General features: G+C 66.7%; 444 protein-coding genes and 1 pseudogene (2 of these 445 cut by a window edge). 216 read left to right on the forward strand and 229 right to left on the reverse strand.

All coding sequences use genetic code 11. The features are described 5' to 3' along the window. From ACSFBL_RS01340 to ACSFBL_RS01355, 4 genes are all read right to left on the reverse strand, one after another. On the reverse strand, positions 1 to 564 hold the 5' portion of the coding sequence (locus ACSFBL_RS01340; RefSeq protein ID WP_435513933.1) for an NAD(P)-dependent oxidoreductase. The gene continues 306 nt to the left of window position 1, outside the view; the window shows 564 of its 870 coding nt (coding positions 1-564); the start codon lies at positions 562 to 564; the stop codon falls past the left edge of the window. 116 nt (positions 565 to 680) lie between these two features. After that, the gene (locus tag ACSFBL_RS01345; protein WP_435513934.1) at positions 681 to 947 is read right to left on the reverse strand and encodes a hypothetical protein; all 267 of its coding nucleotides are present in this window, start codon (positions 945 to 947) and stop codon (positions 681 to 683) included. A gap of 37 nt (positions 948 to 984) precedes the next feature. Next, positions 985 to 1,734: a helix-turn-helix transcriptional regulator gene (locus tag ACSFBL_RS01350; RefSeq protein ID WP_435513935.1), complete on the reverse strand. Its 750-nt coding sequence runs from the start codon at positions 1,732 to 1,734 to the stop codon at positions 985 to 987. After that, positions 1,731 to 2,219 (reverse strand): RidA family protein, encoded by a 489-nt coding sequence (locus ACSFBL_RS01355; RefSeq protein ID WP_435513936.1) that lies wholly within the window; start codon positions 2,217 to 2,219, stop codon positions 1,731 to 1,733. Before ACSFBL_RS01355 ends, ACSFBL_RS01350 begins: the two co-directional genes overlap by 4 nt. Before the next feature lie 139 nt (positions 2,220 to 2,358). Between ACSFBL_RS01355 and ACSFBL_RS01360 the strand changes: the two genes are divergently transcribed. The 5 genes from ACSFBL_RS01360 to ACSFBL_RS01380 are packed head-to-tail and all read left to right on the forward strand — an operon-like array spanning position 2,359 to position 7,344. Further along, on the forward strand, positions 2,359 to 3,423 hold the full coding sequence (locus tag ACSFBL_RS01360; protein WP_435513937.1) for an aminotransferase class V-fold PLP-dependent enzyme: 1,065 nt from the start codon (positions 2,359 to 2,361) through the stop codon (positions 3,421 to 3,423). A 41-nt stretch (positions 3,424 to 3,464) separates the two neighbouring features. Further along, on the forward strand, positions 3,465 to 4,508 hold the full coding sequence (locus tag ACSFBL_RS01365) for an amino acid ABC transporter substrate-binding protein (protein WP_435513938.1): 1,044 nt from the start codon (positions 3,465 to 3,467) through the stop codon (positions 4,506 to 4,508). Between the two features lie 10 nt (positions 4,509 to 4,518). Continuing rightward, on the forward strand, positions 4,519 to 5,466 hold the full coding sequence (locus tag ACSFBL_RS01370; protein WP_435513939.1) for an ABC transporter permease subunit: 948 nt from the start codon (positions 4,519 to 4,521) through the stop codon (positions 5,464 to 5,466). After that, positions 5,463 to 6,578 (forward strand): amino acid ABC transporter permease, encoded by a 1,116-nt coding sequence (locus ACSFBL_RS01375; RefSeq protein WP_435513940.1) that lies wholly within the window; start codon positions 5,463 to 5,465, stop codon positions 6,576 to 6,578. The genes ACSFBL_RS01370 and ACSFBL_RS01375 overlap by 4 nt, the downstream gene beginning before the upstream one ends. Before the next feature lie 7 nt (positions 6,579 to 6,585). After that, the gene (locus ACSFBL_RS01380; RefSeq protein WP_435513941.1) at positions 6,586 to 7,344 is read left to right on the forward strand and encodes an amino acid ABC transporter ATP-binding protein; all 759 of its coding nucleotides are present in this window, start codon (positions 6,586 to 6,588) and stop codon (positions 7,342 to 7,344) included. 16 nt (positions 7,345 to 7,360) lie between these two features. Here the strand turns inward: ACSFBL_RS01380 and ACSFBL_RS01385 are convergent, their stop codons facing one another. Beyond that, a complete protein-coding gene (locus tag ACSFBL_RS01385; RefSeq protein ID WP_435513942.1) occupies positions 7,361 to 7,876 on the reverse strand; it encodes a CinA family protein in 516 nt (171 codons plus the stop codon). A gap of 1 nt (position 7,877) precedes the next feature. Then, positions 7,878 to 8,363 carry a RidA family protein gene (locus tag ACSFBL_RS01390; RefSeq protein WP_435513943.1) on the reverse strand — a complete coding sequence of 162 codons (486 nt, stop codon included), beginning with the start codon at positions 8,361 to 8,363 and terminating at the stop codon, positions 7,878 to 7,880. A 126-nt stretch (positions 8,364 to 8,489) separates the two neighbouring features. On the opposite strand from ACSFBL_RS01390, the gene ACSFBL_RS01395 reads away from it, so the two are divergent. Together ACSFBL_RS01395 and ACSFBL_RS01400 are read left to right on the forward strand one after the other, a co-directional pair. Further along, on the forward strand, positions 8,490 to 9,068 hold the full coding sequence (locus ACSFBL_RS01395) for an NnrU family protein (protein WP_435513944.1): 579 nt from the start codon (positions 8,490 to 8,492) through the stop codon (positions 9,066 to 9,068). Positions 9,069 to 9,232: 164 nt separating this feature from the next. Beyond that, a complete protein-coding gene (locus ACSFBL_RS01400; protein ID WP_435513945.1) occupies positions 9,233 to 9,739 on the forward strand; it encodes a hypothetical protein in 507 nt (168 codons plus the stop codon). A gap of 42 nt (positions 9,740 to 9,781) precedes the next feature. Here ACSFBL_RS01400 and ACSFBL_RS01405 read toward each other — a convergent pair whose 3' ends face one another. From ACSFBL_RS01405 to ACSFBL_RS01420, 4 genes are all read right to left on the reverse strand, one after another. Further along, complete coding sequence (locus ACSFBL_RS01405; protein WP_435513946.1) at positions 9,782 to 10,177, reverse strand: VOC family protein; 396 nt, start codon at positions 10,175 to 10,177, stop codon at positions 9,782 to 9,784. A 38-nt stretch (positions 10,178 to 10,215) separates the two neighbouring features. Further along, positions 10,216 to 10,689 (reverse strand): NUDIX hydrolase, encoded by a 474-nt coding sequence (locus ACSFBL_RS01410; protein ID WP_435513947.1) that lies wholly within the window; start codon positions 10,687 to 10,689, stop codon positions 10,216 to 10,218. A gap of 81 nt (positions 10,690 to 10,770) precedes the next feature. Then, complete coding sequence (locus ACSFBL_RS01415) at positions 10,771 to 11,061, reverse strand: DUF1330 domain-containing protein (protein ID WP_435513948.1); 291 nt, start codon at positions 11,059 to 11,061, stop codon at positions 10,771 to 10,773. A gap of 146 nt (positions 11,062 to 11,207) precedes the next feature. Then, entirely contained in the window at positions 11,208 to 11,447 is a 240-nt protein-coding gene (locus ACSFBL_RS01420) for a hypothetical protein (protein ID WP_435513949.1), read from the reverse strand. A gap of 181 nt (positions 11,448 to 11,628) precedes the next feature. On the opposite strand from ACSFBL_RS01420, the gene ACSFBL_RS01425 reads away from it, so the two are divergent. The 5 genes from ACSFBL_RS01425 to ACSFBL_RS01445 all read left to right on the forward strand — a co-directional run bounded on the left by ACSFBL_RS01425 (position 11,629) and on the right by ACSFBL_RS01445 (position 16,206). Then, complete coding sequence (locus ACSFBL_RS01425) at positions 11,629 to 12,513, forward strand: alpha/beta hydrolase (protein WP_435513950.1); 885 nt, start codon at positions 11,629 to 11,631, stop codon at positions 12,511 to 12,513. Between the two features lie 125 nt (positions 12,514 to 12,638). Then, positions 12,639 to 14,813 carry a catalase/peroxidase HPI gene (gene katG / locus ACSFBL_RS01430; protein ID WP_435514513.1) on the forward strand — a complete coding sequence of 725 codons (2,175 nt, stop codon included), beginning with the start codon at positions 12,639 to 12,641 and terminating at the stop codon, positions 14,811 to 14,813. Between the two features lie 191 nt (positions 14,814 to 15,004). Beyond that, on the forward strand, positions 15,005 to 15,235 hold the full coding sequence (locus tag ACSFBL_RS01435; RefSeq protein ID WP_435513951.1) for a hypothetical protein: 231 nt from the start codon (positions 15,005 to 15,007) through the stop codon (positions 15,233 to 15,235). Between the two features lie 182 nt (positions 15,236 to 15,417). Then, positions 15,418 to 15,678, forward strand: coding sequence for a hypothetical protein (locus tag ACSFBL_RS01440; RefSeq protein ID WP_435513952.1), 261 nt, complete (start codon positions 15,418 to 15,420; stop codon positions 15,676 to 15,678). Positions 15,679 to 15,726: 48 nt separating this feature from the next. Continuing rightward, complete coding sequence (locus ACSFBL_RS01445; protein ID WP_435513953.1) at positions 15,727 to 16,206, forward strand: DUF6790 family protein; 480 nt, start codon at positions 15,727 to 15,729, stop codon at positions 16,204 to 16,206. A 13-nt stretch (positions 16,207 to 16,219) separates the two neighbouring features. Here the strand turns inward: ACSFBL_RS01445 and ACSFBL_RS01450 are convergent, their stop codons facing one another. Beyond that, the gene (locus ACSFBL_RS01450; protein WP_435513954.1) at positions 16,220 to 16,903 is read right to left on the reverse strand and encodes a GntR family transcriptional regulator; all 684 of its coding nucleotides are present in this window, start codon (positions 16,901 to 16,903) and stop codon (positions 16,220 to 16,222) included. Between the two features lie 148 nt (positions 16,904 to 17,051). On the opposite strand from ACSFBL_RS01450, the gene ACSFBL_RS01455 reads away from it, so the two are divergent. The 4 genes and pseudogenes from ACSFBL_RS01455 (at position 17,052) to ACSFBL_RS01470 (ending at position 20,433) form a co-directional block, all read left to right on the forward strand. Beyond that, a complete protein-coding gene (locus ACSFBL_RS01455) occupies positions 17,052 to 18,107 on the forward strand; it encodes an AraC family transcriptional regulator (RefSeq protein ID WP_435513955.1) in 1,056 nt (351 codons plus the stop codon). A gap of 94 nt (positions 18,108 to 18,201) precedes the next feature. Further along, positions 18,202 to 18,693 carry a hypothetical protein gene (locus ACSFBL_RS01460; protein WP_435513956.1) on the forward strand — a complete coding sequence of 164 codons (492 nt, stop codon included), beginning with the start codon at positions 18,202 to 18,204 and terminating at the stop codon, positions 18,691 to 18,693. 155 nt (positions 18,694 to 18,848) lie between these two features. Next, a pseudogene (locus tag ACSFBL_RS01465) lies at positions 18,849 to 19,703 on the forward strand (CocE/NonD family hydrolase); the annotation flags it as partial. A 76-nt stretch (positions 19,704 to 19,779) separates the two neighbouring features. Beyond that, positions 19,780 to 20,433, forward strand: coding sequence for a CocE/NonD family hydrolase C-terminal non-catalytic domain-containing protein (locus ACSFBL_RS01470; protein WP_435514514.1), 654 nt, complete (start codon positions 19,780 to 19,782; stop codon positions 20,431 to 20,433). Between the two features lie 37 nt (positions 20,434 to 20,470). Here ACSFBL_RS01470 and ACSFBL_RS01475 read toward each other — a convergent pair whose 3' ends face one another. Continuing rightward, on the reverse strand, positions 20,471 to 21,454 hold the full coding sequence (locus ACSFBL_RS01475; RefSeq protein WP_435513957.1) for a tripartite tricarboxylate transporter substrate binding protein: 984 nt from the start codon (positions 21,452 to 21,454) through the stop codon (positions 20,471 to 20,473). 177 nt (positions 21,455 to 21,631) lie between these two features. Between ACSFBL_RS01475 and ACSFBL_RS01480 the strand changes: the two genes are divergently transcribed. Beyond that, positions 21,632 to 22,231 carry a cupin domain-containing protein gene (locus ACSFBL_RS01480; protein ID WP_435513958.1) on the forward strand — a complete coding sequence of 200 codons (600 nt, stop codon included), beginning with the start codon at positions 21,632 to 21,634 and terminating at the stop codon, positions 22,229 to 22,231. Here the strand turns inward: ACSFBL_RS01480 and ACSFBL_RS01485 are convergent. Continuing rightward, a complete protein-coding gene (locus tag ACSFBL_RS01485; protein ID WP_435513959.1) occupies positions 22,222 to 23,265 on the reverse strand; it encodes a helix-turn-helix domain-containing protein in 1,044 nt (347 codons plus the stop codon). The two genes, ACSFBL_RS01480 and ACSFBL_RS01485, sit on opposite strands and share 10 nt — an antisense overlap. A 317-nt stretch (positions 23,266 to 23,582) precedes the next feature. Here ACSFBL_RS01485 and ACSFBL_RS01490 point away from each other — a divergent pair, with 317 nt between their 5' ends. Next, a complete protein-coding gene (locus ACSFBL_RS01490) occupies positions 23,583 to 24,125 on the forward strand; it encodes a hypothetical protein (RefSeq protein WP_435513960.1) in 543 nt (180 codons plus the stop codon). Positions 24,126 to 24,150: 25 nt separating this feature from the next. Here the strand turns inward: ACSFBL_RS01490 and ACSFBL_RS01495 are convergent, their stop codons facing one another. From ACSFBL_RS01495 to ACSFBL_RS01510, 4 genes are all read right to left on the reverse strand, one after another. After that, positions 24,151 to 25,131: a LysR family transcriptional regulator gene (locus tag ACSFBL_RS01495; RefSeq protein ID WP_435513961.1), complete on the reverse strand. Its 981-nt coding sequence runs from the start codon at positions 25,129 to 25,131 to the stop codon at positions 24,151 to 24,153. A 134-nt stretch (positions 25,132 to 25,265) separates the two neighbouring features. Further along, entirely contained in the window at positions 25,266 to 25,616 is a 351-nt protein-coding gene (locus ACSFBL_RS01500; protein WP_435513962.1) for a hypothetical protein, read from the reverse strand. 68 nt (positions 25,617 to 25,684) lie between these two features. Further along, positions 25,685 to 25,966, reverse strand: coding sequence for a hypothetical protein (locus ACSFBL_RS01505; RefSeq protein ID WP_435513963.1), 282 nt, complete (start codon positions 25,964 to 25,966; stop codon positions 25,685 to 25,687). Between the two features lie 164 nt (positions 25,967 to 26,130). After that, entirely contained in the window at positions 26,131 to 26,625 is a 495-nt protein-coding gene (locus ACSFBL_RS01510) for a PA2169 family four-helix-bundle protein (protein WP_435513964.1), read from the reverse strand. A gap of 258 nt (positions 26,626 to 26,883) precedes the next feature. On the opposite strand from ACSFBL_RS01510, the gene ACSFBL_RS01515 reads away from it, so the two are divergent. The 8 genes from ACSFBL_RS01515 to ACSFBL_RS01550 all read left to right on the forward strand — a co-directional run bounded on the left by ACSFBL_RS01515 (position 26,884) and on the right by ACSFBL_RS01550 (position 34,167). Beyond that, entirely contained in the window at positions 26,884 to 27,078 is a 195-nt protein-coding gene (locus ACSFBL_RS01515) for a DUF3606 domain-containing protein (protein ID WP_435513965.1), read from the forward strand. Then, entirely contained in the window at positions 27,075 to 28,157 is a 1,083-nt protein-coding gene (locus ACSFBL_RS01520) for an ATP-dependent DNA ligase (RefSeq protein ID WP_435513966.1), read from the forward strand. The genes ACSFBL_RS01515 and ACSFBL_RS01520 overlap by 4 nt, the downstream gene beginning before the upstream one ends. Positions 28,158 to 28,264: 107 nt before the next feature. After that, positions 28,265 to 28,693: a VOC family protein gene (locus tag ACSFBL_RS01525; RefSeq protein ID WP_435513967.1), complete on the forward strand. Its 429-nt coding sequence runs from the start codon at positions 28,265 to 28,267 to the stop codon at positions 28,691 to 28,693. A gap of 85 nt (positions 28,694 to 28,778) precedes the next feature. Continuing rightward, positions 28,779 to 30,785 carry an AsmA family protein gene (locus ACSFBL_RS01530; RefSeq protein WP_435513968.1) on the forward strand — a complete coding sequence of 669 codons (2,007 nt, stop codon included), beginning with the start codon at positions 28,779 to 28,781 and terminating at the stop codon, positions 30,783 to 30,785. Between the two features lie 69 nt (positions 30,786 to 30,854). Continuing rightward, on the forward strand, positions 30,855 to 31,667 hold the full coding sequence (locus ACSFBL_RS01535) for a class I SAM-dependent methyltransferase (RefSeq protein ID WP_435513969.1): 813 nt from the start codon (positions 30,855 to 30,857) through the stop codon (positions 31,665 to 31,667). Positions 31,668 to 31,679: 12 nt separating this feature from the next. Next, positions 31,680 to 32,117, forward strand: a complete 438-nt coding sequence (locus ACSFBL_RS01540) for an SRPBCC family protein (RefSeq protein ID WP_435513970.1) — start codon at positions 31,680 to 31,682, stop codon at positions 32,115 to 32,117. Positions 32,118 to 32,127: 10 nt separating this feature from the next. Next, complete coding sequence (dmeF, locus tag ACSFBL_RS01545) at positions 32,128 to 33,135, forward strand: CDF family Co(II)/Ni(II) efflux transporter DmeF (RefSeq protein ID WP_435513971.1); 1,008 nt, start codon at positions 32,128 to 32,130, stop codon at positions 33,133 to 33,135. Positions 33,136 to 33,189: 54 nt separating this feature from the next. Further along, positions 33,190 to 34,167: a MurR/RpiR family transcriptional regulator gene (locus tag ACSFBL_RS01550; protein WP_435513972.1), complete on the forward strand. Its 978-nt coding sequence runs from the start codon at positions 33,190 to 33,192 to the stop codon at positions 34,165 to 34,167. Here the strand turns inward: ACSFBL_RS01550 and ACSFBL_RS01555 are convergent. Continuing rightward, entirely contained in the window at positions 34,104 to 34,949 is an 846-nt protein-coding gene (locus ACSFBL_RS01555) for an HAD-IIA family hydrolase (protein WP_435513973.1), read from the reverse strand. The two genes, ACSFBL_RS01550 and ACSFBL_RS01555, sit on opposite strands and share 64 nt — an antisense overlap. Before the next feature lie 155 nt (positions 34,950 to 35,104). Here ACSFBL_RS01555 and ACSFBL_RS01560 point away from each other — a divergent pair, with 155 nt between their 5' ends. The 9 genes from ACSFBL_RS01560 to ACSFBL_RS01600 all read left to right on the forward strand — a co-directional run bounded on the left by ACSFBL_RS01560 (position 35,105) and on the right by ACSFBL_RS01600 (position 45,892). Continuing rightward, positions 35,105 to 36,040, forward strand: coding sequence for a phosphate/phosphite/phosphonate ABC transporter substrate-binding protein (locus tag ACSFBL_RS01560; RefSeq protein WP_435513974.1), 936 nt, complete (start codon positions 35,105 to 35,107; stop codon positions 36,038 to 36,040). Next, the gene (locus ACSFBL_RS01565; protein ID WP_435513975.1) at positions 36,037 to 36,888 is read left to right on the forward strand and encodes a phosphonate ABC transporter ATP-binding protein; all 852 of its coding nucleotides are present in this window, start codon (positions 36,037 to 36,039) and stop codon (positions 36,886 to 36,888) included. The genes ACSFBL_RS01560 and ACSFBL_RS01565 overlap by 4 nt, the downstream gene beginning before the upstream one ends. Further along, on the forward strand, positions 36,885 to 37,907 hold the full coding sequence (gene phnE / locus ACSFBL_RS01570; RefSeq protein WP_435513976.1) for a phosphonate ABC transporter, permease protein PhnE: 1,023 nt from the start codon (positions 36,885 to 36,887) through the stop codon (positions 37,905 to 37,907). Before ACSFBL_RS01565 ends, phnE begins: the two co-directional genes overlap by 4 nt. 140 nt (positions 37,908 to 38,047) lie before the next feature. Beyond that, positions 38,048 to 38,239 (forward strand): hypothetical protein, encoded by a 192-nt coding sequence (locus ACSFBL_RS01575; protein WP_435513977.1) that lies wholly within the window; start codon positions 38,048 to 38,050, stop codon positions 38,237 to 38,239. A 64-nt stretch (positions 38,240 to 38,303) separates the two neighbouring features. Further along, on the forward strand, positions 38,304 to 40,553 hold the full coding sequence (locus ACSFBL_RS01580) for a phosphocholine-specific phospholipase C (protein WP_435513978.1): 2,250 nt from the start codon (positions 38,304 to 38,306) through the stop codon (positions 40,551 to 40,553). Between the two features lie 29 nt (positions 40,554 to 40,582). After that, the gene (locus ACSFBL_RS01585) at positions 40,583 to 42,136 is read left to right on the forward strand and encodes a YadA family autotransporter adhesin (protein ID WP_435513979.1); all 1,554 of its coding nucleotides are present in this window, start codon (positions 40,583 to 40,585) and stop codon (positions 42,134 to 42,136) included. Between the two features lie 68 nt (positions 42,137 to 42,204). After that, positions 42,205 to 43,278: an alpha/beta fold hydrolase gene (locus ACSFBL_RS01590; RefSeq protein ID WP_435513980.1), complete on the forward strand. Its 1,074-nt coding sequence runs from the start codon at positions 42,205 to 42,207 to the stop codon at positions 43,276 to 43,278. A gap of 157 nt (positions 43,279 to 43,435) precedes the next feature. Further along, positions 43,436 to 44,413: a hypothetical protein gene (locus ACSFBL_RS01595; protein ID WP_435513981.1), complete on the forward strand. Its 978-nt coding sequence runs from the start codon at positions 43,436 to 43,438 to the stop codon at positions 44,411 to 44,413. Between the two features lie 66 nt (positions 44,414 to 44,479). Then, positions 44,480 to 45,892, forward strand: a complete 1,413-nt coding sequence (locus ACSFBL_RS01600) for an FAD-binding oxidoreductase (protein WP_435513982.1) — start codon at positions 44,480 to 44,482, stop codon at positions 45,890 to 45,892. Between the two features lie 9 nt (positions 45,893 to 45,901). On the opposite strand, the gene ACSFBL_RS01605 is transcribed toward ACSFBL_RS01600, so the two are convergent. Next, the gene (locus tag ACSFBL_RS01605; protein WP_435513983.1) at positions 45,902 to 47,437 is read right to left on the reverse strand and encodes a DHA2 family efflux MFS transporter permease subunit; all 1,536 of its coding nucleotides are present in this window, start codon (positions 47,435 to 47,437) and stop codon (positions 45,902 to 45,904) included. After that, positions 47,434 to 47,895, reverse strand: coding sequence for a MarR family winged helix-turn-helix transcriptional regulator (locus ACSFBL_RS01610; protein ID WP_435513984.1), 462 nt, complete (start codon positions 47,893 to 47,895; stop codon positions 47,434 to 47,436). The genes ACSFBL_RS01605 and ACSFBL_RS01610 overlap by 4 nt, the downstream gene beginning before the upstream one ends. A gap of 307 nt (positions 47,896 to 48,202) precedes the next feature. Here ACSFBL_RS01610 and ACSFBL_RS01615 point away from each other — a divergent pair, with 307 nt between their 5' ends. Further along, positions 48,203 to 48,943 carry a hypothetical protein gene (locus ACSFBL_RS01615; protein ID WP_435513985.1) on the forward strand — a complete coding sequence of 247 codons (741 nt, stop codon included), beginning with the start codon at positions 48,203 to 48,205 and terminating at the stop codon, positions 48,941 to 48,943. Between the two features lie 59 nt (positions 48,944 to 49,002). Here ACSFBL_RS01615 and ACSFBL_RS01620 read toward each other — a convergent pair whose 3' ends face one another. Beyond that, positions 49,003 to 49,917, reverse strand: a complete 915-nt coding sequence (locus ACSFBL_RS01620; RefSeq protein ID WP_435513986.1) for a LysR family transcriptional regulator — start codon at positions 49,915 to 49,917, stop codon at positions 49,003 to 49,005. 180 nt (positions 49,918 to 50,097) lie between these two features. Between ACSFBL_RS01620 and ACSFBL_RS01625 the strand changes: the two genes are divergently transcribed. From ACSFBL_RS01625 to cls, 9 genes are all read left to right on the forward strand, one after another. After that, complete coding sequence (locus ACSFBL_RS01625; RefSeq protein ID WP_435513987.1) at positions 50,098 to 50,565, forward strand: Ohr family peroxiredoxin; 468 nt, start codon at positions 50,098 to 50,100, stop codon at positions 50,563 to 50,565. Between the two features lie 82 nt (positions 50,566 to 50,647). Further along, positions 50,648 to 51,397: an SDR family NAD(P)-dependent oxidoreductase gene (locus tag ACSFBL_RS01630; RefSeq protein WP_435513988.1), complete on the forward strand. Its 750-nt coding sequence runs from the start codon at positions 50,648 to 50,650 to the stop codon at positions 51,395 to 51,397. 645 nt (positions 51,398 to 52,042) lie between these two features. Further along, complete coding sequence (locus ACSFBL_RS01635; RefSeq protein WP_435513989.1) at positions 52,043 to 52,591, forward strand: SLOG cluster 4 domain-containing protein; 549 nt, start codon at positions 52,043 to 52,045, stop codon at positions 52,589 to 52,591. Between the two features lie 52 nt (positions 52,592 to 52,643). After that, positions 52,644 to 53,795, forward strand: a complete 1,152-nt coding sequence (locus ACSFBL_RS01640) for a serine hydrolase domain-containing protein (RefSeq protein ID WP_435513990.1) — start codon at positions 52,644 to 52,646, stop codon at positions 53,793 to 53,795. Between the two features lie 377 nt (positions 53,796 to 54,172). Then, positions 54,173 to 54,517 carry a hypothetical protein gene (locus ACSFBL_RS01645; protein WP_435513991.1) on the forward strand — a complete coding sequence of 115 codons (345 nt, stop codon included), beginning with the start codon at positions 54,173 to 54,175 and terminating at the stop codon, positions 54,515 to 54,517. A 98-nt stretch (positions 54,518 to 54,615) separates the two neighbouring features. Then, positions 54,616 to 55,293, forward strand: coding sequence for a hypothetical protein (locus ACSFBL_RS01650; RefSeq protein ID WP_435513992.1), 678 nt, complete (start codon positions 54,616 to 54,618; stop codon positions 55,291 to 55,293). Positions 55,294 to 55,328: 35 nt separating this feature from the next. Next, complete coding sequence (locus tag ACSFBL_RS01655; protein WP_435513993.1) at positions 55,329 to 55,853, forward strand: hypothetical protein; 525 nt, start codon at positions 55,329 to 55,331, stop codon at positions 55,851 to 55,853. Between the two features lie 3 nt (positions 55,854 to 55,856). Beyond that, a complete protein-coding gene (locus ACSFBL_RS01660; protein WP_435513994.1) occupies positions 55,857 to 56,387 on the forward strand; it encodes an FUSC family protein in 531 nt (176 codons plus the stop codon). 278 nt (positions 56,388 to 56,665) lie between these two features. Then, positions 56,666 to 58,132 carry a cardiolipin synthase gene (gene cls, locus ACSFBL_RS01665; RefSeq protein WP_435513995.1) on the forward strand — a complete coding sequence of 489 codons (1,467 nt, stop codon included), beginning with the start codon at positions 56,666 to 56,668 and terminating at the stop codon, positions 58,130 to 58,132. A gap of 30 nt (positions 58,133 to 58,162) precedes the next feature. On the opposite strand, the gene ACSFBL_RS01670 is transcribed toward cls, so the two are convergent. From ACSFBL_RS01670 to ACSFBL_RS01680, 3 genes are all read right to left on the reverse strand, one after another. Continuing rightward, positions 58,163 to 58,984 (reverse strand): SDR family NAD(P)-dependent oxidoreductase, encoded by an 822-nt coding sequence (locus ACSFBL_RS01670; protein ID WP_435513996.1) that lies wholly within the window; start codon positions 58,982 to 58,984, stop codon positions 58,163 to 58,165. Between the two features lie 246 nt (positions 58,985 to 59,230). Next, positions 59,231 to 60,463 carry an alpha/beta fold hydrolase gene (locus ACSFBL_RS01675; protein ID WP_435513997.1) on the reverse strand — a complete coding sequence of 411 codons (1,233 nt, stop codon included), beginning with the start codon at positions 60,461 to 60,463 and terminating at the stop codon, positions 59,231 to 59,233. 129 nt (positions 60,464 to 60,592) lie between these two features. Further along, positions 60,593 to 61,498: a LysR family transcriptional regulator gene (locus ACSFBL_RS01680; protein WP_435513998.1), complete on the reverse strand. Its 906-nt coding sequence runs from the start codon at positions 61,496 to 61,498 to the stop codon at positions 60,593 to 60,595. 93 nt (positions 61,499 to 61,591) lie between these two features. Here ACSFBL_RS01680 and ACSFBL_RS01685 point away from each other — a divergent pair, with 93 nt between their 5' ends. Then, positions 61,592 to 62,479, forward strand: a complete 888-nt coding sequence (locus ACSFBL_RS01685; protein ID WP_435513999.1) for an aldo/keto reductase family oxidoreductase — start codon at positions 61,592 to 61,594, stop codon at positions 62,477 to 62,479. Between the two features lie 86 nt (positions 62,480 to 62,565). Here the strand turns inward: ACSFBL_RS01685 and ACSFBL_RS01690 are convergent, their stop codons facing one another. The 3 genes from ACSFBL_RS01690 to ACSFBL_RS01700 all read right to left on the reverse strand — a co-directional run bounded on the left by ACSFBL_RS01690 (position 62,566) and on the right by ACSFBL_RS01700 (position 64,250). Further along, positions 62,566 to 62,757 carry an Lrp/AsnC ligand binding domain-containing protein gene (locus ACSFBL_RS01690; protein WP_435514000.1) on the reverse strand — a complete coding sequence of 64 codons (192 nt, stop codon included), beginning with the start codon at positions 62,755 to 62,757 and terminating at the stop codon, positions 62,566 to 62,568. Positions 62,758 to 62,763: 6 nt separating this feature from the next. Continuing rightward, complete coding sequence (locus ACSFBL_RS01695; protein WP_435514001.1) at positions 62,764 to 63,201, reverse strand: c-type cytochrome; 438 nt, start codon at positions 63,199 to 63,201, stop codon at positions 62,764 to 62,766. A 668-nt stretch (positions 63,202 to 63,869) separates the two neighbouring features. Next, on the reverse strand, positions 63,870 to 64,250 hold the full coding sequence (locus ACSFBL_RS01700; RefSeq protein ID WP_435514002.1) for a MerR family transcriptional regulator: 381 nt from the start codon (positions 64,248 to 64,250) through the stop codon (positions 63,870 to 63,872). 54 nt (positions 64,251 to 64,304) lie between these two features. On the opposite strand from ACSFBL_RS01700, the gene ACSFBL_RS01705 reads away from it, so the two are divergent. Next, on the forward strand, positions 64,305 to 65,054 hold the full coding sequence (locus ACSFBL_RS01705) for an alpha/beta fold hydrolase (RefSeq protein ID WP_435514003.1): 750 nt from the start codon (positions 64,305 to 64,307) through the stop codon (positions 65,052 to 65,054). A 145-nt stretch (positions 65,055 to 65,199) separates the two neighbouring features. Here the strand turns inward: ACSFBL_RS01705 and ACSFBL_RS01710 are convergent, their stop codons facing one another. From ACSFBL_RS01710 to ACSFBL_RS01720, 3 genes are all read right to left on the reverse strand, one after another. Beyond that, positions 65,200 to 66,966, reverse strand: a complete 1,767-nt coding sequence (locus ACSFBL_RS01710) for a CHAT domain-containing protein (protein ID WP_435514004.1) — start codon at positions 66,964 to 66,966, stop codon at positions 65,200 to 65,202. A gap of 439 nt (positions 66,967 to 67,405) precedes the next feature. Further along, a complete protein-coding gene (locus ACSFBL_RS01715) occupies positions 67,406 to 68,740 on the reverse strand; it encodes an MFS transporter (RefSeq protein WP_435514005.1) in 1,335 nt (444 codons plus the stop codon). Between the two features lie 44 nt (positions 68,741 to 68,784). Then, positions 68,785 to 69,216 (reverse strand): VOC family protein, encoded by a 432-nt coding sequence (locus ACSFBL_RS01720; protein WP_435514006.1) that lies wholly within the window; start codon positions 69,214 to 69,216, stop codon positions 68,785 to 68,787. Positions 69,217 to 69,403: 187 nt separating this feature from the next. Here ACSFBL_RS01720 and ACSFBL_RS01725 point away from each other — a divergent pair, with 187 nt between their 5' ends. Then, the gene (locus tag ACSFBL_RS01725) at positions 69,404 to 70,144 is read left to right on the forward strand and encodes a GntR family transcriptional regulator (protein WP_435514007.1); all 741 of its coding nucleotides are present in this window, start codon (positions 69,404 to 69,406) and stop codon (positions 70,142 to 70,144) included. Positions 70,145 to 70,370: 226 nt separating this feature from the next. Here the strand turns inward: ACSFBL_RS01725 and ACSFBL_RS01730 are convergent, their stop codons facing one another. Further along, entirely contained in the window at positions 70,371 to 71,267 is an 897-nt protein-coding gene (locus ACSFBL_RS01730; RefSeq protein ID WP_435514008.1) for a LysR substrate-binding domain-containing protein, read from the reverse strand. Positions 71,268 to 71,370: 103 nt separating this feature from the next. Between ACSFBL_RS01730 and ACSFBL_RS01735 the strand changes: the two genes are divergently transcribed. From ACSFBL_RS01735 to ACSFBL_RS01760, 6 genes are all read left to right on the forward strand, one after another. Further along, positions 71,371 to 72,537, forward strand: coding sequence for a mandelate racemase/muconate lactonizing enzyme family protein (locus ACSFBL_RS01735; RefSeq protein WP_435514009.1), 1,167 nt, complete (start codon positions 71,371 to 71,373; stop codon positions 72,535 to 72,537). Between the two features lie 39 nt (positions 72,538 to 72,576). Next, positions 72,577 to 72,780, forward strand: coding sequence for a hypothetical protein (locus tag ACSFBL_RS01740; protein ID WP_435514010.1), 204 nt, complete (start codon positions 72,577 to 72,579; stop codon positions 72,778 to 72,780). A gap of 182 nt (positions 72,781 to 72,962) precedes the next feature. Next, positions 72,963 to 74,309, forward strand: a complete 1,347-nt coding sequence (locus tag ACSFBL_RS01745; protein WP_435514011.1) for a dicarboxylate/amino acid:cation symporter — start codon at positions 72,963 to 72,965, stop codon at positions 74,307 to 74,309. A gap of 34 nt (positions 74,310 to 74,343) precedes the next feature. After that, positions 74,344 to 76,695 carry an NADP-dependent malic enzyme gene (locus tag ACSFBL_RS01750; protein ID WP_435514012.1) on the forward strand — a complete coding sequence of 784 codons (2,352 nt, stop codon included), beginning with the start codon at positions 74,344 to 74,346 and terminating at the stop codon, positions 76,693 to 76,695. Between the two features lie 212 nt (positions 76,696 to 76,907). Continuing rightward, positions 76,908 to 77,813 carry a complex I NDUFA9 subunit family protein gene (locus tag ACSFBL_RS01755; protein WP_435514013.1) on the forward strand — a complete coding sequence of 302 codons (906 nt, stop codon included), beginning with the start codon at positions 76,908 to 76,910 and terminating at the stop codon, positions 77,811 to 77,813. Between the two features lie 29 nt (positions 77,814 to 77,842). Further along, the gene (locus ACSFBL_RS01760) at positions 77,843 to 78,301 is read left to right on the forward strand and encodes a TspO/MBR family protein (protein ID WP_435514014.1); all 459 of its coding nucleotides are present in this window, start codon (positions 77,843 to 77,845) and stop codon (positions 78,299 to 78,301) included. A gap of 150 nt (positions 78,302 to 78,451) precedes the next feature. On the opposite strand, the gene ACSFBL_RS01765 is transcribed toward ACSFBL_RS01760, so the two are convergent. Then, positions 78,452 to 78,778: an NIPSNAP family protein gene (locus ACSFBL_RS01765; protein ID WP_435514015.1), complete on the reverse strand. Its 327-nt coding sequence runs from the start codon at positions 78,776 to 78,778 to the stop codon at positions 78,452 to 78,454. 375 nt (positions 78,779 to 79,153) lie between these two features. Here ACSFBL_RS01765 and ACSFBL_RS01770 point away from each other — a divergent pair, with 375 nt between their 5' ends. Further along, positions 79,154 to 80,227 carry an NAD(P)-dependent alcohol dehydrogenase gene (locus ACSFBL_RS01770; protein ID WP_435514016.1) on the forward strand — a complete coding sequence of 358 codons (1,074 nt, stop codon included), beginning with the start codon at positions 79,154 to 79,156 and terminating at the stop codon, positions 80,225 to 80,227. 20 nt (positions 80,228 to 80,247) lie between these two features. Here ACSFBL_RS01770 and ACSFBL_RS01775 read toward each other — a convergent pair whose 3' ends face one another. Both ACSFBL_RS01775 and ACSFBL_RS01780 read right to left on the reverse strand, forming a co-directional pair. Further along, positions 80,248 to 80,562 carry a DUF1090 family protein gene (locus ACSFBL_RS01775; RefSeq protein WP_435514017.1) on the reverse strand — a complete coding sequence of 105 codons (315 nt, stop codon included), beginning with the start codon at positions 80,560 to 80,562 and terminating at the stop codon, positions 80,248 to 80,250. 322 nt (positions 80,563 to 80,884) lie between these two features. Further along, on the reverse strand, positions 80,885 to 81,490 hold the full coding sequence (locus ACSFBL_RS01780; protein ID WP_435514018.1) for a pyridoxamine 5'-phosphate oxidase family protein: 606 nt from the start codon (positions 81,488 to 81,490) through the stop codon (positions 80,885 to 80,887). 237 nt (positions 81,491 to 81,727) lie between these two features. Between ACSFBL_RS01780 and ACSFBL_RS01785 the strand changes: the two genes are divergently transcribed. Both ACSFBL_RS01785 and ACSFBL_RS01790 read left to right on the forward strand, forming a co-directional pair. Then, positions 81,728 to 82,321 (forward strand): RNA polymerase sigma factor, encoded by a 594-nt coding sequence (locus ACSFBL_RS01785; protein WP_435514515.1) that lies wholly within the window; start codon positions 81,728 to 81,730, stop codon positions 82,319 to 82,321. Positions 82,322 to 82,333: 12 nt separating this feature from the next. Further along, the gene (locus tag ACSFBL_RS01790) at positions 82,334 to 83,089 is read left to right on the forward strand and encodes an anti-sigma factor (RefSeq protein ID WP_435514019.1); all 756 of its coding nucleotides are present in this window, start codon (positions 82,334 to 82,336) and stop codon (positions 83,087 to 83,089) included. Positions 83,090 to 83,294: 205 nt separating this feature from the next. On the opposite strand, the gene ACSFBL_RS01795 is transcribed toward ACSFBL_RS01790, so the two are convergent. From ACSFBL_RS01795 to dgoD, 14 genes are all read right to left on the reverse strand, one after another. After that, a complete protein-coding gene (locus tag ACSFBL_RS01795) occupies positions 83,295 to 83,672 on the reverse strand; it encodes a tautomerase family protein (protein WP_435514020.1) in 378 nt (125 codons plus the stop codon). Between the two features lie 141 nt (positions 83,673 to 83,813). Next, positions 83,814 to 84,146, reverse strand: a complete 333-nt coding sequence (locus ACSFBL_RS01800) for a potassium channel family protein (RefSeq protein WP_435514021.1) — start codon at positions 84,144 to 84,146, stop codon at positions 83,814 to 83,816. A 92-nt stretch (positions 84,147 to 84,238) separates the two neighbouring features. Then, positions 84,239 to 85,078 (reverse strand): class I SAM-dependent methyltransferase, encoded by an 840-nt coding sequence (locus ACSFBL_RS01805; protein WP_435514022.1) that lies wholly within the window; start codon positions 85,076 to 85,078, stop codon positions 84,239 to 84,241. A gap of 247 nt (positions 85,079 to 85,325) precedes the next feature. Then, positions 85,326 to 86,765, reverse strand: a complete 1,440-nt coding sequence (locus tag ACSFBL_RS01810) for an MDR family MFS transporter (protein WP_435514023.1) — start codon at positions 86,763 to 86,765, stop codon at positions 85,326 to 85,328. A gap of 82 nt (positions 86,766 to 86,847) precedes the next feature. Then, positions 86,848 to 87,015 (reverse strand): hypothetical protein, encoded by a 168-nt coding sequence (locus ACSFBL_RS01815; protein WP_435514024.1) that lies wholly within the window; start codon positions 87,013 to 87,015, stop codon positions 86,848 to 86,850. A 66-nt stretch (positions 87,016 to 87,081) separates the two neighbouring features. Beyond that, positions 87,082 to 87,465: a hypothetical protein gene (locus ACSFBL_RS01820; RefSeq protein ID WP_435514025.1), complete on the reverse strand. Its 384-nt coding sequence runs from the start codon at positions 87,463 to 87,465 to the stop codon at positions 87,082 to 87,084. A 325-nt stretch (positions 87,466 to 87,790) separates the two neighbouring features. Next, positions 87,791 to 88,042, reverse strand: a complete 252-nt coding sequence (locus ACSFBL_RS01825; protein WP_435514026.1) for a hexameric tyrosine-coordinated heme protein — start codon at positions 88,040 to 88,042, stop codon at positions 87,791 to 87,793. A 228-nt stretch (positions 88,043 to 88,270) separates the two neighbouring features. After that, positions 88,271 to 89,236, reverse strand: a complete 966-nt coding sequence (locus tag ACSFBL_RS01830) for a Bug family tripartite tricarboxylate transporter substrate binding protein (RefSeq protein WP_435514027.1) — start codon at positions 89,234 to 89,236, stop codon at positions 88,271 to 88,273. Positions 89,237 to 89,258: 22 nt separating this feature from the next. Beyond that, entirely contained in the window at positions 89,259 to 90,026 is a 768-nt protein-coding gene (locus ACSFBL_RS01835) for an SDR family oxidoreductase (RefSeq protein WP_435514028.1), read from the reverse strand. An 8-nt stretch (positions 90,027 to 90,034) separates the two neighbouring features. Then, positions 90,035 to 91,282 (reverse strand): enolase C-terminal domain-like protein, encoded by a 1,248-nt coding sequence (locus ACSFBL_RS01840; RefSeq protein ID WP_435514029.1) that lies wholly within the window; start codon positions 91,280 to 91,282, stop codon positions 90,035 to 90,037. A gap of 12 nt (positions 91,283 to 91,294) precedes the next feature. Then, positions 91,295 to 92,332 carry an L-idonate 5-dehydrogenase gene (locus ACSFBL_RS01845; RefSeq protein WP_435514030.1) on the reverse strand — a complete coding sequence of 346 codons (1,038 nt, stop codon included), beginning with the start codon at positions 92,330 to 92,332 and terminating at the stop codon, positions 91,295 to 91,297. Positions 92,333 to 92,346: 14 nt separating this feature from the next. After that, positions 92,347 to 93,330 carry a TRAP transporter substrate-binding protein gene (locus tag ACSFBL_RS01850; protein ID WP_435514031.1) on the reverse strand — a complete coding sequence of 328 codons (984 nt, stop codon included), beginning with the start codon at positions 93,328 to 93,330 and terminating at the stop codon, positions 92,347 to 92,349. Positions 93,331 to 93,368: 38 nt separating this feature from the next. Further along, positions 93,369 to 95,282 carry a TRAP transporter large permease gene (locus ACSFBL_RS01855; RefSeq protein ID WP_435514032.1) on the reverse strand — a complete coding sequence of 638 codons (1,914 nt, stop codon included), beginning with the start codon at positions 95,280 to 95,282 and terminating at the stop codon, positions 93,369 to 93,371. A gap of 38 nt (positions 95,283 to 95,320) precedes the next feature. After that, the gene (gene dgoD, locus ACSFBL_RS01860; RefSeq protein ID WP_435514033.1) at positions 95,321 to 96,469 is read right to left on the reverse strand and encodes a galactonate dehydratase; all 1,149 of its coding nucleotides are present in this window, start codon (positions 96,467 to 96,469) and stop codon (positions 95,321 to 95,323) included. 209 nt (positions 96,470 to 96,678) lie between these two features. Between dgoD and ACSFBL_RS01865 the strand changes: the two genes are divergently transcribed. Beyond that, complete coding sequence (locus tag ACSFBL_RS01865; RefSeq protein ID WP_435514034.1) at positions 96,679 to 97,470, forward strand: GntR family transcriptional regulator; 792 nt, start codon at positions 96,679 to 96,681, stop codon at positions 97,468 to 97,470. 35 nt (positions 97,471 to 97,505) lie between these two features. On the opposite strand, the gene ACSFBL_RS01870 is transcribed toward ACSFBL_RS01865, so the two are convergent. Continuing rightward, complete coding sequence (locus ACSFBL_RS01870) at positions 97,506 to 97,649, reverse strand: SDR family oxidoreductase (RefSeq protein ID WP_435514035.1); 144 nt, start codon at positions 97,647 to 97,649, stop codon at positions 97,506 to 97,508. Between the two features lie 315 nt (positions 97,650 to 97,964). Between ACSFBL_RS01870 and ACSFBL_RS01875 the strand changes: the two genes are divergently transcribed. Both ACSFBL_RS01875 and ACSFBL_RS01880 read left to right on the forward strand, forming a co-directional pair. After that, entirely contained in the window at positions 97,965 to 98,309 is a 345-nt protein-coding gene (locus ACSFBL_RS01875; RefSeq protein WP_435514516.1) for a DUF1214 domain-containing protein, read from the forward strand. 319 nt (positions 98,310 to 98,628) lie between these two features. After that, positions 98,629 to 99,273: a c-type cytochrome gene (locus ACSFBL_RS01880; protein WP_435514036.1), complete on the forward strand. Its 645-nt coding sequence runs from the start codon at positions 98,629 to 98,631 to the stop codon at positions 99,271 to 99,273. A 281-nt stretch (positions 99,274 to 99,554) separates the two neighbouring features. Here the strand turns inward: ACSFBL_RS01880 and bchO are convergent, their stop codons facing one another. Genes bchO through bchI form a run of 3 tightly spaced genes read right to left on the reverse strand, consistent with a single transcriptional unit; the run spans position 99,555 to position 103,257 of the window. Further along, complete coding sequence (bchO, locus tag ACSFBL_RS01885) at positions 99,555 to 100,427, reverse strand: alpha/beta fold hydrolase BchO (protein ID WP_435514037.1); 873 nt, start codon at positions 100,425 to 100,427, stop codon at positions 99,555 to 99,557. Positions 100,428 to 100,432: 5 nt separating this feature from the next. Further along, the gene (locus tag ACSFBL_RS01890; RefSeq protein ID WP_435514038.1) at positions 100,433 to 102,280 is read right to left on the reverse strand and encodes a magnesium chelatase subunit D; all 1,848 of its coding nucleotides are present in this window, start codon (positions 102,278 to 102,280) and stop codon (positions 100,433 to 100,435) included. Then, a complete protein-coding gene (gene bchI / locus ACSFBL_RS01895; protein WP_435514039.1) occupies positions 102,277 to 103,257 on the reverse strand; it encodes a magnesium chelatase ATPase subunit I in 981 nt (326 codons plus the stop codon). Before bchI ends, ACSFBL_RS01890 begins: the two co-directional genes overlap by 4 nt. Positions 103,258 to 103,412: 155 nt before the next feature. Between bchI and ACSFBL_RS01900 the strand changes: the two genes are divergently transcribed. Continuing rightward, the gene (locus ACSFBL_RS01900) at positions 103,413 to 103,724 is read left to right on the forward strand and encodes a high-potential iron-sulfur protein (RefSeq protein WP_435514040.1); all 312 of its coding nucleotides are present in this window, start codon (positions 103,413 to 103,415) and stop codon (positions 103,722 to 103,724) included. Here the strand turns inward: ACSFBL_RS01900 and ACSFBL_RS01905 are convergent. Continuing rightward, the gene (locus tag ACSFBL_RS01905; protein ID WP_435514041.1) at positions 103,711 to 104,697 is read right to left on the reverse strand and encodes a LysR family transcriptional regulator; all 987 of its coding nucleotides are present in this window, start codon (positions 104,695 to 104,697) and stop codon (positions 103,711 to 103,713) included. The genes ACSFBL_RS01900 and ACSFBL_RS01905 overlap by 14 nt on opposite strands. Positions 104,698 to 104,876: 179 nt before the next feature. Here ACSFBL_RS01905 and ACSFBL_RS01910 point away from each other — a divergent pair, with 179 nt between their 5' ends. After that, positions 104,877 to 105,656, forward strand: coding sequence for an HAD-IA family hydrolase (locus tag ACSFBL_RS01910; RefSeq protein WP_435514042.1), 780 nt, complete (start codon positions 104,877 to 104,879; stop codon positions 105,654 to 105,656). A gap of 18 nt (positions 105,657 to 105,674) precedes the next feature. Beyond that, complete coding sequence (locus ACSFBL_RS01915) at positions 105,675 to 106,754, forward strand: class 1 fructose-bisphosphatase (RefSeq protein ID WP_435514043.1); 1,080 nt, start codon at positions 105,675 to 105,677, stop codon at positions 106,752 to 106,754. 80 nt (positions 106,755 to 106,834) lie between these two features. Here ACSFBL_RS01915 and ACSFBL_RS01920 read toward each other — a convergent pair whose 3' ends face one another. The 7 genes from ACSFBL_RS01920 to ACSFBL_RS01950 form a co-directional block, all read right to left on the reverse strand. Further along, positions 106,835 to 107,152 (reverse strand): hypothetical protein, encoded by a 318-nt coding sequence (locus tag ACSFBL_RS01920; protein WP_435514044.1) that lies wholly within the window; start codon positions 107,150 to 107,152, stop codon positions 106,835 to 106,837. Between the two features lie 10 nt (positions 107,153 to 107,162). Then, a complete protein-coding gene (locus ACSFBL_RS01925) occupies positions 107,163 to 107,666 on the reverse strand; it encodes a TspO/MBR family protein (RefSeq protein WP_435514045.1) in 504 nt (167 codons plus the stop codon). Beyond that, complete coding sequence (locus tag ACSFBL_RS01930) at positions 107,663 to 108,871, reverse strand: geranylgeranyl diphosphate reductase (RefSeq protein WP_435514046.1); 1,209 nt, start codon at positions 108,869 to 108,871, stop codon at positions 107,663 to 107,665. Before ACSFBL_RS01930 ends, ACSFBL_RS01925 begins: the two co-directional genes overlap by 4 nt. 5 nt (positions 108,872 to 108,876) lie before the next feature. Continuing rightward, the gene (locus tag ACSFBL_RS01935) at positions 108,877 to 110,217 is read right to left on the reverse strand and encodes a BCD family MFS transporter (RefSeq protein WP_435514047.1); all 1,341 of its coding nucleotides are present in this window, start codon (positions 110,215 to 110,217) and stop codon (positions 108,877 to 108,879) included. Beyond that, entirely contained in the window at positions 110,214 to 111,098 is an 885-nt protein-coding gene (chlG, locus tag ACSFBL_RS01940; protein WP_435514048.1) for a chlorophyll synthase ChlG, read from the reverse strand. Before chlG ends, ACSFBL_RS01935 begins: the two co-directional genes overlap by 4 nt. Positions 111,099 to 111,180: 82 nt before the next feature. Beyond that, positions 111,181 to 112,620: a transcriptional regulator PpsR gene (ppsR, locus tag ACSFBL_RS01945; protein ID WP_435514049.1), complete on the reverse strand. Its 1,440-nt coding sequence runs from the start codon at positions 112,618 to 112,620 to the stop codon at positions 111,181 to 111,183. A 60-nt stretch (positions 112,621 to 112,680) separates the two neighbouring features. Further along, a complete protein-coding gene (locus tag ACSFBL_RS01950) occupies positions 112,681 to 113,595 on the reverse strand; it encodes a cobalamin B12-binding domain-containing protein (RefSeq protein WP_435514050.1) in 915 nt (304 codons plus the stop codon). A 393-nt stretch (positions 113,596 to 113,988) separates the two neighbouring features. Here ACSFBL_RS01950 and bchF point away from each other — a divergent pair, with 393 nt between their 5' ends. The 14 genes from bchF to ACSFBL_RS02020 all read left to right on the forward strand — a co-directional run bounded on the left by bchF (position 113,989) and on the right by ACSFBL_RS02020 (position 132,046). Next, complete coding sequence (gene bchF / locus ACSFBL_RS01955) at positions 113,989 to 114,498, forward strand: 2-vinyl bacteriochlorophyllide hydratase (protein ID WP_435514051.1); 510 nt, start codon at positions 113,989 to 113,991, stop codon at positions 114,496 to 114,498. Between the two features lie 61 nt (positions 114,499 to 114,559). Next, positions 114,560 to 115,882: a ferredoxin:protochlorophyllide reductase (ATP-dependent) subunit N gene (locus ACSFBL_RS01960; protein ID WP_435514052.1), complete on the forward strand. Its 1,323-nt coding sequence runs from the start codon at positions 114,560 to 114,562 to the stop codon at positions 115,880 to 115,882. Between the two features lie 21 nt (positions 115,883 to 115,903). Further along, on the forward strand, positions 115,904 to 117,451 hold the full coding sequence (bchB, locus tag ACSFBL_RS01965) for a ferredoxin:protochlorophyllide reductase (ATP-dependent) subunit B (protein ID WP_435514053.1): 1,548 nt from the start codon (positions 115,904 to 115,906) through the stop codon (positions 117,449 to 117,451). Further along, positions 117,423 to 121,229: a magnesium chelatase subunit H gene (locus tag ACSFBL_RS01970; RefSeq protein WP_435514054.1), complete on the forward strand. Its 3,807-nt coding sequence runs from the start codon at positions 117,423 to 117,425 to the stop codon at positions 121,227 to 121,229. The genes bchB and ACSFBL_RS01970 overlap by 29 nt, the downstream gene beginning before the upstream one ends. Continuing rightward, positions 121,226 to 122,149, forward strand: coding sequence for a ferredoxin:protochlorophyllide reductase (ATP-dependent) iron-sulfur ATP-binding protein (bchL, locus tag ACSFBL_RS01975; RefSeq protein ID WP_435514055.1), 924 nt, complete (start codon positions 121,226 to 121,228; stop codon positions 122,147 to 122,149). Before ACSFBL_RS01970 ends, bchL begins: the two co-directional genes overlap by 4 nt. 167 nt (positions 122,150 to 122,316) lie before the next feature. After that, entirely contained in the window at positions 122,317 to 123,030 is a 714-nt protein-coding gene (gene bchM, locus ACSFBL_RS01980) for a magnesium protoporphyrin IX methyltransferase (RefSeq protein WP_435514056.1), read from the forward strand. Beyond that, positions 123,027 to 124,481: a BCD family MFS transporter gene (locus tag ACSFBL_RS01985; RefSeq protein WP_435514057.1), complete on the forward strand. Its 1,455-nt coding sequence runs from the start codon at positions 123,027 to 123,029 to the stop codon at positions 124,479 to 124,481. Before bchM ends, ACSFBL_RS01985 begins: the two co-directional genes overlap by 4 nt. 56 nt (positions 124,482 to 124,537) lie before the next feature. After that, positions 124,538 to 125,308, forward strand: coding sequence for a photosynthetic reaction center subunit H (gene puhA, locus ACSFBL_RS01990; RefSeq protein WP_435514058.1), 771 nt, complete (start codon positions 124,538 to 124,540; stop codon positions 125,306 to 125,308). Between the two features lie 12 nt (positions 125,309 to 125,320). After that, complete coding sequence (gene puhB, locus ACSFBL_RS01995) at positions 125,321 to 125,992, forward strand: photosynthetic complex putative assembly protein PuhB (RefSeq protein ID WP_435514059.1); 672 nt, start codon at positions 125,321 to 125,323, stop codon at positions 125,990 to 125,992. Positions 125,993 to 126,002: 10 nt separating this feature from the next. Next, entirely contained in the window at positions 126,003 to 126,461 is a 459-nt protein-coding gene (puhC, locus tag ACSFBL_RS02000; RefSeq protein WP_435514060.1) for a photosynthetic complex assembly protein PuhC, read from the forward strand. 25 nt (positions 126,462 to 126,486) lie between these two features. Continuing rightward, positions 126,487 to 127,548 (forward strand): magnesium-protoporphyrin IX monomethyl ester (oxidative) cyclase, encoded by a 1,062-nt coding sequence (gene acsF, locus ACSFBL_RS02005; protein ID WP_435514061.1) that lies wholly within the window; start codon positions 126,487 to 126,489, stop codon positions 127,546 to 127,548. A 30-nt stretch (positions 127,549 to 127,578) separates the two neighbouring features. After that, positions 127,579 to 128,391 carry a putative photosynthetic complex assembly protein PuhE gene (puhE, locus tag ACSFBL_RS02010; protein ID WP_435514062.1) on the forward strand — a complete coding sequence of 271 codons (813 nt, stop codon included), beginning with the start codon at positions 127,579 to 127,581 and terminating at the stop codon, positions 128,389 to 128,391. 56 nt (positions 128,392 to 128,447) lie between these two features. Then, a complete protein-coding gene (gene ppsR / locus ACSFBL_RS02015) occupies positions 128,448 to 129,866 on the forward strand; it encodes a transcriptional regulator PpsR (RefSeq protein WP_435514063.1) in 1,419 nt (472 codons plus the stop codon). Further along, complete coding sequence (locus tag ACSFBL_RS02020; RefSeq protein WP_435514064.1) at positions 129,866 to 132,046, forward strand: GAF domain-containing protein; 2,181 nt, start codon at positions 129,866 to 129,868, stop codon at positions 132,044 to 132,046. The genes ppsR (ACSFBL_RS02015) and ACSFBL_RS02020 overlap by 1 nt, the downstream gene beginning before the upstream one ends. On the opposite strand, the gene ACSFBL_RS02025 is transcribed toward ACSFBL_RS02020, so the two are convergent. The 12 genes from ACSFBL_RS02025 to ACSFBL_RS02080 all read right to left on the reverse strand — a co-directional run bounded on the left by ACSFBL_RS02025 (position 132,036) and on the right by ACSFBL_RS02080 (position 143,712). Next, positions 132,036 to 132,680, reverse strand: coding sequence for a biliverdin-producing heme oxygenase (locus ACSFBL_RS02025; protein WP_435514065.1), 645 nt, complete (start codon positions 132,678 to 132,680; stop codon positions 132,036 to 132,038). The genes ACSFBL_RS02020 and ACSFBL_RS02025 overlap by 11 nt on opposite strands. A 44-nt stretch (positions 132,681 to 132,724) precedes the next feature. Next, entirely contained in the window at positions 132,725 to 134,098 is a 1,374-nt protein-coding gene (gene pufC / locus ACSFBL_RS02030) for a photosynthetic reaction center cytochrome PufC (RefSeq protein WP_435514066.1), read from the reverse strand. Beyond that, positions 134,095 to 135,075, reverse strand: coding sequence for a photosynthetic reaction center subunit M (gene pufM / locus ACSFBL_RS02035; RefSeq protein ID WP_435514067.1), 981 nt, complete (start codon positions 135,073 to 135,075; stop codon positions 134,095 to 134,097). Before pufM ends, pufC begins: the two co-directional genes overlap by 4 nt. 10 nt (positions 135,076 to 135,085) lie before the next feature. Next, the gene (pufL, locus tag ACSFBL_RS02040) at positions 135,086 to 135,910 is read right to left on the reverse strand and encodes a photosynthetic reaction center subunit L (protein WP_435514068.1); all 825 of its coding nucleotides are present in this window, start codon (positions 135,908 to 135,910) and stop codon (positions 135,086 to 135,088) included. 117 nt (positions 135,911 to 136,027) lie between these two features. After that, positions 136,028 to 136,231: a light-harvesting antenna LH1, alpha subunit gene (pufA, locus tag ACSFBL_RS02045; RefSeq protein WP_435514069.1), complete on the reverse strand. Its 204-nt coding sequence runs from the start codon at positions 136,229 to 136,231 to the stop codon at positions 136,028 to 136,030. Between the two features lie 12 nt (positions 136,232 to 136,243). Continuing rightward, positions 136,244 to 136,477, reverse strand: a complete 234-nt coding sequence (pufB, locus tag ACSFBL_RS02050; protein ID WP_435514070.1) for a light-harvesting antenna LH1, beta subunit — start codon at positions 136,475 to 136,477, stop codon at positions 136,244 to 136,246. A gap of 136 nt (positions 136,478 to 136,613) precedes the next feature. Next, complete coding sequence (gene bchZ / locus ACSFBL_RS02055; protein ID WP_435514071.1) at positions 136,614 to 138,092, reverse strand: chlorophyllide a reductase subunit Z; 1,479 nt, start codon at positions 138,090 to 138,092, stop codon at positions 136,614 to 136,616. Beyond that, positions 138,092 to 139,660, reverse strand: a complete 1,569-nt coding sequence (gene bchY, locus ACSFBL_RS02060; protein ID WP_435514072.1) for a chlorophyllide a reductase subunit Y — start codon at positions 139,658 to 139,660, stop codon at positions 138,092 to 138,094. The genes bchZ and bchY overlap by 1 nt, the downstream gene beginning before the upstream one ends. 10 nt (positions 139,661 to 139,670) lie before the next feature. Continuing rightward, positions 139,671 to 140,690: a chlorophyllide a reductase iron protein subunit X gene (locus ACSFBL_RS02065; protein WP_435514073.1), complete on the reverse strand. Its 1,020-nt coding sequence runs from the start codon at positions 140,688 to 140,690 to the stop codon at positions 139,671 to 139,673. Beyond that, complete coding sequence (gene bchC, locus ACSFBL_RS02070) at positions 140,687 to 141,622, reverse strand: chlorophyll synthesis pathway protein BchC (protein WP_435514074.1); 936 nt, start codon at positions 141,620 to 141,622, stop codon at positions 140,687 to 140,689. The genes ACSFBL_RS02065 and bchC overlap by 4 nt, the downstream gene beginning before the upstream one ends. Continuing rightward, on the reverse strand, positions 141,619 to 142,794 hold the full coding sequence (locus ACSFBL_RS02075; RefSeq protein WP_435514075.1) for a methyltransferase: 1,176 nt from the start codon (positions 142,792 to 142,794) through the stop codon (positions 141,619 to 141,621). Before ACSFBL_RS02075 ends, bchC begins: the two co-directional genes overlap by 4 nt. A gap of 36 nt (positions 142,795 to 142,830) precedes the next feature. After that, positions 142,831 to 143,712 (reverse strand): polyprenyl synthetase family protein, encoded by an 882-nt coding sequence (locus ACSFBL_RS02080; RefSeq protein WP_435514076.1) that lies wholly within the window; start codon positions 143,710 to 143,712, stop codon positions 142,831 to 142,833. 127 nt (positions 143,713 to 143,839) lie between these two features. On the opposite strand from ACSFBL_RS02080, the gene crtD reads away from it, so the two are divergent. Further along, on the forward strand, positions 143,840 to 145,378 hold the full coding sequence (gene crtD / locus ACSFBL_RS02085) for a 1-hydroxycarotenoid 3,4-desaturase CrtD (protein ID WP_435514077.1): 1,539 nt from the start codon (positions 143,840 to 143,842) through the stop codon (positions 145,376 to 145,378). A 167-nt stretch (positions 145,379 to 145,545) separates the two neighbouring features. Then, positions 145,546 to 146,259, forward strand: a complete 714-nt coding sequence (locus ACSFBL_RS02090) for a carotenoid 1,2-hydratase (protein ID WP_435514078.1) — start codon at positions 145,546 to 145,548, stop codon at positions 146,257 to 146,259. Positions 146,260 to 146,284: 25 nt separating this feature from the next. Here the strand turns inward: ACSFBL_RS02090 and ACSFBL_RS02095 are convergent, their stop codons facing one another. The 5 genes from ACSFBL_RS02095 to ACSFBL_RS02115 form a co-directional block, all read right to left on the reverse strand. Next, positions 146,285 to 146,719 carry a DUF2177 family protein gene (locus ACSFBL_RS02095; RefSeq protein WP_435514079.1) on the reverse strand — a complete coding sequence of 145 codons (435 nt, stop codon included), beginning with the start codon at positions 146,717 to 146,719 and terminating at the stop codon, positions 146,285 to 146,287. A 5-nt stretch (positions 146,720 to 146,724) separates the two neighbouring features. Then, positions 146,725 to 147,357 carry a DUF6134 family protein gene (locus ACSFBL_RS02100; protein ID WP_435514517.1) on the reverse strand — a complete coding sequence of 211 codons (633 nt, stop codon included), beginning with the start codon at positions 147,355 to 147,357 and terminating at the stop codon, positions 146,725 to 146,727. Positions 147,358 to 147,359: 2 nt separating this feature from the next. Further along, positions 147,360 to 147,956: a DUF2878 domain-containing protein gene (locus tag ACSFBL_RS02105; protein ID WP_435514080.1), complete on the reverse strand. Its 597-nt coding sequence runs from the start codon at positions 147,954 to 147,956 to the stop codon at positions 147,360 to 147,362. A 132-nt stretch (positions 147,957 to 148,088) separates the two neighbouring features. Then, on the reverse strand, positions 148,089 to 149,120 hold the full coding sequence (locus tag ACSFBL_RS02110; RefSeq protein ID WP_435514081.1) for a phytoene/squalene synthase family protein: 1,032 nt from the start codon (positions 149,118 to 149,120) through the stop codon (positions 148,089 to 148,091). A 43-nt stretch (positions 149,121 to 149,163) separates the two neighbouring features. Beyond that, the gene (locus ACSFBL_RS02115; protein WP_435514082.1) at positions 149,164 to 150,732 is read right to left on the reverse strand and encodes a phytoene desaturase; all 1,569 of its coding nucleotides are present in this window, start codon (positions 150,730 to 150,732) and stop codon (positions 149,164 to 149,166) included. 37 nt (positions 150,733 to 150,769) lie between these two features. On the opposite strand from ACSFBL_RS02115, the gene ccmA reads away from it, so the two are divergent. The 9 genes from ccmA to ACSFBL_RS02160 are packed head-to-tail and all read left to right on the forward strand — an operon-like array spanning position 150,770 to position 157,685. Continuing rightward, positions 150,770 to 151,420, forward strand: a complete 651-nt coding sequence (ccmA, locus tag ACSFBL_RS02120; RefSeq protein ID WP_435514083.1) for a cytochrome c biogenesis heme-transporting ATPase CcmA — start codon at positions 150,770 to 150,772, stop codon at positions 151,418 to 151,420. Then, on the forward strand, positions 151,417 to 152,130 hold the full coding sequence (ccmB, locus tag ACSFBL_RS02125) for a heme exporter protein CcmB (RefSeq protein ID WP_435514084.1): 714 nt from the start codon (positions 151,417 to 151,419) through the stop codon (positions 152,128 to 152,130). The genes ccmA and ccmB overlap by 4 nt, the downstream gene beginning before the upstream one ends. 14 nt (positions 152,131 to 152,144) lie before the next feature. Next, positions 152,145 to 152,921 carry a heme ABC transporter permease CcmC gene (gene ccmC / locus ACSFBL_RS02130; protein WP_435514085.1) on the forward strand — a complete coding sequence of 259 codons (777 nt, stop codon included), beginning with the start codon at positions 152,145 to 152,147 and terminating at the stop codon, positions 152,919 to 152,921. After that, a complete protein-coding gene (gene ccmD, locus ACSFBL_RS02135; protein WP_435514086.1) occupies positions 152,918 to 153,070 on the forward strand; it encodes a heme exporter protein CcmD in 153 nt (50 codons plus the stop codon). The genes ccmC and ccmD overlap by 4 nt, the downstream gene beginning before the upstream one ends. Continuing rightward, entirely contained in the window at positions 153,067 to 153,516 is a 450-nt protein-coding gene (ccmE, locus tag ACSFBL_RS02140) for a cytochrome c maturation protein CcmE (protein WP_435514087.1), read from the forward strand. The genes ccmD and ccmE overlap by 4 nt, the downstream gene beginning before the upstream one ends. Continuing rightward, positions 153,513 to 155,531 (forward strand): heme lyase CcmF/NrfE family subunit, encoded by a 2,019-nt coding sequence (locus tag ACSFBL_RS02145; RefSeq protein WP_435514088.1) that lies wholly within the window; start codon positions 153,513 to 153,515, stop codon positions 155,529 to 155,531. Before ccmE ends, ACSFBL_RS02145 begins: the two co-directional genes overlap by 4 nt. Beyond that, a complete protein-coding gene (locus ACSFBL_RS02150; protein ID WP_435514089.1) occupies positions 155,528 to 156,052 on the forward strand; it encodes a DsbE family thiol:disulfide interchange protein in 525 nt (174 codons plus the stop codon). The genes ACSFBL_RS02145 and ACSFBL_RS02150 overlap by 4 nt, the downstream gene beginning before the upstream one ends. Beyond that, positions 156,045 to 157,103 carry a cytochrome c-type biogenesis protein CcmH gene (locus ACSFBL_RS02155; protein WP_435514090.1) on the forward strand — a complete coding sequence of 353 codons (1,059 nt, stop codon included), beginning with the start codon at positions 156,045 to 156,047 and terminating at the stop codon, positions 157,101 to 157,103. Before ACSFBL_RS02150 ends, ACSFBL_RS02155 begins: the two co-directional genes overlap by 8 nt. Before the next feature lie 24 nt (positions 157,104 to 157,127). Beyond that, positions 157,128 to 157,685: a lipocalin family protein gene (locus tag ACSFBL_RS02160; protein ID WP_435514091.1), complete on the forward strand. Its 558-nt coding sequence runs from the start codon at positions 157,128 to 157,130 to the stop codon at positions 157,683 to 157,685. 70 nt (positions 157,686 to 157,755) lie between these two features. Here ACSFBL_RS02160 and ACSFBL_RS02165 read toward each other — a convergent pair whose 3' ends face one another. Further along, a complete protein-coding gene (locus ACSFBL_RS02165; protein WP_435514092.1) occupies positions 157,756 to 158,754 on the reverse strand; it encodes a LysR family transcriptional regulator in 999 nt (332 codons plus the stop codon). A 127-nt stretch (positions 158,755 to 158,881) separates the two neighbouring features. Between ACSFBL_RS02165 and ACSFBL_RS02170 the strand changes: the two genes are divergently transcribed. Together ACSFBL_RS02170 and ACSFBL_RS02175 are read left to right on the forward strand one after the other, a co-directional pair. Continuing rightward, the gene (locus tag ACSFBL_RS02170; RefSeq protein WP_435514093.1) at positions 158,882 to 159,862 is read left to right on the forward strand and encodes a Bug family tripartite tricarboxylate transporter substrate binding protein; all 981 of its coding nucleotides are present in this window, start codon (positions 158,882 to 158,884) and stop codon (positions 159,860 to 159,862) included. A gap of 36 nt (positions 159,863 to 159,898) precedes the next feature. Continuing rightward, positions 159,899 to 160,951, forward strand: a complete 1,053-nt coding sequence (locus tag ACSFBL_RS02175; RefSeq protein WP_435514094.1) for a methyltransferase — start codon at positions 159,899 to 159,901, stop codon at positions 160,949 to 160,951. Positions 160,952 to 161,029: 78 nt separating this feature from the next. On the opposite strand, the gene ACSFBL_RS02180 is transcribed toward ACSFBL_RS02175, so the two are convergent. The 3 genes from ACSFBL_RS02180 to ACSFBL_RS02190 form a co-directional block, all read right to left on the reverse strand. Next, positions 161,030 to 161,338: a DUF4387 domain-containing protein gene (locus tag ACSFBL_RS02180; protein ID WP_435514095.1), complete on the reverse strand. Its 309-nt coding sequence runs from the start codon at positions 161,336 to 161,338 to the stop codon at positions 161,030 to 161,032. After that, a complete protein-coding gene (locus ACSFBL_RS02185) occupies positions 161,331 to 162,722 on the reverse strand; it encodes an acyclic terpene utilization AtuA family protein (RefSeq protein WP_435514096.1) in 1,392 nt (463 codons plus the stop codon). The genes ACSFBL_RS02180 and ACSFBL_RS02185 overlap by 8 nt, the downstream gene beginning before the upstream one ends. Before the next feature lie 168 nt (positions 162,723 to 162,890). Further along, a complete protein-coding gene (locus tag ACSFBL_RS02190) occupies positions 162,891 to 163,574 on the reverse strand; it encodes a GntR family transcriptional regulator (RefSeq protein WP_435514097.1) in 684 nt (227 codons plus the stop codon). 104 nt (positions 163,575 to 163,678) lie between these two features. On the opposite strand from ACSFBL_RS02190, the gene ACSFBL_RS02195 reads away from it, so the two are divergent. Together ACSFBL_RS02195 and ACSFBL_RS02200 are read left to right on the forward strand one after the other, a co-directional pair. Continuing rightward, complete coding sequence (locus ACSFBL_RS02195; protein WP_435514098.1) at positions 163,679 to 164,665, forward strand: Bug family tripartite tricarboxylate transporter substrate binding protein; 987 nt, start codon at positions 163,679 to 163,681, stop codon at positions 164,663 to 164,665. A gap of 6 nt (positions 164,666 to 164,671) precedes the next feature. Then, positions 164,672 to 165,775, forward strand: coding sequence for an alpha/beta hydrolase (locus ACSFBL_RS02200; RefSeq protein WP_435514099.1), 1,104 nt, complete (start codon positions 164,672 to 164,674; stop codon positions 165,773 to 165,775). A gap of 14 nt (positions 165,776 to 165,789) precedes the next feature. Here ACSFBL_RS02200 and ACSFBL_RS02205 read toward each other — a convergent pair whose 3' ends face one another. Beyond that, the gene (locus ACSFBL_RS02205; RefSeq protein ID WP_435514100.1) at positions 165,790 to 167,637 is read right to left on the reverse strand and encodes a methyl-accepting chemotaxis protein; all 1,848 of its coding nucleotides are present in this window, start codon (positions 167,635 to 167,637) and stop codon (positions 165,790 to 165,792) included. Positions 167,638 to 167,809: 172 nt separating this feature from the next. Here ACSFBL_RS02205 and ACSFBL_RS02210 point away from each other — a divergent pair, with 172 nt between their 5' ends. The 3 genes from ACSFBL_RS02210 (at position 167,810) to ACSFBL_RS02220 (ending at position 168,836) form a co-directional block, all read left to right on the forward strand. Further along, positions 167,810 to 168,427, forward strand: coding sequence for a TetR/AcrR family transcriptional regulator (locus ACSFBL_RS02210; RefSeq protein ID WP_435514101.1), 618 nt, complete (start codon positions 167,810 to 167,812; stop codon positions 168,425 to 168,427). A 100-nt stretch (positions 168,428 to 168,527) separates the two neighbouring features. After that, positions 168,528 to 168,653: a hypothetical protein gene (locus ACSFBL_RS02215; RefSeq protein ID WP_435514102.1), complete on the forward strand. Its 126-nt coding sequence runs from the start codon at positions 168,528 to 168,530 to the stop codon at positions 168,651 to 168,653. Further along, on the forward strand, positions 168,654 to 168,836 hold the full coding sequence (locus ACSFBL_RS02220) for a hypothetical protein (RefSeq protein ID WP_435514103.1): 183 nt from the start codon (positions 168,654 to 168,656) through the stop codon (positions 168,834 to 168,836). Between the two features lie 139 nt (positions 168,837 to 168,975). On the opposite strand, the gene ACSFBL_RS02225 is transcribed toward ACSFBL_RS02220, so the two are convergent. Both ACSFBL_RS02225 and ACSFBL_RS02230 read right to left on the reverse strand, forming a co-directional pair. Further along, the gene (locus ACSFBL_RS02225) at positions 168,976 to 169,470 is read right to left on the reverse strand and encodes a methyltransferase family protein (protein ID WP_435514104.1); all 495 of its coding nucleotides are present in this window, start codon (positions 169,468 to 169,470) and stop codon (positions 168,976 to 168,978) included. 194 nt (positions 169,471 to 169,664) lie between these two features. Beyond that, positions 169,665 to 169,976: a hypothetical protein gene (locus ACSFBL_RS02230; protein ID WP_435514105.1), complete on the reverse strand. Its 312-nt coding sequence runs from the start codon at positions 169,974 to 169,976 to the stop codon at positions 169,665 to 169,667. Between the two features lie 196 nt (positions 169,977 to 170,172). On the opposite strand from ACSFBL_RS02230, the gene ACSFBL_RS02235 reads away from it, so the two are divergent. Then, positions 170,173 to 170,862, forward strand: coding sequence for a DsbA family oxidoreductase (locus ACSFBL_RS02235; RefSeq protein WP_435514106.1), 690 nt, complete (start codon positions 170,173 to 170,175; stop codon positions 170,860 to 170,862). 144 nt (positions 170,863 to 171,006) lie between these two features. Here ACSFBL_RS02235 and ACSFBL_RS02240 read toward each other — a convergent pair whose 3' ends face one another. Next, the gene (locus ACSFBL_RS02240; protein WP_435514107.1) at positions 171,007 to 171,477 is read right to left on the reverse strand and encodes a hypothetical protein; all 471 of its coding nucleotides are present in this window, start codon (positions 171,475 to 171,477) and stop codon (positions 171,007 to 171,009) included. Positions 171,478 to 171,609: 132 nt separating this feature from the next. Here ACSFBL_RS02240 and ACSFBL_RS02245 point away from each other — a divergent pair, with 132 nt between their 5' ends. The 4 genes from ACSFBL_RS02245 to ACSFBL_RS02260 are packed head-to-tail and all read left to right on the forward strand — an operon-like array spanning position 171,610 to position 174,060. Beyond that, positions 171,610 to 171,930, forward strand: a complete 321-nt coding sequence (locus ACSFBL_RS02245; RefSeq protein ID WP_435514108.1) for a low molecular weight protein tyrosine phosphatase family protein — start codon at positions 171,610 to 171,612, stop codon at positions 171,928 to 171,930. A gap of 21 nt (positions 171,931 to 171,951) precedes the next feature. After that, on the forward strand, positions 171,952 to 172,290 hold the full coding sequence (locus ACSFBL_RS02250; RefSeq protein ID WP_435514109.1) for a nuclear transport factor 2 family protein: 339 nt from the start codon (positions 171,952 to 171,954) through the stop codon (positions 172,288 to 172,290). Beyond that, the gene (locus ACSFBL_RS02255; RefSeq protein ID WP_435514110.1) at positions 172,287 to 172,700 is read left to right on the forward strand and encodes a hypothetical protein; all 414 of its coding nucleotides are present in this window, start codon (positions 172,287 to 172,289) and stop codon (positions 172,698 to 172,700) included. Before ACSFBL_RS02250 ends, ACSFBL_RS02255 begins: the two co-directional genes overlap by 4 nt. Before the next feature lie 4 nt (positions 172,701 to 172,704). After that, positions 172,705 to 174,060 (forward strand): DUF1254 domain-containing protein, encoded by a 1,356-nt coding sequence (locus ACSFBL_RS02260; RefSeq protein WP_435514111.1) that lies wholly within the window; start codon positions 172,705 to 172,707, stop codon positions 174,058 to 174,060. Positions 174,061 to 174,171: 111 nt separating this feature from the next. Here the strand turns inward: ACSFBL_RS02260 and ACSFBL_RS02265 are convergent, their stop codons facing one another. After that, positions 174,172 to 175,065 carry a LysR family transcriptional regulator gene (locus ACSFBL_RS02265; RefSeq protein ID WP_435514112.1) on the reverse strand — a complete coding sequence of 298 codons (894 nt, stop codon included), beginning with the start codon at positions 175,063 to 175,065 and terminating at the stop codon, positions 174,172 to 174,174. Between the two features lie 100 nt (positions 175,066 to 175,165). On the opposite strand from ACSFBL_RS02265, the gene ACSFBL_RS02270 reads away from it, so the two are divergent. After that, entirely contained in the window at positions 175,166 to 176,191 is a 1,026-nt protein-coding gene (locus tag ACSFBL_RS02270; RefSeq protein WP_435514113.1) for a tripartite tricarboxylate transporter substrate-binding protein, read from the forward strand. Then, entirely contained in the window at positions 176,188 to 177,027 is an 840-nt protein-coding gene (locus ACSFBL_RS02275) for a class I SAM-dependent methyltransferase (RefSeq protein ID WP_435514114.1), read from the forward strand. The genes ACSFBL_RS02270 and ACSFBL_RS02275 overlap by 4 nt, the downstream gene beginning before the upstream one ends. A 137-nt stretch (positions 177,028 to 177,164) precedes the next feature. On the opposite strand, the gene ACSFBL_RS02280 is transcribed toward ACSFBL_RS02275, so the two are convergent. Beyond that, a complete protein-coding gene (locus ACSFBL_RS02280; RefSeq protein ID WP_435514115.1) occupies positions 177,165 to 178,409 on the reverse strand; it encodes an NAD(P)-binding domain-containing protein in 1,245 nt (414 codons plus the stop codon). Between the two features lie 298 nt (positions 178,410 to 178,707). Here ACSFBL_RS02280 and ACSFBL_RS02285 point away from each other — a divergent pair, with 298 nt between their 5' ends. Next, a complete protein-coding gene (locus tag ACSFBL_RS02285) occupies positions 178,708 to 180,489 on the forward strand; it encodes an adenylate/guanylate cyclase domain-containing protein (RefSeq protein WP_435514116.1) in 1,782 nt (593 codons plus the stop codon). 56 nt (positions 180,490 to 180,545) lie between these two features. Here ACSFBL_RS02285 and ACSFBL_RS02290 read toward each other — a convergent pair whose 3' ends face one another. Both ACSFBL_RS02290 and ACSFBL_RS02295 read right to left on the reverse strand, forming a co-directional pair. After that, positions 180,546 to 180,899, reverse strand: a complete 354-nt coding sequence (locus ACSFBL_RS02290) for a plastocyanin/azurin family copper-binding protein (RefSeq protein ID WP_435514117.1) — start codon at positions 180,897 to 180,899, stop codon at positions 180,546 to 180,548. Between the two features lie 43 nt (positions 180,900 to 180,942). After that, complete coding sequence (locus ACSFBL_RS02295) at positions 180,943 to 181,884, reverse strand: metallophosphoesterase family protein (RefSeq protein ID WP_435514118.1); 942 nt, start codon at positions 181,882 to 181,884, stop codon at positions 180,943 to 180,945. Positions 181,885 to 182,068: 184 nt separating this feature from the next. Between ACSFBL_RS02295 and ACSFBL_RS02300 the strand changes: the two genes are divergently transcribed. Then, a complete protein-coding gene (locus ACSFBL_RS02300; RefSeq protein WP_435514119.1) occupies positions 182,069 to 182,803 on the forward strand; it encodes a hypothetical protein in 735 nt (244 codons plus the stop codon). A 5-nt stretch (positions 182,804 to 182,808) separates the two neighbouring features. Here ACSFBL_RS02300 and ACSFBL_RS02305 read toward each other — a convergent pair whose 3' ends face one another. Continuing rightward, the gene (locus ACSFBL_RS02305) at positions 182,809 to 183,498 is read right to left on the reverse strand and encodes an anti-sigma factor family protein (protein WP_435514120.1); all 690 of its coding nucleotides are present in this window, start codon (positions 183,496 to 183,498) and stop codon (positions 182,809 to 182,811) included. After that, a complete protein-coding gene (locus tag ACSFBL_RS02310) occupies positions 183,485 to 184,060 on the reverse strand; it encodes a sigma-70 family RNA polymerase sigma factor (protein WP_435514121.1) in 576 nt (191 codons plus the stop codon). Before ACSFBL_RS02310 ends, ACSFBL_RS02305 begins: the two co-directional genes overlap by 14 nt. A gap of 165 nt (positions 184,061 to 184,225) precedes the next feature. On the opposite strand from ACSFBL_RS02310, the gene ACSFBL_RS02315 reads away from it, so the two are divergent. Continuing rightward, a complete protein-coding gene (locus ACSFBL_RS02315; protein ID WP_435514122.1) occupies positions 184,226 to 184,828 on the forward strand; it encodes a DUF4148 domain-containing protein in 603 nt (200 codons plus the stop codon). Positions 184,829 to 184,855: 27 nt separating this feature from the next. Here ACSFBL_RS02315 and ACSFBL_RS02320 read toward each other — a convergent pair whose 3' ends face one another. The 4 genes from ACSFBL_RS02320 to ACSFBL_RS02335 form a co-directional block, all read right to left on the reverse strand. After that, positions 184,856 to 186,232, reverse strand: coding sequence for an amidase (locus ACSFBL_RS02320; RefSeq protein ID WP_435514123.1), 1,377 nt, complete (start codon positions 186,230 to 186,232; stop codon positions 184,856 to 184,858). A gap of 114 nt (positions 186,233 to 186,346) precedes the next feature. Beyond that, a complete protein-coding gene (locus tag ACSFBL_RS02325) occupies positions 186,347 to 187,153 on the reverse strand; it encodes a transporter substrate-binding domain-containing protein (protein ID WP_435514124.1) in 807 nt (268 codons plus the stop codon). 188 nt (positions 187,154 to 187,341) lie between these two features. After that, a complete protein-coding gene (locus tag ACSFBL_RS02330) occupies positions 187,342 to 188,943 on the reverse strand; it encodes a flavin-containing monooxygenase (RefSeq protein ID WP_435514125.1) in 1,602 nt (533 codons plus the stop codon). A gap of 60 nt (positions 188,944 to 189,003) precedes the next feature. Then, positions 189,004 to 189,714: a YebC/PmpR family DNA-binding transcriptional regulator gene (locus ACSFBL_RS02335; protein WP_435514126.1), complete on the reverse strand. Its 711-nt coding sequence runs from the start codon at positions 189,712 to 189,714 to the stop codon at positions 189,004 to 189,006. Positions 189,715 to 189,796: 82 nt separating this feature from the next. Here ACSFBL_RS02335 and ACSFBL_RS02340 point away from each other — a divergent pair, with 82 nt between their 5' ends. Continuing rightward, positions 189,797 to 190,057 carry an ATP-binding protein gene (locus tag ACSFBL_RS02340; protein WP_435514127.1) on the forward strand — a complete coding sequence of 87 codons (261 nt, stop codon included), beginning with the start codon at positions 189,797 to 189,799 and terminating at the stop codon, positions 190,055 to 190,057. Here ACSFBL_RS02340 and ACSFBL_RS02345 read toward each other — a convergent pair. Next, positions 190,052 to 190,945: a LysR family transcriptional regulator gene (locus ACSFBL_RS02345; RefSeq protein ID WP_435514128.1), complete on the reverse strand. Its 894-nt coding sequence runs from the start codon at positions 190,943 to 190,945 to the stop codon at positions 190,052 to 190,054. The two genes, ACSFBL_RS02340 and ACSFBL_RS02345, sit on opposite strands and share 6 nt — an antisense overlap. Before the next feature lie 52 nt (positions 190,946 to 190,997). Beyond that, a complete protein-coding gene (locus ACSFBL_RS02350) occupies positions 190,998 to 192,242 on the reverse strand; it encodes an L-dopachrome tautomerase-related protein (RefSeq protein WP_435514129.1) in 1,245 nt (414 codons plus the stop codon). 323 nt (positions 192,243 to 192,565) lie between these two features. On the opposite strand from ACSFBL_RS02350, the gene ACSFBL_RS02355 reads away from it, so the two are divergent. Beyond that, complete coding sequence (locus ACSFBL_RS02355) at positions 192,566 to 193,759, forward strand: ABC transporter substrate-binding protein (RefSeq protein WP_435514518.1); 1,194 nt, start codon at positions 192,566 to 192,568, stop codon at positions 193,757 to 193,759. Positions 193,760 to 193,927: 168 nt separating this feature from the next. Next, a complete protein-coding gene (locus ACSFBL_RS02360; protein ID WP_435514130.1) occupies positions 193,928 to 194,728 on the forward strand; it encodes a DUF3616 domain-containing protein in 801 nt (266 codons plus the stop codon). 19 nt (positions 194,729 to 194,747) lie between these two features. Here the strand turns inward: ACSFBL_RS02360 and ACSFBL_RS02365 are convergent, their stop codons facing one another. Then, positions 194,748 to 195,197 (reverse strand): hypothetical protein, encoded by a 450-nt coding sequence (locus ACSFBL_RS02365; protein WP_435514131.1) that lies wholly within the window; start codon positions 195,195 to 195,197, stop codon positions 194,748 to 194,750. A gap of 226 nt (positions 195,198 to 195,423) precedes the next feature. Here ACSFBL_RS02365 and pstS point away from each other — a divergent pair, with 226 nt between their 5' ends. Next, the gene (gene pstS / locus ACSFBL_RS02370) at positions 195,424 to 196,503 is read left to right on the forward strand and encodes a phosphate ABC transporter substrate-binding protein PstS (protein ID WP_435514132.1); all 1,080 of its coding nucleotides are present in this window, start codon (positions 195,424 to 195,426) and stop codon (positions 196,501 to 196,503) included. Positions 196,504 to 196,530: 27 nt separating this feature from the next. Here pstS and ACSFBL_RS02375 read toward each other — a convergent pair whose 3' ends face one another. Further along, complete coding sequence (locus ACSFBL_RS02375; RefSeq protein WP_435514133.1) at positions 196,531 to 196,938, reverse strand: hypothetical protein; 408 nt, start codon at positions 196,936 to 196,938, stop codon at positions 196,531 to 196,533. A gap of 277 nt (positions 196,939 to 197,215) precedes the next feature. On the opposite strand from ACSFBL_RS02375, the gene ACSFBL_RS02380 reads away from it, so the two are divergent. Both ACSFBL_RS02380 and ACSFBL_RS02385 read left to right on the forward strand, forming a co-directional pair. After that, positions 197,216 to 197,344: a hypothetical protein gene (locus ACSFBL_RS02380; RefSeq protein WP_435514134.1), complete on the forward strand. Its 129-nt coding sequence runs from the start codon at positions 197,216 to 197,218 to the stop codon at positions 197,342 to 197,344. Between the two features lie 39 nt (positions 197,345 to 197,383). Next, a complete protein-coding gene (locus tag ACSFBL_RS02385) occupies positions 197,384 to 198,163 on the forward strand; it encodes an enoyl-CoA hydratase (RefSeq protein ID WP_435514135.1) in 780 nt (259 codons plus the stop codon). Between the two features lie 201 nt (positions 198,164 to 198,364). Here ACSFBL_RS02385 and ACSFBL_RS02390 read toward each other — a convergent pair whose 3' ends face one another. The 11 genes from ACSFBL_RS02390 to ACSFBL_RS02440 all read right to left on the reverse strand — a co-directional run bounded on the left by ACSFBL_RS02390 (position 198,365) and on the right by ACSFBL_RS02440 (position 207,029). Next, complete coding sequence (locus ACSFBL_RS02390) at positions 198,365 to 198,580, reverse strand: hypothetical protein (protein ID WP_435514136.1); 216 nt, start codon at positions 198,578 to 198,580, stop codon at positions 198,365 to 198,367. Positions 198,581 to 198,618: 38 nt separating this feature from the next. Further along, entirely contained in the window at positions 198,619 to 199,449 is an 831-nt protein-coding gene (locus tag ACSFBL_RS02395; RefSeq protein ID WP_435514137.1) for an alpha/beta fold hydrolase, read from the reverse strand. A gap of 343 nt (positions 199,450 to 199,792) precedes the next feature. Further along, a complete protein-coding gene (locus ACSFBL_RS02400) occupies positions 199,793 to 200,431 on the reverse strand; it encodes a response regulator (RefSeq protein WP_435514138.1) in 639 nt (212 codons plus the stop codon). Beyond that, positions 200,428 to 201,633, reverse strand: coding sequence for a GAF domain-containing sensor histidine kinase (locus ACSFBL_RS02405; protein ID WP_435514139.1), 1,206 nt, complete (start codon positions 201,631 to 201,633; stop codon positions 200,428 to 200,430). Before ACSFBL_RS02405 ends, ACSFBL_RS02400 begins: the two co-directional genes overlap by 4 nt. Before the next feature lie 119 nt (positions 201,634 to 201,752). After that, the gene (locus tag ACSFBL_RS02410) at positions 201,753 to 202,370 is read right to left on the reverse strand and encodes a response regulator (RefSeq protein ID WP_435514140.1); all 618 of its coding nucleotides are present in this window, start codon (positions 202,368 to 202,370) and stop codon (positions 201,753 to 201,755) included. Between the two features lie 154 nt (positions 202,371 to 202,524). Then, on the reverse strand, positions 202,525 to 203,532 hold the full coding sequence (locus ACSFBL_RS02415; protein ID WP_435514141.1) for a catalase family peroxidase: 1,008 nt from the start codon (positions 203,530 to 203,532) through the stop codon (positions 202,525 to 202,527). 33 nt (positions 203,533 to 203,565) lie between these two features. Continuing rightward, positions 203,566 to 204,126, reverse strand: coding sequence for a hypothetical protein (locus ACSFBL_RS02420; protein WP_435514142.1), 561 nt, complete (start codon positions 204,124 to 204,126; stop codon positions 203,566 to 203,568). Next, positions 204,080 to 204,685 (reverse strand): Dyp-type peroxidase, encoded by a 606-nt coding sequence (locus ACSFBL_RS02425; RefSeq protein ID WP_435514143.1) that lies wholly within the window; start codon positions 204,683 to 204,685, stop codon positions 204,080 to 204,082. The genes ACSFBL_RS02420 and ACSFBL_RS02425 overlap by 47 nt, the downstream gene beginning before the upstream one ends. A gap of 39 nt (positions 204,686 to 204,724) precedes the next feature. After that, a complete protein-coding gene (locus ACSFBL_RS02430) occupies positions 204,725 to 205,501 on the reverse strand; it encodes a hypothetical protein (protein ID WP_435514144.1) in 777 nt (258 codons plus the stop codon). Between the two features lie 35 nt (positions 205,502 to 205,536). Beyond that, positions 205,537 to 205,980, reverse strand: a complete 444-nt coding sequence (locus ACSFBL_RS02435; RefSeq protein ID WP_435514145.1) for a DUF6841 family protein — start codon at positions 205,978 to 205,980, stop codon at positions 205,537 to 205,539. Next, positions 205,977 to 207,029 (reverse strand): NAD(P)-dependent alcohol dehydrogenase, encoded by a 1,053-nt coding sequence (locus ACSFBL_RS02440; protein WP_435514146.1) that lies wholly within the window; start codon positions 207,027 to 207,029, stop codon positions 205,977 to 205,979. The genes ACSFBL_RS02435 and ACSFBL_RS02440 overlap by 4 nt, the downstream gene beginning before the upstream one ends. 484 nt (positions 207,030 to 207,513) lie before the next feature. On the opposite strand from ACSFBL_RS02440, the gene ACSFBL_RS02445 reads away from it, so the two are divergent. Then, on the forward strand, positions 207,514 to 207,729 hold the full coding sequence (locus tag ACSFBL_RS02445) for a hypothetical protein (protein ID WP_435514147.1): 216 nt from the start codon (positions 207,514 to 207,516) through the stop codon (positions 207,727 to 207,729). A 212-nt stretch (positions 207,730 to 207,941) separates the two neighbouring features. On the opposite strand, the gene ACSFBL_RS02450 is transcribed toward ACSFBL_RS02445, so the two are convergent. Further along, on the reverse strand, positions 207,942 to 208,433 hold the full coding sequence (locus ACSFBL_RS02450) for a hypothetical protein (protein ID WP_435514148.1): 492 nt from the start codon (positions 208,431 to 208,433) through the stop codon (positions 207,942 to 207,944). Positions 208,434 to 208,480: 47 nt separating this feature from the next. Continuing rightward, positions 208,481 to 209,392 (reverse strand): LysR family transcriptional regulator, encoded by a 912-nt coding sequence (locus ACSFBL_RS02455; RefSeq protein WP_435514149.1) that lies wholly within the window; start codon positions 209,390 to 209,392, stop codon positions 208,481 to 208,483. 348 nt (positions 209,393 to 209,740) lie between these two features. Here ACSFBL_RS02455 and ACSFBL_RS02460 point away from each other — a divergent pair, with 348 nt between their 5' ends. Genes ACSFBL_RS02460 through ACSFBL_RS02495 form a run of 8 tightly spaced genes read left to right on the forward strand, consistent with a single transcriptional unit; the run spans position 209,741 to position 217,978 of the window. Continuing rightward, the gene (locus ACSFBL_RS02460) at positions 209,741 to 211,789 is read left to right on the forward strand and encodes an FUSC family protein (protein ID WP_435514150.1); all 2,049 of its coding nucleotides are present in this window, start codon (positions 209,741 to 209,743) and stop codon (positions 211,787 to 211,789) included. Continuing rightward, the gene (locus ACSFBL_RS02465; RefSeq protein WP_435514151.1) at positions 211,783 to 212,013 is read left to right on the forward strand and encodes a DUF1656 domain-containing protein; all 231 of its coding nucleotides are present in this window, start codon (positions 211,783 to 211,785) and stop codon (positions 212,011 to 212,013) included. Before ACSFBL_RS02460 ends, ACSFBL_RS02465 begins: the two co-directional genes overlap by 7 nt. A 7-nt stretch (positions 212,014 to 212,020) precedes the next feature. Next, positions 212,021 to 212,929 carry an efflux RND transporter periplasmic adaptor subunit gene (locus ACSFBL_RS02470; RefSeq protein ID WP_435514152.1) on the forward strand — a complete coding sequence of 303 codons (909 nt, stop codon included), beginning with the start codon at positions 212,021 to 212,023 and terminating at the stop codon, positions 212,927 to 212,929. Continuing rightward, complete coding sequence (locus ACSFBL_RS02475; RefSeq protein WP_435514153.1) at positions 212,929 to 214,350, forward strand: efflux transporter outer membrane subunit; 1,422 nt, start codon at positions 212,929 to 212,931, stop codon at positions 214,348 to 214,350. The genes ACSFBL_RS02470 and ACSFBL_RS02475 overlap by 1 nt, the downstream gene beginning before the upstream one ends. Further along, positions 214,347 to 215,333, forward strand: a complete 987-nt coding sequence (locus ACSFBL_RS02480; protein ID WP_435514154.1) for a GlxA family transcriptional regulator — start codon at positions 214,347 to 214,349, stop codon at positions 215,331 to 215,333. Before ACSFBL_RS02475 ends, ACSFBL_RS02480 begins: the two co-directional genes overlap by 4 nt. Before the next feature lie 55 nt (positions 215,334 to 215,388). Beyond that, positions 215,389 to 216,219 carry an SDR family NAD(P)-dependent oxidoreductase gene (locus tag ACSFBL_RS02485; protein WP_435514155.1) on the forward strand — a complete coding sequence of 277 codons (831 nt, stop codon included), beginning with the start codon at positions 215,389 to 215,391 and terminating at the stop codon, positions 216,217 to 216,219. Positions 216,220 to 216,231: 12 nt separating this feature from the next. Then, a complete protein-coding gene (locus ACSFBL_RS02490) occupies positions 216,232 to 217,230 on the forward strand; it encodes an alpha/beta fold hydrolase (protein WP_435514156.1) in 999 nt (332 codons plus the stop codon). A 28-nt stretch (positions 217,231 to 217,258) separates the two neighbouring features. Beyond that, a complete protein-coding gene (locus ACSFBL_RS02495) occupies positions 217,259 to 217,978 on the forward strand; it encodes a hypothetical protein (protein ID WP_435514157.1) in 720 nt (239 codons plus the stop codon). A 43-nt stretch (positions 217,979 to 218,021) separates the two neighbouring features. Here the strand turns inward: ACSFBL_RS02495 and ACSFBL_RS02500 are convergent, their stop codons facing one another. The 7 genes from ACSFBL_RS02500 to ACSFBL_RS02530 form a co-directional block, all read right to left on the reverse strand. Further along, complete coding sequence (locus tag ACSFBL_RS02500) at positions 218,022 to 219,347, reverse strand: epoxide hydrolase family protein (RefSeq protein ID WP_435514158.1); 1,326 nt, start codon at positions 219,345 to 219,347, stop codon at positions 218,022 to 218,024. A gap of 46 nt (positions 219,348 to 219,393) precedes the next feature. Further along, the gene (locus ACSFBL_RS02505) at positions 219,394 to 220,200 is read right to left on the reverse strand and encodes an alpha/beta fold hydrolase (protein ID WP_435514159.1); all 807 of its coding nucleotides are present in this window, start codon (positions 220,198 to 220,200) and stop codon (positions 219,394 to 219,396) included. A 38-nt stretch (positions 220,201 to 220,238) separates the two neighbouring features. Then, positions 220,239 to 220,655, reverse strand: a complete 417-nt coding sequence (locus ACSFBL_RS02510; RefSeq protein ID WP_435514519.1) for an organic hydroperoxide resistance protein — start codon at positions 220,653 to 220,655, stop codon at positions 220,239 to 220,241. A gap of 281 nt (positions 220,656 to 220,936) precedes the next feature. Continuing rightward, positions 220,937 to 221,554: a DJ-1/PfpI family protein gene (locus ACSFBL_RS02515; RefSeq protein ID WP_435514160.1), complete on the reverse strand. Its 618-nt coding sequence runs from the start codon at positions 221,552 to 221,554 to the stop codon at positions 220,937 to 220,939. Between the two features lie 64 nt (positions 221,555 to 221,618). Further along, complete coding sequence (locus ACSFBL_RS02520; protein ID WP_435514161.1) at positions 221,619 to 223,019, reverse strand: aminotransferase-like domain-containing protein; 1,401 nt, start codon at positions 223,017 to 223,019, stop codon at positions 221,619 to 221,621. 95 nt (positions 223,020 to 223,114) lie between these two features. Next, entirely contained in the window at positions 223,115 to 223,846 is a 732-nt protein-coding gene (locus ACSFBL_RS02525; protein ID WP_435514162.1) for an MgtC/SapB family protein, read from the reverse strand. Between the two features lie 188 nt (positions 223,847 to 224,034). Beyond that, positions 224,035 to 224,778, reverse strand: a complete 744-nt coding sequence (locus ACSFBL_RS02530; RefSeq protein ID WP_435514163.1) for a class I SAM-dependent methyltransferase — start codon at positions 224,776 to 224,778, stop codon at positions 224,035 to 224,037. A gap of 310 nt (positions 224,779 to 225,088) precedes the next feature. Here ACSFBL_RS02530 and ACSFBL_RS02535 point away from each other — a divergent pair, with 310 nt between their 5' ends. Next, positions 225,089 to 225,283, forward strand: coding sequence for a hypothetical protein (locus tag ACSFBL_RS02535; protein ID WP_435514164.1), 195 nt, complete (start codon positions 225,089 to 225,091; stop codon positions 225,281 to 225,283). A gap of 28 nt (positions 225,284 to 225,311) precedes the next feature. Next, positions 225,312 to 226,157, forward strand: a complete 846-nt coding sequence (locus ACSFBL_RS02540) for a DUF6502 family protein (RefSeq protein WP_435514165.1) — start codon at positions 225,312 to 225,314, stop codon at positions 226,155 to 226,157. A gap of 46 nt (positions 226,158 to 226,203) precedes the next feature. Here ACSFBL_RS02540 and ACSFBL_RS02545 read toward each other — a convergent pair whose 3' ends face one another. Then, positions 226,204 to 227,604, reverse strand: coding sequence for a DUF5666 domain-containing protein (locus ACSFBL_RS02545; protein ID WP_435514166.1), 1,401 nt, complete (start codon positions 227,602 to 227,604; stop codon positions 226,204 to 226,206). Between the two features lie 169 nt (positions 227,605 to 227,773). Next, the gene (locus ACSFBL_RS02550; protein WP_435514167.1) at positions 227,774 to 228,385 is read right to left on the reverse strand and encodes a DUF4337 domain-containing protein; all 612 of its coding nucleotides are present in this window, start codon (positions 228,383 to 228,385) and stop codon (positions 227,774 to 227,776) included. A 90-nt stretch (positions 228,386 to 228,475) separates the two neighbouring features. Here ACSFBL_RS02550 and ACSFBL_RS02555 point away from each other — a divergent pair, with 90 nt between their 5' ends. Beyond that, positions 228,476 to 229,117, forward strand: coding sequence for a Rossmann-fold NAD(P)-binding domain-containing protein (locus tag ACSFBL_RS02555; protein WP_435514168.1), 642 nt, complete (start codon positions 228,476 to 228,478; stop codon positions 229,115 to 229,117). 18 nt (positions 229,118 to 229,135) lie between these two features. On the opposite strand, the gene ACSFBL_RS02560 is transcribed toward ACSFBL_RS02555, so the two are convergent. Continuing rightward, positions 229,136 to 230,416 (reverse strand): PQQ-dependent sugar dehydrogenase, encoded by a 1,281-nt coding sequence (locus tag ACSFBL_RS02560; protein WP_435514520.1) that lies wholly within the window; start codon positions 230,414 to 230,416, stop codon positions 229,136 to 229,138. 361 nt (positions 230,417 to 230,777) lie between these two features. Here ACSFBL_RS02560 and ACSFBL_RS02565 point away from each other — a divergent pair, with 361 nt between their 5' ends. Beyond that, a complete protein-coding gene (locus tag ACSFBL_RS02565) occupies positions 230,778 to 231,461 on the forward strand; it encodes a hypothetical protein (RefSeq protein WP_435514169.1) in 684 nt (227 codons plus the stop codon). Positions 231,462 to 231,500: 39 nt separating this feature from the next. Here ACSFBL_RS02565 and ACSFBL_RS02570 read toward each other — a convergent pair whose 3' ends face one another. The 3 genes from ACSFBL_RS02570 to ACSFBL_RS02580 are packed head-to-tail and all read right to left on the reverse strand — an operon-like array spanning position 231,501 to position 235,306. Then, complete coding sequence (locus tag ACSFBL_RS02570; RefSeq protein ID WP_435514170.1) at positions 231,501 to 232,802, reverse strand: phosphoribosylamine--glycine ligase; 1,302 nt, start codon at positions 232,800 to 232,802, stop codon at positions 231,501 to 231,503. Further along, positions 232,799 to 233,770 (reverse strand): methyltransferase, encoded by a 972-nt coding sequence (locus tag ACSFBL_RS02575; RefSeq protein ID WP_435514171.1) that lies wholly within the window; start codon positions 233,768 to 233,770, stop codon positions 232,799 to 232,801. Before ACSFBL_RS02575 ends, ACSFBL_RS02570 begins: the two co-directional genes overlap by 4 nt. A 6-nt stretch (positions 233,771 to 233,776) precedes the next feature. Then, a complete protein-coding gene (locus ACSFBL_RS02580) occupies positions 233,777 to 235,306 on the reverse strand; it encodes an iron-containing redox enzyme family protein (RefSeq protein WP_435514172.1) in 1,530 nt (509 codons plus the stop codon). Between the two features lie 169 nt (positions 235,307 to 235,475). On the opposite strand from ACSFBL_RS02580, the gene ACSFBL_RS02585 reads away from it, so the two are divergent. After that, positions 235,476 to 236,384: a class I SAM-dependent methyltransferase gene (locus ACSFBL_RS02585; protein WP_435514173.1), complete on the forward strand. Its 909-nt coding sequence runs from the start codon at positions 235,476 to 235,478 to the stop codon at positions 236,382 to 236,384. Positions 236,385 to 236,421: 37 nt separating this feature from the next. Here the strand turns inward: ACSFBL_RS02585 and glgX are convergent, their stop codons facing one another. From glgX to ACSFBL_RS02600, 3 genes are all read right to left on the reverse strand, one after another. Then, positions 236,422 to 238,554 carry a glycogen debranching protein GlgX gene (gene glgX, locus ACSFBL_RS02590; protein ID WP_435514174.1) on the reverse strand — a complete coding sequence of 711 codons (2,133 nt, stop codon included), beginning with the start codon at positions 238,552 to 238,554 and terminating at the stop codon, positions 236,422 to 236,424. Between the two features lie 142 nt (positions 238,555 to 238,696). Then, positions 238,697 to 239,176: a hypothetical protein gene (locus ACSFBL_RS02595; protein ID WP_435514175.1), complete on the reverse strand. Its 480-nt coding sequence runs from the start codon at positions 239,174 to 239,176 to the stop codon at positions 238,697 to 238,699. Further along, on the reverse strand, positions 239,169 to 239,549 hold the full coding sequence (locus ACSFBL_RS02600; protein ID WP_435514176.1) for a hypothetical protein: 381 nt from the start codon (positions 239,547 to 239,549) through the stop codon (positions 239,169 to 239,171). Before ACSFBL_RS02600 ends, ACSFBL_RS02595 begins: the two co-directional genes overlap by 8 nt. A 265-nt stretch (positions 239,550 to 239,814) precedes the next feature. Between ACSFBL_RS02600 and ACSFBL_RS02605 the strand changes: the two genes are divergently transcribed. Both ACSFBL_RS02605 and ACSFBL_RS02610 read left to right on the forward strand, forming a co-directional pair. Continuing rightward, positions 239,815 to 241,020: an AI-2E family transporter gene (locus ACSFBL_RS02605; RefSeq protein ID WP_435514177.1), complete on the forward strand. Its 1,206-nt coding sequence runs from the start codon at positions 239,815 to 239,817 to the stop codon at positions 241,018 to 241,020. 35 nt (positions 241,021 to 241,055) lie between these two features. Then, positions 241,056 to 242,156, forward strand: coding sequence for a YihY/virulence factor BrkB family protein (locus tag ACSFBL_RS02610; protein WP_435514178.1), 1,101 nt, complete (start codon positions 241,056 to 241,058; stop codon positions 242,154 to 242,156). Positions 242,157 to 242,207: 51 nt separating this feature from the next. On the opposite strand, the gene ACSFBL_RS02615 is transcribed toward ACSFBL_RS02610, so the two are convergent. Beyond that, a complete protein-coding gene (locus ACSFBL_RS02615) occupies positions 242,208 to 243,107 on the reverse strand; it encodes a LysR family transcriptional regulator (protein ID WP_435514179.1) in 900 nt (299 codons plus the stop codon). 96 nt (positions 243,108 to 243,203) lie between these two features. Here ACSFBL_RS02615 and ACSFBL_RS02620 point away from each other — a divergent pair, with 96 nt between their 5' ends. Together ACSFBL_RS02620 and ACSFBL_RS02625 are read left to right on the forward strand one after the other, a co-directional pair. Continuing rightward, positions 243,204 to 244,217: an aldo/keto reductase gene (locus ACSFBL_RS02620; RefSeq protein WP_435514180.1), complete on the forward strand. Its 1,014-nt coding sequence runs from the start codon at positions 243,204 to 243,206 to the stop codon at positions 244,215 to 244,217. 49 nt (positions 244,218 to 244,266) lie between these two features. Next, a complete protein-coding gene (locus ACSFBL_RS02625) occupies positions 244,267 to 245,568 on the forward strand; it encodes an MFS transporter (protein ID WP_435514181.1) in 1,302 nt (433 codons plus the stop codon). Positions 245,569 to 245,626: 58 nt separating this feature from the next. On the opposite strand, the gene ACSFBL_RS02630 is transcribed toward ACSFBL_RS02625, so the two are convergent. From ACSFBL_RS02630 to ACSFBL_RS02650, 5 genes are all read right to left on the reverse strand, one after another. Next, entirely contained in the window at positions 245,627 to 245,818 is a 192-nt protein-coding gene (locus tag ACSFBL_RS02630) for a hypothetical protein (protein WP_435514182.1), read from the reverse strand. A gap of 183 nt (positions 245,819 to 246,001) precedes the next feature. Then, the gene (locus ACSFBL_RS02635) at positions 246,002 to 247,468 is read right to left on the reverse strand and encodes an esterase-like activity of phytase family protein (protein ID WP_435514183.1); all 1,467 of its coding nucleotides are present in this window, start codon (positions 247,466 to 247,468) and stop codon (positions 246,002 to 246,004) included. Between the two features lie 75 nt (positions 247,469 to 247,543). Then, a complete protein-coding gene (locus ACSFBL_RS02640) occupies positions 247,544 to 248,173 on the reverse strand; it encodes a DUF2652 domain-containing protein (RefSeq protein ID WP_435514184.1) in 630 nt (209 codons plus the stop codon). Between the two features lie 117 nt (positions 248,174 to 248,290). Further along, on the reverse strand, positions 248,291 to 249,928 hold the full coding sequence (locus ACSFBL_RS02645; RefSeq protein WP_435514185.1) for an AMP-binding protein: 1,638 nt from the start codon (positions 249,926 to 249,928) through the stop codon (positions 248,291 to 248,293). 119 nt (positions 249,929 to 250,047) lie between these two features. Beyond that, complete coding sequence (locus ACSFBL_RS02650; protein ID WP_435514186.1) at positions 250,048 to 251,082, reverse strand: AraC family transcriptional regulator; 1,035 nt, start codon at positions 251,080 to 251,082, stop codon at positions 250,048 to 250,050. Between the two features lie 169 nt (positions 251,083 to 251,251). Between ACSFBL_RS02650 and ACSFBL_RS02655 the strand changes: the two genes are divergently transcribed. The 3 genes from ACSFBL_RS02655 to phaZ (ACSFBL_RS02665) are packed head-to-tail and all read left to right on the forward strand — an operon-like array spanning position 251,252 to position 254,546. Next, positions 251,252 to 251,722 (forward strand): MaoC family dehydratase, encoded by a 471-nt coding sequence (locus ACSFBL_RS02655; protein ID WP_435514187.1) that lies wholly within the window; start codon positions 251,252 to 251,254, stop codon positions 251,720 to 251,722. A gap of 28 nt (positions 251,723 to 251,750) precedes the next feature. Next, entirely contained in the window at positions 251,751 to 253,607 is a 1,857-nt protein-coding gene (locus tag ACSFBL_RS02660; RefSeq protein ID WP_435514188.1) for an alpha/beta fold hydrolase, read from the forward strand. Positions 253,608 to 253,616: 9 nt separating this feature from the next. Further along, positions 253,617 to 254,546: a poly(3-hydroxyalkanoate) depolymerase gene (gene phaZ, locus ACSFBL_RS02665; RefSeq protein WP_435514189.1), complete on the forward strand. Its 930-nt coding sequence runs from the start codon at positions 253,617 to 253,619 to the stop codon at positions 254,544 to 254,546. A gap of 10 nt (positions 254,547 to 254,556) precedes the next feature. Here the strand turns inward: phaZ (ACSFBL_RS02665) and ACSFBL_RS02670 are convergent, their stop codons facing one another. Next, entirely contained in the window at positions 254,557 to 254,880 is a 324-nt protein-coding gene (locus ACSFBL_RS02670; RefSeq protein ID WP_435514190.1) for a winged helix-turn-helix transcriptional regulator, read from the reverse strand. A 71-nt stretch (positions 254,881 to 254,951) separates the two neighbouring features. Here ACSFBL_RS02670 and ACSFBL_RS02675 point away from each other — a divergent pair, with 71 nt between their 5' ends. Then, positions 254,952 to 255,506, forward strand: a complete 555-nt coding sequence (locus tag ACSFBL_RS02675) for a carboxymuconolactone decarboxylase family protein (protein ID WP_435514191.1) — start codon at positions 254,952 to 254,954, stop codon at positions 255,504 to 255,506. 26 nt (positions 255,507 to 255,532) lie between these two features. On the opposite strand, the gene ACSFBL_RS02680 is transcribed toward ACSFBL_RS02675, so the two are convergent. Next, the gene (locus ACSFBL_RS02680; protein ID WP_435514192.1) at positions 255,533 to 256,435 is read right to left on the reverse strand and encodes a LysR family transcriptional regulator; all 903 of its coding nucleotides are present in this window, start codon (positions 256,433 to 256,435) and stop codon (positions 255,533 to 255,535) included. 117 nt (positions 256,436 to 256,552) lie between these two features. Between ACSFBL_RS02680 and ACSFBL_RS02685 the strand changes: the two genes are divergently transcribed. The 7 genes from ACSFBL_RS02685 to ACSFBL_RS02715 are packed head-to-tail and all read left to right on the forward strand — an operon-like array spanning position 256,553 to position 264,609. Beyond that, positions 256,553 to 258,646, forward strand: coding sequence for a hydantoinase/oxoprolinase family protein (locus ACSFBL_RS02685; RefSeq protein ID WP_435514193.1), 2,094 nt, complete (start codon positions 256,553 to 256,555; stop codon positions 258,644 to 258,646). A 5-nt stretch (positions 258,647 to 258,651) separates the two neighbouring features. Then, positions 258,652 to 260,412, forward strand: a complete 1,761-nt coding sequence (locus tag ACSFBL_RS02690) for a hydantoinase B/oxoprolinase family protein (RefSeq protein ID WP_435514194.1) — start codon at positions 258,652 to 258,654, stop codon at positions 260,410 to 260,412. 1 nt (position 260,413) lies between these two features. Then, positions 260,414 to 261,499, forward strand: coding sequence for an alanine racemase (locus ACSFBL_RS02695; protein WP_435514195.1), 1,086 nt, complete (start codon positions 260,414 to 260,416; stop codon positions 261,497 to 261,499). Between the two features lie 22 nt (positions 261,500 to 261,521). After that, positions 261,522 to 262,391 carry a transporter substrate-binding domain-containing protein gene (locus tag ACSFBL_RS02700; protein ID WP_435514196.1) on the forward strand — a complete coding sequence of 290 codons (870 nt, stop codon included), beginning with the start codon at positions 261,522 to 261,524 and terminating at the stop codon, positions 262,389 to 262,391. A gap of 29 nt (positions 262,392 to 262,420) precedes the next feature. Continuing rightward, the gene (locus ACSFBL_RS02705) at positions 262,421 to 263,212 is read left to right on the forward strand and encodes an amino acid ABC transporter ATP-binding protein (protein WP_435514521.1); all 792 of its coding nucleotides are present in this window, start codon (positions 262,421 to 262,423) and stop codon (positions 263,210 to 263,212) included. Positions 263,213 to 263,222: 10 nt separating this feature from the next. Next, the gene (locus tag ACSFBL_RS02710; protein WP_435514197.1) at positions 263,223 to 263,924 is read left to right on the forward strand and encodes an amino acid ABC transporter permease; all 702 of its coding nucleotides are present in this window, start codon (positions 263,223 to 263,225) and stop codon (positions 263,922 to 263,924) included. 13 nt (positions 263,925 to 263,937) lie between these two features. Continuing rightward, positions 263,938 to 264,609, forward strand: a complete 672-nt coding sequence (locus tag ACSFBL_RS02715) for an amino acid ABC transporter permease (RefSeq protein ID WP_435514198.1) — start codon at positions 263,938 to 263,940, stop codon at positions 264,607 to 264,609. On the opposite strand, the gene ACSFBL_RS02720 is transcribed toward ACSFBL_RS02715, so the two are convergent. The 3 genes from ACSFBL_RS02720 to msrB are packed head-to-tail and all read right to left on the reverse strand — an operon-like array spanning position 264,610 to position 265,841. Beyond that, positions 264,610 to 264,843, reverse strand: a complete 234-nt coding sequence (locus ACSFBL_RS02720; protein ID WP_435514199.1) for a DUF2630 family protein — start codon at positions 264,841 to 264,843, stop codon at positions 264,610 to 264,612. 33 nt (positions 264,844 to 264,876) lie between these two features. Beyond that, positions 264,877 to 265,395 carry a peptide-methionine (S)-S-oxide reductase MsrA gene (gene msrA, locus ACSFBL_RS02725; protein WP_435514200.1) on the reverse strand — a complete coding sequence of 173 codons (519 nt, stop codon included), beginning with the start codon at positions 265,393 to 265,395 and terminating at the stop codon, positions 264,877 to 264,879. Then, positions 265,395 to 265,841: a peptide-methionine (R)-S-oxide reductase MsrB gene (gene msrB / locus ACSFBL_RS02730; protein ID WP_435514201.1), complete on the reverse strand. Its 447-nt coding sequence runs from the start codon at positions 265,839 to 265,841 to the stop codon at positions 265,395 to 265,397. The genes msrA and msrB overlap by 1 nt, the downstream gene beginning before the upstream one ends. Positions 265,842 to 266,169: 328 nt before the next feature. Here msrB and ACSFBL_RS02735 point away from each other — a divergent pair, with 328 nt between their 5' ends. After that, positions 266,170 to 267,210 (forward strand): glycoside hydrolase family protein, encoded by a 1,041-nt coding sequence (locus ACSFBL_RS02735; RefSeq protein ID WP_435514202.1) that lies wholly within the window; start codon positions 266,170 to 266,172, stop codon positions 267,208 to 267,210. Positions 267,211 to 267,287: 77 nt separating this feature from the next. After that, complete coding sequence (locus tag ACSFBL_RS02740; RefSeq protein WP_435514203.1) at positions 267,288 to 269,660, forward strand: di-heme oxidoreductase family protein; 2,373 nt, start codon at positions 267,288 to 267,290, stop codon at positions 269,658 to 269,660. 8 nt (positions 269,661 to 269,668) lie between these two features. Here ACSFBL_RS02740 and ACSFBL_RS02745 read toward each other — a convergent pair whose 3' ends face one another. Next, a complete protein-coding gene (locus ACSFBL_RS02745) occupies positions 269,669 to 270,277 on the reverse strand; it encodes a DNA-3-methyladenine glycosylase (RefSeq protein ID WP_435514522.1) in 609 nt (202 codons plus the stop codon). A gap of 8 nt (positions 270,278 to 270,285) precedes the next feature. Then, on the reverse strand, positions 270,286 to 271,287 hold the full coding sequence (locus ACSFBL_RS02750; protein WP_435514204.1) for a DUF4331 family protein: 1,002 nt from the start codon (positions 271,285 to 271,287) through the stop codon (positions 270,286 to 270,288). 178 nt (positions 271,288 to 271,465) lie between these two features. On the opposite strand from ACSFBL_RS02750, the gene ACSFBL_RS02755 reads away from it, so the two are divergent. Both ACSFBL_RS02755 and ACSFBL_RS02760 read left to right on the forward strand, forming a co-directional pair. Further along, a complete protein-coding gene (locus tag ACSFBL_RS02755) occupies positions 271,466 to 272,296 on the forward strand; it encodes a HoxN/HupN/NixA family nickel/cobalt transporter (RefSeq protein ID WP_435514205.1) in 831 nt (276 codons plus the stop codon). Further along, positions 272,289 to 272,672: a nuclear transport factor 2 family protein gene (locus ACSFBL_RS02760; RefSeq protein ID WP_435514206.1), complete on the forward strand. Its 384-nt coding sequence runs from the start codon at positions 272,289 to 272,291 to the stop codon at positions 272,670 to 272,672. The genes ACSFBL_RS02755 and ACSFBL_RS02760 overlap by 8 nt, the downstream gene beginning before the upstream one ends. Before the next feature lie 16 nt (positions 272,673 to 272,688). On the opposite strand, the gene ACSFBL_RS02765 is transcribed toward ACSFBL_RS02760, so the two are convergent. Genes ACSFBL_RS02765 through ACSFBL_RS02785 form a run of 5 tightly spaced genes read right to left on the reverse strand, consistent with a single transcriptional unit; the run spans position 272,689 to position 278,518 of the window. Continuing rightward, a complete protein-coding gene (locus ACSFBL_RS02765; protein WP_435514207.1) occupies positions 272,689 to 274,422 on the reverse strand; it encodes an acetyl/propionyl/methylcrotonyl-CoA carboxylase subunit alpha in 1,734 nt (577 codons plus the stop codon). Beyond that, positions 274,419 to 276,029 (reverse strand): 5-oxoprolinase subunit B/C family protein, encoded by a 1,611-nt coding sequence (locus ACSFBL_RS02770; protein WP_435514523.1) that lies wholly within the window; start codon positions 276,027 to 276,029, stop codon positions 274,419 to 274,421. Before ACSFBL_RS02770 ends, ACSFBL_RS02765 begins: the two co-directional genes overlap by 4 nt. Further along, a complete protein-coding gene (locus ACSFBL_RS02775) occupies positions 276,029 to 276,811 on the reverse strand; it encodes a LamB/YcsF family protein (RefSeq protein WP_435514208.1) in 783 nt (260 codons plus the stop codon). The genes ACSFBL_RS02770 and ACSFBL_RS02775 overlap by 1 nt, the downstream gene beginning before the upstream one ends. Before the next feature lie 10 nt (positions 276,812 to 276,821). After that, positions 276,822 to 277,778: a DUF979 domain-containing protein gene (locus tag ACSFBL_RS02780; protein ID WP_435514209.1), complete on the reverse strand. Its 957-nt coding sequence runs from the start codon at positions 277,776 to 277,778 to the stop codon at positions 276,822 to 276,824. Between the two features lie 2 nt (positions 277,779 to 277,780). After that, positions 277,781 to 278,518: a DUF969 domain-containing protein gene (locus tag ACSFBL_RS02785; protein WP_435514210.1), complete on the reverse strand. Its 738-nt coding sequence runs from the start codon at positions 278,516 to 278,518 to the stop codon at positions 277,781 to 277,783. A gap of 188 nt (positions 278,519 to 278,706) precedes the next feature. On the opposite strand from ACSFBL_RS02785, the gene ACSFBL_RS02790 reads away from it, so the two are divergent. Further along, on the forward strand, positions 278,707 to 279,417 hold the full coding sequence (locus ACSFBL_RS02790) for a GntR family transcriptional regulator (protein WP_435514211.1): 711 nt from the start codon (positions 278,707 to 278,709) through the stop codon (positions 279,415 to 279,417). A gap of 26 nt (positions 279,418 to 279,443) precedes the next feature. On the opposite strand, the gene ACSFBL_RS02795 is transcribed toward ACSFBL_RS02790, so the two are convergent. Continuing rightward, positions 279,444 to 280,397 (reverse strand): enoyl-CoA hydratase/isomerase family protein, encoded by a 954-nt coding sequence (locus ACSFBL_RS02795; protein ID WP_435514212.1) that lies wholly within the window; start codon positions 280,395 to 280,397, stop codon positions 279,444 to 279,446. Positions 280,398 to 280,799: 402 nt separating this feature from the next. Between ACSFBL_RS02795 and ACSFBL_RS02800 the strand changes: the two genes are divergently transcribed. Next, positions 280,800 to 283,691, forward strand: coding sequence for a 2-oxoglutarate dehydrogenase E1 component (locus tag ACSFBL_RS02800; protein WP_435514213.1), 2,892 nt, complete (start codon positions 280,800 to 280,802; stop codon positions 283,689 to 283,691). Positions 283,692 to 283,725: 34 nt separating this feature from the next. Here ACSFBL_RS02800 and ACSFBL_RS02805 read toward each other — a convergent pair whose 3' ends face one another. Beyond that, entirely contained in the window at positions 283,726 to 284,085 is a 360-nt protein-coding gene (locus tag ACSFBL_RS02805; RefSeq protein ID WP_435514214.1) for an alpha/beta hydrolase, read from the reverse strand. A gap of 234 nt (positions 284,086 to 284,319) precedes the next feature. Here ACSFBL_RS02805 and ACSFBL_RS02810 point away from each other — a divergent pair, with 234 nt between their 5' ends. Continuing rightward, positions 284,320 to 285,234, forward strand: coding sequence for a LysR family transcriptional regulator (locus ACSFBL_RS02810; protein WP_435514215.1), 915 nt, complete (start codon positions 284,320 to 284,322; stop codon positions 285,232 to 285,234). A gap of 15 nt (positions 285,235 to 285,249) precedes the next feature. Here ACSFBL_RS02810 and ACSFBL_RS02815 read toward each other — a convergent pair whose 3' ends face one another. The 4 genes from ACSFBL_RS02815 to aceE form a co-directional block, all read right to left on the reverse strand. After that, positions 285,250 to 286,851, reverse strand: a complete 1,602-nt coding sequence (locus ACSFBL_RS02815) for an MFS transporter (RefSeq protein WP_435514216.1) — start codon at positions 286,849 to 286,851, stop codon at positions 285,250 to 285,252. Positions 286,852 to 286,869: 18 nt separating this feature from the next. After that, positions 286,870 to 288,186 (reverse strand): HlyD family secretion protein, encoded by a 1,317-nt coding sequence (locus ACSFBL_RS02820; protein WP_435514217.1) that lies wholly within the window; start codon positions 288,184 to 288,186, stop codon positions 286,870 to 286,872. 21 nt (positions 288,187 to 288,207) lie between these two features. Beyond that, a complete protein-coding gene (locus ACSFBL_RS02825; protein WP_435514218.1) occupies positions 288,208 to 289,659 on the reverse strand; it encodes an efflux transporter outer membrane subunit in 1,452 nt (483 codons plus the stop codon). A gap of 77 nt (positions 289,660 to 289,736) precedes the next feature. Then, complete coding sequence (aceE, locus tag ACSFBL_RS02830; RefSeq protein ID WP_435514219.1) at positions 289,737 to 292,406, reverse strand: pyruvate dehydrogenase (acetyl-transferring), homodimeric type; 2,670 nt, start codon at positions 292,404 to 292,406, stop codon at positions 289,737 to 289,739. A gap of 224 nt (positions 292,407 to 292,630) precedes the next feature. On the opposite strand from aceE, the gene mug reads away from it, so the two are divergent. Further along, a complete protein-coding gene (mug, locus tag ACSFBL_RS02835) occupies positions 292,631 to 293,188 on the forward strand; it encodes a G/U mismatch-specific DNA glycosylase (RefSeq protein WP_435514220.1) in 558 nt (185 codons plus the stop codon). A gap of 52 nt (positions 293,189 to 293,240) precedes the next feature. Here the strand turns inward: mug and tehA are convergent, their stop codons facing one another. From tehA to ACSFBL_RS02870, 7 genes are all read right to left on the reverse strand, one after another. After that, positions 293,241 to 294,242 carry a dicarboxylate transporter/tellurite-resistance protein TehA gene (tehA, locus tag ACSFBL_RS02840; protein ID WP_435514221.1) on the reverse strand — a complete coding sequence of 334 codons (1,002 nt, stop codon included), beginning with the start codon at positions 294,240 to 294,242 and terminating at the stop codon, positions 293,241 to 293,243. After that, complete coding sequence (mctP, locus tag ACSFBL_RS02845) at positions 294,239 to 295,735, reverse strand: monocarboxylate uptake permease MctP (protein ID WP_435514222.1); 1,497 nt, start codon at positions 295,733 to 295,735, stop codon at positions 294,239 to 294,241. Before mctP ends, tehA begins: the two co-directional genes overlap by 4 nt. Then, positions 295,735 to 295,914, reverse strand: a complete 180-nt coding sequence (locus tag ACSFBL_RS02850) for a DUF3311 domain-containing protein (protein WP_435514223.1) — start codon at positions 295,912 to 295,914, stop codon at positions 295,735 to 295,737. The genes mctP and ACSFBL_RS02850 overlap by 1 nt, the downstream gene beginning before the upstream one ends. A 7-nt stretch (positions 295,915 to 295,921) precedes the next feature. Next, positions 295,922 to 296,137 carry a hypothetical protein gene (locus ACSFBL_RS02855; RefSeq protein ID WP_435514224.1) on the reverse strand — a complete coding sequence of 72 codons (216 nt, stop codon included), beginning with the start codon at positions 296,135 to 296,137 and terminating at the stop codon, positions 295,922 to 295,924. Between the two features lie 122 nt (positions 296,138 to 296,259). Beyond that, positions 296,260 to 297,255, reverse strand: coding sequence for an SLAC1 anion channel family protein (locus ACSFBL_RS02860; protein WP_475539786.1), 996 nt, complete (start codon positions 297,253 to 297,255; stop codon positions 296,260 to 296,262). A 326-nt stretch (positions 297,256 to 297,581) separates the two neighbouring features. Continuing rightward, positions 297,582 to 298,637 carry a GlxA family transcriptional regulator gene (locus ACSFBL_RS02865; protein WP_435514524.1) on the reverse strand — a complete coding sequence of 352 codons (1,056 nt, stop codon included), beginning with the start codon at positions 298,635 to 298,637 and terminating at the stop codon, positions 297,582 to 297,584. Between the two features lie 309 nt (positions 298,638 to 298,946). After that, the gene (locus ACSFBL_RS02870) at positions 298,947 to 300,713 is read right to left on the reverse strand and encodes an MOSC domain-containing protein (protein WP_435514226.1); all 1,767 of its coding nucleotides are present in this window, start codon (positions 300,711 to 300,713) and stop codon (positions 298,947 to 298,949) included. 218 nt (positions 300,714 to 300,931) lie between these two features. On the opposite strand from ACSFBL_RS02870, the gene ACSFBL_RS02875 reads away from it, so the two are divergent. From ACSFBL_RS02875 to ACSFBL_RS02895, 5 genes are all read left to right on the forward strand, one after another. Next, positions 300,932 to 301,414: a hypothetical protein gene (locus ACSFBL_RS02875; protein ID WP_435514227.1), complete on the forward strand. Its 483-nt coding sequence runs from the start codon at positions 300,932 to 300,934 to the stop codon at positions 301,412 to 301,414. An 88-nt stretch (positions 301,415 to 301,502) separates the two neighbouring features. Beyond that, entirely contained in the window at positions 301,503 to 302,549 is a 1,047-nt protein-coding gene (locus ACSFBL_RS02880) for an alpha/beta fold hydrolase (protein WP_435514228.1), read from the forward strand. Positions 302,550 to 302,645: 96 nt separating this feature from the next. Next, entirely contained in the window at positions 302,646 to 303,464 is an 819-nt protein-coding gene (locus ACSFBL_RS02885; RefSeq protein ID WP_435514229.1) for a sensor histidine kinase, read from the forward strand. A 10-nt stretch (positions 303,465 to 303,474) separates the two neighbouring features. Next, positions 303,475 to 303,849 (forward strand): response regulator, encoded by a 375-nt coding sequence (locus ACSFBL_RS02890; protein ID WP_435514230.1) that lies wholly within the window; start codon positions 303,475 to 303,477, stop codon positions 303,847 to 303,849. Between the two features lie 32 nt (positions 303,850 to 303,881). Continuing rightward, on the forward strand, positions 303,882 to 304,508 hold the full coding sequence (locus tag ACSFBL_RS02895) for a response regulator transcription factor (RefSeq protein WP_435514231.1): 627 nt from the start codon (positions 303,882 to 303,884) through the stop codon (positions 304,506 to 304,508). On the opposite strand, the gene ACSFBL_RS02900 is transcribed toward ACSFBL_RS02895, so the two are convergent. Beyond that, positions 304,489 to 304,908, reverse strand: coding sequence for a hypothetical protein (locus tag ACSFBL_RS02900; RefSeq protein WP_435514232.1), 420 nt, complete (start codon positions 304,906 to 304,908; stop codon positions 304,489 to 304,491). The two genes, ACSFBL_RS02895 and ACSFBL_RS02900, sit on opposite strands and share 20 nt — an antisense overlap. Before the next feature lie 440 nt (positions 304,909 to 305,348). On the opposite strand from ACSFBL_RS02900, the gene ACSFBL_RS02905 reads away from it, so the two are divergent. Then, positions 305,349 to 306,290 (forward strand): helix-turn-helix transcriptional regulator, encoded by a 942-nt coding sequence (locus ACSFBL_RS02905; RefSeq protein WP_435514233.1) that lies wholly within the window; start codon positions 305,349 to 305,351, stop codon positions 306,288 to 306,290. Between the two features lie 44 nt (positions 306,291 to 306,334). Here ACSFBL_RS02905 and ACSFBL_RS02910 read toward each other — a convergent pair whose 3' ends face one another. From ACSFBL_RS02910 to ACSFBL_RS02920, 3 genes are all read right to left on the reverse strand, one after another. Beyond that, positions 306,335 to 307,027 carry an aromatic-ring-hydroxylating dioxygenase subunit beta gene (locus tag ACSFBL_RS02910; protein ID WP_435514234.1) on the reverse strand — a complete coding sequence of 231 codons (693 nt, stop codon included), beginning with the start codon at positions 307,025 to 307,027 and terminating at the stop codon, positions 306,335 to 306,337. A gap of 14 nt (positions 307,028 to 307,041) precedes the next feature. Continuing rightward, positions 307,042 to 308,334, reverse strand: coding sequence for an aromatic ring-hydroxylating oxygenase subunit alpha (locus ACSFBL_RS02915; protein ID WP_435514235.1), 1,293 nt, complete (start codon positions 308,332 to 308,334; stop codon positions 307,042 to 307,044). 115 nt (positions 308,335 to 308,449) lie between these two features. Next, positions 308,450 to 308,875: a hypothetical protein gene (locus tag ACSFBL_RS02920; protein ID WP_435514236.1), complete on the reverse strand. Its 426-nt coding sequence runs from the start codon at positions 308,873 to 308,875 to the stop codon at positions 308,450 to 308,452. Between the two features lie 192 nt (positions 308,876 to 309,067). Here ACSFBL_RS02920 and ACSFBL_RS02925 point away from each other — a divergent pair, with 192 nt between their 5' ends. From ACSFBL_RS02925 to ACSFBL_RS02950, 6 genes are all read left to right on the forward strand, one after another. After that, a complete protein-coding gene (locus ACSFBL_RS02925; RefSeq protein ID WP_435514237.1) occupies positions 309,068 to 309,607 on the forward strand; it encodes a Rieske (2Fe-2S) protein in 540 nt (179 codons plus the stop codon). Between the two features lie 205 nt (positions 309,608 to 309,812). Continuing rightward, positions 309,813 to 310,652, forward strand: coding sequence for an enoyl-CoA hydratase/isomerase family protein (locus ACSFBL_RS02930; protein WP_435514238.1), 840 nt, complete (start codon positions 309,813 to 309,815; stop codon positions 310,650 to 310,652). Between the two features lie 26 nt (positions 310,653 to 310,678). Beyond that, a complete protein-coding gene (locus ACSFBL_RS02935; RefSeq protein WP_435514239.1) occupies positions 310,679 to 311,068 on the forward strand; it encodes a GlcG/HbpS family heme-binding protein in 390 nt (129 codons plus the stop codon). Between the two features lie 138 nt (positions 311,069 to 311,206). After that, the gene (fumC, locus tag ACSFBL_RS02940; RefSeq protein ID WP_435514240.1) at positions 311,207 to 312,694 is read left to right on the forward strand and encodes a class II fumarate hydratase; all 1,488 of its coding nucleotides are present in this window, start codon (positions 311,207 to 311,209) and stop codon (positions 312,692 to 312,694) included. 55 nt (positions 312,695 to 312,749) lie between these two features. Then, positions 312,750 to 313,970 carry a threonine/serine exporter family protein gene (locus ACSFBL_RS02945; RefSeq protein ID WP_435514241.1) on the forward strand — a complete coding sequence of 407 codons (1,221 nt, stop codon included), beginning with the start codon at positions 312,750 to 312,752 and terminating at the stop codon, positions 313,968 to 313,970. Further along, positions 313,967 to 314,707: a YoaK family protein gene (locus ACSFBL_RS02950; RefSeq protein WP_435514242.1), complete on the forward strand. Its 741-nt coding sequence runs from the start codon at positions 313,967 to 313,969 to the stop codon at positions 314,705 to 314,707. The genes ACSFBL_RS02945 and ACSFBL_RS02950 overlap by 4 nt, the downstream gene beginning before the upstream one ends. Before the next feature lie 66 nt (positions 314,708 to 314,773). Here the strand turns inward: ACSFBL_RS02950 and ACSFBL_RS02955 are convergent, their stop codons facing one another. Then, positions 314,774 to 315,310 carry a GNAT family N-acetyltransferase gene (locus ACSFBL_RS02955; protein WP_435514243.1) on the reverse strand — a complete coding sequence of 179 codons (537 nt, stop codon included), beginning with the start codon at positions 315,308 to 315,310 and terminating at the stop codon, positions 314,774 to 314,776. A 29-nt stretch (positions 315,311 to 315,339) separates the two neighbouring features. Between ACSFBL_RS02955 and ACSFBL_RS02960 the strand changes: the two genes are divergently transcribed. Together ACSFBL_RS02960 and ACSFBL_RS02965 are read left to right on the forward strand one after the other, a co-directional pair. Beyond that, positions 315,340 to 315,621 carry a hypothetical protein gene (locus ACSFBL_RS02960; RefSeq protein WP_435514244.1) on the forward strand — a complete coding sequence of 94 codons (282 nt, stop codon included), beginning with the start codon at positions 315,340 to 315,342 and terminating at the stop codon, positions 315,619 to 315,621. A gap of 177 nt (positions 315,622 to 315,798) precedes the next feature. Then, entirely contained in the window at positions 315,799 to 319,449 is a 3,651-nt protein-coding gene (locus ACSFBL_RS02965) for an AsmA family protein (RefSeq protein ID WP_435514245.1), read from the forward strand. Positions 319,450 to 319,454: 5 nt separating this feature from the next. On the opposite strand, the gene ACSFBL_RS02970 is transcribed toward ACSFBL_RS02965, so the two are convergent. Next, positions 319,455 to 319,712, reverse strand: a complete 258-nt coding sequence (locus tag ACSFBL_RS02970) for a hypothetical protein (RefSeq protein WP_435514246.1) — start codon at positions 319,710 to 319,712, stop codon at positions 319,455 to 319,457. Between the two features lie 157 nt (positions 319,713 to 319,869). Between ACSFBL_RS02970 and ACSFBL_RS02975 the strand changes: the two genes are divergently transcribed. From ACSFBL_RS02975 to ACSFBL_RS03000, 6 genes are all read left to right on the forward strand, one after another. Next, positions 319,870 to 322,242 (forward strand): DNA polymerase II, encoded by a 2,373-nt coding sequence (locus ACSFBL_RS02975; RefSeq protein WP_435514247.1) that lies wholly within the window; start codon positions 319,870 to 319,872, stop codon positions 322,240 to 322,242. Between the two features lie 64 nt (positions 322,243 to 322,306). Then, the gene (locus ACSFBL_RS02980; RefSeq protein ID WP_435514248.1) at positions 322,307 to 322,660 is read left to right on the forward strand and encodes a nuclear transport factor 2 family protein; all 354 of its coding nucleotides are present in this window, start codon (positions 322,307 to 322,309) and stop codon (positions 322,658 to 322,660) included. Between the two features lie 48 nt (positions 322,661 to 322,708). Further along, entirely contained in the window at positions 322,709 to 322,954 is a 246-nt protein-coding gene (locus tag ACSFBL_RS02985) for a hypothetical protein (protein WP_435514249.1), read from the forward strand. Positions 322,955 to 323,074: 120 nt separating this feature from the next. After that, entirely contained in the window at positions 323,075 to 323,287 is a 213-nt protein-coding gene (locus ACSFBL_RS02990) for a hypothetical protein (RefSeq protein WP_435514250.1), read from the forward strand. A gap of 58 nt (positions 323,288 to 323,345) precedes the next feature. Further along, a complete protein-coding gene (locus ACSFBL_RS02995; protein WP_435514251.1) occupies positions 323,346 to 323,849 on the forward strand; it encodes a VOC family protein in 504 nt (167 codons plus the stop codon). 20 nt (positions 323,850 to 323,869) lie between these two features. Next, positions 323,870 to 324,073, forward strand: a complete 204-nt coding sequence (locus tag ACSFBL_RS03000; RefSeq protein ID WP_435514252.1) for a hypothetical protein — start codon at positions 323,870 to 323,872, stop codon at positions 324,071 to 324,073. Here ACSFBL_RS03000 and ACSFBL_RS03005 read toward each other — a convergent pair. The 8 genes from ACSFBL_RS03005 to ACSFBL_RS03040 all read right to left on the reverse strand — a co-directional run bounded on the left by ACSFBL_RS03005 (position 324,043) and on the right by ACSFBL_RS03040 (position 331,802). Then, positions 324,043 to 324,762 (reverse strand): sensor histidine kinase, encoded by a 720-nt coding sequence (locus ACSFBL_RS03005; RefSeq protein WP_435514253.1) that lies wholly within the window; start codon positions 324,760 to 324,762, stop codon positions 324,043 to 324,045. The genes ACSFBL_RS03000 and ACSFBL_RS03005 overlap by 31 nt on opposite strands. A gap of 3 nt (positions 324,763 to 324,765) precedes the next feature. Then, the gene (locus tag ACSFBL_RS03010) at positions 324,766 to 326,151 is read right to left on the reverse strand and encodes an acyl-CoA dehydrogenase family protein (protein WP_435514254.1); all 1,386 of its coding nucleotides are present in this window, start codon (positions 326,149 to 326,151) and stop codon (positions 324,766 to 324,768) included. A 34-nt stretch (positions 326,152 to 326,185) separates the two neighbouring features. Continuing rightward, on the reverse strand, positions 326,186 to 326,821 hold the full coding sequence (locus ACSFBL_RS03015) for a helix-turn-helix transcriptional regulator (RefSeq protein ID WP_435514525.1): 636 nt from the start codon (positions 326,819 to 326,821) through the stop codon (positions 326,186 to 326,188). A gap of 179 nt (positions 326,822 to 327,000) precedes the next feature. Continuing rightward, positions 327,001 to 327,711, reverse strand: coding sequence for an SDR family NAD(P)-dependent oxidoreductase (locus ACSFBL_RS03020; protein ID WP_435514255.1), 711 nt, complete (start codon positions 327,709 to 327,711; stop codon positions 327,001 to 327,003). A gap of 44 nt (positions 327,712 to 327,755) precedes the next feature. Next, positions 327,756 to 329,006 carry an epoxide hydrolase family protein gene (locus tag ACSFBL_RS03025; protein ID WP_435514526.1) on the reverse strand — a complete coding sequence of 417 codons (1,251 nt, stop codon included), beginning with the start codon at positions 329,004 to 329,006 and terminating at the stop codon, positions 327,756 to 327,758. A gap of 203 nt (positions 329,007 to 329,209) precedes the next feature. Then, the gene (locus ACSFBL_RS03030) at positions 329,210 to 330,232 is read right to left on the reverse strand and encodes a redoxin domain-containing protein (protein WP_435514256.1); all 1,023 of its coding nucleotides are present in this window, start codon (positions 330,230 to 330,232) and stop codon (positions 329,210 to 329,212) included. A gap of 145 nt (positions 330,233 to 330,377) precedes the next feature. Beyond that, positions 330,378 to 330,749, reverse strand: coding sequence for a response regulator (locus ACSFBL_RS03035; protein WP_435514257.1), 372 nt, complete (start codon positions 330,747 to 330,749; stop codon positions 330,378 to 330,380). Between the two features lie 138 nt (positions 330,750 to 330,887). After that, positions 330,888 to 331,802 (reverse strand): LysR family transcriptional regulator, encoded by a 915-nt coding sequence (locus tag ACSFBL_RS03040; protein WP_435514258.1) that lies wholly within the window; start codon positions 331,800 to 331,802, stop codon positions 330,888 to 330,890. A gap of 131 nt (positions 331,803 to 331,933) precedes the next feature. On the opposite strand from ACSFBL_RS03040, the gene ACSFBL_RS03045 reads away from it, so the two are divergent. Further along, positions 331,934 to 332,518 carry an NADPH-dependent FMN reductase gene (locus ACSFBL_RS03045; RefSeq protein WP_435514259.1) on the forward strand — a complete coding sequence of 195 codons (585 nt, stop codon included), beginning with the start codon at positions 331,934 to 331,936 and terminating at the stop codon, positions 332,516 to 332,518. Next, positions 332,515 to 333,390, forward strand: coding sequence for a pirin family protein (locus ACSFBL_RS03050; RefSeq protein ID WP_435514260.1), 876 nt, complete (start codon positions 332,515 to 332,517; stop codon positions 333,388 to 333,390). The genes ACSFBL_RS03045 and ACSFBL_RS03050 overlap by 4 nt, the downstream gene beginning before the upstream one ends. Here ACSFBL_RS03050 and ACSFBL_RS03055 read toward each other — a convergent pair. Further along, positions 333,371 to 334,699, reverse strand: a complete 1,329-nt coding sequence (locus ACSFBL_RS03055) for an epoxide hydrolase family protein (RefSeq protein ID WP_435514261.1) — start codon at positions 334,697 to 334,699, stop codon at positions 333,371 to 333,373. The two genes, ACSFBL_RS03050 and ACSFBL_RS03055, sit on opposite strands and share 20 nt — an antisense overlap. Before the next feature lie 112 nt (positions 334,700 to 334,811). Further along, positions 334,812 to 335,408, reverse strand: a complete 597-nt coding sequence (locus ACSFBL_RS03060; protein ID WP_435514262.1) for a redoxin domain-containing protein — start codon at positions 335,406 to 335,408, stop codon at positions 334,812 to 334,814. A gap of 209 nt (positions 335,409 to 335,617) precedes the next feature. Between ACSFBL_RS03060 and ACSFBL_RS03065 the strand changes: the two genes are divergently transcribed. Further along, positions 335,618 to 336,715, forward strand: coding sequence for a cupin-like domain-containing protein (locus tag ACSFBL_RS03065; protein ID WP_435514263.1), 1,098 nt, complete (start codon positions 335,618 to 335,620; stop codon positions 336,713 to 336,715). 12 nt (positions 336,716 to 336,727) lie between these two features. On the opposite strand, the gene ACSFBL_RS03070 is transcribed toward ACSFBL_RS03065, so the two are convergent. Next, positions 336,728 to 337,363: a response regulator gene (locus ACSFBL_RS03070; protein WP_435514264.1), complete on the reverse strand. Its 636-nt coding sequence runs from the start codon at positions 337,361 to 337,363 to the stop codon at positions 336,728 to 336,730. Between the two features lie 179 nt (positions 337,364 to 337,542). Here ACSFBL_RS03070 and ACSFBL_RS03075 point away from each other — a divergent pair, with 179 nt between their 5' ends. Both ACSFBL_RS03075 and ACSFBL_RS03080 read left to right on the forward strand, forming a co-directional pair. Then, entirely contained in the window at positions 337,543 to 337,866 is a 324-nt protein-coding gene (locus ACSFBL_RS03075; RefSeq protein ID WP_435514265.1) for a hypothetical protein, read from the forward strand. Positions 337,867 to 337,982: 116 nt separating this feature from the next. Further along, on the forward strand, positions 337,983 to 338,660 hold the full coding sequence (locus ACSFBL_RS03080; RefSeq protein ID WP_435514266.1) for a type 1 glutamine amidotransferase domain-containing protein: 678 nt from the start codon (positions 337,983 to 337,985) through the stop codon (positions 338,658 to 338,660). A 66-nt stretch (positions 338,661 to 338,726) separates the two neighbouring features. Here ACSFBL_RS03080 and ACSFBL_RS03085 read toward each other — a convergent pair whose 3' ends face one another. Continuing rightward, complete coding sequence (locus ACSFBL_RS03085; protein ID WP_435514267.1) at positions 338,727 to 340,028, reverse strand: carbohydrate porin; 1,302 nt, start codon at positions 340,026 to 340,028, stop codon at positions 338,727 to 338,729. 279 nt (positions 340,029 to 340,307) lie between these two features. Here ACSFBL_RS03085 and ACSFBL_RS03090 point away from each other — a divergent pair, with 279 nt between their 5' ends. The 6 genes from ACSFBL_RS03090 (at position 340,308) to ACSFBL_RS03115 (ending at position 346,358) form a co-directional block, all read left to right on the forward strand. Further along, positions 340,308 to 341,000, forward strand: a complete 693-nt coding sequence (locus tag ACSFBL_RS03090) for a LuxR C-terminal-related transcriptional regulator (protein ID WP_435514268.1) — start codon at positions 340,308 to 340,310, stop codon at positions 340,998 to 341,000. Positions 341,001 to 341,099: 99 nt separating this feature from the next. Beyond that, the gene (locus ACSFBL_RS03095) at positions 341,100 to 341,597 is read left to right on the forward strand and encodes a RidA family protein (RefSeq protein WP_435514269.1); all 498 of its coding nucleotides are present in this window, start codon (positions 341,100 to 341,102) and stop codon (positions 341,595 to 341,597) included. Positions 341,598 to 341,759: 162 nt separating this feature from the next. Beyond that, a complete protein-coding gene (locus tag ACSFBL_RS03100; RefSeq protein WP_435514270.1) occupies positions 341,760 to 342,251 on the forward strand; it encodes a (2Fe-2S)-binding protein in 492 nt (163 codons plus the stop codon). 1 nt (position 342,252) lies between these two features. Continuing rightward, the gene (locus ACSFBL_RS03105) at positions 342,253 to 344,442 is read left to right on the forward strand and encodes a xanthine dehydrogenase family protein molybdopterin-binding subunit (RefSeq protein ID WP_435514271.1); all 2,190 of its coding nucleotides are present in this window, start codon (positions 342,253 to 342,255) and stop codon (positions 344,440 to 344,442) included. Between the two features lie 181 nt (positions 344,443 to 344,623). Then, positions 344,624 to 345,337, forward strand: coding sequence for an SDR family NAD(P)-dependent oxidoreductase (locus ACSFBL_RS03110; protein WP_435514272.1), 714 nt, complete (start codon positions 344,624 to 344,626; stop codon positions 345,335 to 345,337). 88 nt (positions 345,338 to 345,425) lie between these two features. Beyond that, on the forward strand, positions 345,426 to 346,358 hold the full coding sequence (locus ACSFBL_RS03115) for a LysR family transcriptional regulator (protein ID WP_435514273.1): 933 nt from the start codon (positions 345,426 to 345,428) through the stop codon (positions 346,356 to 346,358). A gap of 10 nt (positions 346,359 to 346,368) precedes the next feature. On the opposite strand, the gene lon is transcribed toward ACSFBL_RS03115, so the two are convergent. Genes lon through ACSFBL_RS03130 form a run of 3 tightly spaced genes read right to left on the reverse strand, consistent with a single transcriptional unit; the run spans position 346,369 to position 349,957 of the window. Continuing rightward, the gene (gene lon / locus ACSFBL_RS03120; protein ID WP_435514274.1) at positions 346,369 to 348,837 is read right to left on the reverse strand and encodes an endopeptidase La; all 2,469 of its coding nucleotides are present in this window, start codon (positions 348,835 to 348,837) and stop codon (positions 346,369 to 346,371) included. After that, positions 348,837 to 349,250, reverse strand: coding sequence for an Hsp20/alpha crystallin family protein (locus ACSFBL_RS03125; protein WP_435514275.1), 414 nt, complete (start codon positions 349,248 to 349,250; stop codon positions 348,837 to 348,839). Before ACSFBL_RS03125 ends, lon begins: the two co-directional genes overlap by 1 nt. 32 nt (positions 349,251 to 349,282) lie before the next feature. Then, the gene (locus tag ACSFBL_RS03130) at positions 349,283 to 349,957 is read right to left on the reverse strand and encodes a VOC family protein (protein WP_435514276.1); all 675 of its coding nucleotides are present in this window, start codon (positions 349,955 to 349,957) and stop codon (positions 349,283 to 349,285) included. A 173-nt stretch (positions 349,958 to 350,130) separates the two neighbouring features. Here ACSFBL_RS03130 and ACSFBL_RS03135 point away from each other — a divergent pair, with 173 nt between their 5' ends. Then, on the forward strand, positions 350,131 to 350,559 hold the full coding sequence (locus ACSFBL_RS03135; RefSeq protein WP_435514277.1) for a cupin domain-containing protein: 429 nt from the start codon (positions 350,131 to 350,133) through the stop codon (positions 350,557 to 350,559). 2 nt (positions 350,560 to 350,561) lie between these two features. On the opposite strand, the gene ACSFBL_RS03140 is transcribed toward ACSFBL_RS03135, so the two are convergent. Further along, on the reverse strand, positions 350,562 to 351,833 hold the full coding sequence (locus ACSFBL_RS03140; protein WP_435514278.1) for a sensor histidine kinase: 1,272 nt from the start codon (positions 351,831 to 351,833) through the stop codon (positions 350,562 to 350,564). A gap of 339 nt (positions 351,834 to 352,172) precedes the next feature. Further along, positions 352,173 to 352,544: a hypothetical protein gene (locus ACSFBL_RS03145; protein ID WP_435514279.1), complete on the reverse strand. Its 372-nt coding sequence runs from the start codon at positions 352,542 to 352,544 to the stop codon at positions 352,173 to 352,175. 356 nt (positions 352,545 to 352,900) lie between these two features. Between ACSFBL_RS03145 and ACSFBL_RS03150 the strand changes: the two genes are divergently transcribed. After that, a complete protein-coding gene (locus ACSFBL_RS03150) occupies positions 352,901 to 353,302 on the forward strand; it encodes a GreA/GreB family elongation factor (RefSeq protein ID WP_435514280.1) in 402 nt (133 codons plus the stop codon). A gap of 56 nt (positions 353,303 to 353,358) precedes the next feature. Beyond that, positions 353,359 to 354,573 carry a lanthionine synthetase C family protein gene (locus ACSFBL_RS03155; protein WP_435514281.1) on the forward strand — a complete coding sequence of 405 codons (1,215 nt, stop codon included), beginning with the start codon at positions 353,359 to 353,361 and terminating at the stop codon, positions 354,571 to 354,573. A 26-nt stretch (positions 354,574 to 354,599) separates the two neighbouring features. Here ACSFBL_RS03155 and ACSFBL_RS03160 read toward each other — a convergent pair whose 3' ends face one another. The 9 genes from ACSFBL_RS03160 to ACSFBL_RS03200 all read right to left on the reverse strand — a co-directional run bounded on the left by ACSFBL_RS03160 (position 354,600) and on the right by ACSFBL_RS03200 (position 363,627). Continuing rightward, complete coding sequence (locus ACSFBL_RS03160; protein WP_435514282.1) at positions 354,600 to 355,133, reverse strand: nuclear transport factor 2 family protein; 534 nt, start codon at positions 355,131 to 355,133, stop codon at positions 354,600 to 354,602. Beyond that, complete coding sequence (locus tag ACSFBL_RS03165; protein ID WP_435514283.1) at positions 355,130 to 355,498, reverse strand: VOC family protein; 369 nt, start codon at positions 355,496 to 355,498, stop codon at positions 355,130 to 355,132. Before ACSFBL_RS03165 ends, ACSFBL_RS03160 begins: the two co-directional genes overlap by 4 nt. Then, the gene (locus tag ACSFBL_RS03170) at positions 355,495 to 356,253 is read right to left on the reverse strand and encodes an SDR family NAD(P)-dependent oxidoreductase (RefSeq protein ID WP_435514284.1); all 759 of its coding nucleotides are present in this window, start codon (positions 356,251 to 356,253) and stop codon (positions 355,495 to 355,497) included. Before ACSFBL_RS03170 ends, ACSFBL_RS03165 begins: the two co-directional genes overlap by 4 nt. Then, entirely contained in the window at positions 356,250 to 358,379 is a 2,130-nt protein-coding gene (locus ACSFBL_RS03175; protein WP_435514285.1) for an acetate--CoA ligase family protein, read from the reverse strand. Before ACSFBL_RS03175 ends, ACSFBL_RS03170 begins: the two co-directional genes overlap by 4 nt. Positions 358,380 to 358,504: 125 nt before the next feature. Continuing rightward, positions 358,505 to 359,266: an enoyl-CoA hydratase/isomerase family protein gene (locus tag ACSFBL_RS03180; protein WP_435514286.1), complete on the reverse strand. Its 762-nt coding sequence runs from the start codon at positions 359,264 to 359,266 to the stop codon at positions 358,505 to 358,507. Further along, positions 359,266 to 360,372, reverse strand: coding sequence for an acyl-CoA dehydrogenase family protein (locus tag ACSFBL_RS03185; protein ID WP_435514287.1), 1,107 nt, complete (start codon positions 360,370 to 360,372; stop codon positions 359,266 to 359,268). The genes ACSFBL_RS03180 and ACSFBL_RS03185 overlap by 1 nt, the downstream gene beginning before the upstream one ends. A 4-nt stretch (positions 360,373 to 360,376) precedes the next feature. Further along, positions 360,377 to 361,537 carry an acyl-CoA dehydrogenase family protein gene (locus ACSFBL_RS03190; RefSeq protein WP_435514288.1) on the reverse strand — a complete coding sequence of 387 codons (1,161 nt, stop codon included), beginning with the start codon at positions 361,535 to 361,537 and terminating at the stop codon, positions 360,377 to 360,379. A 28-nt stretch (positions 361,538 to 361,565) separates the two neighbouring features. Then, entirely contained in the window at positions 361,566 to 362,501 is a 936-nt protein-coding gene (locus ACSFBL_RS03195; RefSeq protein WP_435514289.1) for a flavin reductase, read from the reverse strand. A gap of 34 nt (positions 362,502 to 362,535) precedes the next feature. Beyond that, the gene (locus tag ACSFBL_RS03200; protein WP_435514290.1) at positions 362,536 to 363,627 is read right to left on the reverse strand and encodes an LLM class flavin-dependent oxidoreductase; all 1,092 of its coding nucleotides are present in this window, start codon (positions 363,625 to 363,627) and stop codon (positions 362,536 to 362,538) included. Between the two features lie 102 nt (positions 363,628 to 363,729). On the opposite strand from ACSFBL_RS03200, the gene ACSFBL_RS03205 reads away from it, so the two are divergent. Beyond that, the gene (locus ACSFBL_RS03205; RefSeq protein ID WP_435514291.1) at positions 363,730 to 364,641 is read left to right on the forward strand and encodes a LysR family transcriptional regulator; all 912 of its coding nucleotides are present in this window, start codon (positions 363,730 to 363,732) and stop codon (positions 364,639 to 364,641) included. Here ACSFBL_RS03205 and ACSFBL_RS03210 read toward each other — a convergent pair. Continuing rightward, positions 364,638 to 365,519, reverse strand: coding sequence for an SMP-30/gluconolactonase/LRE family protein (locus ACSFBL_RS03210; protein WP_435514292.1), 882 nt, complete (start codon positions 365,517 to 365,519; stop codon positions 364,638 to 364,640). The genes ACSFBL_RS03205 and ACSFBL_RS03210 overlap by 4 nt on opposite strands. Positions 365,520 to 365,659: 140 nt before the next feature. Between ACSFBL_RS03210 and ACSFBL_RS03215 the strand changes: the two genes are divergently transcribed. From ACSFBL_RS03215 to ACSFBL_RS03230, 4 genes are all read left to right on the forward strand, one after another. After that, the gene (locus ACSFBL_RS03215; RefSeq protein WP_435514293.1) at positions 365,660 to 366,619 is read left to right on the forward strand and encodes a Bug family tripartite tricarboxylate transporter substrate binding protein; all 960 of its coding nucleotides are present in this window, start codon (positions 365,660 to 365,662) and stop codon (positions 366,617 to 366,619) included. A 23-nt stretch (positions 366,620 to 366,642) separates the two neighbouring features. Further along, on the forward strand, positions 366,643 to 367,845 hold the full coding sequence (locus tag ACSFBL_RS03220) for a CaiB/BaiF CoA transferase family protein (protein ID WP_435514294.1): 1,203 nt from the start codon (positions 366,643 to 366,645) through the stop codon (positions 367,843 to 367,845). A 128-nt stretch (positions 367,846 to 367,973) separates the two neighbouring features. Further along, positions 367,974 to 368,930 carry a Bug family tripartite tricarboxylate transporter substrate binding protein gene (locus ACSFBL_RS03225; RefSeq protein WP_435514295.1) on the forward strand — a complete coding sequence of 319 codons (957 nt, stop codon included), beginning with the start codon at positions 367,974 to 367,976 and terminating at the stop codon, positions 368,928 to 368,930. A 121-nt stretch (positions 368,931 to 369,051) separates the two neighbouring features. Next, positions 369,052 to 369,369: a hypothetical protein gene (locus ACSFBL_RS03230; protein ID WP_435514296.1), complete on the forward strand. Its 318-nt coding sequence runs from the start codon at positions 369,052 to 369,054 to the stop codon at positions 369,367 to 369,369. Positions 369,370 to 369,599: 230 nt separating this feature from the next. On the opposite strand, the gene ACSFBL_RS03235 is transcribed toward ACSFBL_RS03230, so the two are convergent. The 6 genes from ACSFBL_RS03235 to ACSFBL_RS03260 form a co-directional block, all read right to left on the reverse strand. Beyond that, on the reverse strand, positions 369,600 to 369,857 hold the full coding sequence (locus tag ACSFBL_RS03235; protein WP_435514297.1) for a hypothetical protein: 258 nt from the start codon (positions 369,855 to 369,857) through the stop codon (positions 369,600 to 369,602). Positions 369,858 to 370,059: 202 nt separating this feature from the next. Further along, a complete protein-coding gene (locus ACSFBL_RS03240) occupies positions 370,060 to 370,317 on the reverse strand; it encodes a hypothetical protein (protein ID WP_435514298.1) in 258 nt (85 codons plus the stop codon). 50 nt (positions 370,318 to 370,367) lie between these two features. Beyond that, positions 370,368 to 371,225 carry a DUF2272 domain-containing protein gene (locus ACSFBL_RS03245; protein ID WP_435514299.1) on the reverse strand — a complete coding sequence of 286 codons (858 nt, stop codon included), beginning with the start codon at positions 371,223 to 371,225 and terminating at the stop codon, positions 370,368 to 370,370. A 165-nt stretch (positions 371,226 to 371,390) separates the two neighbouring features. After that, positions 371,391 to 373,277, reverse strand: a complete 1,887-nt coding sequence (locus tag ACSFBL_RS03250) for a phage integrase family protein (RefSeq protein ID WP_435514300.1) — start codon at positions 373,275 to 373,277, stop codon at positions 371,391 to 371,393. 322 nt (positions 373,278 to 373,599) lie between these two features. Next, a complete protein-coding gene (locus tag ACSFBL_RS03255) occupies positions 373,600 to 374,685 on the reverse strand; it encodes a ParB/RepB/Spo0J family partition protein (protein WP_435514301.1) in 1,086 nt (361 codons plus the stop codon). A gap of 312 nt (positions 374,686 to 374,997) precedes the next feature. Beyond that, complete coding sequence (locus ACSFBL_RS03260) at positions 374,998 to 376,233, reverse strand: AAA family ATPase (protein ID WP_435514302.1); 1,236 nt, start codon at positions 376,231 to 376,233, stop codon at positions 374,998 to 375,000. A gap of 537 nt (positions 376,234 to 376,770) precedes the next feature. Between ACSFBL_RS03260 and ACSFBL_RS03265 the strand changes: the two genes are divergently transcribed. Both ACSFBL_RS03265 and ACSFBL_RS03270 read left to right on the forward strand, forming a co-directional pair. Further along, complete coding sequence (locus tag ACSFBL_RS03265) at positions 376,771 to 378,138, forward strand: replication initiation protein (protein ID WP_435514303.1); 1,368 nt, start codon at positions 376,771 to 376,773, stop codon at positions 378,136 to 378,138. 229 nt (positions 378,139 to 378,367) lie between these two features. Further along, positions 378,368 to 378,565 carry a hypothetical protein gene (locus ACSFBL_RS03270; protein ID WP_435514304.1) on the forward strand — a complete coding sequence of 66 codons (198 nt, stop codon included), beginning with the start codon at positions 378,368 to 378,370 and terminating at the stop codon, positions 378,563 to 378,565. Between the two features lie 51 nt (positions 378,566 to 378,616). On the opposite strand, the gene ACSFBL_RS03275 is transcribed toward ACSFBL_RS03270, so the two are convergent. The 3 genes from ACSFBL_RS03275 to ACSFBL_RS03285 form a co-directional block, all read right to left on the reverse strand. Beyond that, positions 378,617 to 380,524 carry a hypothetical protein gene (locus ACSFBL_RS03275; RefSeq protein WP_435514305.1) on the reverse strand — a complete coding sequence of 636 codons (1,908 nt, stop codon included), beginning with the start codon at positions 380,522 to 380,524 and terminating at the stop codon, positions 378,617 to 378,619. A 224-nt stretch (positions 380,525 to 380,748) separates the two neighbouring features. Continuing rightward, positions 380,749 to 381,657, reverse strand: coding sequence for a hypothetical protein (locus ACSFBL_RS03280; protein ID WP_435514306.1), 909 nt, complete (start codon positions 381,655 to 381,657; stop codon positions 380,749 to 380,751). Then, a complete protein-coding gene (locus tag ACSFBL_RS03285) occupies positions 381,654 to 383,855 on the reverse strand; it encodes a hypothetical protein (protein WP_435514307.1) in 2,202 nt (733 codons plus the stop codon). Before ACSFBL_RS03285 ends, ACSFBL_RS03280 begins: the two co-directional genes overlap by 4 nt. A gap of 160 nt (positions 383,856 to 384,015) precedes the next feature. Between ACSFBL_RS03285 and ACSFBL_RS03290 the strand changes: the two genes are divergently transcribed. Continuing rightward, the gene (locus ACSFBL_RS03290; RefSeq protein ID WP_435514308.1) at positions 384,016 to 384,783 is read left to right on the forward strand and encodes a GntR family transcriptional regulator; all 768 of its coding nucleotides are present in this window, start codon (positions 384,016 to 384,018) and stop codon (positions 384,781 to 384,783) included. A gap of 18 nt (positions 384,784 to 384,801) precedes the next feature. Here ACSFBL_RS03290 and ACSFBL_RS03295 read toward each other — a convergent pair whose 3' ends face one another. The 3 genes from ACSFBL_RS03295 to ACSFBL_RS03305 are packed head-to-tail and all read right to left on the reverse strand — an operon-like array spanning position 384,802 to position 388,003. Further along, positions 384,802 to 385,974, reverse strand: a complete 1,173-nt coding sequence (locus ACSFBL_RS03295; protein WP_435514309.1) for an acetyl-CoA acetyltransferase — start codon at positions 385,972 to 385,974, stop codon at positions 384,802 to 384,804. An 11-nt stretch (positions 385,975 to 385,985) separates the two neighbouring features. Further along, positions 385,986 to 387,530, reverse strand: coding sequence for an AMP-binding protein (locus ACSFBL_RS03300; protein ID WP_435514310.1), 1,545 nt, complete (start codon positions 387,528 to 387,530; stop codon positions 385,986 to 385,988). A 14-nt stretch (positions 387,531 to 387,544) separates the two neighbouring features. Continuing rightward, on the reverse strand, positions 387,545 to 388,003 hold the full coding sequence (locus ACSFBL_RS03305) for a Zn-ribbon domain-containing OB-fold protein (RefSeq protein WP_435514311.1): 459 nt from the start codon (positions 388,001 to 388,003) through the stop codon (positions 387,545 to 387,547). Between the two features lie 194 nt (positions 388,004 to 388,197). Here ACSFBL_RS03305 and ACSFBL_RS03310 point away from each other — a divergent pair, with 194 nt between their 5' ends. The 7 genes from ACSFBL_RS03310 (at position 388,198) to ACSFBL_RS03340 (ending at position 395,480) form a co-directional block, all read left to right on the forward strand. Then, entirely contained in the window at positions 388,198 to 388,425 is a 228-nt protein-coding gene (locus tag ACSFBL_RS03310; RefSeq protein ID WP_435514312.1) for a biotin/lipoyl-binding carrier protein, read from the forward strand. 40 nt (positions 388,426 to 388,465) lie between these two features. Continuing rightward, positions 388,466 to 390,058 (forward strand): acyl-CoA carboxylase subunit beta, encoded by a 1,593-nt coding sequence (locus ACSFBL_RS03315; protein WP_435514313.1) that lies wholly within the window; start codon positions 388,466 to 388,468, stop codon positions 390,056 to 390,058. 62 nt (positions 390,059 to 390,120) lie between these two features. Then, positions 390,121 to 391,431: an MFS transporter gene (locus ACSFBL_RS03320; protein ID WP_435514314.1), complete on the forward strand. Its 1,311-nt coding sequence runs from the start codon at positions 390,121 to 390,123 to the stop codon at positions 391,429 to 391,431. Between the two features lie 34 nt (positions 391,432 to 391,465). Beyond that, entirely contained in the window at positions 391,466 to 392,494 is a 1,029-nt protein-coding gene (locus tag ACSFBL_RS03325) for a YeiH family protein (protein WP_435514315.1), read from the forward strand. 46 nt (positions 392,495 to 392,540) lie between these two features. Next, on the forward strand, positions 392,541 to 393,197 hold the full coding sequence (locus ACSFBL_RS03330; RefSeq protein WP_435514316.1) for a carbonic anhydrase: 657 nt from the start codon (positions 392,541 to 392,543) through the stop codon (positions 393,195 to 393,197). A gap of 18 nt (positions 393,198 to 393,215) precedes the next feature. Further along, the gene (locus ACSFBL_RS03335) at positions 393,216 to 394,202 is read left to right on the forward strand and encodes a Bug family tripartite tricarboxylate transporter substrate binding protein (RefSeq protein ID WP_435514317.1); all 987 of its coding nucleotides are present in this window, start codon (positions 393,216 to 393,218) and stop codon (positions 394,200 to 394,202) included. Between the two features lie 60 nt (positions 394,203 to 394,262). Next, the gene (locus tag ACSFBL_RS03340; RefSeq protein WP_435514527.1) at positions 394,263 to 395,480 is read left to right on the forward strand and encodes a branched-chain amino acid ABC transporter substrate-binding protein; all 1,218 of its coding nucleotides are present in this window, start codon (positions 394,263 to 394,265) and stop codon (positions 395,478 to 395,480) included. Positions 395,481 to 395,528: 48 nt separating this feature from the next. On the opposite strand, the gene ACSFBL_RS03345 is transcribed toward ACSFBL_RS03340, so the two are convergent. The 6 genes from ACSFBL_RS03345 to ACSFBL_RS03370 all read right to left on the reverse strand — a co-directional run bounded on the left by ACSFBL_RS03345 (position 395,529) and on the right by ACSFBL_RS03370 (position 403,237). Further along, a complete protein-coding gene (locus ACSFBL_RS03345) occupies positions 395,529 to 397,325 on the reverse strand; it encodes an alpha/beta fold hydrolase (protein WP_435514318.1) in 1,797 nt (598 codons plus the stop codon). 36 nt (positions 397,326 to 397,361) lie between these two features. Then, the gene (gene phaZ, locus ACSFBL_RS03350) at positions 397,362 to 398,243 is read right to left on the reverse strand and encodes a poly(3-hydroxyalkanoate) depolymerase (RefSeq protein ID WP_435514319.1); all 882 of its coding nucleotides are present in this window, start codon (positions 398,241 to 398,243) and stop codon (positions 397,362 to 397,364) included. A 78-nt stretch (positions 398,244 to 398,321) separates the two neighbouring features. Next, on the reverse strand, positions 398,322 to 399,824 hold the full coding sequence (locus tag ACSFBL_RS03355) for a carboxylase (protein ID WP_435514320.1): 1,503 nt from the start codon (positions 399,822 to 399,824) through the stop codon (positions 398,322 to 398,324). Between the two features lie 4 nt (positions 399,825 to 399,828). Then, a complete protein-coding gene (locus tag ACSFBL_RS03360) occupies positions 399,829 to 401,295 on the reverse strand; it encodes an acetyl-CoA carboxylase biotin carboxylase subunit family protein (protein ID WP_435514321.1) in 1,467 nt (488 codons plus the stop codon). Then, positions 401,292 to 402,743, reverse strand: a complete 1,452-nt coding sequence (gene accC / locus ACSFBL_RS03365; RefSeq protein ID WP_435514322.1) for an acetyl-CoA carboxylase biotin carboxylase subunit — start codon at positions 402,741 to 402,743, stop codon at positions 401,292 to 401,294. The genes ACSFBL_RS03360 and accC overlap by 4 nt, the downstream gene beginning before the upstream one ends. 2 nt (positions 402,744 to 402,745) lie before the next feature. After that, complete coding sequence (locus ACSFBL_RS03370) at positions 402,746 to 403,237, reverse strand: acetyl-CoA carboxylase biotin carboxyl carrier protein (protein WP_435514323.1); 492 nt, start codon at positions 403,235 to 403,237, stop codon at positions 402,746 to 402,748. Positions 403,238 to 403,400: 163 nt separating this feature from the next. Here ACSFBL_RS03370 and ACSFBL_RS03375 point away from each other — a divergent pair, with 163 nt between their 5' ends. From ACSFBL_RS03375 to ACSFBL_RS03415, 9 genes are read left to right on the forward strand one after another with little or no spacing between them, the layout of a single operon-like run. Further along, entirely contained in the window at positions 403,401 to 403,628 is a 228-nt protein-coding gene (locus ACSFBL_RS03375; protein ID WP_435514324.1) for an acyl-CoA carboxylase biotin carboxyl carrier protein subunit, read from the forward strand. A gap of 5 nt (positions 403,629 to 403,633) precedes the next feature. Continuing rightward, a complete protein-coding gene (locus ACSFBL_RS03380; RefSeq protein WP_435514325.1) occupies positions 403,634 to 404,401 on the forward strand; it encodes a GntR family transcriptional regulator in 768 nt (255 codons plus the stop codon). Further along, the gene (locus ACSFBL_RS03385) at positions 404,398 to 405,984 is read left to right on the forward strand and encodes a class I adenylate-forming enzyme family protein (RefSeq protein ID WP_435514326.1); all 1,587 of its coding nucleotides are present in this window, start codon (positions 404,398 to 404,400) and stop codon (positions 405,982 to 405,984) included. Before ACSFBL_RS03380 ends, ACSFBL_RS03385 begins: the two co-directional genes overlap by 4 nt. After that, positions 405,981 to 407,582, forward strand: coding sequence for an acyl-CoA carboxylase subunit beta (locus ACSFBL_RS03390; RefSeq protein WP_435514327.1), 1,602 nt, complete (start codon positions 405,981 to 405,983; stop codon positions 407,580 to 407,582). The genes ACSFBL_RS03385 and ACSFBL_RS03390 overlap by 4 nt, the downstream gene beginning before the upstream one ends. Positions 407,583 to 407,640: 58 nt before the next feature. Continuing rightward, the gene (locus ACSFBL_RS03395) at positions 407,641 to 408,225 is read left to right on the forward strand and encodes a DUF3302 domain-containing protein (RefSeq protein WP_435514328.1); all 585 of its coding nucleotides are present in this window, start codon (positions 407,641 to 407,643) and stop codon (positions 408,223 to 408,225) included. Beyond that, positions 408,225 to 409,361, forward strand: a complete 1,137-nt coding sequence (locus tag ACSFBL_RS03400; protein ID WP_435514329.1) for an HlyD family secretion protein — start codon at positions 408,225 to 408,227, stop codon at positions 409,359 to 409,361. Before ACSFBL_RS03395 ends, ACSFBL_RS03400 begins: the two co-directional genes overlap by 1 nt. 8 nt (positions 409,362 to 409,369) lie before the next feature. Further along, positions 409,370 to 410,800: a TolC family protein gene (locus tag ACSFBL_RS03405; protein WP_435514330.1), complete on the forward strand. Its 1,431-nt coding sequence runs from the start codon at positions 409,370 to 409,372 to the stop codon at positions 410,798 to 410,800. Positions 410,801 to 410,816: 16 nt separating this feature from the next. Continuing rightward, entirely contained in the window at positions 410,817 to 411,044 is a 228-nt protein-coding gene (locus ACSFBL_RS03410; protein ID WP_435514331.1) for a hypothetical protein, read from the forward strand. 7 nt (positions 411,045 to 411,051) lie between these two features. After that, positions 411,052 to 411,639: a BRCT domain-containing protein gene (locus tag ACSFBL_RS03415; protein ID WP_435514332.1), complete on the forward strand. Its 588-nt coding sequence runs from the start codon at positions 411,052 to 411,054 to the stop codon at positions 411,637 to 411,639. Between the two features lie 10 nt (positions 411,640 to 411,649). Here ACSFBL_RS03415 and ACSFBL_RS03420 read toward each other — a convergent pair whose 3' ends face one another. Then, on the reverse strand, positions 411,650 to 412,651 hold the full coding sequence (locus ACSFBL_RS03420; RefSeq protein WP_435514333.1) for a Bug family tripartite tricarboxylate transporter substrate binding protein: 1,002 nt from the start codon (positions 412,649 to 412,651) through the stop codon (positions 411,650 to 411,652). Between the two features lie 9 nt (positions 412,652 to 412,660). Then, positions 412,661 to 413,533, reverse strand: a complete 873-nt coding sequence (locus tag ACSFBL_RS03425; RefSeq protein WP_435514334.1) for a TauD/TfdA dioxygenase family protein — start codon at positions 413,531 to 413,533, stop codon at positions 412,661 to 412,663. Between the two features lie 156 nt (positions 413,534 to 413,689). Between ACSFBL_RS03425 and ACSFBL_RS03430 the strand changes: the two genes are divergently transcribed. After that, positions 413,690 to 414,628, forward strand: a complete 939-nt coding sequence (locus ACSFBL_RS03430) for a LysR family transcriptional regulator (RefSeq protein ID WP_435514335.1) — start codon at positions 413,690 to 413,692, stop codon at positions 414,626 to 414,628. A gap of 95 nt (positions 414,629 to 414,723) precedes the next feature. Here ACSFBL_RS03430 and ACSFBL_RS03435 read toward each other — a convergent pair whose 3' ends face one another. The 5 genes from ACSFBL_RS03435 to ACSFBL_RS03455 all read right to left on the reverse strand — a co-directional run bounded on the left by ACSFBL_RS03435 (position 414,724) and on the right by ACSFBL_RS03455 (position 419,106). Beyond that, positions 414,724 to 415,695: a cation diffusion facilitator family transporter gene (locus tag ACSFBL_RS03435; protein WP_435514336.1), complete on the reverse strand. Its 972-nt coding sequence runs from the start codon at positions 415,693 to 415,695 to the stop codon at positions 414,724 to 414,726. 120 nt (positions 415,696 to 415,815) lie between these two features. Further along, positions 415,816 to 416,787, reverse strand: coding sequence for a fumarylacetoacetate hydrolase family protein (locus ACSFBL_RS03440; protein WP_435514337.1), 972 nt, complete (start codon positions 416,785 to 416,787; stop codon positions 415,816 to 415,818). Beyond that, positions 416,784 to 417,107 carry a NifU family protein gene (locus tag ACSFBL_RS03445; RefSeq protein ID WP_435514338.1) on the reverse strand — a complete coding sequence of 108 codons (324 nt, stop codon included), beginning with the start codon at positions 417,105 to 417,107 and terminating at the stop codon, positions 416,784 to 416,786. Before ACSFBL_RS03445 ends, ACSFBL_RS03440 begins: the two co-directional genes overlap by 4 nt. Further along, positions 417,104 to 418,135 (reverse strand): amidohydrolase family protein, encoded by a 1,032-nt coding sequence (locus ACSFBL_RS03450; RefSeq protein ID WP_435514339.1) that lies wholly within the window; start codon positions 418,133 to 418,135, stop codon positions 417,104 to 417,106. Before ACSFBL_RS03450 ends, ACSFBL_RS03445 begins: the two co-directional genes overlap by 4 nt. A gap of 2 nt (positions 418,136 to 418,137) precedes the next feature. Continuing rightward, positions 418,138 to 419,106, reverse strand: coding sequence for a Bug family tripartite tricarboxylate transporter substrate binding protein (locus ACSFBL_RS03455; protein ID WP_435514340.1), 969 nt, complete (start codon positions 419,104 to 419,106; stop codon positions 418,138 to 418,140). Between the two features lie 105 nt (positions 419,107 to 419,211). Here ACSFBL_RS03455 and ACSFBL_RS03460 point away from each other — a divergent pair, with 105 nt between their 5' ends. Continuing rightward, positions 419,212 to 420,210 carry an AraC family transcriptional regulator gene (locus ACSFBL_RS03460; RefSeq protein WP_435514341.1) on the forward strand — a complete coding sequence of 333 codons (999 nt, stop codon included), beginning with the start codon at positions 419,212 to 419,214 and terminating at the stop codon, positions 420,208 to 420,210. A gap of 24 nt (positions 420,211 to 420,234) precedes the next feature. Here the strand turns inward: ACSFBL_RS03460 and ACSFBL_RS03465 are convergent, their stop codons facing one another. The 4 genes from ACSFBL_RS03465 to ACSFBL_RS03480 are packed head-to-tail and all read right to left on the reverse strand — an operon-like array spanning position 420,235 to position 424,300. Beyond that, complete coding sequence (locus ACSFBL_RS03465; protein WP_435514342.1) at positions 420,235 to 420,840, reverse strand: methyltransferase domain-containing protein; 606 nt, start codon at positions 420,838 to 420,840, stop codon at positions 420,235 to 420,237. Positions 420,841 to 420,878: 38 nt separating this feature from the next. Next, entirely contained in the window at positions 420,879 to 422,375 is a 1,497-nt protein-coding gene (locus ACSFBL_RS03470; protein ID WP_435514343.1) for an amidohydrolase family protein, read from the reverse strand. After that, positions 422,375 to 423,514, reverse strand: coding sequence for a BMP family ABC transporter substrate-binding protein (locus tag ACSFBL_RS03475; protein ID WP_435514344.1), 1,140 nt, complete (start codon positions 423,512 to 423,514; stop codon positions 422,375 to 422,377). The genes ACSFBL_RS03470 and ACSFBL_RS03475 overlap by 1 nt, the downstream gene beginning before the upstream one ends. A gap of 57 nt (positions 423,515 to 423,571) precedes the next feature. Continuing rightward, entirely contained in the window at positions 423,572 to 424,300 is a 729-nt protein-coding gene (locus ACSFBL_RS03480) for a GntR family transcriptional regulator (RefSeq protein ID WP_435514345.1), read from the reverse strand. Between the two features lie 252 nt (positions 424,301 to 424,552). Here ACSFBL_RS03480 and ACSFBL_RS03485 point away from each other — a divergent pair, with 252 nt between their 5' ends. Continuing rightward, entirely contained in the window at positions 424,553 to 425,635 is a 1,083-nt protein-coding gene (locus ACSFBL_RS03485; RefSeq protein ID WP_435514346.1) for a DUF1989 domain-containing protein, read from the forward strand. A gap of 9 nt (positions 425,636 to 425,644) precedes the next feature. On the opposite strand, the gene ACSFBL_RS03490 is transcribed toward ACSFBL_RS03485, so the two are convergent. Beyond that, positions 425,645 to 427,510: a sensor histidine kinase gene (locus ACSFBL_RS03490; RefSeq protein ID WP_435514347.1), complete on the reverse strand. Its 1,866-nt coding sequence runs from the start codon at positions 427,508 to 427,510 to the stop codon at positions 425,645 to 425,647. A gap of 65 nt (positions 427,511 to 427,575) precedes the next feature. Then, entirely contained in the window at positions 427,576 to 428,250 is a 675-nt protein-coding gene (locus tag ACSFBL_RS03495) for a response regulator transcription factor (RefSeq protein WP_435514348.1), read from the reverse strand. Between the two features lie 185 nt (positions 428,251 to 428,435). Here ACSFBL_RS03495 and ACSFBL_RS03500 point away from each other — a divergent pair, with 185 nt between their 5' ends. From ACSFBL_RS03500 to ACSFBL_RS03510, 3 genes are all read left to right on the forward strand, one after another. Then, positions 428,436 to 430,340: a hypothetical protein gene (locus ACSFBL_RS03500; protein WP_435514349.1), complete on the forward strand. Its 1,905-nt coding sequence runs from the start codon at positions 428,436 to 428,438 to the stop codon at positions 430,338 to 430,340. A gap of 61 nt (positions 430,341 to 430,401) precedes the next feature. After that, positions 430,402 to 430,554, forward strand: a complete 153-nt coding sequence (locus ACSFBL_RS03505) for a hypothetical protein (RefSeq protein ID WP_435514350.1) — start codon at positions 430,402 to 430,404, stop codon at positions 430,552 to 430,554. A 274-nt stretch (positions 430,555 to 430,828) separates the two neighbouring features. Continuing rightward, positions 430,829 to 431,602: an alpha/beta hydrolase gene (locus ACSFBL_RS03510; protein WP_435514351.1), complete on the forward strand. Its 774-nt coding sequence runs from the start codon at positions 430,829 to 430,831 to the stop codon at positions 431,600 to 431,602. 38 nt (positions 431,603 to 431,640) lie between these two features. Here the strand turns inward: ACSFBL_RS03510 and ACSFBL_RS03515 are convergent, their stop codons facing one another. From ACSFBL_RS03515 to ACSFBL_RS03525, 3 genes are all read right to left on the reverse strand, one after another. After that, complete coding sequence (locus tag ACSFBL_RS03515) at positions 431,641 to 432,471, reverse strand: SDR family NAD(P)-dependent oxidoreductase (RefSeq protein WP_435514352.1); 831 nt, start codon at positions 432,469 to 432,471, stop codon at positions 431,641 to 431,643. A gap of 117 nt (positions 432,472 to 432,588) precedes the next feature. Then, positions 432,589 to 433,539, reverse strand: a complete 951-nt coding sequence (locus ACSFBL_RS03520) for a GlxA family transcriptional regulator (protein ID WP_435514353.1) — start codon at positions 433,537 to 433,539, stop codon at positions 432,589 to 432,591. A 130-nt stretch (positions 433,540 to 433,669) separates the two neighbouring features. Next, positions 433,670 to 434,899, reverse strand: a complete 1,230-nt coding sequence (locus ACSFBL_RS03525) for a CaiB/BaiF CoA transferase family protein (protein WP_435514354.1) — start codon at positions 434,897 to 434,899, stop codon at positions 433,670 to 433,672. Positions 434,900 to 435,068: 169 nt separating this feature from the next. Here ACSFBL_RS03525 and ACSFBL_RS03530 point away from each other — a divergent pair, with 169 nt between their 5' ends. Then, positions 435,069 to 435,851, forward strand: coding sequence for a TetR/AcrR family transcriptional regulator (locus ACSFBL_RS03530; protein ID WP_435514355.1), 783 nt, complete (start codon positions 435,069 to 435,071; stop codon positions 435,849 to 435,851). A 25-nt stretch (positions 435,852 to 435,876) separates the two neighbouring features. Here the strand turns inward: ACSFBL_RS03530 and ACSFBL_RS03535 are convergent, their stop codons facing one another. Beyond that, on the reverse strand, positions 435,877 to 436,785 hold the full coding sequence (locus ACSFBL_RS03535; RefSeq protein WP_435514356.1) for an NmrA family NAD(P)-binding protein: 909 nt from the start codon (positions 436,783 to 436,785) through the stop codon (positions 435,877 to 435,879). Positions 436,786 to 436,877: 92 nt separating this feature from the next. Then, entirely contained in the window at positions 436,878 to 438,947 is a 2,070-nt protein-coding gene (locus ACSFBL_RS03540) for an AMP-binding protein (RefSeq protein ID WP_435514357.1), read from the reverse strand. A gap of 206 nt (positions 438,948 to 439,153) precedes the next feature. Here ACSFBL_RS03540 and ACSFBL_RS03545 point away from each other — a divergent pair, with 206 nt between their 5' ends. Genes ACSFBL_RS03545 through ACSFBL_RS03555 form a run of 3 tightly spaced genes read left to right on the forward strand, consistent with a single transcriptional unit; the run spans position 439,154 to position 441,569 of the window. After that, complete coding sequence (locus ACSFBL_RS03545) at positions 439,154 to 439,609, forward strand: MaoC/PaaZ C-terminal domain-containing protein (RefSeq protein WP_435514358.1); 456 nt, start codon at positions 439,154 to 439,156, stop codon at positions 439,607 to 439,609. Between the two features lie 38 nt (positions 439,610 to 439,647). Further along, positions 439,648 to 440,607 (forward strand): tripartite tricarboxylate transporter substrate binding protein, encoded by a 960-nt coding sequence (locus tag ACSFBL_RS03550; protein WP_435514359.1) that lies wholly within the window; start codon positions 439,648 to 439,650, stop codon positions 440,605 to 440,607. 50 nt (positions 440,608 to 440,657) lie between these two features. Next, positions 440,658 to 441,569 (forward strand): SDR family oxidoreductase, encoded by a 912-nt coding sequence (locus ACSFBL_RS03555; protein WP_435514360.1) that lies wholly within the window; start codon positions 440,658 to 440,660, stop codon positions 441,567 to 441,569. Between the two features lie 85 nt (positions 441,570 to 441,654). Here the strand turns inward: ACSFBL_RS03555 and ACSFBL_RS03560 are convergent, their stop codons facing one another. Continuing rightward, positions 441,655 to 442,962 carry the 3' portion of an AMP-binding protein gene (locus tag ACSFBL_RS03560; RefSeq protein WP_435514361.1) on the reverse strand. Its footprint extends 585 nt past the window's final position, so the window shows 1,308 of its 1,893 coding nt (coding positions 586-1,893); its start codon lies beyond the right edge, outside the window; the stop codon is at positions 441,655 to 441,657.

Here is a 442,962-nt window from a genome sequence, read left to right on the forward strand (position 1 = left end):
CTCCGAGAGCAGCGTCACCATGCCCAGCGACACGTAGTTGTGCAGCAGCTTCATGCTGTGGCCCGCGCCCACCGGACCCATGTGCGAGATGTTCTCGGCAAAGCACTGCAGCAGCGGCCGGCACACCTCGAGCAGGGCCGCATCGCCGCCAACCAGCAGGTTGAGCCGCCCCTCGGCCGCTTCCTTCGGCGTGCGCGTCATCGGACTGTCGAGAAAGCGCCCCCCCGCCGCCTGCACGGCCTGCGCCATGCGCGCGGTGGACGAAGGGATCGCGGTGGAACAGTCGATCACCACGGCACCGGGTTGAAGTCCTTCGAGGATCCCGTCCGGTCCCTGCAGCACCGCCTCCACCTGCGGTGAGCCGGTGAGCACGAGGATGATCACGTCCGAGCGCGCGGCCAGCGCCTTCAGGCTGGTGAAGCCCTTGGCTCCCGCGCCCTTGAGCGCGTCCAGTGGCTGGTTGCCCGGGTGCTCGAACAGGCCGAGTTCGTAGTCTCGCCGCACGATGTTGCTCGCGATCCCGTGGCCCATCATGCCGATGCCCACCATGCCGATTCGCTTCATTGCCTGTCACCCCTTCGATGTGAATTTGGAGGACCGCAAGTATCCGCTCAACCCGGGCGCGGCGGCGACGGGTCAAGGAAGGAAGTGCTGGTTGCAGGGAGCCTGTCGGCCCGAGATCAGCGGATCGTGGAGAGCCTTGCGCCGACCTTTCCAGAGCCGGAACACTCGCTCAGGAGTTCTGCGGACTGCGTGACCTGCGCGGCCATCCGCTCGTCCAACGACTGCCAGCGGCGGTGCTGCGCCGGCCGGATGAGGGAGAACCACACGACGCCAACGCAAGCGACGAAGGTCGCGATCAACCAGTGCATCCATTCCATACCGAAGCCCCGCTCAGGATTATTCTGTTGGGCCGCAGTGTGTTGGTGCTTGGCGGCGCCGGACATCCCCACTTTTGAGGAGCCCAGGGAGCTCGCGCCCGGGTCAGTCCCTTCCGCCCCGCCCGTTCGCCGCGACCACCTCGCCCCGGCGCGCCTTCACCTCGTCGAGGTAGTTGTAGATGGTGAAGCGCGTCACGCCCAGGGCAGCCGCAGCGCGTTCGACCCCGCCCCGGACCATGAAGAGTCCGCGCTCGAGCATCATCTCGACGGCCGCCGTCTTCTCTTCCTTGGCCATCTTCTGCACGGGCTTGCCGTAGCGCCGCACCGCGCTGGAGATGATGTCGAGCATCAAGGCCTCGGTGTCCAGCACCTCGACCTTGGGCGCCTTCTCGGTAGCATGCGTCGAAGGCAGCATGCGCGCGAGCAGCGCCTGCGCGGCCTCGATGCTGTGAAAGTCCGCATTCAGGCACAGCGCGGCAAAAGTGTGGCCCAGCGAATCGCGGAACATCGCCGTGGCCGACACGAGCGAGCGGCCGTCGCGCGCAAACGTGGGATAGGGAAACACCGACACGTGCTCGGCCGGCTGCGCCAGCGCCTTGCCCTTGGCCAGGATGGCCAGCGCCTTGTCGTTGCCCGGCCCGGCCAGCACGGGGCTGCCGGGGCCGCGGCCGGTGACGTGGCCGTTGGCGATGCGCAGCACCGAGCACTCGGGCCGCGTCAGGTCGTGGAGCACGACCTCGATGTGGTCGCCCACCATGGCGCCCAGCATGGGCACGACCGTGTCGAGCGCGGCCAGGATCACCTCGCGCTCGCGCCGGACCTCGGGCGAAAGCCTGGGCGCGCGCTTGCTCATGCCACGAAGTCGACCTCGGCGACCAGCTCGATCTCCACCGCGATGCCCAGGGGCAACTCGTGCGCGCAGACTGCGCTGCGCGCGTGGCGCCCGCGCTCGCCGAACACCTCGACGAGCAGGTCGGAGGCGCCGTTCACCACCAGGTGCGGGCGCTGGAAGCCCTCGACGCAGTTCACCCATGCCAGCAGCTTCAGGAGGCGCGTGACACGGTCGAGCGAGCCGGCGTGCGCACGAAGGATGGCGAGCGAATTGAGGATGGTCAGGCGCGCGGCCTGGTAGCCCTCGGCTTCCGAGAGGTCCAGCCCCACCTTGCCGCGGTACACCACCTGGCCGTCCGCGACCGGGCCCTGCCCGGCGAGGAAGACCATCCGCCCGCTCTGGGTGGCGGTGACGTAGTTGGCGGCGGGTTGCGGCGCGGGCGGAAGCTCGACGCCCAGCGCCTTCAGGCGCGCCTCCGGGGAGGCGTGTTCGGCTGTGTTCTCCATGGGGTCCTTTCTTTCCCGAAGTCGGCTTGACACCCGTGGGGCTCGCCGCTTAAATTCATCTTAAACAGCTTGTTGATCCGTTTCAACTAAATATCAACCCAGGATGCCATCCGCCTCAGCCATCGACCGGAGCGAGCGCATGCGCGAGCTCTTTCCGTATCTCGACGAGCGCGTCTACCTCGACACGGCCGCCGCAGGCCTGTGCTGGAAGGGCCATGGCGCGGCCGTGGCGCACTTCTACGAAGACGTGAAGAGCCGCGGCTACGACGCGCGGCCCGAGTGGTGGGCCGTGGCGAACAAGGTCCGGGCGCGGCTCGCGCAATGGCTGGGCGTGACGCCGCCGGACATCACCTTCGTCTCCAACACCACCGAGGGGCTCAACCTCGCGGCCCACAGCATCCAGTTCCACAGCGGCGACCGCATCGTCTGCGCGCAGGACGAGTTCCCTTCCGTCATCCGCATCTGGAAGGCCGCCGAGCGCCAGGGCGCGCAGGTGGTGCACGTGCCCATCCCGCGCGAGGAAGAACGGCAGGCCCGGCTGATGGACGCGGTGAGCGCCGGCACGCGCGTGCTGGTCGTCTCGCAGACGCATTCGAGCACCGGCACCACGCTGGACTTGGCTGTGCTGGGACGGCATTGCCGCGAGCGCGGCACGCTGCTCATGGTGGACGGCATCCAGGCCCTGGGCGCGGTGCCCACCGACCTGGCCGGTGTCGACATCTACGCGGCGTCCTTCTTCAAGTGGATGCTGTCGGGGTTCGGCTTCGGCATCCTCGTGACGTCGGCACGCGCGCGTGAAGCGATGGCGCCCGCGTGGCAGGGCTACGCCAACATGGACGATGCGCGGCAGCTGCAGTACGCCCACGTCAACACGCCCGCGCTGTACGGACTCGACGCCACGCTGGACCTGTTCGAGAGCATCGGCTGGAACACTGTCCATGCGCGCGTGCAAGCCCTGGGCGACCAGCTCATCGCGGAGTCGGACCGGCTGAACCTCCCGCTCGTCACGCCGCGTGCGCAGCGTGCCGGCATCTTCGTCTTTCGCGCGCCGGACGGCGAGGCGGCGCGCCTGCAACTGGCCGCGCGCAACATCAGCGTCTCCGCGCGCGGCGAAGGCGTGCGCGTCTCACCCCACTTCTACAACAGCAGCGAGGACATCGCGCAATGCGCCACCGCGCTGGCCGAAGTGCTTGCACGCGCCTGAACCCCGCCATCGCCTGACTCGTCATTCCGAGGACCCTCCCCATGCGCCAACCGCACGCTTTCCGCCTGGCCCTGGCCAGCCTGCTGCTCGCCACCGTCCCAGGCGCCTTCGCGCAGGCACCCGCGGCGCCGGGACCCGCGTCATCACCCACGCTCGCGGCGGTCAAGGCGCGCGGCGTGCTCAACTGCGGCGTGATCGGCAGCTCGCCCAACTTCTCGCTGCCCGACAGCACCGGCGTCATGCGCGGCCTCGATGCAGACCTGTGCCGCGCCACGGCCGCCGCGGTCCTGGGCGATGCGAACAAGGTGAAGTTCACCAACCTCACGCCCGCCCAGCGACTCGTGGCGGTGCAGTCGGGCGAGGTCGACCTGTCCTTCTCGCAGATCACCTGGACGCTCGCGCGTGAATCCAAGTCGGGGGTGCAGTTCACCGGCACCTATTTCTTCGACACCTACGGCGTCATGGTGCCGAACGCGCTGAAGGTGGCCAGCACCGCCAAGCTCAACGGCGCGAGCATCTGCATGATCACCGGCCCCGGCGAGACCAACGCCGCCGAGTACTTCGGCAAGATCAAGGTGCGCTACAAGCCGGTGCCCTTCTCCGAGGGCGAGCAGATGCGCAAGGCCTTCCTGGCCAAGCGCTGCGACGCCATCTTCCACAGCCTGTCGGCCCTCGCGACCTTCAAGGGCACACTGGGCGCCCAGGCGGCCGACTACCAGCTGTTGCCCGAGACGCATGCCCGCGAGCCGCTGGCCGGCGTGGTGCGCAAGGGCGACGACCGCTGGTTCGACATCGTGCGCTACACGCTCAACGCCATGATCAACGCCGAGGAGCTCGGCGTGAGTTCGCAGAACCTGAAGAGCTTCGCCGCGTCGGCCGACCCCGACGTGAAGCGCCTGCTCGGCACCGAAGGCGACCTGGGCCCGTCGATGGGCCTCGACAAGGAATGGGCGGCCAACGTGATCGCGCAGGTGGGCAACTACGGCGAGACCTTCGACCGCGCCTTCGCCGCGAGCGGTATGCCCCGCGCGCAGAACCGGCTCGCCGAAAAGGGCGGCCTGCTCTACGCCGTGCCGATGCGCTGAACCCGCCCGCATGAACCGACCCGCACCGCCGGTCCGCTGGAACTGGGGCGCCGTCCTGCGACAGGCCGCCGCCTTCGCGGTGCTGGCGGCACTCCTGGTGCTGATGTTCCGCGTCACCGGCGCCAACCTGCATGCGCGCGGCGTGCACACCGGGTTCGACTTCCTCGGCAAGCCCGCGATCACGCCGGTGTTCAACTCGCCGCTCGAATTCCAGGCCGGCATCGACACCTTCGCGACGGCCTTTGTGGCCGGCGCGCTCAACACGCTCAAGCTCACCGCCGCATGCATCGTGCTGGCCACCGCCCTCGGCCTGCTGGTGGGACTGGGCGCGCTGGCGCAGAACCCGCTGGCGCGCTGGCTGGCCAGGGCCTATGTGGAGCTGATGCGCAACATCCCGGTGCTCCTGCACATCGCCTTCTGGTATGGCCTGTTGCTGGAATTGCCGCCGGCCTCGGACAGCGCGGGCTCGCTGCTGCTCGCGACCAACCGCGGCATCTTCCTGCTGCCCACGGTGGACGGCCTCGATGTGCACGGCGTGGTCTCGATGTCGCCCGAATTCGCGGCGCTGCTCGTCGGCATCTCGTTCTACACCGCGGCCTTCATCGCAGAGATCGTGCGGGCCTCCGTGGGTGCCCTGCCGCGCGGCCAGTGGGAGGCCGCCTCGGCGCTGGGCCTCTCGCGCGCCACCGTGCTGCGGCGCGTGCTCGGCCCGCAGGCGCTGCGCGTCGGCCTGCCGCCGCTGGCCAGCGAGTACATCGGCATCTTCAAGAACAGCACGCTCGCGGTCGCCATCGGCTACCAGGACTTCATGGCGGTGAGCGAGACCATGCTCACCGACACGGGCCAGGCGATGGAGATCATGGCCATCGTCATGCTGTTCTACGCCTGCGTGAGCCTGCTCGTGAGTGCGGCGATGCACGGGTTCGAGCAGCGCCAGCGGCGATGGGGACTCGCGTGACCCGCTACGTGGCCCGCACGCGCATCGACGCCGCGCCGCCGCCCACGGCACGGCGCGACTGGATGCACCGCACGAAGGCCGGGCTCTTCCCGACGCGGGCCACGGGCGCCGTCACGCTGGTGCTGGCCGCGCTGTTCATTGCGTTCTGCTGGAAGCTCGCGGACTGGGGTCTGATCCACGCGGTGTTCGACACACACGGCCAAGGCCCCGACGCCTGCCGCGTGACGGGCGCGGGTGCCTGCTGGGCCATCATCGGCGAGAAGTTCCGGCTCATCGTCTTCGGCATCTACCCGTACGCCCAGCAGTGGCGCGCCGCGCTGGCCATGGCGATCCTCGTCGTGATGTACGTGCTCTCCACGCGGCGCAGCTGGTGGAACCGGCGGCTGGCCGTCGCCTGGGCCGTGGCGCTGGCCGGCTTCGGCACGCTCATGTGGGGCGGCATCGCCGGCCTGCCCTACGTGCCCGACGACCAGTGGGGCGGCTTGCCGGTCACGCTGATCCTCGCCACTCTCGGCCTGGCCGCGGGGTTCCCGCTGGCGGTGGCGCTCGCTTTGCTGCGCCATTCCAATCACGCCGGCGTGGGCAAGGCGCTGGCGGTGGCCTACATCGAGATCGCCCGCAGCGTGCCGCTGCTGGCGGTGTTGTTCCTGGCCAGCGTGATGATCCCGCTCTTCCTGCCGCAAGGCACCGACCTGTCCAAGCTGTTTCGGGTGTTCGTTGCCTTCTCGCTCTTCACCGCCGCCTACTTGGCCGAGGTGATCCGCGGCGGCCTTCAGGTGGTGCCGCGCGGCCAGTACGAGGCGGCGGCGGCGCTGGGCCTGAGCCCGCGCGTGACCACGCTGCGGGTGGTGCTGCCGCAGGCGCTCACCGCGGTGCTGCCTGCGCTGGTCAACGTCTTCATCGCCTTCTTCAAGGCGACCTCGATCGTCGTGATCGTCGGCATCTTCGACCTGATGACGGCCGCCAAGCGCGCCATCGCCGATGCGCAATGGCAGGGTTTCGGCACCGAGATCTACCTCTTCGTCGCTGCGATCTACTTCATCTTCTGCTTTGCCATGTCCCGCTACAGCGCGCGCCTGCATGCCTCGCTCGACGCGGGCCGCCGCTCCTGAGACCGCCATGCCCGAGACGTCGCCCTCCTCGCCCCCGATCGTGCGCGCCGACGCGCTCAACAAGTGGTATGGCGACTATCACGCGCTGCGCGACATCGACCTGGAGGTCGGCGAGGGCGAACGCATCGTGATCTGCGGGGCCTCGGGCTCGGGCAAGTCCTCGCTGATTCGCTGCTTCAACGGGCTGGAGGGCTTCGACACGGGCCGCCTCCAGGTCTGCGGCGTGACCATCAGCCCGGCCCCGGGTGATCTGGCGACGGTGCGCCAGCAGGTGGGCATGGTGTTCCAGCAGTTCAATCTGTTTCCACACATGACCGTGCTCGAGAACTGCACGCTCGCACCGATGTCCACGCGCCGGCTGAGTGCCCGCGAGGCGGGCGACGCGGCGATGGAACTGCTGGCGCGTGTGCGGGTTGCAGATCACGCGCACAAGTACCCCGCGCAGCTTTCCGGCGGCCAACAGCAGCGCGTGGCCATCGCCCGGGCCCTGTGCATGCGGCCCCGCCTCATGCTCTTCGACGAGCCCACCTCCGCGCTCGACCCGGAGATGGTGAAGGAAGTGCTCGACACCATGATCAACCTGGCGGGCGAAGGCATGTCCATGGTGTGCGTCACCCACGAAATGGGCTTCGCGCACGAAGTCGCCGACCGCGTCGTCTTCATGGACGAAGGACAGATTCTCGAAGTGGCCACGCCGGCCGAATTCTTCGCTTCGCCGCAGCACGAGCGCGCCCGGGCTTTCCTGGGCGACGTGCTTCGGCACTAGGCGACGTTTCGCCTCCTCAGCCGCGCGCGCCAATCAACGCTTCTTCGAACATCGACAGCAGATGGCGCGCGAACAGGTCCATGTTCGCCGCGCGGTCATCGCTGGCGGTCTCGATCGTCCTGCTTTGCGTGATCGCGCCGACGACGGCGAGGCACACATGGCCGGGCGCATCGCCATAGGGGCTGCCCGAAGGCCCCGCCGCGCCGCTTTCGCTGATGCCCCACGACGCGCGATGGCTGTCGCGGATCTTGCCTGCGACCATGAGGGCATAGGGCTCGGTCTCCCCGCGCATGCCTGCGACGTCGTCCGCCGTCAGACCCAGCAGCGCCTTGGCGGCACGCCTCGAATAGACGACCGCGCCGCCCAGGAAGTAGGCCGAGGCGCCCGGCACCGCCAGCAGCGCGGCCGACACCAGCCCGCCTGCCGACGATTCCACGACCGCGATCGTTTCCTTGCGCGCCTTCAATGCGGCGCCGACGCGCCCTGCGAGTTCCGAGAGCGACGGCAGGTCGGTGTCTGTGGATGTGGCCATTTCAGTCCTCGCGCCTGCTGACGACCATGTCCAGTTCCACCGACGCGTTCTTGGGCAGGCTGTACACGCCGACCGACGTTCGGGTGTGAACGCCCTGCTCGCCGAACACGCGATACAGCAGGTCGGACGCCGCATCGGCCACCTCGCTCTGCTGCGTGAAATCGGGTGTGGTCTGCATGAAGACCGTGACGCGCAGGATCTTGTCGACGACGTCGAGCGAGCCGAGGGCCTGGCGCAGGATGGCCAAAGCGCGCAAGGTGCAGATCATTGCCGCCGTGCGTGCCTGGTCGAGCGTCGTTTCCGCGCCGACCCGGCCGGTGACCATCACCTTGTCACCGACGCGCGGAACCTGGCCGCTGAGGTAGACGGTGCGGCCGTCCGATACGGCCGAGGCGTAGTGGCCGCCGATGCGGATGTCGCCGTCGAAACGGTGGCCGAGTTCTGCGGCGATCTGGTCTGCGGTGTCCTGGCGTGTCTGGGAGGTCATGGGCGTGATTGTGGGCCGAATGAAGCGGCCCGCCCCGCTCGTCCGGCACAGGGATGTCGGGGATACTTCACTTCCCTGCCGAACGGTCCGTTGCATCGCGCCCCGCCGCGCGGAGAGGTGATCCGCATGTCCCTTCTTGTCCTGGGTCTCATCCTGTTCCTGGGCGTTCACTCGGTCGCCATCGTTTCACCCGCCTGGCGGGAGGGCCAGATCGTGCGCCACGGCGAACGGGCGTGGAAGGGCATCTACGCCCTCGTCTCGCTCGCCGGCTTCCTGCTGCTGATCTACGGCTACGGCCTGGCCCGGCAGACGCCGGTCGTCCTGTACACGCCGCCATCGGCGATGCGCCATCTCGCGCTGCTGCTGATGCTGCCCGTGTTCCCGCTGCTGTTCGCTGCCTATCTGCCGGGACGCATCCAGCGAAGCGCGAAGCATCCGATGCTGCTTGCGGTCAAGCTCTGGGCTGCTGCGCATCTGCTGGCCAACGGGACGCTGGCCGACGTGCTCCTGTTCGGCGGCTTCCTCGCCTGGGCGGTGGCCGACCGCATTTCGGTCAAACGACGGACGGTGCCGCACAAGGTGCCGGGCGCGCCGCCCGGGGCCTTGAACGACGTGATCGCCCTCATCGTCGGGCTGGCGGTGTATGTCGTCTTCATCTTCCGCGCACATGCCTGGTTGATCGGGGTCTCGCCGATTGCCTTGTAGGCGGGCAGCCGCGCACCTTTCTCATCGACTCGACTGCCTCCGGGATCCGGCCGTTCGGCCGGTATCCCTGCGCGAACCCGCCCGTTTGTTCTGTTGACAAGCGTCGATGCCCGCGCAGAATGCTTTTGGCTGAAAACTAAAGAACTAACTTTTGGAGGATGTCCATGAATGAATTGCTTGAGAGCCAGCAACTGATCGTCAGCATGGCAATCGCCCTGCTCGTGCTCGCATTCGCCTATTACGCCTTGCGGCGGAACGCTGCCCGGGTCGAGGTGAGGCGCCGCATCGAAGCGGCACGCTTGCGCTCCGGTCACGTCCCGCTCGAGGTCCCGACCACGCGCGGCTTCATCTCCAGGGAGGGGCCGGACACGCTTCCCGAATGGTTCACCGAGGGCGACGACGCGCTCGCGACGGTCGACGAGACGCCGCGCATGCGGCTTCGCTATCTCGACGCCCATGGCAAGAAGGCGCAAGGCGTGCTGCAGGTGGAGCGGCTCGACCTGGAAAGAAAGCTGATCGTCGGCCACACCGACACGCCCGGCGACGTCCGCAGGATCTTCCTGCACCAGGTGCTGAGCGCGCGCAGCGCCGAAACGGGGCAGCGCTTCAACCTCGACACGTGGGTGGAAGCCGTGCGCGTCGCGCGCCGGCGCCGCGGCCTGGCCCGCTAGGCGCAGCGCGTCGTCAACCCCGTGAGCGACGGGGGGGCGATCTCAAGGAATCTTCGCCGCGACTTCCCAGCTGTGGCCAGCCGGGTCGACGAAGTTGGCCGTGCGGCGGCCCCATGGCCTGTCGACCGGCCCTGCCAGCAGCTTCACGCCTCGCGACCGAAGCGCCTCGCAAACGGCATCGACGTCCGCCACCCACACGCTGAGCTGGAAGCGCGAACCGCCCCCCGGCCCGGCCACGGCGCCGGGCGCGACGATCTCCCGTGCGTTTTCCGCGCGCAGCAGATTGATGATGAGATTCTCGAAGCGCATGGCGGCCGAGTTCTCGTCCTCGAACAGGACCGCGACGCCGAAGACTTCCTGGTAGAAGGCCTTCGCCGCTGCGAGGTCCTCCACGAACAGGCTCATGGCGCTGATGCGTTGCAGGCTTTCGGGGTTCATCCGGGACTCCTTGCTTTGTTCGTTTCGGCCACAGGCCGTCAGCCGATCCGCACCTTCACGGATGCGACTTCAGGGAGCGTCTCGATCCGCCGCCAGTCGAGCGCGAGCAGCACCTTGGTCATGTTCTTGCCGCACCAGTCGCCGAGCCGATCCACGGACTTCCAGGCATAGGCGTCGACTTCCAGTGTCGGCAAGCCCGTCGCGTGATGCGGAAAGGTCGAATGGCAGCGGCAATCACGGATCGGAAACGCGTCCACCGCGACGCGCAATGCGAACAGGTGAAGCCGCTTGGCCGGCAGGTAGTCGTGCAGGCCCAGGTCCTCCAGCAACCCGGGTTCGAGCTCGAGCGAAGTCTCTTCCCAGGCTTCGCGTACGGCGGTCTGCAGCGCCGACTCGCCCGGTTCCTGCAAACCCTTTGGCAAGTCCCAGCGCGCGGTGCCGGTGGCATGGCAGACGAACAGCTCGCGCCGGGCGTTCAGCATGACGACCCCGCAGGAAACGACCTTGGCCATGCATCGAGCCTGTGCGTCAGGGAGCCCGCGACGGTCGGAACGGTTGCTACGACGGTTGCCGGCTTCGCGGGCCGCGCCCGATCAAGTGCCCTCGATCACGCGAAGATCGCGTTCGGCCCCATCGCCGAGCGCGGCCAGGGCCGCCTGGTAATCAGGGCTGTCATGCGTCGCGAGGGCCTGCTCGACGCTGTCGAACTCGATCAGCACCGTGCGTTGGGCCAAGCCGGCCTCGTAGACCTTCGCGGGCAGGCCGCGCGCCAGGAAGCGCCCGCCCCCGGCCGTGATGGCAGGACCGGCCAGCTTGGCGTAGGCCGCGAGCTTGTCGGCATCCTTGACGGCACGGTATGCACTGACCCAATAGGCTTTTGCCATGGTGATTTCTCTTTCCTAGCTGCTGCGTGAAACAAGTGGGCGCGAAAGCCACCGGGTGGCTGGCGCGCGTTCCATCATATTGGGAACGCCGGGATCGCGCGGGGGCGAAGCGCCTGTCGCCGCCAGCGGAAGACGGGGCTGCGCGATCAGCTTCTTTGCGGTGGCGGCCACGCTGCGCGCATGCCGGATTCGTATTCCGCCCCTTGCAGGACGCGGCTGGCGCGCTCGACCGCATAGCGCGCAAACAGGGCGTCGACAAGCTCCTCCCAGGTCCATGAAGGAGGGGAAGTCGTCGCGTCGTCCAGTCCGGCCGTCATCTGCAACTGGGCAGGCACGGCAATGCCGGCTCGCCGGAGGATCTGGGCTTTTTGTGCTGGCGTAAGCATGGCGCTCGGGGCTTGCAATGAACGCGCCCGGTGACTTGGTCGACAGGACGCATTCGGGAATCCCCGCCCCCCGGCACCTGTCCTCGCGCTCAACGCCGAAGCGTAGAGCCGAGTTTCGTTCGTCACGGAGGCCCACCTGATGCAGGGCATTGCTCGAAAGTTGATTGCATTGGGCTTGCTCTTGGCGCTGCTGCCGCTCTCCCCTGCCCCTGTGTCCGCAGCCCAGCCCGAGGAGGAACCCCGGGCCGGCCTGGCTGCTCGCGCGGCCGAGGCTTCGTCCGTTGGGCGAACGGAATACGCCTACGGTCCGGATGACCTGCAGCAGCTCGATTTCTGGCCTGCAGCCACCGGCAAGCCGGCGCCGCTGATTCTTTTCGTGCACGGCGGTGGCTGGAAACACGGCGACAAGCGAACCGCCACGGGAATGCAGAAGGTCGAGCATCTGACCGGTGAAGGTTTTGCCTTTGCCTCGATCAACTATCGCCTGGTACCGACCGCAACCGTCGAGCAGCAAGCCGCCGATGTGGCCACGGCCGTTGCATGGCTCCGGGCCCACGCCGCGCGACTGGGCGTCGATGCGTCGCGCATCGTCCTGATGGGGCACAGCGCGGGCGCGCACCTGGTGGCGCTGGTCGGTACGGATCCCCGGTACCTGGCGGCGGCCGGCCTTTCCTTATCGGATGTTCGCGGCGTCATCGCACTGGACGGCGCTGCCTACGACATTCCGCGCCAGGTTGCCGCAGCCGGCCGCCTCATGCGCGGCACTTACAGGGAGGCGTTCGGAGACGAGCCCGCACGCCAGCGAGCCTTGTCGCCCGCCTTGCAAACCTTCAAGGCGCGCACGCCCGCATTCCTGATCGTCCACATCGATCGCGCCGACGGGAAGGCGCAATCGGAGGCGCTGGGCGAAGCGCTGCTGCGGGCCGGAACGTCAGCCGAAGTGCATGGCGTCGACGGAACAGGTCTGCTTGGCCATCTGGAGATCAATCGCGCGCTTGGACGCGCCGACCACCCGGCCACCGCCGTGGTCGACGCATGGCTGCGCAAGCTGCTGCACACGACGTAGCCGGGCCGTCGACACGGCGCTGATTTCAGCTATGGCCGTCATAGGCAAAGCCTTGCCCTTTTCGTCATTGCCGCATCCAGAATTTGTGGGCCTCAATCAACGAAAAGGAGACGCCCATGAGCGAGATGCAAGCCGAAGCCAAGTGCCCCTTCCACCACACGGTCGGGCGCGGGACCGGGAATCGTGACTGGTGGCCCAACCAGTTGCGCGTCGACCTGCTTCACCAGCATTCCTCCAAGTCCGATCCGATGGACAAGGACTTCGACTACGCGAAGGCATTCAACAGCCTCGACTACGAGGCGCTGAAGAGCGACCTGCGCGCGCTGATGACAGACTCACAGGACTGGTGGCCGGCAGACTTCGGCCACTACGGGCCGCTGTTCATCCGCATGGCCTGGCACAGCGCCGGCACCTATCGCACCGGCGACGGGCGTGGCGGCGGCGGCCGCGGCCAGCAGCGCTTTGCGCCGCTCAACAGCTGGCCGGACAACGTCAACCTCGACAAGGCCCGGCGCCTGCTGTGGCCCATCAAGCAGAAGTACGGCCTGAAGATCTCATGGGCCGACCTGATGATCCTGACGGGCAACGTGGCCCTGGAGTCCATGGGCTTCAAGACCTTCGGTTTCGCCGGCGGGCGCCCGGACGTGTGGGAACCGGACCAGGACGTCTATTGGGGCAACGAGAAGACCTGGCTCGAAGACAAGCGCTACACCGGCGACCGCGACCTCGAGAACCCGCTCGCGGCGGTGCAGATGGGCCTGATCTATGTGAACCCCGAAGGTCCGAACGCCAATGGCGACCCGGTCTCCGCGGCTCGCGACATCCGCGAAACCTTCGCTCGCATGGCGATGAACGACGAGGAAACCGTCGCCCTGATCGCCGGCGGCCACACCTTCGGCAAGACCCACGGCGCCGGCCCAGCGGAACTCGTCGGCTCGGCGCCCGAGGCTTCGGACCTGGAGGAAATGGGCATGGGCTGGAAGAGCACCCACGCCAGCGGCATGGCCGGCGACGCCATCGGCAGCGGCCTGGAAGTCACCTGGACCCAGCAGCCGACGAAGTGGACCAACCTCTTCTTCGAGAACCTGTTCAAGTTCGAGTGGGAGAAAGTCAAGAGCCCGGCCGGTGCCGGACAGTGGCAGGCCAAGGGCGCGCCGGCGGACATTCCGGACGCGCACGACAAGTCGAAGAAGCGCGTGCCGACCATGTTGACCACCGACCTGTCGCTCCGCTTCGACCCGGCCTACGAAAAGATCTCCCGGCGCTTCCTCGAGCACCCCGAGCAGTTCGCCGATGCGTTCGCGCGCGCCTGGTTCAAGCTGACGCATCGCGACATGGGACCGCGCTCGCGCTACCTGGGCCCGGAAGTGCCGAAGGAAGAGCTGATCTGGCAGGACCCGATTCCGAAGGTCGACCATCCGCTGATCGACGACAAGGACGCCGCGGCGCTCAAGGCCAAGGTACTGGCTTCGGGCCTGTCGGTGACGGACCTGGTGCTCACGGCCTGGGCCTCGGCCTCCACCTACCGCGGCTCCGACATGCGCGGCGGCGCCGACGGCGCCCGCATCCGCCTGGCGCCGCAGAAGGACTGGGAAGTCAACGAGCCCGCCAGGCTGGCCAAGGTGCTCCAGACCTTGGAAGGCATCCAGGGCGAGTTCAACAAGGCGCAGTCCGCCGGCAAGAAGATCTCGATGGCCGACCTGATCGTGCTGGCCGGCTGCGCCGCCGTCGAACAAGGCGCCCGGAACGCAGGCCATGAAGCGACGTTGCCCTTCACCCCCGGCCGCATGGACGCGTCGCAGGAACAAACCGACGTGGAGGCCATGAAGGTGCTCGAACCCGTGGCCGACGGCTTCCGCAACTACCTGAAGAAGGACTATTCGATTCCCGCCGACGCACTGCTGGTCGACAAGGCCCAGTTGCTGACGCTGACTGCGCCCGAGATGACGGTGCTGTTGGGCGGCATGCGCGCGCTGGGCGCCAACGTCGGCGCCACCAAGCATGGCATCTTCAGCCAGAAGCAACACGCGCTGACCAACGAGTTCTTCGTGCGCCTGCTCGACCTCAACACGATCTGGAAGGCGGCGCCCGGCGAGAACAACCTGTACGAGGGCGTCGATCGCAAGACGATGGAGCGCAAGGGCAGCGCAACGCGCGTCGACCTGGCCATCGGCTCCAACTCCGTGCTGCGCGCCCTGGCCGAGGTCTACGGCGGTTCGGACACCGAGGTGAAGTTCGTGAAGGACTTCGTCGCGGCCTGGACCAAGGTGATGGACCTCGGCCGCTTCGACAGGGTGTAGGCACCCCTCGCAGCCGGTCGCCGAGCCGGAGCAGCGCCGAGCAGTCCCCGCCACGCGCGGGAGCCGCTCGGCGCGCCATCGCTTTCAACGCCCGGTTGCTCACGATATGGACTTGCTCCGCGTGTCCGGACGCGGCATATTCGCGATCGAGCGCTGCCACGCCCCTACAGAAAAGCGCGCAGGAGACAACGATGACGGCCAGCTATGTAGAAATACAAGGCGCCCAGGCGGATGTTGACCTCTGGGACGGGTTGATCACGGACCAGAACGCCCTCATCGGCGTCCTGATGCAGCGGATGTCCCAGGTCGGTTGCACGGATGCCGCATGGCTCGACGAGCGCATCACGGAAGCCGAGAGCATCGAGAACCGCCTGGTCGTCGGACTCGACCGCGCGCAGCGCCGATTGCGGGGGTTGATCTAGAGATCGCAAGCGCTTTCTCGGCGCAGCGCAATTCGGCCATCTCGTTCGCCTCGGCCCGTCGAGGACGGACACGCAGGCAAGAAATGGGACGTACGCGCCACAGGCCAAACCGCGGCGCTTCTAAATTCGATGCGTACCTTCAGTACATCCTTCAAGCATCGAAATCTTCCAGAGAGTCCCGAATGAAACAGTACAAAGTCGTTGCCATCAGTGCCTTGTGCATTGCTTCCCTGAGTGCCTGCGTCGCTTCGTACGCGCTGTCGCACCCGAACTTCCAGAGCGCGGAGAACGCGCTGCAGGCGGCCATCAACCACATCCATTCCGCACAGGACGTGAACGGCCCGACCTTCGGCGGGCACGCGGGCCGCGCGGTGGAACTCATCCAGCAGGCGCAGACCGAGATCCAGATCGCGGACGAGTACCACCAGGGCCGCCGCTGGTAAGCGGGGCGGCACCGCATCGACTGTCGCGTCACCCTTTCCGTTCACACCATGGGCTACTTCTTCATCGTCGCCTTCCTGATGTTCGTTGCACCGGCCGGCTGCATCGCCTATCAATTGCTGGCGCAACACGCCGCGCCGCATTGGGGGCTCGCCTTGCAGTGGTTCGCCTTCTGGATCGTCGGCGCACGGCTGGGCTCGGCGGGACTGCGGCAGATGTTCAAGCCGGCCTACACCGCGCAGCACATTCTCGGCATCCAGGGCGGCGAAGCGCTGGTGCTCGTGCGGGAGCTGGGCTTCGCCAACACGGCCTTCGGCGTGATCGGTGTCCTGAGCCTCTGGTCGCCGGGATGGTCCGTGCCCGTGGCGCTCGCGGGTGCGGTGTTCCTCGGATTGGCGGGCGCCAATCACATCGTGCAACCGCACCGCAATGCGCGCGAGAGCTTCGCGATGGTCACCGATCTTGCCGGCGCGGCCATCCTCGCGGCCTGCCTGTCCGGTGCTGCTTTCCTCCCCGGAATTGCATCGTGACCCTCCGTCGAGCTCACTTGCCCGTCGTGCCCGGAGGGTGCGTGCCCAGGAAGTTGTTCTCGCAATAGTCTCCCCCGCGCTTGAGCATCGAGCGGTTCAGCGCACGGGCCAGCCGGGCGTCGCGGTCGAGGTAGGCCTGCGCAACCCGCAGCCGGTCGGCCGCGAGCGACTTGACCTGTTCCTCGGTCATCTTGCCGATGCGGCGGAACCAGCTGATCTTCCACTTGAGCGAATCGAGCACGCCGATCACGAGGTCGTTGCCGCACAGCTGCGCTTCGGTCGCCAGATAGGCCTCGATGCGCAGCATGTAGGCCTCGTCCCCGTAACCGGCCGGTTCGCTCGCCAGCGCTGCCGCATGGGCTTGCAGGTCGCGCAGCGCCTCGTCCGAAGCATTCGCGACGATGGCGTCCGACATGTAGGCGTGCAGCGCCGCCCGGAGGTCGTAGAGGTTCCGGATGGCCTTGGCCGACACCGGCGCGACCTGGGGCCGCCGTCGCGCTGCCAGGGTGATCAGCCCGTACTGGCTCAGGATCAGCAAGGCCTCGCGCACCGGCGTGCGGCTGGTGCCGAACTGGTTGGCGATGTCCACCGAATTGACGATGGTCCCGGGCGGGAGGTCGCCGCGGATGATGCTCTCGCGTACCGACTCGACGATCGTATCGACGGTGATGTCGTCACTTGACACGGCGCCGTTCATGGAATTGCTTTCATTGTTCAATGTCGACAGTGTCCTGTCAGAATTGTAAAAATCGTAGACAGAATGCCGAAGCCTGCCTAAAGTGTCGACACTAACAGCAGGGCCACTGTTTTTCAAGCATCGCGCCCGCCCATCCTGGAGCCTTGGCATGACCCTCTCGACCGACGACGAGTTGCTGCTTCCCGCGGAAAGTTTCGAGCCCGGCAAGGGCTCCGTGCAGGAGCGGCTGGAACGCTGGCGCGCCTGCGTCGCGCCCGCGCTGGAGGTCAGCGTGTCTCCCGACGAGATGCCCGAGGACTGGTCCACGACGACGACCGGCTGGAATCTCGGCGGCGTGATGGTCGTGCGCGGCAACTACGCGCCCCAGGTGCTCACGCGCCGCGTGGAGGCGATCGCAGCCGACCAGCTCGACCCCTATGTGCTGCACCTGAACCAGGGGCCGCAGACCATGTTTCTCGATGCCCATGGCCGCCGCACCCCTGTCGGCCACAGGCAACTGCTCCTGAGCGACTTCGCCCAGCCACGCTCGGTGCACTGCCAGGGCGATGTGCTCACGGTCTTTATTCCGCGCAAGGCGCTCGATGCCCTGCTGCCGCGCGAACTCGACCTGCATGGCGTAGTGCCGACGGGTGCCTGCGCGACCATCCTCGCGAGCCACCTGCAATCGCTCGCCTCGCTGCTGCCGCGCATCACGCGCAAGGAAGCGCCGGACGCGATGGTCGCCACCATCCAGCTGCTGGCCGCGAGCCTCGCGCCCTCGATCGACATGCTCGGGCTCGCTCGGCCGGCGATCGAAGGGGCGCTGCTGCGCCAGATCCGCCAGTACATGGAAGAGCACCTGGCCGAGGAAGACCTGAGTACCGACCGCATCTGCGCGCACTTCCGGATTTCCCGCTCGACGCTCTACCGCCTCTTCGAAGCGGAGGGCGGCGTGATCGCCTACCTGCAGGACCGCCGCTTGCTGCGCATCCATGCGCTGCTGGCCTCGCCGACGCAGCGCTGCTACCTCGGCCGGCTCGCGGCCGACAACGGCTTCAAGAGCGCGACGCACTTCAGCCGGGCCTTCCGGGCGAAGTTCGGCCACAGCCCGCGCGAGACGCGCGAAGGCCAGGTGTGCGTGACCGGCGCACGCACCGCACCGGCCTCGCCCCTGCGGGACTCCACCTTCGGCCGCTGGCTGACCTCCGCGCCCGTGACCGCCTGAGCCGGGCGCGCAACAAGTGGGACGCGCAGGCCACTGCGCAGCGCCCGCAAAAAATAGCATTCCTCTTCTGATCAACACACACAGAGGATTGCGAATGTCGACAACGAATGGGGTTCTTGCCGCGGCGCTGATGGCGGCCGCGCTACTGGGCGGCTGCGCGAGCAGCGGCATGGGCGGCGGCGACATCGTGCGTCCGGGCAAGGCGCCCGACCCGGTGCTGTTCTCGTGGCAGAGCCGCGACGGCAGCATCGACGGCACCATGACCGCGACCACCTCCGATGCGACCTACCAGGGCCGCTTCATGCAGATCACGCAGCAGACCGTCGCCGACTCCCTCGCGCCGATGTGGGACGCGTGGCCCATGGGCTGGTCCGACTGGCCCTACGACGGCTGGGCCGCGCCGATGGTCAGCGTCGAGCAGTTCGTCACCGTCTACAGCGGCAGGGTGATCGCGAACATGAGAAGCGTCGACGGCCGCTCGATGCGTTGCCGCCTGCAACTCGTGCAACCCGACATGGGCATGAAGGGCGGCGGCGACGGCCAATGCCAGATCGCGGGCGGGCCGTCCTTCCACGCGAGCTTCTGAAGCCCGCCGAAGGAATTCTCATGACCAGCTTCCACACCTCGGGCATCGAGGAAGGCCAACGCCGCCTGAACGGCCCGCAGACCACAGGGCGCGACTATCGGGGCTTGTCGCAGCCCGTGCACACGGTGGTGTGCGACGAAGACGTCGTCGTCACGATGCGCGACGGCACCCGGCTCCTGGCCGACGTCTACCGACCGGCACTGCCGGGCCGCTACCCCGTCCTCGTGGCGGCCTCGCCCTACCCGCGCCAGATCCAGAACCTGGGCGCGCCGCTGGGCTTCGTCGAAGCCGGCGCCAGCGACTTCTTCGTGCCGCGCGGCTACGTGCACGTGATCGCCAACCTGCGCGGCACCGGCGGATCGGAGGGCGTCTTCGGCTTTCTCGACGGCCAGGAGCGCCGCGACATGCACGACCTCGTCGAGTGGGCGGGGACGCAAGCCTGGTCCGACGGCAACGTCGGCATGGTCGGCATCAGCTACTTCGCCTGCACGCAGATGGAAGCGGCCGTCGAGCGGCCTGCGCACCTCAAGGCCATCATGCCGCTGGCGGGCACCTGGGACCTCTACGGTTCCAGCTCGCACCACGGACTGCTGAGCAGCAGTTTCATCACCCCCTTCCTCTACATGATCGGCATGACTTCCGGTCATACCAACAAGCTGTGGCGCAGTCGCCTGCTGCAGGCCGTGCGATCGCTGCTGATGGTGCCGGGCGTTCACCGCAAGTTCGAAACCATGAACGGCGAGGCCGCGATCGCCGGGCTGAAGATGATTCTCAAGCTCGACCATGATCCCCATCCGTGGGACGACCTCTGGCGCGCCGTGGCCGTGGAGCACCCCTTGCGCGACGCGTGGTGGGAGGAGCGCAACATGCTCCCGCTGCTGGAGCAGGTCGAGGTGCCCGTGTATCTGGGCTGCGACTGGCAGAACGTCCCCTTGCACCTGCCCCATACCTTCACCGCCATCGAGCGCCTCACCCGCAGCCCGCATGTGCAGGTGGCGCTAATGGGAAAGCCTGCACATCGAGGCCCTGGCCTGGTTCGACCAATGGCTCAAGGGCGTCGACACCGGCATCCTCGACGGCCCTCGCATCCGCTACGTGCTGCCCGAGGCCGAGGGTTGGCGCACTGCGACGCAATGGCCGGTGCCGGAAGCGAGCCATCGCCACTACGCGCTCGGCGCCGACGGAACGCTCGCGATGGAAGGTACCCTGGCCGGCGTACGCACGTACATGAACCTGGGCGCCGGTCTCAACCGGCCCGGCCCCCGCGAGAGCGACCCTCCTGCGTTCCTGTGCTGGGACACGGCGCCCCTGGCCGAGGACCTGGACATGGTCGGCCCCATCGAACTGCAGCTCGACGCCGCCAGTACCGCGCCCGACACAGCCTTCATCGCCGTGCTGCAGGACGTCGCGCCCGACGGCCGGGTGACGGACATCACCTCCGGCTTCCTGCGCGCGGGCTTGCGCGCCGTCGACGAAGCTGCGAGCAGACTCGGCGCACCGGTGCTGCCTTGCGACCGCTTCGAGTCGGTGCCCATCGGGGAGACTGTGGCCTACCGCATCCCGCTGGTGCCCAATGCCCGCAGGTTCAAGGCGGGGCACAGAGTGCGGCTCTACCTGACCTCCGACGATCAGAGCCCGGACAAGCCAGCGCTGCTGCAGTTCCGGCATGCGTCGATCGGAACCAGTTCGCTGCAGACGGTGAGTGCGACGTCGAGGCTGGTGCTGCCGGTCGTGGCGTGAGCATGCGAGCGGGACCTTGCGGGAACCTTGTCCCGGATCACTCCGCCTGCACCTTGGCCACTCGCGCCATCGTTTGCAACGCAGCGGTCTCGGCAGCGAAGAACGCACTGGCCTCGCCCAGGCTCAGGGTCGCGGGGACCGTCCCGCCCGTGGACGCCAGTGACTTGCGGGTGTCCTCGTTGGCCAGCGCCTCCGTCACGGCCAGGTGCAGGCGCACCGTCAACGGCTCGGGCGTGCTGCGCGCCACGAAGACGCCCACCCAGACGCTGGGATGGCCGAAGCCCCTGGCGCTCGCGCTCTCGTCGAAGGTCGGCGTGCCAGGGTAGCGCGCGGCGCGCTGGGCGGTCGTCACGCCCAACACCTTGATCTTGCCGCTGTCGACGAGAGCGCCGAGCACGTTGTCGACCGGCAGCATCGTCAGGTCGATCGTGCCCGCCATCAGGTCCTGCAGCAGCGGCGCGCCGCCCCGATAGGGAACGTGCGTGGCATCGAGGCCCGTGGCAGTGCGCAGGTTCTCGGTCACGATGTGATAGAGCGAGCCGGGGCCGGTGCTGCCGTAGTTGAGGCGAACGATGCCCCCGCGATTCGCCATCGCCACCAGTTCGTCCACCGAGCTTGCCGCGAGGTCGCGCCGCGCGTAGAGCGCGATGGGCGCCGTGTAGACCACGCCCAGCAGCCGGAAGTCCGCGGGCTTGTACGTCAGCCCCTTGATGGTGACTGGCGTCAGGATGGTCTCGGTGGCCGTGCCCATGAGGATCAGGGAGCCATCGCTCGCACCCGCCAGGACCTTCGCGGCGCCGATCGAACCGCTGGCACCGCTGAGGTTCTCGACGACGACGGTCCGATCGATTGCCTTCGCGAAGGCCGGCGCGAAAGCCCGGGCCAGCACATCGGACGCACCGCCCGCGGGATAGGGCACGACGATGGACACCGGACCGCGCGTGAGTTCCTGCCCTTGCGCGGCGGCGCCCGCCAGCAGTGCCCCGGCGATGCCGAGGCCAAGGATCGTTCGATCGGTCATCGGTGACTCCATTCCACGAACGTCGCGATGCGCCACGTCGACGATGGAGTTTGCCAAATCCGCCACGAGCCTGACGAGCCCGCCTGTTGAACACGGCCGCCTTCTCCTGAAACGCCAAGGCACGAAATGGGATCGCACGGACACACGCGCGCATCGGTCGCACCTACGATTCGATGCATGCAACGCACCTCCAACGACCCGGTCTTTCCGCGGGATCCAGCGGGACTTGCCACGCCTTCCGGCGGCCCCGGGGCCGGAGCGATGCTGAGCACGGCCCGGCCGCGTCGCGACGAGCCGATCATCCGCCTGCCTGCCCTCGGACTCACCGTGCGCGTGCGCTTTCCGTTCTTGCAGGCCGAGCCGCGCGCCACGGTGATCGAGACGACCCACGCCGCGGGCGTCGGCCCCCCGCTGCACCGGCGCGCGGAGACCGAGACCTTCGAGATCGTCACCGGACGCTTTCTCTTCGACGTCGACGGCAAGCGCTTCCTCGCGCGGCGCGGCGACCTGGTGCGGGTGCCCGGCGGCGCGGCGCGTGCGTTCGTCAACGTGACTGGCACCGGCGCACGTCAACAGGTGATCATCGAGCCCGGGATCGATGCCGCGGCCTTCTTCGGCGAGCTCGGCGCGCTGCTCAACGCGGACGTGCCGGAACTGGACGGCCTGCGCCACTTCGCGCAGCGGTGGGGCATCGACGTGCTGGGGCCGCCGCTGCGGGCGCCAGGGTCAGCTCCCGATGCGGCCGGTGTCGCGTCGGCGCATGACGGTCAGTGGTAGAGCGCGCCGAGCCACTGGTCGAAGCGCTCGCTCGCGCTGCTGCGGCCGGGCAACGTCGGCAGGGCACCGGCACGCTGCACTTCGCTCGGGCTGTAGCCGAACTGCACGCGGAACGCCTTGCTGAAGTGCGCAGGGCTCTTGAAGCCGTGGTCTTCCGCCAGCCGCGCGATGGGCTGGCGCCCGCTGGCCTGGCTCAGGATCTGGTGGACACGCGCCAGCCGGCGCTCCTTGATGTACTGCGCCACCCCGCCGAGCGGCTCGAACAGGCGGTAAAGCGTCGAGCGCGAGACGCGCAGCGTGGTGCACAGGTGTTGCGCGCCCAGGTCGCTGTCCGCCAGTTGTTCCTCGATGCATCTGCGCGCTCGACGCAGCAGTGCGCCGTCGATGGCAACGCCGGTGGTGTGCGGATCGATGGCGGTCGGCGCCAGGCTTGCGGCGACCAGACCCACCGTGGCTGCCGACAGCGACGGGAGCTCGGCGGGTGCGGTGTCCGGCAGCGCCCTCAGCAAGGCCAGCAGGTGGTCTGCCAGCAGTTGCGCGCAGGCGTTGTCGGGCGAGAGCCCGTGCAGCCGCATCGGCTTGGGCAGGGCCTGGTCCAGCGTGTCGCGGGGGATGTAGAGCACCGCGCTGCGGCAGCACGATTCGCTGGACTCGGGCTGTGCCATGTCCGTGATCACGAAGCGGCCCGGCGCCAGCATCGCCTGCTTGCCGCCGGCGTCGTAGCGGAACTGGCCGTCGCGCATCAGGATGATGCGGTAGTGGTCGAGCTGGTCGGACTGGATGTTGCGTTCGCGGCGCATGCGCATCTGCGACGGCCCGAAGCTGGCGGTGCCCACCAGCAGTTCCGCCATGCGCCAGATCGACACGTCGGCGTGGAAGTCCGCCGCGTCGGCCTCGTCGGCCATCGACATCTCCCAGCTTTGCGAGAGCGATCCGCGCCAGTAGTCGAGCGCCTCGTGCGGCGAGGTGGCGCTGGAATCGAAGCGCATGTGAGGCAAGGCGGGCGCATGGGCCGGGGTTTGCACGAGCGACATGAAGGAAGTTTCCGTTTCGGCAGCGCCTCGAGCGGGCGACCCAGGGTCCATGGAGGTGCCAGAACAGGCGGCTCGTTCAGTCGAAGCCCGGGAGCGGGCCACTGCGCCTTGGCGAACTTGGATGCGATGCCGCAATTCTAGGAATCCGTGCGCTGCGCGTCTCCACGCAGCGTCCCAGTTCTTGCTCATTTGTCTCACGGGCCTGGCCTGGCAACTCGTTTCGGGACGCCCAGTCAAGAAACGGGACGCGGAGGCGTTGGCCCGGCGCGTGCCGTTTCCTACCATTTCGCCATCTTCACCTCCACCCGAAAATCGCCATGGGAATCCTGCTTGCCTTCGCTCCCTTCCTCGCTTTTGCGCTGTTCGATCGCGTCCTCGACCCATTCGCGGGGCTCGTGGCGGGCGCCACCGCCGCGGCCATCCTGGTCGCGCGCGACATCGCGCTGGAACGGTCGCCCAAGATCCTTGAAATCGGCACCCTGGTGCTGTTCGTGGGGATGACGGTCTATGCCTCCGTGGCCGATCCGCTATGGAGCGTGATCGGCGTGCGCCTCCGGGTGGACGCCGGCCTGCTGCTGATCGTGCTGGGCTCCATTGCCGTGCGACGCCCCTTCACGCTTCAGTACGCTCGCGAGCGTGTGCCTACGGCGCTATGGAACACGCCCCGCTTCGTGCGGACGAACTACGTGATCACCCTCGCGTGGGCCCTGGCCTTCGGGATCATCGTGCTGGCCGACGGCGCCATGCTGCTGCGCCCTGATACGTCCGTGCGCCTCGGCATCATTGCGACCGTGGCGGCCATCATCGGTGCGATGAAGTTCTCGCAGTGGTATCCGCGTCGGGTTGCGGCGGCGGGCTGAAGATGCCGCACTGTGCGGGCCGTCTTCAGGCGAGCGCTTCTTCCGCAATCCTGGCGGTTCGCGCGACCATCTCGCGCAGCCACGCGTGACCGACGTCGTGCTCGTCGCGCCCATGCCAGACCGCGCGCAGGGTGGACGTCCCAGCCTCGTACGGCGGCTGCCGGCGGAGCAGGTCGCCGCTCTTCGCTAGCACCATGGCGAGTGACGCCGGCACGATGGACAGCATGTGCGTGTCACGAAGCAGCGCCGGAATGGCGAGCGCGTGCGGGACGGTCATTCTCAGCCGTGGCACCTGCTTCGATTTGCGAAGCGCCTCTTCCAGCGCATGCCGGTCGAACATCTCCGACTGCCGCGCGAGGCCACGCTCCACGATGAAACCCGCGACCGCGCCTTCCTCCTGCCCGCCGACGGAGAGCGTGACGAGCGGGTACTTCGCCAGATCATCGAGCGTGAGTTTCCGGCGGGAAGCGGGATGGCCCTTGCGCATCAGGATGGCCTCCCTCTGGGACATGAGCGTCGTCGCGTTCAGCCGCGGCGGCACCTGCGAGAAGATGCCGATGGCCAGGTCGATGCGTCCCAGATCGATCTGCTCGGCCAGGTCCAGCCGCGTGGACGGCCGGATGACGAGGTCGACGTCCGGGGCAGCCTTCTGCAGTTCGCGGGACAGGGGCGCGATGATCACCGCCGTGACGTGATCGTTCGCCGCGATGACGAAACGCCGGCTGGACTTGTCGGGAGAAAAGGGCGCCACGCCCAGTGCGTCCTCGATGCGCCGCATGGAGTCCCGGAGGGTCGGCGCCATGGCCGTGGCGCGCCCGGTCGGCACCATGCCCTTGCCCGTGCGCATGAAAAGCTCGTCGCCGACGAGTTCGCGCAGCCTGCGAAGCGCGTGGCTGACCGCCGATTGCGTGAGGTTCAGGCGCTTGCCCGCCAGCAGCAGATTGCGCTCCTCATAGACGGCCTCGAACACCTTCAACAGGTTCAGGTCCGTGCGGCCGATGCTCATGGTCTTGCTCCAGCACTTGAACTGAATGCATTATGAAATGCGCAGACCATCAGTCCCATTCAATGCAGCGTGCGTGTCTTATCGCTCCGCTTTCGCCTCGCAGGCTTCACCCGTGCACGACGCCGCAGCTTGCGTCAGTGCGTCATGCTGACCCGCTGAGCGTCCGACCTGTCCAGCCTCGCCAACTCGAGCGACCTCGTGGCCGCGTGAATGCCCGCACGCTCGCAGACATCCTCGAGTTCGGAAATAAGCTGGTCCACGCGAGCGAGGAACTCTCGCCGATCGCTGGCCGGGCCGTCGGTGATAAGCGCGCACGACAAGTGGGCCAGGCGTTCCTCACCGGCGCGGCGGGCCCAGTGCCGGATCTCGCACCAGCACAGCAAGGCCAGGCGCCCAACGTCCGAATTCCTGCGCGCATGCACCATCTCGCCGGTGAGATCCTCCAATCCGGTGCGCAAGCTCACCGGCATGTTCATTGAGTCCATTCGGGAGCGCCGCACTTTCCATGCCGCAACGGCTTTGTTAGAGCGCTCGCTCTAAGCCCCGTTGGAATCTAGAATGGGTCGCCCTGGATCAGGCTGGTCTTGCCGTTGAAGCTGAGTTCGCGTCGATCCCTGAAATCCAGGATCCTCGTGCGTCGGCCGGCTGCAAGGTTCACAAGGTAGTACACCGCCTCCTCGGGCTTTGGCCAGGTGGTGGCCACGAGTTTGGGCGGCTCCGATTCAAGATCGATGGCGGCGTAGCGTCGCGCCGAGTGGCGGCTGAAGCCGACCGGGATCTCGACGCCCGCCTCCCTGCAATAGGCTTCGATCTTCGTCTTGTATCTCTCGAACATCGCCGGTCCCCTTTTTGGATCTGGCTGAGTATCGAGTGCACGAAATGGTGCATCGTGTCGGCGGGCACCCCATGGCGCCGCAGGCGCCGGAGCATCGATGCATGGAACGCTCGGCGCGACGGCCGGGCGCATCGCACCCGCGCGCCGCCGAGCGCCTCATCGCGTCAGTTCTTGGCGCGCGCCGCGTTGCGCAGGTCGCGGATCTGGTCGTGGTTGCGTTGAGCGCCTTCGGCCTGACGCTCGATCACACTGCGCACTTCCATCGGCAAATTCTGCTTGAGCGCCTTGCGATAGCGCGCAACGGCCGTGTCCTCCCCACGTTCGCAGGATTCGAGGATCGAGAGTTCGCTGTCCGCGCCGAGCGAACCCTTGATGTGCACCCAGCCGCGGTGCACCGCGCCGGCCGCTGTGCCGCCATCCGCCGGCTTGCCGCCATAGGTCGTGATCAGCTGAACGAGTTCGCTCTCGGCTTGCTTACACCCCTCGGCACGGCTCAGGAACAACTGCTTGGCCGCCGGCGATTCGACTTCTTCGGCGCACGCGAGGAAGCCGTAGCCGCCGTCGCGCGTGTTCTCCAGCAGGTCGTTGAGGACATCGACCACCTCGTCGTTGGTCAGGGGTTCCGCATTCGTGTCGAGCATGTCGTTGTCGAGTGCCATGATGAAATCCTTTCGAGCGCCTTCGATAAAGGCTGGTTTGAGAACCCGGGCGTCTTTGCCCGGCACATGGGTTCACCTTCGTCGCGATCAATGCCGCGAACCGTCAGCGCCCGGACCGGGTGCGTGTAGGGTTTGGCGCATGAGGGCCCCACCGAGGAACAGCTCCAAACGCTGACCCCCGTGTCCGTGTCGGCCTACATGCCGCCCACCACCCGCGCGCTAGGTTGCACCGCAAATCCACCACGAACCGGAGCTGCCATGCCCGACGACACCTTCGCCCCGAATTCCACCGGCCCCGGCAGCATCGATCTGAATTCGGATGCATCGATCGCGGAGTGGGCCCGAAAGCTCGACGTGACCGAAGGCCAATTGAAGGAGGCGGTCGCGACGGTGGGCGATCGGGCCGCCGATGTCGAGTTCCATCTGAAGGGTGCGCGCGGCGCCCCGCGATGACGCAGCGCGGCCTGCCCGCTTTCGGCACCATCGTGCCGATGCTCGCGACGGTCGCATTGCAGGTGCCTCAGGGTGCAGGTTGGCTCTACGAGCCCAAGTGGGACGGCTTCCGCGCGATCGTGTTCCGGGAAGGCGGCACCGCCCGCCTGCAGAGCCGCGACGCCAAGCCGCTCGATCGCTACTTCCCGGAACTTCTGGAGGCGCTCACGCGCTGGCTCCCCGACGGCTGCGTGCTCGATGGCGAAATCGTCATCGCCGGCGCCGATGGCCTGGACTTCGATGCGCTGCAGCAGCGCATCCATCCCGCCGCCTCGCGCATCGAGCGGCTGGCGCGTGAGACCCCCGCTTCCTTCGTCGCGTTCGACCTGATCGGCCTGGACAGGACCGATGTCTCGGACCTTCCGCAGGACCAGCGCCGCATGCTGCTGCAGGCGCTGCTGTTCGACGCGCCGCCCCCGATCCACCTGACGCCGATGACCACCTCCTTCGAGACAGCGAACGAATGGCTTCGGGACTTCGAAGGCGCCGGGTTCGACGGCGTCGTGGCCAAGGCCTCGGACGACCCGTACCGGCCCGGCGAGCGCGCGATGCTGAAGATCAAGCACGTGCGCACCGCCGACTGCGTCGTGGCCGGCTTTCGCTGGCACAAGAGTGGCGACGACGCCATCGGTTCCCTGCTGCTCGGCCTCTACGACGACGCGAACGTGCTCCAGCACGTCGGCTCCGCCTCGGCCTTCAGCATGGCGACGCGACGGTCGCTCGCGCGGGAACTGGCCCCGTTGCGGCCGCCGACGCTGGACGGGCACCCCTGGGCAGCGTGGGCCGAGCCGGGCGGCGAGGCCCAGCGCATGCCCGGCGCGCAGAGTCGATGGAGCAGCGGCAAGGATCTGAGCTGGCAGCCGCTGCGCATCGAGCGCGTGTGCGAGGTCAAGTACGACCACTTGCAGGGCCGTCGCTTTCGCCATGCGGCCATCTTCCTGCGGTGGCGCTCCGACAAGCCGCCGGAGGCGTGCCGCTTCGACCAGCTCGAAGTGGCCGCGCCGTATGCGCTCGCACAGGTGTTTGCAGGCCATCCTTGAGCGCCCCGTTCGCGGGCGGTCCTACACCGGACGTCACCACCTTCCCACATGCGCCGGCGGACACCGGGGCATCATTGCGGTCGGTCGTTACAGCCAGGAGCTTTTGCATGGAAACACAAGAGTTGCATCGCGGGCGCTTGATCGATCACCTCCAACTCGTGGTGCGCGATCTCGCCGCAAGCCAAGCCTTCTACGAGGCCGTGCTCAAGGTGCTCGACATTCCGGTGGGTGGCACCGGCGAGGGCTATTTCTGGGCCGACGAACTGTTCGTTTCTACCGCCGACAGCGAGGCCGCCCAAGGCAAGCTGACCGGGCGCCACCATCTCGCTTTCCAGGCGAAAGACAGGGCGACGGTGGACGCGTTCCACCAGGCCGCGCTGGCGCACGGCGGCACGGACAACGGCGCGCCCGGCGAACGTCCCTACCACCCCGGCTACTACGCGGCCTTCGTGCTCGATCCCGACGGCAACAACATCGAAGCCGTCTTCCACGGTGAGGCCCAACGAAGCGCGCCCTCGGTCAAGGTGACGTTCTGATTCAGTCCAGACCGGTCCTGCCGGTCTGGCCTTCGCCATGACGACCCACCTTTCAGCGCTACGCCGCCATCCCGTCAGATCGGCGGTGGCAGCTCTGGGCCTGCTGCTGGCCGCCTTCGTGATCCTGTTCGACTGGAACTGGATACGGCCACCGCTGGAGCGCTACATCTCGCAGAAGACCGAGCGCGAGTTCCACAGCGCGTATTTGCACGTGAAGCTCGGCCTGACCCCCACCATAGAGATGCGCGACGTCTACTTCGGCAACGCCAAATGGTCGAAGGAAGCGCCCGCCATGGCAAAGATCGAGAAACTGGAATTCTCGATCGCCCTGCGCGACCTGCCCGACAAGATCCTCATCCCGCGCGTGGCGCTCACACGGCCCGAACTGGTGTTCGAGCGTCTGCCGGACAACCGCAAGAACTGGATCCTTTCCGATCCCTCCGACACCTCGCCCAGCAAGCTGCGCATCAGCACGCTGTCGGTGGACCAGGGTCATCTGCGCTACATCGACCACGGCGAGCCGTTCATGATCGACGTGCGGGGCAGCACCTTCGACCCGACGGCGCAGGAGAAGGTCAAGAACGCGGCCGCCCGGCCCTCGAACGATCGCTACACCACCCAGTACGACTTCAAGGGCAAGTACCACGACGCGGCCTTTTCGGGGCGGGCACTCACCGGTGACGTGTTGAGCTTCCAGGAGTCCGGCGTGCCCTTCCCGCTCAAGGGCGAACTGGACGCGGGCACGACCCGGCTCGCGGTGGAAGGCACGATCGCCGATGCCGCCAACATCTCCGCCATCGACACCCGCCTGCGCATCGAGGGCCAGACGCTGGCCAATCTGTATCCCTTCCTGCTCCTGCCCCTGCCGGCCTCTCCGCCCTATCGGCTGCAGGGCCACCTGATCCTCAAGGGCAACCGCTACACGATGGACGACCTGGCCGGAAAGATCGGGTCGACCGACGTCAGCGGCCAGGGCGCCTACGTGGACAAGAAGCCCCGCCCGCTGTTGACGGCCGACCTGCACAGCAACCTGCTCAACCTGACCGACCTCGGCCCATTGATCGGCGTGCAGACCAAGCAAAGCGGCGGCAAGCCGGCAGCGTCGCAAACGCAAACCAAGAACAGGCCCGTGGCCAAGGCCACCGAAAAGGCGACCGACCCCACGCACCTGCTGCCGGCGGGCAGCTTCGACGGCAGCCGCCTGCAGAAGATCGACGCAGAGGTCACCCTGGTCGCCACCAAGCTGGTGGTGCCCGAGGCCCTGCCGCTCGAGAGTCTCAAGGCGTCCCTGCAACTGCACGATTCGATGCTGAAAGTGGCCCCGCTCGATTTCGGCTTTGCCGGCGGCACCATCGCTTCGCGCGTCGCGCTGGATGCGCGCGAGCCGACACTGAAGTCCGAAGTGCAGATCGACCTGCAGCGGGTGCGCGTCGACCAGCTTGCACCCGACACCAAGGCGATCGCCAAGGGCGCCGGCCGCGTCGGCGCGACGCTGCGGCTCAAGGGGACCGGCAACTCGATCGCGGATGCCGCCGCCAAGGCCGACGGCCGCATCGCCGCCACGGTGGTCAATGGCCGCATCTCCAACCTGCTAGACGCCGCGAGCGGTCTCAACGGCGGCAAGGTGCTCGCGCTGCTCGCAGGCGGCGACAAGGACATCGTCATCCATTGCGGGGGCGTCGCATTCGACGTGGCGGGGGGACGCGGCAAGTCCACCCTGTTCGTGATCGACACCGAGCAGACCCAGGTGCTCGGCACCGGCTCGTTCGACCTGGAACACGAGCGCTTCGACATGACCGTCGCCCCCAAGCCCAAGGAAGTCGGTCTGCTCTCCCTGCGCACGCCGGTGCGCGTCCACGGCAGCTTCAAGCAACCGGAATTCGAAATCGAAAAAGGCCCTCTCGTGGCGCGAGCGGGCGCCATCGCTGCGCTGGCGGCGCTGAACCCGATCGCTGCCCTCGTGCCCCTGATCGAGCCGGGCCCGGGCGAGAACACCAACTGCGGCGCCATCCGGCAGACCGTGGCGGGCGCCACGCAGCAAGCCGTCGGCCCCAAACCGGGGAACGCGTCGCGGACCACGAAAAAGCCATGAAGACTTCGAGGGACGATCTACACAGGAGCCGCCCAAGGACCGATGATCCTTCTTTGCCAGGAGGATGCGATGAACCCGAATCAGGCTCTATGGGAAAAGGGCGACTTCACGCAGCTTGCCGCCTTCATGCGGGACAGCGGCGAAGAACTCGCGCGCGGACTGGGCATCACGCCGGGCATGAAAGTGCTCGATGTGGGCTGCGGCGACGGCACGACCGCATTGCCCGAGGCCAAGCTCGGCGCCGAAGTGCTCGGCGTCGACATCGCACGCAACCTGGTTGCCGCAGGCAATGCACGCGCGCAGGCCGCGGGCCTGACGAATTGCCGGTTCGAGCATGGTGACGCAACGAACCTCGAAGGCATCGCCGATCGCTCCTTCGATCTGGTCGTGAGCATCTTCGGCGCGATGTTCGCGCCGAAGCCCTTCGACGTGGCCCGGGAGTTCGTCCGGGTCACCAGGCCCGGCGGTCGGATCGTGATGGGCAACTGGATCCCGAACGATCCGACCTTCGTCGCGCAAGTCCTGAAGATCAGTGCCGCGTACTCGCCCCCGCCACCCGAAGGTTTCGTCAGCCCGATGACCTGGGGGGTGGACGCGAACGTGATCGAGCGCTTCACGGCCGCCGGCGTTCCGGCCGACCGGATCTCGTGCGCGCGCGACACCTACACCTTCCGCGCGGACGTCGGACCGGCGGCGTACATCGATGTCTTTCGCCGGTTCTACGGCCCGACCATGAATGCATTCGAGGCCGCAGGACAGTACGGCAAGGCCGATGCGCTGCAGAAGGAACTCGTCGAATTGGCCACCCGGCAGAACAAGAGCCCGGGCGCGGACGCCACGGTCATTCCCGCCACTTTTCTCAAGGTGACCGTCTCGGTTTGACGGCAGCTTTTCGTGTTGACATTGCAAGACGTGGTCGTGGTGAGCGAACTGGTCGAGGTTTCGGCAGACGTCGCCTATGCCTTCGCCAGCCGGATGGAGACTCTCCCGCTGTGGGCGTCCGGCCTGGCCAAGGGCATCGAGCAACGTGACGGCAAGTGGTTCGCCGACTCGCCAATGGGCCCGGTCGAGGTAGCGATGGCGCCCGCCAATTCATTCGGGGTGCTCGACCACGTTGTCACGCTTCCGGATGGCACCCGCGTCCACAACGCGTTCCGGGTGACGCCCTGCGGAGGCGGCAGCCTGCTGGCCTTCGTCGTCGTCCGAGCGGCCGGCGTCAACCCGCAGAGCTTCGACGCCGATGTTGCACATGTACGTCGAGACCTCGCGGCCCTGAAGCGGTTGCTCGAGCGACGGTCTGCCGAGGGATCGGCAGGCGATCCGAACCCTTGACATGAGTTCCATGCCCCCAACGATTGCGCCTCCTCATCCTCATCCGCCCACCCAGGCCTGGCAGCACCCGCACGTCTTCGACGAAGGCAACCCCCTCGCAGAGCGCAATACGCGCTGGGCGGTCGCCCTGACCGCCGCGATGATGATCGTGGAGATCGCCGGGGGCTGGTACTTCAATTCCATGGCGCTGCTGGCCGACGGGTGGCACATGAGTTCCCACGCGCTGGCGCTTGGCCTTTCGGTCATGGCCTACGTGGCGGCCCGCCGGTTCGCACACGACAGCCGCTTCGCCTTCGGGACCTGGAAGATCGAGGTCCTCGGCGGGTACACGAGCGCCGTCCTCCTCATGCTCGTGGCCGGACTGATGGCCTTTCAATCCGTCGAGCGCCTCCTGGCGCCGACCGCCATTCACTACAACGAAGCCCTTGTCATCGGAGCGGTCGGCCTCGCGGTGAATCTGGCGTGCGCATGGTTGCTGCGGGGCGACCACGGCCACGGCCACGGCCACGAACACGCACACCACCACCACGGAGGTCACGACCACGTTCACCACGACGCGCACGTGCACCAGGACCTGAACCTTCGCGCGGCGTACACGCATGTGCTCGCCGATGCCGCCACATCCGTTCTGGCGCTCGTCGCCCTGGCGGCAGGCAAGCTCTGGGGGGCCGCCTGGCTCGACCCTGTGATGGGCATCGTCGGCGCAGCCCTCGTCGCGATCTGGGCGGTCGGTCTTCTGCGAGATTCGGGCAGGGTTCTTCTCGACGCCGAGATGGATGCGCCGGTGGTGGCCGAGATCCGGGAGGTCATCGCCGCCAGTCCCGTCCAGGCATCGATTTGCGACCTGCACGTCTGGCGCGTGGGACAGGGCAAGTACGCCTGCATCGTGTCGCTCGCGACGCACGCCCTGGTCGAGCCCGACTATTTCAAGCGGCAGTTGGCTGTCCACGAAGAACTGGTTCACATCTCGGTGGAAGTGAATCGGCTTTCCGGTGTGCACGCGGCGGGCGCTGGATAGAAGCGCGCGCCGTTGTGGCGCTGCTGTCAACAGCAGACAGTAAGCTTCGCGTCCATGAACCAGCCCACCCGCAAGCGCGCCAAGTCGGCGCCCGCCGCCAAGGCCTCCCGGTCCGGCAAGGCGACAGGAACCGAAGCGAAGGTCCAGCGCCCTGTTCGCTCGATGGCCGTCGATGACCACGGCGGCCAGATCTCTGCCGTGCTTGCGCGCATCGAGACACTCTGGTCGTCCCTCGGGCCGGTGGGACAGCGCATCGCCGGGTTCATCGCGAAGAATCCGAACGAGGTGGTGCACATGTCGGTCAGCGAGGTGGCGGAGCGCACAGGCTCGAGCGAAGGCAGCATCGTGGGCCTGTGCAAGAACCTCGGCGCAACCGGCTTCCAGCAGATCAAGATCGCGCTGGCGCAGGAAATCGTCCAGCCGGTCCAGTTCATTCACGAGGACCTCCAGCCGAAGGACGGCATCGACACCACGGTCCGCAAGATATTCCAGAGCAACATCCAGACGCTGCGGGACACGCAGGCCGCGCTCGACGTGCACGCGATGGAAAAGGCGGTGCGCCTCATCAAGAAGGCGCGGCGCATCGAGATCTACGGCATCGGCAGTGCCGCCACCATCGCCGAGGATGCGCACTACCGCATGCTGCGCATCGGACTCGACGTGAAGGTGGTGGTCGATTCGCATGTGCAGGCGATCAGCGCGTCGCTGACAGGGCCCGACGTGGCGGTGCTCACGGTCTCGCACTCGGGCAGCACGCACGAGACGGTCACGGCCACCCGGCTCGCCAAGGAGGCCGGCGCATCGACCATCTGCATCACCAATTTCGGCAAGTCACCGATCCAGGCATTCACGGACGTGCTGCTGTTCACCATGGCACGGGAGACCAGTTTTCGCACCGAGGCCATGACCAGCCGCCTCGCCCAGCTCGCGATCATCGATGCGCTGATCGCGTGCCTGGCGCTCAGCGACTACGACAGGTCGGTCAAGACCTTGCGCAAGACCTTCGACGTGCTTTCGCTCAAGCGGTACTGAGGGGTGGCGGCTGCGCGCAGCAGCGCGGCAGGCGTCGGGGCCGCCGCCTGCGGGGCGGGCCCGACCAGCAAACAGTGCATGCCGAGCCGGGCCGCGCCGAGCGCATCCGTCGCCGGGTTGTCGCCGACGACCACCGTGTCGGCGGCCTGCGCGCCGAGCCGGCGCAAGCCCTCCTCGAACAGCATCGGCCCGGGCTTGCCGATCACCCGCCAGGGCTGCACGCCGCTGGCCGCGACCAGCGCGGCCAGGAGCGCCCCGGTCTCGGGGACGATGCTGTTCGACGGACCCGGATGGTTGTCGTCCCCGTTGGTTGCGATCAATCGCGCGCCCCTTCGCAGCTCGTTCGCCATCAGGGCCAGCCGCGCACGATTGAAGTGCGGATCGAGCGCCAGCACGACGAAATCGGCGCCGGCCTTCACTAGTTCGCAGCCGCTGGCCAGCGCGCGTCGCCGCAACGGCGCGCTGGCAGCGAACAGGATGCGCGCCTGTGCATGGTGGAGGCGCATGTGCGCAATGGCCTGCTCGCCCGCGAGCACGATGTGCTCGGGGGCGACCTTGAGCCCCATGCGCGCGAGCCGTTGCGCCACGCCAAGCGCCGTCTGGGTGGAGTTGTTGGAGACGACGACATAGCGATCGCGAAACTGCGCCAGCAGGTCCGCGGCGCCTTCGATCGGCTCGTCCTCGCGGATCAGCGTGCCGTCGAGATCGACGATGAGATGGCGCCGCCGCGAAAGCCAATCGGTGGCGTCGAGGAGGTGGTCGTTCTTCTGTTCGAGATTCATGTGTCCTGTGCTTGCAAGGCGCGCCGGTCATCCGGCGCTGCGCGGGAAATTGTATTGAGCAAAGCTCAGTCATACTAAAAATAAAACTGAACCGGTTTCATTTTCCTGTCACGTTCCCTTACTAAGCTCGATCCATCAAGCCAAAGGACCCCGACATGAAAAGCCTCTTTCCCACGCTCGCTGCCGCGCTCGCACTCGGCATCGCGGCGCTGACGCCCGCCGCCGCCCAGTCAGTGGGCGACGGCTCCGCGGAGCACCCGCTGCGCGTGCTGCTGATCCCCGCCGACGGCGGCACCGAGTCGGGCACCAAGGCCGACTACGCGCCCGTCTTCAACGCGATCACGCGCACCACCGGATTGCAGTTCGACCTCAAGGTCGGCCAATCCTACGGCGCCGTGGTCGAGGGCATGTGCCATCAGCTGGCCGACATCGCCTTCTTCGGCCCGGTCGCCTATGTGCAGGCGCACAAGCGCGGCTGCGCGCAACTGCTGGCGGTGGCCGTCGAGAAAGGCGCCTCGGTGTACTACGCCGGCATGTTCGCCAAGGCCGCTTCGCCGATCGCTTCCGTCAACGACCTGAAGGGCAAGCGCGTCGCCTTCGGCGACGTCAACTCGGCATCGAGCTTCACCTTCCAGGTCGCGATGCTGCTCGACGCCGGGATGGACCCCGTGAAGGACCTGGGCGCCATCCGCATGACGGGAAGCCATGCCGGCAGCCTGGCCGCGCTGGTGCAGGACCAGGCCGATGTGGCGTCGCTCTCCTTCGACTCCTACGACAAGGCCGTGGCCCAGGGCGCCGTGGACCCGAAGGCGGTCAAGGTGGTGGCCCGCAGCATGGCGATCCCCTACCCGCCGCTGGCCCTCAACACCAAGCTGCCCGAACCGTTGAAGGCCCGCCTGAAACAGGCCTTCGCCACGGTGAACAAGGCGCCCGGCGTCACGCCCGAAATGATCCGCGGCTACGGCGGCGGCAAGGTCGACGGCTATGACACGCAGTTCTCCGAAGCCGAGTTCAACGTGGCCGCCGAGAAGCTCGCGCTGCTCACCGACGAGCTCAAGGGTCAGATCCTCAAGAAGGCGGCCGAGCGTTGAACACCGACACCTTGTACGACGCCGTGCAGGCCGTGACCCGTCCGCCCATGCTGCGCTTCGACTCGGTCGGCATGCGCTATGCGGATGGCACCGTGGCGCTCAAGACGGTGTCGCTGCACATTCCGCATGGCCAGTTCTGCGTGGTGCTCGGCGCCTCGGGCGCCGGCAAGTCGACCTTGCTGCGCATGGCCAACGGGCTGGTGCGGCCCTCCAGCGGCGCGGTCCATGTGGACGGCACGGGCGTGACTCCGGCCGCACTCGCGCACATCCGCCCGCGCGTCGGCATGATCCACCAGCAATTCAACCTGGTGCTGCGTGCCAGTGTCGCAAGCAACGTGCTCGCCGGCGCCTTGCCTGCGGTGCCGTTGTGGCGCGCGTTGCCGGGCCTGTTTCCGCAAGCCTTGCGCCGCAAGGCGTGCGAGCTCGTCGAAGCCGTCGGCCTTCAGGAACAGCATCTTGCCCGACGTGCGAGCGAGCTTTCGGGCGGCCAGCAGCAGCGCGTGGGCATTGCCCGCGCCTTCATGCTCGATCCGCCGCTGGTGCTGGCCGACGAGCCCGTCGCGAGCCTCGACCCGCAGGCCAGCCGCGACATCCTGACGCTGCTCATGCGCCAGGCGAGCGAGCGCGGCACGACCGTCCTGTGCAGCCTGCACCAGGTCGACCTCGCGCGCGCCTTCGCCGACCGCATCGTCGCGCTGCGTGACGGCGCGATCGTGTTCGACGGACCTCCCGAGGCCTTCGACCCTTCAGTCTCGGGTGCGGTGGTCTATGGCAACGCTACGACCGCCCACACCGCCGCCCCGCCGCGCCCACGTCCGTTGCCGAGCTTCGCGCTGGAGGCCGCATGACCGCCTCTTCACTGGAACGCACCCAACGCCCGGCCTCGGCCTGGGAGATCGAGCGGCCCTTCGGGACGCGCACGATCGTCATGCTGGTGCTGGCGCTAGCGCTGTGCTTCGCGACCGGCCAGCGTGTCGAGATCGGCCGCATGCTGAGCCTGACGGGGGACGGTCTCCTGGCGGCCGCAGGCCTGCGTGAGAGTTCGCAAGTGTCCTCCGGCATCGCGACGATTGCGCGCTCCCTGTTTCCGGTGCAGATCTCGGATCGCACCGAAGTCGCCCGCATCGAGAACTTCGATCGCGACCATCTGCCCTGGTTCTCCCACGTCGAGGAAGTCACGGTGAATGGCCAGCACCTTGATCCGCAGACGCTCACGATGCAGGCAACCACCGAACGGCACGAGGTGCTGGTCGAACCCGTCGGCTACCTGTGGCATGTGGTCGTCAAGATGCTCGAGACCCTCGAGATCGCCTTCTGGGCCACGCTCATCGCCACGGCCATCAGCATCCCGCTGGCCTGGTTCAGCGCGCGCAACTACACGGCCAGTCGCCTGACCTATGCACTGGCGCGCGGCATCGTGAGCCTGCTGCGGGCCATTCCCGAGCTCGTGAGCGCGCTGTTCCTCGTGCTGGCCTACGGTTTCGGTCCGATCGCCGGGGTGCTGGCACTGGCGATGCACGGCGCCGGCTTTCTCGGCAAGTTCTACGCCGAGGACATCGAAACGGCGGACGACAAGCCGCAGGAAGCCCTGCGGGCCATCGGCGCCACCAAGCTCAAGGTGATGCGCTTCGCGGTGCTGCCCCAGGTGATGCCGCAGTTCATCGCCTACACGCTCTACGTGCTCGACCGCAACGTACGCATGGCCACCGTGATCGGCCTGGTGGGCGCCGGCGGGATCGGCCAGGAACTCAAGGGCCGCTACGACATGTACAACTACGCGCATGTCGGGACGATCCTCATCGCGATCTTCCTCACCGTCTTCGTGCTCGACCAGCTCGCCGCGCGATGGCGAAGACGCCATGCCTGAAGCGCCTGCGCGCCAGGCGCGCTGACTTTCGTTTCCCGCTCGATCGTTCATGCCTCGTGGCGCGCACGTGCCGCCGGGCAGGACGCTGCGCGCGCAATTCACCTCCACCTCCATTCACCGACCGCAAGAGAAAGCTCTCCATGAACCTCGTCTTTTCGCTGCGTGGCCTCGCGGCCGCCCTCGCCCTTTCCGCCCTGGCCGCCTGCGGCGGCGGCGGCGGCTCCGGCATGCCCTCAAGCCTTCCGACGACGCCATCCACGCCCGGCGCACAGAACCCAACTTCGTCGACACCGCAGGCGCCCGCGGCCCCAGTACTGAGCTGCGCGCCCTGAACGCGGGCCAAGGCGCCCGGATCTATCTCCTCACCGTCTCTTCCATTTCAAGCCACAGAACACCATGACGAACTCCCTTCCCCGCCGTGACTTCCTGCGCAAGTCCGCTGGCACCCTGGGCGCCGCCTCGGCGCTGACGATGCTGCCGCCGGTGATCCGGCGCGCGCTTGCCGCCGATGCCGCGATCGAGACCGGCACCATCCAGGACGTCAAGCACATCGTGATCCTGATGCAGGAGAACCGCAGCTTCGACCACTACTTCGGCACCCTGCGCGGCGTGCGCGGCTTCGGCGACCGCTTTCCGATCCCGCTGGCGAGCGGCAAGTCGGTGTATTTCCAGCCCAACCCCGCCGGCGGCGCGGAGATCCAGCCCTTCCGCCGCGATTCCAGGACCAGCAACGCGCTGATCGGATCGGGCACGCCGCACAACTTTCCCGATCAGCAGGCGGCCTGGAACCAGGGAAAGATGGACCGCTGGATCCAGTTCAAGAACCAGGCGACGATGGGCTACTTCATGCGCGAAGACATTCCGTTCCAGTTTGCGCTGGCCGATGCCTTCACCATCTGCGACGGCTATCACTGCTCCATCCTCACCGGGACCGACCCGAACCGCATCGTGTTCTGGTCGGGTTCCAACTTCAATCCTGAACTGCGCAAGAAGGGCATCAACAGCACGGATGTCGATTCGGAGCCCGTCAACTCGCGCTGCTGGCCGAGCCCGTCGAACTGGGTCGCGGGCCGCGCGCAGCAGGCCGACGGATCGGGCCAGATCGACCCCGCAACGAGTGCCTACAACTACAAGTACGTCAACAACGCCTTCAAATGGGACACCTTGCCGGACGTCCTGCAGAAGGCGGGCATCAGCTGGCACATCTACCAGAACATGAACAACAACTGGACGGGCGCCATGAACGGCTGCCTGGCCTTCCAGAGTTTCCGCACCGCGCAGCCGGGTTCGCCGATCTATGAGCACGGTCTGACGGGCGGCCCCGCGGCAGCGGACGGCGCTGTGAATTTCCTCGCCCAGCTCAAGCAGGACGTGATGAACGACACGCTCCCGCAGGTCTCGTGGGTGCTGCCCACGCAGGCCCTGGCCGAGCATCCCGGCAGCAGCGAAGGCGTTGCCGGCGCAGCCGACTTCATCTCCGACGTGCTGGATGCGCTGACATCCAACCCGAAGGTCTGGAGCAAGACGGCACTGTTCGTGACCTTCGACGAGAACGACGGCTTCTTCGACCATCTGGCGATGCCGGCCGTGCCGTCGTATGACGTCGATGGGAGCCTGGTGGGCAAGTCCACCGTGGCGCTGGACGGTGAGTATTTCGACGCTTCGGTGGGCAGCTACCTGAGCGCCAGCGACACCACCAGCGGCAAGATTCGCCCGTGGGGCCTGAGTTCGCGCGTACCGATGTACGTGGTGTCGCCGTGGAGCAAGGGCGGCTGGGTCAACTCGCAGGTGTTCGACCACACCTCGGTGGCCAGATTCCTCGAGCTGCGTTTCGGCATCACCGTGGACGCCATCAGCCCCTGGCATCGCGCAGTCTGCGGCGATCTCACGTCCTGCTTCGACTTCGCCAATCCGAACGACCCGGTTGTCCCGAAGCTGCCCGACCTGAGCAATTACCCCGCGATCAATGCGGCGCAGCGGCTTTTGCCCACGACCGCCGTGACCACGGCGCCCGCCAAGCCGCAACCGCTGTACCAGGAGACCGGCACGCGTCCGTCACGTGCACTGCCCTATGAGCTGCACACCAGCGCGCGCGTCGAACCGCGCGGTCTCGTGTCGCTGACCTTCAGCAACTCCGGGAAACAGGGTGCCGTATTCCACGTCTACGACAAGCTGCACCTCGACCGCATTCCGCGCCGCTACACGGTGGAAGCCGGAAAGATGCTGACGGACTACTGGAACACCGGTGCGACGGACAGCGGCAAGTACGAGCTGTGGGTCTACGGCACCAACGGCTTCGTGCGCACCTTCAAGGGTGATGCGCTCGCCCACGACACCGCCGCCTTCAAGCCCGAAGTGCAAGTCTGCTACGAACCTGCCAACGGCCAGGTCTATGTGAAGGTGCACAACACCGGCACGCAGGCCGGCAGCGTGGTGGTCACGCCCAACGCCTACCGCACCGATGGTCCGTGGCCGCTCGACGTGGCTGCCGGCGCCACCGGCACGCTGCACTGGAACCTCGACGACAGCGGCCACTGGTACGACTTCACCGTCAGTGCCGCCAACTTCGAGCGCCGCTTCTCCGGCCGCGTCGAAACCGGAAAACCGAGCGTGAGCGATCCGGCGATGGCCCTTCACCTCGCCTGAGCCGTCGCAAGGGGCAACGACAAGACATCATGGAAAAGATCCATCGACTTTCAAGAGAAGCGGCGTTCCTCGGACTCGTGCTCTCGCTCACCGCGACGGGCGCGACCCAGGCCCAGACCCTTCCGACCACCTGGAATTCGACCAAGAGCGACATCGGCATCGGTGCGGGCGCGGGCACGGGCACCACGGGCACCAACGACATCGGCATCGGCACCAACGCCGGGACTGGCGTCACCGGCACGAACGACATCGCCATCGGCAACCTGGCCGGACAGAACGTCAGCACCAACTGGAACCTGGCGATCGGTGAAGGCGCGGGCAGCCGCGTCTCGGGCAAGAACGCCAACCAGGCGATTGGCTACTACGCGGGCACCGATGTGGTCGGCGGCTGGAACCAAACGATGGGACGCAGTTCGGGTGCGTTCGTGACGGGCGACTACAACAACTCGAACGGCTATGCCGCCGGCACGCACGTAACCGGCAATCGCAATGATTCGAGCGGCTATTCCGCAGGCCAGAACGTGACGGGCTCCGACAACGAGGCCTACGGCACCAATGCCGGAAGCAACGTCTTTGGAAGCAACAACCAGTCGTACGGCAACGGCGCCGGCAACACGGTCAACGGCAACAACAACCAGGCGATGGGCCAGGGGGCCGGCGCCGGCGTGACCGGAACGGGCAACCAGAGCTCCGGGATGATGGCTGGCGTGCAGGTGTCGGGCAACAACAACGTCGCGATGGGCCAGGCCGCGGGCAGCGGCGTGCAGGGCAGCCAGAACCTTGCCTTCGGCCTGGCCGCCGGTCAGGGCGTGACCGGCAACTCGAACCTGTCGCAAGGCGCCGGTGCCGGCCGTCAGGTCAATGGCAACAACAACATCGCGATCGGTGCCAACGCCGGCGAGTACGTGAACGCGAGCCAGTCGCTGTCGATCGGCACGTCGGCGCGCGCCAGCGCCGACAACGCGATCGCCCTGGGCAGCGGCGCGCAGGCGCAGCAGAACACCTCCGTCGCCATCGGCGACAGCGCCGTCGCATTGCATGCGAACAGCGTAGCGCTCGGCGCGGGTACGGTGACCTCGCGAGGTGCGCAGGGGGCCTACGCGGCGCAAGGCATGGCCGGCGTGCAGAACTCGGCGGGCGAAGTCGCTTTGGGCAATCGGCAGGTGACCGGCGTCGCGCCCGGCAGCGCGCCGACCGATGCCACCAACGTCGGACAGGTGCAGGGCATGGTGCAGCAAGGGGTGGCCAGCGCCAACGCGTACACCGACGCGATGTTCAGCGAGGGCGGCGTTCCCGGCAAGGCCTACACCGATGCGACCGCAACGCAACTGCGCCATGAGATGGACGCGAGCGAGCGTCGTGCCTACGCCGGCATTGCGGGGGTTGCCGCAATGGAGTCCGCACCCTACGTCGCGGGCAAGACGAGCTATGCCGTCGGCATGGGCACCTATCGCAGCGAAAGCGCGCTGGGCGCATCGGTGCGGACCACCACGCGCGACGGGCGCTTCAGCGTGACGGCCGGCGTGGCCGTCAGCAACTCGGGCGCGGTGGGCCGTGTCGCACTCACGGGCGTGTTCGACTAGGCGCCTGTTGCTCTTGCACGCCGGATGCGATGGACGAGCACCCGTGCCTTGCGCACAATGCCGCCACCATGTCGCTCCGGCAAACGATCCGCTTCTGCTCCGCGCCCGACAGTACCCCGATCGCCTTCGCCAGGAGCGGTCGCGGCACGCCCTTGGTCAAGGTCGGCAACTGGCTGACCCACCTCGAGTTCGATCTCAGGAGCCCGGTGTGGGGCCATCTCGTCGAGACGCTGTCGCTGGACCATGCGGTGATCCGCTATGACCAGCGCGGCACCGGACTGTCCGATTGGGAGGTCGACGACATCTCGTTCGACGCCTGGGTGGCCGATCTGGAGGCCGTGGTCGAGGCCGCAGGGGTCGAGCGCTTCGCGCTGCTCGGCGTGTCGCAGGGCGTGCCGGTCGGCATCGCCTACGCGGTGCGCCATCCGGAGCGGGTGACGCACCTCGTCCTGCATGGCGGCTACGCGCGGGGCCGGCTGAGGCGCGGTGGCGATGCCGCGCAGCGCGAGCTTGCCGAAACCAACATCAAGCTGGCCGAGCTGGGTTGGGGTCGCGACGAGGCGTCGTTCCGGCAGTTCTTCACGAGCCAGTTCATCCCCGATGGCACCCTCGAACAGCTGCGCTGGTTCAACGAACTGCAGAGGGTCTCGACGTCGCCGGTCAATGCGGCGCGCATGATGCGCACGCTGTACGACATCGACGTCGGCGCGATGCTGGCGCGCATCGAATGCCCGACGCTGGTGCTCCACGCCACCGGCGACCTCAGCGTGCCCTTCGCCGAGGGAAGGTTGCTTGCGGGCGGCATCCAGCAGGCGCGCTTCGTTCCCCTTGCCACGGCCAATCACCTGATGCTCGCGCAGGATGCCGAGTGGCCGCGCTGGGTCGCCGAAGTCCGGGACTTCCTGACCACGGCGGGCGACACGGCCGCGCTGCAACCGTTCGCGAACCTGACATCACGCGAGCGCGAACTCGTCGAGCTGATCGCGCAAGGGCGCGACAACGCGCAGATCGCCGCGCTGCTCGGTCTGAGCGACAAGACCGTGCGCAACCACGTGAGCAACATCTTCACCAAGCTCGAGGTCGAGAACCGGCCGCAGGCGATCGTGCTGGCCCGCAATGCGGGCTTCGGCGCACGCGGCTGAAGCCTGGAGGCGTCGCTCGGGACGCCAGTCCCGTGTCCAAGGCACCCTGGAGCGCCCAAACAAGGCGTTGCGGGACCGCGGTCCCATCGCCGGCGTACCCCTTGGAAGGAATCATCGATGCACGTCGATTCGACGGATCCAACCCAAGGTGAATACCGTGCAAACCTCGCTCCAGTCTTCCGCAATTCCCACCGACACGCCGCGCTATGCACGCTGCATCGAAGCGTCCCGGCGCATCCGCTGGGACATCGATCGCGACGTGATTCGCGGCCGCGGCTTCGAGCTGCACCAGAAGTTCCTGCCCGACGGCCTCTCATGCGTGCGCGAGCTGTCTTCCCTCAGTCCTTCACAGCAGCGTTTCCTCAGCCAGGTGCAGGGGCGCACCTACGCGAACATGTTCGGCCTGGTCGAGCGCTTCATCGGTGCCAAGATGCTCGAGGTCAGCCGCGACCACTGGCTCGGCGACCAGGTCGCGCTGGAGGCGCTGGTGCGCTTCACCGACGAGGAGATGAAGCACCAGGAACTGTTCAGGCGCATCGAGCGGCTGGCCGCGGATCGCATGCCGCCGGGCTATCGCTTCGACGTCGCACCGAACGACGTGGCGTCGTTCGTGCTCGGCAAATGCACCTGGGCCGTGCTGGCGCTGACCTGCCACATCGAGCTGTTCACCCAGGCCCACTATCGCGCGAGCATCGACACCGCCGACGGGCTGTCGGAGCTCTACAAGGACGTGTTCCTGTTCCACTGGAAGGAGGAGTCGCAGCACGCGATCCTCGACGAACTCGAATGGAAGCGCGAGGACGCGAAGCTCACCGATGCCCAGCGCGACGCGGCGGTCGATGACCTGATTGCGCTGGTCGCGGGCGTCGACGGCATCCTGCAGGCGCAAGCGCGCGCCGACGCGGCGTACTTCGTCCGGGCTGCGAACGGTGTCGACGATGCGTGCCTGCCGGAGGTCGAGGCCCTGCTGCTGAAGGCCTATCGCTGGCAGTACATCGTCTCGGGCGTGATGGAGCCGCGTTTCCGGAAGGTGCTGGCGTCGCTCGTCACCGAGACGCAAATGGCACGGATCCAGTCGGCCCTGGCGCCGCTCGCCTATGCCGTGCCGGATCGCACGGACGCCATGATGGCTTGAGCGCAGATTGAGTTGCCGCCCGTGGCGGAGTAGAGTCTTTCGCTCGCAGGCTCCTGGAGTGGCGTCATGACAGCTCTGTCCACCGAGCGGATCGACGCGTTCCGCACTGGCTTCGGCGGCCAGGTGCTGACGCCCGGTCATCCCGACTACGACCGGTCGCGCGCCGTCTGGAACGGCGCCATCGACCGAAAGCCCGCGCTGATTGCAAGTTGCACGACCAGCGAGCAAGTCGGCGCCTCGATCCGCTTTGCGCGGACGCAGGGACTCCAGATCGCAGTCCGGGGCGGCGGCCACAGCTATGCCGGAAACTCGGTATGCGACGGCGGACTGATGATCCATCTCGGTGCCATGAACCGCGTGGTCGTCGATGCCACGGCACGGCGTGCGGTCTGCGGCGGCGGCACCACATGGGCCGATGTCGATGCCGCCACCCAGGCCCACGGCCTGGCGACCCCCGGTGGCTTCATCAGCCACACCGGCATCGCGGGACTCACACTGGGCGGAGGCATCGGCTGGCTTACCAACAAGGCCGGACTTTCCTGCGACAACCTGATCTCCGCCGAGGTGGTGACCGCCGACTCGCGTATCGTTCACGCGTCGGCCAACGAGAATCCCGAGCTTTACTGGGCGCTGCGCGGCGGGGGCGGCAACTTCGGCGTGGTCACGTCGTTCGAGTTTGCGCTTCATCCTGTCGGGCCCATGGTCCATCTCGGGCTCTTCTTCTTCGGCCTCGAGACCGGGCAGGCTGCCCTTCGATTTGCGCGCGAGTTCGTCAAGACGCTGCCTGGCGAGGCGACGGCATTCCTGGCCATCGGCCTGAGCGCACCGCCTGCGCCCTTCGTCCCGGAGGCCTACCACTTCCGCCCCGGACACGCGCTGCTGGTCGTGGGCTTCGAGACGGCCGAAGCGCACCAGGCCCTCGTGGCGCCGATTCGCGACGCAGTGACGCCCCTGTTCGATATGGTGACGCCGATACCCTACGTCGCCCTGCAGCAGATGTTCAACGACAGCGCTGCCTGGGGCACGCGCGGATATGAAAAGGCCCTCTATCTCGACCACCTGTCGGACGAAGCCATCGCGGTCATCGGGGAGCACGTGCCGAAGAAGCGGTCGCCGCATTCGTTCTGCCCGACCTTCACCCTAGCCGGCGCGTACCGAAGCCCCGGCGATGCGGACACGGCCTTCGGCGGAAGCCGGAATGCCGGCTACGTCTTCAACATCGAGGCGGCGGCCGCGGATCGCGAGACCTATGAAGCCGACCGCGCCTGGGTTCGCAACTTCTGGGAGGCAATGCGACCTCACGCCACGGGCTCGGGCGGCTACGTGAACTTCATGGTCGAAGCCGACGAGGACCGTGTGCGCGCGTCCTATGGCGAGGCCAAGTACCAGCGTCTTGCAGCGATCAAGGCGCAACACGATCCGGGCAACATCTTCAACCTCAACGCCAACATCAAGCCGTCGCCAGGGTCGGCGCAATGACGGCCGTCCCTAGTGCGGCACTTCGACGGTGGCACCCGCCGCGACGCGCCGCGGGCTGCGGATCAGCAGCAGCAGCGGGATCGCGGCCAGCGTGATCAACATCATGATGCCGAAGTCGTCCAGATAGCCGATCAGTACGCCCTGGCGCGTGACCTCGCCGTTCAGCATCGCCAGGCCGGCCGCGCCGGCCGGGTTCATCAACGCGGGCAGCGCAGCGAGTCCGTGGTTTCCCGGCCCTACGGTGGCCGCGAGCGTCGCGTGAGCCTCGCCCGAACGCTCGGTCAGCAGCGCCTGAACGATCGAGATGCCCACGCTGCTGCCGATGTTGCGCAACAGGCTGAAGATCGGCGTGCCCTGATTTCTCAAGCGCGCCGCGAGCGTCGCGAAGGTTGCCGTCGAAAGCGGCACGAAGGTGAAACCGATGCCCAGGCCTTGGATGAATCCCGAGACGATGATCAGCGAGCTGTCCATCTCCAGCGTCAGGCGCGTCATCTGCCAGAGCGAGAAGGCGGTCAGCCCGAAGCCGAGCGCCATGATCGCGCGCACGTCGACCCGCTGAACCAGCCGCCCGACGACGATCATGGCGATCATCGTGCCGACACCGCGCGGCGCGGTCACGGCACCGGTATAGATCACCGGATAGCCCATCAGCCCCTGAAGGAAGCTGGGCAGCAGCGCCATCGTGCCGAAGAGGATCATGCCGACGATGAAAGCGAACAGCAGCCCGGTGACGAAGTTGCGGTCCTTGAGGAGGTCGCGGTTAAAGAACGAGACGCCTTGCACGGTCCAGGTGTGGACCACGAAGAACGCGAAGGCGATCAGCGCTGCGGCGGCCTCGAGCCGGATCTCCCAAGAGTCGAACCAGTCGAGCTGTTCGCCGCGGTCGAGGAACAGCTGCAGCATGCCGATCGCGATGCTCAGCGTGACGAAGCCGAAGATGTCGAGCCGCTCGCCCTGGGGCCGGTTCTCGGGCAGGAAACGCACAATGCCCCAGAGCGCGAAGATGCCGACCGGCAGGTTGATGAAGAAGACCCAGCGCCAGTCGAAGTTCTCCGTGAGCCAGCCGCCCAGCAACGGGCCAAGGATCGGACCGACCATGATGCCGGCGCCCCAGATCGCCATCGCCTGGCCGACCTTCTCGCGCGGATTGATGTCCAGCAGCACGGCCTGCGACAGCGGCACCAGCGCCGCGCCGAACACGCCCTGCAGCAGGCGGGCGGCGACGATCTCGACCAGCGAGTTCGCGACGCCGCAAAGTGCAGAGGCGATCGTGAAGCCGATCACCGAGACCATGAAGACCTTGCGCCGCCCCCAGTGCCCGCAGAGCCAGCCGGTCAGCGGCAGCGCGATCGCCGAGGCCACGATGTAGGAAGTGAGAACCCAGGTGATCTGGTCCTGGGACGCCTGCAGGCTGCCCTGCATGTGCGGCAGCGCGACGTTGGCGATGGTGGTGTCCAGGGCCTGCATGATCGTCGCGAGCATGATCGACACGGTGATCAGGCCGCGATGAGCGACGCCCTGGTGCGGTGTGGCAGCGGTGCTCATCGCGCCTCACCCGACGCCAGCGCCATCAGGCCGTTCCGGGCCTTGCCGAGCAGGGCGACCAGTTGCGCCCGTTCGGCCGCGGAGAGGAGCGCCAGCGCACGCGTCTGCAGGCCGTCGCTCAGGCTCAGCGCGGCATCGAGCGCTTGCTCCGCGCTCGGCGCCAGGTGGACGTGCCGCACGCGGCGGTCGTTCGGACTCTCAAGCCGACGGATCCAGCCGGCCGCCTCGAGCCGATCGCACAGCCCGCCCACGGCCATCGCACTCAGTTCCAGTCGCTGCGCCAGCTCGACCTGCGACATCGGCGTCTCGTCGCCATGCATCGCCAGCGCGCCCAGAAGGCGGCACTGTGCGCGCGTGAGGCCGATGCGCTCGCGCGCCAGGCGGTCGAACTGCTCGCCGTAGAGCTTGGCGACGTCGTTGACCAGAAAGCCGAAGCGCTGGCTGAAATCTCTTTTCATAAGGGGGCTGATTATAAATATGCTTAGTGTTGCGCCGGGAGAGGTGCTTCGTCATCGGTGCAATGAATGTGGTGGCGGCCAATAGACATTGGAAAACGACAATAGGGTTTGAGAATTTCTGTCGTGCGCGGGGCGGCCTTCGACAATAGAGTTTGAAAACCGCCCGCCCCGTCATCATGATCACCGAGCCAGGAAAACGCGGCCAGGGCATTGCCAGGCAGGGCGAAGCTGCTCTGTCTCAGGCAAAGGCGCCGGAAGCCGGGCACCTCCCGAACATCGGGCGAGGCTGGTCGACTAGCATGTCGACATGAACCCATTGCAGTTCGAACTCGATCGCCTGTACGGTTTGGGTGAGGGCGCCGCGGACGGCGCTGCCCCAGCGGCCGCCCAGGGCGCTCGAGCCTTGGTGCTGGAGTTGAGGGCACCCGCGGGGTGGGCCCAGCTTTCCTCGGTCTGGACGGGCGTCCAATCAGACTTCGGCTTTCCTCCCCCGGCCATCGCGGTCTCAGGAGTCGACGCGCTGCAGCTGTGGTTCTCCCTTGCATCGCCGACTTTGCCGAGTGCAGGTGAGCTTTTCCTGCGGGGCCTGCGTGGGCGCTATCTGCCGGACATGGAATCGACTCGCGTACGTCTGATCGCCGACGCGGCGCGACTCCCGTCCGTGCCGCCCTCAGAGACCAGTCCGGATCGCTGGTCGGCGTTCGTCGCCCCCGACTTGGCTTCGGTGTTTGCCGATACACCGTGGCTGGACGTTCCTCCCAACGGCGAAGGCCAGGCAGCGCTTCTGCGCACGCTCGAGCCCATCCGACGAGTTGCCTTCGAAGCCGCGTTAAGCCAGCTTAACGTCGTAGAGGAAGTGCCAGGTGACTTGAAGCTGTCAGTCTCGCCCGAGGTGCCCACATCCGAACAAGGGGGCGCCGACGCAGAGCGCTTCCTGAGACGCATCATGAACGACGAATCGGTGCCTATGGCCTTGCGGATAGAAGCCGCAAAGGGCTTGCTTGGCCATGCCAAACGCTCGGGGCGCCGCCAAGCCGGCGGCGATTGATCGGCGTCAGGTGCCCATCGCTTCGTCGCGCATGAGTTGCTGCAGGCGTTCGTGTCCTCTCACCTTCGACGGGCGGAGCCGTAAGGAGCGAACACTTCCACGGTCCAGTCGACAAAGGCGCGCAGCTTCGCGCTCGGGTGCCTGCTGGACGGGTAGGCTACCGACACGGGCATCGGCGGCGGTTCCCAGTCGGCCAGCAACTCGACCAGCGCCCCGCTCTCGACGTACGGCTGCGCCATGAAGGCAAAGGTCTGCGCCACGCCGAGCCCGGTCAGCAGCGCCGTCAGGTGGGCCGTGCTTTCGTTGACCGCAATGCCTGCATGCCCATTGATCTCGATGCGCTCGTCGCCGCGCTCGTAGCGCGGCGGAATGTAGCGACCCGTACGCGACGAGAAATAGCTCACCACCCGGTGCCCGTCGAGCAGGTCGGCCGGCGTCGCGGGCACACCGTGGCGCTTCAGGTAGTCGGGCGTCGCGCAGGTCATGTAGGGCATCTGCGCGACGCGGCGCGCTACCAGCGACGGGTCGCTCAGCACGCCACCGCGGAGCACGCAATCCACCCCTTCGCCGATCAGGTGGACCGGCCGGTCGCCCACGCCGAGCTCGAGCAGGATGTCCGGGTGGCGCGCGTGGAACGCCGGCAGCATGGGAATAAGAACTCGGTTGGCCAGCGAAGAGCCGACGTCCACACGCAGACGGCCTCTGGGGTTGGCTTGTGCATTTGTGACACTGGCCTCTATGTCGTCAATCTCGGCCAGCACCCGTGAGATGCGCTCGTAGTAGACCGCGCCTTCCGGCGTCACCGTGACACGCCGCGTTGTCCGCTGCAGCAGCTTCACACGCAAGTGGCTCTCCAGTTGCTGAACCAGCTTGGTCACGCTGGGCTTCGGCATCTGCAGCAAGTCGGCCGCCCGCGTGAAGGTGCCGGCCTCGACGACCCGGGCGAACACGCGCATGGCTGCGATCTGGTCCATCGCCAGATTATTGGCGAACTGGAAATAAACATGTCCCGTTCACCATCTTGGTCGCCTCAGGGTCCGAGCCGACACTTGCCGGCAAGCGATCCAAGCCCTATCGCGATGCCACTGAGGCAGGACGCACGCAAGCGTCTGCGCTCCAACTACAGGGCCAACCAACCCAAAAGGAAAATCCAAATGACCACCAAGATCCAACAAGTCCTCATGACGGGCAAGACCCATACGACGGCCAGCCGCGGCGAAGGCGGCCCTCGCAACGATGAGCGCGTCGACATCCGGATGTCGACACCCGGCAACGCCGGAAATGAAATCGCGCTGGAGGCGATTCAGCTGCATCCCACGGCAGAGCAGTTGTTCGCCGGGGCCTGGTCGGCCTGCTACACCGGCGCGCTCGGCGTAGCGGCCAAGGCGAGGAAGGTGGCGCTACCCGCCGATATGGCCGTCGACATCGAAGTCGACCTCGGCCAGACCGGCGGTGCGTACTTTCTTCAGGCCCGTATCGATGTGCGCATGCCTGGCGTCGAACACGACGTGGCCGAGGCCATCGCGCATGCAGCGCACCAGATGTGCCCTTACTCGAAGGCCGTCCACGGCAACATCGATGTCGCAACGAACGTCATTGCCGCGGAAGCCCTGGCTGCGTAGCAACTCGGTCGCATCAGAAACCGAACCTCGCTGTCGTCTCGACAGCGAGTGCAACGAACCCATCATCCTCTCGGAGAAAAGAATGTCCAAGCCCCTCTCTGGCAAAGTCGCCCTCGTCACTGGCGGTTCTCGTGGCATCGGTGCCGCCATTGCGCGCCGCTTGGCGCACGACGGCGCCGACGTCGCCATCAGTTATTCGGCCTCCTCCGACCGCGCCGAGGCGCTGGTCAAGGAACTGACGGACCTGGGCGCGCGCGCCGCAGCCTTTCAGGCTGACCAAGCCGACCCGATGCAGGTCGAAGCGCTGGTGAACAACACCGCTCGCCGTTTCGGCAAGCTCGACATCCTCGTCAACAACGCCGGCGTGTTCGTGGTCGGCCAGGTCGGCGCGCCCGACAGCGACGTCGCCGCCCTGGAACGCCAGTTTGCGATCAACGTCGGCGGCGTGGCCGCTGCCGTGCGCGCCGCAGTGCCACTCATCAGCGACCATGGCCGCATCATTTCGATCGGCTCCGGCGCCGCTGATCGCACGCCATGGCCGGGGGTGGCCGACTATTCGGCGACGAAGGCAGCAGTCTCCGCCTACACCCGGGGCTGGGCGCGCGACCTCGCCCCCCGCGGCATCACGGTCAACACCGTGCAGCCAGGCTCGATCGACACAGAGATGAACCCGCAGGGCGGCGACTTCGCCGCGGTGCAGAAGGCCGCCATTCCGCTTGGCCGCTATGGCCGGCCCGAAGAAATCGCGGCGGCAGTAGCCTTCCTCGCAAGCCCCGACGCCAGCTTCGTCACAGGCATCTCACTCGACGTCGACGGAGGAGCTGCGGCGTGATCGCCAAACTCGGGCATGGCAGGGGGTGAAACTTAAAGTCTGGGCTGAGTAGCAAACATGGCTTCTTGAGGCCGCCGCAGAGCCTAGCCCCGGCTCTCACCCGGCTCCTCGTATCACGTCTCCTTCCGCGCCCTTGAGTGGTGGCACGCAGTCTCGACGCCCTTCTGGACGTCGGCAAACCGCGGAAGCCCCACGTCGACCCGAGCGGCAGCAGCCGGTTCTAGCCGGTCGCTGGCCATCGCTTGCTGAACGTCGTCTCGCGGCCGGGACGGCTCGTTCGCGTAACTCGCCGATAGCAACCCACAGCCAAAAGCCCGAACATGCGAAGGTCAGCTACCAAGCGCGGTCGCGAACTGATGCTCGCGCCACAACCGGTCCATCAGGCCTGACATCCGGAGAATCCATGCTCAAGCTAGCGAGTGCATTGCTTCTGGGCCTTCTAGTGGGGTGCACAGGCGCCTCACCTCCAGCCTATTCCGTCTGCTCGACGCAGCCTGGCACGTACGCATGCCAAATCGAGCGATACGAGCATGTCGACTGACCTCGCGGGCGCCCTCCCTGAACTCCGAGCAACGGCAGAATGCAGGGGCGTTTTGGCGCCACGCTTGGCTGTCGCCATCCATCAAGAGCTTTACATCTCCGACCATGACGACACCGTTTGCTCGCCGACCTCAAGTTTGCGTTCTTGGTAGTGCCGAACCGGGCTCCTCGGCGTTCGAGCGAGCAGGCGAGGCCGGCGCGCTCCTGGCGTCGCTTGGTATGACCTTGGTCAGCGGCTGCGGTAGTCCCGCAACAAGAGTGGCTGCGGAGCGGGCTCTCGATGCGGGTGGACTGGTGTTGAGCATCGTGCCACCTGACCATATGCCACCCGCAGATTGGCCGGCAACGGTGGTTGTGCCGTGTGGCATGGGTGACGCGCGCAACTTGCTGATGGCCTTGTGTGGTGATGCCTGCATCGTCATCGGTGGGAGGGCCGGCACCATTTCTGAGGTCTGTCTTGCTTGGCTGCACGGCCGCCCACTGCTACCTCTAGTAGGACATGGGGGATGGTCTGACGGCCTGCCGTCGAATCCTCCGGACGAGCGAAAGAACTCGGAAATCTTGCCTTGGACCACGGCAGGCGAACTCGAGGGGCAATTGCGCAAGCTCGGATTGGTTTCGACACGAACTGGGGAAGCTCGAACTGGCCTGTAGCGAAGTTCGGCTCCAAACGGCCAGGAGCGGGCCTTGGATAACATGCACCGCCATGGGGAACATTAAGCGCCGTCGGTTTTCTGTGATGATGGGCGGCGCTGCGGTTGCCTCATTCACCAATATGCCCGTGCTCGCGGCCCAGTCAGCCGGCTGTGCTCCGCCCACCGACGGCGACAGGGTCGTTGACATTGGCGCACTATGCAGCATGGCGGAGCGGCTGGCGACCTCGGGAAACATACATGCCGTGCTGGTCACACATGCAGGCAAGCTCGTGTTCGAGCAGTACTTCAAAGGCTCTGACGAAGTTCCGGGGCGACTGTTCGGCCGTCGCGTGGCGAACGTCAGTTTCGACGCCGAAACGCTGCATGACATGAAATCTGTCTCGAAGAGCGTTGCGTCGCTCGCCCTCGGGATCGCCATCGACCGGGGGCTGATACGTGGGGTCGACGAGCCCATCTACGATTTCTTCCCCGAGTTGTCGGACTTGCGAACGCCCGAGAAGGATCGCATCCTGCTCAAGCATGTGCTCAACATGACGATGGGCTTGGAGTGGCAAGAAGCAACTGCGGAGACTGGTGATTTCTTCAACGACGAAGCGCGTATGAACATGGCGTCGGATCCATGCCGCTACGTGCTCTCCCGTGCGTCGGCGGCTCCGGCCGGGCAGACGTTCCACTACAGCACAGGTGCGCTTGCGCTTGTCGCCGCCATTGTCCGTAGGGCGACGGGGCAGCATCTGGACGACTTTGCGCGCGAGAACCTGTTTGCGCCCCTGGCCATTGCCGACGTGACTTGGGACCGGGTTCGAGGCGAAACCGACGCTGGGGGTGGATTGCGCTTGAGGCCTCGTGACATGGTCAAGATCGGCCAACTCGTTCTCTCGGGCGGTCTATGGCAAGACAATCAAATCGTCTCTAAAAATTGGATCAATGCGTCGACTACGGCCTCAACCACGACGACCGACGGTCAAACGTACGGTTATTTGTGGTGGGGTGGCAGGGCCTCGGCGAATCGACGGCAAATCCACTGGATCGGAGCATTGGGCCGAGGTGGCCAGTCCATCCGCATCGTCCCGGAACTCGACATCATTGTTGTCGTGACGGCCGGGTATTACCAAGACTACAGCCCGCAAGCATTCCAGGCACAGTACGCAGTCTTTAAGGATGTACTGCAAGCGGTTTCAGGGCTGGCTCGCCGCAAGTAGGCGCATTGCCCGACGGCAGCGACGCAAGGTCGTCAAAGTCTGTCACGCGTACGACCTTGTCGAACATGTACTCGGGATCTGGTGCAAGCACTCCACTTCGATCATCGAACACAGCCAGCGCAGGGCGGCGGCAGTAGCGGGCCGGTACTATTACCATTTCCCGGCGTTTCTGTTGCTGGTGCGCCGTTGCCGCCCTACCATCGCGGTCCATGAAGACCCCTCCCCGCACTTTGTCGTCCGTCGGACTGCTTCGCGGCAAGTGGGGCGTCCTCGGCGCAGGCCTGCTTGGCACAGCAGTCACTTTCGCCTCCTCCCTGGCGGGCACTCCCGCTACCGCAGAGCCGTACGCTCTGAAAGGGTTCACACCCGGCCAAGCCATGGCCACTTGTCCTGTCCAATGGCAGAAGTACCGCAACGAGGCCGGCTTCTCGTGCATCCAGCATGTTGGCAAGCTGGCCTCCCGGCCGATCCAGGCGACCTTTCTTCGCATCGAGAACGGCAGGCTCCTGAGCGTCTGGATCGACATGAAGGACCCCGGTGATTGGGTGCATGTCCAGAGTGCCCTCATGCAGAAGTACGGGCCCCCATCGCTCAACCAAGGGGCCAGCCGGGCATGGGTGACTCCGGATGCGCAACTGTCAGTAGGAAATTCCGGGGGCGTGCTGCTGCTCGGGTCCTGGAAGGCAAGGCAAGGCGCGAAGGAAGCTGTAGTGGATCTCTGACGCTCCTGGGCGTTGTCGGCGCCCAGGTCGCCAAGGAGTGCGGCATCGGCTTCGACACCTCGTCGGCCAAGGGCGCGCGGCCGGCCATCCGCGAGGTGATGTTCCTCGACACCGAGGACTTCAGGCTCTACAACAACGCCTTCATCCTGCGCCGGCGCATCCGCTTCGAGGATGGCTTCCCGGCCGAGGAGCCGGAAGTCGTCTTCAAGTTCCGCCACCCCGACCAGCAGCAGGCGGCAGAGGTGGACGTGCGACCCAACCTGCCGGGCGACTACCGCATCAAGTTCAAGGCCGAGGCCCTGCCGCTCAAGGACCGGCTCGGCGGCTATCGCCTGCTGTTCTCGCACAACGTCCAGTTCCCGTTGAGCCACGCACCGACGGACGGCGATCGCACGGCGATGGAGCGCCTGGCGGAGGTCTTTCCGGCGATGAAGGTGCTCAAGCTCGACAAGGGCGATCACGTCTCGCTGGTCAACCAGACGATCGTCGAGGAGGTGCTGCAGGACCTGGGGACGCTCGACTTCGGCAAGGGCGTGACGGCCGATGCCAACGTCGCGCTGTGGCGCACGCGTGGCGAGCACCTGCCGCTCGTGGGTGAGTTCGCGTACCAGGTGAAGTTCAAGAAGCGCGAGGACGTGCACGACAAGGCCCGCGAGCGCTGCGCCAGGTTCTTCATCCGGCTGCAGCAGGTCGGCCATGCATGGATCTACCTGGGAGCCACCAAGACCGGCATGGTCTACCGGCTCAAGGGCAACCCGCCACAGGCCCACGAGTAGCGGGCAGGCAGTGAACGCGATCGAGGTGCCAGACCGTGATCGACTACGTCACCTCCCTCGAGGAGGTGCTCTGGGGCGTGAGCCTGGTCGCGATCACGATGGCGATCCACGGCTGCGGCATGCTCGCGACCCTGTTCGCCTGCCATGCCGTCAGGCAGGGTGGGCCGGAAAACACGGTCTCGTTCATGCGCGGCGGCGCCGTCCTGATCCTCGCGAGCTGGATGATCGTGTTGATCCATCTGGTCGAGTTGCTGGTGTGGGCGCTCTTCTTCCTGTGGCAGGAGGCGATGCCGAGTCCGAGCGCCGCCTACTATTTCGCGCTCATGCAGTACACGACGGTCGGCAGCGCCTGGAACCTGCCGTTCCGGTGGCGCCTGCTGGACGGCATGCTGCCGATCGCGGGCCTGATGACCTTCGCGTGGTCGACCGGCGTCCTGTTCGCACTGGCCCAGGATTTTCAGAATGCGCAGCTGTCCGTCGTCCACGCCCGAAGGCCAGCGCGACGCGCGGCGCAAAGGCCCAGGCACTCAGTTGCGAATCGGAAGCAGGCAGAGCCATAGCCCATGAAGCACACAAAGGTCATCGAGCGCTTCATCGAAGACGACATGCGCGGCGTTCGCTACGCCATCAACGTGTTCGTCGCCACCACGGTGGTATGGCTCGTCGTCAAGGTCTGGAGCGACTCCAACCCGATCTGGGCGGTGAGCTCGATGATCGCAACCAGCGATCCGCAATTGAAACAGTCGGTGGCGACATTTCGCGGACGTCTTCTCAATACGCTCCTCGGCTGTGCGATCGGCCTGATGGTCATTGCCGTCGGCCGCACCAACTGGGAGTTGCCGACGGCGCTCGCGCTGTCGGTGCTGGTGTCGTCGTACCTGATCCGGATTCCGACGATGTGGCGGCAGGCCCCGATCACCGCGGCGATCATCGTCGCAGGCGGCATGCAGCACCACGACAAACTCGGCGCCTTCGAAAACGGTGCGCTCCGCGTGGGCGAGGTGATCTTCGGCTGCCTCATCGGCATCGCCAGCGCGTGGGCGTTATCGACGATCTGGCCGATGCCCGAGAAGCCATCGACGAGCAAGGGTTGACGTCGAATTTCCGTGTTGCAGTGCTTCGAGATCCCTCGAAGCGCCTGACAGAGTCCTCGCCTCGATGCCATCGGCACCGGCAAGGCGACGGCTCCTGCGCGACGAGCGCCGGCCGAACGCGCGTCCTTCGACCCAGGGCGCCACGCCGGACTCGCCCGGCGCGAAGCAATCTCCCGGATGCTTCGCTACCATCGGATCGGCATTCGCGTGGGGCTGTGAAGGCCCCGCTTTTTTGCCCCTGATCGCAGGCCGTCTCCGCACTTGACCTCCAACGCCCTATGCTCGACGCGCTTCGTCATTCGCTGATCGCCATTGCGATCGTCACCTTGCTCGAACTCCTGGTGATCGTCCGCATCCTCCTGCGGCCGAATCGCGATCCCGCGTCTCGCATCGCATGGATGGCGGTGGTCGGTGCATTGCCACTGGTCGGAATGCTCGCCTATCTGCTGCTGGGAGAGTCGAATATCGGCAGGTCGCGCGTGAAGCGATTGGACGCGGTGTTCGCGCGAATCGCGACGATGCCCGGCGCCGCCGCGGCTGAAGCCGGCAACGGGCTCGCCTCGGTGCCGCCGCTCTGGCGCCACCTGTTCGAACTGGGGCGCTCGATCAGCGGTTTCAGCCCGATCGAAGGCAATCGACCGCAGCTGATGGCGGACTCGAACGCGACCATCGACGCCATGGTGGCCGACATTGACGCTGCCCGCGACCATGTCCATCTGCTGTTCTACATCTGGCTGCCTGACAGCAACGGCCGCAAGGTGGTCGAGGCCTTGAAGCGCGCCGCGCTGCGCGGCGTGACGTGCAGGGCGATGGTGGACGACCTCGGCTCGCGCAGCCTGGTGCGCTCCGAGCACTGGCCGGCGATGCGCGCGGCAGGCGTCGAGGTGGCGACGGGGTTGCCGATCGGGCACTTCCTGATGCGCCCCTTCCACGGCCGCATCGACCTGCGCAATCACCGCAAGATCGTGGTGATCGACGACCGCATCACCTATTGCGGCAGCCAGAACTGCGCCGATCCCGAATTCCTCGTGAAGGCCAAGTTCGCACCGTGGGTCGACGCGGTCGTGCGCTTCGAGGGGCCGATCGCGCGGCAGAACCAGATCCTGTTCGCCAGCGACTGGATGACCTACGTCGATGTCGGCCACGACGCATTGCTCGCCCTGCTGGCCCGCCCGTTGCCGGCGGCCCTGCCAGGCGGGGTGACGGCGCAGGTGGTGGGTACCGGCCCGACGGTGCGCTTCTCGGCCATGCCGGAGATGTTCGAGACCTTGCTGTTCGCCGCGCGGCGCGATGTGATCATCACCACGCCCTACTTCGTTCCCAATGACGCGCTGCTCAGCGCGCTGTGCACCACCGCCTACCGCGGCATCGATATCGTGCTGGTACTGCCGGCGCGCAACGATTCATGGATCGTCGGCGCGGCGAGTCGCAGCTACTACGCAGAGCTGCTGGCGGCGGGTGTAAGGATTCTCGAGTACGAAGGTGGCCTGCTGCACACCAAGTCGTTCACGCTGGACGGCGAAGTCAGCCTGATCGGTTCCGCCAACATGGACCGGCGCAGTTTCGATCTGAACTACGAGAACAACATCCTCATCCACGATCCGGGCCTCACAGCGGTCATCCAGGAACGCCAGCAGCAGTACATGGCCCGCACGCATCCGGTCACGCGAGAGATGGTGGCGAGTTGGCCGATGTCGCAGCGGCTGTGGAACAACCTGATCGCCACGCTCGGACCGGTGCTTTGAGATCGGGGGTCGACGGCGCCCAGGCGCCTCTTATTCGAACAGGGTTCGCATGGCCTGCCGGCCGGCCATGACTTCGCTGAAGCGGCGGCCGCCAATTGCGCCACCATCCACCACGATATCGGTACCGTTGACGAATGACGATTCGTCACTGGCCAGGTAGATGGCAGCGTTGGCGATGTCGTCGGGAATGCCCGCACGCGGCACGGCTTGCATCTTGCCGAGCACGGCCTTCATCTTTTCGGCGCTGGCTTCGGCCGCCGCATCCTTCAATCCAAAGGCCTTTCCGAAGATGGCAGTGGCAATGCCGCCTGGCGATATGGAATTGACGCGAACATTGTCTTCACCCAGTTCCAGCGCCGCGCAGCGGCTCAGGTGAATCAGTGCTGCTTTGGCGGCCGAGTAACCGAAGGTGCCCGCATAGCCGGCCCGATGCCCGGCGATGGAGCCAATGTTGATGATGCTGCCCTGCTGCTGCGCGCGCATGAGCGCCGCGACATGCTTCATGTGCGCCATTGCACCGCGCACGTGCACCGCGAACGTGTAGTCGAAGTCTTCCAGCGACACCGACTCCAGGCGGGCGCCTCCCGTCGCGCCGCCGGCGTTGTTCACCAGCACGTCGATGCGGCCGCCTCCCGCCTTGGCGGACGCGATGGTGCGCGCGGCGTCGGCTTCGACCGAGGCATCCGCCTCGATGAAGGTCGCGCCGGTCGCCTGCGCCACTTCGGCGCCCAGCGCAGCGCGCCGGCCACTGAAGAAGACCGAGGCCCCTTCTTCGACAAAGCGTTCAACCATGCGCCGGCCGATGCCGCTCGTGCCGCCGGTGATCACGGCGACTTTGCCTTTGAGTCTCATGAGGGTCTTCCTTTGAAGGCACATTGGGGTGGACGAGTGGGGGGGTGCGCGTCCAGATGGTCAAGGCGCAACCGGCTCGGCCAACGACGCCCGCACTACGAGCAAGCAGCCCTGCCCTCCAGGAGCGCCCGTCGTACGGCGCCCAGGCAGCGAAAGCGGCCCTTCAGGAAGGCAAGTACGGAAAACCGCTAGCCAGCGCTCTGCAGATATTCCTTTGCTGGGTACGCGAAGCCCACGTCCGTCGGTTCAAGCCCGGCCGCGGACCATGTCGAGCAGGCGACCCACGATGCGCTCGCCATCGGCCCGCAGCCCGTTGTGGGCGTACTCGTTGGTAACCCAGGCCCGCAGCCCGCGAACGCCACGGGCCGTCTCCTCGGCAAATGATCGCTCCACGTAGACATCGTCGACGTACACGGTCGCTGCCACTGGGACCTCGTTGCGGGCGAGGCGGTCAGCGTCGTACAGGCGCGGCCATGGATGCTGGGCCAGAAGCTGCGCCACCTCGCGGTGCGCGCGCAAGCCCGCGTAGTCGTCCCACATCCAGGGGAAGACGTGCTCAGCGCCGAGGAGGTCGCCGGTCATCGCCTCCTCGGGCGCGAGCCGGTGTGCCGACCAGCGAGTAGCACCCCCGTCGGCGTACGAGGACTCATGGAGCGTCGCGTAGATCGGATTGCGCTCCCAAGATGACGCCATCGGCGCGTCGACCATGAATGCGGCCGAGCCGAAGGGCAGTTCGAGCAGGTGGTGCAACCGTTCGAACCCGGCGCTGTCGCCGAGCCACATTCCGGTCTGCCGAAACCGACGCGATGTGAGCCGGTCGCCGTTGGGCAAGCGGACATCTTCCTCGTCGAACCGGCGCAGGATCGTCCGCAAACGATCGAGGTCTCCTGGGTATCGCGCGTGATAGCGCTGGTTCGCTTCGCGCACGCGCGCCCATGTCGCCGCGTAGACCTCGTCGACCGGCCGATTCGTGATCGGCGCGAGGCCGCCGGTTATCAGTACCTCCCGCAGGCCCTCGGGCGCCAGCGACAGATAGGTGAGTGAGGTGAATCCCCCGAAGCTCTGACCGAGCAGACTCCAGCGCTCGACGCCGAGTTCAGCGCGGATCAGTTCGAGGTCGCGCACGATCGAGTCGGCGCGGAAATGCGTGAGGTACTCGGCCTGATCGGCAGGCGCTGCTCCAGGAATGACTGGCCCGACGGGCGTGGAGCGCCCTGTGCCCCGCTGGTCAAGCAGCAGGACCCGAAAGTCCGCAAGGGCACGCGCCATCCACCCTGAGGGCGGGCTCGTCGGGCGGGCGGCCTCGAAGCCTGGGCCGCCCTGCAGGAACACGAGGTAGGGGCGATCAAGACCGTCTGGGGCAGCAAGCTCGCGCGTGAACACGCTGATCGTGCCACGCAGCGGATCGCCGTGAACCAAGGGAACCGAGTGCTCGCGCTCGGTCAAAACTGCCCCGGGCATGCGGTAGGTCGTATTCATGGCTCGCATTAGAACCCGAACGTACGCCCGCCTCCGGCGCGACCCGATTGCCTGCGGCGGCCCATTCTCGATTCGGGTAGCGCTGAAAGTGCGGCCATTGGCCCCGACGAAGCTTTCCGGCGTAGGGATTCATTGCCAAGCCATCCTCTGGATGAAATCCACAAATGCCCGCAGCGGCGCGGGCAGTAGTCGTCGACCCGGGTAGTACAGAAACGGCCCCGAGAAGCGCGGCCACCACGGCCCGAGGATGGGCTCCAGCGCACAGCTGTCCAGGTGCGGTCGCAGCCAGTCCTCAAAGAGATAGATGATCCCGGCGCCCGCGAGGGCGGCATCCACCGCAAGATCGGCCGTGCCGCCGAGGCGCACCACCAACGGGCCCGTCACGTCGACGCGCAGCTTCTCGCCCCTTCTCTCGAACTCCCACGGCGGCATAAGGCCGCTTGCAAAGCGGCCACGCAGGCAGGCATGGCCCAGCAGTTCACTCGGATGCTTGGGGCGACCGCGGCGATCGAGGTATTCGGGCGAGGCAGCGACGGCGAAGCGCTGGGTACGCGGTCCGATGGGCACGGCGATCATGTCCTGCTCCAGCCGCTCCTCGTAGCGAATGCCGGCATCGCAGCCCGCCGCCAGCACATCCACGAATCCATCCTCTGCGATCACTTCGAGCGAGATGTCCGGATAGGCTGCGAGAAAGCCCGGCACGATCTTCGGCAACACCAGACGTGACGCGCTGATGGGCACGTTCAGCCTCAAGGTGCCGGCCGGCCGATCGCGAAAGCCGTTGACCACATCAAGCGCTGCTTCGACTTCGCTGAACGCAGGCCTCAGCCGATCGATCAGTCGCTGGCCCGCTTCTGTAGGCAGCACGCTGCGCGTCGTGCGATGCAGTAGTCGCACGCCCATTTGCACTTCCAGCCTCCGCACGGCTTCGCTCAGGCTCGACGCGCTGACGCCGCGCAGACGTGCACCTTCACGGAAGCCCCTGGCTTCCGCCACTGCGACGAATGCGTTCAGATCTCCAAGGTCGACTTTCATTGTTCGGATTTCCGCACAGCCTGTGCCGATTATGGTGGCTTATCAAGCAGCCATGGGCTGCCTACACTGAAGTCCAATCAACAAGGAAGCACCATGTCAAGAACTCCTGTCTCCACCGTTTCCACCCAGTTCACCCTCGGCGACCGCACTGTCAAGCGGGTCGGATATGGCGCGATGCAATTGGCCGGCCCCGGTGTGTTCGGGCCGCCGAAGGACCGTGCGGGCGCGCTCGCTGTGCTGCGCGAAGCAATTGCCGAGGGCGTCAATCACATCGACACCAGCGAATACTACGGACCGCACATCACCAACGAGATCATTCGCGAGGCGCTCGCGCCCTACCCCGACGACCTCGTCATCACCACCAAGATCGGCGCGCGTCGCGACGACAAGGGCGCATGGCTGCCGGCAGAGTCCGCCAAGGAACTCGAACAGGCCGTGCACGACAACCTGCGCAACCTCGGCCTGGACGCACTGCATGTCGTCAACCTGCGCTTCATGTTCGACGCGCACGGCCCGGCCGAGGGTGCGATCGAGGAACCTCTGACGGCCTTGGCCGAGCTTCAGCACCGCGGGCTGGTGCATCACATCGGCCTGAGCAACGTCACGCCGCAGCAGGTGTCCGAAGGCCGGCGCATCTGTCCGATCGTCTGCGTGCAGAACCAGTACAACCTGGCGCATCGACATGACGACGAATTCATCGACGACCTCGCGCGCGAGGGCATCGCCTACGTGCCCTTCTTCCCGCTGGGCGGGTTCACGCCGCTGCAGTCCTCGGAGCTCTCCGATGTGGCCCGTCAGTTGGGCGCCACGCCGATGCAGGTGGCGCTTGCATGGCTCCTGCGCCGCGCGCCCAACATCCTGATGATTCCGGGCACCTCGTCCGTCACGCATCTGCGCGAGAACCTGGCGGCGTCGAAGCTCGAGTTACCGGCCGATGCAGTCGTCGCCCTGGACCGGCTGGGCGCCGCCGAATCAGCATGAACGAGACGGCCTCCCCTTGGGCGGCCGCGCAGCGGAAGCCGGCATTTAACTTCGCGCTCCTCCGATCGGCAATTCCGACAGGCACGTCAGCCTGGCGCGACCGGAGACAGAGGCACGCGAGTCTCGAACTTTGAGCAGTTCATCGCGAACATGCTCTTGAAGTTGCGCACGTTGTTGTTCGACGAGAAGACCTCACGGGTGAACACGTGGTACTGCTCCATCGACTCGGCGTTGACGATGATGAGGAAGTCGAACTCGCCGGCGATTTCGCAGGGCACTGGGGACTACCTATTCCTAAACGTGTCGTGGCAGGTCTTGCAGGTCTCGCCCAACGTGCCCATGGCGGCTTTCAGTGCGTCGAGGTTGCCGGCTTGCGCGGCGACCAGGAGCTTCTGCGTGTCGGACATCAACCTCTCGCTGAGGTCCTTGAATTTCGCCTGCTCCTGCCAGATCTCCGGCTTGGCCTTGCCGCCTTCCGTACCGGGCCCGAATCCGGCCCAGGGAAGCTTCGATATTTCAGCCACAACCTCCGCGTTGGCCATCGCGGCCGTCGCGTCGTAGGGCACCCTTCCGGCGGCCATGGCACCCAAACGAGCGCCCTGGACAAACATCGCGCTCTGGCGGTACTTGATGACATCTTCGGTCTTGGCGAACTGCGCGGCGGCCGCCATGGAAAAGCCGCCACAAGTGGCGATCAGGATGAGGGGGGCAAGGGTTTTCATTTGTTGGTCCTTCTTGTTCGCGCACCGTGGAGTACGGCGCCCACCGGTTTCGATTTGTTGCGGTCGAAATTGGAAACAACCCGCGACGCGGTTGATTCCGCGCTGAGGCGGAACGTTCATTCCCGGAAACGCACGATCGGTTCAATCTCATGCAGCTTGGATACTCGGGCCCGCGCATCGGCCCCCGGCTGCTCCACGGCATTCCTGCTGTGCACTTCGTCGGCCCGACGAGGCTCTTGCGAACCCGCAAATGAATGACGGCTTCAAGAATTCCGACCTTCGCCTTTGGCCCCCTATGCCATTTCGCGACCCTAAAACAGCCCCTCAGCGATCTGATCTCCGTCCCCGACTCACAGCTCTTCAATGTTTCGATGGACGTCAGGTTTCAAAGCAGATCCGTCGCTCGCGAGGAAGAAGCCGAATTTCAGCTCGCTGCGATCGCCGTCATTCAACAGCAAATTTCGCACGACAGCAGCCAGTCTCAAGCGCCTTGCCGGCGTCGCCGACTTCGCTTAACCCGCCAGCGTTGTCAAGGATTTGCGCAAGACGGTCTGCGGCTGTGAGGCGCATGGCGCCGCGTGTTGGCCATGGCTCGTCCGATGCCAAGGTACGTTCGACCTTTGCCGATGACGAATTGCCGCAATTGTCTGCTGTGCTGCGGACATTCCTTAGCCGTGCAACGGCGCCGGTCCCTTGGACCCTGCTTCAAGCCACGCGATCTTTCGATCCAAGAACAAGAGCATCGCTTGAAGCTCAACCGCTCTACGCTTGAGCTTTTCACGATGCTGGACCATCGCCTTCAGCATCCTTGCGCTGCCGTTGCTCGAACGCCGCTCGGCAACAAGCGTCCGTATCTCCAGTAGCGACATGCCCAACGCCTGTCCTGCCTGGATAGCCTTCAGCAGCCTCAAGTCCGCTTCAGTGAAGTCGAGGTAGGGTCGGGAGCCACCCGCCAGACCCGCCTTCGGCGTCAGAAGCCCTTCGCGGACATAGTGACGGACAGTCGTGGTCTTTACTCCGCCCCGCGACGCAAACTCGGCAATCCACATACACGCCTCCAAGGTGTTGACTATGCAGCCGACTCCATAGTTATAACAGCCATCATGAACCAGACCATCCCACTTCTTCTCCTGCCGGGCCTCATGAACGATGAGCGGGTATGGAGCCCGCTTCTGCCCGCGCTCGGTGCAGGGCGGCAAGTCCATATGGCGCCCACCCACTTGGATGGAAGCCTGGAAGATTCAGCCCGCGAAGCCGTGGCCGCCATGCCTCCGGGGCGATTCGCAGTCGCGGGCTTCTCGCTGGGCGGGTATGTTGCCTTGGAAGTGTGCCGCCAGGCCAAGGAGCGGATCGCAGGGCTTGCTCTGTTGGACACGGGTGCCCGGACTGATGCCGAAGAAGCAAAGCAGGCCCGAACAAGAATGGTCCAAGCGATGGGAAGCGGCGCCGCCACTCTCGATCAGATCGCTGCCGGGTTCGCGGCTCGGGTGGTGCACAACTCGCACCTGAATGACTTAGACCTTCTTCGGCTGTTGGCAGACATGGCAAAAGCGGTGGGCAGCGAGGGTTTTGCAAGACAGCAGCAGGGAGCGATGGGTCGACCCGACAACCGCGAGTTATTGAAGGAACTTCAGGTTCCCGCGCTCGTTCTATGTGGGCGTGAAGATCAGGTGACGCCTCTTGCCCTGAGCAAGGAGATGGCGAACCTCCTGCCCGACGCAGAACTGGTGATCGTGGAGACCGCTGGCCACATGACTACGCTGGAACAGCCAGATGCGGTAAAGGCGGCGGTGTCCGATTGGCTTATCAGAGTCGATGAACTGTTTGCCTGGCTGGAGGCATCGACCGGTTGAATCCGCAAGAGGTTTGCTCATGGCGGTGCGCTACGGCGCGTGAAAGGCGGGAACTCGCGCGGCGACACGGCCGAGGTCGAAATTCGTGTATCGACCCCCCGATCGGTTGCTGCTCGGAGGGGTACGGGGTGAGGGCCGCCCCCATCTAACGGGTCCCTATGCCCAGTCTGCGCCGGGCATTCGGACGGGTCGGATCGTCGGTCGCAGCCGCTGTCAGGCGATAGTCGGCGTCGCCGTAGAGGCGGGCCAGGGTAGCAGTTGCGAGGCCGGCCGGGTCGCTGCTCCTGGCGACGCGCAGCCGCCCGCTCTGCATCGCCAGCTGCGCCGGCGCGCCGCCGGCTAGGGCTTCGTAGAACCCGACGAAGAAGTCCAGCGCCGGCGCGTCCGCGACGGGTCCGCCGAACGCGACGACGGCATGGGCGCCCTCGGCAAGCAGGGGTAGTGCCCAGCTCGAGACCCATTCGGCGCCGAACGTGATCAGCACCGGCAGTCGTTCAGCGCAAGCGATCTCGTGCGCGGTCAGCACGACGCGGTGCCCGATCAGCACGCCCGACAGAGGCTGTCGGGCCCCGTCGACTCCGCCGGAATCGTTGTCAGGCAGCCAACCCTCCACGCTGTGTCCGGTCACGTGCAATATGTCGGGCTCGCCCGCCAGCAGCATCTGCAACGCCTCGTCAGCCGATGGCCGCACTCGGCAGGCCGCCTCGAGGCCGGCCCTGCGCAGCACGTCGGTGATGCGCGAAACTTCGGTTTCGGCCGCAGGCAGCGGCGGGAAGATCTGCGGATCCTGGGAGTCGCCGAGTAGTGCAAGCGCCGAAACCACCGGGGGCGTAGGCTCGGACGACGCGGGTGGGGCATCAAGCGCACGGCGCACGATAGGGATCGACGCCGAAAGCGGCAGTTCGGCACCCGGCGCGACCAGGCGTTCCCACGGCCAGCGGTCGGTCGTCGCATCGAGACGCAGCTCGAGCATCGTTGCGGCCGCGAGCAGCGCGCGCAACGGGCGCGGAACGAGCAGGCGGTACAGCACGGCGCCGCGTCTGAGCACGTCAGCAGCCGCGAACGTCGACTCGTCGCGACGCAACATCAGCTCGAGCGCGGTCTGGCCGATTGGAACCGTCAGGACTTGCGGTCGCTCAGCAGACTCGCTGGGGGCGACCTCGTAGCGATAGGAACCGTCAGCCGGATCGCGCGATACCGCGAGAACCACACGCGAGGCGGGGCTGGACACGGCGTCCCGCACGTCCGAGATCGCAGCTCGCCAGGGTTCGTCGTTGGAATCGCCAGCGACCGCCGATACATGCGCCACCCCCACGGACCGCTCGATGTCTTCGCCCGTGGCGCGGGGGTCGCCGTTGGAGGCTTCAGGCGATAGCCCGCTTGCCCTGTCCATGGGGGCGGCTGGCGGGGACGCTTCGCCGTTCGCGGCGCCATCGTTCGACGCCGAAACCTCTCGGCCGATCTCGACCAGCTGCTCAACGAGCTGAGCTACATCCGTGTCGAAGCTCGCGGGTCGCAGGCTCGCCGCGCTGTGGTCTACCAGCCGACGCATCCTCGGAGGCAATTCCTCTGGCAGCGGCACGCGCGCGTCGCCCACGAGCACTGGCACGACGATCAGCCGCCGCCCGAGCGCGAGTTCGACTTCCTTTCTTACGAGATCCTTCGGGTCAAGCAGGCGCCGCTGGCCATCAGCTCCCACCACCTTGGTCCACAGCGTGCCGATGATGACCAGCATCACCTGCGACTGCGTTACCCAGGCACGGATGTGGTCTTCAAAACGGCTCCCGGGCAGCAGGCTATGGACATCGCAGAACACCTGGTCCCGGCCCAGCGCCTTCGCGAGTTGCGCGTCTAGAACGCGCACCCAGCCTTCCGACTCAGCGCGGCGATAGCTGATGAACACTTTCAGCATGGTGTGGCCCCAAAGTGGACGCGAAGCGATGGCGTGTTGCGACGACGCGGTCGACGATCGATGCAAGCATGCCACCGACGCAGCGCCTGTGAAAGATCGATGGACGTGCCTATGCGAAAGGGCTCCCGGGGTGGCACCGGGCTTTGGCTCTCGGGGCTCTCAAGCGCCTTAGCGCTGCGTAAACACCCCGGAAAAGTACGTCGCTATCCAGCACTACCACCGGCGCGTGGGACACCGACGGGAAGTTTCGCTTGCAGTTCGCGCCGATGAATCGGCTGCTGCTCGGTTCGAAACGGCCGCGTCTGTAGATCGTCTCGAACTGCTGTGGTCCGGGACTGTCCGACTCGGGGACCGCCTTGGTTAGGCTATGGGCTGCTCCAAGAAAGCACAGGTCGAGCCTGCGCAGCAGACTTTTTGCGCACGGGAGTTGCCGCGCGCCCTAGCTTGCCAATGTCGGAGCGGGCGATGCGTTCACTGCCCGTTCGTCCGGTCGACGGCTTGCTCCAGGCCCAGGACCCTCCCCAAGATACGGCAGATCGGGACGGATCAGCCAGGCAGCGATCGGACCCAGGACGAGCATGGACATCGACATTGCAAAAACCAGCTGCCAGGAACCCGTGTGGTCGATCACCCATCCCACGATGGGCGCGGACACGGTTGCGGCAATTGCCAGCCCGGTGTTCATGATGCCGCTCGAGGTTGCCGCATGCCGGGGTGCCAGGTCCATCGCAACGGCCCACAACGGCGCCGTCACGAGTTCAGACAGGAAGAATGCGGCGCCCAGACAGACTGCCGCGGTGGTCAGCGTGGGGTTCATGAGCAACGGCACGAGGAACAGCACCGGACTCAGGAACCCGAAGACGATCACTGAACGCCTGGCTCGTCGCACATCCTTCGTGCGCCGCAGCACCATGTCGCTCAGCACGCCTCCCAAGGTCGTCCCGATCACGCCGCCCAGGAAGATCGCCGAACTGAAGATTGCGGAGTGCTTGATGTCGAGGTGGTAGTTCTGCGCGAAGTACGACGGCATCCAGTTCAGGAAGAACCAGAGCGCCCACCCGTGGCAGAAGCTCACCAGCGTCGCGGGCCAGAGGGTGCGCAGCAACGGAGCCCAGCGCATGGGCGGTCGCACGTTGTACGCAGCGGTCGGCAGGAGTGCAAGCTCTTCGGGCGTAATGCCCGGATGCTTTCTTGGATCGTCGCGAAAGTACCAGGTCCACAGCACGACCCATGCGATGCTCACGATACCCAGGATCACGAACATGACCCGCCAGGACGTGGTGACGATCAACGCAGCAACCACAAGCGGCGCAGCCGCGTTGCCCAGCCTGGCGAACGAGTGGGTGATGCCTTGAGCAAATCCACGTCGCTGCGGTTCCACCCAGACCGCGAGCGCCTTCGCAGACGTTGGAACGATCGCGCTTTCCCCGAGGCCCACGATGAATCGGGCCAGTATCAGCCCGTAGAGGCCACCGGCGAGGCCGGTCAGCAGGGTTCCCGTTGCCCATAGCACGCCACAGATCGCCAGCATCTTGTGCGCGCCGATCTTGTCGGCGACCCAACTGCCGGGAATCATCGCGACGGCGTAGACAACGGCGAAGGCGGAGAAGACGAAGCCCAACTGCGAATTGCTGAGGTGCAGGTCAGAACGAATGGCCAGCGCCGCAGTGGCGATGTTGGTCCGGTCGACGTACATGACGAACGACATCGCGCAAAGAATGGCCAGCACGATCATGGAGGACCGAACCCGGCTCTGTTTTGTTTGCTGCTGCATTTGTCTGTTCCTTGAATGACGAGCGCATCGCAGTTGGCGAAGCGTCAGGCAAGGACTTCGCCGTGCACGCCGGCTGCCAGCGTCTTCTTCTCCCAGCGCTCCATCGGGACGACTTCGCCCATGGGGCCGTTCGGCGAACGGAACTTGACCGGCAGATGCCCCGGCGCGGTCAGGATCTCGCCGCCATTGGCCTTGATCGAGGCAACGAACTCCTCGAGGTTCTCGACCTCCATCCCGATGTGATGGATGCAGGGCGCCGGTCCTGCGAAGTCGGCTTCGTCCGCGTCGGCGCTCTCGTAATGGAGCAGGGTCAGATCCATGTAGCCGTCGGTCAGGTGGTGCGAGATGTGATCGCCGTTCTTGCCCTTGCGGCGCACGGTGTTCACGTGCTTGTAGCCGAAGACGGTTTCATAGAAGACGCGCGTCTTCTCGACGTCGTCGACCCTGAGGGCAATGTGCTTGATGAAGTTGGGCATGAGGAATCTCCTAAACAGAGCGCACCACCGCGGCACGCTTGAGGGGAAGTCTAGGAACGCAAACCATCGGTGTCAATCGAATCATTCGAATGATTCATTTGATTGCACTTATTAGGGTTTGCGCTATCCTCTCGATCGATGCGACTCCGGTACGCATGCCCGAATCAACCAGGATCAGTCCGAATCGATGCAGCCCGAATCAACCAGGATCAGTCAACCGTTGTACGAGTCCGTGCGTGCGCGGGTGGTCGATCGCCTTCGCTCAGGTCACTGGGCGCCAGGCGACCGCCTGCCCACGGAGCCGGAGCTCGCGTTGGAGTTCGACGTAGGCATCGGAACCATTCGCCGCGCGGTGGCCGACCTGGTCGCTGAGGGTTTGCTGATTCGACGCGCTCGACGAGGAACCAGTGTCGCCAAGCACACCGACGAGCACAGCTTTGACCTGTACTTCAGCTTCGTCGACGCGGACGGCCAGCCGGTCAAGCTGAAAGCACAGTTGCTGAGCTTCAAGAAGGAACGCGCCAACCCGGATGTGGCTCGCGCACTGCGGCTCGAACGTGGGGCCAGGGTTGCGCGGATCGAGAATCTGCGCCTCCTGGATGACACACCCGTGATGGTCGACCGGATCTGGATCCCGCTTGATCGGTTTGTTGGTCTGAACGCTGATGCGTTTGCCGCACGGCGCACATCTATCTATGGCTTCTATCAGGAACGCTTCGGCGTTTCCGTGGTGCGAGTCGTCGAGAACTTGGGTGCGTGCAGCGCGGGGGAAGACTTGGCCCAGCCGCTCCAGATTGCGGTCGGCGATGCGCTTCTGCGCATTGTGCGCACGGCCTACACATACAACGACTCCCCTGTTGAATTCCGGGAGCGTTACGTCAATTCGTCCGGGTGCGAATACCAAAACGTCCGCGGACTCCAAGGATGATTCGCGGCGCCCAGGGATGCGACTCAAGACAACCCAGACCCGTGCTTGACATATGAATCGCGGACATCGCCCTAGCTGCACCCCCTTGGCTACTTCGCCAACCCGGTTTCGAAGGCAGATGGAGTGGTAGTCCGGGCCCGTTGCTGCCTACGGCGTTTCGAAGACGAGTGACCGCAATGCGAGGCGAAGCGGCGGTAGCCGAGGCGCGAGCGCCGGTCAACGCCGATCAGCCACCAACAGCCGTATTCCAGAAGGCGTTAGCAGCCTTCCCCAAAAGCTCGCTGTCGCGGTAGAGCCTGATTTCCAGCGGCACGGCCCACTCGCTACTGGCTGCAGCGACCAGGCGCCCTTGGCCAATGTCATCCTCTACGAGCGTCTGCGGCAGCCACGAGATGCCCCTGCCATCGAGCGCCATCGTCCGCAGAACCGAGGCGAGGTGCGCGGTGAAGACGACTTGAACCGATAGCGATTCCAGCCTACGCCCCAGAACGGCGCGCATGATGCGTCCCAATCCAGACTCCTCCGTGTACTGGAGCACGGGAACCGCACCGCCGCCTATTCCCAGTTGGTGGCGCGCGCTGCCTCCTTCGTTTGGTGCCGACACAGCGACCAGCACATCCTCGCCGATCCGAGCCGAGCTGTAGGGCTCCGCGTCCAACGCGCCGTGTGCCTTGCCGTGCGCGTGACTCAGCACGAACTGAACCTTGCTCTGCAGCATCAGTGCTTCGCAACGCTCGAGCACATCGGACATGAGCTGCACCGGCCCGAGCGTCGTGTGCGATTCGAGGCTGCGCAACCACCGCGGCAGGAATGTGAAGGAGAGCGCGTGCGTGGACGCGATGCGCAATGTGACCGAGCTCGCCTCGACGATCTTCTTGGCATCGCCGGGCAGCCGCGCCACCCTGGCGTTCAATTCCTGCGCCACGCCGGCAAACCACTCACCGACTTCGGTCAGCGTGGCGGGCTGCGAACTGCGGTCGAACAGGTCAGCCCCGATCCATTCCTCCAGCGCGCGGATGCGCCGGCTGAACGCCGGTTGCGAGCTGTGGCGGTCATCTGCCGCACGCGAAAAATTCCCAGTCGCCGCCAGCGCCAGGAAGTCGTCGAGCCAGATCAGGTTCATAGCGGTTCGTCCAGCGCATAGAAGTTGAGAAATTGAACATTGGCCGGAAAAGTCGGCGTCGCCGACCATTCAGTCTCCCCTTCAAACCCACCTGGAGACAACCATGAAGATCGTCGAAATCCGCGAAAAGACCATCCCCATCAGCTCACCCATCCGCAACGCCTACATCGACTTTAGCAAGATGACCCTGAGCCTGGTCGCCGTGGTCACGGACGTGATTCGCGACGGCAAGCCGGTGGTCGGCTATGGCTTCAACTCGAACGGCCGCTATGGCCAGGGCAAGCTGATGCGCGAGCGTTTCATCCCCCGCATCCTCGAAGCCGACCCAGCCTCGCTGGTGGACGCCACCGGCGACAACCTCGACCCGCACAAGATCTGGAACACGATGTTCACCAACGAAAAGCCCGGCGGCCACGGTGAGCGCTCGGTGGCCATCGGCACCATCGACATGGCGGTGTGGGACGCAGTCGCAAAGATCGAGGGTAAACCCCTTTTTCAACTGCTGGCTGATCGCTATGGCAACGGCAAGCCGAACCGCAAGATCTTCGTCTATGCGGCCGGCGGCTACTACTACCCCGGGCAGGACCACAACAAGCTCAAGGACGAGATGCGCAGCTACATCGACCGCGGCTACACCGTGGTCAAGAAGAAGATCGGCGGCGCCTCTCTCGACGAGGATCTGCGCCGGATCGACTCGATCATGGAAGTCCTGCAAGACGGACAAAAGCTCTGCGTCGATGCCAACGGCCGCTTCGATCTCGAGACCGCGATCGCCTATGCCAAGGCCCTGTCGCAGTACGACCTCTTCTGGTACGAAGAGCCGGGTGACCCGCTGGACTTCGAACTGCAAGCCGCGCTGCGCAACTTCTACAAGAACCCGATGGCCACGGGCGAGGATCTTTTCTCGATGCAGGACGCGCGCAACCTGATCCGTTACGGCGGCATGCGCCCGGACCGTGATTGGCTGCAGTTCGATTGCGCGCTGAGCTACGGCCTGGTGGAGTACCTGCGCACGCTCGACATGCTCAAGGAACACGGATGGTCGGCCAGCCGCTGCATCCCGCACGGTGGCCACCAGATGTCGCTGAACATCGCGGCGGGCCTCGGACTGGGCGGCAACGAGTCGTACCCGGACCTGTTCCAGCCTTTCGGTGGCTTCCCCGATGGCGTGAGGGTCGAGAACAGCTTCGTCACGCTGCCTGATCTGCCCGGCATCGGCTTCGAGGGCAAAGCGGATCTGTATCGCGAGATGCAGGCGCTTTCGGCCTGACGCCGAACCGACCCGAGGAGACAAAAAAATGAACACCGTTTGGCGCTATGTCGCCCCCGCGATCTGGCCGAGGCGCTCTGCAAGCCTCTCGGACAGACGGTGATCGTCGACAACACCGTGATGTGCGAAAAGGCCGTCAACGCGGTGCCGCAGATCGATCCGGCGGGCCACAAGAAATTCCTGGTCGCCGAGAAGACGCGCTGGTCGAAGGTGATCCAGGACGCCGGCGAATACGCCGACTGACGTGAGAGAGGCAGCGTGCCGATAGAGCGCGCGCCTTCTCCGATGCGACAACACAGCGTCGAGCCTCGTGGGCCCGACGACGGGCAGGCGTGCGCCCGAATCTCGTCACGCGAACCCAGCCATCAAGCCAACGTATCCGACCGTGACCGTCGGACGCCACTACTGGCAAGGAGACAAACATCATGATCAGTTCGACGACTTCCAAGAAAGAGCCCTGGTATCGCCGGCTCTATATCCAGGTTCTGATCGGCATTCTGCTCGGCGTTGCAGTGGGGCATTTCTACCCAACGGTGGGCGCCGACATGAAGCCGCTTGGCGACGGCTTCATCAAGCTGATCAAGATGCTCCTGGCCCCCGTCATCTTCGCCACCATCGTCGTGGGGATCGCTCGCATGGGCGACCTGAAGGAGGTCGGAAAGGTGGGCGCCAAGGCACTTCTCTACTTCGAGGTTCTCTCGTCCATCGCCCTTGTCGTGGGCCTGCTGGTGGTGAACATCCTGAAGCCGGGCGCCGGAATGAACGTCGACCCGGCGACGCTCGACGGCAAGTCGATCTCGGCCTACACCAGCGTCGCGGAAACCCAGCACGCTGGCGCCGTCGACTTCATCATGAACGTCATTCCGAGGACGATCGTCGGGTCCTTCGCCGACGGCAATGTGCTCCAGATCCTCTTTTTTGCCGTCCTCTTCGGGTGCGCGCTGTCGAAGATGGGTGCCCGAGCGAAACCCCTCATCGACATGCTCGACCTGGGTCTGAACGGCATGTTCGGCATCGTGAAGATGGTGATGGTCCTCGCGCCGATCGGTGCATTCGGCGCCATTGCATTCACGATCGGCAAGTACGGTGTGGGCTCGCTGGCTTCCTACGGCATGCTCATTCTTGCGGTGTATGGCACCTGCGTACTGTTCATCGTGGTCGTGCTCGGCACGGTTGCACGGATCTGCCGCATCTCGATCTTTTCCTACCTGCGCTATATCCGGGAGGAACTGCTCATCACCTTCGGCACGGCATCGACCGAATCAGTGCTCCCCCAGATGATGAAGAAGCTCGAACGCGCCGGGTGCGAGAAGACGGTCGTCGGCATGGTGCTGCCGGCAGGCTACACCTTCAACCCCGACGGCACTGCGATCTACCTGACCATCGGGGCGCTTTTCGTGGCGCAGGCTACCAACATCGACCTGAGCTGGTCACAGCAACTGGTGATCCTGGGCGTTCTCATGCTCACGTCGAAGGGGTCGGCGGGCGTCGCCGGCGCCGGGTTCGTGACGCTCGCCGCCACGCTGGGCAGCATGCACACCATCCCGGTCACCGGACTGGTACTGCTGCTGGGCGTCGACCGCTTCCTCAACGAGGCGCGGGCCATCACCAACCTGGTCGGGAACGGCCTGGCAACGATTGCCGTCGCCAAATGGGAAGGCGCCTTCGATGAGGTGATGTGGCGCGAGGTGACGGGCGACAAGACGCCGATGCGCGGGAAGGCCCGGCTGCCCAAGCCCGCGCCCGAGCCCGTGGTCATCGACGCTTCATGAACTTCCCATTGCACATCCGACTTCTCCTACTGCCATGTCCTCACCTTCAAACCCGGATTTCCGCCAGGCTGCGCTGGACTATCACTCGCAGGCGCCCGCGGGCAAACTTGCGATCGCCGCAACGAAGCCTCTCTTCAACCAAAGGGACCTCTCGCTCGCCTACTCGCCAGGCGTCGCCGCGCCGTGCGAGGCGATCGTGCGTGACCCGAGCACGGCCTTCAAGTACACCGCACGTGGCAACCTGGTTGCGGTCATCTCGAACGGCACGGCCGTGCTCGGCCTCGGTGACATCGGCGCGTTGGCGTCAAAGCCGGTCATGGAGGGCAAGGCGGTCCTGTTCAAGAAGTTCGCCGGCGTGGACGTCTTCGACATCGAGATCGACGAGAAGGACCCCGCAAAGCTGGTGGACGTGATCGCCGCGTTGGAGCCGACCTTCGGCGCCATCAATCTCGAAGACATCAAGGCCCCTGACTGCTTCTACGTCGAGCGCGAGTTGCGCAAGCGCATGAAGATTCCGGTCTTCCACGACGACCAGCATGGCACCGCCATTACAGTGGCCGCGGCCATGCTGAATGCGCTCAAGGTGGCCAGCAAGAAGATCGAAGAGATCCGCCTCGTCACTTCGGGCGCTGGCGCGGCGGCATTGGCCTGCCTGAACTTGCTGCTCAAGGTCGGCCTGAAACGGGAGAACGTCTTCGTGACCGATCTGGCCGGAGTGGTCTACGAAGGACGGGAAGAGCTGATGGACGACGACAAGCGTCAGTACGCTCAGAGAACCAAGCATCGCAAGCTCACTGAGGTCATCGAAGGCGCGGACGCATTTCTCGGTCTGTCGGCCGGCGGTGTGCTGAAGCCCGAGATGGTGGCGAAGATGGCGGCCGATCCTGTGGTCTTCGCTTTGGCAAACCCCAACCCGGAAATCTCGCCCGAGGATGCCCGATCGGTCAGGGACGACATCATCATCGCCACTGGCCGCGCGGACTATCCGAACCAGGTCAACAACGTGCTTTGCTTTCCGTACATCTTTCGCGGCGCGTTGGATGCGGGAGCGACCACGATCACCGATGAAATGGAGATCGCGGCGGTGCGCGCCATCGCCGAGCTGGCCCAGGCCGAGCAGAGCGAACGCGTGGCCGCCGCCTATGCGGGCGAGAAGCTGAGCTTCGGGCGGGAATACCTGATCCCCAAGCCTTTCGATCCCCGCCTGATGACGCGGATCGCACCCGCCGTGGCGCAAGCAGCCGCCGACAGTGGCGTGGCATTGCGCCCAATCAGCGACATGGGTGCGTATCGAGCGAAGCTGGAAGGCTTCGTCTATGCCTCCGGGACCACCATGAAGCCAATCTTCGAGGCGGCCAAGCGGGCACCGAAGAAGCGCGTGGCGTACTGCGAGGGAGAGGAAGAGCGCGTCCTGCGAGCGGCGCAGGTCGTGGTCGATGAAGGGATCGCTCGACCGACGCTGATAGGCCGCCCGGCCATCATCGCGCAGCGCATCGAGAAGTTCGGCCTGCGCCTGAAGGAGGAGCTCGACTACGACATCGTCAACGTCGAGCAGGATCGTCGCTACCGGGACTTCTGGCAGACCTATCACCGCATGGGCGAGCGCCAGGGCGTGACCGTCCAGACCGCCAAGATCGAAATGCGTCGCCGCCTCACGTTGATCGGTGCCATGCTGCTTCACACGCGCGATGTCGACGGCATGATTTGTGGCACCTGGGGAACTACGCAGATGCACCTGCCCTACATTGACCAGGTGATCGGCAAGCGCCCCGGCGGAGCGGACAGCACCGCGCAGGACATCCCCATCTTCGCTTGCATGAATGGGCTGGTGCTGCCGGACCGCCAGGTGTTCCTGGTCGACACGCACGTCAACTATGACCCGACCCCCGAGGAACTGACGGAGATCACCGCGCTGGCCGCCGAAGAGATGCTGCGGTTCGGCCTGAAGCCGAAAGTGGCTCTGCTGTCGCATTCCAACTTTGGGAGCAGCAACTCGCCCACGGCGCTCAAGATGCGCAAAACCCTTGAGCGGCTCCGGATCCAGGCACCTTGGCTCGAGGTGGACGGCGAGATGCACGGCGACCTGGCGCTTGACGGCAAGCAACGCGCTGCGGTGATGCCGCGCGGCTCGCTGGCCGGAGATGCCAACCTGCTTGTGTTCCCCAACCTCGACGCCGCGAACATCGCCTACAACCTTCTGAAGACTGCAGCCGGTGGAAACATATCGATCGGCCCGGTTCTGCTCGGTGCGGCGAAGCCTGTGCATATCCTCACGCCGAGCGCCACGGTGCGGCGAATCGTCAATATGACCGCACTGACGGTCGCGGATGCGAATGCAGAGCGCTCCGATTTGGCCGCACCGATTCGAGAGCAATTGCTTTCCTGAGAGTTCGACGCGCTCGAGGTCCGCTTACAGACTCGAAGCAGACTCGTCGACTCGAGGCATCAGCCTGAGCGCGCCACTCAAGGGATGTCATGCAGGCTCGACGAGATGTACGAGCCGCTGCCGAGAAGCCCCCGAGAGGCCGTAGTATGGGGCAGGTCGCGGGCATGTTTCCGTCGGCAGGCGAAAAGGGCGCAGGTCGCCAACGGACTCTCATGCAAGACATTCTCATCCTCGGAGGAACCGGCTTTGTCGGTCGAATCTTGTGCGGGTTGCTGCTCGCCTCGGATGATCCGCCCAGGATCACGGTGCCGACCCGGAGCTTGTCGAAGGCGCGGCGACTGGGGATACCGCCGTCAGTCGATCTCGTGTGTGCAGATGTGCATGAGCAGGCCCAACTAACCACACTTGTCGAAGGCAGGGACGCGGTCGTCAACCTGGTCGCGGTTCTGCACGGAGACGACGCTCAGTTCGACCGGGTCCACGTCCAATTGGTCCGGGCGCTGGTCGAGGCGTGCGAATCGGCCGGTGTTCGGCGCATCGTGCATGTGAGCGCGCTGGGCGTGGACAGCGCCAAGCCCAGCCGTTATCTACGTTCAAAGGCCAAGGGCGAGGCGGTGCTGAACGGTGCTGACCTCGACCTGACCCTCCTTCGCCCATCGGTGATCTACGGCAAGCAGGACCGTTTCCTGAACATGTTTGCGCGCGTGTCGGCTTTCGCTCCGGTCTTTCCGCTGGCATGCGCAGATGCCCAGTTTCAACCGGTATGGGTCGAAGATGTCGCGCGGGCCATCGCTGCCTGCCTGGCGCGGCCCGAAACGGCAGGCCAGACTTTCGAATGCGCGGGCCCCGATGTCTTCACTCTGGCGCAATTGGTCAGACTTGCCGGCCGTTGGTCCGGCCACGAAAGGCCGGTACTGGCACTTCCAGGCATCCTTGCAACTCTTCAAGCTGCCGCGATGGAGCTGTTGCCGGGTGAGCCGCTCATGTCGCGCGACAATTTGCAGTCCATGCAGACGCCGAACATTGCAAGCGGGCGACTTCCGGCGTTGGGCGACTTGGGCATTCGGGCGGCTGCGCTCGACACGATAGGCCCGGGCTACCTTGGGCGCTTGCGGTAATCGCGACCATGAGATCCCAAAGAGCCAAAGTGATCGGCCTGATCGCGTTCCTGGTCATCTGCTACTTCAGATTCAAGGTGGGCAGCCTCGTCACCGCAACCAGCGTCGGCACCTGGTACCAGGCACTGCACAAGGCGCCGTTCAACCCTCCTGACAGGGTCTTCTCACCCGTCTGGATCATCCTGTATTTTCTGATGGCCATCGCGGGATGGCGCGTCTGGCGCATGGGGGACTCCCGAGCGGAACGGCTGGCGCTCGGTGTGTTCGCCGTGCAGCTTGCCTTGAACATGCTGTGGTCTGTGCTGTTCTTCGGCTATCAGCGCATCGATCTTGCCTTGGCGGAGATGCTGGTGCTGCTGGCGACGGTGATCGTCGCGACGCTGCTGTTCTGGCGCATCGATCGGACGGCTGGCGTCCTGCTCGCGCCTTACGCCCTGTGGCTTGTGTTCGCGACGATCCTCACGGTCTATATCTGGCGACTCAACTGATTGCGCCGCAGTCATCGCCTTATGGATCTGGGTCGCGGGGTTCACTGCCAAGAAAATGGGTTCGACCGATGACCTGAACGCAAGCAACGCTACGTTTTGTAATGCCGAAAGCCCCGTGAAGCGTGACCGCGGTTCATTCACGAAGCGGATCTATTTCGCACGCGAGAAAGAGGTTGGCGCCAGGAACGAGTTGTCCATCTTCGCGACAATCGGTCCGGCTGCCTCGCTTGCCTTTCTGACCTCGACCCATTCGGGATCGACGACAAACTTGCCCCAGTTGACCTCACGATCGGCCATGCTCTCCCAGACAAGCATGTAGGTCAGCGCGTTGCTGTCAGGTCCGACTGCAGTCGTCCAATATCCGAGTTGACGAATTCCCAGCCGGTTCCAGATGCCCACGGTGTGATCGCGAAATCTGGCAAGAACGTCGGGAAGCCGGCCTGGCATTGCGGTATAGACGCGTAGTTCGTAGATCATCGACATCAGTCCTGAAAAGATTGTTGCGAGTTGAGGGGGTGGCGGGCGTGACCGCCAGGCGCACATAGTGCTGCCGGGCGCATCACGTTGACCTTGATATGTTGTTCTCCTTACTTCGCACTGACTTGGATTTCGGGCGCGAGCAGCCTTTTCGCTCTTGGCCGCAGCCAGCAACGACAGGGCCAGAGCGAGCCAGAGCAACCAAGTCAGCATCGCCAAATGTATGCGGTTGCTGCCTCGGGATGTGGATGTCTAGCGCGCCTCTGTCTTACCTCGCGGCGGCGCGACCGCCGGGAGCCGACGACTTGCATCAGAGTACCGTCAACTCCACGCCGCGGAAATCTTCCAGGCGCCCCACCTTTAGGAGAACTCCCCATGGCCATGATGAAAGCAGCCGTCTTCGTCGAGCCTGGGCGCATCGTCCTGGATGACAAACCCATTCCCGAAGTCGGTCCCCAGGACGCTTTGCTGCGCGTGACAACGACCACGATCTGCGGCACCGACATCCACATCCTCAAGGGCGAGTACCCCGTGCAGCGCGGCCTGACGATCGGCCACGAGCCGGTCGGCGTGATCGAGAAGCTCGGGTCGGGGGTGCGCGGTTACCGGGAGGGCCAGCGCGTCATCGCCGGGGCGATCACGCCGAGCGGCTGGAGCAGCGCGTGCCTGTGCGGCGTCGGCTCGCAGGATGGTGCCGGCACGGCGCACGGCTGGAAGGCGATGGGTGGCTGGAAGTTCGGCAACACCATCGACGGCTGCCAGGCGGAATATGTCCTGGTACCCGACGCGATGGCCAACCTGGCGCCGGTGCCGGACTCGCTCAGCGACGAGCAGGTGCTGATGTGCCCCGACATCATGTCGACCGGCTTCAGCGGTGCCGAGAGCGCAGGTGTACGCATCGGAGACACGGTGGCGGTGTTTGCGCAGGGTCCGATCGGCCTGTGCGCCACAGCTGGTGCCAAGCTCAGCGGTGCTTCGACGGTGATCGGAGTTGACCGGCTCGCCAACCGCCTGGCCATCGCCACGAAGTTTGGCGCCGATCACGTGATCGATGGCAGCAAGGTGGATCCTGTCGAGGAGATCATGCGCCTTACCGACGGCCGTGGCGTGGACGTGGCGATCGAGGCGCTCGGCATGCAACAGACCTTCGAGGCGTGCCTTCGGGCGCTGCGCCCGGGCGGAACACTGTCGAGCCTCGGCGTCTATTCGACCGACCTGACGATCCCGCTCGGCCCCTTTGCCGCCGGGCTGGGCGACCACAAGATCGTCACTACGCTTTGCCCCGGTGGCAAGGAGCGCATGCGCCGGCTGATGGCGGTGATCGCCGCGCGGCGGGTCGATCTGGAGGCGATGGTGACGCACCGCTTCAAGCTCGACGACATCGAGGCGGCCTACGAACTCTTCGGCCACCAGCGCGACGGCGTTCTGAAGGTCGCGATCACACCTTGAGCCAGACGTAGAGGACAGCGTCAGGAGCCTCCCTTCTTCAATCTGCGCAATTGCTCCTCCGCATCGTCGAGGGCCTTGCGCAGGTCCTGTATTTCATGCTCTAACTTCTCGATGCTCGCCGCGCGGCTCTGCTCCGGGGTGAGCGCGTCGCAGCGAGCTTGCAGCGCGACCAATGTCTCGGCAAGTTGCTGACGACGCAGCATTTGGCCTTTGGAGCGGGCGAGTTCCATGTCCCGGTCGATGGCCGCCTTTTCGGCTTTGCATTCAGTGCTGTCGATCTGGCCCGCGGGCTGGGCGATGGCAAGGGGGGCCAGCACCAGCGCGATGGCCAGCAAGCAAGGGGTCACCCGCATATTGGTACCGCAAAAAAGTTGACGCCGAACATGCCAGCATCTTCCGCCTTCGGCCTATGCCGCGTGTCTGTTGTTCGGCCGGACCACGATGATGAGGCCGCAGCGGTGGCCGCCCTCGCTGACAAGGCGCGTCGCTGGATTCACGATGCTTGGAACGGGCCGCTGGTAGGTAGGTGCTGGCCCATCCTGACAGTCTGCTGGCGCGGGCGCTTCGTACATGGCTCTGGATCGCTATGCCAATAGGCCCAACCATCCTGTCCTGCTGCTGTCCGACGATTTTTCCTGCGCCCTCCTTTCAAACGGATTAGGGCCCAGGTAAAGCCTCGGGCGACTTCGTGTGATCGGCGGCTGGCCATTGCATCTCTGTCGCGGGGAGAACTTGGTGCTTCCCGGTGATGCGCTCGACCGTCAGCGCGTACACCGTGACGCCGTCCAGACGCGGATAGAAGCCCCGCGGGCGCGTTGAGTCGTTACCACGGTACTTGAGCATGAGCGCATCAAAGAACAGCGATTTCCTCGTACGTTCATCAATGACGCCTGCGCGGCCAAAGACCACGATGCTCTGGTACTCGATGGAGGTGTCGCACTCGTAGCGACCGTACGCGAACACCTGACCAGGGACGGAGACTTCGAAGCAGACCCGAGGTTCGCGGCGAACGTTGTCTTGCAGGTGGCCCTGCGCGCTGGTGTTGTGCAGCCAAATCTTGCCGTCAAGCCACACGTACAGCAACGGGCAAACATACGGGAAGCCATCCGCGCCGACGGTTGCCAGGTGACCGCAATAGCCAGTCGCCAGCAATTCGTCGACATTGCCTGAGACATCAGCTTGTCGGCACGCCGCACAGGTGGACCGCTCATGTGGCTTTCTCCCATGTACAAAGACAAAGGATGAACACGTCATCTGGGGCATTTGTACTACGTAAATGTGCCGAGCCGCCATTCCTGGGGATCAGATGGGTAATCGAGCGCGAGCAAGACGCCCGGTTCGCTGGCACGTACGGCCTGTTCCGATGGAACAAGCGCGAAATTTGGTGAAGGCGATGGATCCAAACGGTTTGGAGTTGCGTATATGCAGCTATGCGCGAATGGCGCGGCTCGCCTGGTGCGCGCATCAACTCCGGCAGCGGCGAGGCTGCCTTGCTCGACCATGTCTCACAATTTGCACAAGGGTGCCCCCAGCGATACCGATCTGTTGATGGTATTGATCGATCGTGTCGGCAGCCACGACGAAACCGCGCTGCGCCAGCTCTACGATCTCAGCGCGCCCAGACTGCTCGGGCTGGCGATGCAGGTCGTACGTCATCGCGACTGGGCCGAGGACGCGCTCCAGGAATCTTTTCTGACCATCTGGCGGATCGCCGGCGAGTATCGCGGAACGCTGAGTCCGCCGCTGGCATGGATGGGCCTGATCGTGCGCAGTCGCTCGCTCGACCTACTGCGCAAGCGCACATCAGATCGCGCGCACCTGACGCAGGAGTTTGATGAGTTCGTGTCAGGCATGTTCGCGTCCAACGCAGCCAACCCGATGGACGTGGCCGATGCGAGTGAGCAGGCGCGGGCACTGCATCGGTGTCTGGCGCAGCTCGAAGGGCGGCAGCGCGAGGTCGTCAGCTTGGCCTACCTGCGCGAACTCAGTCACCACGAACTTGCGGCGCAACTGGCGCTGCCGCTGGGCACCGTCAAGACCTGGATTCGCGGAGCAATGGACAAGCTGCGTACCTGCATGAGGCAATTGGCCTGATTAGGTTGCCGCATGAACCTGTCCGCCAACCCTCGCCTGCTCGACCTGCTCGCGGCAAGTTACGCGCTCGGCACGCTGCGCGGAGGTGCGCGACGGCGCTTCGAGTCGCTGGCACGCGAGCAGCCATCGGTGCGTGCCTTGGCGCTCGTATGGCAGGGTCGGCTCGCGGGCATGGCCGAACTTCAGCCGGCGCTCGCACCCGATCCGGCCGTATGGGTACGCATCCGAAACCTTATCGAGATCGAGAGGCAGCACTCGGCGATGGCGCAGCAACGCGAGATCGTCGTGCCGTCCGCGCCAGTCCCGGGCGGCTGGATGCACAGCCTCCTGTTGTGGCGAAGCGTCGCGGCCGTGGGCGCGTTGGCAACTGTGGTGGCGGTCGCGGTTGGCATCCATCTTGATCAACAACTGCGCAATGCGCCGGTGGTGCAATATGTGGCCGTGCTGTCTGACGAAAAGTCTGCCGCGTCGATGCTGGTGACCTTCGACCCGAAGAACCGCCAGTTGGTGCTGCAGCGCGTGGGAAACTTCCGCGAAGGCGAGGACAAGTCGCTTCAGCTCTGGGCGTTGCCACCTGGTGGTGCCGCGCCGCTCTCGCTGGGTGTCATGGGCAACGAGGCGGCTCGCAAATTCACGGCGTCCGAGTCCCAGCTGCGTGCCGTGCCAGCTCTCGCCATCAGTCTGGAACCCAAGGGCGGCGTGCCCAGCGAGCGCGGGCCGACGGGGCCGGTGCTCTTCAAGGGAGCGTTGATCGAGAAAACCCTTTGACGACTCCCATGTCCTCATCGGCGGCTCAACCATGGTTCCGTTGTGCAGGAGCGGGCGCGGCCTCAACGCGACGGCCCGATCTCTCATCGAATCACAACTTGCTCGCGCCGTTTTCAAAGTTGCACCGCTCCGAGGCCAGAGCGTCGCGCAACCCGGCCAAGACAACAGACTCTCTCAATACCAATCGAAGGGCATATGGCCCGAGCTAGACAAATTGCGCCAATCCATTGCCGACAGACCAATTCTCCTTTGGTGCGTCGGCAATGTTCACGAAGACATCTTCTGGTCGGATACCAGGGTGCTCGCCAAGCAGTTCGGCGATTCGCTTGAAAAGCGCCTTCTTCTGCTCCGTGGTGCGGGTGTTGAACACCGTGATCTGGATGTAGAGAAGGTCGTCGCTTCGAGCGACGCCGAACGCGTCTCCGTAACGAAAGTTCGCTGCATCATGCTCGGTGATAGTCATGAACTGGTCACCCTCGGGCACGTCCAATGCCTCGCGCAGCGATCGATAGAGGCTGTCGAAGATCGCCTGCCGGTAGGCCTCTGGCTTCCCGGAGCGCATGGAGATGTGGATGATCGGCATCGAAGTTCCCTTCTTCCTGCGGAGGTCGATTCACGACCCGAGCGATGAACAGGCTGCAACAAACGCGATTGAAAACCTGTGGCGCAGGTCGACCAGATGATCTTGCGGCCAAGCCTCGCACAGTTCCGTTCCCTGGCGCATTCATTCGTCTTCCATGCTGTCCAGCGCGGTACGCAACGCCTGCACGCCAATGGCCACAATCAGCCCGGTCACGAAGATTCCGCACAATCCGATCAAGATTGCCAACACCCGCGTGAAAGCCGTTTTGGGAACCAGGTCGCCATAGCCAATGGTCAATCCGGTGACGAAGGAGAAGTACAGCCCGTCACTCAGTGGCCAACCTTCCCGCATTGCGACAAATACGCCCAACAATGCCGTGAGCACGAGCAGCGCCGACAAGATGGGCCAGACGATGCCCAGCCCGCGCCAAAGCTCACGAGTAAAGCGCCGCCTGAGAGTTTTCGAACTTGTCATCTGGTACTCGCTGCCAGGGGTGGGGGGAAGTGACTTGGCCGTGCTGCATCGCGTCAGGTCCACGGTCGCACGCGAATAGCTCCGACACTGCGTCAGGGTTTGACGAACTTGAGTACGAATTCGTCCTTTGGTTGCGGCGGCTCCGGCGTATTGCGGTCGCGCGGGTCCAAGGGATTGCGCAGGAAGTTGCCCTCGGCAACCAGCTTGAAACCAGCCTGCTCGACTTCCGCGCGCAGGAACGCTTCCTCGATGCGGTGAAGCGTTCCCGATTCGGAAATGCCTGTGCCCGGGCGACCCGAATGGTCTGCGATCACATACATTCCGCCTGCCTTCAGCGCCGCGAATGCTGCACGGTTCACCGCCGCGCGGTCGACCCCCATGTGGCCGAAGTCGTGGTAATTGAACATTAGCGTAATGAGATCGAGGCAGTTCGACGCGCAATCCGGTGGCGCGGGGTCCTCGAAGGGACGCACGACGGCGACGATGTTTCCCGCGTTCGGATTCTTTGCGCGTTCCGCCAGTGCGACCGGCGATGGCCGCGGTCCGCCGCTGGGGGGAGGGGTGGCATCCGTCGCCATCGGCTGTACGGCACCTTCCGGCTGCGCCGGCCTGCTCGCTGGCGGGCGCGGTGGGCTTTGGCCGTAGACACGGCCGGTCGGGCCGACGGCGCGCGCGATCAGCTCGGTCGTGTAGCCACCGGCGGCACTCAAGTCGAGGGCCTTCATTCCCGGACGCACGCCAATGAACATCAACATCTCCTGCGGGTTTCGCCGCTTGTCATTGACGCGGTCGGCGTCGCTGCGATCCGGGCTCGCCACGATTTCGGCGATGCGCGCGGATGACAGCGCACTCGGGGCCGGTCCAGGCGGTGCCGGGGCCGTGCACGCGACGATCGCAACGGCCACACTGGCCGCGCCGGCCGTGCGGGCCACGCAGTGAATGACGGAAAAGACTAGGCGGAGTGGCATGTCAGTCCTCGTTGGGCTCGATGAAGTTGAATGCGCGCCGCTCGAACCAGAGCGTGCGTTCGGACACCGTTGATTTTCGAACGCGCTACAACGTGGACGATGCCACGTGGATCACGAACCGTCGAGCATGCGTCCGGCCTTTCCGGCCAGCATCGTCTCGGCCTCCTGAAAATGCCTCACGACGGCCACCGCCTGCGCAACCCGCGTTGGATCAACGCGCCTCGATGGTCCTCACGCTCATGCCCTGGCGCGGCAGTAGCAGCGCCAGCGCCAGGATCACTCCGCTCATCGCCAGCATCACCACGAAGGTCAAGTGCAGCGACGAGCCGATGGCCAGGCGCAAGCCCGCTTCGCCGACGCCGGGAACGGCGCTGCCCTGCAACAGGTCGCGCAACTGGTCTTCCGGCACCGAGATGCCGCCGTTGTGGCGGACCAGCCCGAAGTTGAAGACCGCGCCGAAGAAGGTGGCGCCAAGCGCGCTGCCGAGGTTGCGCGAGAAGATGTTGGAGGCGGTGGCGCTACCGCGCTGCGCCATGGCGACCGACTCCTGGATCAGGATCAGCGAGCACAGGCTCAGCAAGCCCATGCCGAGGCCCATCAGGAAAGAACCGATGCCGGCGGACATCGGCGAGCCGTCCGAATGCAGGAGCGCGAACACTGCGGCACCGGCCGGAATCAGGATCGATCCGGCCAGCATCAGCCGCCTGAGTCCGACGCGCATGAAACTGCGCGACGCGATGGTGGCGCCGATCGGCCAGCCGAGCATCACCATCGTGAGCGCCAGGCCGGCAACCACCGGCGACTTCTCCAGCACCACCTGCACGTACATCGGCAGGAAGCTGGTGATGCCGATCAGCGCCATGCCGGTCAGCAGCGCCGAGCCATTGACGGTGGCGATGATGCGTCTGCTCCAGAGCTCGAACGACACCATCGGGTCGGCCGCACGGCGTTCCTGCAACGTGAACAGCACCGCGATGACGACGAAGACGCCAGCCCAGCTCCAGGCTTCCTTCGTCTGGCCGAGACCACTCACCGTCAGGCAGATCATCAGCGAGGCGATGCCGGCGGTAAACAGCAGTGCACCGGGCAGGTCGACCGAGGCTCGTCGCGTCACTGGCGCCTCGCGCAGATACAACCAGAATCCGGCGGCGGCGGCCAGCCCGATCGGCACGTTCATCCAGAAGATCCAGCTCCAAGACAGCCGGGTGACGATCAGCGCACCGAGCATCGGCCCGAGCACCGCCGACACTGCCCACACGCTCGCCAGGTAGCCCTGCACCTTGCCGCGCTCCTGCACGGGATAGAGATCGCCGACGATGGTCAGCGAGACCGGCTGGATCGCGCCGGCGCCGATGCCCTGGATGAGCCGGAAGGCGATCATCGCCGGCATCGACCAGGCGAAGCCGGCCGCCAGGGAACCGACCAGGAAAATCGCGATGCCGACGAAGATCACGGGCCTGCGGCCGTAGATGTCCGACAGCTTGCCGAAGACGACCGTCATCGCTGTCTGCGCTAGCAGGAACGAAGCGAAGACCCAGCTATAGAGGCTCAGGCCGCCGAGCTGCGAGGCGATCTGCGGCATCACGGTGGCGACGATCGTCGCCTCGATCGCGACCATCGCCATCGAGGCCATGACGGCCAGGATAACCATCGGCCGGTTGGTGGTTCTGGAAGTGCTGGGGATTGCGGACATCGGTGCGTTGCGCCGGACGTGGGGAGGAAAACATCCCATGCTATCGATCCTTGCGCATTCCTGCCGGGCGCGGGCCAAATCGCGCGACGTGGTACGAGTCGTCCAGCCACAGCAGCTGCACGCGGCCGGAGCCGATGCGCTTTACGATGCGCGGCAGCAGGTCTTGCGTCACGGCCGCCAGGCCGTAGATCTGACGGAACGCGACCACCGCGCGGCGGTGCAGAGCGTGGGTGTCCCGCCCATCGAAAGTCCGGTCACCCTGTGCCGGGGCCTGTCAAGGCTTGGCGGTCTTCTTCGGCGCCCTACTCGCCGCCTGCAAAGCCGCCGCCTGGGCGGCGTGCTTCTCTCCACGCGAGATCCTGTGCGCCTTTCCGGCCTTGGCCTCTTTGGGCTTCTTTGTTTCCTTGGGCTTCTCTTTGGCCTGGGGGTGGTGCGTCCTCACCAGCTTGTCGATGGCCTTCGCCCTCGGTTGCTGCGCTTGCGCTTGGCGCTTCGCGCGCTCCTCCTTGAGCAGGCGGCGCTCCTCGGCCAGCGTCTGTTCGGCTTCGGACGGCTCATGGTCCGTCCCCACCGAGTGGACGCGGTCCATCGTCGCCTTGTGAAGCATCGCGCCGTTCTTCGCGATGCGGTGGGTCAGCGATGCGATTCGAATGGGCATGTTGCGATCCTCACGGCCTGAAAAAGCCCAATGTAGGCCGCTCCATGCATCCTGCCAATCAATTTGTGCGAGCCTCGACCCGCCCTTCTCCACCCTGCCCAGCTTGACTTCCGGCGGCGTTCAGTCGGCGGATGACCGTGTCCACCGCATCGAGGATGATTGCCGCTGCTTCGCGCGGTCGCGACAAAAAGAGCGTATGGCTCGATCGCACGCTAAACAGGCGCGCGGCCATGCGCATTGCCATGTGGCGTTGCAGCCAAGGAGGCACAACGATGGGGCTGACCTCCGCCCGGCGGGCGAGGTCGCAGATTTCAGTGCGACAGACCTACTCGTGGTCCTTTCTCACCCAATAGCCATTGGCTGCCGCGATCGTCGCGAACTCGGCGGCAACCACTTGGCCGATCCGGATCAACATGTCCGGGTCGCGCTCGTAAATGGCTCTTAGTTCTTCGCGAACTGCAGAATCGGGCTGAACGTGCTTGATGATCAAGCGTGCCATCTTGACGGCAAGTTGGCGGCCTTCTTCAGGCGTGGCGGTCTTCAGGGAATTTTGAGGAACCAACGTGGGAGCGTCCATTCTGTTCTCCAAGGAGGCAATGTCTTCACGAACCAGCGGTGATCGACCATCACGTACGTGCCATCGTCCCACGCGTCACGCAAGAAGAATGTCATGAAATGAGCACCGTTGTTCTCTTCCCGCTACCAGCTTGATGGCGCTTATCGCGATCTTTGCTCCCGAAGTGACAGAGGAGTAGACCGGCCGTTCGTCATGAAGAGGCCCAAGGCCGGGTTTCGGCGACCGCCGTCACTTCTTGAGCTCGACGCTGGCCAGGAGCTGCTTGAAGTAGGCCGACTGGCTGTTCATGAAGGCCTGGAATTGATCGCCCTCCATGTAGGCCGGCTGCAGATTGGCCTTGATGAGGGATTCGCGGAATGCAGGGTCTTCCGCGGTCTTCCGGGTCACGTCGCGCAGGTACTTCACGATGTCCGGTGGCGTGTTCAGCGGAACGCCAAGGCCGCGCCAGGTGCCCAGTACGAGGTCGGTGCCCTTCTCCTTGAACGTGACGACCTTGTCGTAGGGCGGCGGCAGGCGCTTGTCGGCCATGGCGACCAGCACGCGCACCTTGCCGGCGGCGACGTGCTGCCCGATCTCGGCCGGGCTCACGGTGATGGCGTCGACGTGACCGCCGACCAGCGCCAGCACGCTCGGCGAGGCGCCCTGGAACGGCACGTGATTGAACTTGACGCCAGTCTTCTGCTCGACGGCGGCAGCCGCCAGGTGCCAGATCGTGCCGCTGCCGGCATTGCCCATCGACACGACTCCCTCCTGCTTGCGCGCGGCAGCCAGCAGATCGTCGATCGTCTGGTAGGGCGAGTCGGCGCGCACCGCAATCAGGCCCGGGTCGCCGTTCAGGCGTGCAATCGGTATGAAGTCCGCCGTCGTGACCTTGGTCATGTTGAGGTGCGGAATGATCGCCAGCTCCGAGATCAGCACGCCGATCTTGTAGCCGTCGGGCGTGGCGCGTTGCGCCTCGGTCATGCCGATGCCGCCACCGGCGCCCGGCTTGTTCGTGACGATGAAGGGCTGCGGCACGCTCTTCTTGGCGGCCTCGGCGAAGATGCGCGCCATCATGTCGGTGCCACCGCCGGCCGACGAAGGCACGACGACTTCGATCGGTCGCGTGGGGTAGTCGGCAGCGCTCGATGCGGCTGGCGAGAACAGCGCCGCAGCCATCGAGGCCACAGCGCACAGGGTGTGAAGCTTGTTCATGTCGGGTCTCCTGGATGGATCGTCAAAGCACGGACACCATGCCGCCGTCGACATAGATGATTTGTCCGCTCACGTAGTTGGATGCTTCGGAGGCGAGGAAGATGGCCGTGCCGATCAGCTCTTCCGGCTTGCCCCAGCGGCCGGCCGGCGTGCGGCCCTTGACCCAGGCATCGAAGCCCGGGTTGTCGATGAGTGCCTGGTTCATGTCGGTGAGCATGTAGCCGGGGCCGATGGCGTTGGCCTGGATGTTGTGCGCGGCCCATTCGGCCGTCATGGCCCGCGTCAGCATCTTGATGCCGCCCTTGGCCACCGTATAGGGCGCGACCGTGGCACGCGCCAGTTCGCTCGTGAGCGAGCCGATGTTGATGACCTTGCCCCGCTTGCGCGGAATCATCCGCCGGGCCGCCTCGCGGCCGACCACGAAGGCGCTGGTCAGGTTGGTCTCGATCACGCGGCGCCAGTCCTCGGTGGCCAGTTCGACCATCGGCTTGCGGAACTGCACCCCGGCGTTGTTGACCAGGATGTCGACCTCGATGCCCTGCGCATCGAAGCGCTCGAAGGCCGCGACGACGGCGGCCTCGTCGCACACGTCGAACGCAAAGGCGTCGACCTGGTGGCCGCGTTCGCGCAATGTGGCGGCCGATGCGTCGAGCCGCGCCTTGTCGACGCCATTGAGGAGCAGTCGTGCCCCGGCCGCGGCCATGCCCTCGGCGATCGAGAAGCCGAGTCCGCGCGAGGAGCCGGTGACGAGCGCGGTCTTGCCCGCGAGGCTGAAGAGTGATGTGGACATGATGGTGTTCAGGGGGTTTGCAACGAGCCGTCGACCAGGCGCGTCTGCGTCCAGGTGGTCACGGTCTTCTCGCAGGGGTACTTGCGCGCCTGCACCTCGTCGATGTCGATGCCAAGGCCGGGCTTGTCGTTCGCGTACACATAGCCCGCGCGGAACTCCGGCAGGCCGGGGAACACGTCGAGCAGCGCGCCGTGCGGCCCCTTGAGCTCCTGGATCACGAAGTTGGGCGGCTCGATCCCCGACCATTCCTGCACGCCGAAGTTGCGCGCGGCCAGGTCGACGTGGATGTTGGCCGCATGACCGAGCGGCGACATGTCGCCCGGCCCGTGCCACGCCGTGCGCACGCCGTACTGCTCGGCGAACATCTGCAGCTTTCGGCCCGGGGTGATGCCGCCGATCTGGCTCAGGTGCACGCGGATGAAGTCGATCAGCTGCTCCGAGATCAGCGTCTTCCACTCATACGGGTTGGTGAAGAGCTCGCCCTGCGCCAGCGGAATGCGGGTCTTGTCGCGCAATTGCCGCAGCCACTTGCCCTCCTCCAGCGGAATCGCGTCCTCCAGGAAGAACAGGTCGAAGCGTTCCATCTCGCAGGCAAAGCGGATCGCGTCGACCGGGCTCAGCCGCTCGTGCACGTCGTGGCAGAGCTGGATGCCGAAGCCCACCTTGGCCCGGATGCCTTCGAAGAGCTTGAGCGTGTCGCGCATGTACGCGCGACCGTCGAGGTAGATGCCGTCGGGCGCATCGCGCGGGGCCGTCTTTGGGGCCGGCCCAAAGCCACCGCCGCCATACCCGCCACTCTGGCAGCGGATGTGCGTGATGCCCTGGGCCTGGTACTTCTCGATGTTGTCGCACAGCTCGCTCAGGTCGCGGCCATCGGCGTGCCGGTACACGGGAACGCCTTCGCGCACCTTGCCGCCGAAGAGCTGATAGAGCGGCATCCCGGCCATCTTTCCCTTGATGTCCCACAGCGCCATGTCGATGCCGGAGATCGCGCTGTTCTCGATCGGGCCGTGGCGCCAGTAGGCGTTCTGGTGCATGAGCTGCCAGAGTTCCTCGATGGCGCTCACGTCGCGCCCGACCAGCAGCGGCTTGAGGTATTCCTCGACGAGGCATTGCACGACGAGATGGCGGTAGGCAAAGGTGGCGCAGCCGAGCCCGTGGAGGCCCGGCTGGTTGGTCTCGACCTTGACCACGACGAGGTTGATGCCCTCGGGCGCGGTCAGGATGACCTTGATGTCGGAGATGAGAGTGGCCATGGTGTTCAGTGCTCAATCGAAGTTCAGCAGGACCTTCATGGCCTGCGAGCGGTCTGCCGCGAGGGCGAAGGCGCGGGCCGAGTCGCGATAGGACAAGGTTGCGGAGATCAGGGGCTTGACGTCCACCAGCCCCTTGTTGAGCAGCTCGACCGCCACCGCGAATTCCTGGTGGAAGCGGAACACGCCGCGCAGGTCGAACTCCTTGGCGACGATCGTGTTGATCGGCAGCGTCATCTCGCCACCGCTCAGGCCGAGCTGCACGATGATTCCGCGCGGTCGCAACACGTCGAACGCGCTGCGCAAGGCTGCCGCGTTGCCGCTGGCTTCCAGCAGAACGTCGAACTGGCCTTTGTCCACCGCGAAGCGCGCAAGCCCGTCCGGCTGCTCCGCCACGTTGACGACCTCGTCGGCGCCCACCTTGAGCGCCTTGCCCAAGGGGTGCGCGCCGACGTCGGTGGCGACGATGTGCCCGGCGCCCGCGCGGCGCGCCGCGATGATGGCCAGCGCGCCGATCGGCCCGCAGCCGGTGACCAGCACTTTCTTGCCCAGCAGGTCGCCGGCGCGCCGCACGCCATGCAACGCGACCGAGAAGGGTTCGGCCATCGCGCCCTCGGCGTCGCTCAGCGAATCCGCGAGCCGGTGCGCCTGGTATTCCTCGATCACGATCTCCTGGCGAAACGCACCCTGAACGTGCGGGTTGCGCATCGCGCTGCCGTAGTAGCGCATCTCCAGGCAGTGGTTCTGCAGGCCCTCCTGGCAAAAGCGGCACAGGCCGCAGGGGCGGCTGGGGCTGATTGCCACGCGATCGCCGGCCTTGTAGGCAGTGACGCCCGGACCGACTTCATCGATCACGCCGGCCACTTCATGGCCAAGCACCATCGGCTCGCTGATGCGAACGGTGCCGAAGCCGCCGTGCTGGTAGTAGTGCAGGTCCGAGCCGCAGATGCCGCCGCAGCGCACGCGCACGCGCATCTGGCCGGCGCCTACTTCGGCCGTGGGATAGGTTTCGACGCGCAGGTCGCCGGGCGCGTGGATGACGAGAGCTTCCATGGGATGCTTCTCGCTCACTTGATGGCCATCACGCGCTTGACGAGGTCCTTGCCCTTGTCGCTGCTGACGAGGTCGATCTGGTCGTACTTGATGGCGTTCTTGAACGAGGCGATGTCGGGCTGCACCACGGTCAGCTTGCCCTTGAGCTTCTCGCGGGCTTCCTTGTCGCGTGCGATCGTCAGTTGCAGGTCGTACTTCTCGGCCTCCGCCGCGGCGGCCATCAGCGCATTCTGGTATTCGGGCGGCAGCTTCTTGAAGGCCTGGTCGGACATCGACAGCGTGGTCGGGCCTTCGAGGTGGTTGGTGAGGTTCATGAACTTGGTGACCTCCTGCAGCGACGCGGTCTGGATCGCCTCGGGCGTGTTCTCCACGCCCTTGGCCACGCCCGTCTGCAGGGCCGCATAGACCTCGCCCCATGCGAGCGGCGTGGGTACGGCGCCGAACTGCTTGAACGCAGCCACGTAGATGGGCGACTCCGGCACGCGCATCTTCAGGCCCTTCAGGTCGCCCGCCGTCTTGATCTCCTTGTCGACGGTGAACATCTGGCGGAACGCGAGCGGCAGGAAGGTCAGCACGCGGATGTTGGTCTTCTCGCGGATCATGGTGGCCACCTCCTTCGCCACGTCGCTGTTGAGCACGCGGTCGACGTGGTCGTAGTCGGTGTAGAGGTACGGCAGCACCAGCACGGCGGACTCGGGCACGAAGGACGGGTATTGCTCGACCGCCACGATGCCGATGTCGAGCAGGCCGGACTTCAGGCCCGCCGCGTTGTCCTTCTCGGCACCCAGTGCGCCCGAGGGGAACACCTTCACGGTCACGTTGCCGTTGGTCTTCTCCTTCACGAGTTCGGAGAACTTCAGGGCCACGAGTTGCAGCGTGTGGTCCGCTGCCATCTGGTGGCTCAGCTTGAAGGTGAATTTCTGGTCCGCGGCAAGCGCGCTCCCCGACAACAGCGCCGCTGCGGCGAAGGAAACGAGTGTGGTGGTCAGCTTCTTCATGAGGATCCTTGTTTGACGTTGGGAATGACGGATCGCGTTCACGCGAAACCGAAGAGACGGGGCAGCACCAGGCTGAACCAGGGAATGAAAGCCACCAGCAGCAGGCCGATGAACAGCAGGATCGCGTAGGGGATCATGGCGCGCGAGGCCGCTTCGACCTTGGTGCCGGTGACCGAGCACGAGATGTACATGCCCACCCCGATCAACGGCGCGAAGCAGCCGATGCCCATCGCGATCAGCAGCACGATGCCGTACTGCACGGGGGAGACACCGAACTGGGGCGCCAGCGGCATCAGGATCGGCGCGAAGACCAGCAGTGCGGGCAGGCCTTCGAGCAGCGCACCCATCACGATCAGGATCAGCAGGCTGGCCAGCATGAAGAGCCACGCGGTGTGGCCGGCCAACTTGATCATCAGTTCCGCGATCTCGGTCGGGATGCCGGCCGCGGTAAGCGTGTAGGCGAACGAGCTTGCGGTGCTGGTGATGAACAGGATCATCCCGCCCTTGACGGCCGTATCGGCCACGGTGCTCCAGAACTTGCGCACGGTCAGTTCGCGGTAGAGCACCACCGACAGCACCAGCCCGTAGATCACCGCCACCGACGAGATCTCGGTGGGCGTCGCCAGGCCGGTGACGATGCCGACGACCAGGAGAATCGGCACCAGCAGCGCGGGCGCCGCCAGCAGGGTGTTCCTGCGCACGATGGCCATCGGCGTCTTGATGCCGGGGTACTTGTTGGCCATCCGTGCCCGGACGTAGATCGCGCCCATGAGGCACAGCGCCAGCACGAGCGCAGGCAGCAGGCCCGCCATGAAGAGCGCGCCCATCGAGATGGTCGTGATCGAACCCAGGACCAGCATCGGCAGGCTCGGCGGAATGGTCTCCCCCATGACCGCACCGGCCGACAGAATGGCCGCGAACTCGGGCTCGTCGTAGCCGTTGTCGCGGATCATCTTCTTGAGCGAGGTGCCCACGGCCGCGACGTCGGCCGCCTTCGACCCGGAGATGCCCGAGAAGATGTACATGCTGACGACGATGACCTGGAAGAGCCCGCCGCGGACCCGGCCGACCACCGACACGACGAAGTCCGAAAGCCGGCTGCTGAGGCCTCCCTCGGTCATCACGTAGCCGGCCATCATGAAGAAGGGAATGGCCAGCAGCACGAAGTTGGACACGCCCGCCTGCATCGTCGACGGGATCGCGATCATCGACTCGCCACCCGAGAAGAAGGTGAACATCGTCGCCACCGCCGCGAGCACGAAGCCGACGGGCAGGCCCACCGCCATCAGCAGGGCAAAGAAGAAAATAGTGAGCCAGGTGACGAAGGAGGACTCGTCGAACGGCCCCCACATCGCGTTCATGGCGACGAGCCCGCCGACGACCGCGGCGAACACGATGCCGGCAGCGATGACCGGTGCCCTGGCGCGCTGCGACAGCCGGTACACCGCGAAGAAGGCCATCAGCACGAGGCCCACGGTCAGCGGCAGCACGAACCAGCGCATCGAGATTTCCAGCACCGTCGACAGCTCTTCCGAACGCGAGCGAACGACCTCGACCGAAACGTAGGCGATGTAGAAGGACCCGATGGCCACCATCCAGTCCACGAACGAATCGATCGCGGGCCGCCACCGTTTGGGCAGCCGCTCGATCACCGCATGAACGGCGATGTGCTCGTTGCGGTTGTAGGCCAGCGCACCGCCGATGAAGGCGACGACCCCCAGCACCATGTGACCGTATTCGTTGGCCCACAGGATGGTGAAGTCGAAGAAGCTGCGCGTGATGACGTTGGCGAACAGGATGATGAGCTCGCTCAGCACCGCCACGCCGACGAAGACCTCGAGGCCCTTGTCGATCCATTGCACAAAGGCGTGCTGACCTTTCGCGGGTGCATGCGTATGCCCCTCGCCAAGCAGGTCTTCCACCGGGATGCTGGCCGGGATGGGAATGCTCATGATCGTTGTCTCCGTTAGTTCCAGGCGGCGGGCCGCACTCACCATTCGGCAATGGCGCCGTCCTCATGGCGCCAGACCGGATTGCGCCAGTCGGGCGCGCTCTTGCAGCGCTCGATGACGAGTTCTTCGTTCACGACGACCCCCAGGCCCGGCTTCGTCGGGGGCAGCATGTAGCCGTCGTGGAAGCGGAAGTCGTCCTTGTTGAGGACGTAGTCGAGCAACTCGGCACCCTGGTTGTAGTGAATGCCCATGCTCTGCTCCTGCAAGACGGCGTTGCGCGAGACGAAGTCGACGTGAAGGCTGGACGCCAGCGCAAGCGGCCCAAGCGGGCAATGGGGTGCGAGGCCGATGTCGTGGGCCTCGGCCATCGAGGCGATCTTGTGGCACTCGGTGATGCCGCCGGCGTGCGACAGGTCCGGCTGCGCGATCGAGATGCCACCCGCGGCGAACACCCGCTTGAACTCGAAGCGCGAGAACATGCGTTCGCCGGCCGCGAGCGGGATCGATGTCTTCGCCGCCAGCCGCGGGTAGTGCTCGGCCTGCTCCGCCAGCACCGGCTCCTCGATGAAGAGCGGGCGAAAGGACTCCAGCTCCTTGATGAGGACCGCCGCCATCGGCGCCGCGACGCGGCCGTGGAAGTCGAGGCCGAACTCGATGCTGCTGCCGAAGGTTTCTCGGATCTCGGCCACCACTTTGACCGCGGCGTCGATGGTCTTGCTGCTGTCGATATGCCCCATCTTCTCGCAGCCGTTGAGCTTGAAGGTGTCAAAGCCGACTTCCTGCAACTTGCGGATGCCGGCCACCACGTCCGCGGGGCGATCGCCGCCAACCCAGCTGTACATCTTCATCCGGTCGCGCACCAGCCCGCCCAGGAGCTGGTACACCGGCACGCCGAGCACCTTGCCCTTGATGTCCCACAAGGCCTGGTCGATGCCGGCAATGGCGCTCATCAGGATCGGCCCGCCGCGGTAGAAGCCGCTGCGGTACATCGTCTGCCACAGGTCGTTGATGCGCGACGGGTCCTGCCCGACGACGCAGTCGGACAGCTCGTGCACCGCCGCCTCCACGCTGCGGGCCCGCCCTTCGATCACCGGCTCGCCCCAGCCCGACACGCCTTCGTCGGTCTCGATCTTGAGGAACATCCACCGCGGCGCGAGCCTGTAGGTGGTGAGCCGGGTGACTTTCATCGCGGATGTCTCCTGGAGTTGAGTGGGGGCCGGAACCTCCCTGAACGGGTGCCGGCCCCGAACCGTGATTGAAGAATATCGTGATATTTCACGATATTCATAAGGAGATACCCTTGGATCGAAATTGCCATGTCGACCGACCACTCCCCAATGAAAAGTCGGACAATCCGGAAGATTTCATTGGTATATCAGTGACCCGAAAGAATCTCATGCCCAGCCGCTCCCCTTCCCGCGCGAAGCTCGTGTCCGTCGACGCGACGGCGCCGGCCGCGCCGCGCCGGTCCGACACCAACCTCTCCCAACTGGCCTACGAGCGCATCGAGGAGTTGCTGGTGACCTGCCAGTTGGCGCCCGGCCGCTTCCTGGCCACGCACGAGCTCCAGGCCATGGTCGGCTACGGCCGCACGCCCGTGCACCAGGCCGTCAATCGCCTCGCGGCCGACACGCTCGTTCAGATCACGCCGCGCCACGGCATCCGCATCGCACCGATCGACCTCACCCGCGACCGCGTGTTGCTGCGCCTGCGCCGCGACATGGAGCGATTCGTGATCCGGCTCGCCACCGAGCGTTCAGGCGCTTCGCAGCGCAATCGCATGCAGCACATCAAGCGGCAGCTGATCGAGCACGGCGCCACCATGACGGTGGAGCAGTTCAACGTGATCGACCGGCTCATCGACCAGCAGTTTCTGGCCGCCGCGCAGGAGCCCTTCGTCGAAGGCACGCTGCGTCCGCTGCACACGATCTTCCGGCGCATCGGCTGGATCTACCACATGCAGACGCCCGGCCATGCCGACCTGCGCGGAACGGTGGAAGGCCACGTGGCGGTCATCGACGCGGTCGCGGCGGGTCACGTCGACGATGCCATCGCCGCGTCGGATCACCTCATGGATTTCGTCGACACGATGTTCGACACACTGGAACGCGATGTCGCGCCGAGCCTGCTGGATTGCAGCCTGGACACCGACGAAAGCTACCTGGCGCTGTCATCGCCGAGTGCCTGACAGGCCATCGATGACCTGATGGCGGGGCTCCCCGATCAACAGGGGAAGGTTTGCCGGCCACCGTCCACCCGCAGCACTTGGCCGGTCAGGTACGACGACGCATCGGACACCAGGAATTCGACTGCCCTCGCTATTTCGACAGGCCAGCCATAGCGCTCCAGCGAGCCCGAAGTTTTCATGCGGCTTTCATCGGTGGGACGGCTAGCCGCGAAGCGCTCCGTGACCGTGTCACCCGGCGCCGTTTCGCGTCCATCGGCATCGGCCCCGGCCTGCCGTTCGATGCATCAAAGCTCCCGCCTGCGACGCTCGCGTCCATCGACGAAGGCGTGCAGGACGCGAAGGCGGCGCTCGCCGAAAAGTCGAAGGTCACGCTGTCCTCCAATGGCATCTTCGGTTCGCGCGAGGAGCTGAAAAACGACTACCTCGTGCGCGCCGTGGCCGCCGAGAAGGGGCTCTACGGCAACTCGCTGGTGGAGGCCTGGTATGGCGGCTACGTGGGTGATGGCAGCAAGCTGTCGACCGTGCATTTCGCGCCGGGCCAGTTGCCGCCAGCGAAGTTCTTCTGGTCGATGATGCTGTACACGCTGCCGGACAGGCTGCTCTATGCCAACCCGCTCAAGCGCTATTCCATCGGCGACCGCACCGAGGGCCTCAAGTGCGATGCAGACGGTGGCCTGACGCTGTACCTCGGGCACGCGTCACCCGGCGCCGACAAGGAGTCGAACTGGCTACCCACACCGGAGGGACGCTATAGCGCTATCGGGCGGATTTACGGGCCGAGCGAGGCCGCGATGAACGGCACTTGGAAGCTCCCGCCGCGGACCCCGGCTGCAAACTAGAACGACCGAATCGAGATAGGACCTATGCCGTCGGGCCGCACTCGACCCGCGCGATGGCAGCTCAGCGGCGGCTTGCTCAACGCTGCGTTTTGGGAGTACGCATCCAGTCGAAAATCGCGTACAGCAGCGGTGCGCCGATGATCCAGATGGGTAGCAAGGCTCTCATGGCAGGCTCCTTTGATCCGATCCGTAAAGGATCCACTCGCTCGTGGAGCGTCTCCTGTGAGATTCCGCGACACATAGGGGTCAGACCAAGACGACTTGTGACGCGAAGGCGCCTTAGAATTGTCCTGTTCCGCGCTCTACCCAAATACACAACATGAAGTCGATCGCGTCTTCGGTGCTTATCGCGTTGATCGGTGCACTTTCCGGTACGCTCGTCGCCGCGGAAGAGCCCGCCGGGACAACCGCGAAGCGCGGCAAGCCCGACATTGCCAAGGGTGAGGCGGCTTTCACCGCCAGAGCCTGCGCCGCTTGCCACAACGCGGATGGCAACGCCTCCGTCCCGACGAATCCCAAGCTGGCGCAGCAGCATCCCGAGTATCTCCTCAAGCAATTGGAGGAGTTCAAGTCGAACAAGCGCAAGAATGCGGTGATGAGCGGCATGGCAGCCACCCTGTCTGACGAGGAGATGCGAGACATCTCGTGGTTCATGGCCGCGCAGAAGCAGAAGCCTGGCTTTGCGAAGGACAAGGATCTGGTGGCGCTGGGCGAGCGAATCTACCGCGGCGGCCTTGCCGACCGTAACGTGCCTGCGTGCGCCGGGTGCCACAGCCCGAACGGAGCCGGCATTCCCGCGCAGTATCCGCGCCTCGCGGGGCAGCATGCTGAATATGTTGCGACCCAACTTACCGCCTTCCGCGACGGCGTGCGCCTCAACAGCATTCCGATGAGCGGCGTTGCCAAACGCCTGAACGATCGCGAGATCAAGGCCGTGTCCGACTACATCGCCGGCTTGCGCTGAGACAGGCTCAAAACCGAGGCGCCGTCATGCTGCTGAAAGTTCGCGCCCTGACCCAGGACATGGCCAGCGCCCGCGCCCGCAGGAGCGCTCGGCCTTCCGTCGGACTGATGTGCGGTTGTGCGAGCACAAAGGGAAGCCCGCCCGGCCAGACGAGTTCGCATTGGGCGAGCGACATGAACCCCGCATCACCAGCCCGGACTGCACAGCACACGAAGTTCCATCCGCAGTAGCTGAACGTTTCGAGACGGCCTTGGCCTTCGGTGGGCTGCAAGTCGTGCATGTCACGCAGCCCGATTCCATCCGGCAATCAGTTCGGCGACTTCCGCGGGCTTCTCCTCATGCACCAAATGGCCGGCGTCCTTGATCATGGTCAGGTCGGCATGGAGTGCCCGCAACTGCACACGCGACGACTGCTGCGGCGGCACGACAAAATCCCGGGCGCCTGCAATGAGGTGCAGTCGGGTACGCAGGGTTGGCAGTGCGCAGACCACGGACTCGACCTGCCAGCGCGCCATCATCCCGAGCACTGCCGCGACGTGCGGCGGAGTCCTCGCCAGCAGTCCGTAGAGCTGCTCGCCGCGTTCGTCGAGCTTCGAGCCCGTCCGCTCGATCATTCTGTGCACGATCCGGCGGTCCGACGCATGCCAGGCAAGCAGTCTGGGCGCAAGCCGCGTCGCATCCATCATCCGCGCGATCGGCGGAAACACCAGACCCGGGAATCCCGACAGTGGGAAGAAGGCTCCGTTGACGCTCACGATCGAGCGGGGTGTCATGCCTTCGGCGCAGCACAACTGCGCGGCGATCGCGGCGCCGGCCGAATGACCGACGATCATCGACGGCGTGAGGCGCAGTTCCCCGAGCAGCCTCGCGACGGCATGGGCCATCCCCTGCAATGAGAGCAGCCTGGCTGGGGGCATCGCAGTGAACGCGTGCCCTGGCAGATCGATGGCCACGCAACTGAAATCGCGCGCCAGTTTCGGCAGCAAGTCGCGCCACGAATGGGAGGACGAACCCGAGCCGTGAAGGAGGAGCATCACGGGCCCGTGTCCCATGCGCTGCATATGCCAGCGCAAACCCGCGGCATGTACGAAGCTGCTCGCCCCGCGGTTAGGCCAATCGCGGCCGTCGGTGTCCCAGTTCAGGGCATGGCCCATGGCGGTCAGGCCGCGGCACGCACCGCGCGCGACATCGATACGGCGTCGGCATGCGGCAACGGCAGGTAGGTGGCACCCAGCTCGGCCGCCAGTTCGCGCGCGGCAGCCTGCGGATGGGGCGAGGTATCGAGTACCAGGGTTGCGATCCCGGCCGCATGCATGCGCCGGGCGGATTGCAGCGCATCGGAGGTCGCCCGCAGTCGGCCGGCAGAGCCGTCGCGCGCGATATTGGCGTGTCCGTCGGTCAACAGCACAGCGACCGGCGTGCGACCGCGTCTGCGGGCGGCATCAGCGAGCGCCAGGGTTGCATCGATGGCTGCCGCGAGCGGTGTGCCGCCGCCACCCGCCAGACCGGCGAGGCTGCGCCTCGCACGGGCCAGCGATCGCGTCGGAGGCAAGAGGACCTCCGCACCTCGTCCGCCGAAAGCGATCAGGGAAACGCTGTCGCGCCGCGCGTAGCAGTCCGCCAGGAGCAACTCGACTGCTCCTTTCGCCTCGGCCAGGCGATGCAGTGCCGCAGAGCCTGACGCATCCACTGTGAAAAAGGTGCTGGTCTCGCTGCGCTGGCTGTAGCGGGTGAAGCGGAAGTCCTCACGGCGGATGCGGACGGTTGCGCAGTCCTCCGCGCTCGGCTCGCCCGGCGCTCGACGCAGTGACTGCCAGGGCGACGCCGCACGCAAAGTCTCGATCAGGTTCAGTCGCGCGCCATTGCCGAACTCGCCGCGGCGCACCCCATCGGGGCGACCGCGCGAAACGCCTTCGACCCGCACACCGGCCCGCCCGACCGCGGGCGATCGGGTGCTTCGCTGCGGGCCACACTTCAAGGCATCGAGCATGCCGGCTGGCAGCGCGGCCAATGCGGCTTCGAGCACCACATTCGAGGGGTCGTCGTCCCCGCTGTCCTGCAGCGCGTTCGCCGGCGGCTCGCTGTACTCCTGCGCGAGGGACGCCGAGTCGACTGCTCGCTCGCCGCAGTCCGGTTGCCCCGGGGCATGTTCTGAGGCTGTTCCGGCATCCTGGTCTTCGTCACTCGTGTTTGCATCGGCTTCCGTGGGTTCTGCCGGCGCAGCGGTGGCCCTCGGTGCCAATACCCATCGCGCGGCCACGGCCGCGTCTTGCGCATCGACCGTCGTGCGTCCGTGCAGTGCCGCGCGCGCGCCAGCCACACGCAATGCCAGCAGCGGCGCGCGCAGCGACGGGATGCCCAGCGCGACGGCTGCTGCACACACGGCCTCGCGCCACTCATCCTCCAGCTCGATACACGGCAGCAACGAACGCGCGGCGACCACGTCGGCACGCGTCCAACGATGTGCTTCGCCGTCCGGCCGCGAGACCTTCGAGGACGACAGGCCGAGGTGGATCGCCAGGCGGTCGAGAAGCTTCGCGGAGGGGGCTTCGTCATCCCCGAGCCCCTCATCGAGGGCGATCACGCCAAAGCGCGCTGGCCGGCGCGTGGCAAGGCCGTGACGCTCCATCACGACCTCGCGCACATCCAGCGCAGCGGCGATGTGCGCAACGTTCCGGGCCGCCGCACGCTCGGCCATGCCGAGCAGCACGACACCACCGTCCGACTCGGCCAGCACGCCCGACTGGCCCACAGGGCGGCCCGCGGTCAGGGTCGCGGCCAAGTCGAGGCCGCCGAGCAGCCGATCCTCCTCGACGTTGATTGGAATGAAGCGCATCGCGCAGCCGTCCGGAAGCAGGTCACGGACGCGCTGCAACCAGGCGTCCCGCATCGGCCCGGCGCCTGCGCGCAGCACGATCCCGCCCATGCCGGCGGGATCCACGCAGAAGAGCGCCGCGACCTCTTCGAAATCAGGCCCGATCCGCACTTCAAGGCGTACCTCCGTCATGGGCCGAGCAGTTCTTCGATGGCCCGGTCCACGCGCACACGCGAGCCGGCGTCATCGAGCGGATTGCGCCTGAGACGATGCCGCAGCGCCGACGGCGCAACGCTGCGGAGGTGACGCTCTTCCACCTCGGCATCACCCTTCAATGCGGCGAGCGCACGGGCGGCGCGGATCAGCGTCAGTTCGCCACGCAATCCGTCGGTGTCGAGGCTCATGCACAGTTGCGCTGCGCGTTCCATCGTGGCGTCGGGCACTTGAATGTCAGCGATGCGCGCACGACTCGCTACGATCTGGCGCCGGATCCTCGATTCTTCGGCGGCCCACTTGCGCACGAAGGCTTCTGCATCCCGGTCGTAGGCGTCGCGCCGACGGATCACTTCCACGCGCGTCGCCAGGTCGCGAGGCGTCGACACTTCGACCGACAGGCCGAAGCGGTCCAGCAGTTGCGGACGCAATTCACCCTCCTCTGGGTTGCCGCTGCCAACGAGCACGAACCGCGCGGGATGCCGGATGCTGAGGCCTTCGCGCTCCAGGACGTTCTGTCCCGATGCCGCCACGTCGATCAGCAGGTCGACCAGGTGATCCTCCAGCAAATTGACTTCGTCGATGTAGAGAAACCCGCGGTGCGCGCGCGCGAGAAGGCCCGGTTCGAAGGCCTTGATGCCCTGCGACATCGCACGCTCGAGATCCAGCGCACCGACGACGCGATCTTCCGTCGCGCCGAGGGGCAGATCGACGACGGGCACCGGGACCAGGCTGCTGCGGCGCCTGCCGGCCTCCGTCAAGCCGCTACAGGCCTCGCACGAGCCCGCGCCGGCTTGCGGATCGCAATGGTAGGGACAAGCGGTGACGGCACGCATTCGCGGCAGCAGCGCCGCGAGCCCACGGACGGCGGTGGATTTGCCCGTTCCCCGGTCCCCAAGGACGAGGACACCTCCTACGCTCGGGTCGACCGCCGCGATCAGGATCGCGATCTTCATTTCGTCCTGTCCGACGATGGCTGAAAAGGGAAATACCACCTTGAGACCTCCACACTGAATCAGTCAGTCCAAGATCGCCTCATCAATTCACATTGACACTATCATGTGTCAGAATTATATGACGGTTTTATCGGACCGATGAAGGGAACAGATTCATGAGCAACCCAAGTCGACGAGCTTTCGTGGTGTGCGTGATGGCCGGCGGAAGCGCCCTCGCCGCCTCTCGAGTCGCGGCCCAGGCAGCGGCCGTCAACGAAACGGATCCCTTGGCCGTCGGCCTCGGCTACAAGGCGGACAACACGAAGGTCGACAAGGCCAAGTTCCCGAACTTCGACCCGAGCCACATGTGCGGCAACTGCCAGCAGTTCCAGGGCAAGCCGACCGACGCGACGGGGCCCTGCCAGCTCTTTGCAGGAAAGACGGTCTCAAGTAAGGGCTGGTGCAGCGCCTGGGTCAAGAAGGCCTGAGCCGGGCGGCCCGCCGGTGCGACGCGCGAGGCGTCGACGCCGGCGGCGCCAGGCGCGCATCGATTTCCCGCTGGCCTTCGTCGCGAAGGAAGCCTTCGAACGCGAGCGCGACTTGGGAGAGCTGGCGCGATGCAAGCCTGATCACGTACCAGCTGCGCTCGATCGGATTGCCCTTCATGGGCAGAACGGCGAGCAAGCCGGCATTGATCTCCAGCACGCAGGTGTGCATCGACAAGAACGCCACGCCGAAGCCCGCGGCGCACATCTGCTTGATGGCCTCGTTGCTCGACAGCTCCGAGCCGATGCGAAGGCGCAGCCCGCCTTCCTTGAACAGGTGCTCGACCGTGGTGCGCGTGCCCGAGCCGCGTTCGCGCACGAGGATCCGGGATTCGGCCAGCCGCTCGATGCCGGGCCGGGGATCGGACATGAGCGGGTCGGCAGGCGCAGTCAGGAAGGCCATCGGATGGCGCGCGAACGGGGTAGCCACCGTCTTCAATTCGCCCGGAGGGCGGCCCATGATCGCCAGGTCGATGTCCTGGCTGGCGAGCATGCGCACGATCGCGTCGCGGTTGCCGACTTCGAGCTTCACCTTGACCTTCACCTTGGGGTTGGCGTTGGCAAAGGTCACCAGCAGCGGCGGCAGGAGGTATTCGGCCGTCGTGACGGCACCCACGCGCAAGGTGCCCGAGAACTCGCCCTGCAAGGCGGCCATCTCATCGCCAGCCTCCTGCCAGAGGGCCAGCATGCGTCCGGCATAAGCGGCGAGCATTTCACCGGCTTCCGTGAGGCGTATGCCTCGCCCCGAGCGCTGCAGCAGCGGCGTGCCTGCGGCGGCCTCGAGCGCGCCGATCTGAATCGACACCGCCGGCTGCGTGAGGCGCATTTCGTCGGCGGCGAGCGACACGCTGCCCAGGCGTGCCACTGCATGGAAAGCGGCAAGCTGGCGAAACGAGGCGTTCCTGGCGAGCGACATGCTCACATATTAGATAAACGCAATACCACTTCAAATAAATCTAACTGTTCTTATTCCAGACGCCTCCTTACAGTCGATCGACCCGATGCCGCTGCGCCCAGCAGCCGGCCGCGCCGGGGAGATCGCCTTGGGCCAGACGAACGAACCGGTGGAGATCACCGACGCCGGGAGACATTGACATGAGCGTGGAAGCATTCATCCTCGACGTGGACGGAACCATCGCCGACACGGAGGAGGCGCATCGCGTTGCCTTCAACCTCGCGTTCGAGCACCACGGCGTCGGCTGGCGCTGGCAGCCCTCCGAATACCGGGAACTATTGAAGGTAGCGGGCGGCAAGGAGCGCATCCGCAGCTACATCGACTCGCTGCCGGCGAGCAAGGCTGAGCGGGAGCGGCTGCGCTCGATGGTGAGGGACCTTCACTTCGACAAGACGCGTTTCTACAGCTCGGTGGTCAGAGATGGCGCGGTACCTCTGCGCGCTGGCGTGGCCAGGCTGCTGGACGAGGCGCTCGCAGAAGGCTACAAGCTCGCGATCGCGAGCACCACGACGGCCGTCAATATCGATGCGCTGCTCACGTCCACGCTCGGAGAAAAGGGCCCCGGCATGTTCACCGTGATCGCCTGCGGCGACCAGGTGGCACGCAAGAAGCCCGCGCCCGACATCTATCAGTTGGCGCTGCGCGCCCTGGGCCTTCTGCCCCAGCATGCCATTGCCTTCGAGGATTCCGAGAAGGGCCTGGAGGCTGCACTGGCGGCGGGCCTGTGGACCGTGGTCACGCCCAACTACTGGACCGAGGACAGCGACTTTGCCGGTGCCGGGCTGATCCTGCCCCACCTGGGCGGACCCGATCTTCCGCTGCCTGGAGAACCGGGCCGCCAGCTTTCGGGCGCCGCCTGGCTCACCTGCGACGACGTCGTCCGACTCGCCTCACAGGCGAGCCTGGCCCTGGCCCATTGACAAGCCGCAGCGGCCCCCATGCTGACGACGGGAAAATCCACCCTGACGCAATTCCTGATCGAGGAGCGGCGTCGCGCGCCCGCGGCCACCGGTGAACTCAACGCGCTGATCACCGACGTCTCGCTTGCTTGCAAGGCGATCTCCTGGCGCGTGGCCTACGGCGCCCTCGATCACGGCACCGGGCTCCCGTTGCCGGGCAGCCCGGTGTCCGCCGAGCATCGCGAGCCGATCGACGATCTCTGCAATCAAATCTTCGCGCGCGCCAACGAATGGGGCGGTCATGTCGCAGGCATGCTGTCGCGAAAGTCCGAGGCGCCTTCTCTCCTTCCGCGCGAGTTTCCGCCGGGCAAGTATCTCTTGCTCTTCAATCCGCTGGACGGCTCGGCGAATGCCGACGCCAACGTGACCGTCGGCAGCATCTTCTCGATTGCGCGCGCGACACGACCCGGCGAGGATGCGGACGTCGCGGACTTCCTGCAGCCCGGCATCCGTCAGGTGTGCGCGGGGTACGCGATCTACGGGCCGTCGACCCTTCTGGTGATGACGCTGGGCAACGGGACCCATGCGTTCACGCTGGACCCGATGCTTGGCGAATGGGTGCTGAGCCACCCGAACATGCGCATCCCCCCGACGACCCGGGAGTTCTCCATCGATGCGTCCCACAGCCGCTTCTGGGAACCCGCGGTCAGGCGCTACGTCGACGAATGCCTGGCCGGCGAGCCAGGCCCGCGCGGCACCGACTTCGATATGCGATGGATCGCCTCCCTGGTGGCCGAAACGCACCGCATCCTCATGCGCGGTGGTGTTTTCCTCAGCCCGAACGTCACGAATGGCACCGGCAGCCCAGGGAGCGTGCGCATGCTGTGCGAGGCCCATCCCATCGCATTCCTTGCCGAGCAGGCAGGCGGGCTGGCAAGCAACGGGCGCCAGAGGCTGATGGAACTCCAGCCGCGGACGCTGCATGAAAGCACGGGCCTGGTGTTTGGTTCGTCCGAGGAGGTGGCCCGCATCGAGCGCTACCATCATGAAGACCCTCCCTATCGCAAGGAGTCTCCCCTGTTGGCACCACACCGCGGCGTGCTGGCAAGCGCCGCATGACCGCGCGTCCGGCGGAAGATCAATGTCGGCGCGACGTCCCATCGTCGCGACCGAGCGATGACGTGACCCGCGTCTTCTGATCATGCGGGTGGCGGAGCAGCGCCGACCCTTGCGGACGCGTCGTCGGCCTCACGGCGCCGCCACCGAAGTCCCAAGTCGATGCCGTGCGCGACGCCGGCGCCGAGCAGGAAAAGCGCGACCCAATGCGTGCCCCCGTCGAGCACGACGCAGCGCAGCGCGAGCATCAGGCACAGGCCGGACGCGAGGTTCGGCATGAACTCGATCGGCGCGATGCCGCGACCGGTCAGCAGGCGCCACGCGAGCAGGACGAAGCATTCGAGCAGCGTGACGACGATGACCGCGTCCACGAGCCATGTCATCGACAAGCTGCGGCTCATGACGCTGACCTCATGCGCCGCCGAAGGGCCCATTGAGCCGGACGGTCTGCAGGTTGAGCAGCGCGGCGACCGTCACCCACGCAAGGTACGGCGCGAGCAACCACGCCGCCGCGCGCGAGAAACGCGCCAGCAGCACGATCAGCGCGACGATCGAGAGCCAGAGAAAGGGCACCTCGAACAGCGCCCAATCCGGGCGATGCAGGCGGAAATAGAGCAGGCTCCAGAACACGTTGAGGCAGCCGTTGAGGGAAAACAGCAGCAACATGCGCTCGCGATCGGCACGCGAAGGCGCGTGTCGCCATCCGATGACGCCGGCCGCCGCGGCCAGCGCGAAGATCACCGTCCACACCGGTCCGAAGGCCGAGTCGGGCGGTTTCCATGCCGGCTGACGCAGGCTGCGGTACCAGGGCCCGAGGTCGGTCATCAGGGCGCCGAGGACGGCAACGAACACCGCCGCGCCGGCCGCGACGAGCATCGGCTTCCAGAGGCGCGAACGTCGCGACACCCCGTTCATACACGCGCCATGCCCAGCAGATGCGCCATGTCCTTGAAGAAGATCCGCACATGGGCCATCGGCTTCCTGCGCGTGAGTTCCTTGTTCATGTACGACTCGAAGGTCAGCTGCTGCACATCGCGGTCCTCGCAGATCTTGACGAAGCGCTCGCGCCGCCGATCTGTCGAGTACCAGAACCATTGCATGATGCCCAGCACCCTGAAGACCGTGCCATGCGCCGCCATGAAGCGCTTGCGCACGCGCTTGAGGCAGCGGGCATGGCCGCCCTGGAGCAGTTGTTCGACCGCATCGGCCGCCAACACGCCGCCGACCATCGCGTAGTAGATGCCCTCGCCCGAAGCCGGTGCGACGACACCTGCGGCATCGCCGGCGAGCACGACGTCGCGCCCGTTGTCCCAGCGCCGCAAGGGCTTCATCGGCAGCGGGGCGCCCTCGCGGCGCAGGGTCTCGCAGTCCGCGATCCCCGCTTTCGCGCGAAGGCTGCCGACGGCGCTGCGCAGCGAGAAGCCCTTGTCCGCGCTGCCGGTGCCGACGCTGAGCGTGTCGCCGTGCGGAAAGATCCAGCCGTAGAAATCCGGCGAGACTGCGCCCTGGTAGTAGACGTCGCATCGCGATGCGTCGTAGCCGGGGGGCTTCGACGCGGGGGCCTTGAGGATCTCGTGGTAGGCGAAGACGTAGCGCGTGGCCTTCCCGCCCGGAATCGCTTGCGCCGCCACGCGCGAGCGTGCGCCGTCGGCGCCGATGATGCTGCGCGCGCGGACGCAGGCCGCTTCCGGTGCACCATGGCGGCCACCGCTGCGCGCAAGGTAGTGCACGACGGCCACGCCGTCCGCGTCCCGCGACAGCCGCTCGAAGCTGCCGCTGCGACGCACGGCCCCGCTGCCCGCCGCGCGTTGCCGCAGCCATTCGTCGAAGCGCTCGCGATCGACCATGCCGACGAAGCCATCGTCGATCGGAATGTCGACGCGCTTGTCGCTCGGCGCCACCATGCGCGCGCATCTCGCCCTGGCCACGATCAGTTCCTCGGGAATCGCGAAGTCCTTGACGAGGCGCGGCGGAATCGCACCGCCGCAGGGCTTGGCGCGGCCGGCGCGGTCGAGGAGCAGCACGGATCGTCCGCGCGCGGCAAGGTCCCGGGCCGCGGTCGCACCGGCCGGGCCGCCGCCGATCACGACCACGTCGAAGATTTCAGGCGATGAAGGCATGGTGCTCACCTCGCTTCGGCACCGGCGACACCGGCGTTCAGGGGATCGGCGCGCGCAGGTCCTGCGATGCGGCTTGTGCCCGCAGCCAGCCACGCCGCCGCGACGAACAAGCCCGCTTCGCAGCCGAAGACCACCGCATAGGCCAGGTCGGATGAGCCGATCAGCGCATGCGAGAGATCGCTCGCCGCCGTCCCGACCAGACCCCCGAGTCCGAAGGCCGTGGCCTGGGCGGCGCCCCACAGCCCCATCCGCACGCCCTCGCGCGCCTGGCTGCCCTCGCCCGCGAGCTTCATCATCGATGCGATGGCCGCGATCGAGAACGCGCCGTTCGCCACGCCGAGCGCGAAAACGTTGGCCTTGAAGGGCCACTGCGGCCCGATCAGGCCGGCCGCGACCAGGCCCAGCAAGGCCAGTGTGGAAGCCAGGCAACCGCCGACCTGCCAGGCCCGCAGCGTGCCGAAGCGCCGGCCGCCAGCACCACGTCCGGCGGCTGCAGCCAGCAGCATGCCGAGCAGGACGCCGCCGTGCTGCGTGCCGGACAGCCGGGTCGACTCGCCCGGCGTGAACCCGAGCACCGATCCTGCGAAGGGTTCGAGGATAAGGTCCTGCGCGCTGTACGCCACCATCGAGACGAAGACGAAGATCGTGAAGCGGCGCGCGGTCGGCTCCGCCCACACCTGCCGGAGTGCCTCCCGGAACGGAACCTTCGCCGCACGCGCGGACGGCTGCGCCTCGGACGGCGCCTGCGCCGTCGCACGCTCCAACCCACGCATCGCCACGCAGGTGATGGCGAGCGCGAGCATCGAGACACCCGATGTCACGGCGACGAGGCGCGCCGGCGAATAGGGATCGAGCAGCGTGCCCGCGAGCCCGGAGGTCACGGCAAATCCCGCGATCATCATCAGCCACACCACGGTCGCCGCGGACGCGCGCTGCGAGGCCTCCACGCGCTGGGCCAGCAGCACCAGCAGCGAGGTGCCGCTGGCGCTCACGCCCAGGCCGACCAGCGCAAAGGCAATCACCGCGGCGGCCATGCCGGCCGCGGGATGAACACCCATCCATGCCGTGGCCAGTGACGCACCCACACCCCCTGCGGCAAGCACGGCCATGCCACCGACGATCCACGGCGTGCGCCGCCGCCCCATGTCCGAACCATGCCCCATGCGCGGGCGCGCCACCTGCACGAGGTAATGAAGGCCGACCAGCACGCCCGGCAGCAGCGCGGGCAAGGCGAGTTCGACGACCATGATCCGGTTCAGCGTCGAGGTGGTGAGGACCACCACCGCACCGAGCGAGGCCTGCACCAGCCCGAGGCGCAGGATGTCCGGCCACCCGAAGCGCTTCATGCCACTCCTCCGCCGCTGCGCAATGCAAAGGCGCTGATCATCATCCCGCTCACGAACACGGGCACGCCGAAGCCGCTGTACCAGATCGCCCGCTGGCTCACGCTTTCGAGGAAGCGGTCCATGAGCACGAGCTGGAGCACCACCAGAAGCGCCACCGCGACCGCATGGCCCGGCCGGTCCCAGTGCACGAGCAGCAGCACCACCACCCACTGCGGCACCACCATGAACCAGCAGGCGACGCGCCCCGCCCTCTGCACGCCGAGCTGGACCGGCAGCGAGCGCACGCCCATGCGGCGGTCGCCCTCGACGGCCTTGAAGTCGTTCAGCGTCATGATGCCGTGCGCGCCGATGCTGTAGAGCGCCGCGAGCAAAAGCGAGCGGCCGCCGGGCATTGCACCTCCCGCCATGACCGCGGCGCCCGTTGCCCAGGCCAAGCCCTCGTAGCACAGCCCGCAGGCGGCATTGCCCCACCAGCCGTTCTGCTTGAGCCGCATCGGCGGCGCGCTGTACGCCCATGCCAGCAGCAGGCCCGCGATCGCGGCACCGAAGGCCCACGGCCCGAGGACGAGCGCCCAGGCGAGCGAGATCAGGGTCCACGCCAGGGCGACGTACAGGCCCCAGCGGCCCGGCATGCGCCCCGAAGGGATCGGCCGCTGCGGCTCGTTGATGGCGTCCACATGCCGGTCGAACCAGTCGTTCGCCGCCTGGCTGCTCGCGCATACCAGGGGGCCGGCCAGCACGATGCCGGCGAGGGCCAGTGCCCAGTTCTCGCGCACCCCGACGCCCGAAGCCACGACGCCACAGGCGAACGCCCACATGGGCGGGAACCAGGTGATCGGCTTGAGAAGCTCGGCGACCGCTGACAAGGCTGGGCGTGCCATGTCCACCAGTGTGTCTCGTGACACACTGGACTGTCAATTACGATTTACACTTCAGGCGGGGCCGGCAGCGGCCGCGCGCCCTCTACTGCTTCTCGCCCTCGGTCGCGACTTCGCCGAGGCCGTACCGACGCAGCTTGACGTAGAGGCTCTGCCGGGACATGCCCAGCATCTCCGCCGCCGCAGCGCGGTTGTCGCGCGTGAGGTCGAGCGCGGCCTCGATGCAGAGTTGCTCGATCAGGTCGGTGGTCTCGCCCACGATGTCCTTCATCGGCACCCGTCCGACCAGTTCCGAGAGTTGTCCCGCCGAACGCGGCAGCTCCCTGGCCGTGCGCAAGTCGGTGCCCTGGCGCCGGCTCACGTCGCGGATGGTGAAGCCGAGGTACGCCTCGTCGTCGTCCCGCACCAGCGCCGCGGAAATCTCGACATCCGTGACCAGCCCGTGCTCGCATCGCAGGCTGGTCGGAAAGAGGCGCAGCGAGCCACGCTGCCGCAGCGTCGAGATGAGCACACTCAACTCCACGCCGGTACGGCCGACCCAGCGCCCGAGCGATTCGCCGCGCACCTGGTCCTCGTTGGCGAGCTGCACCAGTTCCACGAAGGCGTCGTTCGCCGAAATGATCTGGCCGTTGATGTCGGTCACGACCACGCAATCCGGCGCGTTCTGCACGAGCTTGAGCAGCACCGCATTCGCATTGGCGCGATCGGGGGAGACCGAGCCGGTCGCCACCCGCGACAGGCGCACGACCAGCAGCACGCCGTTCTCCTGCCGGAACACGGAGCCCGACACCGTCACCTCCCCGCCGCCGTCGGCGACATGCGCGCGAATGTCGTCAGCACGGCCCGCCGAGCGCAGGCCCGCCAGCATCGACTGCACGGCGCCGGCGCTGCGCGCGTCCAGCCCGATCGGGAAGGTCGCGCCGACCAGCTTGCGCACGTTGTCGCCGAACAGTTGCACCGAGGCGGGATTGGCTTCGACGATCTTCTGGGTGGCTGCATCGATGATCAGCACGGCATCGGAGACCGCCTGGAACAGTTGCCGGTAGCGGGATTGCGCGTCCCGCAGCTTCCACTGGTCGTGCAGGGATTCCTGCTGGGCATTGACCACGCTCTGCTGCAGCGCGGTCATGCCGCGCAAGTCGCGACTGAACACCACCATGCGGCCCACGGTGCGGTAGCGCGCGCTGCCGCGCAGCTTGACGGCCGCGCTGGCCAGCGGCAGGTCGTGGCCCTTGCCGGTGCGATGGCTGAGCTGGCGCCACGCGAGCGCGCCCTGCTCCTCGGCGTCGCGCAGCAGCGCTTCGGCCTTCGCGCGGGATTCCTTGGGGACGGTCTGGAGCCAGGGTTTGCCGATCCAGTCCTCGAAGCCCTCCTTGTCGAGGCCGGAACCGCCGAGCGCCAGGTCACGGACCACACCGTCCGCATCCAGTACCAGGACGACATCCGCCGCGGCGGCGATCAGTTGGCCGACTGCGCCGGCATCCAAATCATTCAGGTGCTTGGCGGGGGCCGCAAAACTCTTCATGGCCGCAAAGCAGTTCTCGCATGGTTGATCAAGGATGGCCTTCTGGTTTTTGCTCTTCGTTCAATGGCTTTGGGCGCGCAGTGCCATCAGCCGGTCGGCATGGGCGGGTGCCTGCTTTCCGTCGAGCCCGCTGGCATCGGCGCCGACGAACTTTACACGCTCGGGATGGCCCGCAAAAATCGGGCCGCCGACGAGCACGCCGATGCGTTTGTTGCGCGAGGCGCCGCGCACTTCGCGGACGCAACCGCGCAGGCTGTCGAGCCGGGACTCGCTGCCGGCCGACAGCCCCAGGATGTCGAACCACTCGGTTCGCACGATGTCGACGGCGTCCAGCTGCGACGAGGCACCGCCGCATTCCACGTCCCAGCCCGCATGGTGGAAGAACTCGGCAACCATCGACAGCCCGAAGGTCTGCTGCTCGCCGCGAGCGGGCACCAGGAGCACCCGCCTGGCGTTGCCGCGATACCGCCGCTCGCCGGCCATGCCGGGGCTCAACTCGTGGGTCAGCCGCTGCAGGTGCGCCAGGCCCAGCGTGACCTGGGTGAATTCGCAGAGATCCTGCGTCCAGAGATAGTTCAGGTGCTGCGCCGCCGGCGCCAGGAGATCGAGGTAGATCGTCTCGACCGAGACGCCGTTCTGCACCAGCAGTTCGATGAAGGCCTGCGCAGGCACGTGCTCGCGCGCGAGGACCAGCTGCACGAATTTCTCGACGTCCCGCGCCGTGGGTGGCGCCAAGGCGCCCTCGTCCGGGGCCGGCGCCGCGGGAACGGCGCGATGCACCTTGACGAGCCGCGGGATGATGTCGTTTTCCAAAGTCCGGGTCAGCCGGTTCTGCCGGTCCTCGGCTGCGATTCGGTCGTTCGGCGCGTGGTTCCAGTCGGCCGTCGCCGGCTGCGTCGGAGCCCATGCGCCAGACCCCGAGGCCTGCTGGTTCGAACCATCGATACCTAACGCTTCGCGCGCCAATCGTGGCATGGCATGTCTCCTCTCAGGGCTGTCTCTTCGAGTGCCTGGTCTTGCCGCGGGAGCCGGCTTGTTCGCCGTGTGGGGCGGCTGCGCATCATGACGCACGAAACCTGCGCTGTCGACCCGGGATTCTTCCGGCTGGACCTGCACAGTGCCGAGGCGTCCGGCGGGATCCTTGTGCCTGGAGAAGGGGAGCACGTTGCACGGCCCCGGCGCATCGCGCCGGGTACTGGTGTCCCGGGCCGGACGGGCGGCTGAGTCGTGCGGGTCCTGCATGGCTACGAAAGGATGAGTCGACGATCACGGATCGGGCGGAATGATCTTCTCGTGTCGGCCGACTGTCAATTTTTATTTACGTCCACTTCAGTTGACACTTTGTCTGCGACGCTCTAGATTGGCGCCATGAGCAGTACGCCCCTCAGCAGATTCGGCGAACGGAGTACCGGGCGGTCGCACGCTGCCAAGCCGCTCTATACCCCTGCGCAACGGCTGCGCCGCGACGCCTCGGGATGGACGCTGGTGCAGGGCGTGCTGGCGCCGGTCCAGTTCCTGATCTTCGCGGTGAGCCTGGTGCTGGTGCTGCGCTTCCTCATCACGGGCGACGGTCACATCGCGGCAGTGAGCTCGGTGGTCGTGAAGACGCTGGCCCTCTACGCGATCATGCTCACCGGCTGCCTCTGGGAAAAGGCGGTGTTCGGCCAGTACCTCTTTGCGCCGGCCTTCTACTGGGAGGACGTTTTCAGCATGCTGGTGCTGGCGCTGCACACCGCCTACCTCGTGGCCCTCGGCACCGGCGCGCTGGCGGATCGCGCGCTGATGTACCTGGCGCTCGCGGCCTATGCGAGCTACGTCGTCAACGCGACGCAGTTCCTGCTGAAGTTGCGCGCCGCCAGGCTGGGAGCGGCCGCATGAGCCCCCGCCCGGCCGCTCCGAAGGTGGCTCGCACCGCAGCACGACGCGCGGAGGTTGCCTTATGAGCGATCGGGCCCTGCCCGCGCACGGCCGCGGGACCGGCGTGATTCCCATCCGCGAGGCTGCGGACCCGGGCTGCAGCGACGCACCGGTGCTGCGCGAACGGGGCCAGCGCGAAGTGTTCTGTGGTCTCACCGGCATCATCTGGCTTCACCGCAAGGTGCAGGATGCGTTCTTCCTGGTGGTCGGTTCGCGAACCTGCGCGCACCTGATCCAGTCGGCGGCCGGCGTGATGATCTTCGCGGAACCGCGCTTCGCCACCGCAATCATCGACGAGCGCGATCTCGCGGGCCTGGCCGACGTCAATGCGGAACTCGACCGCGTCGTGGCGCGGCTGCTCGACCGCCGGCCCGACATCCGGATGCTGTTCCTCGTGGGCTCCTGCCCTTCCGAAGTGATCAAGCTCGACCTGTCGCGGGCCGCCGCGCGGCTGTCGGCCAGCTTTGCGCCGCGCGTGCGGGTACTGAGCTACTCCGGGAGCGGCATCGAGACGACTTTCACGCAGGGCGAGGATGCCTGCCTCGCATCGCTGGTGCCCGCGTTGCCCGCCGAGGGCGCGCAGCCCGTGCCGTCGCTGCTGGTGGTGGGCACGCTGGCCGACGTGGTGGAGGACCAGGTGGCGCGCCTCTTCGAGCAACTGGGCGTGGGGCCCGTGCGATTCCTGCCGCCGCGTCGTGCGGATGCGCTGCCCTGCGTGGGACCGAACACGCGCTTCCTCCTCGCGCAGCCCTTCCTGGCCGATACCGCCCGCAGGTTGGAGGACCGCGGTGCGGTCCGGCTGCCTGCGCTCTTCCCTCTGGGCGTGGAAGGCACGACGCAGTGGCTGCGTGCGGCGGCCGATGCCTTCGGCGTCACGCCTGCCCGTTTCGCGCAGGTGACGGCGCCTGCGCGCAAACGCGCGACACAGGCGCTGGCGCGGCATCGCAGCCAGCTTTGCGGCAAGCGGGTGTTCTTCTTTCCGGACTCGCAACTCGAAGTCCCCATCGCACGCTTCCTCGCACGCGAACTGGGCATGACGCTCGCCGAGGTCGGCTCGCCTTACCTCCACCGCCAGCACCTGGCGCAGGAACTGGCCCTGCTTCCATCCGGCACCCTCCTGTCCGAAGGGCAGCATGTGGATCGCCAGCTCGATCGATGCCGGGAGATGCAGCCCGACATCGTCGTCTGCGGACTCGGGCTGGCCAATCCGCTCGAAGCCGAAGGCATCACGACGAAATGGTCGATCGAGCTGGTGTTCACACCCATCCAGGGCTACGAGCAGGCCGCCGACCTGGCCGAGCTGTTCGTCCGGCCGCTGCTTCGACGCCTGCGACTGGCGGCCTAAACGTCACCGCAAGAGGCCGCCATGCAACTCACCCTCTGGACGTACGAAGGCCCGCCGCATGTCGGTGCGATGCGCATCGCCACTTCCATGACGGACGTGCACTACGTGCTGCACGCGCCGCAGGGCGACACCTATGCCGACCTGCTGTTCACGATGATCGAAAGGCTCCCGCGGCGCCCGCCCGTGACCTACACCACCTTCCAGGCGCGCGATCTCGGCGGCGATACGGCCGAGCTCTTCAAGGTGGCCGCGCGGGACGCCTTCGAGCGCTTCAGGCCGCGGGCGATGATGGTCGGCGCATCCTGCACCGCCGAGCTGATCCAGGACGACCCTGGCGGCCTCGCGCGGGCGCTGGGCCTGCCGGTTCCGGTTGTCGCGCTGGAACTGCCCTCCTACCAGCGCAAGGAGAACTGGGGCGCCTCCGAGACCTTCTACCAGATGGTGCGCGCCCTGGCCGGCCCTTGCGTGCCCGCGCCGGGGACGCCCCGCAGCCCGCGCGCCCCGAAAGAGCCCGCGAGCTGCAACATCCTCGGCCCGACGGCGCTCGGCTTTCGGCACCGCGACGATGTCGACGAGATTCGCCACCTGCTGGCCTCGCTCGGCATTGCCGTCCGCGTGGTCGCGCCGCTGGGCGCCTCATCCGAGGATCTGGCCCATCTTGGCGAGGCGGACTTCAATGTCGTTCTCTATCCCGAGATCGCGGCCGTCGCGGCCCGATGGCTGGAGCGCAGCTTCGGCCAGCCTTGGACGCACACCGTCCCCATCGGCGCGGCAGCCACGCGCGACTTCATCACCGAGGCGGCAGGGCTTGCGGGCATCGACGCGCCGCAGGCGCTCGCCGATGCGCAGTCACGCTCGCGCTGGTACGCGCGCTCCGTGGACTCGACCTACCTCACGGGCAAGCGCGTCTTCATCTTCGGCGATGCCACGCACGCGGTGGCCGCGGCGCGTGTCGCATCGACCGAACTCGGTTTCACCGTGGTGGGCCTGGGCACCTACAGCCGCGAGTTCGCGCGCGAACTGCGGGAGGCGGCCGCGCTCTATGGCATTGCGCCGCTGATCAGCGACGACTACCTCGAGATCGAGGCCGCCATCGCGGAGCTGCAGCCGGAGCTCGTGCTCGGCACGCAGATGGAGCGCCACATCGCTAAGCGCCTGGGCCTGCCCTGCGCCGTCATCTCGGCCCCCGCCCACGTACAGGACTACCCGGCGCGCTTTTCCCCGCAGATGGGATTCGAAGGCGCCAACGTGCTCTTCGACACCTGGGTCCATCCGCTCATGATGGGCCTGGAGGAACACCTGATCGGCATGTTCAGGGGCGACCCGGAGTTCCACGAGGACGCCGCTCCCTCGCATCTCGGCGGCGCGACGACGCCGCGGGCGACGCCCGACGCATCGCCCATCGTCGTGTCGGCCTGGGCGACCGAGGCCGAGCGGGAGTTGCACAAGGTCCCGTTCTTCGTGCGCGGAAAGGCGCGCCGCAACACCGAGCGCTACGCGCAGGACCACGGCGTGTCGCTGATCACCCTCGAGACGCTTTATGACGCCAAAGCCCACTTCAGCCGTTGAACGCAGCGACCGTCGCTGCGCCGTCCGCGTGGTCATCGTCACGATGGACAGCCACCTGGCGAGTGCCACCGAACGCGCCCACCGCACCGTGGCCAAGACGTTCCCGGGGCTCCAGCTCAGCGTGCACGCGGCGGCCGAGTGGGGCGATGACCCGCAGGCCCTTGCGCGATGCCTCGACGACATCGCGCGCGGCGACATCGTCATTGCGACCATGCTCTTCATGGAAGACCACTTCCAGCCTGTGCTCGCAGCGCTGCGCGCACGGCGCGCGCACTGCGACGCGATGGTCTGCGCGATGTCGGCTTCCGAGGTGACCGGCCTGACGCGCATGGGCAGGTTCGACATGGCGGCCCCGACCACCGGCCCCCTGGCCTTTCTCAAGCGCCTGCGCGGCAAGCCCGCGGACGGGGCCGATGCCGGTGCACGCACCACGGCCGGTGCGCGACAGATGCGGACCCTGCGCCGACTGCCGAAGATCCTGCGCTTCGTTCCCGGCACGGCGCAGGACGTGAGGGCCTATTTCCTGACCCTGCAGTACTGGCTGGCGGGCTCCGAGGACAACATCGCCCACATGGTCCATTTCCTCGTGGACCGCTATGCCGACGGACCGCGCCGCGTGCTGCGCGGCGTCGCCAGGACCTGCGAGCCCGTGGAGTATCCGGAGGTCGGTGTCTACCACCCGCGCATGAAACGACGCATGGCCTGCAGCGCCGACGCCCTGCCGAAGGTCGCGCTCAGCGGTCAGCGCGGCACGGTGGGGCTGCTGCTGATGCGCTCGTACCTGCTGGCGGGCAACACCGCGCACTACGACGGCGTCATCACGGCGATGGAAGCAAGGGGCCTGCGCGTGATCCCGGCCTTCGCCACCGGCCTCGATGCGCGCCCCGCCGTCGAAGCCTTCTTCCTGCGCGACGGACGGCCCGCGATCGACGCCATGGTGTCGCTCACCGGGTTCTCGCTCGTCGGCGGGCCGGCCTACAACGACGCCAAGGCGGCCGAGGACATCCTCGCGAAGCTCGATGTGCCCTACCTGGCCGTCACGCCCGTGGAGTTCCAGACGCTCGATCAATGGGGCGGCTCATCGCGCGGCCTGCTGCCGGTCGAAGCGACCATGATGATCGCGATCCCGGAACTCGATGGCGCCACCGGCCCGATGGTGTTCGGCGGCCGTGGGAGCGGTTCGCACATCGCCTGCACGGGCTGCGCGCATGCCTGCACCTTCCAGAACGAGGCTGGCGTGCACGACATGCACAGCTGCATCGAGCGTGCCGACGCGCTGGCCGCACGCGTGGGCATGCTGGCGGATCTCCGGCGTGCGAGTCGCGCGCAGCGAAAGATCGCGGCGGTGATCTTCAATTTCCCGCCCAACGCCGGAAACACAGGCACCGCGGCCTACCTCTCGGTGTTCGAGTCGCTCTTCAACACCATGAAGGCGATGCAGCGCGAGGGCTATGCCATCGAGTTGCCCGCCGATGTCGATGCCCTGCGCGAGCGCCTGATCGTTGGCAATGCGGCCCGCTTCGGCGCGATGGCCAACGTGCACGCGCGCATCGCCACCGACGAGCACGTGCGGCGCGAGCGGTACCTCAGGGAGATCGAGGCGCAGTGGGGCCCGGCGCCCGGGCGGCAGCAGAGCGACGGCGGCCACCTGTTCGTGCTGGGGGCACGTTTCGGCAACCTGTTCGTCGGCATCCAGCCGGCCTTCGGCTACGAAGGCGACCCGATGCGCCTGCTGTTCGAGAAGGGCTTCGCGCCCACGCACGCCTTCTCGGCCTTCTACCGATGGATCCGGGAGGATTTCGGCGCGCATGCGGTGCTGCATTTCGGCACACACGGCGCGCTGGAGTTCATGCCGGGCAAGCAGAACGGCATGGGGGCGCGCTGCTGGCCCGACCGGCTCATCGCCGACCTGCCGAACTTCTATCTCTACGCGTCGAACAATCCGTCCGAGGGCGCCATCGCCAAGCGGCGTGCGGCGGCCACGCTGATCAGCTACCTCACGCCGCCGGTCGCGCAGGCCGGGCTCTACAAGGGCCTGGTCGACCTGAAGGAGACGCTCGCGCGCTACCGGGGTCTGGAACCGACGGCGCTGAGCGAAGGCGAAGAGCTGTCGCAGATGATCCAGGCCCAGGCGTCGGTGCTCGACCTTGCGTCGCCGGAACCCCCGTGGGGCAAGGAAGCGCCGATGCGCATCGCGGCGTTGAGCGGCGCGGTGCTCGAGCTCGAATACACGCTGATCCCCTTCGGTCTCCACGTGGTGGGCGAAGCTCCCACCGAGGCGCAGCGCGTCGATCTGCTCGCCTCGCTGGCCGAAGCCTCCCACGGCGCTCGGTTGCCGCGCACGATGGTCGAGCGGCTGGCGGCCGGCCTCACGCCCGAGCGGGCGTTGGAAGGGCATGACGCCGTATCGCCCGCCGAGACGCTGGCCGTGCTGCGCGAGCTCGCCAGGGTCGCGCCCCTGCTCGCCGCCGACAGCGAGATCGACGGCATCCTGCGCGCGCTCGACGGCAGGTTCGTGCGCCCGGCCCCCGGCGGCGACCTCCTGCGGACGCCGGCCATCCTGCCAACCGGACGAAACCTGCACGGCTTCGACCCCTTCCGCATTCCGAGCGCCTATGCGCTCAAGGACGGTGCTCGCCAGGCAGAGCGCCTGTTGCAACGGCACATGGCGGACGGGCATGCGCTTCCCGAGTCGATCGCCCTGGTCCTCTGGGGCAGCGACAACCTGAAGAGCGAAGGCGGACCGATCGGGCAGGCGCTCGCGCTGATGGGCGCGCGGCCGCGCTTCGACGGCTATGGCCGCCTTGCGGGCGCGGAACTGATTCCGCTGACAGAACTCGCGCGCCCGAGGATCGACGTGGTGATCACGCTGTCGGGCATCTTCCGCGACCTGTTGCCGCTTCAGATCAAGCTGCTGGCCGAAGCGGCGTTCCTTGCGGCGAGCGCCGACGAGCCCCTGGAACAGAATTCGATCCGGCGCCATGCCCTGGAGTACCAGGTCGCGCACGGCAGCGACCTCGAGACCGCTTCGCTGCGCGTGTTCGGCAATGCCGAAGGTGCCTACGGCGCCAACGTCAACAACCTCGTCGACAGCAGCCGCTGGGACGACGGCGACGAGATCGCGGAGACCTACACGCGCCGCAAGGGATTCGCCTACGGCCGCGCGGGCCGACCGCTGCAGCGCACTGAACTGCTGCAGAGCGTGCTCGCGGGGGTGGAGCTGGCCTACCAGAACCTCGACTCCGTAGAGTTGGGCGTAACCACCATCGACACCTACTTCGACACCCTGGGCGGCATCAGCCGGGCCATCCGCCGTGCCAAGGGCCCGGACGCCAGCGTCGCGCCGGTCTACATCGGCGACCAGACGCTCGACGGCGGCGGCGGCACGGTGCGCACGCTCGCCGAACAGGTGGCGCTGGAGACGCGCACGCGCACGCTCAATCCGAAGTGGTACGAGGGCATGCTCCAGCACGGCTACGAAGGCGTGCGTCAGATCGAAGTGCACGTGACCAACACGATGGGCTGGTCGGCCACCACGAGCCAGGTCCAGCCCTGGGTGTACCAGCGCCTGAGCGAGACCTTCGTTCTCGACCCTGCCATGCGCGAACGCCTTGCGACGCTCAATCCCACCGCATCGGCACGCGTCGCCAGCCGGTTGCTCGAAGCCTCCGACAGGCAATTCTGGAAACCGGACGCCACCATGCTGGACGCGCTGCGGCGCGCCGGCGAGGAACTCGAGGACCGACTCGAAGGCATCTGCGAAGGAGCCGCCGCATGACCACCGTGACCGTGCCCTTCCCGGACATCAAGCGCCCCGGGCCGCGCCCGGCCGCGCGCACCGACGGCGAGGGCAGCGTACAGGTCCAGCTCGACCCCGCGCTGAAGATCGGCAACGCCAAGGTCTTCGCCATCTATGGCAAGGGCGGCATCGGCAAGAGCACGACCTCCAGCAACCTCTCGGTCGCTTTCTCGAAGCTGGGAAAGCGCGTGCTGCAGATCGGCTGCGACCCCAAGCACGACTCGACCTTCACCCTCACCAAGAAGCTGATGCCCACCGTGATCGACGTGCTGGAGACGGTGGACTTTCACGCCGAGGAACTGCGGGTGGAGGACTTCGTCTTCCCCGGCTACAACGGCGTCCTGTGCGTCGAGGCCGGCGGGCCGCCCGCGGGGACCGGCTGCGGCGGCTACGTGGTCGGGCAGACCGTGAAGCTGCTGAAGGAGCACCACCTGCTCGACGAAACCGACGTGGTGATCTTCGACGTGCTGGGCGACGTGGTCTGCGGCGGCTTCGCAGCGCCGCTGCAGCATGCGGACCGTGCGTTGATCGTCACGGCCAACGACTTCGACTCGATCTTCGCGATGAACCGCATCGTGCAGGCCATCGGCGCGAAGTCCAAGAACTACGCCGTGCGCCTCGGCGGCGTGATCGCCAACCGCAGCCGCGAGACCGACCAGATCGACCGCTTCAACGAGCGGATCGGCCTGCGGCTGATGGCCCACTTCCCCGACCTCGACGTGATCCGCCGCAGCCGGCTGAAGAAGTCGACCTTGTTCGAGATGGAACCCTCGCCCGAGTTGGAGGCGGTCCAGAACGAATACATGCGCCTTGCCGCCGCCTTGTGGCTCGGCGCCGAACCACTGCAAGCGGTCGCCATGAAGGACCGCGACATCTTCGACCTTCTGGGTTTCGACTGAGATGGAACACACCCCCGAAGCGCCTGCGATGCCTCCTCCTCGAGGGGGCGATACCAGCGGCCCGGCGAAGCCGGTTCCGCGGTATCCCCGGCAACTGAAGGCGCGTGTTTCATGCGTCGCGGGCCACGCGATAGCGCGGCTGGAAGACTGACATGGGAGTACCTGCCATGACACCCCTGAACTACCTTGAGCGAAGAGGCCAGATCCAGACCTACTTCGACCGCACCGCCGCCGAGGCCTGGGCGCGGCTGACGTCGGATGCGCCGGTGGGCCGCATACGCGCCAGCGTGCGCGCAGGTCGCGAGCGCATGCGCGAGACCCTGCTCGCATGGCTGCCGAGCCGGCTCGACGGCTTCCGCCTGCTCGACGCGGGCTGCGGCACCGGCGCGCTGGCCTCCGAAGCGGCGCGGCGCGGCGCCACCGTGGTGGCGGTCGACCTGTCGCCCACGCTCGTGCAGCTCGCGCGCGATCGCCGGATGCAAGACCCGGCCGCGCGCTGGAGCCGCGGCACGGTCGAATTCGTCGCCGGCGACATGCTCGACCCGGCGCTCGGACGCTTCGACTACATCGTCGGCATGGATTCGCTGATCCACTACCGCACGCGGGACGCCGTGCACGCGATCGCCGGCCTCGCACAGCGCGCCGAACGCTCCATCCTCTTCACCTTCGCGCCCCGCAATCCCGCGCTGGTCGCCATGCGCGCGGTCGGCCGCATGTTTCCCGAGGCCAACCGCGCGCCCTGGATCGAGCCGGTGGCGCAGAAGGCCCTGTTCGACCTGCTGGCGCGCGATCCCCTGCTCGCGGACTGGCATCCGGTGCGCACACAGCGCATCGCCGGCGGCTTCTACACCTCGCAAGCCGTGGAAGTGAGCCGGCGATGAACCCCGTCATCCGGATCAACAACAGCCTGGCGCGCAAGTGGGCACTCGTCGCGACGCGCTTCCTGCCCTTCGCCGACGTGGCGACGCAGGAGCTGCCACTCGGCCGGCTGCTGCGGCTCTCGCTGTTCCAGGTGAGTGTCGGCATGGCGCTGGCGCTGCTCAATGGCACGCTGAACCGCGTGATGATCGTCGAGCTCGACGTACCGGCCTGGCTGGTATCGCTGATGGTCGCGCTGCCGCTGCTGTTCGCCCCCTTCCGCGCGCTGGTGGGCTTCCGCTCCGACAACCACCGCTCGGCGCTCGGCTGGAAGCGCGTGCCCTACATCTGGATGGGAACGCTGCTCCAGTTCGGCGGCCTCGCGATCATGCCCTTCGCGCTCATCGTGCTGTCCGGCGATTCGAACGGCCCGGCGGTGTACGGGCACGTCGGCGCCGCGCTGGCCTTCCTGCTCGTCGGCGCCGGACTCCACACGACGCAGACCGCCGGACTGGCGCTGGCGACCGACCTGGCCACGCCCGAGAACCGGTCGCGGGTGGTGGCGCTGCTCTACGTGATGCTCCTGCTCGGCACGATGGTCGCCGCGCTCGGCTTCGGCGCCCTGCTCGCGGACTTCAAGCAGGTGAAACTCATCCAGGTGGTGCAGGGGGCCGCGCTGCTGACGATGGTCCTGAACCTGATCGCGCTCTGGAAACAGGAAGCGCGCGATCCGCGGCGCACTGCCCATGTGCCCGGCGAACCGCCTCCGTCGTTCCGCGAATCCTGGCGCGCCTTCGTGCGAGGCGGACGCTCCGCCCGCCTGCTGGTGGCCGTGGGCCTCGGCACTGCCGGCTTCAGCATGCAGGACATCCTGCTGGAGCCGTATGGCGGCCAAGTGATGCACATGGCGGTGGCATCGACCACCACGCTGACGGCCATGATGGCCTGCGGTGCGCTGGCGGCCTTCGTGCTCGCGGCACGGTGGTTCCACCACGGCGGCGACGAGCATCGCCTCGCGGCCATCGGCGCCCTGCTGGGGATCTTCGCGTTCGCGGCCGTGATCTTCGCCGACCCCCTGGGTTCCCCGCTCGTGTTCCGCCTCGGCGCCTCGCTGATCGGCTTCTGCGGCGGGCTGTTCTCGGTCGCGACGCTCACTGCCGCCATGAACCTCGAGAACGGCGTCAAGAGCGGCCTCGCGCTCGGGGCGTGGGGCGCGGTGCAGGCGTCGGCCGGCGGCCTGGCGATCGGCCTGGGCGGCGGGCTGCGGGACGGCGTGTCCTGGCTCGCCGCGCAGGGCGCGCTCGGCCCTGCGGTAAGCGGGCCCTCCATCGGCTACAGCTTCGTCTATTACCTCGAGATCCTGCTGCTGTTCGGCACGCTGATGGCCATCGGCCCTCTGGTGCGCAAGGCACGCAGGCCCCCTTCGTCGCAGCCGTCCGCGGGCAAGTTCGGCCTTGCCGAGTTCCCGGGCTGAGAGGCCGAGCGCTTCACGGCCGCTTCATCACCACCACAAGACACAGGAGAGCCAGCATGGGAAACGGAGCGATCACCGGCTACATCGACGTCGCGCAGATAGTGCTCTATGTCTTCTGGGCCTTCTTTGCGGGACTCATCTACTACCTCCACCGCGAGAACAAGCGCGAGGGCTACCCGCTTGAAAACGACCGGTCGGGCCGCGTCCACGTGCAGGGCTTCCCGCCCGTGCCGGCACCCAAGACCTTCCTGTTGCGCGACGGCCGAATCGTCACCGCGCCGAACTTCCTGCGACAGGAAGCGGAACTGGCCGCCGAGCCGATCGGCGCATTCCTCGGCGCGCCGCTGGAGCCCACCGGCAATGCGATGCTCGACGGTGTCGGCCCGGGCGCGTGGGCGCAGCGCGCGGATATCGCGGACACCACGATCGACGGCGATGCGCGCATCGTCCCGTTGCGCGTCGCGCCCGGCTACGGCGTGTCGAGAAAGGATCCCAATCCGATCGGCAAGCCGGTCGTCGGGCACGACGGCGTGCTCGGCGGCGAGGTCGTCGACATCTGGGTCGACCGCGCGGAAGCGGTGTTCCGTTACCTGGAGGTCGAAGTGCATGGGCCGGACGGCCTGCGCAACGTGCTGGTGCCGATGAACTTCTGCAAGTTCGACCGGCAGGGCGTGCGCGTGCGATCCATTCTGGGCCTGCACTTCGCTCAAGTGCCGGCCACCCGCGATGCGAACCAGGTGACGCTGCTCGAGGAAGACCGGATCGTCGCCTACTTCGGCGGCGGCACGCTTTACGCGACGCCCGCCCGCCAGGAGCCGCTGCTCTGACCAGGGGGTGCCATGAAAGACGACCATGACTTCGAGCCCGCCTACGGCCTGCCCGAACCACTGCCTGCCAACGAGCGCCTGCTATGGCAAGGATCGCCCGACTGGCTGCCCATGGCGCGCGGCGCGCTGCACATGCGCGGGCTGGCGACCTATTTCGCGGTGTTGCTGGCCTGGCGCGGCGCCCATACGCTGTCGAACGGCGGAAGCGCCATCGATGCGCTGGTGTCCGTCCTGTGGCTGCTGCCGCTGGCCCTGGCCGCGCTGGCCACTGTCGGCCTGCTGGCCTGGCTGACGGCACGCACCAGCGTCTACACCATCACCGACCGACGGGTCGTGATGCGCGTGGGCATCGTTCTCACCATCACCTTCAACCTTCCCTACCGTGCGATCGAAGCGGCCGCGCTGCACCCGAACGCCGACGGCAGCGGCGACATCGCACTCGCGCTGGGCAGCAGCGACCGGATCGCCTATGCGCACCTCTGGCCGCATGTGCGGCCCTGGAAGATCAAGCGCACGGAACCGATGCTGCGGGCGCTGCCGGACGCACGCGCAGTGGCCGCCGTTCTTGCCGCCGCGCTGGCCGATTCGGCCGGCATGACGAGACGCGCCATTCCGGCGGCAGCCGAAGAGGCATCGGGCCGGCGCGAGCTCGAAGCCAAGCCCGGCGAAGTGCTGGCTGCCTGAGGACTCCGCCATGAAGCCATCGAACCCCCGCGATCCGCTGCCGGCGGGCGTGATGGGTGCGCTCGGCGCACTCGTGCTGGCCGCGCTGTTCGCGGTGAGCTTCGTGCGCCTGACCGGCATTGGCGTCGTGCACGTGGCAGATGCTGAAGCCGTGAGCGTGCGCGAGTTCCGTTTCGAGGACCGACCGGATGGCGGCATCACCGTGCTCGACGCACGCAGCGGACGCCCGGTCCACAGCGTCGCGCCAGAGACGAACGGCTTTCTGCGCGGAACCATGCGCGGACTGGCGCGCGAACGCCATCGCCGCGGCATCGGAGCGGAGATCCCCTTCCGAATGGTCGGCCGCGCGGACGGCAAGCTCACGCTCGAAGACCCGGCCACGGGGCGCCGGGTCGACCTGGGCTCGTTCGGCCCGACCAACGCGGCCGTGTTCGCCGGCCTGATGCGCGATGCGCCCGAGGGACGGTAGGTCCCGTTCACCGAAAGAGGCACTCATGTCCACGCTTGCATCCACCGCGCGCAATTCCTCCACCGAGACGGCACTGCAGGACACGGTGCTGACGCCGCGCTTCTACACGACGGACTTCGCGGCGATGGACCGCATCGACGTCGACGCCATCCGCCCGCAGTGGCGCGCGCTGATGGCGGAATTCGAGGCGGACAGCAACACCGACCACTTCCAGCGCCCGGCCGAAATGGCCGGCAACTTTTCGCAACTGCCGGGCCCGCTCTACAAGGAGTTCTCCGATTTCCTCGTCAGCTCGATCACTTCCGAGTTCTCGGGCTGCGTGCTCTACGCCGAGATCAGGAAGCACGCGACCAATCCCGACGTGAAGGAACTCTTCGGCTACATGGCCCGCGACGAGAGCCGGCATGCGGGCTTCATCAACCAGTGGCTCAAGGACTTCGGCATCGGCGTCGACCTGGGCTTCCTCGCGCGGGCGAAGAAGTACACCTACTTCAAGCCGAAGTTCATCTTCTACGCGACCTACCTGTCGGAAAAGATCGGCTACGCGCGCTACATCGCGATCTACCGCCAGGTCGAGCGGCATCCCGAACTGTGCTTTCATCCGATCTTTCGCTGGTTCGAACGCTGGTGCAACGACGAGTTCAGGCATGGCGAGGCCTTCGCGCTGCTGCTGCGCGCGAATCCGCACCTCCTGCGGGGCGCCAACAAGCTGTGGATCCGCTTCTTCGTGCTCGCGGTCTTCGCCACCATGTACGTGCGGGACCACCAGCGGCCCGAGATGCATGCGGCGATGGGGCTGGACCCGACCGCCTACGACTTCACGGTGTTCCGGATCACCTCGGAGATCACGCGCCAGGTGTTCCCGCTCACGCTCGACCTCGATGCGCCCGCCTTCCGCGCCGGCCTCGAAAGGCTGCGCCGGATCTCGGTGGCCGCCGAGGCCGCGAAGGCACGCGGCGGGCTCGGCGGCACGCTCCGTCGCGCCGGCCTGGGCGCGGCGGCCGCCTTTGCCTTCGCCCGGCTGTACTTCCTCCCCGCACGGCCGAACGCCCTGCCGGCCGACGTCCGCGTGGCGCCGACCTGGTAGGCGAGGCGTGCCCACCGCCGCGAGCCTGGCATGGCGCCGATGTCGCAGTACCTGCTGCCGATCCTCTACACCTTGTTCGTGTGGTGGTTCAGCACCGGCGTGATCCTCTATCTCAACGGCCTGCCGCGCTGGACCTACCCCTGGACGATGTCCGTGGCCACGCTGCTGCTCGCGCTGGCGCTGATCGGGCTGCACGCCACCCGCAACGACATGCGCATCACAGGCTCGTACCTGGCCTTCACCTTTGCGCTCGTGGTGTGGGCCTGGCAGGAAGTCGCGTTCCTGCTCGGCTTCGTCACCGGGCCGAGACGCACGCCCTGCCCGCCGGACGCGCGCCGATGGCGCCGGGCCGGCTTTGCGCTGCAGACGCTGCTGCACCACGAATTCGCGCTCATCGCGCTGGGCGTGGCCGTCTTCGGCCTGACCTGGAACGGCAGCAACCCCACCGGCATCTTCACCTTCGCGATCCTGTGGGTGATGCGCCAGAGCGCGAAGCTCAATGTGTTCCTCGGCGTGCGGAACCTGAACGAGGAATTCCTGCCGGCGCACCTCCAGTACCTGCACACCTACTTCACCCGCAAGCCGATGAACTCGCTGTTCCCGGTGTCGGTCATGGCCTCGACCTGGCTCGCCGTGCTGTTGTGGGAAGGCGCGCTGGCCGACGGCGTGAGCGCCTTCGACTCGACGGCGCTGACCTTCGCGGGAACGCTGATGTCGCTGGCCATCCTCGAACACTGGTTCCTCGTATTGCCCCTGCCGTCCGAGCGCTTGTGGCGCTGGGGCCTGCGTTCGCGGGAGGTCGTGGCGGCAAAACGCGGCGGCTCCGAGCGTTTGGGAGGATGACCCGGGCGCCAATCCGTGCCTAGAATGGGTTTTCGCCCGCCCCCAGGAGCCGAAACGTGAGCCTTCGCCCAGGCGACCTACCGGACCTCGCCGCCCTCGCAGCCTGGGCGCCGGAACTCGCCAGGACATTCGTCTCGCTGTCCAGCGACATCGCGCTGATCGTCGACCCATCCGGCGTGATCCGCAACGTCGCCCAAGGCGAAGGCGACCCGCTGGCTCCCCTCGCCTACGACTGGGTCGGCCAGCGATGGGCCGACACGGTGAGCTGCGACACCCGCGCGAAGATCGAAAGCATGCTGCAGGAAGTCACTTCCACCGGCATCGCCCGACGGCGCGAGGTCAACCATCCGTTCCACCACGGCGTCAGCATCCCGGTAGCGTATTCGGCCATCCGCTTCGGCTCCGACGGCCCGGTGCTGGCCATCGGCCGCGACCTGCGCACCATCGCGGCGATCCAGCAGCGATTTCTCGATTCCCAGCAGGAGATGGAACTCGGCTACTGGCGTGCTCGGCAGGCGGAGACGCGCTATCGCCTGCTGTTCCAGGTGGCGACCGATGCGGTGCTGGTGGTCGACGGCCATACGCTGCGCATCCTCGAAGCCAACCAGGCGGCCTCCCGCATGTTCGACATCGCGAGCGAACACCTGACAGACCGGCCCGCCACGATCGGCTTCGAGGAACGTTCGCGCGCGAGCGTCGAGGAACTGCTGGTCTCCGCGCGCGGCTCTGGCCAGACCGGCGAGATCCGGGCACGCCTGGTCGGCAAGGTGACGATGACGCACGTCGCTGCGACGCCATTCCGTGCGGACGACACCATGCGTCTGCTCGTGCGCGTGCGCGCGGTCGACACGCCGGATCTGTCGACCACGCTCAGCCACTCGCTCACGCGGCTCGTGGACGACAGCAGCGACGGCGTGGTCGTGACCGACTCGGGCGGCCGCGTGCTGCTGGCCAACCCGGCCTTTCTCAGTCTCGTGCGCCTGAACCGCGAGGCCGAGGTCAAGGGCCTGCCCATCATGGATTGGCTCGGCATGCCCGATCGCCCGCTCGCAGCGCTGCTGCCGCAGGTGCGCAAGGACGGGCTGGTGCGCAGGATCAGGTCGTGGATCAAGGTCGCGCATGCGCCGGTGGCACGGGTCGAGATCTCGGCGGCGCTGCTGACCGAAGGAGACCAGGAGTGCATCGGCTTCACCATCCATCGCACCGAGGAAGCGCGCGACGACGAACGTTCGCCCTATGAAATGAACCTCGCCCTCCAGCGGCTGGCCGGCCGGGTCGGCCGCGCGCCGCTGGCCGAACTCGTGGCGGAAGCGGCCGTGCTCGCGGAGCGCCACTTCATCGAAACCGCGCTTGCCCAGGCACGCGATGACGAAACGGATGCGGCCACGCTTCTCGGCATCACGCCTGCAGAGCTGAACCTGCTGCGCCGGCGCGGCAACGGGTCGGGGTCCGAGCCTCACCGGGGAGAAGGCTAGTGCTTGGCAGCCCCGCGTTCGGCACGGCAGACCTCACCAACTGCGAGCGTGAGCTGATTCATCTCGCCGGCTCGGTGCAGCCGCATGGCGTTCTGCTGACGCTGGACGAACCCACGCTTCGCATCGTCCAGGCCAGCGACAACGCGTCGCGCCTGCTCGGCCGGCGCGTGCACGACCTGCTCGAGCAACCCCTGGCCCTGCTGGGGGGCGACATCGAGCGCTGCATTCGCCGCACCGCCTCGCAGGGGGTGCTCACCGACCCGGAAGCGCTGCGATGCCGGGTGCAAACGGATGGCGTCCTTCGGGAGTTCGAGGGAACGCTGCACCGCGTCGGCGGCCATCACCTGCTGGTCGAGATCGAGCCCGTGGGCGAGGACACCCGCGTCGAGACGGTCGACATTCCCAGTGCCAGGCTGCTCGAAATGCTCGGCGAAGCCGTGCAGCGCATCAGCGACACCTCGACCATCGGCGCGCTTGCGGACTCCGTGGTCAAGAGCTGCCGCGACATGTTCGGCTACGACCGCGTGATGGTCTACAAGTTCGACCCCGACGGCCACGGCAAGATCATTGCCGAGGCGCGCGACCCGCGGCTGGAATCTCTGCTGGGCCATCACTATCCGGCCTCCGACATCCCGCAGCGCGCCCGAGAGCTCTACCTGCGCACCCGCCTGCGGGTGCTGGTCGACGTGCACTACGAGGCGTCGCCGCTCGTGCCGCAACGCGTGCCCGGCACCGACGAGGAACTCGACATGTCGCTGTGCCACCTTCGCAGCATGTCGCCCCTGCACCTGCAGTACCTCAAGAACATGGGGGTCACCGCGACGCTGGTCGTTTCCCTGGTACGCGAAGGCCGGCTCTGGGGGCTGATCGCCTGCCACCACTACTCGCCGCGCAACATGCGCTTCGCGATGCGCGCGGCCGCGGACCTGCTGGCGGAGGTCATCTCGACGCGCATTGCCGCGATCGAGAACTACGCGTACGCGCAGGTCGCGATCCAGGTTCGCCGGCTCGAACAGCGGCTGGTCGAGGCCACATCGACCGAAGGCGACTGGCGCGTGGCGCTGTTCAGGAATCCGCGCACACTTCTGCAGCCGCTCGATGCCACCGGCGCCGCCCTGTTCTACGAGGGCGAGGTGCTAACCGCGGGTGAAACGCCCACGGCGGCCGAGTTGCGCGAGCTCATGCGGTGGATCGACGCCCAGGCCTTCGACGACCTCTTCAGCTGCGCCTCCGTCGAGCGCGCCAATCCCTCGTTCGATTCGCTCACCGCGAGTGCGAGCGGCGTGGTGGCCGCCAGGCTGTCGACCACGCGCCCGGACTACCTGATGTGGTTCCGCAAGGAACAGCTGCTCACGGTCACCTGGGCCGGCGATCCCACCAAGCCCGTTGTCGACAACGATCCCCTGAAGCTCTCCCCCCGCCGGTCGTTCGCGGCCTGGTCGGAGATCGTGCGCGGCACCGCGCTGCCCTGGTCCGTGGCCGAACTCGCGATGGCACGCGCCTTCGGCGCCGCGCTGATCGACATCATCGTGCAGGTTAACGCCGTGCGGCTGCTGATCGCGGAACACCAGCTCGCGCAGATCCGCGCCAACGTGTCGAACTCGAACGAGCCGGTCATGATCGTCGACGCGGCGGGGAAGGCGCTCTTCGCCAACCGCTGCTTCTTCCAGTTGATCCGGCGTGACGCTGCCCACGACGAGCCGCTCGGCGACACCGCGCAGTTGTTCACGCAGCCGGAGCGCGTGCGCAAGATCCTCGAAGCCGTCGCCCAGGACCGGCAGCCCTGGCGCGGCGAGCTGTCACTGGACCTCGGCACCGGTGCGAGCGTTCCAGCGGCACTGCGCGCGGAGCCGGTGGCGGCGCGGGACGGCTCGCTGCTCGGCTACTTCCTGATCTTCACGGACCTGACGGACAGCCAGCGCGCCGCCGAAGCAAGACGGAAGCTGGAGCAGTCGCTCTCGCAGGCGGAACGCGACCCGTCGCTGTTGCAAGCGCGGGGGACGGGCATCAACGAACGGGGCGACGTGATCGGCGCGATCCTGTCGAACGCCGGTCTCGCGGCGATGGACATTGCCGATGGAAACATGGGTGCGACCGTCGTTCCCTTGCTCCAGGAGCTCGAAGCCTCGACCCGCCGGGCAGCGGCGCTCTACAGCCGGGTGAAGGCGTTCAGCAGCTGAGCGCGCTGCCGGCGAGTTCGTCGAAGAGGCGCCGATGCGCCTCGAAAGCGCTTCTCGCCTCCACCACGATGGCGCGCATCGTGGCTTCGTCGGCCGGCACCGCATCCAGGCCGACGCGGAAGGATTGCTTGAGACGGGCCGCCTCCTCGGGATGGCCGAAGTCATAGAACGCCGTGCCAGGGCCTGGACCGAGCACGAAAGTTGCCCTCACGATGCGCCCCAGCATCTGCCCGCCGCTGAGGTCGCCGAGATAGCGGACGTAGGCGTGGGCTACCAGCAGCTCGGGTCGCGTGCGGCCGATGCTTTCCAGTCTCGCGATGTAGTGGGCAGCGGCTGGCTCGACCGCGATGGCGTCGCGCCAATCGGGTCCATGGAGTGCCTCCAGGTCCTGCCGCAATGACGGCTCTCGCTGCAATGCGCCGAGATCCAGCGGGGCGAGCCGGGGATGGGCGGCATTCTGCTGGAGCGCAGGCTCGAGCGCCGCATAGATTGCATGCAGGTTGCGCAGCAGCGCGCAATAGGGGCGACGGCCCATCTCGCCGCGCAACAGCACCCGCATGAAGTCACTGCGTTCGGCCTGCGTGTGAAGCGCACGCGTCTCGCTCTTCAGGGATTCGGACAGTCTGGGGGTCAAGCCGCACTCCATCGACCACGGAGCCCCATCATAGAGAGCGCAAGCTACTTCACGACCGCCAGCTCCACGCGGCGGGCCCGCGGATCCTCGCCCGCGACGTTGGCCTCGGCGGCCTGCGGCTTCTCCAGCACGATGCGGTCCTCCGCAATGCCGGCGGCCCGCAGCGCGTCGCGCACCGACAAGGCGCGCTGCTTTGCCAGCTCCTCGTTCTGGGCCTGGTCGCCGGTGGCCGAGTGATAGCCCGACAGCGTGACCTTCGTGGCCGGGTCGGCCATCAGCGCCAGGATCACCGGTTCGAGCGCCTTCGACGCGTCTGCCGACAGCGTGGGCGATCCGACCGCGAACAGCAGTTCCGCGCTCGCCGCGGAAGCTCCCGCAGCGGTTGCAGGGGCAGCCGCCGCGGCCACGACGGCGCGCACCTTCACCAGTTCGGGATGATTGGGCAGCATGCTCGCGCCGTACAACGGCTTGTAGGCACCCTGGTGGCAGGTGGCGCAGTTGATCTTCGGCGCATCGCCTGTCGCGCCCAGCCGGGCCGTCGGAAAGACCGGGGCCAGCGGGTCGAGGTAGTGCGTGTTGAGGTCGCGCACCATGCGGATGCCATACCAGGCCACCGCGCGCTGCGGCGTGCTGCCTTCCCATTCGGAGAACGACCGCGAGTTGTGGCAGTAGGTGCAATTGACGCCCAGCGAATCCGACATGTGCATCATCAGCCCATAGGTCCATTCGGTCTGCTTGATGGAGGCGCGATTGCCGTTCTGCAGCGCCGTGGGCCCGACGACGCGAACGTTGTTGGATTGCGAAAGAAACGGCGTGAACGGGTCGTACGGAAGCGCCGCCATCGCGACGGTGGGTGACGGTGTGTTCTGCCCTGCCCGGTTGCCTGCCGTGCCGGCGGCCTGATTCGGTGCCGAGGTCCAGACATAGGCCGGCACCGGTTGTCCGCGATGGCAGGTGTAGCAGGTCACGCCCGTGTCGGCGACGTGCGACTTCCAGTCCGCGTTGATGTGCTGCGTCATCTGCAGCATGCGTCGCGCGACCACCTTGGTGTAGAGCGCATCGGATGCCAGGTCGTCGGCCACGTGACAGTAGGTGCAGCCCTGCTGCGGGGCGACCCAAGCGGTGATCGAGACCATCAGGCGGCTGAACTCGCCGACGCTCAGGTCATTGAGCACCTTGACGTTCTGGAAGATCTGGCCGGCCGTGGGACCGACCGCCGGCACCGGCGGCGTGTCGGCTGGCAGCGCGTTGTTCACCGCCTGGGCCTCCAGGCGCCGCGGGTTGTAGACCTGCTCCATGCCCGTGCCCCGGAAGCCGCGTTGCACGGTGTCCACGGGCGGGCGCTCGCAGGCCGCGAGCAGCGCCAATGCGCCCAGCGCCGCGATCCCCCTCGACAGCCGGGTCATGATGGCGGTCATGGCCGTACTCCCGGCAGGGACGCCGGATCGACCACCGGAACGAAGACGGCGGGGTAGATCGGCGCGATGTGATGCTTCACCGCCCACAGGTACCAGTTGTCGACCACCGTTCCGGTGAGCAGGATGCCGATGCCTCCCACCAGCGGGCACAGCACCGCGAACCACCAGGCCCAGCGATGGATCGACTCCATCGTGGCGTTGAACCCCATGCACCAGCGCCAGAACAATGCGGCACGCTCGGAGGCGGTCCCGCGGTCGACGATCTGCTCGATCTCTCGCTCGCCGCCGAAGCGGCTCACCGCGAGGATGGTCGCGCCATGCATCGCGAACAGCAGCGTCGAACCATAGAGGAAGGCGATCGACAGCATGTGGAAGGGGTTGTAGAACAGGTTGCCGTAGCGGATCGAGAAGGCGGCCGTCCAGTCGAGGTGCGGAAAGATCCCGAACGGCACCGCCTCGCCCCAGCTGCCCATCAGCAGCGGACGAATGAAGCCCAGCACCAGCATCAGCCAGATCGCGGACGCGAACGCCCATGCGACGTGCGTCCCCATGTGCAGCGCGCGCGCACGCCGGTACATGCGCACCCACCAGAGCAGCACCGAGGACGTCATGAAGAAACCCGCCATGAGCCACCAGCCGCCCTCGTTCAATGGCGGGAAGAGCTTCAGCCCGATCGCGGGCGACGGCGGCTCCAGCGCCAGCCACGGGAGCTGGCGCACGAGTTGCACTGGCGACCAGTTCACGGAGGCGAGCATGTTGAGCCCGACGATCTCGAAGGCGATGAAGCCGCAGATCAGCGACGCCAGGCCGAACCAGCCGAGGTAGATGGGTCCGATCTGCGCATCGCCGAGCCTGCCGAGCCAGTGCCAGTGCACCGGCGGGCCTTCGCGCTCCTTGTTGCCGCGCGCCAGCGGTACGCCCGCATAGGAAGGCGCCATGACTTGCACGCGGGTGAAGATGTTCTGGTATTCGGCCATCGCGTTCTCCTCAGCGCCAGATCGGCAGGTTCAGCCACCAGCTCCACCATTCGGGCCAGCCGCGCGTCCAGAACGGTCCGCTGATGACGATGCACACCGCGCTCCAGAAGGCGGCCGACAGCGCCAGGAACAGGCCGAGGCGGTGGATGCCGAGCGTGCCGATGGAATAGCCGATGGTGTCGCGGAAGAAGGTGTTCTCGTGCTCGGCGGTCTTGACCGTCTCGCCCTCGCCCGGGTTGGTCGCCGAGAGAATCAGCGCACCGTGCAGCGACAGTGCGAGCACCGTCGTGAAGAAGAAGCTCACCGCCAGCATGTGCGCCGGGTTGTAGTGGAAATGCAGATACTGGTAGCCGGTGTTCGATACCCAGTCGAGGTGGCTCATGATCCCGTACGGAAAGCCATGCCCCCAGGCGCCCATCAGCACCGGCCGGATCACCACCAGGGTCACGTAGGCGAGGATCGCGAACGAGAAGGCGAAGGGCACGTGATAGCCCATCCCGAGCTTGCGGCAAATCTCGACCTGCCGCAGCGCCCACGAGACGAAGGCGCCGATCGCGCATACCGTGATGAGCTGCCAGAGGCCCCCTTCCATCAGCGGCGCCATGCGCAGGCCGTACTTGATGTCGGGTGGTGCGATGTTGATCTGCCACAGGTTCCAGGTCGGCCCCTGGGACGCGCCCCACACGATGAGCAGCGTGCCCACCAACGTGAAGAAGACCGTCGTCACGCCGAAGAAGCCCACGTAGAAGGGCCCGACCCAGAAGTCGAACAGGTCGCCTCCTGTCAGCGTGCCGCCACGGACGCGGTACTTACGCTCGAAACTCAGCATCGCCATGATCATTCCCCCGGTCAGGACGCGACCGCCACGGGCCGCCTCCGCGCCACTGTGTTCAGGACAGCCGGGACCGCATCCGGAAGATGCAACCCCGGCTGTGTGTCGTCGACCCGCCGGCTACTTGCCGGTGGGTGCCGTCGCGGGTGCTGGCATCGGTGCCATCTGCGCCGCGACCGGGGCGCTCTTGCGTGGCCCTTCGAGCCAGTTGAAGCGGTCGGTGCTCAGCAGGATGAAATGGATCACCAGTGCCAGCACGAACAGGAACGTGAACAGCGCGATCAGCGTCCTGCGCGGATCGAAGATCAACCAGATTCGCCACATGTCGTGTCTCCTCTATGCGTGCAGGCCGATCGACAACGCCGCCAGGGCCACGTCCTTCGCATCGTTGATGATCGACGCATAGCCACCCGCGCCGGGAAGCCAGGGCCGCCATTGCCACGCCAGGAAGTGGGCGACGACCGCAATCAGCGTAAAGATGATGAAGCTCGTCATGAATATGCCGTGGAACTCTTTGGCTTCCTGCTCGGTCAGCCCGGACAGGGAGCCCTCTCTATCTTTAGGAACCATTTGATTTCTCCAGATCGGCCTCGCGGCCACTCACCGCGCACTTCCCCCGCGGCGGGGATTGCAGCGGCCGAAGCCGCGGCAACTTCTTCGGCGGGCCGTGCAGCCCACCAGGTTCTGTGATTTCGCTTGGCGCGGCTCATGCCGGTGCCCCCTGCTGGAGCGCAGCACGCGCCCGCGCCACGCGCTCGACCGTCACGCGGTCCTCGCCGGCCCGCCGGGCATCGCGCTCGGCGCGATCGCGCAGGCGCTTGGCGGCCGAGATCTGCACGAGCACGGGCTCGGTCTCGACGAGTTCGTTCAGCAGCCGCTGCGCCTCGTCGTCCCATGGGGTGTCGTCCTTGCTGTCGAGGCGCGCGGGGGTGGGATCGACGCGGTCGAGCTCCGTGCCCAGCGGAAGGATGTGGAACAGCGCATCGAAAAGCGCGTTGCAGAATTCCTGCACGATGTAGGTCGCGCCCGCATAGCCCATGAAGGGCGTGCCGGTGTGGCGGCGGATGATCGGCAGGGGAAACGAGGCGGGGATGAAGCTCGCCTTCATCATGCCGCCACCGCCGCATTCGGCGAGGTAGATGCGCTCGTTGTAGCTGCCGTACATCACGAGCGGGGTCTTCTCGTGCACCAGCCGCCGCACCTCGGCGTTGTCCGTCTTCGCGCCCGCGCGACGCGCGATGGCGAAGTGGCAGGGCAGGCCCATCTCCTCTTCGAGGAAATGGCGGATGCCCCGCGTGTAGGTTTCGTTGGCGACCACCGCGAAGCTCGCGGTGCCGAAGAAATCCTGCGTCACCGAGCGCCACAGGTCCCAGATCGGCTTGAGCGTGCTGTGCTTTTCGCGCTCGATGAAAGGCTCGGGGTCGAGTCCGAGGAGGCCGCCCAGCGAGCGGAGGAACTTCGTCGTGCTGTGCATGCCGATCGGCGCCTGCAGGTAGGGTCGATCGAGCGCCTCGCACAGCATGCGGCCGAACTCGCGGTACATGCAGACGTTGGCGTCGGCCTCGACCAGCAGCGAGACATCGGCCAGGTGGCTGCCCAGCGGGAACACCATGTTGACCTCGGCGCCGATGCCCTGCACCAGGCGTCGCACCTCCGCCAGGTCGCTCGGCGAATTGAAGGCGCCGTAGCTCGGCCCGATGATGTTGACTCTCGGCTTCTCGCCGTCGGGCCGCTGCGCCAGTGGCTTGCGCGCTGGCACGTGCTTGACGCCGTACTCCGACCACAGCCAGTACATCGCCCGGTTGGCGCACTGCCATTGGTCTTCGTCGATGGTGCGGGGCAGGAAGCGCTGGATGTTGGTGCCCGATGGCGTCACCCCGCCGCCGATCATTTCCGCGATGGAGCCAGTGACGACCACCGAGGGGAGGTCCGGGTCGAGCGCGGCGTGCGCACGGCGCATCGATGCCTCGGTGCCCTCGCGCCCGAGTTGTTCTTCCGAGAGGCCCGTCACGACGATCGGCAGTTCGTGCGGCGGCAGCGCGTCGGTGTAGTGCAGCACCGAAGTCACAGGCAGGTTCTCGCAGCCCACGGGCCCGTCGATGACGACCTGCAGCCCCTTGATGGCCGTGAACACATACACGGCACCCCAATAGCCTCCTGCGCGATCGTGGTCGAGCACCAGCATCACACCATCTCCTCGGCCTTGCGCTTCTTCAGGGCCTTGAGCACCTGGCGCCGCGTGTCGGCCTTGAACGCCGGACGGTCCTGTGGCACGCCGGCCGCGCCCTCCCACACGCCCGCCGCGTGGCCCGCGCCGGCCTCGCCGAAGAAGGCCCTCATGCGGTCGAAACGCGCCTTGTTGCCGATGGCCGCGTTGATCACCGTGGCGAGCGAGCCCGCGCCGGCAGGCCCCATCAGCGGCCGGGCCGAGACCAGGTTGGTGAAGTAGAGCGCGGGCGTGCACCCCTCCTTCGCGGCCTGCACGACAGGCGTGGTGCCAATCGCGAGATCGGGCTTCCACTCGTGCAGCGCGGCGAGGTCCTGTTCGAGCGATGCGCGGAACTGCACGTGCACGCCCTTGGCTTCGAGCCATTGGCGGTCCGCATCGCTCCAACGGGTGTGCGGACAGGCCGTCCCGACGTAGCGCAGGTCGGCCCCGCTCTCGACCAGCAGGCGGCCCACGAGCAGTTCAGAACCTTCATAGCCGCTCAGCGTGATACGGCCCCGGATCGGCATCTTCGAAAGCGCACCGCGAATGGCCGGCAGCATCGTGTTCTTGGCCGCATCGATGCGCGCCTGCGGCACGTTCGCGGCCACGCCGATCGCCTGCAGCCAGGCTTCGGTCCCGTCATGGCCGACGGGCGCGGAACCGGCGACGGCACGGCCCGCGGCCTCGAACTCGCGCAGGCTCGCGGTATAGAAGGGATGGATCGCCGCCACGGCGACGCAGTCGAGCGCCGCATACAGCTCGCGCCATTCACGGGTCGGCACCACGGGGCCCGCGGCGAGGCCCATCGGCTCCAGCATGCGGCCGATGATCAGCGGATCGGCCGGGAACATCTCGCCGAGCAGCGTCACGGTCGGCCTGTCGGCCCGGCCGGTGCGCGGCGCCTGCACCGGGCCTGCGAGCACTTCGTTCCTCGCGTATTTCAGCATCGCACCCGCCAGAACGTCCTTCGCCTCCGCGTGCGTGGGCACGCCGAAGCCCGGCACGTCGATGCCGATGATGCGCACCCCGTCGATCTCCTTCGGCAGGATCTGCAGCGGCACGCCGCTCGCCGTCGGCACGCACAGGTTGATGACGACGATGGCGTCGTAGTGCGCCGGGTCGGCCTGCTGGTGGACGGCCTCGCGCAGGTCCTCGAACAGCTTGCCCGTGACCAGCGTCTCGGAGTTGAAGGGCACATAGCCCACGCTGCGCCTTGCGCCGTAGAAATGCGAGGTGAAGGTCAGGCCGTAGACACAGCAGGCCGACCCGCACAGAATGGTCGAGGTGCGGCGCATGCGAAGGCCCACGCGCAGCGCGCCGAAGGCCGGGCACATGCTTTGCGGCTGGTCGTGCGGGCCCGCACCGTCGGCGCGCGGATAGTCGCTGGCATAGCGGTCGAGCGTCTCCGACTTCCCGGCCGCCCGGGACGCCGCGAGCATGGCGCCCGCGCCCGCATGGCAGCCCTGGCCGTCGCCTTCGAGCGCCGGAGGATTCGGAACGACGGCAGCCGGCGTGACCGGCACGATGGGAATGATGGTTTGCATGGCAGCGCGCTCAGGCCTCGTCATAGACCACTTCGAGGCTCGGTGTCGCGACCTCGCGCTTGCCGCACATGTCGAATTGCGTGGCGGGTTCAAGCACCACGTTGCGCCCGACGGTGTCCGCGGCGAACAGGCCGAGCAACTGGTCCTGGGTCATGGGCTTCGGTCGCACCGGGAGCGAAGTCCCGACGTTCTCGGCCAGTTGCTCGAACAGCGGCCCCCAGGGCGTGCCCGGCACGCCGATGATCTCGTAGCTCGCGCTCTTGCGACGGATGTCGTCGTTGGCCGGGATGGTCGACAGCACGGGGATGCCGACCTTGCCGGCGAAGTCTGCGGCCTCGCCGGTGCCGTCGTCGCGGTTGATCACCATGCCCGCGACGCCGACGTTGCCGCCGAGCTTGCGGAAGTATTCGACCGCCGAGCAGACGTTGTTGGCCACGTAGAGCGACTGCAGGTCGTTGCTCGCGACCACGATCACCTTCTGGCACATGTCGCGCGCGATCGGCAGCCCGAAGCCGCCGCAGACGACGTCGCCCAGGAAGTCGAGCAGCACGTAGTCGAAGCCCCACTCGTGGAAGCCGAGCTTCTCGAGCAGTTCGAAGCCGTGGATGATCCCGCGCCCGCCGCAGCCGCGGCCGACCTCCGGTCCGCCGAGCTCCATCGCGTAGACACCGTCCCGCTTGAAGCAGACATCGCCGATCGCGACCGCCTCGCCGGCGAGCTTCTTTTTCGACGAGGTCTCGATGATCGTCGGGCACGCCCGGCCGCCGAAGAGCAGCGAGGTGGTGTCGCTCTTGGGGTCGCAGCCGATCAGCAGCACCTTCTTGCCCTGCTGCGCCATCATGTAGGAGAGGTTCGCGAGCGTGAAGCTCTTGCCGATGCCGCCCTTGCCATAGATCGCGATGATCTGCGTGTCCTTGGTGGCGGGCGCCGTGGACACCGCATCGGGCTCCACCGCGGCCTCGGCGCGCAGCAGGTGCTGCTGCACGAAGCGCACCGGCGTGCCCTCCGGAATGGCGTGGGAGGTTGTCATTTGCAGCTTCTCCAGTCGAGGACCATCTTGAGGCAGTCGGGATCGCCGAAGGCGATGCGATAGGCGGTGTCGGCGTCGGTGGCATCGGCACGGTGGGTGATCAATCCGTCGAGCGACAGGCCGCCCGAAACGGCCAGGGCCTTGACCGCCGCGAGGTCCTGCGGCTGCCACTGCGCAGCCACGCGCAGTCGCGCTTCGCGCATGAAGGCGGGGGCAAAGGCGAAGGAGAGCGGCTCGTCGTAGAAGCCGGCCAGCACGATCTCGCCGCCGGGGGCGAGCCGACCGATCAGCGTATCGAGCAGGGACGCATCGCCGCTCGCGTCGCAAATCAGGGCGTAGTCGCAGCGCGAATCGAGCGAGGGGTCCAGCACTTCGTAGCCCACCGCGCCATCGCGCCGCCGCGCCTGGGTCTCCCAGACGACCGGTGATTGGCCAGCGGCGACGGCGATACGCGCAACCATGCGCCCGAGGACGCCGTGCCCGACGATCAGGTCCGGCTGGCGCCCGGCCGCACCGCTCACGTGGTACGCCGTTGCCGCCAATGCCAGCAGCACACCCTGCTCGCCGAAGCCGGGCTCGAAGGGCAGCGTGCGCGCGCCCGGCAGGACCACGGTGGAGGCGGCGCCGCCGAACAGGCCGCGCACGTCCCCGAAACAGCGCGCGCCAGGCACGAACACCCACTCCCCGACACGCGAACCCGAATCGCGCCCCGCGCTGCGGATGCGGCCGACCGATTCGTAGCCCGGCACCAGCGGGTAGCCCATGCCCGGAAAATGCGGCATGCGGCCGGACCAGAGCAGGCGTTCGGTGCCGGCGCTGACGCCGCTCCATTCGATGTCGACCACCACGTCCTCGTCGCCAGGGTCGGACAGCGCGAGTACGTTCAGCGCGATCTGCTGCGGCTTCTCCAGCACGACGGCCAGTGTTTTCATGGTGCGCTTCCAGAGTCCGCAGGTCCCGCGCGCGCAACAAGCAATCCTGTCTGCAATGGCATGCGTGTACCGAGCTGTCGCACGCGCTCGAAGCCGGCGGTGCGCAGCAGCTCCGCGAGCGCGCCGGCGGTGCGCGGGCGGCCCCGGCCCATGGCGAGCAGGTAGAAGCCAAAATAGGCATCGCCCATCGCCTGCGCGCCGGGCGTGCATGCGAAAGGCTCCGCGAGAAGCAGGGTGCCGCCTGCGGGCAAGGCGCGGCGCACGGCCCGAAGAATGTGCAGGGCGGTCGCGTCGTCGTGGTCGTGGATGACGCGCACCAGCGTGGCGATGTCGGCGCCGCGCGGCAGCGGGTCGGCGAGGAAACTGCCGCCGATGATGCGCAGGCGCTGCGCCACGCCGGCCGCCTGGCAGTGACTGCGCGCGCGCTCCGCGACGGCGGGCAGGTCGAACAGCATCAACTGCAGTGCCGGCGCGCGCGATGCCGCGCTCAGGACGAACGCGCCCTCCCCTCCGCCGACGTCCAGCAGGCAACGGTGCCCCGACAGCGGATAGGCGTCGAGGACCTGCTCGGCCACGAGCGATTGGGACGCGGTCATCAATGCGCAGTACGCGTCCACGCCCTGCGCAGCCAAGGCCTCCGGTCGCACCGCATCCGCGTAGGGCCAGTAGCGCGACAGCGCTGCCGGCGCGGCCCGCCCGCGCAGCAGCGCGACGGGATCGCGCAGGTCCGCGTAGAGCGCCGCATGGTGCTCGACCATCGCCGCCACCGCGGTGTTGCCCACCATCGTCGCCCCCAGTGCGCCCAGGCCGTAGCGCGCGCCGCCCCGGTGCTCCACGAGCCGCAGCGACACCGCCGCCGCCAGCAGCCGCTCGGCGGAAGCCATCGGCAGGCCCAATCGCGCGGACAGCGTGGACAGCGGCTGCGGACCCTCCGCCAGGATCTCGAAAAGGCGAAGCTGCACGCACGCCAGCAGGACCTGGGAGTAGACGAAGCCCGCGACGAGGTCGAAGAGTTCGCGTGCCCGCCGGCGCGCGATCCGCGCCATGAATGGAACGGCAGTTGCCCTGCGCTGGAAGTCGCGGCTGGCCAGCAGCCGGTCGCGCAAGGCGTGCCAGGCGTCTGACCAGGCGGCACGCCACGACCGCGCCGGCTCGCGTTCCGTTGTCGTCATGGCCTGCACGTTCAGGGTCTCCAGATGCTTGTGCGCTCAGGCCGCTACCCGTTGCGGGGCCGGCTCGGACGCACGGGGCACGAGGCGTCCGGCCTCACCGTGCACGAGGGCGCGCAAGTCGTCGGCGCCCGGACACTCAGGCACCGCCTCGATGGCGCGGTCCACGAGCTCGTCAAAGTAGGCGATCGCGCCTTCGAGGCCCAACTCGGTCGCGGCATTCGGTCGCAGCAGCGCCGCGTCGCGTCCCACCGGCTTGCCCAGCACCCGCGGATCGCCGATCACGTCGCGAATATCGTCCGCGGCCTGGTAGGCCTCGCCCAGCCAATCGCCGAAAGCGCGCCAGGCCTCGGGGTCGCGGCCCGCGGCCTGGGCGCCGCCCATCGTGGCTGCGGCAAACAGCGCACCGGTCTTCGCGCGCTGGTAGTCCCGCAGGTTGATGCGCGGTTCGCATTCCCACGCCTGCCCCGCCACGGCGCCGAAGGGCATGCCGACACTGCCCGCCACCAGGGCGAGCAGTGCCGCGAGGCGCCACGGCGAGCGCGCCGCGCCGGCACTCAGCGTCTGGAACGCCAGGATGATCAGCGCGTCGCCGGCCAGCACCGCGAGGCTTTCGCCGTACGCGTACTGCACGGAGGCCCGCCCGCGCCGGGTGGCGGCGTTGTCGAAGCACGGCATGTCGTCGTGGACCAGCGAGGCGCAATGCAGCAACTCGATCGCGGTCGCTGTCGCGCTCGAAAGATCAGGATCGTCGTCGCCGCAGGCAAGCGCCACCGCCAGGCACAGCCGTGGCCGCACGCGCGCGCCCCCCGGAAACACGGCGTGCCGTATCGCCCCGGCGAGCTTGGGCGGACAGCCGGGCGACTCCCCGGTCGAAATGGCCATGGCCAGTGCGTGCTCGATGCGGTTCAATGGTTTCATGGGTCTCGCCTTTCCAGGTCGGTCTGTGTCCGCGGGTGTGTAATTTATCATTGTCACTCGTATGTGTCATCTAGAATAGACACATGCCCAGGCAGCGTCAACCCGCAGTCTTCGAGGAGTTCGCGCCATGCGCGGCCGCGTCGTCGTAGTCGGCGCTGGCATCGGAGGGCTGGCCGCCGCGCTGGACCTGTCTTCGCGTGGTGTCGAAGTGATCGTGCTCGAGCGGGCCCAGCAGCCGGGCGGCAAGATGCGGCAGGTCTGGATCGACGACCTCCCGATGGACGCCGGTCCCACTGTCTTCACGATGCGCTGGGTCTTCGATGAGTTGATGGCGCAGGCCGGCACGCGACTGGAAGACCACGTCGTGCTGCGCAAGGCGGAGGTACTGGCCCGCCACGCGTGGGACGAAGAGGCGCGACTCGATCTCTATGCCGACATCGAGCGCAGTTGCGACGCCATCGGCCGCTTCGCGGGGGTCGACGCCGTGACCGGCTTTCGGAGCTTCTGCGAACGGGCGCGGCAGATCTACACGACGCTGGAGGCACCTTTCCTGCGCAGCGCACGGCCGACGCCGCTGTCGCTCGCCTCCCGCGCCGGCCTGCGCGGCCTGCCGGCGCTCGCAGGCATCTCGCCTTTCACGACGCTCTGGAAAGAACTCGGCAAGTATTTCCGCGACCCGCGGCTGCGCCAGCTCTTCGGCCGCTACGCGACCTACTGCGGGTCCTCGCCCTGGCAAGCGCCCGCGACCCTGGCACTGATCGCCCATGTCGAGCAGGACGGTGTGTGGCTGGTCGAAGGCGGCATGCATCGCATCGCCATCGTGATGGCGCAGCAGGCCGCCGCGCGGGGCGCGAGTATTCGCTATGGCACGCATGTCGCCGAGATCGTGAGCGCGGACGGACACACGAGCGGCGTGCGGCTGGCCGACGGCGAATTCGTCGATGCCTCGACGGTCGTGGTCAACGCCGATGTCGCAGCCCTCGAACGCGGCCTGCTCGGCAGCCCCGCCGCCGCGGCACTGCCCGCGAGACCGCACGCCGGCCGATCGCTGTCGGCCGTGACCTTCAACCTCCTGGGCGAGACGCGGGGCTTCCCGCTCCTGCGGCACACGGTTTTCTTCTCGCGCGACTATGCCGCCGAGTTCGAGGACATCTTCGCGCGGGACCGTACGCCCGCCGAGCCGACGGTCTACGTGTGCGCGCAGGACCGCGACGACCGGGACGCCGACGCGATCAGCGGTCCGGAACGCCTGCTCTGCATCGTGAACGCGCCGGCCTCGGGCGACGCGAGACCTTTCGACCGCAAGGAGATCGACTCATGCCAAGCGAAGACCTTCGAGCGGCTGGCGCGCTGCGGCCTCCAGGTGGCGTCCAGCCCCGCGCAAACGCGGATCACGACACCGCACCAGTTCGAGCAGATGTTCCCGGGCACGGGCGGGGCGCTCTACGGGCCGGCCTCGCACGGCTGGGCGGCGGCGTTCAGCCGGCCGGGGTCGCGCACCCGGCTGCCGGGCCTCTACCTGGCGGGCGGCAGCACGCATCCGGGCCCGGGCGTTCCGATGGCCGCGCTCTCGGGCCGGCTGGCTGCGGCGAGCGTCATGGCGGACCGCGATTTGAAGCGGCGGTCGCCCCTGGCGGGTATGCATGGTGGTATGTCGATGCGCTGAGCGATGACGGACGCTACGGGCTCACGATCATCGGCTTCATCGGCAGCGTCTTCTCGCCCTACTACGCGCGCGCACGGCGGCGTTACGCCCACGGCGACGCCGATCCGTTGGACCATTGCGCCCTCAACGTCGCACTCTACGGCGAACGTGGCAGCCATCGATGGGCCATGACCGAACGCAGCCGTCGATCAGTGCAGCGCGACAACGCTTCGCTGCGCATCGGGCCGAGCGCGATGCGATGGGACGCCGATGCCCTGATCATCGACATCGACGAAATGTGCGTGCCCTTCCCTTCGCGCCTGCGCGGACAGGTGCGCCTCCATCCGCTCGCGCTCACGCACACCGAGTTCTCGCTGGATCCTTCGGGCAGGCATCACTGGCGCCCGATCGCGCCGTGCGCGCGCGTCGAGGTCTCGCTCAGCGAGCCAGCGCTCGTGTGGCGAGGTGCGGGCTACTTCGATTCGAATGCGGGCGACGTGCCGCTGGAGGCGGACTTCGTCCGATGGGACTGGTCGCGCGCGACCGCGGCCGACGGAAGCACGGTGGTGCTCTACGACGTCGAACGCCACGGCGAGGCGCCACTCGCGCTCGCCTTTCGCTTCGACCCCTCCGGCAGCTCCGAGCGCTGCCGCGATCTGCCGGCGTGCGTGCCGATGCCGCCCAGCGCCTGGCGCATCGAACGCCGCACGCGCTGCGATTCCGGCGTGACACCCGTCGTGCGACGCACGCTCGAGGATGCGCCTTTCTATGTGCGCAGCCTGTTCGCGACGAGGCTGTTCGGTGAACCGATGACAGGCGTGCACGAAAGCCTGTCCATGGACCGCTTCGTGACGCCGTGGTGCCAGTGGATGCTGCCGTTCCGTATGCCCCGCCGCAACTAGGGCAAGTCGATCTCGCGAAGCGTGCTCATCCCGGGCGACGCTCGGAAGGGTTCCTGCCCCATGCCATCGCCACGCGGGCTCCCACCGCTGCGGCGACCGCAGTGAGGAAGGCGCCCCAGGCGAGATCGGCGAAGGTCACTAGCCAGGGCCAACGAAGCAGGGTCGCCTGGTTGGTCAGGTCGTAGGTGCCGTAGGCCATCAGGCCCAGGAATGCACCCCGCCCGAGGGCGACCGTCCATCGCCGCGCGGCCAGGCCGGGAGCCACCGCGAACCCCACGACGCCTGCGATGTAGACCGCATAGAAAACCAGCGCCGGCACGAGCGAGAAGCGCTCCGCCATCAGGTGCCCGATGGCGGGGCGGTAAAGCCTGTCGGCCATGAGTGTCAGCCAGACGGCGTCGAGCGCCAGGAGGCTGAGCGCCGAGGCGAGATAGGCAACGATGAGCTGGCGGATCGTCATGGCGTTCATTTCAGGCGATAGCTGAGCTTTCGGCCGCCGGCCACGGCGGAGTCGAGGCCGATCCAGTCTCCCTGAGCCGAATACCAGAGGTCCAGCGGTGCACTGGGCCCGCTGATGCGCCACTGCTGCGCCGCGACCGGCTCGCCCCGCACCTCCAGTGTCGAATCGCCGAGCGGACGAATCTGCACGCGCTCCTCCTCGCCCGTCTGGGCGTTGAGAAGTCTCGTCTGCTGACGCAAGGCCGGGTTCCAGTAGGCGAAGGTCATCGTGCACGCGGGAAGGGAGCGCGTCGTGCTGCCGACCGTCACGTCGAGACGTCCGTCCTTCCCCGCCTGGGCGCGCACGCGTGAGATCTTGCCGTCGTCGTCAGTGAAGGAGACCAGCTGCGCGAGGCAATTGCCGCGCCACGACTCCGAGGCGCTGTGCCGGTAGCGATAAACCGGAACACCGAGCAGCCTGACCACGAAATCCGCCTCGCTCACGACCTTGCGCTCGTCACCCGTGGTGCTGACGCTGAAGCTGTGTTCGCCAATCGCCTCGCCGTCGAGCAGGACGCGAAAGCGCCAGTCCGCCGCGACGGCTGGCGCCGCGCACCACACGGCCGTCGCGACGACCCAAGGCAGCCCGTTGGTCCTCATGCTCACGATGTTCCTCTCGCCGCTCGATTTCGCGCTTCGATGTGGCTCACGCCGTCGAACCGCATCGACAGCCAGACCAGCAGCGGCAATGCCACGCACCAGGACGCCGCGATCGTCAACAGTGCCGGGACAGCGTCGACAAAATGGGCCGCGCCCAGCTTGACACCGGAGGCGAACGAGAGCGGGCCACCCACCGCGCCCAACGCGGCGGCCAGCCACCAACGCCCCCTGAGCCATCGCAGCGACACATTGAGACAGATCGCGAAGAGTCCCCACATGGCGACGAGCCAAGCCGGCGCGAGCCTTGCATCGCCTGCTCCGCAGGAAGGAAAACTCACGTGGCCGAGCGCGATGTTCATGGTTTCGAGCGCGAATCCGATCAGGCAGGCTATACCCACCAGCATCGCCTCCCTCGCCGACCTCCGCGCCAATCCGACGTGCCACGCGACCGCGCAGAGGACGCACAGAATGCCCCAGGCCGGGATGCAATGCGCCGCTGCGAAGATGGCGGAAAACCAGGTGGCCTGGAACACGGCCACGTTCGCAACCACCGTCGCGCGCGTGGGCCCGCCAGCGGCAAGCCGAAACGTGGAGTCCACCGGCACGTCCTTCCAATGACTTCGATCGAAGACCCAGGACGCGGATGCGGCGTGCCCGACTGGGCGGCCTCGGCCTGTGCTTCGTATACGACGCTGGCGGCGTGCGTGGATTCTGAGTGGAAACCCTAGGGGTCAGGCCCGCGCGGCGGGATGCAGCGGCTCGAGCGCTTGCCGGCGATCGAGCCTCTCGAGCAGTTCAAGCGCCCACAGCAGGCGTTCGGCGGGTCCCCGGCCAACGGGCGCGGATTCCGTGCCGGCGGCAGCCACCACCGCCTCCACGAGAAAGGCGTTCGAAGGCAGAACGGGCCAGCGCTGCGATGCCCCGCGCGGCCACAGCACGAGGCCCGCGCGCAGCAGCGACCATGCCTTTCGCATCGGCGGCACGACGGCACGCCGGCCCACTCCGTCGAAGCCGGACAGGCGCACCGCGCGGCCGATGTCCGCATACAGGAAGCGCGCCGCGTTGATGCCGGGGCGGCAGGTCACCGGCAGTTGCGCCACGCCCGCACCGACGCGCCGGTAGAGCACGTCCGCGGCCCGCAGCAACCTTGCGACCACCGAGCCCAGTGCGGGCGTGTGGACCGCCTGCGCCAGCCATGCGTCGGGATCGAGGCCCGCTTCGCGCATCCAGTCGCGCGGCAGATAAAGCCGCCCCAGGGCCGCGTCCTCGCCCACGTCGCGCGCGATGTTCGACAACTGCATGGCCACGCCGAGGTCGCAGGCCCGCGCGACGACGTCGGCAGAACGTACGCCCATCAGGAGGGCCATCATCGCGCCGACCGAGCCGGCGACGCGCGCGGCGTAGTCGCAGAGCTCTTCGAAGCTGTCGTAGTGCCGGCACTCGGCATCCCAGGCGAAGCCTTCGAGCAGGGCTTCGGGCAGCGCGCGCGGGATGTCGAAACGTGCAGCGACGGCGGCCAGCGCACGGTCGACCGGCATCGACGGCGCCGCGGCGTCCGGCGTGCCGTCGTAGGCGCAGGCGAGCCGCCCACGCAGCATCGCGACCGCGGCGCTTGCGCCGTGCCCGCAGTCCACCGCGTCGTCGGCCATGCGGCAGAACGCATAGAGCGCACAGGCCGCGTCTCGCACCTCGCGCGGCAGCATCAGGGAGGCGGCCAGGAAGGTGCGCGACCCCTGTCGCAATGCGTCGCGACACGCGGCCATGTCCGCCGGGTCCAGCGGCCTGCGAGTCCGAGCGCGCGCCGGTTCAGGAAGCGCGACGGGAAGTGAGGGCATCTGCATGAGGCACCACCGAATCCAGGATGCGAGCCGATGAGAGAACGCCGGGCAGGCCGGCGCCAGGATGGGTGCCCGCGCCGACGAGGTACAGGCGGTCGATGTCTTCGCTGCGGTTGTGCGGACGGAACCACGCGCTCTGCCGAAGCACCGGCTCGAGGCCGAAGGCGGCGCCGCGAAACGAGGACAGGCGATCCTGGAAATCCAGGGGCGTGAGCATGCGCGAGGTGGCGATATGGCTGTCGAGATCCGGGAGCAGCGTGGCCTGCAGCTTCTCCTGAATGGCCTGCCGGTAGGACTCGGCCATGCTCCGCCAGTCGGTGCCACTCTGCAGGTGCGGCACGGGCGACAGGACGTAGAAGGCATCGCAACCCGGCGGTGCGAGCGACGGATCGGTCGCGGTCGGCCGATGCAGGTAGAGGCTGAAGTCCTCCGCGAGCCGCTTGCGGTCGAAGATGTCGCCGAGCAGTCCGCGGTAGCGCGGCCCGAGCGCGATGGTGTGATGCGCCACGTCCGGATACCTTCGGCGCGTGCCGAAGTACCACACGAACAGGCTCATCGAATAGCGCGCCTTATCGATGCGGCGGTTCGTCCAGCGCCTGCGGTGCTCCGGCGCCACCAGATGGCGGTAAGTCGATGCCGAATCGGCGTTGGAGACCACGATGTCGGAGCGCAGGGTCTCGCCGCTGTCGAGCCGCACGCCGGTGGCCGCGCCGTGGCTCACTTCGATCTGCGCCACCCCCTGGTTGCACCGCACGCTGCCGCCCTGCCCCTCGATCAGCTTCACGAGGCCCTTCACCAGGCTGCCCGTGCCACCCATGGCAAAGTGCACGCCCCAGCGCCGCTCGAGGAACGCGATGAGGCAGTAGACCGACGTCGTTGCAAAGGGGTTGCCCCCGACCAGCAGGGACTGGAAGGTGAGCACCACGCGCAGTCGCGGATCGCGCACATGCTTGCAGGCGAGCGAATGGACGGTGCGATAACCCTCGAGCCTGATCAGGTCGGGCAGCGCGCGCGCCATGTCGCCCCACGAACTGAAGGGCACATGGCCCAGTTGCTCGAAGCCCACCTTGTAGATGGCTTCGCTGGCCGCGAGGAAGCGCTCGTAACCGGCGACATCGGCGGGCGCGAGGCGCGCCACTTCCGCCCGCATCGCCGCGGCGTCGCCGGAGTAGTCGAAGGTCGTGCCATCGTCGAAGCGGATGCGATAGAACGGCGAGACCGGCCGCAGCTCGACGTCGTCCGCCATGCGACGGCCGCACAGGGCCCACAGCTCCTCGAACAGGAAAGGCGCGGTGATGACGGTGGGCCCGGCGTCGAAGGTGAAACCGTCCTGCCGGTACACGTAGGCGCGCCCGCCCGGCGCATCGAGCTTTTCAAGCACGGTCACGCGGTACCCGCGCGCACCGAGCCGAATCGCGGCCGCCAGCCCGCCGAATCCGCTGCCGATCACGATCGCCCGCGGGCGGGTCGCGGGCGTGCTGGCCGCGCGCGAAGCCACCGGCAGGTGCGGGGATGCCCCCACTGAGACTGTCAACATATTGCGCATAGTAGATGTGTCAGGTTAAATTGACAACATGGACGATCCGGCACTGGAACTCCGTGACCTCGGCTGCATGCGCGGCGGCCGTGCGCTGTTCAGCGGATTGAATCTCCGGCTGCCGCTTGGCCGGCTCGTGCGCGTGACCGGCGCGAACGGTTCGGGCAAGACCAGCCTGCTGCGGATGGTCTGCGGGCTGTTGCGGCCGACCTGCGGCGAGGTGCTGTGGCGCGGCCGGCGCATCGGCGCGCTGCGCGAGGAATTCCATCGCGAGCTCGCCTACCTCGGCCATTCAGCGGGGCTGAAGGAGGACCTGAGCGCCATCGAGAACCTGCTGGCTGCCGCACGGCTCGCCGGCGCGAACCCGGGCGGCGACCAGACGGTCGTCGCGTTGAGCGGCGCGGGGTTGTCACACCATGAACAACGCATGCCCGTTCGCAGCCTGTCGCAAGGCCAGCGCAAGCGCGTCGCCCTGTCGCGGCTGGCGGTCTGCGGCGACGCCGCACTGTGGGTGCTGGACGAACCCTTCGAGGCGCTCGACGGCATCGCCTGCGGATGGCTTTTTCACCTCGTCACCACGCACGTGGGCCGCGGCGGTCTCGTGCTGCTGACGGACCACCAGCTGCTGCCGGCACTGCCGCCGGCGATGGCACGGGTGAACCTCGCGCTCGGCGAGGTCGCGTCATGAGCACGCTCGCGCTGCGCATCGCCGCGCCCCAGGAGACCGGGTTGCTGCGCGGCTTGCGCTGCGTCGTCCTGCGCGACCTGCGCCTCGCGCTGCGGCGGCCCGCCGACCATGCCGCCGTGCTGTTTTTCTTCGTGATGGTCGCCAGCCTGTTTCCGCTGGCCGTCGGCCCCGAGCCCGAACTGCTTCGCCGCATGGCGCCGGGCGTGGTCTGGGTGGCGGCGTTGCTGGCATCGATGCTGTCGCTGGCGCGGTTGTTCGCAGATGACCTGCAGGACGGCACGCTCGACCAGATGCTGCTGTCGGCGACGCCGCTCGCGCTGCTGGTGCTCGGCAAGGCGGTGGTCCATTGGCTCTGCACGGGCCTGCCGCTGGCCCTGGTCTCCCCGGTGCTTGCGTTGCAGTTCGGCCTGCGGCCCGAAACGATCGCCGTGCTCGCCGCCACGCTGCTGATCGGAACGCCGGTACTGAGCCTCGTCGGTGCGATCGGTGCCGCCCTCACCGTCGGCCTGCGCGGCGCGGGCGTGCTGCTGTCGCTGCTGGTGTTGCCGCTGCTGGCGCCCGTGCTCATCTTCGGTGCGGGCGCGGTGGACGCGAGCACCGCGGGGGCCGACGTGTCGGCGCACTTTTCGTTGCTGGGCGCCCTGCTGGTGCTGGCCCTGGCGGGCGCGCCACTGGCAGCCGGCGCGGCGCTGCGCATCGCATTCGAATGAGCCCCGGAGGCACCATGGCCCTCATCTCCACGTCACCCCTGTCGCGACAGGCCGCCTCCATTCACTGGTTCGCCTACGCGGCGCCACAGCGCTTCTATCCGCTCGCAGGCCGGATCGCGCGAATCTGCGCATGGCTCGCCGCCGCGCTGGTGGTGACCGGGCTCGCCATGGGTCTCGGCATCGCACCCACCGACGCGCAGCAGGGCGAGGCCTACCGCATCATCTTCGTCCACGTGCCCGTGGCGTGGATGTCGATGGTGATCTACGTCGCGATGGCCTTCTGGGCGGGCATCGGGCTGGCCTTCAATGCCCGGCTCGCCTCGATGCTCGCGCTCGCGCTGGCGCCGACCGGTGCGCTCATGACCTTTCTCGCGCTGTGGACGGGCGCACTGTGGGGCCAGCCGACCTGGGGCACATGGTGGGTTTGGGACGCGCGGCTCACGTCGGAGCTGATCCTGCTATTTCTCTACCTCGGCTTCATCTCGCTGCACGGCGCCATCGACGACGCGCGGCGCGCCGATCGGGCCGCCGCCGTGCTGGCGCTGGTCGGGGTGATCAACGTGCCGATCATCTATTTCTCGGTGAAGTGGTGGAACACCCTGCACCAGGGCGCATCCATCAGCCTGTCGAAGTCGCCCAGCATGGCGACGGCCATGCTCGCAGCGATGCTGGTGATGGTGCTGGCGGTCTGGATGTACTGCATCGCTATCACGCTGGTGCGCCTGCGAACGCTGCTGCTCGAACGCGAGCGCGATGCGGCGTGGGTGCGGCGCATCCTGGAGGCGTCATGAACTGGGACGACGCGGCGCGCTTCCTCGCCATGGGCGGCTACGGCCTCTATGTCTGGGGCGCCTTCGGCATGACGGCGCTGGCCGTCGCCGTCGAGATCGGCGCGCTGGGCGCGCGCCGCCGCAGGCTGCTGCGCAGGGAGCGCCCGTGAAAGCCAGGGCACGCCGCGGCCTCGCCCTCCTTGCCGGCGTGCTGGCGCTCGGCATCGCGAGTGCGCTGGTGCTCCACGCGTTCCGGAGCAACCTGGTTTTCTTCTTCAGCCCCTCGCAGGTCGCCGCGCAACAGGCACCGCTCGAACGCGGCTTTCGCCTCGGCGGACTGGTCGAGCCTGGCAGCGTGCACCGGGCACCCGAGAACCTGACAGTGCACTTTATCGTGACGGACCTGGCGCGCAAGGTCCCCGTCGTCTACACGGGCCTGCTCCCCGACCTGTTTCGCGAAGGCAAGGGCGTCGTGGCGCAAGGCCGGCTGGGCGCCGACGGCGTGTTCCGCGCCGACCAGGTGCTGGCCAAGCATGACGAGAACTACATGCCACCAGAGGCGGCCGAGGCGCTGTCGAAGGCCCGGCGTGGACCGATCCAGGGACCGGAGCCATGATCCCCGAACTCGCGCATTTCGCGCTCGTGCTGGCGCTCGCCGTGGCCCTGGTGCAATCGGGCGCGGCGTGGGCGAACGCGACGCCGGGCGCAGGCGGGTGGCTGGCGCTCGCGCGACCTGCGGCACGCGCCCAGTTCGTCCTGGTCGCGATCGCCTACGCCGGGCTCACGCAGTCCTTCGTCGCGAACGACTTTTCGGTGCTGTATGTCGCACGGCATTCGAATTCGATGCTGCCCCTGGTCTACCGCATCACCGCGGTGTGGGGCGGCCACGAGGGCTCGATCCTGCTGTGGACGCTGATCCTCGCGGGCTGGACCCTGGCGCTCTCGGTCTTCTCGCGCGGCCTCGACGTCCTCATCGTCTCGCGCACGCTCGGCGTGATCGGCCTGGTCAGCAGCGGCTTCCTGCTCTTCACGCTGTTCACCTCCAACCCGTTCGAGCGCCTGCTGCCGGCCGCCGCCGAGGGACAGGACCTGACGCCCTTGTTGCAGGACCCGGGCATGGTGATCCATCCACCGATGCTCTACATGGGCTACGTCGGCTTCGTGGTGGCCTTCGCCTTCGCGGTCACTGCCCTGCTGACCGGGCGCCTGGACACTGCCTGGGCGCGTGCCTCACGGCCGTGGACGACCGCAGCCTGGTGCTTCCTCACCTGCGGCATCGCCCTTGGAAGCTTCTGGGCCTACTACGAACTCGGCTGGGGCGGCTGGTGGTTCTGGGACCCGGTCGAGAACGCGTCGCTGATGCCCTGGCTCGCGGGCACGGCGCTGATCCATTCACTCGCCGTGACGCACAAGCGCGGCGCGTTCCGGGCCTGGACCGCGCTGCTCGCGATCGTCACCTTCTCGCTCTCGCTGCTGGGCACCTTCCTGGTCCGCTCGGGGGTGCTGAGCTCGGTCCATGCCTTCGCGGCCGACCCGCGGCGCGGGGTGTTCATCCTCTGCTTTCTCGCGCTGGTGACCGGCGGGTCGCTGGCGCTGTTCGCGTGGCGCGCGCCCCAGGCGGGGCGGGGCGCCAGCTTCGAGGCCGTGTCGCGCGAATCGATGCTGCTGGCCAACAACGTGCTGCTGCTCGTGTCCTGTGCCGCGGTCATGCTCGGCACGCTCTATCCGCTCATCATCGACGCGCTGGGCCTCGGCAAGCTCTCGGTCGGGCCGCCGTATTTCGAAGCGGTGTTCGTCCCGCTGATGGCGCCGGCGCTCTTCCTCATGGGCGTGGGGCCGATGGCGCGATGGCGTCACGCCCGCACCATCGACCTGGCGAGGCGGCTGCGCTGGGCGCTGTGCGTGAGCGTGGCGAGCGCGGTCGTCGTGCCGCTGGCACTCGGTCGCTGGACGCCGATGGTCGCCTTCGGCCTCCTGCTCGCCGCCTGGATCGCCGGCACCTGCGTGCTGAACCTGCTGCACCGTCTTCGAAGCCATCCGGCGAGTCGCTGGACGGCGCGTGTCGCGGCGCAATCTGCGAGCTACTACGGCATGCTGCTCGCCCATTTCGGGGTCGCCGTCTTCATCGTCGGCGTCACGATCGTGGGGGGCTATTCGGTCGAGCGGGATGTCCGCATGGCACCCGGCGACATCCTGACGCTGGGCCGCTATCGCATCCGCTTCGAGGGCGTCCACGAACGCAAGGGGCCCAACTACATGGCCGCCCGCGGGACGCTGGCCGTCCAGCGTGACGGCCAGCCCTTGACGGTCCTCTTGCCGGAGAGGCGCCTCTACCTCGCGACGCGCACGCCGATGACCGAGACCGCGATCGATCGACGGTTCACGCGCGACCTCTACGCGACGCTCGGCGAGCCGCTCGGCCCGGTCGCATGGAGCGTGCGCGTGTACTACAAGCCCTTCGTCGGCTGGATCTGGGGCGGCTGCCTGATGATGGCGCTCGGTGGCCTGCTCTCGATCCGGGATCGCGTTCGCCGCGCCCCGGTGCGCCGCAGCGTCGCGGAGACGGACACGGCCGTGGCCCCGCAGCAGCAGACCGCCCCGGCAATGACACGGGAGGTCCCGCAGCCGTGAAACGCTACGCAGCGCCTCTCGTCGTGTTCGGCGTGCTGGTGGCCTTCATGGCCGCCGGACTGAGGCTGCACCCGCGCGAGGTTCCCTCTCCGCTGATCGGAAAGCCCGCGCCGGCCTTCAACCTGCCGGTGCTGGACGCCCCCGGACGGACGCTGTCGGCGCGCGACTTGCGCGGACAGGTCTGGGTCCTGAATGTCTGGGCCTCCTGGTGCGTCGCGTGCCGGCTGGAGCATCCGCTGGTGCGCGAGATGGCCGGCACCGGCATCGTGCCGATCTACGGGCTCAACTACAAGGACAAGCCGGCCGATGCGCAGGGGTGGCTCGAACGCTTCGGCAATCCCTATGTGGCATCGCTGTCCGATCGCGACGGGCTGGTGGGGATCGACTATGGCGTCTACGGCGTGCCCGAGACCTTCGTGATCGACAGGCAGGGCGTGATCCGTCACAAGGTCATCGGACCGCTCACGCCCGAACTGCTGCACGACACGATCGTGCCGCTGGTGAAGAAGCTCGATGGCTAGGCTCACCGTTGCCGCCTGCATCCTGGCCCTCGCGGCCTGGGGATTTAACACCGCGCACGGCGAAGAAGCCCTGCCGCTCGCACCGAATCCCGTCCTGGAGGCGAGCGTCATGGAGATCGCCGGGGAACTGCGCTGCCTCGTCTGCCAGAACGAGACCATCGCGGCCTCGCAGTCCGCATTGGCCGCGGACCTGCGCGCGCAGATCGCACGCATGCTCGAAGAGGGCCAATCGCGCGCGCAGATCCTCGACTTCATGGTCGATCGCTACGGCGAATTCGTGCGCTTCCGGCCCGCATTCGAGGCGCGTACGCTCCTTCTCTGGCTCGGTCCCTTCGCGCTGCTGGGCGCGACGCTGTGCTTCATTGCCGTCGGGCGGCGCCGGCGCGCGCCGGGTGCATCGCGCGACGGCGAAGTCGAAGTGGCCGCGCAAGCGAAGTTCGATCCAGCCGACCCGCTCCCGCACCTCTCCCGAAGCGCCGTCGCATGGCTCAGCGCGGGTGTTGCCGTCTTCAGCATCGGCGTCTACGCCCGTCTGGGCAACCTGGACGCTCTCGCAGCGGCGCCGGAACAGGCGGCGAGCGCTGCGCCCGCGGAATCGGCGCAGGCCCTGGAAGCGGAAGCGATGCTCGACGGCATGGCGGCTCGCATGGAACAGCAGCGCGCCGGCTCGGTCGACGCCGCAGGCTGGGCGATGCTCGCGCGCTCGTATGCCGCAACGGGCCGCTTCGAAAACGCGAGCCGTGCCTTCGAGCGCGCGCTGGCGTTGCAGCCGGACGACGCCCAGTTGCTCGCGGACAGCGCCGACGTGCTCACGATGCTGAACGGCCGGCGATCGGGTGCCAAGGCCGCGAGCCTGATCGCGCGCGCACTGGAAATCGATCCCGACAACCTCAAGGCGTTGGCGCTGGCAGGCAGCGATGCGATGGATCGCCACGCTGTCGATGAAGCAACGGCCTACTGGTCGAAGGCGCGGCAACTGACGGCACCCGGGGCGTTTGCAGACAGCATGGACGCCAATCTCAATTCCGCCCGCACCGCGTCCGGGCGCTAGCCGCGAAACTTCCGGGAGAACGCAATGAGTCAATGGATCTGGAGTTCTACGGCAGGTCTGGCGGTGCTTCTGTTGGCGACGGCGCTCCCGGGCTGTGCGCATTCGCCTCCGACCATTCCCGCAGTTCCGCAAGTCGATCTGGATCGCTTCATGGGCGATTGGTACGTCATTGCACATATCCCGACGCGGTTCGAGCGCGACGCCTTCAACGCACTCGAGTCCTATGCCCTGCGACCCGACGGGTCCATCCAGACCACCTTCCAATACCGCAACGGCAGTTTCGACGCGCCAGTCAAGACCTTGCGGCCCATCGGCCGCGTTCGGCCCGGAACCGCCAACTCGGTGTGGGGCATGCAGTTCATCTGGCCGGTCGAAGCCGAGTACGTGATCGTCTACCTTTCCGATGACTACGGTCTGACCATCATCGGCCGCAGCGATCGAGACTACGCATGGATCATGGCGCGTTCGCCGCACATCACCGACTCGGACTACACCGGAGCGGTGCGCCGGTTGCGAGATCTGGGATACGCGACCGATGGCTTGAGGCGCGTCCCGCAGAATTGGCCGGCGCGCGACCGCTAGCCTGTGATTCGCGACTTGCGGGATCTGGACCTCGAACTCGAATTGCCGCCCGGATGCCGCGAGGCCACCATCAAGAGCGCACCGCGCTCTCGGAGGAACTCTCGTAGTGACGTCGCCACCATGGTGGTTGCTCCGATCCCGGCACTGGCCCGGCGCCGCGAACATGTTCCAGTTCCTGGAATATCTCGATGACGAATTCGATGAACGCGCGGGCGCGTGCCGTGCGGCGTACGCTCGGGCTGTAGATCAGATTGACGGGAATTGCCTCTGACGATTCCCAATCGGACAGAACCCGAACCAGAGAACCCGCGGCGAGTTCTTCCGGATTGGTCCAGTCCAGAAGACGCACGACACCGTGTCCTGCGAGCGCCAGGTCGATCACCATGTCACGGTGTGCATTGGCGGTCGTCAGCCAACCCTTGGCCGTGACCGATTCCTCCTCGGAACCGCGGGTGAACGTCCAAAGGTCCAGCACCGTCCCATTGATGGCACGGATCGGCAGGCACTCGTGCTGCTCAAGGTCCTTCGGTCGTTGGGGCCTACCCCTCGCGGCCCAATAGGCCGGGGATGCCACAACGATGAATCGTCCCGCTGCAATCGGCCTTCGCACAAGGTTTGGCGTCTTCGGCCAACCCAAGGCAAGCATGATGTCGAGGCCGTCCATGTCCTCCTCTGCAGCGCGCCTGAAGTCTCGAACGTCGAGCGCGATGTCGGGATGACGCGCATGAAAGCGCGGCAGCGCCGCTGTCAGGCAGCCGCGGGCGATGACGTGCTGCACGCCGACCACCAGCGTGCCTCTCACGCGCGTCGCCGATGACCGTGCCTGGTCTTCGGCCTCATCGAGGGCGGCCACGGCCGGGGCACAGGATCGAAAGTATTTGTCGCCGCCGGCAGTCAGTGTCACTCCGCGGGTGGTGCGTTCGAACAAACGAATGCCCAGGTTCGATTCCAGCGCAGACACCATCTTGGCGACGGCGGGAACACTCACGCCGAGTTCCCTTGCCGCCCCCGAGAAGCTCTTCTCGACAGCAGCGCTCATGAAGCACTGCAATGCGCGAAGCTTGTCCATGATCTGCCCCTCTTCCCTGCGCGCTTGAACCAACGGTTGCAACCAGCTACGCACGCAAGAGTATTTCACGGGAGGCGTTTCTTCCCTAGAGTGGTCCAGCGCCACCTTGTGCGTCAGGAGGTCCGAAGTGACCAAATTCATCAGGCTGTTCGCAGCCACCCTCGCAGCGAGCCTTCATGTCTTCGCAGCGGCGGCAGACGACCCACCGTGGCCGGCCAGGCAGCCCATCCACATCATCGTGCCGGGAGGACCCGGCGGCGTGATCGACATTCGCGCGCGCTGGCTGGCCGATCGACTGGCGCCGGCGCTGGGTCAACGCGTCATCGTGGAGAACAAGCCCGGCGCTGGCGGCAACATCGGCACGGAGGCCGGTGCGCACAGTGCGCCGGACGGCTACACGCTGACGATCATTCACACGGGAACGATGACGGTCAACCCGCACCTGTACAGCCGCCCAGGCTATGACCCGCTGGCAGACTTCACGCCCATCACGCACCTTGGCGTCGCTCCCTTGCTCCTCGCGGTGCATCCGGATGTACCTGCGAACACGGTCGCCGAGCTGGTTCAACTTGCCAGAAAGAAACCGGGGACGCTGAGTTTTGGCTCACCTGGCATCGGCACGCCCCCCTATCTGGCCGGCGAGCTGTTCAAGCGCATGGCAGGTATCGATACCGTGCATGTGCCCTACAAAGGCGGAGGCCAGGCGGTGAGCGATCTGATCGCCGGCCACATCACCTACTCGATCGAGGGATTGACCGTTCAGTTGCCGCAGGTGAAGGCCGGACTCTTGCGCCCGCTGGCGGTGACGGGAACCCGGCGCGTCCCGTCGCTTCCCGATGTGCCGACGATGGCCGAGGCCGGTGTGCCGGGCTACGAGTTCGAGGGTTGGGTCGGCGTGGCGGTGCCCGCAGCCACGCCGAAGGCGATCGTCGACAGGCTGTACCGGGAGATGTACGGCATCCTCACGACCCCCGAGGCGCGTGCATGGTTCGCAGAAGTCGGTGCGGAACCCGGAGCGGATGCGCCGGACGTGTTCGCCGCATCGATCCGGACAGAACATGCCAAGTGGGGCAAGCTCATCCGCGACGGCGGTATCAAGCTCGAATAGCCGGGCAGGCCTGTTGCGCAACCAGGGGGGCATCCCATGACGCTGACCGCTACAACGACGCTCACCAAATCCGAGTCCGGATATGAACGATCGCGCCTGCTCGCGTTGATCAACGCCAACTGGACGACACAGGCGATCTCGGTGGCCGCGCAGCTTCACCTCGCCGAATGGCTGTGCGACGGACCGCGACCGCTGCACGAGCTGGCGGACAACACCTCATGCCACCCGCCTTCGCTGCTGCGCTTGCTGCGTGCGCTGGCGAGCCTGGGCGTGGTGGCGGAACTCGACGACGGGCGTTTCGCACTGACGGAACTCGGCGAGCTGCTGCAGCCCGAGGTGCCGGGCTCGCTCGCCGCATGGGCTCAGTTCTGCGGTACGAGCTCATGGACGGGCTGGGGCCAGTTGGCCGAGTGCGTGCGCACAGGCGAAAGCGTACGCAAGCGGCACCGGGGCGCTGACGGTTTCGATCACCTGCAGGAGGATCACGACGCCGCCCTTCTGTTCCATCGTGCCATGGTGTCGCTGACCGCTTCTGTCGCCGCGGCAGTGGTGCAATCCATCGATTTCTCCAGTGCCTGGCGCGTCGTCGATGTGGGCGGCGGATTCGGAGAGCTTCTCGCGGCCGTGCTTGGCGCCCATCCGCAATTGCGCGGCGTCCTGTTCGACCTTTCCCATGCGGTGGCCGGTGCCCGTGCCCGGCTTGCGGAGACTGGCGTGGCCGATCGCTGCGAGGTGGTGGCTGGAAGCTTCTTCGACAGCATGCCGACTGGCGCGGACATCTATCTGCTCAAAAGCGTTCTGCACGACTGGGACGACGACCGTTGCGCAGACATCCTTGGCAACTGCCGAAGTGTCATGGGTCCTCACGCAAGGCTTCTGGTGATCGAGAGGATCTTGTCGGATCGAATCACCGTCTCGCCTCACGATCAGGGCATTGCGCGATCTGATCTGAACATGCTGATTGGGACCGGTGGCCGTGAGCGTACGCAGGACCAGTTTCGGAACTTGCTTCGCCTCGCAGGCCTGCGCCACGCGGGATGCGTCGAGCTGAGCAATGGGTATAGCGCGCTCGAAGCCGTGGCAGCGTAGAAAGCGCGAGCCATTGCAGTCAAGGATGCTCAGCGTATCGCGGCTGCGATCGCTGGTTTCGACCGCAGTGCGAAGCACCTAATCCAGTTCCACATCCAGCAATCGGATGTATTGCTGGCCCCCGTGCATGTCGCGCTCCAACGCGCCACCCTGTGGGTGCCGCCGTGGATAGGAAATCTTCACGACAGACAGATCCGGTACCAGAAAGCGCTTGACCTGGGTCGGGTCGACATCGAACAGCGCACCGATGGAGGCAGGACGAAGCGCCACGGCCTCGGCATAGCGGTCGAAGGTCTCGCGGTCCGGGAACGACAGATCCACCGTGATCCAGAACGGCCCGGCGTTCTTGGAGCGCACGTGGCGACAGACTTCGCTGAGCTTAGGCATGTTGCAGTTCTCCCGCATCGACGAACTCGGTCCGCACCAGTTCAAGGGGATGTTCCACATGCACCACGTGGTTGAGCATGAACTCGTACACCGCACCGCGCTCGATCTCGGCGGGGGAGAACGGGAACGCATAGCTCGGCAAGGGCTGCTCGCGATCGAGCGGCATGTGGAAGAAGAGCGGATTGCAGGTCTTCGCGACCTGCGTCGCGAGTTCCTGCGTGGCCGCGGTCGCGACGAAGAGCAGGCCGACTTCGCGCGGTGAAGGCGTGCCCGGACCCATCGGCAGGCCCGACACGGCATTCCAGCCGTAGGTGCGCAGCGAGATATCGAAATGGCCTGCGCGCGCACCCATCGTGTCGTCGACGCGCCGCACCAGCTGCTCGTGCATCTGGTCGACGAATCGATCCAGTTCAGCGAGCACCTTGCGATCCTGGATGCCGATCAGCATGAGGGTCTGGAAGGCACCGGTGGACGCGCCCTCCAGCTTCATCGTGTAGGGTCTCGGCGTGAAGCGCGAGCCGGTGACACGCACGACGCGGTCATCGACCGCTGTGTAGCGCGCATTCGTCACGTCGAGCACGCCGCCCGGTTCGACCAGTTCGAACGGGTCGCTGTTCTCGTACAGCATGTGCGCTGACACGGTTTGCGGCGTGCATCGATTCGAGGTGCCGAGCGGTTCGACCTCGAAGGCATCCTTGCCGATGCGGATCATCACGCCACCGTCGCGCGAGCTGACGGTGCAAAGGCCACCGCACTCGGCGATCTTGCCGGCATGCCAGGCCGGGCCCGTACCCGCGCCGCGCAGCAACGGCAGCGCGGCGAGCACGGCGGTGTCGGTCGTGCGGCCACCGAGCACGATGTCGGCGCCGGCTTGCAGCGCCGCCATGTAGGGTTCGGGCCCCATCAGCGCAACGATATGCTCGCAGCGGCCGAAGAGTTCGGCCCCGGTGCTCGTCATGGGCGGCAGCGGCTCGACGCGACCGGCCTCGGCCCTCTCCCTCATCAGCGAGGGCTGTTGCTCCGAATACAACAGGGCAATGCGCGGATGCAGGCCGTTTTCCCGCGCGATTTCGAGGGCGATGTCGCGCGTCCAGTCGAGCGCCGCGTCGCAACCCGAAGTGCCGCACGACCCGACCAGCAACGGCAGGCCGGACCGGGCCTGCGCGCGCATGAGGATCGCCAGATCGGTCTTGACGGCATCGCGGGAGTACTTGGCGCGGCCGGTGGCCAGGTACGCGGGTCCGCTGTCGGTCGAGCCGGCGTCGCAGGCGATCGCGTGCGCCCCGGCGGCCAGGCCGGCGGCGACGTCCGATTCGCGCACGCCCGCGCCGAGCGCACCGGTCGGTACCAGCACGTTGACGGTGTCCTGAAGCCGTTCAGTCATGCGGCCTCCTTGCCACGCCGGTGGTTCTGGCGGCGCCTTCTTGCGCATCGATCTGTGCTCCTGTCATGGGTGTCTCCTGTAACGATGAAGAAAGCGAGGCGCAGCGCCGCGCCGACGAGGCACTTGGCATGCACCTCGTCGAAAGCAAAAAAAGAAACTGGTGTGCCGCTACTGGCCGCCGAGCCGCGCGAGGATCATGAGCCGGACCTGGTCGACGTGGTCGTGCATGGCCTTCCGGGCGCCCTCCGCATCCCCCGCGATCAGCGCATCGATGATGGCCAGGTGCTCGGCGCAGACGGTCTTTCGTCGAATGGGGAGCCGGCCGAACCTGAACATCGCCGTGCGCGTCCTGAGGTCGGCGATGACCTGCTGCAACACGGGATTGCCGCTGGCCGTCGCGATCAGCGCATGCAGGTCGCGATCGCTGGCCGCGAATTCCGGCGTGACAGCGTCTTCCGGCAATTGCAGCGCCTCGCCGATGCGACGCTTGAGCTGCTCGAGCTCGGCAACCGGCACCCGGCCGGCGGCGAGCCGTGCGGCCTCGCCTTCGACCAGGCGGCGCACGTTGAGGATGTGCATGTACTCCTCGACGGGCAACGCGCGCACGACGAGGGCGCCGTTGCGCTGGCGCTCGAGGAGGCGCTCGCCCTCCAGGCGGCGCACGGCTTCTCGCAGCGGAGTCCGGGAGATGCCGAGCTGGAGCGCGATCTGGCGCTCGGTCACCACCTCGTTGGGTGCCAGCTCGCCGCTCAGCAGCATCCCCATCATGGCCTTGTGGGCGCGCTCCGAAAGGGCCAGCGCCGGCTCGGTGGCTTGGATCGCGTCGGATTCGACGGGAGTTTTTGCATTCATGGGACGCGAGTGTAGGCGTTAATTCCCGCTGCGTCCAGTTGGTATACCACTTGCGCAACGAAGGTACATTTGTGATACTCAGCCGCCTCAGGAGACAACATCGCATGACCCACAGATCCACCCGCCTTCTCGCCGCCAGCATGGCGCTGGCCAGCCTCTTTGCCATCGCGGCGCCTGTCCGAGCACAAGGCGACTTCCCCGCCAAGACGGTGCGCATCGTCATCGGCACGCCGCCCGGCGACTCCGCCGACGCCAATGCACGCTCGCTCGCGACCAAGCTGGCGACCCTGACCGGCCAGCCCTTCTTCGTCGACAACAAGCCCGGGGCGCACGGCATCATTGCTGCCGAGGCGGCGAAGAACGCGGCCCCTGACGGCTACACGCTGTTGCTGTCCACCGGGGGGCCGATGGCGATCAATCCGTCGCTTTACAAGAAGCTGCCCTACGACACGCTGAAGTCCTTCGAGCCGATCGTGCCGATGTCGACCGGACCGCTCTACCTGGTGGTCAACAACAACCTGCCGGTGAAGAACGTCAAGGAGCTGGTGGCGTACGCCAAGGCGAACCCGGGAAAGCTCAGCTACGGCTCGGGCGGCAGCGGCACCACCCAGCACCTGGCGATGGAAACGCTCAAGAAGACGATGGGGCTGGACATGGTCCATGTGCCGTACAAGGGCTCGCCCATCGTGCTGCAGGATTTGATCGGTGGGCAGATCCAGCTGGCATTCGATGCCGGCGCCTCCATCCTGCCGCAGATCCGCAACGGCAAGGTGCGGCTGATCGGCGTGGCCTCCGATGCCCGCTCGCCCAATGCGCCGGACACGCCGACACTGACCGAGCAAGGCGTGCCGGCCTTCCGCGCGGTCGTGTGGTCCGGACTGTTCGCGCCAGCCGGTACCTCGCCCGCGGTGGTCGCCAAGCTGAACGACCTGGTCAATCAGGCGTTGCGTGATCCGGCCTTTGCCGAGCAGATGCGCGCCCAGGGCGGCGAGCCTGCGGGCGGCAGCAGCGCCGAGTTCCGCACCTTCCTCGCAGCGGAGATCGCGCGCTGGTCCAAGGCGGTCGCGGCCTCCGGCGCCACCGTCGACTGAGGCGTCATGCGAAGTTGGCTTATCGCACTCGTTGCCGCGGCTTGCCTCGCCGCAGGCTGCGCCTCACCCGGTGCGCAGAAAAGCAACCCGCGCGAAGTGTTCTTTGTCGGCGGCACCTACGTCGGCGAAACGGGCAAGGAAGTCATGCGGGGCGCCATGTACGTGGAGCACCTGCGACCACCCAGGACGACGCGCAGCTACCCGCTGGTGCTGATCTCCGGCACCGCGCAGACGGCCGTCAACTGGATGACCACGCCGGACGGACGCACGGGCTGGGCCCAGTACTTCGTGGAACAGGGGTACGAGGTCTACCTGGTGGACCAACCCGCGCGAGGTCGCTCGGCCTGGCATCCGGGGATCGATGGCGAACTGCGCAACTTCCCGGTCGCGACGGTGGAGGCTCTCTTCACCGCATCGAGCGGCGATTGGCCGCAAGCCAGGCTGCATACGCAGTGGCCGGGCACCGGGCGCCGGGGTGATCCAGTCTTCGACCAGTTCTATGCAAGCCAGGTCGAATATGTCGGATCGAACGTCGCCACGCAGACAGCGATGCAGGCGGCTGGCGTCGCCTTGCTCGAGCGCATCGGTCCCGCCGTCCTGATCACGCATTCACAGGCCGGCCCCTTTGGTTGGTTGATCGCGGATGCGCGACCGCAACTGGTGAAGGGCATCGTTGCTGTCGAGCCTCAAGGTCCGCCCATTCAGTCGGGCAATCGGAGGACCGCCGCTTGGGGTGTCGCTGATATCGCGATGACGTACGCGCCGCCCATCACGAAGGCGAGTGACCTGCAGCTCGAGCAGCAGGCCGCGGCCGACGCGCCAGGACTGCAGACATGCTGGATGCAGCAGGAGCCCGCGCGCCAATTGCCAAGGCTCCGGGGCATTCCGATTGCGGTGGTGGCCACCGAGGCCAGTTATCACGCGCCCTTCGACCATTGCACGGTGCGCTGGCTGGTGCAGGCCGGTGCCGAAATCGATTCCATTCGCCTCGCCGACCTCGGCATCCATGGCAACGGCCACATGGTGATGCTCGAGAAGAACAACCTCGACGTCGCAGCCGTGTTGAGCAACTGGGTCAGCCGTCTGCCCGGGAACGTTGTCAGCCATTGACGGACGCGAAATCCCTAAGCCTGGGCACGCTCGCGCCCCGAAGCTGTCTTCGCCTTGGGCGCATGCCGCGCCCGCCCACGCATGGGCGTGGCCTTCGACAAGACTTGGAGCGCGGGGCTGTAGGGGAGGCGCCCCTCACCGGTGCCCAGTTTGAAAGCCGAGACTGCCGCCGCCAAACCGGCCGCTTGATGCTTGAGGCTCTCCGCCGCCGCAGCACTCTCCTCGACCAACGCGGCGTTCTGCTGCGTCACCTGGTCGAGCTGAGTGACTGCGTGGCCGATCTGCCCCATTCCCGTGCTCTGCTCGGCACTGGAGGCGCTGATTTCGGCGATCAGATCGCTCACGCGCTGGACCTGCATCACGATCTCGCCCATCGACCGACCCGCTTCGCCCACGAGCTGAGCCCCGCTCTCCACCTTGTCGACGCTTTCCCCGATCAGGGCTTTGATCTCCCTGGCCGCCAGCGCGCTGCGCTGTGCGAGGTTGCGCACCTCGCCCGCGACGACCGCGAAGCCACGGCCCTGTTCACCGGCACGGGCCGCCTCCACCGCGGCGTTGAGCGCAAGGATGTTGGTCTGGAACGCGATCCCGTCGATGACGCCGATGATCTCGGCAATCTTCCTGGACGACTGGCTGATCACGTCCATCGTGGAGACCACGCGTTCGACCACCTCGCCCCCTTGCCTGGCGGCTTCCGAGCAACCGGTGGCGAGCTGGTTTGCCTGGCGGGCGGTCTCGGCGTTTTGCTTGACGGTGGACGTCAGCTGCTCCATCGACGCAGCTGTCTGCTGAAGGTTGTTGGCTTGTTCCTCGGTCCGCTGCGACAGGTCGGCGTTGCCAGTGGCAATCTGGGCGGAACCGGTGGCAATCGAATCGGAACTGTTGCGGACCTGGCCGACGATGGTCACCAAGCTGTCGTTCATTTTCTTCAGGGCGGTCAGCAGTTGCCCCGTCTCGTCGGCACTGGCGCTGTGCACGACGGAGGTGAGATCGCCGGCCGCAACAGTCTCGGCAACCTTGACGGCCTGGGCGATGGGTACCGTGATCGAGCGCGTCACCAGCAGGCCCGCAAGCGCAGCCGCCATGAATGCAGCCAGGCATGAGATCACCAGCACGTTGCGCTCGCTTGCGTACAGGGAACCGGCCTCCTGTATCAACTCTTGCGAGCGCCCTTCGGTGAACTTGGCATAGTTGTTGGTCGCTTCGATCAGCGCCGCCAAGAGCGGCCGACACTCGTCATCCATCCTGGCAATGGCTTCGGCTTTCCTGCCCTTGAGCGCAAGATCGACGATGGCCAGGGCCACGGGTCCGTAGGACTGCTCGACCTTGTCGATCTCGGCGACGAGACTGCGCGCCCTGTCACTCGCATCGGCCGCCATGACCATCTTCTTCAGCTGCGCCAAGCTCGACTTGACGTCCTCGTGTGCCGCGTTGACCAGCGCCTTCTCGACCTCGAAATCCGCGGGCTTCGTGACCAGCACGAGGTTTCGGGCCGCGAGGGCGCGCCGATCCACGGCCGTGCGAACCTGGTCCGCCATCTTGGCTCGGGCGTTGATGCCGTTGACATACAGGTCGAAGCGCGCACTGGCATCGGCCAGCGCCATGAGAGAGAGGCCCGAAATCAATAGAACCACGGCCAGGACCACGGCGAATGCGGCGCCCAGACGGGCCGCGATTTTCATGCGAGTAAGGATGTTCATGGATGCCGATCTCCAAAAGGTTGAGGGCAAGACGGGTGTGCCGCCCGCACCGCGAGCGACCGGTGGTGCTGGTCTGCTCCGGCTTGGCCGCGAAAGCGTCTTGGCTCCTTGGCTATCGGCCTCATTCGACAAAACTTTACGTATAAATTTACAAAACCACATTCAAGAGAACCCGGCAAATCCGACCTTGTGATCATCGAATATGCTTCGACGCATGGCCAAGAGCACCGCTACCAAGTCCCCTCGCGAACGAGCCGCAAGCGCGGACCAGCCGCGCGACCGGGTTCGACCGTCAGCACGTCCCCGCGTCAGGCGCGGCAACGTCGAAGACGCGATGAAACTGAAGGCGGAGTTCACGCAAGCGGCGCTCGAGGCCTTCACGGAGGGCGGGCTGGAGGCAGTCTCCATCCGCGTGGTTGCAGAGCGCGTCGGGGTGTCGCTCATGACACCGTATCGATACTTCGAAAGCAAGTCCGCCTTGCTCGCCAGCCTGTGGGAGCACGTCCTTCATGGTCTGTACGACGCCATGAAGAATGCGGCGGAGAGCGCGGCGAGCGGCCGGGCTCGAGTGGCGGCTACGACGGATGCCTTCCTCACGTTTTGGGAGACCCATCCGGATGAATATCTTCTGGTTCATCAGACACAGAAGCACGCCGCGCACCGAACCGAGCGCCCAGGGGCCGAACAGGCACCCGTGTATGCACAACTGCTCGCGCTCCTTCGACGCAACACCGCCGAATTTGCCGCAGAGCTCGGAACAGGCCTGAAGCACGCCAAGCTGGCGGACGACGTGAGCGTCACGATGATGTATGGGTACCTGAACGCTTCACTCCTCAACCGTCGGTACCCTTGGGGCGATATGGTGACGTTGCGCGCGACCGTGATCCGTCAGATCGTGGCCGCCGTGGAGCAATGCCTGCTCGAAGGACCGGCGCGCTCGCCGAAGAAGTAGCCGCGGGACTCTGGCAGCGTGCAGTAGGCCGGCAACCCGGATAGGCCGCCCTGGCGGCAGGGACCATGAACGTGTCGATCACTGGGAGAGGTGATTGTGCATGCCGCATGTCGTTTCAGACATCGCACTGCTGCGCAATGTGCCTGGCCTGCTCCTCGCGCTGTTGCGCCGTGAGTTCGCGCAGTTCAATGCGCTCGAGGTGGGCGAGGATTTGACGCCGCTTTGAATGGTCGCCGTCGGCTTCCGCCTCGAGCAAGCGATTGCGCAATTCGATGACATCTTTGTGCTGGCGCATTTCGCTGGTCGACCTGCATGTCTCCGTGGTGAGTCAATATTTGATGAGAACCGCGTCCTCAAAATCAGCCTTGCCTTGCGCTCGATGCCGGCACGTGCTGGTTTCAATTTATGAATCGTACACGTAAGTTTATGTATACACCGTATGGGTTTTTCCTAATCCGGGACAACGATGGCGCCGCCCAATCAGAACCCCGCGCGGCGAGACGGCGGCTGAGCAGCGATGAGCGACTGACGATCAGCGTTCTTACCGCCTACCCGCGCCATGGGGTGATGCGCGGTAGCCATCGCCTCACGTTCGCCCGGTAGCGCTTGTACTCGTCGCCGAACTGCTCGCTCAGCGCAGGCTCTTCGTAGGCTACAACGAACAAGAAGAATCCGGCCCACACGAGCGCGCCGTACTCCAGCACCGTGACGCTCCCGAACAGGAGGCCCTGGCCGGCGATCAACGCCGTGACTGCGACGTACATCGGATTGCGGACATAGCGATAGAGCCCGGTGACGACGAGGCGCTTGGGAGGCATCACGGGCGCCGGTGTGCCGAGGCCCTGCAACGCGAAGCGAGCGAACGAATCGAGCAAGATGGGCAACCCGGCGACGATCAGGGCCGCGCCGAGGACGCGCGCGATCGGGAACAGCGGAGGCGCGAAGTGCCAGTGCGTGAGGTACCAAGGGACGTACACGGCGAGCGTGCCCGGCGCAATGACCAGGAAGATGGCGGAACCGATGATCGCGGCGGCGCGGTGCACGATAGGATCAGGTACTCGAAACAACGGGCGCCTCGAAAGTCGCTCGCACGGAGCGGGCAGCTTCATGCACGCTGCTGCTGATTCGCAGCGCACCCCGCCCAACATTATTAGCCCACATCAACCGTCTTTGTCACCCGGCTCGCAGGGGTGACCGCAATGTGCCGAAGCGGGCATTGGTTTGTGCAAAACAGAGGCTAAGCGGACGGGTGCGTTCGTTCGGGCCTCACATCAAAGTCATCATCTTCAAAGATGTGCATGCTCTCAGGACGCCGCATTTGTCGGCGCTTGAACAGCCTGGCGCGCTCACCCTTCTTGGAGTATTTCGACAGCGCCGCAAGACGAGCGAGTTCCTCGGTGGATTCCTTCACTGTCCCGATGTATCCGACATCGGGAGCGTGCACGAATACCCACCACTCACGCGGCGGAATGCTCATGGCTTGGTAGCGGTTGGGGATGGCTTGCGCATAACTGAAATCAAAAAGAAGAAAGTGCTCGCGAGCGTGCACTCCTTCTGGGATCGGCGATCGGCGATCGGCGATCGGCGCTCACGATGGCACTGAATCTTGCCGCGAGGGACACCCGGGCGCCCCCTCCTTGACGGAGGGGGCGGCACCTGCGATCGGCCGGTAGATTTGCAGCGGCGGCGGGATCGCTGGATTGGCCGGGTCGTACGACGGCCTCTGACTCATGGGGAATTGGTTCATGAAAATGCCTGCATCGATGGCTGTACCGAAGAGCGCGGAAGGAGTGGGTGCGAGACGTTCTCTGGCAATCGAGGTCTTCTTCGATTTCGTCTGCCCGTGGTGCCTGATCGGCAAGCGGCATGCGGACGCCGCAGCGCGCAAACTTGCCGAACTGCGGCAGGATGTCCATCTCGAAGTTTTCTGGCGGTCGCATGTCTTGCTTCCGGACACCCCAGAAGGTGGCGTGCCTTATCAGGCCTTCTATCTGGCGCGTCTGGGCAGTTCCGAAGCCGTCACCATGCGCCGCGCGCAGGTGCAGCAGGCCGGCAACGCTGCGGGAGTCCAGTTTGCCTTTGATCGAATCCAGGTCTTGCCGAACACGGCCAGGGCTCACGCATTGATCGAGCGCACCGACAAGACTCAGCAGGCGAAGCTGGTCGATCGCATCTTCACGGCCTACTTCCTCGAGGGGAAGGACATCGGTGATTGCTCCGTGCTTGAGCGTCTGGCGCTGGAATGCGGACTACAGCCAGACGTCAGCGGCAGCCTCGGGGGCGATGAATCGTGCGCCGGCGGGAGGAGCCCTGTGGCCACCTGCTATCCGGTCCAGGGAGTGCCATTCTTTGTGCTCGACGGGTCGTTGGCATTCTCGGGCGCAATGCCCTCCGAGACGATGCTGGACGCCATCTTGCAGGCGCTTGACGCGTAGACGGCCATGTCTGCGCGGTGGCCCCGAGGCACTCGACTATCCAATGGTCCCATGCGCCCGCCCAGACATTCGGACGGGCTGCGGTCAGCAGGCAAAGCGCGTACTTGGCGGCGCCGCGCCCGCCTGCGCAGCGCCCGATCTGCGTCATTGAGGGCTGACGGAGTAGCGCACCACCACACCGGCCGGATCGAAGTAGACGTAGAACAGATACGGCAGGTAGTTCTGCTGTATGTGCCAGCTCCAGATCGTGCCGTCGAAGGAATCAACTCGCGTCACTTGAAAGGGCTTTCCATAGGTCCGCAAGATGTCTGCCTCGCGCCATTTGCCAATTTGGATCGGGTTGTTGACCAACGGCGCGGCGAGTTCGGAGCGCACGGCCACTACTTGTCCAGCCGCATTCAGATCGACGTTGTTGACCTCGTATCCATATGGCTCGGTTGAATACTGCAAGCGCTCGCCGCCATCGGGCAGTGGGTAGGTGGCAGTCGGCTTGCCCAACTGCTGCAGGGCCTGGGCGCGCGAAGAGCCGACGGCCAGTCGGGACGGATCGCTGGCGCAAGCGGCCAGCAACAGGGCCAGGACCGGTGGCAACAAGTGCAGGTGGAAGGCTTTCACGGGCGTCTCCATGTCGAAGCTCGGACAGCTGTCATCGTAGCGCGCCCCGGCGCAACCCAAGTCGGCCAAGACCAGAGGGGCAGGGCTCTGCCAGAATTTCGGCTCCTACCCACGTTCCACCAGACGCCATCAATGCGCCGTGTGCTCTTTATCTGCAGCCGGAACAGGCTCCGCAGCCCCACCGCCGAGAGCATGTTCGCGGCGCCTGACATCGAGACGGACTCCGCCGGCCTCGCGCCCGACGCAGACTGCGTATTGAGCGCCGAACAGGTTGAATGGGCGGACCTGATTTTCGTGATGGAGAAGCAGCACCGGTTGAAGCTCAGGCAGCGCTTCGCGGCGTCCTTGCAGGGAAAGAAAGTTGTGTGCCTGGATGTTCCCGACCGTTTCCAGTTCATGCAGCCTGAACTCGTCACACTGCTGCGGCGGAAGGTCGGTCAACACTTGCGTTAGCGTGCTCAGGAGGAACAGTCCATGTTGCCGGTCCACATTGTTCAGCGCCAGTTCGAGGCTTACAACGCACACGACCTCAGTGCGTTCCTGGCGACCTACGCCGAGAATGCGGCGCTGTATCGAGCGCCATCCACCGAGCCGGTCGCGTCCGGCAAGGCTGCCATCTCCGAGCTCTATGCGACCAAAGTCTTTGCCGTAATGAACCATCGAGCCGAGCTTCTCGGTCGAATGGTGTGCGGGACCAAGGTCGTCGACCACGAGCGTGTGTTCGGCTTGCGAGAACAGCCATTCGAGGTTGTGGCGGTCTACCACGTCGCAGACGGGCTCATCGAACGCGTTTGGCTATTTCCTGAGGAATGAATGCAAAGCAACTGCACCGTCCACGGCTGTGGCTGTGGCACAGGTCAGCCGGCTCCGGACTTTCGAGGCTGAGGCAGAATTTGCCATGTAGAAGTCATTCGCTCGACGGCAGTTTGCGCTTCTCCACAAAAAGTCTTGCCGAGGCCTATGGGGACGCAGACCTCAGGGGGAGGTTCCTGCATAAGGGCGACCTGATTCGCGTCTGGTACTCGACGACGGAGCAGTGGCAGCAACCTCCGATGCCGTGCGGCATCGCTGGCGCTGTGTTCGCCGCCCAGGTGTTCTTCGACAAGACCACATGGAAGTTGCCCGACGTCGAGAAACTCAAGCGACTGCCGTCGGCGTACCCCTCAACAACGGAGAAACTTCATGGCCGCACGCAAGGCATCCGCTGCGAAGATCAAGATTAGCACGATGAAGACCCGAATCGGGCCGCTTCAGTTCACGCACGAGTTCACGAACGGCTATCCGACCGAGGCGACTGTCGAGAAGCTGTACGACGAGCGTGATTTCCAGCGCGCCTGCCAACTCTATTTGTGGTCGCTGCCAGCGGTTTCCATGGCCGAATGGCAGCGCGGCCTGGCCTCGTTCGGCGCAGGCTTTGGCACCGTCGGGGCGGCCGTCACTTTCGACGACAAGCTCGGCATCATGACGCCGAACGGGACCACACCGTACTACCTCAGCTTTCTCGATCTGGCCAAGGGCCCCGTGGTGGTCGACCTGCCGCCCGGCGTGCGAGGCGGCATCATCGACGGCTGGCAATTCAACGTCACCGATACCGCCAGGCCGGCCAAATACCTGTTGATCGGTCCCGGACAGGATGCGCCGGCCGATACCAAAGGCTACGAGGTCCGTCTCACCGCGACGAACCTATGCATGGTCGGCTTGCGCATCACTTCGACCGACCCAAAGGAAGGCGCGGCCCAGCTCGCGCGCTTCAGCGTCTACCCGTATGCCAGGCGCAGCGCCCTGCCCAAGACGCGCTTTGTCTCACCCAAGGGCAAGGCATGGAGCGGCGTACCGCGCCGCGACATGGGCTATTGGGAGCGCCTCGACGAGGTCGTGCAGCGCGAGCCGATCAACCCCCGCGACGTCTTCTTCCACGACATGCTGAAGCCGCTCGGCATCGAGAAAGGCAAGCGCTTCAAGCCCGATGTGCGGCAGACAAAGATCCTGGCGGAGGCAGTGGTCGTGGGCGAAGCGATGGCGCGCGCCAACACCTTCGAGCGCCGCTTCGCTGGCATGATGTACCGGCCGCGCACGCAGTGGCACTATGCGTTGCAACTCGACGCCGACAATCCCGCCGCGTTCTGGAACCTGCTCGACCAGCGCGCATCGTGGTTCTACGAAGCGGTCTCGGCCAGTCCTGACATGGCGCCCAAGCGGCCCGGCCCTTCTTCGGCTTATCTGGGAGCGTATAAGGACAAAGCAGGCCAGTGGCTCGACGGCGGGCGCAGCTATCGCCTGCGCGTGCCGCCGAATGCGCCGATGAAGCTGTTCTGGTCGGTGACGCTGTACGACGTCTCCACGCGCTCCCTGCTGGTCAACAAGCAGAAGATCGCCGACCGCTCGTCGCGGATGCCACTGCAAGCCAACAAGGATGGCTCGATCGACGTCTACTGCTCGCCCAAGGCGCCGCCGGGACTCGAAAGCAACTGGATTCCCACCGTGCCGGGCAAATCATGGTTCGCCTACTTTCGGCTTTACGAGCCAACGGAAGCATACTTCGATCGCACTTGGCCGCTTGGCGACTTTGTCGAAGCAAGTTGATTCCCGGGAAGGTCAGACTTCTCCACCGAGAGCGTCCCCGTCCAGCCAGCGCTATCAAACGCACGATCAATCAAGTCTGGAAGGTCTGCTCTTCACACGCGCGGGCACTCGCTAGCCAGTGATGATGGGTTTGAGCGCGTCTATTTCCGAGGCGATGAAGTCAAAGAAGGCGCTGACGCGGGCCGTCTTCCGGATCTCGGGCATCGCGAGCAGCCGCCAGTCCCGCGACAGCGCCGGGATGGGACCGAGCACCCGCACCAGTTCTGTCTCGGAATCCCCAAGCGCGGTCGGCAGCGGTGCGATGCCCACGCCGGCCTTTACTGACAGCAGGAGGCCGAGCACACTGCCGCTCCGGGCGACGATATTCGCGTTCGGTGCAACCTGGCGCAGCCACTGGCTCGCACGGTGCCCCGCCATGCTTTCTTCAAACCCGGCCAGCGGGTGTCCCGGGATTTCCTCGATGGAGGAAGGCTTGCCATGGCGCGCCACATACTCCAGGCTCGCATAGACGGCCCACAGCGAGTCGCCCACCTTGCGACCGACCAGCACGGCGTCGTCAGTGTCGCCCGAACGCAGCGCGACGTCGGCCTCGCCGCTGCGCAGGTCGACGTACTTGTCGCTCATCACGAATTCCACATGCAGCTCGGGGTGCTGCGCATGGAAGCGATCCAGCAACCCGGATCGCGTCAACCGATTGACCAACGGCTCCGGGCAGGTGAGCCGGATCACACCCGCCGCATTGCGCTTCGAAACGACCAGCACCTGCTCGAACGCGCCCACGGCCCGCTCGACCTCGCGCGCGGCATCCAGCACCTCGGTGCCGAAGTCGGTGAGTCTGTAGCCGGTGGTATGGCGCTGAACCAGGGCACGGCCGATGTGCCGCTCCAGTGCGGTCAGCCGTCGCTGCACCGTCGACTGGTCGACCTCCAGGGCCCGGCCTGCGGCCAGCGTGCTGCCGTGCTGCGCCACAGCCACGAAGTATTTCAGGTCGTTCCAATCGAGCATGACCCGTTATGCACTATTGCGGCCCCGTTCCGCAAGTCTGCGCCTTGTGGCCCGCGGAGTGCCGGCCTAGGCTGGGTTGCCACATCACTTCGAGGCCGCCATGACGACAAGCCCACTCACGAATCGCCACATGCCGCGGCGCCGCGTGCTGATTGCCGGTGCCGCCGCAGCGGCTGCGGCTGTCTGCAGTTCCGCCGCCCTCGGGCAAACGACGTCTTCACCGAAGCACGAACGCCTTCGCATCCTGTGTACCGGCCCTGCAGGCAGCGTGCCGGACATCGTCGCGCGAAGCTTTGGCGAGGCGCTTGCCGGTGTCTTCGCGCAGCAGGTCGTCGTCGACAACCGGCCGGGTGCGGCAGGCCAGATCGCGGTCCAGGCGCTGAAGTCGGCGCCGGCCGATGCCGCGACCTGGCTGCTCGGACAAGGCGCGATCGCCAGCCTCTACCCCACCCTGTACGGGAAGCTTGGCTACGACCCCGCGCGGGACCTCGTGCCCGTGTCGCTCGCGGCAGAGATGAATCTTGGCGTGGCCGTGGGCAATGCCGTGCCGGCGGGGGTCGCCGACCTGCGGATGCTGGTCGAATGGATGCGGCGCCATCCCGGCGAGGCCAACGCGGCATCGCCAGGCACTGGTACCCTGCCGCACATTCTCGAGGTCATGCTGTTCGACCAGGCCGGGCTGGACTGGCGTCATGTTCCCTACCCGGGCGGCCCGCCCGCCATGGCGGCGCTGCTCGGCGGCCAGGTCGCCGTGCTGGTGCTCCCGGAAGGCCTCCTGCTGCCGCAACTCGCCAGCGGCCGCCTGAGGATGCTCGGCACGTCGGGACTCGAGCGCAGCCCCTTCTCGCCGGCAGTGCCAACGCTTGCGGAACAGGGCTACGCGCGAACGGTGATGCGCGAGTGGTTCGCCTTCTTCGCACCGGGTGGCACCCCGGGCAGCGCTGCGGAACGCGCGTCGGAGGCAGTGGGCAGCGTCGTCGCCCGCGCCGGACTGGCACACCGGTTCGACGATGCAGCCATGGTGGCCGCGCACAGTTCGCCCGCAGGACTGGCCGCGAAGGTAGAGGACGACCGCCGTGCCTGGGGGCCGCTGCTGGTCAAGGCTGGCATCCGGGGAGACGCATGACGGACGCGGTGGTGAGCGCGTGGAACCAGGCCGCCGAAGGCTGGTCCCGAAGCACGCCGATCGTTCATGCATGGTTGCGTCGGGCAACCGCAGCGATGCTGACCGAGGCGCGCCTCCGCCCAGGTGCACGTGTGCTCGATCTCGCGGCGGGAGCGGGCGATCAGACGAAGGACATCGCGCTCGCCGTCGGGCCGACGGGTCACGTGCTGGCGACCGACATCTCGCCGAAGATCCTCGACTTCGCTCGCCGGAACATCGAAGCGGCCGGCCTGACGAACGTGCGCTTCGCCGTCGCGGACGCGGAGCAGCCGGTTCATGCGGAGGCGTCTTTCGATGCGGTGATTTGCAGGCTCGGGCTCATGTTCTGCATGAACCCGGCCGCTGCGCTGGCAGCAGCGTTCAAGGTCCTGCGGCCGGGCGGTCGCTTCGTGGCACTGGTGTTCGGTGACCCCGCGAACAACCCTTGCATCACGACCATGATGAAGGTGGCCCGCAAGCACCGGGGGTTGAGCGGTGGCGTCTCGCCCTATGCCGATGGCGGATTGTTCAGCCTCGCGGCACCGGGCAGACTTGCAAGCCTGCTGACGGCAGCGGGCTATGTCGAGGTTGCAGTGGAATCGCTTGCAGCGCCATTCGAACTGCCTGATGCCGCTGCCTACGTCGCCTTCGTTCGAAGTTCGGGTTCACCGATCATGGAAGTCCTCGCGCCCCTGGATGCAAACGCCCGGGAGTCGGCCTGGCGAGAAATGGAGGAGGCGCTTCAGCAATTCCGCTGCGAGCAGGGCTGGCGCGGGCCGAACGAACTCCTGCTGGGCTCGGCTGCGCGAGCGGGCTGACGCCAGCGCGTGGAACCGAAGCTTCACAGTCGGCCGCCGAGTCCTGGAAGCCGAGCGAGCGGCCCATCAGCTCGCTACTTCGCGCGGCACTCCCCTTGCTACAGAAGCAGGCAAACTGCGCGTCCACCCCAACTGGATCAGTTCCCCTTTCCTGGAACGATATGCGCCGCCAGGTAGCCCGCGTCCTCGTCCGCGCCGAACAGGAAGGCCGACTTCCATTTGTGTAGCCAGGGCAGGCCCAGGAAATACAGACCGGCTTCGGCGGTCACTCCGCGCTCGTGCACAGGTGTCCTCTTCGATCCGGGTGACTGGCCGAAGACGGGGAGGTCGATCCAGCCGAAATCCGCCTGCGCGCCATTGGCCCAAATCACCGATTTGATGTCCTCGCGAACGAGATCGACGGTCCGGATGGGCTTCTGAAGCCCCGGCGGATCCCGCGGATCCGGCGTCGGCTCGGGGGACGGATCCGCCGGAGGCAGATCCAGTTTCTGCGCGCGAGCCGCGTCGTCGCATCGACGAGTGAATGCATCCAGCGATTCGTCGCCGTGCGCCATGCTGGCGGCCAGATCGTCGGCAATGGCGATCCTGCCGTTCTCGGCGGCCTTGACGCGGCCGATCAGCACGATCCCTTCGGCCGCCAGTCGGCGCAGGTCGATGTCATACCCGCCATTCACACCGGTCATCAATCGAGACAGGCGCGCGCCCGTCCACTCACTGAGCGTCGAATCGGCGGAGCCCGTTGCGATCAGCCACCATATGCAATCCTTCCCGCGATAGTGACGCCGGATCCGCTCGTGCGAGCTGACGGACAGGAACACACGCCGTCCGGCGCGGCACAACTCCTCGGCAATCTGAACGCCGGAGTTCCCGCTGCCGACCACGAGCACGGCGCCGGCAGGCAGTTGCATGGGATTGCGGTACTGGGTCGAATGCAACTCGAACACGCCCCCGCCAAGTGGAAGTGTCGCCCGCGGAACTTGATAGGGGCCCGTGGCCACGACGACGTTGCGTGCCACGTAGAGCGTGCCTTCCGTCTGCACCTGCAACTCGCGCGACCCCGGCCGGCGGGTGAGCGAGAGCGCCGCGCACCGGGTGCGCACGGGAACACGGATGTTCGCCGCATAGCGTTCGATGTAGCCCGTCACCTCGCACAGAGGCGAAAAGGCATCAGGGTCGGCTTGTGGGTCGGCTGTCATCCGGGGCCAACCCGGAAGGTTCATGTTCCAGTTGGGAGACTGGAAGTGCAGCGAATCCCAGCGCTCGCTGCGCCAACGCTCCGCAAGTTCTCCGCGCTCGAGCACGAGGTGCTCACCGCCCAGGCGCCCCAGGTGGTAGCTCATGGCCAAACCCGCCTGACCGCCGCCGATCACGATGGTTTCCACCCGCTCAGTAGACATGCCGGACCCCGCTGTGCATCGCGATTTCCTCCTGCGCAAGCCGGAGCATTCATCCGGCGCACGTCCAATGCCATTCATTGGCGTGGGTTTCCAAGTCTCCCTCGACGCTCTCGCGAAATATGCGATGGTCGGTCATCGCAGTCAACTGCCGTTCCGCTCGTGGGCCCCCTCGTGCCTCCCGATGCACGCTGGATTGGCCGAGCAACTCGATCAACGGCCGCTTCGGTGCCGGCCGCCGCTGTACGATGCTTTGTCGAGCACCCTCGAGAAGGGGCCGAGTGCCATGAACGATCCCGAACTCAAACAACGACTTGCAGCGATTCTCGCGGCAGACGTCGCGGGCTACTCGCGACTGATGTCGGTGGATGAGCGTGCGACAGTCGCTGCGCTGGATACCGCGCGCAAGGTGTTTCGCGCGCACATCGCGTCGACTCACGGCCGGGTGATCGACATGGCGGGCGACTCGGTGCTGGCGGTGTTCGACTCGGCCACGGGAGCGGTCTCCGCGGCGCTCGCCGTTCAAGCGGAACTCGGGAAGCTTGGTGCCGGCTTGCCCGAAGCCAGTCGCATGCGCTTTCGCATCGGGGTGCATCTGGGCGATGTGATTGAGAAGGCCGACGGCACGGTGTATGGCGACGGCGTCAACATCGCGGCACGGCTGGAGGGCCTGGCCGAACCGGGTGGCGTGACCGTGTCCGAATCGATTCGAATTGCGGTCAAGGGCAAGGTCAATGCCGAATTCAAGGACCAGGGCGACCAGCAGGTCAAGAACATCGCGGATCCCGTGCGCGCGTTTGCGGTCAAGGCGGCGGTCGATACGCTGTTGTCAACGACCGGGGTGGATGTCTCCCAGCCGGTGGCCGGCTTCGGCAGCCGGCCAGCCATCGCGGTACTGCCGTTCGCCAACCTGACGGGCGACCCCGACCAGGCGTACTTTGCCGACGGCCTGGCCGAGGACATCCTGACCCGGCTGGCGATGCAGCGGTGGCTGCCGGTGATCGCACGCAACTCGAGCTTCGCCTACAGGGGGCGCAACGTCGACGCGAAGGCGGTCGGCCGCATGCTCGGCGCGCGCTACGTGCTCGAGGGCAGTGTTCGCAAGGCCGGCAACCGGGTGCGCGTGACGGGCCAGCTCATCGACGCAACAACCGGGCACCAGGTCTGGGCCGAGCGCTACGACCGGGTGCTGGAAGACTTGTTCGCCATCCAGGACGAACTGACCGAAGGCATCGTCGGCGCGCTCGAAATCACGGCCATTCGAGTGGAGGGCGAGCGCGCCCGCCGCAAGGCGCCGGGTAACCTGGACGCCTGGGACGCCGGCGTCCGCGGCTGGTGGCACTTCCAGCGATTCACCCGCGAGGACTTCGCCGCTGCCGTGCCGCTGTTTCTCCGGTCCCTGGAGCTCGACGCGACCCAGGCGGTGCCGCACGCCGGCATCGCCATGGTGCGCCTCTGCGAGGCGTTCTTCCTCTGGACGGAGAAGCCGCAAGACGCCCTTGCCGACGCCATGACGAGCGCCCGGGCCGCTCTCGCGGCGAATCCGCTCGAATCCATGGCGTACGCGGCCCTGGGCTTCGTGCTCGCTGTCACCGGAAAGCCGGACGAAGCGCTTGCCATGTGCAGCAAGGCCATCGAACTCAATCCGAGCCTTGCCTTCGGATACCACGCTCTCTGCTTCACGCGCCTGTGCCTTGGGGAGCCGCAGGCCGCCATCCAGGCCATCGAGACCGCCATACGCATCAGCCCGAACGATGTGGTCATGCCCGCCTGGCTTTCGTTTCTGTCCACGGGTCACTACTTCGCGCGCAACTACGAGAAGGCAGCAGAGGTCGCGAGCCTTGCCGTGCAGCGCGGCCCGGGGTATGCGGCCGGATGGCGCTCTCTTGCCAATGCGCTCGGTCAACTCGGAAGGTTGGACGAGGCGCGCGAGGCGCTCGAGCAGTTCCTCGCGCGGATGCCGGGCTTCACTTCCGAGCAGGCGGCGCGTTCCGTGCTGACCATTCGCGACGAAGCGGTGTTCCAGCACTGGCTCGAGGGCTTGCGCAAAGCCGGCTGGAAAGGTTGATGGATCTCGGGCGCGGCGATCATTGCCCGCTGCCTTGCCCGCGTCGAATCGACGATCTACTTGTGCACATGGACAACGCCGGTCATGAACGGATGCACGGTGCAGTAGTAGGCGTAGTCGCCCTCCTTTGAAAAAGTGACGTCGTACCGATCGTCCGTATCCATCGCTTTCGAGGCCATGACCTTTTCCTGGCCCTGCACGCTGGCAACCGTGTGTGGCACTTCGTCATGATTGATCCAGCGCACCGTGGATCCAGGCGCGACCGTGATCTCCTTGGGTCCGAAGGTGAACTTGCTGACGTCGACGGTCGTCGGTGCGCCGGCGGCAAAGCCCACCGACGGGCCCAGCGCGACGCAAGTGGCCCACACAAACAGCGCGCTTCGATGATTTGCGAGAAATGAACGGAACATGGCGTCGTCCTTGAAATGAGTTTGAAGTGAGGTGGCGATGGATTCAGCCTTCGAGCGGCCGGTCGACCATGGCAAGCTCGGTTTTGCCGCGCACCACGCTGACTTGCCGCGTGCCGAGCAACTTGCCGAGTTCACCAGCGGGCACTTTCACGGGGCCGGGCTCGCCGACCCCCGCCTGACCCGGCGTGGGCAACGGGTAGGCGAGCGACATCGCTGTGTGAAGCGCAACGCTGCCCTCGACCTTCTGCAGCACCTGGTGGATGTGTCCGTTGAGCACGGTGACCGAGCCGTACGGGCGCAGCAGCGCCATCGCCTGGGCAGAATCGGCCGTGCCCCAGCCCCAGGGCTCCCACACTGTCCAGAGCGGGATGTGCGCCATGACGACGATGGGCGTGGAGCGCGAGACGCCTGCGAGATCGCTCTTGAGCCACGCGAGTTGCTCGTCGCCCAGTGCGGCCAGCGTGCCCGCCTTGAAATTCAGCACGTTGTTCAGTCCGACGAAATGCACGCCGCCCTGATCGAAGCTGTACCAGGCGCGCCCCTTGCCGTCGTGGTCGAAGAACTTCAGGTAGCCGGTGACGCCATCGTCGATCGTGTCGTGCTCGCCCGGAACGGTATGAACGCGGTCGACGCGAATCTCCTTGAGGATGTCCTTGGCAGTGCCGAACTCTTCAGGCCTCGACAAGTGACTGACATCTCCCGTGTGCACGACGAATGCCGGAGCCCGAGGCAATGCATTGATGTCGGCGATCGCGTGCCGCAGGCTGCCTACGACATCGGGATTGGCCTCCTTGCGGAACCCGATGTGGGTGTCGCTGATCTGTACGAAGGTGAGCGCATCGTGCGAAGTGCCGGGCGGCATGCCGCCACCGGTCGCGCCGAGCGCGCGCGGTATTCCACCGCTCACCGTCCAGACGACGGCGGCGCCGCCCCATGCGGATAGACAACCGAGGGCCCGACGTCGGCCCGGATCGTGGGTGTTCATGAACTGCTCCTGTCGAAGGGTTGAAGATCGTTGCAGGAGGCATTACGAAGGTCGATGGGGATTTATTCCCGCCGATGTGCAGGTTCCGCCAATGCGCACTCGCGCACTCGGGTAGCGGCGCACGGAATAGTTTTCGCCCAGCGGAGTCAATGCTTTGTGTGTGTGTCGACAACCGGACTTTCATATGCCCTTCACTGCCCGTCAATTGCGCCTGGCTTCGGGACTCGTGCTCATGAGCTACATCTCGCTGCACCTGTTCAATCACATGCTGGGCATCGTGTCCTTGCCGCTCGCGGAAGCAGGGCTGCGCTTGTCGATCCGGCTGTGGCAAAGCGCGCCGGGCACGGTGGCGCTGTACGGGGCGTTCGCGCTGCATTTCTCGCTCGCACTGCGCACGATCTACCTGCGCCGCGACTGGCAGTTGCCGGCCACGGAGTGGCTGCGTCTCTGGTCGGGCTTCAGCCTTCCCTTGCTGCTGATCGGCCATGCCGTGAACACGCGGCTGGCGACCTCCTTCTACGACTTCCAGCCGAGCTACGAAAAGATCATCGCCGGACTGATCAACGGCGGGTCGCAGGGTTGGCAGATCGCCCTGCTCGCGCCCGGCTGGGTGCATGGTTGCCTGGGCCTGTGGATCTCGGTGCGTCATCGCGTTGCGTCGCGCCGCACCCGCGTCGCACTGGCCGCGGTTCTCATCGCGGTGCCGCTGCTCTCGGCGACGGGCTTCGTGCGCATGAGTCGCAGCGTCGAAGCGCGCGAGACCCTTCTCACGACCCACGCGGCAGAGGCACGCCCGCGTGCGGCGGCGCTGGCGTCATGGCGTCACGCGCTGCTGGGCACCTACCTGTTGCTGCTTGCAGGCTCGTTCATTGCGGGCCGATGGCGCGATGCGAAGAGGTCCGATGCGGCGGCGCCATGACGCGGCTACCCGCCGTCAGGCGCTGCCATGTGTTGGCGCACCAGTCCGGCAAAGGCTTGCAGCTCAGCAGCGTTCATGTCCGACACGGCCCACGCCTGCATGCCGGCCTGTCGCCAGTGCACGATGTTGTAGCCCTGTCGCGCGAGCAATTCGGGCGCAGCCGACCCGCCGTCCGGCGCCGGCCACACGAACAGGTTGATGACGTGCGGCCCATCCTGGTAGACGAGCGCAGCGACGGCGCGGCCGTCCAGGTAGTCCAGCCGTCCGCCGGTCAGTGGGAAGCCTGAGGTCGCCAGGTCGATGACCGGCGGAGAGAAGTCGAGCTTGCCTGCAAACCATGGCTTGACGGTGTGGTGGTCGGTCGAGGCAACGTCCATCAGGTGAGCCCCCATCAGCGAGCGCACATGGCTGTCCGTCACGGCTTCGCGCGTCACGTGCTGCGCGGGCACCACGAGCACGCTGAATGCAATGCCCCAGGCGGTCGCGGCACCGGCGCCGTAGACGGCCGCAGCCTCCAGCCAACGACGCCAGCGTGCCGCCGTCGGCAGAGCCGGAGAAGGCTTCGGCGCAGGCGCAGGCAAGGCCGCTGCCCGCACATCGTTCAGGATGCGCGCGGCGAGCCCGGCAGGCGGCGCATATCGCGTGGCTTGGCGCCGGATCAGCGTGCCGAGCGCGTCGTCTTCAGGCGATTGCATCGCGTCTCCTCGCTGCGGTCGGGGTTCCGTGCTCCGCACACAGCGCCTTGCGCAGCAGTGCGCGGGCGCGCGACAGTCTCGACATCACGGTACCGATCGGGATGCCCGCGACCCGCGCGATGTCTTCGTATGGCATTTCCTCCAATTCGCGCAGCACGATCACTTCGCGGAAGGCCGGCGCCAGCGCCTCGATCGCCGCATTCACGCGCTTGCCGCGGGCGTGCTGGTCCCACAGCACGGCAGGATCGACGCTGAGGTCAGCCCACGAACTCGTGGCCGATTCGTCAATGTCGCTGTCGCGCGTCTCGTCGAACTCGACCTGATCGCCCAGTCGGCGGCGCTCTCGCATGCTGTCGTAGCAGGCGTTGCGCACGATGCCCATCAGCCACGGTCGGGCATCTTCCCCACGCAAGTCGTCGAAGAAGCGCAAGGCGCGCAGATAGGCCTCTTGCACGGCGTCTTCGGCCTGCTGCGCATCGCGCAACAGCCAGCGCGCAAGGTTGTAGGCGGCGGGCAGGTGCGTCAAGGTGGCAGCCTCGAACTGGCGGGTACGGTCGGTCACGGTTCATGCATGACGGAAACCGTTGCCGAAATATTCCCGAGTCCGCACGACCCCACGTGAAATGTTGAAGGTTGGGAATTTTCAGAAAACGGGCGCCGTAATGCATCACGAGGCCGAGAGGCTCAACCGCGGCACAGGTGGTGCCATTCAATCCAGGAGATCAACATGCGTACATTCGAACCCACACTCGCCCCCCAGACGGGAAGCTCGCAAAAAACGACGCGCCGCTGGAACTTCGCTCGCGCCACGTCCACCTTGCTCCTTCTCGCCGCACTCGGTGCAGCCGCGCATGCCGACGGTGGCATGACACGTGCGCAGGTCAAGGCCGAACTGGCCGAGGCCATGCGAACCGGCAACATGCTCGCCGCCGGCGAAAGCGGCTTGACCCTCCGGGAACTGAACCCGCAGCGCTACCCTGCGCCGGTGGTCGCGCTCGGCAAGTCACGCGCGGAGGTCCGGACGGAACTCGCCAACGCCATCCGGACCGGCGACATCATGGCCAGTGACGAGAGCGGCCTGAGGGTCAACGAGGAGTTTCCGCAGCGCTTCCCGGCGCAGGTCGTAGCGGCAGGCAAGTCACGCGCCGAAGTCAAGTCCGAGTTGGCCGAAGCAATCCGTACAGGCGACATCCTCGCGAACGATGAAAGCGGCCTGAGGCTCAACGAAGAGCTCCCGCGGCACTACGCCAAGGCACGGGCGGCACAAGCCGGATCGCCCCGGCTGATGACCGCCGAGGCGCCTTCGGCTGCAGGCCGCGCTGCGCAGTGATGTGGCAAAGCGCGGGCGCGCAAACCGTCAAAGATCGGGGAATCGCTGCCAGGGATGGGCTTGTTCGATCGAGTGGGCCAGCGCGAGCAACGCGTCATCCGCGCCCTCGCGCGCGACCAGTTGCATGCCGACCGGCATTCCGCCTGCGAAGCCGCAGGGCAGCGCAATGGCAGGCAAGCCCGCGGCGTTGGCGAACCCCGCAAACACCGCATGGCCTCTCGGTCCGACATCGTGTCCGTCGATGCGCGGCGGGTGCGACTCGTTCGCCGGCCATGGCAGCGCGGCGGCCGCCGGCGTCAACAGGAAGTCATACCGTTCGAACACGCCCGACAGCCCGGCGCGCAGCCGCTCGGCTTCGAACAGCAGGTCGAACAGATCCGCCGCCGACGCCCTGCGACCGGCTTCGGCATTCGCCTGCATGGCCGGGCCGAACAACGAGGCATCGAAGGGCCGGCCCGACAGTTCCCGAGGATGCGCAACGAGCCAGGCCAGGCCCACCTGCGCCAACAGCGACCAGCGCTTGTTGACCGGCTCGGCCATGTCGAAGTCCTGGGCCGTCGTGACTTCGTGACCCATCGCGGCCAGCTTGCGCGCGGCCGCTTCGGTCAACGCCGCGATCTGCGGATCGACCGGATGATGGGCGAAGCGCGGGATGAAGAGAATGCGCGCGCGGGGCGCACTCCCCTCCTCCACCGGGCCGCGACCGATCACCCGCATGACCGCAGCTGCATCGGCCACGCTGCGCGCAATCGGCCCAGTCACTTCAAAGTCGAGAAAGATCGGCGGGAGCCCGTCACCACGCGGCACGCGTCCACGCGACGGCTTGAAGCCGACCAGGTTGGTGTGAGAGGCCGGCCTGCGGATCGAGCCGCCGCCATCGGTGCCGAGCGCGATCGGGCATCCGCCCGCGGCCACCAGGGCCACCGCTCCGCCCGACGAGCCGCCCGGCGTCAGTGCCGGGTTCCACGGATTGCCCGTGGGGCCGAACACGGGGTTGTCGGTGTAGCCCTGCATCGTGAACTCGGGCACGTTGGTCTTGCCGAAGATCACCGCGCCAGCCGCGCGCAAACGAGCGACCGGCAACTCGTCGCGTTCCGCCATGAAGCCGGCCAGCGCGCGGCTGCCCCAATGGGTCGGCAGGCCGCGCACCTGCAGGTTGTCCTTGATGGTGACGGGCACCCCGTCCAGTGCGCTGAGCGCATCGCCGGTGCGCCATCGCGCACTGCTCTGCGCGGCCGCGTGCGTCGCGCCTTCGAGGTCGCGTGCGACGAGCGCGTTCAGCCGCAGGTTGACCTGTTCGCTGCGCGACAGGCACGCCTGCAGCGCATCGGTGGGCGTGAACGACGCGTCACGGAAGCCGGCCACGAGCTGTGTCGCCGTGAGTTGCCAGAGCGGTTTGTTCATCGGTGGCTCACACGATTGCCGGCGACCAGGTCACCCGTTGCGGGGCAGCCATCGGCAGCGATCGGAGCGTTTGCACCGATGCCGACATCGTTTCGAAGCGCCGCTGAACGACGCTCACTGAGGCAGGTCGCCGGTGGGGCGACCCAGCCACTTGACCGAAAGCTTGTCCAGGTCGCCGTTCTTGCGGGCCTCCGCGAGGATCTCGTTGACGCGCGTGCGCAGCTTGTCCTCGCCCTTGGCGACGCCGACGAAGTTCGGCGAATCCTTGAGCACGAACTTGTATTCGGCGCCCAGCTGCGGGTTCTTGCTCATCATGGCCGAGGCCACCTGGGCGCTGGTGGCGACCAGTTGGGTCTGGCCGGCGACGAAGGCGGAGATCGTGGTGTTGTTGTCCTCGAAGCGGCGAAGCTCGGTCGCGGGCGGCGCCACCTTGGTCAGCTCCGCGTCGTCGACGGAGCCGCGCGTGACCGCGATCGACTTGCCCGCGAGATCGGCCGGCGTCTTGAGCGTGATCGACTTTGGTCCGAACACGCCGATGAAGAACGGCGAGTAGGCGATCGTGAAATCGATGACCTTCTCGCGCTCGGGATTCTTGCCCAGCGTCGAAATGACAAGGTCGGCCTTTTTGGTCTGCAGGTAGGCGATGCGGTTGGCGGTCGTCACCGGCAGCAGCTCGGCCTTCACGCCGAGCTTGGCGGCGATATAGCGGGCCATGTCGATGTCGAGCCCTTGCGGCGCAAGATCGGTGCCCACCGAGCCATAGGGCGGGAAGTCGGTCGGGATGGCGACACGGATCGACTTGGCCTTGAGGACGTCATCGAGTGCCGTCTGCGCCGCGGAAAGGCCGGGCGCAGCTGCCACGACAAATGCGACCGACAGGGCGATCGACCAGTGAGACGTGAAGCGGGAAGGTAGAGTCATCGGGTTGTTCGGGTGAGGTGTGCTGTCGTGGACGGATGGGTGGCTGATCGCCGGCATGCATGTATGCAAGTTGGATGCCATCCGGTTGACAGGACGAAGCGCATCGCGCAACTGCTCGACGGTCGCTGCGGTGATCGTGCAGCCGGAGCTTCCGTAAAGAGCGAGGACTGCTGCCTTGCGCCCACCTGTCACCCGAGCGCGAATCCCGCGTAGCCTTGGGCAGCCACCTCCGCGCAACGTTGCGCATACGAGGGAAAGCCGCCGGCCAGCGGCATGAACATGCGCGGCTTGCCCGGAATGTTCGCGCCCAGGTACCAGGAGTTGCAGCTCAGGAACACCGTGTGCGAGGCGATGGCGTTGACATGTGCGACCCATTCGCGCTCGGCAGCGTCGGTGGCCTCGATCGTCGCAAGACCCTGTGCATCCATCCAGGCGATGCACTCGGCGATCCAGTCCACATGGTGCTCGATCGAGACGATGACGCTGGTGAAGGCCGAGGTGCTGCCCGCGCCGGCGATATTGAACAGGTTCGGGAAGCCGGCCACCGTCAAGCCCAGGTAATTCACCGGCCCGTCGCGCCACTTGTCCTGGATGCGCAGGCCGTCCCGGCCACGCAGGTCCAGCCGCATCAGCGGGCCGGTCACGGCGTCGAAGCCGGTTGCGAGCACCAGCGTGTCGAAGGCGTGTTCGCGTCCACCGGCCCGCAACCCGCCCGGCGTGATGGCCTCGATCGGCCGATCGCTGACGTCCACCAGGCGCACGTTCGAGCGGTTGAAGGTTTCGTAATAGCCATCGGCCACGCACAGCCGCTTGCAGCCGATCGGCTGCTGCGGCGAAAGCAGCGCCGCTGTCGCCGGGTCGTGGACCGTCTCGCGGATCTTGCCGCGCACGAACTCGGCCGCCAGCGCATTGGCCTGCAGGTCCGTCATCAAGTCGCCGAATGCGCCGAGCAGCCCGAACCCGCCGACGCGCCAGCGAGCCTCGAACGCGGCATCCCGCGCCTCGGGGCTCGCGGCCAGCGCCGAGTCCGGATTGGGCGGCAGCTCGCAGCCGAAGCCGGTGCGCATCTGCCGGTTGCGGGCGCGGAAGCCCGGGTAGTCGGCCTTCACACGCGCCTCATGCGCCGGATCCAATGGGCCGTTGTGTGCCGGTACCACATAGGCGGCGGTACGCTGGAACACGGTCACCGATGCCGCCTGCTCCGCCACGCGGGGGATCACCTGGACCGCCGACGACCCGGTGCCGATGACGCCGACATGACGGCCGCTGAAATCGACCGGCACGTGAGGCCAAGCCGCCGTGTGCAGCACCAAGCCCGCGAAGGTCTCCAGGCCCGGAAAGTCCGGCGTGTACGGGGTCGACAGCGGCCCGCTGGCCAGCACGACGAAACGCGCCTGCCAGGTTTGCGGCTCGCCGTCCGCGCGGATGCTGCCGACTTGCCAGCGCTGCGCGACGTCGTCGAAGCAGGCCGATGTCATGCGCGTGTTCAGGTGGATGTCCCGGCGCAGCTCGAAGCGATCAGCCACGTGGTTGGCGTAGCGCAGCAGTTCGGGCTGCCCGGCATAGCGTTCGGTCCAGGGCCATTCCTGCTGCAGGGCCTCGCTGAACGAGAAGGAGTACTCCAGGCTCTGGATGTCCACGCGAGCGCCCGGATAGCGATTGGCATACCACGTGCCGCCCACGCTGGGGGCGGCTTCGAGGACCAGCGCCGACAGGCCCATCGTGCGCGCCTTGTGCAGCATGTACAGACCGCTGAAGCCGGCCCCGACGATCAACAGGTCAATGGACATCGCCGTCAGGTCGTCTGCCAGATGGCATCGCGCATCGCAGGCCCGGTGCAAACGCGGGCGCTACCCGGCGAGCCCCACGAACACGTTCTGCACGTCGTCGTTCGCATCGATGGCGGCCAGGAAGGTCTCGACCTCCTCCAATGCCTCGGCGCTCAGGCTGGCCGGATCGATCGGGTTCTTGGCCTTGTAGCCGAGCTTCGCCGACAGCACGGAAAAGCCCTGCGTCGGCAGCGCGCGGCTGACCAGATCGAGATCGGTCGGGTCGGTCAGGAAGACCGTGACGCCCTCGTCGCCGCGCTCGAAATCCTGCGCGCCGGCCTCGATGGCGGCCAGTTCGGGATCAGCCCCCGCTTGCTGCGCTTCGGCTTCGATCATGCCGAGGTGGTCGAAATCCCACGCGACCGACCCTGAGGCGCCGAGTTGCCCCTTGCGGAACAGCACCCGCATCTCCGGCGCGGTGCGGTTCACGTTGTCGGTCAGGCACTCGACCATCACCGGCACCCGGTGCGGCGCGAAGCCCTCGTAGACCACGTGGTCGAAGTGCACCGACTCGCCGGTCAGGCCGGCGCCCTTCTTGATGGCCCGCTCCAGCGTGTCCTTGGGCATCGAGACCTTGCGCGCCTGCTCGACCACCAACCGCAGCCGCGCGTTCGATGCCGGATCGGCCCCGCTGCGCGCGGCGATCATGATTTCCTTCGCGAGCTTGCCGAACAAGCGCCCCTTGGCGTTGGCCGCCAGGTCCTTGTGCTTGGCTTTCCATTGCGCGCCCATGTGTGATGTTCCTTGAGTCTCGGCTTTGCCGCGGGTGAGGGATTCTGCCGCACGTCGGAAGACCGCACTACCATCGAAGGCCATGAAGCCCAGCCCCCCGACCGACGCCCCGACGACGGACGGCCGCCCAACCCGACCCGGTTGGCGGCCCGACGTCGACGCTGCGCGTTGCACCGGCTGCGGCTGGTGCGTCGCCGCGTGCGACCTGCATCTGCTCAGCCTCGAAGTGGTCAACTGGAAGAAGTACTCGACCTTTGGCGACGCGGATCGTTGCACGGGCTGCAGCGACTGCGCCGTGAAGTGCCCCTTTCATGCCATCTCGATGCGCAGGGTCGGGTCATGAAGACAGCGCGGCAAACCGCCGCGCGAGGTGGTCGACCATTGCGCGAACACGGGTCGGCACGTGGCGCCCGCTCGGCATGACCGCACTGATCGGCACCGCCTCGCCCTCATAGTTCCCCAGCAAGCGAACCAACCGTCCTTCCCGAAGGTCGGCCGCAACATCGACGCTGGCTTTGTAGGCGACGCCTTCGCCTCGCACGGCCCACTGGCGCACCACAAGGGAATCTGCACACAGGGCCGGCTTGACGACGATGGTCTCGCCCGCGCCTTCCGGTGAAACGAAGCTCCATTGAACCTTGGGCTGATCGCGCGACAGCCATGCAAGGCAGCGATGGTTTGAAAGATCAGCCGGGCATCGCAGCGGCGCTGACCGCTCCAGGTACTCGGGCGAGGCGACGAGAACGCGGTGCGACCGAACCAGCAGGCGGCCGACCATCGACGAGTCACTCAACTCACCGTACCTGATCGCGATGTCCACCGCTTCACGCGGCAGATCGTGCATCCGGTCGCCGACCCGCAGGGTCACCTCCAGCCGCGGATGCATCTTCGTGTAGTCGCCGATCCACACTGCAAGAAACTGGGCGCTGGTGTCCGTGGGCGCTGCAATATGAATGCGGCCTTCGACCGCGCGAACATCCTGGCGAAGAAGGCTTTGGCCCTGCGTCCAGGCCGAATTCATCGTCTCGCAGGTCTGCAGGAAACGCGCTCCCTCCGGGGTCAGGTGCAGGGCGCGGGTCGTGCGTTCGACGAGGCGCACGCCGAGTTCCTCTTCGATCCGCTTGAGCCTTGCACTGACCGAGGAAGGCGACTGATCCAGTTGCCGGGCGGCCTCACTCAAGGACTGTGCGTGTGCGACACGAAGGAACAGCCTGAGATCATCGAGGTGCATGATCCATCAATTATGGGCACGCTCCGCAGCAACCGCCCCACTCCATGAGGGCTCAGGAGCCCGGCGTCCCCGGCGCCTCCGGACGGAACCGATAGATCCGGTAGGGAGGTCCATTGTTCGACTTGCCGGTCGGCGTCGCGTTGCTCTGGAACGCGCCGGTCTGTATCAACTGGGCTGCCCCCGAGTACATGAAGCCGTCCGAGATATACGTGACGCCATCCGGCCAGATCATGTTCGGGTCTGAAACGTAGCGGCGATATTCCCGTGTGTCCGGCGGGATGATGCCGATCGCGTGGTTGCCGATCTCGGTCAGATAGAGATTGTTCCTTGCGTCGATGGTCAGTCCGCCGTTGTAGGGCTTGTTCGCATAGAACTCGATCCTGGCGGACAACTGCGCATCGCTGAGGCTCGTGTCGAGCAGATCGGTCATGCGCACCCTGTACATCTCATAGCCGCTGAGCGGTGCGAAGTACAGCCACTCCTGGCCGTGGTCCAGGGCAATGCCGTCGACGCCCACCCGCAGGCCCCAGGATGCTGCGGATTGGCCCGCCTGCGCCCTCCATCGGATCGGATCCGCGTTCGGTGTCATGTGCGGATCGCCTTGCAGCAGCCGGCGGCTCTTTCCAGTCGCGATGTCGCTGACGACCAGGGCGGCCTTGCTGCCCACGCCGTTCGAAGCCTCGCCGATGGCCTCGTCCGCATCGACCAGCACGCCGTGTCTCGGATCGATCACGAAGTCATTGTGCTGGGATTGCGGAATGGTCACTGCGTCGAGATCGATCACCTTGTGCAGCGTGTTCGACTTCGTATCCCAGCCCACGTACTTGGCGTGCAGCGCGGGCGGCCTCGGGTGCGCCGGATCCGCCCGGTCGGTCGATTTCGCGGAATCGAGGATCCACAGGATTCCGTTCGCATCCGCATGGAATCCGAGGACCCAGTCGATACAGAAATCGTATCGGCCATTGACCGGTGGCAGGAAGCTACCGTCGGGATTCCGGCAACTCTGCAGCAGCCCGGAGCCTGCAGGCGGATAGGGCATGCTCGACTTGCGATCGGCATTCAGCGTCGCGACCTGCACCGAAGTCGGCGTCAGATAGAAGGGGTGGTATCCGATGATCAGTTGGCCGCTCTTCATCTGCGTGATGGCGGCAATCCCCGACTGGCTCAGTTCCGCATAGACCTCCAGGCTTCCCTGGCCCGACGCACTGTCCTGGTTGTCGGCGCCGTACGTCATGAACGGCGCAGTTATCGCCAGCGTGAACGCGATGGCAGTCACAGATCCGAGAGGCGTTGTCATGGGCATCGTTGTCTCCGTCGTTGTGATGTCGGCTTGCGCCGGGCGCCTGAACCGATCAGGTCCGACGAAATGTTGGCTCCGGACACTGAACATCGCAATGTCGATGTCGAGAAAACAGTTGTTGGAAATCGTTGAAGCTGGCCAGCCGGAGCGGCGCGGCGAACGCGTATCGATGGCGGCTTCAAGAATTTCCGGAAGGTGTTTTCGCCTCGGCGGGCTTGCCCGATCCTCAGGCACCGAACACGATCCCGATGAATTCCCAGTGATCATGAACGGAGACGGATATGACGATCATCCTTCGGCGGCTGCAGGCCGCTTCGACGATGTGCTGCGCGCTGTCCGCGAGCGTCGCCTTGCTCGCCGGCAGCCCAAGTGCGCGGGCGGCAGATTCGATCAAGATCGCGGTGTGCGGGCCGTTCACTGGCGGATCGTCGTCGATGGGTGTCAGCATGCGCGATGGCGTGCGCCTCGCGATCGATGAGATCAACAAGAGCGGCGGCGTGCTCGGGCGCCCGCTCATCGCGGTCGAGCGCGACGATGAAGCGAAGAACGAGCGCGGCGTGCAGATCGCGCAGGAGATGATCAACAAGGAGAAGGTCGTCGCCGCGGTCGGCTACGTCAACACAGGTGTTGCACTGGCGTCGCAGCGCTTCTACCAGGAAGCGAAGATCCCGGTGATGAACAACGTCGCGACCGGTTCGCTGATCACGCACCAGTTCAACACCGAACCCGAGAACTATGTGTTTCGCAACGCGGCGCACGACAGCATCCAGGCGCCCATGATCGTCGAGGAGGCCGTCACGCGCCGAGGCTTCCGAAAGGTCGCCATCCTCGCCGATTCGACCAACTACGGCCAGCTGGGCCGGGAGGACCTGGAAAAGGCGCTGAAGGCCAAGGGCATCACGCCGGTGGCGGCCGAGAAGTTCAACATCAAGGACGTGGACATGATGCCGCAACTGCTCAAGGCCAGGGAGGCCGGCGCAGAGGTGGTCTTGACCTACGGAATCGGGCCCGAGCTGGCGCAGATCGCCAACGGCATGGCCAAGCTCGGCTGGAAGGTGCCGATGATCGGCAGCTGGAGCCTCTCGATGGCGAATTACATCGACAACGCGGGACCCAACGGAGAAGGCGCGCGCATGCCCCAGACTTTCATCCAGGAATCGACGAACCCGAAGCGCGAAGCCTTCATCGCCAGTTACTTGAAGACTTACAAGCCGAAGAACGACCGCATCGATTCGCCGGTGTCGGCCGCGCAGGGGTACGACTCGATCTACTTGCTGGCTGCCGCGATCAACCAGGCCGGCGGCATCGAGGGGCCGAAGATCAAGGCCGCGCTCGAGGACCTCAAGACGCCCGTCGAGGGAGTCGTCATGACCTACGTGAAGCCGTTCTCCAGGAGCGACCATGAAGCCATCACGGCAAGCATCGCCGTTTTCGGCGAGGTCAAGGGCGGGCGCGTTGTCTACGCCTATCCCGAAGACCAGAAGAGGGCGTCGGTCGTGCAGGCGAAGAAGTAGGCGAGAAAGTGAAGGCTTTCGCGAAAGTAGGAAGACAATGCCTTCATGTCGCATGAGGACCCCCCCGCGTTCCGGACCCTCACCGGCCTCTATGAGCCGTCTGCCATCCAGCAGTTGCCTGACGGGCGCTTTCTGGTCGTCGAGGACGAGAAGGACCATCCGTTCAGCGTGGTCACGATCGGTGCGGATGGGCATGTCGAAAGCACCAGCCTGACCCCTGGACTGCTTCAATTCTTCAGCGACTTCTGGAAGCTGGACGACCTCGAAGGGCTTGCGCTCGACCCGGCTGGTTTCGTCTACGCCATCACGTCGCATTCCCGGGACGACGACGGTGACGAGAAGAAATCCCGCGAGCGCCTGGTTCGCTTCCGCGTCGACGGGAATCGGGTCGTGGACCCCAAAGTCGTCGAGAGCTTGAAGGATGCACTGACAGCGCAGCACCCCGTGCTGGCTTCAGCCGCCGAGGTCCGGGATGTCAAGGCCGATGGCGGGCTCAATATCGAAGCGTTGGAGATCAGCCCTGACCCGCAGCGACTGCTGATCGGTTTTCGCAGCCCGTTGCGCGACGGCCGCGCGCTCATCGCGAGCGTCGAGACTCCCTCCGCCATCTTCGAAGCGGACGAGGCACCTCGGATCGCTGCCGATCTCGATGAACTGGACCTGGATGGCCAAGGCATCCGCGGGATGGCCTACGTTCCGTCGATCGGCGAATACCTGCTCATTGGCGGCCCGGTGTCACGCGGAGCAGGTCCGTTCGGCCTCTGGCGCTGGAATGGATCGCGAGGCGCTCCAGCGCGGCGTGTCACGGTTCCCGGTCTCTTGAATCTGGGTCGCGCGGAGGGCGCCAGCCCGGCGCTCATCGACGGGGTGGAACGCATCGTCCTAGTGTGTGACGACGGAGACCGGAAGTCCGGACGCCCCGCCAGCTACATCCTGCTGGACCCCGATCAACTGCGAACCGCGCCCTGACTGCCGGGGCGCGCTCGCCTCAGTTCGGCGTCGGCCGATTGGCCTCGGCGCGCATTTGCACCGGATTGGGCATCGTGGAGATGACCTTGCTGTTGACGCGCGAGCCGCTCGTCACGTTCTGGTCCGGCGCGGCAGCCGTGGCTTCGGCCTGGGCGCGCATCGCCGCGGCATCGGCCGTCGACGTGAAAGGGTCTGCGCCTCGCGAGCCGCGCGTCACGTTCTGATTGGGTGCGTGGGCGGTGTCGACGGCGTCCTTCTGCACCTTGGCAGGATCTGCCACTGACGTGAAGGGCTCGGCGCCGCGCGATCCGCGCGTCACGTTCTGGTCCGGCGCACGGGCTGCGGCGATGGCTTCCGCCTCGACATCCGCACGGCTTCTGCCAGCCGGCGACTGAGCGACAGCGGCGCCTGCGAGCATCCATGCGGCAGCGGTCGTTGCGAGGATCCTGCTGATGGGTACGACTTTCATGCGATTCCTTGTGAATGGGTCAGGGGTCCGCCATCGACTTCGCGAAGGAACGCTGGGGTGGACGGCGGCGATGCAAGGTAGGCTACCCGCGGGGCATTTCCGGGGGATGACAGAGACGGTCCGGGACCGATCGCCCGCTCAGGCGCTCGTTTCATCGGTTGCGAGCCGGTGCGCGCGTTTCCCGTTCCGACATAATTACTTACATTTGCAATGTCGCCCCATTCCCATGTATCGCCTTTCAGCCTTTCTCATTTCGCTGCTCTGTCTGCCCCACGCTGCACTGGCCGATGCCGTGTCGGTGTCTGGAACGGGGGCAACCTTCCCGGCGCAGGTGTACGCAGAGTGGGCACAACAGTATTCGCATGAAACGGGCGTTGCCGTCACCTACGTGCCTAGCGGATCCTCGGCCGGCGTGAAGCAGATCGTCTCGCGCTCGGTGGATTTTGGTGCGACCGATGTCCCGATGAGCGCGCCCGATCTCGAAAAGAACCAACTCTTCCAATTCCCCACGCTGGTGGGCGGCGTGGTGCCAGTCTTGAATTTGCCCGGGGTGACGTCGGGCTCGTTGCGGCTCAGTGCAGACCTCCTCGCGGCAATCTTTGCGGGTGAAATCCCGCGCTGGAACGACAAGGCGATTGCTGCGCTGAATCCAGGGATCTCGCTCCCAGACATCCGAATCTCGCGCGTCGTGCGCTCTGATGGATCGGGCACGACGGAGGTGTTCGTGCGCTACCTCAAACAGGCGGCGCCGTCGGCTGCCGCGTCCATCGAAAGCCAGGGGAATCTTGCCAAGTGGCCAGGTGCGACGATCGCGGTGGACGGATCGGGCAAGGTCGCGCAGACCGTCAAATCGACCGCGGGGGCCATCGGCTACATCTCGTCGGACTTTGTCTTCCGCGAACGCCTGGTCGCGGCGAGCCTCCGCAACAAGCGCGGCGAATGGGTCGCGCCGACGATCGAAGGGTTCGCCGCCGCGAGCCGGGCCGGGGCGCTGTTCAAGACGAGTCTCGAGGCCGCACCATTGCTCGACCTCGATGGTGCCGGTGTCTGGCCCATCGTGACGGCGACCTACGTCGTCGTCCCGCGCGCACCTGCTTCCGTAGAGCGCGCTGGCCGCACACTCAACTTTTTCTATCGCTCTTTCCTGCTGGGCGACAAGGCCGTCGCCGGAACCGGGTTTGCGCCGCTGCCGATACTGACTCAAGCAAGAATCGTCGGCCTGTTGACGAACTTCCGCGCAGCCGACGGTCGGATGGTGCCTGTGCTTGGCAGGACGGATTCCGGTGCGTCCGTGGCGACGCGATAGGACTCCCGTCTGGCGCGGCGCCTGGGCCTACGCCGTTGCGTAGTCCCAGACATCCGCCGGCAGCTTGTCCTTGAGCGACGCATACATGGCGTCGCGGAACAGCTTCACCGCCGGATACGGCCGCATGGAAATCGTGCGCTCCACGATCAGCCCCTGCGCGTTGTCCACGATGACCTCCAGACTCTCGAGCTTGCGGCCCTCGATGGTCCCCTCCCAGCGCAAGAAAGTGGTTCGCTCATCGACCTTGAACTCGGCGGTGTAGCTGCCGCTGCCACGCGTAGAGCTCGACTGGGCAAAGATCGCCGAGACAGGTTCCCGCCCTTCGATCGACCTGGCCAGGATCGGGCTGTTGAACACGACGTTTTCGGCAAGCAGCGTGGCCACTTGTGCGGCTGTAGAACTGCCGGCTTCGCGGAGTTTGCGGAGTGGATGCATGGTGGTTCCTCGGACTGGTAGTGGGTTGGGTCTTGCAGACGACGAACTCACTGTAGGTGGCGCCCCCGGAACGAAAAAGCCGCTTCGCCTCAATTCGGCTTTCACGTTTTTGGAATAGCCGGTCGCACACCATCGTCTTCGCTTCGCGAATCGAGTCGTCATTGTTCCTCTCCGACCAAAAGTCAATTTCAGAGCGCCCTCTGGATAGCTGAACTGGCCCAGCCTAAAGTGACCTTGACGATTCCAAGGCAACCACGAAACCACCAAGGAGACGGCAATGAGACTATGGAAATTCATCGAAGCGCATCACGGAGACTTCGGAGCCGCGCTCTTCATCCTCCCGTGTCTGCTGGCGACTTTTTCGATGGCCGGTATCGCTTTTGGCGCTGCGTTGCTGTTCGGCTAGCCGATCGCCCCGACAGGGCACGAAACCCAGAGGAAATACATGACTGATCACGTCACCGTCGAATCCGCTCAAGGCATCCTGACCATCACTCTGGCGCGGCCCGAGAAGATGAATGCAATCACCAACGCGATGTACGGAGCCATGGCCGATGCCATTGCGGGTGCCGAAGACGACCCTTCCGTCCGAGTCATATTGATTCGAGGCGAAGGCGCCATGTTCACTGCCGGAAACGATCTGGGCGAATTCGCCGCAGCGGCAACCGGCGAGGCGGGCGAGGAAGAGCGCCCCGTCGTCCGTTTCCTTCACGCCCTGGCCGGCGCTGCGCTGCCGTTGGTGGCCGCGGTCAACGGAAGAGCCGTGGGCATCGGGACGACCATGCTGCTCCACTGCGATTTCGTACTGCTCGCGGAGGATGCGCTGTTGTCCACGCCCTTTGTCAACCTAGCCCTTGTGCCGGAGGCTGCGTCGAGCCTGCTCCTTCCGGCGCGCATCGGGCACGTTCGCGCTTTCCAGATGTTTGCGTTGGGGAAGCCGATTTCCGCCGAGCAAGCATTGGCCTGGGGCATTGCGAATCAAGTCGTACCCACAGGGTCACTTCATGACGAGGCCCGACAAGTTGCAACGGCTCTCGCCAGGCAGGCTTCGGGATCACTGAGGGCGACGAAGAATCTGATGCGCCATGCAAGACAAGAGACCGCAGCGCAGATGGACCTCGAGACCGCTCAGTTCACCAAGCGCCTCCAGAGCCCCGAAGCGCGCGAAGCGTTCGCCGCATTTGCGCAGAAGCGGCCACCCGATTTCTCGAAGATCGCAGGGTAGCGTTACGGCTTCGCCTTCACCGTCGTCGACCAGACCGTGGCAAGGCCTGATCGGATAATTCCTTCAATACTCGGCGTCCGGCCGTAGCCGCTGAAGCCCGGCAGGCCGACTCGCAGGGCCTCGCGGCCCGGCTGAACGCGGCTGGCAGCGAGAGGCGACCGCGGCGTCGTCCTTGGCCACGGTGTGCGAGTCTGCGAGCGGTCAGGGTCGCAGACTTCGTAGCGCCTCCAGGACCTGGTTTGCGATCTCGTCCACGTGGCAGCAATCGACTGGTTCAGCGCCCGTCCCCAGGGCCACCAGGACGAAGGTTGCGACGCAAGCGAAGCCGAAGGTCAGCGCGAAAGCCGCAATCGAGAACGCTTCGAAGCTGGGGCGCTCGTCCATGCGCTGTGCGTAGGCTGCGAGCGGTGTGTTCACGATCGATTCCGTCCAGTGCCGAGATCGATTCACCGCCGTCAAGCCCGGACGAAGGCCAGCAAGTCCGCATTGATGACCTCCGCCTGCGTCGTCGGCATGCCATGCGGGAAGCCCTTGTAGGTCTTGAGCGTGCCGTTCTTCAGCAGATTGGCAGACAGCGGCCCCGAGTCCCCATAGGGAACGATCTGGTCATCGTCGCCATGCATCACCAGCACAGGCAGGCCAATCTTCTTCAGGTCGTCGGTAAAGTCGGTCTGCGAGAACGCAACGATGCCGTCATAGTGCGCCTTGGCACTGCCCATCATCCCTTGACGCCACCAGTTCTGGATGATGCCCTCCTGAGCTTTCACGCCCGGCCGATTGAAGCCGTAGAACGGACCCGCCGGGAGATCGCGGAAGAACTGCGCCCGGTTCGTGGCCGTCTGCAGCTGCAGGCCATCGAACACGTCCTTCGGCAGACCACCTGGATTCGACGGGGACTTGACCATGAGCGGCGGCACCGCTGCGATGAGGCAGGCCTTCGAGGCCCGCTTCTCGCCGTGGCGCGCCAGATAACGTACGACCTCGCCGCCGCCGGTGGAATGGCCCACGTGGATGGCGCCCTTGAGGTCGAGGTGCATCACGACAGCGGCGAGGTCGTCGGCGTAGTGGTCCATGTCGTGCCCGCTCCAGACTTGCGCCGAGCGGCCATGCCCGCGACGGTCGTGCGCAACGACGCGATAGCCCTTGGAGAGGAAGAACATCATCTGCGCGTCCCAGTCGTCGGAGCTCAGGGGCCATCCGTGCGAGAAGACGATGGGAGTCGCATTGGCGGGGCCCCAGTCCTTGTAGAAGATCTGGACACCGTCCTTGGTGGTGACATAGCTCATGGGTGGGTTTCCTTGCGGGGTTTCTGCGCTGGTGCGCGCGGAGGATGCAGCAGAAGCTGCGAAGGGCAAAGCCGCTGACGCTGCTGCGCCCGCGCCCATCACCAGCAACTGTCGTCGTGTGATCTCAGCCAGGATGTGCGTCGACGTGGACTCGGGGTTCATGAGGTCAAGACCTTTCGTGGGTAGTGCGGCAGCAGTGACGGACGTAGTCAATGTAGGTCTTCACGGCCTTCGCTTCGTCTCCCATTGGGAGGGCGCCTGCGTCCTCCGGTCGTAGTGCCCCAGGCTTCGGGCCCAGCATCTCCCGAACGAAGGGACGCCCGAGTCCCACGGGACGGCGCGCTCAGTGTCGAGGCACGATGCCGCGCCGGGTGGCCTCGGCAAGCGCCTCGGTCCTGTTGCGCACACCCAGCTTGTCGAGCACCGACCTCACGTGCCCCTTGACCGTGCTGAGCTCCAATGACAGGTCGCGCGCGATCTCCTTGTTGGGCTTGCCCGCGCCAACCATGCGCAGGATCTGCGACTCCCGGGGCGACAGTGCCGCCCGCGTCGTGATCTGCACGTACTGCGCGGCGATGTCCGGCGCGATGGACATCCCGCCCTCGGCCACGCGCAGGATCGCGCGGCCCACTTCTTCCGCCGCGGCGTCCTTGAGCAGGTAGCCCTTGGCCCCGGCGCGCAGCGCGTGCCCGATGTCCTGCTCGGTGCTGTAGGTGGTCATGATCAGGATGCGCGCGGTGCGGTCGAACGCCATCACACGCCGCACGACTTCCAGGCCATCGAGTTGCGGCATCCGCAGGTCGAGCAGCAGCACGTTCGGCCGCAGCGCGACGTAGGCGTCCACTGCGCTCTGTCCGTCACCGCACTCCGCGACGACGGCAATGGGCCCCCAGTGTTCGAGCAGCGTCCGAACGCCGTGACGGAAGATCGCGTGATCGTCAGCCAGGATCACACGCACCGGATCGTGGGTTCGTTCGTTCATACCGGGTCCCTCAAGGGCAGGAGGACGTCGATGCGCGTTCCTCGCGGCGAACACGCCTCGACTGCGAAGTTGCCGCCGCAGCCTTCCGCGCGCTCGCGCATCGCACGGAGCCCGCCGCGCTCGCGGGCACCCTGGATCAGGTCCCTGGCAACGCCGTCACCGTCATCCTCGACGCGCACCCGCAGCCAGCCACCGTCACGTTCCAGCTGCACGGTCACGAGTCCGGCTTCGGCATGCTTGAGCGCGTTCTGCGTCGCCTCCTGGACGATGCGGAAGGCGCAGTCCTCCACCGCTGGCAAGAGCTCGGGCGCATCGGCGCGGTTGACCAGGACGAACCGGGTGCGTCTGGCCATCGACAGGCTGCCGACCAGCCGCTCCAGGGCGGGCACGAGGCCTTCGCTTTCCACGAAGATCGAGCGAAGCGCGAACACCGAGCGGCGCGCCTCCTCCAGTCCCCCGGCAGCCAGGGACTCGATCTCCTCGAGCGACTGCAGCAGGCGCTGCTTGTGCTGTCGGCCACCGAGCCGCGCGACGCGCGCCTGCACGACGACGGCGAGAAAGGCCTGCGCCAGACCGTCGTGGATCTCGCCGGCCATGCGCGAGCGTTCCGCCTCGATGGCCGACCGGCTCGCGGCTTCGCTGGCGCTGTCGCCCAGGTGCCGCATCCTGATCGCCACAGCCGCCTGCTGGGCAAGCACGCGCACAGCGTGCAGCCGCGCCTGCGAGGGCCTGCCCTGCGGGCCGAAGATCAGCGGGAGATGCCCGAAGGTCGTGCCGCCGAGCCGGATCGGCACCAGCAGCGCCTCCCGGTAGCGCCGGCGCTCGTACCAGCCCCGCATCGCCACCGGAGATCGGCGCTCGTCGAGCAGTTGCCAGTGAAAGTCGCCGGCCTTCTTGCTGGCCTCCCAGACTTCACTCACGAAGCCGGACAGCGGAATGACCCGGTCGGCCGACGGGACGGGAACGAGGGCTCCGCGCTGTATGCGCTTCAGCAGACCGGCGACCTCGAGCTGCGTCTCATCGGCCGACCGCATGGCGAGCCATCCTGCCGAGGCGCCGCCGATCTCGACGGCATGCCGGACGATCGTTTCCAGGAAGCGGTCGACGCCTTCGGATTCGAGCCGGTCGCTCGATGCGCGCAACGCATCGTGGACCAACTCGAAGCTGGTTGCTGGATTGCGGTCGAGTCCGATGTGCTTCATCTGCCTGCGCTCCGCCATAAGTGGGGACGAAGGGCAGTCTAGGCGCGGACTTCCCGCGGCGCGAGAGGCAAAGCTGCAGAACGCTTTTTCAGGCCTGCCAACAATGCTCCGACGCGCGGCTACAGCAAACCCTTCCTGTGTGCCACCACGATCGCCTCGGTACGGTTGCGTGCATACAGCTTCCCGTAGACCCGCTTGAGGTGCGTCTTCACCGTACCCTCGCCAATGCCGAGCGCCTCGGCAACGGACCGATTGCTTCTTCCGAGAGCGATGCCCTCGAGCACTTCGGTTTCACGGGGCGTCAGTGGGTTTGCCGTGTCCCGATTCGACAGACGGCTCGCCATGCGACCGAATTCCCGCGCGTCTCCGGACCGTATCGAGTGGATGCAGGCGACGATCTCCGACATGGCGGCGTCCTTGACGAGATAGCCACGCGCCCCGGCGCCGAACGCGCGTTCGACATCGCCTGCGCGGGCCAGAGTCGTGAGCATGATGACGGCGGCCTGCGGATGCTGTTCTTGGATCCTTCGCAGCGCTTCGACGCCATCCAGAACAGGCATCCGGATGTCGAACAATCCGACGTCGGGTCGGGTCTCCTGCCACAACGCGATCGCTTCGTGCCCGTCAGATGCTTCTCCCACAACGGCGAGCTCGGCCTGCGATGACAGCAACGCGCGCAACCCTGTGCGAATGATCGAATGGTCATCGGCGAGCAGGATTCGGGTTGGAACGTTCATGGCAGGCAAAGATAGTCAAACGCACCCTGCACGCCAACCGTTCTCAGGAGGAGGCGCTGGCAGGCCTTAAGAAGGGGGCCGTCGACGGGCCGCCAAGGATTCCGACAACATCCCGCGCTCACCGGCCCTGAGAGATCGCCTCGCGTTGGTGGGCTCAATCATCAGACGGTGTTGGTGCAAAGGGACGACCTGCGCGCTCCAGAGCGGCCAGCCGCCCCTTCCAGCCGCCCGTGCGGTTTGCGACCGAGACCTCGTACACGCCGCGGCGCGCGGCCAGCACCGGGTCGTCGGACGGCTCGATACCGTCGGTCAGCCGGGTCGGATCGTGCATCATCACCGGATCGCCGATCTCTTCGACGGTCGTCGTGCGAACGATCTGGAGCTGTCCGATGCGTACGCGGGCGCGATCCTCGGGCCACAGTGCATTCGGGTCGTTCGTGGGGTCACCCGCACCGGCAAGCTGCAGAACAAGATTGAAGGTCACCGGCGCCTTGCGCAGCCGCGCCTCGAGTTCCTCGAAGAGATAGGACGGCGGTTGCCTTTGTAGGTCGTCCAACGACTGACCAGCCACGCCAGCATCGGGCTCCCAGTGATAGCGCGCGTATTGCGCCTCGCCCGCTGCGTTGACGAAGCGGAAGGCGTGAAGCATGTGAAACGCTGTCTGGGCAAGGCTGACGGATGCCGGCAGGCCTTTGGCGAGCCGCACCGCACGCGCGACCCATGGTCGGGCGGCCAGGAACGGTCCGACCCGGTTGGGATCGGGCTCGCCGGTTTCGGGGTCCGGTTGCACGGCCTCGAGAAACTCGAGGGTTTCCTCGGGCGTCCGCGCAAAGAACAGCGGGATCGGCAGGGAGACCAGATCCGTCGTCGTGCCATCGGCAAGATAGAACCGTACCGCCATGGAGGCCGTGGTGGCGGGCCCCCAGGGATTCCCCGAGCGGCTGTTCGAATAGCGCACTGTCACGGGCACGGAATCACCCTGCAGGTGTACGGCTCGGCTGAGTTCTCCCGCCTCAGGCGTCGCCTTGAACATGCCTGCGTAGTAGCGACCCGAGGCGTGTACATCCCGATAGCCGGGATGAAACCCCTGAAAGTCCCGGTGGATCATTCCCACCAGCTTCGCGGCCAGGTGGTACTGGCCGTGGTTTTCGTAGTGATCCATGGTTCGCCCCTTGCTCGATTCGATTGGGACTGCCTAGCTGGCAGCCGAGTCCAGCAGGGCATCGAAGGCCTTCTTGGCCTTCAACGCCTTCCACACCTCCCGAACGGGCGCCTCCGGATACGCGCTGTAGAAGCCCGCTGCGGTGATTTGCACGCTCATGGCCCAGTCCTTGAAGCGCGGGCTGTGGATGCCCGGATAGTCGACGCATTCATGAAAGAGCAGGTCGATTTCGTCCGGAATGATGGTGCCGAAATCGTCCATGTAAGAGTCCCAACTCCCGTCAAAGGTCGAGGCGAAGAAAACCCGGGTGTCATTGTCAAAGATGACGAAGCGCAGGTCGTGTACCGTACCGATGCGATCCGTGTTCTTCTGGCGCTCGCCCGTGAATCCATCGGCGAAGAGCTTGCGCATCCGTTCCGCGCCACCTGGCTTGAGCTTGCTGATCATCGTGAACTCTTGCGCTTGTCCGGCCGTTGCGCCGGGCCGAGCTGGGGATACTGTCGTTGTGTGAGTCATGGTTGCTCCGTTAGGGGTGAAAAATTCGGGCCTATCCGTTGGTTGCCATTGAGTCTTGAAGAGATGGCGCTTCGGCATGCAGGCCGGCCAACCACTTCAAGGCACGCAGGCCAGGCATGAAGCAGTATTCGCCTCCGCGGACGGCAACGAACTGCGGCAGTCCTTGAAGGCGGCGGCGGACGGGACGTTTGGGGATGGTGAAAGTTCCTGGACCTCCGCCATTGCCCACTATCGGGTCCTGCTCCCCTGCGTGCCCGATGAAGTTGCCGTCGGTCATCCATTGCGACTGAACGAACTCGAACTGCCGCTTCAGGTGTGCGCCGATCAACAGGAAAACCCCGCCGCGATCCGCGCCGTCATCCTCCAGGACGCCTTCCGGCAGTGCAGGACCGTAGTTCGTGCCTCGTCGCAGAAAGTGATGCAGATTCACAGCGGCGACCTCGTCCTTCAGAGCATCGCGAGGATTCACTCGCCGAATGTGCGAACTGAAGGGACACTTCAATCCCTGCATGTCATCCGCATAGCCGAAGACGTCATTGCGCTGCGCATCTGCGCCCAGCACGGCATCGTCACGCTCGGGGGCGAGAACCAGCGGTGCACCGCTACGCCATCTGCCGACCATCTTCGCGGCGATCAACTCCTGTTCTTCGGCCGACGCTGCGTTCTCAATCAGGTACTATCGAAAGTCGGCGACTCGCGTGTGGAACTTGCGGAAGGCCAGAAAAGTACCGTTGCGTCGCAAGACTTCAGGCTCGGGGACTGTCGCGGTCTCACCCAGTTCGTCCGGATAGCCCAGGATGAACTCCCCTGCCTTGAGCGAAGCTCCATAGCCTGGATGTGCACGGGCGCCGCTGCCTTCGACATGAGGGTTGTGCAGTCCATCCTTGAATCCAAACGGATTGCGTCCGTCGGGTAGCTCGCTGAACTTCAAGCGGTAGACGACCGAAACTGCAGGCAGGTCGCGATGGCTCTGTCTCGCCAATTCAAGCACGCGCTCCAGGTCTTCATCGTCTTTCGAATAGATCGCCAGCGCCACGTGCATGTCGGACGTGCCGAACGGATACTCCCAGTTGACTGGCGCATTGCCGCCGACGTCATTTAGAACTGCCGCTCGGGCCGCCATCCCTTCCCGGAATTCCTGAGGGAAGCTGTCCAGCGATGCCTGGGGAACTCCCAGTGCCCTCAAGCCTTGGTAGGTGAAGGCAATGCCAAGCCAGCCAGGGAGCGTTGCTACCCACCAGTCATTTGCCGGCGCCACATGGGGAATGATGCGGCGAAGCATTTCACGACCTTGCGCCGCATCGTCGATGCGAAGGATCACATACTCTCCCCTGTAGGGAGAGGGACGCGGACGCAGGACCGTCGCCTGGATGTCGCTCATTTCAAGCGTGATCCCATCGCTTGTCGCCAAAGTTGCTTCAACTTGCGTTTCCATTTCGCCTGCCTTCTCCATTTCGCCTGGTTGCCTTCGCTCGTGCCCGCGAGCGTTCATTCCGATGTCTCGACGGCCGACGTGATGCGCCATCCGCCTGCCGTCAGAGTCACGAGATAGATCACGCCGAACCGTGCCATCAGCACGCCTGCGCCATCGCGGCGCAACCACAGCGCATCGACCAGTGCCGCCCGGGAATTGAGGACGCTGATCTGACATCTGTCGAGCGTGGAACCCGCGAAGCCCGCGTGACGCAGCCGATCGATCTCGCCACCCATGCCCTCCGAGCCCGTGATCGCGGCGCTGTCGTTCATGACCATGTGGAATGTCGACCCAATGAATCTGAGCGGCGCGCCATAGAACTCGAGCAGCGCGTCCACGTCCGTGCGCTTCCCAAGGGCCAGGTCCACGAAGGTGGCACCGTAGCGTTCGAAGAATTCGCGAATCTGGGAAGTCATCCGCGCTTCGCCGGGCACGGGGATCGCCAATTCAGCCTTCATGACATCTGCTCCGAAGCTTCGGGAATGCAGACCGCTCTGCCGCGCAGCTTTCCGTTGGCAAGATCGCGGTAGGCGTCCGCTACGCGACTGAGCGGATAGCGATCCACGATCGTCTGGATTCTTCCAATGCGGGCCAGATCAATGACCTCGCGCAGGTTCAGCGTGCCGCCATTGAGACTCGTGGTGAGTTGAGCACCCCACGGCACTTCGTGCAGTCCGAACGGTACGGTCTTCAGGCCCGCGCCGACGAGTGTCAACCGACCCAGTCTTGCCATCGCGGCAACTCCAGTCTTGAGCGTACTTTCGGCACCCACGCAATCGAGAATGAAATTCGCACCGGCACCCGAAGTGATATCCCGTATCTGGTCCGCCGTGCTTGCGTCACTGCAAAGCGCCGCGTCTGCGCCATGTTCCCTGGCCAGTTCCAGATGCGCCAGGTCGTTGTCGACCGCGATGACTCGTGCACCGGAGAGCGTCCGCAGGAATTGAACAGCGAGGGATCCAAGGCCGCCGATGCCGATCACCACAGCGGTGGAACCGGGGACGAGCGCTGGGAGGGCCGGCTTGATCGCGGTATAGGTGGTGAGGCCGGCATCGGTCAGTGGTGCGGCGAGAACGGGGTCGAAGTCACCGATGGGAACCACGAAGCGCGCTTCGACCAGGACGTACTCGGCGAGTCCACCATCGAATCCCACGCCGGCGCCGATCAGGCGCGAGATGTAGTAACAGAAGTTCTCTTCGCCGCGCCGGCATGCAGGACAGTGTCCGCAACTTCCCCATAGGGGTACGAGGGCAACCGGCTCTCCACGCTTGAACCCGACGACGCCCTGGCCGATCTGCGCGACCCAGCCAGCGATCTCGTGACCCAACGTCAAGGGAGGCGGCGTGTCGGACCATTCCGCCCTGGTGCGTTTCATCAAACCCAAGTCGGTATGACAGAGCCCACAGCCTCCAACCTTGACGAGCAGCTGGCCCGGTCCGGGCACTGGCCTTGGCACGTCCTGGAGGAGTGGCGGCTCCTGAGCATGGACCAATCGATAGGCAATCATCTTTTCATCCTCAATGCTGGTTGTCTTCCGCTCGCGTCGTGGCGATCTCCAACTCTGGTCGTCATACCGCTGCGGGAACAAGAACTTTCATGGGTGATGCGACTGTGTTGGTGTCGCCACTGTCGCTGCTTGCGGTCTTGAGTTCGTCTCCCGATGGAAGGGTCGGCGGCCCCTTCAGGGGTCTCGACGTGCTCGGTTCAATGCTGCAGGTAAGACATTCCCCTCATGCCAAGCGGAGCGGACGACCCCTCCCGTCAGCAGACGGATGAAAGTCCGCGAGCAGCGACAGTGGTGCAAGACGCGTCTCCCGAATGGCTCGTGAGTGCCCTGGACCAACGGGAGACGACCCCGGGGGCCGCTACCAGCGACAGTAACGACACCGACGCCGTGCACTTCGATCCGCGTCCAGGTCGAATGGCGCCAGCGCGGCCCCATCAACCAGCGCGTTGAGCGTTGAATAACGAGGCGAGGTATGAGACGGCAGATGACCTTGTACGCAGACGACCGTTCCCTCCTCCGCGCTGCGATTGCGTTCGCCCTGTACAGCGGCCGCGCGCACTGGACTTTGCTCTCGATGCAGGAGGGCGCCGTGCAGTTCAATGCGCTGAGCAAACGGACACTGGACTATCTGTTTGCGCTCGCCTTGCTGGGGCGAGACTATGGCTGTCCTGCCGTGGTGGCGTCCCGCCGGCGAGGATGAACATGCGAGAGTCCGATGTCGACGATCACCGGGCGCCCGGCCCATCGAGAACGTGGGACGACCACTGGCTGGTCGGAGTGTTGCTCGCCATCGGATTGCTGTGGATGGGCATTTCGCTGGCCAAGGTACCCGGGCACCGAGAGAACAGGCGACTCGGCAGCGAGATCGCCGCGCCATCGGCTGCAACTGCCCAACTCCACTCAGGCGCTTCCTCACGGCCCATAGAAAACGGCAAAGCAGTTGCGTTCGAATTGCCGGGCGATGTCCGCGGCGTCGGCGCCCTTGTAGGTCGCTTCCGGGTTGAAGCGACGGCGCAACCTGTAACCCGCGAGGTTGGCGAGGTCCGCGTCGGGGAATGGAATCGCTGCGGGCGACAGACCGGCGGGCACGGCCACGAACTTTCTGGGGTTTGTGATGCTTCGATAGATGTCGACATCCAAGGGAAGGCCGCTGTCCTCTGCGGAAGAAGCGGCCGCTACGGCGTCAGGCCTTGACCGGGTGCGACGGAGCCGGACATCCGGAAGTTCAAGATGTTCCCACGCGTTCGCATCGCTGGGGACAGGTATGTCAATGCGTGCTGCGTCGGTCATTGCATCTCCCGATTGAAGATCGATGCGCTCAATGTTGACACCGCCGCGACGAGAACCAAGGCAGTCTCCGTCAATGCGGTTTTGATCGGAGCGCAACAGTGCGTGTGCGTTCATGTCCGGGCTCCGCCCTGACGGCACACGGGCCGACTGCAAGAGTTGAGTCAGCGGCGCCGGAGGTCCTCGTGCTGCTCGAAGAGCGCAACGACCCAGTCGATGAAGACACGCACCTTGGCGCTCAGGTATCGGTTGGGTGCATAGATGAGGTGAACGGGAATGTCCGGTGTGCCCCACTCACCGAGCACGGGGACCAGGTGGCCGCTTCGCACTGCTGCATGGGCGACGAACGTGGGTGCCTGGATGATTCCAAGACCCGCGAGTCCCGCAGCGAGGTAGGCGTTGGTGTCGTTGACCACGAGACGGTGCGACAGTTGGAGTTCCACCTCCTTTGCGGCATTCTTGAATCGGAACGGCAAGGCCCGACTCGCGCGGGCCGAGTTCAAGCCGAGCGTCGGGCGCTCCCGGAGATCTTCCGGTCTCGCGGGAATGCCGTGCTGCGCGAGGAACGCCGGTGTGGCGCAGGTCGTGTAGTGAAACTCGCCGATGCGTCGGGCGACGAGCATCTGCTCCGTGACCTCGCCCATGCGAATGGCGCAATCTATCCCCTCGGCGATCAGGTCCGCCCGTCGGTTGCTCGCACCGAGTTCGATCTCCACGTCCGGGAAGTCCCGATAGAACTGAGGCAGCCTGGGAATTATCACCATTGAACCGACGGCTGCGGCAGTCTCCACGCGGACGCGGCCTGAGGGCTTGGCGAGGGACTGGCTCGCACTGGCCTCGATGTCGGCAAGGTCCGCCAGGAGGCGGACCACGCGCTCGTAGTAGTTGGCGCCTTCTGGCGTGACGGTCACCGAGCGCGTGGTCCTGTGGAGCAGGCGCACTTTCAGGTCCTGCTCCAGGCCCTGGATCAGGCGGGTGACGGTAGCGTTGGGCACGTCGAGCGAGTCCGCGGCCTTCGTGAAGGTACCCGCCTCGACCACGCGGACGAAGGCGTTCATCGCAGCAATTCGATCCATGATCCGCTCCTCTTGTCACCTCGCCCCCGCGTGATCAGTCTCGTTGGAGCACGCGTGTCTTCCATTCCGTGCTGCGCCCTGAAGCCAGGCGACCGGAGCCCCAGCCGGCAATGTATCCATGACGATTATTTGATCGTATGGAATCGATTGCCTAGCATTCTCGTCGCCCATGGCTCTCGACGAGAAACAACGATGAGCGTGGCGCGGAAATGCAAAAGCAGCCTCAGCCGTTGTTGCAACCGTCGCAAAAGCGTTCTGCACGGCGCGGGCTAACTCAACCCGACGCATCGATCTAACCTTCGAGCCAGCCCGGTCCCGTCGGCCTGGCACCCACGAACCACCCTCGCCATGAGCGCTTTCAACACCCGCGGCCTCGTCTACGCGACCAACTGCACCCTCGCGGCGCTGCTGGCCCTGTACGTCGCTCTCAGCGCCGGCCTGCCCAACCCCGGTTGGGCATCGCTGACGGTGTTCATCGTGAGCCAACCCTTGGGCGCGGCGTCCGGCTCCGTCGTGTCGCGCGCGCTGTATCGCTCCGCAGGCACGGTGATGGGCATCATCGCCTCGATGCTGATCCTGCCGGCGCTGGTCCACACGCCCGGATTGATGGTCGCAGGCGTTGCCGCATGGGTGGCGCTGTGCATCTACGCCTCTCTGCTGGACCGCAGCCCGCGCAGCTACGCGTTTCTGCTGGCGGGCTACACCGTCGCGCTGGTGGGGCTGCCGCTGATCAGCGACGTCTCGCAGCTCTTCGACACGGGCGTCGCGCGCATCGAGGAAATCGTCATCGGGGCGTCCAGCGCGGCGCTGGTGCACAGCCTCCTGTTTCCCCGTGCGCTCAAGTCCCAGATGGAGGCCAGGCTGGGCGCGAGCCTGAAGGATGCACGCGCCTGGATGAGTGCGGCGCTCTCGCTCCAGGGATCGACGCCTGAAGAACAGGCCGCACGCCGGCGGATGGCAGCCGACCTGACGGAGGTGCACCAGCTTGCCAAGGGTCAACGCTTCGATGCGAATGCCGGCGCGGCGGACCCTCGCATCGTCTCGGCGCTCGAAGCGCGCCTGGTCGCGTTGCTGCCCTTGATGTCTGCCGTCGAGGACCGGCTCGGCGCCATGTCCGGGGCCCTGCCGCCGGCCGTGGCGCATTACGTGGCACAGGTCCGGGAATGGATCGCGCACGCCACGCAAGCCGACCCGGAGCGCGTCGACCAACTGGTCGCAGCCGGGAGGCAGGCGCTGCCGGCACCCGGCACTCTGCCTGCGTGGACCGAGATGTTGGCGACGAGCGCCGTCGAGCGTCTGGCGGAACTCGCGGAAGCCTGGAACGACTGCCTTCATCTCATGCCTTTCGTTCGCGACCCGCAGCGCACCCTGGATGGGCGGGCACGCCAACTCGCCGACGCGCAGCGCCCGCGGCGGCTTCACGTGGACCATGGGCTGGCGGCCTACGCCGGCTTGGCGGCCGGCGTGGCCGTGGGCATCGCAGGGGCAGTGGCGATAACGATCGGGTGGGCGCAGGGCGCGACGATGATCGGCCTTGCGGCCGCCGGCTCTTCCGTCTTCGCCTTCATCGACGATCCCCGTCCGATGCAGAAGCTGATGGTCGTGTGGTCGCTGATCGCCGCGCCCGTCGCCGCGCTCTACGTGTTCGCGATCCTCCCGGCGGTCGACGGCTTCGGCGCATTCGCGCTCGTCCTGTCTCCGCTCTACTTCGGCACGGCGCTGTACCTCGCCACGCCGCAACACTGGCTGCGTGCCCTGGGGTTCGCGCTGATCTCGCAGACGCTGCTCGCACTGCAGCCCTCGCTGCGCGCCGACTTCGATACCTTCATGAACGTCACCATCGGGGCCGTGGCCGGGAGCGCCATCGCGTTCCTGGTGACCTCGCTCATGCGCGTCGTGGGTCCCGAGACGAGCGCGTCACGCATCCTGCGCGCAGGCTGGCGCGATCTCTCGGCGCTGGCCGCGGGACGTATGCCGCCGGGCGCGGATGCACTGGCCAGTCGGATGCTCGACCGGGTCGGCCTCCTGATCCCGCGCCTTGCGCGCGTGGGCGGGGTCGCGGGACTTGCCCATGTGGATGCACTCAACGATCTGCGGCTCGGCGTCAACACGGCAACGTTGCGCGAGCTCGCGTGCGGTCCCGAAGGCGGCCCCGTCGCGCCGGCAGTCGATGCGCTCATGAAGCACCTCTCGGCATATTTCGGCGTCCAGGCGCGCAAGGGGCAAGTGAAGCCGTCGAGCGCGCTGCTCGCTGCGCTGGACAACACCATCCGGCAAGTCCTCGCCCTTCGCGGCGGGGCGCTGCGCCTCAAGGGCCTGGCTGCGGCGACGGGCCTTCGTCGAGGCTTGTTTCCCGACGCGCCGGCCTTTGAAGACAAGGAGCGTGTGACGTGCTAGCCGAAATCAGTCTCTTTGGAGTTCTCGTCAACGTGGGCCTGGTGTCCGCCTTGCTGGCCGCTGTGCTGCTGTTCCCGCTGCGCAAGGCCTTGATGTTCATCGGCGCCTATCGCCTGGTCTGGCATCCGGCGCTCGTCGACCTCGCGCTGTTCACGCTGCTGTGGGGCGGGGTGGCCCTCGCCGCCAGCGCCCTGGACGTTCGGCTGCTCGCTCTTCTGGGATGAGGCTGTCATGACCCCCTTGATACGAACCATCGGCCGCGTCGTCCTGACGCTGGCCATCGTCGCCGCCGCCATCGTCGTCGGCCGTCTCGGCTGGGACCACTACCGCGAGTCGCCCTGGACACGCGACGGCCGCGTGCGCGCCGACGTGATCCAGATCGCACCCGACGTGTCCGGGCTGGTCGAACAGGTCGTCGCGCACGACAACCAGTCGGTCAAGCGCGGTGACGTGCTGTTCGTCATCGATCGCGCGCGCTACCGGCTGGCGGTCGAACAGGCCGAAGCCACTGTGCAGGGCTTGCGCGTGCAGATCGAGCAGGCCCGGCGCGAGAACCGTCGCAACGCCACGCTCGGCGACCTGGTGCCGGCCGAGGGGCGCGAGCAAAGCGCCACCAAGGTGGACCAGTTCCGCGCCAGCCTGCAGCAGGCCTCGTCGCTGCTCGACACCGCGCGGCTGAACCTGGCGCGCACCGAGGTCAAGGCGCCGGTCGACGGCTGGGTGACCAACCTCGACCTGCGGCCGGGCGCATACGCGTCCGCGGGCCGGCCGGTCCTCGCGCTGGTGGACCGGGACTCGCTGCACGTGCAGGGCTACTTCGAGGAAACCAAGCTCGGACGCATCCATGTCGGCGCGCCGGTGCGCGTGCGCATGGTTGGCGAAACGCAATGGCTCGACGGCCATGTCGACAGCATCGCGGCCGGCATCGAGGACCGCGAGCGAACTGGGAGCACCAACTTGCTCGCCAACGTGAACCCGACCTTCAACTGGGTGCGGCTCGCGCAGCGCATTCCGGTGCGCGTGCATCTGGACCGGGTGCCATCGGACACGCGGCTGATCATGGGACGTACCGCGACCGTCGAGGTGATCGAGGGGCCGCGCGGCGACCCCGCCATGGCCCTTGCACAGGGAGGAAGATGATGAAGCGGCTTCTGATGCTCCTGGTCACTGCGCTCCTGACAGCCTGTGCCGCCGTGGGGCCGAACTACGAACGCCCGGCCGACGCGGTGGCCAGCAGCCAGGTCGCGAACGGGCCATTCCTCGGCGCAGGCAACCCCGTCTTCGATCCCGAGCCCGTCCCGCAGGACTGGTGGCGCCTCTACGAAAGCCCCACGCTGGAGGCCCTGGTGCACGAAGCCCTGGCCGCCAACACCGATCTGCGCGCTGCGGCCGGCAACATCGAGCGCGCCCTCGCCGGCCTGGACTACGCCGACGCCGCACGGAACCCGACCACGAACCTGCTGGCCACGACCACCTACGGGCGCCGTTCGGCAGAGGAAGAGCTCAGGCCCGGCAAGGCGCTCTCCAACAACGCGGTCTATGGCCTCGGCGCCAGCGTGTCCTACCAGCTCGACCTGTTCGGGCAGATCGCACGAACCATCGAATCCGCCCAGGCCGATACCGGCGCAGCACGTGCCGCCTACGACGCGACCCGTGTGACGGTCGTGGCCGAGACCACGCGTGCTTTTCTCGACGTCTGCTCCTTCGGTCGCGAGATCGTCGTGGCGGAGCGCTCGGTCGCGCTGCAGGAGAAGAGCACGGAGCTGACCCGGACGCTGTTCCAGGGCGGCCGCGGCAATACGCTCGACGTCACGCGCGCATCGGCCCAGACGGACCAGGTGCGCGCGATCCTGCCGGTGCTGAACGCCCAAAAGCGTGTCGCGCTCTACCGGCTCGCCGTGCTGACCGGCCATGCGCCCGAGGACTTCCCGCGCGCGGTCCAGTCCTGCGAACAGGAGCCGCAGCTGACGCACCCGATTCCCGTCGGCGACGGCGCCAGCCTCCTGCGTCGTCGGCCCGACATCCGTCGCAGCGAGTTCGAACTGCATTCGGCCACCGCCCGCATCGGCGTCGCCACGGCCGACCTCTACCCGAAGGTCACGCTCGGCGCGTCGATCGGCTCGGTCGGGCTTAACAGGAACTTCCTCGATTCCGACACCCTGAAGTTCTCCCTGGGCCCGCTGATCAGCTGGCAGTTTCCTGACCGGTCGCGCATCCAGGCGCGCATTCGCGGGGCCGATGCCGAGCAGCAGATCGCCTTCGCCCGATTCGATGGCGCCGTGCTGAATGCGCTGAAGGAGGTCGAGAGCGCGCTGGAGACCTATTCCCGCGACCTGGAGCGGCGCGCGTTGCTCGAGGCGGCCCGCCAGAAGGCCAGTCGCGCGGCCGACGAAACGCAGCAGCTGTTCGCGCTCGGCAGGCAAGGCTACCTGCCCGTGCTGGATGCGACACGCACGCTGACTGTCGTCGAGCAGTCCGTGGCCGCGGCAGACAGCAAGCTCGCCTCCGACCAGGTCAATGTGTTCCTCGCGCTCGGGGGCGGATGGGAGGAGAAGCAATGAAGCACATCTGCATCCTTGTCTTCCCCGGCTTCCAGATCCTGGACCTGGCGGCCATCGCCGCCTTCGAACTTGCGAACGGGACGCTCGAGCAGCCCTTCTACAAGGTCGAGGTGCTTTCGGCGGAAGGTGGCATGGTCGAAAGTTCGTCGGGGGTGCGCGTCGCATCGAAGCGCCTCAACTCGACCCAGTTCGACACGCTCGTGATGACAGGATCGCTGACGATCGGACCGACGCCTGAAAGGCTGTGCCGCTACCTCCGGTCCCGCCAGCGCACCGCACGCCGCATCGCGAGCATCTGCACTGGCGCTTTCGGCCTGGCCGACGCCGGCCTGCTCGACGGGCGCTCGGCCACCACCCATTGGGCGTTCGCGAACGAGCTGCAGAAGCGCCATCCGCAGGTCAAGCTCCAGCCCGATCGCATCTTCATCCGTGATGGGCTGGTATGGACCTCGGCCGGCATGACCGCCGGCATCGACCTGATGCTCGCGCTCGTGGAAGACGACCTCGGCGTCGAGACGGCCCGCATGGTGGCGAAGAAGATGGTCGTGTACCACCGGCGCGCGGGCGGACAGTCGCAGTTCTCGGCACTGCTGGAGCTGGAGCCGAAGTCCGATCGCATCCAGCAGACGCTGGCGCATGCACGCGCGAACCTGCGCGCCCCGCTGTCCGTCGAAGACCTCGCCGAAGTCGCCCATCTGAGTCCGCGTCAGTTCACCCGGGCATTCAAGTCGGAGACCGGGCAATCGCCTGCGCATGCGATCGAGAACCTGCGCGTGGAAGCCGCCCGCGAGATGATCCATGCAGGCAACCTGGCGCTGGGTGTCATTGCGGACGAGGCAGGCTTCGGCGATCCCGAGCGGATGCGCCGCGCCTTCCTTCGATCTCTCGGCCACCCGCCGCAAAGCATGCGCAGGATGGCCAGGCAAAGCGCTGTTGCGCAAGCCTCCAACCTGACATTGCCGTCCGTCATGCACATGGCATGAAAGCTTGGTCAAACGATTCCCCTCAACACACACGCCAGCAGCGAAAGGAAATGCCATGACTCTCAAGCACAGCCCAGGTACCGCCCTCATCACCGGCGCGTCGTCCGGCATCGGCGCGGTCTACGCCGACCGCCTGGCCCGGCGCGGCTTCAATCTGATCCTCGTTGCACGCAACGCCGAACGGCTGCGCGCCCTTGCCAGTCGCATTGTCCAGTCGACCGGACGCCGCATCGAGACCCTCGCGGCCGATCTCTCGGCCCCGCAAGACCTCGAGCGGGTCGAGGCAACACTTCGCACCCGCGACGACATCACGATGCTGGTGAACAACGCCGGCGTCGGCGCGACCGCGCCTCTGCTGTCCTCCGACGTCAGGAATATGGAGGAGATGATCACGCTGAACGTCGTTGCGCTCACACGCCTCGCCTATGCGGCCGCGCCGTCTTTCGTGCGCCGCGGCGCCGGCACGATCATCAACATCGCGTCCATCGTCGCGATCGCTCCCGAGAGACTCAACGGCGTCTACGGCGGCAGCAAGGCCTACGTGCTCGCGTTCAGCCAGTCCTTGCAGCACGAGCTGTCCGACCAGGGCGTGCGCGTGCAGGCCGTCCTGCCCGGTGCGACGGCGACGGACTTCTGGAGCATCGCCGGCCGGCCGATCGAGCATCTGCCGCGGGAGATCGTCATGACGGCCGACGACATGGTCGACGCGGCCTTGGCGGGGTTGGATCAGGGCGAGGAAGTCACGATTCCGGCCTTGCACGACGAGGCGGAGTGGGACGCCTACGAAGCCGCTCGCCGTGCCATGTCGGGCAGGCTTTCAAGCGCCGTCGCAGCGCCGCGCTACGGCGTCAGTCCTGTGCGCGCGGCGGCAGTCGAGTCTCTCTGAGCTTTTCTCAGAATGTCAGACGCCCCATCCCTACCCAGGCGTTCATTCCTGGGCGCCACGGCCATGGGCCTTGTTGCCTCCCAGTTCACCCCCGGCACGGCCTTCGCTCAAGCCGCGAATTCATCGAACGCACGCGAGGCCTCGCCGGCCAGGCGTCTGCAGCCGTTGAAGAGGATCCACGCTGGCGTGCTCGACATGGAGTACGTCGAGCTGGGACCGGCCGACGGAGCGCCGGTGGTTCTTCTGCACGGCTGGCCTTATGACATTCACACCTATGTCGATGTGGCTCCGCTGCTCGCCGGCGCCGGTCGCCGGGTGATCGTTCCGCACCTGCGCGGGTACGGCGGGACCCGGTTTCTTTCCGACAAGACGCCCCGCAATGGCCAGCAGAGTGTCCTTGCTGTCGACAGCATTGCGCTGATGGACGCGCTCGGCATCGAGAAGGCCACGGTTGCGGGATGTGACTGGGGGGCACGAACGGCCTGCATCATGGCCGCTCTGTGGCCGAATCGCGTCAATGCGCTGGTCTCCGTCAGCGGCTATCTGATCGGCAGCCAGCAAGTCGGCAAGACGCCCCTGCCGCCACAGGCCGAAGCGCAATGGTGGTACGAGAAGAACCGCAAGGAGTTCGCGAGGCTGATCTGGCAGACCGCTTCGCCGAAATGGGCCTTCGATGCCGCCACATTCGAACGCAGCGCGGCCGCGCTCGACAATCCGGATCATGTGAGCATCGTGATCGACAACTATCGCTGGCGGCTCGGGCTTTCAGAGGGCGAGGCGAAGTATCGCGACCTCGAGGCGCGACTGGCGCAGGCCCCGCTGATCGGCGTACCGACCATTACCCTGGAGGGCGACGCCAACGGTGCGCCCCATCCCGAACCGAGCGCCTATGCCGGCAAGTTCTCGGGCTCCTACGCGCACCGGCTCGTGAGCGGCGGCATCGGTCACAACCTGCCGCAGGAGGCACCGGAAGCCTTCGCGGCCGCCGTCGTCGATGTGACGCGTCTTTGAAATTCATCGTCCAAACAAGGAACAAGCAATGAACAAGCTCCTGGCAGAAGCCGTGAAAGCCCATGGCGGCCTCGAACGTTGGCACAGTTTCAACAGCGTGCAGGCCACGATCGTCAGTGGCGGGCAACTGTTCATCCGAAAGGGCATGCCGCAGGACCCCACACCGCGGGAAATGACGGTCTCGCTGCACACGCAGCAGGCCTCCCTCGCGCCCTTCGGCGCGCCTGACCAGCGCACGAGCTTCACGGCCGATCACGTCGCCATCGAGAAGCTCGACGGTACCGTGGTCGCCGAGCGCAGCGATCCGCGAGCGTCCTTTGCCGGACACGTGCTGACCACACCGTGGGATCCGCTGCAGCGCGCCTACTTCAACGGCTACGCGCTGTGGATCTATCTCACCTCGCCGTTCGCCCTGACGATGCCGGGATTCGTCATCGAAGACATCGAGCCCTGGCAGGAAGGCAAGGAGACATGGCGCGGATTGCGAGCAACCTTTCCGGACGGAATCGCCAGCCACAGCACGAGGCAGGAGTTCTATTTCGGGGACGACGGCCTGCTGCGGCGACATGACTACCGGGTCGACGTGGCGGGCGGCTTCGCTGCGGCGCAATACGTGGACGAGGTGCAGGCGTTCGACGGCCTGAAGTTTCCCACCCGGCGGCGGGCGTACATGATGGGCGAACGGGGTCGACCGGTGCTCGATGCCGAGATGGTGTTCATCCATCTCAGCAATATCCGCCTCAGCTGATCCGCCAGGGCGCCGGCCAAGGCGCCAGCCACCGGGATTCCACTCAAGCGCGCAGCGACTTGAAGCTCGCGCGCAGTTCCGCCGCAAAGACCTCGGGCTGCTCCCACGCTGCGAAGTGCCCGCCCTTGTCGGGCCTCCCGTAATGGACGAGCTTGGGATAGGCCCGCTCCGTCCAGCTGCGCGGTGCCGTGTAGATCTCGTCGGGAAAGGCGCTCACCGCGACCGGCAGGGCGACCCCCTTGGGCGCGAAGAAGGCCAGCTTGCTTTCCCAATAGAGACGAGCCGAGGAGACACCCGTCTTCGTGAGCCAGTAGAGCGTGATGTTGTCGAGAATGTCGTTTCGCGTCAGGCCTTCGGACTTGCCCGCGAAGACGCGCGAGATGAGCGCGTAGCTGCGCGCGTCGTGGTCGAGCATCCAGGCGGCGAGCCCGATGGGCGAGTCCTCGACGCCGTAGAGCGTCTGGGGACGCTTGCTCATCTCCAGCGCGTAGGACAGGCCGTTCTTGTAGAAGAAGTCGAGCTGGTCGTACGCGTACTTCTCTTCCGCCGAGAGCCCGGCCGGTGGCGCACCACCTGCCTGCAGCGCCTTCGCGATGTCGTCAGGGATCGTGGCAGGCATGTTGGTGTGAATGCCGACCAGGCCCGGAGGCGTCTGCAGCGCCATCTGCTCCGTGACCGCATTGCCCCAGTCGCCGCCTTGCGCGACATAGTGCGAGTAGCCCAGGCGCTTCATCAGCACCGCCCAGGCACGGGCGATGCGGATCGGGTCCCAGCCCAGCGAAGTGGGCTTGCCTGAGAAGCCATGACCCGGCAGCGAGGGAATCACGACGTCGAAAGCGTCCGATGCGGCGCCGCCGTGGGCTGTGGGGTTGGTGAGCGGATCGATGATCTTCATCTGCTCGACGACCGAACCCGGCCAGCCGTGCGTGACGATCACGGGCAGCGCGTTCGGATGCCTCGAGCGAACGTGGATGAAGTGGATGTCCACGCCGTCGATCGTCGTCACGAATTGCGGCAACGCATTCAGCCTGGTCTCGAACTTGCGCCAGTCATAGTCGGACTGCCAGGTGCGTGCCAGTTCACGCATCGTTGCGAGTTGCACGCCCTGCGACGCATCGGTGACGAGTTCGCGCGAAGGCCATCGGGTCGCGGCGATCCGCCGGCGCAGGTCCGTCAACTCGGCCTGGGGCACGTGGAGCGCGAAGGGGCGGATTCGGACGTCGTCGCCCGGCGAGTCCGCGACGACATCGTCGCTGCGGGCATCGCCAAGGGCGAACACCGGCGGGCTGGCAAGAAGCGCTGCGGCCGAGCCGGCCAGAAAGTGGCGTCGGGACAGCGGTGAGGGCTGCGGATTCTCGAGGGAGCTCATGTGGATGGCCTTTCAATCTGGATGAACTGGGGAGCCGACGCGGCGCTCATTCGGCGGCGGCTTCTTCGATCAGCGCGGCGACCTCGTCGGCGTGAGAGGCCAGCACGGCGTGCGACGCGCCCTGAACAACAACGGTGTGCTTCGAGCCCGCGCGTTGCGCCATGAACGCAAGCAGCGGCGGCGCGATAGCCTTGTCAGCCGTGCCGTAGATGAACCTGGAGGGCACTTCCTTCCACGCAGGGGCACCCGCCTTCTCGGTGAACGCCGCCTCGGCGACCGGCCTTTGCGTGGCCGCGAGGAGATCTGCGACGATTTCGGGAACGTCGCCCGCAATCTGCTCGCGGTACCTGGCTTGCTGGACGTAGAGGTCCTTGCCTCCGCCGGGCAAGCTCACCGGCACCAGTGCCGAGCCCAAGGTACTGCCAGGAAACCGCGCGCCGAGCGCACCGAGCGCCTCCCCGCTTTCCGGAGCGAATGCGGCCACGAACACGAGGCCCTTGACGTTGGGCTTGCCCTCGGCGGCATTCGAGATCACCGCGCCACCGTACGAGTGGCCCACCATCACCACGGGGCCGGGGATGGTGTCGACCAGATTCGACACATAGGCCGAATCACTGTTCAGTCCGCGCAAGGGATTGGCCACCGCGACCACGGGGTAGCCTTTCGCAAGAAGCCGTTCGATGACGGATTCCCAACTGAGGGACTCGGCAAAGGCGCCGTGGACGAGGACGATGGTTGGCTTCGCCGAGGGCGAAGCGGCTTGCGCTTGCGTTTGAAGCAAAGCGGCACAGACGACCAGAAGCGCGAGGAAGGCGTTCTGGAGGGTCCGGAGCGAAGTCTTGGTCGTGGTCATGACGTTCTTTCTATCGGTCGATGGCGTCATCGATCGGCTCAGATGATGTTGAAGGACACGTCGAGATTGCCGCGGGTCGCTCTCGAGTACGGGCAGGTCTGGTGCGCCTCGCGAACCAAGGCCTCCACAAGCGCGCGATTCAGTCCGGGCACGTGGACGTTGAGTCGCGCCCGCAGCGAATAGGTCTCCCCGGTGAGGCCAAGATCCACTTCGGCGTCGATGGCGACATCGGCGGGCAAGGAGATGTTCCGCGCCTTGGCCGCCAGGCCCATGGCACCCATGAAGCAGGCAGACCATCCGACGGCGAAGAGCTGTTCCGGATTCGTGCCCGGCTTGTTGCTGCCAGGGCTGCTCAGTTTCACATCGAGCGCGCCATCGCTGGACTTGCCAGCGCCATCGCGCCCGCTCGTGGTGTGCGTCTTGGCCGTGTACAGAACCTTGTCGATTTCAGTGATCATGATGTTCCTTCAGATGAGTTGGAGTTCAGGGAAAAGGCGTAGCGATTCAACGTTGATCGGCTCCGAAGGCAACGTGGTCAATGACACGTGGCCCTCGAGCCGCCAAGCACTCGCATTGGGAAGATAGAGGTGCTCGCCGTTTCTTGAACGCCGTATTTCCCTCGTTTTCAGACGTCGTTCTGATAGAGATGCAGGTCGAGGCTCAGTGCGTCCGCGAGCGCCCTCTTCTCGTTGCCCGTGGCAGTTGCCGTGCGATGTGGACGTGGACCTCCAGGACTTCAGGCCGTTGCCGGAACCTCTTCCAGGAACGGCGTGATGTTTCGCATCGCACGCCCGATGTATTCGTCCTTCTCCCCCACCGGGACGACGTAGCTCAGCGCACTCCTTGCGGCCTCGATGCCCTCGAGGCGGGCGATCATCCATGCGGCCAGGTACTGCGACGAGAGACAGCCGCCCGCAGTAGCGACGTTGCCTTTGGCGACGAACGGCTGGTTCAGTACGCAGACGCCGGCTTCCTCGACCCACGGCTTCGTGATCAGATCCGTGCAGGCCGGTACATCGCCGAGCAGCCCCAGCTTGGCGAGCACGAGCGTGCCGGAACACTGCGCCCCCAGCAGTTGCCGCCCGGGATCGAGCTGCAGTTGCGCTATCAAGGCCGGGTCGGCGACAACCTGCCGGGTCAGCCTGCCGCTGCCGACGATGACCGCATCGGCCTCCCCGGCCTCGCGCAAGCTCGCCTGGGCTTCGACAACCAGGCCGTTCATCGAGCGGACGCGGGCCGTGGGGCTGGCGATCGACACCCGCCAGTCTGCTTGCTTGACCCGGTTCAGGATGCCGAGCGCGATCATCGAGTCGAGCTCGTTGAAACCTTCGAAGGTGAGGATGGCGATGTGCATGGTGATGTCCTCTCTGCAATACGTTTGCAGCGATGGCGCATCGTAGGCAACCGATTCCATACAATCAAATAATTGTCATGGATACATTGCCGGATGACCCCGTCGCAGCGCCACTCGGGCCGGCAGCGACGATTAAGTAGGTGTGATCGGCAACCACGCGGGCCACCGTTTCCAGGGACTTCTCGAGCCCGTGCAAGTCGACGGAGCCGAGCGCCAGTCGAATGGCGTGAGGCACGCGAGCCGAAGCGGAGAACGGCGCGGCGGTCGATACGGAAACGCGTTCGCGGGACAACGCCATCGCAACGGAATCAGCCCGGACCTCGTGCGCGAGCGGGAGCCAGAGAAAGTACGAGTTGGGATGGCTGACCACGTTCAGCCCGCCCAGGATGTCGGCGGCAAGGCGCTGCCGCCGCGAGGCATCGAGTCGTTTTTCCTCTTCGAGGCGGGCCACTGTGCCGTCCTCCAGCCAGCCGCAGGCAATGGCAGTCATCGTGGCCGGCGTGTTCCAGGTCGTCGCCCGGATGACCCGTTCGATCTTGTCCACCCAGGGCAGCGGCGCGCAGACGAAGCCCACGCGCAGGCCGGTCGCGACACTCTTCGAGAAGCCCGAGACATACACCGTCGCTTCCGGCGCAAGTGCCGCCAATGGAGGTGGCGCACGCTCGGCCAGAAACGCATAGGCTGCGTCCTCGATCAGGATCAGTCCATGCCGTCGAGCGATGGCGACGAGTTCGCGACGACGCGTGGCGCTCATGACCCAACCGAGCGGGTTGTGCAGGGTCGGCATCGTGTAGACGGCGCGCACGCGCCGCCGGCCGCACAGTTTCGCCAACGCGTCCAGATCCGGACCCTTCCCTGCGGTCGGAATCGGCGCGAGTTCAAGGCGCTGGGTCTCCGCGACCAGCTTGAAACCCGGATAGGTCAACGCATCCACGGCAACGACATCGCCGGGCTCGAGCAAGGCCATGGCGGTCGTCGCCAGTCCGTGCAGCGCACCACTCACGAGCAACACCGTGTCGCCCGACACAGCGAGGCCGCGGCTGGCCAGGTGGCTCGCCACCATCGCGCGCTCATGCGGGCGACCACCATGGGGCTGGTATCGAAGCAGCGACGCCAGGTCTCCCGTCGCTGCAAGCTGGCGCAGCGCCGTCCTGAACAGGTCGGTCTGGCTCGGCAAGGCCGGGTAGTTGAAGCTCAGGTCCACCATGTCCGCACTCACGGCATGCAGATCGACGCCCTGGCCGGGATGCAGAGGCTCCTTGACGAACGTGCCACGCCCGGTCTCGCCGCTGACCAGTCCTATGGCTTGCAACTCGGCGTAGACACGGGTGGCCGTGACAAGCGCAATGCCTTCGCGCGCCGCGAGTTTGCGATGCGTGGGAAGCGACGTCCCGGGGCGCAATCGGCCCGCACGAATGTCCTCGGCGAGCCGGTCGACCAATTGCTTGTAGCGAGCCTGTGGCATCCCTCACGTATCCATGACAATCATTGGAGCGTATGGATTGTGGGGTCGGGGACGGCGCAGCACAACGGCGTTCGCCGGCCGGCCTTGATCCGCACTCACGCGCGGCTCGAGTGCGTCAGGGTGAACCCCTCGACATGCGCGAGCTGGGACAGATCGTCCCCGATCGCGCTCAACGCGCTGGTCCGCGCGTTCGAACTCGCGAAGATCAGGCACTGGATTTCGAAGTGGGATCCGTCGAAGCTGATGGAGAGGCTCTCGGGCGGGATGCGAAGTCCGCGCTTGACCAGAAAGCTGCGAACGTCCTCGGGACTCGGCCTGTGCCCTTTGCGAAAGCGAAACGTTCCCGTCATGGTCGCATGGGCGGGCAGGCGGTGTTCGATCCGAGGCACGATGGCCGTGCAGACCACGAACAAGGCCGTCAGGCCGATGGCCGGCACGTAGAACCCCACGCCCACCAGGATGCCGATCGCAGACGATCCCCAGATGGATGCCGCAGTCGTCAGGCCACGCACGTTGTGGCCGCTCTTCACGATGATGCCCGCGCCCAGAAAGCCGATGCCCGTGAGAATGGCGCCGATGGCCTTGGTGGGATCAGCCGCCACGACGGCTTGCCCGCTGCCCCAGTACCACATCGACGGGAAGCCCGCGAGCAGCGTGACAGCGCAGGAGGTGGCGCAGACCAGGCAGTAGACCTGGCTGCCGGCAGCGCGCCCGCTGAAGTAGCGCTCGTAACCGACAAACCAGCCGAGCAGCAGCGCCGCCGCCATGTTCAGCACCATCCACATGCCCGCACCGTGCCAGCTGTTGATCAAGCCAAGTTGCAACACGTCATCTCCTTGTCGACGTATGGCCATCGGACCGGGCCGGTCCACAAGCGGGACCACTGTCGAACGGTCCGGACAACTCTAGGAGAACCGCTGCACGTCGGCAATACGATGCAGCGCAAAGCGCTATTGCGGCTTCGTCAACAACGCACGGGCGTGGTCAGCCAGGGCGCGCCCGTCCGTTTGGGCCGTCAGTGAAGCCGGTAGAGGACTGTCCTGACGAGGCCGCCCCACTCCGCCATCTGGCACAAGGTCGACGCTTCGCCAGATGCCAGGTTGAACGGAGGACTTGTCAGGACGACGCCGCTGTGAATGTCCATGCGACTGTCGGGCCCGCAGGCCTTGTCGAGGTTGTGAGCGAACGCACCGTTGGGGACATGTTCGGTCAGCACCATGTACCGATACCGCCTTTGCAATGCCGGCAGGGCTCGGGCAATCTCTCCGTTCGACAGGTGCTGGAAGACCTGGCGAAGGAACACGACTTCCCCCGACGGCAGTTCATCCCGCGTGAGGTCGAGGGTTCGGAAGTCGACGTCGAGCGCCTTGTATTTCTCGGCATTGAAGGCAATCAACGGCGCGACGATGTCGCACGCCACGTAGCGGGCGCAAAGCGGGCGCAGGCGGGACCCTACGAAGAAATCGCCACAACCGAGATCCACGACATCCGGCTTGTGACCCAGCGATCGGAGGAAACGTCCTACCTCGTCGACATAGGTCTCTACGATCGCGTCGGCGCGCGATCCACTGCCGGAAAAGAACACCTGCTCGGCTTCGTCCGCCGATCCCCAGGCGCCTTCTTCGTAGATCTTGGTGAACACTTGCTCGGTGGAGAGGCCGGCGAACTGCCTGAGCCGGGTGCGACCTCGGTAGCTTCGGATCGCCTGGACCATGGGATCTGGCAGCACCTGCTTGATGATGGTGGTCAAACGAGACATGGGATTACAGGTGCGTCGAACGCCGGCAGATTGGGCGCAGCAACTGCGGTTGCGCATCGACCCCATGTTGATGGTGTTGCACCCGGGGCATATCTCGGCGGCGGGGGCGCCGACTTGCAGCCTCGCAGGTCGGGTGTGCGCATCGGCAATCTCCTCAAGAAAACAGGCATCCGAAAGGCATGTGAATACTTCACATCCGTAGTACGCTTGTCTTGGAGCGACCTCGAAAGGCGTGTAAGACAGAGGCTGATGTCGCTGTCCCGCTGGTAACCACTGGTTAGCGCCGTCGTCATCAAACAGGAGCAGGTGCGTGAAGGCTTTGCGAATACTTGTCGAGATCCGCTTGGGTCGTTCAGATATCGTTCATGATGCGACAACGGACGAGCGACTCAGCTTGTGGATTCCTGATAACGCACACAACCGCGCAAGACTGAACCAGGCCGCAGAGTTCGCCAACAAACTCCATGGCCCCAACACACACTGGATCGAAGAACGCCAAGCATGAAGGAGCGCGGGGCGCCCTCGGAAATCGGATGGCGCAAGGCAGGGAAGGCCAGCTGGGGTGGGTCCTCGCGGCCTGCGCCCGCGTGCTGCGCCCCCTGGTGCGGCTGGCGCTCGCCTTCGGCGTCAAGCACGCGCATCTGGAAGAACTGCTCCGGGAGATCCTGGTCGATGAAGCGCGTCGCGCATGGATCGAAAAAGGCACGGAACCGAACATCAGCCAGTTGTCGGTAACCACCGGACTGAACCGCAAGGTCGTGACCGCGATGGTGCGTGAAGAGTCGACACCGCTGCCCCAGACGGAGAGTTCGGCGGAGGCCAAGACGCTGACCTTGTGGCTGCAGATGTTCGCGGACGACCCTTCCCATCGCTCGCTGGCGATCGTGTCTGAAGACGAATCGGTGCCGTCCTTCGAGGCCGTCGCGCGACGCGCCAGCCGCGGCAACGTGCATCACCGGGTCATCCTGGACGAACTCGTGCGCCTGCACATGGCGACCGAACGCGACGGCAGGACGGAGCTTGCCGTGGCCGGCTTCGTGCCGGCGAGCGACCTGAGGGCAATGCTCTCGTTCCTCGGCGACAACGCCCGCGACCACCTTCTGGCCGGCGTGTCGAACACCATCGGCGAAAGGCTTCCGATGCTTGAGCGCTCGGTGTTCGCGGCTGGCATTTCGCTCGACGATTGCGAGCGCATCCACCAGCTCACGCGTGAACGTTGGAGCGGTCTGCACGACGAACTCACGCGTGAGATGCGGCGCGCCTACGAGTCGGCAGACAAGGAGGCTTCGGGTCGCATCCGGGTCGGCATCTACACCTACTACGAAGACACTGCGGCCGCCCCGGCGGCACCTCCCCCATCCTCAGTTAAGAAAGGATGACCCTCGGCACGCGGCCACAGGATGGCTTCTCGCCCGCCGTAACCCGTCAGTCGAAAACGACGCGCGTTGCCATCAAGACATCGTTGACGATCCGATCGCCCGTGATCGTGACCTTCGTGCCGTTGCGCAGGCTCGCCTGGGTCCCGTTGATGAACTGAATGCCGGCCTGGCTTGCGTCGACGCGCTGCCCCTTCACCTTGAAGTCCGAAGACGACTTGAACGCCCCGATGGGACCAATCACCTCGAAGTCGTCGTCGAGGCTGCTGCCGCCGCCCGGCACCTTCCTGACCTTGATCTTGGCCGCGATCAGGATGCCGTTGGACACCACTCCGGCGACGTCGACCTCCGCCCCGTTTCCGAGCGAAGACAACGGCCCCCCGGATACCTTGGCAGAGGAAGCGTCCACGGGAATGCCGAGGACGCGGAAGAAGCTTGCCCCGGCGTAGTTCGTCACCACGCCGCCGACTTGCCTTCGCGCGCCGTCGGTGAGCGACAGCGGATACCACAGCTCGACCGACCTGGCCTTCAGCAGCCCGGACGAGGGCTGCGCGTCCGCACGAACCCGCACATTGGCACCTGGTGTCAGCGCAGCCGCTTCGACGGTCGCGCCCGTTGCGTCGACGGTCAGTCCACCGATCGTGAATCTGCCCGGGGCCACGTTTTGCACCGGGCCTGAAAGGATGGGCGTTTCGAGGGTGTTTTGCTCCAGGCGTGTCGCACGCAACACGCCCGGGCCCGCAGGCAGGCCCCAAACCCTCACGGCGACACCCGGCGCGAGCGCGGAAGGCGCGGAGATGTTGCCCCACACCGTGCCGCTTTCGGTGATGACGTTCATCCCGAGGACCACGAAGCTGCCGGCAGCGAGGTCCCTGGAGGTGATCACACCGCGCAGATCCACGGACGATTCCACCTGGATGGCCACGCCCTCGGTGAAGTCCGAATTGGTCGGCCCGGTCACCTTGGCCGTCATTCCGAGCTGCAAGGCGGGCGCGTCTCTCAGTTTCAGGATCGCCGAGCTGGTGTCGTAGCGAACACCGTTGATGATGATGCTGCCGACACCGCCGACGCCGCCGACGCCCGCGTCGCCACTGTCCCCTGCCGACGCGGAAGCCCCGGTGCCGCCCGAACCGACGCCGGAACTGTCGCCCCCCGACGCCGTGACGCCAGTGCCGCCAGACCCGACCCCTGAACCGCCCTCGACCGAAGCCGTGGCGGTTGCTGCAGGCCCGCCGCTCGAGCCGGCCGCTGCGTCAACGGGACCCGCGCCCGAAGCATCCACGCCCTTGAAGCCGAATTCGATCGGCGTCGTCGCAGCGGGACCCTGGGCCGCAGTGGTGCCACCCGATCCAACCAACGCAACGCCACCGTTTCCGCCACCCCCGCCGCCGCAGGAGAGCACCACGCCTACGGACAAGGCAAGCAGAGCGCGATGCAGGTGTTTGTTCATCGGTTCATTGTGAGCGGCCTTTGCGTCGGCCCGACCTCGAAGCGTGTCTGCTTGACGATGGACGTATCCATATGTCCCGTCCGACTACGTCCGGTAGCCCTTGTTGCACGCCGACGGATGCGGCGGCCACCTCAGAGCCGCGAGAAGCGGCAACGGGATCGCGCCGCGGTCAGATGTGCATTGCCGCCAGCGCGCCAACGACCAGGCCGACCCCGGCGACTGCAAGCATGCCCCACTCCAGCCACTTCTTTCGCGTCAGCAGCGCCATGGCTGCCAGGGCGATGGAGACCTGCAGCGCCGTCGTCGCTTGTGCCCAGCGATGATGCTGGTGCATCTGCGCCTCGGACTTCTGGTCCCAATCGGTCGCGTCGGCTTCGAGCTTCTGCGCGACGAGCTGGATCTCGGCCTTTTCCTGCTCGTACCGGGAAACCTTCTTCTGCCACTCTGGCCTGCGGTCATCGGGCGACGTGTCCCGGGCGAACTCGGCCAGCGCCTGCTTCGTGCTCTTGGACTGGAAGTAGTTCCACTGGTTGGAGGCCTCGGTCTTCTTCATGCCGGCGTTGTTTTTGTAGAGTCCCGCGTTGGCCTGGGTGAGCCCTCCCATGTACGCAAAGATCGCTCCCACTGTGGCGATGACGGCGGTACATACGGCGATCTGGCTGGTCATGTTCCTGCGACCGGACTCCGTGGAAGCAGCAGATGAATCAGCGTGGCCGTGAGCGGCTGCGTGCTCGAGTTCGTGATCGTGGGGGCCGTGGACATGAAAACCGCCTGCTGACATGGATATCCTTTTGAATTCGGGGGAGAGAAGTATGACGAAATCGTCGGGCTCGAAGGCTCATCGAAAACACGCAGCATGGAAGGAATCTGCATGACTGACAGAACCGTCATCATCGCGGGGGCCACGGGCCTCGTGGGCAGCGAAATCCTCAAGGGCCTGCTGTCAGACGAAAGCGTAGGCACGGTGTTCAGCCTCTCGCGCCGACCGCTGCCGATGCAGCATGCCAAGCTCGTCGCACAAGTCGTCGATTTCGCCGCACTGCCCACCCTGCCGCCCGCCGACGAGGCGTACCTGGCGCTCGGGACCACGATCAAGGTCGCGGGGAGTCAGGCCGCATTCCGCGCAGTCGACTACGACGCCAACCTTGCGGTGGCGACGGCGGCCCTGGCGGCCGGGGCCCGGAGGGCCGGACTGGTGAGCGCCATGGGCGCCGACCCCGGCTCGAAGGTCTTCTACAGCCGGGTGAAGGGAGAACTCGAAGACGCGTTGGCGCAGGTGCCGTTCGAGGGCCTGGTCATTGCGCGCCCATCGCTGCTGGTCGGGAACCGGGCAGCCGTGGGACAACCTACCCGGCGTGGGGAAGCGCTGGGGCTCGCGCTCGGAAATGTGCTCGGCTTCCTGATTCCGGCGAACTACAAGCCCATCGAAGGGGAAGCTGTTGCGCGGGCATTGCTGGCTGCAGTGCCGTCCGCAAAAGGCAAGACGATCCTGCCATCCGGCGCGATGCAGTGAGACGCCAGGCAGGGCCCATCAATTCGACGCCTTGACCGCTCGCCAGATGACGTTGCCCACGTCGTCAGCGACGAGCAGCGCGCCCTTGCCATCGATGGCCACGCCCACCGGCCGTCCGAAGGCTTCGCCCTTTTCGTTGACGAAGCCGGTCATCACGTCCACTGGCTGCCCGCTCGGCTTGCCCGCCGCAAACGGAACGAAGACGACCTTGTAGCCGACGGGCGGCTTGCGGTTCCACGAGCCATGCTCTCCGATGAACATCCCGTTGGAGAACGGGTCGGGCAAGTCCGTCTTCCCGGCAGCGACGAGTCCGAGTGCGGCCACATGGGCGCCGAGGGCGTAGTCCGGCGGGATTGCCTTCTCGACCAGGTCGGCCCGCTTCGGCTTCACGCGATCGTCGGCATGCTGGCCGTAGTAGCTGTACGGCCACCCGTAGAACGCGCCCTCCTTGACCGATGTCAGGTAGTCGGGCACGAGGTCGTTTCCGAGTTCGTCACGCTCGTTGGCGACCGTCCACAGGACGCCGCTCTCAGGCGCCCACGCCATCCCGTTCGGGTTGCGCAGCCCCATCGCAAAGAGGCGCTTCTGCCCGCTGGTCCGATCGACCTCGTAGATGGCCGCGCGCCCGTCCTCCGCGGCCATGCCGTTTTCTGCCACGTTGCTGTTCGAACCTACCGTGGCGTAGAGCTTCGAGCCATCCGGTGACGCGATGATGTTCTTGGTCCAATGGTGATTGATCGTGCCCGCCGGAAGGTCGGTCAGCTTCACGCCCTTGGCTGTGATGCTGGTCTGCCCCGGGGTGTAGGGAAATCGCAGGATGGCATCGCTGTCGGCAACGTAGAAGTCCGAGCCCACGAGCACCATGCCGAAAGGCGAATTGAGGTTCTCGATGAACACCGTCTTTGTTTCCGCCACGCCGTCGCCATCGGCATCGCGCAGCAGGCTGATGCGGTTGGCAGAAGACACCCCCGCGCCGGCCCTGCCCTGGACCTTCTTCATGATCTTGCCCTTGATGCCCTTGCTGTCGTCGGGCTTCGGCGGCGCATTGGTCTCGGCGACGAGCACGTCGCCATTCGGCAGGACGTACAGCCAGCGCGGATGATCCAGCCCGCTCGCGAATGCGTTGACCGCAACCCCTTGGGCCGCAACGGGCTTGCCACCCGAAGGCCACCCTTTGGCCGGGGCGATCTGAACTGTCGTGATCAGATGTTTGTCCACGGGCGCGATGTTGGGCGTGGGCCCGACCGTCTCTGCCGGTGAAGAAACGGGACCTCGGCTTGCGTCGCCGGGAGCGGCCATCCCGGGCATGGCGATCAACGCCGTTGCCATCAAGACCGCGAATTGGGGGGAAGACATGGAAGTTCCTGGTATTGCTGACGCTTGCATCTTGTTTGCCGCATCACGCTTCGTCGTAGGAGGACCCCTGAACCTGTTGCCGGATGACGTTCTTCGGGGCATCCACGTGGCAAGACCCGCACTTACCGGCGCTTTCCTACAGCGCACGGCCTCAAAGGGCACGACGCTTGAAACTCAATCATGGAGACGCGATGTCAAATGCCCCAAGGCTCTCTGCCACCCCTGCGCTTCCCCAGGCGGGACACGAGCTCGCGAGCCGTCCTTCACATTGCAGCCCGTGGCCATCAGATCGGCGAGAACGGAAATGAAGTCCGCGCGACCAGACGTCGATGATGACCAGGGTTCTCTGCCCGGCGGACGGGTCAGTTCGCGGCCACCTCTCGAACTGCCGATCAAGACCACGAGCCCGCGAGACAAGGCCCGCTCGGAATTGCTGTTTATCCTCGCGATGACAGCCATCCTGCTGACCTGCGCCTTTGCTTTCCGCGGAACCGAGAACGCCGATCAGCTTCCCCGGCCGCTGATACAGGCGACACCCTTGACGATCGCCGACATCCACCCGCGGATCCGCTCCGTGGTCACGAGGGCTCCCGGCGATGGCGCGCTGGAAATCACCCTGGTCCAGTCCTCGCCCATGTACCCGGAGAGCGTGGTGACCGAACTGTCCCAGGATGCGCTGGCGGTATCGCACGGGCTGAAGGATCTCTTTCCGGACCTCGACCAACAGACCATCCGGTTCATCGTCAAGGCCCCGCCGATCACCGCTTTCGGACCCGGCAAGACGCCGGTCACCATGCTCTCGATCGATTTCGACCGATCGGACCTGATGGCGCGGATCGACGCGGGCGACTTCACCTTCGAGGCATTGCTGAACCGGGCGACGGGCGTGCATTACCTCGACCCCAGTGGAGAGGGCTATGTCGCCGCCTTCTGCCGCGATCCGATAGCGCGGCCGGCGAGCGTCTTCTGCGCTCGTGAAGACCAATGAAGGGGAACGCGAGCCGCTACCCCGCAGCTCCAGGCGACTTCATTCCAGATAGCCCCAGGACTTCAGACGGTCCAACTCGCCGTTCGCCAGTCGAAGGCCGATGTCGTCGCGGTAGCGCATGTTGGGAATGCAAACCTGGTGGACCGCAGCGTACGCAGCGCGTCGCGCCTCGTGCACATCGATCCCGGTGCCCGTGGCCACGCCGAGATAACCGAACTGCCCGCTCGCGACAAGCTGGCCTTCGATGGTGGCCACCTCGCCGAAGTGAAGTGCATCCTTGTGGGCGGCCGATGCACCTTCGCGAAACGTGATCGGCAGACCCTTCGAGAGTTCGTCGTAGCCGAATCGGTACGGAAAGGGCGGAACCGTCAACACCACGCCACAAGCAAAGCCCGGGCGGGTGAGGATGCGGCTCGAAGTCGGGTCGACCATCTTGCGAAGAATCGTGGCCCAGTCTTCGTCGTGCAGCGCGTCGCAAATCGCGAATCCCGGATAGCCAAAGCGGCTCGTGAACTCCAACGGCCACAAGCCTTCCTCGTTGGCGATCATGTTGAGATTGATGTAGCCGCAATGGCCGGCCGCGCGCAGTGCCTCCGCCATGCAGGCCAGGGTCCTCCGGAAGATCCCGGCGGCCCCCTGATAGGAAACGATGGTGCCCATCTCGCCGGTGAGTTCGCCGATATCGCCCGGGAAGAAGCGCTTGTGTTCCCAGTCGATGAGCGGCGGATCGAGGAAACACTGGCCATTGAAATAGGCCCCGACGCCCACCTCCACGCCCGCCACGTGTTTCATCAACACGAAATCGACGTCCGATTCAGGCCCGGTGCGCGATCTCTGCAGTTCGAGGAAGGCCTTCATGTCCGCGCCGTCCTCCAGCTGGCCCACGTAGTTTCGCGTGCGCAACGCCCCGGCACCGTTGTTCTTGAAGACGTAGCGGCCGGGCCGAAGCTGGAGGAACCGGAGCGCGTCGTCGAAGCCCTTGAACTCGTGCGTGCGCGCCGTGCAAAGTCCCGCCTGCCGCAACGCCGACTGGCCGAATTCGCGATCGCTTTCGAGGCGGTCGCCATAACCGCTGCCGCCCACGACCTGGTAACCCTCACGCCGAAGCGAATCCTGCCACTCCCCTTTTTCGGCGGACTCGAAGACGACGAGACCCTCCGCACCTGCGGCCCGCACCCAGGCCAGGTCGGCTCGCCAGTCGTTCGTCCGCGCCACCATGCCACCGAACACATCGTGCGACGCGCCATCCTCGATCCATACGCGGACCTCATGGCCAGCGCGCAACAGACGCCAGTACATGTCCCCGAGATCGCAGGTTTCGCCGATGCCCAGGACCCTCATTCGCGGTCCTTCGGTGCCTGAACAACCAGGGAGACCACCGCGATGCGCTCCGCATCCGCATAGGCCGCATCGTCGAGCTCCTCACCGAAGACGTCCGGATCGATTTCGGCGTAGTGGAAGTGCATGCGCGACTGCTCCAGGACCGGCCGCAAGGATTCGAAGAACAGATCTCTCCCTCCCACCACGACGGATCCCGTGTAGAGCAACAGCATGCCGCCGGGTGCGAGCAGCGGGAGCCCTTCCGAAACAATCCGCTGGGACAGCGCCGCCCCGTGGGAGCCGCCCCCGTGCCGGTACGCCCGTCGATCACGATCGATGAGGTAGGGCGGATTGGCGACGATCAGATCGACGCCCGGCAACATGCCGGCATAGAGGTCGGCCCGGCGCAGTTCCACAGGCTCGACGCCGGCCAGCCGCGCATTCACCGCCGCGAACTGCAAGGCAAGCGGGTTGACGTCGGTCAATTCGAGCAGCGCGGGCTGGCCCACGCCATGCAGGCTGCGAATCGCCTCCAGCCCACCAGCGCCGGACCCGCATCCGATATCCACGACCCGCCGGACCGATGGCATCGTCCCGATCTCCCGCTGGATCATCGAGACGAAGCGATAGGTGTCCGGTCCGAAGAACACCGAATCGCTTTCGAGCGTCGGGTAGGCGGAATGCAGGTAGATGGCGTCACCGATCGTCGAGAAGCGAACGCGGCTGCGAACGCAGGCCCCCGCCGCTGTCAGAATCCCGGCCTCCTGCGACAGCAGCCGGATGTCATCGGGCATGTCCGCGGGTCGAATCGGCAAGTTCCAGCCAAAGGCATCGCGCAATGAAGTGCCCATCTCCCGAGGAAAGCGCGCCAGGAAGCGACGGTGCGATTCGGGCGAAACTGTCGTGAAGCGATAGCCCGATCGAAGGAGTGCGCGGCCCAGCGATACCAATGCCTCGCGATTTGGGCCGCCTGCTTCGGCAGAGTCCATGGCGACCTACAACGCGTCCACGCCCAGAACGGCCCGGCGGAAGAGCCGGGTCGCATGGAGACCCGAGGGGGTCCAATGCCGGGACGGTCCCATCATTTCGCGCAACGTATTCAACCGGACCCCGGCGTCGGGCGTCGATGCAAGACGTTCAGTGAGCGCGGCAAGCTCGGCGTCTGCGGCCATGGATTCGAGCTGAATGCGCTCGCCGAGGCCGGCCTCGACCGCGGACGCTGCGCGCTGCTGATGGCGAAACGACCTCGGAGGATGAGGAACCGCATCGACCGCCGTCGATGCGGGGGCGGATGCGCCATCGCTGCTCGCCGTGCCTCGAATCCAATCATAGATGACCTGCCGTTCGTACGATCCGAAGACCCCGAACATCTCCGCGCGCTCGCCTTGCAGCAATTGCCAGAATCGCGTGGTTCCCGGATCCACGTTCCGGGAAAGCCACCCCTTGCGCTCCAGCGCTTCGACAAAGCCCTGGATGCCATCGGGAGCGGCCAGCCAGTCATTGACGGTTCGGCCTTCGATGCGGCAGTAGTTCGAGTGGGCGAACTGGCCTTCGACTGTCCTTTGCGCCAGTACCCGCAAGAATTCGGCGTGAGGATCGAAGCTGGCAATGGCGCTGTTCGTGCCGACGCCCAGCTCGTTCAGCTGAAACCCCCGGCGTACGCGCCGCCAGAAGCTCTCGGGGTCGGCGGCCGCTGCGGTTGCATCGCGGACAGCCCGGACCGCCCGAATGGCATGGCCACCGGCCGCGTTGTCGACCGTGACGTGCAAGGTGAAATAGTACGGGTCGACCCCGAGCTCGTTCAGCTCGTACGCGGTGATGAGCAGATGAAGTGGAAGTTGCTCGTAGCCGAGATTGAAACCCATCACCTCGGGCAAAAGCTCGTCCGAGCACGCCGCCAGCGCAAGCTGGATCGCCCCCTGTTCGAAGCAGGCGTCCTGCTGCGAGTGCCAGTCATCGATGCCATGCGCGTGCAGGAGCCTGCGGTAGAGCAGAACGTGATTCTTGTCGGCCACGCCGTCACCGAGCTCCTCCAGATAGGTCTGGACCAGCTCGCCGCTGCTTGCATCCCCCGCGCGCCAGAGCATGCCGTAGAGCCAGGCGCCATCCACCAGCTTTGTCGGCGCTATCGTGCGCAGCACACCCAGCGCGTGCGACCGGTTGCGAAAATACTCGCGCGGACCGCCCTGGTTGCGTCGGGCGAGGTAGTCCTGATAAAGCCGGCCCGTGCGCGCGACCCCCGCAGTGACCCAGGCTTCAAGTCCTTCGGTGTTTTCCGGCAGATCACAGTGAAACGCAGCAGCCGATTGAAGTCGGACATCCAGGAAGTCGCGGGCAGCTTTTCGTGACCCCGGGTCCACGAGGCCGACGGGATGCATGAGCCGGTCGTACAGATCCCTCGTACCCGGCACCGTCGGCAACGCGTCGGTACGACCCGCACACTCTGAGGTCGCGCCGCAGTTGGCCGCACTGCCCGAAGGCATCAGTCGGTGCGGCGGGACGAAACCTTGAAAAATCGAGATCATGGTCGGATCGGCAAATCTGGACTATGGGCGCGTTCGCGGGCCAGGTAATAAGGCATCGTCCCCGGACCCCGTGGGAGAGTGCCTACGGCATGGACCTGTGTCTTTGCCTACAGGAATCACTCGGTGATGGCCTCAGGCTGTCGGACCAATGACCAACGAAACGCGCCCGATGAAAGACAAAAGCTCCCCGGAGATTCATCCCAAGGTCATGCGGCTGGTCACGCGTTTCAGGAACGGTAATCTCTCAGGCCAGATGACCCTGATGTATTGGCTGAAGCTCGGCCGGACGGTCGAGGAGATCGAAGCAGAGTTGGCAACGCTGACATTGCAGTCGTCCGCGGACGACGCTTTGCACTTCGCCGAGCTCGGCGCGATGCTCGCGCTTCACCGCGAGGGCTGCGTGCGCATCGCCAGCATGGTGGGCAGCGGTGTCGATACGGAGCAGCCGGCGCGCACGATCGACGAGGGCCTGGCGTTTTGCAAGCGCCTGTTCGACTGGTCTTCGCAACAGTCGAGCGAGGCAAGCGTTGCCTTGTACTCGCTCGGCAGTCCGACGCTCCTGGCCGCCGCGACCGACGAGATCGTGGTCTGGCTGCGGCAACAGGGGCTTCTTGATCACGAATCGGACGGCCTCGAGATCGGATGCGGCATCGGACGCTTCGAAGAGGCACTCGCACCGGCGCTGCGCTCCATCACCGGCGTCGACCTGTCGCCAGAGATGGTGGCCCGTGCGCAGAGCCGTTGCCAGGGCCTGCCCAACGTGTCCGTGAGGCTTTCCGATGGGCGCGACCTCGCGGCGTTCGATGACGCAAGCTTCGACCTGGTGCTCGCGGTCGACAGCTTTCCTTATCTCTTCCAGTCCGGTCGTGCGCTTCTCGCAAGGCACTTCGAGGAATCCCGACGGGTGCTGCGTCCCGGTGGTGCGTTGGCGGTCTTCGAACTGAGCTACGGCCGGAGCCTGGAAGCCGATCGTTCAGACTTCGCAAAGCTCGCAGCCGAGTCCATGCTCGATGTCGTCGTCGCCGGAGAGCAGCCTTTTCACGGCTGGGACGGCATCGCGTTCCTGGCTCGCCGATAGCCTCGGCCGCGTGCGCTGCCGAGGAACCGGACGGCTGTCACACGCAGATGAACATCACCACCGATCGACCGGTCGCCACGTAGTCGTCGAACGCGGTCGAATTGTCGAGGCCGAGGCCTGGATTCGTCGTATCGAACGCCAGCTGCCAACGGCCCGCGGGCGCCGGGGGGAGCGTGAAGGGCAGCGCATCGCTCCACCCGTTGAAAAGAATCAGCACACTCGCTTCATGCGCAGCGACCGGAATCGCGGACACCGGCGTTCTTCCGTCCAGCAAGAGCGCAAACGATCGCGTCTGAGGGTCCTGCCAGTGGGCGTCCTCCATCTCTTCGCATGAGGGAGTGAGCCACGTGACGTCCTTCGCCCCAACCCCTTCGAAGTAGTCGCCGGCGAGGAACCGACTGCGCCGCAGCACCGGCAGGTCGCGTCGCAGGCCGAGCAGCCTGGCCGTGAAGGCCGAAAGCGAGCGCCCGGCTTCCGATTGCGCTTGCGACCAGTCCACCCAGGAGATTTCGTTGTCCTGGCAGTAGGCGTTGTTGTTGCCGCCCTGGCTTCGACCGAACTCATCGCCAGCGAGCAGCATCGGCGTTCCCTGCGACAGCAGCAGTGTTGCGAGCTGGTTGCGTCGTTGGCGGGCGCGCAGCTCGAGGATGGCCGCGTCGTCGGTCGGCCCTTCGGCGCCGCAGTTCCAGGAGCGATTGTCGGAATGACCGTCGCGGTTGTCCTCGCCGTTGGCCTCGTTGTGCTTGTCGTTGTAGCTCGTGGTGTCGGCGAGGGTGAATCCGTCGTGGGCGCTGATGAAGTTGATGCTGGCCCAGGGGCGCCTTCCACGCTGGTGGAAGCGATCGGCGCTGGCGGTCAGCCGTTTCGCCATGGGGCCGGCCATGGCTTCGTCACCTTTCCAGAACGCGCGCACGGTGTCGCGGAACTGATCGTTCCACTCGGCCCACCCGGGCGGAAAGCCGCCGACCTGGTAGCCGCCGGGACCGACGTCCCAGGGCTCGGCAATGAGCTTGACGCTGGAGAGCACGGGATCCTGCCGGCAGCTCTTGAGGAATCCGCCGCCTTCGTCGAAGCCGTGCGGTTCGCGCGCCAGGATGGTCGCGAGATCGAAGCGGAAGCCGTCGACCTTCATCTCGGTCACCCAGTAGCGCAGGCTGTCCATCGTCATCTGCAGCACGCGGGGGTGACTCAGGTTGACCGTGTTTCCGGTGCCCGTATCGTTGATGTAGTAGCGCGGACCCGGTCCGCCATCCTCAGGCATCAGCCGGTAGTAGCTCGCGTTGTCGATCCCCTTGAAGGAAAGCGTCGGCCCCAGCTCGTTGCCTTCGGGCGTATGGTTGTAGACCACATCCATGATGACTTCGAGGCCATGGGCATGGAAACGGTCGACCATGTTCTTGAACTCGTCGATGTTGGGGCCGTCCATGTAGCGCTGTTCGAGCGCGAAGAAGCCGAGCGTGTCGTAGCCCCAGTAGTTTCTGAGGCCCTTGTCCTCGAGCCCGGACTGGGTCACGAACATCTGCACCGGCAAGAGTTCGACGCTGGTCACACCCATGGCGCGGATGGGGGCCAGAACCTCGTCGCGCGCCATGCCTGCAAAGGTTCCGCGGAAGCCTTCCGGCACGGACGGGTGCTGCATCGTGAAGCCGCGTACGTGGGTCTCGTAGATCACCGTTTCGTTCCACGGCACCCGCAGATCGGTCTGCGTCCATTCGAAGCGGGAGTCGACCACCACGCACTTGGGCACGAAGGGCGCGCTGTCACGCTCGTCGAAGCTCAGGTCGCCGTCCGGGTGACCCAGGGTATAGCCGAACACTTCAGGGCCCCAACGGAGTTCCCCCATGTGCGCCTTCGCGTAAGGGTCGAGCAGCAGCTTGTTGTGATTGAAACGGTGACCGCGCTCGGGCTCGTAGGGTCCCCGGACACGCAGGCCGTAGCGCGCACCGGGTCCGAGTCCGGGTACGAAGCCGTGCCAGATCTCGTCGGTGTACTCGGGCAGCGTGACGCGGCCGATTTCATGGGTGCCCGACTCGTCGAAGATGCAGACATCGACGCTGGTCGCGTGCGCCGAGAAGACTGCGAAATTGACGCCGTCGCCGGTGAAGGTCGAACCCAGTGGATGCGGCGAGCCCTCCTGGACCGAAAGGGGCGTGGATGCAGGGTTGGACATGGCACGAGCAGCAATGAATGTGGGACATGGAGGATCGCGTTCGGGCCAGGACGCGGTCGGTGGCGTTCGACCCGCCGGTCTGTAGGCAACGAACTAACGTGGAAAGGGCGCGCGAGTTGCGCCATTTCAGCGTTGCGCCACTTCAAATGGCGCGCCGGGCCGCAGGCACAAGTTGGGACGACGGGGAATGGGGCTCCCGCCATGGTTCGGCAGCCGGCGCCCGAAGCGCGGCGGACACCGCGTCTGCGATGTTCGTGGCCTTGAAGAGCAGCGTGACCGCCGCTCCCAGCGAAATGAGGCGCCAGGGCCGAAGCACGGCCAGGACGACGCCTGCGCCGGCCGCATAGGTCACCAGTCGACCCGGGTTGCGCTGCGCATAGCGCTCCAATCCAGGCGTGATGAACTCCAGCGCGGAGCGTGCGGGCTGTCGACGCCACCAGCGTCCCAGGAAGCTTCGAGCGATGGCGGACTCCCCCGGCTCTGTCGCTGCGGGTGGCAACGCCTGGATCACCGGGTCGTCAAGGGCGTTGCTGGTCTGTCGATAGCCCATGGCCTCCAACAATTCGGCGCGCGAGAGCGCCAGCCTGGCCTTCGGACTCAGGACCTCTATCGGATCATTCATCGTTCAATTCCTTTGCAAGACGCAAGACTCTCACGTCGCGTTCGATTTCATCGCTCACACCCTTGACGTCCTCGCGGAGCTTCGAGCGCGTGGCGAGCAACCCTCCCACGAGCGCCCCTACCCATGCCACCGCCGGCACACCCACCAGCGACCAGTGGAAACGGCCCGCCAGAAGTCCCAGCATGACGGCGATGCCGGTGAGGCCCAGCGCCAAGAGCAGGGACACGGCCGCGACAACGCCGGCCACTGCCTGGACCAATAGCCCCTTGCCGACATCCGTCAGTTCGTACTTGAGCAGATCGACATAGTTGGCGAGATGCTGGACGACCAATTCAGGGCGCTTGAGGAGGGCCTTGAAGATGGGATGAATCATTCGGACTCCTCGGACAAAAGCAACGATGACGTCGGCGCGGAACGCCGGGCTGTCGTAAATGTGAGTCAGCGCGCGTAGGGCTTCCCGTACAGGTCGATGCCGGAAAGCGGATGCGTGAATCGGGTGACCGTTGCAACCGCCGTGGTTCTGTCGGCGCGCAGTCCCACAACCGGCCGGTACCGGCGGGCGCATCTTCACTGGGCATGCAGAAGCCCATCGCATGGCACCTGCCATCAGCTCTGCAGAAGCCGACCGGGTCCCATCGATGAACACCACCAGTGTGCAGCGCACCGTATTCTTTGTTTTGCTGGCGGCAGTGTCCATCGGATTCCTGTGGATCCTGCAGCCGTTCTTCGGCGCGGTGATGTGGGCGATTGCCCTGGCCATCCTCTTCAGTCCGCTCTACCGACGCCTGTGCAAGACCATGGGCAAACGCAAGTCGCTTGCCGCGCTCACGACCCTGCTGCTTTGCCTGGTGGTCGTCGTGCTGCCCCTCGCCGCAGTGGGCGCGTCGCTGGTGCAGGACATCTCGGTCCTGAGTGAAAAGATCAAGTCCGGCCAGTTGAACTTCGCGACCTATCTCGAGCAGATCGTCGCCGCCTCCCCGCGCTGGCTGACGGGCCTGATGAACCGGTTCGGGCTGGGCGACATGACGGGCATCCAGCAACGCATCGAGGGTGCGGCGGCCCAGGGCAGCCAGTTGATTGCAGCCCGGGCGCTCAGCGTCGGACAGAACACCTTCGAGTTCGTCGTGAGCTTTGGCGTGATGCTCTATCTGCTGTTCTTCCTGCTGCGCGACGGCGCCGAACTGTCGAAGACATTGCGCGACTCCTTCCCGCTGGCCAAGCCGCACACGCACTACCTGCTCAACAAGTTCACGACCGTGACGCGCGCGACCATCAAGGGCAACGTCGCGGTGGCTGTCGTTCAGGGCGGCCTTGGCGGCCTGGCCTTCTGGTTCCTCGGCGTCCAGGGCGCGCTGGTGTGGGGTGTCCTGATGGCCTTCCTGTCGCTGCTGCCGGCCGTCGGCGCGGCGCTCATCTGGTTGCCTGTGGCCCTCTACCTGCTCGCGATCGGGTCGGTGCTCAAGGGCATCGGTCTCATCGCCTTCTGCGTCGTCGTGATCGGATTGATCGACAACCTGCTGCGTCCCCTCCTCGTGGGCAAGGAAACCCAGATGCCCGACTACATCGTCCTGATGTCCACCATCGGGGGCATCGCGGTCTTCGGGATCAATGGCTTCGTCCTGGGTCCGGTCATTGCCGCACTGTTCATGACGGCCTGGTCGCTCTTCGCCGAAACGAAAGAACCGGAGGCCGAAGCGGATGTCGTGCCTGAACGGGCTCCGGCCGTCGCCGCAGCCGCGCCAATTCCAGTTGCCGCGCCGGCCCCGCCCGGAGAGAGGCCACTGGTATCGCAGCCCTTCAAGCTGCATCGGGTCCGACCCACCGAGCCCGTTCCGGTCACGTGAGTGCACCTGCTTCCCAGCCACGTCGAGAGGTCAACATGAAGCTATCCCAATGGGCCGGTCTCTGCAAGAAGGCGGCGGTGGCTTGGTCGGACGACTTCGCGCCAAGCATGGGCGCAGCCATCTCCTACTACACGATGTTCTCGCTGGCGCCCCTGCTGGTGCTTGTCATTGCGGTGGCGGGCCTGGCCTTCGGGGCCGAGGCCGTCCAGGCGCAGATCGCGAGCCAGCTGTCCGGCATGGTCGGCAAGGAATCCGCCGACGCCGTGCAGGCGATGGTCAAGAGTGCCGCCATCAGCGGCGATGGCATCCTGGCCGCCGCGATCAGCATCGGCATCCTGATCGTCGGCGCGACGAGCGTATTCGGGGAACTTCAAAGCGCCCTGGACCGCATCTGGCATGTGCCTGAATCGAAAAAGCCCAGCGGCATCTGGGGCATCCTGAGGGCGCGCGTGTTCTCGTTCGGGCTGATCCTCGGGCTGGCCTTCCTGCTGATGGTGTCGCTGTCGATCAGCACGGCGCTGGCGGCCTTCGGGAAGTTCATCGGCGGACTGATGCCAGGTCAGGAGATCCTGTTGCAGGTCCTGAACATGGTGGTGTCGATCGGCGTGACGACGGTGCTGTTTGCGATGATCTTCAAGTTCATGCCGACGACCAGGGTCGAATGGCGCGACGTCTGGATGGGCGCGATCGTCACCGCGGTGCTGTTCGAAATCGGCAAGGCCTTGATCGGGCTGTACCTGGGCAAGAGCGGGATGGCGAATGCATTCGCAGGCGCCGGCTCGTTGGTATTGCTGCTGGCATGGGTGTATTACGCCGCGCAGATCTTTCTCCTGGGGGCGGAGTTCACCAAGGTCTATGCGCAGGAGCATGGATCGGCAAGCGCCGAATCGCCTGCGCCGGTTTCCCGAACCGAGCCGGTCGGACCTCAGCGGGGGCTGCGGCCCGACGACGCGCACTTGGCGCGGTCCGCTGAAATCCAGAAGGACGTGGACCTGCGCTTGTCGAAGGCCGCCTCGTCGCTCGTTCCCAAGCTCGCTGCACTGGGCGTCATGGCCGCGCTGGGCATGTTCGCCGACAAGCGGATGAAGGCCATGGAAAAGCAGCGCCGTGCCGCCGCTGCGGCCCTCAAAACCTGAGAACCCGCCTTTTCTTCCGAGTCGCGTGCCTACCGCGACGCCGGGGTTGCGTCACAGCGACGCCGCGACGTCCGCGACCAGGTTGCGCAGCCAGACGTGCGCGGGGTCGTGGCGATAGCGCACGTGCCAGGCCATTTGCATCGGAAACGTACCCAGATCCAGCGGTGCAGGCAGCACCTTCAACCTCGTGTCGCTGGCCAGGCGCCGGCAGATCAGCTTGGGCAGCGTCGCACAGTAGTCCGTGGCGGCCACGATCTCGGGGATCGACATGAAGTGGGTGACCGACACCGCGACGTCCCGCTTGAGCCCCCGCCGCTCCAGCGCCTGGAAAAGGCCCGCGCGCAGGCGCCCACCCGCCGGCAGCAGGTTCACATGCTTCATCCGCTCGTACTGCGCCTTGGTGATCTTCGTGCCGACCTTCGGATGGTCGGCACGCACCACGCAGGCCAGGCCGTCATCCGCGATGTGCTGCACGACCAGGTTGTCCGGCGCGTCGGTGATGCGGCCGAGCACCATCGCCGTGGTACCGGAGGTGACCCCGGTCGCGGTGAGGTCGGCGCCGAAGGGCAAGGTGCGCAGGCGGATGCCCGGCGCCATCTCGCGCAGCCGCGCCGCCAGCGCGGGCACGAACACGAATTCCACGTAGCTGTTCGGCGCGATCGTGATCAGTTGATCCGCGCGGGACGGGTCGAAGGCCTGCTGGCCAAGCACCACGGCGTCCAGCGCAGCCAGTGCCGATGTCAGCGCCGGCGCCAGCGATTCGGCCTTCGGCGTGGGCCGCATGCCGTAGCGCTCCCGGATGAACAGCGGGTCCTTCAGCATGTCGCGCAGGCGATTCAGCGCGTTGGACAGCGCCGACTGGGTCATGCCCAGGCGATCCGCGGCGCGGGTGACGCTTCGCTCTTCCAACAGGGCCACGAAGATGGGCAACAGGTTGAGGTCGTATCGCATGCAGCCATATTGTTGACGATAAATCTGGAATGGAGGAAATACATTGGATCAATTTCTTGTGGACGCCGATCATTCGGCCATTCACAGGAGATCACCATGAACTTGAAGAGCTTCCTTCCCGGCGGACTGGGCTTCGGCACGGCACCCCTGGGCAACATGTTTCGCGCGATTCCCGAGGAGGAAGCACGCGCCACCGTGGACGCCGCGTGGAACGACGGCATCCGCTTATTCGACACTGCGCCGTTCTATGGCGCGGGGCTCGCGGAGGCCCGTCTGGGCGAGGCGCTGGCCGCCCGGAACCGCGACGCGTACGTCATCAGCACCAAGGTCGGCCGCCTCATCCTCGACGAGGTGGAGGACGTCAACGCACGCGACCTCGGAGAGAAAGGCGATGTCTTCAGGCATGGCCGCGCCAACCGGATCGTGAACGACTATTCGGAAGACGCGACCCTGCGCTCCATCGAGGACAGCCTGAAGCGGCTGAAGACCGACCGCATCGACATCGCCTGGGTGCACGACGTCGCACAGGACTTCTACGGTGACGAGTGGCTCGGCGTGTTCGAGACGGCGCGCAAGGGCGCCTTCAAGGCGCTGGACCGGTTGCGCGACGAAGGCGTGATCCGTGCCTGGGGCCTGGGCGTGAACCGGGTCGAGCCGATCGAACTGCTGCTGGGTCTGGAAGGGCCTCGTCCGGATGGCTTCCTGCTCGCAGGCCGCTACACGCTGCTGGACCACGCCCGGGCGCTGCAGCGCGTGATGCCGCAGGTGGCGGCGCAAGGGCTCGGCATCGTCGTCGGCGGCCCGTACAGCTCGGGCGCGCTGGTCGGGGGCCCGAACTTCGAATACGCGCCTGCCACCCAGGAGATCCTTGCCAGGGTGCAGGCCATCAAGGCCATCGCGGAGCGCCACGAGGTGACGATGAAGGCAGCCGGGTTGCAGTTCGCGCTGGCCCACCCCGCGGTCGCCGCGGTCATCCCCGGCGCCAGCCAGCCGGGCCGCATTGCAGAGGACCGCGCCGCACTCGAAGCCGTGGTGCCGGCGGACTTCTGGCGCGAACTGCGCCAGGCCGGTCTCGTGCAGGCGGACGCACCGTTGCCCCACGGAATCTGATCCCTGTCACCGCGACGCCCATGACCCCCAACCCGTTGAGAGACAAACAATGCTGAACGAAGCCTATGAACCGCAGTGCACCTCGACGCAGGTGCATTGCGCCGACGCGCGGCAACTGAGCCGACGTACGCTGACCTTGCTGGCGCTCGCACTCGGCACGTTCTGCATCGGAACGTCCGAATTCGCAAGCATGGGCATTCTTCAGCTGTTCGCCGCCAGCCTGAACCTGGATATTCCCACCGCCACGCATGCCATCGAGGCCTATGCCGTCGGCGTCGTGCTTGGGGGACCCGCCGTCACCATCCTGGCCGCGAAGCTGAACCGCAAGGACCTGTTGCTGGCCTTGATGGCGATCTTCGTTCTCGGCAATGTCCTGTCGGCCGTGGCCACGGGGCTGGGCATGTTCACGCTCGCACGCTTCGTGAGCGGCGTTCCGCAGGGCGCGTATTTCGGCGCCGGCGCGGTGGTCGCCTCCTACATCGTCGGGCCGGGCCAGGGCGGTCGCGCCTTTGCGCTGGTGATGACGGGCTTGACGGTCGCCACCATCGTCGGGTCACCCCTCGCCACGCTGCTCGGCCAGAACCTCGGATGGCGAAACGCCTACCTTGCAGTGTCGGCGCTCGGCGTGGTGGCGTTCCTGGCGCTCTGGGCGTGGGTGCCACGAAGCGCGGCGCTGAACGGTGGGCCCGTCCTGCAGGAACTCCGATCCCTGAACCGGCCCGCGGTCTGGGCGATGGTGGCCGTGGCCGCCCTGGGCGTGGCCAGCATCTTCGCCGTCTACACCTTCATCGGACACTTCGTCACCGACGAGGCATCACTGCCAGACGCATGGATTCCGATCGCGCTGGGCCTGTTCGGCGTCGGCATGACCGCCGGCAATGTCGTCGGCGGCTGGATGGCGGATCGCCATCCGTCACTGGGCGTGATCGCCGGCTTCGGCAGTGCCCTCGTTGCATTGGCGCTGTTGGCGCTCGGCGGTGGAAACCCCTGGATCCTGATGGTGGGCCTGATGCTGGTGGGCGGCACGATGATGATTGCCATCCCGACGATCCAGGTTCGCCTCACTCGCGCAGCGCCGGACGCACCGACGCTGATGGGCGCGATGAACCTGGCTGCCCTCAATGTGGCGAACGCCATCGGCGCATGGGCCGGCGGCCAGACGATCGCGCACGGCAATGGGCTGCTGTCGGCGGTGTGGGCGGGGTTCGGGCTGACCCTCGCGGGCCTCGGGCTGTTTCTCTTCGTGGCGCGGAACCGCTCCGGCAGTCACAGCGCGTACGAAGCTGCGCGCGTGGCCATGGTCCCGAATCTGTCGAAGACCAAACCGGCGGTGCGCCAGGGCTTGAGCTAAGCGCTTTTCCCGCCGCAATGGATCGGCCGAGTCGCCCCTGGGCGGGTCTGTCCTTGGATCACAGCTTGCGCAAGAGAAGCGCCACCGTCGCAATCCCGGCGAGCAAAGCGACGATGGTGGCTGCGACGCTCGAATCGGGCGGCGCAGTGGACTTGGCTGCGGCCTCCGGTTGTTTGGCTGCCGCTGCGGGCATCTGCGACAGCGGATTGAAGATCGCACCACCAGACTCGGGATCCGGTGCAGTTTTCAAGTCCCGTCTCGCTGGCGTCACCGGCGCGCGCCTTGCGGGAGTGTCGTCACTCGCGGCGTTCGGCGCAGTGAATGGATCGACCTCGGCCGCCGAGGCGGGTGGCCCAACAGCCAGGATCACCAGGAGCGATCCGGCCAACAGCAGTGAACTACCTTTCACGGCTTCTGCACACCGGACGCTCGATCAATCCTCATCGCGATCATGGTCGCGATCGCGATCGCGCTCTCGATCGTCGTTCATCCGCTGCGGCACATAGCGCGGCAAGTCCCGATCGTCGAAAGCGAAGACGAAGAACTGGTTCGGGTTGTCGACCATCCCACGCGTGCCGTCGCCTGGAAGCTTGAGCGGATCCGCGATGGTGGCCAGGAAGTCGTTGTCGTTCGCGACAAAGAGCGTGTGCTTGACAACGCCATTGATCGTGACGTCCTGCCCGAACGCGATGCCTTCGATCTTCGACGGGATCAGTCGCGGATCGATGCCCGCGGCAGTCAACTTGGCGACCACGTCGAGGAAAGGCGCCGCGCTTTTCTTCACGGCGTAGCTGCTCAGATCACCCGACACCGCGCTGACGTCGCGCGCGCCGTCGAGATCGATCACGTACAGCTTCTTGATCTTGGCGGCCGACGCGGTGTCGGTCGGCAACGGCGTATCGGCCCTGCCGGATCCGTCGCGCTCGTCCACCAGGAACTCGTGGTTGTTGATCGCGAGAACCTCGCTGACGCCCGAGCCGTCGGTGAGGAGGTACGCATACTCGTGGGTGACGCCGGTATAGGTGTCGAGGGTCACGATGCGCAGGCTTCCCTTCTTGTCCTGCTCGAGAGCGGCTTGCATGAAACCCACCAAGGTCCGGCCGTCGGGCGTGATGGCCAGTCCTTCCATACCCTTGTTGGCGACGCGGCCGACCGGGTTCTCGGCGATCTCGACCGCGCCCTGCGCACTGAGCCTGGTCGCCGCCAGGTTTGCCGGCAGCTTGAAGCTGCGCACCCGCTTGCCGGTCGAACGCTCGAATTCATACACATAGGGGCCGTACTCGTCGGAGACGTACACACGGTCGCCATCGTTGGAGACGCGGATGCCTTCCGGGTCCAGACGCGCGTTGAGCGCATGGGTGGAGGGCTGGGCAGGATCGAAGTTGTCCGATCGACCGGTGAAGTAGAAGCGGCGCGGTCCGTTCAGGGCCGGCGCGCCCGATCCGAGCGGCGTCACGCCATCGATGCGATTGCCGAGCCCCGCGCCGGTCCCGTAGACCAGCGGCGTCGGGCTCGACAGCAGGGTCGTTTTCCTCAAGGTCGGCGTGAGGGTGAAAGGCAGCGCCGAGCCGGCATCGCTCGGTGACAGCGCGAGGCGCAAGGTGTGGAAGCGCACGATGTAGGACGCCGTGTCGTCGACGAGCGGGTTGTAGGGCTTGGCGTTCGGTCCGCGGTCGGGCAACGCCAGGAAGGTCGTTCCTCCCGCATAGGCCAGGCCCGAGCCGATCCCGCCCAGCCGATTGCCCGGGACGCCGTTCTCGAGCGGTGCGGCGGTGCGGGTGGAAAGATCCTCGTAGGCGCCGCTGATGCTGCCGATCGCGATCAGATCGACGCTTGCATGCGCGGCCGGGACCAGGGCCGCGGCGACCAGCGCACACAGCAACGACATCTTGTTGAGCATTGGCTTCTCCAGTGCGCCGTGTTTGGCGTGGGCAGATGCTCGCGGCTCGTCATGACGGTTCTGTGACAGCGCCTTTCAGGTACGGGGCCCGCTGACCGTTGCCTTCGCCTCGGCCAAATAAGGCACCATCGAATGGTGCCGGTACGCGACCTCCCCGATCTCGTCGTAGCTGCAGTTGCCACGCTCGAACGACGACGCCGTCTCGGCCGCGTCCGCCAGTTGGTCGAGCGTCTCCTCGCTCACCAGAAGGTATTCGGACTCGGGCACCTGGTTCTTCAACAGCCGGTGCGCGACGATGATGCTCTTGCCGATGAACTTGGAATGTCCCTTGACCTGCATGGTCCTGGCCGGCCCGAAATGAGCGACGAACTTGAGCGACAGGCAATGGACGCTGGAGCAGGCGCCGCAAGTGCACGTGCGCAGGATCTCGATCCGCTTGATGTGCGAATGGAAGTCCACGAACATCTTCCGTGCCTGCGCCAGTAGCTCGTCCAGCGACGGCGGCGCGCCGGGACGAACGAAAAGCACCGCATCGCCTTCGAACTCGGAAACCTCCAGCCCGAGTTGGTTGGCGTCCACGATCAACTCCAGCAACTCCTGGATGATGTGCTGGCTATGGCTTACCTCGGTCTCGGTCACGAACTTCGTGAAACCGCTGATGTCCGGGATGAAGAAAAGAATGTTGTCGGGGTCTGTCGTCGCCACGGCGCGCTCCAAGGATCTGGATCAGCGCATTCAACCACGCGCCCACACAGGCCAGCCAAAGCAGCGACAAGACCCCGAAGGTAGCCCCGTCTTGTTCCGTGCGTCCCCGGCGGGAGCTCAGAGCGCGCGCAATTCGCGCCGCAGGATCTTGCCGACCGTGCTCTTCGGCAAGGCGTCGACGAACTGGATGTGGCGCGGGATCTTGTAGCCCGTGAGCTCGCTGCGGCAGTGCGCGCCGATCTGCTCGACGGTCAGTTCGGCGCCCGGCCGCTTCACCACGAACAGCTTCAGCGCCTCGCCCGTCTTCTCGTCCGGCACGCCGATGCAGGCCGATTCCGCGACGCCGGGACAGGAGGCGGCGACGGCCTCGATCTCGTTCGGGAACACGTTGAAGCCCGAGACGATCACCATGTCCTTCTTGCGATCGACGATCTTCAGGTAGCCCTGGGCATCGATCTCGCCGACGTCGCCGGTGCGGAAGTAGCCGTCCCGGGTGAAGGCCGAGGCGTTGGCCGCGGGCTGGTTCCAGTAACCGGACATCACCTGCGGGCCCTTGACGCAGACCTCGCCGGCCCGTCCCTCGGGAACATCGTTCCCGTCGTCGTCGAGCAGGCGGACGTCGGAGCCGGGCATGGGCAGGCCGGTCGTTCCGTTGAATTCCTCGATCGACGCCGGATTGAAGGACACGACCGGCGAGGTTTCCGAGAGGCCGTAGCCTTCGCGAATGAAATGGCCGGTGACGGCCTTCCAGCGTTCCGACGTCGCGGCCTGCACCGCGGCCCCGCCGCCGCCGGCGAGGCGAAGGTTCGAGAAGTCGACTTCCGCAAGGCGCGGATGCATGGCAAGCCCGGCATAGAGCGTGTTCACCCCCATGAAGGCGGTGGGCCTGGCTTCCTTGAACACGTCGATCAGTCCGTCGATGTCGCGCGGGTTCGCCACCAGCCAGTTGTCGGCGCCGGCCGAGAAGTAGGTGAGGAAGTTCACCATCAACGCGAAGACGTGATAGAGCGGGATCGCGGTCACGATCACTTCATCGCCTGGAACCAGCAAGGGCGTGACCACGGCCTTGAACTGCTCCGTGTTGGCCACGAGGTTGCGATGCGAAAGGCATGCGCCCTTCGAGAAGCCCGTGGTACCGCCCGTGTACTGCAGGAACAGGAGATCGTCGCCGGAGAGCGCCACGGGCCGGCGCTGCATCGTCATGCCTTCGCGCAGGGCGTCGGCAAAGTTGTGGGTGCCGGTGAGCCGCGCATCGATCGGCGGCGCCTGCACGTCGGCCGCACTGCCGTCGCCGGGCGCGACGGTGATCACGGTCTTGATGCCGGTCCTGTCGATGACCTGGGCCAGCGTCGGCGTCGATCCGTTGAAGATCACGATGACCTCGGCCCCCGCATCGTTGAGCTGGTGTTCCAGCTCGCGCGGCGTGTAGAGCGGGTTGACATTGACCTGCACCGCGCCGGCGCGTGCGATGCCGATGAAGGCGATCGGGAAGGCCAGCAGATTGGGCATCATCACCGCGACGCGATCCCCGCGCTGGACGCCAAGCCGTTGCTGCAGCCACGCCGCGAACGCGGCGGAGAGGCGGTCGACGTCCGCGTAGCTCAGTGTCTGGCCGAAGGAGCGAAAGGCCGGCTTGTCGGCGTAGACCGTCATCGCGTCTTCGAGCAGATGAACCACGGAAGGGTGGCGATCCGCGTCGATGGTGGCGGGCAGGCCGAGCTTGCTGTAGGTGTCGAACCAGGGGCGGGAAGTCATGGTGATTGCTCCAGAAGTTTTGTTGCCGAACTGGCGTCGATCGTAGGGAACCCGGGCTGCCGCGTCAGTGGTCGAAGCGGCCAACTTCTTTGCTTTGAAGCGCCAATCGGCGCCCCGGCTCAATGGGTCGTGTGCAGGCTGCGCCGGTCGGCTTCGGAGCGCGCGCGATACTGGCCGGGCGACATTTCGAACCAGCGCTTGCAGGCGCGGTGGAGGTTGCTCTGGTCGGAGAACCCGAGCAGGTACGCCGTCTGCGCCAGGGAGAGGTTCGGCTGGCGCAGGTACTGTTGCGCAAGGTCCTTGCGCGTGCCGTCCAGCAGCTGCTGGAACGAGATGCCTTCGTCGTGAAAGCGCCGCTGCAGCGTGCGCTCGCTCATGCAGAGGATCCCGGCGACATCCTCGCGCCGCGGCTCGCCATCGGGCAGCTTGCGGATGATGACGTCACGCGCCCGCAGGCTGATGCGGTCGCTGCGCAGGCTTTCCAGCCGCTCGGTGGCGTAGCGGTCGTGCATGCTGGCCAGCATGTCGTTGGAGGTGCACAGCGGTTGCAGGAGGTCTTCGCTCGCAAAAAGCATCCGGCACCCCGGTGCATCGAAGCGAACCGGGCAACCGAAGGCGCGCTCGTGCTGCGTCGGATCCGGCGGCGCGGGATGAGCGAACTCGACGGCCAGCGGCGCCAGCCGGCGACCCGAAATCCAGTGGAAGTAGTTGAGCAGCGCCAGCAAGTCGAATTCGAAGCGCTGGCGCGGCACCGGCCGGTCGCCGCCGTACAGGTCGAAGGTGAGCGCGTAGCCTTGCGGCACCTGGGCCAGACCGGTGGTCGCCGCCTCGCTCACGATGCGCGTGTAGCGCACCATCCGCTCGATGCCGGCGAGCAGGTGGGGCGAGGCCATCATCGCGTAGCCCACCACGTCGAGGTTGACCGGCCTCACCGCCGAGTTGGGCGACAGCGAGATCCCGGGGTTGGCCGAAACGCGCACCGCCTCTTCCCAGACCCGGCTCATGGATTCGGTTGCCATGCTTTCGGCGGCGCCATCCAGGGTCTCCTCGGGCAGTCCCGCGGACCGGCAAAGCAGGTGCAGGTCGATGCCTTGCGCGCGAAGGAAGTCGCCCACCGCCCGCACCCAGGCTCCAGCCGTCGTGTTCCTGCTCATTGCGCGCTGTCTCCGTTTCCCGATTTTTCTGGCCTGGCGCGCCGCATCAGGTCAATGCCAGCGCTGCAAAGCCATAAATCTGGCCGCGCCGGGCAATGACGTTGCGCAAGGCAATTCCTAGCATACCTCTACCCGACAACCCGCCTCAAGAGCACCTACGGAGACCGCCATGGACACCACGCGCTATGCAATGGACACCCTGCCGCAATGGATCGGAAAGGAACTGGGCGTCTCGCCCTGGACCACGATCGACCAGCCGCGCATCGACGAATTCGCGCACTGCACCGGCGACAACCAGTGGATTCACACCGACGTCGAGCGGGCCCGCCGGGAAAGCCCCTTCGGCGGGCCCGTGGCGCATGGCTATCTCACGCTCTCGCTGCTCGCAGGCGCAGCCGGCGACATCGGCATCGCGCCGGCCGACGCCGTCGCCTGCTTCAACTACGGCCTCGACAAGGTGCGCTTCATCGCGCCGGTGAAGTCCGGCGCCCGCGTGCGCTGCCGCATCACGCTGGCCGACGTCGCCGACCAGGGCAAGGGACGCCGCCTGATCCGCATGAACAACACGGTGGAGATCGAGGGCCAGGAGAAGCCGGCCCTGATCGCCGAGACGCTGGCCGTGCTGGTCGGCGCAGCCTGAACGCATCCCCAACCTTCGGAGCCAAAGCATGAACAGCACCACCCCCCGCGGCAACGCCGCCGGCACTGGAACCACCCGGAAACCGAACCGCGCGGCGCCGGTTGCCCGCAAGCGCGCACAGATGAAGCCCCGCGCCCGGCCGTCGGCGCAGGCCCTGACGGTGCCGGCGGATCCGACGCAGGCCGCCGACACCAAGGCCACCGTGCAGGAGACCATCGACCGGCTGGCCGAGGTCGCCTCGCGCTCGACGCTGGCGATCAATCCGCTGATCGGCGTGCGCCTGGCCGATATCGGTGCGGCCGCGCAGACGCTGGTGGGCAGCGCTGTCAGGCAGCCAATCTCGGCGGCGCGTCACTGGGGCGCCTATGCCCTGGAACTGGGCAAGGTGGCGACCGGCCGGTCGACGCACGCGCCCGAGGACAACGACAAGCGCTTCGCCGACCCGGCATGGCGCAGCAACGCCGTGCTCAGGCGCCTCGTGCAGGCGCACGCGGCGACGTCGAGCGAACTCGGCCGCTTTATCGGCGACAGCAAGCTCGACGCCCGCGACAAGGCGCGCGCGCAACTCGTGGCATCGATGTACGTCGACAGCATTTCGCCGAGCAACACCCTGCTCCACCCCGGCGCGCTGAAGAAGGCGATCGACACGGGCGGCGCGAGCCTGGCCCGGGGCGTGAAGAACCTGGTGCACGACTTGCGCCACAACCACGGCCTGCCGTCCTCGGTCGACAAGTCGAAGTTCGAACTCGGCCGCAATCTCGGGCTGTCCGAAGGCCGGGTGGTGTTCAGGAACGAGGTGCTCGAGCTGATCCAGTACGCGCCCCGCACGTCCGAGGTGTACGCCCGGCCGCTGGTGATCTGCCCGCCGCAGGTCAACAAGTTCTACGCGATGGACCTTTCGCCGGAAAAGAGCCTGGTGCAGTTCGCGGTGAAGAATGGCATCCAGCTCTTCGCAGTGAGCTGGCGCAACCCGACGCTCGAACATCGCCACTGGGACATGTCGACCTACGTGCAGGCGCTCGACGAGGCGGTCGACGCCGCCCGGCAGATCACCGGCAGCCCGGACATCTCCCTCTGGGGCGCGTGCTCCGGCGGCATGACCGCCGCGTCCTACCTGGGCTGGCTTGCCGCGACCGGTCAGAAGAAGGTGGCCAACATCGTGAGCCCCGTCTGCACGCTCGATCCCGAGCTGACGCGGGACACCGCGATGGGCCTGCTGGTCTCCGAGCAGAGCTTGGCGCTGCTGCGGGCCAACGTGAAGCGCAAGGGCTACGTCGACAGCGCCGAACTCGCCCGCGTCTTCGCCTGGATGCGGCCCAACGACCTGATCTGGAACTACTGGGTCAACAACTACCTGCTGGGCAATGACCCGCCGGCCTTCGACATCCTCTACTGGAATGCGGACACCACGCGACTGCCGGCCGCATTCCATTCCGACCTGCTGGACATCATGGAGCGCAGCCCGTTCGTGAACGCCGGCGAGATGAAGGTGCTGGGCGAGCCGATCGACATGCGCAAGGTGGATGTCGAAGCCTACGTGGTGGCCGGCATCACCGATCACATCACGCCGTGGAAGGCCTGCTACCCCACGGCGCGCATCTACGGCCCGAAGAGCACCTTCACCCTGGCCAACGCGGGGCACCTGCAGAGCATCATCAACCCGCCGGGACAGGCGAAGTCCTTCTTCCTGACCGGCCAGGTGGGCGGCGAAGACTGCGATGCCTGGGCGGCCGGCGCGCAGCGCGTCGACGGCAGCTGGTGGCCGCACTGGATGGACTGGATGCATGCGCGTTCGGGCGGCCGCGTGCCGGCGCCGAAGAAGCTGGGCAGCCGGGTGCACAGGCCGGGTGCCGCGGCGCCGGGCGACTATGTGCTGGAGGCCTGAGTGCGTCGCATGGCCCATTCCAAAGCACAAGATCCGGACACCCGCGTCGCGTCCGCCGTCGAACGCCTCGATGAGGCCCGACTCGACCCCGTCACCGGGCTGCATGTAGGCACGGTGCGCATCGGCCGCCAGACGTTGCGCGTCGGCATCCGTCCGGGCTCGGGCGGCCGGCCGCTGCTTGCCTTCAACGGCATCGGTGCCAACCTCGAACTGGTGGGGCCGCTGCTTGCGGCGTTGGATGGGATCGAGACACTCGTCTTCGACGTGCCCGGCGCCGGCCAGTCGCCGCCGCCCAAAGGTCCATACCGCCTGTTCTGGCTCGCGAGGATTGCAGCGCGGCTGCTCGACCACCTGGGCTACGCACAGGTCGACGTGCTGGGCGTCTCCTGGGGCGGCGGCCTGGCGCAGCAGTTCGCGATCCAGTACCCGGCGCGGGTCGGGCGGCTCATCCTGGCGGCCACGTCGATGGGCGGCATCACCATGGTGCCGGGCCGTCCCGGCGTGCTGTGGAAGATGATCAGCCCGCGCCGCTACACCGACCGCGGCTACATGCGCCGGGTGGCGCCCGACATCTACGGGGGCAAACTGCGGCGTAGCCCCCAGGCCATCGAGCACTTCACGCGGCACGCGCGCGGCGGCCACCCACGCGGCTACCGCTACCAGATGCTGGCCATGCTGGGCTGGAGCAGCCTCCCCTGGCTCTGGCGCATCCATCACCCGACGCTGATCCTGGCCGGCAATGACGATCCGCTCGTGCCGCTGGTCAATGCGCGCATGCAGGCCTTGCTGATGCGCCATGCGCGGCTTCATGTGGTGGACGACGGCCACCTCTTTCTGCTGACGGGCGCGCAACAGGTCGCGCCGGTCATCCAGGCATTCCTCACCGAAGGCAGCGTGCGCGGCACGTCGGGCAGGTCGGCGCGTCCTGCCGAAGGCTGAGAGGCGCGGCTCAACGCGCCGTGGGCTTCCACTGCCGCGCCCAATGGCTCAGAGGCGTCAGCGCCACGCTCAACTTGCGCCCCTCCTCGGTCAGGCCATAGCCCCCCTCGTCATGCGCCACCAGACCCAGTTCCCTCAGCTCCGCGAGCCGGGTGTTCAACAGGCTGGAATTGGTCTCGCACGCCTCCTGCAGCGCGCGGAACGTCAGCCGCTCGGCGCGAAGTTCCCAGAGAATCCGAAGCGTCGAGCGTCGACCCAGCAGGTCCAGCGCCACCATGATGGGGCGACCGGTCTTCGAACCGCGCACGGGGGCGCCAGGCTTCGGAACAGTCATGCTTTACTTTTCAGAGCGGGATCGATAGAGTCGGTGCTTTAGAAAATGTAGCAGACGCTCGAGGTCGAACCATGACTGCTCGCATCGCTCCTGCAGAGCCGCCCTTCGCCGCCGGCATCCAGGCCGCGCTCGACGGGCTCATGCGTGGCAAACCGCCCCTGCTGCTCTTCACGACGCTCGCCAGGGACCCTCGCCTGTTTCACAAGTTCTTCGCGGGCGGGCTGCTCGACCGCGGCAACCTCACGCTGCGACAGCGCGAGCTCGTCATCACGCGAACCACGGCACTGTGCAGCTCGGAATACGAATGGGGCGTGCACATCGCGCTGTTCGCCGCGCACGCCGGCTTCGACGAGGCCCAGGTCGTCTCGCTGGCCTCGGGGCGCCCGGGGGATTCCTGCTGGAGCGTCGAGGACAGGCTGCTGCTCGAGCTTTGCGACATGCTGCATGGCGAGTGCACGATCCACGACGCGCTCTGGGCGTCGCTGAAGTCCGCGTTCAGCGACGAGGCGATGCTCGAACTGCTCCTGCTGGCCGGTTTCTATCGCACCGTCAGCTATCTGACCAACGCCTTGCGCCTGCCCGCTGAGCCGGGCGCGGCGCGCTTTCCCGTTCCGGCCGCCCAATAGAACGCTCAGGCGCAGGAGCGATGGCGCTACGGGGCCGGCGCCGTCAATTCGCTTTCCTGCAATGACTCGACGATCGTTCGCACCAAGGGCCGGTAGCGATGCGCGGGCCCGGCATAAGCCACGACGAGGGTGCCCGGCGCCACCGGCGACGTCGCGGGCAGCAAGCGCAGCTGGCCACTCTCGACCTCGTTGCGCACCATGGCGGTCGGGAGCACGGCGGCCCCCTGACCGGCCGCCACCAGGCGCGCCATCAGCGTCAACGAGTTGCAGGTGCTCATGCGCGCGGGTTCGATGCCGGCGGCGTCGAACCAGTTGCGGATGGCCCGGTAGATCGTCGACGGCTCCGGCATCGTGAGGATCGGGACATTGCGCAGGTCCGCAGGCTTGAGCGCGCGATGGGGAAGCTTCAACTGCGGTGCCGCGAACCATGCAAGTTCGATCAGGCCGACCGCCTCGACGGTGACCGCGTCGCTGACCTGCGGGTCCGTCAGCACCGCGACGTCCAGTTCGCTGGCATTGAGCTTTCGATTGAGCGCGGCGCCCACGTCGAGCGTGAGTTCGACCTTGAGCTCCGGATAGCGGGCCACGAAGCGCGGCAGGAGGCTCGGCAGGGTCATCAGCGCGACCGATTCGACCGCTCCCAGCCGCAACAGCCCGCGCAGGCTCCGCCCGCTCTGGCTGTGCGCCGCGATGTCGTCGCTGAGCTTGAGCATGCGGTCCACCGGCTCGACGATGCCGCGCCCCCGCGCGGTCAGTTCGGCACGCTGGCGCGTGCGATGGAAGAGCCTGGTGTCGAGGGTGGCCTCGAGTTCGGCGATGCGCGCCGAGATGGTGGGCTGCGTGACGTGCAGGTGGCGCGCCGCCGCATGAAAACTGCCGAGACGCGCGATCCAGTAGAAGGCTTCGAGCTGGGCGATGGAGGCGCGCATGATCAGAAAATCTTATCACCGGCACGCCGATTTCCGATTACCTGCCCGACCCGCCGCCCTCCTAAAGTTGCGCCCAGCACGCCCCGTTGATTCCCGGGGCCTATCACGAAGGGCAGCATGCAACAGATCGGATTCGACGTCGGCGGGACCTTCACCGACCTGGTGGTGACCGATGCGAAGGACAACATCCGGACGCTCAAGGTCCTCTCGACGCCCCACGACTACAGCGAGGGCATCCTGGGCGGCATCGCCCGGATGGTCTCCGGCGGGGTGCTCGCGCCGGCCTCGGTCGAGCGCATGGTCCATGCCTTCACGGTCGCCACCAACGCCCTGCTGACCCGCACCGGTGCCAAGGTCGGCCTGATCACCACGCGAGGCTTTCGCGACGTGCTCGAGATCGGCCGCCTGCGCATGCCCCGGCTCTACGACATGGAGTGGGACAAGCCCGTGCCGCTGGTGCGCCGCAGCCTGCGCCTCGAAGTGAGCGAACGCCTGTCGGCGACGGGCGAGGTGGTGACAGCCCTCGACGAGGACGATGCCGCCCGCGCGATCGACTCGCTGGTGGCGTCCGGTGTCGAATCCATTGCGATCTGCCTGCTGCACGCGTACGTCGATCCCCGCCACGAGCGGCGCCTGCTCGAAATCGCGCGCCAGCGCGCACCGCAACTGGTGGTCTCGGCCTCGCACCAGGTCCTGCCCGAGATCCGGGAGTTCGAACGCACGAGCACGACGGTCGTGAATGCCTTCGTGAAGCCGGTCGTCGACGCGTACCTGGGACGGCTCGAACGCGGCCTGGAGGCCGCACGGGTCACCGCGCCGCTGATGATCATGCAGTCGGCCGGCGGCGTGATGAAGGCGGGCACCGCCCGGCAACTGCCCGCGTACTGCATCGAATCCGGCCCGGCCGCGGGCGCGGTGGGCGCGGCGGCACTTGGCAAGCTGCTCGGCATCGCCAACATCATCGCGTTCGACATGGGCGGCACCACCGCCAAGGCCTGCCTGATCGAGAACGGCGAGCCGCGGCTGACCGCGGAGCTGGAGGTCGGCGCCGCGCTCAACGCCGGCCAGCGACTGCTGAGCGGAGGCGGCTACGTCGTTCGCGCGCCGGCCATCGACCTGGCCGAAATCGGCGCCGGTGGCGGCAGCCTCGCGTGGATCGATGCCGGCGGCGCCTTGCGCGTCGGACCCCGGAGCGCGGGCTCGGTGCCGGGCCCCGCCTGCTACGGTCTCGGCGGCGACGTGCCGACCGTCACCGACGCGAACGTGGTGCTCGGCTTCCTGAGCCGCAGCCATCTGCTCGACGGGGCAATGCCGATCGACAGCGCCGCGGCCGAGGCCGCGATCCGTCGGCACATCGCGCAACCGCTCGGCATCGAGGTCCATGAAGCCGCGCACGGCATCCACGCGGTGGCCGATGCCACCATGGTGCGCGCGGTGCAGGCCGTGACCAGCGAGATCGGCCGCGCGCCCGGTGATTTCACGATGGTCGCCTTCGGCGGCAGCGGACCGGTGCATGCGGCCTCGCTCGCGCTGCACGCGGGCATCGCCCACATCGTGGTGCCGCCGGCACCGGGCGTGTTCAGTGCCTTCGGCCTGCTGTTCACGCGCATCGAGCACCGGCTCGTGCGCACCTGCGCGATGGACGCGGACAGCGCCGACCTGGAACGCATCGGCAACCTGCTCCACCTGCTGCGCGCCGAGGCCGACGAGCTGATGCATGCCGAAGGCGTCGCGCCGGCCCACAGCGAACTCACGCACCAGCTCGACCTGCGCTACCGGGGCCAGAGCTCGGAGATCGCGGTGCCCTTGCGCCTGCCGATCGAGCCCGCGTCCATCGCGGTGGCCACGAAGGCTTTCCACGAAGAGCACGAGCGCACCTACGGCTACTGCAGCCCGGACGAGACCGTGCAGATCGTCAACCTGCGCCTGCGTGTGCGCTCGCGCAGCGGCGGCACGGCGGCGGTAAATGCCGAGAGCGTCAAGCCCGCGCTGGCGCCGTTGCGCAGTGGCGCACTCGGCAGCCGCAAGGTCTACTTCGGCGCCCGCTGGGGATGGCAGGACACGCCCATCATCCGCCGGACCGGCCTCGCACCCTGCCACGGGCCGCTCGTGATCGAGGAATACGACACCACCGTCGTGGTGCCGCCCGGTGCACGCGCCCATCTCGACGACACCGGCAGCATCCGCATCGACCTGACCCCCATCCTGTGAGCACCATGACCCCCTCCCGCGACCCGATCCGGCTCGAACTGCTCAAGAACGCCTTTGCGGCGATCTCCGACGAGATGGCCGCCACCGTCGTGCGCACCGCGCGCTCCTACGTGATCAAGGAGGCGATGGATTTCTCCACCGGCCTGATCGACGCCCAGGGCCAGCTGATCTCCCAGGGCCTGTGTCTGCCCATGCACATGGGGTCCTTTCCGCCGACCGTCGCGACGGTGCTCGAACGCTTCGCGGGCGACATGCACGAGGGCGATGTCTACATCACCAACGACCCGTACACCGGAGGCGGCACGCACCTGCCCGACATCTACGTCTTCAAGCCCATCCACCACGACGGCGAGCTGCTCGGCTTCGCCGCGGCGATCGGCCACCAGACCGACATCGGCGGTCGCGTGGCGGGCGGCAACGCCTGCGACAACACGGAGATCTTTCAGGAGGGCCTGCGGATCCCGCCGGTGCGGCTGTTCGATCGCGGCGTGCTCGACGAGGACCTGATGGCCATCCTGCGGCTGAACGTGCGCCTGCCGGACAAGGTGCACGGCGACGTGATGGCGACCGTCTCGGCCTGCACGCGCGGCGAACGCGCCATGCAGGCGCTGGCGCGCCAGTACGGCACGGCGGTGCTGCGCGAGGAGATGGCGCACCTGCTCGACTACACCGAGCGCATGACGCGCGCCGCGTTCGAGGAACTGGCCGACGGCGAATGGCGCTTCGACGACTTCCTCGACGACGACGGCTTCAGCGAAGACCCGATCCGCATCCGCTGCCAGCTGCAGAAGAAGGGCGGCACATTGAAGGTCGACTTCACGGGCAGTTCTCCGCAGGTGCGCGGCTCGATCAACCTGCCGTTCTCGATGACGCAGTCGTGCACCTACGCCTGCGTGCGCTGCATCCTCGATGCCGGGCTGCCCACCAACAGCGGCTTCATGCGGGCGATCGAGGTCTTCGCCACGCCCGGGTCGGTGGTCCATCCCACGACGCCGGCGCCGGTCGCGGCGCGCGGCCTCACGGCAATGCGCACCACCGAGGCGATCTGGGGCGCGCTCGCGCGCATGCTGCCGTCGAAGGTCTTCGCCTGCGGCGCCCAGGGCGACTTCGGCGTCACGATCGCGGGCTACGACGCCCGGCACGAACCCTTCGTGCTGCTCGAATTCCTCTTCGGCACCTGGGGCGGCCGGCCGGGCAAGGACACCAACGACGGGCTCTCCTCGCTGGCCGTCAACTACTCGAACTCGCCCGTCGAGGTGGTCGAAGGCGAGCAGCCACTGCGCATCGAGGCCTACGGCTTCCGCACCGACTCGGGCGGACCCGGCAAGCACCGCGGTGGCGTCGGCATGATGCGCAGCTATCGCCTCACCGGCGTGCCCGACGCGGTGCTGCAGGTGCGCAGCGACCGCCAGAAGTTCCGGCCCTATGGGCTGCAGGGCGGGCATGACGGTGCCTTCGCCGCCAACTACCTGAGCGGCAACGGCGGCGAGCGCAGGCAGCTGCCCGGGAAGTTCATGCGCACTTTCGAGCGCGGCGAACTGTATGAGGCGGTGCTCGCGGGCGGCGGCGGCTGGGGGGATCCGCTGGAGCGCGATCCGCACGCCGTGCGCGAGGACGTCGTCGACGACAAGGTCTCGCGCGAAGCGGCCCTGCGCGACTACGGCGTGTGTCTCGACGACGACGGGCGCGTCGACGCGGCCGCCACGCTGAAACGGCGCCAGTTCATGCGAGACTCCCGCCGGCCCGCGGGCCGGCCCGGCGACTGACATGGAACTGCGTACCCCCATTCTCCTGCTCGACCTCGACGCGTTCGACCGCAACGTCGCGCGCATCGCCCGCACGATCGCGCGTGGCGGCAAGCACTGGCGTCCCCACGTCAAGGGCATCCGCTCGCCCGCGCTGGCCAGGCGCCTGCTGGATGCCGGCGCGCGCGGCGTGACCTGCGCGACCCTCGACGAGGCGCGGAGCATGGTGGACGGCGGCATCGACGACGTGCTGATCGCATCGCAGGTCGTGCAACCGGTCGAACTGCGGCAACTGGCCGAACTCAACCGGCATGCGCATGTCGCGGTGGCCGTCGATGCGATGGCCCAGGCCCTGCCGCTCGCCCACGCGGCGCGCGGCGCGGGGGTGATCGTTCCGGTCCTGATCGAGGTCGACGTGGGCCTGCGGCGCGCGGGCGTGGCGCCGGGCCGGGCCGCCGTCGAACTGGCCGAAAGCCTGGCGCGAGAGGACGGCCTGCGCTTCGACGGCCTCATGGCCTGGGAAGGGCACACCACACGCGTCGCCAAAGGCAGCGCCCGGCGCGACGCCATCGCCGAGGCCGTCGGGCTGCTGACCGGAAGCGCGCGCCTGTGCGCCGAGGCCGGCCGCGCCCCGCGCATCGTGAGCTGCGGCGGCACCGGAACCTTCGAGACGACCGCGACGCTCGACGGCGTCACCGAAATCCAGGCCGGCGGCGGCGTGTTCGGCGACCTGCGCTGCCGCGAGGATTTCGGCGTGGACCTCGAACGCGCGATCGGACTGCGCGCGAGCGTGCTCGCACGGCCAACGCCGGTGCGCATCGTCTGCGACGCCGGCTGGAAATCGCTCGCGGTGTATCCGAAGGCGCCGCGGGCGCTCGGCATCGGGAACGTGGCGCACGTCGCCCATGCGGCCTCGCATTTCACGCTCGAACTCGAAGCCGACGCGACGCTGCCCGCCGTCGGCGACTGCATCGATTTCGATGTCGGCTATGCCGACGCCACCCTCTTCCTGCACCGGGACATCGTCGGCCTGCGCGGCGGCACGATCGAGGCCCGTTTCCCGCTGCCGGACGCACGCCCTGGCGTGCAGCCCGTTCCCCACCCCTAGGCCACCACCGGAGAAACCCACCATGGACTCACAGATCGCCAGCAACAAACGCGACTTTCTCAAGGGCACCGCACTGCTCGGCGCCGCGGCCACGGGGCTCGCGACGACGGCTGCGGGACTGATCCCACAGCAGGCGCTCGCGCAGTCGCTCGACAGCGGCATCCGCCCCGAATCGACGCTGGCGAAGGTGCTCAAGTCCGGCGTGCTGCGCGTCGGCTATGCGCAGACCGGCCCCTTCTTCTACAAGAACGCGAAGACCGGCGAGCTCGGCGGCATCTACTTCGACGCCGCGACCGAACTCGCCAAGCAGATGGGCGTCAAGGTCGAGTTCAAGGAGGTGACGTTCCAGAACGCGACGGTCGCCTTGCGCCGCGACGACTACGACGTGTTCGGCTCCGCCCTCACCTACACGATGGCGCGCGCGATGGCGGTCGACTACATCGGCCCGATCTACGAGGTCGGCAGCCTGCTGCTCGTGCACAAGGACAACGCGGGCCGCTTCAAGAAGCTCGAGGACTTCAACGACCCGGGCGTGACCTTCTCGGTCGTCTCGGGCGGCAGCGAGGAGCCGCGCATCCCGGTGCTGTTCCCGAAGGCCAAGCTGATCACCACCACCGGCCAGGCCGAACTCGGCGCCGAGCCGGTTCGCGCGAAGAAGTCGGATGTCTGGATGAGCAGCCAGGTGGCCGTGCAACTCATGGCCAAGCGGGTCAACTGGGCCGTGGCCTTCGACCCGGAGCATCCCATCGACCGCCGGCCGAGCAGCTGGGCCGTGCGCTACGGCGACTACGAATGGAAGAACTTCCTCGACTTCTGGGCCGGCTTCCTGCGCACCAACGGCGAGACCGAGCGCCTGATGAAGCTCCACATGGAAAGGCTCGGCAGCGCGTGAAGCCGGCGCACCATCCGGCCGCCGCCGTCATGCCGCGCGAAGCCACATTGCCCGAAGCACCGCAGGGCAGCCCGCCGTGCATCCGGGTGGTGGGCCTGCACAAGCACTTCGGCGCGCTGGAGGTGCTCAAGGGCATCAGCTTCGACGTCCATCGCGGGACCGTGCTCAGCATGATCGGCGCGAGCGGATCGGGCAAGAGCACGCTGCTGCGTTGCATCAACCGGCTGGAGACCCCGAGCGCCGGCGACGTGCTCATCGAGGGCGAATCCCTCTGCGAGCGCGAAGGCCGGCCGCGCTCGATCACCGACGTGAACCGGATCCGGCGCGATCTCGGCATGGTGTTCCAGCAGTTCAACCTGTGGCCGCACATGACCGTGATGGAGAACGTCACCGAGGCGCCGCGCCATGTGCGTGGCCTCTCGCGCAAGGCGGCCAGGGAAATCGCCGCCGCCTGCCTGGACCGCGTGCACATGCTCGACAAGGCCGATGCCTATCCCGCGCGGCTGTCGGGCGGGCAGCAGCAGCGCGTTGCCATCGCGCGCGCGCTCGCGATGCAGCCCAAGGTGATGCTGTTCGACGAGGCGACCTCCTCACTCGACCCCGAGCTGACGGAAGAGGTGCTGGCCGTGATGCGCGACCTGGCGAGGGACGGCACGACCATGATCGTCGTCACGCACGAGATGGCCTTTGCGCGCGAAGTCTCGGACCACGTCATGTTCCTGCACAACGGCCTCGTCGAGGAGCAGGGCCCGCCCGCCGAGCTGTTCGGCGCGCCCCGCTCGGAACGGCTGCGGCAGTTCCTCAGCAAGACCGGCGGCTAGGAGTCGCACGATGCCCGAGGTGCTGCGCGAAACCTTCGACCTGTCGCTGTTCTGGGAGTACCGCCAGGCCCTGCTCAAGGGACTGGCGATGAGCCTGGGCGTGTTCGCCTGCGCGGCCACGATCGCGGTCCTCGCCGGGCTCGGCGTCGCGTTGTTGCGCCGGAGCCGGTTCGCGCCCGTCCGCTGGATCGCGACGCTGCACACCGAGATCTCCCGCAACTCGCCGGACTACATCATGATCGTCTGGGTGCACTTCGTGCTGCCGCTGCTGATCGGCGCCCTGCTGGCGCGCCGGCTCGAATTCGATCCCTTCGTCTCGTCCGTGATCGCGCTGGGCTACGTCTACAGCGGCTACTTCGCCGAGACCTTCCGTGCGGGCATCGAGGCCGTGCCGCGCGGACACTTCGAGGCGGCGCAGGCCTTCGGCATGTCGGAGCGGCACATCATGTGGCGCATCGTGCTGCCCCAGGTCGTGCGGCGCATGCTGCCCGAATCGACCAACCAGTTCATCTCGATGTTCAAGGCCACGAGCATCGTCTCGCTGATCGCCGTGCCGGACCTGATGTACCAGGTCTCGATGGTGAGCTCGCAGGAAATGAAGCCGATGCCGCTCTACACGGGGGCGGCCCTGGTGTACTTCGTGATCGTGTTCTGCGCCGCCTCGCTGCTGCAGGCGCTGTCGAAGCGCTGGCGCGCAAAGGTGTTCGCATGAGCGAGGCCATGGCATGAGCAACTGGCAGCGCCTGGTCTGGGACCAGCGCGACGCGTTCGCCGCGGGTTTCCAGGTGACGCTCGAGGTCTGCGCCGTATCCTTCGTGTTCGCCCTGCTCGGCGGTCTTCTGCTGGCGCTGGTCCGGCTGTACGTGAAGCCGCTGCGTCCCGTCGCGATCGGCCTGATCGAGTTCTTTCGAGCGACGCCGGTGCTGGTGCAGCTCTTGTGGGTCAACTATGTCTGGCCCGAGCTCATCGGCTGGCCGAATTCCTTCTTCGCCGCCGCCTGCGTGGCGCTGGCCCTGCAGTCGAGCGGCTATCTGGCCGAGACCTTCCGGGGTGCCATCGAGTCGATGCCGCGCGGACAGACCGAGGCCGCGAGTTCGCTCGGCATGTCGCGCGTCCGAGCCTTCTGGCGCATCGTGCTGCCGCAGGTGCTGCTGGACGCGGCGCCGTCAATCGGCAACCAGTTCACGGTGATCGTGAAGTCGTCGGCGCTGGTGTCCGTGATCGCGGTGCCCGACCTGATGTTCCAGTCGCAAAAGCTCGTGAACCGCTGGTACGAGCCGATCGAGATCCTCACGGCCACCGCGGCGATCTACATCGTCTTCATCTTCGCGGTCTCGGCGCTGCTGAAGGCGCTGGCCGATGCGCTGCGCCGGCGCTACGGCCTCGGCACCGGCTGATCAGCCCTCGTAGCCTTCGACGGTGCCCGCGTCCCGAACCTTGGCGTCGGCCGGATTGCCTCCGAACTCCCGCTTGGCGCGCCGCTGCCGAAGCAGGTCCCAGCATTGGTCGAGCTGTTCTTCCACATGCCGGAGCCGCGTCGCGTTCGATTCCGAGGCCACGGGCTCCGATCGCAGTTGATGCTCCTCGGCAACGAGCGTCGTGATGTGCTCGAGGATGGACTTGTCGCTCATGCTGGATGCCTCCGACGATTCGATGCCGGCAGCCTACGCCGATTGCGCCGATCCCGCACGCACGGGCAGCTTCCAGTCGGGCCGGATGAAGTGGCAGGTGTAGCCGTTCGGGATGCGTTCCAGATAGTCCTGGTGCTCCGGCTCGGCTTCCCAGAACGGACCGGCCGGCGCGAGTTCGGTGACCGCCTTGCCCGGCCACAGGCCCGAGGCGTTCACGTCGGCGATCGCGTCCTCGGCGACGCGCTTCTGCTCGTCGTTCGTGTAGAAGATCGCCGAGCGGTAGCTGAGCCCCCGATCGTTGCCCTGGCGGTTGAGCGTCGTCGGGTCGTGGATCTGGAAGAAGAATTCGAGCAGCTTGCGGTAGCTGGTCTTCGCGGGGTCGTACACGATCTCGATGGCCTCGGCATGCGTGCCGTGGTTCCGGTAGGTCGCGTTCGGAACGTCACCGCCCGAGTAGCCCACGCGCGTCGAGACCACGCCGTCCTGTTGACGGATCAGGTCCTGCATGCCCCAGAAGCAACCGCCGGCAAGGATGGCTTTTTCGTGACTCATCAGATGTTCTCCACTTGGTCGAGATAGGCACCATAGCCCTGCGCTTCCATGTCATCGCGATGGATGAAGCGCAGCGAGGCCGAATTGATGCAATAGCGCAGGCCGCCGCGATCCGCGGGGCCATCGGGAAAGACGTGACCGAGGTGGCTGTCGCCGTGCGTCGATCGCACCTCCGTCCGGACCATGCCGTGCGTGGTGTCGCGCAGTTCGTTGACGTGCGCAGGCTCGATCGGTTTCGTGAAGCTCGGCCATCCGCAGCCCGACTCGTACTTGTCGGATGAAGCGAACAGCGGCTCGCCCGAAACGATGTCGACGTAGATACCGGGCTCCTTGTTGTCGAGGTATCCGCCGGTTCCGGGGCGTTCGGTGGCGCTCTGCTGCGTCACGCGGAACTGTTCCGGCGACAGAGCGGCGAGCGCCTCGGGCGTCTTGCGGTAGTCAGGCATGGGGTGTCCTTGTGAATGTGGGCGTGCGCTTCCAACTTGGGGACCGGCGAGCAGCTTACAAGGCTTGCGCTCTTTCCGTGCGCCCCCGGGCAATTGCGCCTTCTCGCCTGTCAATGGCTGACCGAGCGCTGACAACATTGTCAGCACTTTTCAAGGTTGCGTTACATGTTTGACAGGCGACTCGAACCTTAAGTTTTCGTTTCCGATCCGCCCGCCCTTCGTGCCGCACCGGTACATGAATTGCTCGCCAGTGGAACGCGATCGGGGACCCCGATCCAGCGCGCTGCGATGACGTCGCTCTCGCACGAATCGATCTCCGGAACACCAGATGAACGCAATGGAATTGAAGGCGGAACATGCCTCTCGCATCGAAGACGCGCGCCGCAGGCGCCTCCTCGGCTTCGGACTCTCCTCGGTGGCTGCCCTCGGCCTCGCGGCCTGTGGCGGCGGTGGCGGCGGCTTCGCTGCGCCCGTTGCCGGCGCCGCCGGACCCAGCCCCGCGGCGCCCGCTTCCGGTGGCTCGACGCCAGCGGCCGACAACCCGGTCTCGGCGCCTTCTCCCGATGCACCGGCGCCCGCGCCCAAGAGCGCCAAGCGCGGCGTGGCCTACGACCTTGCGGATCCGGCGGACCTGGCCGTGCTCGCGCCGGGCGTGAGCTGGTGGTACGACTGGGGCCTTCGGCCCCACGCCTCCGTGCCGGCCGATTTCCGCACGCGCTACGGCATGGACTTCCATCCGATGCTGTGGAACGGCAACTTCGATGCCGCCGAGGTCGAGGCCTACCTGCTGGCCCGTCCGGACATCAAGCACCTGCTGCTGCTCAACGAGCCGAACCTGAGCGACCAGGCCAACCTCACGCCCTCGCAGGCCGCACAGCTCTGGCCAAGCTACGAGGCCATCGCCGACCGCACCGGCGTGAAGCTCGTCGGTCCGGCGATCACCTGGGGCACCATGCCCGGATTCGGCGACCCGGTCGTCTGGCTGGATGCCTTCCAGGCGGCCTATCGCGCCGCCAACGCGAACCGCGATCCGCGCATCGATTTCCTGGCCTTCCACTGGTACGACTACGGACTCGGCGCCCAGCTCGATCGCCTGACGAAATATGGCAAGCCATTCTGGGTCACCGAATTCGCCAACTGGCACAGCCCCACCGACGGCGCCCAGATCGACACCGTGGCGAAGCAGAAGGCGCAGATGACCGACATGGTCGCGACCTGCGAATCGCGCAGCGACGTGTTCCGCTACGCCTGGTTCACCGGCCGCTGGGCTTCGGACGTGCACTTCACGAGCCTGCTGGGTGCCAGCGGCGAGTTGACCGAGCTCGGCCGGCACTACGTGACGCTGCCCTTCGCCGGCCAAGGTTCCTGACCCTCCGAACGCCCATCCGCCGACGCGCCCGCGCCGGACGGGACACGACCACGACAACATTGCAAGGAAAACCCATCGTGAAAAAGAAGAACACGAACGTCGACGCCGAACGCGCGCGGACGACGCTCGCCCTGGCGGGCCTGCTGCTCGCCGCTGCCGCGCTGAGTGCGTGCGGCGGCGGTTCGGGCTCCGGCGGCTTCGCAGGCGGCGGCCAGCTGCCGCCGGTCGCGCAGGTCCCGCCCTCCTCCGCACCGCCGGTGGAAAGCGCCCCCGGCGAGCCCGAGAACATCGGCACCGACCACGACGCGCCGAACCCGGTGCCCCCCTCGCCCGTCCTGCCGCCGACGCAGCCCGTGTCGGTCGACGCGAGCCTCGGCATCACGAGCTTCTATCCGTTGTACGCCGCAGGCTCGCCGGTCACCGAGCAGATCCAGTACCGCGAGGCGGACGGCACGCTCGTCACGCTGATGGGGATGCGCCCCACCGAGCGGCATGCGCGCGAACGCGGCGAATCGTGGACCGCGCCCGACGAAGGGCCGGGCCGCTATCTCACCTTCCCGTCGGCCTACTTCCAGAACCGCACCTACGGCATCGAGATTCGCGACCACGTCCCCGCGGGCAAGCAGCTGATCGAGATGGTGCTGATCGTCAATGACGGCACCTTCGACGGCACCACGTTCAGCCTGTTCCGCAACAGCAACGACGAAGGCGTGCGCGACTACGGCTGGTCGCTCAACACCGGTTTCAACAATCCGAAGATGGGCGGCAAGTCGATCTGCATGGCGGGCAGCCGCGACTGCCAGATCAGCTTCGATTCCTACTGGGACGTGCCCAAGGGCGAGCCCCACCGCGCGCTCAAGATGGGCGACGTGATCGAGCTGTCGCCCGCCGAGCGCCTGGAGCGCTACGGCGACGGCATGCACGCGGGCGAGCCGGTCTCCGACAGCCTGAAGGGCAAGGCGGTGGTCGATGGGGCCGGCAGCCGCTACTACTCGTTCGAGCAGCTCTACGTCGTCGGCCAGGGCCTGGTGCCGTGGTATGGCGTGGCACCGCGGCTCAATTCCGCGCCGCTGCCCGAAGACACGCTGTCGGGCGGATCGACGAGCCTCTCGTACAACTACTCGGAAGAGCCGATGCGCGTCTTCCAGCAGATGTCCAACAACATCGGCATCGTCAACGCCAAGCGCTTCGTGCAGGGCCGGCGCCTGTTCCATACCTCGTTCCTGACGGGCAAGCACTCGGAGCATCCCGACGACAACCCGGTGTTCGCCGCGCACGTGAACCAGCTGGGCCCGCGCTACAACCAGGAGCGCTGCATCGCCTGCCACACGCTCAACGGCCGCAGCATCATTCCCGGCATCGGCGCGCGGCTGGACTCGATGGCCGTTCTCACGGCGGCGGCTGCTTCGACCGGCGCCAGTCCCGTGCCGGATGCGACCTATGGGCTGAACGTGCAGCAGCGCAGCCGCGACGCGAGCGCGACCGACTTGTCCGTGAGCGTGCAGTCATACACCACCACGACCTATACGCTGCCCGATGGCGAAAAGGTCGATCTTCAGAAGCCGGTCTATGCATTCAAGGGCCCGGCACCGGCGCAATTCTCGGTACGCCAGGCTGCACAGGTCGTGGGCATGGGCCTCATCGAAGCGATCGACGAAGCCACCATCCTGGCCCTGGCCGATCCGACCGACCGCGACGGCGACGGCGTGCGGGGCGTGCCGAACTGGGTGACCAATCCGGAGAACGGCAAGGTCCACCTCGGCCGCTATGGCTGGAAGGCCGCGAAGGCCACGCTGCGCCAGCAGGTCGGCGATGCGCTGCTCAAGGACATCGGCGTCACGAGCCCGGTGTTCCCGTCCCGCGGCTGCCAGCGGCTGGATTCCGACTGCCGCAACACGAGCGGCGGCACGTCGATCTCCGAATCCGAACTGGAGCGCCTGTCGGACTACCTGTCGCTGCTGGCCGTGCCGGCGCAGCGCAGCCTGCGCAGCGGCTTCCCGGCCGACACGCGCGTCTCGCCCGAACACGACGTGAACCCCGGCCAGATCAACCGCGGCAGCGCCCTGTTCGCGCAGGCGCAATGCGTGGCCTGCCACACGCCGCAGATGAAGACGGGCGCGAAGCATCCCTTCGCCGAACTGCGCAACCAGACCATCCACCCCTATACGAACCTGCTGCTGCACGACATGGGTCCGGGCCTGGCCGACACGCTGGCCGAAGGCAAGGCGAGCGCCAGCATGTGGCGCACGGCGCCGCTGTGGGGCTTGGGGTCGCTCGCCTACGTGCAGGGCAGCGTGCAGAACGCGCGCTACCTGCACGACGGTCGCGCGCGCACGCTGATGGAGGCCATCCTCTGGCACGGGGGCGAGGCCGCTTCAAGCCGCGGCAAGTTCGAAGCGATGTCGAAGGACGACCGGGCTGCCGTGATCGCCTTCCTGAGTTCCCTGTGAGGCCCCGCTCAAGGCTTGAACGGCTTGCTGACGTAGCGTGAGCCCTTCTCGCCGAAGCGCCAGGGCAGGTCGATGGCCCGCGAGATCCCGATGCGGGGTCCTTCGACCAGCACGGGCGCGGGCTGGTCGCCGGGCACGGCGAGCAGGCGGAAGGGCGGCGCGTCCAGCGGCAGGCCATTGAGCCGCGCATCGATGCCGAGCGCCTGCCCGAGCCGCCCCGGCCCCGAACACAGGAGCCGCGGGTTCTCGAGGCCCCGGCGTCGTTGCATCTGCGCGAGACCGTGCGTGGGCTCGATCGCACGGATCAGCACCCCGGCACCGTGGCCGACCGGGCGGCAAACGAAGTTCAGGCACCAGTGGATGCCGTACGAGCGATAGACGTAGGCATGACCGGGCGGCCCGAAGAGCGACGCGTTGCGCGGCGTGCGACCTGCAAAGCTGTGCGAGGCCGGCTCGTCGCGGTCGTAGGCTTCCGTCTCGACGATGCGCCCGCCAACGCCGTCGACCAGCAGCGTGACGCCGATCAGGTGCCGCGCCACCAGTTCGGAGGCGTCTTCGAAGTCGATGATCGCGTCGATGGCGTCGATGGCGTCGACTGGGCCTCCGCCGCCGTGCATCGTCCGGGTCAAGCGGGAGCCACCGGGTCCGTGAATCGTTCCTGGTGCGGCGAGCCCAGGTAGGGGAAGGCGGCGAGCAGATCCTTGTGGGGGCCCACGTTGTCGCTCGTCACCTTTCCATTGGTGATGGTGGAAATGAAGATGTCCATCACGTCATCGTAGAGGCCGCGGCCGTTGTCCGGGTAGGACGCCGGCAATGACGGATCGAAGCGGAGGATGTCCGGCAGCAGGGTCGCTGCCACGCGCCTGGCCTCGTCGGGCGTGTACCCACCCGTGTGCTCCAGCGAATGGGCATAGACGGCGATGAACCGGGCATCGTCCGCCGGCTCCGCAGCGAAGTAGGCGGCCTTCTGGTCCCCCGTGAGGAACACGGCTTGCGAGGGCCGTGCGCCACGCTCCGCCTGAACCCAGTGGCCTCCCGCGCCGTCTACCGTGCGCGCCCAGATCCCGAGCTTCCCGCCGCCCAGGGCCACGTTGGGAATTTCGAGCACGATGCTGCACACGTCCCGTCCGGTGAAGAAATCGGTGCCGGTGAACTGCATGTTGTTCAGAGCGCCCAGTGTGTCGAAGAAGAAAGGATCGCTGCGCCAGCCCGCGAAGAAGCGATAGCCGCCCGCCTGCGCCAACCGCGCATCGCGCCCGGTCGAGACGGGTGCGCCGGCGATGATGATCTCGCCATCGTCGCCGGTCCCGGCGGCCTGCGCGCCTTCGACGCGACGCAGGGTCGCCGTCTGGCCGCCGCCCTCGAAGCGCGTGAAGCGCACCCTGAAGGCGATATCGGCGACGGCATCGCCGTCCGTGTCGATCTTGATTTCATAGATTGCCTCCGACGCGAAGGGCTCGTCGGTCGTGGGCCCTTCGGGGTTGACGCCCACCGAAGGGTGCACGTTCATGACCAGGATCGACTTGTCGCCGTCGCCGGGCTTGGGGAAGGCATAGAGGTCCGTCAGGTCGAGCCGGGCGTCGCCGTGGGGAAAGCCATAGTCCGGTCCGGAGTAGTGGTGCGACATACATCCTCGCTTCCGTCGTTTAGCAGGTGGTCTCGAAGGTCGTCTCGAACGACCGAGACGCCTGCCAGAATCAGACCAGATGCGTCGACGCGAATCCATTGCACGAAGGTGTCGAAAGGCGGGAAGCCACACCTTGGTCCTATTGATCGAACGCCGTCCTTCAGGTCCAGTGATGCTCATGTCCAGTTCGACCGCCCTTCCCGCCGACCTGCTCGGCGTCGCCCTGGTGGTCCTGCTGCTGGGCATCCGTCACGGCTTCGACGCCGACCACATCGCCGCCATCGACGGGATGACCTGTCACAACGACAAGGTGCGCCCGGTACTGGCGCGCTATTGCGGCGCGCTGTTCTCTCTCGGGCACGGTCTCGTGGTGGTGGCCGTCGCCCTCGGCGTGTCGTTGCTCGCCGACGCCTGGCATCCGCCGGCGTGGCTCGAACTTACCGGATCCGGGATCTCGATCGCCGTGCTCCTGCTGCTGGGCGGCATCAACATTGCCGCCGTCTTCCATGCACCCGAGGGCGAGGTCGTCCGCCTCAGGGGCTGGCGCAGCAGCGCTTTCGATGGCCTGCTGCGCATCGGCCATCCGTTGACCGTGATGGCAGTGGGCGCTTCGTTCGCGCTGTCGTTCGACACCTTCAGCCAGGCCGCATTGTTCGCCATGACGGCGTCGCAGTTCGGGGGCTGGAAATCGGCGCTCCTGCTCGGGCTGCTCTTCACCGTCGGCATGGTGCTGACGGACGGCCTCAATGGCTACTGGATCGCCCGGCTGCTGCGCCGCCGGGACCGCACCGCCCTCGTCGCTTCGCGCGTGATGGCCTTCACCGTCGCCAGCGTGAGCCTGCTGACCGCGGGGTTGGTGCTGGCCACCCTGATCGTGCCCTCGGCACAGGCCTGGTCGGAAGGCAAGGAGGTCTGGCTCGGTGTCGCCATCGTGGCGTGGGTCTTTCTCACGCTGGCGATCGTCCGGCATCGCGGCAAACAGACTCGGATGGAGGTCAACGATGGATGAGCACCGCATTCGGACGGCCATTGATCGGCACTGGGCGGCCTCGGCCGCCGGTGATCAAGCCGTGGAGCACGAGATCTATCACGACGATGCGGTGTGCAGCTACCCGCAGTCGGGCGAGGTGATCCACGGCCGGCACAACCTGCAGGCGCTTCGCAGCCATCACCCGGGAAAGCCGTCGGGCTTTGCGGTCCGGCGCATCGTCGGCACGGGCGATCTCTGGATCACCGAATACGCGATCGACTACCAGGGCAAGAGCGCCTTCACCGTGAGCATCATGGAGTTCCGCGACGGGAAGGTGTCACGCGAGACGCAATACTTCGCCGATCCCTTCGAGGCGCCTGCCTGGCGCGCGCAATGGGTCCAGCGGACGGCCTGACTCCGATTCCGCTGGTCTAGTGGATCTCCGCGATGCTGGTCCCCGCGGCGACGTAGGCGCCCTGAACGGACTTCAGCGTGATGCGTCCGGGGCGATGCGCCTTGACCTGCATCTCCATCTTCATCGCTTCCATCGTGCCGATCGTGTCGCCCGCTGCGACGGTGTCGCCGTCGGCCACGCCCCACGCATGCAGCGTGCCGGAGATCGGTGCCGCGATCGAGGCGGGATCGGCCGCCGGCGCCTCCGCCGTGCCTTCGCTCGCCGCGCCAGTGCCCGCCGCCGAGCCCAGCCCGCGCAACAGCACGGTTGGCAGGCCCAGCGCCACCCGGCGGCCGTCGATCTCCACCGCCGTCCGCACGAGCGCCACGTCCGCCAACGGCTCGGGTCGCACCGCCGCGGCCAGGGTGTTCGCAAAGTCGGTTTCGATCCAGCGCGTGTGGACCTTGAATTCAGCGTCGGAGACGAAGTCGGCGTGGGCCATCACCGCGCGGTGAAAGGGAAGCACCGAAGGCACGCCTTCGATGCGGAATTCCCTGAGCGCGCGACGCGCTCGCGCGATCGCCTGCGCGCGCGTCGCACCGGTGACGATCAACTTGGCCATCAGCGAATCGAAAGTGCCCGGCACCGTCGAACCCGAACGCACGCCGGTGTCGACACGCACCCCGGGACCCGAGGGCGCTTCGAAGAGATGCACGGGTCCGGGCGCTGGCAGGAAGCCACGCCCGACGTCCTCGGCGTTGATGCGGAACTCGAAGGCGTGGCCGCGCGGCCGCGGTGTCTCGGTGATCGACAGCGGAAGCCCGTCGGCGATGCGCAGCTGCTCGACCACCAAGTCGATGCCCGTGGTTTCCTCGGTCACCGGATGCTCCACCTGCAGGCGCGTGTTGACTTCGAGGAAGGAAATCGTTCCCGAAGGGCTCAGCAGGAACTCGACGGTGCCGGCACCGACATAGCCGGCACGCGCACAGACGTCGCGCGCGGCCTGGTGAATGCGCTCGCGCTGCGCGTCGCTGAGGAACGGCGCTGGCGCCTCTTCCACCAGCTTCTGGTTGCGCCGCTGCAGCGAGCAGTCGCGCGTGCCGAGCACGACCACGTGGCCGTGCGCGTCGGCGATCACCTGCGCCTCGACATGGCGCGGCCGGTCGAGGAACTGCTCGACGAAACACTCGCCGCGCCCGAATGCGGTGACCGCCTCGCGCACGGCCGATTCGTAGAGGTCGGCGACCTCGTCGAGCTGCCACGCGACCTTGAGCCCGCGCCCGCCGCCGCCGAAGGCCGCCTTGATGGCGATCGGCAGGCCATTCTTCTCGGCGAAGGCGACGACCTCCTGCGCGTCGCGCACCGGCTCCGACGTGCCGGCGACCAGCGGCGCGCCGACCTCCAGCGCGATCTTGCGGGCCTGCACCTTGTCGCCCAGCGCCTCGATGGCCGCGGGCGGCGGGCCGATCCACGTGAGGCCGGCACCGATGACGGCGCGCGCGAAGCCCGCGTTCTCCGACAGGAAGCCGTAGCCCGGATGCACCGCGTCGGCGCCGCAGCGTGCCGCCACGGTCAGCAGCTTGTCGATGTTCAGGTAGGTGTCGGCAGGCCGCTGACCGTCGAGCCCGTAGGCCTCGTCGGCCATGCGCGCGTGCATCGCGTCGAGGTCGGCATCGGCGTACACGGCGACCGACTGGACGCCATAGTCGGCGCATGCGCGAACGATGCGCACGGCGATCTCGCCGCGGTTGGCAATCAGGACTTTTTTCATGGGTTCTCTCGCGGGACGGAACGGGTGATCGGATGAAAGGCGCGGATCGGGTTGAAGCGCACGATGGCGCCGATCGGGATCTGGCCGGCGCGATCGCGGTGATGCGGCGCCACGGTGCCGATCACCGGGTAGCCGCCGGTCAACGGGTGGTCGGCGAGGAACAGCACGGGCTGCCCGCTCGGCGGCACCTGGATCGCGCCCAGCGCCGTGCCCTCGCTCGGCAGTTCGCCCGCACGGGCGCGCGCCAGCGGTGCTTCGCCCGCGAGGCGCAGGCCGACGCGGTTGGATTGCGGCGTCACGGTCCACGACTGGGTCGCGAGCAGCGCGATCGCCTCGGGCGTGAACCAGTCGGTGCGCGGACCCATCACGACGTCGAGCACGACGACGTCCCCCGACGTCGGCAGGTCACCGGGCGCCGGTTCAGGCAGGCCCACCACGGCGCCGCGTTCGACCGGCCGCACCCCGAGGCGATCGCCGGCCTGGACGGGCGGCGGGCCAATGCGGGCCAGCGTGTCGGTCGAGCAGCTGTGCAGGACGGGCGCCACGACGAAGCCGCCGCGCACTGCGAGGTACGTGCGGATGCCCGCGACCGGTTCGCCGAGCGTCACGGTGTCGCCGTCGGCGAGCGCCACGGCTTCATGGCGACGCAATGTCATCGCCGTGCCGGCCGCAGTCACGAGGCGAACCGGCGCATCGGCACCGGTGAAGCCGACCACGGCCTCGCCCCGGCAGGCGAACTGGAACCCGCCGTAGACGAGTTCGAGGCAGGCCGCGTCCGCGCGATTGCCGACCAGCCGGTTGGCGGCGCGCAAGGCGCCCTGGTCCATCGCGCCCGACGCCGATACGCCTTGCCCCGCCTGTCCATGCCGGCCCAGGTCCTGGAACAGGGCCTGCAAGCCGGTGGCCACGACCTCCAGCGCCGCGCCGTCGGGCACGGCGGCGACGGCCGGTTCGGCCGGTGCGATCCGCGTCGTCAGCGGGACCGGAGCGGGCCGGCCGGTGACGTCGACGAAGCGCACCTTGAAGCCCGGTTGCAGCAGCGCCGGCACCTCGCGGCCCAGATCGAACATGGGCGTGGCCGTCACGCCAATGATCTGCCAGCCGCCCGGGCTGGCCTGCGGATAAACGCCGCTGAACAGCCCCGCCAGCCCGACGGCGCCGGCCGGGATGCGCGTGCGCGGCGTCGTGCGCCGCGGTACGTTCAGGCCCGGGTCGCCGCCGCTCAGGTAGGCGAAGCCCGGCGCGAAGCCGGTGAAAGCGACGGTGTAGTCGCTGCCGGTGTGGCGACGGATCACTTCCTCGCGCGAGATCCCCAGCATCTGCGCGACCTCGTCGAGATCCTCGCCCTGGTAGTCGACGGGGATCTCGACGCGCGTCGCCGTGCGCGCCACCGGCGCGTGCAGGCTGCGGCCGCCGATGCGCTCGACGAGTTCCTCGTGCGACACCCGCGTGGGGCGATAGCGCATCAGCAGCGTGCGTGCCGCGGGCACCAGTTCCTCGATGCCCGCGATCGGCTCGGCCTGGAGCGATTCGAGCAGGGCCAGCGTCTGCGCCAGGTCGTCGAGCTCGACCATCAGCGCGTCGAGGTTGACGGGCAGGAAGCGCATCATCGCGGCGCGCCTTCGGCCGCGGCGTCGACGAAGGGCCGAATGGTCACGCCCGCGTGCTCGAGCAGGCTGCGCACCTGCCGCGCCATCTCGACGGCGCCGGGGCTGTCGCCATGCACGCAGATCGAATCGGCCCGGATGCGCACCGTGCTGCCGTCGATGGCCTCGATCACGCCGTCGGTCGCGAGCCGCAACATGCGCGCCGCCACCGCCTGCGGGTCGTGCAGCACGGCGCCCTGCACGCGACGCGAGACCAGCGAGCCATCCGGCATGTACGCACGATCGGCGAAGGCCTCGGACACGGTGCGCAGCCCGGCCGCCTCGGCCCATCCGAGCAAGGGTGAGCCGGCCAGCCCGACCAGGACCAGCCGCGCGTCGATCGCGCGGAGGGCGGCGATCACATCGCGCGCCTGGCGCTCGTCGTGCGCGATGGTGTTGTAGAGCGCGCCATGCGGCTTGACGTAGCGCACCGTGGTACCCGCGGCCGTCGCGAGGCCCTGCAGTGCACCGATCTGGTAGATCACGTCCGCCACCAGGTCGGTGCTGGCCACGTCCATGTTGCGCCGGCCGAAACCGGCCAGGTCGGGGTAGGCCACGTGGGCGCCGACCACGACGCCAAGTGCCTGCGCGCGGCGCAGCGTCTGCAGGATGCCGGCCGCATCCCCCGCATGGAAGCCGCAGGCCACGTTGGCGCTGCTCACGATGCCGAGCATCGCGTCGTCGTCACCCATGCGCCACGCGCCCAGGCTCTCGCCGAGGTCGCTGTTCAGGTCGATCTTCATCGCGGCTCCTTCAGCGGAACATCAGGAAGTACAGCAGGAACACGTTGCAGGTCAGCAGCGTGAGCGCGGTCGGCACCTGGGCGCGGATCACCGCATTCTTGTCGGGCAGCTCCAGGAGCGCGGCGGGCACGATGTTGAAGTTGGCGGCCATCGGGGTCAGCAGCGTGCCGCAGTAGCCCGAGAGCATGCCGATGGCGGCCATCACCGCCGGGTTGCCGTGGAACACGCCGACCAGGATCGGCACGCCCACGCCGCCCGTCATGACCGGGAAGGCCGCGAAGCCGTTGCCCATGATGACCGTGAAGAGCGCCATGCCCACCACGTACACCACGACGGCGAAGAAGCGCACGTCCATGTTGATGTAGTTGGTGGTGATGTGCGCGACGGCCTTGCCCACGCCCGCATCGGAGAACACCAGCCCCAGCATGCCGAGCATCTGCGGCAGCACCAGCGCCCATCCGAGCGCGTCGGTGAGGCGGCGCGATTCGCGGATGCCCTGCACCGGCGTTTCCTTCGTGAGCCAGCACGCCAGGCCCAGCGCGAAGAGGCAGCCGACACCCAGGCTCACCAGCGTGCTGTTCTTCGGATCGAGCAGCGGCGTGCCGCCGAACACGAGGTACTTGGCGAAGACGGTCCCGAGCATCGTGACCAGCGGAATCGCCAGCGCCGGAATGAACAGCTTGTTCCCCAGCCGCTTGGCGCTGGCCGCGTAGTCGGCCGCGGAACGCTCGCTGTGGCGTCCGACGCCCACACCGCCGAAGGCGGCGATCAGCGCCATGATCACGACGCCGATACCGACCCATACGGGCGGCAACTGGTCGCCGACCAGGAACACCAGGGAATAGAGGCCCCAGAAGAAGGCGCTCGAATAACGCTTGGGATGCTGGCGGTCCCTGAGCGTCATCCACGCGGTGATGGCGAGGATCCCGCCGACCAGGTAGTAGAGGTGAACGATCGAGAGCGTCATGATCAGGCGCCCTTCACTGCGACATCGTCGGCGGTGGACGCCGCAGGCGCGGCGCCGCCGAGCTCGCGTGCCAGCATGCGGTCGAGCCGGCGCAGGCGCCAGGCATGGATCAGGAAGGCACAGGTCGCCGTCGGAATGCCCCACAGCGCGACACGGATCGGCTCGATGTCGATGCCTGCCTCACGCAGGAAGGTGGTCATGAGCACGATGGCGCCAAAGGCCACGAAGATGTCCTCGCCGAAGAACAGGCCGACGTTGTCGGTGGCCGCGGCGTAGGCGCGCAGCTTGTGGCGGATGCGCTCCGGCAGCTTGCCGTAGCGCGCCTCGGCCGCTCCCTCGGCCATCGGCGCCAACAGCGGCCGCACCATCTGCGGATGCCCGCCCAGGCTCGTGAGGCCGACCGCGGCCGTCAGTTGCCGTGCACCCAGATAGACGATCAGCAGGCGCCCGACCGTCGCCGACTTGATCGTGCTGATCCAGTTCTGGGCGTGCTGGCGCAGCCCGTGCCGCTCGAGCAGGCCGATCACGGCCAGCGGCAGCAGGATGATCAGCGGCAGGTTGCGCGTCTTGATGAAGCCGGTGCCGATCGCCGCGAGGATCTTGTCGACCGGGAAGTGCGCGGCGAAGGCGGTGACGATGGCCGTGACGATCACGACCAGCATCGGATTGAAGCGCAGGATGAACCCCGCGATGATGACGGCGACCCCGAGCATGGGCCAAAGGTTGATGTCGGTGGGCAAGGCAGTGACTCCTGGTGAAGTGTGGTTGGCTCAACAGACTGAACGATCGATTGAGTCAAAGGCACGTGATTGTTGAACAATTGCAGAAACATTGCTCGCAAGTTGCATGCCAATTTCTAGGTAAAAACCCCAATCCTGTTGAGCAATCGGCCGGGCCGTGGTCGAGCATCTGTTAGAACCGGGACCCCATGAGGCCTGCCGCACCCCCTTCTTCCCCTTCCCCCGTCCCCCTCGAGACGCAAGGTCAGACGCTCAGCGAGCGCGTGGCCGAACAGCTGCGCCTGAAGATCACCCAGGGCGAGTTCTCACCCGGCCAGCGGCTCTCCGAGCAGGCGCTGAGCGACAGCATGGGCATCTCGCGCAACACGCTGCGCGAGGTGTTCCGCGTGCTGACCAAGGACGGCCTGGTCAAGCACGCGCCCAATCGCGGGGTGTTCGTCGCGGTCCCCAGCATCGCGTCGATCATCGACATCTACCGCGTGCGCCGGCTCATCGAATGCCAGGCCCTCGCCCAGGCCTACCCGCGCCATCCGGCCAAGAAGAAGATGCGCGACGCGGTCGAGACCTCGCTGCGCTGCCGTGCCGAAGGCGACTGGCTGGGCGTGGGCACCGCGAACATGGCCTTCCACATGGCCGTCGTCGAGCTGGCCGACAGCGAGCGCCTCAACCAACTCTTCGCGCCGGTCCTGGCCGAACTGCGGCTGGCCTTCGGGCTGCTGCGCGATCCCGAGTTCCTGCACGCGCCGTACGTCGACATGAACGTGAAGATCCTCCAGCTCGCCGAAGCCGGCGACTACGCAGGCGCGGCCGCCGCGCTCAACGACTACCTCGTGCACTCCGAGCGCATCGTGCTGGCGGTCTATGCGCGGCATATCAGCGACGCCGGCCGGGAGAGCTGACGCTCGGACGCGTTCGCGCGCCGGGCCTACTTCGCCGCCGCGCCGAGCTTGCCGGTGTAGTCCGGCAGCCGCCGCTCGACATCCGGGTTGGTCTGCAGGCCCATCTCCATCAACTCTCCGATCCTCTGCTGCGCGGGCGCGCGCTTCACCGAGGTGAGAAAAGCCTCCCACTCGGCGCCGACCTGATCGTTCGGCGGCAGGCTGGCGAGGTTCACGAGGGTCTTGATGTCGGCGATGGACTGCTTGTCGAAGCCTGCGATGCGACGGGCCATCGCGTCGACGAAGGCGTCCAGCTCCGCATCGGGCAGCGCGCGATTGACATAGCCATAGCGCTCGGCGAGTTCGCCGCTGATGTCACTGCCGGTCATCAGCACTTCCATCGCGCGGCCCCTTCCGATCAGGCGCGGCAGTCGCGCCATCGGCCCGCCACCGGGCACGAAGCCGGCGCCGATCTCGAACTGCGACAGCATGCCCTTCTCGCGGCTCGCGAACCGCATGTCGCTGGCCAGCGAGAGCTCGCTGCCGACCCCGCTCGCGCGCCCGCGGATCAATGCGATCGACACCACGGGTGCCTTGGTGATCCGCACCAGCATGTCCGGAAGCTGCGGCAGACCGGTCGGGCCCGGCGGCAGGTTCGTCGTATCGGTCAGCGGCGGCACGAAGTCGTAGTGCGTCAGGAAGAAGTTGGGCACGTCGCTGTCGAACACCACGACCTTCAGTTGCGGGTCGGCTTCGATCGCGGTCACGACCTTGTTCAACTGCAGCGTCGTGTTCGGGCCGTAGATGTTGAAGGGCGGGTTGTGAAAGGTGACGCGCCAGTATTCGGGCGTCACGCGCGTCACGCGAACCTGGTCCTTGGCATCGGTGGCCGAGCGAGGCTTCGCGGCCTGCGGCGCCGCAGGCGCATTCTGTGCAGGAGCGGGCAGGGTGAACACGATGCCGGCGGCGAGAAGCGTCGTGGCGAGCAGATGCGACTTCATGGTGGGTCTCCAGGGCGATGGGGATGAGTGTGCGGGGCGCATGTGGCACGCGGCATCCCGCCGAATCCGGATCGATCCTTCGAACGGAGGTCCAATGCGAACGTGCAACCTCCGCCTTGCTTGTTGGCGCAGCGTCGATGGCGCCCATGGGCATGGCCCGAAACAGTCACACATTGGCCGTCGAGCGTGGCATCGAACCATCCGCACATCGCGAGGCGAACCTAGACTTTCATCAACCGGTGCGATGTGACCGGACCCCGCGCAGCGCGCTCCATTCGCGAGCATCCTGCGGTCGTCAATGCCTTCGCTTGTCACATGTCGGTTCGATTGCGCGACGGCTCGCCGCCTCGAACTGCGCTTCACGGAATGAAGCGGGTCGCCGGACACGAAAAGGTATCTCGCATGCTCAAGAGGAACCGGACCACCTCATTCCTGTACGGTGGCAACGCGCCCTACGTCGAGGAACTCTACGAGGCGTACCTCACGGACCCGAACGCGGTATCGGACGATTGGCGAAGCTACTTCGACGCTCTTCAGACGGCTCCCGCAGTCGACGGGTCTTCGAAAAGCGATGTGGCCCACCGCCCCGTGGTCGATCATTTTGCGGCGCTGGCGAGACAGGGAAGTTCGAACGCCGTCTCGTCGCGAGAGGTGACCCGCTTTGCCCGCAAACAGGTCGCCGTGCAGTCGTTGATCGCGGCCTATCGCATGGTCGGCACGCGCAAGGCGCGTCTCGATCCGCTGGCATGGGCTCCGATTCCCGACGTGCCCGATCTCGCGCCTTCGTACCACGGATTGACACCCGGGGATCTCTTGACGACGTTCAGCCGAGGCGACACCTTTCTCTTCGAGGATGACGTCCCCCTCGCCGATCTCGTGGCCGCGCTGGAGGAAACGTATTGCGGGACACTCAGCGCGGAATTCATGCATCTCGCCGACGCGGCGCAGCGCCGCTGGTGGCAGTCGCGACTCGAGTCCACACGCGCCCGACCGACGCTCACGCGCGAGAAGAAGCTGCGGATCCTCGAACGGCTCACGGCGGCCGAAGGCCTCGAGAAGCACCTCCACACCCGCTACGTCGGTCAGACGCGCTTCTCGCTGGAGGGCGGCGAATCGCTCATCGTGCTGCTGGATGCGTTGATCCAGTCCGGCGCTTCGCATGGCGTGCGCAGCCTGGTGATGGGCATGGCGCACCGCGGCCGCCTCAACGTGCTGGTCAACACCGTGGGCAAGCCGCCGCGGGCACTCTTCGATGAATTCGAAGGACGCGCCGATGGGTCGCTGCTCGCGGGCGACGTGAAGTACCACAAGGGCTACGCGGGAGAGGCACAGACCGACGCCGGCCCTGTCGAGGTGCTGCTCGCCTTCAACCCTTCTCACCTGGAGGTCGTGAATCCCGTTGTGCAGGGAATGGCGCGGGCGCGTGGCGAAGCCCTGGACAACCCGGCGGCAGTCCTTCCGGTCGAGATCCACGGCGACGCCGCCATGGCCGGCCAGGGCGTCGTGATGGAGACCCTGAGCCTGGGCTATACACGCGGGCACGGGACAGGCGGCACCGTGCACGTCGCGGTGAACAACCAGGTGGGCTTCACCACCTCGGACCCGCGCGACGCACGATCGTCGTTCTATTGCACCGACATCGCCAAGATGATCGAGGCGCCCGTGCTCCACGTGAATGGCGGCGACCCGGAAGCCGTGCTGATGGCGGCACAGCTCGCCGTCGAGTACCGCGCCACCTTCAACCGCAGCGTGGTGATCGAGCTGGTCTGCTTCCGTCGCCATGGGCATCAGGAGCAGGACACGCCCAACATGACGCAACCGCTGATGTACCGATCGATCGCGGCGCATCCGGGCTTCAGGAGCCTCTATGCGGACAAGCTGGTGGATGAAGGCGTGCTCTCGTCGCTCGACGTCGAGTACCTGCAGCGCACCTACCGCGAACGACTCGACATCGCACACTCGGCCTCCTCCCCTGCCGGCAGCGAGCAGCCCTCATCGGACGTGCAGCCTTCGCCGCGAGACACCGCGCCCATGCCGTCTTCGCCACCCGCACGCGATCACCTGCAGGCGCTCGCCAAGCGGATCACGGCGTACCCCGACGACTATCAGTTGCACCCGCTCGTCGCCAAGGTGATGAGCGCCCGCCGCGAGATGGCCGCTGGCCTTCGCCCGCTCGACTGGGGCATGGGCGAGCACCTGGCGTTCGCGTCGCTCCTGGCTACAGGCACCGATGTCCGCCTGAGCGGACAGGACAGCGCACGCGGCACCTTCGGCCACCGCCATGCCGTGCTCCACAACCAGAACCGCGATCGTCGGTCGGATGGGGTCTACGAGCCGCTCGCGCACGTCTCGCCGTCACAGGGACGCTTCACCGTCACCAACTCGATTCTTTCGGAGGCGGCCGTGATGGCCTTCGAGTACGGCTACTCCCTGGTCCACGAGAGCGCGCTCGTGTTGTGGGAAGCGCAGTTCGGCGACTTCGCCAACGGGGCGCAGGTCGTGATCGACCAGTTCCTGTCCGCGGGGGAGGCCAAGTGGGGCCAACGCAGCGGCCTCACCCTGCTCCTGCCGCACGGGCAGGACGGCCAGGGCCCGGAGCACGCATCGGCGCGCCTCGAGCGCTATCTGCAACTCTGCGCGCAAGAGAACATGCAGGTCTGCCAGCCGACCACACCGGCCCAGTTCTTTCACCTGCTGCGCAAGCAGGCCGTAAGCCCGCATCGCCGTCCGCTCATCGTGATGACACCCAAGTCGCTCCTGAGGCATCCTGCCGCGGTCAGTTCGCTCGACGAACTCGCCGATGGGAAGTTCCAGGAAGTGCTCGGTGATTCACTGCTCCTCAAGCCGGCCGCCGACGCGGTCGAGCGCGTCGTGCTGTGCACCGGCAAGGTGTACTACGAACTCGTCGAGCATCGACGTGCCCATGGTCTCCACAACACGGCCATCGTGCGACTCGAGCAGCTCTACCCGTTTCCCGACGCGCCACTGCGTGCGCAACTCGCGCTGTACCCGAAGTGCGAGACGATCGTCTGGTGCCAGGAAGAAGCGGAGAACCAGGGCGCGTGGGTTGCGGTCGAGCGCACCCTGCACGGATTGGCGGGCGGGGCGTCCCTGCAGTACGCCGGCCCGCCGGCTGCCGCCTCGACCGCGCCGGGCGGTCCGGCCGCGCACGCCTTGCAGCAGGCGGCATTGATCGCGGACGCATTCCGCGACCCGAACGCCGATGCCATCGAAACGTTGGAGCCGGACAGCGACCCGGCGCGCCAAGCCAGGGAGCCCGTGGAGGCCCCCTGAGGACTTGGATCGCGCGTCGAGCGCGACCCTGGGATCACATACCGGCCTGAGCGCTCGACCGAATCTTCAGACTGCCGTTCGAGTACTGCGAGGGCACGACGCTGTTGACGAACGCCTTGCCGTCGACATTCTGATTGGGGCGATGGGCGGTTTCCACGGCTTCCTTGCGCACCATGGCGTCATCCCTCGGCGTGACCAGGGCCGGGGCAACGCCTGCGGAAGCCGCCTCCGCGTAAGCGCTCGTTCCGGCGGCGGACCGCTCGGCTTCCGAAGCGACATCGGCCCGCGCACGGCCGTTGGTCGCCGGGTGCACCCCGCCATAGGTTTCGGCCTGGGCGGCGACGACAGAGACGCCAACGAACACGAGAACGGCAATGACTTTCGAAGTCTTCATATCAAGTTTCCTTTGCACAGCAAGACAGTTGAATAGGACTGGCCTGGCGATCGGGCGTGGAGTCAATGCGCCACTTTCGCGAGGCCTCTTTCACTCGGGCCTGCATGAGTGCCTGCCCGTGAATCGATTCTGTCCGGGGCATTGCGCAATAACTCGCGCGAGACCGAATCACCCCGTTTGTGCGCGCGAAACAAAGCGCCCTGTCAAATCGAATTGAATGGAATTGAGTCACTCATGGACAGTCTCGAACTCATCAAGGCATTCCGGGAGGTCGCCGCCAAAGGCAGCTTCTCGCGCGCCGCCACGCGACTCAACGTGTCGAAAGCCACGGTGAGCAAATACGTCTCGGAACTCGAAGGGCGCTTCGGCGTGCGACTCTTTCACCGGTCCACGCGATCTGTGAGCCTCACGGATGCCGGGACGCTTCTCTTCGAGCGCAGCACGCCGGTGCTCGAGATGATCGAAGTCGCACAGACCGAGCTCAAGGACCACGCGGGCACACCGCAGGGACGCCTGAAGATCTCCGCATCGCACGACATGGGACACGGCAACCTTCCCGGCCTGCTGGCGGAGTTCATGGGCTACTACCCCGAGGTCCATATCAGCGTGCAGTTCACCAACCGTGTCGTCGATCTTGCCGAGGAAGGCGTCGACGTCGCGCTGTGCTTCGGCCCCGTGGCCGACGACAACCTGATCGTGCGGCCGCTGCTGCTCATGGACATGGCAGTCTGCGCATCGCCCGCCTACTGGAAGAAGCATGGCAAGCCGTCGCACCCCGGCGATCTGGCCCTGCACGATGCATTGACGAACTTCGGCCAGGGCCAGCCCGCCGTCTGGGGCTTCCAGGTGGACGGCAAGGCGGTCGAGGTCCCCGTGCGGAGCCGGATGGACGCGACCGAACTGGCGCCCTTGATCGACGTCGCGTTGCAAGGCTACGGCGTGCTCTACATGCCGACGCTGCTCGTGCAGTCCCGCATCGACAAGGGCGAACTGGAAGCGGTGTTGCAGGAGAACGTCCGCAGCGACCTGTGGCTCTCGGCCGCCTACCTGCAGCGACGCTACAACAGCGCCGCCCTGCGTGCGCTGCTGGACTTCATGGCCTCGCGGGTCAAGCGCTTCGGCAAGGGGGCGGACGCGCGGACACGCTGAGTCGCGTGTCCCGTTTCAGGACTTGCCGCCGACAGGTGCCGGCTGCAGCGCGCGCAGGCGGCTCTGTCGCCACACGTGTTCCGCCAGCACGACGACGAGGCACAGCCCCGCAAAAGCGGCGACGCCCACGAAGTAGTCCAGCAACGCCAGAAAGCTCGCGGCCTGCGCCAGCAGGTTGTGGACGGTGGCCGTGGCCATCCGGAGGGCGCTTTCCGGGTCGGTCGTCGCGCCATAGCGCTGCGCGAGCACGCGCAACGCGTCCTGGAGCGCGAGGTTGGTGGAAGCGAGCGACTCGTCCACGCGTCCGTAGTGCAGGTTGGTGCGCCACTGGATGAAGAGTGTCGCAATGCTGGAGCCCGCCGCCACGGCAAACTGCGCGAGCACGTTCTTCACCTGATTGGCATGCGAGAACACGGTCTCGTCCTTCTGCACGTCGCGGAAGGTCTGCACCGCCGTGGTCGAGAGCACCGCGATCACGAAGGCGCTGCTGCAGAACAGCGCCGGCAGCACATGCCTCTCCGGGTCGGCCGCCTCGCTGAGGCGGCCCAGCAGGATGCCGCAGAGCGCGAGCAGCGAAAAGCCGAGCACGAAATAGCGCGTCGGACCAGGGTTGCGCGGTACCAGCCGGGCCAGCAGGATCCACATCATCACGCCGCCCAGTGCACCGAGGGCCACGTAGCGGCCAATGATCTCCAGGGGCAGGCCGAGGCCGTTCAACAGCAGCAAAGGAATCGCGGTGTTGTTGCCGCCGAGCAGCGCATAGCCGACCGCGAAGGCGGCCAGGCCGATCAGGTAGCGGGGCTGCGACATGTCCTGGAGGCGCAGGGCCGGCCGTTCGCGGTGCAGGACCAGACACACCGCCAGCACCAGCACTAACAGGCCGACCGCGACGTAGACGTAGAGCGGCTGGCGCTGCGAGAAGAAGTCGAAGCTGCTGCGCTGAAGCGCAAACAGCAGCAACGCGCTGCCGCCCACCAGCGTCACGAGGCCGCGCGCATCGAACGGCGTGCGCACGGGCAGCGGCATTCGCGGCAGCGCCAGTTCGCCGAACAGCGCGATCAGTGCCGCCGGCACCACCTGCGCGGCGAACGCGAGCCGCCAGTCCTGCAGCGACAGCGCCGTCGAGGCCAGCAGCGGCCCGCACACGCCGCCCCAGGCGACGCCCGACGCAAAGAACCGGATCCCGGTGAAGCGTTTCGGGGAAGGCGGCATCAGGTTCACGAGCACGCGACCGGCCGTGAAGAAGGACGCGCAGCCCAATGCCGTGACCAGCCGCCCGATGGTGAAGCCGAGCAGCGTGTCGCTCGTGGCGCACAGGACGGCGCCGGTTGCGAACGTCAGGCTCGCACCACGCATGAACCAGCGCCAGCCGACGCGTTCGACGATCCACCGGTGGTTGAAGATCATGCCGATCGCGGTGATGGCGTAGAAGGTCGCGACGAGGCTGTACTCCTCGGGGCTGGCACCGAGGTCGCCCGCGATCGGCGCGGCATTGAAGGCGTACACGCCGATCTGCAGGAAGTCGCTGAAAGGAAGGGCGCCGATCAGCATCAGCAGGGCGAACTGGCTGAGGCGCGACGGTGCGCCATTGCCGGAAGACGTCGAAGGCGTGGGCATGGGGACCTCGGGTGAGCGTCAGCGCGGCGTGGACGCGGACGTGCGACGCAGGTCGTCGCGGACAAGCGGCGTGCGGCCCGCAGGCCGGGCCAAGGCGCCTTCGCTACCGGGCGCGACGTTCTCGCTGATGATCCGCCGCACCGCCTCTTCGGCGGCGCTGTCCTCTCCTTCGGACAACGCGCTGGCGGCCGCGGCCGGGCGCACGACCTCGCCGAGGCGCGGGCCATCGGTCCCGCGTGTGTCGACCGACACCTCGACGGAAAGGCCGATGCGCAGCGGATGGGCCGCGATCTCCCGCGGGTCCAGCACGATGCGCACCGGGACCCGCTGCACCACCTTGATCCAGTTGCCCGACGCGTTCTGCGCCGGCAGGAGCGCGAACGCGGCACCTGTGCCCGCACCGAGGCCCGCCACGATGCCGTGGTAGCGCACATCGCCGCCATAAAGGTCCGAGACCAGCGTGGCGACCTGCCCGACGCGCAGGTGGCGCAGCTGCGCCTCCTTGAAGTTGGCGTCGACCCAGATGCCATCCAGCGGCACCACCGTCATGAGGCCGGCACCGGCCTGCACACGCTGGCCGATCTGCACGCTGCGCCGCGCGACCAGGCCGTCGACCGGCGCGCACACCTCGCTGCGACGCAGTGCCAGGTAGGCCTCGCGCACGCGCGCCGCGGCGCGCAGGACATTGGGATGGCGTTCGACCGTGGTCCGGTCGGTCAGCGAGCGGTTCGCCGCGAGCTGCGCCTGCGCGGCCCGTGACGCCGCGCGGGTCGAGGTGAGCGAGCTGCGCGCGGCGACGAGCTGGCTGGTGGCATGCTCGAACTCCTCGCGCCCGATGGCGCCGTCCTGCACCAGCAGCTCGCGCCGCCGCACGTCGAGCTGGGCGCGCGCGAGGTCCGCTTCGAGCCGCGCCACGTCGGCCTGCCGCAGCGCGATCTGCGCGTCGAGCACCTCGTTGTTGGCAAAGAGCGTGCGCACCTCGCGTACCGTCTGCGCCAGCTGCGACTCGGCCTGGTCGAGCGCCACGCGCGCATCGGACGGGTCCAGGCGGACCAGCGATTGCCCGGCCCGCACGAAGTCCGTGTCGTCCGCGCGCACGGCCAGCACGGTGCCCGCGATCTGCGGCGTGATCTGGATGACATTGCCCTGCACATAGGCGTTGTCCGTGCTCACCGTGGGCGCGAGGCCGAGCGCCTGATAAGCGATCACCCCGAGCACGATCGCCAGTGCCAGGCCACCGACGATCAGGAATGGCAGCTCGCGTCGCCGCGCGGCGGGCGGCGGCAACCCGGGGGCGGGTGGCGCCGTGGAAGGTGCGACGGTGGGTGTGTCCATGACTGGTTCTCGCTCGGTTGGTCAACGCGCGACGGTGCTCTCGACGGACGCGACATAGCCTCCGCCCAGCGCGCGCATCAACTCGGCCTGGCCGTCGAGCGCGCGCGCCCGCAGGTCCGCCGCCGCGCGTCGTTGCGTGAGCACGCTGGTCTCGGCGCTCAGCACGACGAGGTAGGAGCCGACACCCGCCTGGTAGCGTTGCACGGCAAGCCGATAGGCGCGCTCCGCGAAGGCCTGCGAGCGCGTCTGGTCCTGCTGCTGACGGGCGATCCATTGCAGCGCACTGATCTGGTCGGCGGCGTCGCGCACGGCCTCGAGCACGACAGCGTTGTAGGCGGCGATGGCCGCATCGAGGTCGGCCGCCTTCGCGCGCTGGTTGGCACGCAGCCGACCGGCATCGAACATCGGCAGCCGGATCGCGGGGCCGATGCCGATATGGCGGCTCCCGCTTTCGAAAAGACGATCGAGCCCCAGGGCGTTGAAGCCCGCGAAGGCCACCAGGTTCACGCTCGGATAGAAGTCGGCGTGCGCGACGTCGAGTTCGCGCACCGCGGCCTCGGCGCGACGGCGCGCCGCATCGACGTCCGCCCGGCGCCCGAGCAGATCGGCGGGCACGTTGTCAGGGAGGGCCTGGGCCTCCAGCTGCGCAATGTGCGGCTGCAAACCGGCGAACGTGTCGATGGGCTGCACCGCGAGGGCCGCGAGCGCATGACGACGTCCCGCGATCAGCTCGTCCAGCGCATCGATCGCCTGGCGGGTGTCGGGGATCGCGCCTTCGGCCTGCTGCAGTTCGACGGCGGTGTCGAGACCGACGTCGGTGCGGCGCCGGACCAGCGCCAGCACTTCCGCGCGCTGTGCGAGCGTGCGTTCGGCCACCTCGCGCAGCGCGATCAGTCGCGCAAGCTGGACGTAGGTGCGCACCACCTGCGTGGACAGCAGCAGCCGGGCCATCGCGGCATCGGCCTGCGCCGCGCGTGCCGCGCCCAGCGCCGCGTCGAAGGCTGCGCGATTGCGGCCGAAGAAATCCAGCTCCCAGAGCATCGCCACCTGGGCAGTCGCGAGGTTCTGCTGCGTACCGCCGATGCTGGGCGGGAACAGCGCATGCTCGGGAAAGCGCTGGTAGACGTTGTCGAAGCGGGCGATGAACAGCGGCCAATCCTCGGCATCGACGCGATCGGCAATGGCCCTGGCACGCCGCAGCCGGGCGTCCGCAATGACGAGGGACGGGTTGTCCCTGACGGCCTTGTCGACGAGCGCGTCGAGGGTCGGGTCGCGGAACACGCGCCACCAGGCCTCGTCGACCGGCACTGCGACCGCATCCGGCTGAAGTCCGACGTCGGCGCCGTCGAGCTTCGCGACGGGCGGAGGCAAACGGACGGGCAGCGCGCACCCCGCGAGCCACAGTGCACCTGCGGCGGCGAGGAGCCACACGCGGCCCGCGTGCATCGTCGAAGGGGGAAGTGAAGCGTTCATCGCTGGGCTCGCGGTGCCCGGGTCATCCGCCATCTCGCAGATCGTCGGCTGCAGGTCCTGCGGTGAGTGAGAGCGCTTCAGGGCAGCGCCGCAGACCGGGCCTCCGGATCGATGGCATACAGCGCGATCGCACGCGCCGCCTCCGAGACGGGCAGCGCGCCGTCATCCGCGAGGGCCTTCAAGGCGGCCAGGACAATGTGGTGGCGGTCCACCTCGAAGAACGAACGAAGCGCTTCCCGCGTGTCGGACCGGCCGAAGCCGTCGGTGCCGAGCACCACATACCGTCGGTCCGTCACGAAGGGCCTGATCTGGTCGGCCACAGCCTTCATGTAGTCGGTCGCGGCCACCACCGGGCCCTTGTGCGCGGACAGGCTCTCCTCGACGAAGCAACTGCGCTGCTCGGCCATCGGATGCAGCCGGTTCCATCGTTCGACCTCCAGCCCTTCACGGCGCAACTCCGAATAGCTCGTGACACTCCAGACGTCCGAGGTCACGCCGAACTCGCTGGCGAGCAGCTCGGCGGCAGCCAGGCTTTCGTTGAGGATCGGGCCGCTACCGAAGAGCTGCACATGCGGCTTTCCGGCCTCGGCGTCGCCGCGTCGCAGGCAATACATCCCCTTGATCACGCCCTCCTCGGCGCCTGCGGGCAGCTCGGGGTGACGGGTCTTTTCGTTGACAAGGGTCAGGTAGTAGAAGACGTCTTCTTCCTCCTGGTACATGCGGCGCAAGCCGTCCTGCACGATCACCGCGATCTCGCCCGCGAACGCCGGGTCGTAGGCGATGCACGAAGGGTTCACCGACGCCAGAAGCTGGCTGTGCCCGTCATCGTGCTGCAAGCCCTCGCCCTCCAGCGTCGTGCGTCCCGCCGTCGCTCCCAGCAGGAAGCCGCGCGCACGAAGATCGCCGGCAGCCCATGCCAGGTCGCCGATGCGCTGGAATCCGAACATCGAATAGAAGATATAGAACGGCACGGTGGCGTAGCCATAGTTGCTGTGCGCCGTGCCGGCGGCGATCCACGACGACATCGCACCGGCCTCGTTGATGCCTTCCTGCAGGATCTGACCCTTGCGCTCTTCCTTGTAGAAGCTGAGCTGGTCGGCATCCTGCGGCGTGTAGAGCTGACCCACATGCGAGTAGATACCCACCTGGCGGAACATCCCGTCCATGCCGAAGGTGCGCGATTCGTCGGGAACGATCGGCACGACGCGCGGCCCCCACGCCGGGTCGCGAAGAAGTTGCGCGAGCACGCGCACGAAGGCCATGGTGGTCGAGAATTCCCGCTCTCCGCTGCTCTTCAGATGCGTGGCGAATGCTTCGCGCGCCGGGGCAGCCAAGGGACCGGGCCCCTTGCGCCTCAGCGGCAGGAAGCCCTTCGCACGCTCGATGCCGGCTTGAAGATAGGCCTGCTCGGCCCTCCCGGCCGGCGGCTTGATATAGGGGATTTCTTCCAGCAGTTCATCGGCCACCGGAATGGCGAACCGGTCCCGGTAGGCCCTGACCGCGGGGTCCGCCAGCTTCTTCAGCTGATGGTTGGTGTTGGCGGCCTCTCCGGCCTCACCCATGCCGTAGCCCTTCACGGTCTTGGCAAGGATCACGGTCGGTTGACCCCGATGGTTCATGGCCTTCGCATAGGCGGCGAATACCTTGACCGGATCGTGCCCGCCGCGGCTCAGCTCGCCGATCTGCTGGTCGCTGAGATGGGCCACTCGCCCGAGAAGCACCGGGTCGACGCCGAAGAAATGCTGCCGCACGAAGGCACCGTCGCGCGCCTTGAAGACCTGGTACTCGCCGTCGACGCATTCCATCATCCGGCGGCGAAGCCGGCCATCGTGGTCCTCCGCGAGCAGCTTGTCCCAGCCGCTGCCCCAGATGACCTTGATGACGTTCCATCCGGCCCCTCGATAGACGCTTTCGAGCTCCTGGATGATCTTGCCGTTGCCGCGAACCGGCCCGTCGAGCCGCTGCAGATTGCAGTTGACCACGAAGATGAGGTTGTCGAGTTTCTCCCGTCCCGCCATCGCCACCGCGGCCAGTGTCTCGGGCTGGTCCTGTTCGCCGTCACCGAGGAATCCCCAGACCTTGCGTCCCTGGGCCGGAACGAGTTCGCGGTCGTCGAGGTACTGCATGAAGCGGGCCTGGTAGGCGGCCATCAACGGCCCCAGGCCCATCGACACCGTCGGGAACTGCCAGAACTCCGGCATCGTCCGCGGATGCGGATAGGACGCGAGACCACCACCTGCGACCTCGCGGCGGAAGCGATCCATCTGGGCCTCCGACAGCCGTCCTTCCATGAAGGCCCGCGCGTAGATGCCCGGCGAGGAGTGGCCCTGGATGTACAGCATGTCGCCGCCGAAGTCCTCGGTCGCGGCGCGAAAGAAGTGCCGGAAGCCCGTCTCGTACAGCGTGAGCGCGGACGCGTAGGTGGCGATGTGGCCGCCGACGCCCGAATGCTTGCCCGCGCGCAGGATCAGCGCCATCGCGTTCCATCGCAGGTAGGCATCGAGCCGGGCCTCGATCTGTTCATTGCCGGGGAATGGCGCCTGCGCGCGCGGCCCGATGCTGTTGACGTAGGGCGTCGTCGTAGCGGCCGTGTAGTTGCCATTGCCCAACTGGTCCTGCTCGAGCAACTGGTCCAGCAGGTAGTGCGTCCGGCCGCGCCCTTCGAGCGCGAGCACCGCTTCCATCGATTCCAGCCACTCCTGGGTCTCTTGCGGATCGGCATCCGCTGCTTCGGTCAATCGGTCCATCGTTCATCCTTCTTGTTCAGTGGTGCAGCAAAGGTCACTCGCGCTGCAGCGCATCTGAATCGAAGGAAAACTGTAGGCGTCATCGGCGGGTCGCACGGGCCAATCTCATCCCGGTTTGGGCCAATGGGCGCATGATCCGAATTCGACACGAATTGGCTCGACACGACGGCAGACATCGAATCGGCAAATCAATGACGCATCTAGACTTGGATTCGAGCAGTCCGATGAATGCAGTCACCAAAGGCCTACCTGACGTCCTTGCCGACGGCCTCGACGTCGTTTTCTGCGGCATCAATCCGGGCAGTCGCGCGGTCGCGTCCGGGCATCATTTCGATGGCCGAGGCAATCGCTTCTGGCGGGTCATGCATCTGGCGGGCTTCACGCCCGAGCTGCTGACGCCCGCACAGGACCGCCTGCTGCTCGCCCACGGCTGCGGCCTCACGACGGTCGTCGACCGGTGCACTTCGCGCGCGAGCGAGCTTGCAAGGCGTGAGTTCCTGGCTGCGGCCGATGGCTTCATCGAAAAGATCAGGGCATGCGGGCCGCATCGCCTCGCATTCCTGGGCAAGCCCGCCTATGCCGCCCTCACCGGCCAGAAGCAGGTCGCGTGGGGTCGGCAGCCGATGCGCTTCGCGGACCGTGAAACCTGGGTGCTTCCCAATCCGAGCGGACTGAATCGCGCTTTCTCGCTCGACGATCTTGTCGTTGCCTACAGGGAACTGCGCAACGCGATCCCATCCACCCGCGCGGTAAGCCAACGTTCCAGGCGGCTATCGCCGTGAAAGGATCTGAACAGGATCAAGCGCTGCGGTGGCGCGGGCGGCCAGCCACGCGTCAGCCCTGCCCCTCCGGTCCCGACAGAGCGGCTCTCGCTTCGCGGGGAGCCGCAGGGGACTGGAAGAGCCTGCCCTGCACCAGGAGCCGCAACGAACACACCACCAGATACCCGATGAACAGGTTCGCGAAGATGAAGAGAACAGGCCCCGCCCAGAGCATCGGCCCGGCGTCGCCCCGCTCGATCATGCGCATGCCCATCGTCGGCAACGCGGTGACGCCGAAGGAGAAGGACCAGTACGTCGCCGTGAAGGACGGCTGCCGGATCCAGACGAACAGGCGCGACAGCAGCGCGGCCTGGTAGAGGCCATAGCCGAAGAGCATGTGCGCCGCCAGGTCCGGCGCGCCGGAGGTCAGGCTGAGGTAGGCCAGCCCACCGACCACCGGCGGCGCCAACTGCACACCCAGCGCGGGTCGCAGGCCGGGGGGAATGGGCTCCCGCGTTGCGGCGCGCGACAACACAAGTGATTCGGTGGCCAGCCACGACAGCACGCCGCAGCCGAAGAGCACGGCACCGATCTGCCACCAGCCCAGCGCCGCAGCGCCATTGGCAGCGACGAAGCTTTGACCCACCGTGGGCAGGTAGAGCGCCGGCGTCGCGAAATCGGCGCCCTGCCCGCCTTGCCACATCCGGCCCAGAAGCCACACGCCCAGGGCGAACTGAACGGCCACCGAGACCCCGAACAGCGCCGTACCGGCCGAACCCGCCACTTCAATGATCTGCGTCGACGCAAGCATCGTGGAAATCATCACCAGCGAGACGAAGGACGACTGCACGGGATCCCGGAATTCCTTGAACGCCTCGGCCCGGTACCGGTACCACTTGTACGCATAGAGAAGGAGAAGCACCAGCCAGACCGTGACGCCGAAGATGCCGATTCCGATGGCGTAGGCCGAAGGGAGATTCCAGATCCTTGCGCCCACACGCCAGGCCCCGGCCAGCCCCAGGATGCCGACCGGCATCCCGAAGAGCGACACGGCGATCGAGGGTCGCGTGCTCATGCTGCCTTGAGGGCCGGGCGCGATCCCCTGCTGCCCAGCAGGAGTTGCACTGCCGCTGCCACCGCGATGTTCAGCGCCAGTGCCGTGATGCCCGTGTAGAGCGTGTAGCCGCTGCCGTCGATGACGAAGGTGTGCACCGGCTTGATGCCATCCGAGAACGCCAGCCAGCTGCCACCCACCAGCCCGACCAGCCACCCGCAAAGCAATGCCGGCGCCCTGAACCATTTGAAGAACAGGCCGAAGACCACCGCCGGAAAGGTCTGCAGGATCCAGAGTCCGCCGAGCAGTTGAAGGTCGAGCGCGAACTGGGTCGGGAGAAACAGGATGCACACCAGCGCACCGACCTTGACCACCAGCGACACGATCTTCGCCACCTTCGCCTCGCCGGCCGGGGTCACGTCCGGCTTGACGTACGCCTTCCAGAAATTGCGCGTGAAGAGGTTGGCGGCACCGATCGACATCACCGCGGCCGGCACGAGTGCCCCGATGGCGATGGCAGCGAAGGCGAAACCGGCGAACCAGGGCGGGAAGAGCGCGTTGAACAGTGCCGGCACCACGTCGTTGTTGCTCTTGACGGTGAGATGCGCGGCATGCGCCATGTAACCCAGCAATGCGATCAAGCCGAGCAGGACCGTGTACGCCGGCAGGAACACCGCGTTCTTGCGGATCGTGTTGGCGCTCCTGGCCGCGAAGATGCCGGTCAGCGTGTGGGGGTACATGAAGGCCGCGAGCGCCGAGCCGATGGCGAGCGTGGCGTAGGGGAGCATCTGGGAGGGCTTGAGGATCAGTCCCGTCGCGCCGCCCTTGGCGGCGAATGCCTGTCCCGCGGCCTGGAACACCTGGCCATAGCCGCCCAGCCGGCCCGGCACGAGAACCACGGCGACGAACACCACGACATAGATCATCAGATCCTTGACGAAGGCGATCAACGCGGGCGCGCGCAGCCCTGCCTTGTACGTGTAGAGCGCCAGAATGACAAAGGCGGCCGCCAGGGGAAGCTCGCCGGTCAGGCCGAGCGCCTTGATCACGACCTCCATGCCGACGAGCTGCAGCGCGATATAGGGCATCGTGGCCACGACTCCCGTCACCGCGACAGCGAGCTCGAGCTGCCGCGAGCCGTAGCGCCCGTAGACGACATCGGCCGCCGTGACGTGGCCGGCCTTGTGCGCGGCGTGCCAGAGCTTGGGCATCACGACGAAGACGATCGGATAGACGAGGATCGTGTAGGGCAACGCGAAGAAGCCATAGGCCCCTACCGCATACACCAGTGCAGGGACCGCGATGACCGTGTAGGCGGTGTAGAAGTCGCCGCCCACCAGGAACCACGTGATCCACGTCCCGAAGTTCCGTCCGCCGAGGCCCCATTCGTCGAGATGCGCGTCCTTCTGCTGGCCGGCGGTCTGCCACCTGGAAGCCACGAAGCCAAGCACCGTGACCAGCACGAAGAAGAACACGAAGACCGCCAGCGCGGTCCAATGAATCTGGCCGTCCATCATTCGTCCTTGGCGTCGTAATGGTGGCGATAGACCATCCAGATCAGCAGAGCAGTGACCGGTACCCAGACCAGCTGGTACCAGTAGAAGAAGGGAAAGCCGAACACTGCCGGGAGTTCGGCGTTGTAGAGCGGGACCCAGAGCAGGCCGACGAACGGGAGCAGGAGCAGGAAGCGCATGGGGTCTTCAGCGTTGAGCGGCGGGCTTGGGCGTCGCCGCCTTCACCTGATCGAGGCCACTGCAGTTCCCGACTTGATCCCATTCACTGAGCGTCGCGCCGCCGGCCTTTCGAGCCGCTTGCTCGGACGCGATGCGCGCGACTTGAATCTGATTGGCGGGATTGGCTGCGACGGGACTGGTGGGGTCGGGACTGGAAGTCGGGAGGGCGGACATGGTCTTCAATGGAGTTCATGGAGTGCGTCCAACTCAGTCTAGGTGGGCTGCCCTCCCCGCCAACCGTCGTTCCGGACACGTTTGGGACAAACATGATCCGTTTTGAGTCAGCACCGCCGCGACTGCGCAGTTCAGCGCCGGCCGAGCAACTTGCCGTTGAAAAGAATGTGGATCGTCCTCAGCAGCAAGACCGCGATCAATACGCTCAGGAACGCCAGCAGCCCGATGGCCAGCGCCGTCAGTGCCGGCGAGCGGGCATGCTCCGCGTAGCGAAGCGCCGCATTGCTGAGCGCAGCCAGCGGAAAGCTCAAGGCCCACCAACCGGCCGCAAAGGGAATGCTTCGCCTGAACACCTTGAAGACCAGCGAGAAGAAGATGAACAGGCCGAAGTAGAAGAGCATGGCGGCGAAGGCATCCACCCGCTGGAAGAAGCTCGTATAGGCGAGGAAGCCGACCTCGAAGGGCGCCATCAGGATCATCAGGGAGGGCACCATCTCGTTCGCGAGCTTTTCATGATGGTGGATCAGCCTGGACATGATCATCGTGAAGAAGAGCAGTGCGACCATGGTTCCGACGGCCATGGCGAACAGGTTGACCTCCTTCGCCCAGGCCATCGGCATCGTGCTCCCGGCGACGATGATGTCCAGCGTCGCCACGCCCGGAATCAACCAGGCGGGCAGCGCGTGGCCCGCATCGACCTTGCCGCGCAGCAGGCGACTCAGGATCGTGAAAGCCAGTGCGATCGTCGACACCGCGCCGATGCCCCACAGGACTTCCGACCCGCCCTCGCTCACCGGCGCCACGACCGATGAGATGAGCAGGGTGGCGATGGTCACCGTCCCGAAGAAGTTGCCCGCGATCGGGTGGCGGAACTCGTTGCGTACGGCTTGCGGATGGACGATCGCCTTCACCGCATAGGCGACGCACAGCAGGACGAAGATCGCCACGGCCATGCAGCCGATCGCAGCGTCGATGAGCGGACTCGTGCCGAACTGGTGGCTGGCCTGGCGCCAGGCCAGGGTCAGGCCCGATATGCCCATCACCGAGGCGAAGAGATTGACGGGCAAATGCTCGATGGATGCCTGCCGCGGATTTCCCGCTGGGCTCAGCGTGTGCGTGGTGCTGATACTTGCTCCGTGGATTGACGCGCGCGAGCGGACGCAGCAGACCGTTTCGGGGTCCGCTCATCGCAACTCGACCGATGGAAAAAGAGACGACTGCGCGCGAAGTGCGACGACAGCCAACGTCCCGGCTTGAGGATTGCCGCCGCCGCGATCGCCCTGAGGTGATGCGCTGCGGCGGCAGAAAAAGTCTATGTGCTGCGCCGCTGCCGCATCCCCGGGCTACAGCGGGATTTGGGCCATTGGCGAACAGTTTCAGGCCACGGAGCGGCGCCTCGCGTCAACGGTCAGGCGGCCGAGGGCATTCCCCTCTACCTAAGCCCGAATTCCCGCTACTGAGGCACCGCGCCGAGGAGCGAGGAAGCGCCGAGCGCGCTTCGTGCACCAGACATCATCGACAGATCGATGGCGTCTTCCTGCGACTCCGCCATCTCGTTGCTCCTGAAGCGCTGGCGGTATTCCCGCGGGGTGGTGTCGAGCCGCCGTGCAAAGATGACGCGCATGTGATTGGCGCTGTGAAATCCGCATCGGAACGCCACCGTCTTCAGCGGCAAGTCGGTTTCCTCCAGCAGCTTGCGCGAGAAATCGACACGCACTTGTTCCACGAATGCGGAGGGTGTCATGCTGGCGTCTTTCGCAAAGATGCGCGAGAAGGTCCGCCGGCTGACCGCCACGGCATCGGCCAGCTGCTCGATGGAGAGCTGCTCGCTGATATGGTCCGTGACGTAGCGAAGCACCTTCGCCACGATGGTCTCTTCCTTCGGGCCCACCGCGAGATACGGGCTGTATTGCGACTGCCCGCCGTCGCGGCGGATATAGACGATCAGCTGCTTGGCGATGCGCAGCGCCAGCTCGTGGCCCCAATCCTCGGTGACGAGGGCCAGGCAGAGATCCACACCCGCCGTGACACCCGCGCAGGTGAACAGACTGCCATCGCGAACAAAGATCTTGTCCGGCCGGACGCGGGCCCTTGGAAACTGCGCGGCGAGACGATCGACGTGGTGCCAATGGGCAGTGACGTCCTTGCCGTTCAGCAATCCGGCATGACCCAGCGGAAAGGCGCCATTGCAGACAGAGCCGAAACGCCGGGCGCCCTCCGCCTTCGTACTCAGCCAGACGAGAAAGCTGGGCTCCGGCCGCAGCTCCGGAAGCTTGGGGCCGCCTGCGACGAGGAGCAGGTCGGGCTGGTCTTCGTACTGCAGGTAGTCGGTCTCGACCTTGAGCTCCAGACCGTTCGCGCACCGGACACTCCCGGCATGCATGCCCACCAGGGTCACCCGATAGTGCTGCTCGGGCGAAAGAAAGTTGTTCGCCTCGGCAAAAACATCCATCGGTCCCGCGACATCCAATGCCTGCACGCCGTCAAACACGACGATGGCCACCTTCATGATCTGACCTTCCTTCTTGCAGCGAGATTCGACGACCCGGCACCAGCTTCCGTTGCCGAACCACTCGCCGAGGGACGGCAGCTGCGGCGCGAATCCCCTCGCGATGGCGCAGGTCATGTGCCCATCCTCGCTCGCGGGAGTTCGATTGCGTCGATTGCGATGTCGCTGTCATTTCGAGTATCCCGCATGTCCGACTCCTGTGCTTCCATGTGGAAAAGGATCAAACCAGACGCGCGAGTTCACGTCGATAGGACGATGGTATCTGCGATACCTTGGTATGGGCGCGCAAGGCTCCGAAGGCCTCGGATGTCAGATGTCGATCACGACGTCACCCTTCGGCCCGGCGCAGCAGATGAGGACATTGCCTTCCGCTGGAGGATCGAGTGGATCCGGCGCATAGGCGATCGCGCCGGAGATCAACCCGCTCTCGCAGTTGTGGCAGACACCGGTGCGGCACGACCAGCGAACAGGCACGTCGCATGCTTCCGCGAGTTCGAGCAGGCTTCGGTCCAGCGCAGGACGCCAGCGCACCGTGATGCCGCTGCGCGCGAAGGACACCAGAGGCCCGGTGCCCGGCGCGCCGTCCGGCTGATGCGGTGCACGCACCGGGCCGGCGAGCACGCCGGGCGTCAGCGAAGGGCCGCCGGAGAACACTTCCGAATGGATGCGGTTGGCAGGCACGCCCCAGGCCGCCAGGCCGGCCCTCGCATCGCCCAGGAAGCTCGACGGCCCGCAGAGGTAGAAGTCGCCGTCGCGCGGAACGCGCAGGACTTCGAACTCGGTGATTGCAAGCCGGCCTGTCGCGTCGTAGTCGCGCCCCGCCCGATCGTCCACATCCGGTCGGCTGTACCAGATGCGAGTTCGCCCGTTCGCCAGCAGGCCAAGAAGTTGTCTTGCCTCCGCCGCGAAGGCATGCGACTTGCCATTGCGCGCACTGTGCAGCCACCAGACCTCGCGAGGCGATGCACTTGCCGCCAGGGCCTGCAGCATGGGCAGCACCGGCGTCGCGCCGATTCCGGCGCTCAGCAGGACCACGGGCCCGTTCCCGGCTTGCAGGGTGAAGGCGCCTCTCGGTTCGCTGACATCGAGGATGTCGCCCGGTCGAACACTGGCAGCGATATAGCGACCCGCCGCACCGTGCGGCTCGATCTTGACGCTGATGCGATAGCGTTCGTCGGACACGGGACCTGAAAGCGAGTAGCTCCGGAAGATCAACCCATCGTCGGCCCCGGGACGCAGGCGAAGGACGACGAACTGGCCGGGCAGCGGCATCGTGAGTCGCCCTCCATCGGCCGGTTCGAGCGACAGGGAGATCACGTCATCGCATTCACGAACGATCCGCGCAACGCGCAGCGACCGGAAGCCCGGCGCGGCCGTGTGCGCAACCGCAGCGGGCATCAGCCCTGCGTTGCCCGTCGCGTCCGGGTGCGCCTCCTGGCTCCGGATCAGCGCCTCGAAGGACCCTCGCCACCCGGGCGACAGCGCAGGGATTCGCAGCGCCCGCTCGAGTTGGGCGCGGGGATGGCGACCCGTGTAGAGCAACGCATTGACCTCGGCCACGGTCATGCGCTCGGGCCCCTGCGCGACCGGAAGAATCACGTCGCCGGCGCCGACCTCGCCTTCCTCGAGGACGCGCAGGTAGAAGCCTGGCCGTCCGCTTGAAGTCAGGAGCGCCGCCATCTGGGGCTCGTTCGTCCGGATGCCGACCCGGTAGCAGGTGACCCTGGGCTGTGTCACCTCGAAAAGCCCCGTCCCGATCCGGTAGCGATCGCCGATGCAGACCTCGTCGTCCGGCAAGCCCTCGATGGTGAAGTTCTCGCCGAACTGTCCGTGCGTGAGATCGGTGCGGCCCAGCCGCTGTTCCCAGTAGCGATACGACTCGATCTGATAGACGAAGACCGCCCGCTGCTCGCCGCCGTGGCCACCGAGATCGCCCTGGCCGTCGCCGTCGACGTTGAGCCGCCCGACGCGACGACGACCGGCCACGGGTTCTTTCCAGATGCCGGTGTGCACGGTCCTTCCGCGCCATTCGATGTCGCGGGGAAGCCCGACGCAGACGGAGAGCAACTGGGCCATGGACGGTTATCGCGGCCGAACGGCGGCTGCGCGTTCGAATGATGCACGCACGGCGTCCATAAGACCAGAACCCGTGGTTCGCGTCGATTGGACGATGGTGTCACCCGCCGCCCTCACATGTGTCGCACGCTTGGGCGACACCATCGTCCAATGGAAAGGCCCGTTGCATTCTGATGTGATCGATGCGGTTTTCTGATGCCTTGACGATGGAGGTGATCGTGAGCAATGACCTGACACTGGCCCGACCGCACGCAGGGCCCGGCGCGTGTTCCAGACGGCACGCCCCTGCTTGGCGCGACCGGCAGATCGACGAGGAGTTCAGCGCGATGACGCGCGCCTTTCGCTCGACCGGCGGCATCTGCCATGGCGACGACATTGCGCGGCGCTTGAGCAGGTACGCCGAGCAGCCAATCTCCATCGTGGCTCGCTGGATCGTGAACAACGAGGCCCTGGCCTTCGCATGGAATCACCAGATGATGCTGCCGCTCTTCCAGTTCGAAGCCTGCAGCATGACACTGCGGCCAGGGGTCTCGGTGATCCTGAGGGAACTGTCGGATGTGTTCGACAACTGGGGCTGTGCGCTGTGGTTCGCGCAATCCAACGCCTGGCTGGCCGACAGGCCGCCTGTCGATCTGATGGAGACGGGCGGCCGAGAGGTTCTCGATGCGGCGCGGCTCGACCGGTTCATCGCGCGCGGCTGAGGATCCCGGGGGCGACACCATCGTCCAATAGACCAGACGCGGGCTGTCTGGTGTGATTCGGCCTCTTCCAGGCTTTCAAGGAGTTGTCATGTCGGTTCCCTCCACCCTCCCCCGCCGGTCCTTCCTGGAAACCGCGGCGATCGGCATCGCGGCCTCCCAGTTCTTCGCGAACAAGCCTGCGCTCGCGCAGTCTGCCTCGTCCAATCCTTCGGGCACGCGTCGCGCGTCACCCCAGAAGCGACTCGAACCACTCAAGAGCATCGACGCGGGCTCGCTGAATGTGGGCTACTTCGAAGCGGGCCCCGCCAATGGTGCACCGGTGATTCTTCTGCACGGCTGGCCCTACGACATCCACACCTATGTCGATGTGGCGCCGATGCTGGCCGCGGCCGGCTACCGCGTGATCGTTCCGCACCTGCGCGGCTACGGCACCACCCGCTTCCTTTCGAACGACACCGTCCGCAACGGCCAGCAGGCGGTGGTCGCCGTCGACATCATCGCCCTGATGGATGCGCTGAAGATCGACAAGGCCACGGTCGCCGGCTGCGACTGGGGTGCGCGCACGGCGTGCATCATGGCCGCGCTGTGGCCCGCGCGGGTGAACGCGCTGGTGTCGGTCAGCGGCTACCTGATCGGCAGCCAGGAGGCCGGCAAGATTCCGCTCCCGCCGCAGGCGGAGCTGCAGTGGTGGTACCAGTACTACTTCGCCACCGAGCGCGGCCGTGCCGGCTACGAGAAGAACCGGCACGACTTCGCCAAGCTGATCTGGCAGATCGCCTCGCCGAAGTGGGCTTTCGACGACGCGACCTTCGACCGCAGCGCGCTGTCGTTGGACAACCCCGATCACGTGAGCATCGTGGTCCACAACTACCGCTGGCGGCTCGGGCTGGCCGAGGGCGAGGCGAAGTACGCCGACCTCGAAGCCAAGCTGGCGAAGGCGCCGGTAATCGCGGTGCCGACCATCACGCTCGAAGGCGATGCCAATGGCGCGCCGCACCCAGAGCCCAGTGCCTACGCGAAGAAGTTCTCGGGACCCTACGAGCATCGGCTCGTCAAGGGCGGCATCGGGCACAACCTGCCGCAGGAAGCGCCGGAAGCCTTTGCGGCCGCGGTGGTCGATGTCGTGCACCTTTGAAGCCCGAGCCCGTTCGAACCAACACCAAAGTGTCATAGACGGCCGGCATCGATTGGCGCATGCTCGTGGCACGGGGACTGTCACGAAAGGGCCGGAATGGAGAACGACCTCTATGGCCTTGTCGATGCAGGCACTTCGACCGGCAGCTTCTCGGACGAGGCGCTCGCCAAAGTCCGCGCCGAACTCGCGCACAGGACCCGGCTCGCGTGCCTGCGGACGCTGAGCGCATCGATCGCGCACGAAATCAACCAGCCGCTCTCAGGCGTCGTCACCAACGCGAACACTTGCCTCCGGATGCTGGCCGCCGACCCGGCCAACATCGAGGGCGCGCGCGAGACCGTGCGGCGCATCATCCGAGACGGGCACCGTGCCTCCGATGTGATCGCGCGATTGCGCTGCCTGTTCGGCACGAGCGAACGTTCGGCCGAGCAGGTGGACCTGAACGAGGCGACGCGCGAAGTGATTGCGCTGTCCCTGGGCGAACTCCATCGCAGCCGCGTGATCCCGCGGCCGGACCTGGCGGCCGACCTGCCGCGCATCACGGGCGATCGCGTGGCGCTGCAGCAAGTCATCCTCAACCTGCTGCTGAACGCCTCGGATGCGATGCGCGGCGTCCATGACCGTCCGAGGAAGCTGGTGATCCGGACCGCCCGCGACGAAGGCAATTGCGTGCGGCTGACCGTCGAGGACGCAGGGGTCGGGCTCAACTCGCAGGATGCGGACCGGCTCTTCGATGCCTTCTACACGACGAAGGTCGATGCGATGGGAATCGGACTGTCCGTCAGTCGCTCGATCATCGAGCGCCACCAGGGTCGCCTGTGGGCCTCGGCGAACGACGGTCCCGGCGCCACGTTTTCGTTCTCGATTCCGCTCGCGCCGGACGAGGCCGCGCAGGCGGATGCGGCATCCGCGTGAGAATGCGGCGATGCAAGGCCTCCCCGCGCTCATATCCGTCGTCGACGACGATGAATCCGTGCGCGAGTCGCTGCCCGACCTGCTGCGGGAGTGCGGCTATGCCGTCGAGGCGTTCGCGTCGGCCGAGCAGTTCCTTGCCTCAGACAGCCTCCGCCGGACCGGCTGCCTCATCCTCGACATCGGCATGCCGGGCATGTCGGGACCCGAACTCAAGGAAGAAATGGAGCGCCGAGGGCACGCCATTCCGATCATCTTCATCACCGCCCAATCGGACGGCGCACTTCGCGCGCGCCTGCTCGCACAAGGGGCGGTCGGATGCCTCTTCAAGCCTTTCAGCGAGAGCGATCTTCTCGAGGCGCTCCGCGCTGCACTTCCGGTGCGCTGAACGCACCCGACCCTGAACCGAGGTGACCCATCATGGCCAACGCCACTCCCACCGTCTTCGTCGTCGACGACGATATCTCGGTCCGCGAATCGCTGGAACTGCTGATCCGGTGCGCGGGCTGGGACCCGGAGACTTTCGGATCCGCCCAGGAGTTCCTGGCTCGTCCCCGCAGCCACGCCCCGAGCTGCCTGATCCTCGATGTGGGGCTGCCGGACCTCAATGGCCTCGACCTGCAGAAGATGGTCGCGGTGGAACGCACCGACATGCCGATCATCTTCATCACCGGCTACGGGGACGTGCCTATGACGGTCAGGGCCATGAAGGCCGGCGCCGTCGAATTCCTGACGAAGCCTTTCGACGACGAGGCGCTGTTGAGCGCCATCCGGCAGGCCGTCGAACGCAGCCATGCGGCCCTGGACCACGAGGAGGGCTTGCGCTCGCTTCGCGAACGTCACGCTTCCCTCAGTCGCCGCGAACGGGAGGTCATGGCGCTGGTGGTGTCCGGCCTGCTGAACAAGCAGGTGGGGGGCGAGCTGGGCATCAGCGAGATCACGGTCAAGGCGCACCGCGGGCAGGTCATGCGCAAGATGGGCGCCGACTCATTGGCCGACCTGGTCAACATGGCCGCGCGACTTGGCATCACCGCCGTTCCTGGTTGACGACATCCGAATCGGCGGACTGGTCCGTCGCCAGGTCGATGCCGATCAGCAGGTGGCCCGCTTCATAGGCCCTGCGCGCGGCGAGCCGGACGTCCTGGAGCATGGCTCTCTTGCGGGCCGCGAGGTCCTTCGTCGAGCGGCTCTCGGGTGTCGACATCAGTTGATGCGCGACGCCCAGGAGGTCGACGGCGGATTGCAGGCTCTTCCGGATCGCCAACCGTTTGTGATCCAGGTTCGGGTCGTCGTCGCCCACGCGCGTCCCGATCACGCGCACGTCCGTGGTCAGCCCTCCCAGATCCGTCGGCGCTGCCACGGGTTCGCTGTTGTCACGAAAGCCAATCAATATCTGTGACAGCAATTGGAGGGCGCATTCGATATCCGTTAGTTCCTTCGTGTTCATTCGGTGCATGCCTGCCACACGGGACCCTGTCCGCGCTTTTGCGCCGGATTGCAGACCCAATGCGGGAGATGGGTAATGTTTCGTGTCGCCCCGCCTTCGCCACACATTGAGATACAAAGCGCGGGGGCTCTCGGGCACGCCGGGGCGATAAAGCGGTTCATGAAAAAAGGCCAGGGCGCTGCGACACGAATGAAAGCTTCCACAAGGTGCGGCAGCGCCGCGACCACGCTCTTCAGGAAGCTCATGCGCGGACTGTAGGAGCGGCGGCGCCGAAGCGCTTGTCCTGAATGCGCACGAACTTGTCCCGCAGGCGCAACCGATGGACGGGTCCGCATTGCGCCCCGCAGGCAAGCTGAAGGACCGCCCGGACAAGCTGATCCATTGCGCCATGCCTACCATGGCGCCGCCTTTTCGCCGACCCGGCGAATTGATCCGAGAACATGCAATTCAAGACTCACGAAATACGATTCGATCCGACAGTCGACGCCGGCGCGCAATGGCTCGACGTGATGTACAGGGACCATGGACTGCACTGCAGGCTCGACCCCCACGCCTCCCAAGGTTCCACCGTCGTCGGCTGGATGCTCGGGCCGGTCGGCATCACCCGGGCCGAATTCTCCGCGCTGGCGTTGTCTCCGGTCGACAAGGCGGACTCGTGGCAAGCCGAGTGCATCTACTTCAAGCTCATCACGTCCGGCTACGTGGTGGTGGAGCAGGACGGCCAGCTTCATCGCTTCGATGCGGGCAGCATGCTCGCGCTCGATCCGGCCCAGGGCTTCGTCGAAACGGTGCCCGAGCAATCCAGCCTCATCGCGCTGCGGATTCCCAAGCATCTGCTGCAGGAGCGCGGATGGAAGCCCTCGCTGGGCGGATTGATCGTCCCCGACATGCATCCGTCCGATACGGCCGCGATCGGCGAACTGATCCAGTGCATCGCCAACCAGTCCAACATGCCCAGCCCCGACATGCGCAACTGGCTCGGCGGGCAGCTGCTTCATCTGGTCGATGTCGTCCTCGCCGCGGCGAAGGACCTGTCGACACGGCGCAGCGCTGAGGAGATCATCTTTCGCGCGAAGAACTACATCAAGCAGAACCTCGGACAGGAAGATCTCGACGCCTCTTCCGTCGGTGCCGCGCTCAACATCTCGGGCAAGCATCTGCAGCGCCTGTTCAGGTCGCAGGGCACTTCGCTCATGCGGCATGTCTGGCAGGTGCGCCTCGAACATGCCTACGCGCTGCTGCGCGCGAACGTCGCGGGCGCCACGTCCGTTCAGGAGATCGCGTGGCAGTGCGGCTTCTCGACCGCGGCGCACTTCAGCCGGGTCTTCAAGCAACGCTTCGGTGTGTCGCCGGGGAGCGTGATGGGCATCTCGGCCACGTGACTCCTGCTACAACGAGGCGACCGTCCACTGCTTGATCCTTGCCGCTAGACCCAGATCTGCAGCACGTAATCGAACGGCGCCTGCCCGTTGAAGAGGTCGACCCGCTGAAGCACGATGCGCAACGCGCCGCCCGCGTCGCGCGCCAGGGTGTGCCGGTAGGTACCGCCAAAATGCCGCACCGCGTCGCGGCGCAGCTCCATCAGGTGGAAGCGCGAGCGCACGTGGACCGTCCCGCCGTCCACCGACTCGATCGCGACATTGCCGACGATGTGGTTGGTCTCCCACATCGGCGCCTGAGACCATGCGTTGGGGTGCGAGACGCGGCCCTTGCGGATCTCCATCATCAGCTTGTCTTCGGCAAAGATCGACGGCGAGCTCTCCCACTCGGTCTGCTCGAGCGTCACCGGCATCCAGTAGATGCCCCGTTCGTCGAACAGATCCATCCACGCCTGCAAGAGCTTGCGATCGAGCAGCTCGGCCTGCAGATAGAGCAACTGCTCGACCTCGCGCTGCAGGTCGTTGCCCGCGACCAGGCCGGCACGCGGCATGTCCTGCGCGGCAGGCGCGGCGCCCGCCTGCGGTGCACGTGGCGAATGGTCGGGCGCGATCACCTGCGCGCCGGTGGGCGCATCGTCGGTCGCGACCTCGATCACCACGTCCTGCGCAAGCAAGTGCTCGAAGTCGGGTCCGGCGTTCGGAATGGTGGCGCCCGGGCCGCTGGATGCATGCTGGCTCATCGCGTGTTCCTTCGCTAGGAAGCCATGTAGGTCGACCATGCGCGAAACTGGCTTCGCATCACCGCCTCGGAAGTGCCGTGGTTGGAGTAGGTCACGCCGCCTTCCTCGCGGTCGTCGCCGAACCAGCGATGGAAGCTGACCCAGTCGCCGCCATTCGACTGCAGGCCCCACTGCCCCTTGGTCCAGTTCTCGAGGTCGTCGGCGTTGATCATCGTGGCCGGAGAATTCACGAGGTTGTAGTACCAGAGGCTGCGGCGGTAGATGGCCTCGGGCGCACCCTTGAGGCGGAAGTGCCAGATCTCCGACAGCGTCTTGTCCGGCGAGATCGGCCGCAGGCAGCGCAGCTGCTGCAACGGCGATTGCACCGACAGGTAGGGATAGATCAGCACGTGATGAATGCTGCGCGACAGGTATTCCTCGGCGCGTTGCTCGCCGTAGGCCTGCTTCAGCAGCGCCTCGTGCGCGAGCGTGTCGGGGTCCTGCGGGCGCAGGCCCATGTAGGCTTTCAGGATGCCGTGTCCGCGCGGGAAATTGATCGTCTGCACCGCGTCCCATTGCTCGAAGCTCGATGCGAAGGCCGAGAGGTAGTGGTAGTACAGCGGCACCTTCTCCTGCTGCGCCTTCAGCCGCTTCTCGACGCGCCCGGCCGCGATGCCGGTCGACTGGTGCGTGACCGATGGATGCAGCGCATCGAGCTGGTTCTCCATGAAGAACTTCCAGTTCGAATGCTGGATCACGCGATGGCAGATCGGCACCACTTCCACCTCGCCGACCGGCGAGCGGTCGCACATGTCGTCGAAGGCGACGCGCGCCTCGCCGAGGAATTCCTTCAACGAAGGGCCGTCGGCCGAGAGGCTGGCGAAGACGAAGCCCCGATAGCTCTCCACGCGCGCCGCACGCTTCACGCCGCAATCGGGGTTGTCGCGCGTCATGCGCGTGCCTTCGTAGCCCTGGGCCAGCGGGATGGCACGCACGCTGCCGTCCAGGTGGAAGCTCCACGCGTGGTAGGAACAGACGATGCTGTGCCCCGTGTTGCCCTTCAGATTGCCCACGAGTTGCACGCCCCGATGCGGGCATCGGTTGTGGAGCACCTGCACCGAGCCGTCGGCCTGCCGCACCATGAACATCGGCTGGCGGCCGATGGTGACGGCGTGGTAGTCGCCGGGATTGGGCACCTGCGACACATGGCCGCAATAGACCCAGATGCGCTCCCAGATCTTCTCCATCTCGGCATCGAAGATCCCGGCATCGGTGTAGACGGTCTTGTGGACGCGGTCGGGCTCGACCAGCGCATCGAGATTCATCATGGACTGCCCCTTGTCTTTGCGGCAGGTGCGCGTCTTCGCAGGCCTGCGGGCGCCCAGTTTGCATCCTGTCCCGCGTGCGGGTTTCCAGATTTACCCTCAGGCACACGGCATCGCATCAGCCCGATCCGGCGTCCGGTGAGAGGGTGCGCCTGGCCTGGTCCGCAGTCACGACGCTCACGGGCACGCCGAACCGCTCGATGCGATGCGCGAGATCGAGGCGCAACCACCGGGAGATCCGCTCGGGCAGCGTCGAGACGATGACCTCGTCGTACTTCTCGCGCTCGAGCGCCTGGTGTACGGCCTCGTACGGATCGGTGGCCCCGATGATCGCCTGCACATGCGAGCCCGCGGCTTCGTCGAGCAGCGGAATCGCGAGTTCGAGCGTGATGGCCGCCTCCTCGGTGTCCGGGTCCCAATAGGGCCGAGGGACCAGCAGCGTGAACTTGCACGGCTCGCGTGCAGCCCGCTCGGCGACGGCGGCGAGCAGCTTCGGCGACGCCGCGGTCCGGTGCGCCACGATGAGGATGTGCCTGTCACTCATGATGTGAGCCTTGCCATGGAAAAGCCCCGCACCGGCGGTATTGCCCGCACCGGGAAACGGATCGGGCCAACCAATGCTTCGGGCTGCCAACAAGATGCTAGTCCTGTCCTTCGCCGGGTGCAACCAAAGGCGCCGAGGTGCACGGTTCGCATGGTATTTGCCGATACTGGCGCGTTTGCAGAGAGATACCCAGTGACCGTACGTCGCGTTCTGCTCGTGATCGCCTTCCTGGCCGCCACCGGTGCCTGGGTTGCCTTCGTCCACTGGATGACGGGGATGGAACGCAAGGAGCCGGCCTACCTGGAGATCGACCTCGCGGAGATTGCGGCGGGCAGCCCGAAGTTCTACACCTTCCAACGGACACCGCTGGCGCTCGTGCGAACGACCGACGCGATGCTCGATGACCTTCGGGCGCAAACGGCGCACACGTGGAAGCAGCGTCCGATCGCGGCCGGGCGCCCATCGTTCTTCGTCTACTCCCTGGTAAACCCGGCCGACGGATGCGAGGTCGAACACTCGCCCAGTGGCGCGGACCGCTATGCGCCAGCGCGCCTGTGGCAAGGCGGCTATCACGATCCCTGCCGATTCGGCGAATGGGACTACGCCGGCCGCGCAATCAAGCAGTACGCGGACCAGGACCCGCAGCTGCTGCAAATGCCCGACCTCGATGTTCCGGACTTCGAAATCAGGGACCAGCATATCCTGCGCATCACGCGTGCGCCGAAGCGATAGGCGAGACCGAGCGTCTCCACTTCAACTGCCGCAATCAAGCAGCCCCCCCGACCTGACCGCGACGAATCGGGCGGAAGGCGCAGCGATGTCTCGACAACCAGATGTTCCGCCGGACGGGCAAGCACGTCTCACCTTGGTCCAATTGAAGCGCCGGCGATGCGGGACCACACTGATTCACCCGACACGAATGTGAACAGGAGTTCTTGTGACTACCGCATCCGAAAGATACCAGGTCCGACTCACTCGCCGATCGCCGGCGCATTGCCGCATCGCTCTCGACAATCCGCCGTTGAATCTGATGGGCCCGGAATTCGTCGTCCAGTTCAGAAAGCTTCTGGCGGAGCTCGAAGCCGACGAGCAAATCAAGGTCGTCGTCTTCGAAAGCGCCGTGGATGGCTTCTTCCTGAACCACTCCGATTTCCAGGCGAAGCTCGAAGACCTGACCGGCTTGCCGCAGGGCCCGACGGGGCTGGAGGCGTGGCCGGACATTCTGGTTCGCCTGACCCGGGCGCCCTTCGTCTCCATCGCGTCGATTCGCGGTCGCGCGACGGGAAACGGCAGCGAACTCGCACTCGCCTGCGACATGTGCTTTGCCAGCCGGGAGCGCGCCATCCTGTCGCAATGGGAAGTCGGCGTCGGTCTGGTCGCCGGCGGCGGGCCGATGGCGCGACTGCCCCGGCTGATCGGCCGCAACCGTGCGCTCGAGGTGCTGCTGAGTTCTGACGACATTCGCGGCGACGTCGCCGAAGCCTATGGGTATGTCAACCGCGCGCTGCCCGATGCCGCGCTCGACGGCTTCGTCGACGCGCTCGCGACGCGCATCGCCTCGTTCGACCGGTGGGCGATCGCCAACACGAAACGCCTCGTGAACGCCGCGAGCCTCCCGCCTGACGTCGAGATCGCGGCGGGCTGGGATGCGTGCATGGCCTCGATCGCACGGCCCGCCGCGAAGCGATCGATCGGCACGCTGATGGAGCGCGGCTTCCAGAAGCCGGGTGACGTGGAGAACCGTCTCGGCGTGGCCGTCGGGCAACTCGGCGCGTGATGCGCCCTGTTTTGAAAGGAATGATCATGGATCTTCTGACCATCGCGAAGGGCGTCGCGCAGCGCGTGGAGACGCAAGCCATACAAGCCAAGGTGCCGGTGGCCATCACGGTCGTCGATGTGCACGGCCATGTCGTGCTGCAGCACCGCATGCCTGGAGCGCCGCTCTTCTCCCTCGAACTCTCCGAGCGCAAGGCCTACACATCGGCACTCGTGCGCCTGCGCACCGCCGACCTGGTGCCTCTGGTGCAGCCGGGACAGCCGCTCTATCCGTTGCTGATGGTCTCTGGCGGGCGCTACTCGGCGATGGGTGGCGGCGTGCCCTTGACGACCGACAACGAGGTGATCGCAGGCGTGGGCGTCAGCGGCGGGACGACCGAGCAGGACATCGACATCGTCGAGACCGCGATGAGGTAGGGGGCGGCGGCGATCGCCTCTTCCAACCCGCCATCGAAATCTCTCGCGCTTCCCGTCGCAGTGCCCACGTCAATGATTGGCCGCCGTCATGTTCCGGCAAGACTGGTACCTCGACTCACCACCATCGAGGAGTGAAAGATGAACCAAGCAAGCGCTGCTATTTCGCGCATCGAGGACGACAGCTCGATTCCCCCGTTGACCGACATTGAAATCGGGATTGATGCACGGGGCTTTCGCCGGGAATTCGACAGCATGGGACAAGTCGATGTCCCGGCAGATCGGTATTGGGGAGCGCAGACACAAAGGTCCTTGCTCCACTTCAGCATCGGCGACGATCGCATGCCCAAGGAGGTCTACCACGCCTATGGTGTAGTCAAGAAGGCCTGCGCGCTGGTCAACGAGACCGAGGGTCGACTTCCCGGGTGGAAGGCCAAGGCAATCGTCAAGGCGGCCGACGAAGCGATCGCTGGACAACTGGACGACCATTTCCCGCTGTACGTGTGGCAGACCGGGTCGGGAACTCAAAGCAACATGAATGTCAACGAGGTGTTGTCGAACAGAGCGATTCAACTGTTCGGAGGCGTCCTCGGAAGCCAAAAGCCTGTGGCCCCGAACGACGACATCAATATGGGGCAGAGCAGCAACGACTCGTTTCCGACCGCCATGCATGTGGCCGCGCTGACCGAGATCGATGCGCGGTTGCTGCCGAAGGTCGAAGCGCTCGCATCATCCATTGAGTCAAAGGCCCGCCAATGGATGAACATCGTCAAGATCGGTCGGACCCATCTGGAAGATGCAGTCCCACTGACCGTTGGCCAGGAGTGGTCGGGCTACGCCGCCCAGCTTCGCGCATGCGTCTCGCAGATTCGACAGGTGCGGGAGGGTCTCTATGAGCTCCCTCTGGGGGGAACGGCGGTGGGAACCGGGTTGAATGCCCCACTCGGATTCAGCGTCAAGACCGCCGCGAAGATCGCGGAGCTGACCGGGAAACCGTTCATCACGGCATCAAACAAGTTCATGGCGCAGGGGTCGCTCGATGCCATGGTTCGAGCGAGTGCCGCCTTGCGCGGGTTGGCAGTGGCCCTGATGAAGATCGCCAACGACATGCGATGGCTTGCATCCGGACCACGTTGCGGACTGGGGGAACTGAGATTGCCCGCAAATGAACCGGGCTCATCGATCATGCCGGGCAAAGTCAACCCTACGCAGTGTGAAGCCATCGTGATGATTTCGATACAGGTGTTGGGCAACGATTCGGCGATAGCCTTCGCCGGAAGCCAAGGAAACTTCGAACTCAATGCGATGCGGCCCATCATCATCAATGACTTCTTGCATTCCGCCCGAATTCTCGGGGATGGATGCGAGAGGTTCCGGATGTTCTCAGTCGATGGAACAGAGCTGAACGAAGAGAAGATCAAGTCCTATGTGGACAACAGCGTGATGCTGGTGACCGCTCTCAGCCCAGTGATCGGTTACATCCATGCCGCTCACATCGCCGAAAAAGCGACGGCGAACGGCTTGACGTTGAAAGCCGCAGCGCTGGCGTCAGGCCACGTCACCGAAGAGCAGTTCGACAAGATCGTCAATCCGCTGGACATGGTCGGCCATGGCGTCGCAGGGGCATAGTGCCTGGTCTGAGGAAATCGGTGCCGAACTATCGGAAGTCGATCGATCCGCCCTCGTGGAGAACGTCGCGCTGGTGCTGTATCGCAACGGCGAGGACACCGAGGACAGCCTGCGATGCGCCGAGGCACTTTCTCGATCGCTGCACGTCCCCGTGTCCATCGACGCAAGTTGGGGCAAGTTGATCATCAACGGGAATGGGGCGACTGGTGCCAGGTCGGTTTCCCGTGTTGTCGATGTGCTGCCGATCTCGATAGGTTTGAATCGCGTCGCCGCGGTACGTCGCACTGTCGATGATCTGATCTCCGGCCGCGCAAGGCCGAGACGTGCTGCGAGCGCGATTCAGAGCGCATCCGCGCAGCCGCCGTCGAATGTCTTTCTATTCGCGACCGCTTGTGTGACCGGTGGCCTTTCTCTGGCATTCATTTTCGGCGCGCGGCAGTGGCAAGCGCTCACACTGCTTGCGATCAGTTGCGCAATCGGTGCATTTGCCCGGCGGTGGTTGGCGAGTCTGGACGTGGGTGCAGTGGGCCAGGCCTTTGGTGCCGCCCTCGTAGCTGGGCTGATCGGTGCTGCGGCCGTGCGTCTGCACGTCAGCTCCGAGCTCCGGCTGGTTGCGGTTTGCGCCTGCATGCTTCTCGTGCCCGGCCCTCATATTCTGAACGGCTCCATCGACGTCACTCGGCTACGCATCCCGCTCGGCTTGGCTCGATTGACATTTGCCGCGCTGATCGTCATTGGAATCTGTGCCGGTCTTCTGCTTGGCCTGTCGCTCGGTGGCGCCGACCTTTCGCCGTCGACTCCGGGCAGAGAGGTCAGCTTGTGGATCGATGTGCCCGCTGCAGGCGTGGCGGCGGCATCCTATTGCATCTTCTTCTCGATGCCCTTTCGATTCCTGTATTGGCCGGTGGTGATCGGCATGCTCGCGCATGGTGCGCGCTGGTACGCGATGTCGAGCCTCGGCCTGAACGCACCGGAAGGCGCGGGCATTGCATGCCTCGTAGTCAGCAGCCTGACGGCCCCCCTCGCGCCGCGCCTCGGGCTTCCTTTTGCCGGGGTGACGTTTGCATCCGTCGTATCACTCATACCCGGGCTGTACATGTTCAGGTTCGTCGGCGGGCTCATGGAGCCGACCCTCACGCCAGCCGTTCTCGAGGCGATCGTCGCCGACATCACGACCGCCACGCTCGTCGTGATTGCCATGACAGTCGGTCTGGTCCTGCCGAAGCGGGCGTACGAGCACTGGCAACGGCTTGCAACGGATCGCGTCGCCAAGTGACTGCGCAGACTAGCGCCGAGATTCCGGCTTTGACGAGTCCGAAACGGCTACCGGCTGCGTTGAGCCTTGTCGCGGGGCTGACCGACGTGACCAGTTGGCTTACGCTGGGCGGCTTGTTCGCCGCGCATATCACGGGCAATCTGGTCGTCATATCCGCTGACCTCGTCCGAGGGGAGGCGCCAGGCACTCCCCAACTACTCGCCGTGCCCATGTTCGTCGTGGTCGGTGCGATCGGATACGGCGCCAGTCATTTGCTGGGGCGCTACCGCGGCAGGGCTTCATACCTCCTCGCGATCCAGGCGATCTTGTTGCTGACAGCCTTCTGGATCGCGGTGCGGAACGATGCGTCTGTTCATGCGAGGAGCCATGGTGGCCTGAGCGTTGGCATGCTCGCGGTCGCGGCGATGGCATTCCAGAACACGATGCTTCATTTGATGTCGGGACCGGTCCCGACAACCGCGGTGATGACGGGCAACCTCATTTCCGCAACGCTTGCGCTGGGAGCCATGGTCGGCGGTCCGAGAAGCGAACGAAGCAGCGCCCTGACGCGCTGGCGCGGCACATGGCCCCTGCTGCTTGGATTCCTCATCGGATGCGTCCTGGGCGCAGCCGCGGTTCTGAAGTTTTCCGAATGGGCCTGGTCGCTCCCCGCCGCTGTCTCGTTGGCGCTTTGCTATTGGCAAGCGCGCCACGATTTCTCTCCGGGGACGGGGGCGCCCGCAAGAATCGCGCCTTAAGCTCGGCATCCTGGGGCAAGCCCCCGGCCCGCCACCGGCAGAAATCAAGCAGCCCATCTTCTGGGTTCATCCAACGAGCAACCCCAGCACGTACTCGTCGACATAGTGTGGCTCGTCGGCTCGCTTGTAGAACTCGCGCAGCGTCCCCTCGTGCACGAAACCCAGCTTCTCATAGAAGCGCAGAGCCGACGTGTTGTCGCTCTCGGCGTACAGTTCGATGCGCCTGACGCCGTCGGCCTTGAGCCGCTCGATCGCATCAGCGAGCATGGCATGTCCCACCCCTTGCCCGTGGCGTAGCGGGTCTACCGCCACAGTTCCAAGCAAGGCGACATGCCGCAGGCGACCCGGATAGCGGGTCGCCTGGTAGAAGCCGGCAAGTGAGCCATCGACATCCCAGACGTAGAAGCAACCACTGTCGAGGAGTTCTTCGTAGATGCTTCCGAACTCGGCGAGCGACATGGGCTCGTAGGTGAGGAAGGGGACCACCTTCTCGTGCGAGTAGATTGAGAACACACCCTCGATGTCTTGAGGTCCGGCGAGTCGACGCATTCGAAATCCTTGGTGCTGGAACGAACGGGAGCGAGTGTATCCAGCGCGTGGCAATATTCGCTTTCACGCCCCCCTCCTTCGGCATGAACGACGCCCATTCAATGGCCAGTTCCTTGGTCGCCCACTGGCGACCCAAGCCAATCCTCGAAGTCCACGAGGCGCGGACGATCGAGCATGAGTTCTTCAGGCTGACGTTTCCTGGTCCCTACCTGATCGCCGTCACGTTCTACCGCGTCGAGGGGCGTCCGGACCTCATGCGGGTGCGCTCGACCAACTGGCGCACGGAAGACGAGCCGAACGGAATCTTTCGGATCGAGGATTGCCGTGAGTTCTACCGACGGCTGAGAAGGGCAGGACTTGATTGAGCCGAATGTCCGCACCTGGCCGAACTGTGCCCTGTCGGGGAGACCATCAGCGAGAGTTCGGTTTGTGCCTATACGATGGCGGCACTTCGTTCGTCATCCACCCCGCAACCCGACTGCCGCTTCCGTTTCCGATCCATGACCACGCCCGGGTCGTCACCGCATCGACGCACAACCAGGTTGCTGCTCTGGGCGTGCGGGTTGCTGCTCGCGACGGCCTGTGGTGTGGCGATCTTCCTGAAGACGCTCGACGCCGACGTCTACCGGGAAGCCTTGGAGCGAAAACTCTCATCCCTTCTGGCACGACAGGTGTCGATCGGCAGCCTGTCGTTCGACCTTGCCCTTCGACCGACCTTGTCCGTGGGCGATCTGCGCATTGCCAATCCGCCCTGGGCCTCGCGACCGGACTTCGTGACCGCGGCGAGCGGCAAGACGCACCTCGATCTCGTTGGCCTGTGGAACGGTCGAATCGAATTGCGCGACGTGCAACTGGCGGGCGTCGACCTGCTGCTCGAACGCAATGCCGAGGGCCAAGGTAATTGGTCGTTCGGCACGCCCGATCAGGGTAGCCAGCGGACAACGTTGCCCGATTTCGGGACCATCTCCCTGACCGACGTGCACGTTGGCTGGCGGGCAGCCGGCGGCTCCGTCGAGCGAGCTCGGCTCGACACCGCGCAGGCCACGATCAGCGACAGTGCGCCGTTTCGGGTCGAGGCGCTCGCTGAATATCGTGAGTCCTCGATGCATCTCACGGTGGAGGCGGACGCCTCGCTGCAGGCCGCGCTCGACGGCAAGCCCTGGCGCCTGTCCATCGGCCTGCAACCGAAGGGCGCGTCCCTTGCGCTCGACGTGCGATTGGCGTCGATCGCATCGCTCGAGGACGTTCAGCTTGGCATCGAGATGACGGGCGAACGCCTCGACGCATGGTCCGGCGTCCTCGGTCGGACCCTGCCGGGATGGGGCCCCTATCGACTGTCCGCGGAGACGCGCTACGCAAAAGGCAGCCTGGAGGTCGACGACTTGAGGCTGTCACTCGAAGGGCTCCCGATGCTGCCGTCGCGCCTCGAGATCGGGTCGGGCAAGGCTGTGCTGGGCGCAAGTGTCGACACGCGCCTGACCGCGGAGGGAAAGCTCGGCGAAGCGGCGTTCTCGTTCGATGCGAGCAGCGCGCCATGGCCCGAGCTGCAAAAGATCGACGGTGCCGCGCCGCTCTCCCTGCGCGCCGAGTTTGCCGGCTTCACGCTGAGCGCCAACGGGCGCATCAAGCCCGCAGCGGAAGCGCCGGACTTCGACGTCGCGCTGACGGCCCGTGGCGATGCGCTGGCACCGCTGCATGCGCTTGCGGGCCTGCGCCCGGACCGCCCCTTGCCGATCGATCTCGCGGCCCAAGTCACGCGTTCCAGGGACGGCTATTCGGCCAGGAACATCCGAGGCCAGGTACTTGCCACGAAGGTGTCGGGAGACCTCGCATATGCAAGCGCGCCGCGCGCGCTGCTGACCGGGGCGCTGAACATCGGTCAGCTGGACATGCATCAACTGGACGAGAAAGCTCGCGAATCGGCCGCGCCCGCATCACGCTCACGGGACAGCTCCGGTGCGGGCCCGCAGGCGTGGCTCAGGAACGTCGAAGCGGATCTGTCCCTTCGGATCGCAGCCATCACCGGCCTGCCGGTCCCGGCCAGGAATCTGGCCGGCCGGCTGCACTGGCGGGACGATGCTGTCGAAGTGAAGGGGCTTGCCGCGACACTGGCCGAAACGCCGGTTACGGGAGACGGCACGCTTCGCTGGAGGGGCGGCCGTCCGCGGATCGATGGCAATGCCAGCATCGCGCTGCTCGATGTCGCCAGGCTCGGTGGCAACCCGGCGACAAAGGGAGCGCGCAGTGCATTCGACGAACTCCTGCCGCTCGCGCCGCTGCGTGCATTCGATGCCAGGCTCCAGTTCGACGTTGGCCGCATTGCGGGCGCACCGGCGACCATCGGCAAGTTGTCCGCGCTCGCGGACCTCCGGGGTGGCAAGCTCGCCGTCGACCTGAGCTCTGCCACGGTGGCCGGCGCACCGGTGTCGGGCCAAGCCACGCTCGATGCGAGCGGACGGGCATGGCGCGTCGATGCCAGTGCGAAGGTCGACCGCCTCGACGTGGCGGCACTGCTGCGCTCGCCGAAGCGGCCGGACGCGACGACCGGCACGATCCAGGGACTGCAGTTGCTGTTCGGCTCGCAAGGCACGAGCGTGCGCGAACTCATGAAGCAGGCCAGGCTGTCCATTCGCAGCGCACCCTTCTCCCTCGCGGTGGGTCGCGACCGCTCTCCGCTCCGCGTGGAGCAGGCGACGATCGACGCCGAGCCGGGCGGGCCCGTCCGTGCCAGCGCCGTTGGACATGCATTCGACGCGCCGATGGATCTGAAGCTGGTCGCCGGGCCGCTGGCCGACCTGCTGAATCCCGGGACCGCGTGGCCCAGGATGGATGCGACCCTGCGCACGACGGTGGACGGACAAGCGCTCCAGGTTCTTGCGACCAGCGGGCCGCTGCAGCGTCTGGTCGGCCTGCGTGACGTGCCGCTGACGTTGGAGGCGACGCTGCCTGGTGCGCGCGCCACCCTGAAGGGCAACGTGAACAACCTCGCGGCGCTCACCGGTACGCGGCTCGACGCCCGCGTCGAGGTCGACAATTTGGCAAAGGCGGCGTCGATGTTCGACGCTGCGCACCTGCCGGCCCTCCCCTTCACGGCGGCCGGGCAGCTCACGCTCGGAGACGGGGAGATCACCATCGACGCGCTCAGCGCGCAAGCCGGCAAGTCGGATGCGTCCGGGCGACTCCGATTCCGATGGCGTGACCGGCCGCTGCTGGCGGCGGACCTCAAGTCCAGGCTGATCGATGTCACAGAGTGGGGGGCGCCCGCGGCCAACGAGACGTCGCTGCTGGACCGGCCCATCCGCATGCCGGCCCTGCTCTCGCGCGACGCACAGCTGCGGCTGCAAGCAGACCGTTTCCTCCTGCACAGCTACGACCTGGAGAACGTGCAGGTCAACGGAGCGCTCACGAACGGACTGATCGAGGCGTCCGCCGCGGCGGCCGAGGGAGGCCTGCACGGCGAACTGCGCCTCGATTTGCGACGGGCCGTTCCGGAGGTGGCGTTTCGCCTTTCGCTCAAGGACGTCGACACGGAGGCGCTGTACACGGCACGGGAAAGACCACCAGCCGGCGCCACGACACCGTTGCTCACGATGCGCGCGCAGCTCGCCGGGTCCGGCACGACGGCGCGCAACATGCTCACGGCCGGCCGCGGTGAATTCCTGCTCACCGCGGGCGCGGGCACGTTGCCCATCAATTCGAGCTACGGCTTCGAACGGATCGCCGGCAACCTCCTGCTGACGCTGGTCCCGGGCCGAAGGGCGGCGGACAACACCGAGCTCGAATGCGCGGCGGCGCGGTTCACCATCGCCAATGGCGTGGCCACATCGAGCGACGGCATCGTGCTGCGACTGAAGCACCTGGACATCCTGGGCGGTGGCGCGGTGAACCTGAGGACGAGCGAGATTCTTTTCGGGTACCGGGCCGTGCGACGCGAGCTCTTTCAGTTCAGCCTGCTGGGTCTGACGAGCGGCGTCGCGAAACTCACCGGGACGATCACCGATCCGACTGTCTCACTGGATCCGAGCGGCATCTTGCTCGTGGGAACCGCCGCATGGGCCACCGCCGGGGCGTCGCTGTTGGCCGGCGACCTGTGGCGCAAGCTCGAGTCGACTGCCAACCTCTGCGCCCGCATCACCGCCGGCGCCCGATTCTCGAACGAGCCACTCGACGCCCTGATGCGCCCGGCGCCATAGGCGGGCTAATCCGGAACGAACTTCGCCTTGAACCTCGCAATGTCATCCGCCAGTTCCAGGGTCACGAGTTGTCCCATCTTTCCGTCGGAGAGTCGGCAGGCGGCGAACAGGCTGTAGCGGCCCTTCAGGTCATAGCTCGGGAGGTCGATCAGCGCATAGGGCTGCGGCACGAACACCTGGTGTTCGAACACGACCCGGTGCTGGTTGCGTGGCGAGGGAAAAAGCTTGTAGTCGGTGGTCTCGAAGGACCTTGCGGTAGCCATTTCACGATTCTCGCTCCAAAGACGCGTGCATGACTTTGTCTGCTCCCTGGCCAAGTGCCAAGCAGGCCCGCCGGCTGCCCGGGTTGCAACCGGAATCAAGCGAAAATGGTCAGCGCTCAAGCCCGCATTCCTTCGCCAACCGACTCTTCAAGTTTTCGTGCTCCCCACCGAACTCAAGGGCTTCATCCTCACGCGCCGCTGGCGCGATGTCACGGCCGGCACGGAGATCGAGTACTGGCTGGCAACCGATGCGGGGCCGAGGAAAGTGGTCCTGACCGCCCAGACGTCCGTCGCCTTCGTTGAAGCGAAGCACAGGGCAACGGTAGAAGCGCACCTCACCGCCATGCCAGGGTTGGAGCTGCGCGAGCTGGAGCTGAAGACTTTCCACCAGGAACCCGTCCTTGGCGTCTATGCGAAGCATTTCCGCCACCTGGGTCGACTGTCACGCGCCCTCCGGCCCCTCGACATACCACTGCTCGAAGCCGACGTGCGCCCGCACGACCGCTTCCTGATGGAGCGGTTCATCACCGCCGGCGTGCTGGTGGAGGGAGGCATTCCTGACGGCGCCACCATCGTCGATTGCAAGCTCAAGCCTGCGTCCGACTACCGGCCGGTGCTCAAGGTGGTGTCGCTGGACATCGAGACGAGCCAGGACGAGGAGCTCTATTCCATTGCGCTGGACGGGACGGTGGATCGCGTTGTCTTCATGCTGGGCGAGCCGCAACCCGGGCCGGCCGAGCCTGCGGACTTCTCGCTCGTCTACTGCCCGACTCGCAAGGCCATGCTCGAGAAGCTCGACGAATGGTTCGAGAGGAACGACCCGGACGTCATCATCGGCTGGAGCGTCATCCAGTTCGACCTGCGCGTCCTGCAGAAGGGTGCCGACGCGTGCGGCACGCAGCTCTTGCTGGGCCGTGAGCGGCGGCCCATCGATTGGCGGACCCATCCGGGCAAGCAGGGTTACCTCTTCGCAGCCATGCCCGGCCGGGTTGTCATCGACGGCATCGAAGCACTCAGAGCCGCGTCGAGGAGCTTCCCTTCCTTCAGCCTGGAGGCCGTCTCGCAGGAACTTCTCGGCGAGGGCAAGGCCATTGGCGACGAGTACGACAAGATGGCCGAGATCGAGCGGCGGTACCAGCAGGACAAGCCAGCGCTTGCGCACTACAACATCCGGGACTGCGAGTTGGTCCTGCGCATCTTCGACAAGACGAAGCTGCTGCAGTTCATGATGGAACGTGCGCACACCGCGGGCCTTCAGATGGACCACTTCGGTGGCTCCATTGCCGCTTTCAGCCACCACTATCTGCCGCGGATGCATCGCCTCGGCTACGTCGCGCCCAACGTAGGCGAGGTTCCGAGCAAGGCCTTCCCCGGTGGGTACGTGATGGACTCGAAGCCAGGGTTCTACGACTCCGTCGTGGTTCTCGACTACAAGAGCCTGTACCCCTCGATCATTCGAACGTTTCTGGTCGACCCTGTCGGCTTTGCAGAAGGCGCAAACGCGAGCGACCCGGCAACGCTCGTGAAGGGACCGCAAGGCACCTTGTTCTCGCGCGAGAAGCATTGCCTGCCTGAAATCGTGACCACCCTCTGGCGGGCTCGGGACGAGGCCAAGCTGGGCAGGAACGAGTCGCTGTCCCAGGCCCTGAAGCTGCTCATGAACTCCTTCGCCGGCGTGCTGGGTGCGGCCGACTGCCGCTTCTTCAATCCCCAGGTCGTCTCCGCCATCACGCTGCGGGGACACGAGATGATGAAGCTCACGCGCAATTTCGTGGAGAAACGGGGTTACGAGGCCATCTATGGCGACACCGATTCCATCTTCATCTGGCTCATGCGCAGCCACACCAACGAGGAGGCGCACGCCATCGCGGCCAATCTGGTGAAGGACATCAACGACTGGTGGACGCATACGCTGCGCGAGCAGCACGGTCTGGAGAACTTCCTCGAGATCGAGTTCGACACCCACTACAAGAGGTTCTTCATGCCCACGATTCGCGGGTCGGACGTGGGCAGCAAGAAGCGCTATGCAGGCCTGAGCGTGGATATTGCGGGCAAGGAGGAGATGGTCTACCGCGGCCTGGAGATGGCCCGCAGCGACTGGACGCCGTTGGCACGCCAGTTCCAGGAGGGGCTTCTCTCGCGCATCTTCCATGGCGAGCCGTACAGGGAGTACGTGACCGGCTATGCCCAGTCGACCTTGGCTGGGCAAAAGGATGAGCTTCTCATCTACCGGAAGCGGCTGCGCCATCGGCTCGATGCGTACCAGGTCAACGTGCCGCCGCAGGTCCGTGCCGCGCGCATTGCCGACGAATACAACGGTCGGGTCAACCGACCGCTGCAGTACCAGAAAGGCGGCTGGATTCAATACGTCATGACGCGGAACGGCCCGGAGCCGCTGGAGACACGCCATTCCCGCATCGACTACGACCACTACCTGACCAAGCAGCTCCAGCCGATTGCCGATGCCATTCTCCAGCCCATGGGGGAGAATTTCATGGCGCTGACGAACTCACAGCAAGGTCTCTTCTGAATGTCCCGGTGCACAAGTCTCGGTGGCCCATCGTGGGCCGGTGTGCGTTTGCTACAGTGCTCCCATGACCGACACGACCACGCTCCCTCCCGACCTTCAGGCCGCGATGCGGGAACGCGACGAAGCCTTCTATGCGGTTGATTCGGCGCAGTGGTCCAAGTACACCGCGAGCAACTTCACGACTGTCCAGCAGAACGGCCAGCTCATGTCCCGGACCGAACGGATCGGCAACCTCCAGACGCAGAAGCGGCGGCCCTATGTCCCCCGCGAACGCGAGCAACACGAACAGCAAGGCGACCTTGTCGTCACTCGGTTCTTCAGCGGCGGGCTGTGGGTCGTGGAGGTCTGGAAGCGCATTGACGGTGCATGGGCGACCGTCATGACCCAAGCCACCACGGCGACAGGCAACAATCTCTAGCCCGCGGCTGGGCCGCCGGAGGCGCCCTCCAAATTTGGCCACCACCCCATGGACAGCTTGCAGACACTGCAGTCGCTCGGGATTCCTCTCCCAAGCCCGGCCTACATCATTGGGGCCGTTCTGTTTGGCGTCATCGGAATTGCCGTGTACCGCTACGGGAAGCGCGCCGGTCGTCCGCGAAGCAAATGGCTGGGCGTCGCCCTGATGCTCTATCCCTACGTGATTCCGCAGACCTGGTTGCTGTACGTGGTGGGCGCGGCACTCTGTGTCGCCGTCTTCATCGACCGCCCCTGAGGCGTCGGCTCCGGGCTCGGCGCAGGAGCAGGACTGAAACTGCACGTGCCCGACACCATCGTTCAATAGATTCCTCGCGCGCTTTCTGGTCTCATGATGGCTCCACTCTGGAGAACGAGAATGATCCATTCAGAGACACCGCAGGATTGCCTCCCACATTTCGAACTGCGCTTCTTCGACCTCTTCCACGCGGGACGCGGCTATGCCTTCCCCTGCGACACCGAGGGGCACGTGCAGATCGACAGCCTGGGCGAACAAGCACGACTCAACTACTTCTATGCGCGCGCCATGGTGGGGCGCGAGTTCTCCGCGCCCGTGACGCGGCTGGTCTGACGCAACCGCGGCTACGGCCCTCCCAGTCCCCCTATCACCCCAACCCACGGAGGCCAGCATGAGCAAAGTCCAGACAGGCAACGAACAGGCAACCCCAGCCGCGAAGGCCGGCGCGGTCGAGATGAAGCTCGAAGTCGTCGTGCTGCCCGTGTCCGACGTCGACCGCGCCAAGCGCTTCTATGGCGGCCTGGGCTGGCGACTCGACGCCGACTTCGCCAACGGCGACGACCTTCGCGTGGTGCAACTGACCCCGCCCGGTTCGCCATGCTCGGTCATCTTCGGCAAGAACGTGACGGCGAGCACGCCGGGCTCGATCCAGGACCTGATGCTCATCGTCCACGACATCGAGGCGGCGCGCGCCGAGCTCATCGGCCACGGCGTCGATGTCAGCCCGGTGTTCCATGACGAGGGCGGCGTCTTCCACCATGCCGGCACGAAGGGACGCGTGCCGGGGCTCGACCCCCAGGGGCGCTCCTATTGCAGCTGGGCCTCGTTCAGCGATCCGGACGGCAACGGCTGGTTGCTGCAGGAGATCACGACGCGGCTCCCCGGACGGGTATGACGCACATGCCGGAAGCACCCTTGCCAGCCATGGAGGTGGCGGCCCTCACGGTGCTCCTGCGCGAAACCGAGCACCACCACGGCCCCTACGAGGCGACCGCCGCGAAGCACCACTGGTCGGACTGGTATGCGGCCTACATGGTCGCCCGCGAGCACGGGCTGTCGATCGAGGAAGCGGAACAAGCCGCTGCGCGTCACATGGAAGTGCTGGGCAGCGTGAACTGAAACACGGCGCCCCTCGACGCATTGGTGAACCACAACTTGCCTTCATGCGCCTCGATGATGGCGCGGCAGATCGCGAGGCCCATGCCCATTCCGTCGGGCTTGGTGGTGAACATCGGCGAGAAGATCTGTCCGGCTGCGCTGGCGGCAATGCCCGGTCCGTTGTCCGCGACCTCGACCAACACCTGGTCGTCGCCGTCGCCGCAAGCCGAAGTGCGCAGGGACAGGATCCTCGGCTCGGGGGCTTCGGCCATCGCCTCGATCGCATTGGCGACGAGATTGAAAAGCACCTGCTGCAACTGGATCCGGTGGCCGCGCACCTTCGGCGGTTGCCGATCCGCCTCCGCGTGCATCCGGACCTGCACCCGGTGCCGATCGAGTTCGCCGCGCTTGAGCGCGATGGCGCCCTCGATGCACTCGTCGATGCGCAGCGCCACGGCCGCGTCGCGGTCACGACGGAAATTCGCCCGGATGTCCTCCACTACCGCGCCGGCGCGATGACCGTCGGCGACGATGCGCTTGAACGCATCCCTGGCGCGATCGAGGTCGGGCGGCGAATGGTCGAGGAACCGAAAGCCCGCGGAGGCGCTCATGATGATGGCCGTCAGCGGTTGCCTGACCTCGTGCGCAATCGATGCCGCGACTGCGTCGATGATGTGGCCGCCCGGATTGGTTTGACTCAGCGCATGCATGGTTCACCCCTGGACTTGACGTGACCGGCGCGGTGGCGCCGTACTTGCCGACAACACGCTTCCACCGGTGGACGGCGGCAACGCCAGCCCGGCACCTTCCATGCTCTTGCTGAACCGGATCTCGCGCGAATCCGAGATCGCTCGGGGATCGAAGTCGGGATCGAGCATGACGCCCCAGATCTTGCGCATCTGCATGCCGATGTTGCCGGCGTCGTAGAGCGGGAAGACGGCCGCCTCGCGCAGGAACTTCTCGACGGGATGGCGCCTGTCGAGCGCGTTGACGCCCATCACCTGCATGGCACGGAAGACCGCATTGAACAGCGTCTCCCCGCAGAACACCTTGGCCATGGCACCGACCGCATGGCCTTCCGAGTCGTGCAGGTCCAGGTAGTGCGCGGCCTTCCACGAGAAGGCGCGGCAGGCCTCGATCTTCATCGCGATCTCCGCAAGCGCATAGCCGACCGCCTGGTGATGGATGATCGGCGCGCTTCCCCCTGCGGTCGTCGTCTTGGCCCAGGCGAGCACGAACTCGTACGCCGAGCGTGCCACGCCGACAGCGGCAATCGCGGCCACCGGCCCCGACCAGGTGAAAGCCTTGCTGATGACCAGGTCGCCGTCGCCGATCGCGAAGGCGTTCTCCTCGGGAACCCTGCAGTTCTCGAAAGTGATCGTGTTGTTCTGGCACAGCCGGTGACCGAGCTTGGAGATCGGCGGGCCGTAGCTGACGCCGGGTGTGCCGCGCGGCACGACGATGGCGCTCAGCCCCGCCGTCCCGCCCTTCTGCGGATCGGTGCGGACGATGCACACGTTGACGTTCGCGCCCTTGAGGTCCCAGCCGCCGGCATTGGCCGGCCAGTACTTGGTGCCGTCGAGAACATATTCGCCGCGGCCCTTGTCGAGCTTCGCCACCAGGCCGATGCCCGTCGGATGGGCGCCAGGGTGATCGAAGTTGGCGGTGCCGCCCGGCGACCCGGCGGCCTCGCTCACGACCCATCCGGCCAGGTACTCGCCCCGGGCATCGCTCGTCGCCGCGCGCAACCACTTTTCCTTCTGCGCATTGCTGCCGAACCAGGCCAGCGGCATCAGCGCGAGGCCATTGACCAGCAGGACGGTCGCGAAGCCGGGATCGACCGCGGTGATCTCCTCGGCCACGATCTGCAGATCGACATTGCTGACGCCGCCACCGCCGTAGTCCTTGGGCAGGAAGCCCATGGCGAATCCCAGCTTGTGGCACTCCACGTAGGCGCCCTTGAGCATCTCGAAGGCGCGCTGCGTGTCGGGCTCGTCGTCGGCGGCGCGCACGACCGGCTGCAGGATCTCGACCGCGAATTCGCGGGCATTTCGCTGCAGCCTCTGCTGTGCCGTGGTGAGCGTGAAATCGATGCTCATGGTCGCCTCTTCGGACGGTTGGATCGTGAGGGAGTCAAGCCTTCGGCTTGAAGCGGAATCGACAGGCGTCTTCGCCGCGCTGCATGCACGCCTGATGCTCGACCTCGGCACCCATCAATCCGGACAGGAAGCCAATGTCGAACCGGCAAACTTCGGGATAGTCCTTGGACAGGTCGTGATAGACGCAACTGGTGCACTGCACGCGCGGCAACTTGTCGGAGGGCGCCGCCGCGATCGTGACCGCCCGGAATCCTGTCTCGTTCATGACGCTGACGATTTCGTTGATGCGTTCGACCCGGTTCTTGCCGATGAGACGCGGAATCAGGTCGGCCGATGTCCTGACACCGAGGTCGTACATGCTCTTGCCGAGTTCCTCCTCGCCGAATTGCTCGCGCATCGACTGCAGAAGCAACCTGGAGAACCACGCGTATTTCTTGGGGAAGAGGTTGACGCCCGCTTCGGTCAGCACGTACAGCTGGCCCGGACGCCCACCCGTCCTGCGGGAGGCAGGCGCCCGGCTGACGTAGCCCTCGCGCTCGAGCACCATCAGGTGCTGGTTCACGGCCGTCCTGCTGAGGCCGACTTCCGTGATGATCTCGTCCACGGTGGACCCGGACTTGTGATCCAGCAAGTGGGTCAGCACGTTCTGCCGGCTGTCGCCTGTCGCCATCGTCTTCACGGGAAAGACCTCCGGGTCCGAGTTATGTCTATATTTCTAGACATAATAGGCAAAAAGCCCCGGAAGTCAAACCTGCACAGGCAGTCTTTACCTGACGCGCAATGCGCCAAAAGGGTGCGCGGCGCGGCCTGGAGGCCGGCGGACCCGTTCAGAGGGTCGAACCGCGCATCCTAGTGCCCCGCGCTCTGGCCACCGTCGACGTGCAGGATCTCGCCCGTCACGAAAGACGCGGACTCCAGGTAGAGCACGGCATCGGTGATGTCGCGGACTTCGCCCATGCGGCCGAGCGGATGAAGCGCCGCGAGCCCGGGGTGTGTCTCCGCGGGATGCATCGTCGTCTTGATGACACCCGGCGCCACGGCATTGAAGCGGATGCCGCGCGCGGCGTACTCGATCGCCAGCGACCGGGTCGCCGCATTCAGGCCACCCTTGGTGAGCGACGCGAGCGCCGACGGCACGTTGACGTTGGCATGATCGACCAGGCTGGTCGTGATGCTCACCACATGACCGGAGCGATTGCGTTCCATCGCCTCGACGGCGGCCTGGGTGATGTGAAAGAAGCCCGCGACGTTGGTGGAGATCTTCGAGAGGAAATCGGATTCCGTGTACTTCGTGAACGGCTTCGCGATGAAGATGCCCGCGTTGTTGATCAGCGTGTCGATGCGCCCGAAGCGTTCGAGCGCCTCAGAGACGACCCGCCTGGCCGTCTCGATCGAACCGATGTCGCCTGCGACCGTCAGGATGTCGGGATCCTTGGACGGCTGGATGGATCGCGACGTCGCGATCACACGGTACTCGTGATCGCGGAACGCGTTGACCAGTCCCGCGCCGATGCCCTGGGATGCACCCGTGATGATGACCACCTTCTGACTCGAACTCATGGCAAATCCTTTCTTGCAGCGATTGCTCGCCGGATGTGGTGCGCCTAGCGAAGCGACTTGAATGCCGCGCGCATCTCGTGCGCGAAGAGTTCAGGCTCTTCCCATGCCGCGAAGTGGCCGCCCTTGTCGACCTCGTTGAAATAGATCAGCTTCGGGTACGCGCGCTGCGCCCATGACTTGGGTGCCTGGTAGATCTCGCCAGGAAACACGGTGATCGCCACGGGCACCTTGATTTCCGTGGTGCGCTGCGCCGGCGAGCTGAAGTTGTTGTTGTTGTTCTCCCAGTACAGCCGCGCCGACGAGACGGCGCTGTTGGTTAGCCAGTACAGCGTGATGTCGTCGAGCATCTCGTCCTTCGTCAGGGAACGCTCCGCCTCGCCGCCGCTGTAGGTCCACTGCGTGAATTTGTCGTACATCCACGCGGCGAGCCCTGCGGGGGAGTCCGAAAGGCCGTAGCCGACTGTCTGCGGGCGCGTGACCATCATGGCCCCGTAGCCCGCGTTCTTCTTGAAGAAGTTGTTCAGCGCGTCGTACGCGGCCTTCTCCTTCACTGACAGTCCCGCCGGGGCGGGGTTGCCGCCATCGAGCGCCTTGGCGGCTTCCTTCGGCACGGTTGCCGGCATGTTCACGTGAATGCCTCGCAGGCCCTGGGGCGCCTGGCGTCCCATCGCGTCGGCGACCACGGAGCCCCAGTCCCCGCCCTGCGAGACGTAGTGCTTGTAGCCCAGCCGCTTCATGAGCACGTCCCACGCACGCGCCATGCGATCGGGTCCCCAGCCGGTGCCGGTGGGCCGCTCCGAGAAACCATAGCCCGGCATCGACGGGATGACCACATCGAAGGCATCTTCCGCACGCCCGCCGTGCGCGGTGGGATTGGTCAGCGGATCGATGACCTTGATCAGTTCCAGCACCGACCCCGGCCAGCCGTGCGTGATGATGATCGGCAATGCGTTCGGCTGCTGCGAGCGCACGTGGATAAAGTGGATGTTCAGCCCGTCGATCTCGGTGGTGTACTGCGGCAGCGCGTTGAGCTTCGTTTCGATCTTGCGCCAGTCGTAACTCGTGCCCCAGTAGCGCACCAACTCCTGCAGGCGCACTTCCGGCACGCCCTGCGACTGGTCATTGACCGTTTCCTTGTCCGGCCACCGCGTCGCCAGCACGCGCTTGCGCAAATCGACGAGGGCCTCTTCGGGCATCTGGACCTGGAAGGGACGAATGGCATCGCCGGCGCCATCGGGCTTTGCATTGTCCTGCGCGAGGCTCTGTGCGCCGATCAGAACCAGACCCGATGCCATGGCGATGGATGCAATGACCGACTGAACCTTGTGACGGGTCCGAAACGATGGGGTAGTCAAGATTCACACTCCAGAGTTGGAAGAAACGAAAAGAGACCTGTGCCGCACGGAAGCCCATCAGAGCAGAGGGGAAGGCATTGATCCATTGAACCAAGGTATCGTCGATACCTTCGTATCTCCTCCGTGCGCGCGCACGAGAACGATCACCCGAACGAAAAGGAGAAGACCTCGGCACCGGAGTCTTCGAACGCGATCTCGAAGCGGCGATCCGCGATCGGATGCGGCAGCCGGACCAGCTGGTACATCCGGGGTCCGGAGAGCGTTCCGCGTCCTTGCGCGTCGACGTCGACGCCATGCCCCGGTCCCGGTGGCTGGCCGTCGATCGAGATCGTGAATGGCACCGGCCTGTTCATGGCCTGGCCCATCACCAGATGCAGGTCGCGCGCATGAAAGCTGAAGGCGATGCGCCCGCCCTTGCCTTCCAGGACCGCCGCGTCCTCGCGCAAGGTCCACTCGCCCGCGAGAGCCCATTGATTGAGACGAAGCCGCGACGGAAGCTCGTAGGTGCGGCGCGTGTTCAAGACCGCACCGTCGGACGCGAGGTTGCTGGTTCGCGCGTAGCCGGTGTAGGTCTCCGGGGATCTCAGGTTGCCCCAGTCGGCAGGCGCTTCGACACCCGTCGCAGCAGGCGCCACAAGATCGAGTTCGGGCGTGCCGGGGCTGTTCTCGGACAGCAGTCGCTGGATCATCCTTTCCGACTTGTCGTAGTCGCCCTCTCCGAACTGGCGGTGCCTGATGCGTCCCTTCGCGTCGAGGAAGTACAGCGCGGGCCAGTACGCGTTGTCGAAGGCGCGCCAGATCGTGTGTTCGCTGTCCACGGCCACCGGATAGGTGACGCCGATGTCCCTCACGGCGAGCCGGACGTTGTCCAGTTCCTTCTCGAAAGCGAACTCCGGCGAATGCACTCCGATCACGACGAGGCCCCGTTCCTTGTACTTCGCAGCCCACGCGCGAACGTACGGAAACTCGCGGCGCCAGTTGATGCACGAATAGGTCCAGAAGTCGACGAGCACGACCTTTCCGCGCAGCGCCGCCGACGAGAGCGGTGACGTGTTGAGCCAGGCCGTCGCTCCGTCGAGTCGCGAGAGATGGTCATTGGCCGCCAGTCCCCGCCAATCGACGAGTGCGGCACCGGCCAGCGTCATGAAAGTGCGTCGATCGTTCATCGAGAGATGATTCACCGCACCGAATGCGCGGCCATGCATGAAAGGGTAGGCCGCGAAGCCAGCGACACCATCATGCTGTCGTCATACGCACGCCTGGGTCGGAAGACCTACATGGGGCGGCTCGTACGCCACCGTTGAGCCGCCGTCACGCCGCGGACGTGGCCTGCCGCAGCGCTTGCAGCAATGCGGCCTCGCTGAAGGGCTTGAGCAGGCATTCGATGGCCCCCTGCTGCCGCAAGCGCTGCCGAAGCCGTTTGTCCGCGCGGGCGGTCATGAAGACGACCGGAACGCGTTTCCCGCGGTGCCGGAGTTCGCGCAGCAGCTCCGGCCCTGACATGCCGGGCATCGTGACGTCGAGCAGAAGGCAATTCACCTGGTCGACCTCGTCCGACGCAAGGAACGCTTCGGCGGACGCAAAGGCCCGAGACGCGAAGCCCAGCGCTTCCAGGAGCAGAGGAAGCGCTTCGCGAACCGACACATCGTCGTCGACGACTGCCACGACCAGTTGAACAGGCATTCAGGCGATCTCACGCTAGAGGGTTGAGTTGCGCGAGCCGTCGTGCTGCGCACGGACGAGACTCTAGGTCCACCGCCGGTCAGGGACCTGTCCGGCGGGCGCATCGACTGTTCCGAAAGGCGCAACCGCATCCGGCGCTCATGAGAGCAGGAGCGGCGCGTCCTTCGAGTTGAGCTTCTCCAGCACCAGCTCGATGAATGCCGACACCGCCAGTGGCAGTTGCCGTCGGCTCGGGTAGAACACGCTCAGCCCCAGGCTCGTCCTCCGGTATTGCGGGAGCACGGGCACGAGGACGCCCGCCTGGACATCGAGACGGACCAAGGGTGGCGGCAGCAAGGCAATGCCAAGCCCAGCCACGGTGGCCTTGCGCAGCGCCTGGGCCGTGTTGCCACTGAAACGGCCCGCGACCTGCACCTCTTCCTCCACCCCGTCGGGGCCGGCCAGGCGCCAGGTCGCGTGGCCGCTCGGATGGGCCGTGATCACGCAGTCGTGCCTGCCCAGATCCTGGAGCGTGACAGGGGCGCCGCGCGTGGCAATGTAGGAAGGGCTGGCCACCATGCCGTCACTGCGGACGCCGAGAAGCTGGCGCCCGACGTAGCCCGAATCGCGCAAGGGGCCACCCCGAAACGCGACGTCGATCTGCTCGGCGATCAGATCGGCCTTCGCATCGCTGAGGACGAAGTCGAGGCGCACCCGCGGATGCTTGGCCAGGAAGCCAGCCACCCATTCCATCGGGAAGAAGTCGAAGAAATCGGCGGGCGCCGCCACACGCACGAGGCCGCTGGGTTCCTGGCTGCCCGTCAGCAACTCCTGTCCGGCCTCCAGCAGCCCGTCGACGGCACCCGCACAGCGCTCGTGGAACGCAAGGCCTGCCTGGGTGAGCGTGAGCTTGCGGGTGGATCGCTGCATCAGCCGCGTGCCGAGCCGGGTCTCGAGCTGCTGAATGCGCCGGCTCACGGTGTTGGGCGGCAGCCCCAGGCGTCGCGCCGCTTCGGCAAAGCTGCCGCAACGCACCACCTGCACAAACATCGCGATGTCGTTCAGGTCGAGCATGGCGGGCGATTCCTTTCATCGGTGGACGAGTGCAATCCGATTGTGCGGTCTAGTCGACGAACGGGTGCGGCCCTAACCTTCCGATCACCCGGCTTCACAGCCCGACCAACTCCGCAAAGGAAAAGCAAGACATGAACGCACAACCACCTCGCATCGGCATCGTCATTGGCTCGACGCGCGAAGGCCGCTTTGGCGACAAGCCCGCGCAGTGGATCCACGAACTCGCCCGACAGCGCACCGACCTCAAGGTCGAACTGATCGACCTGCGTGATCACCCCCTGCCCTTCTTCGACGAGGCGATGTCGCTGGTCTACGCACCGGCGAAGAACGAGGCCGCGCTGCGCTGGGCCGACAAGCTGGCCACGCTCGACGGGCTGATCGTCGTCACCCCCGAGTACAACCACGGCCCGAGCGCGGTGCTGAAGAACGCGCTGGACTACGCCTACAAGGAGTTCAATCGCAAGCCGATCGGCTTCGTGGGCTATGGCGGCGTCGGTGCGGCGCGCGCCGTCGAGCAGCTTCGGCTGGTGGCCACCGAACTCCAGATGGCGCCGGTGCGTCATGCGGTCCACGTCGGCCTGGTGGAGTTCCTCGGCATCTGGCAGCAGGGCAAGCGCTTCGAGGACTTCCCGCATCTGGCGCAGGCGGCCACCGGACTGCTCGACGACATTGCCTGGTGGGCCAAGGCACTCAAGACCGCGAGGGAAGCCGCATGACCGTCAACGCCACGCTGGCCGCTACGGAGCGTGCCATCGTCTACCGCACGCGCGGCCACACGCACGGGCCGATCACGCGGCTTGCAAGCCCGGGCGACCTCGGCGAATTCCTCAAGCCCTTCGTGTTCCTCGATCTCTTCGGCTTCACCCCCGAACCGGATCACCAGGGCTTCGGCATGCATCCGCATTCCGGCATCGCGACGCTGACCTTCCTGATCGACGGCGCTGTGCGCTACGAGGACACGACGGGCAAGAAGGGCGAACTTCCAACGGGGGGCGTCGAGTGGATGCGCGCGGGCAACGGCGTGTGGCACACCGGCGCGCCGATCGGCAACGCGCCGGTGCGCGGCTTCCAGCTCTGGGTGGCCCTGCCCGCTTCGGAGGAAAACGCGCCGGCGCAGAGCATCTACCTCGCGCCTTCGCAGGTACCGCAGGAAGGCCCGGCGCGCGTGCTGCTGGGTCGCCACGGCGCGGCCGCCAGCGCCATTGCGGCACCCGCGTCGATGAACTACCTGGCCGTGCACCTGAAGGACGGCGAACGTTGGCGCTACGTGCCACCGGACGACCACACCGTCGCCTGGGCCGCGGTCAGCGAAGGCCGGCTCGACGCAGGAGACCGCACCGGCGGGCCGATCGGATCGGGCGAGCTGGCGGTCTTCGAGGAATCCGGCGTCGCCATCGACTTCGCGGCGCACGGTGACACGACCTTCGTCCTGGGCTCGGCCGTGAAGCATCCGCACGTGCTCGTGACGGGGTACTACTCGGTCCACACCAGCCAGGCCGCGCTCGAACAGGGCGAGGCCGAGATCCGCCGCATCGGCCTGCGACTGCGGCAGGAGGAAGAGCGACGCCTCAGGTCCGCAGCGGCCTGAACCCCGCGCGCACCTCCGACACGAAGAGCTCGGGCTGCTCCCATGCCGCGAAGTGCCCGCCCTTGTCGAGCTGGTTGTAGTGGATGAGCTTGGGATAGGCCCGCTCTGCCCAGCTCCGCGGAGCGGTATAGATCTCGTCCGGGAAGGCGCTGATCGCTGCCGGAATGGGCACGTGCTTCGGCGCGAAGAAGGCCAGCTTGCTTTCCCAGTACAGGCGCGCCGAAGAGACACCCGTCGACGTCAGCCAGTAGAGCGTGATGTTGTCGAGGATGTCGTCCCGCGTCAGGCCTTCGGGGCGCCCTTCGAAGACGCGCGCGATGAGCGCGTAGCTGCGCGCGTCGTGGTCGAGCATCCAGGCGGCGAGACCGACCGGCGAATCCTGGATGCCGTAGAGCGTCTGCGGGCGGTTCCCCATCTCCTGGGCGTAGGCCACGCCGTGCTTGTAGAAGAAATCGAGCTGGTCCCACGCGCGTTTCTCGTCGGCCGAAAGACCGGCAGGCGGCGCCTCGCCGAACTGGAGTGCCCTGGCCACGTCGTCCGGCACGGCCGCAGGCATGTTGGTGTGAATGCCGAGCAGTCCGGGCGGTGTCTGCAGGGCCATCTGCTCGGTGACTGCATTGCCCCAGTCGCCGCCTTGCGCCACATACTGCGTGTAGCCCAGTCGATTCATCAGGACGACCCACGCACGGGCCGTGCGAACCGGATCCCAGCCCGTGGCGGTGGGCTTGCCCGAGAACCCGTGGCCCGGCAGCGAGGGAATCACGACGTCGAAGGCGTCCGATGCGCTTCCGCCGTGTGCCGTCGGATTCGTCAGCGGTCCGATGATCTTCAGCTGCTCGATGATCGAGCCAGGCCATCCATGCGTGACGATGAGCGGCAGCGCATTCTGGTGAGTCGAACGCACGTGGATGAAGTGGATGTCCAGCCCGTCGATCGTGGTCATGAACTGAGGCCATGCATTGAGCCTGGCCTCGCACTTTCGCCAGTCGTATGCATTGCTCGCCCAATAGCGTGCAAGCGCCTGCGTCGTCGCGAGTTGCACGCCCTGCGACGCATCGGTCACCGTCTCGCGCTCCGGCCACTTCGTCGCCTTGATGCGCCTGCGCAGGTCCGTCAGATCCGCCTGCGGATAGCTGACACGGAACGGACGAATGGCGGCTTCGGAGTTCGCCCTCTGCGCGTAGCCCGGGGAAGGCGCGAACGTGAAGAGGGGTGCGGACAGCGCGGCTGCCGACCCGGCGACGAACTCGCGCCGGCTGAATGACGAGGAAGACGAGGAGGACGAGGACGTGGACGTGGACGTGGACATGGTCGAATCCTTGTTTGGGAATTGACTCCATCGATGCGCAATGCGCGGAGGGAATCAAATCAAACGAGGCAGGAGCGGTCTATTGGACGAAGGTGTGTCCCATACCTTGGTATCAATCCTGCGCGGCCAGCACGTTCGCTTGCGTCTTTCCGTACGGATAGAACCCCGACTTGTCGCCCTGCGCCCAGGCCGCGCGCTGTGCTTCGCTCTCGATGCTCCAGTCGGTACGGCAGCGTTGCAGCACCGAACGCAGATCAAGACGCAACTCCTCCACGGTCGGCCTGCCGAAGAACCAGTAGCCGTTGTAGATCTTGTGGATCCGCAGCCCCGGCTCGAGCACTAACGTGTGGGGGATCATGGGGTCGTGATGCGGATCGGTGTATTCGGCGATGTCCAGATCCTTTTGCACTTTGCGGCCCGTATCCGAGAGGAAGGTCCAGTGGGCGCCGACGCCCGCGCGGAATTCGTTCGTCTCGAGGATGTTGTCGGTCGAAATGGTCACGAGGCGGCAGTAGCCGACCTGCATCTCGCGGTGCAGTTGCAGGAGTCCTTCGTGCTGCCGCCTGTCCTTTGGACAGAAGCCACCGCGCGCAAGTACCAGCACCAGGGGATCTTCTCCCTGCAACTCCGAGAGCGTGCAATGCTTGCCGCGGTGGTCCGAGAGCGCGTAGTCCGGGAAGATGGCGCCGGGAACGATATCGGATCGCATAGGGGTAGCCTCCTTGGCCAATGAGACCTGACACATGGCCTCGCGTCGATTGGACGATGGTGTCGATGACGCGGTTCCCGATTCAAAATGTATCGAGCGGGTTTCCGGGGCTCTGGCATTGCATGAAGTGCGTTGCGCCCGGGAATGGAACAATGTGGCACATGAATGTCCGACTCCATCAACAAGTCAGCGATCTCGAGGAAGTCCGCATGACGAATCTGCCTCCGCTTCCTCCCCCGCCACGCCCGAATGAGGTCGCGAACCGCGCGTCTCCATCGGAGATGCCCGACGCGGAGACGCTCAAGTCGCTCGAGTGGCTGGGCTGGGTCGCCGAGCAGCATCTGCGCGGCTGTACCCCGGATTCGATGCTCGCCGTCATGACGGCTGCAGGCCTCGAACGCGAGACCAGTGCATCGGTGATCGAACTGGTGCCGAGCAATCCGATCTACATCGCGGCGAGGCGTCAGGCGCAGTTGCTGCGCAAGCTCGAATCGACGGCCGCCAACCTGCAGACCTTGTGGGAGCTGGATCCGACCTACGGCGCGGTGGACAAGCGGGCGGTGCTCTCCGATGAGGAATTCATCCAGCGCTATGTGCACGGGTGTCGCCCGGTGGTGCTCACCGGCCACACGCGCGACTGGCCCGCCATGCAGCGATGGTCGCCGGCCGATCTCAAGTCGCGATTCGGTCATCTCGATGTCGAGATCCAGGCCGAGCGACAGGCCAATCCGCGTTACGAGGAGGACAAGCTGTCGCACCGGCGCTCGGCCCGCCTGGCGGACTTTGTCGATCAGGTGCTGCGCGGCGGCGAGAGCAACGACTACTACCTCACCGCCAACAACGAGGCGCTGCGACGGCCGGACTTCGCGCCATTGCTGAACGACATCGGCAGCCTGCCGCCGTGCTGCAACCGCGCCGAACTGGCCGAGCGCTCGTCCTTCTGGTTCGGCCCTGCGGGCACGGTGACGCCGCTGCATCACGACACCTTGATGCTGTTCCACACGCAGGTGGTCGGGCGCAAGCGCTGGCGCCTGATCTCGCCATTGCAGGGGCCGCGCCTCTACAACACGAACGGCGTGTTCAGCCCCATCGACCTCGATGCGGTCGACCTGAAGCAATATCCCCTGTTCGAGGGTGTGCGCGTGCTCGAGGTGGTGGTCGAGCCGGGCGAGACGATGTTCCTGCCGCTGGGCTGGTGGCACCAGGTGCGGGCGCTGGACGTCAGTCTGTCGTTCTCATACTCGAACCTGGACCTGCCGATTCCGAACCAGTTCACCTACATCGATCCGCAACTGCCGCCCGCGTAGGACGGCGGGTCTTCACAGATCCAGGATCCCGCGCTTGAGCGCAATCATCACGGCATGCGTGCGATCGGACGCGTCGAGCTTCGGCAGGATGCTCTTCATGTGCGTCTTGACCGTTCCTTCGGAGATGTCGAGTTCGGCGCCGATCAGCTTGTTCGACTTGCCGGCGGCGACCCGCCGCAACACTTCGGTTTCGCGCTCCGTCAGCGCATCGTCCGCAACGTGTTCGGCGATGCCCGTCGCGATCTCGGGCGGCACGCAGCGCCTTCCCGAATGCACGATGCGGATCGTGTCGGTCAACTGCTTCCGCAGCAGATTCTTCAGCAGGTACCCGGCCGCGCCCGCCTTCAGTGCGGCGGCCGCCTGGGCATCTCCCGTGTAGGTGGTCAGCACGATGATGCGCGCTGTCGGGAATTCGGACCGGATCGCCGTGATGGCTGCGATCCCGCTCATGTCGGGCATGCGCAGGTCCATCAGCGTGATGTCCGGACGAAGGCGTCGGAAGCTCTCGATCGCCTCGAGCCCATTGCCGGCCTCTCCCACGAGCACCATGTCGCCCTCGCCATCGAGCACCGCGGCGATTCCTTCCCGAAGCAACTGGTGATCGTCGACGGTGAGGATGCGAATGACCTTGGCGTCTCGCTGCTGCATGGAACGACTCCGATCGGAAACAGGCCGGGGACTCACTTTACTTCGGTCGTGGGAAGCGCGGCTCTCCCGAAAGTGGCAGACGGTGACGCCCTGATCTCGGGTACTGTCCGGCCCCCTCCTGGTGCACGCTCGGCATTGTGCAGCGCCTCTTCAACATGTTCCCTCCCGGATGGCCGGGAATGGCCTTGCTCGCACTGCGGGCCTCGGTCACGCTTGCGCTGCTGATCGACATCCTTGGTCAGGGGCACGGCATGTCCCAATGGGTGGAGGGTGCCGGACTGCTGCTTTCGGTGGCCGTGTGCGCGGGCTACCTGACACCGGTCGCCGCCGTCATGGCGCTGGTGTTCCATGTGCTCATCTGGTGGCTCCAGGGCATCGACAGCGCTTTCGTGGCGAGCATCGTCCTGCTGGACGCGCTGGCGCTCGCGCTTCTCGGCCCGGGGGCGTACTCGGTGGACTCGTACCGCTTCGGGCGTCGCGTGGTCGTCCTTCCACCGCGCTGAGACGCCGGCCCGGTCCGCCTTCCGGACGATCCACGGGTGGGTCTTGCTCCGGATTCGATGGCGGTCGACGGGTCGAACAATGGGCAGTCCCACCCACCATTCATTGAGGTAAACGCATGAGCAAGATCCTGATGGTTCTCACGTCGCACAACATCCTCGGCAGCACGGGTCGACCGACCGGCTTCTGGCTGGAAGAGTTCACGGCCCCCTACTACGTCTTCCACGACGCGGGCGTCAAGGTCACCGTGGCCTCGCCGAAGGGCGGGCAACCGCCGATCGATCCCAAGAGCGACGATCCGGCCAACCAGACCGATTCGATGACGCGCTTCAAGGGCGACAAGGCCACGCAGGCCGTGCTGGCGAGCACCGTCAAGCTGGCCGACATGAAGTCCGCCGACTTCGATACCGTCTTCTACTCGGGCGGACACGGCCCGATGTGGGACCTGGCCGAAGATCCCGTGTCCATCGCCCTCATCGAATCCTTCTACGACGCCGGCAAGCCGGTCGCGGCGGTCTGCCATGCGCCGGGCGTGCTGCGCCACGTGAAGTACAAGGGCGAATCGATCGTCAAGGGCAAGCGCGTCACCGGATTCACCAACACCGAGGAAGAGGAAGTCCAGCTCACGAAGATCGTTCCGTTCCTCGTCGAGGATGAACTGAAGCGACTGGGTGGCCTCTTCGAGAAGGTCGACAACTGGAAGCCTTTCGCCATCACCGATGGTCGCCTGATCACCGGCCAGAACCCGGCCTCCTCGACCTCGGCCGGCCAGGCGCTGCTCAAGCTGTTGAAGTAGGTGCGTCGCGCCGCTCAATGAAGGTCCGCCGGTAGGCGGACCTTTTGTCGTGCCCGGCCAAAGAGATCAGAACGAGACTGCGGACTTCAACCCGATGACGAAGGCATTCGCATTGGCGGTCGTGCCGCCGGGATGCACGACGTACTGCAGGTTCGGACGCAGGTAGAGGCTCGGGATCGGCGACCAGCTGTAGTACAGCTCGATCGCGTATTCGTTGCCATCGCCGGCAACCGCCCGTTGTCCCGTGCGCGCATTGTTCTCGCGCACGAAGCGGGCAAGGCGACCATTGTTGTGGGTGGCCCCGACGGCAAGGCCGATGGCATCGCGCGCGCGATCGAACGGCCCCTGGTACATCACCCCGGCGGCGATCTGCCGATCGAGAACGGCCGTGGCGCGATCGGCCTGGGAGATATTGAGGAACACGGTGGCGCCACGGCCTCCTCCGCTGCCCGTGACCTGCTGCTGGAAGTTGAGGTATGCGCCGTACTGGCCGCTGTGCTCGAGCGGCTCGAGGCCGGTGATGCCGCGAGGATTCCGGTTGACGTCGTCGTACAGGTCGACGCCGTCGGAGGTGTTGTACCAGCCGCCCACCTTGTACGAACCGGGCCGGCCGTCGAAGCTCGGCAACCAGCCGAATTCCAGCGGAATCAGTGCGCCGGTTGTGCCGGCCGGGTTGTCCAGCTTCCAGCCGCTGCGCTGCGCATAGCCGTCGTCCACGTAGACCGGATTGACCTGGTAGACGCCGACCTGCGCGTAGGCCTGCGGAGACGGCTGGTACTTGATGCGCGTTGCCCATTGACTGGTCGGCCAGTTGACCCAGTAGCTGCTGACGAGGTTGCCCGGCTGCGAACCGCAGAAGGTCAGGTTCTGGAAGTCGCACGAGAAGCTGGCGAAATCCTCGCCCACCGTCAGGCGGCCGAACTTGACTTCGAGCTGGTCGTCGAACAGCCGCTGGTTCACCCAGAACTGCGTCAGATGCCACGTCTGCCCGCGGCCGTAGATTTCCTGAAGCAGCATGCTGTTGCCGATGTTCGCATCCGCGCCGAGGTTGCGCCCGTTGCGATCGGTCACGGTTCCCTGGAAGGTGCCGCCCTTCCATCCCCACAGCTTGTTCAGGTCGGCGGTGACACCGAAGACCCACTGGTCGGCGTAGCGCGTCAGGTGTTCGCTGCCGCCGCTGAAGTTGTGCGCGAGCTGGCCGCCATAGCCGAGATTGAAGGCGAGTCCTTCACCTTCCAGACGCGTGCGTTGTCCTCCCCAGTCGCCCAGCAGATAAGGACGCGACGCGATGTCGTCGGCGTGCGCGCCGGCCACGCCGAGCATCAGCAGGACTGCGGCCAGGGAAGGGGCTTTCGAAATGCGGCGCATCGAAAGCGATCAGATCAGAGCCCTCCCTCTCGATCTATTGAACGATGGTATGGACTGCCACGCTTCAAACGTTGTGCAGCCGACTCGTGCGTCGAACTTCCGCACGACAAGCGGATGGCCCTGGAGACAGTTGGATGCGACGCCAGACGGGCGGACACTCGCAGGCATCGAGCGATACCAACGTGCAATGGCGATTCCCTCCCGTCTGTAGTCAGATCGCGAACTGTCGCGCAACACTGACCTTGGCAATGCGCCAAGTCCCAACAGTCGGAGAAGTCAATGAACCCAAGTTCGTCCCGTCACCTCAACGTCCTGGTGATGTACCACGACCCCATCGTCTGCGCCGGGCTGGTCGCAGCGCTGCGCCAGGAGGCGAACTTCGAGATCCTGGTCCACGGCGTCGACAACCCGGCATCGAGCAGCCTCCCGATCGACGTCGTGATCGCGGACTACGCCAATGCGATGCTGCTCGCCGAGATCGACGTGCGGAAGACGCACGGGCAACTCGCCGAACCGAGGATCCTGGCCCTCACCGCCAGGGACCGCGAGGCCGACATCCGACGGGCGCTTCAGGCGGGGATCCGCGGGTACCTGCTGCTCGGCGGATCCCTGCACGAACTGATCGACGCTGTCAGGGCGGTGGGCAACGGCGCGCGATGCCTGTGTCCGGCCGTGGCCGAGCGCCTCGCCGAGAGCCTCGCAGGTGTCACGCTCACGCTGCGCGAGAACGAGGTGTTGCGACTCGTCGCGGAAGGTCAGTCCAACAAGGCCATCGCCAAGCTCCTGGCCATCGAGCTCGGGACGGTGAAGTCGCACGTGAGCGCGATCATGACCAAGCTCGGCGCCAGCTCCCGCACGCAGGCCGCCAGCATCGCGGTGAATCGCGGGCTGGTGGATGAGTCCGGATCGAGAAGCGAAGTGTTCTCCTCATCGCGTGCGCCCATGGTCGAGCTGCGGGCGCAGTTCGCCTGACCGGGGCCCGCACGGCCGCTCGGCGGCCCGACGCACAGCAACGGAGCGCCATTCGCTCTTCTGATCCCACCACTGCCTGCAACACCAAGGAGAGTCACCGTGTCCACCTCGTCGTCGTCCCGCCCCGCCTCCGATTCCGACAGTGCCGAACATCGGCTGAAGACGCTCGGCATCCGGCTGCCGTCACCGCCCAAGCCGCTCGGCACCTACGTCGAGTCGGTGCAGTCCGGTCAGCTGCTCTTCCTGACCGGGATGCTGCCCATCGAGGGCGGCGAGGCCAAGTTCCAGGGCCGCGTCGGCGCGGAGCTGGATGTCGAGGCAGGACGCCAGGCGGCGCATCTCGCGGCGCTCAACGGCCTCGCCGTCGTGCGCAAGCACCTGGGGTCGCTCGACAAGGTGGCGCGGGTCGTCCGGCTCGGCGTGTCCGTCGCCACTTCGGGCGACGTCCGCGACCATCCGAAAGTCGCGGACGGCGCTTCGCAGCTCCTCCAGGATGTGTTCGGGAAAGACAGGAACCCCTGTCGCCTGGTGCTCGGCGTCGCGAGCCTTCCCCTCGGCACCCCGGTCGAGCTCGAGCTCATCTTCGAGGTGATGTAGAACGCGCCGGCGCCCGCCCTCAATCTCCTTGCCGACGTCGCGGATGTTTCCCGGCGCGCAAACTCCCGAACCCGAAGAGGGAGCTGTCGCCGACACCTTCGTCCAATGGACTGGCCGAGCGCGCTCTGATGAGATTCGATCCCCCGCCAAAGGAGAAACGTGATGATCACTCTCAGCATCAACGGTAAAAGCCGCGCGCTCGATGTTCCGGACGACATGCCGCTGCTGTGGACCTTGCGCGACGTGCTGGGCATGACCGGCACCAAGTTCGGATGCGGCATGGGTTTGTGCGGGGCCTGCACGATCCACATCGACGGACAGCCGGCACGCTCGTGCCTCACGCCGGTCTCGGCGGCGGTGGGAAAGAAGATCACCACGATCGAAGCGATCGGCACCACGCCGGCGGGCAAGAAGATCCAGGCCGCCTGGCTGGCATCGAACGTGCCGCAGTGCGGCTACTGCCAATCGGGCCAGATCATGTCGGCCTGCGCCTTGCTCGCAGCCAACCCCCAGCCCAACGATGCGGACATCGATGCCGCGATGTCCGGGAACATCTGCCGCTGCGGTACCTACCCGCGCATACGTGCGGCAATCCACCAGGCCGCCGGCGCCAAGATCGCCTTGTCCCATCCCCGCACCGTGACGGAGGTGTGAGATGAAATCCGCGCTGATCGACACTGCCATCGCGGCGCCTTCGCGCCGGGACTTTCTCGCCGTCACGGCCACCGGCACGCTCGGCATGCTTGGCGGAGGATTCGTGCTCGGCTTCGGCCTGCCCGCGCGCGGCGAGATACGCGACACCCTCACCACCGACGCCGCGTTCGCGCCGAATGCCTTCCTGCGCATCGACCGCGCCGGCAAGGTCACGTTCGTGATGCCCGTGATCGAGATGGGGCAGGGAACCTACACGTCGGTCCCGATGCTCATCGCGGAGGAACTCGAGGTCAATGTCGACAAGGTCGCGATCGAGCATTCGCCGCCCGACGACAAGATCTACGTGAACCCGCTGATCGGCGTGCAGATGACAGGCGGCTCGACCGCCATCCGCGGCACGTACGTGCCGCTGCGCCGTGCGGGCGCGACGGCCCGCGTCATGCTCGTGACCGCGGCAGCCAAGCGCTGGAATGTCGACCCGTCGACCTGCCACGCGGAGAACGGCGAGGTGGTGCATGGGCCCACCGGGCGCCGACTCGGCTACGGCACCCTCGCGGATGCCGCGGCGAAGCTGCCAGTGCCCGAGAACGTGGCGCTCAAGGAGCCGGGCGACTTCAAGCTGATCGGGACGCCGCATCGGCGCCTGGACATCGCCGGCAAGGTCGACGGCAGCGCGAAGTTCGGCATCGACAGCCGGCCTCCCGGCATGAAGTTCGCCGTCGTGAGCGCGTCGCCGACCTTCGGCGGCAAGCTCGTCTCGCTCGACGAGGCCAAGGCGAAGGCGGTCCCGGGCGTGAGCCAGGTCGTGCGGCTCGACGATGCGATCGCGATCGTGGCGCGCCATACCTGGGCGGCCAAGCAGGGCCTCGCAGCGGCCGATCCGCAATGGGACCCAGGCCCGAACGCGAAGCTGTCGACGGCCGACATCGTGGCCCAGCTCACCGCGGCGTCGGAGAAGCCGGGCGCCGTCGCACGTCACGACGGCGATGCCCCCGCGGCCCTGGGGCGTGCGGCGCGGCGCCTCGATGCGGCCTACGAGCAACCCTTTCTTGCGCACGCAACGATGGAGCCGATGAACTGCACCGTGCAAGTGACCAAGACGGGCTGCGACATCTGGGTCGGCACGCAAGTCCCCGGGCTCACGCAGGCCGCCGCAATGAAGGTGACCGGCCTGCAGCGCGAACAGGTCCGCGTCCACAACCACCTGCTCGGCGGTGGCTTCGGCCGCCGCCTGGAGTTCGACGGCACGGTGCGGGCGGTGCAGATCGCCCAGCATGTCGAGGGCCCCGTGCAGGTGATCTGGACCCGTGAGGAAGACATCCAGCACGACATGTACCGGCCGTACTACTACGACCGCCTGAGCGCGGGCGTGGACGCCGACGGCAAGACCCTCGCGTGGTCCCATCGCATTGCCGGCTCCTCCATCGTCGCCCGCTACTCGCCCGCATGGATCAAGGACGGCATCGATCCCGATGCGGTCGACGGCTCCGCGAACCAGCCCTACGGGATCGGCGACATCCACGTCGACTGGGTTGCGCTGGAGCCCCCCGGCATCCTGACGGCGTTCTGGCGTGGGGTGGGCGTGACGCGCGGGACCTTCGCGGTCGAGAGCTTCGTGGACGAGCTGGCCGCCAGCGCGAAGCAGGATCCGCTGGCCTATCGCGTGGCGATGCTCGACAAGAACCCGCGCGCGAAGAACGTCCTGCAACTCGCCGCGCAGCAATCCGGCTGGGGCCAGCCGCTGCCGGCCGGCCAGGGCCGCGGCATCGCACTGTGCATCGGCTTCGGCAGCTTCATCGCGCAGGTCGTCCAGGTGAGCATCGACAAGGACGGCACCGTCAAGCCGATGCATGCGTGGTGCGTCGTCGACTGCGGCATCGTGGTGAATCCCGACACGGTGCGCGCCCAGATGGAAAGCGGCATCGTGTTCGGCCTGTCGGCTGCGCTGTTCGGCGAGATCACCCTCAAGAACGGCCGCGTCGAACAGACCAACTTCGGTGACTACCGCGTGTTGCGCATCCACGAGATTCCGCAGATCGACGTGCATGTCGTCAAGAACCTGGAGGCGCCCGGCGGCATCGGCGAGCCCGGCACCTCGTGCGTGATGCCGGCCTTGACCAACGCGATCTTCGCGGCCAGCGGCAAGCGCATCCGCAAGCTGCCAGTCGGCGAACAGCTGCGCCAGGCGTAAAGAGGGACGGAGTGCCGATCCCCCGGGCGATGGCGTCGGGGGATTGATTACATCGGGTATCTGCAGTTGTTCCAGGCCCGGATGTTTAAACCACGGAGAAGCACAGATATGGGAGTTGGCGGTGACGACGGCGTGTCCGTCTCCCCTCCGTTTCACATCGACTCTTCTCAAGGAAAACATCATGAGCAACGACTCAAAGACAGTGGTGATCACGGGCGCCTCGCAGGGCATCGGCGCAGCGCTGGTCAAAGCCTATCGCGAGGCCGGCTTTCGCGTCATCGCCAACTCGCGCTCCATTGGCGCCAGCACCGATCCGGACATCCTGAATGTGGCCGGCGACATCGCCGACCCGGCCACCGCCGAAAGAATCTTCAGCGAGGGCCTCCGACGCTTCGGCCGCGTCGACACGCTCGTGAACAACGCGGGCATCTTCACCGCCAAGCCCTTCACCGGATTCACCGCCGAGGATTGGGCGAGCAACCTGGCCATCAACCTCGGCGGCTTCTTCCATGTCACCCAACGCGCGGTCAGGCAGATGGAGTCCCAGGGATCGGGACATATCGTGCAGATCACCTCGAGCCTGGTCGACCAACCCATCAGCGGCGTGCCCTCGGTCCTGGCGTCGATCACCAAGGGCGGCCTGAACGCCGCCACCAAGTCGCTGGCGATCGAGTATGCGACGCGCGGCATCCGCGTGAACGCCGTCTCGCCGGGCATCATCAAGACGCCGATGCATCCGCCGGAAACGCATGCAGGGTTGGCCACCCTGCATCCCGTCGGGCGCATGGGCGAGATCAGCGACATCGTCAAGGCGATCCTGTTCCTCGAGAACGCACCGTTCGTGACCGGCGAAATCCTGCACGTCGACGGCGGCCAGTCGGCAGGCCGCTGGTAAGGCGCCATACGGCCGCACGCCGCGGCCGGGGCGTTCGAAGCAGAATGACGGGAGCAGCACGCATTGGCCTTCAGAGGAACCGGCCCGTATGACGCGACAGTTCGACGACATCATGCTCGGAAGCCTGGAGCTGTTCTGCATCGCGGCGGAACTCGAAAGCTTCACGGCGGCGGGGCGGGCGGCGGGCCTGAGCCCCGCCGCGGTCAGCCGGACGATCGCTCGGCTCGAGACCCGGCTCGGTGTGCGCCTGTTCATGCGGACCACGCGGCAGATTCATCTGACCGACGCCGGCCGCGCCTACTTCGAGCAATGCCGGCAGGCCCTGGATCTGATGCGCGACGCCGAAGCCCGGCTCACGGGTGCGCAGCAAGCGCCGGCCGGACTGCTTCGGCTCAGCGTCGCCTCGCCCTACGGCCACTATCGCGTGCTGCCGCTCCTGCCGCGATTCCGCGCGCGTTATCCGAAGGTGCGCATCGAGGTCCATCTGAGCAACCGCAACATCGACTTCACCGGCGAAGGCTTCGACCTTGCGATCCGTGGCCGCGCGCCGCCGGACTCTGGCCTGATCGCGCGCAAGCTCGAAGACGCCGACCTGGTGCTGGTTGCGGCCCCGGCCTACCTCGCGCGCGCGGGGACGCCGGCCTCCGTCGATGCGCTGGCGATGCACGACTGCGTGCAGTTCGTTCTGCCAAGCACGGGGCTGCCCGTCCCTTGGCTCTTCCACAGTGAAGGGCGCGACTTCGAGCTCGACACGCCACCGACCTATCTCTGCGCCGACGACTACCTGGGCGCCGTGACCCTGGCACGCCATGGCGCCGGCATCTTCCAGACCTATCGCTTCATCGTGCAGGACGATCTCGCGCAAGGTCATCTGCAGGAAATGTTGTCCGAAGCCGGTGGCTGTTCCAGGCCGTTCTCGCTGATCTACCCGAACCGCCATCACACGGCGTTGCGCGTACGAGCCTTCATCGATTTCCTGCTGGCGGAGCTGGCGGACGGCGGCAAAGGCGCGGCGCGCTGAATTGGCGGATCTACAGGACCACGGGCTCGTCCGGTGTCTCGACCTGCGCCACCGCCGTACCGGGCACGGCGACGCGGATCGCGTCGTCCACCTGCGCCAGCCACACGAACTTCAGCCGCGAACGGGCGTCGGCCGGTATGTCATCCAGGTCGCGCTCGTTGCGCGCGGGCAGCATCACCGTCGTGATGCCGGCGCGCAGCGCGGCAAGCACCTTCTCCTTGACGCCGCCGATCGGCAGCACGAGCCCGCGCAGGCTGATCTCGCCGGTCATCGCGACATCGCTGCGCACCGGCCGGCCCGTCAGCAGCGACACCAGCGCAACGAACATCGCCACCCCCGCACTCGGACCGTCCTTGGGCGTCGCGCCCGCGGGCACGTGGATGTGGATGTCCGATCGCTCGAACGACTCGGACGCGATGCCCAGCGACGCCGCGCGCGCCTTCGCGAGCGAGAGCGCGGCCTGCGCGCTTTCCTTCATCACGTCGCCGAGCTGGCCCGTGAGGATCAGGCGGCCGCCACCCGGCGTGCGCGCGGCCTCGATGAAGAGGATGTCGCCACCGACCGGCGTCCACGCGAGGCCGGTGGCGACGCCCGGCATGTCGCCGCGCATCGCGACGTCGGACTCGAATCGCTTCGGACCGAGGATCCCATGCAGATCCGGTTCGTCGATCGCCAGGTCCTGCATGCTCCCTTCGGCGATGCGCATCGCGACGTGGCGGCAGACGCTTCCGATCTCGCGTTCGAGATTGCGCACGCCGGCTTCGCGTGTGTAGTCCTCGATGATCGCGGTCAGCGCGGCGTCCGAGATCTCGCACTGTGCCTCGATCAGGCCGGCGGCTTCGCGCTGGCGCGGAACGAGGTATCGCCGCGCGATCTGCAGCTTCTCCTGCGTCGTGTAGCCCGGCAGGTGAATCACCTCCATGCGATCGCGCAGCGGACCGGGAATCGTGTCGAGCACGTTCGCGGTGGCGATGAACATCAGCTTCGAAAGATCGAACGGCACCGCCAGGTAGGTGTCGCGGAAGGTCGCATTCTGTTCGGGGTCCAGCACCTCCAGCAGCGCCGAGCCGGGGTCGCCTTGGAAGCCGCCGGCGCCGAGCTTGTCGATCTCGTCCAGCATCATCACGCCCTGCCGCGTGCCCGCCTTGCGCAGGTTCTGGACGATGTTCCCAGGCAGCGCACCGACATAGGTGCGGCGATGGCCGCGGATCTCCGCCTCGTCGTGCACGCCACCCAGGCTGACGCGCACGAACTTGCGCCCGGTGGCCTTCGCGATGCTGTGGCCGAGCGAAGTCTTGCCGACGCCCGGTGGACCGGCGAAGCACAGGATCGGGCCGCGGCCCCGGGGATTGAGCTTGCGCACCGCCAGGTACTCCAGGATGCGCTTCTTGACCTTCTCCAGCCCGAAGTGGTCCTGGTCGAGGATGCGACGCGCTTCGGCGATGTCGATCGGCGCATCGGGGTCGGCCTTCCAGGGCAGCTCGACGAGCCAGTCGAGGTAGGTGCGCACCATGGCCTGCTCGCCCGAGCTCTCGGGCATGCGCTGCAGGCGCTTGAGCTCCTTGCGCGCCACGCTCTCGACTTCTTCCGGCATGCCTGCATCGGCGATGGCACGGTCGAGTTCCTCGATCTCCGCCGCCGTCTCGTCGCCTTCGCCCAGTTCCTTCTGGATGGTGCGCATCTGCTCGCGCAGCAGGTGCTTGCGATTGACGTCGCCGATCGACTCGCGCGTGCGCGCGGCGATGTCGCGCGAGACTTTCAACACCTCGATGCGGCGTGCCAGCATCTCCAGCAGCTTGTCGATGCGCGCCCGGAGGTTGAAGGTCTCGAGGAGCTGCTGCTTTTCGGGGGCGGCAAGGTCCAGCACGCTGGCCACCACGTCCGCCAGCTGGCTTGCATCGTGGATGGCCTGCAGCGCAGTGCGAACCTCGGCAGGCACCTGCGGCAGCAGTTCCAGTGTCTCGAGCGCCAGGATCTTCAGCGCGCTGGCGGCGCCTTCGATCTCGGAACCCGCGGTCACCGCATCGTCCAGAAACTGTACCTGCGCCACCGGAAACGCATGCCCTTCGAGGAACTGCAGCACGCGGAAGCGGCGCAGGCCCCTCACCACCGCATGGTGCGTGCCATCGGGCGCGGTGACATAGCGCAGCACCGCGACGTCAGTGCCGACCCAATGCAGGTCGTCCGGACCCGGCTCGTCGATGTCCGGCTTGCTCTGCATCAGCAGGCCGACCGGCCGTTCCAGCCGCATCGCCTCCTGCACGGCCGCCTGCTGTCGCTGCGGGCCGATGGCGAGCGGGAACACGGTGCTCGGAAAGATCACGAGATCGCGCACCGGCAGGATGATCAGCGCATCCTCCGGGATCGGCCGCGAGGCGCTGGACGCGCGCTGCCCCACGCTCCCTTCCGATGCTCCGTTGCGTGGCTGCTGCGCATCCGCTGAAAGCGGAATGGCCGGGCCCGTGCGTGGCGCATCCATCACCGGTCCCGCCCGAGCTTGCGGATCGTCAGCACCAGGCAACCCAGGACGAGTTCGGGGATGCCCAGCTCCAGTCGTCCGGCGGGCAGCGGGACGCGCCGCTCGAAAACGCCGTAGGGAATCTCGAGTCGCCGGACGGTGTGGTTCGAAATCGCCGCCGGGAACGGCCGGGCGCCGCGCACGACGAGCTCGCCCTCCTCGTTCGCCACCTGGATGCGCTCGGCCGGCACGCCCGGCATCGCCACGACGATCACCATCTCGCGCGCATCCTCGAACACATCCACTGGCGGCTCCCACACCGCGGTCGTGCGCTGCGTCGGTGTCGGGCGAAAGAACTGGCGCTGCAGGCCGCTGGCCCGTTCGAGCAGCTCGCACGCCTGCAGCCACATCAGCGCGGTGGAATCTCGCGACATGGTCGACTCTCGATGGCGCGCTTGGCGGTTGCTCAAGACGGCATCGGCTTGCCGGCCTGCTCCAGCACGATGTACTCGGCAAACCAGTTGGCCCAATCCGCTTCGACGAGGCCCATCCGCTTCTGCCGATCGTCGTGGGCGGCCTGCGCGCGGCGCAATGCACCCGCAAGTTCGATCGGCGAACTGAAGGTCGTGTCGCCTGTGCTGCCATGTCCCGGCAGGCGGACGGTCACTTCCTGCAGCAGCCACCCGTTGCCGTCCGGATCGTCGAACGCGGCGAACGAGCCGTACGAGCGGCGCTGCGGTGCCGGCCCGCTCAGGCGGCCTTCGGTCCCGGCATGGTGGAACACGCCACCGCCGTCGTGAAAGATCTCGCTCACCGCGGCGCCACGTGCCATGAGCTCGGCACGCGCGGTCTCGATGTCCGACACGACCAGATAGAGCCCCTGCGCCGAGCCGGGCGCGGCCGTCGTGATGCCCCGTCCGAAGATGATCGAGGCCGGCGAACCCGGCGGCGTGAACTGGATGACTCGAAAGTCGTCACCCCTGACGAAGTCCATGTCGAGCTTCCATCCGAGGTCGGTGTAGAAGTCCTTCGCACGGTCCACGTTTGAGACGGCGATGACGATGAACTCGAACTTCATGTCGACCGTTCGGGTCTTCAGGTTTTCGACTGCAATGTCACTGAGCACCTCGGCATGACGCATGACGGACTCCTGGTTTCGTGGGATCGATTCGAACTTCCGTCACGGATCAAACCAGACGCAGGGGCTCGCGTCGATTGCACGAAGGTATCGGCGAGACTTTGGTGCAATCGACGCGCCGGCATCGTGTTGATGGAATGGATGCCTGCAAGACCCAACACACACTGGAGGCTGCCATGACGTCAACCCATCAACCAGGACAAGCGGACTTCCGATCGGTGCTGCCCGAAGACATCGACTGGCGGCCATTCCCGGCGTTCCCGCCCACGGTCCGCCTTGCCGTCGTTGTCGGCGAGCCCGACAAGCCGGGACCCTACGTGATCAGGGTCAAGGTGCCTCACGACATCAGGCTGATGCCCCACACACATCCGGAAGACAGAATCTACACCGTCATTTCGGGCGTCTTCTACATCGGCCTCGGAGACCGATTCGACGGCGACAAGCTCATGGCATATCCACCCGGCAGCGTGATCGTGCTGCCCGGCGACACGCCCCACTTCCATTGGGCGAAGGCGGGCGAATACGTCACGCAGGTCACCGCCATCGGCCCGCTGGGCCTGGACTACATGGACACCTGCGACGACCCTCGCCGGCACAGCGCATGAAGTCAGCGCGAAGGCGACGACGTCGACGTGACCGCCGCGCCTTCGGCTGCGCTCGGGATGCAGAAGGAAAACGTGGCACCCGGCCCGTCGTTCACTTCCGCCCAGAGGCGGCCCCGATGACTCTCGACGATCGAGTGGCTCACGGACAGGCCGATCCCCATGCCGTCGCGCTTGGTCGTGTAGAAAGCCTGGAAGAGTTCGTGCATGCGCGCAGGATCGAACCCTGTGCCCGTGTCTTGAACGGAGAGCCGAACGCCGGCGCTGTCTTCGCGCCCCGTCGTGATCACCAGTTCCCTGGGTCGATCCTCGACGCATTTCATCGCATCGATGGCGTTGCGCAGCAGGTTCATGATGACCTGCTGAAGCTGCACGCGATCTCCCGTGACAGGCGGGAGGCCCTCGGCGAGATCCGTCCGCAAGGTCACGTCGACCTTCTCCAGTTCCGCCGCTGACAGGGCCATCGCTTCAAGCGTCGTCTCGTTCAGGTCGACCGGTTCGCGCGCTGTCTCCTTCCCGGCAAAGAGCGCCCGCAAGCGCACGATCACGTCGGATGCGCGATCGGCGTCACGAAGCAGGCGCCGGGCCGCCTCCCGGGCGCCTTCGATCTGCGGAGGATCGGCGGCCAGCATCCGCAGGCAGGTGCTGGCGTTGATGGTGATGCCTGAAAGCGGCTGGTTGATCTCGTGGGCAATCGACGCGGAAAGCTGTCCGATGCTCGCGATGCGGTTCGCGTCGGCCAGTCGCATCTGCGCTGCGTGGCAGCGACGCAGGCTGTCGTGCGCCGCCTCCTCCGCGCGCATGCGATCCGTCAGGTCGAGGACGAAAGCGACGCCCTCGCTGGGCATTTCGTCGAACAACGCCGCGCCGACCAGCACAGGGACATGGCTCCCGTCCTTCCGGATGTATTCGGCCTCGAAAGGCGGCGCGATGCCGGTCGACTTCAGCGCGTCCAGCAGAAGGTCGTCGTCGGGACTCCAGTCGGGCGGCATCAGGTCCTTCCAGCGCATGCGACCCGAAGCCAGGTCGTCGCTGCCGTACCCCACGATCCGCAGGAAGGCCTCGTTGGCTTCCAGGATCCGGCCATCGAGGTTCCAGGTGAAGATGCCGATGATGTTGGCATTGAAAAGCCGACGCGCCCTTGCATCGCGCTCCCGGACCTCGCCGAAGAGGCGGCCATTGTCCAGCGAGGTCGCTGCCTGGAAGGCCAGCAACCTGAGCACGTTGATTCGGGCAGAAGCGAAGGCGAGCGACGCGCCTCTTTCCTGGCCGATCATGATCGATCCCTCGCACGCGCGCAGGGCTGGTCGGGTGCGCAGGGACTTGTGACTTTCATGGCTCGCTCCATCACCGTTCTGGTTGTGTCGGAGTGATGGTCCCGCGAGGAGGCTCGAGCGTCACGCCTCGAAGTGGATGCGCCCGACTTGCACGATAGAGCGAGGCGCAAGCCTCGACAGCCGCCCCCGCGCACGCAACGCGCACCGGGCGCCCCATGGAACATGCCGGGGCGCCCGGCGTGCATCCCCCTCGGATGGGGACCCCGGTGGCACGACTCCGGGCAGGGAAACGTGCCACTTTCGGGAGATGCCGCCCTGCCCGACGTGGACCCGTTCCGGCTAGCCTTGTCGCCAACTCGGCGGGATCAGCGCAAGCGCGTCCGGGTCGGAAAGCACGTACTGCCGCACATAGGGCTCGCGGTCGAAAATCTTGGCGTGCACCGTGGGATCGATCCTGGGCTTGCGCAAGTCCTGCTTGCCGAGGAACCTCTCGACACTCTCCATCGAGTCCCACAACGCCAGGATGACCACCTCGGTCGTTCCATCCGCCTGATCGCGAAACAATGCCGCCGACCGCAAGTTGCCCGGGCTTTCGATCAATTCCTTGAGCGTGTTGGCTTCGAGGAATTCGCGACACTCATCGCGCAGCGGGGACAGGATCCAGAAGCCGTAGGTCCTCAGGATCTTTTCGGTGTTGCGCTTGGTCATCATGGCCTTTGAGGGATTCGGCGATCCTATCGCCTATCGGTGACAGGCTTGGACGCGAAATGCTGCCATCGACAATCTGGCAAAGACCGCGAGGTCATTGCTTGCGGGACGTCCGTTGCGGCCTAAACTCGCCCCATGATCACCGCCCTCGTTTGCACCCACGTCGTAGCCGCGCTGCTTCTCGCAGCGACCTGCGCGCGTGCGGCCGGAAGGAAGGCTCGTCGTCAGCTGACGCCAGCACATTCCTAGGCCCGGCGGTCCGCTCCTTTGCTTTCAGCGCAACCATTCACCGCCGGGCACCATCCTTGCGCGGTAGCGGCCGCCGCCCAGCCTCGGCGCCGCATTCGATGGAGTGCTTCATGCATGCAACGATTCACGGCGAGCGCACGCTCACCGACCTTGATTTCGCCCGTCTGACAACACTGCTCAGCCGGCAACTGCGGCCACCCCTTGCGGACCTTCTTGCGAATGCCGAGGTCACCAGTTCCCGATCCGTCCAGGCGAACGTCGTCACGATGAATTCGCGCGTGGAAGTCGTCGACGTCGCCACCCGCAGACGCCAGGTACTCACGGTTTGCTACCCCGGTGACGCTGAGCCTGGGGCGGGCTTCATCTCGGTGCTTTCGCCTGTGGGGAGCGGTCTGCTGGGCCTGAAGGAAGGAGACGTCGCCCGATGGCAAACGCCCAACGGCGAGGCGTGCGCGGCCGAGGTCGCGGCCCTTCTGTTCCAGCCCGAAGCCACGGGCGACTACGCCACGTAGTTCCATCGCCTCGTTTCAGTATGGTCTGGGGCGGCGCTCCTTTGTAGACTGTGTGTATGGCCGCAATGCTTTTCAACCCGGACCGTCACGAACCGCTTGTCCCCGACGCCTGGGACGAAGCAATGGTTCGCAGCAAGATCGAGCAGATCGTTGACGACGCAGAGGCTCGGTTCTCCCCTGAGCTGCTCTGGCCGACCCACCCCAACGACAGTTCAGAATCCGCGCCTTCCTACATGCTTTACTGGGGTGCATGCGGCGTGCTGTGGGCGCTTCGCTATCTGGAAATTCGGGGCGCCGTCCGCCTGAAGAGAGACTACGCCCCTTACGTGAAGTCGCTCCTTGAGCCCAATCGAATGCAGATGGGCCACGAGGCCGACAAGCCATTTGGCAGCTACCTCATGGGAGACACGGGCATTCAGCTGCTGCAGCAGTGGCATGCGCCCTCGAGCGAGACATGTTCCGAACTCGTCCGACTTGTGGAGGGCACGCGCGACCATCCTGCGCGCGAACTGATGTGGGGTGCACCGGGCACACTCCTGGCCTCGCTGTTCCTGCATCAGCAGACGGGCGAGGCCATCTGGTCTGAGCTCTACCGTACGACGGCCCAGCAGCTTTGGTCAGAGCTTCACTGGTCCGCAGAACATGGCTGTCACTACTGGACGCAGGACTTGTATGGCAAGACCAGCACGTACCTGGATGCGATTCACGGGTTCGTGGCAACAGCTGCCGTTCTTGTGAATGGACGACATCTCCTCACACCTGCGGCTTGGTCCGGATGGCAGGAGTGCATCGCCAACACCGTACGCCAGACGGTCGAGTGCGACCGGGACAGAGCAAACTGGCGCGCGAGACTCGACGGCTCGCCGCTCAGCGAATCGCCCGGCCTTGTCCAGTTTTGCCACGGTGCTCCGGGGTTCGTGATCTGTCTCGCGGACTTCCCGTCGGACAGCCTCGATGACCTGCTTGTGGCTGGCGGGGAGACCACCTGGAGCGCGGGTCCACTGCGCAAGGGGTCCAACTTGTGCCATGGCACCGGGGGCAACGGCTACGCATTCCTGAAGCTGCATCGGCGTTTTGGCGGCAGCGTGTGGCTCGAGCGGGCTCGGGCGTTCGCCATGCACGGTATCCACCAGACCGAACGCGACCTCGCCCGGTTTGGCCAATTGCGCTATTCGCTATGGACGGGGGACCTGGGGTTTGCGGTGTATCTCTGGGACTGCATCGAAGGTACCGACCGGTTTCCTACGCTTGACGTCTTCTTTGCGAGCTAGCACGTGGTCGAGAACGAACGTTCGATTCAGGGAAGTTCAGTCACTTCGCCGAGCAGCCGGTAGACGGGATCGAAGGGCGCAGCAGCGCCATTCGGCTGGCGCACCCCGTACAAGGCGGCATTGGCGAGCGCCAGCTCGGGCCGCTCGCGTTCCTCGATCCAGTCATAGACCACGGTGCGCGCTGCGATGCGCCACTGGCCGCGGCGGCGCTCGAAGCGGTCCAGATAGCGGCCACACAGGAAGGTCTCCCGCGCCGGGGTCGATGCCGGCGCCTGCAGCGCGAGGAACGCGCTTTCAACGGCGGCCACGTCGTCATGCAATTCGATAGCGATATTGCTCACCTGGTGAACACGCCGGCCGCCTTCGCGCAGTTTGCGCAATGCCTGGTCGATGAAGCCCTTGGCGCTGCCGTTCCAGGCGCCGTGGCAATCCGTCGCGTCGTCCCAGTAGGACGCACGCAGCGCGGCCTCGTCCGCGCGGTCGATCCCGCGGCAGTAGCGATACACGCACTCCCGGATCGCCTCGCGATCCAGCAGCGCCTGAAGGTCACCGGCACTCATGCGGCGCGCTTGAAAAGCTGCACCATGTTGCCTTCGGGGTCGCGCAGCGACAGCACGGCGCCGTGCGAGCCCATGTCGCGCACGCCGATCATCTGCCCGCCGGCCGCTTCGATGCGCTCGCGTGCGCCTTCGAAATCCTCCACCTCGAACACCATCACCAGGCCGGCGCTGGCGGGTGCAGCCTCGTCGGCCGACGCGAGCGCCACGTTGGTGTTGCCCACTGCGTACTGGATCCACCGGTCCTGGTCACGGAACTTCAGCGGCAACCCCAAGGCGTTCTCGTAGAACGCATGCAGCTCGCCCGGCCGCTGCGCGACGACGAACACGTTCTGCAGCCGCTTGGGCGCTACCGCCGCCGCGCTCACAGCGAGGTCTCCGACGCGCCGCCATCGAGGCGCAGCACGTCCGCGTTGAAGAAGCGCGCGCCGTCGCCCGCCAGGAAGCAGATCGCGTCGGCGATGTCTTCCACCGTGCCGAGCCGCCCGAGCGGCGTGCGGGCGATGCGCCGGGCGTCGAGTTCCGCATTGCGATGCTTGGCCGTGCCCTCCGTAGGCACCGCGCCCGGCGCCACCGCGTTCACCCTGATGTTGCGCACGCCCAGGTCGGCGGCCGCCGCGCGGGTGATGCCCAGCACCCCCGCCTTGATCCCGCTGTAGACCACCGAGCGCATCGGCGACTTGAAGGCTGCGATCGAGGCGACGTTGATGATTGCGCCGCCGCGCTGCGGATCCATGACCTCGGCCGCGGCCTGGATGCCCCAGATCACCGACTTGAAGCCGATCTCCACCATGCGGTCCATCACCTCCGGCGTGATCTCGGCCAACGGCTGGTAGCGCACCCACGCGGCGTTGTTGACCATGATGTCGAGCCGGCCCGCGTCGCGCGCGAAATGCTGCACCGCCTCGCGCATGCCCTCGCGGTTGGCGATGTCGCGCGGCAGCGGGATCGCCTTGCCGCCTTCGGCAAGGATCTCGGCGACGACCTCGTCGACGAACTCCTGCTTGAGGTCGTTGACGCCGACGATGGCGCCGAGCTTCGCCATGGCACGCGCGGTCGCGCGGCCGATGCCGTGGCCGGCCCCGCTGATGAAGGCGACGCGGCCTTCCAGTGATGCATTCATTGCTTGCCTTTCGGAGTCTGTTCGGGAACGAGCAGCGCATCGAGCGCGAAGGCGCCCTTGGCTGCATCGAGGACCACCAACGGGTTGATGTCGATTTCGGAGACGCTGTCGGCATGCCGCACGGCAAAGCGCGACAGCGCAGCGACCGCGCGAGCGGCAGCCTGCACGTCGGCCTTCGCGCGGCCGCGCGCGCCGTCGAGCAAGGGGAAGGCCTTGAGGGATTGCAGCATCGCGAGCGCCTGCGACTCATCCACCGGCGCCGGCTGCAACGCGACGTCCTTGAGGATCTCGGCAAAGATCCCGCCGAGCCCGACCATCACCATCGGCCCGAAGACCGGGTCCTTCTTGGTGCCGAGGATCAGCTCGGTGCCGCCCTGCACCATCTGCGCCACCAGCACGCCGGTGATGCGGGCCTGCGGTGCCCTGTGCGCAACGCGTGCGAGCAGGCTCTCGTACTCGTCGACGAGCTGGCCTTCGGAGCGGACGCCGATCACTACGCCGCCTACCTCGGTCTTGTGCGCGATGTCGGGCGACACGATCTTGAGCACCAGCGGGAAGCCGAGGCCGCTTGCCGCTGCGAGCGCGTGCTCGCGACTGGTCGCGATGACTTCCTTCAGCACCGGAAGGCCGGCCGCCGCCAGTGCCGCCTTGGCGCTCGCTTCGGTCGCGAAGGCTTCGGCGGGTAGCGGCTCGCGCGCCACGGCGGGGGCCGCGCGGGGGGCGCCCTCGCGCGCGCCGAAGCGCATCAGGGCCGCAAGTGTCGCGCAGGCCGCGTCGATGCCCTCGACCGTCGGGAATCCCATGGCATTGAGCTGCGCGCGCACGTCCTGGGGCGCGCGGGCACACAGCAGGATGAGGCGCGTCGGGTGGTCCCGCCGCACCTGGGCCAGGGCCGACAGGAACACCTCGCGCAGACGCGGCACGTGAAAGGCATTGGCCGATTGCAGGATCAGCGCGTTGCAGGTTTCGTCGTCGGCCACCGCGGCCAGCACCTGGGCCAGCACTTCCGGACGGCTGGAGACCTGCGCCGTCATGTCCACCGGGTTCGACGGCGATGCGAACGGCACCACCGACAGGATGCGTTGCTGCGTCGTCGCTGCCAGCTTGGGGAGCGCCAGGCCTTGCGCGCTGGCGGCATCCGCCAGCAGCACGCCGAAGCCGCCGGATGCCGTCAGCACCGCGACCTTGTTGCCCCTGGGCGCGCGTCCGGGGCCGACGACCGAGAGTGCATGGCCGACCTCGAGCAACTGCTCGATGCTGGGCACACGAATCGCGCCTCCGTTGCGCAGCACCACGTCGAACACCGCGTCCGAACAGGCGAGCGCGCCGGTGTGCGAGGCCGCGGCTTCGCTGCCCGCTTCCGAAACGCCCACCTTGAGGACCACCAGCGGCTTGCCCGCCTCACGGGCCATCGCCATGGCCTGCTGCAGCTTGCCGCCGTCGCGACAGGTCTCCATGCAGCATAGGATGACCGTGGTGCCCGGATCCGTCGCCAGCGAGGCGATCGCGTCGGCGATGTCGACATCGCATTCGTTGCCGGTCGTCAGCATGCGGCTGATGCCCAGGCCGCGCTCGGCCGCCAGCCGCAATGTGTAGCTGCCCAGGTTGCCGCTCTGCGAGACGATGCCCACCGGACCCGCCTCCGGGAATGAAGCCTCCAATGCCACCGAGAAGGTCGCAATGCTCTTGTCCGGCACCCCGATCGCGCCGAGGCAGTTGGGGCCGACGATGCGCATGCCGCTCGCCTTCGCGACCTGGCCGATCTCCCCCTGCAGCCGGCTGCCGGCCTCGCCCATCTCCGAAAAACCGGCCGAGAGCACCACCGCCGCGCGCACGCCGCGTGCAGCGCAGTCCTTCACCGCGTCGAGCACCGCCTCGGGCGGCACCGCCACCACGGCCAGCTCGGGCGTCTCGGGCAAGGCCGCCACGCTCGCATAGGCCGGCACCGACTGCACGGTGCCCGCCTTGCGGTTGATCGGATAGATCGTGCCCGCATAGCCATACTTCAGCAGGAACTGCAGCGGCCGGCCGCCGATCTTGGTGACGTCATCCGAGGCCCCCACGATGGCGATCGAGCGCGGGCTGAACAGCGCATCGAGTCCGCGCCCCACTTCAATGAAATTCATGTCGATTGCTCCAATGCGGGCAGATCCGGAAACACCGCGGAACCGGCTCCGCCGGGCCGCCGGTGTTGCCCCCGGAGAGGGGGTTGGCGGACCACACGAAGTGGGGAAGCCTGGGGGAGATCCATTCACTTGCCTTTGTAGACGGGCTGGCGCTTTTCGAGGAAGGCCTTGCGGGCTTCCTGCGCGTCCTCGGTTTTCGCCAACGCCATCGTGATGTTCTGTTCGAAGCGATAGCCGTCGCGCTGCGGCATCAGATCCATCATGTTCGCGGCCTGCTTGGCATAGGCGATCGCGAGCGGCGCCTTGCCGGCGATCTCCTGTGCGATCTGCATCGCGAGCGGCAGCAGCTGCTCCGCAGGAACGACCTCGTCCAGCACGCCGCGCCGATAGAGCTCGGCGGCCGGCACGCGCATGCCGGTGAAGAACATGCGCCGCGTGAACGAGCGCCCGACCATCGTGCGCAGCATCGACACGCCGCCGGCGAGGCCGACGTTGATCTCCGGCATCGCAAAGCTCGCATCCTCGGATGCCAGGAAGATGTCGCAGGCGGCCATGAGGCCGAAGCCGGCACCGAGCGCGGGACCGTTGACCGCGGCGATCACGGGCTTGGCGCACTCCCGGATCGCGTTGCCGGTCTCGCGCGTCAGGCGGTTGTGGCCGAGGAAGTCGCCCGCCTTGTCGGGATCCGGCCGGTCCTTCAGGTCCGCGCCCGAGCAGAAGTATTTGCCGGTGCCCGTGAGGATCGCGACGCGGATGTCGGTGCGCTCGGAGATCTCGTCAAAGACCTCGATGATGCGACGGCGGGTCTCGCGGTCGACCGCATTGACGGGCGGCTTGTCCAGGCGGACGACGGCGACGTATTCGGAAACTTCGAGGCTGACGCTCATCACGCACTCCCGGTGAGGTTGGAAACGGAAAGGTGGTCGACGCCGTCACGCGGCGCCAGCAGATGCGCGGCATGCGTGAGGCGGTCGCCGTAGCGGAACTCGGAAGCGATCAGGCGCTGCGCGAGACGGGTGGCCAGCACCTCCTCGCTCACGCCCATGCCGCCGTGCATCTGGATCGCGGCCTCGGCGCAGGCGCGGGCCGACTCCGCGAGCGAGACCTTCGCGAGCCGCAGCGTGCGGCGCAGGTCCGCCGCGCCCTGCGCCTGTTCGCGAAAGCAGTGGATCACCAGTCCCTTGGCGCCGAGGTACTTCACGTACATGTCGGCGAGGCGGTGGCGCAGCACCTGGAAGGTGGAGAGGGTCACACCGAACTGGCGGCGCTCCTTGAGATGGCTGACCGTCTGCTGGATCAGCGCGGCGAGCGCGGCGACCGTGTCGGTCGCGCTCAGTAGCAGCGCCGCGTCGGTGGCCGCGGCCAGTGCGTCGCGAGCGGCGGCCCCGCGTGCCAGGCAGGCGGCCTCGGGCAGCGCGAGTCCGGACAACACGAAGTCGGCGCCGCGGCGGCCTTCCATCGTGCGGTAGCGCGCCGAGGGTGCGATGCGCTCGGCATCGACGAGGAAGATCGCGGCTTCGCCGTCCGCGTCGGCCGGGGCGAGGTAGTGCGTTGCGGGCAGCGAGATGTCGACGCCGTGCACCGTACCGCGCAGTTCGTACCCGATGTCGAGGTGCCGGGCTCGCACTACTAGCTCGTCGGGCGTGGCCGACAGTGCAGTGAGTGGCGCGATCTGCACACTGCCGTCGGCCACAGCCTCGAGCCAACGGTTCGCGATGTCGGGTGCGGCTGCCCGCAGCATCAGCGGCACGACGGCGCAGGTCTCGATCACCGGCAGGTGCAGGCCGTGCGCCGCCAGGCCCTCGACGATCGAGCCCAGGTCGGACAGGCTACCGGCGACGCCGCCCGCCTCCTCCGGCACGAGGGTCGCGGTCCAGCCGAGTTCGCGCACGGGGTCGCCCCGCAGGTCCTGCGCGGTGGCGTGGTCCTGCGCGAAGCGGTCCGCGGCGTCGAGCAGCATGCCGGGGAAAAGGGAATGGAAGGAAGTGGACATCTGGTCAGGCTCCGAGCAGTTCGTTGGCGACCACGTTGCGCTGCACTTCGGAAGTGCCGCCGGCGATGGTCCGGGCGCGCGTGAACATGTAGTTCTGGATCCAGGTGGCGGCCGGCACGTCCTCGCCGGCATCGGCCAGGAAACGGTGCGCGGCCTCGGGTCCGACCGCGTCGAGCGCGATCGTGGTCAGGCGCTGGGCCACGTCGGCACAGGTCATCTTGATCGCCGAGGGCTGCACGCCCAGCGGACGTTGGTGGATCAGGTCGTCGGTGGCCTGCGCCATCATCACGCGCGCGCCCTTCACATCGGCCTCGCACAACAGCAGCTTGTGGTGCAGGCCGCTGAAATCGCGCCGGCCGGCCGCTTCGCTCGCGGCGTCCTCGACCAGGCGAGCGACCTGGCGGCGCACCAGGTCCAGGCGGGCCACGTTCGCGGGCGGCAGGCGCTCGCGCTCGAGCAGGTACTTGGCACAGGTCCAGCCCTTGCCCACCTCGCCGATCAGGTTGTCGGCGCGCACGCGCACCTCGTCGAAGAACACCTCGTTGAGATGGTGCCAGCCGTCGATGGTGCGGATCGGCCGCACGGTGATGCCCTTGGCGTCCATGGGCACCAGCAGCAGCGAGATGCCGTCCTGCTTCTTCGCCTCCTTCGAGGTGCGCACCAGCATGTAGATCATGCTGGCCTCGTGCGCATGCGAGGTCCAGATCTTTTGGCCGTTGATGACCCATTCGTCGCCCTCGCGGCGCGCGCTCGTGGAGAGCGAGGCCAGGTCGGAGCCCGAGCCCGGCTCGGAATAGCCCTGGCACCACCAGTCGGCGCCGTCGAGGATGCGCGGCAGGAAGCGCGCCTTCTGCTCGGGCGTGCCGAACCGGATGATCACGGGGCCGATGTGGCCCAGACCGTGGTGGTACAGCGGCGGGCAGTCGTTCTCGGCCATCACCTCCTCGAAGATGAGCCGCTGGCGAATGTCCCAGCCGGTGCCGCCCGCCTCCGTGGGCCAGCCCGGCGCGCCCCAGCCTTTGGCGTTCAGGATCTTCTGCCAGGCCTGGTACTCGCGCTTGGTGATCTTCTGGCCGGCGGCCACGACGGCGCGGATCTCGGCAGGACAGGACTTGCGGGCGAACTCTTCCAGTTCGCGCCGGAAGCCGGCGTAGTCGATGGTCATCTCGTTGTCTCCTCGGGGAATGTGTCTGTCAGCCCTTGCGCAGCTGCGTGATGAGTTCGTCCAGGGCGGCTGCGGCGCCGGCGGCGTCGCGCCGGCGCAGGCTGTGCGCGATGTTGCGGCGCAGCGGGTAGAGGTCGGGGCGCGGGCGCACCGGCAGCACGTGCGTCATGCGTTCGCGCAGCACGCTGGTCATGGTCTGCGCCATCAGGGTCAGGGCGCCGTTGTGGCCGGCCGCGGCGATCGCGGAGAAGAAGCCGCTGGCCGAGGCGATGCGCTCCTTCAGCGGGGCGTCGTCGGGATGGGCCTCGATCGCATCGACCGCCGCTTCCACCGCCTCGAGCTCGCTGTCGCTCGCGCGGTCGCAGGCCAGTTGCAGCAGGGTCCCATAGAGCGTGCGGTACGCCTCGTCGATGTCGGCGGTGCCCAGCTCGCCCTGCACCACCAGCTTGCGCAGCGACTCGGCCAGCATCATGTAGGCGCCCTTGTAGAACACCAGGGCCTGGTCGCCGGCACCGGCGCTCATGTGCCTGACCTCGCCGATGAAGATCGTGTGGTCGCCGGCCGCGTGGCTGGCGTACACGCTGCACTCGAAGCTGGTCAGGCAATCGTCGATCAGCGGCATGCCCAGCGGGCCCGGCCGCCAGGCGACGCCGTCGAACTTGTCTTCGATCCGGCTCGAGGCAAAGCGGCCCGACAGCGCGTCCTGGTGCTCCGAAAGGATGTTGATCGCGAAGCCCTCGGCCTGCTCGAAGGTGCCGAGCAACTTGCTCGCGTTGCGCAGGCTGAAAAGCACCAGCGGCGGCTCCAGCGAGACAGAGCTGAAGGAATTGCAGGTCAGTCCCGCGGGCCGGCCATCGGGCGCGCGCGTCGTGATGACGGCCACGCCGGTCGGAAAGCATCCCAGCAGCTGCCGAAGCAGCGCGGGTTCGATCGCGGGCAGGACGCGTTCTGCAAGCTCGGACATGGCGGCTCCTTGGCAAAGGGTCGGCTTGGGCGACTCAAGCGGCCGCGAGCTCGCGCACCGGCTCGGCGCGGTGCGGCGGGTCGTTGGCGATCTCCTGCTGCACCGTCGGGATGATGACCTTGGCCCAGGTTTCGAGCTGGCGCAGCATTGTCGGCTGGTCGAAGTCGCCCATCTGCGTCTGGAAGCAGTAGTGCACCGGCTTGAGGGTGCGGATCTCGTTGACCACGCGCTCGATCACGGTGTCGATGCTGCCCACGGGCAGCAGGGCACGCATCTCGTCCAGCGAGGGCTCGCCCTCCACGATGCCCTCTTCGACCTGGTAGTCGTCGGCGATCTGGGCGGTGCGGCGCTTCAGGCTCACGGCGATGCGGCGCTGGTAGCGCGCGCAGTCGAGGTAGTGCTCCACCTCCGCCTTGTTGTTGCTCGCGTAGGCGGCGCGCAGCAGGCCCACCGGTACGGCCGCCGGATCCTTGCCCTCGGCATGGGCCACCTTGTCGATCAGGGCGCGGGTGCCCTGCAGCTTCTCGAGGCCACCGTCGCCGCCCGAGACGAACACGTGGTGCCCCGACTTCACCGCACGCGCGACGAAGGCCGGATCCACGCTCGTGATCCAGGTCGAGGGCATCGGCTGCTGCACGGCGCGCTGGCTGATGGCGCTCATGGGCTGCGTGTAGAACTCGCCCTCGTAGCTGAACTTGGGCTGCTTCAGGCCCATTTCGAGCATGTCCAGCATCTCGAAGGTCCGCGCCTTGGCGGTCTCCAGCGAAACGCCGAAGCGCTCGAACTCGAAGTGCTGGTAGCCCGAGCCGATGCCCAGGTTCAGGCGCCCGTTGGAGAGCTGGTCGACCATCGCCACATCGGCGATCAGCCGGGCGGGGGTGTACAAGGGTGCGACGACAATGCCTGTTCCCAGCCGGATGTTGCGGGTGACCGCGGCGCAGTGGGCGATCATGGTCAGCGGCGACGAGCACATGCCGTAGTTGCTGAAGTGGTGTTCCGCATACCAGGCGGCGCCGAAGCCGAGTTCGTCCGCGACGCGCGTCTGCTCCACGGCATCGCGCAGGATCTGGTGGGAGGTCTTATGCTTGTTTCTCTGCTGCATCAGAATGAAGATTCCGAAATCCATTGCGCTTGCTCCTGGTTGGCTGCTGTTGACGTGGGCCAATCGTAGGAACGCCGGGCCCTCGCGGATCGCCAACGTGCGCACAGCTTCTTTGCGGCTTCTGTAATGAAGGCCCTCGATTCACTGCGGATTTTCGTGACGACCCAGCGCAAGGGCAGCCTGTCGGCGGCGGCGCGCAGCCTGAGCCTGTCGCCCGCGACGATCTCTCGGCGCATCAGTGCGCTGGAGGAGGAACTGGGCGTCCAGCTGGTGGATCGCACCAGCCGCAACCTCAAGATGACGGAAGCCGGGCAGGCCTTCATCGAGCGCGCCGAAGTCGTGCTGGAGGCCATGGCCGAGGCGGAGCAGGCGGCGCGCGTCTCGCGCCAGCGGCCGGAGGGGCGCCTGCGCGTGCACTCGCGCACGCACATCGGCCTGCGCGTTGTGGCCCCGCTGCTGCCGCGCTTTGCGCAGCGCTACCCCGACATCCGGGTCGAAGTCGAGCTGTCGGAGCATCCTGTCAACCTCGTGGAGCACGATTTCGACGTCGACATCCGCACCGGCGAATCGAACGACTCGGGCTTCGTCATCAAGCGGCTGCTGTCGAGCGACGAGGTGCTGGTCGCGAGCCCGGCCTTTCTGAAAGTCTACACGCGCATCAAGCACCCGACCGACCTGCCGAACGTGCGCTGCCTCACCTACCGGCGCGAGCACGAGGCCACGAGCTGGAAGTACATCGACGAACAGGGCGAGCAGCAGGCGCTGGCGATCCAGGGCGTGCTCAGTGCCAACAACGGCGAGTTGCTGCGCCTGGCCGCGCTCGGCGGCATGGGCATCGCACTGCTGTCGGAGCCCACGGTGCGCAGCAACATCGCGGACGGGTCGCTCGTGCGGCTGCTGCCCGACTACCGTTTCGCGGTGCGTGGGTTTTCCAACGGCATCTTCGCGGTGTTCCGCCAGAGCCGCGCGCTGCCGCTGAAGGTGCGTGCCTTCGTCGACTTCATCGCCGAGGCGCTGCACGACGAGAAGGCGCCCTAACGGTCGGCGAAGCGGTGCGGCGGCCGGCCTGCGGCGGGCAGGCCCTCGATCAGGAAGAGCCCGCCGTCGTGCGCCAGCGGCCCCTCGAGGCGGGCACTGCGCGAGATCGTCGTGAGGAAGGCCTCCTCGAAGCGCGGCCCGCCGAAGCACAGGCTCGTGGGGAAGCTGGCCGGTACGGGTACCAGCCGATCCAGCGTGCCATTGGGCGCGAAGCGCGCGAGTCGGGCGGCGCGCGGCAGCACCGACCAGACGTAACCTTGCATATCGACGGTGGCGCCGTCAGGGCCCGCCTCGAAGCGGTCGGTCGTCGCGAAAACGCGCTTGCGGCCGAGTGGACCGCGGGGGTCGTAGTCGTAGGCCCAGATCGTGCGCTCGAGGCTGTCGGCCAGGTAGAGCGTGCGCCCGTCGAGGCTGAAGCAGGGGCCATTGGCAAAGCCGATGTCGTCGGCCAACTGCTCGACGCTGAGGTCCGATCGCAAGCGGAAGAGGCCGCCCCGTACACGCTCAGCGGCCTGGCGGTTCATGTGCATCGTGCCCGCGAGGAAATTGCCGGCGGGGTCGCACTTGCCATCGTTGAGCCGCACATCGGGATGGTCGACCGGGAGTCTGGCCAGCACTTCCAGCTTGCGCGATCCGAAGTCGTAGCGCGCGAAGCTGTTCCTGAGCGCCACCACGACCGCGTCGCTGCGGCACGGCGCGATGCAGCCGATCGGCGCGGGCACGGCATGCCGTTCGAGCGACCCGCTTTCCGGGCACCAGCGCCACAGGACCCCCGCCAGCGCATCGATCCAGCACAGGGCCTGCGCGTCGGCATCCCAGCAGGGGCTTTCGCCCAGCTGGTCCTTCGTTTCACCGATTCTCGTGATCGTGACGTCCATGCCGGGCAGTGTGCCGAGGCTTCGCGCATGGAGGCAACGCGGGCTGCAAAGCAGCTTTTCATGCCATGCAGCATGGCCCGGGGCAGCGCCACTTAGACTGAATCGACAGGGCGGACGCCGCCCGATCAGGAGACATCGACATGCCCTTTCGCAAACACATCGGCGGCCTGCTTCTCGGGCTGGCTGCCGCATTCGGCGCCGCCCAGGCCCAGCAACCCACCCGGATCGTCGTGCCCTTTGCCGCCGGCGGCGGCACCGACCAGTATGCGCGCCTGCTCGCCAACGAACTCGGTCAGCACGGCCTGCAGGTCATCGTGGAGAACAAGCCGGGCGCCAGTGGCATCGTCGCCGCCGACTACGTCGCCCGGTCGCGGCCGGATGGCCAGACGCTGCTGATGTCGTCGCTCAGCACGCTGGCCACGAACACCGTCATGTACGACAAGCTGCCCTACGACCCGGTGAAGAGCTTCGCGCCCGTGACCCAGATCGCCTACCAGCCCACGATCGTGGTCGCACGCCCGGACGTACCCTACAAGAACATCAAGGAGATGGTGGCCTACGCCAAGGCCAACCCCGGCAAGATCAACCGCGGCTCGCCCGGGGCCTCGATCCTGACCAACCTAGCGCCGATGGCCTTCGAGAGCATGGCGGGCATCAGCACCACCCACATCCCGTTCAACGGCGACTCGCCGGGCCTGCAGGCGCTGCTGGGCGGCCAGATCGACATCGAGGGCACGTCGATCACGGGCCCGCAGCAGCACATTCGCGCCGGCAAGCTGCGCGTGCTCGGCGTGATGGATGCCAAGCGCCTGCCCCAGGTGCCGGAAGCCCCCACCTTCAAGGAGCAGGGCTACGACATCGAGGCGCTGCTCTGGTATGGCCTCTCGGCGCCGGCGGCCACGCCCAAGGATGTGGTCGAGCGACTGAACCGCAGCGTCAACCAGGTGCTCGCCGATCCGGCCTTCATCAGCCGCGCCCGCGCCATCGGCATGGAGCCGCGCGGGGGCACCCCCGAAGCGTTCGCGAAGTACGTGCAAGATGAAAGCGCGCGCTGGATCCCGCTGCTGCAGCGCCTCGACCTGCCGAAGCAGGCCCAGTGAATGAGCGCCCTCTTTCCCGATCGATGACTTCCATGCAGCCGCTTTCCGGCCTTCGCGTCCTCGACCTGTCCCGCGTGATGGCGGGCCCCCTGTGCGCGATGGCGCTCGCCGACCTCGGGGCCGACGTGATCAAGGTCGAGCATCCCGAACGCGGCGACGACACCCGCGACTGGGGCTTGCGCATCGGGCGCCACAACACCTCCTACTTCAACAGCTGCAATCGCAACAAGCGATCGGTGTGCATCGACCTGCAGGAACCGGCCGGCGTCGAGCTCGCCCGGGATCTCGCGGCACGCTCGGACATCGTCATCCAGAACTTCAAGTTCGGCGGCGCGCAGAAGATGGGCCTGGGCTACGACGACCTGAGCGCGTCCAACCCCGGGCTCATCTACTGCTCGATCTCCGGCTACTCGGTGCTTGGCGACGAGCGGGCCCGGCCCGGCTATGACCTGGTCGTACAGGGCGAGAGCGGGCTCATGGCAACCAATGGCGAAGAGGGCCAGGGGCCGCTGAAGTTCGGCGTCGCCGCCGTCGACATGTTCACCGGCATGTACGCGGCACAGGCCATCCTCGCGGTGCTGCACCAGCGCCATCGCACCGGCCGGGGCCGCCACATCCAGATGTCGCTCTACGACAGCGGCATGATGATCGGCTCCTACTACGGACTGACCGCGTGGGCGAACAAGCGCGACCCGGCGAAGTTCGGCAACTCGCATCCTTCGATCGTTCCCTACGGCGTGTTCGAAGCGGCGGACGGGCCGCTCGTCATCGCGGTCGGCAACAACGGCCAGTTCAGGAAATTCTGCGTCGACGTCATCGGGCGACCGGAACTCGCGAACGACCCGCGCTTCGAGAAGAACACCGAACGCGCGAAACACCGCCACGAACTGCTCCCCGCCCTCGAAGAATGCATCCGCGCGCACACGCGCGAAACGCTTTTGACCCGCCTGCGCGCCGCCGGCATTCCCTGCGGCGAAGTGCTGGGACTCTATGAAGCCATGCAGTCGCAGCGGACAGCGCAGACGCAACTGTTGCACCACTTCGAGGACGCGCAAGCCGGGGCGCAGGCGATCCATGCGCCGCCCTACGTCATCGATGGCGCACGTTGCGACGTGCGCCATACGCCGCCGGACCTGGGCCAGCACACGGGCGAGATCCTGCACGAGCTGCTGGGGATGGATGCCAACCGCTTGCGCGAACTCCAGACGCAGAAGGTGATCCGCTGACACCCACGCCGGGCCGGCGTGCACTTCGCGGAAAGCAGCTTTTCAGGGCCTGCAGGATCGGCGCCGGCACCGAGAACTAGACTGAATTCAGCCCGTCCACCATGGACCGGAACAAGGAGACAAGAGAAGTGAACTACCGCAAATTCGTCCTCGGCCTCGTGATGGGGGCCTGTGCCATCGGTTCGGCCGTGGCCCAGCAGGTCACCCGCATCGTCGTGCCGTTCGCGGCAGGCGGCGGCACCGACCAGTACTGCCGCATCCTCGCGCAAGAGCTCGGCAAGCACGGCATGAACGTCATCATCGAGAACAAGCCCGGCGCCAGCGGCATCATCGCGGCCGACTACGTGGCGCGCGCCAAGCCGGATGGGCAGACCGTGCTGGTGTCGTCGCTCGGCACGCTGGCCAACAACAGCGTGCTGTACGAGAAGCTGCCCTACGACCCGGTCAAGGACTTCGCGCCGGTCACGCAGATCGCCTACCAGCCGGCCATCATCGTGGGCCGCGCGGACCTGCCCTACAAGAACATCAAGGAGATGGTCGAGTACGCGAAGAAGAATCCCGGCAAGATCAATCGCGGCTCACCCGGCGCCGCGATCCTGACGAACCTCGCGCCCATGGTGTTCGAGAAGAACCTCGGCATCAGCACGACGCACATCCCGTTCAACGGGGACAGCCCGGCCGTGCAGGCGCTGCTCGGCGGCCAGATCGATATCCACGGCACCTCCATCACCGGCTCGCTGCCGTACATCCAGGCCGGCAAGCTGCGCGTCCTGGGCGTGATGGACACCCGGCGCCTGCCGCAGGTGCCCGACGCGCAGACCTTCCAGGAGCAGGGCTTCGACATGGTGGCGACCTTGTGGTACTCGCTTTCCGTTCCGGCCGGCACGCCGAAGGATGCGATCGACCGACTGAACAAGGCGGTCAACCAGGTGATTGCGGATCCCGACTTCGTCATCCGCGCGCGCGCCATCGGCATGGAGCCGCGCGGTGGCACGCCCCAGGACCTGTCGAAGTTCGTCAAGGTCGAATCCGACCGGTGGCTGCCGGTGCTGCAGAGCCTCAACTTGCCGAAGCAGGCGCACTGAATCGGCTTCGACGCCCGGCAGCAGCGAAGGTCTGTGGGCGGCATGCGACAAACACGCGAACAACCTGCCTTCGTGTGAAATTGCTCGGGGCATGGCGGTCGCCACGGCTCACAATTTCCGCATGTCCACCCCTCACTTGCCGCTCTGGTATCGCCATGCCTGGTGGTTGCCAGGTGCCTGCTCCGCCTTCGCCATCGCGCTGGTCGCTGCGACCCTTCGACCGTCGGAGCAGAGCATCCTGCTGACCGTGGCCATCCTCTGCGCCCTGCCCTGGGCGCTGGTGCTGCTGTTGCTCGATTTCGGCCAAGGCTTCGCGGATCGCGCGGCCGTCGTCGTGTGCATCGGCCTCGTTGTAAATGCCGCGGTGCTGTGGTGGTCGACGGCCGTGTTGCGCGCGCGATTCCGTCAGCGCCACACTGCGGATGCCATCGAAGCCTGAATCAACACGACCTGGGCACACGCCTTGCATGGTTCATTGCAAGCAGGCGGAAAGGGCCGTCAACCATCCCTTTCTGGTGCGTCGTTTGTCTCCTCCACCCTATCTTGGTGGATTTCCCCCGGGGCAGTGAAATGCCTCGGGGACTTTCTCGGAAGACATGATGCGGTGCGTGGCCTCTTGAAAAGGGACGACGCCCCGGCCGCATGAAGCGCCGGGTGCAAACGAAGGCCTCAGGCTGGTTCGCGATCGAGATGGCGATGCGGGTCCAGACCGCGCGTGGTGCTCTCCTGGACGAAAGGCATCGCGTATTCGCGGCCGATCATGTCGCGCGCGAACAGGTAGTTGCTGCGGGCCTTCTCACCCATCGCGTCGAGATCGACCTCGCCCTGGCTGTCGCACGGAAAAGCCAACGCGCGCCCCTCGTGGAACAGTGAGCGGAAGCGAATCTCGAACGACGTGGCAGTACGCATCGAAGGACCTTTCAGCATGATGTTCTCCTGAACCTGTCTTGCATCAATCGTGCCCGAGCTCCTTCGGTTGACGCATCCCGCGCGTTGTTGAGTGATCCGCGCAAGGACGGCGTGTGGCCGTGAAGAAGTGCACAACGCGAGGCCTTGAAGCGAGGGCTGCTCGTTCGATCGGCGTCGCGGGACCGAATGCTGGCAGCCCGACCTTCCCCCGTCGCGTGCTTCAAATAGCGCGGAGGGTGGTTCGGTGCGGGACTGCTTGCGTTGACAAAGCGCCGAGGTGGCCGTGTGCCATCGCGGCAGTGCACGCCGGACGTGGATGCTGCAGATCAGCCACCAGCGCCGCTTGGCTGATCGCCCATGCGAGCACCCCGAGCGCGATGCAGATGGCTGCCCAGCGGAGCACCGGCGCCCGCCACACGGCGAGCACGAGCAGGATGCCGGCGCTCAGGATGGCGCCGACGATGACGGGATCCTTCATCGATCGGGATGTGCGGGTCGCGCCGACGCGTGCATGGCAGTGCCACTCGCTCAGACGCGGTTGGTCATCAGCACGATGGCTTCGCCCACGACCTTGCCGTCCGCGTCGATGCGCCGGTTGGGGGTCAGGAAGCCGTTCGTGTCGATTTGGTAGCCGGTTGCGTAGACGCTGTTCTTGATGTTGCCGCCGATGGCGAGGACCAGGTCGGGGCCCACGGCCACGACGATGTCCGAATGACAGGGCGTCTCCGGGTTCTCGGTCGCCGTCAGGAAGCTGTCGAAGCTGAACGGCGTGTTCCGCCAGTTCCCGATGATGTCGCCGACCTGCGGCCGCGCCTTGGAAAGCGGGACTCCCCAGAAAGGCGCAGTCATGTCGCCGCTCGCGGCCTTTCGGATGGACTCCCACATGTACCGCGAGTGGCCGATCGACTCGGGAAAGGACTTGTAGCCCGCCACGGTCTTCGCGGCGTTGCGCACCATCAACGAGATGGCGACCGCGGACCAGGGGACGTCCGTGTTCTTGCCGGTCAGGTTCTTTCCGAAAGCCTTCCACATCTTGCCGATCATGGTGCTGAAAGGCTCGACGTTCTCCTTGCCCTCGCCTTTCTTGAACAGCAGCCACTGCTCGGTCGCCGCGGCCACCAGCGCCTCGCGCGCCGGCGAGGCCGGGTCCCGCAATGTCGGCTGCTTCTTGTCGGTCCACCGGATCCTTGCATCGACCAACCCGTCCACGCAGAAGCCATCGACCTCCTTGGTGCCGACGCGTGCGCGGATGTGGTTCCATCCCGGCGGGCCGTCGCCGATCTCGACGATGGAATCGCCCAGCGAGAGGACCGTCAGCGGATCGTTGCCCTCCGTGCTCGGGACACCGCGAAAGTTGACGGTCTGGACATTGACGAACTTCTGCATCAACTGCTCCTCGACGTGGGGCGGGAGAACACACGATGCAACGATGAGCCGTTGCGGCGTCTCCGGGGGCAGTGTCAGCGGGGGTCAGGCCAGTGTCAAACTTTCTTCTACGCGAGAGAGCGTCCTTCCGGGCGGTCCGGCCTCGGGCGCAGGGGTCCAGTGCGCTCAGGGTTTCAGGTACAGGGCGGTCGTCGCGACGGACGCGTGCCCGACGTTCTGCTGCACGACCTCGATCGGCACCGGCGACTGCCCTGCCCTGCCCTGGAGCGAATGCACCACGTGCGTGTGCCGCAGCCAGTGCGTGCTGGCTTCCCTGAGTCGCTGCGATTCAGCGTCATCGAGTTCGCGGGCAGCCTTGTCGACTGCGGCCTTGATGGCCTGGTACAGGCCCGAGGCCGACCAGCGCGGCGGCGCGTCATTGCGTTGCGATCCGAATCGCGCGAGCAGCGCAATGTGCCGGTTGCCGGCGGCATCGGCCGCGCCCTCACGGCCGTGCGTCGCGAGTTCGACTTCGAGTTCTTCGACCAGTCGTGAGGGCACCGGAACGTCGCGGCTGCGACCCCCGCGGCCGATCACCTTCAGGTGCCAGACCCGGTCCGATGCCGGCCCCGCATCTGCGGACACGACCCTCCGGAGGTCGCCGCAGGTGGCGCGGGTGATCTCGTCCAGACGCAATCCCGTCTCGTACAGCCAGCGCATGGCTCGCGCCAGCCGCCGGCCGACGACATCGTGCGCGCGGCGCGCGAGGCAGGCGTCGAGATGGGCCCATTGCGTGGCACTCAGCGTGCGGCCCGCGCCGAGCGCGCTGCGCCGCTTGGGCGGCGGCCGCAGTTCGGCGAATGGATTGATCGTCACGTAGTTCGCCGCGCTCAGGAAGGCGAAGAGGCCCTTCACGATCGTGAGCGACTGCCTGCGCGCGCTGGACGACAGCGGGCCCTCCATCGGACGCCACAGCGGCGACCACCGCTGGTGATGACGCGGTCCGCACCAGCTCTTCGGCGGATCCGACAGGAACGCGGAGTAGGCGCTGGCATCGTCTGTCGACAGCGAAGACAGGGCCTTCCCGCGCTCGAGGATGGCCCACAGCAGCAGGCGTTCGGCCTCCTTGCGGTAAGAGCGCCGGGTCGACGCCAGTTCCTCGCCGGCCTCTTCCGGCTGCTTCGCCTCCAGCCAGGCGTCGATGGCTTCCTTGTCGTCGACGGCCGTCAAGCGGCAGTCCGCCAAGGGCGCACGATGGTGTCCGGCCCGTCCGTCGAGTTGCGCAGGCAGCACGAACTTCTCATAGGGCACGAGCGAAGTCGCGGGCGACACCACGGCCATCAAGACCGCCGGGCTCAGTTGCGCCCTCGGTTGTGCGGCGTGGCGTCCCACCCGAAGACCGCCCAGCACGTCCTCGTTCGCCTGCAGCCAATCGAGAATCCGGGCCGCCTTGCGCTCGCCGATCCCCGGCACCTGCACCCACCAGCGCGCGCCGACCCCGTTGATGCGCTCGACCAGCGAGAACAAGGTGCCGAGGCCCGCGCGCTCGAGGCGCGCCGCCACGGCGGGGTTGAGCCAGGCGGCCACCCCATCGAGTGGTTTCGGGTCCTGCGCAATCAGGCCCTCGAGCCAGCGAAGCGCCTCGAGTTGGCGCTCGATCACGCGCGCACGCCGCGAGGGCTGGCCGCCGCTCGACCGGCCACCCTGCCCTCCTCGGCTTGCCGGCGGGTACGCCTCCTCGTAGGCCTCGACCTGCTCGGCCTCCGAGAAGTCTTCCAGGCCCTGGGCCTGCGCGAACTCGGCCAGGCTCGGCAGCGCCGGCGCCTTGTCGGAATAGCCGGTCGGGTCGAGCAGGATCAGGCGGGCTGTTCCCGGCTTCTGTTCGCGTCTTGCGGCGGCCGCGAAAGCGTCACGGATCCAGGCGATCGTTCGGCGGACCGTGCGCAAGTCCGCGTGTTCGCCCTCCAGGCGTAAATAGCGATCCCAGCTCGCGCGCTCGTCGAGGCCCTGGGCCAGGGCGCGCATGAAGGCGAAATGGCCGCGGTGCAGCTTGCGTGGCGGGCGATCAGTCACCGGGTCGAGGCCCTGCTGGAGGGGAATTTGCGGGAGATGGCGGCGGCGCGGCACGACGATCGTGGACCTGCGCTTGCGGAGCGCCTGACGGCCTCGATGTCCAGTTTGCCTGTGCGGCGTGCAGCAAAAAAACTAATCACATCAATGACTTAGATAAGCTATCTGATCGTAGGGTGATCTCGACATGTAAATTCGGCATTGATGATTATTTCATGAACAGGCCCGTTTGGACGGGTTTTCCACGCCCTACACCGGCGCCGGCAATCCCAATCGTTCTCACATTAAGGGCCGAGCGCCGGTTCTGGACCGGCGCCCATCCTCGTCAGGCTTGTTGGCGAATCTTGCGCAGTGCGGCGACGACCGCCGATTCGACGGCCTCGGTGTTCGGATCCGCTGCGGCCTGAGCCCCGATCGTGATCGTGATCTCGCCCGACTTGGCGCGCACCAAGGTGCCTAGCTTGTGTCCCGCCGCGTCAATGTCGACGCGCTCCGCGCGCTCGAAGCCCGCCTTCGCGTCGAGCAGCCGAGCGACCACGATCGGCGCGGACAGCCCCTGGCCCCTCAACCTTTCCGCGCGCTTCAGGACTGCGCGACGGTCTTGCTCCATCGCAGCACTGATCTGCTCGGCATGGCGAAAACTCACGTCGAGCGGGCTGCGGAAACATTCCACGACGGCCTCGGGCAGCTGGGCCACCAGGAGCGCCTTCCGCACCCAGGTGTGGCTCACGCCGATGGCCTCCGCGAGCTGGCGCTGCGTCGGGAACAGCTGCTCTTCGAGCGCGCGCTGGTACATGATGCCCTGCTCGTAGGCCGAGAGATCGGCGCGCTCGCGGTTCTCGCGGTCCATGATCTCGAACAAGGCGCGGTCGCCAAGTTCGTCGGTCCATACCGAGGCCAGCACTTCCATGCCCAGTTCGAGGCAGGCCTGGTGCCGGCGGTGGCCGAACACGAGCTCGAACTGGCCCGGTTCCTCCTTCAGCGGTCGCACGAGGATCGCCTGGACGTTGCCTCCGGCGTGCTCGATGTCCGCCTTCAGACCGGCAAACTCACTGGTGCTGAAGGAAGACTGGTGACGGTTCGCATAGCGGCTGGGCCGGATCGTCTTGGGGTCCATCTTGCGCGTCGGCAGCGCGCCTTCGTACTGACGCAGCTTGTCGCGCAGCGCGGCCATTTCCCCCTCGACCTGCTGGATCTGGCCGCGGAACGCCATCATCTGGCCGGGCCCGGTGCGTGGCGGCAGGCCGCTGCCCGACGCCGGTGGAAACCTGGTTTCCACCGCGATCACAGGCGCGGGCGCGGGGCCGTCGGGCGTCTCTGGCGCCACCGCCTGGATAGCCGGCCGAGTCAGGTCCGCGGGCAGCGACAAGCCGGCGGTCAGCGCCTCGAGGCGTTTGCGTGTGCTTGCCATGTCAGGCCTCCTCGTGATGGACAGGGACGCCGACACGGCGCGATGTCAGCATGAAGGGCGGAGGTGTCTTGCGACCGTGTCCCCCGCTTTCCCCCCGGTGTTCACCGCGTCGCTTGGCGACGTGCTGCGCGGCCCGTGCATGGTTCATCGTTGCGGCAACTCCGTTGGTCCAGCTACGGAATTCCGAAACGGCGCTTGCTGGCCACCCCTTGCACTCTTCGGTGGAAACCTGGTTTCCACGGTCGCCACCGCGGCCGTCGAATGACCTGGAAACCTGGTTTCCACGCGCGAGCAATTCCACTGGCATCGTTCTCATCGCTGCGCCCTGCCCTGCGCCTGCCAGGCGCCGACGACCGATTGCTCAACCAGTTCGACGAACGAGTCATAAGCATCGACCGCCCGCTTGTACGTCTTGGCGGCCCCCTCATACTTCTGCACGTCGTAGACGGTCGCGAACTCCGCGGCCTTGTTGCTCGTGACGCTGGTCTTCGGGATCTCGACCGGCAGGGTGTATTCGCCGTAGGTCGCCTGAATCCACTGCCGGACCGCCGGCATCGCGGGATCGGCCGCGTCGACCCGGCTCAACAGCACGTGGAGGAAGTCGAAGGCCTTGCCTTCGCGATCCTTGCTCTGGCCATCGAGGTTGCCGCCGAGGTCCGCCAGCAGCGACCAGAACTGGGCCGAGGAAGCGAAGTCCAGGCCTGACGGCGGCACAGGCACCACGATGCCGTTGGCCGCCCACAGCGCGTTGATCGTCACATAAGAAAGGGAAGGGGGCGTATCGATCACGATGACGTCGTACAGATCGCGCACGCTCTCCAGGCCGACGTTCAGCACATCCCAGAACTTGGCACCGGGTTCCTGCATCTGGCGCGCCGGCAGCGCGAACTCGGCCGAGAAAAGGAACGGGGCGGCCGCGACCAGGTCGATGCCGTCCCAGTAGGTCGAGCGGATGGCATAGCGGATGTCGTTCTCGCTGCCGTCGCAGAGCGGCCCGATCGTCATGTCCTCGGTCACCTCGGCCTCGGGCAGAAGACCGTGCAGGGTCGTGAGCGAGCCTTGCGGATCGGTGTCGATCGCCAGCACGCGGTGGCCGCGCAGGCTCAGGCCCTGGGCCAGGATCATCGCGGTGGTCGTCTTTGCAACCCCGCCCTTGAAGTTGCCGACCGCAATCGTGACCGCCTTGCGGCCGGCCGGACGCATCTTCTCGCCACGATAGGTGCGGGTCCAGCGGCGCAACTCGTCGAGCCCGAAGATCCGCTTGCCGCCGGAAGGGGTCAGCTGGCCCGCCGGCAGATCGTCCTTGGTGATCCTGTAGGCGACGTGCGCTTTGTCGACGCCGCACAGAGCCGCCAGTTGGGCCGTGGAATAGGTGGGGGCGATCTTGCGGGCCTCGGGCGCCAGCAACATCCCGCGGATCTGCTCGACCATCGATCCGGCCCGCGTCGCCAGGGCCGCGATGCGCTCCATATTGATGGTCTGGCGAGCTTGGGCAGGGACCTCGGTGGAAACCTGGTTTCCACCGACCGGTGGCACAGTGACAGACATAGGGGACAACCTTATTCGACAGAATTCAGCGATTCTATGAGAATCTGTCGAATGAACAAGTTTCGCCTAGAGCGAGCCAAATCCCTCGCTGCGCATTGTGAGGTCCTTTGGGGATCCGCATCCGATGCGGCCGTCTTCACGGGCGCGAAAAGAACCGATCTCGCCAGAAATATGCCGACGAGCGGCCACAAACGCGCATCGAGCTGCGTTCCGACCCCACGCGACAGCGGGCAGTGCACCGGAGGAGGGCGATTGCCCCTATCCACTCACATCGGAGCCCATTGCTTCTCACGGTTCGCCACGCTGGATCCCAATCGATCTCACATCAAATCCCAACGCCGCTCACATTCAAACCCAACAAAGCTCACAGTTTGCACTGTAAGCCTTTGTCACCATTGAAGAAAGCCGATCCTCAACTCTTCAATGTCCCAAGTGTTCATTTCAAACAGCTCAAGGCACCGTCAGGAGGAATTTGTGAATTGACCGAATCACAATACGGCGGCATGATGTGCGGCCCCACCAACACCACCCAGCTCCATGGCCGAGGATGACTCATCACGAAGCGCGCCTCGCCAGCCCCCCTCGGCCGAAGAGCAAAGCGTCGCCAAAGCCAACGAGGCCATCGCGATCCGCCCCAAGCGCGGGCGTCTGACCCTGCTGTCGCGGCGCATCTACAACGCGCTGCTGTACCACTCCCAACGCCAGGGTGTCGACGAGCCCGTGTACCGCCTCGCGCTCAGCGAACTGATCGGCGACGCCCGCTTCAACTCGAACAACACCGAACTGCTCAAATCGCACCTGCGCGACATGCAGGCCACCACGATCGAATGGTCGACCAGCAGCAGTTCGCTCAAGCGCTGGGTCTCGTCGCAGCTGCTGGGCACCGTGACGATCGAGGAGCAGGGCAGGGGCCGTCCTTGCATGGTGACCTGGCGCTACCCCGACGAGATCAAGGAGCGGCTGGTCAAGCCCCACCAGTACACGCGCGTCCTGCTCGAGATGAGCAGCCAGATGCGCAGCTACTCCGCCGCGGTGCTCTACGAGATCGGTGCGCGCTACCTGACCTCGCCGGGCCGGCTCTCGATGCGCGAGGACGTCGTGTGGTGGGCGGCGGTGCTGACCGGGCGCAGCGACATCAAGGAAGTCGATTACCGCTTCCTCAAACGCGACGTCATCACCAAGGCCATCGCCGAGATCGACGCGCTGTGCGAGGAATTCGGCCTCGAACTGATCGAGCACAAGCGCGGGCGCAAGATCGAGGAGATCCAGTTCAGGGTGGTGCCGAAGATCCAGCAGCGCCTCGGCGACATCTCCGCGCCCAATCGCAACGTGTTCGACCTTGAACTGGTCGCGCGCCTCGTCGCGCTGGGCATCAAGCAGGACGAAGCGCAGGATCTGTACGCAACGACCGACGAAGGGCAGATCCGCGCGACGCTCGACCACGTCGAAGCGCGGCAGCGCAACGCGGCGATGCCGCCGCTCAAGTCGCCCGCGGCCTATTTCAAGGACGCGCTCAAGAAGGGCTACGGCGGTGTCGTCGTAGGCGCACCCGCCTCAGCCGCCGGTTCGGCACCCGCATTGCCCGCGCCGGCGCCGGCGCTGTCCGAAGCGGACCGCCAGCGCCGGCTGCGCGAACTCTGGGAGAACGACCGCATGGGCAAGGCGCGCGCGCTGTTCGCGGAGATGCTGGAACCCATGCAGGCAGACCTTCGCACACGCTTCGAAGCCGAACGACTCGACGACGTGGCGGCGCCGATCGCGCGCGCCTGGCGGCGCGACGGGCCCGACAGTCGCATTGCCGCGACGACCTTTTTCAAGTGGCTGGCCCAGGAAACCTGGCCCGAAGCACCCAGCGATCGCGTCCTGCTCGACTTCGCACTGCAGCGCGGCGTGCCAGGGCTGTAGCACCCTTTGCAATAAGTCAGCGCTCGCTCTGGAAGGCCTGAGGAGACTCCAATGTCTTAATGGCAATCGCCGCCGCAAACCCCTGCCGACTGAGGAGCCAGCCGCCCCGGCCCGCACCGTGGGCTCGACACTGTTGCGGCGAACGCACAAACGAGAACTTTTGCGGTACGTACGGTTACGTTTGAATACGTTTGGGTTAGCATCGGCCTCATCGAACGAGGTCCAAAGTATGAACACCTACCCGACATCCAGCCAGGCCACCGGCGTTGCACGCACCCTCAGCAAGAGCGCGCAGAGCACCATCGTTGTCTACAAGACGGCCGAGAACAGGTTCGTGACGGCCAGCCCGCGCGACACGGTGCGCGGTCTGGTGCTCGGTGCCTACCGCAACGGTTATGGCGTTCCCGTCGGCGAAGTCGTGAGGTAATCGCCCTGCCTGACGCCGAGCAAGGCGGCCCAGACGCCGCCCGCTCGTCGCTCAAGGCACATTGGCGGTGCTGATCGCGAACGGTCGACCCGGCGTCGTCATGCTGCCGCCAAACTCGAAGGGGGCATCGCCAACGGCTCCCATGCCGCAACCACGCGGCGGCTGGCAGGCCCAGGCAGGGCCCCGATCGGCAAACACGACCTTCCCGTATCGGTAGTTCAGGATCGCCTTCGCGCCATGGTCCGCAATGCTCAGCACATGACCCGCGGTCGCGAAATTGTCGGCATCCTCCACGGCGATCGGGTCCACGATCCGTGAATCCTGGAGGGTGCGCACCACACGCCCGCTGTTTCCATCGGCCGCAAAGCGCACCCACTGGATCTTGCGCTCGCCGCGCGATGCGACCAGCACCTGGCGATTGAGCGAGTCGACGCTTTCGTCGTCGGGCGCGCTCTTCGAGATCGCGAGCGACGTGGGATTGCGACCGACAGCCACCACGCCGACTTGCACGATCCCGTCGGCGGATGCGACCGTGGCGCTTCCGGGTGCCGCCGCATAGCCGCCGAGCCCGAAGATGCGCAGCGTGCCGTCCTCCGTCGCGATCCACGCGCGCTGCACCTCACCGAACAGTGTGGTGCGCACGGCGGTCGGGCGCGCGCCGAGCGAGACCGTCTTCACGACCTCGGGCGTGTGGTGCGGCCAGTACGTGAAGGCATAGGGCCACTGGTCGTCGCGCAGCCCGAAGCGACCCACGGCCGAGTCGAACTCGCCCTGCGTCCCTTCGAAGTAGGTGCGACCCATCGACGCGAACAGGGGCCGCAGGTCGATGAAAGCCGCCTTGCGCTCCGACTTCGAGACCACGACCGCGATCCCGCCTTTCGCGACCCGCCCGACGTTGTCGCCGCGACCGCGGAAGCTTGCGCGATTGAACGGATCCGACAGCGGCGTCTCGAGCCCCATGAAGTTGCCGTTGCCGAGCATCGTGCGAAATGGATCGAGGCCGGTCGTCACGGCGATGTCGGTCGGCGCGGCGAGCCCGGGCAGATCGACGTAGCCGAGCACCTTCATGAAGGCGATGTTGCCCATGTTGGGCAGCCCCGGATAAACGCCCATCCACTCGTGCCACCAGTCGTACCACGCGCGCGGTTTCAGCCGGTCGTAGGGGTTGCAGCCGTCGCACAGGCCGGCCAGCGCGATGACCGCCACTTGGCCTCGCTGCGTCTTCGTGTCCCACACCGTGACGAAGGCGAACTCGCTGTTGCCGGTCATCGCGATCGCGGTCGGCACCTTGTTCGGCGCGAGCTTGACGGTCGCGCGATTCGTCGCCGTGTTGGTCCCCGTGGTGGCAATCAGCCCGTTCTGGAAGGCGACGAGGCCGCTCGCGCAGAAGCCCGCGCGACCGCCGCAACGCCCGATCGCCACCGGACCGCCGGCGATCAATCCTTGCGCCCGGTAATCCATCGCGGTGATGGAATCGATGCCGCCGCCGGGCACGCCGGTGCGCGTCCAGCTCAGTTGCGGGCGTTGCGCGAAGGTGTTGAACTCATAGCCCGAGATCTGGATGTCGGCGACCCCGATGCGCGCGGTGGGATCGTCCGGGACGAACAGCACGTTGGCCTGGTTGGTCGAGTAGCTCCCGGCTGCCACCTGGTCGTTGGTCTGGTCCCCGACATTGCGCGGCCCGCCGACCTGCCAGCGCGAATCGCCACCACGCGCGACCACATCGGGCCGCTGGTACCACGTCGGCACGCCCTTGGCGACCGAACCGGCAGGGGCGCCGAAGCGGTACGCCATACCGGCCTCGCTGCCCATCTGGCCCGCGACCGCGGCGTAGGCCGCGGGCACGATGGCGCCAGTGGCATCGACGATGTCGCCCGGCAGGGTAGGCTGGACCGCCCAGGCAGACAGCGAAGCCAGTGCCAGGGCCGCGGCGGTGACGAGCGAGGGGAGGGCGGGCATGCGCCATTGTGGCGGGCTGCTCGGAATAGGCCCCGTATGGCCCATGCGCGTGTCCTTGGCGCGCCGAGGGTGATTGGTGGACGCGTGACCCGAGCCATCTGCGCGAGCTTCGGGCGGCGGAGGCGGAAGGGCTTGCCGGGCCCGTCGCCGCAGCGTCCAACGCCGCCGCATCCGCGATGCAGTGGAAGCGGATGCGAGGTCTGCCGTCGCGCGGCGGCGACAGGTCAGGGCGCGCCGAGGGCGTCGAGGTTGGCCTTGTAGACGCGCACGCTCTCGATGTCACCGACCGCCTCCGCGCCGGCAACCGCTCGCGCCGTGCACTCCCGCGCCTTTACCGCATTCCCGAGCCGGTGCTCGTCAAATCCCATCAGCCCCAGGACCTTGGGCGACAGCGCCGCCAGGAGCGCATCGCCGGGGTGTCCCTCGATCACCGACAGCGCCTCGACCAGCCGGTGCCTGCTGGTCTCATACCGACCCGCATCGGCCGCGTCCTGCGCGCTCACGACCAGCCGCCGGACATGGAGCGCACGCTGGCCCGCCTCCGGTGCATTCGCCAGCGCGTCGATCACGCGCAGCGAAACGAGGTTCTCGTAGTACGCCACGCGCCCGCCCTCGTCGCCGCTCGCCATGCATGCGTCATGGGCCCGCTGCGTGAAGCCGAGCGCGGCGGCATAGTCGCCGCGGTGGAGCGCGTTGGTGCCGAGCGTGCCGAGCACCTTCGGCCGCAGGTCGTCGACCGCGTTGCCGGTGGCGCCCTCCATCTCCTGCAGCACGGCATCGAGTTCCACATCGGACGCGCCGTGCTCCCCGCCCGCGGACAGGGCCTGCGCATTGGACAGCCGCCGCTGCCATCGCACGATCGGGTTGTCCTTGTCCTCGCCCACCATGCGCCGCAACAGCGACGGTTCACCGACTTGATCGAACAGGCGCGCAATGCGGAAGAGCGAGTCGACATACAGGTTCACGGCCGCCTTGTCGGCCCGGATCGCGGCCGGCACATTCAGCCAGGCGCCGAACTGTTCGACAACCTCCTGCCCGTGCGCCTGGAGCAGGCGGTTCAATGCCGTCGCGTCGTTGGCCTCGATGGCCACGTGGAATTCGGCGTGAAGGGGGCTCGCATAGGGGAGGCTCATGGGACCTCCTTCAGCACCTGCCACTGGAACAAGCCCCCGGCATGCACCCTGACAGGCCGCTTCGCGAGGTTCACCGCCTCGATCAATTCGCCCACTTCCACATCCTTCGGAGGATCCTCCGGCTCGTAGACGCGGACGTTGTCCCCGGTTTCATCGACGGCCACCGTGACATGCGTGACGCCCGCCCACCGAAGGGGCTCGATGACCTGCCCGGCCACCGGGCAATGCAGCAGGCGCATCGAGGTCGCGACGACGACCCAGGCGTTCGCGGCGACCGGCACGCCTTCGAGCGTCCCGACAACCAGATGCCCGACCGGCGCGATGTCGGCGGCGATCCACGAGATGCTCGTGACGGTCACCGGCAGCACGGCTTCCAACTCGGCGAGATGGCCGTGGACCCAGTGGGCCAGCAGAATCGCCTCGCCCTCGCACGCCCCGACAACCGCGACGTGGCAGGAGACGGCGTCGGCAGACGCGGCGACCTCCAGCCGGCGGAACGGCAAGACCGCCGCAGCGTCGTCGCGCGAAGCATCCCACGCCGTCGGCAGGGTGAGCGCGCCGGTCCAGTCCAGCGATGCGGTCGGCACCGGCTTCGCGTCCGCGCGAACCGCCCGGCCGCTGCGGCGGGGCCGCAAGACGATCGCGCCGTCCTCGAAGGCCGGCATCGGCAGCGTGCCGGTCACGACCGCCGAATCGTCGATGTGAATCTTGACCGGCGCCCGCAGCCCCTTCAGGCGGTCATAGATGAACGGCAGGTCGCCAGGATCCGTCACCGCGAGCCCGAGCCGCTCGACGCACCGGTCCGCGGTCTGGATGCCGAACAGTTCGGTATCGAGCACCGCCCGCCACAGCACATGCGGAAGGTCGGCCAGCAGGCTTTCGAAGTAGTGCTCGACCTCGCCCGATGCCGTCGTCGGACGACGCGAGCCCACGACGAGGTCGGTCGCGTTCCCGTACGCGTCGGCGACCAGGGCCTCCAGCGCACACCAGGCGCGCGAGAGGTAGTCCTCGGCGTCGTCGAGCATGATGACCGTGCGTCCCATGATTTGTGCCGCTGACAGTTCCTTGAGGCCCTGCACGAACAGCGGGATGTCCTCCCCCTCTCGCGGCGGCTGGGGGAGGCAGGCGTAGTCGTACCAGAGGTGGATCCGCTCCGTCAGCCGGCGCAGGATCGGGCGGTCGGCCAGGAGCTCGCGCAGTCCGGCGAGTCGGTCGTCGGTCGCAGCACGCGCGACCCCGAGATCTTCCAGCGCTTCTTCGAGCCAGGCGACTTCGACGGCGGCCTGCCGCAGCGACGTCTCGTCGAGCGCGAACCGGAGGACGTTGACGATCAGGGCCTCGGCCAGCGGGGTGCCCCGGGGCCCCACGGGTTGACCCAGCTGCGCGCTGAACCGGCGCGGTTGGTGCAACCCCCGCTGCTCGGCCACGCGCACGGCCTGGACGAGGTGGGCGACGAGCTGCCAGGCTGCGAACCGCGCCTGCGCGCCTTCGGCATCCGGATGGGTCGTCCCAAGCCAGCGATGCGAGAGGAAGCAATAGAACATCCCCGGCCGTGTCTCTCGCTGAAGCTGCGACCGGACCTCCTGCAGACGGCGGAAGTGCCCGTCATCGAGCAGCGTCGTCAAGGGCAGCCAATGCGTCGCCTGCAGGCGCACGGACAGGCTCTGCGCCGCTACCAGCGCCTCGTCGGCGTCGTACGCGCCGAGCAGGAGGGCGTCGGGGAGGTCCGTCAGCGAGAAGGTCCAGCGGTCGTCGATCTCGCGCCCGGCTTCGTTGACGCGACCCGTGTACATGTGGATCGCCGCCCGATCGATGCCGTAGCGCATCGAGCCGTCGGAGATGGGCATGCGAATCGCGCGCGGACGCAGCATCGCCTGTTGCGTGAGGATCTCGTCCACCACCGTGTCGGCCTTGCTGCGATCGGCAAGCTCGCGTTGCATGGCGGTCCACGCGGCCGTCTGCAGGGGCGATGGCCCCCGTCGTGGCGAGGCGGCGAACATGCGGAAGCCGATCGCGTCGTAGGGCGCCTCCCGAGCCTCACGCCTGGCGTAGCGGATGGCGCGCCCGGCAGCCAAAGTCCCCGCGGTGAGCGTGGCGGGGTCGAGGATCAGGTCGCGCGGCGAATGACTTGCCAGATCCGACACGTCGATTTCGCCGAACACGGCGGGAAGTCCAGACAGCCCGACCTCATCAACCATGGCGCCTCCGCTTCATTGCGAGCAAGAGATCGTAGCGATTCGCGCCGCGACCCGGTACTGAAGCCATCAGGGCGAAGCAGGGGCAAGATGGGTGTGGTTTAATGACATAACGACATCTCGTTTGTTGACAATCTTACCCCACACACCCGAAAGCAAGCGAATGGCGACCAAGACTTCCACCGGCGCCCCAAGCAAGGCGAGCGCCGACGGCGAATCCGGCCGCACAAACGCAGCGGCACCGGCGCGTGCCAAGACCCCCCTGCGGCAGCTTCAGACACTTCCCGAGCAGATCGCCGAGCTGATTTTCACCTCCATCGCCAACGGCGAGTACGAGCCGGGCGAGCGCATTCGCGAGGAGGCGCTCGCGGAACAGTTCGAGGTCAGCCGGGGCCCGGTGCGCGAGGCCTTGCGAATCCTCGAGAAGGACTCGGTCGTGCGCATCCTGCCCAATCGCGGCGCCCACGTCACGCAGCTCTCGATCAAGGAAGTGGCCGACATCTTCGAGATCCGCCGCAAACTGTCCGGAACGATGATCGCCCGGCTCTCGGTCGAGGAGGCCGCAACTCTGGCGGCGGCGATCGACGTCGACATCCGAGCGCTCGACGCCCTCGCCCAGGACCCTGACGGCGCCGGCGACTACTTCCAGACATCGTTCAGCCTCAGCCGCGCCCTGCGCGAGGCCTGCAGCAACGAGCGGCTGGCCGAGATCCTGGCTTCCCTGTCGCGGCAGACCCTGCGCTACACCCAACTCGGCCTGGCCACGCCGGCGCGGCGCAAGGAGTCGGCGCGCAACTGGCGCGCCATGCAGAAGGCGCTGAAATCCGGGAACGTGGACGTCGCCGCCGAGGCGGCCGAGAAGCTGATCGAGGATTCGAAGCGCGAGGCGATCAAGCAACTCGAAGCGCGCCAGTCCGCCCGCGACGGTTGAGAAGGCCCGCCGCCCCGGCTAGTCCCCCAGGCCCAGGACCATCACCATATAGGCCGACATCACGAGCCCGCCGGCCTGCATCAGGCAGTTGCGCGCCCCCGGCACCTGCCGCTCGCCGCACTCGCCGCGCAACTGGCGCACCGACTCGATCATCAGCGGCATGCCGAACATGCCGCCATGGTTGAAGGAGAGGCCGCCACCCGAGGTGTTCATCGGAAACGCGCCGCCCGGTGCAATGCGCCCGCCCTGCACGAAGGCGCCGCTCTCGCCGCGCCCGCAGAAGCCCAGCGCCTCGAGGCCGACGAGCACGTTGATCGTGAACGCGTCGTAGATCTGCACCAGGTCGATGTCGCCATGGCGCAGGTCGGCGCGCGCCATCGCGAGGCGACCCATCTCGGCGAGCACGCCGTTGTCGATCCAGTCGTCCATGCCGAACGGCGTGGCGTGCTGGATGTACTGCTCGGCAAAGCCCTGCACGAGCACCTGCGGCCGTGCAAGGTCCCGGGCGCGTTCGGCCCGCACCAGCACGATCGCGCCGGCACTGTCGGTGACCTGGCAGATGTCGAACTTGCGCAGCGGATCCGCAATCATCGGCGCGGCCAGGTACTCCTCCATCGACAGCGGTGAGCGGGCGATGGCGTTCGGATTGAGCTGGGCCCAGCGTCTGGCCGCGAGCGCGACCTCGCCCAGGTCCTCCGCGCGCGTGCCGTAGCGGTGCATGTGCAGGCGCGCCTGCATCGCATAGAAGCCGATCGGGCTCAGCATGCCGTAGGGCAGCACGAACTGGCCGCTCGGCATGCGTGCGTCCTGCGCCGCCCCGCCGCGCGAGCGGCTGCGGTCCAGGCGCTGCGTGCTGCCGTAGGTGATCAGGGCCACGTCGCAGAGGCCGGCTTCCATCGCGGCCATCGCGTGGGCGACGTGGGTGAGGTTGGACTGCCCGCCGACGACGGTGCTGTCGACATAGCGCGGCGCCAGACCCATGTACTCCGTGACCAGCAGCCCGGCAGCGCGGTCGTCCCAGTGCGCGAACACGCCGTCCACGTCGGACGGCTTCAGGCCGGCGTCAAGGATCGCCTGCCGCGCCGCGGCGCATTGCAGCCCGAGGGCGGTGTCGCCCGCCTGGGCCTTGCCCATGCCGGCCTCGCCGACGCCCACGATGGCATAGCGGCCGCTCAGCGCTTTCGGGTCCATGTCGGTTTCCTTCAGACGCGCGCCGACTCGGCGGCGAGCTGGGCACGCACGTCCTTCTTGAGCACCTTGCCGACCGGGCTGCGCGGCAATGTCGGCCAGAACTCCACCTGCTTGGGCGTCTTCAGGCTGCCGAAGCGCGTGCGGCACATCGCGACGATCTCGTCGGCGGTCGCGTTGCCGCCGGCCTTGAGCTCGATCACGGCGGTCAGGCGTTCGCCCCAGTCGGCATCGGGCACGCCGACCACCACGCAATCCTGCACCGCGGGATGGCCCCAGATGACCTGCTCGATCTCGCTCGGATAAATGTTGAAGCCGCCCGAGATCACCATGTCCTTCTTGCGATCGACCACCGACAGGAAGCCGTTCTCGTCGAAGACGCCGATGTCCCCCGTGTGATGCCAGCCGAACGCGCGCGCCTCGGCGGTCGCCTCGGGGTTGTTGTAGTAGCCGGGCGAGACCAGGTCGCCGCGCGCGACGATCTCGCCGCGCTCGCCGATGCCCACGATGTTGCCGTCGTCGTCCATGAGCGCCACCTCGCACGCGCCCGAAGGGCGGCCGGCCGAGGCGAGATGCTTGTCGAGGTCGGCGTCGCCGTGCACGAAATGATCCTTGCGCGAGAGGCAGGTGATCACGCCGGGCACTTCCGACTGGCCATAGAACTGCACGAACACCTGGCCCCAGCGCGCGAGGCCTTCACGCAGCTTGTCGACCGACATCGGCGCCGCGCCGTACATCACGTACTCGAGCGAGGTGCAGTCGCGCGTGGCCACATCGGGGTGGGCGAGCAGGCGGTAGATCATCGTGGGCGGCAGGAAGATGTGCGTCACCCGCTCGCGCTCGATCGTCTCGAGAATGACGCCCGGGTCGGCCGAGCTCGCGATCACGTTGCGTGCGCCGATGCGGGCCAGCGCGACCATCGTCGCACCGGCGGCATGCGTGAGCGGCGCGACGACGAGGTGCACCGGATCCTTGCGCGGCGGCATGAACTGGTTGCTGATCCGGTAGGCCGTCTCGAGCGAGCGGTGGCTCTGCATGATCGCCTTGGGCCGGCCCGTGGTGCCGCCGGACGACTTGATGATCGCGATGTCATCGGGCTCGCGCCGGACGTTCACGCGCTGGCCGGCGAACGCGCGCAGCCACTGCGTGATGCTCGGGCCCTCGGCCTCCAGCGGCTCGGTCAGGCCGATCACGCGCCGCAGCGTCGGTATCTCGGCCTTCATCCGCTCCAGGTGCGGCGCGTACTGCGCGTGGCAGATCAGCACCGCCACCTCGCAGAACCCCGCGAACCAGACGATGTCCTCGATCGGATCGCGCGCGTTGAGCGGCACGAACACCGCGCCGCTGCGCATCACGCCGAGCATCGCGGGCAGGACCATCGGGTGATTCGGCGAAAGCACGGCCACATGGGTGCCGGGCTGCACTTCGCGCGCCAGCGCGGCGGCAACGGCATGCGAGGCGTCGGCCGCTTCACGGTAGCTGAGCTGCACGCTGCCGCCTTGCACGAAGGCGCGGTCCGGAAAGGCTGCGGCGCCAGCGTCGAAGGAATCGATGATCATGGGGTCTCCAGTATTCAGGGTTGGTTGGCGCCCCGGGCGCCCTCGGAACCGGCGCCATCGTCACCGGTGAGCCGGAACATCGGCAGGGCGATCTCGGTGCTCGCGCGCTCGAAGCACACCTGCACGCGCGCGCCGATCGCGAGCTGGTCCAGGTCCGAGGCGAGGATGCCCGCCAGCATGCGCACGCCCTCGTCGAGTTCGATCATCCCGATCGCATAGGGAACGCGCGTTTCGAAGGCAGGGTGGCCGGCCACGTGGCACACGGTGTAGGTGTAGACCCGCCCGAAGCCGCTGGCCTTGACCCATTCGATCTCTTCCGACAGGCATTGCGTGCAGAAGCGGCGCGGATAGAACTGGTGGCGCGCGCAGGCGCGGCAGTGCTGGATCTTGAGCGTGCCTTCCAGCGCCGCACCCCAATAGGGGACCGTTTCGGCCGTGGGGATCGGCAAGGGGCGTGCCGGGGGCGGATTCATCGTGTTTCCTTCGGTACTGCTTGCGGTTTGGACCATGATCTTGTCTCCGGTCGGACGGGCTTTCGCCCACCTGGCGCAGCGGGCTGCTGCAATGTCTCGATTAAATCATGGCCACATTCATATTGTCAACAATCTGAATGTCAGGTAAAGTTCGTGCATCGGCGCTCCACCGCCATGCAACGAGGCACACCCCCATGAGCACACAGACAAAGATTCGCTCCGAGATCACCGGTACCGTCTGGAAGATCCTGGTCAAGCCCGGCGACACCCTGCAGGCCGACGACACCCTCATGGTGCTCGAATCCATGAAGATGGAGATCCCGGTCATCGCCCCCGAAGCCGGCCGCGTCGTCGAGCTCCTCATCGCCGAGGGCGATCCCGTGCGCGAGGGCCAGGACGTCGCGCTCTTCGTCGAGGAATGAGCGCCATGGAAGACTCGCGCGCGGACGAGGAGGTAATCGCATGAGCCCCACATTCGCACCAGCGGACGCGGCCGTCAATGCCGCCGCCTTCGACGTCTCCAGCCACGACGGACAGAAGGCGGAGCTGGACCGGCGTATCCACACCGCGCGGTCCATGGGCGGCGCGGAAAAGCTCGCGCTGCGTCGCGCGCGTGGCCACCTCGACGCACGCGAGCGCATCGGGCAGCTGCTTGATGCGGGTTCGTTCAGCGAGACCGGCCTGCTGGCCGTCTCGGCGATGCCGGCCGATCGCGATGCCTCGCCGGCCGACGCCAAGATCACGGGCACGGGCCGCATCGACGGGCGGCGCGTGGCCGTCGTGTCGAACGACATGACGGTCAAGGGCGCGTCGTCCTCGGCGACCAACATGCGCAAGATCGCACGCCTGAAGGACACGGCAAACCGGAGCGGCATGCCACTCATCTTCCTTGGCGAATCGAGCGGCTCCAGGGTGCCCGACAGCCTGGGTGCCGAAGCGATGGCCGCGGCCGGGCAGGATCCGCAGCAATACTGCCGCCGCCGCGAGACTCCTTGGGTCAGCGCGGTTCTCGGCCCCTGCCTGGGTTCGTCGACCTGGTACACCTGCCTCTCCGACTTCGTGGTCATGCGCAAGGGCGCGTTCCTCGCGGTGTCGAGCGCGAGAGTCACCTCCCTGGCGATCGGGGAAGACGTCCAGCCCGAAGAACTCGGCGGCTGGAAGCTCCATGCCGAACGCACGGGCCTGGTGGACGTGGTCGTCGATGACGACCTCCAGGCGCTGGCGGCGATCCGTCGCTTCCTCGGCTACCTGCCGTCGCACGCGGGCGGTCGGCCACCCCTGCTGTCCGCGGCCGAGGTCATCGCGCCGGACCCCGACCAGTTGCCCGAACTCGTACCGTCCGCGCGAACCCGGACCTACGACATGCGCAAGGTCATTGCCGGCATCGTCGATGAAGGCAGCTTCTTCAACCTGAAGGACCGCTTCGGTCGTGCGGCCGTCACCGGCCTTGCGCGGCTCGACGGCGAAAGCGTGGGCATCGTTGCCTCGAACCCGATGTTCAAGGCCGGCGCGATGGACCCCGAGGCCTGCCGCAAGGTCACTTCGTTCCTGGTCATGTGCGATTCCTTCAACATTCCTCTCGTCTTCCTGGTCGACACGCCGGGTTTCCTCGTCGGCATCGAGGGCGAAAGGAACGCGGCACCTGCGCACATCATGAACATGATCCACGCGGTGCAGCTGTGCAGCGTGCCCAAGCTGTCGGTGATCGTGCGCAAGAGCTACGGACAGGCCTACATCAACATGGGCGGCGGCCGCAACAGCGACGCGGTGGCCGCCTGGACCAGCGCCGATGTCAGCTTCATGGATCCGCAGATCGGCGTCAGCGTGCTGCACGGCATCCGGCGCGAGGACGACCCCGAGCGCTTCGACCGACTCAAGGCCGAGCTGGGCCGCGACACCTCGGCCTACGCGCTGGCTGGTGCGTTCGGCGTGCAGGCGGTGATCACGCCGCAGCAGACCCGCGCCTGGCTCGTCGAAGGCCTGGCCACATACCGGCGCGATCGCAACGACGGCATCGGCGAGCACGAGATGCGCTCGTGGCCCACCTACCTCTGAGCGACCACCCTGGATCCAAGGGCGCTGGAATCCAGCACCCAGACAACAAAGAGACACTTCCCATGAATCCCGCACTGTCCGCCACCGACGCTCCCACTGCCACCGAACCCCGGCGCCTTTCGCGCATCTACGCCTGGGCTGTCTTCGCCCTCACTTTCGGCCTCATGCTGTCCGACTACCTGTCGCGCCAGGTGATCGGCGCCGTCATGCCGGCCCTCAAGGCCGAATGGGGCCTGTCGGACGCGCAGCTCGGCATGCTCGTGAGCGTGGTCTCGCTCACGGTCGGCGTGCTGACGGTGCCGATCTCCCTGATCGCGGACCGATGGGGACGGGTCAAGAGCATCACGCTGATGGCGATCGTGTGGTGCCTGGCCACGATCGCCTGCGGCCTCGCGCAGAGCCACGGGCAACTGCTGACGGCCCGTGCCTTCGTGGGGCTCGGCGAGGCCGCCTACGGCGCGGCCGGGGCCGCGCTGCTCGCGCACGTGTTCCCGGCCAAGCAGCGTGCCGCGGTGTTGGGCGCGTTCCTGTCGGCGAGCCTGTTCGGCTCGGTGCTCGGCGTCGTTGTCGGCGGCGCCGTCGCGGCACAGTCCGGCTGGCGCATGGCCTTCTTCGCGGTCGGCGCGCCGGGGCTGGTGCTCGCGCTGATCTATCCGTTCGTCGTCCGCGACTACCAGACCGCCGCCTTGCCCGGCGATCGCAAGGAAACCGCCTCGACGTCCATGGACCTTCGCCGCATCGCGCGCGAGGTCTTCGCGTCGCGCGCCGGCAACTTCGCCTACCTCGCGAGCGGACTGCAGATGGCGATGCCCGCGCTGCTGATCGCGTGGCTGCCGACCTACTTCGTCCGCTTCTACGCCATGGACGTCAAGAAGGCGGCCCTGATGGCCGGTGTTGCAGTGCTCGCGTCGGGCGTGGGGATGATCTTCGGCGGCGGCCTGGCCGACCGGTTGAGCGCCCGGCATCCCGAACGTCGAGCCCTGGTGCCCGCCATCTACTCGACGCTCACCGCGATGATCCTGATCGCCGCCTTCGCGCTCCCGCCCGGTCCGGTGGGGCTGGGCCTGATATTCCTTGGCGCCCTGTTCGCCGCGGCCCAGGGCGGGTGCTCCGCCGCCATCGCCTGCGACGTCACGCATCCCGGCGTGCGCGCCACGGTCGCGGCGACGCTGACGCTGGCCAACAACCTGATCGGCCTGGCGCCCGGGCCGCTGATCGTCGGTGTCCTGTCCGACGTGGTCGGCCTGCAGCGCGCGCTGACGCTCACGCCGTTGCTGGCCCTCGCGGCGGCGGTGTGCTTCGTACTGGTCTCGCGCAGCTACGCGGCGGACGTGGCCCGCCAGCGCGCCCGGGCCGCGCAGGAAGCCGCTTAGCCCGCCAACGGCCATCGCACCGCGAGATTTACCCATGAACCTCTCCCTCACGCTCGCCGGCTGGCGGCAGCCCGCGCGCACCAATTTCCACGGCATCCTGGTGTCGGCCGTGGTGGCCGTCGCCGCGATCTCGCTGGCCGACCACTACCACGTCTCCGCGATGCTCTTCGCCCTGCTGCTTGGCATGGCGCTGAACTTCCTCTCGACTGAAGGGCGGTGCGTGCCGGGCATCCGGTTTTCCGCGAGCACGCTGCTGCGCATCGGCGTCGCGCTGCTCGGGGTTCGCATCACGCTGGCCCAGGTGACCGCCCTGGGCGCCATGCCGATCGCGATGGTCGTGCTGTCGGTGGCGCTCACCATCGGCTTCGGCATCGTGCTGGCGAGGATGCTCGGCTACCGCGACCGCTTCGGCGTGCTCACCGGCGGCGCCGTCGGCATCTGCGGGGCTTCGGCGGCGATGGCGATCGCCGCCGTGATGCCGGCCCACGCAGAGGATGGCGTGAAGGAGCGCGCCACGATCTTCACGGTGATCGGCGTCAGCACGCTCTCGACGGCCGCGATGGTGCTCTATCCGATGCTGGTCACCGCGCTCGGCTTCGGCGGGGCGCACGCCGGCATCTTCTTGGGGGGCACCATCCACGACGTGGCACAGGTGGTCGGCGCTGGGTACGGCATGTCCAAGGAGACCGGCGACGTCGCGACGATCGTCAAGCTGCTGCGCGTCGCGATGCTGCTGCCGGTGATCCTCGTCATCACCCTGTCCTACCGCAAGGCGCATGTCGCCGGTCCGTCCGGCGCGCCGAAACCGCCGCTGCTGCCCTGGTTCGTGGTCGCGTTCGCGCTGATCGTTGCGGTCAACAGCGCTGGCCTCATTCCCGCCGTCTTGCAGCATGCGCTGCAGACGCTGTCGACCTGGCTGCTGGTGATCTCGATGGCCGCCATCGGCATGAAATCGCACCTGAAGGACTTCGCCACCGTCGGCCTGAAGCCCATCGCGCTGATGGTGAGCGAGACGGTGTTCCTCGCGGTCCTCGTGATCGCCTTCATCTTCTTCACACGCTGAGACCCCAAATGCACGTTTCCCGAACCGAAGAATGGCAGGTGAAGCCATGACGACTGCCCATGAAGCCCTCCGGCGCCTGCGTGAAGGCAACGAGCGATTTGCCTCCGAGGTTCACACCGGCCAGCGCTTCCTCGGACGCATGCGGCGCGCGAAGACCAACGTCGAGCAGAAGCCCTTCGCGATCATCCTCGGCTGCTCCGACTCCCGCGTGCCGGTCGAGATCGTGTTCGACCAGGACCTCGGCGACCTGTTCGTCATTCGGGTGGCCGGCAACATCGCCGCCCCTTCGCAACTCGGAAGCATCGAATTTGCGGCGGCGGAGTTCGGCACGCCGCTGGTCGTCGTGATGGGACACACGCACTGCGGCGCGATCCTCGGGACGCTGGAACAGTTGCGCCGGCCGACCGAGGCCCGCTCGCCCCACATGCGCTTCATCGCCGAACGCATCCGGCCTGCCGTGGCCGACCTGCTGGCCCCCGAACTCGGCCACGACCGCGAGACCCTGATCCGCAAGAGCGTTCGCGCGAACGTCGACCAGTCGGTTGAGCAGCTGCGGCGCGGTTCGAAGATTCTCGAGCGTCTCATCGACGCCGGCCAACTTCAGGTCATCGGCGCCGAGTATTCGCTGGAGACGGGCCGGGTCGAGTTCTTCGACGATCTGCCGTCCCTCGAGCCGGCCTCCCAGCATTCCCCCAACGTTTGAAATCCACCGGAGAGACACATGACTTCCATTCTTCGTCGCCGTGGCCTTGTCGCCACCCTGGCCGCCGCTCTCTCGATGCTCGCGGCGCCTGCTGCATTTCCCCAGGCGAGTGCCGACAAGGCGGCGCGCATCATCGTGGCCGGGCCGCCCGGCGGCTCGCTGGACGTTGTCGCGCGCCTCCTGGCCGATGGACTGCAGAAGGAACTGGGCAAGCCGGTGATCGTCGAGACCAAGCCCGGCGGCGGTGGGGCGGTCGCAGTCGGCGACCTGACGCAGTCGCCGCACGACGGCAATACGATGGTCGTCTCGCTCGACGCGCTGGTGAGCGAGATTCCGCACATCGTCAAGCTGCGTTTCGACATGGCCAAGGAAGTCAAGCCGCTGGCTGAACTCGCACGCGGCGGGCTCGTGCTGGTGGGCCATCCTTCCGTGCCGGCCAGGAATCTGAAGGAGCTGACCGCCTACGTGAAGACCCATCCCGGCAAGGTGAGCTACGCCTCCTACAGCGCCGGCACGGTGTCGCACGTGATGGGCCTGCAACTCAACAAGGCTGCCGGCATCGACATGCTGCACGTCGCCTACAAGGGCACGCCGCCGGCACTGGCCGACGTGATGGGCGGGCACATCGAGCTGATGTTCGCGGGGATTCCGAACGCGATTCCGCTGATCAAGGGCGGGAAGATCGTCCCCTACGCGGTGAGCCTGCCGCAGCGCTCGCCGAACCTGCCCGACGTGCCAACCTTCGCCGAACTGGGCTACCCGCAGATCGAGGCCACGGCCTGGGTGGGCCTGTTCGTGACGCCGGACGTGCCGGCCGAGGCCCAGGCCCGCTTGCGCGACGCGACGCTGAAGGTGATGGCACAGCCCGCCACGCGAGAACGCCTGCGGGAGTTCGGCCTCGATGCAGGTCAGCCGCGGACGCCGGAAGAGTTGACGAAGTCGCTGCGCGCGGACTACGAGCGCATCGGCGTCGTGCTGAAGTCGGTCGATTTCAAGCCCGAGTAGGTCATGGACACGATGCGCCGCAAGGCGCTCACATGCATCGTCGCGGCCATTGGCGCGGCGATGAGCGCGCCGGCGCTCGGCCAGTCGCAGTCGCCGATCCGGCTCGCGCTGATCGAGAGCATGAGCGGCCCCTTCGCCAACACGGGCGAGGCGGTGTTCCGCAATCTGCTGTGGGCGGTGGAGCGCGTCAATGCGCGCGGAGGCATCAAGCTGCCGGGCGGTTCGCGCTTTCTGCAGTTGGACCGCTATGACAGCAAGGGGCAGAACGAAGAGGCGCTGTCGGCCCTGCGCGCCGCCATGGACGACGGCGCGCGGATCGTGCTGCAAGGCAACTCGTCGGCCACCGCCGCCGCGCTGATCGACGCGATTGAGAAGAACAACGAGCGTGACCCGTCGAATCGGGTGCTTTTCCTCAACTACTCGGCGGTCGATCCGGTGCTCACCAACGAGCGCTGCAGCTTCTGGCATTTCCGCTTCGACGCGCATGCCGACATGCGCGTGACGGCCCTGATGGATGTCCTCAAGGATGACAAGGCACTCCAGCGCGTCTACCTGATCGGGCAGGACTACAGCTTCGGCCAGGCGGTGCTGCGCGAATCCCGGCGACAACTCGGCGTGCTTCGCCCGGACGTGAAGATCGTCGGCGACGAGTTGCACCCGATGGGGCGGGTCAAGGACTTCGCGCCCTATGCGAGCAAGATCCTCGCGAGCGGCGCACAGGCCGTGATCACCGGCAACTGGGGCAATGACCTGACCCTGCTTGTGAAAGCCGCGCGTGAAGCCGGTTTCAACGGCACCTTTTACACCTTCTACGGCAATGCGCTGGGCGCGCCGGCGGCGCTCGGCGATGCCGGCATCGGGCGCGTGGTCGCGGTGGCCGACTGGCTGCCGAACGTGCAGACGGCGCAGTCCGAGGCTTTCTACAAGGCCTTCCGCGAGCGCTTCCCCAAGCCGTCCGACGACTATGTCCACATGCGCATGCAGTTGATGATCGAGGCGCTAGCGCAGGCGATCGAACGCGCAGGCAGCGTCGACACGGCGGCCGTCGCGCGCGCGCTTGAAAAGGCCAACGTCACGCTCGCGGGCCAGAGCGGCCACATGCGTGCGGCCGACCACCAGTTCCAGCAGACCCTCGTGGTCGGCGTGATGGACAGGCAGGGCACGCCCGGCGTGAAATTCGACGTGGAAGGATCCGGCTACGGCTTCCGGGTCGTCAAGACCATCCCGGCCGATCGCGCCGAGATGCCGACCACGTGCAGGATGAGCCGCGCGGCCTGACGGTCGATGTCCCGCAGGGGGGTCCGGAGAAGCGCGCCTGACAGCGCCTCAACGCTCCAGCACGTACGTTCCCGGCGCCGCGCAGAGCGGGCGATGGGTGCGCGAGCCCGCTTTCTTCGGAGCTTCGACCTGAGCACCGGAGCGCTCCTGCATCCATGCGCGCCAGTGCGGCCACCAGCTCCCTTCGTGCCGCACCGCGGCGCGCGCCCAGTCTTCGGGATCGGCCTCGCGGCCCGGTGCCGTCGAGAAGAAGGCCTTCGGTGCGCCGGGCGGGTTGATCAGGCTCTGCAGGTGACCGGCGTTCGCGAGCACGAAGGTCGAGTCCTCGCCGAACAGGCGCGCCGTGCCATAGCAGCTCTTCCAGGGCGTGATGTGGTCGGTGAGCCCACCGATCACGTAGGCGCAGATGTCCACCTTCGACAGGTCGATCGGCACGCCCTTGATCGTCATCGCACCCGGATGGACATAGGGATTCTTTTCCATGATGTCCAGCAGATCGGAATGGAACTTCGCCGGCAGGCGCGTGGTGTCCGCATTCCACGCGAGGATGTCGAAGGCCGGTGGCTTGTTGCCGAGCAAATAGTTGTTGACCCAGTAGTTCCAGATCAGGTCGTTGGGACGCAGCCAGGCGAACATGGCAGCCAGCTCGGAGCCCTCGATCACGCCCTTGCTGCGTGAGCGGGCCCGCGCGGCGCGCACCGCCGTGGGCGAGTTGAAGAGTCCCAGCGTGGTCTCGTTCATCGCGCCGGCGCCGTCGAGCACGCACACCGCCCACGACACGTTGGCCACTTTCCTGTCACCGATGCCGGCGAGGTAGCCGAGGTAGCCCGCCAGCGTCATCCCGCCCGAGCAGGAGCCCCACATGTTCACGTCGGGGCTGCCGGTGATCTTGCGCGCCACATCGACCGCTTCGTCCACCGCCATCGCGTAGTGCTCGAGGCCCCAGTCGCGATGCGCCGGCGTAGGGTTGCGCCAGCTGATCATGAACATCTGCACGCCGCTGTCCACCGTCCACTTGACGAGGCTCTTCTCCGGGGCGAGGTCCACGGCGTAGAACTTGTTGACCTGAGGCGGCACCATGACCAGCGGGCGCTGGTACACCTTGGGCGTGGTCGGCGTGTACTGGATCAGCTCGAAGGTCTCGCAGCGATACACGACCTGGCCGGGCGAGGTGGCCATGTTCTCGCCGATCTTGAACGGCGTGCTGTCCACCTGCATCGGCATCATGTGGTTGTGCCGCATGTCGTGCACGAGGTTCTTCAGGCCGCTCACCACGCTTGCCCCGCCGGTGTCGACCACCTTGCGCACCGCGGCGGGGTTGCCCACGAGCCAGTTGCTCGGCGCCAGGGCGTCGGTCACGAGGGCGGTGAGAAACTGCGCCTGGCCCTTCTCGCGCTCGCCCAGCCTGGACCCGGCGATCAGGTTGTGGAACTCGTTGTGCGTGAGCAGGTAGTTCTGCATCAGCCGCTTGTAGGCAAAATTGCCCTGCCAGGCGGGATCGCCGAAGCGCCGGTCCTTGGGGTCCGGCGCGAGTTCGGACTTGCCCTGCACGATCTTGCCCAGCGCCTTCGCGTACCTGGCGAGCGAGCCGACGGTGGCACCCGGCGACACCGTGGCCAGCTTGAGCAGCGACTGGGTGGCCTCCGCGAAGTCGGCGGCGCGCAGCCCGAGGAGCGGGTTCGGCACCAGCGTGTTTTCGCTCGCGCGTGCGACCAGGTCGCTGAGTTCGTTGACGACGGCCGTCGGATCGGAGGACGCGCCTGCGCGGCGCTTCGCGGTCTTTGCGGCCGGTGGGGTCTTCTTCGGGGCCGCTTTTTTCGCTGCCGTGGTGGAAGCTGTCCTCATTCCTGTCTCCTTCTGTCTTCTCGGGGGTCCAACCATTCAGGGCCTGTCCAGGAACTCGCGGATGGCCGCGACGGATTCATCGGCGCGGGTCATCAGGAACATGTGGCCGCAGTCGAACACCTTGAGCTCCGACTTGTGGATCAGCCTGTGCATCAGCCGCGCATTGGCCAAGGGCACCAGCGGGTCGTCGGCACCTGCCATCAGCAGCGTGGGCTGGCGAAGGCCTGGCAGCCAGTGGATGCTGGTCCAGCCCGAGGCGGCCAGCAATTGCAGGTAGTAGCCCAGCTTCGACTTGTACTTGACGTGACGGAACAGTTCGGCCGCCAGCGCGGGGTCCTTGCGGAAGTCGCCGCCGTAGATGTCGCCGCTGATGCTGCGCGCGTAGTCGGCATTCATGTAGCGCCTGGGTGTCGCCATCTTCCACAGCACGCTGGGGCTGGCCGGCACCATCACCACGCCTGGCGCGGTCGCGCAGAGGATCAGTCGCCGGCAGCGCTTGCGGCAGGTGTAGGCGAACTCCTGGGCCGCGGCGCCACCCCACGAGACGCCCAGTACGTCGACTTCGCCGATGCCGAAGCGGTCGAGGATCTGCGCAGCCAGGCGCGCGATGCCGCCGAGCCGGTAAGGCCAGCGCGGCAACTCGGACTGGCCGACGCCCGGGATGTCGAAGATGACGATGTCGCGCTCGGGCATCAGCGCTGCCAGCGGCGCCAGCAGCTCGATGTTGCCGCCGATGCCGTTGAACAGCAGCAAGGGCACGCCCTTGCCGTTGCCTGGCTTGCGGCCGACGCGCACGTGCATGGGGTTCGACGGCGTGCCGAGTTCCATCATTTCGATGGCAAACGGCCCCGGCGCCGCGGTGGTGCGGGGCGCTGCACCGCGCGCGGCGGCAAGACGTTGGAGGGTGACTGTAGACATGACCCGGATTGTCGGAGCGTGCCGGCGATGTCGCGAAACTCGCGATGCAGGATTTACCCTAGCCGGCGTTGGCTCGCATCAGGTCGCGCTCAGCGAAAAGCCGTTGCCGGACAGCTGCACCTGGGCCTTGCGCCCGCGCTTCGCGAGGCCGTCCACGAGGTCGACCACGGGATGCCGGAGGCTGAAATGATCGTCCGTCGCGGTCGGCCCGAGGCCGTTGATCTTCTCGTCGCCGTACATGTAGCGCAGCAGCAGCTCGTCGTCGCCGATGTCCTTGTAGCGCTGGCGAAGGCCCGGGAGCACCGGTTCGATGGCGGGCGGCGTCAGCGCCACGTCCTTCGAGCCGTTGCCGATGATGCGGTCCTTCACGTTCGCGTCGACCGGCAGCGGCAGCTCGCCGAAATAGCCGCAGACGTACTTCTTCACTTCGTCCGGCACGACCTTGTAGCGCTCGTTGTTGAGCACGTTCATCACGGCCTGCGCCGAGACGATCGCCGGATAGGGCGTGACCATGATCGGCGAGCCGAGCTCCACGCGCACGCGGCCGATCTCCTCGAGCACGGCCGGCAGCTTGTCGGGCATGCCCGCGAGCTTCAGCTGCGACTCGAGATTGCTCATCGCGCCGCCTGCGAACTGCGTGATGTAGTGGCTGGGCTCGTACTCGGCGGGCACGCCGACCGGCTGGCCTTCGCGTTCGGCCAGCGCACCGAAGTAGCCGCCGACCTCGTCGAGCAGGCCATCGTCGACGGCCACGTCGAAGCCGATCTCGCGCAGGTTGCGCGCGATCATCTGGGCCGCCGGCAGCGAGTTGCCGTTGGCCAGGGGGTCCACCGCCGTGAGGATGGTGTCGGCGCCATGCGCGGCCGCCTCGATCGCGAGCAACGGCCCGAGGCCGGTCAGGCAATGGGTGTTGAACTCGAGTCGTGCGCGGTCGCCGATCGCCTGCTTGATCGCCGGGACGAGCGTGCGCACGCGCTCGAGGGTCAGGACACCGGCCGCATCGGCGAGCGCGATGGTCCGGACGCCGAAGCGCTCCACCGCTTCGCGCGCCTTGGCGGCATACAGCGCGTCGTCGTAGCCCGGCGCGATGTTGTAGCCGAGCAGGTAGGTCACGTCGGCGCCGAGCCGGTGCGCCGCGGCGATGCTCGGGGCGAGGTTGTCCGAGCACAGCAGGGCATCGAACAGGCCGATCTCGCGGATGCCGTTGGCGACCTGCCGTTCGACGAAGAGCTCGGTGATGTCGTCGGCCACCGGAAAGAAGCCGCGCATCAGGTTGCCGCGCACGGCCGCGCGCAGGGGCGTGCGGCGGATCCGCTGGCTCAGCAGGCGGATGCGCTCGAACGGGTCCTGGTTCAGGAACAGCACGCTCGCATCGAACTGGACCAGCGCGATCGCCTGCATCGACAGGAAGCCGGCGCGGTCCATGCGCTCGGCGATCGGCAGCATGTGCTCGGTGCGCATGCGGGTCGCCCACAGGCACTGCTGGCCGTCGCGCAGCGTGTCGTCGGTCAGGTGGACGGTGCGGCGCTGGCCGGTGCGCGCGGTTTCCGCGGCGACGCGTTTCTTGAGAGGGTCGAGCATGGCTTCAGCCTTCCGTGCCTTGGAGTTGGATCGAGACGCCCGGGCCCTGCACGCTGAGCCGCGCGTAGGGTGTGGCGCGTGCCGTGAGTCCGGCGAGAAGAGCTTCGGCCGGCGTCACGCTGACGTAGCGCAGCGTGTCGGGCGAAGCGGCTTCGGGCAGCGCTTCTGGCGCGACGCCACAGGCCTGCGAGACCACCAGCGCGGCATCGCTCGTCCCGAGGTGGGCCGCACGCAAGGCGTCCACCGATGTCGGGGCCGTCCTCGGCAATGCACCGACGCGTTGCGCGAGCCGGGCATCGACGTCCTTCGAGCCCGCGCCGTACACCTGCTGCAGCGCACGCCGCACGCCGGGTCGGATCTCGGCGTAGCGGGGCACGCCCTGGAGGTGCAGCAGCGCCTGCTCGGCGATCGGGTGCGCAAACGGCGCGAGCATCGGCGGCCCGCCGACTTCGCCGCGCACGCGGGCGCACTCGTTGGCAAAGGCGTGCAGCCGGTGCAAGAGGCCCGCATCGGCCAGCTGGCGGATGAATTGCGCCGCCACCTCACCCGGGAGTTCGTGCACGTAGGGCGCGAGGTCGAACACCCAGGCGCGGCCCGGCGCGAAGCCGTGGCAGTCGGCCATTCCGGCGAGCAGGCGGTCGGCCTCGCCGACGGCGTAAAGCAACTGGTCGCTGGCGGGCGTGCCTTGCGCGAGCAGGCGCAGCGACCTCAGCAGCGTGCCGATGGCCGGCACCGACGCGCCGTTCGCCAGCGGCGCGAAGGCCGTGTCGAGCCCGTCGATCCCGAGGCGCACCGCCTCGAGCGCGACCAGGGGCCCGAGCCCCGTCTGGCAGCGCAGGTGCAGATCGAGCGGCGTGCCGTTGAGGCCGCGGCGCAGGGCGGGCAGCAGGGTGACCATACGATCGGCGGTCAAAAGGCCGGCTTCGTCGCGCAGCATTACGCGGTCAGCGCCGGCAACCGCGAGGGCCGAGGCCCTGGCGCGCAAGGCGTCGTCGCCGTGCGTCGAGGCCTGGGCGTACGGCAGCGCGGCGATCGTCGCCAGGCCGAGCGCCCGGGCCGCCCTTAGCACCGGCGCCATGCGCTCGATGTTGAGCAGCGGGTCTATCAGCACGATCTCGGCCACACCGCGCTGCGCGAGTTCGCGCAGCCACAGCGTGGCGACCTCGGTCGTGATGACGTCGCGGTCGCGCCGGCCATGCTCGGTCAGCAGCGAAAGCGCCGCGCGCAACGCAACGCCGGGACAACGCGCGCGCAGCAGTTCGATGCGCTGCCAGGGGTTCTCGCCGCGCGCCACGCACTGTTGCAGCGCGGCCAGCGAGGCGACCTCGACCGCCGCGGGACGCGTGGCCGCCAGCCGCTCGGCGAGGGCGAGGGCCATCGGCGTCGTCATGCCGCCGGCCCAGCGTGCGCTCTGGCCGTCGGTGAGGCTGACGTCGGTGTAGCGCAGCACGGGCAGCACGGCGTCGGTCATGGCTGCGCTCCGGCTTCGGCTTGGGCCGCCTTGGCGGCCTGGGCGGCGGCCTTCTGGGCCGCCTTGCGCTCGGGCAGGAAGGTTTCCTCGACCCAGCGGGTCGTGACCTTGCCATCGACGAAATCGCCGTGCGCGAGGACCGCGTCATGGAACGGCGCGGTCGTCGAGGGGCCCTCGACCCGCAGGCCGCCGAGCGCCTCGCGCATCCGCGCGATGGCTTGCTGGCGCGTCGGTGCGTGCACGATCAGCTTGCCGAGCAGCGAGTCGTAGTAAGGCGGCACGGTGTAGCCTGCATAGCAGTGGCTGTCGACGCGGATGCCTTCGCCGGCGGGCACCTCCCAGCGCGAGATCAGTCCCGGGCGCGGCAGGAAGTTGCGGTCCGGGTCCTCGGCATTGATGCGGCACTCGATCGCATGGCCCTGCAACTGCACGTCGGCCTGCGTGAACGACAGCGGCAGTCCGGCCGCGACGCGGATCTGCTCGGCCACCAGGTCGAAGCCCGTGATCATTTCCGTCACGGGGTGCTCGACCTGAATGCGCGTGTTCATCTCGAGGAAGAAATAGCGGTTGTCGCGCTGGTCGACCACGAACTCGATCGTGCCGGCGCCGCAGTACTCGGCGTTGCGCGTGAGGCTCACGGCGCACTCGCCCATGGCGTGGCGCATCGCCTCGTCGACCGCGGGGGAGGGCGCCTCCTCGATCAGCTTCTGGTGGCGCCGCTGCGTCGAGCATTCGCGCTCCCCGAGGTAGACCACGTTGCCGTGCATGTCGGCCATGACCTGGATCTCGATGTGGCGTGCGTGCTCGATGAACTTCTCCATGTACAAGGTCGCATCGCCGAAGGCCGATCGCGCCTCGTTGGCCGCCGAACTCATCAGCGATTCGAGCTCGCTCTCGTCCCGCACGATGCGCATGCCGCGACCCCCGCCGCCGGCGGTCGCCTTGATCAGCACCGGATAGCCGATCTCGGCACCGACGCGCTGGGCATGCGCCACGTCGGACAGGGCGCCCGAACCCGGCACGCGCGGCACGCCGGCCTTCTGGGCCAGGCTCACCGCCGTGATCTTGTCGCCCATCGCATCGATGGCGTCGGCGGAGGGGCCGACGAAGACCAGCCCGGCCTCGACGCAGGCGCGCACGAAGGACGAGCGCTCGGAAAGGAAGCCGTAGCCGGGGTGCACCGCATCGCAGCCGGTCTGCAGGGCGGCCTCGACGATCCTGTCGGCGCGCAGATAGCTTTCGGCTGCGAGCGGCGGACCGAGCACGACCACCTGGTCGGCCATTTTGGCGGCGAGGGTCTCGGTGTCGGCCTCGGAGACGCCGACGACGGCTTGGATGCCGAGGCTGCGGCAGGCGCGGATCACGCGCACGGCGATCTCGCCGCGGTTGGCCACGAACACGCGGCGGATGTCGCGCTTCGCGACGGGGAGTGAAGCAGTCTTGTCCATGGTCAGGCCTCCTGCGCGGGCTTGATCAGCATCACGATCTGGTCGTGCTGCACCGGCTTGCCGTTCTCGATCACGATGCGCTCGACGGTGCCCGTGATGCCGGCCTTGACCGTGTTGAACATCTTCATGACCTCGACCAGGCACACCGTGTCGTCGGCCTGCACCGTGCTGCCGACGGTGACGAAGGGCGGCTGATCGGGGCTCGGCCGCAGATAGAAGCTGCCGACCATCGGAGCGCGCACGGCGACCAGGCCCTCGGGCACCTCCACCAGGGTTTCCGGCGCATCGGCCTGGGCGGTGCCCCCAGGCGCCTCGGTCGGTTCGGCGTTCGGAGTGGCCTGCCGCGGGACTGGTCGTTCGACGCCGGCCGACGAAGCGCCGGGCTTGCGGGCGTGAAGTTCGAACTCGCCGACCGTGACGTCCAGGGATTCGAGATGCGCGGCGCTGTCCAGGATTTCGAGGATGCGACGGACGTCGGTATGGGATAGGGGCATGGCCTTTGTCTCCAGTACGGCGGAAGTGTCCGCCTTTCGTTGGCGCAGCGTGTTGCTGCAATGTCTCGATTAGATCATGGCCACATTCCGATTGTCAACAATCTGAATGTCAGGTAAAGTTCGTGCATCGGCGCTCCACCGCCATGCAACGAGGCACACCCCCATGACCACCCACACCAAGATTCGCTCCGAGATCACCGGCACCGTCTGGAAGATCCTGGTCAAGCCCGGCGACATCCTCCAGGCCGACGACACCCTCATGGTGCTCGAATCCATGAAGATGGAGATCCCGGTCGTGGCCCCCGAGGCTGGCCGGGTGGTCGAGATCCTCATCGCCGAGGGCGCGCCCGTGCGCGAAGGCCAGGACGTCGCACTCTTCGAAGAGGAGTGAGCGCCATGAAGCAGGCCGACGCCGACACGCAGAGCCACGGCGCGGAAGCCGATGCGCCGCCGGTGCGCGCTTCGTCCGCGGGCCGCCAGCTGATGACGCTTGCCGAGCAGATCGCCGAGCGCATCTCGTTGTCGATCGCGAGCGGCGACTACGCGCCGGGCGACCGCATCCGCGAGGACGCGATCGCCGAGCAGCTCGACGTCAGCCGCGGCCCGGTCCGCGAAGCCCTGCGCATCCTCGAGCGCGATGCCGTCGTGCGCATCCAGCCCCACCGCGGCGCGCACGTCACGCAGCTCAGCATCAAGGAGGTCGGCGATCTGTTCGAGATCCGCCGCGACCTGATCGGCGCGATGGTCCGCCGCCTTGCAGCCCGCGACGACGACTTCATGGCGGCCATCGAGGCCGGCGTGTGCGAACTCGAGGCCGCTGCCCACGGTGTCGTCGAGGCCGAGGCCTATCTCGCGATCAGCAATCGGCTCGGTCGGCTGCTCGCCGACGCCTCGGGCAACGAGCGGCTCGCGGAAATCCTGGGCTCGCTCGCACGGCAGACCCGGCGCTACTCGATGCTCGGTCTCGCGAGCGCCGCGCGGCGCGACGAATCGGCGCGCACCTGGCGCTCGATGGTGACCGCGCTGAAGGCCGGCGACGCGAACGTCGCGGCGGACGCCATCGAGGACCTGATCGACGCCTTGCGACGCGAAGCCATCCGGCGCCTGCAGGCCGCCGGGCCGACCCTCGACCCCCTCACACAGACAAAGGATGGATCCTCATGAGTTCCGAACGAATCGCAGGGCATGCCCTGTCCTGGGCGGCGACGCAGTTCCGCGACCGGCCCGCCGTGGTCTTTCGCGACCGCAGCTACAGCTACACCCAGATCGAGCGTCGCAGCAATCAGCTCGCCAACACGCTGATCGGCCTGGGCCTGACCCCGGGCGAACGGCTCGCAGTGCTGCTGAACAACTCGGTCGAAAGCATCGAGGCCCAGTTCGGTGCCGAAAAGGCCGCACAGGGCTACGTGGCGCTGAACGCGCGCCACACGGTGCGCGAGCAGGCCGGCATCCTCAACGACGCGGGGGCCTCGGTGCTGATCGCCGGCGCGGAGTTCCGCGAGTCGGTGCAACAGGTCCGCCTGCTCGTGCCAACGCTGCGGGTCGTGATCGGCGTGGGCTGGCACGACGCCCACGTGCTCGACTACGACCTGCTGCTCGAGCGTGCGTCCGACCGCGCGCCCTGGCTCAAGGTGCCCGCCGACCTGCTGCTGCGCATTGCCTACACCTCGGGCACCACCGGCCAGCCCAAGGGCGTGGCCTACAGCATCGAACGCTTCGAGGCGCGGCTCGCCAACCACTTCGCCGCGATGGAGTACGGCCTCGGCATCGACGATGCCATGCTGCATGTCGGTCCGCTCACCCACGCGGCCGGCGTGCACCTGATGCCGTGCTACCTGCGCGGCGCGCGCAACATCGTGGCCGACCGCTTCGATGCCGAGGAAGTGGTGGCGAAGATCGCCACCGACCGCATCAGCCAGCTGATGGTCGTGCCCACCATGCTGGGCCGCCTGCTCGAAGTGATCGCCGCCAACCCCGCCGCTGACCTGTCCGCGCTGCGCCGGGTGCACTACGGCACGGCGCCCACGCCGACGAGCATGGTGCACGAGGCCCTGGAGCGGCTGGGCCCGATCCTGCGCCAGCAATACGGCATGACCGAGGCCGTGCAGCCCCTGTGCGTGCTCTACCCGCACGATCACCTGCAGGACGGCCGGCCCTCGGATCGCATCAGCTCGTGCGGGCGGCCCACGATGAACGTGGACATCACCGTGCGGGACGCCGACGGCCGTCCCCTGCCGACCGGCGAGATCGGCGAGATCGCGATCGCGCACCGCGGCATCGGCGAAGTCGCGTTCTGGCGCCGCCCCGAGCTCGAGCGTGAATCCATCCGCGACGGCTGGTACTACAGCGGCGACCTCGGGCGCTTCGACGACGAAGGCTTTCTCTCCATCGTGGGCCGCAACAAGGACATGATGATCAGCGGCGGCTTCAACGTCTACGCCCGGGAGGTCGAGGATGCGCTGCACACCCACCCGGCCGTGGCCGAAGTCGCCGTGCTCGGCCTGCCCGACGCCCAGTGGGGCGAGGTCATCGCAGCCTTCGTGGTCCGCCGCCCCGGAGAAGCGGGCGATGCCAACACGCTCGCGCGGCACTGCGCCGAGCTGATCGCCGGCTACAAGAAACCGCGCGTGATCGAGTTCGTCGACGCGCTGCCGCGCAACCACGCGGGCAAGGTGACCAAGAACGACCTGCGCGATGCCTGGCTGGCACGCCATCCCCAAGGTACCCAAGGAGCAACTTCCCAATGAACACCGCGACGACAACCGCGTCCCAGCCCGCCAGGGGCGAGTGGACCGACGACCTCGAAGAGCTAGCCCAGCGCCGCGCAATTGCGCGCGAACTCGGCGGCGAAGAGCAGGTCGCGCGCCACCACGCGCAAGGCAAACTCACCGCGCGCGAGCGCATCGACCACCTGCTCGACGTTGGCAGCTTCAGGGAGATCGGCGCGCTGGCCGGCGGCGTGAAGTACGGTGCCGATCGAAAGCGCGAGAGCTTCACGCCGAGCAATGCCGTGCTCGGTGTCGGCCAGATCGCCGAACGGCGCACGGTCGTCTCGTCCGACGACTTCACGATCCGCGCCGGCTCCTCGGAAGGGTCGGTGTCGGAAAAGTGGATCTTCGCCGACCGCTACGCCTGGGAGTACAAGCTGCCGATCGTGCGCATGGTCGACAGCGCCGGCGGCAGCGTGAAGCTGCTGGACAAGCTCGGCCACACCAAGATCCCGGGTTACGCGATGCTGCCGATGACGCAGCTGCTCGGCGCCGTGCCGGTGGTCGGCATCGCGCTCGGCGCCTGTGCGGGCCTCGGCGCGTTGCGGGTCGCCTCGTCCCACCTCGCCATCATGATCCGCGGCAAGAGCCAGATCTTCGCCGGTGGCCCGCCCGTCGTGAAGCAGGCGCTCGGCCTCGACATCGACAAGGAAACGCTCGGCGGCTATGACGCGATGCACCGCTACAGCGGCACCGTGCAACTCGCGGTCGACACCGAGGAAGAGGCGCTGCAGGCCACGCGACGATTCCTTTCCTATCTTCCGGGCAATGTGTGGGAACAGCCGCAGCGCGCGGCCTGCGACGATCCGGCGGATCGCTGCGACCCCTGGCTCAACCAGGCGATCCCGGCCGACAAGCGCAAGATCTTCCAGCCGCGCAAGATCCTGAAGTCGATCTTCGACCAGGGCTCGGTGTTTGAGCTGTCGCCCGACTTCGGCGGCTCGACCATCACCTGCCTGGCCCGGCTGAACGGCCACGCGGTGGGCGTGATGACGAACAACCCGATGGTGATGGGCGGTGCGCTCACGCGTGCCGCGGCGCTGAAGATGGCGCGCTTCGTCGACCTGTGCGACACCTTCCACCTGCCGATCGTCAACCTGGCCGACCAGCCCGGCGTGATGACCGGTCCCGACGCGGAGCGCGAAGGCACGCTCGCGGCCGCGATGCAGACCCTGCACGCGATCGAGCAGTCGGGCGTGCCGTGGCTGGCGATCGTGCTGCGGCGTTGCGTGGGCCTCGCCGGCGCGATGCTGAGCCCGTGGCACGGCCCCTCGGGGACCGCATTGCCCAATCGCTACGCCTGGCCGTCGGCACGCTGGGGCTCCATCCCGGTCGAAGGCGGCGTCGCCGCGGCCTACAAGAAGGACATCGCCGCCGCCGAGGACCCGGTCGCGCATCGGCTCGAACTCGAAGCGCACTACCACGCGATCTCGTCACCGATGCGCACGGCCGAACGCTTCGGTGTGCTCGACATCATCGAACCGGCGAGCACACGGCCCCTGCTGTGTTCCTGGGTCGAGGACGCCCACCGGGCGACGGGTCGCCGGCTCGGCCCGGTCGGCCGCACCATGCGCTGACCAGGGCTACCAGGCATCCCGCCAGTGACATCCCAATCGAATCAGACAAGGAGATTCCATGCATCTGCGTCATGAGGCGCCAGCGGAGACGCGCGGCGGCCGCCTTCGCGCGCGCCTGTTGGCAGCCGTGGCCCTCGCGAGCGCCTGGACGCCTCCGGCCCACGCCTCCTTGCTCGAAGGGGAGGCGCTCGACACGGCGGCGGACGTGATGTCCTATGTCGTGCTGCTGCTGGTGCCCTGCCTGGCGATCGCGCTGTTCTGGATCGTGCATGTGATGCCCGAGAAGATCGCCAAGAAGCGCCACCACCCGCAGAAGGCGGCGATCCATACGCTTTGCCTGTTGTCGCTCGTCTTCGGTGGCTTGCTGTGGCCGATCGCCTGGCTCTGGGCGTACACCCGGCCCATTGGCTACAAGTTGGCCTTCGGAACCGAGAAGCACGAGGACTTCTTCGTCGAGCATGGCGAGAAGGCTCTTCGCGATGAGCTTGGCGGCGAACACGTCGACCCGCTGCTCGGCGAGCTGGACGTGCTCGAGCGGCACGGCCACCTGACACCCGAGCTGAAGCGGGTTCGCGAGCGCGTGCTGGCCGCGCAGGAGCGCATCAGCGTCGCCGCCGAGATGCCGCCAGCGAGGGCCGCGTAATGGAAGCGATCCTGCTCGGCATCTATGCCTTCTTCGTCTGGCTGATCTTCTTCAAGCTCAAGTGGCTGCCGTGGAACAACGTCTCGATGGTGATCGTCGTCACGATTCCCGTCGTGGCGATGACGGTGCTGGTCATGCTGCTGAACATCTTCGCGCCTTCGACCGCCGACCTGCGGGTGTTCAAGTACGTGGTGAACATCGTGCCCCAGGTGAAGGGGCGAGTCGTCGACGTGCCGATCGAACCGAACCGGCCGATCAGGCGGGGCGATGTGCTGTTCCGCATCGACCCGACGCCCTACCAGCTCCAGGTGAAGGCGCTGGAGGCGCAGCTCGCGAACGCACAGGGCGGCACGCGCAAGATGCGCGAAGAGCTGAAGGCGGCGACCTCGAAATCCGCCGCGGTACGAGCGCAACTCGAACTCGCGCGCAAGCGGGCCGAACAGAACCGCCAGCTTGTCGCGACGGGTGCCGGCGATCGCTTCGCGCTCGAACAGGCGCAGGCGAACGTGCTGGAGCTGCAGGCGCAGCTCGCGGCGTCGATCGCCGGCGAGGCGCAGGTGCGCGCCAGCCTTTCCGCCACCGTCGATGACGATCAGGCCGAGATCGCGCAGATCAAGGCGCAGCTCGAAAGCGCGAAGTGGGAGCTGGCGCAGACCACCGTCCTCGCGCCGTCGGACGGCTACGCGATCAACCTGCAGTTGCGCCCCGGCGCGATGACGGCGGCATTCCCGGTCACGCCCGCGATGACCTTCGTCGAGAACGAATACCAGGTCATCGCCCTCTACCAGCAGAACGAGCTGCATCAGGTTGCACCGGGCGACGAAGCCGAGTTCTCCCTGAAGACGCGGCCGGGCACGATCTTCAAGGCAAGGGTCGAATCCATCGTGTGGGCGCAAGGGCAGGGCCAGGCGGCCAACTCGACGCAGTTGCCGGCGACCGGCACGGCGCCGATTCCGCCAGGGCGATTCGGCGTGCGGCTCGACGTCGACCCGAGGCACCGGGGCGAGTTCTTCGCTGCGGGGGCGGTGGGCGAGGGCGCGATCTACACCGAACATCTCGCGCTGATCCACATCATCCGCAAGATCATCCTGCGTGTCGGCTCGAAGCTCGACGTGCTGATCCTGAAGCTGCACTGAGCCGGCGCATGAACTCACGCTCCATCCGTATCAGGGCCACGATCGCAGGTGCGGCACTCGTCGCCTCGGGATGCGCGTTGAAGGCGCCGCCCGACCGGGCCGCGCTGGCGGGCGAGGGCCTGGCGAATGCGCCTGCGCCGGCCGCATGGAAGGCCGGCGCGGCACCGGGCAACGTCGGCAACGACTGGATCGCCGGTTTTGGCGACCCCGTGCTGAGCCGGCTCGTCGACGAAGCGTTGACATACAACAACGACCTGCGGGCATCGGCCGCACGGGTCGAGCAAGCCGGCGCCGGCGTGAGGGTCGCGGGAGGGCAAGCGATGCCCGCGATCGACCTCATCGGACGCCGAGGCGGGAAGATGGGAGGCGACGGCTCGGGCCTCAACGGCTGGGTGATCTCGGCTTCCTGGGAGATCGACCTGTGGGGCCGCGTGCGCTATGCCAGGCGGTCGGCCGAGGACCTGCATGCATCGACGCAGGCCGATCTGGCGGCTGCCCGGCAATCGATCGCGGCGCTGGTCGCGAAATCGTGGTTTCTCGCGACCGAGGCGTCGCTGCAGCGCCAGCTCACCCGGGAGATGATCACCGTCAGCGGCCAGTCGATGAAGCTCGCCGACCAGCGCTGGCGCATCGGCGCGTCGAGCGAAGGCGACGTCGTGCAGGCACGGGCCAGCCTGCAGACCTTCATCGATGCCGAGCACCAGATCGACCTGGCCTATACGAAGTCGCTGCGCTCGCTCGAACTCCTCCTCGGTCGCTATCCTGCGGCGGAGTTGAGACCTTCGGCGACCTGGCCACGCGTCGACATGCCCGCGGAAGCGGGCGTGCCGTCGGAGCTTCTCGAGCGCCGGCCCGACATCGTCGCCGCCGGGCGCCGCGTGGCAGCGGCTTTCGACCGCACGCAGGAGGCGCAGGCTGCGCGGCTGCCCCGGGTCTCGCTGACGGCCGGTCTGTCATCGATCACGAGCGAGATGTTCGTGCTCAAGGATCGCGACAACCCCAGCACGAGCATCGGTGCGGGCTTCATCGCACCCCTGTTTCACGGCGGCGCATTGAAGGCGCAGGTCGAAGCCCGCACGGCAGAGCAGCAACAGGCCGTGGCCGCCTGGGCCCAGGTCTCGCTCAAGGCCTTCGGCGAAGTCGAGACGGCGCTGGCCGAGGAAGCGACGCTGCGCGAGCGCGAACCGGTGCTCGATGCGCAAGTGAGGGATGCAGAACGACTGCTCGAGATCGAGAACTCCCGCTACCGCGTGGGCTCGCGCGACCAGCGGACCGTGACGCAACAGGAGCTGGCCGTGTTCTCCGCACGATCGACGCTGTTTCGCGTCCAGGCCGAACGGCGCGTGCAGCGCGTCAACCTCCTGCTGGCGCTCGGCGGTGGCTTCGGCCCCGTCGCCGAGGCCCCATTGGCCCTGCAGGCCCAAGAGAAGCAGCCCTGACCGTCGATCGAATGCCATGGGCGCCGTGGTGCGTGGCCGCGTCGATGCTGCTTCTCGGGGGCTGCGCCATCTCAACCAGCAACCGACGACATTCGTGTTGCCGGACCAGGCGGTGGACCGCCTGCGCGCTGCTGCGGGTACGATCATCATGGATTCGCCCGAATTCAAGCGTCTGGTGAAGGACGTGGGCGGCTCGATCATCGCGGCGCCCCCAGGGACGACGCGCAACCCTTCGAAGGACTGACCGAACCATGCGACAAGCCATCGAACAGCTGTTGGGGATCGTCGAGGCCATGGTCGCCGACGGCGACCTCGACGATCTGGAGATCGAGTTCCTCAAGGTCTGGCTGGCCGAGCACACCGAGGTGGCGCGCGTTTGGCCCGGCAGCGCGATCAGCGGTGCCATCGAAACCGTCCTGGCCGACGGCCATGTGAGCGAGGACGAACGCGCCTACCTGATGACCACGCTCAGGCAACTGGCTGCGGGGGAGTACGTGTTCAACGATCCGGGCGACTCGGACGGCGCCGCGCTTCCGCTGGACAACGCAGTCGACATCAGGCTGCGCGACACCCTCGTGTGCCTGTCCGGCGAATTCCTCCACGGCACCAGGGCGGCCTGCGAGCGTCTTCTCGAGCGGGCCGGTGGATGGCCGGCCGCCGTCGTAAGCCGCAATGTCCGCTACCTCGTGGTCGGGTCGAAGGTCTCTCCAGACTGGACGCAGACACCGCTCGGACAGACGATCAAGGAAGCGCTGGCCCTGCAACGGGAAGGCCACGCGATCTCCATCGTCTCGGAGCGGCGCTGGCTCGAAGGCCTCGCCGGAAGCGCGACGCCCTGACCGGCGGGGTCTAGTCGAGCTTGATGCTCGAACTGCGCGCGATCTGCTCCCACACCGCCAGGTCATCCTCGATCGTCTTCGAGAACTCCCTCGGCGACTTGACCGGCGCATCGGCGATGTTGAGTTGCAGCAGGCGGTCCCGCAATGCCGCCGAGGCCAGGATCTTCGTCACTTCCTGATTGAGCAGGCTGACCACGGCGGGCGGGGTTCCCTTCGGAGCGAACAGGCCATACCAGCCGTCGGTGGTGAAGCCGATGCCCTGCTCCGACATCAACGGCGCCGACGGCAGGCCTGGCGAGCGCAGCGAACCGGTCAGGCCCAGCACCTTGAGGCGGCCCTGCTTCACGAGGGGCATCGCGCTCGCGACATCCACGAAGGCGATGTGCACGACGCCGCCCTGCAGGTCCTGGGTGATCGCCGTGATCGACTTGTACGGCACATGGTTCAGGCGGATGCTGTTCTGGTGGCTGATCCACTCCATCACCAGATGGCCCTGCGAGCCGATGCCCCAGGTGGCGTAGTCGTACTTGCCGGGATTCGCCCTGGCCTCGGCGATGAACTCCTTCATGCCGTTGGCCGGAAAGTCCGGCGTCGCGACCAGAGCGACGCCACCGGCGCCGACCTGCGCGATGGCCGTCAGATCGGTGCGCGCATCGAAGGGCGTGTTCTTCTGCACGGCCTGATTGATCACGGTGCTGGACGCATTGCCGAAAAGCAGCGTGTAGCCGTCGGGCTTTGCCCGCACCACCGCCTGGCCGGCGATCAGGCTGTTGGCGCCGACCCGGTTGTCGACGATCACCGTCTGGTTGAGGGCCGAACCCAGGCCCGCCGCGATCACCCTGCAAAGCAGGTCGCCGCCGCTGCCGGCGCTGTTCCCGACCACGATCGTGATCGGCCGCGAGGGGTAGGGCTCCTGCGACAGCGCAGGGAAGGCACACAGCACGGTCGCGGCGGCGATGAACAGCGGACGGCCGAGGACGTGACGCAGGAAGGTCGATGTCAGGTTTCGCATGGTCTCACCTCAGGCGGCGACAGCGGAGGGCTCGGCCTTCCACGCCACTTCGGACCGGACGGCCGCAAGCGGCCGCGTGCCGTTGATGGTCACGCGGTAGCCGCTTCGGCGGGCCGGGAAGTAGTCGAAGATCGCCTGGTGCTGTGTGCAACGGTTGTCCCAGAACGCCACCGAGTTCGACTGCCACCGAAAGCGGCACATGAAGCGCGGGTTCTCGATGTGCCGGTAGAGCATCTCGAGCAGGGCGTCGCTCTCCCTGGGCGAGAGCGCCGGGACATGCGAGGTGAACACCCTGTTGACGAAGAGCAGCTTGCGTCCGGTCTCCGGATGAACGACGACCATCGGGTGCTCGTTTCGCGCGAACGGCCGGGACGGCGCGAGGCCATAGCGCGTCCAGACCTTGGCGCCGTCGTGAACCGCGGTCAGCCCCTCGAGAAACTGCTGCATCGGCTGCGACAGCGCGTCGTAGGCCGCGTACATGCTCGCGAACATGGTGTCGCCGCCGCTCTCGGGCACCTCCGTGAGGTACAGCATGCTGCCCATCGGCGGCTCCTCCTCGCAACTGACGTCCGTGTGCCAGCTCTCGCCCGCGGCCCGCTCGGAGCGCTCGTCGGCATGGATACGCAGCAGTTCCGGGTGGTCCGGGTGATTGGCCGGTGCGAGCGGATGCACATGCAGCGATCCGAAGCGCTTGCCGAGCGCGATGTGCTGCTCGAAGCTCATGTGCTGGTCGCGAAAGAAGATGACCTGGTGGGCCGTGAGCGCGCGCCGGATGGCATCGACCTCCGCCTGCGAGAGACTGGCCGACAGGTCGATGCCGAAGACCTCGGCGCCGAGTACGGGCGTGAGCGGTCGAATGTCGAGTTGGTCGGGCCTGTTCATGTCTCTGTCTCCATCGTCGTGCGCTGCGCGTTCGCGTCGCGCCGGTTGCTCGAAATCAGTGCCTGAATTGTGTCCAGGGCGGCTGCGCTTGCCCAATGAAATCGATCGCCCGAGCCATAACCACCGGGTTATGCTGCGGACTTTTGGGGGTCGTGGATGGCCAACATCTCGAGCGCCTTCATGCAACGCGCGCTCACGCTTCGGCACATGCGCCTGCTCGTGGCGCTGGAGGAACTGCGCCAGGTGGGACGCGTGGCGACCGCGCTGAACATTTCCCAACCGGCCGTTTCGAAGGCCCTGGCCGAGATCGAAAGCGGTGTCGGCGTGGCGCTGTTCGAGCGCACTTCGCGCGGCATGGTGCCGACCGCACATGGCGCCTGCCTGCTGCGCTACGCGCACATGATGACCAACGAGATCGCGCGTGCCGTCGACGAGCTGACCGGCATCGAGCAGGGCATCACCGCGACGGTGGCTGTCGGCGCGACCGCCGGCTCGGGCACCGGCTACCTGCTCAATGCCGCCATCCTCCAAAGCCGCCAGCGGCTGCCGGCGCTGACGGTGACCGTGAGCGAGGGCACCCGCGAGCATCTGTTGCGGCAGCTGCGCACCGGGAGGCTGGACCTGGTGGTCGGCGCGGCCGGCGACAGCGTCGCACCCGTGGACCTCGACGCCACGCCGCTCTACATCGATGCGCCGGCCATCGTGTGCGGCACGCGCCACGCGCTGGCCGCCCGACGGCGCACCGGATGGCCCGACATGGTGGCCGAAGCGTGGGTGCTGCCCCCGCGGACCACGCGCGTGCGTGCCGCCGTCGAGGCGCTCTTCCGGCAGGTCGGCGCCGTGCGCCCCCGCGTGCTGGCCGAAACCCTGTCGCTCGACCTCATCCTGGAGCTGGTGGTCAACGGAGCGGCCCTGGCGGTCCTGCCGCAACATCTGGCGCGTCGCCTGGCGATGGCCGGCCAGGTCCGCATGCTCGATGTGGAGACGCCGGGACTGGTGATGCCCGTGTCGCTCTTCTCGCCGGCGGGTGCCGCGGCGTCGAGCGCGATCGACACCTTCAGAAGCTGCCTCGTCGAGGCCGCCGCACTGCGCTGAGCGAGCGCCTGGCCCCGCGAGTCCGTGGATGGGCCTCGATAGCCTTCGCGCTCGCCGGGCAGCGGATGGCCCGGGCTCCGGGAAGGGGCGAGCGCCTAGTCCCGGATGTCTTCCTCGTCGGGCGCGGACAGCGTCAATGTGGCGAGACCGACGTTCCTGTGGGCCATGACCTGCTGCTCCAGCCGGCGCAGGATGGTGCCGAGTTCGGCCTGCGAATGCTCGCCGGCGATCTCGATGCGCGCGGCCAGCAGGATGCGGTCCGGCCCGATGAACTCGGTGAACAGGTGGGTGACGCGCTTGACGTCGGGCGATTGCTTCAGCAGCACGATGGCGGTCGCCCGCCGGTCGGCCGGCAGCGGCATCCCGGCCAGATAGCGGCGGTTCAGATTGACCAGGAACACCCCGGCGATCCCCATCAGCAGGCCCACGACGATGGAGCCGCCGGCGTCGTACACGACGTTGCCGGTGATGTCGTGCAACAGCATCCCGAGTCCGGCGACGGCCAGCCCGACCAGCGCGAGAAGATCCTGCGTCACCACCGTGCGCAGCTGCGAGTCGGAGGTCTCGAACACGTGCCTGACCGCACTGAGCTGCCGGTCCGACGCACGCCGGCGCAGAAAGCGAAGCGCCTGGAAGGTCGAGATGCTCTGGAGTGCGAACGAACCGAGGATGACCGCATAGCCGAGCCGGTAGTCGGTCGTCGCGTCGGGCATGCCGAGCTGGCGGATGCCGCGCCAGATTCCCACCTGCGCGCCCAGGGCCAGCATCGCGATCGAGCCGAACATCGACCACACGTAGGACTCCCGGCCATAGCCGAGCCGACGGCGCGCGTCGGCCGGGCGCCGGGCCGCGAGGTAGGCGGCGACGAGGAAACTGTCGGTCAGGGCATCGACCCACGAGTGCACGGCCTCGGCGGTCATCGAGGCGGAGCCCGTGAGGACCGCGGCCACCGATTTCACGAGCGCCATCGAGGTGCCCGCCGCGAAGGCGAGCAACACCGCCGACTTGCCGCCCGGCTTGTCGGCTTCGACGCCGAGGTGGCGATGAAAGCGGTGGAACGCTCTCATGGCGGGGCACCTCGGCGCCCTTGGCGAGGGTTCGCGGAAGTCATGGTGGGCAGATGATGCCACCTGCCCCGCCATCGTCCGCCACACCGCTTTCGGTATCGGCGAGCGTCGGCCCGGACGCTAGCGGAGTTCGTCCACCACGCGGTTGCGCAACACGCCCACGCCCTGCACCTCGGCCTCCACCACGTCGCCCGGCTTCAGCAGCTTCTCCGGGTTCTGTTTGCGGAAGCCCGCGACGCCCGAGGTCGTGCCCGTGGTGATCACGTCGCCCGGCTCCAGCGTCACCCGCGACCAGTACGCGACGATCGCGCCGAAGTCGTAGACCATGTTGCGCGTGTTGTCGCGCTGGCGCACCTCGCCGTTCACTCGCAATTCGAACGCCAGGTTGCCGGTGTCGCCGAGTTCGTCGAGGGTGGTAATGCAGGGGCCGAGCGGGCAGCAGGTGTCGAGGTTCTTGCCCTGGAAGTGAATGCCGTGCGTCTGCTCCGCGATGATGATGTCGCGCATGCTCACGTCGTTGACTACGGTGATCCCGGCCACGACCGAGCGCCAGTCCTGCGCGGGCACGTCCTTGCAGCGCGCGCCGATCACGAGGGCGATCTCGATCTCGTAGTCGAGTTCGTCGGTGAGGCGCGAACGCACGATGTCCGCTCCCGGCCCGATCACCGCCGAGGGCATCTTCAGGAACGCGAGGGGGTAGTCGGGCACATCGAGCTTCACCTTCTGCTGGTGCACTTCGTCCACGTGCGAGCGGTAGGTGCCGCCCGCGGAGATGATCTTGCGCGGCCGGGGCACCGGCGCCAGCACTTGCACCGTGCTCGCCTGCTGCGCCACGCGGGTCGCAAGCAACGCATCGGGGCTGGCGGAACGCGCGTGCGCGTCGGCCGCGCGCGCGGCCTCCATCGACAACGCCCCGCCCTCCAGGAACCGGACCATGTCGCCCGGAATGCGCACCGCCGCGATCTGCGCCGCGAACGGATCCCCCGCGAGCGTCGCCGCGTACGCGCGTTGAAGGTCGACGATCAGATCGTCCTGCAGGCTGCCCACGCGCGGCACGGCATCGCCCGCTTCGATGAAGGTGACGAGCTTCATGCCTCGTCCTCGCAGCGCCGAACCGCCCGCAGGATCGCCTCGAGATCGGCGCAGCCGGCCGATGCCTCGAGCGCGGCCTGCGCGTGCTCGGAGACGCGGCCGCCCGCGAGTTCCACCGCGGTCACACCGTCGAGTGCCCGCAGCGCTGGCTCGATCACGTGCGCCGCCGTCACCGGCCGCAGCTCGCAGCCGACGCACATCCCGGTGAAGCGCACGCGCACCACCCCGCATTCATCGACGGACTGCAGCGCGAGGCCCCCCGCATGCGATCGCAGCATGCGGTCGAGGGCCTGCACCCGGACTTCGACGGCGTCTTTCATGCAGCCTCCGTCACGAGGCCCAGCCTGCGCTTGGCGGCCTCCAGGTCGATGCCCATGATCCGCGCGAAGTTCTCGCCGAGGATCTTGCGACGGTCCTCGCGCGTGATCTGCGGGTAGCCGTAGCCCGCGCGCAGGTCGTCGGGAATCTTCAGTTCCATGAAGGCTTCCAGGTACGGCTGCGGATTGCCCGCGAGCGCCGCTTCGGAACCCCACAGGATCTTGTCGGGCCCGGCGGTCTGCAGCAGGCGGCCGATATGCTCCTGCACGCGCCGCGGCGCCACGCGGTAGAACGCCATGAAGCCGGCCAGCGACAGGTAGACGTTCGGAAAGCGCGTGGCGATCGACACCATCTCCTCGAAGTAGGGCAAGGCGAGGTGGTGCACGATGAAGTCCGCCTGCGGGAAGTCGCGCGCCGGCGCCTGCAGGTCGACCGGGCTCAGCCATTCCATGTTCTGCAGGCCGTAGGGGTTGCCCTTGTGGAACTGCAGCACGCGCACGCCGTTGGCGAGCGCCCGTTCGTACATCGGGTAGGCGAGCTTCTCGTCGTCGCAGCGCCAGCAGTCCTTGAGCTGGGCGTGCCCGTTGTAGAACTTGAACGAGCGTGCGCCGAGCGCGCGGGCCTGGTGGTCGATCTGCTCTAGCGCGTCCGCCAGTCCCCGGTAGCCCGGATCCACGCCTCCGCAGAACAGCACGCGATCGGGATAGGCGGCGGCCATCGCATGCTGCGTGCGGACCGGGGAGTACCAGTCCTTGAACCAGTCGAACATCGGCACCGTCTGGGCCATCGCCATGTCGGTCGCGGAGCCCTTGAAGACCAACTCGTGCATCTCCTCGACGCTCCAGCGCGTGTCCCAGTGGAAGTCGCGGCGGCCGCCTGGCGCCGCCCTCGGGTCGCGGACCTGCGCGCGGATGTAGTCGAGGATGCGGTCCCGTGCGGGCATCGCATCGTCGCGATCCGTGCGCACGTTGCCGGCCGAGAGGTCGTACAGGTGGATGACGTTGTCGAAGACGAACAGGTTGTCGATCATGCTCACTCCAGGCGGATGTTGGCGGAGCGGATCACCTCGCCCCAGTGGTCGTACTCGCTGCGGATGAAGCGCCGCGATTCGTCCGGTCCCATGTCGTAGGGCACGAAGCCGAGAGTCCCGAAGGCATCGCGCAGCTCCTTCTGCTGCAGCACGTTGTGGACTTCCGCGGCCAGCCGGTCGACGATCGGGCGCGGCGTCGCCGCGGGCACGAACAGGCCACCCCAGCCGATCACCTCGAAGCCCGGGACCGTCTCGTTCGTGAGCCGCGCCTTCGGGAACTCCGGCAGCAGCGTCGGGCTGGCGATCGCGATCAGCTTCACCCGGCCGTCCCGCACGAAGGGCGTGGCGCTCGCGCTCGGCTCGATCAGGAGCTGCACGCGGCCGCTGGCCAGGTCGGTCAGCGCCGGCGTCGTGTTGTAGGGCACGTGGACGATGTCGAGGCCCGTGCGCGCCTTGAACACCTCCATCGCCAGGTGCGCGTTCGAGCCGACGCCCGGCGACGCGTAGGAGACCTTGCCCGGGTTGGCCTTGATCCATGCGATGAGCGACGGCATGTCGTCGGCCGGGACCGTCGGACTCGCGATCAGGAGCAGGTGCGCGCGCGCCAGCATGGCCACCGGCGCCAGGTCCTTGTTGGGGTCGTACCCGAGCTTCATGAGGTGCGGCGTCGTGACGAAGGTGCTCGACGCGCCGCACACGGCGGTGTAGCCGTCGGGAGCGGCCTTGGCCGTCGCCTCCACGCCCACATGGCCGCTGGCACCGGGGCGGTTGTCGGGCGTGAAGGGCTGGCCGAGCAGGTCGCCGAGGCGCTGGGTGACCTGGCGGCACAGCGCGTCGGGGCCCGTCCCTGCAACGGCCGGGACCACCACCCGCACCGGGTGCGTGGGCCAGTTCGATTGCGCGTGCAGGCAGGCGGCGGCGCAGGTCAGCGCCAGCACGGCGGCAGCGCGCCCGAAGCTGCGGATCTTCATGGTGTTGTCTCCTGCGGCCATGTGGGGCTGCCGCTGTACGCAATCTAGGGCCGGACCGCCCGGGACGTCTTGACCATCGCGGACATTTTGTTGACATTCGCGGACATGCCCCGTGCCACCGCCAGCGCCAACGTCCTGACCGGCTTCGCGGCGCTGATGCGCGCGCAGGGCGGCGACCCGGCGCAGCTGCTGCGGCGCGCGCGCATCCCGCTGTCCGCGCTGAGCGACCCGCAGGCCCGCGTGCCTGTCGCGTCCATCGTGCGGCTGCTAGAGGATTCGGCGCAGCGTTTCGACTGCCCCGACCTGGGGTTGCGCCTCTCGCAGGCGCGGCGCCTGTCGCATTTCGGCGCGGTTGGCCAGCTCGCGCGCGACGAGCCCGACGTGCGGCACGCGCTGCAGGCGATCAGCGCCTGGCTGTACCTGCATTCGGAGGTGATCCTCGACCTGCAGGAGGGGGAGGGCAGCGTCGCGCTGTGCGCGTACCACGGAGAAGCCGTTGCCGCCTCGTCGACCCAGGTGATCGACCTGGTCGCAGGTGGCGTCTTCCAGATCATGCGGCACCTGTGCGGGCCGCAGTGGCGTGCACGGGCCGTGTGCCTCGCGCACCCCGCGCCCGCGGACGAGCGTCCATACCGGCGCTACTTCGGCTGTCCGGTGACGTTCGACGCCGACGGCAACGCGCTGTTCATCGCGCCCGAGGACCTGGACCTGCCGATCGCGGAGGCCGATCCGATCTTCCGCAGCGAATCCGAGCGACAGGTGGAAGCCTGGGCCGGCCTGAAGGCGCGGCCCGTGGACGAACGGGTCCGCGAACTGATCCGCGTGATGCTGCCCAGCGGCCGCTGCACGATGGCGAACGTCGCGCTGCGGATGGGCCTGCAGGAGCGCACGTTGCGACGGCACCTCGCGGACGCGGGCGTGACCTTCGCGAGCGAACTCGAAGCGGCGCGACGCGAACAGGCTCGCCGCTATGTCGAGCGATCGGACAAGACGATCGGCGCGATCGCGGGACTGCTCGGGTTCTCCGAAACGAGTGCGTTCTCGCGGTGGTTCAGCCAGTGCTTCGGGTGCGGCCCGAAGGCGTGGCGGGACAGGGCCGGCTGAACCGGAGGGCTTCGGAGGGCGACATCACCCCGCGACGCACTCGAGCGAGAACAGGGGAAGCTCGGTCTGCCGGCTCAGCCACACGCCGCCGCCCACCTCCTGGAAGTGCCGCGACAGCCCGTGCCGGTACACCTCGGCGCGGTGACGAAAGATGCGCGGGTCGGTCACGTCCTCGTCCACGATGTCGCGCGCATAGTCCTCGCGCGTCACGGCCTCCACGTACAGGCCGCCGTGGCTCAGCCGGCTCAGGTTGTGCAGGGCGCGCTTGAGATCCGGCGGGCCGAGGTAGGGCAGCACGCCCTGGCAGATGACGAAGTCGAAGGGCTTCCTGGCCTGGTAGTCCACCACCGAACCGCGTTCCCAGCCGTAGCGCCCGCACAGGTAGTCGCTGAATTCCACGCCGTGGTAACTGGCCAGCGGAAAGTGCCGCGCCACGATGTCGCGCCAGAGCCCGATGCCGCAACCCACGTCCAGCACCCGCTTCACGGGCACGCGCAGGTACTGCAGGTAGGCGCAGACGAAGGCGCCCAGCCGCTCGACATGCCGGGGGTCCACCACCTTGGTCTTCTTGTCGAAGTAGTAGCGCCGGTAATAGGCTTCGTCGAAGGTGTCGGCACCGGCTGATTGCATGTTCCCGCTCCATGTCATGTTGCGGGGATTCTCGGGGATCAGCCGCAACAGGTGCCGAAGCGGCCGTCACGATAGAAAGGGGCAAGGTCCTGCGCGAGCGCGTGCACCGTCGCGCGCCAGCCGCCGTGCGTCGCGTCGGCAGCCAGGGCGGCGCGCGTGCGTGCGAGCAACTCGGCGCGCAGCGCCGCCTCGTCGATGCCTGTCACGCGGCCGGCCTCGACGACGGTGCGCCCGCCGACGAGCACGTCCGTGATGTGCGTGCCGTTGCCGCGCGCAAGCAGCAGATCGAGCGGGTCCGTGTCGGCGAACAGGGCATCGCCATCGAGCGCGTCCCAGTCCAGCAGCACGATGTCGGCCGGCGCGCCGGGCGCGATGCGGCCGTTCGATGATGCGGCGGCACCCGACACGCTGCGCGGGCCGTGGCGCGACGCGAAGCCCCAGAGCTGCGATGGCGTCATCGTCGTGTCGAAGCCCCAGCCGCGGTGCAGCGCGTAGGCGAGCCGCGCCTCGCGCAGCGCGTCGTCGTCCTCGTCGAAGGCCATGCCGTCGAGCCCCATCGCCACGCGGCAGCCCTGCTTCAGCATCTCGGGCAGCGGCGCGATGCCGGACCGCAGCCCCAGGTTCGAACTCGTGCTGACCGCGATGCTCGCGCCGCGTTCGGCGATCAGCGCCAGCTCCTCGGGCCGCGCCCAGGTGCAATGCGCCAGCGTGAGTCGCGGGCTCAGCAGCCCGATGTCATCGAGAAACTTCACGATGCCGCCGGGGTGCGCCTGGTCGGCCCAGCGGCGCTGGTACGGGGTCTCCAGCAGGTGCATGTGCACGGGGCGGCCGCTGTCGGCCGATGCCTGCGCGATGGCTTCGAGCAGCGGCGTGCTGCACCACTGGACGGCGGTCGGGCCGTACTGGACGGTGACATGGTCGCCCCATCCTTCCGCTTGCACCATCGCAGCGACCTCGTCCACCAGTGCGAGCTGCCGCGCAGGCGCGACCGGCTGCACGGCGAGCCGCTGAGCGACCGTGTCGCGGATGCCCGGGCGCAGCGCGGACAGCACCGTCGCATCGTCGCAGTAGGCGATGCCCTGGCGGTCCCGCATGGCCACCGCGAAGCCGATGCGGACACCGACGTCCCGCGCGGCCTGTGCGACGGCGCGCGCCTCGTCCACGTAAGGCATGCCGCCCTGCACCCGTGTGTAGTGCACCATGAGGTGCGCGACACCGTTGCGCACCGAGCGTGCGAACGAAGTCGCTGCGCAGAGGTATGGGTCCACGCCCGGCACCACGCCGAGGAACGGCAGCCAGCTTTCCAGCGGCTGGTTGAATGCCCCCAGCGTGGCGCTGCGAAAGGTGCGCGCGTGGTCGTGGGCGTTGGCGAGCGCAGGCAGTGCCAGCCGGCGTCGTCCGATGGCCGCGCCCGACTGCGCCTCGACGGAAGTGACGCGCCCACCGGCCACACCGATGCGCACATCGCGCCGTGCCGGCGCGGCACCCGGATCGGCCAGCAGCCAGGCGCAGTCGAAAAAGGCCGCGTTGGTCATCAACCGAGCGTGCCGGACACGCCCTCGACCAAATAGTCCATCTTCTCGAGGATCGGGTCGTAGTTGCCGTAGCCCTTGTCCAGGACCACCTTGCCGGTGTTGCTCTTCACGGGGCCGGTCCAGATCGGCTTGCCGGCCTTCAGGTCGGCAATGGCGGCGGTGGCGGCGTTGCGCGCCTGTTCGCTCGCGCCGGCGCCGAAGGGCGTGCTCAGCACCATGTCCTTGTCGTAGCCGCCGAAGAACTGGTTGGGCAGCTTCCTGCCCGCGCCCACGTCGGCGGCGAAGGACTTGTAGACCGTCTCCCACTTGTTCTCGGCACCGGTGATGAATCCCCTGGGCGCGAGCTGGGCCTGCGAGGCGTTGTGGCCCAGCGTCTTCACGCCGGCCTTCTCCGCCGTCTCGATCACCACCTTGGGGCTGTCCACATGGCTGGCGATCACGTCGTTGCCGGCGGCGATCAGCGCGTTGGTGGCCTCGGCCTCGCGCACGGGCATCGACCACTCGCCGGTGAACACCAGCTGCACCACCGCGTTCGGATTGACCTTGCGCACGCCCATGGCGAAGCTGTTGATGTTGCGCAGCACGATGGCGATCGGCTTGGCGGCGACGTAGCCGACCTTGTTGGACTTGGTCGACAGGCCGGCGGCGATGCCATTCACGTAGTGCGCCTGGTCGAGGTAGCAGAAGTAGCCGCCGAGGTTCATCGGGTGCTTCTCGGGCGACCACAGCGAGGTCGGGTGGCGGAACTCGACCTTCGGGTACTTCCTGGACATGTCGACCATGAAGGGGTCGAAATAGCCGAAGGAGGTGGCGAAGATCAGCGAGGCACCGTCGCTCTGGATCATGCCCTCCATGGTCTTGCGCACGGCCACCGTCTCGGGCACGTTCTCTTCCTCGACCACCTTGATGCCGGGCACGGCCCGCAGTGCCTTGGCCGCGACCGCGTGGGCCTGGTTCCAGCCGTAGTCCTCGCGCGGGCCGACATAGATCAGGCCGACGGTGATGGCCTTGGACTGGGCCTGCGCCGCGCTCGCACCGAACAGGGCCGGCGCGATGGCCGTGCCGGCCAGCGTGCCGCCGATGGCCGAGCCGAGCGTGGTGCCGAGAAAGCGGCGGCGGTTCCAGTAAGCGTTCGACATGGTGAAGTCCTTCTTGAGGTTGGGATGCGAGGGGGAAGGGAATCTGTCGCGTGGCTCTCAGGCCCTCCTGGGCCGCTTCGCCGCTGCGGGGCGGCCCGACGCATAGCGGCCGAGGATGGTGCCGAGGTCTTCCTCCACCGGCTTCTTCTCGGGCGTCAGGGCGCGCTCCTGCACGCTTGAAAGATGCGAATTCATGAGGCGCAAGGCGGTCTTCTCGTCGCCGCGCCGGAAGGCTTCGATCAGGGTCTTGTGCTCGTCGATGCCGCATTGCGAGGAATGCGGATTGCCGTAGATGGCCAGGATCAGCGAGCAGCGCGACACCAGTTCCGACACGTAGCGCTCGATCACCGCGTTGCTCGCCATCTGCGCGAGCTTGATGTGGAACTCGCCGGCCAGCCGCGCGCAGACGGCCGGCGCCTGGGTGCGCGCGGCCTCTTCCTCGCTGCGCACATGCCCTTCCAGCACCGCGCCCATGGCCGGCGCCCAGCGTGCGATGACCAGGCGAACCACCTCGCGTTCGAGGCACGCGCGGGCCTCGAACACGCTTTGCGCCTCGGCGCGCGAGGGCTGGGCGACGGTGGCCGTGCGCTTGCGCCCCGCCTCGATCAGGCCCTCCGCCGTCAACCGGGCCAGCGCCTCGCGGACCAGCGTGCGGCTGACGTGCAGGTGGGTGGCCAGCACGTCCTCCGGCAGCTTGGTGCCCGGTGGCAAAGCCTGCTCGATCACGGCGTGCTTGATGGCGAGGTAGGCAGCTTCGGATTTGCCCGGTTCGTTCTGGAGGCTCATGGTGTACAGCGCAGGTATTCCTGGTGGATGCGCTGCCGTATGCGAGAAACGGGCCAGCCTGCGCGACCGGCCAACCCGCATCGGCGCACCGTTTTCGCCCACGAAATCGCTCCCTATGGCGCTGTGGACGCACCTGAAACGCGCAGGAGTGCCAACGCCGCACCGACTTGCCACCGATGGAACGCGCGGCGCTTGGCAGATATCTTGCATACCTGAACGCGTCCAGCAGGTACACCAAACAAGGAACCGATCATGAGCGCCGAGACCCTGCGTCTTTCCCTGAACCAGCAGCAACTGGAACTGCTCGTGCGTTGCATTGCCGCCGGCGATGCCAACGACCTCCAGGCGCTGGCCCGGCGCGCGCTGCGCGAATGGAAGGAGGGCGTGCCCTCGGCCCGGCCGGCGCCGGCCGCGAAACCCGACCTCGACAAGCTCTCGGACTGCCGCGAGCGCCTGGCCAGCCACATCATCGAGCCGGGCACCGGCAAGGCGCTGGAAGTGCTGAAGGGGCAGGTCGTGTGCATCGCCCAGGTCGAAGGCGGGCAGTGCGCCGATTTCAACTGCTTCAACCTGCACGACTACAAGGAGTTCATGCACGTGGGCCGCACGCGCACGCTGCACGGCTTCAACCCCGGCCCCGGCGACTTCCTGTGGTCGGCGCCGCCGCGCGAGCGCGCCATGATGTACATCCTGGCCGACACGGTGCGCGCCAACGACGTGATGTTTCCGCGCTGCAGTGCCAACCTGTACGAGTCGGTCTACGGCTTTCGGCGGCACACCAACTGCCACGACATCCAGGCCGAGGCGCAGCGCGAATACGGGCTCACGCCGGACGACGTCCACGACTCCTTCAACCTCTTCATGGTGACGGAGATCGCCGGCGAGCGCGGCCGCATCGAGCGCCAGACCTCGAAGGCCGGGGACCACGTGGAGTTCCTCGCGCTGATGGACGTGCTGGCAGTGCCGAACGTGTGCGGTGCCGACATCATGCGCACCAGCAACTTCTCGCTGAAGCCCCTGCGCGTCGACGTCTTCAGTGCGTCGGAGCGCGACCTCGCCAGCGTGCCGCCGCTCGCCGACTACGACTCCAACCGCACGCCGGCGCAGTTCGCGCAGCCCCGCATCAGGGTCGACCGCGTGCTGCAGCGCGACGCGGCCTACGTGCCGCAGTTCACCAACGTGCCGATCGTGGAGCGCGAGCATGAAGTGCAGCTCAGCGCCGCCGAGTGCGAGGTGCTCGGCTCGTTCGGACTGCGGCAGTTCTACGGCGCGGACCGGGGGGCGCAGTTGCGCGATGTGCTCTTCAGCTGGTGGGAGAAGCGCTACCTCGGTTGAGGGCAGCGCCTAGGCCTGGACGTCGTGGAAGCCGGAGGAAGGCGGGGCACGTTCCACCTGCCATTCCAGCACGATGCTCACGCCGCCGCCCTTCGGCCGCTCGATCCGGAAGTCCGCGCCGATGGCCGTTGCGCGCACCCGCATGTTGTCGAGACCACGGCCGTGCGCCTGCGCTTCCTGTGCACGCGGGTCCGTGGAGAACCCGACGCCGTTGTCGGTGATGCGCAGCGTCACGCGCGGCGAGGGCGACGAGGCCTCCTCGCGCCAGCGGACCTGCACCTCCACCTGCGAGGCACGCGCGTGCTTCATCACGTTCGTGAAGGCCTCCAGCAGAATCCGCTGCACATGCAGCACGACCGGCGGCGAGAGCTGGCGGAGTTCGGGCAGCTCCGCGACATCCCAGACGACCTCGATCCCCGCCGCCTGCAGGCGCGACTGCAGCCGGTAGCGCAAGGTCGCCAGCAGGGTGGCGAGGTCATCGTGCGCCGGCTGCAGCGAGTCGACGGCCATGCGCATCTCGTCGAGCGCCAGTTGCACCTGCTCCTTCAGCGCCGCCGGGTCGGTGCCCTTGCGCGCCACCATGTTCAGCAAGCCCACGAGCTGGGAGCCGACGCCGTCGTGGATCTCCCGCATGATCCGTTGCCGCTCGATCGAGACCGACTGGTGGTGCTCCTGCTCGCGCAGCGAGTCGAAGGCCCGGTGCAGCTGGCGCTCGCGTTCCTCCACGCGACGCGCGAGATCGGCGTTGAGCGCCTGGAAGTTCGCGACCGAGCGGCTGTAGCGTTCGGCGACGAACCACGTCATGACGAGCACGAACGCGAACATCCCGTGCTGGATGTAGGTGTTGTAGAGGCCGCTCGCGCCGGCGACGCGGATCATGATCACGTCGTGCGTGCCGGCCGCCAGTGCGGCGGTAATCGCCGCTGCCAGCACCCACGCCTTGGTGCTCCGGCTCCGGACCGCCTCGCGCACGACCATCGCCAGCGTCGCCAGTCCGAGGATCGGAATCAGCACGAAACTCAGCGTCATGAGCAGCGGCAGGTCCAGCGCGAAGGCGAGGGCGGCGAGCACCACGACGACCGCGAGCACGCCATCGATCGCGCGACTCATGACGCGAGGCATCGGCCCCGCCGCGATCAGGGCGAACCGGCACATCAGCACGACATGCGCGGCGTAGCAGATCGCCGCAATGGCGCCCCACAAGGGCCAGGACACGGGCACGTCGGGCCATGAGCGGTCGATGACGCGCACCACGCCGAGCAGCGCGGCCAGGCTGAACCAGCCGTAGAAGGGGTCGCGCTGCCGCCACCACAGCACCGAGGTGAGCACGCCCATGCCGACCAGCCCGGCCGCGAAGATCAGCATCGCGATGTCGCGCCAGAGGATCTGGTCGGCGTAGAGGTCCTCGATCGGCGAGACCGGGCCATAGCGCACCACCGAGAGGCCGCCCAGGCGCTGCGCCTGGATCGTGACGTCCACGCGCAACTCGTTGGGCCGATCCGCCTGCAGCAGGGCCGCGGGCAGCGTCACCATCCGCACGGTCTTGGTCGCGTCGAACAGCGGGTCGCCGAGCTCGCCCCAGCGCTGGATCGTGCTGCCGTTGAGCAGCACGTGCACCTGGTTGCCCACCCGCGAGAAGAGCAGCGCCATCGGCTCCATGCCGACGCGCGGCGGCAGCATGATGCGGTAGCTTGCGCGACCGCCCTGGCCGGGGAACTCGCGGTCCCAGCGACGGGCGAGGTCAACCTCGCCCTCGCGCGCCGTGCCGCCTTCGGGCTCCAGCCGGGCATAGGCCCGGTCGATCACGAGGATGTCCGGCTCGCCGGCGGCGAAGGCCGGCACGACGCAAAGGAGCGCCGTCATGGCCCAGAGCATGGCCGCGATCCACCGCCAGCACGCGGCCGGGCGCGCCGCCTCGCCGATGACCCCGGCCGATCGCACTAGCGGAGCAACCCGAGCTGCCGTGCCTCGAACACGGCTTCGGTCTTGTTGTGCACATCCAGCTTGCCGTAGATGTTGCGCACGTGGCTTTGAACGGTGGAGAGCAGGATGCCCATGCGCTGCGCCGTCTCGGCGTAGGTGAAGCCGCGGGCGACCAGGCCCAGCACCTCGGTCTCGCGCGGGGACAAGGCCTCGCGGCCGGCCGCGACCTCCGCCGCCGGCGACTCGGGGCGAGATTGCCATTGCACGAGCAACTGTCGCGCGATGATCGGCGACATCGGCGATCCCCCCGCATGCAGGCTCAGCACGTGCGCGGCGAGGTCGGCTTCGGTGCCATCCTTCAGCAGGTAGCCGCCGGCGCCGGCCTCGAAGGCACGCAGCATGTTCATCTCGTCACCGAAGATGGTCAGGACCATCATGGCGCAGGCGGGCTGCAGGTCGCGGCAGCGTCGGATCACTTCCAGCCCCGAGCAATCCGGCAGGCCCAGGTCGACCAGCAGCACATCGACGGGGTTGCGGGCAAACCACTCGAGCAGTTCGGCCGCCGTCGAGGCGCCGAAGGCCAGGCGCAGGCTCGGCTCGGCCGCGATCACCCTTTCGAAGCGCTCGCGCATGCCCGGGTCGTCCTCGACGAGGGCGACGCTGACAGGGGCTTGAGGGTCCGGATTCGGCAAACGGCAACTCCGCGAATGAAGAACGCATGTTCGCACGATCGAACGTGACTTATGCACGGGGGACACCCCATGAACTGCGGATGTCCCTGCACGGGGCGGCCGGTAGCGTCCAGGGGCTGTCCAGAGCGCCCGCCAACGAAGGGCCTGGACCGAGCGAAAACTTTCGATAACTGGAGCAGGATCTGATGAAAAAAGTGGCAATGCAGTGGAAATTCAAGTACGCGGTCCTCGCGCTCGCGGCGTCGTTGGCCGCTTGCGGCGGCGGTGGCAGCGGCGGCTTCGTGGGAACCGGAATCGGCGCAGGCACCGGAACTGGCACGGGGACGGGAACCGGGACCGGCACAGGCGGCTCCGGCGGCGGCGTGGCGGGGTCGGGCGCGCAGATCTCCGGCGTGGCGGCCGTGGGCGCTCCCCTCGTCGGCACCGTCACGGTCAAGGACGCGCTCGGCGCCACCCGGACCAAGGACATCGGCACCAACGGTTCCTACCGGGTCGACGTCAGCGGCATGACGGCCCCCTTCGTCTTTCGCGCGGAAGGCCGGGTCAACGGCGTCACGGTCACGGTCCACTCGCTGGCCACCCAGGCCGACATCGACGGCACGATCAACATCACGCAACTGACCAACCTGGTCGTCGCGAACATCGCGGGGCAGATCGCCGCGAACTACTTCGACAAGTTCGAGCAGGGCAGCAACCCCAGCCTGGCCAGCAAGGCCCTGGTCGATGCCGAGGTCAGCAAGCTGAAGGAGAAGCTCCTGCCCGTGCTCACCGCGCTGGGCGTCGACGCCGCGATCGACTTGCTGCACGGCACCTTCACACCGCTGGCGGACCCGATCGACAAGGCGCTGGACGTGATCCGCGTGCAGTACGACACGGCCGCGAACACCGCGACCATCTCCAATATCCTGAACACGTCCACCGTCGTCGACGACCTCGCAAAGCAGGCCGCCGCGGAACCGGTGACCACCAACCCGCTGAGCAGCGACAACGTCGCCACCGGCCTGACCGACCAGGCGCTCGTGAAGAAGGTGCTGACGGACTTCGCGGGCAAGTTCGCCAACGGCCTGCCGGCGTCGGGCGACCTGACGCCGCTGATGACCAGCGGCTTCATGTGGAACGACAGGAACCGCGCCACGTGGGTCGCCGAACTCACGCAGGCTTCGGACTTCGTCGGCATCTCGTTCACCGACATCGAGATCAACCAGATCAACTACAACAACGTCAACGGCGTCACGGCGCGCGTGTCCTTCACGCCCAAGACGCCGCAGGGCGTCGAACTCGGCCGCGTCGAGGACTGGCTGATCCGCAAGAGCCTGACGGACGGCATCTGGCGCCTGCATGGCGACCAGCGCAGCCTCGACCTCGACTGGTTCGCGACGACCTCGCTGCACAACGGCCTGCCGGGCTCCGGCGCGTGCGTGCGAACCGGCATCGAGTTCAACATCGTCGATCACAACACGACCAACAACGGCGGCGCCATCAACTCGATCGTGGTGACCGGCCCGGGCCTTCCCGCCGACGGGCTGCACTATGAAGCGGCGCCGGTCGACGAGCGCTGGAAGATCGCTGGCGCCGGGCAGGAAACGTACGTCATGGCCTCCAATTGCGCGGGTGCGTCATCGCCGCTCAGCGATGCGGCCATCGCGGCGATTCCTGACGATGCGGTCTACACGCTGACGCCCTACGACATCAACGGCGCCAAGGTGCTGTCGCCCTCGGGTTCGAGCGATGGCACCTTCCGCATGAAGGTCCAGCGTCGGCCGCTGACCCTGGCCGAGGCCGCCGGCAACGGCGTGTTCCCGGTCATCGCACCGGCCACGGTCACCGCGTTCAACGGCTTCGTGTCCGGATCGCTGGCCTTCTCGGCCAGCAACGTCAATCCGCTGAGCCAGGCCTACGTGCAGATGCGGCGCCAGAACGCCGCGTTCCAGACGCTCGACCAGATGGAGCTCTCGGTGCTGCCGACCGCGACGGGCACGGTCGACACCAGCCTGGACTTCGGCGTCGAACCGCTGGCCGTGTCGAGCGCGATGTGGGTCGAATCGCCCGATCGCTATCGACGCAACATCCAGACCTACTACTACAAGTAGGCGTCGGTAGGGCCGTCGGCGGAAGCCGGTGGCCCGCCAGCCGTTGAAAGGACGGCGCGCAGTGGACATTTCCTTCGACCTGGTCTTCGGCTTCATGACGCTGCTCGTGACCGGGGTCACGCTGGCCCTGGCCCCGCCCGAGAAGCGGATCGAGTTCCTGTTGCACATCACGCTCGTGACCGTGCTCACCGTCTTCGTCATGGAGATGGACTAGGGCGGCGCATCCCGGGACTTCGAGCCTCGCGACCACCGAGGTGTCGTCCGTCTCGATCGCCAGCTCGCGCCGGTGATTGAAGCTGCCCTGCGTCAGCTTGATCACGGATGAAGAACATCGCCTCATTTCATCCGCAACAAATTCCGTCCGCCGCGCAATGCGCTTGATATGTGCGCGAACGAAGCTCCGCACGCACCCATTGCGATGGATGCGAAATCCACACCCGGGGTGGCCCATGAAAACCTGGCGAATCTCGCCGAACAGGAGCATTGACATGAAGCACTTCAAAGCCTGCGTGGCCCTCGCTGCCGCAGCCAACCTTCTTGCGCTGGCCGTTCCCGCGCATGCCGAGCCCATCAAGAACATCGTGCTGGTCCACGGTGCCTGGGTCGACGCGTCCGGCTGGAAGCCGGTGGAGCGGATCCTCGCCCGGGACGGATTCAACGTCACCATGGTGCAGGAGCCCGAAACGTCGTTCACGGACGACGTCGCGGCAGCCAAGCGCGTGCTCGACATGCAGAACGGCCCGACGCTCCTCGTCGGGCACAGCTACGGAGGCTCGATCATCAGCGAGGCCGGCGTGCATCCGAACGTCGTCGGCCTGGTGTACGTCGCCGCGCATGCACCCGATGTGGGCGAAGACGAATCGGCACTGGGAAAGAAGACGCCCAGCGTGCTGGCCAAGACCGAAGGCGCGATCAAGGTGACGCCCGATGGCTTCACATATCTCAATCCGGCGGACTTTCCGCGACTCTTCGCGCCAGACCTGCCTCGCGAAGTGGCCGACTTCAGCGCGCGCTCCCAGGTCCTGGCTGCGGCGAAGGTCTTCAGCACGCCGCTCACGGCAGCGGCGTGGAAGACCAAGCCCAGCTGGGGCATCGTGGCCGGCAACGACCAGATCATCAATCCCGATCTGGAGCGCTGGTACTACGCGCGCGCGAAGAGCCAGACGATCGAGATCAAGGGCGCGAGCCACTCGGTGTACGAATCACATCCGACCGAGGTGGCGCGCGTGATCGAGGAAGCGGCGCAGAAAGTGCAGGATTGACGTGCCGGCCTGGCTGTTTGATTGAGCAGGTGCAGCGTTCAGTGGGTTTCGACCGCCGCGGTGCGCAAATGTTTGACGCCGTACCGCGGCGCCGGGACGGCGCTCGACAGCCGGCCCGACATGGCACGTCGCGCGGCTTCGTACGCATCCCATTCCGCCTGGTCGGGCAGTGAAGGGATGGTGACCCGTTCGCCTTGGTCCAGGCCTGCCAGGGCGGCATCGACCATGTCGTCGGTGCTCATGACGATCTGCTGCGGCAGATGCTCGATCGGCATGCCCGCGATGTCCCAGAACTCCGTCGCCGTGGCGCCGGGAAGGACGGCCTGGACACGCACGCCCTTGTCGGACAGCTCGTGCTGCAGCGACTGGCTGAAGGCGAGGACGTAGGCCTTGCTGCCGCCGTAGACACCGTTGAGCAGCTCGGGAGAGAGCGCGACGATCGAGGCGATGTTGATGATCGTGCCGTTGCCGCGACGGGCCAGCGCGGGCGCAGCCGCGTAGGCCAGGCGGGTCAGCGCGACGACGTTCAGGTTGATCATGTCTTCCATCTTCCCGATGTCGGAGGACAGCAGTGGAGCGGTCGCGCCGACGCCCGCGTTGTTCACGAGCATCGTGATGTCCTCGCGGGTGCGAAGCGTCGCCGCGACCCGTTCGAGGTCCTGCGGGGCGGACAGATCGGCCGTGAGGGTCTCGACGCGGCGTCCGGTCGCCTGGGTGAGCCGGCTGGCAAGGGCACGCAAGCGTTCGGCATTGCGCGCGACCAGGACCAGGTCGAAACCGCGCCTGGCCAGTCGGTCGGCGTAAACGGCGCCGATGCCGGACGACGCGCCGGTGATGAGGGCAGTGCCTCGGCTGTGCTGGAGAGTCATGACATTTCCTTTCGCTACGGAGGTTGTGTAGGCGAAAGTGTCTGTCGGATGGTCGATGGCGTAAATGTCGTTTAACCCACCTTTTATGCCGTCCGGGCGGCGAAGCGAGATCAGCCCTCAGGCTTGTGCGGCAGCGCTCTGCCTGGCCATCCTGCGCATGCTTTGAGGCGGGTGGCCCAGCGAACGGAGGAATGCGCGGCGCATCCGTTCGGGATCGCCGAAGCCCGCTTCCTTGGCGATGACGCCCAGCGTCAGGGTGCCGGCGTCGATCATCACGCGGGCCGCCTCGACGCGGAGGTTCTCGACCGCATGCGCGGGCGATTGCCCCGTCTCGGACTTGAAGGCCCGGCTGAACTGGCGCGGGCTCAGGTGGGCGACCTCGGCGAGTTCCTCGACCGACAGTGCGGAACGCAGATTCGCGCGCGCATGCGACAGCGTCTGCTGGATGCGATCGGACTTCGGCGCCAGTTCGAGCAGGGCCGAGAACTGCGACTGCCCGCCCGCGCGCCGGTGGTACACGACCATCTTCTTCGCCACCATGCGGGCCACCTCGACCCCGAGGTCATCCTCCACGAGCGCGAGCACCAGATCGATGCCCGCCGTCATCCCTGCCGAGGTCCATACCAGCCCGTCGTGGATGAAGATGCGGTCGGGCTGGACCTTGGCCAGCGGGTGGCGCTTCTGCAGCTCGTTCGCAAAGGCCCAGTGGGTGGTGACGGTGCGTCCGTCGAGCAGACCGGCGTCGGCCAGGCCGAAGGCGCCCGTGCAGATGCTCGTGATGCGGCGGGCGCTGCGCTGGCGGGAACGGAGAAAGCGGCAGAGCTTTTCCGGCGTCGGCCCCATCGTCAGCGCACCGGTCATCACGATCGTGTCGAACTTCGCCGTGTTGAATTGCCTGGACGAGACGCATACCCCGGACGAGCTTGGAACCTGACCGCCCGTCTCTGAAAAAACTTCGACCTTGTAGAACGGCTGCGCGACCTCGGCATTGGCGAGCTCGAAGGCGGCGATGGCCGCCAGGTCCAGGATCTGGAAGCCGGGAAAGACGAGGATGGCGATGTGTTTCATGATGGCTCGAAAGGAGGGAACCGGGGCTGTCGAGCAAGGCTACGCCGCATCGCTTGCCCCCGTCAAACGCCGTCCTTTTCCAGCCCGGTCGCGCGAAGTCGACAGCGCCTTCGGGGCGCTGCCCCACGAATCAACCGTCGCGCCGCGTGTCCGCGAAGGACACGGCCCCTTCCTGCGCCATCGCATCGAGCTCGTCCGCGGTGTAGCCGAGCCGGCCGAGCACCTCGCGCGTGTGTTCGCCGAGACGCGGCGCCGGTGCGAGCGGCGGCGACGGGGTGTCGTTCCAGTAGGTCGGCGAGCCGAGTGTTCGCAGCCGGCCTTCGGTCGGATGCTCTTCTTCCCCGATCAGGCCGCTGGCCCGCAGCTGCGGGTCGTCGATCAGCGTGTCGAGCGTCGCAGGCACCTGGTTCGGGATGTCGATCCCGTCGAGCAGGCTGCGCCACACCGCCGTGGTGCGCGTCGGCATGACGCTCGCCACGAAGCCATAGACCTCGTGGATGTGGCGTGAGCGGTTGCGCTGGGTCGAGAAGTGCGCGTCCTGCTCGAACCTCTCCGGCTGGCCGATGGCCGAGAAGAAGGCGCGCCAGTGCTTGTCGTTGTAGATCAGCACGCTCAGATGGCCGTCGGCCGTGCGGTACGGGCGCCGGTGCGTGGACAGCAGGCGGTCGTAGCCCGCCGGCCCGAGCGCGGGCTCGAAGCTCGCGCCCGCCATGTGATCGGCGAGTACGAAATGCGCGGCGCTCTCGAACATCGGGACCTCGATCGTCTGGCCTTCGCCATCGCGCTCTCGTGCGTACAGCGCCGCGGTGACGGCGTAGACCACGTGCAGGCCCGCCACCCGGTCCACCAGCGACAGCGGCACATAGGCCGGCTCGCCGCCCGTGTACTGCTGCATCAGCGAAGGGATCGCGACCGCACCCTGGATCAGGTCGTCATAGGCGGGCTTGTCCGCATGCGGGCCGCGCGACCCGTAGCCGCACGCCGTCACCTGGATCAGGCGGGGGTTCGCCTGCCGCATCACCTCCGGCCCGAGGCCCAGCCGCTGCATCGCGGCCGGGCGGACGTTGCAGAGAAAGACATCGGCCTGCGCCACGAGCCGCAACAGCGCCTCGCGCGCGACGGGCTTCTTCAGGTTCAGCACCACACTCTGCTTGCCGCGATTGCCGTGCAGGAAGACATGGCCCATGTCGTCGTGCAATGCGTTGCCCGCAAGGCGAACGTTGTCGCCTTCGGAAGCCTCGACCTTGATGACCTCGGCACCCATGCCGGCCAGGGTCAGCGTGGCGAGCGGCCCCAGCACGATGGAGGTCAGATCGATGATGCGCACGCCCGCAAGCGGCTGGCTGGATCTTCCGGTCATCACAGGTCCTCCACGGAGAGAAGGAGGCAAGTGTCGGCCATCGGCGCTTCGTAGGTGGGCATGCGGGATCTTTCCTGGCTGCAAGGTTCTAACGGCTTATATTAACACTGGTAAGATAAAATCAGTGAAACTCGATTGACCTTCATTCTTTGACTGTTAAGATTTCCCGATGGAAAAAGAAGTCACACGCACCCGGTCGACACCGCGAGCGGCCGCCGTCGGCTCGGAGGCCACCGCGACCCGAAAGCCGAAGGCCGCAGCGAAAACGGCCCGTGCCAAGGCCAAGCCTGCGACCCGGGCCGCCAAGTCCGTCAAGGAGAAGGCGGGGAAGGGTGCGGCGGCGCGTCCCTACCATCACGGCAACCTGCGCGAGGATCTCGTGCGCTGCGGCAAGGAGCAGTTGCGCGAAGTGGGGCTGGCCGAGCTGAGCCTGCGGCGCATCGCGGCCGAGGTGGGCGTCTCGCAGGTAGCGCCCAAGCATCACTTCGGCAACAAGGAAGGCCTCCTCGCGGCGATCGCGGCCAGCGGCTTTCGCGACCTGACCGAGTTCCGCTTCTCGAAGCTGCGACCGAGCATGTCGCCCGAGCAGCGACTGCGAACGCTCCTGTCGGCCTACGTGGCATTCGCGACGCTGAATCCCACGCTGTTCCACCTGATGTTCGCGCCGCAGTTCCGCGCGCCGGAGACCCACGCCGAGCTCAACGAAGCGGCGAGCCAGTCCTATCACATGGTGGCGCGCGCGGCGGCCGACTACCTGGCCGCCGAGGGCAAGGCCGACAAGGTCGACCCGCACGAGGTGGCGCGCATTGCCTGGATGTGCATGCACGGCGTGGCGACACTGATCATCGAGAACCGGATCAACCCCTTCGGCGCCACGAAGGTGACGCGCGAGCAGCTCACCAACCAGAGCCTCGACCTGCTCTTCGCCGGCATCCGCGGCCTGCACGGCTAATTGGCGGCGGGTGTCTGGCGGCCGCTCACGTCAGGTAGGCCTGCGCGTTGCGGCGGACGAACGCCTCGATCGACATCGGAGGCGTGCCGGTCAGGCGTTCCACCTGGTCGGTGAGCCGGTCATAGCGGTTCTGGCGATGCAGGAGCGCCATGGCGCACAGATGCGCTGCCAGGTGGGGCGAAGCGGCGTTGGCCCTCAGCTCATCCTCCCACGGCGCCGGCGGCACGTCCACATAGCGGATGTCGTGCCCGAGCGCGCGTGAATAGTGCGCCGCCACGCCGTGCATGTCTTCGCTGCTCGGGCCGGTGAGCTCGTACATCTGCCCGATGTGCGGCGCCGGATCGGCCAGCAGCACGGCCACCACGCGCGCGACGTCGTACGCGGCGATCGGCGATGTCTTGCCGTCGGCAAACGGGAGTCGCAGTTCCGCCCCTTCGCGCACGCCGCGCACGGCAAAGCGGTGGAAGAAGACATCCATGAAGGCGGTGGCGCGCACATGCACGACGGGCAGCCCGCTCCAGTCGAGGACCTGCTCGGCGAGCCAGTGCTGCTTGTGCTGGGGGCTCGGCGAGGTGTGGCTGATGCTCATCTGCGACACCGTCATCTGCGACATGTTGACGAACGCTTCCACGCCTTGATGGCGGGCCACCGCCGCCGCATTGGTGGTCGCTTCGAGATAGTTCGCCGCCACCGACATCGCGAAGTAGACGCGCCGGCATCCCGCCACGGCGCGGTGCATGTCGTCGAGGCTCGTGAGATCGCCGACGACCACCTCGGCGCCCAGCGCGCGTAGCGCCTCCGCGCGTTCGTCTTCCCGGCGCACCATGGCGCGCACCTTGAAGCCGCGCTGAAGCAGCAGACCGGTGACCGTCGGACCGATGGAGCCGACCCGGCCGGCAGCACCAGTGACGAGGATGGGAGCATCGTGTTGCATGTCGATTCCGTTCGATGAGATGAAGCCAGGGTCAATAAGGCCTAGCAATGTAAAGATGGAGTGAAGAAGGTGAACTGTGTCGCCCCCTCCGGTCAGGGCGCCGAATGGACGTCGAGACACGCCACAGAGGCGGCCGGCGCATTGGCGTAGAGCGCTTCGACCTGGGCCGAGCGGCGTTGCAGCACGGCGCGCTGGTTGATGTAGCCCTTGTCGGTGATCTCGAAGGCTTCCGCCACCGGATATTCCGACTGCAGCACGGCGCGGATCACGCGCATGCTCGAGCCGCCCTGCAGGCGTTCGAGTTGCGCCGCCAACCTCCGCACGAGCGGTCCATGCCGGACCAGGTCCTCGCGCGCAAGACCGCTGGCGTCGGGGAAATCCCTTCGCACGGCGCGCTCGTTCATGAAGAGGAGGGCGCCCACGTACGCGCGGTCATGGCCCGTCAGCACGGCATCGCTCACGTACGGGGCCAGTGCATCGATGACGCGCTGGCGCAGCGAACCGACGCTGACCCAGGTGCCCGAGAGCAGCTTGAACTCCTCGGCCACCCGGCCGGCGAAAGCGAGGCCTTTGAGCGGATCGTCCGGATCGATCCGGGTCACGGCATCGCCGGTGCGAACGAAGCCTTCGGCGTCCATCTCGGTGGCCGCGCCGCCGAGGTAGCGCGGCGCCAGGCTGCCGCCCGCCAGGTGCAGTTCGAAGCGATCGCCCAGCGGCTTCAGTTTGGCGACGATGCCCGGCGCCGGCAGCCCCAGGGCGCCGCCGCTTTCCATGTCCCAGGTCGTGCTCAGGCCCGGGCCCGAGGTCTCGGTGGCACCGTAGCCCGAGGTGATCGGCAGCGCGTAGCCCACATGGCGGATCGCGAGCGTGCGCAGCCGGTTCACCAGTTCGACGGACAACGATGCGCCGCCGAAGGAAAGGTATTCGAGCCGGCTGAAGAAGCCCGCGGCCAGGGCGTCGTCCTTCTCGAGTTCCGCTGCGAGCATCGCGTAGCCCAGCGGCACATTGAAATAGAACGTCGGGCTGACGCGACGCAGGTTGCGCAGCGTTTCCTCAAACTTCCCCGGAGCGGGCCGGCCGCCATCGATGTGGAGCGTGCCACCGAAGCGCAGGAGCCTGCCGAGCGTCACGTTGCCGCCCATCACGTGGTGCCAGGGCAGCCAGTCCAGGTAGGTCTGAGGGGTTGCGGGACACGCGGACAGGTTGGCCGCGGAGGTCGCCTGCGCGGCTGCGAGCATCGCGTGCGTCATCACGACGCCCTTCGGGATGCCGGTCGATCCGGAGGTGAACAAGATCTTGGCCGCATGGTCACCGCGCGCGGTCGCGTGGGCATGCGCGAGCGCTGCCGGATCGCGTGCGATCGGAGCGTCGATCCAATCGGCAACGCGATGCCGGCCGAGGCGTGAGGATGGCGCGATGCCGAGGAGATCGAGGGCGGCCTCTGCGCCGTCCAGCGTCTCGCTGTAGACGAGGTCCGGGTGCAGGAGGTCGAACATCCGGGCGAGGCGTTCCGAACGGGGGCCCGCGGCCACGTAGGCGGGCGTGATCGGCGCGACCGTCCAGCCCACGTAGAGGGCGGCCAAAGTCAACAAGGCCTGGTGCACCGAATTGCCGGACAGCACCGCCAGCACGGGGCTGCGCTGCGCAGTGCGCGGGCCGAGCGCCAGCAATGCGTGGCCGATCGCCCGGACGGCGGACCAGGCGCGTCGATAGTCGAGTTCGATGAGGACGCCGTCGCTCCCCGTCTCCGTCAGCATGATCGCGTCGGGCCGCGCCTCGGCCCAGACGGGCAACCAGTCGACCACGTTCGCCACCACGCACTCGGTCACGGCATCGGGCGTCGGCCGCCCGGGGCACAAGGCGGCGACGTCCTGCGGCCACTGCACCCGCAAGCTGCCATCCGCGCCCTGCGTGACTTCGACGGCACTGCGGCGCAGACCGGCGTAACGCACGCCGGCCGGAGGCTCCGCGCCATCGAAGCGGGCGATGGCGGTCGTCATGACAGGCGGGGTGACGCTGGCGGCCACTCCGCCCCCACTCTGCACACGGATGACGTGACCCTGGGCCACGAGCTTCCTCGCGGTCTCGGGAGTGACGGCGACACGGGTTTCGCCTAGCGCAGTTTCGGACGGCACGCCTATCGGCATTGAGTGGACTCCCATCGGACAACGCGGGCTTGACGTGGCTAGAGCGTCAAGGCGAATCAATATCCTAACAGCGTTAATATAGTTTCCGCAAGAAAAATCTAGGTCAGCTATTCAGTGATGGCTGGCTCATTGCCCGGCATTCGGCGACTGAAAACATTTATCTTGACAGTGTTAGGATCGAATCCCAATAATCTCCCGACCACCTTTGCTGGAGAGACTTCGTGAAGACCGAAAACCGCTACCTCGAGGACCTCGAACAGGGCGAACGCTGGGTCAGCGAACCCATCACCCTGAGCGCGGAAGAGATCGTCCAGTTCGGCCAGGACTACGACCCGCAGCCGATTCACACCGATCCCGAAGGGGCTGCGCGCGGTCCGTTCGGCGGCCTGATTGCCAGCGGGTGGCGTCTGACGGCGATCGCCATGCGCCTGAGCGTACGTGCCCGCAGCTTTGGCGGCACGCCCATCATCGGCGCAGGCGTGGACGAACTGCGCTGGCTGCAGCCGGTCCGGCCCGGCGACACGCTCACGCTCGAGCGCGTGTTCGAAAGCATCGAGCCGCCTGCCCGTGCCGGCGCGCGCGGCACCGTTCGCTCGCGGATGACGGTGCGCAACCAGCGCGAAGAGAAAGTCATGACCATGGTGGCCATCGGAAAGATTCCCGTACGTCCCGCCTGACCGTCACCCATCGATTGAAACAACCCAGGAGACAAGACATGCGACAACTCGTACGAACCTGTTTGATGGCCCTGATGACGGCATGCGCGGCAGCGAGCGGCTGGGCGCAGAACTTTCCCGAGCGTCCCATCACGATCTACTGCGCCTTCCCCGCCGGCGCGAGCGCGGACACCGCGCTGCGTGCGCTGGCGCTCGCCGCTTCGCGTTCGCTGGGGCGGCCCGTGATCGTGGACAACCGCCCCGGCGTGGGCGGCACGCTCGGCGCCACGGCCTTGATGTCGGCGAAGCCCGATGGCTACACGCTGGCCCAGGTGACCAACACGCTCATGCGACAGCCCTTCATCGGCAAGACGAACTACGACCCTCGCAAGGATTTCAGCTACGTCATCTCCCCGACGGGCTTCGAGATGGGCCTGGTCGTGCGGGCCGAATCGCCGTGGAAGACGCTGCCGGACTTCGTGAACTTCGCGCGCCAGAATCCGGGCAAGGCGCTGTTTGCGACCAGCGGTGTCGGCACGGTCCAGCACCAGGTGATGGAGCAGATCGCGCAGAAGGACGGCGTGACCTGGACCCATGCACCCTACAACGGGACAGCGCCCGCGCTCAACGACCTGCAAGGCGGCCACATCGACGCGGTGTCGGACCCGTCGGCCTGGGCGCCTTTCGTGGACAGCGGCAAGTTCCGGTTGCTGGCGGTCTACGGACCCACGCGGCTGAAGCGCTGGCCCACGGTGCCTACGCTCAAGGAACTCGGCTATGACGTCAGCGAGATCGTTCCGTGGGGCATCGTGGCGCCCACGGGGACCGACCCGGCGATCGTCAAGAAGCTGCACGACGCGTTCCGCGGCGCGATGACCGATCCCGGCTTCATCGACACGATCGCGCTGCTCGGGCAGGAGCCGCGCTACATGGGATCCGCCGAGTACGAGCAGTACATGCGGGGCCGCATCGATCTCGAGCGCAAGGTGGTCGACAAATACAACCTGCGCCTGCAATAGCCCGCGTCGCACTGCGCGGACATCAATCTCTCACTCATGGAAACCAGCTTATGTTCAAGAACGAACTCCTGAAGGGCAAGCGCATCCTGGTCACGGGCGGCGGCACGGGCCTCGGCCGCGAAATGGCGAGCAAGTACGCTGAACTCGGCGCCGACCTGTACCTGTGCGGCCGTCGCGCCGACGTGGTCGAAGCCACCGCCCGCGAACTCTCGGAGTGCCATGGCGTGAAGGTCAAGGCCGCGAGCCTGGACATCCGCAATGCCGATGCGGTGGAGCGCTACATCGAGTCGATCTGGCAGGACGGCGGGCCGCTCGACGGTCTGCTGAACAATGCGGCCGGGAATTTCATCAGCCGCACCGAGGACCTGTCTCACCGCGGCTTCGACGCCGTCGCGAACATTGTCATGCACGGCACCTTCTACATGACCCACAGCGTGGGCCGGCGTTGGGTCACGGAGGCCCGCGAGGCGCAGGCGCGTGGCGATGCGGCGCCCACCCGGAGCGTGATCTCGATCCTTGTGACCTGGGTCTTCAATGGCGGGCCCTACGTCGTGCCTTCGGCCATGGCCAAGTCGGCCATCGCGAACATGACCAAGTCCCTGGCATCGGAATGGGGCCGCTACGGCGTGAGGCTCAATGCGATCGCACCGGGCGAGTTCCCGACCGAAGGGATGAACGCCCGGCTCTCCCCAGGGCAGAAGACGATCGGCCGCGAAGCGCTCAACCCGATGCAGCGCGTGGGCCGCATGCCGGAGCTCCAGAACCTCGCGACCTTCCTGATGGCGGAGGGCGTCGACTGGATGACGGGCCAGGTGATCACGATCGATGGCGGCAACGCGCTCGCGACCGGTGGCAACTTCTACGCCTACCGCTCGTACGAGGATGCCGACTGGGATCGAATCCGCGACACCATCCGCGCCCAGGACCGGAAGGACAAGCAGGTGCAGGTCAGCGTCGCCTGAGGGCGCAAATGGCCAGGTCCACGATCTGGCCGTAGAGCCACTTGATGTCAGCAGGCGGCGATCCTGTTGACTCAAGTGGCTCTCTTCATTCCTTCGTCGCGTCGTTTCGCAGATCCGCATGCGCCCCGATGACATCCGGGGGCGATGGCACGAGATACAGCGCGTCGACGGCCGCCGAGCGGCGCAGCGTCACGGCGCGCTGGTTCACGCTTCCCTTGTCCGTGAGCTCGTAGGCGTTCAGCGAAGGCGCCTCCGTCTGCAGCAGGATCCGCTCGACCCGCCGGGACGATGCCGTCGACGTCGCATTGAACGCCCGCAGCGCGTCAGCAAGACGCGCGCGAATTGCTGGATCCGCCACGAGGTCCGCATCGCCAACCTGGGCCGGCGCCTTCGCGAACGCCCTGCACGCCGAGGCGTCGAGCCATGCGAGCGCTGCCACGTCTGCGCGTCCTTCGCCAACGATGACCGCCTCGCGCAAGAGGGGCGCGCAAGCGGCGAGCAGGCTTTGGCGCAGCGCGCCGGTGCGCACCCACGTGCCGTTGCCGAGCTTGAAGTCCTCGGCGAAGCGGCCGCCGAAAAGCAGCCCGGCCTCGGGGCGGTCGGGGTCCACGAACCGGACGGCGTCACCGAGCCGGTAGAAGCCGTCCTCGTCGTGGGTGTCCTGGCGTTGAACTGCCCCGCCGAGGTAGCGCCCTGAGACGTGCGGCGCCCTGGCGCGGAGTTCGAAACGGCCTGGCTGTGTCGGATCGGGCACGAGCTTGACCTCGCAGCCGGGCAGCGGCACGCCGATGCAGGCGGTGTCGGTCGCTTCCCAGGTGCGCATCAGGACCGCGGACGTGGTCTCGGTCGCCGCATAGGCGGTGCCGATCACGATCCTGCGGCCCAGGGTGCGTTCGGCCACGCGCTGGAAGCGCTCGTGAGTGTCGCGGGGCAGCATCGCGCCGGCGAAGTAGGCGAACTCCAGCCGCCCCAGCATGTGCGCGGCGAAGGCCGGATCGCGCTCCATCTCGTCGACCAGCATTGCGTAGCCCGCGGGCACGTTGAAATAGTAGGTCGGCGCCACCTCGCGCAGGTTCGCCAGCGTCTGCGCAAAGCGGCCGGGCAGGGGACGACCGTCGTCGATGTAGAGCGTGCCGCCGAAGCGCAGCAGGCGCCCAAGGACGACGTTGCCGCCCATCACGTGGTGCCACGGGAGCCAGTCGACCTGCACCATGGTCTGCGCCGGTCGATGGACGACGATCTGGGCATTCACCTGCTGGGCCGCGGCGAGCATCCGGTGCGTCATCACGACGGCCTTGGGCACGCCGGTCGATCCGGACGTGAACATGTACTTGGCCACGGCGTCGGGTGTGCCGAGCGGCTCGATGATGGCCTCGTCCGGCGCGCAGGTGTC

The organism is Variovorax glacialis, from assembly GCF_051216375.1.
Lineage (GTDB): Bacteria > Pseudomonadota > Gammaproteobacteria > Burkholderiales > Burkholderiaceae_C > Variovorax.

Excerpts from the sequence above, each read along its gene's own strand:
- ACSFBL_RS01345 (WP_435513934.1), bottom strand. The coding sequence starts at position 947 with ATGTCCGGCGCCGCCAAGCACCAACACACTGCGGCCCAACAGAATAAT.
- ACSFBL_RS01350 (WP_435513935.1), bottom strand. The coding sequence starts at position 1,734 with ATGAGCAAGCGCGCGCCCAGGCTTTCGCCCGAGGTCCGGCGCGAGCGC.
- ACSFBL_RS01355 (WP_435513936.1), bottom strand. The coding sequence starts at position 2,219 with ATGGAGAACACAGCCGAACACGCCTCCCCGGAGGCGCGCCTGAAGGCG.
- ACSFBL_RS01360 (WP_435513937.1), top strand. The coding sequence starts at position 2,359 with ATGCGCGAGCTCTTTCCGTATCTCGACGAGCGCGTCTACCTCGACACG.
- ACSFBL_RS01365 (WP_435513938.1), top strand. The coding sequence starts at position 3,465 with ATGCGCCAACCGCACGCTTTCCGCCTGGCCCTGGCCAGCCTGCTGCTC.
- ACSFBL_RS01370 (WP_435513939.1), top strand. The coding sequence starts at position 4,519 with ATGAACCGACCCGCACCGCCGGTCCGCTGGAACTGGGGCGCCGTCCTG.
- ACSFBL_RS01380 (WP_435513941.1), top strand. The coding sequence starts at position 6,586 with ATGCCCGAGACGTCGCCCTCCTCGCCCCCGATCGTGCGCGCCGACGCG.
- ACSFBL_RS01385 (WP_435513942.1), bottom strand. The coding sequence starts at position 7,876 with ATGGCCACATCCACAGACACCGACCTGCCGTCGCTCTCGGAACTCGCA.
- ACSFBL_RS01390 (WP_435513943.1), bottom strand. The coding sequence starts at position 8,363 with ATGACCTCCCAGACACGCCAGGACACCGCAGACCAGATCGCCGCAGAA.
- ACSFBL_RS01395 (WP_435513944.1), top strand. The coding sequence starts at position 8,490 with ATGTCCCTTCTTGTCCTGGGTCTCATCCTGTTCCTGGGCGTTCACTCG.
- ACSFBL_RS01400 (WP_435513945.1), top strand. The coding sequence starts at position 9,233 with ATGAATGAATTGCTTGAGAGCCAGCAACTGATCGTCAGCATGGCAATC.
- ACSFBL_RS01405 (WP_435513946.1), bottom strand. The coding sequence starts at position 10,177 with ATGAACCCCGAAAGCCTGCAACGCATCAGCGCCATGAGCCTGTTCGTG.
- ACSFBL_RS01410 (WP_435513947.1), bottom strand. The coding sequence starts at position 10,689 with ATGGCCAAGGTCGTTTCCTGCGGGGTCGTCATGCTGAACGCCCGGCGC.
- ACSFBL_RS01415 (WP_435513948.1), bottom strand. The coding sequence starts at position 11,061 with ATGGCAAAAGCCTATTGGGTCAGTGCATACCGTGCCGTCAAGGATGCC.
- ACSFBL_RS01420 (WP_435513949.1), bottom strand. The coding sequence starts at position 11,447 with ATGCTTACGCCAGCACAAAAAGCCCAGATCCTCCGGCGAGCCGGCATT.
- katG (WP_435514513.1), top strand. The coding sequence starts at position 12,639 with ATGCAAGCCGAAGCCAAGTGCCCCTTCCACCACACGGTCGGGCGCGGG.
- ACSFBL_RS01435 (WP_435513951.1), top strand. The coding sequence starts at position 15,005 with ATGACGGCCAGCTATGTAGAAATACAAGGCGCCCAGGCGGATGTTGAC.
- ACSFBL_RS01440 (WP_435513952.1), top strand. The coding sequence starts at position 15,418 with ATGAAACAGTACAAAGTCGTTGCCATCAGTGCCTTGTGCATTGCTTCC.
- ACSFBL_RS01445 (WP_435513953.1), top strand. The coding sequence starts at position 15,727 with ATGGGCTACTTCTTCATCGTCGCCTTCCTGATGTTCGTTGCACCGGCC.
- ACSFBL_RS01450 (WP_435513954.1), bottom strand. The coding sequence starts at position 16,903 with ATGAACGGCGCCGTGTCAAGTGACGACATCACCGTCGATACGATCGTC.
- ACSFBL_RS01455 (WP_435513955.1), top strand. The coding sequence starts at position 17,052 with ATGACCCTCTCGACCGACGACGAGTTGCTGCTTCCCGCGGAAAGTTTC.
- ACSFBL_RS01460 (WP_435513956.1), top strand. The coding sequence starts at position 18,202 with ATGTCGACAACGAATGGGGTTCTTGCCGCGGCGCTGATGGCGGCCGCG.
- ACSFBL_RS01475 (WP_435513957.1), bottom strand. The coding sequence starts at position 21,454 with ATGACCGATCGAACGATCCTTGGCCTCGGCATCGCCGGGGCACTGCTG.
- ACSFBL_RS01480 (WP_435513958.1), top strand. The coding sequence starts at position 21,632 with ATGCAACGCACCTCCAACGACCCGGTCTTTCCGCGGGATCCAGCGGGA.
- ACSFBL_RS01485 (WP_435513959.1), bottom strand. The coding sequence starts at position 23,265 with ATGTCGCTCGTGCAAACCCCGGCCCATGCGCCCGCCTTGCCTCACATG.
- ACSFBL_RS01490 (WP_435513960.1), top strand. The coding sequence starts at position 23,583 with ATGGGAATCCTGCTTGCCTTCGCTCCCTTCCTCGCTTTTGCGCTGTTC.
- ACSFBL_RS01495 (WP_435513961.1), bottom strand. The coding sequence starts at position 25,131 with ATGAGCATCGGCCGCACGGACCTGAACCTGTTGAAGGTGTTCGAGGCC.
- ACSFBL_RS01500 (WP_435513962.1), bottom strand. The coding sequence starts at position 25,616 with ATGGACTCAATGAACATGCCGGTGAGCTTGCGCACCGGATTGGAGGAT.
- ACSFBL_RS01505 (WP_435513963.1), bottom strand. The coding sequence starts at position 25,966 with ATGTTCGAGAGATACAAGACGAAGATCGAAGCCTATTGCAGGGAGGCG.
- ACSFBL_RS01510 (WP_435513964.1), bottom strand. The coding sequence starts at position 26,625 with ATGGCACTCGACAACGACATGCTCGACACGAATGCGGAACCCCTGACC.
- ACSFBL_RS01515 (WP_435513965.1), top strand. The coding sequence starts at position 26,884 with ATGCCCGACGACACCTTCGCCCCGAATTCCACCGGCCCCGGCAGCATC.
- ACSFBL_RS01520 (WP_435513966.1), top strand. The coding sequence starts at position 27,075 with ATGACGCAGCGCGGCCTGCCCGCTTTCGGCACCATCGTGCCGATGCTC.
- ACSFBL_RS01525 (WP_435513967.1), top strand. The coding sequence starts at position 28,265 with ATGGAAACACAAGAGTTGCATCGCGGGCGCTTGATCGATCACCTCCAA.
- ACSFBL_RS01535 (WP_435513969.1), top strand. The coding sequence starts at position 30,855 with ATGAACCCGAATCAGGCTCTATGGGAAAAGGGCGACTTCACGCAGCTT.
- dmeF (WP_435513971.1), top strand. The coding sequence starts at position 32,128 with ATGCCCCCAACGATTGCGCCTCCTCATCCTCATCCGCCCACCCAGGCC.
- ACSFBL_RS01550 (WP_435513972.1), top strand. The coding sequence starts at position 33,190 with ATGAACCAGCCCACCCGCAAGCGCGCCAAGTCGGCGCCCGCCGCCAAG.
- ACSFBL_RS01555 (WP_435513973.1), bottom strand. The coding sequence starts at position 34,949 with ATGAATCTCGAACAGAAGAACGACCACCTCCTCGACGCCACCGATTGG.
- ACSFBL_RS01560 (WP_435513974.1), top strand. The coding sequence starts at position 35,105 with ATGAAAAGCCTCTTTCCCACGCTCGCTGCCGCGCTCGCACTCGGCATC.
- phnE (WP_435513976.1), top strand. The coding sequence starts at position 36,885 with ATGACCGCCTCTTCACTGGAACGCACCCAACGCCCGGCCTCGGCCTGG.
- ACSFBL_RS01575 (WP_435513977.1), top strand. The coding sequence starts at position 38,048 with ATGAACCTCGTCTTTTCGCTGCGTGGCCTCGCGGCCGCCCTCGCCCTT.
- ACSFBL_RS01580 (WP_435513978.1), top strand. The coding sequence starts at position 38,304 with ATGACGAACTCCCTTCCCCGCCGTGACTTCCTGCGCAAGTCCGCTGGC.
- ACSFBL_RS01585 (WP_435513979.1), top strand. The coding sequence starts at position 40,583 with ATGGAAAAGATCCATCGACTTTCAAGAGAAGCGGCGTTCCTCGGACTC.
- ACSFBL_RS01590 (WP_435513980.1), top strand. The coding sequence starts at position 42,205 with ATGTCGCTCCGGCAAACGATCCGCTTCTGCTCCGCGCCCGACAGTACC.
- ACSFBL_RS01600 (WP_435513982.1), top strand. The coding sequence starts at position 44,480 with ATGACAGCTCTGTCCACCGAGCGGATCGACGCGTTCCGCACTGGCTTC.
- ACSFBL_RS01605 (WP_435513983.1), bottom strand. The coding sequence starts at position 47,437 with ATGAGCACCGCTGCCACACCGCACCAGGGCGTCGCTCATCGCGGCCTG.
- ACSFBL_RS01610 (WP_435513984.1), bottom strand. The coding sequence starts at position 47,895 with ATGAAAAGAGATTTCAGCCAGCGCTTCGGCTTTCTGGTCAACGACGTC.
- ACSFBL_RS01615 (WP_435513985.1), top strand. The coding sequence starts at position 48,203 with ATGAACCCATTGCAGTTCGAACTCGATCGCCTGTACGGTTTGGGTGAG.
- ACSFBL_RS01620 (WP_435513986.1), bottom strand. The coding sequence starts at position 49,917 with ATGGACCAGATCGCAGCCATGCGCGTGTTCGCCCGGGTCGTCGAGGCC.
- ACSFBL_RS01625 (WP_435513987.1), top strand. The coding sequence starts at position 50,098 with ATGACCACCAAGATCCAACAAGTCCTCATGACGGGCAAGACCCATACG.
- ACSFBL_RS01630 (WP_435513988.1), top strand. The coding sequence starts at position 50,648 with ATGTCCAAGCCCCTCTCTGGCAAAGTCGCCCTCGTCACTGGCGGTTCT.
- ACSFBL_RS01635 (WP_435513989.1), top strand. The coding sequence starts at position 52,043 with ATGACGACACCGTTTGCTCGCCGACCTCAAGTTTGCGTTCTTGGTAGT.
- ACSFBL_RS01640 (WP_435513990.1), top strand. The coding sequence starts at position 52,644 with ATGGGGAACATTAAGCGCCGTCGGTTTTCTGTGATGATGGGCGGCGCT.
- ACSFBL_RS01645 (WP_435513991.1), top strand. The coding sequence starts at position 54,173 with ATGGCCACTTGTCCTGTCCAATGGCAGAAGTACCGCAACGAGGCCGGC.
- ACSFBL_RS01650 (WP_435513992.1), top strand. The coding sequence starts at position 54,616 with ATGTTCCTCGACACCGAGGACTTCAGGCTCTACAACAACGCCTTCATC.
- ACSFBL_RS01660 (WP_435513994.1), top strand. The coding sequence starts at position 55,857 with ATGAAGCACACAAAGGTCATCGAGCGCTTCATCGAAGACGACATGCGC.
- cls (WP_435513995.1), top strand. The coding sequence starts at position 56,666 with ATGCTCGACGCGCTTCGTCATTCGCTGATCGCCATTGCGATCGTCACC.
- ACSFBL_RS01670 (WP_435513996.1), bottom strand. The coding sequence starts at position 58,984 with ATGAGACTCAAAGGCAAAGTCGCCGTGATCACCGGCGGCACGAGCGGC.
- ACSFBL_RS01675 (WP_435513997.1), bottom strand. The coding sequence starts at position 60,463 with ATGAATACGACCTACCGCATGCCCGGGGCAGTTTTGACCGAGCGCGAG.
- ACSFBL_RS01680 (WP_435513998.1), bottom strand. The coding sequence starts at position 61,498 with ATGAAAGTCGACCTTGGAGATCTGAACGCATTCGTCGCAGTGGCGGAA.
- ACSFBL_RS01685 (WP_435513999.1), top strand. The coding sequence starts at position 61,592 with ATGTCAAGAACTCCTGTCTCCACCGTTTCCACCCAGTTCACCCTCGGC.
- ACSFBL_RS01695 (WP_435514001.1), bottom strand. The coding sequence starts at position 63,201 with ATGAAAACCCTTGCCCCCCTCATCCTGATCGCCACTTGTGGCGGCTTT.
- ACSFBL_RS01700 (WP_435514002.1), bottom strand. The coding sequence starts at position 64,250 with ATGTGGATTGCCGAGTTTGCGTCGCGGGGCGGAGTAAAGACCACGACT.
- ACSFBL_RS01705 (WP_435514003.1), top strand. The coding sequence starts at position 64,305 with ATGAACCAGACCATCCCACTTCTTCTCCTGCCGGGCCTCATGAACGAT.
- ACSFBL_RS01710 (WP_435514004.1), bottom strand. The coding sequence starts at position 66,966 with ATGCTGAAAGTGTTCATCAGCTATCGCCGCGCTGAGTCGGAAGGCTGG.
- ACSFBL_RS01715 (WP_435514005.1), bottom strand. The coding sequence starts at position 68,740 with ATGCAGCAGCAAACAAAACAGAGCCGGGTTCGGTCCTCCATGATCGTG.
- ACSFBL_RS01720 (WP_435514006.1), bottom strand. The coding sequence starts at position 69,216 with ATGCCCAACTTCATCAAGCACATTGCCCTCAGGGTCGACGACGTCGAG.
- ACSFBL_RS01725 (WP_435514007.1), top strand. The coding sequence starts at position 69,404 with ATGCAGCCCGAATCAACCAGGATCAGTCAACCGTTGTACGAGTCCGTG.
- ACSFBL_RS01730 (WP_435514008.1), bottom strand. The coding sequence starts at position 71,267 with ATGAACCTGATCTGGCTCGACGACTTCCTGGCGCTGGCGGCGACTGGG.
- ACSFBL_RS01735 (WP_435514009.1), top strand. The coding sequence starts at position 71,371 with ATGAAGATCGTCGAAATCCGCGAAAAGACCATCCCCATCAGCTCACCC.
- ACSFBL_RS01745 (WP_435514011.1), top strand. The coding sequence starts at position 72,963 with ATGATCAGTTCGACGACTTCCAAGAAAGAGCCCTGGTATCGCCGGCTC.
- ACSFBL_RS01750 (WP_435514012.1), top strand. The coding sequence starts at position 74,344 with ATGTCCTCACCTTCAAACCCGGATTTCCGCCAGGCTGCGCTGGACTAT.
- ACSFBL_RS01755 (WP_435514013.1), top strand. The coding sequence starts at position 76,908 with ATGCAAGACATTCTCATCCTCGGAGGAACCGGCTTTGTCGGTCGAATC.
- ACSFBL_RS01765 (WP_435514015.1), bottom strand. The coding sequence starts at position 78,778 with ATGATCTACGAACTACGCGTCTATACCGCAATGCCAGGCCGGCTTCCC.
- ACSFBL_RS01770 (WP_435514016.1), top strand. The coding sequence starts at position 79,154 with ATGGCCATGATGAAAGCAGCCGTCTTCGTCGAGCCTGGGCGCATCGTC.
- ACSFBL_RS01780 (WP_435514018.1), bottom strand. The coding sequence starts at position 81,490 with ATGCCCCAGATGACGTGTTCATCCTTTGTCTTTGTACATGGGAGAAAG.
- ACSFBL_RS01785 (WP_435514515.1), top strand. The coding sequence starts at position 81,728 with ATGTCTCACAATTTGCACAAGGGTGCCCCCAGCGATACCGATCTGTTG.
- ACSFBL_RS01790 (WP_435514019.1), top strand. The coding sequence starts at position 82,334 with ATGAACCTGTCCGCCAACCCTCGCCTGCTCGACCTGCTCGCGGCAAGT.
- ACSFBL_RS01795 (WP_435514020.1), bottom strand. The coding sequence starts at position 83,672 with ATGCCGATCATCCACATCTCCATGCGCTCCGGGAAGCCAGAGGCCTAC.
- ACSFBL_RS01800 (WP_435514021.1), bottom strand. The coding sequence starts at position 84,146 with ATGACAAGTTCGAAAACTCTCAGGCGGCGCTTTACTCGTGAGCTTTGG.
- ACSFBL_RS01810 (WP_435514023.1), bottom strand. The coding sequence starts at position 86,765 with ATGGTTATCCTGGCCGTCATGGCCTCGATGGCGATGGTCGCGATCGAG.
- ACSFBL_RS01820 (WP_435514025.1), bottom strand. The coding sequence starts at position 87,465 with ATGCCCATTCGAATCGCATCGCTGACCCACCGCATCGCGAAGAACGGC.
- ACSFBL_RS01825 (WP_435514026.1), bottom strand. The coding sequence starts at position 88,042 with ATGGACGCTCCCACGTTGGTTCCTCAAAATTCCCTGAAGACCGCCACG.
- ACSFBL_RS01830 (WP_435514027.1), bottom strand. The coding sequence starts at position 89,236 with ATGAACAAGCTTCACACCCTGTGCGCTGTGGCCTCGATGGCTGCGGCG.
- ACSFBL_RS01835 (WP_435514028.1), bottom strand. The coding sequence starts at position 90,026 with ATGTCCACATCACTCTTCAGCCTCGCGGGCAAGACCGCGCTCGTCACC.
- ACSFBL_RS01840 (WP_435514029.1), bottom strand. The coding sequence starts at position 91,282 with ATGGCCACTCTCATCTCCGACATCAAGGTCATCCTGACCGCGCCCGAG.
- ACSFBL_RS01845 (WP_435514030.1), bottom strand. The coding sequence starts at position 92,332 with ATGGAAGCTCTCGTCATCCACGCGCCCGGCGACCTGCGCGTCGAAACC.
- ACSFBL_RS01850 (WP_435514031.1), bottom strand. The coding sequence starts at position 93,330 with ATGAAGAAGCTGACCACCACACTCGTTTCCTTCGCCGCAGCGGCGCTG.
- ACSFBL_RS01855 (WP_435514032.1), bottom strand. The coding sequence starts at position 95,282 with ATGAGCATTCCCATCCCGGCCAGCATCCCGGTGGAAGACCTGCTTGGC.
- dgoD (WP_435514033.1), bottom strand. The coding sequence starts at position 96,469 with ATGAAAGTCACCCGGCTCACCACCTACAGGCTCGCGCCGCGGTGGATG.
- ACSFBL_RS01865 (WP_435514034.1), top strand. The coding sequence starts at position 96,679 with ATGCCCAGCCGCTCCCCTTCCCGCGCGAAGCTCGTGTCCGTCGACGCG.
- ACSFBL_RS01870 (WP_435514035.1), bottom strand. The coding sequence starts at position 97,649 with ATGAAAACTTCGGGCTCGCTGGAGCGCTATGGCTGGCCTGTCGAAATA.
- ACSFBL_RS01880 (WP_435514036.1), top strand. The coding sequence starts at position 98,629 with ATGAAGTCGATCGCGTCTTCGGTGCTTATCGCGTTGATCGGTGCACTT.
- bchO (WP_435514037.1), bottom strand. The coding sequence starts at position 100,427 with ATGGGCCATGCCCTGAACTGGGACACCGACGGCCGCGATTGGCCTAAC.
- ACSFBL_RS01890 (WP_435514038.1), bottom strand. The coding sequence starts at position 102,280 with ATGACGGAGGTACGCCTTGAAGTGCGGATCGGGCCTGATTTCGAAGAG.
- bchI (WP_435514039.1), bottom strand. The coding sequence starts at position 103,257 with ATGAAGATCGCGATCCTGATCGCGGCGGTCGACCCGAGCGTAGGAGGT.
- ACSFBL_RS01900 (WP_435514040.1), top strand. The coding sequence starts at position 103,413 with ATGAGCAACCCAAGTCGACGAGCTTTCGTGGTGTGCGTGATGGCCGGC.
- ACSFBL_RS01905 (WP_435514041.1), bottom strand. The coding sequence starts at position 104,697 with ATGTCGCTCGCCAGGAACGCCTCGTTTCGCCAGCTTGCCGCTTTCCAT.
- ACSFBL_RS01910 (WP_435514042.1), top strand. The coding sequence starts at position 104,877 with ATGAGCGTGGAAGCATTCATCCTCGACGTGGACGGAACCATCGCCGAC.
- ACSFBL_RS01915 (WP_435514043.1), top strand. The coding sequence starts at position 105,675 with ATGCTGACGACGGGAAAATCCACCCTGACGCAATTCCTGATCGAGGAG.
- ACSFBL_RS01920 (WP_435514044.1), bottom strand. The coding sequence starts at position 107,152 with ATGAGCCGCAGCTTGTCGATGACATGGCTCGTGGACGCGGTCATCGTC.
- ACSFBL_RS01925 (WP_435514045.1), bottom strand. The coding sequence starts at position 107,666 with ATGAACGGGGTGTCGCGACGTTCGCGCCTCTGGAAGCCGATGCTCGTC.
- ACSFBL_RS01930 (WP_435514046.1), bottom strand. The coding sequence starts at position 108,871 with ATGCCTTCATCGCCTGAAATCTTCGACGTGGTCGTGATCGGCGGCGGC.
- ACSFBL_RS01935 (WP_435514047.1), bottom strand. The coding sequence starts at position 110,217 with ATGAAGCGCTTCGGGTGGCCGGACATCCTGCGCCTCGGGCTGGTGCAG.
- chlG (WP_435514048.1), bottom strand. The coding sequence starts at position 111,098 with ATGGCACGCCCAGCCTTGTCAGCGGTCGCCGAGCTTCTCAAGCCGATC.
- ppsR (WP_435514049.1), bottom strand. The coding sequence starts at position 112,620 with ATGAAGAGTTTTGCGGCCCCCGCCAAGCACCTGAATGATTTGGATGCC.
- ACSFBL_RS01950 (WP_435514050.1), bottom strand. The coding sequence starts at position 113,595 with ATGCCACGATTGGCGCGCGAAGCGTTAGGTATCGATGGTTCGAACCAG.
- bchF (WP_435514051.1), top strand. The coding sequence starts at position 113,989 with ATGAGCAGTACGCCCCTCAGCAGATTCGGCGAACGGAGTACCGGGCGG.
- ACSFBL_RS01960 (WP_435514052.1), top strand. The coding sequence starts at position 114,560 with ATGAGCGATCGGGCCCTGCCCGCGCACGGCCGCGGGACCGGCGTGATT.
- bchB (WP_435514053.1), top strand. The coding sequence starts at position 115,904 with ATGCAACTCACCCTCTGGACGTACGAAGGCCCGCCGCATGTCGGTGCG.
- ACSFBL_RS01970 (WP_435514054.1), top strand. The coding sequence starts at position 117,423 with ATGACGCCAAAGCCCACTTCAGCCGTTGAACGCAGCGACCGTCGCTGC.
- bchL (WP_435514055.1), top strand. The coding sequence starts at position 121,226 with ATGACCACCGTGACCGTGCCCTTCCCGGACATCAAGCGCCCCGGGCCG.
- bchM (WP_435514056.1), top strand. The coding sequence starts at position 122,317 with ATGACACCCCTGAACTACCTTGAGCGAAGAGGCCAGATCCAGACCTAC.
- ACSFBL_RS01985 (WP_435514057.1), top strand. The coding sequence starts at position 123,027 with ATGAACCCCGTCATCCGGATCAACAACAGCCTGGCGCGCAAGTGGGCA.
- puhA (WP_435514058.1), top strand. The coding sequence starts at position 124,538 with ATGGGAAACGGAGCGATCACCGGCTACATCGACGTCGCGCAGATAGTG.
- puhB (WP_435514059.1), top strand. The coding sequence starts at position 125,321 with ATGAAAGACGACCATGACTTCGAGCCCGCCTACGGCCTGCCCGAACCA.
- puhC (WP_435514060.1), top strand. The coding sequence starts at position 126,003 with ATGAAGCCATCGAACCCCCGCGATCCGCTGCCGGCGGGCGTGATGGGT.
- acsF (WP_435514061.1), top strand. The coding sequence starts at position 126,487 with ATGTCCACGCTTGCATCCACCGCGCGCAATTCCTCCACCGAGACGGCA.
- puhE (WP_435514062.1), top strand. The coding sequence starts at position 127,579 with ATGGCGCCGATGTCGCAGTACCTGCTGCCGATCCTCTACACCTTGTTC.
- pufC (WP_435514066.1), bottom strand. The coding sequence starts at position 134,098 with ATGACCGCCATCATGACCCGGCTGTCGAGGGGGATCGCGGCGCTGGGC.
- pufM (WP_435514067.1), bottom strand. The coding sequence starts at position 135,075 with ATGGCCGAATACCAGAACATCTTCACCCGCGTGCAAGTCATGGCGCCT.
- pufL (WP_435514068.1), bottom strand. The coding sequence starts at position 135,910 with ATGGCGATGCTGAGTTTCGAGCGTAAGTACCGCGTCCGTGGCGGCACG.
- pufA (WP_435514069.1), bottom strand. The coding sequence starts at position 136,231 with ATGTGGCGAATCTGGTTGATCTTCGATCCGCGCAGGACGCTGATCGCG.
- pufB (WP_435514070.1), bottom strand. The coding sequence starts at position 136,477 with ATGGTTCCTAAAGATAGAGAGGGCTCCCTGTCCGGGCTGACCGAGCAG.
- bchZ (WP_435514071.1), bottom strand. The coding sequence starts at position 138,092 with ATGCTGGTGCTCGACCACGATCGCGCAGGAGGCTATTGGGGTGCCGTG.
- bchY (WP_435514072.1), bottom strand. The coding sequence starts at position 139,660 with ATGCAAACCATCATTCCCATCGTGCCGGTCACGCCGGCTGCCGTCGTT.
- ACSFBL_RS02065 (WP_435514073.1), bottom strand. The coding sequence starts at position 140,690 with ATGACAACCTCCCACGCCATTCCGGAGGGCACGCCGGTGCGCTTCGTG.
- bchC (WP_435514074.1), bottom strand. The coding sequence starts at position 141,622 with ATGAAAACACTGGCCGTCGTGCTGGAGAAGCCGCAGCAGATCGCGCTG.
- ACSFBL_RS02075 (WP_435514075.1), bottom strand. The coding sequence starts at position 142,794 with ATGACGACAACGGAACGCGAGCCGGCGCGGTCGTGGCGTGCCGCCTGG.
- ACSFBL_RS02080 (WP_435514076.1), bottom strand. The coding sequence starts at position 143,712 with ATGAAACCATTGAACCGCATCGAGCACGCACTGGCCATGGCCATTTCG.
- crtD (WP_435514077.1), top strand. The coding sequence starts at position 143,840 with ATGCGCGGCCGCGTCGTCGTAGTCGGCGCTGGCATCGGAGGGCTGGCC.
- ACSFBL_RS02090 (WP_435514078.1), top strand. The coding sequence starts at position 145,546 with ATGACCGAACGCAGCCGTCGATCAGTGCAGCGCGACAACGCTTCGCTG.
- ACSFBL_RS02095 (WP_435514079.1), bottom strand. The coding sequence starts at position 146,719 with ATGACGATCCGCCAGCTCATCGTTGCCTATCTCGCCTCGGCGCTCAGC.
- ACSFBL_RS02100 (WP_435514517.1), bottom strand. The coding sequence starts at position 147,357 with ATGAGGACCAACGGGCTGCCTTGGGTCGTCGCGACGGCCGTGTGGTGC.
- ACSFBL_RS02110 (WP_435514081.1), bottom strand. The coding sequence starts at position 149,120 with ATGGCCGCGTGTCGCGACGCATTGCGACAGGGGTCGCGCACCTTCCTG.
- ACSFBL_RS02115 (WP_435514082.1), bottom strand. The coding sequence starts at position 150,732 with ATGTTGACAGTCTCAGTGGGGGCATCCCCGCACCTGCCGGTGGCTTCG.
- ccmA (WP_435514083.1), top strand. The coding sequence starts at position 150,770 with ATGGACGATCCGGCACTGGAACTCCGTGACCTCGGCTGCATGCGCGGC.
- ccmB (WP_435514084.1), top strand. The coding sequence starts at position 151,417 with ATGAGCACGCTCGCGCTGCGCATCGCCGCGCCCCAGGAGACCGGGTTG.
- ccmC (WP_435514085.1), top strand. The coding sequence starts at position 152,145 with ATGGCCCTCATCTCCACGTCACCCCTGTCGCGACAGGCCGCCTCCATT.
- ccmD (WP_435514086.1), top strand. The coding sequence starts at position 152,918 with ATGAACTGGGACGACGCGGCGCGCTTCCTCGCCATGGGCGGCTACGGC.
- ACSFBL_RS02145 (WP_435514088.1), top strand. The coding sequence starts at position 153,513 with ATGATCCCCGAACTCGCGCATTTCGCGCTCGTGCTGGCGCTCGCCGTG.
- ACSFBL_RS02155 (WP_435514090.1), top strand. The coding sequence starts at position 156,045 with ATGGCTAGGCTCACCGTTGCCGCCTGCATCCTGGCCCTCGCGGCCTGG.
- ACSFBL_RS02160 (WP_435514091.1), top strand. The coding sequence starts at position 157,128 with ATGAGTCAATGGATCTGGAGTTCTACGGCAGGTCTGGCGGTGCTTCTG.
- ACSFBL_RS02165 (WP_435514092.1), bottom strand. The coding sequence starts at position 158,754 with ATGGACAAGCTTCGCGCATTGCAGTGCTTCATGAGCGCTGCTGTCGAG.
- ACSFBL_RS02175 (WP_435514094.1), top strand. The coding sequence starts at position 159,899 with ATGACGCTGACCGCTACAACGACGCTCACCAAATCCGAGTCCGGATAT.
- ACSFBL_RS02180 (WP_435514095.1), bottom strand. The coding sequence starts at position 161,338 with ATGCCTAAGCTCAGCGAAGTCTGTCGCCACGTGCGCTCCAAGAACGCC.
- ACSFBL_RS02185 (WP_435514096.1), bottom strand. The coding sequence starts at position 162,722 with ATGACTGAACGGCTTCAGGACACCGTCAACGTGCTGGTACCGACCGGT.
- ACSFBL_RS02190 (WP_435514097.1), bottom strand. The coding sequence starts at position 163,574 with ATGAATGCAAAAACTCCCGTCGAATCCGACGCGATCCAAGCCACCGAG.
- ACSFBL_RS02195 (WP_435514098.1), top strand. The coding sequence starts at position 163,679 with ATGACCCACAGATCCACCCGCCTTCTCGCCGCCAGCATGGCGCTGGCC.
- ACSFBL_RS02200 (WP_435514099.1), top strand. The coding sequence starts at position 164,672 with ATGCGAAGTTGGCTTATCGCACTCGTTGCCGCGGCTTGCCTCGCCGCA.
- ACSFBL_RS02205 (WP_435514100.1), bottom strand. The coding sequence starts at position 167,637 with ATGTGGTTTTGTAAATTTATACGTAAAGTTTTGTCGAATGAGGCCGAT.
- ACSFBL_RS02210 (WP_435514101.1), top strand. The coding sequence starts at position 167,810 with ATGAAACTGAAGGCGGAGTTCACGCAAGCGGCGCTCGAGGCCTTCACG.
- ACSFBL_RS02215 (WP_435514102.1), top strand. The coding sequence starts at position 168,528 with ATGCCGCATGTCGTTTCAGACATCGCACTGCTGCGCAATGTGCCTGGC.
- ACSFBL_RS02220 (WP_435514103.1), top strand. The coding sequence starts at position 168,654 with ATGGTCGCCGTCGGCTTCCGCCTCGAGCAAGCGATTGCGCAATTCGAT.
- ACSFBL_RS02235 (WP_435514106.1), top strand. The coding sequence starts at position 170,173 with ATGAAAATGCCTGCATCGATGGCTGTACCGAAGAGCGCGGAAGGAGTG.
- ACSFBL_RS02245 (WP_435514108.1), top strand. The coding sequence starts at position 171,610 with ATGCGCCGTGTGCTCTTTATCTGCAGCCGGAACAGGCTCCGCAGCCCC.
- ACSFBL_RS02250 (WP_435514109.1), top strand. The coding sequence starts at position 171,952 with ATGTTGCCGGTCCACATTGTTCAGCGCCAGTTCGAGGCTTACAACGCA.
- ACSFBL_RS02255 (WP_435514110.1), top strand. The coding sequence starts at position 172,287 with ATGAATGCAAAGCAACTGCACCGTCCACGGCTGTGGCTGTGGCACAGG.
- ACSFBL_RS02260 (WP_435514111.1), top strand. The coding sequence starts at position 172,705 with ATGAAGACCCGAATCGGGCCGCTTCAGTTCACGCACGAGTTCACGAAC.
- ACSFBL_RS02265 (WP_435514112.1), bottom strand. The coding sequence starts at position 175,065 with ATGCTCGATTGGAACGACCTGAAATACTTCGTGGCTGTGGCGCAGCAC.
- ACSFBL_RS02270 (WP_435514113.1), top strand. The coding sequence starts at position 175,166 with ATGACGACAAGCCCACTCACGAATCGCCACATGCCGCGGCGCCGCGTG.
- ACSFBL_RS02275 (WP_435514114.1), top strand. The coding sequence starts at position 176,188 with ATGACGGACGCGGTGGTGAGCGCGTGGAACCAGGCCGCCGAAGGCTGG.
- ACSFBL_RS02285 (WP_435514116.1), top strand. The coding sequence starts at position 178,708 with ATGAACGATCCCGAACTCAAACAACGACTTGCAGCGATTCTCGCGGCA.
- ACSFBL_RS02290 (WP_435514117.1), bottom strand. The coding sequence starts at position 180,899 with ATGTTCCGTTCATTTCTCGCAAATCATCGAAGCGCGCTGTTTGTGTGG.
- ACSFBL_RS02295 (WP_435514118.1), bottom strand. The coding sequence starts at position 181,884 with ATGAACACCCACGATCCGGGCCGACGTCGGGCCCTCGGTTGTCTATCC.
- ACSFBL_RS02300 (WP_435514119.1), top strand. The coding sequence starts at position 182,069 with ATGCCCTTCACTGCCCGTCAATTGCGCCTGGCTTCGGGACTCGTGCTC.
- ACSFBL_RS02305 (WP_435514120.1), bottom strand. The coding sequence starts at position 183,498 with ATGCAATCGCCTGAAGACGACGCGCTCGGCACGCTGATCCGGCGCCAA.
- ACSFBL_RS02315 (WP_435514122.1), top strand. The coding sequence starts at position 184,226 with ATGCGTACATTCGAACCCACACTCGCCCCCCAGACGGGAAGCTCGCAA.
- ACSFBL_RS02320 (WP_435514123.1), bottom strand. The coding sequence starts at position 186,232 with ATGAACAAACCGCTCTGGCAACTCACGGCGACACAGCTCGTGGCCGGC.
- ACSFBL_RS02325 (WP_435514124.1), bottom strand. The coding sequence starts at position 187,153 with ATGACTCTACCTTCCCGCTTCACGTCTCACTGGTCGATCGCCCTGTCG.
- ACSFBL_RS02330 (WP_435514125.1), bottom strand. The coding sequence starts at position 188,943 with ATGTCCATTGACCTGTTGATCGTCGGGGCCGGCTTCAGCGGTCTGTAC.
- ACSFBL_RS02335 (WP_435514126.1), bottom strand. The coding sequence starts at position 189,714 with ATGGGCGCGCAATGGAAAGCCAAGCACAAGGACCTGGCGGCCAACGCC.
- ACSFBL_RS02340 (WP_435514127.1), top strand. The coding sequence starts at position 189,797 with ATGAAGCCCAGCCCCCCGACCGACGCCCCGACGACGGACGGCCGCCCA.
- ACSFBL_RS02345 (WP_435514128.1), bottom strand. The coding sequence starts at position 190,945 with ATGCACCTCGATGATCTCAGGCTGTTCCTTCGTGTCGCACACGCACAG.
- ACSFBL_RS02350 (WP_435514129.1), bottom strand. The coding sequence starts at position 192,242 with ATGACAACGCCTCTCGGATCTGTGACTGCCATCGCGTTCACGCTGGCG.
- ACSFBL_RS02355 (WP_435514518.1), top strand. The coding sequence starts at position 192,566 with ATGTGCTGCGCGCTGTCCGCGAGCGTCGCCTTGCTCGCCGGCAGCCCA.
- ACSFBL_RS02365 (WP_435514131.1), bottom strand. The coding sequence starts at position 195,197 with ATGAAAGTCGTACCCATCAGCAGGATCCTCGCAACGACCGCTGCCGCA.
- pstS (WP_435514132.1), top strand. The coding sequence starts at position 195,424 with ATGTATCGCCTTTCAGCCTTTCTCATTTCGCTGCTCTGTCTGCCCCAC.
- ACSFBL_RS02375 (WP_435514133.1), bottom strand. The coding sequence starts at position 196,938 with ATGCATCCACTCCGCAAACTCCGCGAAGCCGGCAGTTCTACAGCCGCA.
- ACSFBL_RS02380 (WP_435514134.1), top strand. The coding sequence starts at position 197,216 with ATGAGACTATGGAAATTCATCGAAGCGCATCACGGAGACTTCGGAGCC.
- ACSFBL_RS02385 (WP_435514135.1), top strand. The coding sequence starts at position 197,384 with ATGACTGATCACGTCACCGTCGAATCCGCTCAAGGCATCCTGACCATC.
- ACSFBL_RS02395 (WP_435514137.1), bottom strand. The coding sequence starts at position 199,449 with ATGAGCTATGTCACCACCAAGGACGGTGTCCAGATCTTCTACAAGGAC.
- ACSFBL_RS02400 (WP_435514138.1), bottom strand. The coding sequence starts at position 200,431 with ATGAACGAACGAACCCACGATCCGGTGCGTGTGATCCTGGCTGACGAT.
- ACSFBL_RS02405 (WP_435514139.1), bottom strand. The coding sequence starts at position 201,633 with ATGAAGCACATCGGACTCGACCGCAATCCAGCAACCAGCTTCGAGTTG.
- ACSFBL_RS02410 (WP_435514140.1), bottom strand. The coding sequence starts at position 202,370 with ATGAACGTTCCAACCCGAATCCTGCTCGCCGATGACCATTCGATCATT.
- ACSFBL_RS02415 (WP_435514141.1), bottom strand. The coding sequence starts at position 203,532 with ATGGATCACTACGAAAACCACGGCCAGTACCACCTGGCCGCGAAGCTG.
- ACSFBL_RS02420 (WP_435514142.1), bottom strand. The coding sequence starts at position 204,126 with ATGCCGAAGCGCCATCTCTTCAAGACTCAATGGCAACCAACGGATAGG.
- ACSFBL_RS02430 (WP_435514144.1), bottom strand. The coding sequence starts at position 205,501 with ATGGAGAAGGCAGGCGAAATGGAAACGCAAGTTGAAGCAACTTTGGCG.
- ACSFBL_RS02435 (WP_435514145.1), bottom strand. The coding sequence starts at position 205,980 with ATGAAGGCTGAATTGGCGATCCCCGTGCCCGGCGAAGCGCGGATGACT.
- ACSFBL_RS02440 (WP_435514146.1), bottom strand. The coding sequence starts at position 207,029 with ATGATTGCCTATCGATTGGTCCATGCTCAGGAGCCGCCACTCCTCCAG.
- ACSFBL_RS02445 (WP_435514147.1), top strand. The coding sequence starts at position 207,514 with ATGACCTTGTACGCAGACGACCGTTCCCTCCTCCGCGCTGCGATTGCG.
- ACSFBL_RS02450 (WP_435514148.1), bottom strand. The coding sequence starts at position 208,433 with ATGAACGCACACGCACTGTTGCGCTCCGATCAAAACCGCATTGACGGA.
- ACSFBL_RS02455 (WP_435514149.1), bottom strand. The coding sequence starts at position 209,392 with ATGGATCGAATTGCTGCGATGAACGCCTTCGTCCGCGTGGTCGAGGCG.
- ACSFBL_RS02460 (WP_435514150.1), top strand. The coding sequence starts at position 209,741 with ATGAGCGCTTTCAACACCCGCGGCCTCGTCTACGCGACCAACTGCACC.
- ACSFBL_RS02470 (WP_435514152.1), top strand. The coding sequence starts at position 212,021 with ATGACCCCCTTGATACGAACCATCGGCCGCGTCGTCCTGACGCTGGCC.
- ACSFBL_RS02475 (WP_435514153.1), top strand. The coding sequence starts at position 212,929 with ATGAAGCGGCTTCTGATGCTCCTGGTCACTGCGCTCCTGACAGCCTGT.
- ACSFBL_RS02480 (WP_435514154.1), top strand. The coding sequence starts at position 214,347 with ATGAAGCACATCTGCATCCTTGTCTTCCCCGGCTTCCAGATCCTGGAC.
- ACSFBL_RS02485 (WP_435514155.1), top strand. The coding sequence starts at position 215,389 with ATGACTCTCAAGCACAGCCCAGGTACCGCCCTCATCACCGGCGCGTCG.
- ACSFBL_RS02490 (WP_435514156.1), top strand. The coding sequence starts at position 216,232 with ATGTCAGACGCCCCATCCCTACCCAGGCGTTCATTCCTGGGCGCCACG.
- ACSFBL_RS02495 (WP_435514157.1), top strand. The coding sequence starts at position 217,259 with ATGAACAAGCTCCTGGCAGAAGCCGTGAAAGCCCATGGCGGCCTCGAA.
- ACSFBL_RS02500 (WP_435514158.1), bottom strand. The coding sequence starts at position 219,347 with ATGAGCTCCCTCGAGAATCCGCAGCCCTCACCGCTGTCCCGACGCCAC.
- ACSFBL_RS02505 (WP_435514159.1), bottom strand. The coding sequence starts at position 220,200 with ATGACCACGACCAAGACTTCGCTCCGGACCCTCCAGAACGCCTTCCTC.
- ACSFBL_RS02515 (WP_435514160.1), bottom strand. The coding sequence starts at position 221,554 with ATGCACATCGCCATCCTCACCTTCGAAGGTTTCAACGAGCTCGACTCG.
- ACSFBL_RS02520 (WP_435514161.1), bottom strand. The coding sequence starts at position 223,019 with ATGCCACAGGCTCGCTACAAGCAATTGGTCGACCGGCTCGCCGAGGAC.
- ACSFBL_RS02530 (WP_435514163.1), bottom strand. The coding sequence starts at position 224,778 with ATGTCTCGTTTGACCACCATCATCAAGCAGGTGCTGCCAGATCCCATG.
- ACSFBL_RS02540 (WP_435514165.1), top strand. The coding sequence starts at position 225,312 with ATGGCGCAAGGCAGGGAAGGCCAGCTGGGGTGGGTCCTCGCGGCCTGC.
- ACSFBL_RS02545 (WP_435514166.1), bottom strand. The coding sequence starts at position 227,604 with ATGAACAAACACCTGCATCGCGCTCTGCTTGCCTTGTCCGTAGGCGTG.
- ACSFBL_RS02550 (WP_435514167.1), bottom strand. The coding sequence starts at position 228,385 with ATGTCAGCAGGCGGTTTTCATGTCCACGGCCCCCACGATCACGAACTC.
- ACSFBL_RS02555 (WP_435514168.1), top strand. The coding sequence starts at position 228,476 with ATGACTGACAGAACCGTCATCATCGCGGGGGCCACGGGCCTCGTGGGC.
- ACSFBL_RS02560 (WP_435514520.1), bottom strand. The coding sequence starts at position 230,416 with ATGGCCGCTCCCGGCGACGCAAGCCGAGGTCCCGTTTCTTCACCGGCA.
- ACSFBL_RS02565 (WP_435514169.1), top strand. The coding sequence starts at position 230,778 with ATGAAGTCCGCGCGACCAGACGTCGATGATGACCAGGGTTCTCTGCCC.
- ACSFBL_RS02570 (WP_435514170.1), bottom strand. The coding sequence starts at position 232,802 with ATGAGGGTCCTGGGCATCGGCGAAACCTGCGATCTCGGGGACATGTAC.
- ACSFBL_RS02575 (WP_435514171.1), bottom strand. The coding sequence starts at position 233,770 with ATGGACTCTGCCGAAGCAGGCGGCCCAAATCGCGAGGCATTGGTATCG.
- ACSFBL_RS02580 (WP_435514172.1), bottom strand. The coding sequence starts at position 235,306 with ATGATCTCGATTTTTCAAGGTTTCGTCCCGCCGCACCGACTGATGCCT.
- ACSFBL_RS02585 (WP_435514173.1), top strand. The coding sequence starts at position 235,476 with ATGAAAGACAAAAGCTCCCCGGAGATTCATCCCAAGGTCATGCGGCTG.
- glgX (WP_435514174.1), bottom strand. The coding sequence starts at position 238,554 with ATGTCCAACCCTGCATCCACGCCCCTTTCGGTCCAGGAGGGCTCGCCG.
- ACSFBL_RS02595 (WP_435514175.1), bottom strand. The coding sequence starts at position 239,176 with ATGAATGATCCGATAGAGGTCCTGAGTCCGAAGGCCAGGCTGGCGCTC.
- ACSFBL_RS02600 (WP_435514176.1), bottom strand. The coding sequence starts at position 239,549 with ATGATTCATCCCATCTTCAAGGCCCTCCTCAAGCGCCCTGAATTGGTC.
- ACSFBL_RS02605 (WP_435514177.1), top strand. The coding sequence starts at position 239,815 with ATGAACACCACCAGTGTGCAGCGCACCGTATTCTTTGTTTTGCTGGCG.
- ACSFBL_RS02610 (WP_435514178.1), top strand. The coding sequence starts at position 241,056 with ATGAAGCTATCCCAATGGGCCGGTCTCTGCAAGAAGGCGGCGGTGGCT.
- ACSFBL_RS02615 (WP_435514179.1), bottom strand. The coding sequence starts at position 243,107 with ATGCGATACGACCTCAACCTGTTGCCCATCTTCGTGGCCCTGTTGGAA.
- ACSFBL_RS02620 (WP_435514180.1), top strand. The coding sequence starts at position 243,204 with ATGAACTTGAAGAGCTTCCTTCCCGGCGGACTGGGCTTCGGCACGGCA.
- ACSFBL_RS02625 (WP_435514181.1), top strand. The coding sequence starts at position 244,267 with ATGCTGAACGAAGCCTATGAACCGCAGTGCACCTCGACGCAGGTGCAT.
- ACSFBL_RS02635 (WP_435514183.1), bottom strand. The coding sequence starts at position 247,468 with ATGCTCAACAAGATGTCGTTGCTGTGTGCGCTGGTCGCCGCGGCCCTG.
- ACSFBL_RS02645 (WP_435514185.1), bottom strand. The coding sequence starts at position 249,928 with ATGACTTCCCGCCCCTGGTTCGACACCTACAGCAAGCTCGGCCTGCCC.
- ACSFBL_RS02650 (WP_435514186.1), bottom strand. The coding sequence starts at position 251,082 with ATGAGCAGGAACACGACGGCTGGAGCCTGGGTGCGGGCGGTGGGCGAC.
- ACSFBL_RS02655 (WP_435514187.1), top strand. The coding sequence starts at position 251,252 with ATGGACACCACGCGCTATGCAATGGACACCCTGCCGCAATGGATCGGA.
- ACSFBL_RS02660 (WP_435514188.1), top strand. The coding sequence starts at position 251,751 with ATGAACAGCACCACCCCCCGCGGCAACGCCGCCGGCACTGGAACCACC.
- phaZ (WP_435514189.1), top strand. The coding sequence starts at position 253,617 with ATGGCCCATTCCAAAGCACAAGATCCGGACACCCGCGTCGCGTCCGCC.
- ACSFBL_RS02670 (WP_435514190.1), bottom strand. The coding sequence starts at position 254,880 with ATGACTGTTCCGAAGCCTGGCGCCCCCGTGCGCGGTTCGAAGACCGGT.
- ACSFBL_RS02675 (WP_435514191.1), top strand. The coding sequence starts at position 254,952 with ATGACTGCTCGCATCGCTCCTGCAGAGCCGCCCTTCGCCGCCGGCATC.
- ACSFBL_RS02680 (WP_435514192.1), bottom strand. The coding sequence starts at position 256,435 with ATGCGCGCCTCCATCGCCCAGCTCGAAGCCTTCTACTGGATCGCGCGT.
- ACSFBL_RS02685 (WP_435514193.1), top strand. The coding sequence starts at position 256,553 with ATGCAACAGATCGGATTCGACGTCGGCGGGACCTTCACCGACCTGGTG.
- ACSFBL_RS02690 (WP_435514194.1), top strand. The coding sequence starts at position 258,652 with ATGACCCCCTCCCGCGACCCGATCCGGCTCGAACTGCTCAAGAACGCC.
- ACSFBL_RS02695 (WP_435514195.1), top strand. The coding sequence starts at position 260,414 with ATGGAACTGCGTACCCCCATTCTCCTGCTCGACCTCGACGCGTTCGAC.
- ACSFBL_RS02700 (WP_435514196.1), top strand. The coding sequence starts at position 261,522 with ATGGACTCACAGATCGCCAGCAACAAACGCGACTTTCTCAAGGGCACC.
- ACSFBL_RS02705 (WP_435514521.1), top strand. The coding sequence starts at position 262,421 with ATGCCGCGCGAAGCCACATTGCCCGAAGCACCGCAGGGCAGCCCGCCG.
- ACSFBL_RS02710 (WP_435514197.1), top strand. The coding sequence starts at position 263,223 with ATGCCCGAGGTGCTGCGCGAAACCTTCGACCTGTCGCTGTTCTGGGAG.
- ACSFBL_RS02715 (WP_435514198.1), top strand. The coding sequence starts at position 263,938 with ATGAGCAACTGGCAGCGCCTGGTCTGGGACCAGCGCGACGCGTTCGCC.
- ACSFBL_RS02720 (WP_435514199.1), bottom strand. The coding sequence starts at position 264,843 with ATGAGCGACAAGTCCATCCTCGAGCACATCACGACGCTCGTTGCCGAG.
- msrA (WP_435514200.1), bottom strand. The coding sequence starts at position 265,395 with ATGAGTCACGAAAAAGCCATCCTTGCCGGCGGTTGCTTCTGGGGCATG.
- msrB (WP_435514201.1), bottom strand. The coding sequence starts at position 265,841 with ATGCCTGACTACCGCAAGACGCCCGAGGCGCTCGCCGCTCTGTCGCCG.
- ACSFBL_RS02735 (WP_435514202.1), top strand. The coding sequence starts at position 266,170 with ATGAACGCAATGGAATTGAAGGCGGAACATGCCTCTCGCATCGAAGAC.
- ACSFBL_RS02745 (WP_435514522.1), bottom strand. The coding sequence starts at position 270,277 with ATGCACGGCGGCGGAGGCCCAGTCGACGCCATCGACGCCATCGACGCG.
- ACSFBL_RS02750 (WP_435514204.1), bottom strand. The coding sequence starts at position 271,287 with ATGTCGCACCACTACTCCGGACCGGACTATGGCTTTCCCCACGGCGAC.
- ACSFBL_RS02755 (WP_435514205.1), top strand. The coding sequence starts at position 271,466 with ATGTCCAGTTCGACCGCCCTTCCCGCCGACCTGCTCGGCGTCGCCCTG.
- ACSFBL_RS02760 (WP_435514206.1), top strand. The coding sequence starts at position 272,289 with ATGGATGAGCACCGCATTCGGACGGCCATTGATCGGCACTGGGCGGCC.
- ACSFBL_RS02765 (WP_435514207.1), bottom strand. The coding sequence starts at position 274,422 with ATGAAAAAAGTCCTGATTGCCAACCGCGGCGAGATCGCCGTGCGCATC.
- ACSFBL_RS02770 (WP_435514523.1), bottom strand. The coding sequence starts at position 276,029 with ATGCGCTTCCTGCCCGTCAACCTCGACGCGCTGATGGTCGAGCTCGAC.
- ACSFBL_RS02775 (WP_435514208.1), bottom strand. The coding sequence starts at position 276,811 with ATGAAGATCGACCTGAACAGCGACCTCGGCGAGAGCCTGGGCGCGTGG.
- ACSFBL_RS02780 (WP_435514209.1), bottom strand. The coding sequence starts at position 277,778 with ATGACGCTCTCGATCGTTCACCTCTACTACCTGGTCGGCGGGATCCTC.
- ACSFBL_RS02790 (WP_435514211.1), top strand. The coding sequence starts at position 278,707 with ATGAGGCCTGCCGCACCCCCTTCTTCCCCTTCCCCCGTCCCCCTCGAG.
- ACSFBL_RS02795 (WP_435514212.1), bottom strand. The coding sequence starts at position 280,397 with ATGAAGTCGCATCTGCTCGCCACGACGCTTCTCGCCGCCGGCATCGTG.
- ACSFBL_RS02800 (WP_435514213.1), top strand. The coding sequence starts at position 280,800 with ATGCTCAAGAGGAACCGGACCACCTCATTCCTGTACGGTGGCAACGCG.
- ACSFBL_RS02805 (WP_435514214.1), bottom strand. The coding sequence starts at position 284,085 with ATGAAGACTTCGAAAGTCATTGCCGTTCTCGTGTTCGTTGGCGTCTCT.
- ACSFBL_RS02810 (WP_435514215.1), top strand. The coding sequence starts at position 284,320 with ATGGACAGTCTCGAACTCATCAAGGCATTCCGGGAGGTCGCCGCCAAA.
- ACSFBL_RS02815 (WP_435514216.1), bottom strand. The coding sequence starts at position 286,851 with ATGCCCACGCCTTCGACGTCTTCCGGCAATGGCGCACCGTCGCGCCTC.
- ACSFBL_RS02820 (WP_435514217.1), bottom strand. The coding sequence starts at position 288,186 with ATGGACACACCCACCGTCGCACCTTCCACGGCGCCACCCGCCCCCGGG.
- ACSFBL_RS02825 (WP_435514218.1), bottom strand. The coding sequence starts at position 289,659 with ATGAACGCTTCACTTCCCCCTTCGACGATGCACGCGGGCCGCGTGTGG.
- aceE (WP_435514219.1), bottom strand. The coding sequence starts at position 292,406 with ATGGACCGATTGACCGAAGCAGCGGATGCCGATCCGCAAGAGACCCAG.
- mug (WP_435514220.1), top strand. The coding sequence starts at position 292,631 with ATGAATGCAGTCACCAAAGGCCTACCTGACGTCCTTGCCGACGGCCTC.
- tehA (WP_435514221.1), bottom strand. The coding sequence starts at position 294,242 with ATGAGCACGCGACCCTCGATCGCCGTGTCGCTCTTCGGGATGCCGGTC.
- mctP (WP_435514222.1), bottom strand. The coding sequence starts at position 295,735 with ATGGACGGCCAGATTCATTGGACCGCGCTGGCGGTCTTCGTGTTCTTC.
- ACSFBL_RS02850 (WP_435514223.1), bottom strand. The coding sequence starts at position 295,914 with ATGCGCTTCCTGCTCCTGCTCCCGTTCGTCGGCCTGCTCTGGGTCCCG.
- ACSFBL_RS02865 (WP_435514524.1), bottom strand. The coding sequence starts at position 298,637 with ATGAAGGTGGCCATCGTCGTGTTTGACGGCGTGCAGGCATTGGATGTC.
- ACSFBL_RS02870 (WP_435514226.1), bottom strand. The coding sequence starts at position 300,713 with ATGGCCCAGTTGCTCTCCGTCTGCGTCGGGCTTCCCCGCGACATCGAA.
- ACSFBL_RS02880 (WP_435514228.1), top strand. The coding sequence starts at position 301,503 with ATGTCGGTTCCCTCCACCCTCCCCCGCCGGTCCTTCCTGGAAACCGCG.
- ACSFBL_RS02885 (WP_435514229.1), top strand. The coding sequence starts at position 302,646 with ATGGAGAACGACCTCTATGGCCTTGTCGATGCAGGCACTTCGACCGGC.
- ACSFBL_RS02890 (WP_435514230.1), top strand. The coding sequence starts at position 303,475 with ATGCAAGGCCTCCCCGCGCTCATATCCGTCGTCGACGACGATGAATCC.
- ACSFBL_RS02895 (WP_435514231.1), top strand. The coding sequence starts at position 303,882 with ATGGCCAACGCCACTCCCACCGTCTTCGTCGTCGACGACGATATCTCG.
- ACSFBL_RS02900 (WP_435514232.1), bottom strand. The coding sequence starts at position 304,908 with ATGAACACGAAGGAACTAACGGATATCGAATGCGCCCTCCAATTGCTG.
- ACSFBL_RS02905 (WP_435514233.1), top strand. The coding sequence starts at position 305,349 with ATGCAATTCAAGACTCACGAAATACGATTCGATCCGACAGTCGACGCC.
- ACSFBL_RS02910 (WP_435514234.1), bottom strand. The coding sequence starts at position 307,027 with ATGAGCCAGCATGCATCCAGCGGCCCGGGCGCCACCATTCCGAACGCC.
- ACSFBL_RS02915 (WP_435514235.1), bottom strand. The coding sequence starts at position 308,334 with ATGATGAATCTCGATGCGCTGGTCGAGCCCGACCGCGTCCACAAGACC.
- ACSFBL_RS02920 (WP_435514236.1), bottom strand. The coding sequence starts at position 308,875 with ATGAGTGACAGGCACATCCTCATCGTGGCGCACCGGACCGCGGCGTCG.
- ACSFBL_RS02935 (WP_435514239.1), top strand. The coding sequence starts at position 310,679 with ATGGATCTTCTGACCATCGCGAAGGGCGTCGCGCAGCGCGTGGAGACG.
- fumC (WP_435514240.1), top strand. The coding sequence starts at position 311,207 with ATGAACCAAGCAAGCGCTGCTATTTCGCGCATCGAGGACGACAGCTCG.
- ACSFBL_RS02960 (WP_435514244.1), top strand. The coding sequence starts at position 315,340 with ATGAACGACGCCCATTCAATGGCCAGTTCCTTGGTCGCCCACTGGCGA.
- ACSFBL_RS02970 (WP_435514246.1), bottom strand. The coding sequence starts at position 319,712 with ATGGCTACCGCAAGGTCCTTCGAGACCACCGACTACAAGCTTTTTCCC.
- ACSFBL_RS02980 (WP_435514248.1), top strand. The coding sequence starts at position 322,307 with ATGACCGACACGACCACGCTCCCTCCCGACCTTCAGGCCGCGATGCGG.
- ACSFBL_RS02985 (WP_435514249.1), top strand. The coding sequence starts at position 322,709 with ATGGACAGCTTGCAGACACTGCAGTCGCTCGGGATTCCTCTCCCAAGC.
- ACSFBL_RS02990 (WP_435514250.1), top strand. The coding sequence starts at position 323,075 with ATGATCCATTCAGAGACACCGCAGGATTGCCTCCCACATTTCGAACTG.
- ACSFBL_RS02995 (WP_435514251.1), top strand. The coding sequence starts at position 323,346 with ATGAGCAAAGTCCAGACAGGCAACGAACAGGCAACCCCAGCCGCGAAG.
- ACSFBL_RS03005 (WP_435514253.1), bottom strand. The coding sequence starts at position 324,762 with ATGCATGCGCTGAGTCAAACCAATCCGGGCGGCCACATCATCGACGCA.
- ACSFBL_RS03010 (WP_435514254.1), bottom strand. The coding sequence starts at position 326,151 with ATGAGCATCGATTTCACGCTCACCACGGCACAGCAGAGGCTGCAGCGA.
- ACSFBL_RS03015 (WP_435514525.1), bottom strand. The coding sequence starts at position 326,821 with ATGGCGACAGGCGACAGCCGGCAGAACGTGCTGACCCACTTGCTGGAT.
- ACSFBL_RS03020 (WP_435514255.1), bottom strand. The coding sequence starts at position 327,711 with ATGAGTTCGAGTCAGAAGGTGGTCATCATCACGGGTGCATCCCAGGGC.
- ACSFBL_RS03025 (WP_435514526.1), bottom strand. The coding sequence starts at position 329,006 with ATGGCATCGGGTCTGGTTCTGATCGGCGCACAGAGCCTCGCGCAGGAC.
- ACSFBL_RS03030 (WP_435514256.1), bottom strand. The coding sequence starts at position 330,232 with ATGAACGATCGACGCACTTTCATGACGCTGGCCGGTGCCGCACTCGTC.
- ACSFBL_RS03035 (WP_435514257.1), bottom strand. The coding sequence starts at position 330,749 with ATGCCTGTTCAACTGGTCGTGGCAGTCGTCGACGACGATGTGTCGGTT.
- ACSFBL_RS03040 (WP_435514258.1), bottom strand. The coding sequence starts at position 331,802 with ATGCTCGACCTGAACGACATCGCGATGTTTGTGCAGGTGGTGCGTTGC.
- ACSFBL_RS03045 (WP_435514259.1), top strand. The coding sequence starts at position 331,934 with ATGAACGCACAACCACCTCGCATCGGCATCGTCATTGGCTCGACGCGC.
- ACSFBL_RS03050 (WP_435514260.1), top strand. The coding sequence starts at position 332,515 with ATGACCGTCAACGCCACGCTGGCCGCTACGGAGCGTGCCATCGTCTAC.
- ACSFBL_RS03055 (WP_435514261.1), bottom strand. The coding sequence starts at position 334,699 with ATGTCCACGTCCACGTCCACGTCCTCGTCCTCCTCGTCTTCCTCGTCA.
- ACSFBL_RS03060 (WP_435514262.1), bottom strand. The coding sequence starts at position 335,408 with ATGCGATCCGATATCGTTCCCGGCGCCATCTTCCCGGACTACGCGCTC.
- ACSFBL_RS03065 (WP_435514263.1), top strand. The coding sequence starts at position 335,618 with ATGACGAATCTGCCTCCGCTTCCTCCCCCGCCACGCCCGAATGAGGTC.
- ACSFBL_RS03070 (WP_435514264.1), bottom strand. The coding sequence starts at position 337,363 with ATGCAGCAGCGAGACGCCAAGGTCATTCGCATCCTCACCGTCGACGAT.
- ACSFBL_RS03075 (WP_435514265.1), top strand. The coding sequence starts at position 337,543 with ATGGCCTTGCTCGCACTGCGGGCCTCGGTCACGCTTGCGCTGCTGATC.
- ACSFBL_RS03080 (WP_435514266.1), top strand. The coding sequence starts at position 337,983 with ATGAGCAAGATCCTGATGGTTCTCACGTCGCACAACATCCTCGGCAGC.
- ACSFBL_RS03085 (WP_435514267.1), bottom strand. The coding sequence starts at position 340,028 with ATGCGCCGCATTTCGAAAGCCCCTTCCCTGGCCGCAGTCCTGCTGATG.
- ACSFBL_RS03090 (WP_435514268.1), top strand. The coding sequence starts at position 340,308 with ATGAACCCAAGTTCGTCCCGTCACCTCAACGTCCTGGTGATGTACCAC.
- ACSFBL_RS03100 (WP_435514270.1), top strand. The coding sequence starts at position 341,760 with ATGATCACTCTCAGCATCAACGGTAAAAGCCGCGCGCTCGATGTTCCG.
- ACSFBL_RS03105 (WP_435514271.1), top strand. The coding sequence starts at position 342,253 with ATGAAATCCGCGCTGATCGACACTGCCATCGCGGCGCCTTCGCGCCGG.
- ACSFBL_RS03110 (WP_435514272.1), top strand. The coding sequence starts at position 344,624 with ATGAGCAACGACTCAAAGACAGTGGTGATCACGGGCGCCTCGCAGGGC.
- ACSFBL_RS03115 (WP_435514273.1), top strand. The coding sequence starts at position 345,426 with ATGACGCGACAGTTCGACGACATCATGCTCGGAAGCCTGGAGCTGTTC.
- lon (WP_435514274.1), bottom strand. The coding sequence starts at position 348,837 with ATGGATGCGCCACGCACGGGCCCGGCCATTCCGCTTTCAGCGGATGCG.
- ACSFBL_RS03125 (WP_435514275.1), bottom strand. The coding sequence starts at position 349,250 with ATGTCGCGAGATTCCACCGCGCTGATGTGGCTGCAGGCGTGCGAGCTG.
- ACSFBL_RS03130 (WP_435514276.1), bottom strand. The coding sequence starts at position 349,957 with ATGCGTCATGCCGAGGTGCTCAGTGACATTGCAGTCGAAAACCTGAAG.
- ACSFBL_RS03135 (WP_435514277.1), top strand. The coding sequence starts at position 350,131 with ATGACGTCAACCCATCAACCAGGACAAGCGGACTTCCGATCGGTGCTG.
- ACSFBL_RS03140 (WP_435514278.1), bottom strand. The coding sequence starts at position 351,833 with ATGATCGGCCAGGAAAGAGGCGCGTCGCTCGCCTTCGCTTCTGCCCGA.
- ACSFBL_RS03145 (WP_435514279.1), bottom strand. The coding sequence starts at position 352,544 with ATGATGACCAAGCGCAACACCGAAAAGATCCTGAGGACCTACGGCTTC.
- ACSFBL_RS03150 (WP_435514280.1), top strand. The coding sequence starts at position 352,901 with ATGCATGCAACGATTCACGGCGAGCGCACGCTCACCGACCTTGATTTC.
- ACSFBL_RS03155 (WP_435514281.1), top strand. The coding sequence starts at position 353,359 with ATGGCCGCAATGCTTTTCAACCCGGACCGTCACGAACCGCTTGTCCCC.
- ACSFBL_RS03160 (WP_435514282.1), bottom strand. The coding sequence starts at position 355,133 with ATGAGTGCCGGTGACCTTCAGGCGCTGCTGGATCGCGAGGCGATCCGG.
- ACSFBL_RS03170 (WP_435514284.1), bottom strand. The coding sequence starts at position 356,253 with ATGAATGCATCACTGGAAGGCCGCGTCGCCTTCATCAGCGGGGCCGGC.
- ACSFBL_RS03175 (WP_435514285.1), bottom strand. The coding sequence starts at position 358,379 with ATGAATTTCATTGAAGTGGGGCGCGGACTCGATGCGCTGTTCAGCCCG.
- ACSFBL_RS03180 (WP_435514286.1), bottom strand. The coding sequence starts at position 359,266 with ATGAGCGTCAGCCTCGAAGTTTCCGAATACGTCGCCGTCGTCCGCCTG.
- ACSFBL_RS03185 (WP_435514287.1), bottom strand. The coding sequence starts at position 360,372 with ATGTCCACTTCCTTCCATTCCCTTTTCCCCGGCATGCTGCTCGACGCC.
- ACSFBL_RS03190 (WP_435514288.1), bottom strand. The coding sequence starts at position 361,537 with ATGACCATCGACTACGCCGGCTTCCGGCGCGAACTGGAAGAGTTCGCC.
- ACSFBL_RS03195 (WP_435514289.1), bottom strand. The coding sequence starts at position 362,501 with ATGTCCGAGCTTGCAGAACGCGTCCTGCCCGCGATCGAACCCGCGCTG.
- ACSFBL_RS03200 (WP_435514290.1), bottom strand. The coding sequence starts at position 363,627 with ATGGATTTCGGAATCTTCATTCTGATGCAGCAGAGAAACAAGCATAAG.
- ACSFBL_RS03205 (WP_435514291.1), top strand. The coding sequence starts at position 363,730 with ATGAAGGCCCTCGATTCACTGCGGATTTTCGTGACGACCCAGCGCAAG.
- ACSFBL_RS03210 (WP_435514292.1), bottom strand. The coding sequence starts at position 365,519 with ATGGACGTCACGATCACGAGAATCGGTGAAACGAAGGACCAGCTGGGC.
- ACSFBL_RS03215 (WP_435514293.1), top strand. The coding sequence starts at position 365,660 with ATGCCCTTTCGCAAACACATCGGCGGCCTGCTTCTCGGGCTGGCTGCC.
- ACSFBL_RS03220 (WP_435514294.1), top strand. The coding sequence starts at position 366,643 with ATGACTTCCATGCAGCCGCTTTCCGGCCTTCGCGTCCTCGACCTGTCC.
- ACSFBL_RS03230 (WP_435514296.1), top strand. The coding sequence starts at position 369,052 with ATGTCCACCCCTCACTTGCCGCTCTGGTATCGCCATGCCTGGTGGTTG.
- ACSFBL_RS03235 (WP_435514297.1), bottom strand. The coding sequence starts at position 369,857 with ATGCTGAAAGGTCCTTCGATGCGTACTGCCACGTCGTTCGAGATTCGC.
- ACSFBL_RS03240 (WP_435514298.1), bottom strand. The coding sequence starts at position 370,317 with ATGAAGGATCCCGTCATCGTCGGCGCCATCCTGAGCGCCGGCATCCTG.
- ACSFBL_RS03245 (WP_435514299.1), bottom strand. The coding sequence starts at position 371,225 with ATGCAGAAGTTCGTCAATGTCCAGACCGTCAACTTTCGCGGTGTCCCG.
- ACSFBL_RS03255 (WP_435514301.1), bottom strand. The coding sequence starts at position 374,685 with ATGGCAAGCACACGCAAACGCCTCGAGGCGCTGACCGCCGGCTTGTCG.
- ACSFBL_RS03260 (WP_435514302.1), bottom strand. The coding sequence starts at position 376,233 with ATGTCTGTCACTGTGCCACCGGTCGGTGGAAACCAGGTTTCCACCGAG.
- ACSFBL_RS03265 (WP_435514303.1), top strand. The coding sequence starts at position 376,771 with ATGGCCGAGGATGACTCATCACGAAGCGCGCCTCGCCAGCCCCCCTCG.
- ACSFBL_RS03270 (WP_435514304.1), top strand. The coding sequence starts at position 378,368 with ATGAACACCTACCCGACATCCAGCCAGGCCACCGGCGTTGCACGCACC.
- ACSFBL_RS03275 (WP_435514305.1), bottom strand. The coding sequence starts at position 380,524 with ATGCCCGCCCTCCCCTCGCTCGTCACCGCCGCGGCCCTGGCACTGGCT.
- ACSFBL_RS03280 (WP_435514306.1), bottom strand. The coding sequence starts at position 381,657 with ATGAGCCTCCCCTATGCGAGCCCCCTTCACGCCGAATTCCACGTGGCC.
- ACSFBL_RS03285 (WP_435514307.1), bottom strand. The coding sequence starts at position 383,855 with ATGGTTGATGAGGTCGGGCTGTCTGGACTTCCCGCCGTGTTCGGCGAA.
- ACSFBL_RS03290 (WP_435514308.1), top strand. The coding sequence starts at position 384,016 with ATGGCGACCAAGACTTCCACCGGCGCCCCAAGCAAGGCGAGCGCCGAC.
- ACSFBL_RS03295 (WP_435514309.1), bottom strand. The coding sequence starts at position 385,974 with ATGGACCCGAAAGCGCTGAGCGGCCGCTATGCCATCGTGGGCGTCGGC.
- ACSFBL_RS03300 (WP_435514310.1), bottom strand. The coding sequence starts at position 387,530 with ATGATCATCGATTCCTTCGACGCTGGCGCCGCAGCCTTTCCGGACCGC.
- ACSFBL_RS03305 (WP_435514311.1), bottom strand. The coding sequence starts at position 388,003 with ATGAATCCGCCCCCGGCACGCCCCTTGCCGATCCCCACGGCCGAAACG.
- ACSFBL_RS03310 (WP_435514312.1), top strand. The coding sequence starts at position 388,198 with ATGAGCACACAGACAAAGATTCGCTCCGAGATCACCGGTACCGTCTGG.
- ACSFBL_RS03315 (WP_435514313.1), top strand. The coding sequence starts at position 388,466 with ATGAGCCCCACATTCGCACCAGCGGACGCGGCCGTCAATGCCGCCGCC.
- ACSFBL_RS03320 (WP_435514314.1), top strand. The coding sequence starts at position 390,121 with ATGAATCCCGCACTGTCCGCCACCGACGCTCCCACTGCCACCGAACCC.
- ACSFBL_RS03325 (WP_435514315.1), top strand. The coding sequence starts at position 391,466 with ATGAACCTCTCCCTCACGCTCGCCGGCTGGCGGCAGCCCGCGCGCACC.
- ACSFBL_RS03330 (WP_435514316.1), top strand. The coding sequence starts at position 392,541 with ATGACGACTGCCCATGAAGCCCTCCGGCGCCTGCGTGAAGGCAACGAG.
- ACSFBL_RS03335 (WP_435514317.1), top strand. The coding sequence starts at position 393,216 with ATGACTTCCATTCTTCGTCGCCGTGGCCTTGTCGCCACCCTGGCCGCC.
- ACSFBL_RS03340 (WP_435514527.1), top strand. The coding sequence starts at position 394,263 with ATGAGCGCGCCGGCGCTCGGCCAGTCGCAGTCGCCGATCCGGCTCGCG.
- ACSFBL_RS03345 (WP_435514318.1), bottom strand. The coding sequence starts at position 397,325 with ATGAGGACAGCTTCCACCACGGCAGCGAAAAAAGCGGCCCCGAAGAAG.
- phaZ (WP_435514319.1), bottom strand. The coding sequence starts at position 398,243 with ATGTCTACAGTCACCCTCCAACGTCTTGCCGCCGCGCGCGGTGCAGCG.
- ACSFBL_RS03355 (WP_435514320.1), bottom strand. The coding sequence starts at position 399,824 with ATGCTCGACCCTCTCAAGAAACGCGTCGCCGCGGAAACCGCGCGCACC.
- ACSFBL_RS03360 (WP_435514321.1), bottom strand. The coding sequence starts at position 401,295 with ATGACCGACGCCGTGCTGCCCGTGCTGCGCTACACCGACGTCAGCCTC.
- accC (WP_435514322.1), bottom strand. The coding sequence starts at position 402,743 with ATGGACAAGACTGCTTCACTCCCCGTCGCGAAGCGCGACATCCGCCGC.
- ACSFBL_RS03370 (WP_435514323.1), bottom strand. The coding sequence starts at position 403,237 with ATGCCCCTATCCCATACCGACGTCCGTCGCATCCTCGAAATCCTGGAC.
- ACSFBL_RS03375 (WP_435514324.1), top strand. The coding sequence starts at position 403,401 with ATGACCACCCACACCAAGATTCGCTCCGAGATCACCGGCACCGTCTGG.
- ACSFBL_RS03380 (WP_435514325.1), top strand. The coding sequence starts at position 403,634 with ATGAAGCAGGCCGACGCCGACACGCAGAGCCACGGCGCGGAAGCCGAT.
- ACSFBL_RS03385 (WP_435514326.1), top strand. The coding sequence starts at position 404,398 with ATGAGTTCCGAACGAATCGCAGGGCATGCCCTGTCCTGGGCGGCGACG.
- ACSFBL_RS03390 (WP_435514327.1), top strand. The coding sequence starts at position 405,981 with ATGAACACCGCGACGACAACCGCGTCCCAGCCCGCCAGGGGCGAGTGG.
- ACSFBL_RS03395 (WP_435514328.1), top strand. The coding sequence starts at position 407,641 with ATGCATCTGCGTCATGAGGCGCCAGCGGAGACGCGCGGCGGCCGCCTT.
- ACSFBL_RS03400 (WP_435514329.1), top strand. The coding sequence starts at position 408,225 with ATGGAAGCGATCCTGCTCGGCATCTATGCCTTCTTCGTCTGGCTGATC.
- ACSFBL_RS03405 (WP_435514330.1), top strand. The coding sequence starts at position 409,370 with ATGAACTCACGCTCCATCCGTATCAGGGCCACGATCGCAGGTGCGGCA.
- ACSFBL_RS03410 (WP_435514331.1), top strand. The coding sequence starts at position 410,817 with ATGGGCGCCGTGGTGCGTGGCCGCGTCGATGCTGCTTCTCGGGGGCTG.
- ACSFBL_RS03415 (WP_435514332.1), top strand. The coding sequence starts at position 411,052 with ATGCGACAAGCCATCGAACAGCTGTTGGGGATCGTCGAGGCCATGGTC.
- ACSFBL_RS03420 (WP_435514333.1), bottom strand. The coding sequence starts at position 412,651 with ATGCGAAACCTGACATCGACCTTCCTGCGTCACGTCCTCGGCCGTCCG.
- ACSFBL_RS03425 (WP_435514334.1), bottom strand. The coding sequence starts at position 413,533 with ATGAACAGGCCCGACCAACTCGACATTCGACCGCTCACGCCCGTACTC.
- ACSFBL_RS03430 (WP_435514335.1), top strand. The coding sequence starts at position 413,690 with ATGGCCAACATCTCGAGCGCCTTCATGCAACGCGCGCTCACGCTTCGG.
- ACSFBL_RS03435 (WP_435514336.1), bottom strand. The coding sequence starts at position 415,695 with ATGAGAGCGTTCCACCGCTTTCATCGCCACCTCGGCGTCGAAGCCGAC.
- ACSFBL_RS03440 (WP_435514337.1), bottom strand. The coding sequence starts at position 416,787 with ATGAAGCTCGTCACCTTCATCGAAGCGGGCGATGCCGTGCCGCGCGTG.
- ACSFBL_RS03445 (WP_435514338.1), bottom strand. The coding sequence starts at position 417,107 with ATGAAAGACGCCGTCGAAGTCCGGGTGCAGGCCCTCGACCGCATGCTG.
- ACSFBL_RS03450 (WP_435514339.1), bottom strand. The coding sequence starts at position 418,135 with ATGATCGACAACCTGTTCGTCTTCGACAACGTCATCCACCTGTACGAC.
- ACSFBL_RS03455 (WP_435514340.1), bottom strand. The coding sequence starts at position 419,106 with ATGAAGATCCGCAGCTTCGGGCGCGCTGCCGCCGTGCTGGCGCTGACC.
- ACSFBL_RS03460 (WP_435514341.1), top strand. The coding sequence starts at position 419,212 with ATGCCCCGTGCCACCGCCAGCGCCAACGTCCTGACCGGCTTCGCGGCG.
- ACSFBL_RS03465 (WP_435514342.1), bottom strand. The coding sequence starts at position 420,840 with ATGCAATCAGCCGGTGCCGACACCTTCGACGAAGCCTATTACCGGCGC.
- ACSFBL_RS03470 (WP_435514343.1), bottom strand. The coding sequence starts at position 422,375 with ATGACCAACGCGGCCTTTTTCGACTGCGCCTGGCTGCTGGCCGATCCG.
- ACSFBL_RS03475 (WP_435514344.1), bottom strand. The coding sequence starts at position 423,514 with ATGTCGAACGCTTACTGGAACCGCCGCCGCTTTCTCGGCACCACGCTC.
- ACSFBL_RS03480 (WP_435514345.1), bottom strand. The coding sequence starts at position 424,300 with ATGAGCCTCCAGAACGAACCGGGCAAATCCGAAGCTGCCTACCTCGCC.
- ACSFBL_RS03485 (WP_435514346.1), top strand. The coding sequence starts at position 424,553 with ATGAGCGCCGAGACCCTGCGTCTTTCCCTGAACCAGCAGCAACTGGAA.
- ACSFBL_RS03490 (WP_435514347.1), bottom strand. The coding sequence starts at position 427,510 with ATGCTCTGGGCCATGACGGCGCTCCTTTGCGTCGTGCCGGCCTTCGCC.
- ACSFBL_RS03500 (WP_435514349.1), top strand. The coding sequence starts at position 428,436 with ATGAAAAAAGTGGCAATGCAGTGGAAATTCAAGTACGCGGTCCTCGCG.
- ACSFBL_RS03510 (WP_435514351.1), top strand. The coding sequence starts at position 430,829 with ATGAAGCACTTCAAAGCCTGCGTGGCCCTCGCTGCCGCAGCCAACCTT.
- ACSFBL_RS03515 (WP_435514352.1), bottom strand. The coding sequence starts at position 432,471 with ATGACTCTCCAGCACAGCCGAGGCACTGCCCTCATCACCGGCGCGTCG.
- ACSFBL_RS03520 (WP_435514353.1), bottom strand. The coding sequence starts at position 433,539 with ATGAAACACATCGCCATCCTCGTCTTTCCCGGCTTCCAGATCCTGGAC.
- ACSFBL_RS03525 (WP_435514354.1), bottom strand. The coding sequence starts at position 434,899 with ATGACCGGAAGATCCAGCCAGCCGCTTGCGGGCGTGCGCATCATCGAT.
- ACSFBL_RS03530 (WP_435514355.1), top strand. The coding sequence starts at position 435,069 with ATGGAAAAAGAAGTCACACGCACCCGGTCGACACCGCGAGCGGCCGCC.
- ACSFBL_RS03535 (WP_435514356.1), bottom strand. The coding sequence starts at position 436,785 with ATGCAACACGATGCTCCCATCCTCGTCACTGGTGCTGCCGGCCGGGTC.
- ACSFBL_RS03540 (WP_435514357.1), bottom strand. The coding sequence starts at position 438,947 with ATGGGAGTCCACTCAATGCCGATAGGCGTGCCGTCCGAAACTGCGCTA.
- ACSFBL_RS03550 (WP_435514359.1), top strand. The coding sequence starts at position 439,648 with ATGCGACAACTCGTACGAACCTGTTTGATGGCCCTGATGACGGCATGC.
- ACSFBL_RS03555 (WP_435514360.1), top strand. The coding sequence starts at position 440,658 with ATGTTCAAGAACGAACTCCTGAAGGGCAAGCGCATCCTGGTCACGGGC.